Genomic DNA, 461373 nt, shown 5'->3' on the forward strand with positions numbered 1-461373 from the left:
AACACAAGAATTAATTTTACAGGTTTCAACTCGAAAAGTCAACAACTTTTTAAAATTAATTTTTTTGTTTGTTTAAAGCATTTTGTTTGTTTATGTCGTTTGCTTCGTCCGACAAGTAAATACTATACACGCTTATCAACACTTTAACAACGCTAAAAATTACACTATTTCTATTGTTAACAAACCTTTCCAACTCAATACACGAACTTTATAACCTTTTTGCACACCCAAGTTCTTATTATGATACATTAATCCCTCTAAATCTCACTACAATTATAGAAAACGCACTATAAAACAAACTTTAATTTATTTTACATTTTTTTAACTTTCTTACTAAACTAAAATAGAACTACCTATAAAGGTAGTTCTATTTTAGTTTAGTAACCTTGTCATAACACTATTACTTACATTTCAGTTCTTCCCATTATTGCTTTGGATAGTGTTACCTCATCTGCATATTCTAAATCTCCCCCAACTGAAAGACCTTGCGCCAATCTAGTAACAGTAATGCCAATCGGTTTAACTAGACGAGAGATATACATTGCTGTCGATTCACCTTCCAAGTTAGGATTCATTGCTAGAATCAATTCTTTTACTTCATCATTTTTTAAACGTTCTATTAATGATGGAATGTTAATATCTTCTGGACCAATGCCATCCATAGGTGATATCGAACCATGCAATACATGATATAGTCCTTTATACTCTCGCATTTTCTCCATTGCAATAACATCTTTATCATCTTCTACCACACAAATAACCGAACGATCTCTATGTTTATCTTCACATATATAACATGGATCATTTTCTGTAATGTGACCACAAACACTACAATAAGTAAGCTCTCGCTTTACATCAACTAAGGCTTTAGCAAATTGTACTACGTCATCTTCTTTCATATCTAATACATGAAACGCCAGACGTTGAGCCGTCTTCGGTCCAATGCCTGGCAGTTTCATGAAACTATCAATGAGTTTAGAAATTGGTTCTGGATAATGCATATTATCACATACCTGGAATGTTTAAGCCTTGCGTATGCTTACCTAAACGTTCTTGTGTAAGTTCATCAGCTTTATTCATCGCTTCATTAGTTGCAGCAATTACAAGATCTTGTAACATTTCGATATCATCTGGATCTACAGCTTCTTCTTTGATTTCTACATCTAATACTTCTTTATGACCAGAAACAGTTACTGTTACCATTCCGCCACCAGCTGTACCTTGTACTTTTTCTTCTTTTAATTTTTCTTGTTCTTCGCCCATTTTCTTTTGCATTTTTTGCATTTGTTTCATCATTTGTTGCATATTTCCGCCACCGCGCATAATATATCCTCCTTAAATCTTCTATATAAAGTCATTAATTATTTGCTTTTATTTTATTATACATACCTTTTTAATCATTGTCATGTATCACTCTTCATCTAATACATTCACTGTACTTTCACCGAAAAGGTCTTTCGCTTTTTGAACGACGTCTACAGTTTCACTTTCCTTCTGCTGCGATGTATTGTGTTCTTCGCTTCCTTCTTGAGTATTACCAACACTTGTACCTTTTCTATTTTGAATGTATTCCGTTCTCACTCTCATCCATTGATCGGCAGGTACGCCTACGACTTTTACCGTCTTATCTATTATCTTACATACTACATTTTCTATATTTGTACGTTTTTCATCATCTTTATTTACAATTTCACAATGAATTTCCTCTTCTAACTTAATTAGCACATGCGTTTCACTCGCAGCAACAGGTTCTGAGTTTTGCAATAAGCTAACTAATGATTTCATATCATTTGTTTTAGCGTGATCCACTACTTCATTCCAGTGATCTTTCAACAATTTAATATCGTCTTTATTAGCTTTGTCTAACACTTTGGCTATCTGTTGCATTGAAAAAGCATTCTTATTTTGGTTATTCCTGCTATTCGCTGATCTTTTAGTTTGCTGTTGTGGTGCTCCACTTACGGATACACCTTGCGCCTTTATTGCTTTAAGTTCATTTTCAAGTTGTTCCATTCTTTGCAGTAACACATCATTGTTGGGTTCTGCTGCCACACTTGTTGTAGCAATTGTTTGTACATGCTCTGGTTGTGCTTTTATCATTTCAGCAATTTTTACCAATAGTACTTCAAAGTGCACATTCTGGTTTACACTGAATCGAATTGATACAAGCGTGTCATTTATAACATCTATCATTTTATACAATGTATCTAAATCATAATGTAAAAGTGCGTCATGTGCGCCTTCTTGATTCGAAGTCTTATTCATAATTGTATCTCTCACAAAGTAAATCATATCATTAATCAACCTATTGACTTCTTTACCTTCTGAAACAAATTGATGGTATGTCGCAAATGCAGACTTCACATCTCCACTTGCTATTTCTTTAAACAAATCATTAAGTGCACTCGCATCTACGCTCCCAGTCACATTCAGTGCATCTTGCAATGTAAGATGGTCGTCTCCGAATGCAATCGCTTGATCCATGATACTCAACGCATCCCTCATACCACCTTCAGAGGCTTTTGCAATAAATTCCAGCGCTGCATCATCATATTCTATAGATTGTGATTGTGCCACAAATTTTAGTCGTTCAACAATTTCATCATGCCCAATCGCTTTAAAATCAAATCGCTGTGCCCTAGAAATAATTGTTGGAGGTATCTTATGTGGTTCTGTTGTCGCTAAGATAAATATTGCATGTGCTGGTGGCTCTTCTAATGTTTTTAATAATGCATTAAATGCACCTGTAGTTAACATATGCACTTCATCAATAATATAAACTTTGAATTTTGATTCACTAGGGGCATATTTAACTTTATCTCTTATATTTCTTATTTCATCTACACCATTATTACTCGCAGCATCAATTTCAATAACATCTGAATTTGTACCTCGCGTAATACCTTTACAAATCGCACATTCATTGCAAGGCTCTCCATCAGAACGTTCTAAACAATTAATCGCTTTCGCAAATACTTTAGCGATACTCGTCTTTCCTGTTCCTCTCGGCCCACTAAAAATATAGGCATGCGATTGTTTGTTTTTTGATATCGCATTGCGCAACGTCTTTGTTACGTGTTCCTGTCCGACAACATCTTCAAAGCTTTGCGGACGAAACATTCTATATAATGCTTGATAATTCACTTTCGCACCTCCAATAGCGTTCAACAGTTATTATACATTTTATTTCGGCATTGTGAATATCAATTAAATGATTCAGGATAGACCACGGTACCTACAGGTCTATCTATAAGTTGATCCCACAAAAATTTCACCATAAAGTATTCGGATGGTACGTCAAAAGGACTATCAATGTCGTAATCTTTTGCTTCCTCATACCCAAATTTACCATAGTAATTTGGGTCGCCCAGCACAACAATCGTTGTATAGTCTAATGCTTTTACACGTTCCTCTACTGCTTGAATCAACGCTTTTCCCAAACCTTTGTTACGATATTCTGGCAATACAGACAATGGTGCAAGGGCTAAGGCAGTATATGTTGTATCATCACTTACAATCTTCACTTCTGACAACATTATATGTCCTACAACGTCTCCATTTTCATTTTTCGCGACAACTTCTAATTCATAATTATATTCTGGAGCTTCTCTTAATCTCACTACTAATTCTTGTTCGTCATGATTCGATTCAACCACATCTTCAAACGCTGCCTTTATCGCCTGTAAACTCGTGTCATAATCATTTTCTGTTAAAGAACTCAAATAAATTTGCATTGGCGCCTCCTCTTAGCTATACCATAAATAAATTGTTTCAATAACACCTTTAATCTTCATTCACAAACTATTCCTTATAATAACAAATTATTTATTATATTTTAATATAAAAAAAGAGCGACTGCTATCAAAAGACAAGTCACTCACTCTATATGTAAATCATTATATTAATAATTAAAGCCGTGCACCTTCGCTTCGAGTGTGTATCATAAACGTTACCGAAGTCGACAGCTAAATCTCGGCAACCCTACGGCACATATGATGATCCACTTAATGCTGCTTCCGTCAGGACCTGACATGATTCATGGGTTCATATTGCATAGGACCGAAATCTTCAAACACTACGTGCTTCGGGCTGCTTCACAAAAACACAGCCTCAGCAAAGGAATTAAGTCTCGCATAAAGCGGATTTCGAGTACAGGGAACCGCTACCTCCCCACCTAGCACGGCAAAATATATCATACTATAATCAGACACTGAAATGCAAGTATAAGCTTTCATTCATTATATTATTTTTATTTCAACTATTTTCTTATTTAATATGAAGTGCATTAAACACATCCATTACATCTTAATGCCTTCTCGAAAAGTCATTGAATTTAAAGTCAGTAGCTAAATGTCTAGAGATATTATACTGGAATTTAGTTGTATCCTCTAAATGAACTATCCCTCTCACTGTTGCAGTATAAGGTGCAACATCATCCCCGAATATATCGTATTCTAATGTTCCAAACGGCTCAAAAGTGATAGATTTATTCGAATAACTTATAACTAAATTCAACTCATTTTCAATATAAGCATATAATGATTGTTGTGCAATCGACTCAGTAATGCCCGGAATAATATCTTTAACAAAGTAATCTTCATCAATAATTTTCACTTGATTATTTATACTTCTTGTACGAATTAAATGCCACAACCTCGTCGTACCACTAATTTCTAAAGCTGACTTAACATAAGGAACCTCATTCGCTGTTATACTTTCCAGCACTTCAACAGTCGTTTCATGTTGTAAACCTAAACCCTGTTGCACTTCACTAAAACTAATAAGGTCAGAAAAAGGAAATTCAGTTAATCCTTGATATATCACTACAGATCCTTTGCCGCGAATTTTTTGTATCATCCCATCACGTACTAATAGGTTCAGTGCTTTACGTACGGTTTCTCGTGATGATTGATACTGTTCTACCAATTCATTCTCTGACGGTAATTGAGCACCGTACACTAAATTTGATTCCAAGATGTCTTTACGAAGCGTTTCATATATCGTAATAAATTTTTTCTGTACCATTGTCGTCCACTCTCTTACCTTTTTTAATATTACTGTTGTATCACAATAGAACCAAACCCGGTAATCTGATTACCAGTTATTGTACCGTTAGTAATCATCACTTCTCCTTCTAAATTGATATTTGCAGGTATTTCACATGATTCTTTAGAAAAATTAGCAATAATTAACCACGTTTCTTCATTATAGTGACGTTTATAAATAAATAGTTTATCGTGCTCCATATGCAAAGGCTCAATACTGCCATAAGTCACAATGTCGTGTTCATGTCTTAATTGTATTAACTTTCTATACGTATGCAACACTGAATTCTCATCATTTATGGCAGTTTCTACATTAATGCTATGATAATTTTCAGGGATATCAATCCACGGTTGTCCAGTTGTAAATCCTGCATTTTCTAAATTTGACCATTGTACTGGCGTTCTAGAGTTATCTCGTGATTTTTGACCTAATATTTCAAGTATTTCACTTTCTTCAAATCCACGTTCTTTCATATTATCATATGCGTTTAGCGACTCAACATCTCTATATTGATTAATATCATTAAAATGAGGATCGGTCATACCAATTTCTTCACCTTGATAAATATATGGTGTTCCTTGTAACATATGCAAGACCGTTGCTAGCATCTTGGCACTTTCTTGATGATTGTGCGGTGTCGAGTCGTCACCAAATCTAGAAACAACTCTAGGTTGATCATGATTGCACCAGAATATAGCATTCCAACCATTCCCATCATATATACCAAGTTGCCACTCCATTAAAATTTCTTTCAATTTATGAAAGTTTAACTTTGCATTCGTCCATTTTTCACCATTTACATAATCTACTTTCAAGTGATGGAAGTTAAATACACTGCTCAATTCTTGACGTTCAGGGTTAGAGTACTTAATACAATCTTCAATAGTTGTAGAAGACATTTCCCCGACAGTCATCATCTCTCGATTACCGAAAGTATGCTGGTTCATTTCATGTAAATATTCATGTACACGCGGTCCATCAGTATAAAATTCCTTACCAATATATTGCGAATCTTTAAATTCACCTTTAGAAATTAAGTTTATGACATCAAATCTAAAGCCATCAACACCAAAGTCTATCCAATAATTTATAATGTCATATAGTGCCTTTCTTACTTCCGGATTATCCCAATTTAAATCTGCTTGCGTCACATCGAACAGATGTAAATAGTATGATTCTGTTTTAGGATCATATTTCCAGGCATTTCCCCCAAATTTAGATTCCCAGTTTGTCGGCGGTCTATTGTCTGCAGAGCGTCTAAAGAAATAATAATCTCTATATGGACTTTCTTGATCTTCATAGGCTTTTTTAAACCATTCGTGATCTGTAGAAGTATGATTGATTACAATATCCATCATGATTTTCAAGTTACGTTGATGCGCTTTTGCAATGAGTGACTTTAAATCTTCAATTGTCCCAAATCGCTCATTGATCTTATAGTAATTACTTATATCGTATCCGTTATCATTCATCGGAGACTCATACACTGGCGTTAGCCATAAATAATCGACCCCTAAATATTGTAAGTAGTCTAACTTTTCTATAATGCCTTGAATATCTCCTTCACCACTACCCGTTGTGTCATTAAAAGACTTCGGATAAATTTGATAGACGACTGATTTTCTCCAATCATTTTGTTCCATATTTAAAACCACCTTAAGTTATTATTTGAAAAAAACTCGCTAATATCATTTAGCGAGTTTAATTGTTGGCTGTCACGCCCTATTCATCGACAAGTTCTTTCGTTTCTTCTTTACTAAATCTTGATAAAAAGACTGTTAGTATAAATGGTACACATATCGCTATAATGATACAAATACCATATACTAACCAATATTCTTTTTGTATAGAAATAATTGCCGGTACACCTCCGACACCTACATTACCTAGCACTCTATTAGCGCCTATAAACGCACCCAATACACCTGATGTAATGATAGATGCAATAAATGGATATTTTAATGGCAAGTTCACACCAAACATCGCTGGTTCTGTCACTCCTAAGAAACCAGATATACCTGAAGTCATTGCTAAACCTTGTTCCTTGCCCATTTTTCTTTTTTTATAAATATACCATGCACCAAATGCCGCAGAACCTTGACAGATATTAGAAATAGCAAGGATTGGCCATAAATACGTTCCGCCAAGTTCGCTTCCCATCAATTGGAAATCAACAGCCAAGAACATATGATGTAAACCAGTGATTACTAGCGGCGCGTAAAACAGACCATAAATCGCTCCGCCTAACCAACCTGCATGTTCAAAAACAAATGTCACACCGTTTGTGATTCCAGTTCCTAACCATAATGCAAGCGGCCCAATAATGATAAATGACAAGAACCCTGTTATTAATAATGCAACAGGCCCAACGACTAGCATTTTAATAGAATCATGCACTACTTTATTTAAGCCCTTTTCAATCTGCGCTAATACATAAGAAGCCAACAGTATCGGCAATACTTGTCCTTGATAATTCAATTGTTTAATTTCTAAACCGAAGATATGCCAAGTTGGTATATGACCTTTAGCGATATCATACTGTGACACAAGTTGTGGGTTCATCAATACTAATCCGAGTACCAAACCTAGAATTTGACTACCACCAAACACTCTCATACTACTCCACCCAATAAGTGCCGGTAGGAAGATAAATGCTGTGCTTGCAATCACATTTATAATATTAGAAAAGTCGCCAAGTTGCGGAAATTGTTCAACTAATGGTTTTGGACCAAACAAACCTTTCATCGTCAATAAGTTGTTTATTCCCATTAACAAACCTGCAGTAACGATTGCCGGCAAGATTGGTATAAAGATATCTCCCAACAATTTAATCAATCTTTGAACCGGGTTACCCTTTTTAGCTGCGGCTGACTTTGCGTCTTCCTTCGAAGCTTCAGTCGTACCTGTTACTTCAACAAACTGTTTATATACTTCATCAACAGTTCCCGGGCCAATAACAATTTGGTATTGATTGTCCGCCTTAAACTGCCCTTTAACTAAATCGTTGTTACTCAATCTATCTTTATCCACTTTATCATCATCTTTTAAGACTAATCTTAAGCGTGTGACACAATGCGTTGCTGTGTCCAAATTTTCTTTGCCCCCAACCGCTTCGACTATATCTTCTACATCTTTCTTTTTCACAGCCATGATGATCCACTCCCTTACATTTTGTAATTAACCAAAGTATAACTTGTCTATACAAGTTTTGTAAAGGCTTTCATTTGAAAATGTTTTACTTCTTAAAGTAACCTATTGTAAAACGATAACAATTTATAATGTATAAGCACTTTTTAAGCGCAACTGGAACCATCAAGCTTACGACACTTAATAAAAAACTCAAATGTAAATAATATGATTAACGATATCTTCGACTATAGAATGTAATGGCTTTAACATGGATAGTTCGTTTCATAGCCACGTTCAATCTGTTATACATCTTTCACTGCAGACAAAAAAGACCACCACTTAATACATATTAAGTGGTGGTCAAATCTATTTATTAGTCTTGGTTTTAAAAAACAATGGCGGAGGAAGAGGGATTCGAACCCCCGCGAGCCGTTAAGCCCCTGTCGGTTTTCAAGACCGATCCCTTCAGCCGGACTTGGGTATTCCTCCAAACGAACACAATAATTATAATATTATAGCCCGTCATAAAAGTCAAACATTTTTTTGTGTTACACCAGTGTTTTTTCTTTCAAATATTCATCAACTGAATTCGCTACAGCTCTACCCTCTTGAATCGCCCATACGACAAGGCTTTGACCTCTTCTTGCGTCACCAGCAGCAAAGATATGAGGTTGATTCGTTCTAAAATCTTTATTATCAGCAACGATTTTATTACGTTCAGTTTGAATATCAAACGCATGAGGAACTGTTGTTTCTGTACCAATAAAGCCAATAGATAATAATACTAAGTCAGCAGGCCAATGGCGTTCTGTCCCATCAACAACGACCATGCCTTCATCCGTTTCTTCTAAAATTTGAGTATATACACCTTTAATATTTCCAATGTGATCCACATCATAACGCATTGTTTGTACACCGTATGCACGTGGTTCAAAACCAAAGCGTGATTGATATTCTTTATGTGCATAATCCATTTTAAATACCGGCATTGCCAATGGCCAATACGTATTTTCATCAAATTCTATTTCTTCTGGTTGTTTTGTGTATTTGTTAAATTGAACAATTGACTTGCAATTTTCACGTAATGCAGTTGCAACACAGTCTGCCCCTGTATCACCGGCACCGATAACAATAACATTTTTGCCTTCAGCTGTGATTGTAGGTTCACTCAATTCACCATTCAATACTTGCATTTGTTCAGTCAAATAATCCATAGCAAAGTGAATACCTTGACCCATACGTCCTTCTAATGGTAAATCTCTTGCATTTTGCGATCCTGTACAAAGAATAATAGCATCGTGACGTTCATTTAATTCCTCTCTACTGATGTCGACACCAATTTCCGTATCAGTTACAAACTCAATACCTGAATCTTGCATAATTTTAATTCTACGACGAATCACATCTTTATCCAATTTCATATTTGGTATACCATACATCAATAGACCACCTGCTTCATGCGCACGTTCATAAACAGTTACATTGTAACCTAATTTATTCAACTCATCTGCAGCAGTCAAACCAGCTGGACCACTCCCAACAATTGCGACCGTTTCATTTTTTCGTTCAGTCGGAATTGTCGGTTGTACCCATCCATTTTCATAAGCTTCATCAATAATTGTTCTCTCAATACCTTTAATAGCTACAGATTCACGATTAATCTTCATGACACATGACTGCTCGCATGGAGCTGGACAAACACGCCCTGTAAATTCCGGAAAATTATTTGTTTCGCTCAAACGTTCATATGCCGTTTTAAAATCGTGTCTATACACGAGATCATTCCATTCAGGAATATAGTTACCAATAGGACAACCTATCGTCTCTCTACCAAACGGTTCACCTGTCTGACAAAATGGTGTGCCACAATCCATACAGCGCGCCCCTTGTTCAGCCGCTTCCTCATTGGTAAATCTTTGTTGAAAAGCTTCGTGATTATTTAAACGATCAACTAGTGACAATTCATGTAGTTGTTGTTTTTCATAATTCATAAATCCTTTGAATTCACCCATGATAAATCCCCCCTCTACGATTAATAAACGGCACTCAATTGTTGTTCTGATTCAATATGTGTGCGTTTGTCATTAAATGCTTTTAATAAAGCTTCATCTAATTGACTTGAATTACGTTTTTGTAAATCTATTTTTTGCATCATTAATTTGTAATCTTTAGGTATCACTTTTACAACTTTATCAGCAATATTATCAAAATCTGCTAATATCTCTTTCGCTTTGGTACTATCGGTATATTTAACATGTGCTTCTAGCATCTCTTTTAATACTGAGCGTTCTTCCTTTACCGTAATAGCATCGAAATCAAGCGTATCTAACTTATGTTCTTTCTTAAACTGTTTAACGTCTGATGGGAAGATATAACTTACGCCTCCACTCATACCTTGGCCAAAGTTCTTACCAACATCACCAAGGATCACAATACGTCCACCAGTCATATACTCTAAACCATGATCTCCTATGCCTTCGACAACTGCTTGGACACCACTATTACGAATACAGAAACGTTCTCCTGCTTTACCATTGATAAATGCTTTACCTTCAGAAGCACCATAGAAACAAACATTTCCGGCTATAATTTCTTGTTCGCGTTGTTTATTAGGTGCATTGATAATAATTTTACCGCCAGATAAGCCTTTACCTACATAGTCATTGGCATCACCAGTATGATGCACTGTAAAGCCTTTTGGTGTATATGCCGCTAAGCTTTGACCAGCATGGCCAGTTGTTTTAGCATAAATAGAATCCTCAGGTAATCCTGCTGTACCATGCACTCTTGTTATTGCACTGCCCGTAATTACACCAACGTCACGCTGTTCATTATTTAATACATATTCACCTGTAAATGTGCCACCTTGCTCAATTGCCTCTTGCGCTTCAGGATATAGTCTCGTCATGTCTAGACTGACATCAAGATGATGATCTTGTTCAATTTTCTTAAAGCGATCACCTTCATGCTGATACAATAATGCTTCAACATCCATCGCCGCAGCTTTAGGTCGACGCGAAGCCAAGTTGCCTGTACGTTGTAACAAATCTGTTCTACCAATTAATTCTTCTACTGATTTCAAACCTAATTCTGCTAATATTTCTCTTAGCTCTTCAGCGATAAAGTGCATAAAGTTAACGACATGATCTGCACGACCATTATACAAAGCACGCAAGTCTTGGTTTTGTGTTGCTATACCTACTGGACATGTATCCTTATGGCACACGCGCATCATAATACAACCTAACACCACAAGTGGTGCCGTTGCGAAACCAAATTCTTCTGCACCAAGCGCACAAGCATAAGCAACATCTTTACCAGTCAGTAATTTACCGTCTGTTTCCACTTTCACTCTAGATCTTAAATCATTCATCATTAAAGTCTGATGCGTTTCAGCAAGACCAATTTCCCATGGCACCCCAGCATGTTGAATACTTGTTTTAGGTGAAGCACCTGTACCACCGTCATAGCCACTGATAACAATTTTATCGGCGTAGGCTTTTGCAACACCTGCAGCTATTGTGCCGACACCCGTTTTAGAAACAAGTTTCACTGTGATATTCGCTTCTTTATTCGCATTTTTCAAATCATGAATCAACTGAGCCAAATCTTCTATTGAATAAATATCATGGTGTGGTGGTGGTGAAATCAAACCAATACCAGGTGTTGACCCTCTGACTTCAGCAATCCAAGGATATACCTTTGTACCTGGCAACTGTCCACCTTCACCTGGCTTCGCACCTTGAGCTACTTTGATTTGTATTTCTTTTGCATGTTGTAAATAATCACTTGTAACACCGAATCTACCTGATGCAACTTGCTTGATGGCACTTGAATGATCGCGACCTTCTTCATCTATAGTATAGCGTTCTGGGTTTTCCCCACCTTCACCACTATTACTCTTACCACCCATACGATTCATAGCTTCTGCTAATGTTTGGTGTGCTTCTTCCGAAATAGAACCATAACTCATCGCTCCAGTGTTGAAACGCTTAACAATCTCACTTGCCGGTTCTACTTGACTAATATCAATTGGTTCTTGTGTCTTGAATTCCATTAAATGTCGGATATGGTCTGTACGTTTATGATTTACTTCAGTTGAAAATTGCTTGAATTTTGCATAGTCATTCGAGCGACAAGCATGTTGTAATAAATGAATTGAAGTCGGATTAAACGCGTGATGTTGACCTTGCTGACGCCATTGGAATGTACTGCCTGATTCAATATATTCACTTTTCGGCGTTTGTCTCGCTTTATTCTCACGGTCTATCATATCTATTGAAATACCAGATAATTTAGATTGTGTTCCCGTAAAGTATTTATCGATTACTTCATCAGATAAACCAATAGCCTCAAAAATTTGAGCACCTTGGTAACTTTGCACTGTTGATATACCCATCTTAGCCATCACTTTAATGACACCTTCAGATAATGTATCCGTATAAGCTTGCACATTTTCAGCAACTTCACCATCGATACGTTTATTTAGCACTAATTGTTCTATCGTTCTTTGTGCTAAATAAGGTACGACTGCATTTGCCCCATAACCTAATAAGCAAGCAACATGATGCACTTCTCTTGTTTCACCTGATAAAGCAACCAAACTCGTACGCATACGTAAGCCTTCTCTTATTAACAACTGATGAATATGGCTAAGAGCTAACAGCATAGGCATTGCGTAGCCATCTTCAGACGCAAGTACTCTATCGTCTAGCACCAAGATTTCATTACCTTCTTGGACAGCATGAATTGCTTGTTCACCTAATTTTTCCAATGCTGTTTCAAGATCTTCACTATATATAGTAGATAAATGTTTCACATTAAATCTACTATTTTCAATCGTTGCTAATTGACTTTCAGTAATGACAGGTTTTTTCAGTTGAATTCTGTTCAAGACATCTTCATTTGGCTCTAATAAATTACCTTCACTACCAAGATAGCTCAACTCACTTGTTACTATTTTTTCACGATAAGCATCAATTGGTGGATTGGTAACCTGTGCAAAGAGTTGTTTAAAATAGTTAAACAACGTTTCGTCTTTTTCATTTAACACAGCTATCGGCACATCGTAGCCCATCGCACCGATTGGATCTTTCTTACTTTCTACCAATTCGGTCATGTATTTGTCCATTTCTTCCTTAGTGTAAACAAATTGCTTTTGTAATTTAGTTAATGTCTCTTCCGTCCAATCAGACGCTTCATATTTCACTTGATCTAATTTTAAATCTACGGAAAATTGCTCCAACCAACTTTCATACGGCAATTCATCTGCAATACGTGCCTTAAGTTCATTATTTTCAACGACTTTATTTTCTTTGAAGTCTACTAGTAATAACTTACCTGGATTTAATTGACCTTTAAAAGCAACATCTTCCTCCGGTACATCAATTACACCAACCTCTGATGAAAAGACGATATAGTTATCATTCGTAATTGTATAACGTCCTGGACGCAAACCATTTCGGTCAGTTAATGCACCAATTTTATCCCCGTTACAGAAAGAAATCATCGTCGGTCCATCCCAAGGCTCCATTAAATAACTATAGAACTCATAAAATGCACGTACATTCGCATCATTTGCCTTATTATATAACCATGGTTCTGGAATCATCAGCATAGCAGCACGTTCAGGTTCCATAGCTAATGATAAGAATTCTAATGCATTATCTACAATAGCAGAGTCACTACCATCTTCATCAACTATTTCTTTAACTTTATCTTTTTCAGCACCAAATACAGTTTCGATTAATTCGTTTTGTCTTGCTCTCATCCAATTGACGTTACCCTTAATCGTATTGATTTCACCATTGTGCATTAATAATCTATTTGGATGCGCACGTTTCCAACTTGGAAATGTATTAGTACTAAATCTAGAATGCACCAAACCTAACTTAGAAACATAAGCTTCATGATTTAAATCCAAGTATAATGCTTTAATTTGGTCTGAACGTAACCAACCTTTATAAACAATTGTTCTATTAGACAAACTAGTAAAATATAAATCCAAATCTTGTTGATTTGCATAATTTTCGATTTGTTTACGAGCTAAAAAAAGCATGCGTTCTACATGTGAAACATCATTTAAAGCAACGAATACTTGTTGAATATGCGGCATTGTTGCTGCAACGTGTGGTGCAATCGCCGTCACATCTACAGGCACATCTCTATAGCCAATTACTGATAAACCTTCCGCTTCAAAATGCGCATTAAATTGTGCTTCATGATTAGAACCGGCTATTTTTTCTTTAGCAAAAAACATACCTACTGCGTAATGACCTTCTGCTGGTAATTCTAAATCTGTATATTTTGAAAAGTAGTCATAAGGCACTTCAGTCATAATACCTGCCCCATCACCTGTAACGCCGTCAGCTCCAACACCGCCACGATGATCTAGTCTACGTAACATTTCTAATGATTTTTCAACGATATCATGATTTCTGTTATTATCCATATTGGCATAAAATCCTATACCACATGCATCATGTTCTTCACGACTATCATATAAGCCCAATTTTTTATTATATTCGAGCATGATGTTCACCTCTTTTACGAAAATTCTGAATATTAAATAAGTAAGTAAACTATATAGCAGTAAATTAATCTGTTCAATATATAAATTAGATGATATCATTCTAATTAATAGAACAATAGTTGATTAATGGGGGATTAAATATTGGAGATAAAGCAATTAAAGTACTTTATAGAAGTTGCCAAACGTGAACATTTATCTGAGGCAGCACTTGAATTAGATATCGCGCAATCAGCAATTAGTAGACAAATTACTCAGTTAGAAGAAGAATTGCAAGTTACATTATTTAAAAGAGAAGGTCGTAACATTTATCTCACAGATTCTGGCAAACAATTATTTTCAGAAGCCACGAAAATTATTGAACAATTAGATGAAACAAAACGCCTATTTCACGAACAGTCACGCTCAAACCACTATATAATTCGTATTGGCTATGTCGAAAGTTATATCTCTCAAGTATTAACTTTATTAATTCAATCATTTGAGAATAAAAGTGAATCCATTATCGAACCAATCTTAATGGAAGAAGGTGAAATCATTAGCTCCTTATTAACAGATCAAATCGATATTGGCTTTACGGATTTAACTAACGACGTCAAACAGAATCAACGCCTAAAGACTAATCCATTGTTCGAAGAGAACTATCATATCTACGCACCTAAAGATGACCCCATCACAATGGCAACCAATCCACCGTTAGTTCAATTCTCAACTAAATCAATTTACGAATTTTATCCATTACCAAACAATATTAGACAAACATTAAGCAATATAGTAGAAAAGCCAATCCGAACTGTAACACATCCGCAACTCGCTCAATATTTATTAAATCACGAACGTGGTTATATTATCACTGCGACGTATCATTTTTTAGAGCGTAACCCTAGCAAATGGGTTGATATACCATTGAATCACACCGAACTTAAACGTACAATTTGTAGCGTGATGCGTAAAGATAATCGAAAGAATGATATACAACTGATGCAATCGACGATCGAGCAATTGTTGAGTAGAAGTGCAACCTATCATTAAATTATTATAACGATTAATCAAACATATAAATCTTTGAATTCATTTTTTTACGGGCGTATAATCACATTGTCTATAGAGAGAGGATTGGAATACAACTATGAAGATGAATTCATTTTTTAAACACCCCTTCAACTGGGTTATCTTAGTGTTTTGTGTCATTTTCATCGGCTTATTTCTATTTACTTTTGTAAATGATAAATTCTACCACAATACAATTGGAGAAATTACGAAAGTGGAAAACAAATCAACTTCCAAAGTAACCGATGAACATCACAATCGTGATATCAAACACAAGCAATTATTGACGATTAAAATTTTAAACGGACAGTTCGAAGGTAAAACAGCAACCATTGAAAATACTTACATAGCTTCTCAAGCCGATAGCGAAGCATTTTCAAAACATAATAAAGTACTATTGCACATTGATAAACATCCAAACGATGCCTATATCACTGAGAAGAAACGCGACAGTCTCACAGTTGCAGTTACTGGCATCTTCTTGTTAACCGTATTGCTTGTTGGTAGAAAGATTGGTTTACAATCTTTAGTATCCTTAGTAATCAACTCTGGCGTAGTCATCTTAGCTATTATGATTCACAATCATTCACCTAATGTCAGTTTATTCTTATTAGTAAGCATCGGCATTATTATATCTACAACTTTGACATTACTACTGGTTACCGGATGGCAATGGCGAACCTTAATCACCATAGTCAGCACCTTGCTCGGTACTTTCATCTGTATTGGCATTACTCAGTTAGTTATCGAACTGACAGATGGCAAGGGCTTAAAATTTGAAACAATGAGCTTTTTAACCTTACCACCTAAAGAAGTATTTCTTTCTTCAGTTCTGATAGGTTCTCTAGGAGCAGTAATGGATGTCGCCATTACTATTGCAAGTGGCATGCATGAAATCTTGCGTCGAACACCTGATATCAGCATGACTAGATGGGCATTGGCTGGCCGAAATATAGGGCAAGATATTATGGGCACCATGACAAACATTCTATTATTTTCATATTTGTCAGGCAGCTTAGCAATGCTCCTCATTTATTTAAAAAATGGTAATACGATTACCTATACAATTTCTATGAACTGGTCATTAGAAATTTCGAGAGCGATCACAGGCGGAATTGGAATTGTCTTGACCATCCCAATAACCATTGTATTGATGCAATTATGGTTTAAACTGCGAGGTGCGAAGTAATGAGTGTCACTACAATTTTAGGTATTATATTATTGATTTTGATGTTGGTTTTCGGCGGTAAAAAAGGACTCGTATCTTATCTGACATTATTTTTAAATTTTGTCATTTTATTATTATCGATTATTATCATTATGTTTGGCGCACCCATTTATATCGTTACATTGGTTTTCTGTATCGTTATCGCTTGTTGTAATTTATTTGTACTCAATAGTTACAATACAAAAACAAAGGCTGCATTCTATGCCACGATCCTAACTACAGTGATATTAATCATCGGTATTTATCTTTCAGTTGCTATTGGCCATTTGCAAGGTTTCGCAACCGAACAACAAGATGAAACTTATATCTTTTCCATGAATATCGGTATTGATATGGTGAAATTTATGGTATTTACCATTGTGCTTGCCGTAATCGCAGTTGTTATCGACTTAGCCATAACTATTAGTTCTCCAATGTATGAGTTGAATAGAGCGAACCCTACACTCAGTCAAAGCGATTTATTCCATTCTGGTATGCGTGTAGGACGTGAAATATTAGCCACATCAGCAAATACAATTTATCTAGCATACTTTGGCGGACAACTGACATTGTTCTTTTGGTTCTTCAAACTAAATTATTCATTTGGACATATCATCAACTCAAAAATCTTTGTTCAAGAATTTATTTCAATCTTACTTGGTGGTATCGCTGTTGCAATCAGCATTCCTATCACTGCATGGTTATCTGCAATATTAATCAAGCAGCAACAACGCCATGAACAAGAAAGTGAATCTTAATTATAATAAAAAATCGTCTCTCTAGCTTATTCCTTATGCTCGAGAGACGATTTTGTTCATGTTGTATTATTTTGTATTGTTCCGTCACCATACTCCCGTTATGATTCCCGTATTTATTTGAATGCGCTCGTTGTAATACTGTCCATTAGGTAGAATATTCCCTTTTTACATTTCATATATTTATGGTCGTCTATTAAACTTATTCAACTCTCCACTGAAATAATCCCGTTCTCCAAATTCACCACTAAAATATGCACGCTCTCCATGAACTACATAATCCAAGCCTTGAGCTTCTTCCACTTCATCTGTTCCTAAAGCACTAAATAGCCCGATTACTTTTGCAATAACAAATGTGAGTACACCACTAAATATAATCGTTACGACAACTGCAACAATTTGTACCCACACCGTTTCAATTCCCCCACCAAATGCCAAACCATTAGTCACACTTTCATTCACTTTATGTGATTGGAATACGCCCGTTAATATAGCGCCTACCACTCCGCCTATACCATGAATGCCAAATGCATCTAAAGCGTCATTATATTTCAATTTAACCTTTATATAATTAATTGCAAAGTAGCAACAAATTCCTCCAATAAGTGCGATAATAATTGCGCTCATATAGCCAACGAAGCCTGCAGCTGGCGTAATTGCTACCAAACCAGCTAACATTCCTGATAACATTCCAATTAAACTTGTTGTCTTTTTCATGATATGCTCCATTACAGACCAGCCAAGTGCACCTGCACTAGCAGCAATGACCGTATTCACAAACGATGTCATCGCAATACTATCAAATGTCAAAGCACTTCCTACATTAAATCCATACCAACCGACCCAAACAAGAATGGCACCTATCAGTGTAATGATTAGGTTATGTGGCGGACGTTTATCAAAGTTTTTCCCTGCACCTATCATAATCGCCAATACCAACCCAGATACACCTGATGTAATATGAACCACTGTACCACCTGCATAATCTATAGCACCTAATTCATCAATCCAACCGCCGCCCCAGACCCAATGAGCAACTGGACTATAAACTAAGATAACCCATAAAAATACAAATATTAAGTACGGAATAAACTTCATCTTTTCAGCAATAGACCCAGACAATATGGATACCGCAATCGTACAAAACATTAATTGAAATAACATAAATAATGCCAATGGTATATGCGGTGAAATATCTGCTTGTGTGTTAAAGCCAACATGTTGTAATCCTAAATATGTAACATCCCCTAGGATTCGATTTCCTGAACCAAACCCTAAACTAAAGCCAAGTATAATCCAAGCAAAAGTCACCACAACAATCGCCGACATACTTTGCATTACAGTATTCAAGACATTTTTCGATTGGACTAATCCACCATAAAACAAACTCAACCCAGGCGTCATCAACCAAACCAATAAAGTACATAAGAATAAAAACAGCGTATCATTTAGATTCAATTTACATCACTCCTTTGCAATGCATCATACCCCCAAATTAAAGCAATAGCAAAAATGCGTCATGTAAAATAACACTATGTGTTAGATTTCATGACGCACTTTAACGAATTATACTATTTTTTTCATCATATTATAGACTGGTCGCCCTTCTAATAAACTGTCACCTTCGTGTTCATAATTACAAGCAGCATATAATTTTCGAGCGATTTCATTATCATTATTAACAGTTAAATAAATAGATTTAACATGTGGGAAATAGCTACGTACATACCTTTCAAGTTCTTCTATTATGCATTTGGCATACCCCATACCTCGATATCTTACATCAATACTAAACGATCTAAAGAAGATGCTTTCAGCAACATTGCTTGAATACGGACGTACACCATCACCTTCGTGCAACGTAAAGAACCCCACACATTGCTGTTGCGCATTAAAAACCAAGGTTGGATGTCGCTCTGAATCTATTTGTGCAAGTCTAATATTTTCTATAGGCGTTTTTGTAAATTGATTGTCTTCAGCTTTTAATGTTATACCTTCAACCGCTTCATATAAATCTTCATTATACGGTATTAAAGCAATGCCACTTGGTGCCGCTGCAACATTGTTGCTTCCTCTAGAATAATCAATCCATTTCAATACTGCAGGTGCAATTTGATCTCGTGCCGTAACATCAATCCATTGCATATCAGTAATTTCTTGAGCAGGATTTAATTTCTCCCAATCTACATCTGCTATAAGTCTAAATAAGTTCAACTCTGTTTGCGTATTCGGCTGAGGATATGCATCACCTATAATCGTAGTCATATACTCTATATCAGTTTCTGCAAGCGTCATTTGTAATTCCTCTTGTATTTCTCTTTGCAATGCCTGAATATGTAATTCTCCAGGGTCGATCTTACCTCCCGGAAAATAATATTTTTCACGATGCCTAGCTTGCACTAGTAATAGTTGGTCATCCTGTTCTATGACTAAGCACACACATCTAATCATCACTTTACACTCCTTCATACATCCTAGGTTTATTAGACAAAGTATTTTTAAACAATTCTAGCTTATGTTATCATACTTCAATATTCACACGTAGCAAGTTTTTTAAAATAACCTTAATTATCAAACTTATTTTATAGCAAAAATGCTATAATATTGAGCGATACTTATTAATACAAACAATGGAGGCTTCTAGAATGGCTAAAAAAACTAAACTTAATCGTATTTCTAATACTGTCAATTTTGTTGGCGTAGCTGTCGAAGGATTTAATTGGTATGCATATCAATCTAAAAATAAAAAATTAATTTATGCGAGCATGGCAATTTCGAGCGTCAGTGCTGTACTTGATTTTTATACTGCCTTAAAATCACCGAAGAAATTCGCTAAACTATTTTCAGCATTTACTTTAACTAGCACATTATTCACAACTGCTAGACGTATTAAATCTCTACGTAAGCAAACATCTTAACTCTAAACAACTAAGTATTCGAGTGAGCATAACAATAAATAAGACTCCTAGCACTAAGTGAATACATCATTCACCTAGTAGTTAGGAGTCTTTCTTTAATATATAGTAATTAATGAATATACTTATAAGCGCTCACTTGTGAAGCAGGAATCGTTCTATACGTTTTAATACCTGGAGAAGCACTGTAATTCATTTCTGAAACTGTAATGCTGCCATCAGAATTTTTAGATTCTACAAAAGCAACATGACCATAATATCCAGCATCTGATTGTAATATTGAACCAACTGTCGCTTTATGATCTACTGTGTAACCATCAGCAGCAGAAGCAGTATCCCAATTATTTGCATTCCACCAATAAGTACTAATACCTTTACCAATTTCTGCTCTTCTGTTAAATACGTGCCAAGTACATTGACCCCAATCATACAAATTAGAATGGTTGAATATAGGGGTATTATAGCTAGTTGAACCTGATGTCGAACCTGAACTTGATGAACCGCTTGTAGCTGTACCCGAAACTTTCAATCTTTGTCCTGGATAAATATTATAATTCGATAAGTTATTTAAGCTCATTATTTTTTGATATGTTGTGCCATATTTTGCAGCAATTGCAGATAATGAGTCTCCTGATTTTACTGTATAATACGTTGTTGAACCACTTGTACTCGTTCCACCAGTGCTTCCTGTAGATGTTGACGTACTACCTGAAATCTTTAATGTCTGACCTGGGTATATGTTATAGTTTGATAAGTTGTTTAAACTCATTATTTTTTGATATGTTGTACCATACTTTGCAGCAATTGCAGATAATGAATCCCCTGATTTCACTGTATATGTAGTTCCTGATGAAGTACTTGTTGATGAAGTACTTGAGCTTGTAGTCCCCGAAACTTTTAATGTTTGGTTAGGGAATATAACATTTGAAGATAAATTATTTAATGATTTCAATTTAGATACTGAAATATTAAACTTATTCGCTATTGACCAAAGTGAATCTCCGCTCTTCACCTTATAAGTTGTAGCAGCTTCTGCGTTTGACGTTGTAGCAACCGCAGCTAGCGCACTACTCCCAATTACCGTTGCAAGAATTTTTTTACGCACTAATTGTAAACCTCCCAATATATCTCTTTCATCTTGTGTACAATTTTTCACTACTTAATTATACAACTAGAAATTGTATTTTAGTATAAATTTTATATGACATTATTATTACAAAGATGAATTATTCTAAATTCACACTAAACATACACCACGATTAACTTTGTCTAAGTTTCATTTCAAAATATTACACTAATTTCATAGCATTTTGTAATATAATTCCGAATATCTTTATCACAATTTAATTTTCATCTTTAAATTCAATCATAAAAACCAATAATTTTACTATCGATTCTTTCATTTTCCTTTAATAAAAACAGATACGGGTAAAGAAATGTATAACATCAATAGAAAGTATAACAACTTGCATTATGTTTTTACTTATCTTAAAAATAATTAAACTTTTGCAGATATAACTCGAATCATTACTGGGGGGTAATTATTTGACTGAACAAAGTGCAAATAAAGATTTACGTATTAGAAGTAAAGCTATAAGTGAAGGTGTTAGTAGAACGCCAAATCGTTCATATTTACGGGCATTAGGCTTCGAAGATGAAGATTTCAATAAACCGATGATAGGCATTGCGAGTACATGGAGTGAAGTAACACCATGTAACATGCATATCGATAAGTTAGCACGCGCATCAAAGCAAGGTGTCAATGAATCGGATGCATCCGCACTTATTTTCAACACAATTACAGTGTCCGACGGTATCTCGATGGGTACAGATGGCATGCGTTTTTCATTACCAAGTCGTGAAATAATTGCAGATTCTATAGAAACGGTAATTAGCGCTGAAAACTTAGATGCTTTAGTTGCGATTGGTGGTTGCGATAAAAATATGCCTGGCTGTATGATAGGCATTGCGCGTTTGAATTTACCATCCGTATTTGTTTACGGAGGCACCACTTTACCTGGAAAATTAGATGGCAAAGATGTAGATGCAGTATCCGCATTTGAAGGTGTGGGACAATATAATAACGGAGAAATTGACGATGCAGCACTGCATAAAGTAGAATGTGCAGCTTGTCCTGGTGCTGGATCTTGCGGCGGTATGTTCACTGCTAATACAATGGCATCTGCGATTGAAGCGATGGGTATGAGCTTACCTGGAAGTGCCTCGCATCCTGCTGTTTCTGCAAATAAAGCAAAGGACAGTCGCGCTGCAGGTAAAGCAGTTTACCGATTGTTAGAGCAAGGAATCTATCCAAAAGATATCATGACTAAAGAAGCATTCGAAAATGCTATAACAATTGTAATGGCGTTAGGAGGCTCAACCAACGCAATTCTACACTTACTTGCAATCGCACAATCAGCAGATGTTGATTTAACACTCGATGATTTCGAAAAGGTTCGTAAACGTGTCCCACATATTGCCGACTTACGTCCTAGCGGAAAGTATGTAATGGCGCATTTAGATGAAGTTGGCGGTATCCCAGCTGTAATGAAGTTACTTTACGACAAAGGCTTGATTCACGGTGATTGTATGACTGTTACAGGTAAAACAGTAGCAGAAAATTTAGCTGACCAAGAGCCATTAACGGACAATAAATCAATTATTGATTTCGACAATCCAAAATATCCAACCGGTCCACTTGTTATTTTAAAGGGTAACCTTGCTCCTGAAGGCGCTGTAGCAAAAATTTCTGGTTTAAGTGTCACATATATTAAAGGTCCTGCTCGTGTATTCGATTCTGAACCAGCTGCGACGAAAGCAATCTTAAATAATCAAATTAATGAAGGAGATGTTATCGTCATTCGTTATGCTGGTCCAAAAGGAGCACCTGGTATGCCTGAAATGTTATCTGCTTCATCAATATTAGTAGGAAAAGGATTAGGCGAATCTGTAGCATTGGTTACAGATGGTAGATTTTCTGGTGGTTCCCACGGCTTAGTTATCGGCCATGCCGCACCTGAGTCTCAAGTAGGTGGACCTATGGCATTACTTGAAGAAAATGACATCGTTACAATTGATGCCGAACGATTAGAAATCAGCTTTGATGTTAGCGAAGATGAACTCAAGCGCCGTCGCGAAAAATGGCAAGCACCACCACTGAAAGCAACTAAGGGCGCTTTAGCAAAATATGCTAAACTTGTCTCTTCTGCATCCAAAGGTGCTACAACTGAATAATTACCTTTATAATCAATATACTTTCAACATCACACATTAACTATCGTCTTCCAACGGTTGTAGTTAATGTGTTTTTTTATTAAATAAATTTAGAACAATACAGTTTCGAATTCAAAACTGTAAAAAAATGTAAATTTTATTCAATTTCGCATAAAATATCACAACTTAAGAAGTATGCAACACTATAAAACTCAATTATATTAGACTTAAGTTAACAAAGATAAAGAGGGGTGAAACAATAATGGAATTCATCATCGATATCATCAAAAAATTAATCGAAACTTTCTCTAAATAATTTATAGTTAATCATACTTAAATAGCTGAAACATTTTGTTTTTCGACTATGCAAGCGTCTAAGACATAAAGTTTTCGGACAAGTATAAGCAGGCAATTTCTATTGAAATAATATAGAAATTGCCTTTTTCAATATTTTATGAAATGATACGGATTAATACCACGAGTATGTTGGCGAAACTCCTGAGGCTCCTGATGGAACAAGACAAGCTGAAGACTACAGCCTGAAGCTCTCCCCTATGAAAGTGAGCCAACAATACTAGATATTGAATAAAATTGGTAGTAGATAATTTTTCAAATATTTAATAATTGGTATGGCAACACTATAAAGTTAAATTTAGTAAGAAAATTTAAGCAGATGGTAATTAAACATCACAAATCATTTTAAAGTATGTTGGCGAGACTCCTGTGGGAACAGGACAAGCTGAAGACTACAGGCTGAAGCTGTCCCCTAGGAAAGCGAGCCAACAATACGAAGATACCCAATAAAAATAGGGTAGCTGTGATTAGCTACCCTACTGATTATAATTATGAAAATAATGTCTTAAGTACATTAAATAATGAACCTAATAATTCGAAAATATCTCCAGTCATGTTAATCCCTCTTTCTTAATTTATACTTGTTATTTTAGGCGTCTAATTGTTCACTTCTTACTAATTCATCGGCGATACCGTGCCAGAATTGTTGTAATTCCACGCTATCGTGAGTTGGGTCAGTAGCATCTTGTCCAACAAAGTCAACGTGATCCCAACCATGTCTTACTGGTGTTACTTGCCAAACACCTTTTTGAATTTCATCAGTAGCATCAACATATGCTTGATTATTTGGATGTTGAGATGAAACAACAGATACAAGTCCATCATTTTCTCTCCATGACGTATTAGCTGTTTTACCAATGATATTACCAGTAAGCGTAAATGGTAAGAACATATTTAAATCAGATTTCTGACGGCCAAATAATGTCGGTCTTGTAGATTCACCTGTATATGTTTTATAGACAATATTTGGATTGAGAGAAGTATTAGCATTTAATTTTGCAGCACCTTCTGTACTTAAATCATATAAACCATTGTCTTGCGTTTTCCATAATTTACTATTTTGTACACGTTTAACGTAATCTAAATAAGATTCGCCCTCTTTTTGTTTTAATCCCCATTGATTTAGACCAAAATCAGAATGTGAATCTGTATTACCTTTAAATTTCACATAATCATAAACAACCTGTCTAATAAATGCTTCATTACCTAATTCATCTGACGCAACTGTTCCATTATGTGGTGTACCAAGCGTAGTAATCGAAGTAATCATATTATCATTGCCACCTTGATAAAGTGGTGAAATTTCACCACCGTGTTCTTTCTGGTAAGCAATTTCCTCTGGATTACCATTGCGCAGTAATTCTTCTAATTGTCTAACTGTTTGACCACCCATACTATGCGCTACCAAATGTACTTTTTGTCCTGGTTGCCAATCTTTGTAGACACCCTCATATGTTTTTCCGTAACGTTCGTGTCCATATTTTTCAGCGTGAGCAGCACCGTAATCTACTGTTCCACCTTTAATGTAATAATACAATTCAACAGCTCTGTCATAGTTACTACTCAACGCCCCAATACTTGCTTCATACGTTTCATAACCATTGTCTTGTAAATCTTGTCTAATGTTTAGTTTATCTCCACCCCAATAATGTGAAAGGATTGGTGGATTTATATCATCTGTGAAACCGTTGAAACCATGCACTAAAATAATTGGATCATCATTCTTATATTGACCTTGTTTTGCTGTTTTAGTAGGTTGTTCATTTGTTTGTTCACTTGTTTGTTGTGTTTGTTTTGGTACAGTAGCTACTGCACTGTCTTTGAGTGCTTTTAGTGTTGAAGTAGAATCTTCATCTTTACTATTATCCTGTGAGCTATCTGTAGATTGTAATTCGCTTTGAAGTTGTTCAAGTGATACAGTATCATTTTGTTGACTGATATCAACCTTTTCTGACACAACTTGTTGGTTATCTGCTTCCACGCCAGTATTATCTTGGGTCGCAACTATATCTTCATTAGCTACATTTGCATTATTTGTTTGAGTTAATTTATTATCTTGAATTACATTTTGTGGACGTTCTACTTTACTCTGTTGGTTAGTTGAAGTTTGCTCTTGTGTATCTTTCGTTGTTCCTTCTGCCTGTTGATCTTTTGTTGCTGTATCTACTTTATCTTGTTCGTTATATTCTGGATCCACTGGTGATTCTGTTGATTTTGTTTGGTCCTCTTTCGTTGTTTCTTCTGCCTGTTGATCTTTTGTTGCTGTATCTACTTTATCTTGTTCGTTATATTCTGGATCCACTGGTGATTCTGTTGATTTTGTTTGGTCCTGTGTATCTTTCGTTGTTCCTTCTGTCTGTTGATCTTTTGTTGCTGTATCTACTTTATCTTGTTCGTTATATTCTGGATCCACTGGTGATTCTGTTGATTTTGTTTGATTCTCTTTCGTTGTTCCTTCTGCCTGTTGATCTTTTGTTGCTGTATCTGCTTTATCTTGTTCGTTGTATTTTGGATTTACATCGTTAGTGGTTAAATCACTTTCTGTAGCCACATCTTGTGCATTATGTACATCCTTTTGTGACGATGACTCAGTAGTTGCATCTTTACTGTTTACTTGGTTTATATCTTGCGTATTATTTTGATTCGATTCGTCTGATAAAGAAGTATTAGTATTCACTTCTTGCTTAGATTGTGTAGCGTCAACTTGTTGTTGCTCTTCTTCAGCAGCTTGTGCAGTTCCTGCCCCTAAAAATAATAAAGCTCCAATGAGGATTGACGATGCACCAACACTAAATTTTCTGATACTGTATTTATTTTGTTTTTTCTCCATCTTAGACACCTCTTAAAAATATTCAAAATTACACTCTTAAAACCCAACGCATTTTAAATAAATAAATTAACGATGAAGCGTGGTAATAATTCAAAAAACTTTCCGATGAGAGCTTCCATAATTTTACCCCTCTTTAGAAAACGCTTACATTTACAAAGAAAAATTTTATTTATTAAAAGTATTAATCTATAATTTATATATTCGTATACTATAATTAACAATTAATTGCTTCTAATAAATAATTTATTAAAATTGTACTAAACTGATAGTTAAATGTCAATGAAATGACACAATTTAATTTTATACAACTATTACCTGTTTATTGCTGATTTAAACAATATATTTAGCTAATTTAATTTGCAACGATTGATTCTATATACTTCATACTCATTTTACTGAAGTAAATTCTTTATTAATAAACTACTACAAAGTTTTAGTCAAATTTAACCGTCATCAACTGCATATAAAAAAGTGCCAACAAAGCGCAATACTTTGTCGGCACCTACCTATAACTATTAATAAAATAGAGTGTTATCTTTAAATAAATTGAACAACAAATATCAAAATGATTACAATCGGCAATACAAATTTTATTAAGTAATACCACGGTGCAAACAATTTAAATTTATCTTTACCAAAGTGTTCAACTAAATCTTCTTTGCTAAGCACATGACCTACAACGAGCGTTGTCCCTAATGCACCTAATGGCATTAAAATATTTGATACTAAGAAATCCATATTATCGAAAATTGTACCCGCTGCAAAATGAATACCACTCAAACTACTGAAGGATAGTGTTGCTGGAATACTGATAATAAATACTAATAAACTAGCATAAAATGATACCGATTTTCTTTTACTGTTATCATTTTTAGTGAAGTTAGATACGTTCAACTCTAATAATGAAATAGAAGACGTTAACGCAGCAAACAAGAATAGTATCAAGAAGATAAAATAGAATGTAGAACCAAGAGCCATTTGATCAAATACTTTTGGCAATACTTTAAACAATAAACCTGGGCCATCCGTTGGCTTGTAACCAAATGCTGCAATTGCTGGGAAAATAGCTAGCCCTGCAAGTACTGACACCAATATATTCATCGCTACAATAGATACTGCAGATGTTTTAATCGGCATCTCTTTTGAAGCATAGCTCGCATACGTAATCATACCTGTAGTTCCAAGTGAAAGTGTAAAGAATGATTGACCTAAAGCAAACAAGATACCTTCCATAGTGATATCTTCAACACGAGGTTGTAATATAAATTTCAACCCTTCCATTGAACCACCTAACGTCAATGATTTTATAACTATGACAATTAAGAAGATAAATAGTAAAGGCATCATAAATTTCGAAGCTTTTTCTAGTCCTTTTTCAACGCCCATCATGACTATAATCATAGTTAACAAGATAAACACACCTTGTCCTATTATCGTCAATAACGGACTTCCAATAATGGATTCAAATTGAATATCTCCAAGTTTACCACCTTGGAATGATAATAATTGCAGTGCTACATTAAATATATAAATGATAATCCATCCACCAATAACACTGTAAAAACCAAACAATACAAAAACAGCTAAATTACCGTTCCAACCAATGATATTCAACCATCTTTTTTGTGTTAATTTCTCATAAATTTTAGTGGTATATGTTTGTCCCATTTTACCAACAGTAAATTCCATAACTAATAATGGTAAACCTACAAAAATTGTAAATACTAAAAACATTAATAAAAAGGCGCCACCGCCATATATACCTGCCATATATGGGAATTTCCACATTGCGCCTAGTCCTATTGCAGAGCCTGCACTAGCTAATATAAAGCCAGTTGAAGACTTCCATTGTGATTGTTTACTCATAACCCTACATCCTTTATATTTTACAAAACTTTATTGCGTTAAAGCGTTTTAGCGATATAGATTATACTATATCATTTTTCTACTTTCGGCTCAATAGCGTTTTTATTAACACAAAAATGACATACCTTCATTTACTCTTTTATAGCCCTAATTCTCGCTGAAAATGTACAATTTGTGACTATATGTAGTTGTAATACTTTAAATATTAGAAATTGTCTGAAACTTCATTGAATTAAATGGTATTCTGTGTTAAAGTATTTTGTGTTTTGCGCAAGTAAATATCCTTGAAATTGAGGTAATCATAATGAATAAACTAATATTAATGTCTGGTCTCATGTTATTTTCATTTTTCTTTGGGGCTGGAAATTTAATTTTCCCACCGATGCTTGGCTATACTGCCCAAGATAATATGTGGATTGCGATGGGCGGCTTTGCAATAACTGGTATTTTATTACCTTATTTAACCGTCATTGTTGTCGCATATATGAATGGTGGCGTGGAGAGTATTGGTAATAAAGTACATCCAATATTCGGCACTATTTTTGCAGTATGTATATATTTATCAATAGGTGCACTTTACGGCATCCCAAGAGCTGCCAATGTAGCATATGAAATAGGTACGAACCATGTTTTACCTGTACATAACCATGCAACTTTAATCATATTCTCTGTTATATTTTTCTTTGTTGTATACTTTATCGCATTATATCCTAGCCGAATTATAGATAATTTAGGAAAATATCTAACACCTATATTAATTATTATAATTGCGATCCTGTGCATACTCGTTATTTTTAATCCAGAAGGATCAATCGGACAAGCAACTGGTGACTATGCGAAAACACCAATCGTATCAGGAATCTTACAAGGTTATTTCACAATGGATCTCGTAGCCGCATTGGCATTTTCAGTTGTGATTGTACAAATGTTTAAAATGCATGGCATCGAAGATCATCGTACATTAGTAAAAAATGTAATTAAAGCAGGTCTTATTTCTGCTATCTTATTATTATTAATCTATTTTGCACTTGCTTATGTTGGAGCAACAACGAGTCACGCTGGTTTCAAAGATGGCACTGGCATTTTAACTTTTAACTCATTACGTGTATTTGGCTCACTAGGTAATTTAATTTTCGGTATCATTGTTATACTCGCATGTTTAACAACTTGCGTCGGTCTAGTCAATGCATGTGCGGCTTTCGCCATGAAAAAACTGCCTAAAATTTCATATAAAATGTTTGTACTTATCTTTTCATTATTAGGTTTCTTAGTTTCTACACTAGGTTTAGACTTAATTTTACAAATTGCAGTACCACTATTGACGTTCATCTACCCAACTTCTATCGTATTGGTAATTATTTCATTAGTGAGTATTTTCATACCATTTGATTTAAAATTTGCGTATATTTTACCAACTATAGTCACTTTAATTATTTCAGTATTACAAATTGTTAGTGACTTTAAGTTAAGTTCAGCCATCTCAAATTTATATCATGCATTACCATTAGCCGATATCCAACTCGCATGGTTATTGCCATTTATCCTATTACTTATTATCGGCTTAATTATTGATGCATTATTTCAACATAAAAAACGAAAAGTAACGGTGTAACCACCACAACAACACAATAGCTTATCTAACTGTCTATTTCGGTAACACGCTCAAACTAGTGCGCAAAACAAAGCACTTAACCGTGGCATTTAGAGCAACTCTTAAAGGTATCAAGATCCTTGAATTACTCATTTAACATATTCAAGACTTGATACCTTTTGTCTATCTATTATGAATTAATTTAAACAACATGATTACTATATATTATTTGAAATCACGCTATTTACCATAAGCGGTGTTACTAGCCCATTCTGTTATGCTATAATCAAAGAAATATTACACATTTACATGTAAAGATATAATTATTTCACTTTAAAAGGAGCTGACATTTACTTGGACTTATTTAAATCATTTCTCAATACTTTAGAAACAGATTCTCAAAAAGACACCATGAGCCAAGTATTTCAATGGATGAATGACACATTTCCAAAACTAGAGACAACTGTGAAGTGGAACCAACCTATGTATACTGATCATGGCACATTTATCATAGCGTTTAGTAAGGCTAAACAACATTTCTCAATCGCACCTGAAGCGAAAACTATGTCCCATTTTTCTGAACGCATTACAAATGCAGGTTATTCACAAACCAATAATTTATTCAAAATAAAATGGACACAGGATATTGATTTTAATTTATTACAAGATATTATCCAATTTAATATTGATGATAAACAGAACTGTGATTCATTTTGGAGAAAGTAAAGCAGTATAGCGTCTTAAATGCTAAGTAATGCATAGTTCGCACTTAACATGCTAAAGACAAAAATATGCTACTAATTAATAAAAGACAATTACTACTTTATCTTCACCGATAATAGTAATTGTCTTTTTTGTTGAGCTTAGATTCAAACCAATAAGATCCATGATATTTACACTCATTTGTATTTTTTATTCATAATCTTCTAAGAAAGCAATAATATCCCGTTCTACATCTGGGCGCCCCTCTCCATGCGTCATAAGATGTTTCGAATGTGGATATCCAGAAATTTCCTTGTCATTATGTTTAATATGTTCATAAATGTAATTTGCACTCTTTGCATAGGACTGTTCGTCTTGTTCTCCATATTTAATTGCAATCGGTGCAGTAATATCTTCTAAATTTGCCATCACTTCATCTACGAGCAATTTAAATTTCTGTAACTGTGCATGATAACTTTCAATCATCGTCAATTGTCTGGTTACCTCTTCCTCAGATAACCCTACTAAATCACCCATGCGTTGGCAATAATATGTTAAGCGCGCTTCTAATCCTGCATCATCTTTACTAAATGGTGTCGACATGACAACTACTGAGTGCACATCAGTCGTTTCCGCTAATTTCAACGATAAGATACCACCTAATGACACACCACAAACACTGATTTGTTGATACCCTTGCTCTTGTAAAAAGCGATAGCCAGCTTGTGCCGTTTTCAACCAATCATCCGTATTGTACTCTAGTAAATCTTCTAATAACAAACCATGACCTTCATATGCTGGTACATAGCACGTATAGCCTACTTTATGTAATTTATTCGCTAATAACTTCACATCTCTTATCGTACCGGTAAAAGAATGTAACAGCAATATCGCGTGACTTGCCTCCTGCTGTTCTAAAAATAAAGAATTTGGTGCTTTTACATTTATCATCTTTTGTCACTCCAAATATTAATTTCATATACAAGTTTAAGCTAAAAAATTCAATCGCACAAAACAATTCACCTCATTTATTGATATGACAATAAATAAACGTTGCTTCAATTTGAATGTTCATACTAAATTAAAGCAACGCTATATTGAAATGTTTTAATACAAATTATTTTAAAGACTTAACAACTAGAAAAATTGTAGTTCATAAACAGATTTATCATTATACGTATTAAAGCTATCAATCTTCCCGTTCAAGTGTAAATATTGTTCCTTTCTACTCACATTATGTTTATATGTTATCTTGATATTTAAATTCGAATCATAGCCTTCATTTTTTATTGTATTTTCTATTTCAGAATATACATCCTTATTAATTGGCAATAAATATCCCTCTTTACTAGGTAATATATTAATATATTTACGTTGCAATACATCATCATCACCTAGGTAAATTTCAACTTTTATATTTTTAGCAGCCCCACCACCAAGATTATATAATTTCATATAATCTTGTTCAGACTCACTATCAATACCTGTATTGGTAAGTTGTAATTGACCCTTCTCACGTGTAACAAGAATCTGATTGAAGCTTAACGCCGGTATAAAACTAATCTTCATTTGATAAAGTTGTATACTTACTGATACAAAGTAAAACAAAGCCATGACAAAAGTTCCAATCGAGCCAATAGCCGATATAATATTAATCATTTATTATTACCTCCATGACATAAATTTTCTAATATTCATTATAAAATCAAGCGTTCCCCACTTTTTAGAACTTACTTTTTTAAAAACATGGTTAATTTGTACGTTACCATGCTACATACCATATATCATTATCAATTGTAGAAAAAACCAATATATCCCTTTAAAAATAAAAATAATTTATTAATTTAATAATAATATGTTAACATATTTAATGTGTAATTAAATTTTAAAATACAGGAGAATTCAATGGCAGAAAATACATATTTTTTCAAATGGTTTTTTAAAAAAGAATTATATATCATAACCTTCACTTGTATGTTTATTTACCTTTTATCAGTCTTTTCTAAACCTGTATATGCTGACAGTTATGCTTCAATGACCGAACTGATGAATGATACAGAACAGGGGATTGACTGGAATTTATCGTATGACAAGCGTTTTGGCAATACGATAATTGCAGCTGTACATGGTGGCAATATTGAACCTGGTACAACAGAGGTTTCTAAATTAATCGCCAACAATGGATTTTATAATTATTATAGTTTTGAAGGTATTAGAACGACAAATAATGGGGAATTGCACGTAACATCTACAAATTATGACGAACCAACTATTTTAGATATGCAACAACAAATGACTAAATCCGTTATGATACATGGCGCTAGTGGTTCAGACTCAGTTGTTTACATAGGAGGAAAGGACGAGCCGTTAAAGAGCTCAATCAAGAAGCAATTAGAACTCAGAGGATTTAATGTTCAACCTACCCCTCGATATTTAGAAGGAGATTCCGATGCCAATATTGCGAATCGTAATGCTAAAAATGCAGGCGTACAGTTAGAACTATCATTAGGTTTACGTGCTTCATTTTTTAATAATGGGGATTTAACACGCTTTTCAAGAGAAGATGAAACAAATTGGAGCCCTATCATGCATGAATTTGCTGACGCGATAACTGTAGCTATTTTGCAAAATTAATAATATTTATCATTCACTTCGTCATATATGTGTGTATATCATTTTTGTAATATTCAAACAAATAAACCTTATTAATTCATCAATTTTGACGAATAATGCTTGTTACCATTCATGTATAATATAAAATGACGGAATTTAAAGAAAATGAGGTTATAAATATGGATGATTTGAAGATTAATAAACGATTAATTATGACACCAGGTCCTGTAAGTGTAGACCCTCGTGTTTCTCAAGCAATGTCTAATTCTATATTAGGTCAGTTCGACTATGAGTTTGTTGGTATAATGAATGAAACAATGGAATTGATACGCCAATCTTTTTTGACTAACAATCAATGGTCATTCCCAATTGATGGTACAAGTCGTGCTGGACTAGAAGCTGTCATTTCTAGTGTTGTTAAACCTGGTGATGATGTACTCATCCCGATTATCGGACGTTTCGGTTATTTATTCACTGAACTTGTCACTAGAGCAGGTGGTATTGTACATAATATTCAAAAACCTATGGGCGAAGTATTTGAACAATCCGAAATAATAGCTGCATTAGATGAAATCAAACCAAAAGTATTGGCTATTGTACACGGCGAAACATCTACGGGACGTCTTCAACCTATTGATAAAATTGGTCGTGCATGTAAAGAACGTGGCATTTTATCGGTAGTAGACGCAGTAGCAACATATCAAGGTATGGTTATCCCTGTTGATGAATGGGAACTTGATGCAGTTGTTGGAGGCGCTCAAAAGTGTTTATCTATCCCTTCAGGCATAACACCAATTACCTTTAATGAGCGCTTTAGCGAAGCAATTAATCGTCGTAAACGTGTCGAACTTGGTATACGTTCTGATGAAGTAGTCGAACAAGAACCTTTCATCCGCAGTAACTATTTAGATTTAACCCAATTACAAGACTACTGGAGCCCTAAACGCTTAAATCATCACACAGAATCTACAACTTCAATTTATGCATTGAACACAGGATTGAAGCTTGCACTTAAAGAAGGCATCGAAGCTCGTGCACAACGTCACGCTTTCCATCAAACAGGCTTGAAAGCTGCACTTAAAGCACTCGGACTTGAGATTTATGGTGATGAGGAAAATGAAATGAAAATGGTAATCTGTATAAAGATACCAAATGGTGTAGATGATGCTACCTTTAGAGAAGGTTTATTAAAGCACTATTGTATTGAAATCGCTGGTTCATTCGGAGATCTACAAGGTAAGATTTGGCGAATTGGCATAATGGGTTATGCTGTAGAAAAGCAAAATATATTAACTTTCTTATCAGTATTTTCACTTTACTTAGCACAACAAGGTGTACCTAATTTAGAACCTGAAAAAGCACTTACTACATTATTACAACATTACGCAACACAAGATTAATCCTTTTTGATTTACATCACACATGTATGTCTCGTAGATTAATTGTATGAATTACACATTTTAAATTTAAAATAATACGCGCCCTTAAATGAAATTAATCGTTCATTTAAGGGCGCTTTTAGAGCTATAATACACATATCAACTGAACAATACTCAACAATGTCTAACCAAAAGCTAAACCAAACATGATTTTAATACTGATCATACTATTACCATTCACGGTAAAAAATCCTCACCAATAGCTACTGTAGTATTGTATAGTGATGCTTCTTGTGAATTAATATAATAAATAAGCCACCCACTTCCAAATATCCTTAGAAAGTGGGTGGCTTAATAAGTTGTACAGTAACTCTATCGAATCACAACAACCTTACTTCGACGTAATATCGCTATTACATTACAAACTAATTAATTTTTCAACTTGACTCTTTTGTTATAATGATTCATCTTCTATGACACGTCTCTTAGAAGCAGGATAACCAAATGCAAAGAATAGCACTGACATTACAAGCAAGGCAATGATTCCAGAAATCCAACTACCTGTTGCATCATGAAGATAGCCGATTAAAAATGGACCTACGGCAGCTATCAAGTAACCTACTGATTGACCAAAACCAGATAAAGAGATGCTGCCCTCACTTGTTTTCGCTCTAATTGAAAAGAATGTCATACATAAACTGAAACAAGCGCCCATCGCAAGACCAGCAATAACAATCCCTATAATAAGTAGTACTAAAGATTGTGTGAAGAATAAGCTAAATCCTACTATGAATAGTAACGTAATAATAATTACTAATATGCGTTGATCCTTTAACTTAGAAGCAATAATCGGAAAAGTAAAGGTCATTGGTACTTGTGCGAACTGATTTAACATGAGTAAATAACCCGCAGTTGATGGATCTAAACCTCTATCTACTAAAATTGATGGTACCCATGCAACAACGGTATAAAACACCATTGATTGGAAGCCCATAGTTAATGCTACCATCCACGCTAATTTAGAGCGAGTGATTTTAACTTTTTTTGGTTTAACCGTCTCATTAGAATCCATAGCTGCACGTTCTAATGTTGCCCCTTTTCGAGCTTTTGGCAACCATAATATAATGGCCATAATTGCCAAAACAATCCAAAATGCTAAAGACAATCTAAATCCTAAAGGTGATATTTGTGATAATGGAAAGCTCAATCCTCCACCTAAACCTGCAGTAAAATTCATCGTCCCACTATAAATTCCCGTCGCCACACCAATTTGCAATGGAAAATACCATTTTACATAACTAGGCAACATCACATTCCCAAATGCTATGGCAATACCCAATACAACTGTACCAATAATAAACAGTGTAAAATCACCTGTAACACGAAGATAAAGGGCAAATATGAGTAAAATTGTTGAGTACAATATCGTTCGCGACATCGTCAGACGTGCTGTTACTTTAGAGACAACCGGTGATACAATAGCAAAAATAACAAGCGGTATCGTTGTGAGTATACCTGCAACACTATTATTTATCTCCATCACATGTTTTATCTCATCTACTACTGGACCTACGGAAGTAAGTGGTGCACGAAGCGTCGAAGCGATAAATACTATCGCTATAATCACGCCCCAATTCTTATTTATCTTATTCACATGAGAAGGATCAGTCATTTTATATCACCTTTCTTTGTAATCTTGTCATATAATAAGTTAACGAATCGACCAAATACATAAGCTTTGACCGATTCGTATCCAAATTAACTTTACTTAAGTTTAATTTACAACTTCAGTACTCGCTTCTAGCACGATGCGTGTACCTGCTTTTCCTTCTAATGCTTCAATTGCATCATCTAATGAACAAATGATGGCCTCTTTACCCATTTCTGCAAATTGAATCGCTGCTTCAACTTTAGGTAACATACTACCTGCTGGGAATTGCCCCTCACTTACATATTGTTTAGCCTGTTCTACTGAAATTGTCTCTAGCTTTTCTTCATTCGGTTTACCGTAATTCACATAGACGTTAGATACATCAGTCAGCATTACAAAGGTATCAGCATCAACTTGTTGTGCTAACTTTAAACCAGAGCGATCTTTATCAATGACAGCTTCGACACCATGTATCTTACCTTGGATATCACGATACACAGGTATACCTCCACCACCAGATGAAATAACAATCGCTTGATCAATAAGCGCCTTGATTTGATTCACACCATGAATCACTAGTGGCTCTGGTGATGGAACAACACGGCGATATCCTCTTCCTGCATCTTCTGCCATAACAAAGCCGTGCTTTTCTTCTAAACGTTTCGCTTCGGCCTCATCAAAGAATACTCCAATTGGTTTTGTTGGATTTTTAAATGCTGGATCATCTTTGTCAACTTCTACCATTGTCAATAACGTTACTACATTACTTTCTATATTTAAAGTCTCAAGATGATTCTTTAACGCTTCTTCCATCATATATCCAATAAACCCTTGTGATTCTGCGTTACAAGCATTGATCGGTAAAGGTTCTACAATATCTTTAGCCGCTTCATTTTGAGCGATGATATTACCTACTTGCGGTCCATTACCGTGAGTAACGACTACATTATGTCCTTGTTGCTTTAATTCTGCCATCTTTTTAGTAGCAGCACTGATATTATTATATTGATTTTCGTATGTCGCTTCTTGCTTTGGTTGTAAGATTGCATTTCCACCTAAAGCAAGTACTACTCGCTTACCCATACGTTCCACTCCTTAACGTTAATGCTACAAACACACCATACAATGTATCTTTCCCTGATGATGACCCTACTTGTATTAAGCGATCAATATTGTCTGGTGTTGGTTCTGTTTGTAACACTGATATTTTCGAACTAAATAGACCTTTTTGTGCACATTTTAAGAAAGTTTCACTGACAAGTGTCGTTAATGTTTCTCTCAGTAGTTGCTTTAAAATAATTAAATTATGATTTCTAATATACGGATTGATAAAATGAATGAACAACATACCTGTTAAAATATCGTCACCTGTTGGCGTTAACCCTTGTCCTCTACCGATAATAAAGCGATAGTAACGTTCCACTTCTTCAGAACTACCATGTGCTAAAGCGTAAATAAAGTGTCTTAAATATGAACTATTAAAATCACCTTGCTCATATTCAGAGAAATCATATTTAGCAACACATGAGCGTAGTTGTGTCACCTGATCACTCATATGTGCTTCAAATGAAGCGAGTTGCTTCACTTTCCAAACAAGTTGACATTCAGCATCGATATAAATCGTATTCGCACTCACTTTAATCGTTTGCTGTTGATGTACTTTACCTAGTAATTGATCACGTGTTTGCGCGTCAATTTGAATACCAAATGGGAATGTGCCATTGTCATCTGTTCCAATAAATATAAGTTCCTGTCTATGATTAACGATATTAAATCCTTTTTTAAAAATACTATGCACATAAAATGTCTCACGTTCTTCTAGTATTTCCTGGGCAATACCCCCAATTGCAAGCGCTCTATAAATCACGCCTTAAAGCCTAATTTTTCTGCATAAGCAGTGATTGCTTTTTCAAAACATTCAATTGGTGGGTGTACTGTACCTGCTCCAATTTGACCGTATCCAGCAATTTTATGTGCGATACCTGTGTTGATAACAGGTGTGATGCCTGTTTCAACAACTTTACGAGCATCAATTCCAAGACAAGCACCTTTAAAGTTCCATGTTGGAATAACGAAATTCGGATTTTCACCAATACAAATTTCAGTCATATCATTACTGATTTCTAAAGCATCTTCAAATCCACCAGTACCAACAAATCTTGTTACAGCAGGAGCTGCAATCATTGCCATACCACCTACACCAATAGTTTCAGTGATAGCTGAATCACCAATATCTGTATTAGCATCATCTGCAGAATAACCTGTAAAGTATAATCCTTGTGGTGTATTAACAGGTGCTGTAAACCATTCATCGCCCATTCCAGCAATACGAACACCAAAGTTTTCACCATTACGACACATTGCCGTAACAACCGTACCATGTTCAATTTGACGTGCTGCGTCCATCATAGCTTTACCTGTTGCCATTGCAATATTTAGGAAGAACTGATCCGTATCTGCTAAAAATTGCAGCACTTCAGTACGTTGTGCTGGCTCTACATCTTCCAACGAACTAATGATTGGTGTAACTTCCTTCAAGAATGCTAAAGAGGCAGCAATGTTTCGTTGATGGAATTCATCTCCCATTGCAATTGCTTTGGCAATTAACACATTTACGTTTAAACCTTCATCCATTTGTCTTAAAGCTTTACTCAATACTGGACCTAATACATCTTTCATCCAGTGCAAACGATTCACGACTGTTTCGTTATAAGCGCCAAAACGTAAAACCGCACCAATACCTTCATTCATTTGGCAATATGCTTCATTTCCACTTTCTCTATTCTCAACGACTAGAACTGGCATATTCGCAGAAGTGATACCACCCATAGGCCCAACGGCATTTACATGGTGACATGGAATTAATGTAATCTTTCCACCTTCTAATAATTGTCTCGCTTCTTGCTCATTGTTAGCCCAACCTTCGAACAAAATAGCGCCTACACACGAACCTTGCATTGGATCCGTCATGTTTTCATATTTGATTGGCGGTCCAGCATGTAATAATACGTGATCAGTCAATTCTGGAATTTTTGATTTTGCAGGCACAACATCCACTAAGAAAGGTGCTGCTGAAATCATTTTATCTATTACAGCTTGGTTTGCTTCATCTATTGTTTTGTAACCCATCTTATACCGTCTCTCCTTCGAAGTTATTTAAGTATTGGAGTACTTTCATTAATTTTTCATTTCCACCAGCAATAGGTCTCCAATTAAATTGGACAACTTGTGCATCGTTTGATTGAATTGCTTCAGTAAAACTCTTCAATCCAATGTTAATCACACTAGGTTTAACATTGATTAAATTCATAATTTTATCGTCTACAGATAAATCAACTGGATCTGCATCAATTTGTTTCACTTCTAATTGTGGTTGCTCAACTGTACTACCAATTAAATTTAATGCTGTACGTACCATTTGATCATTTGTATCACAAACGATAGCGCCTGCAGCTTTTAATGTTTCAATTTGAGCTTGATATCCTTGATAATCATGTTCTGTACCCACTACAGTCGCTAATACTACAAGAGAACGACCGTCTGCTTTAACTTTGTTTAAGATCTTTTGAATTGTAGGTGCAAGTTCACTCGCCATATCATCATGACTACCATAACCAATCACGTTGTCTAACATAATAACTGCAGTAGCAGGATCATCTGAAGATGTTTCCAACATTTCAATACGTTTTGAAGGATCAATCATTGGATGTGGTTTGCCTTGAGTGTAGATGTCATCACCCAAGTCAATAATCTCGTGGTTACCGCCTTTATATGCGAATCCTTCCGGTGTTTCGCCACTAGACAAATCACCTAATGTATCTTTAACGAGCATTGCAGCTTCAGATGCTAATGTTCCACCAGAATAGAAACCTTTGATACCATCTTGCTTGGCTGTTAGATTAGCTGATATATTTTCAAATAATCTTGGTTTAAAGTTTGGTGTCTCTCCATTTGAAAGTTGCACTGATACACGTGCTGCTTCTTCTAATGTATAAGCATGGTAAATATTTGTTTCCGTATAAGTTGGTTTTGCTCCAAGGAATAAAGTAACTACTGGTTTTTCTATATTTCGTAACACACTAAGTACTTGTTCCTCTACTTCTTTAGCTGGTGGTTTAGAAATTACTGTTATAACCTTTACAGTAGGATCTTGATTCAATGCTTTTATACTGTCTAACATAGTAATTGCCCCGACTTCAGATGATAAATCTCTTCCACCTGTACCGATAGCATTTGTAACACCTTTACCTTCGCGGTCAATGATTGTTGTCACTTCTTGAATACCAGTTCCAGAAGCACCGACAATACCAATATCACCTTCGTTAACAATATTCGTAAATGCGAGTGGTAAGCCATGGATAATACCTGTACCACAATCAGGACCCATAACGAGTAATCCTTTGTCATGTGCTAAATTTTTTAAACGTGTTTCATCTTCTTTTGCTACATTGTCACTAAACATAAAGACATTTAAATTATGATTTAACGCATTTTCAGCTTCCATAGCTGCATATTGACCTGGAATCGAAATCAACGCTAAGTTCGGATTATTAGCTAACTCTAATGCACGAGACCAATTCGAAGCTTCATTGTGCTTTTGCTCTTGATCATTACTTTCTGCCTTACCTTTTAGTTCTGCCTCAACTTCTTGATCGACTTCTTCAACTTTTGCAGCATCTTCAGTGTCAATGACGATTACAATATCGTTCGGCTTAGCATTTTCTAATTCTGCTGTTCCTAGACCTGATGATTTGAAAATATCTTTATTAGCAGGCGTTCCCATCATTATTGAAACTTTATTTACGCCTTCTATCGCAGATAATTTATTCGATAACAACATAAGCACAATCGAATCTTGGTACGTGTTTTCTTTAATAATTGTGTGTAACATTTTATTCCTCCATTATTATTCTGCAAATCTATTTTTGCCGTGATATCTATCGTAATGTACATCTTCTGAGACTAAATAATCATAAATGTCATCGACAATTTCGATGCCATCCTTATCATACTTGTCACTGCGCAATCTTCCTCTTTCGCCTGGATAGAAAATTTCTCCATATCCTTCAGCTGCAGGTTGCGCTTTAAGTTCATCTAACATTGTAGATATATTCTTTTTAAATTCATTTAAATCTGTAAAGAATGCTGGATTAATAACGATATGTAATTGCCCTAAGTCACGCCCTTTAGTCAAGTCCTTATACATGGATGACACGTGGACGCCATGTGGCACACCTAATAAACTACCTGACAAAATATCGACCATCATCATCAATCCATAACCCTTTGGTCCTGCTACAGGTAATAACGCGTGAACATCTCTCGAATCAGTAGTTGGTTCACCTTTACCATTTACAGCCCATGTATCTGGTATAGATTGATGTTTCGCTCTCGCATCTAACACTTTGCCCCATGCTTGTACAGTCGTTGCCATATCGAACGTAATGATACGTTCGTCATTTGAAGGTGAACTAAACGCAATTGGATTCGTACCAAAATATGGCTCTGTTCCACCAAACGGTACTACCATAGGATCTGATTGACACATACTAATACCAACCATATCTTGCTTGGCAGCCATTTCGACAAAGTAGCCTAATGCGCCACTATGAGAAATATGCTTAACACCAACCACCGCAACGCCATTTTCCTTGGCCATCTCAATGGCATGTTCCATCGCTTGCTTGGCAGCTTGATGTCCCGGACCATTATCGCCTTCAAATACTGCTGATGACGGTCCCGTCTGTTCAAATTCATAGTTTGGATTTGTCGTGATACCACCTTTTGCGATACGTTCGGCGTAGTATTCTACTCTGACTGCACCATGCGAATGAATACCTCGATGATCTGCAAATGTTAGAACATCAGCAACATCACTAGCTGCATCCTCGTTTAAACCTGCCTTTTGCAATTTTTGTTTCATTAAATCAAATAAAGTTTCTTTAGTTAAACGCACATCTTTACCTCCTTCAATCATTTGGTTAATCATTAATCGTCATAAATTTCATTTTATGCAATACTAAACAAGTTCAGTTATTGCCACTTAACTTGCAATACTGATCGCTAATCTACATATGCTATAACGTTAATAGCTATCTCTAACACGCATGCAATAAAAAAGAAGTTACTCAGGATGTTCAATCATTTACTATCAAAAGATAAAATTCATTAAATCATCCTGGTCACTTCTATATGCTTTAAGTTAATAAATTTCATCCGAAATCAAGTATTCATAAATACTTCGTGCAATCGGTATGCCACTTTCAGCGTAACGCTGCTTTACTGTTTCTTGTATTTCACCTGGGTAATATACTTGATCGAACCCTTGCGCCGGATCGATAGCATGTAATTCATTTACCATTTCAGTAATTTGGTTCAAGAACTGTTGTTCATCACCAAAGAAAGCTGGATTAATCACAATGTGAAATTGTCCTAACCGTCTATATTGACTCAAATCTTCATACATTGAACTGACATGTTTGCCGAATGGTAAACCTAAGAGACTGCCTGCAAGGATATCAATCATCATCATTAAGCCGTAACCTTTCGGCCCTGCTACTGGCAGTAACGCGGATACTTTATATGGATCGGTCGTCGGCTGACCTTGCTCATCTACTGCCCATGTCTCAGGTATAGATTTATGTTTAGAACGCGCATCCAATATTTTCCCCCACGCTTGTACTGTTGTCGCCATATCAAATAGTAATGGTTCACCCGACTGACGTGGTGCCGCAAAGGCAATTGGATTGGTACCGAAGTATGGCTTGGTGCCACCAAAAGGCACAACCATTGGATCTGATTGACACACAGTCAACGCTACCATTCCCTCGTATGTAGCCTGTTGAGCATAGTAGCCTATTGCGCCACTATGACCAATTTCTCGAACACCTACGACACCAATACCATTTGATTTCGCAAGTGAAATTGCTTCTTTCATTGCTTCATACGCTACATAATGACCAACTGTATTATCACCGAAATACGTACCTGTTGAAGGTCCAGTTTGCGTGAATTTGAGCTCAGGTGACAAATTAATTCCTTGCTTCATAATACGCTCAGCATAATATTGCATTCTGACAGAGCCGTGAGAATGTATGCCCCGCTCATCTGCAAACAACATTAAATCTGCTGTCTTATTTGCATAAATCGCTGGCAAACCAGCTTTGGTCAATTTCTCTATAAATAACTGACGTAATTGCTCACGCTCAACGTATACTAATGACTCTTCATCCATCCTTAACAACCTTTCTTAAATTTCTATATCTCTATTAGCATCTTTTGAATAGATGTAAGCAAAAGGTTCATCTAACCCTACTGCGTATGTTGCTTGTGGTGAATAAGCCCCCATGAAAATATAATCACCTTTATCGACTGGCATCCATTCATTATCTAAGTTGTACATGCCACGTCCACTTAAAATATATGCGCCATGCTCTTGAACATGCGTTTCGATATAACCATGAGAAGCACCAGGTTCAAATGATAAAATATGAATATTCATGTCATAAGCAAGTTCTTTAGGAAGTAAATCTATAACTTTCACTTCAGCCATACCTTCATAAGGTTCTTGTTTCATTTCATTCACATTACCTGTCACGATTTCAGGCTCGAAACCTGCTAATGGTTGATAACGTTTTTTGTATAAAAATACACGACTATCATTATTTTGATTACTATTTTCAAATGTCATTACTAAATGTGGTGGAACATATAAATAGCCACCTGCACTTAATTCATACTTTTTATCGCCAGCATATGCTTTGATATTTCCGTATTCAACATAGATAAATGTTTGTACGCCATCGCCACCAAAACCTTGTTTATTACCGCCTTGATTTTTAAGTGTGACAATATAATCTACAAAACGCGCACCTAATCTTGGTGAACCCATAATTGTTACGTCACAATCTTCAAATCCGGGAACGACATTATTTACTAGCCCATCCGGTGTAATTACTGCATAATTATCTTTCTTAATTACTGAGCGCGTTTCTAATAAACCTTCTCTATATCCTTGATTATGATTGATATAACCCATAAATATTCATGCTCCTTTGTCTTTTTGATAAAACCTAGTTATTATTGTTGCGTGTTATTTACATTCTATTTCTTATATATCTATTGAATTTCAATATATAAAGCGCTTATAAATTGAAATATAAACGCTTCATATATCGTTAAAATATTGCAAAGTGTGACTATTAATTATTCTTCATAAGCCAACTGATACAATACTTGCTTTAATACTTCTATACCTTTAACTAAATCGTCTAACTTTGTCTCTTCTTCTACGTTATGACTTACACCATTGATTGAAGGAACGAACATCATTGCAGTAGGGACATATTTTGCAAATATTTGAGAGTCGTGACCTGCACCTGACGGCATTACTTTACAGTCCGCTTGACCAACAACTTGTTCTGCTGCCTTAGTAATTTCTCCTACTAAACGTTCATCCATCAATGTCGGCGCTTCGTCCATCCATAAGTCTATGTCACAAGCCACGCCTTGCTCTTTAGAAATCTGCTTAATACATGTATCAATTTCCGCTGCAAATTGATCAAGCTCAGCTTGATTAATATGTCTACAGTCAATAGAGAACGTTACTTCTCCTGGTACTACATTAACTGTATTAGGGACAGGATCAACACGACCAAAGGTAATCACCAACGGATCGCCTATTTCTTCGGCACGTTCTGTTAACGCAACGGCTATCTTGCTGAATGCAACTACAGCATCTCTTCTTAATCCCATAGGTGTAGTTCCTGCGTGGTTTGCTTCACCTTTTAAATTAATTGTGTAGCGCTTTTGACCTACAATACCTTCTACGATACCAATCGTTTTCTGTTCAGTTTCAAGCACTTTCCCTTGTTCAATATGTACTTCTACGAATGACTTCACGTCACTATAATCATTGTCAGCCGTTCGATAATCGAACCCTGCTTGATGCATTGCGTCTTCGAATTTGACACCTTCTGCATCTGCAATAGATTCTACTTCTGACTTTTCTGCTAAATTGAAAAAGTTTTTACTTCCCCAAAATGCAAACGGGAAACGACTGCCTTCCTCTTCTGCTAATGCTAATATTTCTAATGAACGTAATGGTTGACCATGTGTTGCCTTCAATGATTCCATCGCAACTGTTGCTGCGAGGACACCGAATTGTCCATCGAGATGGCCACCTTCAACAACTGTATCGATGTGTGATCCAGACATAATTATTTCCTCTGGATATTTACTACCTTCGATACGACCAATTAAATTTCCAACACTATCAAAACGTGTGTCGAAACCTTTTTCATTTAGTGATTCTCTTAAACCATGTACAGCATTTGACCACTCTTTCGTATAGAGTAAGCGTGTGATGCCACCGCCTGCCAATCCACCATAACTAGTGATTTTTTTGTCTAAAGCTTCAAAAGAAGATCGGATGTCCATGTATTTCAACTCCTTTGCTATGTCATATTTAATTATAAGCGTTTACATTTTTGTTATCATTCACAATTCTTACAATAATAAGCACTACTTTTATTCGATTTATACAAATACTTCTACAATTTTCTTTGAGATACTATAATTAGCTAAATATATCTAAAATAGGGGGCTCATCACTTTGACTCAACAAACATCAAGCTGTCTAACGACAGATGGTTTTTCATTACCATACACTACTATTACTGCTAAGCAAGATGATGTTAAAGGGGTTATCGTTTATTATCATGGAGGTGGTCTGATCTTTGGACAACCAAATGATTTAGAACAGGCATATATTGATATACTCACTGAAAATTATCACTTAATACTTGTTTCTTATCGCTTAGCTCCGGAAAGTAATTTAGAAACCATTATCAGCGACGCGTTGCTCAACTTTGATCATATACAAGCAACTTATCCAGAACTACCGCTGTTCACTTTCGGTCGTTCAGCCGGAGCATACTTGGCGATGCTCGTCGCCTTAAACAAAACAGTCGCAGGTGTAATTGATTTTTATGGGTATGCACGCATACATACACCTGCTTTTTTAACAGCTAATAAACAATTTCAAGCACTATCATCACAATTATCACCTAATATCATCAATCAACTCATTCAAAAGGAGCCGTTAGTCACTGGACCAATTCAAGCGAGATATACAATTTATTTATATGCTAGAGGACAAGCTGAATGGATTAATTATTTGGGTATTCAATCTTCTTCACAACAGCAATTTAATATTTCACCACAACAATTAGAATCTTTTCCACCTACCTTTATCGTTCATTGTACTGGAGATCCAGATGTGCCGTATAGTGAAAGTGAACATATTCATCGCTTTATAGAAGAAAGTCATTTCGAATCCCTATCCTTAAATGAGCATGATTTTGATAGAACATTTAATGAAAAAGGCATCGCAATTTACCACAAAGTAGTTCAATTCCTTAATCAAGTTGTCCAACATTATGGAGGAGATAACCAATGAATATAGATAACGTAATTGATAATTTCCAAACATTTAATAACTTTGCACGTAATACGTCGAATGGTGGTATCAACCGGATTGCTTTTAGTCATCCTGAACGGTTAGCAGCACTTAAATTTTCAATGCTCTGTCAAAAGGCTGGATTAGATGTATATTTTGACTTTTTTGGAAATGTAATTGCTCGCAGAGAGGGTAAATATCCTCATTTAAAACCCATTGTATTAGGTTCGCATATCGATACGGTGAAAGATGGCGGACAATATGATGGATTATTGGGGGTTTTAGGTGCCCTTGAAGTAGTTGAACATTTAAATGAACATCAAATTGAAACAGACCACCCATTGATTATTATCGCTTTCGCTTGTGAAGAATCGACACGTTTCAATGAAGCTACTTTAGGTAGTAAATATTTAACCGGCAAAATGACTAAAGAAGACATGAAAGATATACATGATAATGATGGCAATATTTTGTACGATATTGTGGCACCCTTGGCACAAGATATGAATGGAAAAACAGCATTATTTGAACGCAATAAAATCAAAGCCTTTTTAGAATTACACATTGAACAAGGTCCTATTTTAGAAAATAATAACAAAGATATTGGTATTGTTACTGACATTGCCGCTCCGCACCGTTTCAAATTACAAATTCAAGGCGTGACAAGTCATTCAGGTTCCACACCAATGCCCATGCGACGTGATGCATTGACCACTGCTGCAGAAATCATTCTAACAATCGAATCCATTGGTAGGACTTATCATGCGCAAGGTATCGTTACAACGGTAGGATACACCCAAGTATATCCTAATACGATGAATGCCATTCCTGGTGAAGTTACATTACTTATAGATATTCGTGGTAAAAAGCAAGCTATCAGAGAACAAGTTGTAAATGAGGTTAAGCAAGCAATAGCAGAAATTACTGAACGTCGTTTACAAAGCTATCAATTAGACGATTTAGGGCAGGATCAGCCACGTAGCTTCAATCAACAAATCGCCCAAATTACTGAACACAGTTGTATAAATCAAGATTATAGTTATCGTTATATGTATAGTGGTGCTGGTCATGATGCAATGAATTTCGCTCCAATCTGTCCAACCAGTATGATTTTCATACCTTGTAAAGACGGAATCAGTCATTCTCCAAAGGAATCCGTCACATCTGAGCAAATAGCAAAAGGCATACAAGTACTTATCGATACAACGATTGAATTATCAAAGTTAGACATTACATTAGCCACAAATGAATCCTAATATAAAAAACCGAGTTCCATTATTGAGACTCGGTTTTTTATTTTTGAAAATATTACAAACTAGTGAGACACTATGAATCATAGAGTAACAGTTAGATAATCATATTACGAGGTTGATGATAATGACATATATTAGCTTTATAAGACATGGAGAAACTGCATGGAACACTGCAGGAAGACTACAAGGGCGCACAGATATCCCCTTAAACCAAAACGGCGAACTACAAGCCAAAGCATGCGGAACATTTCTAAATCCAAATGATTGGGATATCATTATTACAAGTCCTTTAAAAAGAGCACGTAAGACTGCTGAGATTATTCAAGACCATCTCAACATCCCTCTTATTGAAATGGAAGAATTTATAGAAGTTGGTTTCGGAGAAGCAGAAGGTTTAACATTTGCAGAGCGAGATCAATTATACCCTGAACGCAACTACCCTAAAAAAGAACACTCTAACATGGTAACTGCTCGCTTTTTAAAAGGATTAGATAGAGTAACTCAACAATACAAAGACCAACATATTTTGATTGTTTCACATGGTGCCTTTATCAATGCAATTGTTTACCACTATACGAACGGACAAATGGGGACTGGAGTGTCACGTTTAAATAATGGTGGTATCACAACATTACATCTAAGTGAGCGTTCAGGTGAAATTGTTAGCTATAATGAAATCAGTCATTTAAACCCTCAAACATTAACAAATAATAGCAAAATATAATAATTAAGAATCCGCTACGTATAAGCCAATTGCGTATTGTTAACCACAATGTAATAGACTAGCCTGTGATATCAAAAGATATGCTCTAGTTACATCATATCAACAGCAATGTAATGTATACAAAAAATCCTTTAATACCCACACATATTGTGTGTCATTAAAGGATTTTTCACTACATATTAATAATTAATGAAACGACCGCTTCTGATATCTGCGACACCTGTTTCTTGATTATAAATCTCTTGACCTCTTAATATTGTTCGAGTCACTTGTGCTCCAATTTCTCTACCAAGATATGGGCTCATTTTATTACGATATTCTAAATCTGCTTCTGTCAAAGTATAAGGTGAATCAGGTTTGATAAATACAAAGTCTGCATCTTTACCAATTTCGATACTACCCTTATCATACATTCCAAAGCGTTTTGCTGGTTCAGTGGCAATAATTTCTGCGAAACGTTTCAAAGTCATATTACGTTTTTGTACACCTTCATCATAGAGTACATCGACATTATTTTGTAAGCCTGCAATGCCACCCCATGCTTCAAAGGCATTATCAGTTGCTTTCAAGTCTGGTGTACACGGTGAATGATCTGATGTAACAAATCCGATATCACCATTTAATACACGATTCCACATACCTTCAAGACGTGATTTTTCACGGATTGGTGGAGAGCATTTTACTACAGGACCAATATCATCTAACTCCTCTTTATAGAAGTAAAGGTAATGTGTACATGTTTCACAGGTAATATCAACACCTTCTTGCTGTGCTTTAACAACCTCATCTACACCTTCTTCACATGCAACGTGAACAATATGCACACGACAACCTGTTTCTTTCGCAAATAAGATAATTTTACGGATTGGTTCAACTTCAGTAAATACTGGTCTTGTGTCTACATAAGCACTCAATGTTGTTTCGCCATTTTCTTTAGCAATTTGTCCTAAACGATCTGTAATGGCCGCATTCTCAGAATGAATTGATAAGATTTTTCCTGTCTTAGCAATTTGTTTCATTCCTTCATACAATGAATAATCATCTACATCTTGGAAGTCTCCTTCAATAGAACGGTCTCCACAAGTAGCAATAAACGCTTTATAACCAATGACACCTGCTTCGTCCAACTCTTGAATACCACCATTTAAATTGTATGGCACTAACCCACCATAACTTGCCACGTCTACTGCAAGTTCATCCTTACCTGCCTCAAATTTCACTTCAATAGAAGCTTTATCTGTTGTCGCTGGTACTTGGTTTAACGGCATTTCGATAAATGAAGTTACCCCACCTTTAGCAGCGGCTTTAGTTCCAGTTTCATAACCTTCCCAACCATCACGATATCCACCACCTGGTTCAGTAATATGCACATGTGCATCGACCATACCTGGAGATACTATTTGATTTTCGGCATCGATGACTTTCGTAGCCTCGCCTAAGTCATGTCCAATTGCAGCTATTTTTCCATCTTTAACTCCTACCTCGACATTTTGCTCTCCATTTTCTAAAATTACTAAACCATTTTTGATAATTAAATCAAACTTCATTATACTTCACTCCTTCTTTTTCTTTAGAAAATACCTTTAATAAATAGTGCAAAATAATATAAATCACACTAGAAATTATGAAACCGATAAACCATGAAAAATCAGAAATAACCTTAAATGCTGGTAAAAATCCTAATAATGAAATTACGACACCAACAATAGTTGCTATATATGCTGAAATGTTAATACGTTGAATATTGATTTCTTTATCAAACATATCAAAATACAATTCTTCTAAATTAATTTGACATCGAGTCACAAGGTAGAAGTGCACAATCATCACACCTGCTACCGGACCTAAAAATGCCCCGATTGCATTTAGAAATACTACAATACTGCCTTCATTTTCCATCATCTTCCAAGGCATAATAAGTACACTTGCTACACAAGCAATAATGACGCCTCTACGGTAATTCACAATCTTAGGCATCAATGCACTCAATTGATACGCTGCCGGAATAATATTACTTGTCGCATTAGTTGAAATCGTAGTCATCAACAATACACCCGTAGCAATAAGTATTGCCCAGAAATTGCTCCATTCATTGATGATAGTTAAAATATTCCATTCTTGATGTCCAAGATAAATAGAACCACCAATGATAATAAAGACACTCGCAAACGCAAAGAGAACATGCGCTACAACAATACCTGATATTTGACCGATCACTTGTGCTTTAGTAGATTTTGCATTTTGTGTAAAATCTGCAACGCTGGAACCAGGACCAGCCCATACACCTAACAACGAGTTAAATATCAAGAAGAATGATAAGATTGCTGGATAAAGTATGCCATCTGTCTTAGTCGAAATATCATAATTTAGGATATTGCTGACGCCACCCGAAACAGTGATGCCCCATATCGCCATGCCTCCAAACACGATGTATATTAATGGGTTTAAAATGGCTGTGAATTTATTAAGAATCTCACCACCACCAAAGCCAATTGCAAAGCTAATTGCCCAGAATATAAGGAAAGCGATCAATGCTGGAATTGTAATTCCTAAAATTGTCATCCCATGTCCAATATCATTAAAACCTGGAAAGATCTTATTTAATAAAATATGTAACGCTTGCGAACCAGCAAATGTTTGTAAGCCAAACCATGCAATACCAGCAATCACACCACGTAATACGCCTGGCAGTTTCGCACCGACATCACCATATGTAGAACGTAATTGCATAGAAAAAGGTATGCCATATTTAGAACCGGCATATCCATTTGCGACTAATAGTAATGCGATAAAGAAAGAACTAAAGATTAATGCAATGATGACTTGCAATGGCGATAAACCAATTAATAAAAACCCTCCAACCGCTGTATAATTCGGTATATTATGCACGGCACCCATCCACAAAGTAAAAAAGTTGAATGCGGAATTGTTTCTTTGTGCCGGCGTCTTCGGTATGATGTCTTTGTTGTAACCGCGCTTTTCGAAAAAGCTTTGGTCATGCGACGTAGCCTTCCCCACTGTTCCCATTATTTAAAACTCCTTTGCTATAATAAACTTATAACTTTTTTGTATAATGCTTTATTAATAGTTTATATCTAGTGTAAGCGTTTTTCTTTGTTGACTATGACATATCTTCTAACAAAAATTATATATTTCGAACAAAAAAGTGTATAATTCATAATATATAGAGTTATTTTTATCTCATTTACTAATGTTATTAATATGTGATATTTTCTTATAAATATACTATATTATTACTTTTTTTCACAGAGAAACGCAATTATTTTTGCAAATTTTCTAAAAATTTTAACTACTATGGAGACGGAGGTAAGCACATTGACTACACTTAAAGAAATTCTATCCGTTCCTCAATTTAAAGGCTTAGAACTTATAAATAAAAATGGGGACTTGTCGTCTGAGGTTACCAATTTAGATATAACTGAGAACAACGATATTAAAAATTTCACGTCAGAAAATTCATTTATATTAACAACTGGCGTTTTATTCCAAGAGAGTCAAGCAGGCTTAAAGAGATTAATCAAAGATTTAAATGACATACACACGGCAGGACTGGGAATTAAAGTTTCTAGGTTTCTACACGAAATAGATCCAGAAGTTATTGCATATGCGGATGAACTTGGATTCCCATTAATTGAAATACCAGAGGGATGGAATTTAGGAGAAATTACACATGAAATTTCCTCATTTATTTCTGATTCAGAAACAGGAAAATTAAATTATGCTTTGCACATTCAACAAGAACTAAATCAATTGTTGATTAAAGGATTCAGTATCAAATCGATGATAGAACGTATGAGTAAATTATTAGGTGTTCCAATCATTTTATTTGATCCCTTCAAAGTACCAGAAGCGGTCAGTCATCATTACCAACAAAACAAAAAATTGACTCGCGCGCATATTAACTATTTTCATAATCATTATCACGAATACCTAGAACAAGATAAAAATAAGCAAGTATTCGAAAATAAAGATCATATTATCTTTAAAGTATTAGGCTATACTTATTTCCCTTATTACCTTATGGTCTCTCAAGTCGACAAATTGTCCTATCCATTTAGTCTATTGACGATCGAACAGGTTGTAAGCGTGTTAAGTTTTGCTTTATATAAAAATACTAAAATTGAAGAAGCTGAACAAAATGACATTAATCGCTTTTTCGAGTCACTTGTCAATAATCGGTCGGATCAAGCATTATCTATCAAAAAACATGCGGACTTATTACAGCAATATCACATATATCGCTCTAATTATTATCAAATTATTATTTGTGCCATTGATTCGGAGAATACATTAGAGAATAGTTACTATATAAATGAGCGTCAACAACTCACACTGCATTGGCTTAAGCATAAACTGACAGACATCGATTCCTATACAAGTATTTATAGATTACCGAGTAACGATCGATTCGCAATATTATTACAAAGCAAGCATCAATATTATTATGATTATTTACAACAAATACAACAAGAATATCCTAAGCATTTTGACGGTAATATCTCCTTTGGTATCGGTAATGAGGTCACTGAATTCACCCAACTGGCATCTTCATTTTTCGAAGCAAATGAAGCTTACGAAAATGCCTTATTAAATAATCAACGCGAATTTATATCTGACTATCATTCAAAGGATATCAAAGAGTTACTTCAACTGATTCCTAAAGAGAAACTACAACCCTTTGTAAAACACACGCTTGGACCACTAAGTCATCCTTCAACTAAGAAGGATTCAGAACTTAAACAAACATTACAAGTCTACATGGATAGCCAATGCGACATTACAAAGACAGCAGAAAAAATTTATATCCATCGTAATACAGTGAAATACAGGATTAATAAATGTAGTAATATGATTGGTACCAATATCGAGGATCCAATTCATTCCTTAAATATCAGAATTGCATTATATGTTTCTGAAATCATGGACTTTGAATAGTGTAGCTAACACGGCGTTACTCTCAAAACTCGAAGTATGTAACTCGTTTAAATGTGCCTATGTTGCAATATTTAGACATCTCCCTACTTCAAACAACTTCATAATTAATATCCTGAAATCAATTAAAGCACCAGTAGTCGACCTGTAAATCTCGCTTTTACAAGTAGCTACTGGTGCTTGTTGTTATACCACTGTAACGCCATAGATTCTAAGCGTTTCATATACGCATCTTTACTTTGACAATAACCTTCGCTATCAAATCTGAATGACTTCGCCAATTTTCGCTTTAATTCACCATAATGTTCAGCCATATTGTCATGCGCCAATAAATAGTCTCTTACAGCCAAATGTCGTTCAATTTGCGCCCGTTCGGATTTAGGAAATACATGGACATGATGCGTTCTTTGGTCTCCACCCTTTATAAAGAATCTACGGTTTTTAATACCATTTTCACCTTTTGCAGCGTATCCCAATTCAAACATCCCTTGGTTATAATGATCTACCACTTTAATATTATTAACTACAACCAATATATCAATGATGGGTTTTGCGTATAAATTGGGTACGGATGTACTACCAATATGATATATATCAACGACTTCATTGTTAAACAACTTTGCTAATTGCACCTGCTCCCTACTAAATGCTTCTTTCCAAGCAACATCATAAGGCATCACTTCTATTGTTCTCATGTTCCTTACTCCTTATCTACGCTCTATACAATATAACTACTGTACTTCGATTACTATATCCCCTGTTTTCATCACTATTACGCTTAATTTGTTTATGTTTTTAAAAAGAATATATTCAAATGAATTTAGATTTTATAAACAAATGGTTTGCTTTGCTAACTTAAATTCGTTACTATTTATTGTTGGGATGTTATAAAAGGAGATGTATTTGTAATGTCGGAGATTGCTTTATCGAGTAAAAAGAGAAATACGATTATTTTAGTTATGCTGAGTAGTGCATTTGTAGCAATGCTTAACCAAACACTACTGAACACAGCTTTACCTGCAATTATTACAGGTTTAAAAATAACTGAAACAACTGCTCAATGGCTTATTACGGGATTTATGTTAGTTAATGGGATTATGATTCCGTTAACAGCATTTCTAATGGACCGATTCCATACTAGACCACTCTATATATTCTCTATGAGTGCTTTCTTGATTGGATCTATTATTGCTGCATTATCACCATCGTTTGGGTTACTCATGTTTGCACGTGTTATCCAAGCTATAGGTGCAGGTATACTATTACCACTGATGCAGTTTACCGTCTTCACGTTATTCCCAGCTGAAAAACGTGGATTCGCAATGGGGCTCACTGGTATCGTAGCCCAATCCGCACCAGCAATCGGACCAACTTTAACAGGATTTTTAATTGATTCATTTAGTTGGAGAGCGCCATTCCTTGTAGTCGCTACAATCGCTTTGATTGCATTTATCATTGGTGCTATTTTTGTCGAAAGTAATAATGAAACTAAATTAACGAAATTAGATAAAACTTCAGTTGTTTATTCAACATTTGGGTTTGGTTTAATGCTCTATGCATTTAGTAGTGCCGGTAACCTTGGATTTTCTTCTCCGATTGTCATCATTTCGTTAATTCTCGGTATAATTATTGTCGGTGTATTTGTATCTAGACAAATTCGTATCGACAATCCTTTATTGAATATGCGCGTGTTTGCTAATCGAACATTTTCATTATCTGCATTCTCGTCAATGGTATTATTTATCGGAATTGTGGGACCCGCTTTATTAATACCAATGTATATTCAAACTGGTTTAGGCTTATCAGCTATATTATCTGGACTAGTTATCTTACCTGGTGCTGTCGTAAATGCATTTATGTCAGTATACACCGGCAAGATATTTGATAAATATGGTTTGAAAGTACTTGCTATACCTGGTTTTATTTTATTAATTATTATGACTATCTTACATTGTTTCTTAACTGTAGATACACCATATTGGTATGTGGTAGTCATTTATGCCGTAAGAATGTTCGCAGTAGCATTGATTATTATGCCTTTAAATACAATCGGCATTAATGCTTTAGATACTAAAAATATTTCACACGGTACTGCTATCATGAATTCATTAAGAATTATCGCTGGCGCTATTGGTACTGCGATAATGATTACAATTATGGCTATCGTTAGAACAAATTATGCCAACCATGCTAAACAACAATCCAAGACTGAAATCATGCAACATGCAACAGTACTCGGTGTAGATGCAGCCTTTGCATTCACTACAGTATTGTTGATTATTGGTTTTGTTTTAACTTTAATGATTCGTACTCAAAAAAGATAACATTGCGTCATAATACTAGCACCCTTACGCTATTACGGGCACGTAAGGGTGTTTTTTATATTAATATTTAATTATCTTTACAAACAGCAGTCGCTCTATCTAAGAACAATTGCGCCGCTTTGGAAAAGGTATGATCCTTACGCCATACAATATTATGTTTAGCCTCTAACACTGGATATAATGGAATAAAGCAAAGATCATTCTCCTCGGATGTATCGATTAAATTTTCCAATGAAATTGCATGACCAATGTTTGCCTTGACCATCAAACCAGCATTGAATGCCAAGTTGAACGTTGCTACAACATTCGCTTCATCATAACTGTCACCAAGCCAATCTAAAAACTCATTATTAGGTATCGTTTGGTCAATCGCCTGTCTCGAACAAATAAGTGGTTCATTACTAAGTACTTTTCTTTCAATTTGTTTATAGTGCGCAAATTTACTATTCCTTTGCGTAATTAGTCCCCACCTATCCGAAGAAGGTAAATTCAATGCCTCATACTTATTTAAATTCGCAGGTTGAATTAAGATACCAAAGTCTAACAATCCCCTATCTAAACGATACTCAATGTCTTCTGCATTCCCACTATAAATATGAAAATACACATTAGGGTATTCCTGTTGAATCTCTTTAAATATCTCAGCAATAATTTGTATTCCAATCGTTTCACCACACCCAACATAAACATTACCTTCAATTTGTTTATCGATATATTTAAACTCGTCTTGCAACTTTTGCGACATATCCAACAACTCTTGAGCACGTTGCTTCAATAACACACCTGCTTCAGTTATATGAATATGATGGTTACTTCTGGTAAATAACTTAACGCCCAATTCTTCCTCTAAATCTTTAATCTGTCTAGAGAGTGTAGGTTGCGTAATATGCAATGAGTTTGCAGCTCTAGTAATACTTTCTTCCTTTGCTACTGTAACGAAATAGAATAAAGTTCTTAAATCCATTTTGAACCTCCTGTTATGTTAATTAAGCATATCTAGACATAGTTATTAAGTAATTGTTATAACTCATTATACACATTACACTACTGATAACAATTATTTTAGGAGTGACAATATTGAACAATAATAGACTAATTATCTTCATTCTGACTTTAGGTGTCTTTGGTATTTTAAATACTGAAATGGGTTTTATTGGACTGATCCCCAATATTGGAACACAATTTAATGTATCAACCTCTACTGCGGGATGGCTTGTATCAGCATTCGCAATTGGCATCGCTATTTCCGGTCCTATCATGCCATTAGTAATGTCAAAATTAGAACGTAAAAGTATTATGCTACTTGTCCTAGCTATTTTTGTTGTCAGTAATGTGATCTCTATATTTACTACAAGTTTCACCATACTACTGATTGCCAGAATTATTCCGGCCATATTCCATCCGGTTTATATAGCCTTAGCATTTTCTGTAGCTGCCGATTCTGTTGAAAGGAAAGATGCTCCAAAAGCTGTGTCACGTGTATTTATAGGCGTCTCTGCTGGTATGGTAATCGGCGTACCTATCGTCAATTTCTTGGCATCTCAATTTTCATTAGCAATCGCAATGTCCTTCTTTGCAGTCATCAACATTATAGTCTTGATTATGACTTTAAACTTTATTCCAAAAATGGCCAACAACAAAACTGCATCTTACGGTAGTCAATTACAAATGTTAAGGCGACCGTTAACTTGGATTTCCATCATCGTTTCATTGTTATTCAATGCTGGGATATTTGGTGTTTATAGCTATCTCACAGATTTCTTAAATAACGTAACAGGCGCAACACATTACATCGCATCTATCGCACTCTTTATATATGGTGCAGCAAATATAATTGGTAATATATTAAGCGGAAAATTATTAACTACCATTCCACAGAAAGCTATATTTGGCCTACCCTTTACCTTAATTATTATTTATAGCGCAATGTTTGTATTTGGTTCTCAACTCATTCCAATGTTCATATTGACATTAATATGGGGGATTGTTGCAGGCATTTCCTCTAACATAACACAATATATTGTCACTAGCGCAGCACCTGACGCACCAGATTTATCAAATGGCATTTTCCTATCCGCAGTTAACCTTGGCACAACAGTTGGTACATTTATTGGAGGTGTGTTTATCAGTACGTTAGGTTCAAATTATGTATTACTTGTTGGAATTCTAGCAAGCATACTAAGTATTTACTTAGTTACCGTGAGAAACCAAAAATATACAGCCAGTGCTGATTCATTTACTGAACTTCAAACTTAAAAAAGTACAAAAAAAAGACGAGCAATGCTCGTCTTTTTTATCCGTTATTATAATTTAACAACGTTAGCTGCTTGAGGACCGCGGTCGCCATCAACGATTTCGAATTCAACAGCTTGTCCTTCTTCTAATGATTTGTAGCCTTCTTGAGCGATAGCTGAGAAGTGTACGAATACGTCGTTTCCACCTTCAACTTCGATAAAACCAAAACCTTTTTCTGCGTTAAACCATTTAACTGTACCGTTATTCATATTAAATTCCTCCATGTGCTTTTGCACGAATATTCGTAATCTGTCTTAAAAAATCAAAAGGAGTAAATTCAAAAGAATAAAACTACAAATCAATTTCACGAACTAAATTACTTAATTACTATTATAAAGATAGTAGTTCCATTTGTACACCTTTTTCGGATAATAAATTTTAAATTTTAATCAGTAGGTTTATTATATTGCATTAAACGATATAATTTTTAAAGTGACACTTATCGTTAGAAATTAATAATTCAATGCATAAAGCCTTGTTATATACAGTTTATTATTATTGGAAAGACTTAATTATCTGTTTCGTTTTGTAATACTTTACCATTTTTAGCATCTACTGTAATTTCATGTGTTTCTTGATCTTTACTTAAATCCATATCATAAACGAGCTGTTCATCATCTTTAGCGAGAGACCATTCTCTAATCTCACCATCAAATTCCTTTTGTCCTTTTTTAATAGCTTTTTTATAATCTATTACATCATCATAATGAAATGCTTCTCGTTTATCAATATCATTCTCTTTTTCGCTTTCTTTATGAAGTACTTTACCATTACTATCGGCGATCACCACTTCAGATTCTTCATTTTGCCCTTGTTGTTCCACCTTATAACTCCACTTGCCATTACTTTTTTCAAATGATATACCTTTTAAGTCTTGATTAGTATAAGTTTGCTGCGCCTTTTTAATGGCATCTGTAGGCTTGGTCTTTACCTTGTTAATAGTAATAACTTTGTCACTCGCTCCTTTATTGCCCCCTGTTGCTTCGTCCTTATCCTCTTTGCTTTCATCACTGTTACCACAAGCTACTAATAATACACTCGTTAAAACAATTCCAGATATATACTTCAACTTCATATCAAAACCTCCTTGCATTCATTAATTATTAAATTCCCGAAATATAAATTAGAAAACAATGCAAAAATATATTTTTCTTATTCAACCACAAAAACATATAAAACATACTTTTCAACAAAATAATTAAGTATAAGAATAAGTTATCAATATTCATCTAATAATAACTTAAATCAATTATTATATTTTGCGCAATTTAGATATTATTATTTAAGTAGACAAAATACATAGATATTATCAAAAAATTGAATAGCGGAGGATATTTCATGGACGAAAAAAAGGCAGGAATCTTTGGCTGTCTTGGATGTTTAGGTTGCTTTGGGTTAATCATTTTAATCATCGTATTGTTTAGCGGTTGTGCAATGATTATTGATAAAACCCAAAATAATGATTCAGATACCGAAGATAAGAAAACACACAAAGTTGATAAAGATAAAAAGCACAAAGATAAGAAAAATGACGATGATCAGCAAGATGCAAATACGATGGAAAGCGAAAGTACAGAAAATACAGAAGCAAGTGATGAAAGTACCAACGAAAATGATAATGATACAGACAAAACTTCATCATCTCATAATAATGCTTCAAACCAATCTAATACACAAAAAGCTAACTCACAATCATCATCAACCAATGAATCTAATGCTGCATACGCTGATCCAGATGCAGATGTTGATGTCGATGCTCCAGAAAAAAATGATATACCTAGCACACCAAATGTTAATTCATCGAATAACAATTCAAACAATAATTCAAATAATAATTCTGGTGTCGATACGCCTAAACCAGGTGAGATTACTTCAGGAATGCCTGGTTACGATGCAAGTCGTGATCGAGACAAAGACGGTATTATTAATGAAAAATAATTTACACTTTTCAGAGACTACAACAAATGTGGTCTCTTTTTTATTACAATACAATAGAAAAATTAATAGTATTTTTAAAATTCAAATTGATAATGATTCCCAATTAATTCATAATTGATGTTAAGAAAAATATAGAATAAAAGGAATGATTATATGAAGAAGTACATCTTCTTATTTATAGCTGTATTACTCGTACTCACTGGATGCAGCCAAGACAAGTCAACATCCTCAAAGGACACAAAAACCTTTGAAACAAAATCGGGAGAAAAGGTTAAGATTCCTAAAAATCCAAAGCGTGTCGTCGTATTAACTTCAAATGGGGGAAACTTCAAAGATCTAGGTGTAACACCCGTTGGCATCGATGCAGATTTTCCCAAATCAAAGTATGTTAATGAAAAAGGGTCTAAACGTGTTGGTTCAGAAGATGTAGAAAGTGTCGCAAAACTCAAACCGGATTTAATTTTAACTTATGACGTTAATACTAAAATCAAGAAATATAAAAAGATAGCTCCGACCATTCCTATCAAATACACCGATTACTCTTATAAAGAAATGCACTTAGCAATTGGTAAGATTTTAAACAAAGAACAAAAAGCGAAAGATCAAATTAAAGATTTAGAAAATCAGTTACAGCAAGATGGACAAGATATCAAACAAAAAATTGGTAAAAACAAAACATTTACAGTTATGGAAATTCAGCCAAAACAACTATCCATTTTCGGTGAAAATTTCGGTAGAGGTACACCGATTATCTACCAAGAATATAAGTTTCCTTTCCCGAAAGGTGCCAAAGATGGCTTAGCTAAAAATGGCTTTAAAAAAATTCCTTATGAACAATACAATAAATATGCAGCTGATTACGTCTTGATTCCAACTGATTCTGGCAAAGCTGAAAGCAATGATTTCACAAAATCTGAACTATGGAAAAATCAAGAAGCATATAAAAACAAACATGTTTATTATTATTCAAAGGATGAAGCAACATATTCAAACCCAACTTCATTAGAAAAACTATCTAGTCACTTTAAAGATATGTTGACACACTAGCCTAAATATCTATCTTCAATTATATATAACTATATACTTTCGCAAAAAACGTCAATTTCTATTACAACAGAAATTGACGTTTTTTAGTTAGCGATATTTAATATGATTATTTTTCAATAAAAGCCTTATTTTTATAAACAAAATATCTTCTCACAAATTCAATAACCATCATCCAAACGATATGGCCGAATAACTCAGATAAGTGTTCATGCAAAGGCTGTTGTAATGCATTAGGCACCACACCCATCAAAGGCATAATAATCAAATGAAATGCAATCCAAACTATAATACCAAATACAGCACCATAACCCGTTGCCACCTTTGTAGAATAATTCACGAGTATCGCATAAATGAGCGCAAATGCAATAGCAAAACTAAAATGTATAATAAAACTCACCCAAGGCATTGATTGCTCAGAGAATTGATATGTTGAATGTGTAAAATCAGAACTGAAACCAAAATGTTGCAACAATTCCTGTGGTGGATTTGTAGCATTACGTTCCGGTGTTCTTGGTGGAAACATAACTTCCCAACCAAACTTAACGATGCCAGATAATACCCCACCCGCAAGTGCAACATACACAATTTGAATAAGGGATAATTTATTTTTTCCTTTCATAAATACATCCTCCTTATATTATTTCCACAACAAAATTTTACCAAAGCAAATTTATTCAATTCAATATGATTTAGATTGTGAATATTAATATTTTGTGAACATTTTCACATTAAAAGAGTAGATGTTTTTCTCGTGATACTTTCGCTAAAATTAAAAGTTCATATAATTACTGACATAGGAGACTGACCCAATTGCAGATGATTTAAATACTTTAATTTTAACCCCAACTTATAAAGTGAAATTGTACATTACTAAACTTAACTTAACTCATTTATTGATTACATCAATTTTTAGACCGAACGTATTCAAAACGTATTCAAGGCAAAATAAAAAGAGCTAGAAAGTGCATAACAGCAACGTTTCTAACTCTTTTTAAATGCTTATCTATTATTCCCACTCGATTGTGCTTGGTGGCTTAGAAGTAATATCATAGACTACTCGGTTTACGTGGTCTACTTCGTTTACGATTCTGCTTGAAATCTTTTGTAAGACTTCCCAATCGATACGCGCAAAATCACTTGTCATACCATCAATAGAAGTTACGGCACGAATACCCACTGTGTGGTCATACGTACGGTAGTCTCCCATTACACCTACTGATTGGATACCCGGTAATACTGTAAAGTATTGCCAAATGTCACGTTCAAGACCTTCCTCACGAATGACTTGTCGTAAAATCGCATCTGATTCACGGACGATTTCTAGTTTATCCTCAGTAATTTCTCCAAGTACACGGATACCTAAACCTGGACCTGGGAACGGTTGTCTCCAAACTAAATGTTCTGGAATACCTAATTCAATACCTAATTCACGCACTTCGTCTTTAAACAATGTGTTGATTGGCTCGATTAATTGGAATTCCATATCTTCTGGTAATCCACCAACATTGTGGTGAGATTTAATTGTTTGTGCAGTCTTAGTTCCTGATTCAATTACATCTGTGTATAATGTACCTTGCGCTAAGAAATCAACACCTTGTAATTTAGATGCTTCATCATCAAAGACGTAGACAAATTCATTACCGATGATTTTACGTTTTTGTTCTGGATCAGAAACACCTTGCAATTTGCTCATGAAACGATCTTGTGCATTTACACGAATAATATTCATGTTGAAACCTTCACCAAATTGTTCCATAACCATGTCGCCTTCGCCCTTACGTAATAAACCGTGGTCAACGAAGATACATGTCAATTGATCACCAATTGCTTTGTGTAATAATACTGCAACTACTGATGAATCCACGCCACCGCTCATTGCACAAAGTACTTTACGGTCTCCTACTTGGGCACGAATCTTTTCAATTTCAATTTCAATAAAGTTTTCCATTGACCATTCACCAGTACAATCACAAACGCGACGCACAAAGTTACGTAATAAATCATTACCGTATTCTGTATGACGTACTTCAGGGTGGAATTGTACGCCGTAAATGCGACGTGATTTATCTTCGATAGCAGCATAATTTGTGCTAGGGCTATCAGCGATCACTTCGAATCCTTCAGGAATTTCGATTACTTTATCCGAATGACTCATCCAAACGTTTTGCTCTTCAGGTAAACCAAAGAATAACTCGTCTGTCTTAGCATTAATTACAGCTTTACCATATTCACGTTCATTGGCACGCTCAACTTTACCACCTAGTAATTTAGTAGTTAGCTGCATACCATAACAAATACCTAAAATAGGTACACCTAAATTATAAATTTCAGGATCGATTGTAAATGAATTTTCTTCATATACTGAATTTGGTCCACCAGAAAGGATAATACCTTTAGGATTTAAACGTTTTATTTCTTCAATACTAATTTCATGATCGTGTAACTCACTGTATACACCCATTTCACGAATACGTCGTGTAATCAATTGGTTGTATTGGCTACCAAAGTCTAAAACAAGTATCAATTCTTGCTCTTTCGCCATTTCCATAACTTTAAATCTCCTTTAACTTAGAATGAATAATTTGGTGATTCTTTTGTAATTTGAACGTCATGTGGATGACTTTCTGCTAAACCAGCAGGTCCCATGCGTGTAAATTGAGCTTCTTCTCTTAATGATTCTAAGTTTGCTGAACCAGTATAGCCCATACCAGATCTTACGCCACCCATTAATTGATAAACTGTATCTTGTAAAGGTCCTTTATATGCAATACGGCCTTCGATGCCTTCTGGAACGAATTTTTTAGGTGTTTTGTCTTCTTGGAAGTAACGGTCATTTGAACCACTTTCCATGGCACCTAATGAGCCCATGCCACGATATACTTTATATTGTCTACCTTGGAAAATTTCTGTTTCTCCTGGGCTTTCTTCTGTACCAGCCAATAAGCTTCCTAGCATAACAGCGTGTCCACCTGCAGCTAATGCTTTAATAATATCACCTGAGAATTTAATTCCACCATCTGCGATAATCGCTTTACCATGTTTACGTGCTTCTGTAGCACAATCATAGATTGCTGTAATTTGAGGTACACCAACACCAGCAACGACACGTGTTGTACAGATTGATCCAGGACCAATACCAACTTTAACCACGTCTGCACCAGCTTCGTATAACGCTTTAGTTCCTGCTGCAGTCGCTACGTTACCTGCTATTAATGTAACTTGTGGGAATTTTTCTTTAATGTGTTTTACTTGGTTTAATACGCCTTTAGAATGACCATGTGCAGTATCGATAACAAGTGCGTCAACGCCTGCCTCTACTAATTTCTGTGCACGGATATCTGTATCTTTCGCAATACCAATTGCTGCTGCAACTAAGAGTCTACCGTGAGCATCTTTAGCTGAGTTAGGGAACTCAAGTACTTTTTCGATATCTTTAATTGTAATTAAACCTTCTAGGCGTCCATTTTCAACTAATGGTAACTTTTCAATTTTGTGTTGTTGTAGTAACTCTTCTGCTTCGTCCAATGTCGTACCAACTGGCGCAGTTACTAAATCTTCTTTAGTCATTACGTCAGAAATTTTAATTGAAAAATCTTCGATAAAGCGTAAGTCACGATTTGTGATAATACCTACGAATTGTCTATCCGTTGTATTATTAACGATAGGTACACCAGAGATGCGATATTTACCCATCAATGCCTCCGCTTCATAAACACTTTCCTCAGGAGTTAAATAAAATGGATTAGTGATGACACCATTTTCAGAACGCTTAACTTTTTGTACTTCGTCTGCTTGATCTTCGATATTCATATTTTTATGAATAACGCCTAAACCACCTTGACGCGCCATTGCTATAGCCATTTTTGATTCAGTTACCGTATCCATACCTGCAGATAATACGGGTATATTTAATTTTACACCTTCTGATAATTGCACACTTAAATCTACCTCTTTTGGTAACACATCAGATTCCGCTGGTAACAATAACACATCATCAAATGTTAGTGATTCTTTTTCAAATTTATTTTCCCACATACTCGTACAGCCTCCTAATATTTGTTTTATAGTTACATTATTCCATAACTTCTGACTTTTGTTGATACTTTATGCCATTAAAAAAGAAATTCAAAACAATCGCCGAAACTGCTCCAAGTACAATACCATTCTGGGTTAACCAAGCGAAGTTATCACCTAGTGCTTTAAATGCTTGTGGTACTGCACTTATACCCGTTCCTAGTCCAACTGATACAGCAATAATCAATAAATTATTTTGATTCTTAAAATTAATATTACCTAATATACTAACACCATATGCCATGACCATGCCAAACATAGCTATCATCGCACCGCCTAATACTGGAAGTGGAATCATATTAGCCATTGCGCCTATTTTGGGAATACATCCACAAACAAGCAACATAATGACCATGCCATAAATTACATTATTCTTCTTCGCCCCTGATAAAGATACGAGTCCGACGTTTTGTGAATAAGCCGTATAAGGAAATGCATTGAAGATAGAGCCTAAAATAATTGCAATACCTTCTGCTGTATAACCCTTTCTAAAATCTTTACGTTCTAACTGCTTACCAGTGATTTCACTCAAAGCGTGATATACACCAGTAGATTCAATTAAACTGACTAGTGCGACGATAAAGAATACTAATGTCGCACCAAAATCAAAACTAAATGTCGAAAATCTAAAGGGTTGTGGCAATGCAAACCAATGCGCATCACCCACTTGTTTCACATCTACGACACCAAAGAATGATGCGAGTACTGTCCCAACAATCAAACCAATTAATATGGCGATGGATTTCATAAATCCTGTCGTCAATCTTTGTACGACAAGTATAACGATTAATGTCGTCACTCCTAAGATGATGTTTTTAGCATCTCCATAATTTTTAGCACCTTCTCCACCTGCTAAATAGTTCATAGCAACTGGCATTAAATTAATACCAATAATCGTTACTACACTGCCCGTTACTACTGGTGGGAAGAATTTAACTAAATAAGAGAAAAACGGAGCAATAATGACTACTAATATCCCTGACAGGAATAATGAGCCATATAAATCGCCAATACCTTTCGTTTGTCCGATTAGGATCATTGGTGCCACTGCGGTGAAAGTACAACCTAATACAATCGGTAAGCCTGTCCCTGTACCTTTCCACACTTGTAAGAATGTTGCTAATCCACACATAAAGATGTCTACTGTGACTAGAAATGCGATTTGTTCTGGTGTAAAATCCAAACTCGTACCCACGATAATCGGAACTAATATTGCACCAGCATACATCGCTAATAAATGTTGAAGACTTAAGATAAATGTCTTCATGCCTCGTCACCTACGAATGTCACTTCGTTACCCTTTAATGACGCAACTTTACATAATGACGATACCGTTAATCCTGCTTGTTCTAAACGTTCTCTACCTGGTTGGAAACTCTTTTCAATGACAATACCAACACCAACTGTCTTAGCTTGCGCTTGTTCAACAATCTCATTTAGCCCTAGTGATGCATCACCATTTGCTAAGAAATCATCAATGATTAGCACTCGATCATCTTCATTTAAAAACTCATTAGACACAATGACCGTGCTTGTAGTGTTTTTAGTAAATGAATGAATTGAAGCTTGGTAAACATCTTGAGTCAATGTACTTGGCTTTGCTTTTTTAGCAAATAGACAAGGTACATCAAAATGTAAAGCTGCCATAATTGCTGGTGCTATACCAGATGCTTCAATCGTTAAAATTTTTGTGATACCTTCTTCTTTGAATTGTTCGTAAAAGGTCTGCCCCACACTATGCATTAACTTAGCGTCAATTTGATGATTTAAAAACCCATCTACTTTAAGGATTTTTTCATCAATGACTACGCCGTCATCTGCAACCTTCTGTTTTAACAAATCCACTCAAAAAACCTCCTCATTTTGTATACAAAAAAAATCCTAAACTAACTTAGTTTCAGGATCTATGAGTGAACGTGCAATACCAAAAGAAGCCATTCTCCATCTTATAACGATTACGCGCTAACTTGGTTCCTTACATCCATTTCCCTTTTCATAAAAATGTAAGGTCGTATTAATCGTAATGTCATTATTATTTTAGCTTTAGCAACCGCAAAGGCATAAAACAATATGAATTTTAGTCTCGTGTATTGTATAGGTTACTCATAGTCACATCGTTCATGGCGACATGGTAGAAACTTCTAAAGCCGTATCCTTTAGATTATATGAGTTAGATAAATTATTAACTGATAATAGCAAATTTCACGATTATTTTCAATATGTCATTTTATGTAATCGTTTTTATATAATTATCCTATTAAAACTACAACAGTATGTGAAAGCGTTTCATAATTCACCTAAATAGTAATTGTCAGTACTATCACGTAGTTATATAATAATAGTATATTCGTTTTATTAATTTTGTATGTGGGTAAATATTACTAATCACACAACATCGGATGGAGGGACTTTAAATGTCAGATTTCACAGTTGTACAAAGCAAGGAAGAAATTTTAAACGCAATTGAACAAAAGCTAAGTGAAGGATATAAAGCTTCAGAACTTTCTGTATTAAGCAAATCCAAACTTCACATTGATGAGTTACACGATTCAGAGGTGAATCTAACATCAACGAGCGGTACGTTCAGTGATAAGATGGCTAAGCTGTTAACTGGTGAAGACGGTGAAGAAATTGTCTTATCTTATTATCATATTTCAGATGAAGAAAAGACACGCTATAAAGACGCAATCCTAGATGGTAAGTATGTAGTAGTAGCGAAGAAAGATACTTCTACACACGAAGAGGTGGAGGATTATAATGCCGCTTACGACCCAAAGCCTAAACCAGGCGTAACACATTACGCCGAAGAAACGCATGGCCCTAAGTCGTAATTACTTACGCACACCTTAACAAATTAATATTTCAATGAAAGCACCAACCCTTGTGATATGTACTGTGGGTTGGTGCTTTCATTTCCGCAATAATTATGGCACCTAAAATGTTCTTTCATTTATATTGGCTATTTATCTACAATTTATTACAAACTCATCATCTATGTTATAATAAACGCAATAATTTTGGAGGTGTACCCATGGAGTTTAAGACTGTTACATCTATTGATGACCCTTTATTTGAAGCCGCATTGAAAATATATGATGAAAGGTTTGATATTGGTTTATCAGAAGACAAACAAATCTTCAAGCAATCATTAGAGAATGTCCATACTAAAGATGATTATTTATTCATCGTAGGTTTAGAAGACGGTCAACCAGTCAGTCTCGCTACCGCCCATTATGAAGCGACAACTAACTCAGCATTTTTAATCTATCTTATAGCCGTCAATCAGTCTAACCATAGTGAACTCATTACACAAACTTTGGATCAAGTCGAACTTGAAATCAATAAACTATCAAATCAATTACACGCACATGATGTTAATTTCATTATGCTTGAAGTAGAAAGGGAACCTGCTGAAGTCGAAGAAAAGGATATTCAAATTTTAGAAAACAGACGAGAATTCTTATTTGAACATGGTTTTGAGAAACAAACTGACATCGATTATTTAGCTCCAAGTATATATGGTTATGCCGATGGTGTACCAATGGATTTATTTATTAAATCAAACATCGAACTTACCAAAGATATCTATGGACCCAGTATCAAATCCAACTATATTCTTAAATATGTATTTGCCAATAAAATCTCTAGAAGTATAATTTACCCGTTATTAGAAGAGATGGATCTGCGCAAGCGATTGTGATAGGCACTTGAAATCACTGGTTAAACAGGTTAAAATGACGTAGAGGTAAGACTGACGTTTCACTAACCGGAGACAAACGTCAGTATACATATACTAATAATTAATTATGAAAGGACTTATTTCTATGTTAACCAAAGAATTTGCACAACGTGTGGAACTAAGTGAAAAACAAGTCCGCAAGATCGTTCAACATTTAGAAGAACGCGGTTACCAACTTAGTAAAACTGAATACCGAGGCCGTGAAGCAACTGATTTCCAAGAAGAAGATATCGAACTTTTCCAAGATATTGCAGATAAAGTTAAACAAACAAATAGTTATGATTTAGCATTTGATGAGTTAGAAAAAGAGAAAGACTTCTTACAAGTACTTGTAAAGGACGAAGGTAGCAATCTACCAACCGATCAAAATGTTTCACATTTAGTCGAAGATTTGCGTAATGAAATTCAAAAAATGCGTGACGAACGACAAATGTTAGGTCAAATGATCAATCAAGTACACCAACAACAACGTGAATTACATGAAGTGCAAAATCAAATCACTACTCAATTAAACAATAATACCGAATCATTAAAGGCAATCCAAACATCTACGGATGAAATCAAGACAACACAAAGTGCGATTCAAGAAGCTCAAATCGAACAACAAACGATTGCTCAGTCTAACGTTGAATCAAAGCAAATACCCGCTAATCAAAGTACAACTACAAGCGATTCAGAAAGTAACTATACTGAAAGTTCGACTGAACAACGTACTGAACCTAGTAAACAAACAACAGAGACTAGCGCACAACAAGATGATAAAGCTGTCGATAAATCGATTGCTAATTCGAACAACTCAGCACAAGCAAAGACTGAGAAAGATGAGATCACTCAAGTTAGCAAACCTGCTGACACAACAACAACTAAATCTGATGATAAAGATGACGCTAACAAAGCAGCGACTACAACTACTTCCGACAGTACTACCGATACTAGCAAACAAGTAACAACTAACGATTCTACTGCTACACGCGATGAAAAAGTAGAACATTCTGTGGAAACTGACAAAGAAGCAACTATCTCAGATGATAATAAAGAGACAACTCAAACATATACTTCACAAGCAACGCATAGCGAACCTAAAGAAGAACGAAAAGGTTTCTTCGCTAGACTATTCAATTTATAAGATTCAAAGATTAGATTATAACGGAGCGACTCTAACAATTAGAGTCGCTATTTTTTTGTTAACTCCCTTTGATTTATACCCCATTCATTCCTCGTCCTATGCTACATTTTAAACTCTTGCATTGTACATTTATCATTAAGTAACACTCACCTTCCTTACTCACTCTGCCTCATATCATTATTTATCATTTATACAATTCAATTATTGTCAGAAAATAAAATCATTTCAATTTTATAAATTATTTTGAGTAATAGACTTGAATAATATTTCATTAGCTACTATCCTTAGTATGCGTATCGGATTATAAAACAAAATTTTTTATAGAAAGTGCAGGTCCTTTTATATGTTATTAACTATACTTAACATTATTATCTTTGTGGCCTTTCTCATTCTTTTATATGCAATGACAAGACGACATGTATCATTTCCTAAACGCGTATTCACTGCTTTAGGCATTGGGATTGTATATGGCGTTGTTTTACATTTAATTTATGGGATAGACTCAAGCGTTACGAAGCAAACAACAGATTGGTTTAGCATCGTAGGCGACGGCTACATTGCATTATTACAAATGATTGTTATGCCTCTTATTTTCATTTCAATCGTTTCAGCATTCACTAAAATTAAGATTGGTGAAAAATTCGCGAAAATTGGGATGTATATTTTCATCTTCTTAATTGGTACAGTAGCAATTGCATCTATTATTGGTATCATTTCAGCATTGGTATTTAACTTGGATGCTTCTTCTATCGATTTAGGTCATGCAGAAAGTTCACGTGGTAGTGAAATTGCTAAAGAAGCTAAGGATATGACAGCAAATACGTTACCACAACAAATATTACAATTAATTCCAAGTAATCCATTCTTAGATTTCACAGGTCAACGTACTACTTCTACGATTGCAGTTGTTATATTTGCTGCATTTGTTGGTTTTGCATTTTTACGTGTAATGCGCAAGCAACCAGAAAGTGGTAGCGTCCTTAAACGTGGTATTGACGCACTTTACAACTTAGTTATGGCTATTGTAACTTTCGTATTACGTTTAACACCTTATGGTATTCTTGCAATTATGACTTCAACTATTGCTACAAGTGATTTTGGAGCTATTTGGACATTAGGAAAATTCGTTATTGCTTCATATGTAGCATTAATCGCAATGTATATCATACATTTAATTATTATTTCATTATTAGGATTAAACCCAATTACCTTCATTAAAAAAACGGGCGAAGTATTACTATTCGCATTTACTTCTCGTTCAAGTGCAGGTACTTTGCCAATTAATGTTCAGACACAGAAAAATAGATTAGGCGTACCTGATGGTATTGCGAATTTCGCTGCATCATTTGGTTTATCTATCGGACAAAATGGTTGTGCTGGTATTTACCCAGCGATGTTAGCAATTATGGTCGCACCTGTAGCACATGTTGAAATCAATCTACAATTTATCTTAACTGTTATCGGAGTTGTAGTTATTAGTTCATTTGGTGTAGCTGGTGTAGGCGGTGGCGCAACATTCGCATCAATCTTAGTGCTTTCTACATTGAACTTGCCAGTCGCATTAGCAGGTGTACTCATCTCAGTAGAACCATTAATCGATATGGGAAGAACTGCATTAAACGTTAATGATTCTATGTTAGCAGGTACAGGTACAGCTAAATTAACAAATCATTTAGACAAAGATGTCTATGATTCAAACGAATATGCAGAAGTAACTGCAAGCAACTAAATGATTAAACATCTTATTTCAATGCAATAAATAAAGTTTATTTATAATACATGTCACATTTTCTCTACCATGCAGTATGATTGGTGGATGAGAATGTGGCATATTTTTTATATTTAATAAGTATTCTTTCGTGATAACGTGATAATGATTAAACCTCAACATTGATACAGTAAATATAGAGAGGCAGTAACGACATCATTCACAAAAAAAGCACACCTCCAATCTATATAAGGAGATGTGCGCTATATTATTTTTATGGTTCTCCATCAAAATTTGATTGCTGAGACAATATCCTCAACAGTCTAAATTTTTATAGAGCGCATTATTTACTTTAAAATGATTAAACTACGTCATATTCACGTTAGTATTCTTCTGGCTTAAACGGCCCCCACGTCACCTTTGCCTTACTGTCTAATGGCAATGACTCTACAGATCTAGCCACATCATCGAACCACTTTAAAAATGCTGGTTCTTTATCTAACTGTGCTTCAACGCTATCCTCAGTAATATCATGTAAATACCAAGTCTTACTTTCAAATTCAAATTGAATCTGTGAATACGCGATTCGTGACATATTTACACTGTCATATAAACAGTTAACTTGCTTAACTAAATTGGGTGCCTGTGTAATTAAATTTTGTGAAATCGTACGTTTGTAATCTTCGTTATCTAAATCATTCCACATTCTTAACTGTCCATTCATTTGAAAGAAAATATCTATCGTTGATGCTTTATCATCAAAAGAGATTAGAATAAAGACCCTTTCAGCAGTATGTTCGACTGACTTAATTGTTCCAACAACTATTTTTTGTGCCATCTTGACCCAATACGCTTGAGCCTCGTTCGGAGTCAGTTTACTAGAAGAAGAGTAAATGTATCTATCGCTTGAATCTTTCTGCTTATCATCATCATTAGATTTCTTGTGAAATAGCTTTTCAAACATACTCATCTTCTTCAACTCCTTTTTTCCACTCAAGATAATTATTGAGCAAATTTAATACTTCTCTCAATTCACACTAAAATAGTTTGAGTTAGTATTACTTGCGTATAAATCCTGAACTATTTAAATGATCCAACATATCTAGTCGTTGTTTCGAACTCATAAATTGTGCAATTTGTTCTGACCATGTTTCACTACGTTCACCATTCGTACGTGATTTATAGTAATCACTTACTTCTTGATCATATTTATCAAGCGCTTCTTGTTGCGTTTCTTTGTCTTGGTTATAACGATCTTTATGGAAGACATTTTCAAATGGTAAACGTGGTTTCGGGCTACCATTTTCCCCCTCTTCAGGAATGCCTAATGCCATACCAAATAATGGGAAAGTGTGATCAGGTAAATTCAATATTTCTCTCACTCGTTCAATATCATTTCTTAATGATCCTAAGTATACGATGCCATAACCCATATCTTCAGCAGTTACTGCAATATTTTGTGCTACTAATGTCGCGTCTACAGTACCAACTAGGAGCCCTTCAGCTGATTCAAATGAAGTAGCCATATCAACCTTTGTATGTTCATCTATAATAGAATGTCTATAATAATCAATTACAAAGACAAACAAATAACCGTTTTCTACCACGTATGGTTGACCAGAAACTTCTTTTAATTCTTCTTTAATTTCAGGATCTTCTACACCAATAATTGAATATGTTTGTAAGTAACTTGACGTTGAAGCGCTTTGCCCTGCTTCAACAAGTTGTTTAATATGTTCTTCTGAAATACGTTCTTTCTTAAAGTTTCTTACTGAATGGTGCTGTTTCACTAAATTATAAACATGTTCAGACATGTCATCCGCTCCTCTTTTGTGTTTTTGTACACATAGCTTAACAGACATAAATATGGATTGCTTATATTCTGTTTACCCCATTTTCCTATGATTTAAAAGATAATAAATCAATTAATGAAATAATAAGTGATTTATTACCATTAAACGGAACGCTATATATTCGCTTTTCATAACATTTAACGTCTATCTCATTCTATAATGCACTTCCTCCTTTATTTTATATAGGTAATTTATAATACGAATACTTATATAAATTTTCATTTTTTGTTCACATTTTCAGTGACTTTCTTTCAACTATGCTGATGCTCTTAATTGAACATTATATAATCAGTAAATAAGTGCCTTTCTTTTAATAATCACTTTGGCAACTCATCATTACTCAAGAATAACAACTCAAATGACACAATAGCTTTAAAATGATAATAATCATTACCTTTAGTTCTCAATTTTATATGTTTAGTTGAGAATAACTTGGTTATTTATGAACTATAAGTCTAGTATTAGTAGTGTGAAACACACTGTAAAACGATCTAATCTGACTTAGCCATTTTATATTAAATTGTATTTATATGGCGTTATTTTACTCTTTTCACTTACGAGCTTACATTGTTGACGAAACATATAATAAATGCAATAATGTAAAACATAGAGATTAGAATTATTATAATTAAGTAATCATAACAATCTACTTTTCAGTAATTCTAATCAAATTTTAAGAAAATAATCAGGAGGATGTTTTTATGTCTTTAATCAATAAAGAAATTTTACCATTTACAGCAAATGCTTATGATCCAAAGAAAGATGAGTTCTTCGAAATCTCAGATGAAAACTTAAAAGGTTCATGGAGTGTTGTTTGCTTCTACCCAGCAGACTTCTCATTTGTATGTCCAACTGAATTAGAAGATTTACAAGGACAATATGATAAATTACAAGAATTAGGCGTTAATGTTTATTCAGTATCAACTGATACGCATTTCGTACACAAAGCATGGCATGACCATTCAGATGCAATCAGCAAAATCCAATATGCTATGATTGGTGACCCTTCTCAAACTATCACTCGTAACTTTGATGTATTAGATGAAGAAGCTGGTCTTGCTCAACGTGGTACATTCATCGTTGACCCTGATGGTGTCGTTCAAGCAGCAGAAATCAATGCTGACGGTATCGGTCGTGACGCTAGCACATTAGTACACAAAATTAAAGCAGCACAATACGTGCGTCAACATCCAGGTGAAGTTTGCCCAGCTAAATGGGAAGAAGGTTCAGAAACATTACAACCTGGTCTTGACTTAGTAGGTAAAATCTAAGGAGGCATTGATTTAAATGCTTGATGATCAACTTAAATCACAATTACAACAATTACTTCAATTAATGGAGGGTGACGTTGTACTCAATGCAAGCATTGGATCAGATGACAAATCTAAGGAATTAAAGCAATTATTAGAAGAAGTCGCTGAAATGTCACCCCGCATTTCAATACAAGAATCAACACTGAAACGTACACCTAGTTTCTCAGTAAATAAACCAACTGAAGAAACTGGCATTACGTTTGCAGGTCTTCCAATGGGACATGAATTTAATTCACTCGTATTAGCATTGTTACAAGTGAGTGGTCGTGCTCCTAAAGAAGAACAAGCAGTTATTGATCAAATCAAAGCATTAGACCGTCCACTACATTTTGAAACTTATATTAGTTTAACTTGTCAAAAATGTCCTGACGTTGTCCAAGCTTTAAACTTGATGAGTTTATTAAATCCTAATATTTCTCATACAATGATTGATGGTGCTATTTTCAGAGAAGAATCTGAAAATATCATGGCTGTACCAGCTATTTTCCTAGATGGTGAAGAATTCGGTAATGGTCGTATGACGATTCAAGATATCTTATCTAGTTTAGGTAGTAAGGCTGACCCAGCAGAGTTTAACGATAAAGATCCATACGATGTCTTAATCATCGGTGGTGGCCCTGCGAGTGGTAGTGCAGCGATTTATACTGCAAGAAAAGGATTGCGTACGGGCATCGTAGCTGACCGCATTGGTGGTCAAGTTAATGATACTGCCGCAATTGAAAACTTCATCACTGTTAAAGAAACAGATGGACCGAAGTTCTCATCTGCGCTACAAGACCATATCAATCAATATAATGTTGATGTGATGACTGGTATACGCGCAAGTGCAATAGAAAAGACAGACCACGGTATCGATGTTACGTTAGATAATGGCGCACAATTACAAAGTAAAACTGTAATTATTTCAACGGGTGCGCGTTGGCGTAAATTAGAGGTACCAGGTGAAGAAGCATTAATTAATAAAGGCGTTGCATTCTGCCCGCACTGTGATGGTCCTTTATTTGAAAACAAAGACGTAGCCGTTGTCGGCGGTGGTAACTCAGGCGTTGAAGCAGCAATCGATTTAGCAGGTATTGTTAAACACGTTACCTTACTAGAAAGAAATGCAAACTTAAAAGCCGATAAAGTCTTACAAGAACGTCTGACTTCTTTACCAAATGTAACAGTAATCAAGAACGCCCAAACAACAGAAGTTCTTGGAGATGGTGCTGTTACAGGTCTTAAGTACCAAGATAAGAATAGTGGCGAAGAACAAACACTTGAATTAGAAGGTATTTTTGTACAAATTGGCTTATTGCCTAACACTGAATGGCTCGACAATTACGTTGAGTTAAACCAAGCTAACGAAATTATGATTGATCGTAAAAATGCGACGAGCATCCCAGGTATCTTTGCCGCTGGTGATGTTACCGATGATCGAAATAAACAAATTATTATTTCAATGGGTGCCGGTGCCAATGCAGCATTAAACGCATTTGATTATATCATTCGACATTAATCATCACCCTATCAATTTTAAATATAAATAAATATAGGAACTAAATCCTATCACAAAAGAGTCGATGGAAATTATAAATTTAATTTTCACCGACTCTTCTTGTTATATACATAAATTATTTTATAAGACTACGCGTATACGTAATGAGTTATGCAGTTGTTGCACTTTAATATACCACTTTATTCATACTATTTCTTTAATGATAAATTCATTCTAGAATCTTCACTTTGTTATAAAAATGGCACATCTTCTTATTTGTTCAAGAGATTGTGCATTTATTATTTCATAGCATATTCAAATAAATAGCACTACATGATACGCTTAAGTTATAATTTTATAAAATGCGTTTAAACATTGAACTTCGTTGTTTATATACGTACCATTATTTTCAAAGGAGCAGTATTAATTTATGAAGAAAAGCATACTATTATCGTTAGTTTTAGTCTTAACTATGATGCTTGCGGCATGTTCAAATAGTGATTCAGAAGATAACGACCACCAACATAGCGAAAGACACGCGCCAAAAAATGTTAAAACACTAACTGAAAAAGATATTTTCCAAACAGATAAAAAGGGCCAAAAAATTAGCGAACAAGAAATGAATGCAGCAATCAAAAAGTATTTAGCTGTCAATTCAGATATTTTGGATAATAAATACTTAATTCAGTATAAATTAGATAAACAATCAAACTCAGATAAGAAAATTACAGATGCACAAGCAAAACGTTTATCAAACTTATCACATTTAGCAGTTAAAAATGATGTACGTTTCGAGAAATTTATCAAGAACAACACACTACCTAAAGGTTATCAAGAAAATGTAGAGCGTATTCACAAATATTTCACTGCCTTAAACAGTACAATTAAAGATGCCGATGAAGCTATCGAAGAATTAGATTATCAACCTCAAAATGAACTCAATGTCGTCGATGTTTCAACAAAATTTGCTGGTGATGTAAACGGGAAACAACAAGATAAAATCAAAAAATTCCTAAAATCAAAAGATTTACCTACAAAAGCAATCGACAAATAATGGCTAAATAGTGACAATCAACTAAATAACATTGTAAGTTATTACTTAAAAAGTAACGATTAACAACGTTGTGTTGGCTAAAAAATGTTTATTGACAGATTAATTACAAAATGATGACAACGATGATTCCTAGATATACATTGCTTCAAGCCTAAAATATGTATATTTTAACAATCTTCGTTGTCTTATATTCGTAAAAAACCTTACATGATTGTAAGGTTTTTTAATACAATATCCCTTTTTTTCTCAAATAGTAATTTGTTATGATAATGGCAAGTTAGGCAATTAATTATTTAATGAGAAGCACAGCCGATCGTATTAAAAATTGGGAGGTTCCATAATTATGATTTTAACTATCTTATTTGGAGCAATGGCTGCTGTCTTCATAGCTTATTATCTCTTTGAGAAACAAGAAAAATATGGTGTTATATCATTTAAATCAATTGCACTAAGCATTACTTATGTCATACTTGCGGTAATAGTTGGTAGTTTTTTAGACAATATAAACACGATATTCCAAGGATTTCATGAAAGCTTAACAGCAGCTAAAAAATATTAAACACTCTGGCACATAAATTCCAGAAAAATAGCACTCAGATAATTCAATTTATCTGAGTGCTTCTTTTTATTCATATTACGAATTATTGGCTCGCTTTCCTATGGGACAACTCAGCTTATAATTATCAGCCCATCCTATCCCCTAAGGAAACAGCTCATCAGAACAACCCCTTCCCTCATTTGGAAAATTAGAAAGGGATAATACCCATACTTTCTGTATAACATTATTTAATATCTAAGACATAAGGCACACAGTTCTCTACTTTTGTATCAACGGCACTCTCTTTAGATTCATAACCAAAATAAACAAGGATACAACGAATAACGACTTGATGTGCCACAATAGCAATATTATCATCTTGCGCTTGTACCTCATTTTTGAAAAACTGTTCCACTCTATATAAGACATCAGCATAACTTTCACCTTCTGGCGCCTTTTGACTAAAGCTATGGCGGAAATATTTATATGCTTCATCATTAAAATATTGCGCAAATTCTGTCGATTGTTCTAATTCATCAACCATTTCTCCTTCAAATTTTCCTAATGAACGCTCTCTCAATAAAGGCGTTTCCGTTTTAGGCACTTTATCACTAGGAAATATACCTTGAGCCGTTTGTTTAGTTCTCGTCAAATCAGAAAGGTATACATGATCAATCTCTTTATCTGCAAAATACGTTTGTAAATCAACAGCAGATTGTTCACCCTTTTCCGTTAATGGCACATCCATTTGACCACAAAAGTAATGATTACCGTTCTTCTTATCATAATTAGATTGTGATTCTCCATGTCTTATTAAATATATTTTCATATTTCTACTCCTCCATTTTCAATATATTATTCTATTGTCACATTTAACCGATTTAAAACTAACAGAATTGTAATATTACTTCCAAACACTATATTTAGTCTTATATTCTTGATAATCTTTAACACGAGGTGAAATTAAATGGAAAAAATTAACAGTAATCACTATAAATCTGCACCCCAAGGAAATCATGTCTTAGCATCTATCAGTTATTTTAGTTTATTTTTTGCTCCTATCATAGTTCCTATTATTGTTTGGATTTTTGCAGATAAGCCAACTTCACAACATGCATCTAAGTCTCTTGTTTATCATATCATTACGTATTTAGGCCCAATCATTGCATTATTAACTGGTTCATTTGGGATATCATTAATGCAAAATGCAACTAATAATTGGATCACTATTATTGTGATAATCATTGCGTGCCTACTGGCATTTGCGACAGTGTGGTATACCATTAAAAATGTATATAGAGGTGTAAGTGTACTAACTTCTGAATCAAGCTTTTTTAATCCTTAAATTGAAAATCATTTCAAATAAACTTTGTAATTAACTAAATTTGACAATATTTAAAACTTTAAAAATCTTTATATACGAATCCTTTAATATCTATTATGATGAACAAAAGGAGACAGATTATAATGAAAAATAAACTTACTTTAGCTTTAATAAGTGTACTCGTTATCATCGGAATTGTCGTGACGATTACTATGGTCGTTTCAAGTCAGAAAAGCACATACTACGGTTATATGAAAAATAGTAACACAGCTGAAAAGGTTGTAAGTGAAAAAGATGGCCTTGTAACACATAATGTAAAGCTAAAAACGAATAGCGATTTCAAACCTAAGAAAGGCGATTTTGTTAAACTCGTTTCAAAAGATGATGGCAAGACATTTTACAAAATGCAAGTCGTAAAGCACGATGATATTCCTCATGGTCTAATGATGAAGATTCACGAGATGGATATGAAAATGTAAATATTAAAAAGAACCAATAGCTCATAATACGTCTACAACACACTGTTGGAATCCCAACAATGTTCAGTTACGTTATGCTTAGATATTGGTTCTTTTTTTATTTAACTTATTAGTTTGTTGATTGCTTTTTCTTATCTTTCAAATACAATAACAATTCAATAATAAAGACAATAATAAGTGAAAAGCCAAATAATGGCATTAAAATGCCTAAAATAATTAATAATACAATTACTGGTAATGACATTGGCTTTTTAACTCTATGAGGTACTTTAACCGTCTTTCCTTTCAAACGCTTAATCCATGAAGTAAATCCAAAGCCAATAGCTACTAGTAATGCAAGACAAACCAATAGATTAATCACTTTATTAGCAACACCAAATAAGTGTCCTTCATGCAAAGGAATTCCCCAAGTAAACCATTTACCAATAATGCCATATTCTTGATATTTCACTTGTCCTAAGTCTTTGCCATTATATTGATCCATATATAATGTTTTTTCATCATATGGAGAAACATCTAGACCTGTAACACCTGTATTACTACCCTTAGAAATAGTGAATGTACCTTCTACGCTTGATGGATAAACGATTGAAAATGGTTTGTTAAAACCATCTTTTTCAGCTTTTTTGATTACTTTATCTAAAGAAATTTGATGCTTCAAATCTGTTTGTGGCATAGCACCTCCACCATGATGTGCTGCATGCTCACCAGATGCTGGTTGTTTGTTACTTCTTGTCGCCCAAGGAATTTCGTTGACATCTGACTTAGGTGGATTAATTGCCAATTCAGATTGACCTAAACTACCCGAATTATTCATAACATCTGCAATTTTAGCTCCCATAAAGCCTGACCATGGCAAACCAGTCAGGACAAGTACAAATATAGGTATTGCAATGATTACGCCAATAATGCCGTGCCATTTTTGAAACTTTAATTGTTTACTTTTATTGCTAATGAGTTTTTTCTTAATTAGTAAATAAGTCCCCGAAATAATCATAAAGATCGTCCAACATGCCGTTAATTCAACTAAATAATTAATAACAGTATTCTCTGTAAATAAAGAACTATGTATATTTCTAAGGACATTCGCGTATGTATGTTTGGCATTCTGATCAGCAACAATTTGATTATTATGATCTAGAAAGACATACCTTTGGTTACCTGCCATATCATCTAATGTAATTCTCTTATTATAAGGTTCGTCTAGTATACTAACCTTACTAACATAAAAGCCATCGAATTTTTTCTCCACATCATCAATAGCTTGATTCATAGATTGATGTGTCTTATTCGAACTATCTCCGAAAAATTCAGTTTTATAAATATTATTTTCAACTTCTTGATAAAATAAATAACCAATGCCTGATATCGTCAAGGTAATCAGCAATGGTGTTATAAATAATGCCGCGTAAAAGTGCAATCTTTGTAGTGGATTAAATGTATTCTTCAACCTATTACCCCCTCTCTTTCAACATTATAAATAACTATGAAAATTAATATGTAGATAAATTGTGACTTTTTAATAATATAGTGTTTTATTTTTTATAATTAAATTATTTCATTTTCAGTTTACCACTAGCAAATATAAAAATAGACTAAGCGGTCCATACTTTGACTTACAAAGATCGACTACTTAGTCACATAATTAATAATATATAACAATGATTAACTACTTTTACTAAATAATAAATTGATTGATAACGTGATTAATATAGCACCTACCGCATAATCAAATATAGCTTTTACTTTTCTGTTGTTAAATAATAATTTAATATATTGAAAAATATATACACAGAAAATAAACCACACCAATATAACTGTAGTCACTATTGCTGATAAAATGGCAATTTGTGTAGAAACACCATCACCAGCCGTAATAAACTGCGGCAAAATACTTATGTAATATAATAAAGCTTTCGGATTTAATAATGTACTTAAAAATCCTTGTCGATAAGAGTTTAAATAGCTAATTTGTTTAGCTTGCATATGATCCTGGGAGAAGTCCATCCCTTGCCTTGCAGTAATAATACTTTTAATACCTAAATAAATTAAATAACATGCACCAAGTACCTTAATAACTAAAAATACATAATACATATTCGCTAAGATAAAAATAATTCCAAACACTGCTAATAAAGAATAACATACATGTGCACTCGTTATACCTAATGCTGCCATTGCGCCATTTCCTTTACCTGATGTAATAGAATTCTTCATTACTACAAAGAAATCAGGACCAGGAACAATAATGATCATTAGTGTGATGGTTATAAATGCTGCGAGTCCTTCCATCATATACACCTCCTATTCATTTATCCTATCAATCAACCCATACTGGTGCAATAGTATCTGAAAAATCATGCTGAAATCAATTACATTATCAAAAAGTTGAATAAAATTAATTAAAAAAATTGTAGCGTTTACATTGTGTATTTGTTTAAAACTTGATATATTATAAGTGTAGTTGGGAACCGACTACTAGTCTTTTATATTCATGAACATATTACTCTAAAAGCGATGCCTTAAGGCGTCGCTTTTTCCTATTTTGACAGACTTTTTATATCTTATTAACTATCTTAACTTAATAATTTTAATCCTACAGTACTTGCAAGAATTACCACAATACATAATATTCGCTTTATATCCTTAGACTCTTTATAAAATATCATCCCCAACAAAGTTCCACCTACAGCACCTATTCCAGTCCATACAGCATATGCTGTACTCATAGGTAACTCACTCATCGCTACTGAAAGTAGAATAAAACTCAATATAAATGTTACACACATCATTAATAAGTTAACTTTCTTACGATAACTGACATAAGCATTCAAAAAATTAATACCTAACATTTCAAATATCCCAGCAAAAACTAAAATAATCCACATCATTATACTTCCTCTCCTTTATTTTTTGTAACCAACTTCAATCCAATTACGCCAAGTAATAAAGTGAAAATTAGAATCACTTTTCCAATATTCAATCCATGTGCAAACACTAAAACGTCAAATATCGTAACACCTGTTGTTCCTAATCCAACAAATACTGCATATGCCGTACCAACAGGCAAACTTTTAGACGCATTGATTAATAGATAAAAACTCAGCACGATAGCAATTGCAGTCAATAACCACTCAATTGCTGACGATGCATGCGTCAAACCAACTACCCAACCTACCTCAAACATAGCTGCAATAACAATCTTAATCCAATTCATCTCAATTCCTCCTTAAATAAATAAAAAAGCCTGGGAAACAGTAAAAATTACTATCTCCCAGGCTTTTATCCTTCCGTGTCACATTTAAAATGTGGCTTTCTCTCGGACCAGACCAATTGTAATTACATTGCGGAACCCTAGAAAGCTATTATTAAATTTCATTATATCTTAGCAAATAGTTAATTATAATTCAACCTAGTATCATTCAATTTCATACATTATAATTATTTTAATTTAATGAAAGCGTTTCACTCGTTTTATATACTCTAGATTAAAATTATTTTAATTTATTTAAGCAAAACTCTCTACATTTTGTACTTTTTCATGTATAATAAGAGTTACATTATAATAATTCTAATTTAAGTAATGTTTGTATTAGTTTTCTACTTCAAGTTCAATTTATCAATTAGAATTATAAAATTTAGAGAAAGAGGGAATTAATATGCAACTATTAAATTATAAAATGCACAATGACGAACTTGTCGCTACGGTATTATCAGATAAAAAACAACTTTTTAAATATAGTTTCGATGTGACTACACCTGAATATGAAATTTTGGATGTTTTAGAAGAAATAAATGAGCATGTAGATAACGGTCAACATCCATTAGGTTGCTCTTTATTGAAAACATTCACATATGAGGACGTGAGTCGTCACCATGCCTTATCATAATCATAAAGTTATTTATCCAAGATGAGTATTACTGTAAATCTTACACAGTATACTCATCTTTTAATTTTTGATTTTGATAAATCGCCATGCCAGTTTTCAATTTTCTGAAGCCCATTTTCTCATATAAAGCTTCATTACCTGTAGTAGAAATTAAATGCACACATGACAATTCCCCTAGATGTTCAAGCATCAGATTAATCATTGCTTTACCTATCCCTTGCTGTTGATAATCTATATGAACCACTAAATCATATATCGCTGCATTGAACACACCATCTGACAATGCACGTATAAATCCAACTACTTTAGCATCTTTTTTTGCGATAATAACATGTGTACTAATATTAAATATTTTGATAATATCTTCTTGCGAATGCCCTTCCCAACCATTAGAATGGTATACCTCCATCATATCTTCCACATCATTTATATTAAATTGATATTCGTATTTCAATACCATATCAAACAACCACCTTATCCTTACATTTGAATCAAATACATATTTCACATTATTTAAAATTGACATTATAAATTTATTATTTAATGACTATGCATTGATTAATAACAGTTTAACATGGTTAATAAAAAATTCCTGTTAAAATCACTACAGTAAAACTGATTCAGAAACACTTTTTTATATGTAAAGCTTTAATAAGTTATCTATATATTTTAACGGGTACATGTATAATAAATAGCCTTGCTCTCACCTATGCAGTAAGGAGGGATATCAATGTTATATTTTGCTATTCTATTGATCATTATTGGTGTCGTATTATTAATCATTAATAAATTAACACCTAAGCGCAAAGATGTGAGTAAGAAACAAAGTTATATTAGTTTTGGCGTTATTTGTTTGATTGTCGGCGTATTCTGGCTTATTGGTGCTATCATCAAAATGAACCTCTAATAGGATTAATTATTTATATTTAAAAAATCAGGAGTTTCTGTAGAATGACCTTCCGTATTTTCATACATTGATCCATTCTGCTCAACTCCTGATTCATATTTAACTATAACAGTGCTGCTCTAATTTTCACATTATACTCTAGATATGCCTTCAAACAACTTAACATATAGACCCATCCCTCTTTTTGTCCTAACAATTGCTCTACTTCAGTTTTGTCAAAATCTTGTTCAATTGTAGTCACAATAACGCCATTGTCATTTTCCTCAAAATGTATGTCGACAGGATGATTTCCCCATGTAAACTGAATTAAGCGATTTTCTTCCATATGAACAATCTCAATATCTAATTCTGCATTATATTCAACATATTTTAGTGTAATAGTTTTTCCTGTTTCCCATCTTTCAGAACTATGAGAAAACCAAAATCCTGAAATTTCCTCTGGATTAACAAATGCTTCATAAGCTTTATTGGCTGGAACATTGATTTGCATCTGAGTTTGAATATCCATATATCCACTATCCCTTCTTTATTTCTAACTATATTTAAGTTAAACTATTTTACTTCATTATAAAAGTGACGATATATTAATAAATCTACCCTTATAACATTTTGCAAAACTAAACTAATTTTATATACTAGTTTGTAATTACAACTATATATTTTAGGAGATGATTTATATGTTGAACAGATTAGATGAAGTAATGATTTATGTTTATGATCATGATAAAGTGATGCAGTTTTGGACTGAACACTTGAATTTCACCGTTTCAGAAGACACAGCAGAGATGGGCATGCGTGTCGTTAAATTATTACCACAAGATCAAGCAGAAACTGCTATTGTCCTCCAAGACAAGAAAAAGGTTGATGAAATGGATATGGGCGTAAGTACTGCAACTCCATCACTGATATTTGCAACTACACAATTCGACGAACTGTATCAACACTTAAATGATAATGATATTACAGTCGGCGATATTATGACTTTACCAATGGGTAGAGTGTTTAACTTTGCTGATCCAGAAGATAATTATTTTGCGGTAAAAGAAGTTAAATAATACACTTTAGGATATCTATAAACTGTATTATTCTTAAACACATACTTCTCAATATAATAATCGATTTAACCTAACTGTAAACAAATAACAATATCTTATTATAATTGTATTTGTTATAATCTTGTAATCAATCATTCTAAATCGTTTGGAGCTTTAAATGAGAAGTATTATAAAGGATTACCTATATTATGTAATCATGTTAACTATTGTAATAATCATTTGTTTAGTATTATATATACTCTATATCTGGAAACAAGACCAACCAGCAAATAACGACTATTACAAAGATTTTGCAGCACTCAAAGCAGACACGAAAGCACATAAAGACTGGGAAATTAATACTAAAACAACGAATAATAAAGACATTCTTATCACCGCAATTCACGGTGGAGGTATTGAACCAGGCACATCAGAATTAGCCAAAATCATTTCTAAAAAAGGTGATTATAATTTATATAGTTTCGAAGGTTTATTACCATCAAACAATAAGAAACTCCACATCACCTCAACAAACTTTGACGACCCTAAGTTAACGGAAATGGTGTATAAATCAAACGAAGCCATTTCTATTCATGGTATTGAAGAATACAACAAAGCCGTTTATATTGGTGGAAAAGATAAGAAAATGGCAAAATCTATTACTAAGCACCTTGAAAAGGAAGGCTTTAATGTTAAAAAAAGTCCACGCTACGTTAATGGCGATTCAGAACATAACATTATAAATAAAAATGATAGTGGTTCTGGTGTACAAATAGAAATATCGACTAAATACAGAAAGCAATTTTTTGAAGATGGTAAGTTAAATCGTTCAACACGTGAAAACACAAGTCACTACAGACAAAATATTTATGATTTTGCCGAAGCTGTAACTAAAGGTATCAAGGAACAGACAAATAAAAAATAACAACTTTATAACATGAAACATTCATTACACAAAGCACGCTTTCGCGTAAAAAGACAATTTCTATTGTAATTATATAGAAATTGTCTTTTTCATTAATAACAATACGCAGTATATTAATTACATTTTTGTAAGGTATATTGTCACATTAAATTGTAGATATCATATATACAAATCTCTAGAATATAATTATAAATCTCTCTAAGGAGGAATTATTTTTGAGATTACTCTACAAGCTCATATTACCTATCTTATTATTGTTCGTTTTCATCTTTTTAGCATTATTTGGATGGAAACTGTATGCTGAAAATCATCAAGATAATAATAAAGTACGCGATTACGCTAAGTTTAACCCTTTAATTCACAACGAATATTATTACGTCAAAATACAACAACCAATCAAAAAAAACGTTAATTATGCAGATAATGGTCAAAAATTTATTAGCTATACTTATAAACAAATTTCAGCCAATCATCAAGGTAACACAAAAGAAATTAAGTTCAACTCATTTAATGAGCATAAATTAAAACCAAATCATTACTTAAAACTTGAAATACGTTTAGGTGATACCCAAAGTTATAAAGAAGTACAGAAACAACAAGTACCAGAAGCTGCATTAGACAAGATAGACAACTAATTGAATCAATACACGAACATAGCAGATCCGCTCTAAAAACGAGTGAGCGAATCTGCTATGTATATTTCATTTATTAACGCGAATACAACTGGTTTCTGCAAAAAATGATTTATCCTTAAAGATGGTCTCTTGCTTTCAAAACATACTCTTAAAATCTTTCTACTATCAAAAATCCATTTCATTAAGACAAGACTACATGATACCCTTTAAATACATTACTTAAAATGAGATAATAATTATAAAGATTTTATAAATTAGTAATAAAAATAAAGTTTCTGATTTTAATAAAAGAATCAAGAATAGCAATAAGTAACCGGAGGGATCATACACAATGCCGTATAATCACCAATTACAAAAAGCAGCTAAACAGAGCTCCAAAAATTATTAGCAGTCTTACCTATCTATATATTCTTTTTTTTCATAACAATACATACTATTTTGACTAAAGATAGTTTATTAGCTAAAGGTATTTCAGCGGTTTGTTTCATCATCTTTGCAACAATGTTTTTGTTGGCCCTTAGAAAAATATTTGAAAATAAAAAACGTATTAACTAAACCAAAACAATGCTTCATCACAAAATAACTTCTTTCGATAATCATTTTGTAATCTTTCTCACTAGGGTATCATACTGTATTTAACAAAGAACATTAAATCGTTATGCCACATCCCCCACTATTTTCGATAGCAGGGGGATTTTTTGGTGTAGCTATATTTGTAAATGCATTGTTATGCTTGTTTGCATATACATGAATGTCACAACAATACCTTATAAACTCATAGTTATAATTATAATAATAACGCGCATCTCCATAACCGCCAACCTTTTCAATTGAAATACTTCCCTGGGAGCTAAGTTGATTCAATAGTAATATTAGCTAAAGCCCCTAATGCACTACAATAATATAAATTGTATATAGATATCAGCTAAAAGAAAGGTCATCATTTTCCATAAATTTTTAGTCTCAATTCAGCATAACTCTAATTTCACAAACTCTAGAAACACAAAATAACCCCGTAAGCCTATGCCTACGGGGTTGTTCAGATACAATAACTATTATTGTTCTTCTTTAACATATGGTAATAATGCCATATGACGAGCACGTTTAATAGCTAAAGTTAACATACGTTGATATTTAGCTGAAGTGCCTGTTACACGACGTGGTAAAATTTTACCGCGTTCTGAGATAAAACGTTTTAATAATTCTGTGTCTTTATAGTCGATGTGTGTAATTCCGTTTGCTGTGAAGTAACAAACTTTTTTACGACGACGTCCGCCTCTTCTTGGTCCACCTGCCATGGTTAACTGCCTCCCTTGTTGATTATTTTTTTATAACGTTCATATGCGTTCTTTATCAATCACTCTATGGCGATTCATGTTTATACGTTTCTATTATTAAAAGATTTATAATATGTGTGAAATATTGTATTAAATCTTTACGTGTGTGTATATGTGCACCACTAATAGTATAAAATTATATGACATTTGTCAATATGTTCTAAACTATAAATACACATTTCATAGTAATATTTTCATCTTTCAACAATTCAACGCATAAAATATCACATATCACTCAATCATCACAATTAGTGATTTAAGACGAGTTTGATTTTTTCACTGAATCCATCGTATTGGTTATTGATAAAGAAATGTCCGCCATCGAAAAATTGATAATCAACTTGGCCTCTCGTTAAATCTGACCACTTGTAGATATCTTGATCACAAATCTTATCTTGTTTTCCAACAAAGACAGAAATATTTGCTTTTACTTTTTCAGCTTTAGGCTTATTATCGTAGTAATCTATTGCTAAGAAGTCATTCTTTAGAGAAGGTTTTACAAGTTCCCATAGTTCTTCGTGAGCTAATACCTCTTCTGGTGTACCGCCTTTATCTTTAATAAATTGCTTAAATTCTTCGTCAGTCATATTGGCAATATTATTGTTACGGTCTATGCAGCCTATAGGTTCACTTGCGCAGAGAATCATATGCTCAGGTCTATAACCTAGTTCATCTAATTTGTAATATAATTCATAAGCTAAAATAGTTCCTAAGCTATAACCAAGTAGGATAAATGTTTCTGGCTCTTCTTTAACAATTTGATTTGCTAAATCATCAACCATGTCTTCGATGCTATCTAGTGCATCTTCAATCAGTCTTTCACCACGACCAGGTAACTCTAATGGTTTAAATTGGATGTGGCTCGGTAATTTGTCTTTCAACGGATAATATAAGGTTTTGCTTCCCCCTGCAAACGGAATACAAAATAATGTTGTCTTTGCCATATTCTCGCCCCTTAACATATACATTCTGCATTAAATGTATGTGTGATGTCTGTGAAATTTACTTTTATATCTTGATTAGCAGTTTCTAAAATTATTGATAATGCATATTGATTAAATAATAATTTATGAAAACTGGATAAACGTTGTTCTTGATTATTTACTAATTCAATCATCTTATAAGTGTGTCCTTCTGGCGTAATTGAAAAGCTATCTAACGCTTTATATATTCCAGTTCCAAGCATCTTGATATAACATTCTTTCAATGTCCACACTTCAAAAAAACGGTTCAACTGTGCTTGTTCATTGTTATCTTTCATGATGTATTGATGTTCAGCCTGCGCAAAATAATTTTTGGCAATCGTTAAGTCGATAGGTTCTACTTTTTCTATATCAATACCTACATTCATGTCACTAACGATACAAACCGAAAAACCATCCGTATGCGAAATATTTAAGTGTTTGTTATATGGCCTATACAACAAAGGTTTCCCATAATCGCCTGTTTTAAACGCAATATCGTCAATTTCATGACCAGTTGCCGCTTTAACACAAAAACACTTAAACAATTCTGAGTATTTAGCATTACGTCGTTTATTTTGATAAATTGAATCACTGGTATCTAATAAATATACAGTAACTTCCACTGTATCACTTCCACATTTTGTATTAGCAAAGCAATTGAAGCAGCAAATAAGTATTTGCTGCCTCAGTTGTTGCTTAGAAATTATTTTTTGGATGACTGATCATTTTTGAAAGTATTTCATTATCTGTCGGTTTCCACTCGAAGTTTAGTTTTTCTAAGATGTAATTTGTCTTAAAGTCTAATACTTCAAAGTGAGATTTGTTAAACATATTGTTATCTAGGATGCCTGTGTGTAATAAGAAATCATTTATTTCATCACTCTTAATACCTTGTTCAATACATTCCATTAAGAAGTCCATAAAGTCATTCCATTGAATATTCTCGATGTGATAATCATGTTGATTATAAACATTCATCAATTGAGTTAATGTAAGATGATGTGTGTTGTAAATGTGATGAATCTCATTCGTCAACTGGTTGTTTTTAATCAATGTACTACAAGCTTCAGCGGCTTGGTCTACTGGTGTGAACTCTAAGCTATCATCTGGTAAGTCTGGGAATTTTTCCAGTTTCTTGAATGATTTAATAACGCTATAGAAGGCGTTATTTTCTTCATTTTTCTGGAATAAACCAGTTCGAGAATCACACTGTAAGTTACCCAGTCTGTAAATATTTGTTTCTACACCTTGTTTACGGCTATCGATTAATATTTTTTCAGCTTCAATTTTACCATCTAAGTACACGTTGTTTGGTTTTTGACCAATATCTACATCGTATTCAGAGAATGTTAATTGTGCCTTGTCTTCAACTTTACCTGAAGCAATTGAAATGGTAGACATATGGTGAATTTCTTTTGCTTTACCATCTTGTGCAAATTGGATAATTTGTTCAATACCACCAACGTTGGCACCATATGATGCATCTTTTGTTGCAAAGTGATTTACATTGGCTGCAGCATTAACAATTAAATCAATTTCTTCTGACAATGCTGCATATGTTGATTCACCCATACCTAATTGAGGTGATTCGATATTACCTTCAACAATGTGAATTCTATTTGCAAATGACTCATCAATTTGAGATTCAAAATAGTAAACCCAGTTGTTATGCAATTTCGTTTCTCCAGTAATCTCTTTATTACTTCGAACCATCACATAGATATCAAAGTCAGTATCTTCTAATAAGTTGTTTAGTAAATAAATACCAAAGAATCCAGTCGCACCTGTGAGTAATACATTTTTATTAGACTTAACCGCTTCAACATCAATAACCTCATAATTTGCTGCACTATTTTCTTTATAGCTTTCAATTTCTTGAATGAAATCATTGCTGAATTGATGTGGCTGTTCTAAGTTAAACTCTTTTAACGATGCTAACTTAGTCAATAAGTTCGTGTCAGCACTATCATCTAACGCTTCGCTGATGCGCTCTATCGTCTGTAGCTCAAACAAGTCTTTAATAGAAATATTATATGTCTTAGATAACTCTGAAGTTAACTTGATTGCTTTAATTGAATCGCCACCAATTTCAAAGAAGTTATCGTACACGCCAACTTGCTCTACATTCAAGACATGCTTAACTGCTTCAACTATTGTTGCTTCAGTTTCATTTCTAGGCTCAACATAAGTCTTGCTTTCTACCTCAATTTCAGGTAATGCGCGTTTATTCAATTTACCATTTGCAGTCAACGGTAATTGCTCGATTTGCATCATATATGCAGGAACCATGTAGTCAGGTACTTTCTTCCCTAATTCAGCTTTGATATCACTGAATGAGATTTCTTGATCTGAAACTAAGTAAGCGCAAATAGATAAATCATCTCCAACCATTTGTCTAACGATTACACCTACATCTGATATACCATCAATTCTACGTAAATGACTCGCAATTTCTCCAAGCTCAATACGGTAACCACGGATCTTAACTTGTTCATCGATACGTCCAATATATTCAAGTTCACCATCTGCTCTCCATTTTGCTAAGTCACCAGAACGATATAATTTACCTTCACCAAATGGATTGTCGATAAATTGTTGTTCTGTTAAGCCTGGACGGTTTAAATAACCATGTGTAACTGCAATGCCACCGATACAAAGCTCGCCAGGAACACCAATACCCATTAGATTATTCTTCTCATTTAAAATATAAATTTGAACATTTGAGATTGGTCTACCAATCGGAATAATATCGTATGTTTCACTTGGATATAGTGGATTACACACCACTTCAATCGATGCTTCTGTTGGTCCATATAAATCTATAAGTAGAGAATTATTTGGTCTACCCAGCAAGTCATTAAATCGATTAACTTGTTCTGGTTTCAACGCTTCGCCACTTGATGGAATATAGTTTATTGACGCAATATCATCCATTCTATTTGTGGACTTAATGTAATCAATAAATACCCCTAGCATTGACGGTACAAAGTGAACCATTGTAATTTCATGTTCTTGAATCATTGTTGCTAGTTTATCTGGGTTACCTTCTTCTCCAGATGGTAGCAGTACTAATTGTGCACCTACCATAGCAAATCCAAAGATTTCCCAAACAGACACATCAAATGTATAAAGTGTCTTGAATAGTACCTTGTCTTCACTATTAATGTCGAATTCTTTAATCATCCAATTAATTCGGTTCATAACACCTTCGTATGATACGATTACGCCTTTTGGATTACCTGTAGTACCAGATGTGTAAATGATATACATTAAATCATCGGCAGTGACAACACTTGGTAAATTCTCAGTTGGCAGATGTTCTAATTCAGACTTGTCAGCTAAGTTAATGATGTGACCTTCATACTCAATCTGCTCATCTAGTGTCGCATCCGTCAATAATATCTTAGGTTGGCTGTCGTTTAGCATATAGTTAATACGATCCGTTGGATTGTGAGGATCAATTGGTACATATGCGCCGCCTGCTTTTAAGATACCGTAAATACCAATCATCATCTCTAAACTACGTTGTGTCAGCATTCCAACTACCATGTTTGGTTTTACGCCTTCAGCACGTAATTTATATGCAAGTTGATTTGCTTTATCGTTCAACTCTTGGTACGTCAAACTTTCTCCTTCATAAACGATGGCAGTACGATTCGGTGTTTGTTCAACTTGTGCTTCGAAATGATCCATAAATATACGTCTATTATCTAAAGTTTCACGCGTATTATTGAACTCACCAAGGATTAACGTTCGCTCATCGGCTGTTGCCATATTAATATCGCCAATATTATGTTCTGGTTGTTGTACGACATTAGCTAATAGTTCAATGTAATGTGCCAACATACGTTCAACTGTTTGATGTTCGAAAAGTTCCGCACCGTATTCAATAGAAACCTTATAATCGCCATCATCTTCAATCATCATGTTTAAGTCGAACTTAGCGTTGATATTTGTTGCTTCTTTCGGTTCAACAATCCAATCTTCGATATCTAGACTTTCTTTTTCATTATTTTGCAGTGTGAATAACACATCAAATAATGGATTTCTTGTTAGATCACGTTTTTCTACGATTTCGTCGACTAATTCTTCCAATGGATATTCTTGATGGTCATATGCCTTCAATGAAACATCTTTCACTTCATTTAACAATTGTTTAAATGATTTATTACTTTCAGGATATGCTCGCATTGGTAATGTATTTACAAACATGCCGACGATATTTTCAGTATCTTGGTGTGTACGACCAGCAATTGAACTGCCGACAACAACATCTTCTTGTCTGCTGTATTTATGCAATAACACCATAAATGAAGACAATAGAATCATGAAGTCTGTACAACCTGTTTTTTGTGTTAGACGATTGATTGCATGTCTAGTTTCTGCTGGTATTTGTGCACTTACTGTCTTACCAGTAAAGCTTTGTGATTTCGGTCTTGTGAAATCATACGGTAAGTCTAATACAGGTGCCTCTTCTTTAAATTGTGATAACCAGAACTCACGTTGTTCACTTAAATCACGTGTACTCATCCATTCGCTATAGTCTTTATATTGTACTTTCAACTCTTCTAATGTTTGATCGTGATATAAAGCCGTAAATTCTTTAATGATTAAATTAATTGAAAAACCATCTGAAATAACATGGTGAATATCAAATAATAATACATAACGTGACTCTGCTACTTTGACAATTTTAACTTTTAGCAATGGCGCTTGGCTTAAATCAAATGGTTGTACGAAATCATCTAATAATGTTTCGTAATGATCTGTACTAATTTCAGCATATTCTACATTGATTTCAGCTGAATCGTTAATCACTTGAACAGGTTCACCATCGATTGTTTCGAAGTGAGTACGCAATGTTTCATGACGTTCTATTAATGTTTGGAATACATTTTGCACACGTTCAGGATCAACTTCACCTTGAATTTCTAACATACTTGGCATATTATATGCGGTTTGACCTTTCACCATTTCATTAAGGACATAAAGTCGTTTTTGTGGTGATGAAGTTGTATAGTATGGCTGTTCTGCTGCTACTGGAATATGTTGTGCCGTTGTTTCATTCGCATGTTCATCAACAACTTTAGCTAGTTGAGCTATTGTTGGATTTTCAAACATAGCCTTCAATGGTAAACGCACACCGTTTGTAGCTTCAATCTTATTAATAATACCAATCGCTTTTAATGAATGACCACCAATTTCAAAGAAATTATCGTGAATACTTACTTGATCGATATTAAGATTAGCTTCATATATAGCTGCTAGCATTGCTTCTGTATCATTCGTAGGTGCTACGTATGCTTTACTTTCCACTTTGATTTCAGGTAATTTTTTCTTATCTAATTTACCGTTTGAAGTCACAGGTAACTGATCAATCTGCATCATATATGACGGTACCATATAGTCTGGTAATTTTTGACTTAATATAGCTTTTACATCATCATTATCGACTGCTTTATCAGATACGAGATATGCACAAATTGCTAACTCTTCTCCTGCCATTGGTTTAGCAACGACTGCTACATCTGAAATGTAATCAATTTGTCCTAGTAAGCTTTCAATTTCACCTAACTCAATACGGTAACCTCTAATCTTAACTTGCTCATCAATACGACCAAGATATTCTACGTTACCATTCGCACTCCATTTAGCTAAGTCGCCTGTACGGTATAACTTTCCTTCGCCGAATGGATTGTCGATAAATTTCTCTGCTGTTAAATCTGGTCTGTTGAGGTAACCTTTTGTCACACCAACACCGCCGATACAGAGTTCTCCAGGAACGCCAATACCCATTAGATTATTATCTTCATTCATGATATAAGCTTGAATATTAGCAATTGGTTTACCAATAGGAATCGTGTCATATGTTTGATCTGCAGTACATGGATAATAGATTACTTCAATAGAAGCTTCTGTTGGTCCATATAAGTCAATCAACAATGAATCATTTTGCTTACCAATGATTGCATTAAATTGATTTACTTGTTCTGGTTTCAATGCTTCTCCACTTGCCAATACATAATTAACTGTCGCAATGTTCTCTACTTTGTTAGTTGATTTTATAAAATCAATAAACACACCTAACATAGATGGCACAAAGTGTACCATTGAGATTTGATGTTGTTCTAATAGATCAGTAATTTTTTCTGGATTACTCTCTTCTCCAGATGGTAATAGCACGGCTTGACCACCTATCATAGCGAATCCAAAGATTTCCCATACCGACACATCAAATGTAAATGGTGTCTTGAACAGAATCGTATCTTCACTACTAATATGATATTTATCAATCATCCAGTTCAGACGATTCATGACACCTTTATAAGGTACCATTACACCTTTAGGCTTACCTGTTGTACCTGATGTATAGATAATGTACATCAAGTTATCAACTGTAGTTACAGGTTCTAAATTGTCTGTTGCTTGTGTTGCAATCATCGTGTCTTCAGTCAAATCAACAACTTTATTATCAAATTCAATTGATTCATCTAATGCTTGATCTGTCAGCAGTACACTTGGTTGACTATCACCTAAGATATAGTTAATACGATCACTTGGATAATTAGGGTCAATCGGTACATAGGCACCACCCGCTTTTAAGATACCGTATATACCAATCATCATTTCTAAACTACGATTTGTCAGTAAACCGACTGGCGCATCAGGCACAATGCCTTCCACACGTAAATAATTAGCTAATTGATTTGCCTTCGCATTGAGTGCTTGATAAGTCAAGCTAACCCCTTCATATGTGATGGCTGTCTGTTTTGGTGTTTTAGCGACTTGTGCCTCAAATCTTTCTAAAAACGTTTTTGTATTATTTAATGGGACATCGGTATTATTGAATTCATTAAATATAATATCTTGTTCTTGTTGTGTAATCATTTCTAGATGACTGATGTTTTGTTCAGGTTGTTGTACGCTGTGCTCTAAGATTTCAACATAATGTGCCAACATACGTTCAACCGTGTCACGATCGAAGAGTTCTTGCGCGAATTCAAGAGCAATGCTATAACCATTATCATCAAATATTGTCATGCTCAAATCAAATTTAGCATTAGTCGTTGATGGTTCTTTGTGTTCTACTGACCAGTCATCAATTTGCAAGCTTTCTTTTTCATTATTTTGTAACGTGAATAGCACATCGAACAATGGATTACGTGTTAAATCACGTGTCTCAACAATTTCATCTACAAGTTCTTCTAATGGATATTCTTGATTATCAAATGCTTGTAATGATGTTGCTTTCACTTCTTCAAGCAATTGTTTAAATGATTTGTCACGCTCTGGGTAGGCACGCATTGCTAACGTGTTAACAAACATACCTAACATTTGCTCTGTTTCTTTATGTGTACGACCAGAGATCGGACTACCTACAACGATATCTTCTTGTCTACTATATTTATGCAATAGCACCATAAATGATGATAACAAGATCATATAATCCGTTGCACCGGTATCTTGCGCTAATTGTTGAATTGCATTTCTTGTTGCTTCAGAAATAGATACATTAACTGATTCACCTGTGTAACTTTGATGGTTTGTACGTGAATAATCATAAGGTAAATCAAGTACTGGTGCTTCATCTTTAAACTGAGACAACCAGAATTCACGTTGTTCATTTAAGTCACGTGTATGCATCCATTCACTGTAATCTTTATATTGTACATTTAAAGGTTCTAAAGTTTGATTATGATACAACTCTGTAAATTCTTTAATAATAAGATTAATAGAGAATCCATCAGAGATAATATGATGCATATCAAATAAAAGTACATAACGTTGTTCTGCACATTTAACCACTTTCACTCTTAATAAAGGTGCTTGTTCTAAGTTAAATGGTCTAATGAACGCATTTAATAATGGTTCATAATCTTCTGTATAAGCAACCTCATATTCTACATTTATTTGAACTTTATCTTCGACAATTTGTACCGGTTCACCTTCAACTGTATCAAAGTGTGTACGTAATGCTTCATGACGGTTCACTAATTTTTGGAATGCATTTTGAACACGTTCAACATCAACAGTCCCTCTAATTTCTAACATACTTGGCATATTATAAGATGTTTGACCGTCCATCATTTCATTCAATACGTATAGACGTTTTTGTGGTGATGATGCTAGATAATGTGTCTTAGTTTCAGCCAATGGTATCTCTTGAGTTGATGATGCAGTCGCTTCATTTTCGATAGCTCTAGCTAATTGTGCCACTGTCGAATTTTCAAAAATTGTCTTCAACGGTACACGTACAGATAATTGGCTTTCTAGTTCGTTAATAACACTAATTGCTCTTAGTGAATGTCCGCCTATTTCAAAGAAGTTATCTGTTGCACCTACGCGTTCAATATTTAACACGTTGCCAAAGATTGTCGCAATTGTCTCTTCCATTTCATCACGTGGTTCAACATAGGCTTTTGCCTCTAATTCAATATCTGGAAGTCCTTTTTTATCTAATTTACCGTTAGCTGTAACTGGCAATTGTTCAATTTGCGTCATATATGTTGGAATCATATACTCAGGTAATTTCTTAGATAGGACCGCTCTTACTACGTCAAAATCTATCGTACGATCTGAAACAAGATATGCAGCGATCATTGCTTCGTCACTACCTTGTGGTGCTTTAGTGACTACAGCAGCTTCAGATACTGCATCGATTTGAGCAATCAAACTTTCAATTTCACCTAATTCAATACGGTAACCGCGTATCTTGACTTGTTCGTCAATTCTACCAAGATATTCTAATTGTCCATCTTTTCTCCATTTTACTAAATCGCCTGTGCGATACATTTTGCCAGAACCAAATGGATTATCAACGTACTTCTCAGCAGTTAAATCTGGTCTATTCAAGTAACCTTGTGTGACATTTGCACCACCGATACACAATTCACCAGGTACACCAATACCTAACAAGTTATTATCTTCATTTAAGACATAACCTTGTGAGTTGGCAATAGGTCTACCGATAGGAACCTCTGTATAAGTTTGACCTGCAAAGACAGGATAATATGTTACCTCAACAGTTGTTTCAGTAGGTCCATATAAGTTGTATAGCAATGTTTGATTTGGTCCACCTAACAAGTGATTAAATTGATTTACATAGTCTACTTTTAGTGTTTCACCACTTGTAAATACATGATTTAACGAAACAATATCATCTTGACGGTGTGTTGTCTTAATGAAATCTATAAAGACGCTTAACATTGATGGTACAAAGTGTGCCATCGTAATATTATACGCATCGATTACGGAAGCTATCTTCTCTGGGTTACTTTCTTCTCCTGAGCGTAGCATGATAATTTCGCCACCCATAACTGCCCAACCAAAGACTTCCCAAATAGATACATCAAAGGTAAATGGTGTTTTGAATAATATTTTATCTGTAGAACCTAATTCGAAATAATCAACCATCCAATTAAGACGATTCATTACACTACTGTATGGAACCATAACACCTTTAGGTTTACCTGTTGTACCTGATGTATAGATAATATACATTAAGTTTGTTTCATCTGTAACATGTGCCAAATTATCTGTTGGTAAGCTATCAAGGAAGGAATTATTTGTTAACTTGATAATTTCCTTTTCGTATTTTATACCATAGCTTATATTTTCATCCGTGAGCAATACACGTGGATTACTATCTTCTAAAATGAAATTCGTACGCTCATGTGGATGATTTGGATCCAACGGTACATATGCGCCACCTGCTTTTAAAATGCCATAAATACCAATCATCATTTCTAAACGACGTTGTGACATTATACCTACTAGGTCATTAGGTTTAACGCCCTCATTACGTAATTGATACGCCACTTGGTTTGCACGTTCGTTCAGTGCTTTATACGTTAATGTTTCACCTTCAAATGTAATTGCTACTTTTTCTGGTGATTGTGCCGCATGTTGTTCGAAACGTTCAACAAGTGTCACAGTGTTATCCAATGGCTGATCCGTATCATTGAATTGGTTCAAGATAAGTTCAGTTTCTGCTGTTGTTATAATGTCGATATCACTAATAAGTTGTTCTGGTTGCTGCGTTGCATTCGCAATCACTTCGATAAAGTGGTTTAACATACGTTCAACCGTATCTTTATCAAATAATTCTTCCGCATATTCTAACGAAACTTTATAGCCATCATTCTCATGAATTGTCATACTTAAATCAAATTTAGCATTAGTATAAGAGGCTTCCTTTTCTTCAACTGACCAATCTGATATTTCCAGACTATTTTTCTCATTATTTTGTAATGTGAATAGCACATCGAATAATGGATTACGTGTTAAATCACGTGTTTCAACAATTTCATCGACAAGTGCTTCTAACGGATATTCTTGATTATCAAAGGCATTTAACGATTGGTCCTTCACTTCTGATAAGAATTGTGCAAATGATTTTCCACTTTCAGGGTAAGCACGCATTGGTAAAGTATTAACAAACATACCAATCATATTTTCTGTATCTCTATGTGTACGCCCAGATATTGGACTACCTACAACGATATCTTCCTGACGGCTATATTTATGCAACAGTACCATAAATGATGATAATAACACCATGTAATCCGTACTGCCTGTTGCTTGAGTCAATTGTTGAATATGACGCTGAACAGATGTAGGCATATCTACAGTTACCGTTTTACCTGTGAAACTTTGTTGGTTGGGTCTTGAATGATCATACGGTAAATCAAGTACTGGCGCTTCATGCTCAAATTGACTTAACCAGAACTGACGCTGACTATCCAAGTCTCTTGAGCGCATCCATTCACTATAATCTTTATATTGTACATCTAATGGCTCTACCGCTTGACCATGATATAGCGCTGTAAATTCTTTGATAATCAAATTAATAGAGAAGCCATCAGAAACGATATGGTGCATATCAAACAATAAGATAAAACGTTGTTCTGATACTTTAACTATACTAACTCTAATTAACGGTGCCTTACTTAAGTCAAAAGGTTGTACAAAGTCACTTAATATACGCTCATAATCATCTGTCGTTACCTCATCGTAATCAACGACTACCGATGCAGAATCATTTATCACCTGTACAGGCTCTCCATCTTTAGTTTCAAAATGCGTTCTTAATGCTTCATGACGATCTACGATTGTTTGAAAAGCATCTTGCACACGCGCAACATCTACATTACCTTTGATTTCTAACATACTTGGCATATTGTAAGCCGTTTGACCATCTACCATTTCATTTAACACATATAAACGTTTTTGAGGTGATGAAGTCAGATAATATGGCTGCTGCTCTGCTTGCGGAATACTTTGAGTGCTCGCATCTACCGCATATTGTTCAACCGTTTTAGCTAATTGTAGAATCGTTGGACTTTCAAAAATAATTTTTAGTGGCAAACGTGTGCCAATTCGACTTTCTATTTGGTTAATAATGCCAATTGCTCTTAATGAGTGTCCACCGATTTCAAAGAAATTGTCAGTGATACTAACTTGTTTTAAATTTAAGACATCTTCATAAATTGCGACTAGCATTGTTTCCATTTCTGTCGTTGGTGCAACGTACGCCTTGCTTTCTACTTTGATTTCAGGTAATGCCTTACGATTCAACTTACCACTTTGTGTTACTGGTATGTCTTCAATTTGCATCATATAGCTTGGCACCATGTAGTCTGGTAATTTATGACTCAGCTCTAATTTGATTGCCTCTAAATCAACGTTTTGTTCAGATACTACATAAGCGCAAATCGATAACTCTCCATCTAACATAGGTTTAGTAACCACTGCTACATCTAATAAATCTGTATTTTGGCGTAATACACTATCAATTTCGCCTAATTCAATACGATAACCACGTATCTTCACCTGTTCATCAATACGTCCTAAATAAGCGATGTTTCCATCAGCATTCCAACGCGTTAAATCCCCTGTGCGGTACATTTTACCTTCACCAAATGGATTGTCGACAAACTTTTCTGCTGTCAATTCAGGTCGATTCAAATAACCATTCGTTACATTAGTACCAGCAATACATAATTCACCTGCAACACCGATACCCATTAAGTGATTGTCAGCATCTAAGATATACGCTTGTGTATTAGCAATCGGTTTACCAATTGGTATAGCATCATATTGTACATCAGCTACACAATCAAAGCTTGTTACATCAATAGTAGTTTCAGTAGGACCATAGAAATTCAATAACAATGTATTATTCTTAGTCCCAATATGTTCATTAAACTGGTTAACTAGTTCTGGTTTTAATGCTTCACCACTAGCCAACACATATCTCAAGCTTGAAATTAAATGCGCTTGATCTGTCGCTTTGATAAAGTTAATAAACACACTGAACATAGACGGCACGAAATGTACCATAGTCGCTTTATTATTATGAATAAGTGACATTATTTTTTCAGGATTACCTTCTTCACCAGATGGCAATAGCGCTGCTTGTGCACCAATCATCGCGAAACCAAACACTTCCCAAACAGACACATCAAACGTAAATGGTGTCTTAAAGGAAATTGTATCTTCGCTCGTAATACCATAGGTTTCAATAATCCAATTCAAGCGGTTCATAACACTTTCTCCAGGTACAAGTACACCTTTTGGTCTACCTGTCGTACCAGATGTATAAATAACATACATTAAGTTAGAAACATCTGTATTATGTTGCAAGTTGTCTGTTGGCAATGACCAAATTGATTTATCCGCTGTTAAATCAATCACCTTATGATTAAACACAATATTTTCATCTAATGGTTTGTCTGTCAGCAATACTGGCGCTGCACTATCTTCTAAAATGTAATTAATACGATCGACAGGATAATTTGGATCAACAGGTACGTATGCACCGCCTGCTTTTAAGATACCGAATATACCAACAATCATTTCGATACGTCGATTCGTCATGACTGCTACTAACGTGTCTGCACCGACACCTTCATCACGCAATTTATACGCAACTTGGTTTACACGTTCGTTCAATGCTTGATAAGTCAAACTTTCCCCTTCAAAGGTAAGTGCCACTTTATCAGGTGCTTTGGCCACTTGCTGTTCAAAACGCTCAACAAATGTTTGCGTGTTATTATAAGGCATCTCAGTATCATTAAAGTCATTAAGAATTAAGTGCTGCTCTTGTTCAGTAATTAATTCTAATTCACTAATTTTATACTCAGGATGCATAGTAATTTCAGCTACAAGTTCCATAAAGTGTTCCAACATACGTTCAATTGTTTCAGATTCAAACAACTCTTCAGCATATTCTAACGCCACACTATAACCATCATTGTCATAAATTGTCATACTTAAATCGAATTTAGCATTTGTAACTGACGACTCTACTTGTCTTGTAGACCAGTCATCAATTTGGAAGCTTTCGTTTTCAGTGTTTTGTAATGTAAATAACACATCAAACAATGGATTACGTGTTAAATCACGCTTTTCTACGATTTCTTCAACTAGTGATTCTAATGGATATTCTTGATTATCAAAGGCTTCTAATGATGTTGTCTTTACTTCATCTAATAACTGCGTAAATGATTTATTTCGTTCAGGGTTTGAACGCATCGCCAATGTATTAACAAACATTCCGAGCATATTTTCAGTATCTTTATGCGTACGGCCAGAAATTGGGCTACCTACAACGATGTCTTCTTGACGACTATATTTATGCAATAGCACCATAAATGAAGAAAGTAAGATCATATAATCCGTACTACCAGTCTGTTGAGATAATGACTGAATCGCACGTTTAGTTTGTTCCGGCATTTCGAGACTTATCGTCTTACCAGTAAAACTTTGTTGGTTAGGTCGCCCGTGATCGTATGGTAAATCAAGTACTGGCGCTTCTTCTTCAAATTGTGATAACCAGAACTGACGCTGATCATCCAAGTCTCTTGAACGCATCCATTCACTGTAATCTTTATATTGAATAGCTAATTCATCTAATTCACGACCTTTATATAGCGCCGTAAATTCTTTAATAATGATATTGATAGATAAGCCATCCGAAATTATGTGATGCATATCAAATAGTAATACATAACGTTTTTCATCACATTTCACTACTTTAACTCTTAGTAATGGCGCGTTAGCTAAATCAAATGGTCTAACAAAATCACTTAATAATTGATCATAATCAGACGTTGCTATTTCTTCATAACCTACTGTAATCTCACCTTGTTTATCTATGATTTGAACCGGTTCACCATCAACAGTATCAAAGTGCGTTCTCAACGCTTCGTGACGTTCAACAAGTGCTTGGAATGCGCTTTGTACACGATTAACATCTACATCACCAATAATTTCTAACATACTTGCCATATTATAAGCAGTCTGACCTTCAACCATTTCATTCAACACATATAAGCGTTTTTGAGGAGAAGATGTTAGATAATATGGTTTAGTTTCTGCTTGTGGAATCGTTTGACCTGCAATTTGTGTTTCACCATTCTCAAGTAAACTAGATAATTGTGATGCCGTTGGATTGTCGAAAATAGCCTTCAAAGGCAAACGTGTAGCTGTCTTACTTTCAATTTCATTGATAACACTAATTGCTTTTAAAGAGTGACCACCAATTTGGAAGAAATTGTCAAAAACACTGACACGTTCAACATTTAGCACACTACTAAAAATGTCCACAATAGTTTGTTCCATATCATTACGTGGCGCAACATAGTCTTTACTGTCCACTTTAATGTCTGGCAATGCGCGTTTGTTTAACTTTCCGCTTTGAGATACTGGTAATGATTCAACTTGCATAATATATGCAGGAACCATATATTCAGGTAACTGTTTATTCAATTGTGCTTTGATAGCTTCTATATCAATAGACTCGTCGGATACAATATAAGCGCAAATTGACAATTCTTCATCAACTACTGGCTTTGCTACAACAGCTACATCTGCAACAATATTTTGTTGACGTAGTACATTTTCAACTTCTCCGAGCTCAATACGATATCCACGGATTTTAACTTGTTCATCAATACGACCTAAATAAGTAATATTACCATCAGTTTCCCATTTGGCTAAATCACCTGTACGATACATCTTACCTTTGCCAAAAGGATTGTCGACAAATTTTTCTGCTGTTAAATCAGGACGATTCAAATAACCATTTGTCACATTGGTACCAGCAATACATAATTCACCAGCGACACCTATAGCCATCAAGTTGTTACTGTCATTTAAAATGTATGCCTGCGTATTTGCTACCGGTTTACCAATTGGAATCATGTCATATTGTGTACCAACCTCACAATCAAAGCTTGTCACATCAATGGTTGCTTCAGTTGGACCATATAAATTAATAAGTAGCGTATCATTTTTCTCAGCAATCAATTCATTAAATTGATTTACCAATTCTGGTTTTAATGCTTCGCCACTTGCTAAGACATATCTCAAACTTGAAACCGACGCAGCTTGATTCGATGCTTTAATATAATTAATAAATACACTAAACATTGATGGTACAAAGTGAACCATGGTAGGTTGTGACGATGCAATAACAGATACAATTTTTTCAGGATTACCTTCTTCTCCTGATGGTAAAAGTACCGCTTGTGCACCAATCATACCAAAACCGAAGACTTCCCAAACAGACACATCAAACGTAAACGGTGTCTTAAAGAACACTTTGTCTTCATCTGTAATGTCATATTTATCAATTAACCAGTTCAATCGGTTCATGACACTTTCTCCGGGTACAAGCACACCTTTAGGTTTACCTGTCGTACCAGATGTGTAAATGACATACATTAGGTTAGAAACATCTGTATTATGCTCTAAATTTTCTGCAGACAACGCTTCAAATGTTTGTGTTTGAGTAATATCAATTACATTATTGTTATAGACTATTTCAGAACTTAACGGTTGATCAGTTAGCAACACCTTAGCTGCACTATCTTCCAAAATATAGTTAATACGTTCTGTAGGATAATTAGGATCAATTGGTACATAGGCGCCACCAGCCTTCAGAATGGTATATATCCCTATAATCATTTCAATTCTTCTATTTGACATAACTGCCACAAGAGAATCGGGCGTTACACCCTCAGCACGTAATTGGCGAGCCATTTGGTTAACTTTGCCATTCAATGCTTCATACGTTAAACTTTCTCCTTCAAATGTAACTGCAGTCTTGTTAGGATGTTGAGCAACCTGTTGCTCAAATCGTTGAACAAACGTCGTATCATTATTTAATGCTAATGATGAATCATTAAAGTCATTTAAAATCGTCTCTCTTTCTTCACCATTAACCACTTCAATATCTTTAATTTGTGACTCTGGTTGTTCGATCATATGATTTAATACGTGGAAGATTGTTTCATGTAAATGATAGATACCTTCTTCATCTAAAGCATCTATTTGGAAATCATAATCGATATCCATACCTTCACCATTACTTCTGTTACTCAAGTTAACACTAAGTGGCGAATTGTTTGTTCCATTATCTAACCATTCATCCGTATAACCCTCTTCGATAAACTCAGCGTCATATTGTGTGTTTTGGAAAGAAACAAAACAGTCTACTAGACCTTTTTTATTACCACTGTTTTCTACAATATAGTCATATGGATATTTTCTATGCTTTAATAGATTCAAGCTTTCTCTACGAATTTTTTCAAGGTAATCTTGAACGGTTTGTTCTGGATCTGTATCAACAATCATTGGTAATACACGTGAGAATATTCCAGTTGATGATTTTTCCTTCTTCGTATTCCTGTTATGTATAAGTAGTCCGACAGAATTGGTTGTAGAAAGTGTGTTCTTGTGTTTGATGATTTGCATAATTGCAGAGAACAAATTACTAATACTAACTCCATGCGCCTCACAGTATTGGAAGATACGCTTAGTTTCAGCTTCAGATAATTTCACACTTATTCTCTTACCTATAGCGCTATCTAACGTGGATTTATCAAATAAAATGTTGTCTTCGAAATTTTCTAACTTTTCTAACCAGAAGGCCTTGTCTTTATTAAAACGGTTTGTCGTTTCGTATTTATCTTCTGATTCTATTGCCTCAAAATAAGTAGCCCCAATATCTTCTTCAGATACAGATTTACCTAATAACTTTTTAATTAAATTATTTACAACAATCGTTACACCCCATGCGTCACTAATTAAATGATGTTGCAATAGGAAGATACCATAATATCCTTCAGGATACTTAAATACTACTGTCTTATATAATTTATCATCAAGATTAAAGATATTAGTGCTAGCTGTTTCTTTAATCCACTTTTCGTAACCTTCTTGATCTTGATAAAAATTAACAAATTCAAAATCTTCGTGTTCATAGTCTACTACATATTGTTTGTAAACACCGTCTTCTTTCGTAATTCTAATACGCAACGTATCATGTTGCTTCACTATCTCGTTGAAGGCTTCATTAATCTCATCATATGATACGTCATTTTTCATATGTACTACACCAGCGATGTTACTAATACTTGTATTCTCATAATATTGTTCAATCTGTAATATTTCTTTTTGTGCATAAGATAATAATTTTGTTTCAGTCAATGCAGCGAACCTCCTATCAATCTACAGTAAAAAATATAATAATATTATTCTATTTTATAACCAATCGTATAATATTTATTATAAGTTACAGTTGCATAAATTAATTCCTATTTATACTCTTTCTAAACATTTTAAAGTTTATTTTTGTAATATTTTTATAGAGCAATTTTGTGCTTAAAATTTAAATACAAAAATATTTTATTAATATTTTACTTTTAATGTATCAAGGGCTTTTGTGTAAGGTGAAACTTTATATAATTTTTATAGGAGTTCTATCAAATGATAATGACCGATTTATGATAGTGGTTAGAGTGCGTAAGGTATCGCATTCCACTTGGCGATATAAAATTGCATAAAAAAATACACCCTCATCTCTGAAGGTGTACTTCTTTATTGCATTATTATTCACACATTTCACACACACATATTTAATGCAATTCACACATATTATGATTAATCTTTAAATCTACATTTCGTATTCACACAATACTTGTAGATTAGAACGGTAAATCATCATCACTAATGTCAATCGGACCATTTGCATTTGCAAATGGATTATCTGATTGTCCATTGTTATTTGATGGGTTGTTGTTATTTTGATAAGACGTGTTTTGTCCAGATTGTTGTCCACCAAAACCTTGGCCATAGTCTTGGAAATTGTTATTTCCATCCTGTTGTTGACGTTGGTTTTGTCCTTTAGGTTCAAGGAATTGAACGCTATCACAAACAACTTCTGTTACAAAAATACGACGTCCTTCTTGGTTTTCATAGCTACGTGATTGAATGCGACCGTCAACGCCAGCTAAACTACCTTTTGAAAGATAATTATTTACATTCTCTGCTTGCTTTCTGAAAACAACACAGTTAATGAAATCAGCTTCGCGTTCCCCTTGCGCATTTGTAAACGTACGATTTACCGCTAGGGTAAAAGTCGCAACACTCACGCCTGAGGGTGTTGTTCTATATTCTGGATCTTTAGTTAAACGACCGACTAAAACAACTCTATTTATCATTTAAGCGACCCCCATTAATTATTTTCTTGTTTTATCTTCGTCTTCACGAATAACGATAAAACGGATGATGTCATCATTGATTTTAGCTAAACGTTGGAATTCGTCAGTAGCTTCGTTATTTTCAGTTTGGATACGTACGATATTGTAGTAACCTTCTGTGAAATCATTGATTTCATAAGCTAAACGACGTTTGCCCCAATCTTTAGTTTCTAAAACCTCTGATCCGTTAGTTGCTAAAATTCCGTTGAAACGTTCAACGACAGCTTTCTTAGCATCTTCTTCAATGTTTGGACGAACGATATACATAACTTCATATGTTCTCATTTTATAATTGCACCTCCTTGTGGTCTATACGGCTCATCATACTATATGATAAGCAAGGAATAATTTTCATTACTCACAGTCAAGAATTATAGCACACGGTATTACTTTTTACAATGATAATCAGTACGTCAAATATATATTTCAAATTTCGATGTTTCATATGAAACAATTTATCGAAAATCACATAAATCCACGTTCTAGAACCACAATATTATGTTGCAACACAATAATAACAATAACAAATTATACAATTGGAATTTGTTTTTTATAAAGTTTTAATGTTTTTCGACATAAGGTTGCTAAATAAAACTAATTCTATTAGCATATCAACTACGCTACATAATTTGTTGTTTACCCCTATGCACTTAGATTATTTTTAGGTAATTTTAAGCACATTAAAGGAGAAGACTATGGTTTCTACAATCAAAAAAGGTTTAATCACAACCACTGTTATTTTGGCATCTACTTTAACTATCCATTCTACTAATGCTGCCGAAGCAAATACGAGTGAGCAAGGTACGATGGGGTATGGTTATCAAAAATATGTTTCGAAACATCCAGATGCACAATCCAAAGAGCAACAAACTAAACAAGTGCAACCTGAAGCTGCTACAAATGGTGAAAGAGTACTTGATATTTCAGAATGGCAAGGTGATTTAACAGAGCAACAAGTCAAATCACTGAAAGAAAACTATGATTTCATAATCATTCGTGCCCAATACGGTTCTGAAAAAATCGATGCTTCTCTAAGCCATAATTCAGCTATATTAGATAAATACAATTTGGACTTCGGGGTCTATTCTTACAGCATGTATGAAAATCCTGACGACGCCCGTTATGAAGCCCAAACACTATACAATCGCGCACCAAAAGCTAAATTTTACATCAATGATTTTGAACAAAATTCTGTAACATCTGGCACAACGGATCAAAGTACTAATGCATGGTATGACGAAATGAAGAGTCTTGCCGGAAACAAGAAAGTCTTATTTTATTCATATGAAAACTTTATGAAACAACATGCTACACAATCTGCTAATAATTATGATGGCGTATGGATTGCCAATTATAATGAGGCACAGCCTACTTCACCACACGTACTGTGGCAATATACAGACGGTTATAATTCACAAGAACTTAACCAAAAAGTAGATGCGAATTATTTAGGTCCAAATGTTAGCAGCAACTGGTTTACATCTTAAATGAATATAGTATTTACAAATACACCTAGATTGTTAAAGCATTAAAATAAACGTCAATTTCTATCATTTTTACAATTAAGATAGGAATTGACGTTTTCTTGTTTTATTAAATTACAGTTTTACACTATGCTGAAGTTCATATTAAGACAACTATGTACTTTCAAAAGCATAAGCTAAATTAAAGTAAAAAGGAATAATCCATATATTGATAATACTCTGGATTATTCCTGTTATTTTGAGTATGGCCGCTATAACTCAAATTGATTTATATTTAAATATTCACTACGCTAGTTTAAACATTAAATCTAAAGTGCACGACGTCTCCGTCTTTCATGATATATTCTTTACCTTCAAGGCGTTGCTTACCAGCTTCTTTAGCGCCACTTTCTCCATTGTATTCAACGTAGTCATCGTAGCCTGTAACTTCAGCACGAATAAATCCACGCTCAAAGTCAGTATGGATGATGCCTGCACATTGTGGTGCTGTCATACCTTTAATAAATGTCCATGCTCTAACTTCTTGCACACCTGCCGTAAAGTATGTCGCTAAACCTAGTAAATCATAAGTTGTGCGAATCAAGCGATCTAGACCCGGTTCTTCAATGCCTAAATCTTCTAAGAACATCTCTCTATCCTCATCGTCCAATGTTGCAATTTCTTCTTCAATTTTAGCACTGATAACGATAACTTCAGAATCTTCTTGTTGTGCATATTCACGAATTGTTTTCACTTTTTCATTATCTTCATCACCAATTTCATCTTCTCCAACGTTGGCAATGTATAACATTTCTTTAGATGTTAACAATTGTGCATGTTTAACATATCTTTGATCTTCTTCTGTAAACTCTAAACTTCTAACTGGCTTACCATCTGCTAAAGCTTCTTTAATTCTTGATAAAATACGCACTTCATTTTCAGCATCTTTATCCTTTTGTCTTGCCATCTTTTCAATTTTTGGCAAACGCTTCTCAACAGATTCTAAGTCTGCAAGAACTAATTCCATGTTAATAACTTCAATGTCATCAATTGGATTTACTTTACCAGAAACATGCGTCACGTTGTCATCATCAAAAGCACGTACAACCTGACATATCGCATCAACTTCACGGATATGTGACAAGAATTTATTACCTAAACCTTCACCCTTTGAAGCGCCCTTAACGATTCCAGCAATATCTGTAAATTCAAATGTTGTCGGGATGGTCTTCTTCGGTTGAACCATTTCTTCTAAGACATTAAGTCGACTATCTGGCACTTCTACGATTCCTACATTGGGATCGATTGTCGCGAAAGGATAATTCGCTGCAAGCGCACCTGCTTTTGTTATTGCGTTAAATAGCGTTGATTTACCTACGTTGGGTAGCCCAACAATACCTGCTGTTAAAGCCATTTATTCATTCTCCTTATTTTCAGTATCTTGATTGGATACTAGTATTTTCTTCATTTTTTTATTAAACGTTTGTCTAGGAATCAAAATACTTCGCTGACAATTTTCACATTTTATTCGGATGTCTGCACCAACACGAATAATCTTGAAACGATTCGTCCCACATGCATGTTGCTTCTTCATCTCTACAATATCATTCAAACCGTAATCTGATGTCATGATGTCACACCTCCGAACTTTCTATGCTTTATTTTGTTGATTCGAATCATATTGTACCATAACTGGTTGAGGCACTTTAATACCATTGTCTTTAAATAATTTATGAATTTCTTTTCTTAATATTCGCGCCCCGGAAAATCCTTCTCCCGGAACTGTTTCTGCAGAAATACTTAAGACAATTTCATCTCGAGTTATTGAGTTAATACCTACTACCTTAGGATTTGATACAAATAAATAGTATTTAGATCTCATTGCTTCAAAATGCTTCGTCAATACTTCCTCGACTCTGTCGATATCTTCTTCAACAGAAACCGGAATTTCAACTATAGATTCTCCGTTTGTCACTGAGTAATTTGTTATTTCTCCCATACTACCATTTGGCAATGTAGTAAGCTCGCCACTAATTGTATTGATACGTGTAGATCTGAGACCTATCGCTTTAACTGTGCCTTCTGCAACGGTCGTTCCTGCGCTATTAATTTTAACATAGTCCCCTACATCAAATTGATTTTCAAAAATAATAAAGAAACCTGTAATAATATCTTTAACTACTGTTTGTGCACCAAAGCCCACTGCAAGACCAACTACACCAGCACTTGCAATAATGCCTTCAACACTAATCCCAAACTTACTTAAAATTGTCGTCAATACGATAAACCATACCACATAGGAAACCACATTTTGAATCAGTGAAATTAATGTATTGGAACGTTTTTTATTCGCTTTTTTACCTTTATTTTGAATTTTAAAGAATTGCTCAATACCCTTATTAATAAAACGTAAGACAATCCATGCCACTACAACATACACAACAATCATAATTAAATTAGACAGTAAACTTTGGTACGTTTCTGGCTTAGTTAGAGGTTCTATTAATGAATACAGAATATTTTTGAGTTGAGTCATACGTCCGTCCTCCTTATTACCTCACTATATACTTTTAATTATTATACTGAATATTATTATAAAACAAATCCTACTTCGGATTTAATTTCAACTTTAATAGTCAGCATTTTTCAATATCTTCACTTAATATATTAAAGCTAGACATAAGAAAAAGAACCATAATAAAAATTATGATTCTTTAACACCCAAGCAGTAATTTTACTACAAATCAAAGCGCTAAAACAAGTTATTCATATTATGTTATTAAGATAAAATACGGATTTTTGAATGACATCCATTATATAGCAATGATAAAAAATTATATACAATTAAAGTTAAATAACATATAAATAATAACGATTCGGCATTGAATTGGTACAACTAGGGAAATTTTACCAAAAGATATACAAATTATTATAATATTCTGATAAAGGAGGTGACACTTTACTTAAATAGCCGGTTCAAATTTCTCCCGAGCTAATTACTAAGTTTTCACATATTTCCTCGTGTGATAACTTTTCAAAATACAGTAGTATGACCTTGTAAATTTCATCTTAAAGTTACTGTCACCATTAGATAAAATTATAATTCTTTAACACCCAAACATTATTTATATGATGATAAAATTAATTAAACTAAAAAATCTTCCAAATTTCTAAAAGTATATCGCACTTACTGACCCTTACATCGGTAAGTGCATTTCTTATGTGTCCTTCCACCATGCAAGCATAATTCCAATCGTTAAATCGCCACAGTTCCAAATCTAAATGCTCTTAACGACTTTTATATAATGCGCAATGAACACACTCAATGAAATAATTAAAAAGACCAACCGAAGTGTTACCTCAGATTGACCTTTTTAATCTGTTCTATATTATCTACAAAACAGCTACAACAACCTTAAATAGTTATTTATGTTGTTCAATTAACTGCTTTTCCAAATCATTATACAATTTAAATATCATAACGCGTTCGCCGGTACGGGAACTTAAATCTGTGTGAAATCCTTTTACTGATTCACCAGTTATAGACAACACAATTTCATTTAAAGCGTCTATGCCGGACTCTACTAATTTAGAGCGCGTCTTCTTAATCGTTAGCAAGCCTTCATTGGTCTCACACACTTTGTATTCCGCTTGGGTAAGTACGCCTTGTAAACTCACGATGATCATATCTCGCAAAATATCTGTCTTTACTGAAAGTGAGCCACGTCCAAGAAAATCCTTCTCCCATTGTGTGATGGCTTTACTAATTTCAGACTCGTATGTGCCCTTCTTCGTCTTCATTACCTATACATCTCCTGTAGAACAAGTTTAAGAGGTTAAACTAGAATCGAACTTACCAAAATAACAGTATCATTTTTGATCTATTTTTTCTATAATAGCATAATTTACATTCAAAAATCATACCTATATTGTCACGGGAAAGTAGTCGACCTTACATGTTAATCTGTTGCCTATTATATCTATTACTTATTTCATTATATTTAATTAGACCATTCTTTCCAGTCACCAAAGTGATCTATACTAGCTAATCTTACCCAACCATTATTTACTTTTTGACGGAAATCAGGTAACGCATCTAGAAGGTTCACAATCACGTGTTGTGGTGCTTGAACGACGATTAATAACCGAATAGGAGAATGATACATCTTATTATCAGCTGACATTACTGATTGCCAAGGCAAACCTGTAAGCAAATCACTCGCGTTACCTTGCATTACACCGATTCCAGCAGTAACTGTTTGAGTGATTTTATTTCCACTACCATAATAATGTGGCGCTACAGTGGAAGCATAATACTGTAAATTTATCCATTGAGCGACCGTTGCAGGTCCCGAAATGATATTTGCAAGTATACTACCGTCCTCATCATCTTTCCAATTATAATTATGCAGAAATGCACGACCCTCTAAGTTTATATCCTTAGTTAAACTTCTCTCACCAATAATAAATGACGCATTTTTAGCTAGACCCCATTCTGGTCTAATTTCACTCCAGTCATTTGCTAATCGGTGTACTTCTTTAATTGGATCCTTTTTAGTTATGTGATTGTTTGGCAACTGTGACAAACGTTGTTGGTTAGCACGACGACTAATCTCAGGCATACTAGCTGTTAATGCTTCATATGCATCTTGAGCCGCTTCTGGTAATTCCGGAAGATATACCCATGCTAACTCATCAACAGATGTATGGTGTTCCGCTGAGGCAAACACTGTTGTCGAAGGAATAACTATGTCTGCATTAGCTAATCCAGCTCGTACTTCTGGCAAATTGCATAACTGTGCTAACACCTTGGCATTAAATCCACTGGCAGCTCCACCACAAGCACCACAATCTAACGAAGCTGCATACGGATTGTTTGCACTGTGACTACCATGACCACAGAATACGACCAATGGTGCAAAGCGCTTCGTTAAATTCATCAATGTTAATGCTTGCTTAGCATATGCAATCTTTTCTTCATCTGTAAAACCAATTGGCAAATGATCTTCATGCTCATGTTGATAATCTAAGGTTAATGTTGTATCTTGAGGTTTTTGCAACCATCTTCCGTAAAACTTTCTAATCAAATTTCCAGTTCGTCGTGGAATAAAACTACGCGTAATTGTTTGTAATGTAAGCCATGGACCACTTAATTCCGGCAGCAATAAACTTGGCAATGCGTTTTGTTTCATTTTCTTAAAAGTATAAGTCACAGACTGAAGGACATGCTTACGTTGTTGAAAAGCAGTAGGCTCACGTTCAGCTGTATATTCTTTAATCTTATGTTGTGGTTGATTCATAACAGGCAACGATGGGTGGCTATGCTTTTTGCCTAATTCACTTTTAGCAATCGGCAAGCCAAAGAATCCTGCAATCCCAATCGTTTCAAAGTGACCTGCCTTTTCAATCTGACGACGAAATGGTTCAGAACGCACATCTATACAGAAGGCCAACTGTGCTGTTGGTGTTATTGTTTCATCTTGTACTTTCGTAGCGGTCTGCTCTAAATGATCTTTCATCTGTTGCTGATACGTCTCTTCCCACGCTTCTAACCAAATCTTCCTACTCACTTGATGGTTAAAATGTAAGGCAAAATGAACATGCGCTAATTGACTTTCTGAAGTTAACTGACTCCATGCTTCAACACTATACCCTCCCCATTCTAACCATTGTAAAATAGCTTCCGTCCACTGTGATATATCAACACGTGGTTCAGCTTTAATAGGTAAATAAGGGTCTACTAAACACCATTCTAGCGCTAATCGAATAGCTAGATACGTACGTATTAAATGATCTTCGTGTTCGTCATTTTCTTCTTGCCAAAGCATCATACCTGCCCAACCAGGCAAGGCCAATAAGTGTTGTTCCAGATAAGATTGGATCTCTCCCTCATCAATACCTAAACGCTGAAGTGCAGTATTTAAGAGTAGTTCCGAATCATTCGGCAATGTTTTAATACGTTGTCGCTCTTGCTTAGTCAATGCCGGATCATGTTGAACCAATCGATACCATGATGCAAAGAAACCGCGTTCTCTGTCAGGCATTGTCCAGCCAGCTTGTGCATCATCAACATACAACTTACACCATTTCATAACATGATAATCAACATAGTCACTTATTTTTGTGCCTTGGTCATCTATTATTGCGGCACTGATTAAGCGAGCATGTTTTGATTTATGACCACTTGTTGACCGCGCTAATGATGTTGCAAATTGCTTTGCTTGTGCATATTGTGCTTTGTCATTAGTCTTCTGCAAGGATTTCAACGTCATCACTTGCTTTACAAAGTGGGCTAAAGTTTCAGATGCACATGGAGCTGTAGTTTGTTGTAACCATTGTTCTAAGCCTTCATCTACTTTATCTTGAGCAATTTCACCGTTGTCCTTTGCCTCTAATATCGTTGAAACTGCTGGATACATATCGACTTCTCGCACTTCCCTTAACCATTGCGCCACATCATCGAAATTTTTATCTTCTAGGTTGGCCCAAGGACTACGGGCAGCAAACACTGAAATGGGTGACAAAGGTACAATGACTTTTTGCGCGTTTGCTATGAGTTGATTTAAGTCGTTATTGTCTATATTATGATACATCGTTGTTTTATCCATTTTCCCCATTTGAGTGTCCTCCTTTCGATAAATACTGTTTCAAATAATTCGGATGACGTTCAACCGTAGTTATTTTAGCGTCTCCAATTCTCACTAGCCACATATACAGCATTGCAAAGGCAGTAGAATTACGGTGACGAGCCACCCAAGTACTCATCGCACTACCAAATAATAAGATTAGCGCTACAATAACAACAATAAACATTGGTGGTTGCGAACTTTGGAAGGCAATTGTATGTAATGCTTCATTTAAGTAATGATGTACTAAATAATAAACAATACCAACAGTAAGTAAGACTAATAGACCCATTATACGTCCGAATTTACCTTCACCAAATGCAACTAACTGTGCCCACGAAACAGATAACGACCATGCTAAAATTAGACCACTCACTAATCTATAACCTTGCCCAGGCTCACTCAACCAAAAACTCAATCCAATTAACAACGCCAGCAAACGCCCTACTAGAATCCACAAGTAAGACATACGTTCATTCGCTCGACTTGGAACATTAAAATGTCTGACTGCTGAGCCAGATCTCAAGAACAATGTTGCTTTAAACAAACCATGAAGCATTAAATGAATAATCGCTGGAATATATGCACCAAGTGCACATTGAATCAACATAAAGCCCATCTGACCAATTGTCGAACCAACTAATAATCGTTTGTAATCAACATGTACTAAACTAATACCGGCACCAATCAATACAGATGCACTCGCAAAGCATAACAATACGACAGTTGCTAAATCACCGTTAAATAGTGGAGAAAAGCGCGTTAACATAATACCACCCGCATTCACTATTCCAGCATGCATAATTGCTGAAACAGGTGTAGGTGCCGCCACAGATTCAATTAACCATCTTTGGAAAGGCCATTGAGCAGCAGGAATGATGACCGCAATAACGATTAAAATATTAATAATAAATCTTTGCCACACTGCGATTTGACTCACATGCTCTTGCGTAAAGATATTAATATAATGCCATTCACCAGTTAAAGTCCCCATCCACAATACTGCTATTGCTAATGCAATCCAGCTCACTAAAAATAATTTGCCAGATACTTTAGCCGCCTCACGTGTAACACCCCATGCTTTCGTCAAACTTATTAATAACGTTAAACATATCAGTGTAAGTCCCCAACAAACAACCATAATACGTAAGTCTGCCGTCAACCAGGCACTCGCAGCAAAACTAGTCATTAATGTAAATAGAGTAAAATACTTTCTATAATTCAAATCTCCTGAGAGATAACGAATACAATAACGTTGTATTATCAATCCAATACCTAATACAAAGAAGGTCATCAACCATGCCAAGACATCTGAGTACCAAACACCTAGTTCAATATTCTTCTCAGCACCTAACAACCCTACAAATGCAACAATAACGGGTAGTGCGACGAGCCAAATATGGATACGCACATAGGCTAGCGGCAATTTATTCGATAAAAAGAACAAGCCACTTACTATAGCAACAGCTAAAGCTACAAAAAATACAATAAAATATACAGAAACATCTATCGATGCCAGCATGGCGATTCCTCCTTTACATTTTTTTAACTTGCTATATACGCTTGTTTCAAAAATATTTAAGTATAAATAAAAGCCGACAATATATAATAAATCATCATTGATTCATTAACATTGTCGGCTTCAATACGACTCATTACATGTGGATAAATGTAATGCTTCGCTTTGCTACCTCATATATAGTTAAAGTTTATAATTTAAAAGTTCATTAATAAGTCGCACAATCTCTGCCTAAACTAGCTTATTGTTCACCTTTTCACCAAACCAATTTAAGTTATTAGCATAATGCTAAGGTGTCAATCTTCTACGTCACACAGTTCTCAACAACTTGTTATTTTTAATTCAATAATATCACGATATACTGATTATTCGTGATTGTCAAGAATTTGCATTTATAATTAATATATAGAATGTTCAAATCAAACTATATTATAAATTTATTTAATTCCTATTTCGTCATCACTTTTACCTGAATAAAATATAAAGCACAACAGGAGAATGCCAATAATTTCTACGATAGTAACTAAATAAATATTAGTAATAATTAATCCAATTATCGTGGCGATTAAGATAATAGTTATAAATAAAGCACGTTGATCAATGACTGAGTTGTGTAACTGTGTATCTATATAAATTGCTAGTAGGAAAATACCAAAAGCCAGTGTATAAATATATAATTCCACTGTACTAATTTCGTGATTTGCTAGTACCTTGTTCATAATTAAAAAGATAAAGTCTAACGTAAAGATTAACGCTAAATGTAAATAGGCACTAGCAAAGCCTGTTGCATCATCTCTCTCATAATTCAAACTCTTCTTATAATGTAAGGTATAAACCATAAACAGACTTACAACTAACACAAAGTAAACCACGTCTAATACATTAATATGTGCAATCTCGACATTATTCACTATTTGTACGATACCTTCCCCAAATAATAAAATCATAAATAAACTTAAACGTTCTGAGAAATGTGAGAAAAATAGCGGATTCTCTTTGGAAACCTTTAAGAATAGTACTGGGAAAATAGCCATAATCACTATACCGATAAAGTAAATCCAAAAGTTAATTCCTGCTGGTAACGCTAACGAAACCAACGATACAATTATCATTAATAACAAGCCTGAAACATACACCTTAACGAGTTGTAACGTGACTACTTGCTTATTCAACTTATAATTAAGGATGTATTGTATAGCTATACTCAAGAATATCAAAATTGACATCGTTACAAACGGCTTAAACGTTTGTTGAAAGTCCGCATTCGTAGCTTTCGACAACAATAACACCAAGAACATATCAATAAATACAAATAAATATTGATACCATTTTTGCTCAAAGAACCTATTTACTAGCAATGTACGATATACCCATATCGCAAAGAAGATTAAAAACATTGTAAAGTTCTTGCCTAGGCTTTCTAATGAAGCCAAGTCTTCTGAAATGTGTTCGATTGTTTGATTAATCGTAGATAATACAAACACAAACACTAAGTCGAAAAATAATTCCGACATACTCACTTCTTTCTTTTTCACCAATACTCCCCCCAAACTTCATACGCAATCTTTCATTTGTTCTTATAATTTATCGCTATACCTTTCATATAATAGGTAAATAACATTGCTACTGATCAATTTAATTTAAACGCTGTGTTTTAAAAGGATGATCAATAGAAAAGTACGTAATTTCTTCTTTATTGAGTAAAGCTTCTGTTAACTTCACCTCAAAGACCTCACTACTATGATACGGTTTAATAAAATACGTCGGTTCATGGCATTGTAATACACATTGATATTGTGTGTAATGTGCCATCTCACCGTCTATCACTGCACCCCTAGGTATACTCACATTGTTCAATACCTTAAAGCAACTATTCACATTTTGTAATGTATCTTCAGAGTCCATTTCTAAATGGTGTCGTAAATATGCAGCACGAACAAAACGCTCTGCAGACGTAAAGCCCCCCGGTAAACCATATGTTCCACCCTCGACACCTAATGTAGCAAATTGCAATTCACCAAACTGCTTTTCTCTGCCATGTTCAGGCGTTAAATGAACATAATTTCTTAAATTTTCTAAGTGCCATTCTAATTTAGGATTATTCGTTAATACATGTACTGGATTATCCTTCATAATCAACAATCCATCATGAGGTTCAACAGAAACCGTAACACCTGATTGATCCGTAATTATAAAATGCAATGGTGGAATGTTATTGAGCGCTTTATTCTCAACTGCTACGATATTAATCTTATGTAGATTATGTTGCAAGTCAGTTAACGATTGATTGTTACCTAATGCCCATACGATAAATTCTTCTGGTCCTATATTAAAATAACCTTCACGTGGTTCAGTTGCATAACTTGCTTCGCCTGTAAAATAATGAGTCGAAATCGCTAAACCATGTTCATTTACACCGTCACCAAAACTATAACGACCTACCATGACACCTGTACCAATGAAACCATAGTTCATTTGTTTCGTCCCAGCAATATCAAACGTCCAAGTATATTGAGAAGGTACCGCTATCGGGATACCATTAAATTCAAAATCAAAATCCATAGTTCTTGCTAAATAATTAATATTTTGAGGTGATAATATTGAAAAACCTGTACACATCCTCAACCCTCCAATTCAAAATAAACTGCATATTCACTACAGTTACCACGCATTTTATCACATATTCAAAGGGAAAGAATCACAATTCATTTATTTAAAATAATAATATTTTATCAACCCTTATTTTCTAAAATTTTAATATCGCTTACATATATCAATACTATTTCGTTATAAAACAATGATAGAATAAAAATCAAATGAATGGAGGTAGTATTTAATTTGGAAAAAGAAATTAAACACAACTCATATGGATTCAGATTTAAAGGTGATTTTCAAAGTAAAGTTGCCGGACTAAATGCGACAGGTTATGAACTCAGACAAACTCATGATTATCGTTGGCATGGTTTACATAGAGGGGAAGAAGATATTTACATATTTCAATACACGATAAATGGCGAAGGTGCTATAACTTTGGACAATGAAACTAGATACCTTGAGACTGGTGATGCTTTCTTTGTACATGTCCCGAGTGATCACTGTTATTTTCTACCTACACACTCTAAGCAGTGGGAATTTCTTTATTTTACAATTTATGGTGAAGAAATTGGGCGTTTATTCCAACAAATTATCAGTAGCTATGGTCATATATTCAAATTACCCATACACTCAGAACCAATCTGCCATATTATTGAAACGTTAGAACGTATAGAAACATTAGGTATTAAGCATGGTTATGATGCATCAGCTTGTGCCTATACATTTATGATGAAGTGTCTTGAATACTTTGAATATGGCCAACAACAAGTCAATCAATACCCGTTAGCCATTGCTAAAGCCATACATTTTATCGAAAATAATTATAAGCAAGATATTACATTAGACGATATTGTGTCAGTATCTCAATTATCAAAGTACCATTTCACACGCCAATTTAAAAAATCAGTCAAAGACACACCCATCAACTATCTATCTAAGACGCGTATTAAACAAGCTTTAGTGTTATTGTCTGCCAATGACTTTAATATTGAAACAATAGCTCTAGAAGTCGGCTATACATCAAGTAATTATTTTAGTAAAGTATTCAAAAAAATCGTTGGTGTATCACCGAATCGTTATAGACGTGACACATCCATTATGTCCGTCGACAAAATATTCATCGACTAATAACAGCAATATATTACCCTTTTCAAATTTATTTACGATTGTATATTACCTCTAAAGTAACTAAGCTATAACTAAGCTATAGCAAACTTAAAATATTTTATCGACTTATTTATCAGAATTTTCGAATAATATTTACAAAAATTATTGTGTTACTTTAGGAGGAAAATATATGAATAAAATAACGTTTTTAGGCGCTGGAAGTACTGTTTTCGCAAAGAATGTCTTAGGAGATTGTATGACAGTAGATGCTTTACAAGACTTTGAATTTGCACTATTTGATATTGATGAAGAGCGTTTACGTGATTCTGAACTCATGTTGAACAATTTAAAAAAGAATTTAAACTCAACAGTAAAAGTGACTGCTTACCATGATAGAAAAGCCGCTTTATCAGGAGCAAAATATGTCATAAATGCAATTCAAGTTGGTGGATATGACCCAGCAACAATCACCGATTTTGAAATACCTAAAAAATATGGCTTACGTCAAACAATTGCAGATACATTAGGTATTGGAGGTATTTTCCGAAACTTAAGAACTATTCCAGTAATGCAAGATTTCGCACGTGATATGAAAGAAGTTTGTCCGGATGCCTGGTTCTTAAACTATACAAATCCAATGGCAGTACTCACAAACGTGATGTTACAAGAAGGTATCAAAACAGTTGGCCTATGTCATAGTGTCCAAGTATGTGCAAGTCATTTACTCGAATCATTAGAAATGTCTCAGGATAATATCCAGTGGAAGATTGCTGGCATAAATCATATGGCTTGGTTACTTGAAATTACTCAAGATGGCAAAGATATTTACCCTGAAATTAAAAAAAGAGCTAAAGCGAAGCAACAAACAACACATGATGATATGGTCCGCTTCGAATTGCTAGATAAATTTGGTTATTATGTTACTGAATCTTCAGAACATAATGCGGAGTATCACCCCTACTTTATTAAAGATCAATATCCTGAGCTCATCGAGAAATATAATATCCCATTAGACGAATATCCACGTCGATGTGTAAATCAAATCGAAGAATGGAAACAAATGCGCGATGATATTGTAAACGATCAGAATTTAACTCACGAACGCTCACATGAATATGGTTCTTATATTATTGAAGCAATGGAGACAGATCAGCCATTTAAGATTGGTGGTAATGTATTAAACACTGGTGGTTTGATTAGCAATCTCCCTGAAAATGCCGTAGTAGAAGTTCCATGTTTAGTTGATGCAAGTGGTATTGCTCCAACATATGTCGGAGCACTGCCGGAACAATTGGCGGCGTTGAATCGTACCAATATTAATACACAATTATTAACCATCGAAGCAGCTTTAACTCAAAGTAAAGATAAGATTTATCAAGCTGCACTATTAGATCCACATACGGCTTCAGAACTTTCAATCGACGATATTATTGCACTGTGTGATGATTTAATTGAAGCCCATGGCGATTGGCTACCTGAATTTAAATAAATTTTTATTCAATTTTATTTCAAACCAGATACCAACTCTCAATAAAACTTGAGGGTGGACTGGTTTTTATTAAACAGGATTAACATACCATTGCACATTAGTAATGGTAAATGTAGTATACATTTTTTAAGTTGTAGTCAATAGCAAAGCATTGAAATAAGCTAAGCGTATTTTTTATACCATGTTGTAAAAGCGCTTACATTTATTGCTTTATCAAGGGGTGGTATTATTGCAAAAGCAATTAACACGTAAAGAAAAATATTCATTCGGTTTCGGGGCATTTGGTAAAGATTTAGTCGTTAATCTTATCGGTATATATCTCATGTATTACCTCACCGATATCTTAGGCGTTGCAGCAAGTTTCGTCGGTACATTATATTTTGTAGCACGGATATGGGATGCTATCAATGACCCAATCATGGGAATGATCGTAGATAAAACTAAAACTAAATGGGGAAAGTTCAGGCCATGGTTAGTTATTGGGACGCTGGTCAATTCTGTGATTACAGTATTAATATTCACTAACTTTCACTTAGAAGGTACGGCGCTCTATGTATTTGTTTCAATCATGTATATTGTATGGGGGATGACTTATACTATGATGGATGTACCTTATTGGTCATGGTTACCCAACCTTACAAATAACCCTACTGAACGAGAAGAAGTTTCTGTTCTACCACGTATTTTTGCAAGTTTAGCTAATTTAATTTTAGGAGCATTAGGTTTAACTATTGTTATATTCTTAGATAATTTGTTTGGAAACGGGGATCAGTCAACAGGCTTTCTAATTGTTGCAGTAATCACTATTATCATCTTTAACATTACAATTGGTATTACAGTTAAGAACGTTCACGAAGCTCCAACAAATATCGACACTGGTATTACATTAAGATTTAAGGATATATGGCGCATTCTCTTTACTAACAAAGAATTATTGGCATATATTGGCATGATATTAACCTTTTTCCTATGTGGACAATTAATTGGTAATGTAATGATTTATTACTTTAGTTATGTCACTGAATCTAAGTTCTTATTCTCACTTTACAACGGGATGGGCTTTATGGAAATTATTGCTTTATTCTTATTTCCTAAAATTGCCAAATGGCTCTCTCGAGAGCGTGTATATCCAATCGCAACAATTAGTATTATCTTAGGTTTACTGGTAATATTAGTCGCTGGTTACGTAGCACCAAAGGCCTTTATTCCTGTTATTTTAGGTACTTCACTTATTAAAATTGGCTCTGGCCTTATCATGGGTATCATCACTGTTTCTATAGCAGATGTTATCGACTATAGTGAAATGAAATTTGGTCAAAGAAATGAAAGTGTAATAACTTCTACCCAAACCTTTTTAATGAAGACTGCAATGGCCTTCTCTGGTCTAGCAACAGGATGGAGTCTTACATTATTAGGATATCAACCTGGCCAAGAGCAAAGTGAATTAACTAAAAATGGCCTACGCGTCATCATGGTGGTACTACCAATCATCTGTGTAACCGCAAGCTTTGCTATATATAAATGGAGTTATCATTTAAAAGGTACGTATATTAAAGATATTGTTAACGTACTCAACAATCGAAAAAGTCAAAAAGGATAATATACGAATTCACATCCTTAGCTCAATTTAAGTATTAGCAATATATACTGACACGACATTACGTTAGGATATATTGCTTTTTATATTTCTATAAATATTATGTTTATTGATTCATGTATACTTCTCCCACGTTACAATACAGTTATATCCATTTAACCACAATTATTACCTATCCTATTATTATCACAGAGCAACACGATAAATTAATAAAATTAACTTGCCGTTTTCCATTTAACATATAATACATTTACATTTTTTGTGTTATTATTTCATTAACAGAATATTCAGTCACATTTACTATTTAAATGATATAGGGGGAATAATGCTTATGCCAAAGAAATTATTCAATATTGATTTAAGTAAGAAAATGGACCAACAAGATCATCCAGGTCACAACAGATGGCATCCAGACATACCTGCAGCATTTTCTGTTGATCCAGGTGAATCATTTAGAATGGAATGTTTAGATTGGACAGATGGACAAATTTCAAACAATGACGATGCGAGTGATATTAAGCAAGTCAATTTAAATCGTGTTCATGTACTGAGCGGGCCTGTCCATGTCAACGGTGTAAAGCCAGGAGACTTACTTGTTGTTGATATCTTAGATATCGGTATATTCGAAGAACATGCATGGGGATTCAATGGTATTTTCGATAAAACAAATGGCGGTAGCTTCCTTGTTGATCATTACCCAAATGCTCAAAAATCTATTTGGGATTTTAATGGTATTTATGCAACAAGTCGTCATGTACCAGGTGTTGAATTCGCAGGTATCATACATCCAGGATTAATTGGGGTTGCCCCTTCTCAAGAAATGTTAAACGAATGGAACCGCCGTGAACGTGAATTAGTTAATACAGATCCAAATAGAGAACCCGTATTAGCCAACTTACCTGAAACAGATGCGGCAGTGTTAGGCACGCTAAAAGGGAAAGACTTTGACCGTGTAGCTCAAGAAGGCGCACGTACAGTACCTCCTAGAGAAAATGGAGGAAACTGTGATATTAAAAATTTATCTAAAGGCTCACGTATATATTTTCCAGTCTTTGTAGATGGTGCTAAATTATCTGTTGGTGACTTACACTTCTCACAAGGCGATGGCGAAATTACCTTTTGTGGTGGTATCGAAATGCCTGGATGGATAGAGTTACGTGTAAACGTAATTAAAAATGGTATGGAAACATATAATATTAAGAAAAATCCAGCATTTAAACCTGGTCCAGTTATGCCTAATTATACAGATTACATTGTGTTTGAAGGTATCTCAGTAAATGAATTTAGCGGAAAGCAGACTTACCTAGATGCAAACACTGCATATCGTAACGCTTGTTTAAATGCAATTGAATTCTTAAAAACACGTGGGTTTACAGGCGAACAAGCCTACATGCTACTTGGTTCTGCTCCAGTCCAAGGAACTGTTGCTGGTATTGTTGATGTGCCAAATGCTTGCTGTACGATAGCTATTCCTCGGGAAATATTTAAAGGGGATATCTTACCTTCATTGGAGCCAGATGAATAATGCCAAATTACACTTATAACTGTGTACAGTGCCATGAATTCACAATTAAACAATCAATTCATGATAATCACGACATTGCCACTTGCCCTACTTGTGGCAATACAGCCAAACGTGTATTCACTTCATTTCAAACTTATAATATGAACCCAAAGGTAAAAAAGAGAATCGAAGCAGGGCAACAACCTAGGCTCATTTCTGGAGATAAACTTAAAGTTAATACCTCATCAACACCACGATCACAAACAAATGCCCGACCATGGATGGCCGGACATTAACAAACGCGCTAACAATGACATATTGACTATCGCTTTGTCATTGTTAGCGCGAATTTTTTATTGATATCTAATTAATCACTACTTTGTAAATTATGCTTGTATACTTTCATTTTCTCTTCTTTATCAGTAACGTCTGGTATAAAGTACCAAATCCCATCACTTTCTATGAGGTTTTGACCTGAAATCGATAATTTATCGATAGCATTACCTGCACCTTTATATTTGGAATATAATGTCTTCAAGGATTTAAGATCAAAGCTTGTCTTAACATTTTGTTCACTCACTTGCAGTATCTTATTAAGTTTAAATAGATTATGTGTCTCAGACATTTTTTCAGATAATGCGGCTATGACTTGTCTTTGACGTTCTGTTCGACCTTCATCACCACCTGCGCCATCTTCTTTTCTACTTCGCACATAATCCAGTGCTTTTTTACTATTTAAGTGCATCGACTCACCTTGTTTAAACTGCGAGCCATTATACTCAAATGTCGCATTACTTTTAACGTCAACACCACCAAAGATATCAATAAGCTTTTCAAATCCATCCATATCTACGGTAACATAACCATCAATAGGAATATTGAAGTTATCCTCAATCGTCTTGATTGCTGTTTTTGGTCCACCGTAAGCATATGCATGCGCAATCTTTTCAGTTCTATCAAAACCAGAAATCTCAGCACGTGTATCCCTTGGAATTGAAATGAGTTTCGTCTTACCTTTCTCTGGATTAATCGATGCAATTAAAATGGTATCTGTTCGTTGTCCTAAATTGGCTTTAGCTCTTTTTGCATCTGAATCCACACCAAATATAGCAACAGAAATCGGCTGCTTATTTGCAACTTTCTTTTGACCATTTGTCAATGACTGCGTATGGTCCTTGGAATCATGAATCGCATGATTTAAGTGCACTACTTTAAATATTAAAAATGCAACAATCAATATGAAAATGACAAGTAATACGCCAACAATTTTACCTTTTTTAGAGAGTTTCATCTCCTGCCTCCTTTTTCACTACTACTTGGTGATTTGTTCTTGTTTAATTTTACGTATAACTGCAATCATTGCACCTAATGCCAAACTGACACTCATAATAGATGAACCTCCATAACTCAACATGGGCAATGTTACCCCTGTTAATGGAATTAGTCCTGATATACCAGCTAAATTAATGAACACTTGCATAAACAGATAACTAACGACGCCAACACATATCAGTTTATAGAAATGATTTTCCGTTCTATTCGCGTAAACCAGTCCTTTAAATAAAATAAATCCATAAATAGCCAAGACAAATAGTACACCTATCAAACCTGTTTCCTCGGAAATAACTGTAAAAATAAAATCAGTATGCGGTTCTGGTAAATAACCTCGCTTTAAAATACCATTACCTAACCCCTTACCAAACAGTCCACCATTGGCAATTGAAGTCAATGCACTTGTTAATTGATAACCGTCGCCATTTTCATATTTAAAAGGATCTAAGACTACTTGAATTCTTTTTAATCTATAAAGATTTTTAGAGTCAAAAATCAATGTGTAGCATATGTATAACAACATAGGTATTGCTGTAAAAATCAAGATTTGCAACTTTATTTTATTTTTTATCTCTGAATACAGTAATATGGAACCAATAATAGCTACTGTCAATAACGTACCGCCTAAATCCCCCTGCATAAGTACCAGTAATAAACCTAGCCCTAATACGCCCAGTGGTGGTATTAAATGTCTTAATTTGTAGTCTTTCTTTAATGCAAGAAATTTATCAATAATATAAGAAAGATAGAAAATAGAAGCGAGTTTTAAAAATTCTGAAGATTGAATACTAAAAATCCCTAAACTTATCCAGTTCTTTGAACCATTAACCTCTTTACCAACTAAAATTGTCAGTAGCAATAACGCCAATGTGCTTAATACGATAAATTTTTGTATTTCTACATTTTTAATAGCATTGATATTTATAAACATACTAATAAATAGGATGACTAAAAATCCCATAATAAAAAATAAAAACTGCCTTTTCATAAAGTAATTTGCAGCTACTGGAACTCCATTTGTTAATGAACCTTTAGAAGCTGAAACCATACTGGCACTGTAGACCATGATGACACCAATAACTCCTAGCAACACATAACAAATAATTAAACTAACATCTAAATGTTTCATCCTCCTTTTTAGCGATTCAAAAATATTTTTTCATCGTTATACACCCCCATAAACTTAAGAACTCTAGTTAACCACACATAGTATTCACACACAATCATACTTTAGGCTTACCTAATTATTTTTTTGACTATTAAAAATTATTATTTTAGACACATTTAATTAATATAAAGGCAACTAGCTCGTAATACTACGCTACAAGACATCATAATTGCTTACCTTGAGGCACCCAAAAGCAAAATCATTGATAAAATTAGCACTAACATTCATAAAATCTTTATTTCATCATCGAGGAACTTGCTATTTATATTTTATCAAAAACGATATTGATGTTATTACTTTTATATAAAATGTAAATTTTATTGTATAATGTTTAAAATAGCCTATAGAATTTCTTATTTAAAGGAGGATTTATGTCTAAACTACTCATTTTTTTAACATTAACAAATGTCATCATTTACGGAGTAGCGACATTTTTCAATACTCATTTGACTTTATTTTGGTTTGTATTGCTCGTTTATCTATTACCTTTGATACTAAACAGCCTGCTGGTCATTTTTACACATCAAAAATATAAATTAGGATCTAGTTGTCTCGCTGCTTTAACTACTACTGTTTGTTATTTAATGTTTAGCCTTTATTTTACAACTAGAGACACATTTCCTGATTTTTTAAAAAATAACACTAAATACTATGGCGAAATGCAACTTGATATTAATCCCAATTTAGCAAGTTTAAGTCAGCTCATTTTTATTTTTTTACTTAATTTCATCATCATTTGTTCGATTAACATCATAGTTAGAAAGAAGGTAAAGCATCGTGTTACGCGTTGAAAAATTATCAAAAAAATTTAAAAACAACGATTATTATTCATTAAAAGACGTATCGTTTGAAATATCTCAAGGAGAAATTGTTGGACTTATTGGCAAGAACGGTGCAGGTAAGACAACTTTAATGAAATTAATAGCTAAGGCCATTAGACCAACTTCAGGACAGGTCTACTTAAATGATATTAATATCTATAAGAAGCACAATTCTTTAAAGGATTTCGGTTTTATGATTGAAGGAACTCTATTTAATCATTTAACTGCTATTGAGCATTTAAAGTATTTTATCAAACTTAACGGTGAAAAAAAGCATGAAGCAAATATCGAAGAAATATTAAAATTTGTCGGTTTATGGGATAAGCGTAATAAAAATCCTCGTAATTATTCCTTTGGAATGAAACAACGTTTGTCTTTGGCACTTTGTCTTATTACAGACCCTAAAATATTAATCCTTGATGAACCATTTGTCGGTTTAGATCCAAATGGTGTAGCTAATTTGATTCATACTTTAAAAACGTGGGCTGAGAAAAAGGATTCGGCAATCATCATTTCAAGTCATCAATTAAGTGAATTAGAAGCCATTTGTCATCGATACTTATTTATAGATAATGGACAATTAAAGGAAGACTTTAATAGCGATCATGAAGTTGTGACTGTCATTGAAATAGATAAACCACTTAATCTTGATTCCGCTATTGCTATAAAATATGATTCAATAATCCATAAAACCAAACAGGCTAATATAATTGAAATCCCTGCAGAATCACCTGAATTTAATGAACTCATATCAGATTTAACAAAGGATTATAGAATAATTAGTATTAAAGAGAAAAAAGACTCCATCCAAGATAGATTTAAAGTGGGAAGTGATAAAAATGATTAAATTCACCGCAATATTCCAAAACTTACTAAAAATAAAAGCGACATGGTTATACCTAGCTTTCGGTTTATTACCTTTAGCGTTATTTCTTATTATGTATTTAAATCCAAATTTTATGAATATCTCAGGGGAAAAACATACCTTAGGTTGTCTTGAATTCTTCTCGATGGTCTTCTCCCTTCAAGATAGTACAATTATTTCGATGATTATTTTAATTTACGTGGTTAGTTTGAATTTTTATACTGAAAAAGAAAAAGGACAACTATATTTCTACAAAGATTTACCTAAAGGACGTTTGTTAAATAGTAAATTATGTGCCTTACTTTTACTTTATTTAATGTTTGTTTTAATTTTATTTTTAAGTTCAGTCACGATTTACTATACACAAATCACACATACGGATCTTGCTTCACATCATTTCTTGCCATTGTCTGACGATTCATGGAACTACATTGTCGTTGAGTTCCTAGGCACGTTATATGTCCAAATAATATGCATATTTCTAAGTGTAATATTATCTATTCATTTTCCTAATGGTTACACAATCTTTGGCGCTATTGGATTCATTATTATCACTTCCATAACACCATTATTTAAAGGAGTTAAGTATATTTTCCCTAATGGTTATTTAAAGTCATTAACGAACTCAAACTTTGCAGAAATCTTAACAGAGATATCCCTCTTATTTATTTTATATATTGCAATTTTCTATATCATTTCAGTCATTAGTTATAAAAAATTAGAATACTAATTAGAATCTATAATCAAAAAAGCTGCGAGCCGATATTTATTTAATCGACACGCAGTTTTTTATTATAAATATTTTTCCTTTTCCGCTTCACGTAATTCTACACGACGTATTTTACCTGAATTTGTTTTTGGTAAATCTTCAACAAACTCAATCGCTCTCGGATATTTATATGGGGCTACATCTTGTTTAACAAAGTTTTGTAATGCTTTTACTGTATCTTCATCACCTGTTACACCATCTTGAAGTATTACAAATGCTTTTACAATATTACCTCTTATTTCATGCGGACTAGCGACAACAGCACATTCTTTGACTGATGGATGTTTAGTCAATGAATCTTCTACTTCGAATGGTCCGATTGTATAACCTGAACTTATAATTATGTCGTCTCTTCTACCTTCGAACCAGAAATAACCATCTTCATCTATTTTAGCTAAATCTCCTGTAATAAAGTAATCACCTACTACCGGTTCTTGCGTACGTTCGGGATCCTTATAATAACCTTTGAAAAGTGCCGGTAAGTCTACGGGCACAGCAATATTACCAATTTCTCCAACTGCCGCTAAGTTACCGTCATCATCTACGACAGTAGCATGACTACCAGGAATCGCTTTACCCATTGAACCCGGTCTAGCTTCTGTATCCTTTAAGAAACCAATTAGTAAGGTACTCTCTGTCTGTCCATAACCGTCTCGAACTTTAAGTTTAAAGTTTTCTTGGAACTTATCGACGACTTCTTTATTTAGTGGTTCACCAGCAGATACTGCACTGTGCAAGTGTTCTAAATTATAGTCTGTAAGGTTTGGTAATTTAGCCATTAATCTGTATTCTGTTGGTGTACAGCATAATACATTGATTTGATAATCTTGTAATAATTGTAAGTATTTCTCCGCGTTAAATTTACCATTATAAACAAATGCTGTAGCGCCAGAACCCATAATAGATAAAAATGGACTCCAAACCCACTTTTGCCAACCTGGTGCAGCAGTCGCCCAAACAACATCATCTTCCGAAATACTTAACCAATGTTTTGGTGCCATCTGCATGTGTGCGTAACCCCAACCATGTGAGTGGACTACTGCTTTAGGGTTACCTGTAGTACCAGACGTATAAGATAGCAATGCGACATCATCACGTGTTGTTTCTGCCATTTCTAATTTAGTACTTGCACTTTCTTTCTCATTATCTAGTGAAGTCCAATCCGTTTCCTGACCGCCAACGATGAACTTAGTAAGTTGTTCATATATATCGATATCTTTAAATTCACCTATACGTTCTGCCATTACGACTACTGCTTTAACTTCACCATGCGTTATACGGTATTGTAAGTCTTTCGTACGTAACATTTCAGAACTAGGGATAATTATAATTCCTAATTTAAGTGCTGCTAAATAAATTTCGTAAGTTTCTATACAACGCGGCATCATTACAAGTACCTTGTCACCTTTTTCTAATCCATAACTTGAAAGTACATTACCTACCTGATTCGCATTATTGATTAGTTCATGATACGTAATCTCTTGCTTTTCTCCGGATGCATCTTCAAAAATAATCGCTCTCTTCGACTGATCTACTGCATATTTCTCTATCTCACTTACGATATTGTACTGCTCTGGTGCAATTAAATCATTTTTATTCATTGCCTACTCTCCTTAAATCTAACGCAAAATCATTCATGAAGTTCAACATAAATTTCACTATGCGTTATTAACAACATTAAAATATTTAAATCTATTCCTCATAATTTTAATTTTAAATCACCCATAAGTAAAAGGATACGATTTAATTTCAGAATTTTAACATAATATTTTTCATTAACATTATTTATAAATTTATAAACTACTGACAATTTTATTACACTCATACCGAAACAGATAACTTTGTTATTCAATATAACAGTGATATAATATTATAATGTTAATTTTTAAAAGAAAGAAGTGATCTTAGTGACAGAAGCAGGAACGTTTCATGTCGAAAAGCGAATTCCGTTGTTCATCGTACTGCTATCAGGTGCATTCATCACGATACTTAACCAAACTTTACTTGGTACCGCGTTACCTCCAATAATGAAAGACTTACAAGTATCTGAAAGCACGGTGCAATGGTTACAATCCATATTTATGTTAGTAAATGGTATTATGATACCTATTACAGCATTTTTAATTGAAAGATTCACCTCGCGACAATTATTTTTAACCGCTATGATTATATTTGCTGCCGGTACATTACTTTGTGCCGTGGGGCCTGAATTTACAACACTACTTATTGGCCGTGTATTACAAGCTGCTGGCGCAGGTATTATGATGCCATTAATGCAGACTATTTTATTTTTACTCTTCCCAGTTGAAAAGCGCGGTACTGCCATGGGATTATTTGGTTTAGTTATCGCATTCGCACCAGCGATTGGACCTACATTATCAGGTGTATTAGTAGAACATCTATCATGGAGAAGTGTCTTCTATGTGGTACTTCCAATAGCCATTATTATTATCATCACATCTTATTTCCTATTAAAGAATGTAACAGAAACTACACATCCAAAATTAGATATCGCTTCAGTAATATTGTCGACCTTAGGCTTTGGCGGATTGCTTTATAGTTTCAGTTCTGTCGGAGAAGCAGGTTGGGCAAGTATCCAATTTTTATTACCACTCATCATCGGAATTATTGCATTAGTCATCTTTATTCGTAGACAACTAAAACTCAAAGAACCAATGCTCGAATTTAGAGTGTTTAATTATGGCATCTATACATTAGGTACTGTATTAAGTATGTTTGTATTTGGTGTATTAATTGCTACTAATATTATTTTGCCGTTATACATGCAAAACATGTTACAATTTTCAGCTTTAGAATCAGGTTTAGTACTATTACCTGGTGCTATTTTAATGGGAATTATGAACCCAGTAACAGGTTACCTGTTTGATAGATTTGGTGGAAAATGGCTCGCACGTCTAGGCTTAATTGTCTTAGTTGGTTCAACTATTCCATTCACACTATTAACAGCACATACAAGCTTTACTTATTTAGCAATTGGTAACGCCTTAAGAATGTTATCCATTTCTATGGTTATGATGCCAATGACTACATTAGCAATCAATCAATTACCTAATAACTTAATTGCTCATGGTACGGCAATGAATAATACCTTTAGACAGATGGCTGGTGCTATTGGTACAGCTGTATTTGTTACATTAATGTCTGTCACAGCTATACCTAAATCGGGCATCACAGGCATTATTCATGGTGTTAATGTAACATTCACTGTTGCTGCTGCAATTTCAGTAGTGGCATTGCTATTATCATTCAAACTTACAGATAAGACAAAGCCAACACGCAGAACGATTTAAGTTATGAATATATATGACTGATCTTCTGAATATAATTTGTTACATTAAATAAATAATGGTAAAGCATCATTCTTTTTCAGAGTTGATTCACATTTTAACCCTACATCGTGAATCACACATATTAAAAACACAGGTTGAGCCACTCATCGTGGTTCAACCTGTGTTTTTTTACTTCATTAATAACTGCATTTCACTCCAGCACATGTAAATATGAGCTAATATAATCCTTTCAATGCATCACTCGTATCAATATAAATATTTTTAACTTGTTGATAATTTTTAATTGCCTCTTTATAAGTTTCTCTACCGATACCTGATTTTTTATATCCTCCAAATGGTGCGCCTTCTGGTACTTGGTTGTAGGTATTTATCCATACTCGGCCAGTTCTAACCGCTTTCGCTATATTAAGCGCACGAGTAATATCTTGTGAAAATACCCCACCTGCTAAACCATATTCAGAGTCATTTGCAACTTTGATAGCTTCTTCATCATCTTTCACTTTAATAACTGTTAATACCGGACCAAAAATTTCTTCTTGTGCTAACTTATTATTATGATCAGGAACCGAAATCAGCGTTGGTTCGAAGAAATAACCTTTATCTAGACCATTGTCTACAATGCGCTGTCCTCCTACAAGTATTTCAGCGTCTGATTGCTTAGCATAATCGATATAGGATTGAATTTTTTCTATTTGTTCTTCACCAGTTTGACTACCCATTTGTGTGTTTTCATCTAATGGATCTCCAACCTTAATATTACTAAACGCTGTTTTCAACTTATCAATTAATTGATCATAAATTTTTTCATGAACTAATAAGCGAGAGCCTGCACTACATACTTCACCTTGGTTAAACAGTATGCCTAATTGAATACCTTCTAATGCCAAATCTAAATTTGCATCATCTAAAATAATATTGGCACTTTTACCTCCTAATTCTAACGTTGCTGGAACGATGCGTTTTGCTCCTGCTTCCGCAACAGTGTAACCAACATCCGTTGATCCAGTAAACGATAGTTTATCTACACCTTCATGATTAAAAATGGCATTTCCAGATTCTGATCCTTTACCTGTAATAATATTAACCACGCCTTTAGGTAAGACTTCTTGGAATATTTTCGCTAATTCAATCAAACTTAATGGTGTTGAAGAAGACGGTTGAATAACAATAGTATTGCCGGCAGCTATGGCTGGCGCTATCTTCCAAGCTTCTAATAAGATAGGAAAGTTCCATGCTACAACAGCACCTACCACACCTATTGGTTCGTGTCGTATTAAGCTCATCGTATCTTTATCTATATCATTTAATGACCCTTCATCTGTTTCAATCACACTACCGAAATATTTGTAATGTCTCGCGGCAAATGGTACGTCAATATTTAGTGTTTCTCTAATTGGCTTACCGTTATTGAGTGATTCTATAGTGGCTAGCTTCTCTTTATTTGCCTCAATTTTATTTCCTATTTCTCTCAAGTATTCTGCACGTTCAGTATTTGAGGTTTGACTCCAGCTGACAAATGCTTCTTGGGCGGCTTTAACCGCTTTATCAACATCACTGTCGCTTGCTTTGGCAACAGTAGCCAAGAATTCACCATTCGCTGGATTGTTAACCTCTAATGTTTCACCTCGTTCACTTGCGACAAATGTTCCATTGATAAATAACCCATAATTCTCGTCAATATAATCTCTTACATTTATACTCACAATCAATCTCTCCTTCACTTAAATGTGTTTATACAATTAAAATTTAGAAGTTCTTGCTGCTTAATATTTTTACAGTAAGTTATATGTTGAAATAATTATTTATCCACTCTTGGTAATGGATAAAATTGTGCATTTAATTGTTCCCATAATTTAGGTGGCAAATGATGTTTATCAGTTCTATTAGGATCAAATTCAGATATTATTTCATCTTCATTACCACTTTTAATTTTACTGATAAAGTTATAGTCGAGTAATATACCTCTACCAATGGCAATTAAATCAACATTAGGTGAGTTTATTGCTTCTAAAGCTTCACCAGCTGTAAACACTGAACCAATACCAATTAGCGGCATACGTCCGCCAATCCATTCATGCAATAAAGCTACTTTTTCTTGCCCTTTATATTTTCCTTCTTTCGTATCTGCAAAAACATGCATCAACGACACATGTAGATAATCTAAAGGTTTTTCAATTATTGTTTTAACTAACGTTTCTGTTAATTCCATTTTCAATCCATCTTCTTCTGGGTCTTCAGGTGATAGACGGTAACCAACAATAAAGTCATCATTTCCATACGCTTTAACAACTTTTAATACTTCATCAATAACTGCTAATGGGAATTTCAATCTGTCTTTCCCCCATTCATCCGTACGTTTATTATAATGTGGTGATACGAATTGATGAATTAAGTAGTGATTGGCACCATGTATTTCTACGCCATCGAAACCAGCATCAATTGCTCTTTTCGTTGCTTCACCAAAGGCAGTTATTGTTTCTGCTATTTCTGTTTGTGTTATTTCGCGTGCATCATGAGGTTCTGATTCATCAAAACTTTGCATAGTAATTGGACTCGGTCCTGCTACATCTCCTCCAGGTGTTAAATATGGAAGCGATTGTGCACCACCATGATGTATTTGAACTACAGCTTTCGCACCGTTCTGCTTCATTGTTGTTGCTAACTGTTTCAATCCATCTAGGTCCGAATCATGGGCAATTGATGGTTGTCCTGGAAACGCCTTTCCAAGATCAGTAACATTACTCGCCGCAGTTAGTGCTAAACCAACATCTTTAGATCTCTTGTCAAAATGTTCTAACTCTGCTGTTGAGGTCGTCCCATCGTCATTTGATGATGAATGTGTCAATGGTGCTAAGACAAATCTATTTTTCAACTTTACACCATTAGGTAATTCTAATGGTTCAAACAGTGGTTCAAATTGTTTTTTCATCATAAAAACCTCCCGAAATTTATATGCATGCTGCATACATATAAATTAACGCTATAATAAAAAAATGTCAAGACGAGACTATTTAAATCTCATCATGACATTATAATGATTTAACCAATTGTTGCATTAATGCATTTGCGTCGGTGTCACCTAAGTATTTAGACATGACTTCATGAATGATATCCAAACTACCTTGTAGTTTTTCTTCTCCCCATTCAGTAATTTGTGTGTAGGTTCCTCTTCTATCCACCGCACACACACATTTCTCCAATGCACCGCATTTTTCAGATTCCATATTAGAAACAATTCTAGACAGTGCACTTTGACTCAAGTCTAATAGATTTTGTAATTCTTGTAGTCTTAGCTTTTTCTCAGGAGAAACCGAAATATAATATAATACATAAAATTCTTTTAATGATAATTGATATCTCGCTCTAATAATTGCTTCAACTTCTTTACGGATTTTATTTTGTAAGCGATCAAGCTCTAGCCAAGGGCTCATAAAATCATATTTTTTATCCATTATTTTCCCACCTATTATTGTGATAGATAAGTCCTTTAAAGTTTCTATATGCTTTAAATCTAACTTAATCTTATTGGAGAGCATCCCTTAAATCTCTCCAAACAAAATATTATAACCATGTTATAACTGATTAATACTAAACTACATCCCTACTATAATGTCCACCTTATAGCGAATCCCATTAAAAATTTTAATATAAATATTATAACACTACGATTTATTGAAATACACCGTTCAAGCTTGCTTCTACAACCGTTTATTTTGAAATTATTAATAATAGCGCAATATAAATCAATAATACTGTGATTTAATTCACAAAATATACAAAATGCATAACACCTAAACACCGAATTACATTTTATAATATATAAATAAAATATAATATTCGGAGGTTTAAATGTGGACATTGTAAATATTGTTGTAAATACATTTACCGACAAAGGATTTTTAAGTGCAATAGCCTCAACTGTTTTAATCATTTTACTAGGTTATTTTTGTAGAAAGAAAAATATCTTCAATAATCAAGCAGCTAAAATTTTATCTAAAGTAGTGTTGACTGTTGCATTGCCAGCATTAGCATTTTCTGCCTTTATGACTGACTTGAACCAAAAACATTTAGCTCAAGGAATTAATGTTTTAATTTGGGGCATCTTAATGTATATTGTTTTGATTATTTTAATCAAGCCTTTTTATGCTAAATATAAAGGAGATAAGAAGACTACTTTAGAAATACTCTCTATATTTAGCTCTACGACATTTTTTGGTATCCCTATTATAAGTGCAATGTTAGGTCCAATTGGTGTTATCTATGCAAATATATTTAATATTGGTTATCGTATTTTCTTATATTCCTATGCATATATCAAGATGGGCGGACTAAAAATGGAAATAAAAAACCTCAAGACTATGTTTTTAAATCCAATTGTTATTGCTACATTTTTAGGTTTATTTATTTGGCTCATTCAAGATTTAACACCACACATTACAGTCTTACATAGTCAAAAGGGTAACGAGATTTCAGTTTCAATATTGCGTATTGATCAGACTTTACCTTGGCTTTATGCACCAATCATGTTTTTATCTAAACTTGCTTCACCATTAGCATGGTTATCTATTGGTGCAACTTTAGCAGAAATCAATTTTAAAGATGCTGCTAAAAATACTACGACTTGGTATTATGCCGGTGTGAAAACAGTGATGGTGCCATTAATCAACTTAGTAATTTTTATTATAACTACATTAACTGGCATTTTGATATTTGATATGAATGCTGTCACTACAATGATTGTAATGATGGCAACACCATCTGCAACTGTGGCAGTAGCTTATGCAATCAACTTTGATAAAGAAGCCGTTTTAGCATCCAATGCATCATTACTCTCGACCATTGTAGCCGTATTTATTATCCCAAGTTGGCTAGTCATATTAAAAATTATTGGTAATCTAGGCATTTTTTAACACAACATCTTAGAAAGTAGGTTATCTTATGTTTAAAATTATTTGTTTTGGAGTAAGACCTCATGAGGTCGAAATTTTCCACCAATTTAATACTTATGATTTCGAATTAACGCTCGTAGAATCATTGCTTACCGCAGATAATATCACGTTAGTTGATGGACATCATGCCGTATTATTACGCGCAAATTGTCATGCAACAATGACCAATTTAAAATATATGAAGGCACAAGGTATTGAGTATGTGTTCACTAGAACTGTCGGCACTTCACATATCGACTTGGAAGCCGCAGCATCGCTTGGCATCAAAGTGGCAAATGTGCCTAGCTATTCACCAAATGCTATTGCCGAACTCTCTTTAACATTAGCACTCAACTTATTACGTAATATTCCTTTTACAACAAATAGAACACAACAGTTTGACTTTAGAGTAGATAGTAAGATGTTTAGTAAGGAAGTACGAAACTGTACAGTGGGTATTATAGGTACAGGTAAGATTGGTTATACTGAAGCCCAATTATTCAAAGGATTAGGTGCAAAGGTAATTGGTTATGATTTATATCCTAATGATTTATGTACTGACACTTTAGATTATGTCTCTTTGGACGAATTACTTAGCCTAAGCGATATCGTTAGTATTCATGTACCACATATCCCAGGTGAAAATGATGGCATGATTGATCGGGCATTTTTAACTAAAATGAAAAACGACGCCATCTTAATTAATACGGCACGAGGCGAATTACAAAATAATCACGACATCGTTACCGCTTTAGAGCATAATGTCATCGCCGGTTTCGCTACAGACGTGTTACCGCATGAACAAGATGTATTCTTCAAACAGTTTGATGCATGGGGCCCATTACCTGACACCGATATTCAATCCTTAATTAACATGTATCCAAGAGTATTAATCACACCACATATTGGCTCAAATACAGATGAAGCTGTTGCAAATATGGTAGAAACAAGCTTTAAAAACTTTAATGAAATACTCACAACAGGTACATCATCCAACTTATTAAAGACACCCAATTAAATAATAATATTCAAAAAACCCTCACTATTCTTGTCTTAAACAGATATTGTGAGGGTTTTACTATCTTTATGATATAGCTTTGTCTATGGTCTTATATATTACTTTTCTGATAAACGTTGAATCGCTATTTCTCCTAATGATTTTGCAGCTACAATCAATGCATCTTCATTCACTTCAAATTTAGGATGATGATTCATATAAGGTGTTTCCACTGCTTCAGGTTTACATCCTACAATATAGAACGTACCTGGAATTTCCTTCAGATAATAAGCAAAATCTTCTGAACCGGTAACAGGTGGAATTTCAACTAAATGTTCATAATAGTCACCTTTACTCTTTTCTAAAATATCAGCCACACTTTGTGTATGCTCCGGATGATTGTAAAGTACAGGATAACCAAATTGATAATCTAAGTCATAAGTGACATCGAATCCTACCGCTACACTTTGAGCCACTTTATCAATTTCTTCGTACATAAATTGTTCTAATTCATCATTTAGATAACGTGCAGTCCCTTTAATCGTCACAGTATCTTGAATGATATTCGCTCCACCTGGTGCTTCAAATGCACCAATAGTTATAACACCCATTTCTAATGGATCAATTCTTCTTGATACAATCGTTTGAATTGTATTTACAAAGTTTGTTCCAGCAACTAAAGCATCATGTGTTTTATGCGGGCTTGCAGCATGACCACCAAGCCCTTTGATTTTTAATGTAAATGTGGAACTACCAGAGAAAGCATTGCCTTTATTGTATGCTATTACATTTGGACCAATAATTGGCGCTACATGGATACCGTAAATTTCATCAACATCTTTTAAAGCACCAGATGCTACAATTTGTTGTGCTCCACCCGGCGGCTTTTCCTCAGCATGTTGATGAATAATTTTTATTGTTCCAGAAAGCTCATCTTTAATTTCAAGTAATGCATCTGCTAAGCCTAGTAAATATGCAGTGTGCGCATCATGACCACATGCATGCATCACACCTTCATTTAATGACTTAAATTCAACTTCTGCTTCTTCTTTGATTGGTAATGCATCAAAGTCAGCACGTAGACCAATCGTTTTTCCAGGTTTACTCCCCTTGATTTCAACGATGACCGCATGACTTTCTGTTACGGGTTGCGTTACTGTAACGTCCTTCCCTTTATAAAAATCTTTAATATATTGAGCTGTTTGCTCTTCTTGGAAAGACAACTCTGGATGTTGATGTAAATGACGTCTATGCTTTATCATTTCACTTTCTTTTTTCTCTAACTTCTCAAACAGTGTATCTTTTAAATTCATAAACATTCACTTCTCTCAATTATTTTTAAAATTATATGTCCGAATACAATTTTAAGATGTTTTCAACACTAATTCAAAGAATATAAATTGATTGATGTGAATTGACTTTTTTAAAATAAAATTACTGTTTCTATAATGTGCATTTCTTATAAAAAATAAACATATAACACTTTATTCAGTACAAGCTTCGGCAAGTGTTGATTGTGTAGCTGTTTCTTTCTTATAAGTAACATACATCATTACGCTAGCAAGTATGACCATAATAAATCCAAAATACGGCGTCATAGTTAATGAGAAATGATTTAATACAAATCCACCAATTACCGAACCTAAGGTAATACCAATATTAAATGATGCGATATTTAAACTTGATGCAAAATTAACCGTCGCTTTGTGCTTTCTTTCTGCAAATAATACGACAATAAGTTGTAATCCAGGTACATTCATAAAGGCAAACAATCCCATCAATAACACTGCAATTGTACCGATGAATTGATGCGTTACTGTAATACCGACAAACAATAATACCATTGCTTGAATAGTAAATATAGCAACCAATACCTTTGTAGGTTGATGGTTGGTTAACTTTCCACCTAATGTGTTACCAATAGCTACCATTACACCATAAATAATTAATAGAATGACTACCGCATTATCACTATAGTGCATGACATCCGTCAAGATTGTTGTAAGGTAAGTATAAACAACAAATGTACCACCATAACCTAATGCTGTAATTAAATAAATCATCATTAACGATTTATTCTTAAATACTTTCAACTGCTCTACCATTGGCGCTTGATCATATTCATTTAAATCATTTGGTACTACTAACCAGTTACCAATGAAGCTAATTAATCCTATTATCGCAATAGCCACAAAAGACATTTCCCAACCAAATTGTTGACCTATCCAAGTCCCTAATGGTACTCCTGTAATCGTAGCAACTGTCAATCCAGTAAACATCATTGCAATTGCACTTGAACGTTTATCCGGTGTTACTAAATCACTAGCGATTGCAGTCGCAATAGACATAAATACACCATGCATTAATGCTGAAAGTATACGCATTGCTAACAGCATACTAAATGTTACAGATACTGCAGCTAAAGCATTGGCTACAATAAATATCAACATAATACCCAGTAATAAGTGCTTACGTTTCATTTTATTCGTTAATGGCGTAAGTACTGGTGCCCCTACTGTAACTCCTATCGCATATAATGAAACTGTTAATCCTGCCATAGATATACTTGTGTTAAATGAATCTTTAATTAGTGGTAATAATCCCACACTAATAAACTCTGTCATGCCAATCGCAAATGCTGACATTGCTAATGCAAAAATAGCAAATTTATTGTTTTTCATGATATATTTGACTCCTTCTTTTTTATTATATGTGTTAATATAAACTACACAATATAAAAGAGGAAGTACGCACTTTAAAGTGCTATAGGTACTTTTAAGTACCTATAAGGAGGTCAAATTATGAGTAAAAATTACAATATCGGTGTAGAAGCTACAATCGATGTCATCGGTGGTAAATGGAAACCTGTCATTTTATGTCACTTGCAAAATAATGGTCTCATGCGTACGTCTGCATTAAAGCGTGCCATTCCTTCAATCACTCAAAAAATGTTAACACAACAGCTACGTGAATTAGAAAACGATGGTATTATCAATCGTATTGTATATGATCAAGTACCACCAAAGGTTGAATATGAACTTTCTGAATACGGCGAAACACTTGGCAAGATATTATCATCACTTTGCTATTGGGGAGAACTACATGCAGAAAAAATGTACAATCGTGGAGAATCGGTAAAATTAGAGCGTCAAGATTTCGTCAACATCCCTAGCTAACCTTTGTTATTGTTTACACCTCAATAATAAAAAGCAGTAATTTCCTCAACGAAAATTGCTGCTTTTTCTATTACAATTAAACTTCTGATATGAATCATTTAATCAATATATAATTCACTGATTGCAAACAATGTTGCTTTGCCTGCTAATGTCAATGCCCCATCTTTATATGTAGCATAAATACTCCCACCACGTGCCGATGCTTGATAAGCGTTAATCGTTTCTTTATTTAATTTTTCAGACCAATAAGGAATAATATGACAATGACCTGAACCACAAACTGGGTCTTCGTCCACATTTAACTTAGGTGCAAAGCTTCTAGATACACAATCATAATCAGTACCTTCAGCTGTTACTTGTAGTAACAATCCATCTAATTCAGCTACTTTCTTTAAATCTGGTTTTAAGTCAATAACAGACTTTTCATCATCTAGTACACATAGCAGGTCTCTGCCCTTAAACACTTCACGAGGTCTCACACCTATTGCCGCTTCAATTTCGTCTAATTGATTTACGCTTTTTAAATCATACGGAGGAAAGCTCATCTCATATAGTTCATCATTTCTATTTACTATCAAATCACCACTCATCGTTGTAAACGTTACTGTAGATAATGAATCATCATAATAATTCATTAATACATAGGCTGTAGCTAAGGTAGCATGTCCACATAAATCAATTTCTCCACCGGGTGTGAACCATCTCAAATGATATTTATCGCCCTTTCTAACTGCAAATGCCGTTTCTGATAAATTATTCTCTTTAGTAATTGCTAACATAAGTTCGTCATTTAAACTTTTCTCTACTATACATACGGCAGCAGGATTTCCACCAAATATACTATCACTAAATGCATCTACTATATATTGTCTCATACACACCCTCCTTTGAATTATCCACTATTTTAGAACAACTCATTTAAAAAATAAAGCATCACTTAGATTCACCGTAAACTGAACGGTTTATCAAGTTTCAACATTTTTAAATGTAAACTAATTTTATTTTTAAGTTTACAATTAGGTTGGAATCGTTTTATGATACCCATAAGACACAAATTAAAAAGAGGTACAACATGAATATTTTTATTACAGGAACAAATACAGATATAGGTAAAACTTATATCACAACGCAACTATTTAATTTATTACAAAATGCAGGCAAGTCAGTAGTAATTTTCAAACCCTTTCAGACTGAAGAAATTGGATTAGGATGTTATCCAGATTTAGAGGTCTATAAAAATGTATGCGGCCTTGAATATGAAGAGACATCGCTTTATACATTCAGAGATCCAGTATCTCCACACCTTGCCTTCAAGCTAGAGCCAAATCAACGATTCAGTCGAGATAGTATAGTCACTAAATTAGCCTATTTAGAACAGCGGTATGACTATATTTTGATTGAGGGGGCTGGAGGAATCGCTGTGCCCATTTACGAAAATAATGATTACTGTTATATGACCAGTGATTTAATACGCGACACCGCAGATTTCATCGTTAGCGTAGTACCTTCAAAACTTGGTGCCATTAGTGATGTAATTGTCCATCAATCTTATTTGGAACAGTGTTCACTACCCACTAACGTAATAATCATGAACCATTTTAGTAATACAGCAATTGAACAAGACAATAAACATACACTTGAAAAATTACTTTCTAAAGCTGTATTCACTTGTGAAAGTCATAAGCAGAATCTGGAATCTTCAAAACAATTATTAGCAATATTAGAAGGAGCGATTAATGATGAACAATGAACAACTTGTAGCTAAAGATTTGAATTATGTATGGCATCCCTTTACTCAGATGGGTGTTTACAGAGAATCAAAGCCTATTATTATAAAGAAAGGTCGTGGAAGTTATCTATACGATACAAATGGTAATAAATATTTAGATGGTTATGCCTCACTGTGGGTAAATGTTCATGGACACAATAATAAGCAACTCAACCGTGCCCTACAACGACAACTAAAACAAATTGCACATTCTACTTTATTGGGTTCCTCAAACATTCCATCAATTGAATTGGCCGAGCAACTCGTTGACATTACCCCCCAATCTTTACAGAAAGTGTTCTATTCAGATACGGGTAGCGCTGCTGTTGAAATCGCAATTAAAATGGCATACCAATATTGGAAAAATTTAGATGCCATACAATATGCCAAAAAGCGAAAGTTCTTAACATTACATAATGGCTACCATGGCGATACATTGGGAGCAGTTAGTGTTGGCGGTATCGATACTTTCCACCAAATATTTGAGGATTTAATTTTTGAAAATATTCAAATAAGCAGTCCATCATTGTATCAAAGTACTTACGAAACGGAAGAAACAATGACCAAAGCTATTCTCGAAGAAATAGAAGCTATACTGCAACAACAAGCTGATGAAATTGTTGGTTTTGTTATCGAACCACTTATTCAAGGTGCTACTGGCCTTTTCGTTCATCCTCATGGATTTCTCAAAGCCGTAGAACAGTTATGTAAACAATATAATGTATTACTAATTTGTGATGAAGTCGCAGTTGGCTTTGGTAGAACCGGAACAATGTTTGCTTGTGAGCATGAACAAGTTGAACCAGATATTATGTGTTTAGGTAAAGCTATTACTGGCGGTTATTTACCATTAGCAGCAACACTTACCTCTCAACGAATATATGATGCGTTCTTAAGTGATACACACGGTGTTAATACCTTTTTCCATGGTCATACATACACGGGGAATCAACTTGTTTGTGCAGTCGCTTTAGAAAGCCTCAAATTGTATAAACAGAATCATGTTATACAGCACGTTCAAAAGACTTCAAAAATATTGCATAATTACTTGCATAAACTTGCAAACCATCCACACGTGGGAGACATTCGTGGCAGAGGATTAATGTATGGCGTTGAATTAGTAGCTGACAAAGCAACAAGACAACCTTTATCTATAGAGAAAGTAGAAAGCATAATTGCTGAATGCAAGGCATGTGGTCTGATGATTCGTAACTTAGAACATGTCATTACTTTTGTTCCTATTCTCACTATGTCTAAAAAGGAAATTAAAAAAATGGTACGCATCTTTACCAAAGCATTAACCACAATACTTGATTAAATGATGATCATTACACAATTGTTTACAAAGAAGGTGAGTAGAATTTATTTTGAATCACAACTAAACACACTAAAGCAATACAAAACCTTTAGACACTTAAACAATGTCGAGTACGTATCCAAAAAACACATCACAATCAATGCAAAAACCTATATCAATTTCACCTCAAACGACTATCTAGGATTGGCACAATTACCAATCAACGTCAATCAACTCAATTATTATTTGTCGTACTATGGCATTAACTATGCAAGTTCTAGATTAGTAAGTGGTAATTCACAACTTTACCACAATATTGAACGATTATTCTGTTCACATTATCCGTTTGAAGATGCTTTGATTACAAATAGTGGTTATGAGGCAAATTTAGCTATATTCAATATATTCAAAGATCAGGATGTCATAGTATTTTCGGATGCTAGAAATCATGCCAGCATTATCGATGGCATTAAATTAAGTGGCTTATCCAAGCGCATTTATCCTCATTTGGACTATAATGCGTTAGATCAACAGCTCAGTCTGCATCCGACCACTACAAAGCTCATTGTTACTGATAGCATCTTTTCGACGCACGGAACTATGGCTGACTTGCAACAAATCATAACACTAAAAAAACGTCACCCTAACACATATATTGTGGTAGATCATGCACACGGTCTAGGCTTAAATCTTTACGATACATTAGAGGGTATTGATATTTTAACAGCCAGTTTATCTAAAGCACTAGGTACACAAGGTGGCATTATTCTGTGTTCTAACACAGTTAAACAACTCCTTGTAAATTTAGCAAGACCCCTCATTTATTCAAGTGCACTTCCGATATTTAACCTATACCAAATTGAGCGTAACTTACATTACTTATGCGCCCAATCATACAGAGCAACTAAATTAGTTCACTTGAGTAAATATTTCAATCGTTTAGCCAAAGATAAAATGAATACGCAGAATTGTCATACACTTTCACCTATAAAGCACATTGAATTTGACAGTTATAAAGACGCAGAAACCATTTATGAACTGTTACTAACAGAGGGTATATTGGTCAGTTATTTCCGTTATCCAACCGTTGATAGGCCCATGCTACGGATTTCATTATCTTATTTTCATAATGAAGATGACATCAAGCTATTATTACAACTATGCCATAATCTAACCAAAGGAGACTAAATCATGTACAGCATTAAGATGCGTTCAAGCCAACAAAGTAAACATATTAGTGGTGCCGAAACGATTTGTGATGAACCTGCGATTGCCGATGTACTCCTTCGTTTTTTTAACAAGGGCTTTTATCACGAAAATGGCGCTATTGATTTCCTTAATTTAAAAATTGAAAAAGTAACACGTCCTTTAACAACTATTCAAAGTTTATCTATATACGACAACAATGACACTATTACAAATCTAGCTTCACAAGTTCATATTAACGCAGAAATTTTGCAAAAGGCATGGTCTTATATTGAAGACGCTAACAATTACAGTGGTGCAATCATCTTATCAGTTCATAATGGGCAACGTCTTGATGATACTGGCCTACGTGGCATCCGTGTAACGCGTTTTATGTTTGAAACACAACATAATTATAACGATCGAATACAAGATGCTATCACAATTGCATCTTGTATTAATCAATTTCCAGGTGTTATTGCAGAACTTTGTGTCTCAGACGATTTAACATATACGACAGGTTACTTTGCTAGCACATCAACTGGCTACCAGCGTATTAAAAATATAAAGCAAAAAGGTTCTAGAAATGGTGGTAGAATCATCTTCGTCGACAATACAATCAACTTAGAAGCATACCGTAATTATTTAGAGATTTTACCTAAAAAAGTAATTGATACCAAAGCTTAATAATCTAACTTTTATCACTTTATCTGTTACAGAACTTACATTGTGTTTGAATAGACAAAGCCGTTTGGGAGATTAGTCTTTCAGACTAAAATAAAGTCACTAATTTTTACTGATAAATGATTTGTAATTTTACTTAAATCTTCATTACTTAACTCGTTTTTCATTTCTTGTTTTATCTCAAGGATAATTTCTGTCTCAATTAATTCATTATAAAGCGTCTTAGTTTTTGTAGTAATAACATATAAGAGCTGTGTATTATATGCGCGACACTTGAGGGAGTACGATGCGTGTCGAGACCGAGACTCGACCCAGACCCTTGGTAAGCGAGTGATAATAATACGCAGTATTGATATCAATAACAAGCCCATCAAAGAATTTTGATCTTTGATGGGCTCAATGCTGGGTATTTATGTCCCAGACGCCTTTTGTGCTTTTATTCAATCTTAGAAATCATTCGACTTTAATTTGGGATCTTCTTGTTTCTTTGTGCAGGATGTGAATATTTAATATGTTGCTGTCCTTTGCCATATAAATTTTCACGCAATGTAGTCCCTTCATATTCCGTTCTATATAGTCCCCGCTCCTGTAAAATGGGAATAACTTCATCGATTAACTCTTCAAACGTACCAGGATTATATGCTTGAGTAATATTAAATCCCGCTGCACCACCTTCTATGGCCCATGTCTCAAATTGATCAGCCACTTGTTCCTTCGTTCCTATAAATATAGCTGCACCATTACCAATACAATGATGTTTCAATGCTTCTTTAAACGTCCATTTTCGTGTGGTGTCCTTAGCATAATAATCTAAGTCAACTTGAATCGCGTCTGTTTGAATATCTTCTACATAATCATCAGGATCAATATGTGAGAGATCGATACCTGTATGCCCGCTTAATAACGTAGCGACACCTTCATGACTCACATACGACTCTAACATCTTAAGCTTTTCATAGGCCTCCGCTTCCGTCTTACCCACAATTGGTAACACCATCGGAAAGACTCTAATATCACCTCGCTCTCTACCATATATTTCAGCTTTTTCTTCCATTTCAGCTACAAATCGTTTCAAATCTTCCAATGAGTTGTGCTTCGAAAATACAGCTTCTGCATGTTTTGCAGCAAAATGCTTCCCCTTTGTTGAGGCACCAGCTTGAAATAACACCGGTGTACGTTGAACAGAAGGCTCAACAAGATGAGGGCCATCAATATCAAAGTATTGACCATGAAACTTTACTGTATGCACTTTTTGCGGATTAGCATACGTATCTGTTGCAGCATCTTGAACCACTGCTCCATCTTCCCAACTCTCTTCCCACAATTTATATGCTACCTCTAAAAATTCATCTGCACGATTGTATCGTTCATCCTTTGATAAACGCTCAGGCAAACCCAAGTTCACCGCTTCACTTTTCAAATAAGATGTCACAACATTCCATCCTATCCGCCCCTGTGTTAGATGATCTAAAGTAGATAGCTGACGCGTCAAACTATAAGGTTGACTATATGTGGTAGAAATTGTGGGTACGAAACCAATATGCTTAGTGGCCGCTGCCATTGCAGATACCAATACTGTCGGCTCATGAGATGGTAATTGTACAGCGTATTTCGCTGACGTATCAAATGAATTATTATAAGTATTATACGTTCCTAATACATCTGCAATAAAGACAGAATCAAATTTACCTTTCTCTAATGTTTGAGCCAAATTAATCCAAAAATCCAAGCGATTGTGCTTTGTGCCATGATCTTTTTCATGCTTCCATAAACCAGATGAATATGGCGATGGTGAATTTTGTACAAAAGCATTAAAATGTATTTTTTTGTTAGCCATCATGTACCGCCCCTTTTATACTTTAATTTTTAAATAACATTTTATTATTTGAATATTCAGTCTTTTGATGTCGTACTTCGTCTCTCCTAGCCCCAATCATTCAGTTTCAACTTCTTGTGTAATATCCAGCTTCTGCTCAGAATGGTGTGTTTCAATCGTGGTACTGCGTTGAGCAGAATGATCTGTCCTAAGTACTTTAAAAAATGAAATAATCATAAGTATTATAATGAGTGAAAATGGCAATGCTGTAATAATCATGAGATTTTGTATCGATTGCATCCCACCAGTATAGAACATAATAATTGCAAAAAATGCCAATATGACACCCCAACTCACCTTTATGAATCCCGTTGGATTAAGCGAACCTCTTGATGTCAACATACCTAATACATATGTGGCTGAATCTGCTGAAGTAATAAAAAAGATTGCTACCACAATAATCGTTAAAATACTTAACGTAAATCCAAATGGAAAGTGCTCTAACACTGCAAATGTTGCTGTTTCAGTATTAAATGATGATATTTTAGCAATATGATTGGATTGTAAGTATAGTGAGGCACCTCCAAATACTGCAAAAAATACAAAGCATATCAATGCAGGCACAAACAACACACCTAATATAAATTCTTTAATCGTACGCCCTCTTGAAATACGTGCGATAAATATACCAACAAATGGCGACCAGGCAATCCACCACGCCCAATAAAACAGCGTCCAATTTTTCATCCAAGAAAATCGCTTATCCTGTGAATCTAGTGGTAAAGTTAAACTCATTTTCAAGAAATCCGACATATAATTTCCCAATGTATTGGTAAACATATTAAGTATGTATAAGGTAGGTCCAACGATAAATACCGCAATCAAGATAACAACAGCAAGAATCATATTGATATTGCTCAAATGTTTTATACCTTTACTAATGCCAGACCAAGCCGAAATAGTGAAAATCACTGTAGCCATAATGATAATAAAGGTCTGGACAAAGAGGTTAGACGGTACATCAAAGAGAAAATTTAGCCCATCATTGATTTGTGCAGTACCAAAACCTAATGTTGCTGCCACACCTGTAACCGTTGCAATGACTGCCAATATATCACTCACGTTACCGACATAACGTTGTATACGCCCCTCACCTAACAACGGTCTTAACATCGCACTAACTAATCCAGGGTAACCTTTATAGAAACTAAAGTACGCAAATACGAGCGCCACGATGCAATAAACTGCCCAGGCATGTATACCCCAATGAAAAAATGAGTATTGTAATGCAGATGCTATAGCCCCTTTTGAACCTTCTTTGTGTTCTGGAGAAAGAATAAACGCATCACTGATTGGTTCAGACGTCGTCCAAAATACTAAACCCATGCCCATACCTGCACAAAATAACATTGAAAACCAAGATACTAACGAAAATTCTGGTTGTTCATCTGCCTTGCCCAATTTAATATCCCTATATTTTGAAAATAATAAATATAAACACAACGCTAGAAAAATAACGATCAAAATAAGATAATACCAACTAAATTGAACCGCAATATATTGAGTCAAAGCAGTGGTAAACGTTTCAAATTGTTTCGTAAAAATTGCTCCATATAAAATAAATGCCGCACATATCGTAATAGAGCTAAGAAAAACAATGTTATATTTTACTTTCATAATACCTCCTTCGGCCTTTTAAACCTAAATCTAAATTATTAAGTTCAGCTATATAACAACATAATAAATCTACCCTTTTATTCCGATTGGTTTACTATGTTTTAATGTACGATACACTACTCCCAATAGGCTGTCAATCGAATTTATGCTTTTTATATAATTAATAAGATATGATTCCCCATTGATAATTAGCGGCACACACCCACATTTCAAGCTTTCTCAGCACCTATCTCTACATAATAATAATCTTTATTAGCTTTTAATTATTATTAATTGATAATAAATTAAAATTATATTATTTAATTAGTTAAAATTTGCAATAAAGTTATTTTTGAAATATTATAGATGATAATTACTTACGTCTTTGAACACAAAGGAGTCATGTTAATGTCAGATCACCTTCAAAGGGGTTTAAGTAATAGACACATTCAGTTAATTGCAATTGGTGGTGCAATCGGCACCGGTCTATTCTTAGGATCAGGTCAGACTATATCATTAACTGGATCATCTATTATTTTTACATATTTAATAATCGGTGTAGTTCTATTCATGTTTATGCGGGGACTGGGAGAATTATTACTGAGCAATTCAAGATATAAATCATTCGTAGATATTGCCAATGATCAGTTAGGTCCATACGCTGGTTTCCTAATTGGTTGGACTTACTGGATGAGTTGGATTACTTCAAGTATGTCAGATTTAACTGCTATGGGTTCCTATGTCAGTTATTGGTCTTCTAATATACCAAACTGGCTTACTATTTTATTTATTGTGCTGTTATTAATGGCTTTCAACTCTTTAGGCTCTAATTTATTTGGAGAAATCGAATTTTGGTTCTCTATGATTAAAATAATTACGATTATTGTATTAATCGTCGTCGGATTAGCTTTTATTATCTTAGGATTTAAAACAAACCATTCAACTGCAAGCTTTACGAACTTATATAACAACGGTGTCTTTACACATGGCGCATACGGTTTCTTGATGTCATTCCAAATGGCGGTTTATTCATTCATTGGTATTGAATTAATTGGGGTTACAGCTGGAGAAACGAAGAATCCTAACGTCTCTATACCACGTGCCGTCAATAGCGTGCCTATTAGAATCTTATTATTTTATATTGGATCTCTGATTGTTATCATGTCTATTACACCTTGGGACCATATTTCAGCTGATAAAAGTCCATTCGTACAAGTATTTGCACTCATCGGTATACCATTTGCAGCAAGTGCGATTAACTTTGTAGTATTAACTGCTGCTGCATCTGCTACAAACAGTGGTATCTTTTCTGATAGTAGAATGTTATTCGGGTTAGCCCAAGATAAACAAGCACCTGCAATTATGGGTAAGACAAATAAACACGGCGTACCTCATATTGCAATGTTTATTTCAACATCAATATTGCTTGTTGCAGTGATGTTAAACTATATTTTCCCAAATACGATACAACTGTTCATTTATATTACAACGATTTCGACAGTGTTGTATTTACTCGTATGGATTCTCATTATTGTTTCTTATATAAAGTACGCTTATACGCATAAAGAAGAACATAAACAGAATGTTTTTAAATTAAAAGGCGGCTTTTTATCGGGTTATGCCGTACTTGCATTTTTCTTTTTTGTATTCGTATTATTATTCTTTTCTGATGATACTAGACGCGCTGTATACTTCTTGCCTATATGGCTACTCGCAACAGCACTCATGTACCTGAAAATTAAACGTAAAAAAGAACAAAGCAACCAAGAAAACTTAAATAAAGAAACAGCTTTAACAGATAAATAGTATTTAAAAATAACATCTACACTCAATATAAACAGAGTCATGTTATAACCTTTATACATAAGGCACCTCGTTCATTTACTAAACTAAAAGAACGAGGTGCCTTATTTTTTGGTATTTCAATACAATTATCATTACTTTTGCACAGTATTTTGGCGAGACTCCTGAGAGAACAGGACGAGCGGAAGCTGTCCCCTAGGAAAGCGAGCCAACAATACCATATATTTGAATACAAAGAAGCACTCAGATCAATTGAATTCAATCAGTCTGAGTGCTATTTTTCTAGAGTTTAGCCAATAGGCTCTCTAAAACTATAAAAAATAACTATGGAACAAATACCTTATTTATCAAATTTCTGAAGGATTAGCTCCTGAAGTCTTTTTACGTAAATCATATTCAATTTCTTCTAAACTACGTCCACGTGTTTCCGGTAAGTATTTAATTACAAAGATCATTGCTAACACACCAATAATTGCAAAAATCAAGAATACCCATTCTGTACTTAATGCTCCATTTAATACTGGGAAAAGTTGTGCAACTAATAATGTACCAAAGTTAAGCACTAAAGCAGCCATACCTGTCGCTGCACCTCGCGCTCGCATTGGGAACATTTCTGGTAACATAACCCAAAGAATAGGTCCCCAAGTTAATCCAAAGAATACGATAAACAGTGATAAACAAATAATAATGATAATTTCAGACGATTCAATCCCAATCGTCCATATTAAGATGGCCATTATTAATAATGAAGCAATCATTCCTATATTACCTGTAACTAATAATTTCTTACGGTCAATTTTATCAGCGATAAATACAGCTATAATCGTCACAATCACATTGACTGTACCAATACCGACAGTTCCTAGAATAGACGTTGCTTCACCTAATCCTGCCTTACTAAATATTGTAGGTGCATAGAAGATAATCGCATTGATACCGACAATTTGTTGAAATAGTGCAAATACACAACCAATAATTAACGTCGGTCTAAGCCATGGCGATTTTAAAATTGCCCATGTTGACTCAGATACTGCTGAAATTTCTCTCATCTCTTTAATTTCTGTATTGATTTCTTCTTCATCATTAAACGTAATCTTCATCACATCACGCGCTGCTTGTTCGCTACGATGTTCCAATAACCATCTCGGACTCTCTGGCATAAATGCAATTCCTACCAATAAGATGACAGAAGGTACTACAGCTAAACCAAGCATCCATCTCCACCCTTCCATATCTGAAAAAGCAAAATTAACGAGATAAGCTGCTAATATACCAATCGTAATCATTAACTGGTTTAATGATCCTAATGAACCACGGTATTCCGTTGGCGCCATCTCCGATAGATATACAGGTACTGTTGCCATTGAACCACCAACAGCCAAACCAATAATTAATCTACCCAATACTAAGATAGGCATATTAGGCGTAAATGCCATAATTAAAGAACCAACAATATAAACGATAGCAATCATTAACACCAGTCGTCGTCTACCAATTTTATCTGATAGCGGTCCACTGCTCCCTGCACCAATAATTGCACCTACTAACATAGATGCTACAACGAGCCCCTCAGTAAAGCTATTCAATGGAATATCATCATGTATAAATAATAACGCCCCAGATATGACACCGTTATCATAACCGTATAACAAGCCACCTAGCGCTCCCAAAATAAATATTAAACTTTTATTTACTTTCACTTTATTACAACCCCTTCAAATTTATTATTTTATTATAATCTTATTTTGAAAGCGTTTCAAATAGAAATTTACTTTTCTTTCATTTTAATTCGATTTTTAACTATATATACATTAGTAACTAATATGATTTAATGTAATTGTTCCTATTTGCATTAGTTACTATTAAAAAATATCTAACAATTAAATTTAGATTAGCCTTCTGAAGAATTTGAAGAAACATTGACAGCCAAAGACTGCGTTAAAGATGTATCACGAAAACACACTCAAATAATATGAATCCTTGTAAAAATAAAGAATCTGAGCCATAAATACCCAGCATTAAGCCCATCAAAGATTTTTAATCTTTGATGGGCTTGTTATTGATATCAATACTGCGTATTGTTATTACTCGTTTACCTAGGCGGCTGAGGCGAGACTCGGTATCGACACTCATCCTACGCTCTCAAGTGTCTCAGAAACAACACGCAGTTCTTATATGTTATTACTACGAACTAATAAATGTTATGTGTTTGTGCTGATTTATTTAGAAATGACTGGTTAAAACGTTCATCGCTCTGACGCGCAATTTGTAAAGCTTGGATCATCGCCCATAATACAAACAAACTGCCAATCGTATCCGTAAAATAATGCGCTTGTAAATAAATTCTAGAAATCATGATTGAGATAATAAGAACTATGCCGATGACATATAAAATGCTATTACGTTTCAACAATAGAACCAATGTCACTAACAAGCAAACACTTAACACATGCATACTTGGAAAGCTATAGCCATCTATCGAAACGCTCGGTCTCGGACGTTGGATGATATTTTTTAAGAATGTGCCAATTAACAAGACACAGAAGCACCAAAATCCATACCACCAAAATTTAAATTTATTTACAAAAAACAACACAGCTAAAATCAATAATATGAGTATCAAACAATTTAATGGTGAAAAAACATCCGAAATAATGTGTAAGTAACGTTCCACAACATCACTAGTGAATGTGTGATGTAACGAACGATACACAAATCCATCTAAATTATTCGTTAAATTGAGATGAATACAAATCATTAATACTAATAAACATAAGCTAGGCGGTAGTATCTTCCAATAATTTTGCATGTATTTCTAATTCCTTTCCTACTCTTAAGTTGTCATTTTAGAGATACGCTACACCTTTGCATAGCAAACGTTAAAATGAAACAGTACACTGCTTATCTTTAGATAACATGAATATGATTCATAAGATAAAACAGCTTATATAATATTGCACTTAAATTCTAGTAAAACAGAATATTACTACAACCTCAATCGTACTTTAGGACTACCTAAATAAATAGTGCATATCTATGCATAGGACGCATATACATACAAAATTTATACACTGTCAAATCGTTGTCTTTTTGTATTATTATTCTGTCTACTGTATATAAAACGCCCCCTTCTTTACGCTACAACAGCGAAACAAGGGGGCATTTATATCAGATTAACTTACGTACGATTAGCTCATTAATTTACTTTTTATATGTTGACGTTCATTTTCAGGTAAAAAGGCAAAATTAATTGCGTTTTGATTAATTGTTTCGATTTGATCTAACGTAATCAAATGATGCTCCAACAATAATTGGTATTCTTCATTTAAACTCGTCTGCGTCACGGTACGATTATCTGTATTGATCAAGAATGGGATTTCCTCTTGTAATAAGTAAGGCAAATTCAAGTCACTTAAGTCTTGTATCGCTTTGGTTTGAATATTACTTTTGGGACACATTTCTAAAAGAATATTTTGCGCTTTTACTTCTTGTAATGCTACCTCATCTTGATTTATTGCTACACCATGGCCAATACGTTTTGCGCCTAATCTAATCGATTCCATCACATTATGCATACAACCACATTCACCTGCATGTAAAGTTAAATTAAAGCCTTTATTCACACCGTATTCAATCTGTGTTTCAATTGTATTTGGTGGAAATGGTGCTTCTGGCCCTGCAAAGTCAATCCCACAGACAAATTGACTATTTCGTTGTTGTAAATAATCAAATAGCGCTGTATTTACTGTTGCGTCTTGCTGGCGCATCGCACAAACCAGCAGATTCACTTTGATACCCGTCGAGGCAACAGCCGTCTCTACACCTGCTTCTACCGCTTCAAATATCTCTGGCAATCCAAGTCCTTTTTCCATATGTAACATTGGTGCAAAGCGAATCTCTATATATTTTACATTGTCACGATCAGCTTGGTTTACAACATCAACTACTGCTCGTTTCAAGCTATCTGTCGTTTGCAATACTTTTAATATTTCATCAAAACATTGCAGATACTCATCTAGACTTTCACATGCTTCACTAACTATCAAATTGTCTTCGATTAGTGGTATTTGCTGTTCAGCAGCTAATTGTTTAATCAAGCCACTACTTACCGACCCATCTAAATGGCAATGCAATTCTACTTTAGAAATGTCTTGAATGCACTTTTTCATCGTCATAACCTTCCTTACTTGAAAGTCATCATCTATAATCATTTATCACAAATGGTATAACTTATTCAAAATTTATTGATATACTATAACATTTTGAATAAATTATTTCTATACAAATGATAATTCATTATAATTTTGTGCAAATTTAACCTCATCCTAAAGCTTGCGTAGTCGCAATTAGCACACAAAGTGCCACCAATGCGCTTATGCATAATACGACGCTTATCTTTAACTCTTTTAAAAAGTGTTTACGGTGTTGTCCTTTATTCACAAGGACTATACCCACTGTCGCACTGAAAACCAAAATCACAAGAAAAATAACTGCGACAAGATTTAACATTGCCATATCAGTCAACGCTCCATTCACGATTCAAATCATTTTTTATGTCATACATTGATTTCTTATTATCATCACATTTATTTATTTTTAATATAAGCATGTGATTTTAAGTAAGAAATGATATAACGTACAGATTCCTCAACACTATTTTGTTCCGTATCAATAACAATTTCAGGATCAATCGGTTCTTCATACGGTGCATTGATACCAGTAAAGCCTTGAATTTCACCATTTCGTGCTTTTTGATAAAGGCCTTTCGGGTCTCTCGCTTCACACTCATCTAAACTACATTTTGTGTAAACTTCAATAAATTCATCATCTTCTAGCAAGTCACGTACAGCATCTCTATCTTCTCTGTATGGAGAAATGAATGCCGTCACTGTAACTAATCCTGCATCTACCATAAGTTTGCCAACTTCACCAATACGGCGAATATTTTCCTTACGATCTTCTGGACTAAAGCCAAGATTATTATTTAAACCATGACGAATATTGTCACCGTCTAAACGATAAGTTTGTACTTGTTGTTTAAACAGTTCTTGTTCAAGTGCCACAGAAACTGTAGATTTACCAGACCCGGATAAACCTGTAAACCAAATCACTACGCTTTTGTGTTTGTTTCTATGTTGTCTTTCTACTTTTTTCACTTCTGAATCGTGCCATGTAATATTTTTAGATGTACTCATCATTAAACTCCTTTGACTGTTATTTCTCTTGTAAACCTCTAATTAATACTTCAGCTACTTCCGGTCTTGAGAATTCTTTAGGTAATGATTCGCCATTTCTCAATTTTTCTCTTACTTTTGTTCCACTTAAATGTAAGTGATCAGATGCATCGTGTGGGCATGTTTTTGCAGTTGCCATGTTTTCACATTTTTTACAGTAAAAAGCATGTTCAAATTTTAAGATGTGAATCCCTAACTCAGCTTCATATTGCGAGATAAGTTCTTGCGCTTCATATGTGCCATAGTAATCACCGACTCCAGCATGATCACGACCGACAATAAAGTGTGTACAGCCATAGTTTTTACGTACTGTCGCATGTAAAATTGCTTCTCGTGGTCCTGCATATCTCATTGCAGCTGGATAGATGACTAAACGCGTGCGGTCAGCAGGATAATAATGTTTTAATATCGCCTGATAACTTTCCATTCTAACTGCCGCAGGTATATCGTCAGATTTAGTCTCTCCCACTAAAGGATTTAATAGTAAACCATCAACTGATTCTAGCGCTGCTTTTTGAATATATTCATGTGCTCTATGCACTGGATTTCTAGTCTGAAAACCAACAACCGTCTTCCATCCTAAGTCACTAAATAATTGTCTTGTTTCAACAGGATCTAGATGAAAATCTACAAATTCGTCATGCTTTGGTCTATCCACTAAATGAACTGGACCGGCTAAGTATACGCTGCCTTTTTCGTAGACTTTTTTCACACCTGGGTGGTCAACATCTGTTGTACCATATACTAATTTCGCTTCTTTTTCTTTATCATAAGTGTATTTTTCTTCTAAATCTAACACACCATAAAGATGATTATCCTCACCATATAAAGCAACTCTATCTCCAATATTTAATTCATTTGCTTGAGCTTCATCCACTGGTAATGTAATAGGAATACTCCATACCAATCCATTACTTAAATGCACATTCTCGACTACTTCTGTATAATCTGCCTCGCCCATAAAGCCTTCTAACGGACTGAAACCACCAATCGAAATAAGTTCTAAATCAGATAAACTCCACGGATTTAGTGTTATAGCAGGAAAATTTTGCGCTTCTTGAATTAATTGCTCTCTTTCTGCACCTTCTACTTGTCTATTAATTAATGTGCCACCATGTGGTTGTATTGTATTATTTACAGGTTTATTTGTTACTGTCATTGTCATACACTCCCTTTAATTATTAATCTAGTTCATTTACGTTGGCCTTTTTTTTAGATACTGAAAAAGGTAATTTTTTATTTTGTGATAATGCAAAAATAACCAATCCTATCCAAACGACAATTAGTGCTATTTTTATAGTCAATGCTACTGTCGTTCCTGGGTTAAATACACTTAATAGCGAACTACTATTTGTAAAGATAATTAATCCACTAACACAAACTGCCAATATATTCATAGGTAGAATTTTGACAAACCATGCTGCGATAGGTGCTGCTAACATACCACCGACACTTAATGAAATTACAAGTGCCCAATTAATTTGATCCCAACCAAGGAATATAATAAAACCTAACGATGCTGAAATAGTTACAAAAAATTCACTTGCAGATACCGTACCGATTGCATAGCGCGGCTCTAATTTTTTCGAAGCTAGTAATAATGGTGTATTGACCGGACCCCAGCCACCACCGCCTACTGCATCTAGAAAGCCTGCTACTAAGCCTTGTGGTATCATAGAAAAACGACTGCCTTTGTCGGGATTTATTTCGTCAGAAAGCTGTTGATTTCTTTTAAATAGAAACTGGTATAAGATGTATAACCCCATACTTAGTAAGAACACGGCGATAAACGGTTTAATTAAGTCGCTATGAATATTACTTAGGAATGCGGCGCCTATAAATGCAGTAATTGCACCTGGAATCGCCAACTTAATTAATGTAGGTTTATGCACGTTCTCGAATTTCAAGTGTGATGTACCGGATGCTGCTGTTGTCGCAATCTCTGAAAAATGAATCGTTGCGGAAGCAATAGCTGGCGCCACACCAAATGTTAATAATATAGATGATGAGGATGCACCGAAGCCCATTCCTAATGACCCATCTATCAATTGTGCAAGAAAACCAGCAAGTGCAAAGATAAATAATTTATGCATGCGTCGTACCCCTTTCGATTTATTAGGTTATTGAATCTAACCATGTTCTAACTTCATATTGTTTATGTTTGTTTAAATAGTCTGAAGACAGAATGTCCTTAAGAAATTGCTTTCTTTCAGATGCTGTCAATTGGCTCTGTTTAATACGTTGTCTACACTCATATAAAAAATCCACATAGGCTTCATAGTGTTCATCATAACGATCACGAAATTCTTGTAGTATTTGAGAAGTGAGTCCGGGACTAGCACCTTGTGTTGATACACTTAGCGTCAATTTCCCTCTTTGCAGTATACTTGGAAATGCAATATCCCCAGCAGTAACATCTTCTGCATAATTCACTAATGCATGATGGGGTTTCGCCTCCAACACCTGTTTATTTGTAGCAGAATCATTTGTTGCCACTATAATCAACGATGCTGTTTGAACATCTGCTACTTGAAATTCTCTTTTACACCATTTAATTACAGAATTTTCAAATAACTTTTGCAATACATCCGTAAGTGTTGGACTGATGACAAGTATATGCTTAGTATATTGTGCTAATGTTTGCACTCTACGTTCAGCCACCTTGCCACCACCAATCACTACAACTTGTTTATCTGATATATCAAACATAAGTGGAATCAAAGGCATGTCCTCACTTCTCTCTATACATTTCATTATCTACTGATTCACTAATTCAAATGTTTCTAACACTCTATCTCTTAATGCATGCTGTAAATACTTATGATGCCCTAGTCTATGACAGAGTATAATGTCGCTATCTACATCATAACTATTCACAGTACTATCAATGTGTTGTTCCAATATGCCTGTAAACCATAGATAAGGCACAACAAATATTTGAGAATGTTTAGCTTCAACTGCTTGCTGCAGTGCTTCCTCAAATTTAGGACCACAAGCTGCTAAATAACAAACATCAATATCGTTCAATTCTGTGAGATCATATAATTGATCTCGTATAGCTGAAATGTCTTTTTGTGTCTGTGGATTATAACTACCTCTTCCTATAACCAACACTTTTGCATCATCATTAGGTTTAATACCTGTCTCAGCAATTCGCTCTTTCAACACTGACGTTAATCGTCTTTGTACCCCTAAAGGTTGGCCATATGACACTTCTACATTAGGAAATTTCAACTGATTTTCTTCAATTTCTGCCGGAATATCTTTAAAGTAATGCCCAGCACTTAACAATAACACCGGTACAATTGAAATTTGAGTCGCACCTTGTGCTACTAACTTTTCAAATCCTTGAGATAAGTTAGGGCTTGTTAATTCTAAAAAGCAAATTTCCTGTAGCGGGATATCTATTTGTACTTTTACTTTTTCGATAAATGATTTCGCTTCTTCAACAGCCTCAGCAACTCTACTGCCATGACTGACATATAAGACACCTCGCACACTAACCCCTCCTATTACTGATAAGTCAACTTAGCTACCGCTTCATCCACAGGTAATGTCTCAAACCAACTTATCTGATCTCTTAATCGAACGACTTCACCGACAACAATCATCGCTGGATTTTCAATATCTTTAGCTACCTCAACAATATTATCCAATGTACCAACAACCGTTTTTTGATATTCAGATGTACCTAGATGTACGAGTGCGACCGGTGTATCTACTGAACGACCATTTGTCGTTAGTAACTCACAAATTTCCGGTAATTTTTTCACACCCATATAAATACATAATGTTTCTGGTCCTAATGCTAAATGTTTCCAATATTCATCTTTATCAATGCCTTTATTGATAACACCTGTAACAAACGCTACAGACGAACTATAATCACGGTGTGTCACAGGTATACCAGCATAAGCTGGGGCAGCTATTCCTGAAGTTATACCAGGTACAACTTCAAATGGAATATGCTGCTCTGCTAATACCTCAGCTTCTTCTCCCCCTCTACCAAAAATAAAGGGGTCTCCACCTTTTAAGCGAGTGACAGTAAGCCCTTTTTTGGCCAAACTCACTAACATTTTATTAGTATCTTCTTGTGGCAATGAATGATGGTTTGGATCTTTACCACAATACATAAATTTGGCTAAAGGTGAAGCATGATTTAATAGTTCTTTATTTACCAAACGATCATATAAAATAACATCCGCTTGTTCTATTGCTTTTAAACCTTTTACTGTTATCAAATCAGGATCTCCTGGACCTGCGCCTACTAAATATACTTTGCCCATCCTGTCACCACTTTCTCTATTTTTTAACTGTGGAACACTTGACCATCATTTACTGCGTCTACAATACCTGCACGTACAACGAAGTCTCCAAAATGTTCTCCCTCAGTTCTTTCTTTTGCATATTGCAATAATATTGGTCTTAAACTTTCTAATATTTCTGCTTCTCCAATATTTTCTTTATACATTTTATTTAATCGATCACCCGTAAAGCTGGCTCCTAAATACATATTGTATTTACCTGGCGCTTTACCTATAAAGGCTATTTCTGCCAATGCTGGTCTCGCACAACCATTTGGGCAACCTGTCATACGAATTGTAATTTCTTCTTCACTCAAGCCTGCTTCATCCAATAAATCTTCAATTTTAGTAATTAAAGAAGGTAGATATCTCTCAGACTCTGCCATTGCTAAACCACAAGTTGGGAAAGCAACACATGCCATTGAATTGCGTCGTAAACCTGTGTAATGTTTACCATCAGTTAATCCATACTCATCAATTAAAGCTTCAATTTCTGGTTTTTTCTGTGCGTCTACATTAGCAATTACCAAGTTTTGGTTTGGTGTTAATCTGAAATCACCTGTATGAATTTCAGCGATTTTACGTAACGCTGTTTTCAATTTGTAATCTTCTGTATCTTTAACACGACCATTTTGTATAAATAACGTGAAATGCCACTTGCCACTACCTTCAGTCCAACCATATCTGTCACCATTATGATCGAAGTGGAATTCACGAGGTGATTCTAAACTCCAACCTAAACGGTTATTCAACTCACTAAGTACCCAATCAGCACCGTAACGGTCTACTGTATATTTGAAACGCGCATTTTTACGTTCTTGTCTATTACCATAATCACGTTGAATCGTTAAGATCTTTTCACAAACATCTAAAGCATGTTCTTTAGGGAAATAACCTATTAAACGCCCAAGTTGTGGATATGTTTTGGTATTACCATGTGTCATACCCATACCGCCACCAACTGTGACATTAAATCCAACAAGCTTGCCATCTTCAATAATAGAAATTAAACCAATATCTTGCGAGTATACGTCGATATCGTTTGATGGTGGAACAGCAATACCAATTTTAAATTTACGTGGTAAATATGTTTTACCGTAAAGTGGTTCTTCCTCAACACTTGTGTCCATCACTTTTTCACCATCTAACCAAATCTCATGATAGGCTTGTGTTCTTGGTGATAGATGTGCACTGATATCACTAGCAATTTGGTTAACTTCTGCATGGACATCTGATTGATAAGGGTTCGGGTTGCTCATAACGTTTCGGTTAACATCACCACATGCCGCTAACGTATCTAATAATGATTGGTTTATATCAAACATTGTTTGTTTAAGATTTCTCTTTAAGATACCGTGAAATTGGAATGCTTGGCGTGTTGTCAATTTAATCGTGTGATTTGCATATTCATTTGCAATATCATCCATTGCAATCCACTGCTCTGGTGTTGACGCACCGCCTGGCGCACGAACTCTAATCATGAAACTATAAGCAGGTTCTAATTTTTGTTTTCGACGTTCATCTCGAAGATCTCTGTCGTCTTGCATGTAACTACCATGGAATTTTAAAAGTTTAGTATCTTCTTCAGCTATTGCACCTGTAATTCTATCTGCTAAACCTTCCTCAATCGTACCGCGAAGATAGTTACTTTCTGTTTTGATTCGTTCCATTTCATCAAGTTTCTCTGAAAAGTTTAAATTCGAATCAGCCATACTATCATCCCTTTCTCTTAATAAACGTCACGTTGATAACGTTTTTCTTTTTTCATTTCCGTTAGATAAGCTTCAGCTTCCGTTTCTGACATACCGCCTTCTTGCTCTAATACGTAGCGAATAGTTTGATGAACATCCTTCGCCATTTGTTTCTCATCTCCACAAACGTACAATGCAGCGCCATTCATTAACCATTCATAGAAAGTAGCACTATGCTCCGCAATTCTATGTTGGACATAAACTTTCTCATCTGTGTCTCTTGAGAATGCTAAATCTAACTTAGTTAATACATCATCCTTAAGCCATTCTTGCCATTCAGTTTGATATAGGAAGTCCGTTGTAAAATGTTGTTCTCCAAAGAATAACCACGTCTTACTTTCTAACCCTAATTCTTCACGTTCTTGCATGTATGCTCTAAATGGTGCAACACCCGTCCCCGGCCCAATCATAATCACAGGCGTTTCATCTGTTGGGAATTTGAAATTTGGATTCTTCTTCAAATAAATTGGAATCGTATCACCTGGTTGAACTCTTTCTGCGAGTTGTACAGAACAAACGCCTGAACGATCTCGACCATGTGCGTGGTATCTCACTGCGCCAACCGTAATGTGTACTTCATCTGGATTTGCTTTATAACTACTTGCAATAGAGTATTCTCTTGGTGGCAATTTTCTTAATAATTGATGTAGATTCTCAGCTTTAAATGTCTCAGATGGGAAATCAGTAAACAAATCGACTAAATCTCTACCATCTATGTATGTGTGTACCCAATCTGCATCTTGCACCTTTTCTGATAATTGTGTATTACCAATCAGATCAGCTGCTTTTTGTAATAATGGCTTCGTCAATTTAGTAATTTCAAAATGCTCAGTCAATGCTTTACGCAATGGTAGTGTATCGCCATCTTCATTAATTGCAATTTCTTCTGTCTCATCAAATTTCAAGGTATCAATTAATAGTGTTACGATTTCCGGATCATTTTCTGGGATGACTACTAAACAATCACCTGGCTCGTATTCTTCACCATAATTATCAAGCAATAACTCGACATGTCTTACTTCTTTGTTTGAGCCTCTACCATTTAAATTGATATTTTCTAATACTTCTGCGCGATATGGATTTGCTTTTGAATAGCGTTTCTCTTTTGCAGAAGCTACTGTTTCTGTAGATGTTACCGTCTGCTGTTGAATACCAGAACTACTATTAAGCTTTTCAATATTAGCGTTCATCCATTTTTCAGCTAGATCATCATAGTCTATATCACAGTCTTGACGGTCAATGATACGTTCGCCGCCTAATTCTTCTAAGCGTTTATCGAAATCTTTACCCGTTTGGCAGAAGAATTCATAAGATTCATCACCTAAAGCTAATACAGAGAATCTAACTCCTTCTAATTTTGGTGCCTTTCTACCATGTAAAAACTCATGGAAACTTAACGCATTATCAGGTGGATCTCCTTCACCATGAGTAGATGAAATAACAAATAAATCCTCTACTTTTTTCAAATCTTTAGGTTTAAAATCATCCATCGAACTTAATTTAACTGTATAGTTATGTTCTACTAAACGATCAGCAAAGATTTCACCTAACCCTTGTGCATTTCCAGTCTCAGAACCATATAAAATCGTAATATGTCGATCACTGTTTGCTTGGGGTTCATTGTTTAGGACGTATTCTGCCACTTGTGGCGTTGGAGCCGAACCATTTGCTACAGCTTGTTGATTAGCAGTCAAGTAACCACTTAACCATGTCTGTTGCTCAGGCGTAAGGTTTTGAATGATTTGATTCAGTTGTGTTGCTTGTTCTTCGTTGAATGGACTGTTTGTTACAGATAAATTCACAGCAAGTTCACCTCATATAGTCTATTTTCATTTCTCTTGTTTTAAAATACTTTCATTTCATACACATTTGATTAAGTTACAGGATAACCAACCTTATATTGCGTGCAAAATGCACACAATATAATACTCGATTGATTATATAACTGATTAGTTTACTAAGGTTTAAAAGTAAAAAAATATGTGTATATAGTCGTTAAGGTCGTGTTGTATGCAAACCACATTCAGTCTTAGTTGAATTCGTCCATCTTCCTGCTCTTGAATCACCTGAACCACTGACAGCTGATGTACAAGGAATGCAACCAATACTAGGATAGTTAAAATCATGTAATTCGTTATAATGTAAATCGTATTTCTTGATGTAATCCCATACATCGTCCCAAGTCCAATGAATTAAAGGACATACCTTAACAGATTGGAAGCGTTCATCTTTGTTGATAAAATTCGTGTTCGCTCTTGAAGGTCCCTGTGATCGACGCAAACCTGAAACCCATGCTGTCGCACCTGATAATACTTCTTCTAAAGGTTTAATCTTGCGAATATAACAACACATATTAGGGTCACTCTTCCATAATGCTGGTTTATATTCCGCAGATTGCTCTTCTAATGTTAAATCTGGTTTCTTTAGTTTTATATTGAGTTCTGGATAACGTGCTTTAACTCTGTCTATCAAATCATAAGTTTCTTGGAAATGGAGGTCAGTATCTAAAAAGACAATCTCAGCATCTTTTTTCACGCTATAGATCAAATCAATTAGAATCATGCCTTCTGCACCAAAACTACATGAATAAATAATAGAGTCACCATACGTTTCATAAGCCCAAGAGATTACTTCACGTGCACCTTTTGTCTCGTCTGTAATATCAACATTGTCAAACGCGTCATCATAAAAGTTATCATAAGTAATTTTTTCTACTGACATTAATGGGTTCATCCCCTTTTTTCTTTAATGTGCTCCGTAAAACTCCGCGCTACATTTTCGTATTTAGAATTATTCGAAAATAATTTATGTTAATCACTTTACTCACTGTCATTTTTTATGTCAAGTCTATTTCACCAGTATAATCAAGCGTTCAATTCAATTGAGAATAACGCTGCAAACCCTTTAAAATCAACGTTTATAAACCGATTTTATAATTATTTTAAAAAGATAATTACAATAATCTGAAATCCCTACAAACCTTGTCAGTATTGACTTTATTAATGATTTTAGTTTTTTGAAAATTTTTATTTTTTATAATGATTCTAATTTGTAAACCAACTCTATTTACATTGATAACACAAAAATACACTTTGCATGTCGGGATATATCGGCAACATTCAAAGTGTATTTATAAATGATAATTTCTTATAGCGCACTCATATTGATTAAGGCGCGCCCAATTTTACATATTTGGAATTAAACGGCAGCGTATATCACATTATTAATCAAGATTGTATTTATCATTTAATTGTCGTATTAAGTTTCTAAATTCTTCTTCTGACTTAAATTCAAATGTGATATGTCCCTTTCTATTACGCGTAGAAATGGCTACTTTGGCACCATATTGTTCCTGTAATTGACGTTCTTGTTGTCGAATAAATTTCGGTTTCGTAATTGAGTCACTTTGTGTAGGTTCTGCTATTTGATTATTAGTCGTTAACGTTTGTACATAGGATTCTAATTCACGGACACTCCATGATTCTTTGATTGCTTGGTTGGCAATTTGTTTCATCCTTGTTGGTTCTTTCACGATTAACAACGTTCTACCATGTGCACCTGAAAGCTTTCCTGCTTTAACCATTTGAGCTATTTCATTAGGTAAGTGTAGTAAACGTAGCATATTAGCAATATATGGGCGCGATTTACTCAAACGGGTTGCCACTTGTTGTTGTGTTAATTTCAAATCAGTCATTAATTTCTTATAACTTTCTGCCTCTTCTATTGCATTTAAGTCTTCTCGTTGCAAATTTTCTATTATGGCAAGTTCCATCATATCTTCATCAGTTAAAGATTTAACGATTGCAGGTATATGAGACATCCCCGCTCGTTGAGAAGCACGAAAACGTCTTTCCCCAACTACAATTGTATAACCGGTTATCGCCTTCCTAACTACGATAGGCTGCAAGACACCATGATTCTTAATCGAACCAGCTAAGTCATCTAGCTTCTCCTCATCAAAGGTCTTTCTCGGTTGATAAGGGTTGGCTTTAATTTCATCAAGCTTTATCTCTTGTATTTCAGCATCCCCCACTAACTGTAATCGTTGATCTTCTACATTCATAATTGCTACACCTCTCCCTCTATAATAACCAGTCTAAAATAAAGTGCCCTATACTTTGTTAATATATTTTCTAGTATAGCATTGCTAATTTATTACTGAATAGAATCACATTATTTTTAGTTAAATCAAAATTTTCTGATAAGTTGTTGACAAATTGAATTCGAGTGTGTAATCTTAGGTATATCAAATTTACAACAGAAACAAACCAAACACAGTAATAAGGAAAGTAAAACTTACACTGCTGACACAGAGAGTCTTTGATACGCTGAAAGAAGACACAGAAAGAAAGTTCGAAAATGGCCTTTGAGTGTTGTTGCCAATATGAGGTTTCAACGGGATCGCCCGTTACAGCGATACAGTATTAACATTTTGTTGAATGGCGTACTGGATTTATCCACACGTCGTATACGTCGTTAATACTCATTTTAATTATTATATATTAAGGTGAGTTTTTTAATGCACTATATGATGACACAATTCAGACGTTAAGTTAAATTAACAAGATGGCGTACTGGATAAGGTTACGTTAGTGATAACGTGACAAATTAAGGTGGTACCGCGAGCTAAGCTTTCGTCCTTTACATCCGATTTATTCGGGTTTAAAGGACGGAGGCTTTTTTTATTTCAAACAAGGAGGTTATCGATTATGAAAAATACTGAACTAGCACAAATTGCATTATCTGAAGATCAAACAGGCGCAATCGCCAATCCAATATATTTATCAACGGCATATCAACATCCACATTTAGGGGCGTCTACAGGTTACGATTACACTCGTACCAAGAACCCAACACGCTCTGCCTTTGAAGAAGCTTTTGCAAAATTAGAACGCGGAACAGCTTCCTTCGCAACTTCAAGTGGTATGGCAGCCATTCAACTGGTTTGTAATTTATTTAAATCAGGTGATGAAATACTAGTCTCATTCGATTTATATGGTGGCACATTTAGACTATTTGATTTTTATGAGAAACAATACGGTATTCGTTTCAAATACGTAGATTTCCTAAATTACGAAGAAGTAAAAGGCCAAATCACTGACAATACTAAAGCCTTATTCATTGAACCAATCTCAAATCCTCAAATGATTAAGATTGACTTAGACCCTTATTACATTTTAGGCAAAGAATATAATCTGTTAACAATTGTAGATAACACATTTTTAACACCTTATCTCTCTACACCTCTCGAAGATGGTGCAGACATCGTATTACATTCAGCCACTAAATATATCGGTGGTCACAATGATGTACTAGCTGGTGTAGTAACAGTTAAAGATGACGCGTTAGCAGAACAATTCGCTGATTTTCACAACATGATTGGCGCTACGCTTGCTCCAATCGATAGCTACTTACTACAGCGCGGATTGAAGACTTTGCACCTCAGAATGGATCGTTCAGAATATAACGCCAAATTACTCGCTGAACGATGTAGTAACTTAGAAGCAATTGACGAAGTTCTTTATAGCGGACAGACGGGTATGCTCAGCTTACGATTAAATAAGAACTTTAAAGCAAATAAATTTTTGGAAAATTTAGAAATTTGTATCTTTGCAGAAAGTCTTGGTGGAACGGAAACCTTTATTACATTCCCTTACACACAAACCCATGTCGATATGCCTGATGAAGAAAAGGATAAACGTGGCATTGATGAGCATCTACTTAGACTATCTATTGGGATTGAAGACTATGACGATATCGAAAGCGATATTATACAAGCATTAGAAAAATCTAAAGAAGGAGTGATTTCATGAGTTTATCAAAAGAAACTGAAGTGATATTCGACGCACATAGAGGGACTGATTATGATTCTGCTAATCCTCCTTTATATGATTCATCAACTTTTCATCAAAAAGTATTAGGTGGCAATGCTACTTATGACTATGCAAGAAGTGGTAATCCTAACAGAGCATTACTCGAAGAAAAGTTAGCCAAACTTGAAGGTGGAGACTATGCCTTTGCTTATGCTTCAGGTATTGCAGCAATTTCTGCAGTGTTATTAACACTCAGCGCAGGTGATCATGTTATTCTACCAGACGATGTATACGGTGGCACATTCCGATTAACTGAACAGATATTAACGCGTTATAACATTCAATTTACAACAGTTGACACTACAGAGTTAGAAAGTGTTGAAGCAGCGATTCAAGATAATACCAAATTAATTTATATCGAAACACCGTCTAACCCTTTATTCAAAGTTACAGACATCAAGGGTATTGTTCAAATCGCTCAACAACATGAATTATTAGTCGCAGTAGACAATACGTTTATGACACCACTTGGACAATCACCTCTCTCTTTGGGAGCTGATATTGTGGTACATAGTGCTACTAAATTTTTAGGAGGTCATAGCGACATTATTGCAGGTGTAGCTATCACTAGTAACAAAGAAGTAGCTGATGCTTTATACCTATTACAAAATGGTACAGGAACTGCTCTATCTGCTCAGGATAGTTGGACACTGGCTAAACATTTAAAAACATTACCTGTTCGCTTTAATCAATCTGTATCAAATGCTCAAAAATTATATGACTTTTTAATAGAAAGAACTGAAATCGCAGAAGTCTATTACCCAGGTAATGATTCATTACATTTGGCACAAGCGAGCCATGGTGGCGCAGTACTCGGATTTAGATTAAAAGACGAATCCAAAGCACAAGCATTTGTAGACGCATTAACATTGCCACTCGTTTCAGTTAGTTTGGGCGGTGTCGAAACAATCTTGTCACATCCAGCTACAATGTCACATGCAGCGGTACCACAAGAAGTGCGTGAAGCACGTAATATCACATTTGGCTTGTTTAGATTAAGTGTTGGTTTAGAACAACCAGAAGAATTAATTGCAGATTTAAACTATGCATTTAAGGAGGCTTTCAATGAGTCAATTACTCAAGGCATTACAGAACAATATTCTAGTCGCTGACGGTGCAATCGGAACTATATTTTACTCTGAAGGCCTGGATACTTGCCCAGAAGCGTACAACTTAACATATCCTGAAAAGGTACAACGTATACATCAAAGTTATATTGATGCAGGTGCAGATATCATCCAAACCAATACGTATGGTGCAAACTTTGAAAAGTTAAAGGTCTTTGGGTTAGAGCACAAGGTTAAAGAAATACACCAGGCTGCTGTGCGCATTGCTAAAAATGCAGCAAACGAAGATACATTTATTCTCGGTACTGTAGGTGGATTTAGAGGTATTAAACAAGAGGATTTAGAACTGACCGCAATTCAGTATCACACAGAAATACAAGTAGATACTTTAATAGAAGAAGGTGTCGATGGCTTACTCTTCGAAACCTATTACGATTTAGATGAATTAACTAACATTATTACCGCTACTAAACGTAAATACAATATCCCTATTATCGCTCAACTCACAGCGCTAAATACTAATTATTTGCGAGATGGAACTGAAATTAATGAAGCTTTAAAGACATTGATAGCTAGCGGTGCAGATATTGTCGGCTTAAATTGTCATCACGGCCCACATCATATGAAGGAATCATTTTCTCATATAGAATTACCTGATGATGCTTATCTATCATGCTATCCCAATGCTAGCCTATTAGACATAGATAACAGTGAATTTAAGTATAGTGATAATGCAGTATATTTCGGCAAAGTAGCACAACAACTCATCAGTGAAGGTGTTCGTTTAATTGGTGGATGTTGTGGCACAACACCAGAACATATCAAATTTATTAAATCATCTGTAGCTGAACTGTCACCCATTACAGACAAAAATGTAATTCCAATCACTAAAAAAGTAAAAAAACAAAGTAATCAATCGACAATTAAACAAAATCTCACAGATAAAGTCAAAGCACGACCTACTGTTATTGTTGAATTAGATACACCAAAGCATTTAGACACAGACAAATTTTTCAGAAATATCAAAAAACTTGACGAGGCTGATATTGATGCAGTCACACTTGCCGACAATTCACTCGCTACCGTTCGTGTTAGTAATATTGCGGCAGCAAGTATTATCAAGCAACAATATGATATCGAGCCACTCGTTCATATCACATGTCGAGATAGAAACCTTATCGGTTTACAGTCACATTTACTCGGACTATCACTCATTGGCGTTAATGAAATTTTAACGATTACTGGTGATCCATCAAAGATTGGGCACTTGCCAGGTGCGTCCAATGTATATGATGTAAATTCCAAAGGTTTAACTGAAATTGCATTACGCTTTAACCAAGGTATCAATACTGATGGTGATGCGCTGAAGGTCAATACCAACTTCAACATCGCCGGCGCGTTTGATCCGAATGTAAGAAAGTTAGATGGTGCAGTACGACGGTTAGAAAGAAAGTTAGAAAGTGGGATGAATTACTTCATCACCCAACCCGTCTACAGTGCTGAAAAAATCAAAGAAGTATATGAAGCAACTAAACATTTAGACGCTCCGTTTTTTATCGGCATCATGCCTGTAACAAGTTATAAGAATGCCTTGTTTTTACATAATGAGGTGCCAGGTATCAAATTATCTGAAGAAATACTCAGTCAATTTGAAGCCGTAAAAGACGATAAAGAAAAAACAAAAGCTTTAAGCTTGAAACTTTCAAAGGAATTAATCGATACCGTTCATCAATATTTTAATGGTCTATATTTAATCACACCATTCCAAAGCGTCGATTATACACTTGAACTTGCATCATATTCAAAAACGATTACTTCAAATAAACAGGAGGCAATATTATGACAATTCAAACATCAAATTTAGGTTTTCCAAGATTAGGTAGAAAGAGAGAATGGAAAAAAGCGATCGAAGGATACTGGTCAAAGAAAGTAGACTTAGACACATTACACCAACAATTAACTGATTTACACAAAGAAAACTTATTACTACAAAAGAACTATAATTTATCAAGTATTCCAGTTGGTGACTTCTCACTTTACGACCACATTCTTGATACATCTTTATTATTTAACATTATTCCTGAGCGTTTCCAAGGTAGAGATGTTAATGATGATTTATTATTCGATATTGCTCGTGGTAACAAAGAACATGTTGCAAGCGCATTGATTAAATGGTTTAACACAAACTATCACTATATCGTACCTGAATGGGATAATGTAGAACCAAAATTAAACAATAACGTTTTGTTAGAACGCTTTAAATATGCACAATCTTTAAATGTTAATGCACACCCAGTTATCGTTGGCCCAATCACTTTTGTAAAATTATCAAAAGGCGGCAACCAAACTTTTGAAGAAAAAGTAAACACATTACTACCATTATATAAAGAAGTATTGCAATCACTTGCTGATGCAGGTGCTGAATACATCCAAGTTGATGAACCAGCATTAGTTGAAGATGATAGTGCCGATTATGAAGACATCACTGCTGCAGCGTATAAGTATTTTGCTGATGCAGGACTAGAAGATAAACTAGTCATCCAAACATACTTCGAACGCGTAAATTTAAAATTCTTAAACAGTCTACCGGTTAAAGGTTTAGGTTTAGACTTCGTTCACGATCGTAACTTCAACCTTGAGCAAATTAAAGCTGGCGATTTAGATCGTTCTAAGACACTTTATGCTGGTATCATCGATGGCCGTAATGTTTGGGCAACTGATATCGAAGCAAAGAAAGAATTAATCGAAACATTACAATCATATACAGATGATCTTGTCATTCAACCGTCATCTTCTTTATTACACGTTCCAGTATCGTTAGATGATGAAACATTAGACGATTCAATCGCTGAAGGCTTAAGCTTTGCAACTGAAAAGTTAGACGAACTTGATGCATTACGAAGATTGTTTAATGATAACGATGATGCTAAATATAATGAGTTAAAAGCAAGCTATGAACGTTTCCAAAACCAATCATTCAAAAACCTTGAATATGACTTTGATAGTGTACCAACATCTCGTAAATCAGTATTTGCTGAGCGTAAAAAAGCACAAGATGCACGCTTAAACTTACCAGATTTACCAACAACAACAATTGGTTCATTCCCTCAATCACAAGAAGTACGTAAACAACGTGCAGATTGGAAAAATAACCGTATCACAGACGAAGCATACAAAACATTCTTAGATAATGAGATTGCTCGTTGGATTAAGATTCAAGAAGATATCGGTTTAGATGTATTAGTACACGGTGAGTTCGAACGTAATGACATGGTAGAATTCTTCGGTGAGAAATTACAAGGTTTCTTAGTTACTAAATTCGGTTGGGTTCAATCATACGGTTCACGTGCTGTTAAGCCACCAATCATCTATGGAGATGTTAAATGGACTGAACCATTAACTGTGAAAGAAACTTTATACGCACAAAGTTTAACAGACAAACCTGTCAAAGGTATGTTAACTGGTCCAGTTACAATCTTAAACTGGTCATTCGAACGTGTAGATTTACCTCGTGAAGAAGTTCAAGACCAAATCGCACTAGCGATCAATGAAGAAGTACTTGCTTTAGAAGAAGCTGGTATCCAAATCATCCAAGTAGATGAGCCGGCATTACGTGAAGGTTTACCATTACGTTCAGAATATCATGCAGACTATTTAGATAAAGCTGTACGTTCATTCAAACTTTCAACTTCTTCAGTGGCTGATGAAACACAAATCCATACGCATATGTGTTATTCTCAATTTGGACAAATCATTCACGCAATCTATGATTTAGATGCAGATGTAATCTCAATCGAAACTTCACGTAGCCATGGTGATTTAATCCAAGACTTTGAAGACATTACGTATGACTTAGGTATTGGCCTTGGTGTCTATGATATTCACAGTCCACGTATTCCAACTGAAGAAGAAATCACGACTGCGATCGACCGTGCTTTACAAGAAATCGACCGTTCACTATTCTGGGTTAACCCTGACTGTGGTCTAAAAACACGTAAAGAAGACGAAGTTGTCGAAGCATTAACTGTATTAGTTAATTCAGTTGATAAATTACGTAAAACAACAAATTCAGCAACAGTTTAATAAATCTTATTGTAGGTGATTCTTATGAGCTATCCTTTGTGGAAACAGTTAGAACAACTTAAGACATTAACGTGGGTCGACTTGACCCACTCCTTTGATGAAACAATCCCATGTTTCAGTGAATTTGAACGTGCTAAAGTATCTACTTTGTTCAATGTACAAGACGATGGATTTTACGTTCAAAATTGGAACCTCGTTACACAGTATGGTACACATATTGATGCGCCAATACATTTTGTAGAAAATACCAGATATTTACATGAAATTGAACTTACAGAACTCGCACTTCCACTCATTGTGTTAGACTTCTCGGATGAAGTTGCGAAAGACGCTGATTTCATTTTAACGCAAAATCATATCGCACAGTGGGAAGCTGAACATGGCAAAATTGAGCCTGGCACATTCGTTGCTTTACGTAGCGATTGGTCAAAACGTTGGCCAGACATTGAACGTTTCGAAAATAGAGATACTGAAGGAAATCTCCATTTACCCGGTTGGGGGTTGGACGCCTTACAATTCTTATTTGAAGCAAGGCATATCAAAGCGATTGGTCATGAAACCTTTGACACTGACGCCTCAGTAGATGTAGCCAAAAATGGTGATATTGTCGGCGAACGTTACGTCTTATCTCAAGACACCTACCAAATTGAGCTGTTAACAAATTTAGATCAATTACCAACACGCGGCGCAATCATTTATACGATTAGCCCGAAACCAAATGACGCACCAGGATTTCCTGTTCGTGCATTTGCAATCAAACCTTAAATTAATCAATTAACACTAAAATCTAGCCATTATAAATGATAGTTATAAAAAATTGAGCCCTTTTTATAACTATCATTCTCCTTTCTATAAATATAAACAATAACCCCAAATCGATTCTATCCCTTGGAATGATTTGGGGTTAACTTGTATCATAAGAATGTAAGATATTATTGACGATATCTACTAAGGTTACAGTTTCGCAACAAAAATCAAACTTTTAGTATTTATTGATAATACAAAATAACAAAAGTCTCTACAAATAATTAATAAAACTATAAAATAATGTTATAATTTTTATAAATTTCATATAAAAATAGTATGTATGTGGAATTTTTGTACTTTATACATTTAAGAACGAGGTGACATTTTTGCAACTCAATCAATCAAATACTCCTTTTGATACGAATCAATTGGATCTCATAAATCAGTTACTGCCCATGCTCTCTTCCGAACAAAAGCATTGGTTAAGTGGCTATCTTATCAACTCATCCGTAGAGGATTACACTTCAGAAACTGACACTACGTCTACGGCATCTTCTGCATCTACTACGTCTTCAACTTCTAGCGAATCACCAGTTGAAACAGTAGCTACCGAAGACACTCAAACTGTAACAGAGCCTTTAGATGTTCATATTCTATTTGGTACTGAAACAGGTAATGCCGAAGAGGTTTCAGAACAGTTTGAAACAACATTAAAATCTCATAACTTTAATGTACATTTGTGGGATATGGATGACTTTCCAAAGGATAAACTTACAACCGTAGGCTATGTATTTATAATTTGTTCGACCCAAGGTGTTGGTGAACCACCAATAAATGCCATTGATTTATATGAGTATTTACACGGTGATACAGCACCACGTTTAGAATCATTAAATTATTCAGTATTAGCATTGGGGGATCAAGATTTCCCTGACTTTTGCCAAGCTGGAAAAGACTTTGATCATATACTCGAACAATTAGGTGCCAACCGTATCGCAGAACGAGTGGATTGCGACTTCGATTTTGAAGAAACATCAGAACAATGGATGGCAGATATGGTCGAACTATTATCTGCTCGTGCACCCGATAAAGTTAAAGAAACAGCTACTGCTGAAGAAGTAACGCTAGAGACACATGAGGAGGGTTATTCTAAGGACCAACCTTATGAAGCTAAAGTTATTGATAATACTGTATTGACTGCACCAGAGGCAACGAGAGAAGTAAGACATTTATCTTTATCTTTAGCAGGTTATGGCGAATCTTATGAACCAGGCGACAGTTTAGTAATTATTCCTGAAAATGCACCATCATTAGTCAACAAACTGATACACGTCTTAGGATGGGAAGCAGATACGACAGTTCAAATAGGCAAAGACGCTGAAACCATTACTGTCAAAGAAGCATTCACAAAGCATTTTGAAATTTCAAAACTAAGTCCGTCACTCATTAAACAAGCAGCAGATGTATTTAAAAACCCAATGCTGAGAGCAAATGCTCAAAAAGATACTTGGATAACTAACTATATTTATGGTAGAGATTTAATAGATCTGGTCACAGATTTCTCACCTTATAGCATAGAACCTCAAACATTGATTGATATTTTGAGAAAGTTACCGCCAAGAGAGTATTCTATTGCAAGCAGCAATAAAGTAAATGCAGATAGCGTGCATCTTACAGTACGCGTCGTACGTTATGATGCCTATCACCGTGAACGTCTTGGCGTATGCTCAGGACAACTTGCAGAACGTACCCCAATTGGGGATAGCTTACCTGTATATTTAAAGAAAAATCCAAACTTTAAATTCTCATATGACAATAACACGGCAACAATTATGATTGGTGCCGGCACTGGTATTGCTCCATATCGTGCTTATTTACAAGAACGCGAATACTTAGGATTAGCTGGCAATCAATGGTTAATCTTTGGAAATCAAAATTATAGTACTGATTACCTCTATCAAACAGACCTAGAACGCTGGTTAAATGATGGCGTATTGAGTAAATTAGATTTAGCATTTTCTAGAGATACAGAAAATAAAATCTACGTACAACATCGAATTGAAGAAAATGGTGCTGAATTTTATCGTTGGCTTGAAGATGGCGCAACAATCTATCTTTGTGGTGATAAAGAGGATATGGCTAAAGGCGTACATCAATCACTTGTTAATGTAGTAATGCAACACGGTGGCTATGATGAAACTGCAGCAGAACATTATTTAACAGAACTTATCAAAGCTCAACGTTACCAACGTGATGTATATTAATAAAGATTAAAAAGCAGTGTAAAATATACACTGCTTTTTAATATGACTCATTATTTCCGCTCATATCAAAGATTTAATTACATTATCAAAATTTAGCTACGTTTACCTACATATTCAAATATACCTGCTGCGCCCATACCAACACCGATACACATTGTTACCATACCGTATTGAGTATCTGGACGTTTCTTCATTTCTGATAATAGTCGCCCTACTAACATGGCACCTGTTGCACCTAACGGATGGCCTAAAGCAATCGCCCCGCCATTTACATTTGTCTTCTCAATATCTAATCCAACCTCACGGATAGATGCTAATGTTTGTGAGGCAAAGGCTTCATTGAGTTCCACTAAATCAATATCTCCCACTTCAAGATTCGTTAACTTCAAGACTTCTGGAATTGCATATGCTGGACCTATGCCCATCAATTTAGGATCGACACCTACCGCTTTAAATCCTACGAAGCGTGCAATCGGCTCGACACCTAATTCTTTTACTTTATCACCAGACATCACAACTACGAATCCTGTACCATCTGTCAATGGTGCAGATGAACCTGCCGTCACTGTGCCGTCAGCTTTAAATACGGTTGGCAATTTAGCTAAAGATTCAGCATTTGTGTCTGGTCTAATCAATTCATCTTCTTTTAGCACAGCCTTGGAAACTACTGGACCATTCACATCATATGTCACCTTATTTACTTCTATCGGAATAATTTCATCATCAAATTTGCCTGCATCTTGCGCTTGTTTGGCACGCTGATGACTTTGTACTGCGTAGGCATCTTGATCTTCACGAGAGACTTTATAAGTTTCTGCTACATTTTCAGCCGTTAATCCCATCGGATGAGATACTCCTGAATCTTGATCTTGTAAAATAGGGTTATTCGTCGGTTCATTACCTCCCATTGGCACTGCACTCATCAATTCGACACCACCTGCAACAATGACATCGGCTTGTTCCGCAATAATTTGATTAGCTGCAAGTGCCACTGTTTGCAATCCTGAAGAACAGTATCGATTGACCGTTTGTCCAGGTACCTCTTGTGGTAAGCCGGCTAATAGTGCAATCGTTCTTGCAATATTTTGTCCTTGTAGACCTTCTGGGAACGAGTTACCTACGATAACGTCTTCCACCATGCCTGGCTCAAACTTACCTCCAACACGTTCTAATACACCTTTCAATACCTTTGCTGCTACTTCATCAGGTCTTTCGTGTGCCATCGCACCGCCTAACTTTGCTTTACCTGCTGCCGAACGTCCATACGCTACAATATATGCATCTCGCATTTAAGATCATCCTTTCTGTTATCTATAAAATGACTTCTAAATTAATTACGTAACGGTTTACCTTTTTTCAACATATGTGAAATTCTGTCATACGTTTTTTGATTCTTGAGTAATGTTAAAAAGCGTTCTTTTTCCAATTTTTGTAGATAACGTTGATTGATATATGTGTTTCTTGGAACATCCCCACCAGCTAACACCTCTGCCACTTTAAGCGTAATCTCATAATCATAATCACTGATAAAATGACCCAAACGCTGTGCATCTAACTGTCCTTCTGCCAATGCTTTAAAGTCTCTGCCAAGTGCAATATATTGTCCTTTTGTCTTAGGTACATAATTTGTTTCCGCTTCATATTGTGCTCTTTTCAAAGCAATTTCAACACGCTTTTCAGTGTTAAATATGACTGTATCTGTTTCTCTTAAATAACCATAGCGAATCGCTTCATATGCATTTGTGGATACTTTAGCTAAACCAATATTCATTAATACCTTGGTAATAGCTTGTTGTTTGTCATCATGTTTATGGTTTCCACGTAAGATTCTATCTGACAATTCTGCAAGTCCACCACCAGCCGGCAATAAACCTACACCTGTCTCAACCAAGCCGATATATGATTCGCTAGAAGCTACTACTATTGGTGAATGTAGCACTAATTCACAACCACCGCCTAGCGCTCTACCTTGAACAGCTGTAACAACAGGTTTCAAAGCGTATTTCAATCTACTGAAACTATAGTGTAAATTATCGACACCTTCGCCTATATCTCGATCGACTGTGCCTTCTTCATGGGCTTTCATCATTAATTTCAAGTTAGCACCTACACTAAAGTTATTGCCATCTGCATAAATTACCATGCTTGAATAGTCTTCATTTTCAAGTAAATCTATCGCTGCAGCTAAATCTTTAACGAAATCATCAGACACTACATTATTGACACTTTGTAATTTTAATAATAATTGATTACCATGAACTACGGATAATTTAGAATCAGAGTGGTCCCATATATCCTTATCTATATACTCTGTTACCGAAGTTGTACGTTGAATTGTCTCTCCTTCTTCATAAAATGGCTCATTACGTTGCTCTACCCAATCAGGTAATTTACCCAATTCTTGTTTCATTCTAGATTTCACACGTTCAAAGCCAATCATATCCCATAATTGGAATGGACCTTGCTTCCAGTTAAATCCCCAGACAATTGCACGATCAACATCTTTATAATCGGCTGCAGCTTTCGGCACATTTAATGCAGCATAGTAGAAGTTATTTCTTAATGTTTCCCATAAAAACACACCTGCATCGTCCTGTGCATTAAAGATAATATCTAAATTGTGCGCTAAATCTTTACCAAACTCATTTAAAATAGGTTGTTGTGGTGGCGTAGGCTCAACATACGTACCACTTTCATAGTCGTACACTAAGCGTCGTTTTCCTTCCTTTTTATAAAAGCCTTGTTTCGTCTTATTACCAAGCGCACCATTTTCATATAATTTATCAGCAATTTTTGTATCATGGAAATACGGTTGTTCTTCTGGGACTTTTTGCAAGCCACCGATGACTGCTTTAGCAATATCTAGACCTACTAAGTCTGACAAACCGTATGTCCCCATCTTAGGACGACCAATACTCTTGCCAGTCAACGCATCGACTTCAGTAATTGATAAGCCACTAGATTCTGCTCTATACATAATATCGTTCATCGTTTGTGTACCCACACGGTTCGCAACAAATCCAGGTACATCATTTGCGACCACGACACCCTTACCTAATACATCCTCAGCAAATTCTTGTACTTGATCAATATATTCTTGTGCAGTATTTGCGTTCGGAATAATTTCTACCAATTTCATAATGCGTGGTGGATTGAAGAAATGCATACCAAAGAATCTTTGCTTATCTTCTTGATCAAAAGCTTGTGCAATAGCTTCAATTGGAATACCCGAAGTATTTGTAGCAAACAAAGCATCCGATTGTGCTACTGATTTCACTTTAGCCCATATCTGATGTTTGATTTCTAATTCTTCTTTTACCGCTTCAATATAAATATCCGCATCTTCATCTTCCGTTAAATCATCGTTGAAATTTCCATATGATAGATTAGATGCAAAATCCAAGTCAAACAACAATGGACGTTTCGGATTGGTAATTGTTTCATATGCTTTTTTAGAAATTTTATTTGGTTCTTGTTCATCAATCACGATATCTAGTATCTTTACTTTCAGACCTGCATTTACAAGTAATGCAGCGATTTGACTTCCCATCGTGCCTGCACCTAATACGACTGCTTTTCTTATCGTCATACTAAACCCTCCAAATATATTAATTTTGCATTTTCGTGACCATACACTTACTTATATAAAAGCTGAATCTCCAGTAATAGCACGACCTATAACAAGCGCATTGACTTCATGCGTACCTTCATATGTGTATATCGCTTCTGCATCAGCAAAGAAACGTGCAATATCATACTCACCTGCTAAGATACCATTACCACCATGAACACCTCTGCCCATAGCAACTGTTTCTCGTAATCTCAATGAATTCATCATCTTAGCAGTAGAAGTCGCTACTTCATCATATTCACCATTCGCTTGCATACGTGCAAGTTGGGCGCATGTCGCCATTGCTTGTGCAAGATTACCTTGCATCATTGCTAACTTCTCTTGAATCAATTGAAACTTGCTAATTTCTTTACCAAACTGTTTACGTTTTGTCACATAATCTGTCGTTGCCTTTAATGCACCAGCCATTGCCCCCGTCGCCATATATGCTACACCAGCACGCGTTGAATATAATACTTTCGCAATATCTTTAAATCCGTTGATGTTCTGTAATCTATTCTCCTCTTTAACTACAACATTTTTAAAGCGAATTCGCGCATTGGGAACGATGCGAAGCGCAATTTTATGCTCGAGTATTTCTATTTCCACACCATCTTGCTTTGGTTCTATAATAAATCCTTTAGGTTTCCCTGTATCAACATCTACAGCATAGACTGGCATCACATCAGCAACATTCGCACCACCGATCCATTTCTTCTCACCATTGATAATCCATTCATCACCTTGGCGTTTAGCGGTCGTTTCGAGACCACCAGCAACGTCTGAACCATGTTCAGGTTCAGTGAGTGCAAAGCAAGTTCGCAATTCATGTGATTGTAATTTAGGTAAATAATAAGCTTGTTGTTCTTTACTGCCACCAAACCAAAATGAATTATGCCCTAAACCTTGATGCACGCCGAGTAATGTCGCTAATGACACATCAAATCTAGCGATTGTATATGACATAAAGAATTGGAATAACTGACTTGGTGTGTGAGCACCCTCACGTCCTTCAAACAATAGCGGATTGTTAAAGTAATTTAATTTCCCTAATTCTTCAAAGTAGCCCTCAGGCTCGGTTGCATTTAACCAATGCTCATTTACTGAATCACGATACTTTTCTTCTAACATGTCATTGAGTTGCTTTAATAATTTAACTTCTCCTTCTGTTAAATCTTTCGCCACACTTAATATATCTTCTGGATATAACGCTTTAATTACTTCTTCTTTTGTAGTCATAATTAGGACCCCCATCCTTATTGTTTAAATTATGATAGCGCTTACACAACTGCACAAAATTTTTTATTTAATATTGTTAGTATGATGTAATGGTTAAATCTCGTCTGCATGTGCTTTACCATCTTGTGCTTTTTGATTCATTAGCTTTTGTAATTCTAACTTATCTGGTTTAGAAGTTGAATTCAGTGGCATGTGTGTTACTTTTAAATACATACGTGGTACTTTATAGCCAGCTAACTTTTCACGCATGTGCTCATCTAATTTCTGTTCAAAGTCTGGATCATCCTCTGTTAATACAACTGCTGCTGCCACAGATTCGCCATATTTTGGACTATCAAAGCTTAACACAACACCTTGTGCTACTAATGGATGCGTCGTGAGAACCGCTTCTACTTCTGAAGGTAGAACATTTTCTCCACCTGTTATAATCATTTCTTTACGACGGTCTACTATAAAAACATCGCCATCCTCATCTACTCTAGCTAAATCCCCTGTTAAAAAATACCCATCAACAAATGCTTTTTCAGTCTCCTCGGGTTTATTCCAATAACCTGGCGTTACATTTTTACCTCTTACTGCCAATTCTCCAATTTCACCTGCTAATACATCCTCATGATTATCATCTAAGACACGGATATCAACAAACATAATTGGTTTACCTATACTACCAGGTTTATTTATGCTATTTTCAGGTGTATTAACCATTACTAATGGGGCCTCTGTCAGACCATAACCATTAATAATATGATGACCCATTCCCGTGAATTTTTGTTGAACTCCGGCAAGAGGTGCGGATCCACCCTGCACTAAGAACTCAACCTCTTTAAAGTTGTCTATGTTAAAGTTTTTCGAAACGAGCATAGCATAATACATAGTCGGTATTAAAATTAAATAATTCGGCTTATGTTCAGTCATCAAATCATTTAAATCTTCACCATTAAAGTAACGTTGCAGTACTGCCGTTCCCCCTGCCATCAACAATGGCAATATCAAATCATTGAAACCTAATACATGGAACATTGGCGTGGCGATAATCGTTTTATATGTCGCATTAATCTTATAAGTTAGAACTGTGTTAATCAGATTATTGACCAGTGAATCATATGAGAACATCACACCTTTTGGCAATCCAGTCGTACCACTTGTATACATCAATATAGCTAATGTATCACCATCAATAGCTACTGACTCAAATGGTTTATGATTCGTTGGATCGACAATCTCATCATATTCAGCAGAGTCAACATCCATATATAACAAATCATCTGCCATACCTTGTAATGTTGATAAATGCTTTGCTGCATAAAATATGTGTTTCACATTAGAATCTGAAATGACACTTTCTATTTCCTTTGGCTTAAGTCTCCAATTTATCGGTAAATATACAGCGCCTAATTTTGTTGTAGCAAATAACAAGTCGAGCAATGAAACATCATTTGGTGCGAAAATACCGACGACATCCCCTTGTTGGACCCCTGCTTCTTGTAAATGTGTCGCTAAATTTTCTGCTCGTTTATTCAAATCTTGATAAGACCACGATGTGCCTTTAAACGGATCGATCACTGCTGGTTTGACTTCATCATATGCTGCTCTCGTTTTAATCCAGTCGTAATTCATATTCTTCTCCCCCTTTAAATACGATCTTCCGACCTAATGACTTGAGCTAAACCTCCCCATTTGTCATGATAAATCGCCGGATTAGTCACCTTTATATCCTCTGCAACCATTGGTTTGAAATCCATATGTGCCAGAATATCTTTCTCGATGTCTAGACCTGGTGCGATTTCAATTAATTTCAAGCCGTTATTCATGAGTTCAAATACACCCCGTTCAGTGACAAAGTAAACTTCCTGACCAAGTTCCTGTGCATATTGTGCATTAAAGTCTACACTGCCCACATGTTGCACAAATTTATGCGTGTGTCCTTGTTTATTTATATCAATCTGTCCATCCTTGAAATCAAGTTGACCCCCGGCAACCATTGTTCCTGAAAAAACAATGCGCTTTACCGTCTGACTAATATCAATAAAGCCACCACAACCATTCATTTTGTCACCAAATTTTGAAACATTGACATTACCTACCGCATCAACCTCTGCAAAACTTAAATAAGCAACATCTACTCCGCCGTTATAAATAAAATCCCAAGTTTGATCATGCCTCATTTGCGCACTAACATTGTAATTCATTCCAAAGTTTTGTCCGCTACTAATCATGCCTCCAAACACACCTGTATCAATATTCAATTGCACAAGATGATTCGCATTCTCTTCAATTAATACATTCGACAAGTCATTATTGATACCAAAGCCTATACTCACTACATCTTCTGCCTTTAAAAATTGAGCAGCTCGACGTAATATTACTTTGCGAATGCTTAATGGTAAGAAAGGTTCTCGAATTTCTGGAATACGATATTCACCAGCAAGTGCAGGATCATAATAATGCTGCATTACTTGTCTATGGTATTTTGGATTTTCATTTACAACGATATAATCAACTAATTTTCCAGGAATAAAGACATCTCGCGGATTAAATTTTCCATTCTCAATAACCGCTTTAACTTGCACGATGACTTTACCACCATTATTATGTGCCTTTAGTGCTACACTATAACCCTCACCAAGATGGGCTTCATGCGTCATATAAATATTCCCATCTTGATCTGCATAAGTTCCTCTTAACAAAGCAATATCAATATTTGGAAAATCATATTTCAAATATTGTCGATGATCAACTTCTACTAGGCTCACCAAATCTTTTGTAGTTCGTTGATTCACTTTACCTCCTCGATATCTAGGGTCAACATTCGTATGCAAACCAATTCGTGTTAAATAGTCAGGTGAAGCAGCTGTATGATTACGATAATGTGTCGTCAGTACACCTTGAGGTATATAGTATGCCTCAATTTCATTGTCTTTCATCGCACGAATTGTTTCTGGTGATGCTGTTATAATGCTCGTAATCAACCTTTTTATCATATTTCTTGTTACAAATGAATCTAAATCAACACCATCCCCCCGATAGTCGCTGATATCATTGGCTAACATAAACGTTAAATTCTTAGGTGTCTGCAACTCATCATAGTGATCAACCAATGCCTTTAGTAAGGCTACCGGCAAGTTAGCTGATGACAAAGCAGCTATAGCAATTGTATTATCGTCCTTTATAATGTCTGTTACTTCAGATAATGGAATAATCTTCATACCAATAATCTCCTATCATTCATTAAATGCAACACAACAATTCGACGCTAAGTTTAACCATCATCCCCCTTTAAATATGTAAGCCCTTTCATGTAATATACCATTAATTTTGAGAAATATGCAAAAATTTAAAATTTTATAACTATTATAGAAACGATACACTTATGAAACGATACGTAACTTTGCGTGTAAATAGAAACCACAAGAGGCAAGGTTATTTACTTATTCATAATATAAATTTGGATTTTGCTATTTTTGTGGTTGTTAAAAGATATCAGACAGAATGTATCTGATTCAAAACAAGGATAGAAAGATGGTTAAAAGAATTAATCAATTATTAAAAAGTATCTCTAGAGATGGTGCTTTAGAGGGTATAGGCAAACCAGAAAAGCTAGTTGGCAATTTTTCTGGGTATTATAGTAGACGAATTAATCAAGAACATAGACTAGTATATACGGTAAATGACAGTGCTATATTAGTGGCATCTTGTAGATATCACTACAAATAAAGATTCTCAGATATAAAGTTCTAGGACAAACATCAGAAGCCTGTAGATGCTTTATTGTATATTGAATGATTTATGCTCAAATACAAATAAGACACATTTAACTCGAGAATCTCAAGGTATTTAATGTAAAACCTTAATATCTAGATAGTATTTTAGCAAGATTCCTGAGGGAACAGGGCAAGCTGAAGCTGTACCCTAGGAAAGCGAGCTAACAATACGCAGTAATGAATAAAAATAATAGATGAGTTATTTGTATATTTGATGATTTATATCACAACACAAATAGTATACATTTAATACGGGAACCCTAAAGTATTTTAATGTAAAACCTTAATTTCTGGACAGTATTTTAGCGAGACTCCTGAGGGAACAGGACAAGCGGAAGACTACAGGCTGAAGCTGTACCCTAGGAAAGCGAGCTAACAATACGAAGTAATAAAAAAAGACGGCTATTAACCGTCTTTTTGCACTGTGTATAATCAATATTGCCAATAAATATTACGTAAATACCATAACTAACATAGCAATACCTGCCATAGCATTGTTCAACATATGTACCATCATGCTATCTTTCAAGTTTTTACGTCTGTTGTAAACTAAGTAAAAAAACATACCCAAAGTCATATACATCAAAAAGCTAATCCAGTTTGTAGAGCCATGGAGTGATGAGAATATTGCTGAAGATATAATCAATGGTAAAAGAAACGCCGACTTTTTAAATATAGTTTCCTTAAAAATACCTCTAAACAGTAATTCTTCTAAAAATGGGGCTACAAAAATAATGACAATTAAGAAAAATAGCAATCCTATTACTGATCCAACACTTAAATCGTTCAATTGTTCCATTTGATTTAGCAAGATTTTATCATTTTCCGAAATGTTATCGCCAAATACCGATTGCATAATAAGAGTAAAAACACCAATCGTAATACGTAAAACAATAAACCACAAAATGTTAATCAAAATATCTTTTAATCCAAATCGATGTTGAAGTGTTTCATAGCTTTTTTTATGGTAATACCATCTAAATAACCACATTATAAATATAGTCCAAATAATACCCAATACCGTTATGCCTATAACAATCCATAAACTTGCATGATTGACGACAGAATAAATAATTGATCCCGCAATCATCGTAGGTGATGACACTAGGAACATTAATCCTATAAATATTAATATATTAATAATGCGATTCCCTTTTGGTTTAACACTATTTGAGTAGTCCATGTTCCCCATCCTTTTTAACTCTTTTTATACTATACATTAAATAATAGCATAGTATCACTGACTGCCACATTATTGTTTACACTTTTATATCTATTATTTTCTGTCTTTTTCATATAAAATTGTAAACTTCGTGATTAAATAACCATGTTACTTATGAGTCGTTATCAACTTACCATTCTTATATTTCACATGTGCACCCTTTTGAATTGCATCGTAATCCTTTTTAGGGACAACAATTAAATGTTCTTTATCTCGTTTATCTTTAATTGTAATCGTATATAGTTTATCTTTTGCAGTCATATTATTCTGTAATATATGATGTTGCTGCTTGATGTCGAGATTATGATGTTGCATTACAATCCAAAAAAACAAAGTATTGTTGAAATACATTGATGCCAATCGCTGATCATTATAAGGTGCAGTAGGCGTAATAAAGGAATGATAAGGTCTTGATAAAGGTTTCGTACTACTTGTTTTACTATTCGCTTTTTGTGACGTCGCATTTCTCGAACTATTGATATTAGTAGACATATTACTTTGTGCAGCACGTGATGCTACACTCGCACGAGCACTTGAAGACGTACTCGTCGTACTACTTGTTGACGAACTGCTACTTGAACTACTTGAACTGCTCGTACTGCTTGAGCTACTTGAACCACTACTACCAATAGCTTCTGTCACAGGTGAAAAGACAAGTCCCAACATGGCAAGCGTACAAACCCAAACGCTGACCTTATTTATCATCTTTACTTACCTCTCCTTTATCTTTAACTTCACCTTCAATTTCATTATTATCGTATGTCATATATGGCAGTCGATAGACGTGATACTTCTTGCCATCTTTTACAACGTATGGTTTTTGTTTACTATCTTTCAAGATATGTTCATAAACATTTTTACTTTCCGTTGTATATGTATGCGTTTTGCCTTTTTTGTCTTTATATCCAATTTCTGCTCTTGGATAATCTTCATCACCGTTGGCTAACTGTTCAAAATATACGAGCTCTTGCTTATGTTTGTTAACCGTTTCTTGCTTTGGCTTTTTTTCTTCACCATCATCACATCCGACAATTAAGACGGCAATTATTGCAATACCAATTAAACTTATAATATTTTTGATTTTCATATTGTATACCTCCCATACTACATATTAACAAATATAAAACTATTTGTTATTAATTAAATTTAATTTATATGTTAATAAAATATAAAGTAGCACCAATACAAAAGTGTTATTTTACAGTAAAAATGTTTATTTTCTAATATTAGTGGAAAATATGGAAATATATTCAATTCTAAAATTATTAAAATTTTGTTTGAAAATGGTTTTGTACATATTATAACAAGTGATTAATAATTTAGATGACTATGAATATGCATGATGACGTCACACGCTTTTGCCTGCTCAACAAATAATGACATCAACTGTTCCTACGCTTTGTTTTCCATTTTGTTAGATATTCACTGTTTTAAGTATAGCTTTTCAAAGATTATGATTAGGCGGTGGTATGATGAAAATAGAACAATGTATTGAAGATTTTATGAATAGTATTGTTAAAAGGGACGCCGAACTATTTTGTAGTTTATTATGTCCAAATTCTCTTTCTCGCATTCGTAAACGAATGTATACGAATAAAAAATATAAAAGTATTAATCGCTTTGTTAAAGAACAATACTTAGATAAACTGACACGTCTTGTTGCGCCAACTTATAAATATGATTATTTCAAAGATGGTAATAAATATATCGTCAGTTATCGTTTTCCACAAAATAATACTTATTTAAAAACTGTATTCATTATTTATGCGAGCGACCCTACGTTATTAATAAATTTAGATATCAATAAAGTTCAAGTAAAGGTGCATTATAATACACAGATATGACTAACATTCATTTAAAGTTAAATTGTATAGTAATAGTAAGCATTAACGCCAAACACAAAAAGAGGTAACATTCATTATTCACCTGTGGCACAATAAACTGCACAGTTATTAATGATGTTACCTCTTTATTTAATCTACTTAATTCACTTTATCCATACTAGTACTTAAGCTTTTGTATGCTTAGGAATAATCAATTGTGTCATAATAACACCTGTCGCCATAATGCACAATGTGATTAGAAACGTACCCATAGCAGCCATTTCTATTGTCGTATGTGTTTGTAATATTGCATAAACTGTAGTACTTACTGCAATTCCAAAGGCTCCACCAAGTGTCGCACACATTTTATATAAACCTGTGGCTAGCCCTACTTTTTCATCTGGCACAGTTAATAAGGCAACCGTTAGTCCTGGGGTTGCGCATAAGCCATTACCGATAGCACAAATAACAAAGCCAATTGTCGCAGCCATGATGTACCACTGGGCTGGTAACATAGTCAAACTAATCAGTACGAGACCCATTGTTGGGAACAGTGGCCCTACTAACAACATCGGTTTACCACCATATCTCACTGATAATCGTTCTCCTATGCGCACCATAAAGATCGCCATTAACACATAAGGCACTGTAACCAGGCCAGCTTGAAAGGCATTTAAGCCAATTGCGGTTTGTACATACATATTAAATACGGTCATCATGCCAATACCTGAATTCAAGATTACATTACTTAACGAAGATCCTACAAATGCACGGTGTTTAAATAATGAAAAATCAATAAACGGCATTGCCTTTTTACGTTCAAATAATACAAATACTATACCTGAAATTAAAAATACAACGAGGCAGCTTACTGAAAATACACTTAACCAACCACGTTCGAAACCTTGCGTCATAAACAAAGTAACACTGCCTATCATAATGGCAAACAAACACATGCCGATATAGTCAAAAGGTTGACGATCAATGATTTCCTTCTCTACTTCTTTAGTTCCTATCAACAATACAAATGCAATCAGTGCGATTACTATTGAAATGACAAAGTTAACTTGCCAAGTCATATAAGTCGCTACAAAACCGCCGACCATCGATGCAAAGCCAACGCCTCCTACACTTGCAATCATTAAATAACTAAAGGCTTTACGCAGATCCTGTCCTTTAAATTGATCATTTAATACGCCGACCGTTGCTGGTAATAGTATTGCTGCTGATAATCCTTGTAGAATCCTACCCACAATAAGTAGCGCAGTGACGCTAGAAATAATGATTAGCAATGAGCCAATCACACTTAAGATAATACCGATATACGTCATTTTCAACTTACCAATTTTATCTGCGACGTCTCCAGCTCCCACCATAAAAATGCCTGTAGCAAACGATGCCAGGCTCACTGATAAATTAACGACACCAGTCATCGTGTGATATGTTGCTTGTACTTCCGTAGATATATTTATAAACGATTGTGCAAATAGCCAATACGTTAACACACTAAATACTATAGCTAAAATCAATTTGTCTCCCGATTTTTGCTTGGTAACCATGATGTGTTTGACCTCCTAATCTATATTGATGTATATATTTCAATTACAATATTGCTTGTCGAGCACTTATATGATTAGACTTTCCCCACACATCAAGTCATTACTGGTCATACTTTTCTAGTGATAACACGTTTAACGTCTTATCTATCTATAAATATTCGTTGCTATTACTCGAATATTGTAATCTTAGAAAAATATACACAAGTATGATGGTACCACAAATTTATATTAATGGAGTCCTATTTTTTCAGTAATTTTTCAAAGCAAGTGCAAGTCAGTATTAATTCAATTACCATCCGCAACATTATTCAATATTTCAAAAAAAAAGGTAACATCGCGTCTCATAAACGTATGTGGTCTACCTACTTAACGTTTAACTTTAAGTCGTTAACCGTTCAACCACTACTCAAGACACATTGTTACCTGTTTCGATAGTAATATAATTTAATTTACCGATGAAAATAAGCCACTATCATCTGGTTTGTTTTCCAAATAAGTAATTTGATGGTGTTCATTTAATTTCGCAATATCTATACCTTCTTGCGTATAAACACCTGTTTCATAACGTTTACCACAAACCGCCCATCGCGTTTGAAAGCTACCGTCTTCATTTTCTATCCAACCATCATACATATGTTTCAAATCTGCATTGATTTCAAACACTTTACGTACAAACTGTTTCCAAGCTTCAATGCCGTGATAAGCTTGACCATTTAATACAAAGGTAATATCTTCACTAAATAGTGCCACTAAACGATTGAAACTCTCTTCACTCACACGCGAGTCATCAAATAATTTAAAATATGCATCCAATGTTTCCATTACATTCACCTACAATTTCTTAGCTTATTTCAACCTATTCGGTTATTTCCCGGGAATTAAGCCACTACACAACACCGTAGCGACTTTCCTATTCTCACAAATGCAATTTAAAAGAACAATGAGATTAATGTAATAATTGGCAAACCACCTTGTTTCAATATAATACTCTTATCACTAGATAGCCCACCATAAATCGCAACGATAATGATATAAACCAATATCACTGCAACCATTTCTTTGGGGTGACTTGCAAATGCAACGGCGTACAATAGTACAAGACCAATTACACCATTATACACACCTTGATTCTTAAGTAGTACGTTGACATTAGCATCTTGTAACTTCTCTTTTGAAATCTTAAATACTCTACTCGTACTAGCAGAAGTGGTAGCAAAGGTTTCTAAATACATAATATAAAAGAACTCCAAAGCCACTAATACAGTTAAAATGACTGAAACAATATTCATTAAGGTCATCTCCATTTAAATAAATTTTGTCATTTAATCTTTTAATATGCTAATTACCTACAATTATTAGCATAAATAAGTTGATTCCTACATTCTACTGTACTTAATCGTGGACTACCAGAATTTTTTCTTTCACTATAGTTATGATCATGATTCAGTGTTTCTATAACAACGAATTCCTTATTTCGAGCGTCCTTGTTCTTTCGCCATTGCTTCGGCAACTGCACGGTCTAAATGATTGTCAGAATGATCCAGTGTATCAATAATATTATCTTTGTCTGTCGTACTACGACTTTGACTTAATTTATACGCCGCAAAAATTTCTGTTACTTTTATACGGAAACCCTTAACACCTTTCATCTGACGCTTTGTTCTTTCAGACATATTGTTCCAAGTAGCACCTTGATCTCGCTGCCCTTCATATTTATCCAATAGCATCGTCAAATCAGATACCAGTTCCTCTTCCGTTAACAACCTACTCTTACCATATACTTGTACACTTTGATAATTCCAGGTCGGAACATCTTCATCTTCGTACCAAGTAGAAGAAATATACGCATGAGGTCCTTGAAAAATAACTAAGATATTCCCTCCATGATCTAATGTTTGCCATTGCTGGTTCCCCTTCGCAACGTGTCCTGTAATATATAATGTTTCCTCATCTTCTTGAACATTTACAGGAACATGTGTCGCTATTGGTCTGCCTTCCACAGTCGAAATAACAGTAACAAAGTTATGACGTTGCATAAATGCTTTGATCTCTTGATAATCCTCTTTAGTATATTGTTTTGGAATGTACATTGCTATGCTAATCCTCCTTTATAGGACGAGACATAATATAATCAATTTGCCTTTCATCCCCCATGTAAAATGCATGCTCATCAATTTTGGTAAATCCTAAACGTTTATAAAATTGTATAGCATTATCATTCTTCTCCCATACACCGAGCCATATACGATTACAGTTATTTTCAGTTGCCACAGTTAAAGCATGCTCAAATAACTGCTTTCCTAAGCCAAACTTTTGATAATCCTTTGCTATATAAATACGTTCAATTTCTAAATTATTTCCTGGGTACTGTTCCGTTTGTGCATCTAAAATATTTACTTTCAAATAACCAGCCAATTGTTGATGATAATAAATCACATAAAAATATGAATGTGGATGTTCAATTTCACTTAATAATTTAGCTGTCGTAAAAGCATTTGCTAAATATTGATTAATATTCTCTGGTTTATTCTGTGATCTAAACGTTTCATCAAATGTTTGAATACTTAAATCCTTCAAAATGTCGATATCTGCTTTAGTACATGCTTGTATCAATTTTTCACCCCATCTTTAATAATCACGCTTATTACCTTTTTTGACATACAACCAATCATCTGAAATATTATCTTTAACTCTTTGAAGCATAGAGGCTAATTCTGTAATTTCTGTTTCTGAAAAATGATTAAGTGCGACCTTATTAGAATGTTCATTTTCTCTAATAATCAATGGATATAAAGCTTGGCCTTTGTCAGTCGCATACAATAATTTATTCTTCTTATTATCATCATCTGCTATTTTCTCAACAAATCCATTCTTAACCAAATTGCTCACAGCGCGTGATGCCGTAGTTCTATCAATTTTCAACATTTCAGCTAATTTTTCTTGAATAATTCCAGGATGCTCACAAATTCTAACTAAATAAACAAATTGCCCTTTAGCTAAATTCAATTCTTTAAATTCAATATTACTGATTGAATCAAGTGCCCTGGCAATAACACCTATATCTCTCAATATATCTTTCATTTTCAAACTCCTTTTTGTTGCATTTGCAACATAATTACAATATACCATACTTTTTGAAAATTAAAACCCTCTGATACTTTAAATATTTACAAATAAAAAAGCTGCAACAGATGTTAACCATCTATCACAGCTTGATATTCCATAAATTACTGTACTTTCTTTTCTTTTATCATGCTTTTTGTAACGTAAAATAGGTAATAGGCAATCCCTATGACAAACCACATCAACGTATAGAATTTAGCTTGACCACTCAATCCCCAAAATACCGCAAAGATACAAATAAAAATAATTAATGGCATTACTGGATAAAGTGGTAATTTAAATCCAGGCTCTGGTAAATCTTTACCTTCTCTTCTACGTAGTCCATACATACCAACTGTCACAAACATAAATGCAACAAGTGTACCTGCAGATATGAGCTGTGCTAAGAATGCAAATGGGAAGACCGATCCTACTAATACTGCAACAACTGTTAAGACTAATAAAGCTCTATTCGGTAAATGTTTATTGTTTAATCGTCCAATCCAAGCTGGCAAGATACCATCTCTACCAAATGAATACAACAAACGGGAACCAGCTAACATCATACCAATTAATGCCGTAAACATACCGATTACCGACACTGCTTGAACAATAATAGCTACCGTTTCATGACCGCTCGTACGTAATGCCCAACCTACAGGTTCAGCGTTGTCTTTATACTGAGAATAGTCAAACATACCTACGAGTACTAAAGACACAGCTACAAACAATGTCACCGCAATGACCAATGACCCAAGAATACCACGTGGCATTGTCTTATGTGGATTAATGGCTTCACCCGAGTTCGCAGCAATCGAATCAAAACCGATATACGAAATAAATATGACTGAACTTCCGGCATAGATACCTTGCCAACCACCAAAGGCACCATCAGCAGTCATCTTATATTCAGGAATAAATGGCACATAGTGTCCTATATCTACTACACTTAAACCAACAATTAAAAATAGTAATATTGCCAATACTTTTAGCACCACTAATATATTTTGTACACGTGCGGTTTCTGATGCCCCACGAGATAATAACAAAGCAGTAATAATAATTACGATAGCCGCAATTAAATCAATGATACCGCCATTTGTCCCTAATGAATTAGATAGTGCATCCGGTAACTTCACATGGAAAGGTTCAAACAATCCCCTTAAATTCGCAGAAAATCCAGACGCAACAAATGCGACGGCAATAATATATTCAGCAATTAATGCCCAACCTACTAACCAGCCAAAAAATTCACCATACAATATACTAATCCAAGTATATGCCGAACCTGCAACTGGCATGGCTGATGACATCTCTGCATAAACAAAGGCAACCAGTGCCGCTACAATAGCAGAAACAAGAAATGACAAACTTACAGAAGGGCCTGTATGGTCAGCAGCAACAACACCCGGTAAGGTGAATATTGCCGTAGAAACGATTGTCCCTACACCTAATGCAAGAAAGTCTCTAACCCTAAGCGTACGCTCTAAATGCGCATCTTTATTTTGATAAAGTGAAAAATCCTCTTTTTTCAATATTCTTTTAATAAAATTCATTCTAAATTACTCCTTGATGTATTAAAAACAAACACGTTTTTAAGTATAATCATTTTTGAATATAATGTATATATGAATTTTTGAGGAATTATTAACATTTTTGGATATTCTTTATAACTTTTGCTTATAATTTCATTTATTATAGAACTTAACGTTAATTTGCACTTATTGTTACAAACATTATTCTTATTATTTCTATACTATAATGTATTAGTCACTTCTTTTAATAATTTGAGCGAATTTTTTCTCGCTTCAAAGTCATAAATAGGACTCAACGTCATCACTTCATCTATAGCTAACTCAAATTTTAACGACTTCAATTGCTGTGTAACAGTAGCTTTATCACCTATAACATACGTGTCCTTAATCATTTCTATTTCTGCCCATTCTTTGTCAGTTTGTACTTCACTTAACGCTTTATCAGGTGCTATAAGCCTTGATAACACACCTCTATGCAGATAAAATTGCGCATGTAATGCACTTTTAGCAAGTGTTTGTGCATGTTCATTTGTATCTGCCATAATTGTTTTAATTGCTACGATTACCTTGGGTTCTGAAAGTATAGCTGACGGCTGAAATTGTTCACGATACAGTGTAATCGCTTCTTCCATCGCACCTGTTTCATAATTAATAAAATGCGCAAAAACATAAGGTAAACCTTGTTCTGCAGCTAACTTTGCCGAATCATTACTCGATCCTAGCAACCATAATTCTGCTGGCTCCATAACTTTAGGTGTCGTCTGCAATCCTTTGACTACAGAACCTTCGGGCACTGTATTCTTAAAGTAATGTGCGATTTCATTCAATTTTTGTGGAAATTGATCTACATTTCGTTTAGCAATGACACCGCTTTGTAATGCAATGTTGGACAGGTGATGGCCACCAGGTGCTCGACCCACTCCTAAATCTACTCTACCAGGTGCCAATGCACTCATAACATTAAACATTTCCGCTACCTTATAAGAGCTGTAATGAGTAAGCATCACCCCACCAGTCCCAACACGAATGTTTGCCGTCTTAGCAAGTAGATATGAAGCCAATACCTCAGGGGCAGACCCCGCAAGTGCATCTGTACTATGATGTTCGGATAACCAATAGCGTGTATAGCCCAGTTCATCTAAATATTGTGCCAAAGCCACAGTATTACTAAATTCTCGCTCACTCGACTCCCCTTCGATCAATTGTGTTTGATCTAAAATACTGACATCCATCATACTCACTCCTCGTTCAATTTAACCTCTAAATCCAGGTTGATATTGTGTTGGTACAATCTCTTCTTTAGCAATCTTTCTCAATTGTTCATTAGCAGTCAATGGCCAATACGGATTACGCAATAAGCCTCTACCAATCGCTACCATATCCGCTTCATTATTACCAATAACGGCATTAGCTAAAATTAGATCATCCAAACGGCCAACAGCAATAACTGGTATGTTTAATGCTTCCTTTACCTTTCTGGCATATGGTAGTTGATATCCAGCATGTGTGCCAGGTCTACCATGCGGCGATATAGGTCCTTCTCCACCAGCAGAAACATCAATTACATCAGCACCCGCTTCATAATATGTACGCGCAATATCAATTCCTGTTTCAATACCATATCCATCATCAACAAATTCTGTTGCAGAAATACGTACAATAAGTGGCATTTCGTTTGGCATTTCTGCTCTAGCAGCAGCAATAACTTTTTCACCAAATAATGTAAGTCTTTCACCAAATTCATCTCCGCGTTGATTAGAACGTGGCGAATGAAATTGATGTATTAAATACCCATGTGCGCCATGTATTTCAATTGCATCAAATCCTGCTTCTACTGCAGCTCTTACAGAATAGCGATATTTCTCAATCATTTGATACACTTCCGCATTATCCAATGCACGAGGTGTCTTAAATGTTTCATCAAATGGAATCGCAGAAGGACCCACTGGTGTTTCTGCATACTCTGCCTTTCTACCTGCATGCCCTATTTGAATCGCCGCTTTAGCACCATATTGATGAATGCCATCAACAATAGCCTGTAATTTTGTTTTCTGAGTTTCATTCCATAATCCCAAACAAAAATCTGTAATTCTACCATCTGGTTCAATGTTAGTCATTTCAACCATGACTAATCCTGACCCACCAATTGCTCTACTAATATAATGATGATGATGCCAATCTGTAGCTATCCCATCCTTTTCTATAACACTATATTGACACATCGGTGACATCATAATGCGATTCTTTACTGTTAAACCTTTTAAATCGACTGGTGTAAATAGGTGATTATCTTTCATTTTTAACGACCTCACTTTATAATTTGTATGCACACGCATATAATCACACACGAAATGCCTATAGTCAAATAATTAATTTTTAATAGTTACTTAAAAGTGCGTACTTTTATTTTTTAAAATAAATGTTTACAATGAGAATCATAAATCTTATATATGCACAAGCATATAATTTAAAGGAGCGTTATTATGCAACATATTGAATTTTATAATGGCAACACAATGCCACAATTAGGTTTAGGTGTATTCAGAGTAGAAAATGATGACACAGCCAAAGATGCAGTCAAACATGCAATTGTTAATGGCTATCGTAGTATTGACACAGCATTAATTTATGGTAATGAAGAACATGTTGGCTTAGGTATTAAAGAAGGTATTGCAGAAGCTGGAATTACTAGAGAAGATTTATTCATTACTTCAAAATTATGGTTAACTGACTACGGTCAAGACAATGTAGCTGCTGGTTATCAGAAGTCGTTAGATAGTCTTGGTTTAGATTATTTAGACTTATACTTAATCCACTGGCCAGGTACTGATGAAGCAGTCATGATTGATACTTGGAAAGGTATGGAAGCATTGTATGAAGCTGGCAAAGTGAAGAACATCGGCGTAAGTAACTTTACAGAAGATAATTTGGAAACATTAAAGGCACATACTTCAATCAAACCAGTAATCAACCAAGTTGAATTTCATCCTTATTTAACTCAACGTAATTTAAGAAATTATTTGGCGAGTGAAAATATTCAAGCAGAATCATGGTCACCATTAATGAACGCTGAAATTTTAACAGACGAAACTGTAAATGATATTGCACAAGAATTAGGGAAATCACCTGCCCAAGTCGTAATCAGATGGAATATTGATCATGGTGTTGTCACTATACCTAAATCTATTACACCTCATAGAATAGACGAAAATTTAAATGTCTTTGACTTCTCACTATCAACAGAACAAATTGAACGTATTGATGCATTAAATCAAGATAGAAGAATTGGTCCAAACCCTGTTGAATTTAACGGATAAAAATAGCATATTGTATGATATAACAAAGCAGTAGATACAGAATATAGACTAAAGTGAGTCCTTATGAAAGCAGTCATATAATCTATAAAAGCCCTTAAATGAATCTAATTTCATTTAAGGGCTTTCGTTATAGGTATACCTTATCCTTATAATAACTTACTATATCATTCAACTATTCTGAAATTCGAATAACAATTTTACCAAAATTTTCACCATTCGATAATGCTTCCAATGCCTTTGGTGTTTCATCTAGATTATAACGTGCACCTATGACAGGTTTAATTTGGTGTTGTTCAACAAGGTCAATCATATCTTTAAAGTCATCAGGACTGCCCATTGTTGAACCCAATAAAGTCATTTCTTTTAATGTCATTGTCGGCAATAATAAATTGGGTACAGGGCCACGTGTTGCCCCAAAGCTAACGATTCGGCTACCTAATTTACCAATATTGATAAAGGATTTAAATGACTCTCCACCAATACTATCTATAGTTAAATCTATACCTTGTGATTGATTTAGTAATTCATTTTCCCAATCCGCATCCTTATAGTTCACACCGGCTTGTGCTCCAAGTTTAAGTGCAAAATCAAGTTTCTCTTGTTGGCTTGAAGATACATACACATTCGCTCCTAAGGCTTTAGCAAATTGAATTAAGTACGTTGCAACACCGCCACCAGCACCAGGAATAAACACATTTTCGTTTGCTTGCACCTTACCTTTTGTAATGAGTGCGCGATATCCTGTTAATCCTGATAATGGTAGTGCAGCAGCTTCTTCCCATGTTAAATATTGGGGTTTAGGATAAACATTTTCGACTGGGATTTTAACAAATTCTGCAAATGTGCCATCATAAGGCATTCCTAAAATGGTAAAGTCTGCACTTTTAACTTTAGGATTATCTCCCCAATTCAAGCCAGGGTTAATAATTATTTCATCACCTACAGAAACATCTGCTACACCATCACCAACTGCAACAACTTCTCCAGCACCATCAGAACCAATGATTTTTGGCACTTCTGTTCCTGGATAACTGCCACTTGCTATCATCACGTCACGTCTATTTAAGGCAGCAGCCTTTAACTTAACAACAACATCGCCTTCACTAGCAACTGGTGTTGGCACTTCTTCTACAGCTAAACGATAATTATCTTCTATATTGTTTAATACGATAGCTTTCATCTATTTACATTATCTCCCTTCAAAAATCCTCTCAATTAGTCATGTATCTTCCAATTATTAAACATCTCTACTGTCTCAACAGTCTGTCGGTCAATATATAAACTTTTCCCTTGATCTAGTGTTTTAATTTTATTCATTTCTTCTTCTGTTAATTCAAAATCCCACACATCAAGATTTTCTTCTATTCTATTTCTATGCGTGGATTTCGGAATGACTGAGATACCACGTTGGATATGCCAACGTAACATAATTTGAGGTACTGTTTTTTGATGTACTTTAGCAATATCACTTAAGATACTATTGTTTAATACTTCTTCTGAAGTTTTAGCTAATGGTGACCACGCTTGTGGTTGAATATCATATGCTTTCATCACATCAATTGCTGCTTGCTGTTGGAAGAAAGGATGCATTTCAATTTGTAATACTGCTGGAACAATTTTTTTATTCATAATCAAATCTACCAAAGGTGCATTATCAAAGTTACTTAAACCAATTGCTCTAATTTTTCCTTCTTCATAAAGCTCTTCCATAGCACGCCAAGAACCATAATAATCATTGAATGGCTGGTGAATTAGATACAAATCAATATACTCTAATCCTAATTTCTCTAAAGAGGTTTCAAAAGCTTGTTTTGCTGCTTCATATCCTGCATCTTGCACCCATAACTTTGTCGTAATAAATAATTCTTCTCTTGGCACATTAGACTTTCGAATTGCAGCTCCTACAGCCTCTTCATTCATATATGCTGAAGCCGTATCAATTAATCTATAGCCTGCATCTAATGCATCTAACACGGCTTGTTCACAAACGTCTAAATCTTCTATTGTAAATACGCCAAATCCTTCAGTTGGCATTTCAACACCATTATTTAATGTTACGTATTCCATATGTGTAATTCCTCCAATTTAATTGTTTAATCATAATGTATAAGTTGGATCAAATCTTACGTCATCATCGTTACTCTATATCTTGTAACTTAGCGATATCTTTATCTGTACGATTTCCATATATTTGTATCTTTGACAGTTCATGCTCTAACGCTAAATATGCTTCATCAGTTAATTTAACATCTGCCGCTCCTAAATTTTCATCGACTCTAGTTTCCTTTCTCATACCTGGAATAGGTACAATAAATGGTTCTTTATACAGCATCCATGCTAATGAAATTTGTGCAGGTGTTGCTTGTTGTTCGTCAGCATACTTTTGTATCAAATCGATGAGTGGTTGATTTTTATTTACATTTTCTTTGTTGAATCGTGTAATTACACGTCGGACATCATCACCTTGATATTGATCTTCATTACTATATTTTCCAGATAAAAAACCACTTGCCAAAGGTGAGAATGGTACAAATCCAATGTTCAATTCCTTACAAGTAGGAATAACATCTTGTTCAAATTGACGTTCCATCATTGAATATTCACTTTGAACTGCAGTAAGTGGTGTAATCTCATGCGCTCTTCTGATTTGTTCAGCAGTTGGTTGTGACTGACCCCAACCACGAATTTTACCTTCAACAATCAGTTTCCCCATAACTCTTGCTACATCTTCGACAGGGATATCATCATTCACGCGATGTTGGTAATAAATATCTAAATAATCCGTGCGTAATTTCTCAAGAGAGGCATCTAAATGTGCTCTAATATGCGCTTCTAATGACTCAAATGAATCCCCAACAGCCTCACTATCAATAAATAACTTAGACGCTAGAATAATATGCTCCCTAAATGGTTCTATAGCTTTCCCTACTAATCTTTCATTATGTCCATCTCCGTATACCTCAGCAGTGTCAAAGAATGTACATCCTTTGTCATAAGCCAATCGCATTAGTCTAATTGCTTCTTCTTCACTAGGTATCTCGCCATATCCATGACTAAAGCCCATACAGCCATAACCGATACTAGAAACCTCGATATTTCTAAGTTTTCTATAATTCATTGTCAGACCCCCTATTTTTCTACAACACGATATTTCATATTTTTGAATACAATCACAGTATAAAAAAAGAACACCTTATGTAGAAGATGTTCTTTAGACCAACGTTATAACCAAATGGTTATAACTAACTATTAAATTTTATTTGTTAATACTTGTTGTAGTTGCTGTATAACATCGACAACATGCGCCGGTAGCAAATCAGAATAAAAGACACCAAAGGTAAATTCACAGTCCCATGCTAATGGCTGTAGTTGTACTAATGGATGCACATTATCCCATTCATCCGATGTCAGTACCAAACAGTCCTTACGTACTGCATCATTAAACGTATGTGTATTGTAGATAGTTGTATCTTCAATTTGAATATCAGGGAGTTGTTGTAATTGTTGACGTACAACATCAAAGGCATCACTAATACCCTCTTCCAACATAATAATCTTTTGATGGTTCAAATCTTGAACAGTCAATGTACCACTTTGATTAAACAATTTATTTTGAGGTGGGACACCGATTCGAACCGGCGTTTGATACAATTCTACGCCTTCACATTGAAAGTAATTAAGCAATGCGCGATCTAAAAAGCCGATGACAATATCAATCGATTCGCCTATATTCTGTAATATATGATTAATTTTGTCTTCCGAATTTTCAAATGGTACGATATTCAACTGCAAATGATCACGATTCGCCTTGATAGTAGGCCAATGTTTTACTAACACATCACCAGGGGTCATTGGTGATACACCCAAATTGATAACTTGTTGGTTCTGTTCTTCTATCTTTTTCGCTTTAGACAATGCATCATCCGCGTAGTTAATTAAATTTTTACTTGCTTCATAAATAATCTTTCCAGATTCTGTCAATGTCACACCTTGGGCATTTCTATTCAATAAAGTTAAACCCAAATTTTTCTCTAATGCATTGATTTGTTTAATAACGGCAGATGCTGAAATATATAACTCTATAGACGCTTTATTAAAGCTACCTAAATCTACTACCTTTAAAAAGGTTTTAATCTGTAAATTATACATTTTTACTCCTTACTATAATCATAATATATGAATTACTGCGGTTAACCCCTTTCAGATATGAAATTCAGCCATATATGAATACGTTAAGTATAGCAAATTAAATTTTGAATGCTGTACGCTTAAACTTAAAAACATTCAACCACCTATTAAATTAGACAGTCGAATGTTTTGATATTATTTACCCAATAGTTTGTTTTTTAACTCTTTTCGTTCATAATCTAATGAATAAGGGTCGTTAAACCAATAAGTTTCAGCCTTCACATTAATCACTCGTCCCTGCTTAACTGCTGGAATGTTTTTCCACATTTCTGTTTTTTCAAATTCAGGTTGAGCTTTACCTTCACTCATCGTGATAATATAATCTCCTGAATACTGCGGTAATTTTTCTTGGGATAACTCTTTCCATCCCTCTTTCTTCACAGCTTTCTGCAACGCGGTTGGCATATTTAAATCAAACGCTTGATAAACAACTTCACCACCACGGCCCCATGATTCACCAAAGGCATAAATTGTCTTGCTAAAATCATCAAATATAGAAACTGTAGCATCTTCACCTATATGCTGTTTAATTTCATGTGCATCTTTTTTCGTCTGCTTATTCCAACTATTTACCCATTGTTTTGCTTCTGTTTCTTTACCTAAAATCTTCCCTAATTCAATTTGTGTAGCTAAGTAGTCTTTTTTACCATAGGTTATAGGTATTGTTGTCGCTATTTTATTATACTTTTTAATATTTTTATCAGTTGAATCCACAATAATTAAATCTGGTTTCAATTTAGCCACTTTTTCGACATCATTTTCATTTAACTTATGCGTATCTTTGAACTTTTCTTTTAATACTGCACTTTTTTCTATATCTTTCGTCACACCAACAATATTGCCGCCTAAATATTTTAATCCACCGGCATATGTATTTGCTACAACAACAATTCGCTTAGGATCTTTGGGTACTGGTACCTTTTTACCACTATCCAATGTATAATCCCTTGTTTCTACTTTCTTAGTCGCTTTAGACTGTGCACTACATGAAGCTAATAACAGTACGGCTAACAATACTATGACACTATACTTTCTCATCACTACACTCCCTTTTATTGAAAACGATTATCATTATCAATTTTATGGGTTTTATAATCAATAATCAATGACTTTAATAAATTTTTATATAATTAAATAACGCAATAATTTAAGTTTTAATAACAATTTGCCACTTACAATGATATATTCTGTGTACTCTGAATTCATTTCACACAAAAAGCTGTTATAAATAAAGTTAATCACTTCACTCATAACAGCTAATATCTCGTCTGCATCATATTCAATTATAAATTCCCTTCCTTATTCAAGTCTGTGCAATAGCTCTGCTTTAATAACCTTTATCGCTTCGTTATAATCCTTGTTACTACTTTCTTGTGCATTGACAATCAACAAATCAATTAAGAATTCATTTGTTTTCTCGCTAACTTCATGTTCAAACTGATGTAAATGGGCTTCGGATGTGTTCGTATTCTCTTTAATAATTTGATAATATTGGTCAGCACCTAGTCCACCTTCATCAATCATGACAGAAATGTCATTAGAGCGTGTTTCGTTTATACGTTTGACTTTAATACGTTTATTCTCGCGTACGACCATTTGAACTCCCTCCTTAATATACATGTTCATCCGTATATAAAAGATTCATAGCTAATAAATGATGTACTTCTGTGATTATCTTGCATCTTGGCTATGTAACATTCCCTTGTGATTACAGTAGGCTACCTCTATTTACTACAGTGTAATATTACAACCAAGAAAACACAACCCTTTTGCTCACTTTTTAATTTATTACTATATTTATTTTATATAATTTTTAATGCAGATAAATACCTATGCTATATTCAAATCTTTTTAACAGAATATTCACAATTATTATAATAATTTTATACAATTTCTTTTGTCGCAGTAGTATAATTGATAACGATTATTATTTGTATTTAAGAAAGAGTGATCAATATGTTGAATATTAAGACTGGAAGCTTAAATAAGCGCTACACAGTAAAGCACATGAACATTAAAAATGATAGCATGGTACAGCGTTTAAACGCCTTAGGTTTAAACCACGGAACCGATTTGAAGATCAAACAAAGATGTTTATTTAAAGGACCTTGTATCTTAGAGGTAAACGGACAACATTTGAGTATTCGCGGTTGTGATGCATGTCAGATCTTTCTAGAGGAAGCTCATGGCTAATAGTTATTGTATCTTAGGAAACCCCAATGTAGGAAAGACATCTTTGTTTAACGCACTTACTGGCACATACGAATATGTAGGCAACTGGAGCGGAGTTACCGTTGAAAAGAAAGTTGGCCGATTAAAGGATAATTTAGGGGATCTTGTAGATTTACCTGGTATTTACGAAGTATCACCTATTTCCAAAGACGAAACTGTTGTTACGGATTATCTATTAAACGATTCTTACACAGGCATGCTTAATATTGTCGATGCAAGTCAGCTGAAACGTAATTTACAACTTACAGTACAACTGATGGAACTTGGTGCACCTCTAATTATTGGGCTCAATATGGTGGATGTAGCTGCTAAACGTGGAATACATATCGATCATCAAGCCCTCATGCACAAGTTAAAGACACCACTTATGCCTATTATTGCACGTAAGGGTAAAGGCACACAGAAAGTGTTGGACGCGCTGAAAGATGATTGCCTCACACGTCGCTCTCCTTTAAAAATAAACTATGGTGACGACATAGAAGAAACACTTATGAAGATTCAACACCTTATCGGTCAACATTCTGTCATTAACAAGCATCATTTGCGTTTTGTTGCGATACAATTTTTACTCAATAATCCTAAAATATATGATCAACTCGATGCCACTGTAATCGCTCAAATCGAACCTTTAAGAGTCGCACTAGCAAATACCTTGTCACAATCTATTCGTACATGTATTCACGATGCTCGAGCTACATACATAGATACATTATTAGAGGGTGTCGTTGAATATCCAGATGAAGAAAAGCAATATTTCTCAAATCGCTTAGATAAGTTATTAACACATCGAATTCTTGGTATTCCAATATTTCTTGGCATCATGTGGTTAATTTTCCAAATTACATTCACCTGGGTTGGGACACCGATATCCGATCAACTCGATGATTTCTTTGGTGGTACCCTTACTGATTCGGTAAAAGCAAGCATGGATTATTTGCATATTTTACCATTTTTACAGGACCTAGTTACTGATGGCATCATCGCAGGTGTAGGCGCTGTATTAGTATTCGTACCACAAATTCTCGTCCTATTCTTCTTTATATCATTATTAGAAGATTCAGGATACATGGCCCGTATTGCTATTCTGATGGACAGAATAATGGAGGTCTTTGGCTTAAGTGGTAAATCATTTATTCCAATGATTATTGGGTTTGGTTGTAACGTACCAAGTATTATGGCTGCACGTAGTATCGAGAGTGAAAAAGAACGATTAACTACTATATTAATTGCACCATTCATGTCTTGTTCTGCGAGATTACCAGTCTACGCCTTATTTGTAGGTATATTCTTTAAATCGCATCAAGCGCTTATTGTACTAAGCTTATACGTTTTAGGTATCGTCGTCGCTTTATTGACGAGTGTATTACTTACCAAGACAGTGCTAAAAAATGATGATTCTGTATTTATTATTGAATTGCCTACATATCGCTTACCTTCAATCAAGACTTTATGGAGAAGTACTTGGGAAAAGGCCAAAGGATTTGTTAAAAAAGCTGGAACATTTATATTCGGTGGTTCCGTTGTCATTTGGTTATTAAACTACACAGGTCCAGGTGGCTTTGATGTAGAAATTAATCAAAGTTTCTTGCACATGATTGGTAGCTTCTTTGCTGTATTAGTTACACCATTGGGATTTGGTACATGGCAAGCCGGTGCTACTTTGATACCTGGATTCTTAGCAAAAGAAGTCATTGTCAGTTCAATGGCAATCATTTATTCATCGGATGAAGCAGGACTTGTCAATGTAGTTCAAAGTCACTTCACACCATTGACAGCATATTCATTTATGGTATTCATCCTTTTATATATTCCATGTTTATCTACCGTCGCTACCATTCGTAAGGAGACATATTCCGTAAAATGGACTGTTTTAGCAGTCGTTTATCCTATCGCTGTAGCTTATGTATTATCTTTAGCACTTTACCAAATCGGACAATTATTTATCTAAGGAAGTGAACACATGACTATCATTTTTAACATCATATTATTTGCAGCTATATTTGGATATGCTGCTTATACTTTAACAAAATTCATAAAAAAATCTAAAGCAGGAAAATGTTCTTCATGTGGATCTAGCAAGCATTGTAATACACCTAAGCCACCAAGCCACATTTTCTCATCTAATGACCATAATTCTAATTAAATCGACAAAATTTTATCTTATAATTTAAAACATGACTAAACCTTCAAAGTATGATTGATTAACCATAACTTTGAAGGTTTTTTTATAACTATTCTTGCGTCGTCAGTTAAGAGATGGGATCAATTACATCTCACAATGATTTCTCTATCACATTATATTTATACTTACACGTACTGCATACGAAACACCCTGCTTGAACTAAACTAATATAATGATACGGACCCCTTACATATTCATCTATTTATTATATAACCTCATCCATAATATACAGAAATTGAATAAACAATACGTCACATACATCATTTAGCCTTGTTATGCAATCTAGTCATACTTACTTACGATAAAGTCATTTTCAAAAGTAATAAAATTTATTAATCTTAGAGGCATTAATAAAAACAATAATATATAAAATTTAAATAAATATTTATATTATATAACCAACTTATGTGTTATCATAAAAATCTGATAATTAATATTTGTTTTTATATAATTAATTTTTTTACATAGCGAAATACGCCTTAATTATCAATTGACTTCTAGAATATACACTACACTCAAATTAAATCATATTCTGTTACTACAGATACTAATTCATAACCGTTTAGACATTAAACGAATGGAAGGATGACCAATACATGACTAACAATGTTTTAGACATTAGCTATTTAGAAATGGATTATGCAGAAGTGGGCGACACAAAGATTTATATTGTACCTGTCGTAGCACCTAATTTAATCTTAGGAAAATCTAAAGGTGAAGCCGTTGATAATTTCAAACAAATCTTATGCTCTACAAAACTTGTCCAATCATTTGATGTAACTATTAATCCTAAAGACGACAACGAGCCTTTCAAAATTTTTGCCGATCATGAGTACTGCGTTACAGATTTCGCTTCACTACAAAATATTAAAGAAGAAAAGTATGACGACTGTAATTTTGGTTTAAGACTCTATATACCATCAGAGAATGCATACCAATTAAAGGTGATTAACAACGATATTTTAAATGCATCAAATATGCCTGATTTTGGCACGGCAAATATGAGTAAAGACTTAAATTTCGAAACACTTGTACCGTTAAGAGATGCAATCATCGAGCAAATTCAACAGAAGAACCATAACAACCATGCAGTAAATGATGAAGAAGCACAAGCAACTACAATACCTCATAATGTCGAACATTCTGACATTAAACTATTAAAAAACAATTTATATAATACATTAAACGGTTTAATAGATAAAATTTATTTAGATGACGAAAAATTACAATTTAATAGTATTATCAAAGATAAAGATTATGATGAGAAGGTTTTACCTACATATCAAAAATTAGAGCAATTAACTGAAGATGACTTTAACCAAGCTAAAAGTGATAAATTAAACACTTTGCAAAAAAAGCGTGAAGATATCATCAATAGTATTTATAACCAACTTGTTGCCGATTTATGGAGTAAAAATATCGAAGCTGATACGCTGAAAAACTACAAATCTGCTGATTCCACTTACCACAATGACTATATAGCAATTGAGCAGAAATTAGCAGATGCATTAAGCGTAATTCCATCAACGGTAGCAACACATGCTCAACAATTAGAAGAACAATTCGAACAAGATAAACAATCTCGTGCTGACAAAGCACGTAGAGACATGGAAGATAAGATTGAACGTGAAGAGCGCCCATTATTAAATAATAAAATACAAGAACTTGAAACGACACTTACTACTAAAGCAAATCAATCTTATAATAATCAAATTAAAGTACTCCATGCCGAAGTACAAAATAATTACGAATTACAAATTTCAAAAATTGTCGACGATGTTATACATCGACACCAACAAACAATAGATGACAAAAAAGCAGAGCTACAACAGCTAATGGACCATGATGTAGCAAGCCTAATTCAAAAGCGTAGCGATGATGTAGATCATTTGCGCCAAGAAATAAGCAAATTAGAACAAGATATCATTCATAACGAAACAACATTTAATGAACGTCTAGAACTAGCCGTTGAAAAAAGAATGAATGATTATGAACTAAAAGATGCGCAAATGACTGATGAAATCAACTTTCTACGTGTTGAAATTGAAAAGATTAAACGCGAAAACTCAGATAAGAACGAAGCCATTCGAGCAAAAGAAATGGAACTTAAAAATAATCGCGCGCAATTGGACCGATTAAATCAACAACTCGAACAAAGTAACCAAACGAGTTTGAGCATCTCAGCTCAAGCCTTAGAGATTAAACAACAAGCACTTAGCTTTGCCCAAAAGGAAAACAGCCAGCCTGTCCTTAGCAGAGTTGTTTCAACACAGAACGGTGACTTAAATCATTTACTAGGTGATGATGCTGAGTTGGCTAAACGCTACGAGCGAAGTAAGAAACCTTCATTCTTCACTTGGTTAGGTGGTCTATTTTTATGCGCTGTCCTAGGAACTGGAACATTATTTGGCAGTCACGTAGCAAACGCTAAAGACACAGCACACCAAGAACAACCAAAAGTAGAACAATCAGCCAAAAAAGAAATAGATAAGAAAAAATAATGCATCGTAGAATACACTACTATAGTGCTATAGAGACACTATTAGGTGTTATAAGATAACTACCTTAATTTGATTCAAATAATCCTTATACAAACAATGTGGGAGTGAGCACATGAACCAAAATAAACTAGACGAACTCAATCGACTTGCACGAGGTACAGTTAAAGAGAAAAAGATTGCATTAACTTATGGTTATCAACCCATTATCGACAAATTAAAAAAGGACAGAAATAAAGACGTTGCTCACTTTGCCGGCGCAATAGATGCAAATGTAGACTTAAAATTACATCAAAATAATTTACACTACGACAAAGAAAAAGCATCTTTCCAAAAAGTATTAAAGCAAGCGATGCAATATATGTATGCAACATTAATCGCCATTGCTATCGCAGTTATATCAATCATTATAGCTGTGATCACTTTCTTTATAGATTCTACTGCGACAATCGTACCTTATATCATTATTTCAATTATAGCTGCTATTGGTTCGATTGTTCTATTCGTATTATCAAAGCAAACCGAAGCAACATACTATAGATGTAAGCAGTCGTTATCTAAAGCAAAGTATTTACTCAGTGTCGCACAAGCTAATTCTCAATCCTTGCAAGCTCAAATTAACAATGAACACATGTAATATAGGAATTAGTTACTATATCAACATCAAGCAGTACGTAAAAAGACGAAGACATCAACTATGTCTTCGTCTTTTTAATATAAAATTCCTTTTTGTAATCTAGCATCTCTCATTACAAAACCTTAAACTAATACTTGCTTTAGGGCAGCTATAGAAGCATCCACACCCGCTTCCGGTGACATCGTCAAGTCTTCCATTTCTAAAGATACGAAGCCTTCGTAACCAACCATACGCACCACTGAGAAGAATGTCTTCCACCATTGCAAATCTTGCCCATAACCGACAGCAACATAATTCCATGCACGATATTTAACATCATCAATCTCTCTTGTTTCAAGTAGCGTTGTCACATCAGCAACACCATCTTCAATACGCACATCTTTGCCATGTACATGGTGAATTGCCCCTTCTAATCGACGTGCACATTGTATTGGGTCAGCCCCCATCCATAATAGATGACTCGGATCCAAATTCATGCCTATGATTGGATCAACTGCATTTCTTAAATGGAGCAATGTTTCTGGATTATAGACCAGTTGAGCACTAAAGTTCTCAAGTGCAATCTTCTCTATACCATGTGATTTCGCTACTTCTACCAATTTTTTCCAGTAGGGTATCGCTACATCATTCCATTGATAATCAAGTGCATCCTTTAACTCTGGTGGCCAACTTACGGTCGTCGTTATCCAATTCGGCATCGTATCTTTTGGAGAAGCAGCAGGTAAACCACTCATCATAACAATTTTCTTAACCCCTAACTTTTCAGCCAGTTTAAAGGTATCCGTTGTTACTTTACGATGTTCCTTCCCCAGTTCACCTGGCGCTAATGGATTACCTGAACAGTTCAGTGCAACAACATCAACTTGATAACGTTCCAACAACTGTTTGAACTCAGTGAAACTTTGCTCATCATTCAACAATTGCTGTAAATTAACATGTGGCGCTGGTGACCAACCACCTGTAGCAAGTTCAATGTGGTACACATCCTGCTTTGTGATATATGTTAATACTTCTTCTAATGATAAATGCGCTAAACTATCTGTTACGTATGATAATTTCACCGATCATCACTCCGCTTCTTATTGGTATAAGCTTGGCTTTTCATCAAATTTAATCTCTACTTTATAACCATTGTCTCTAGATTCAGAACATGCGTTAGTCGTGACAGAAGCCATATAACCGTCCCAAGCAGATGGCCCAGTAATTTCATCATGCTTAATTCCGTCTACCCATAATTGTAACTCTTTATCATACGCTGAGATAAAACGCTCTTTCCAATCACTAGGTACACGCGTATAATCTTTTTGCTCTGTTTTAACATTGAAATAAGTTGGATTTGTTAAGCCGATTTCACCTTTTTCGCAAACCACTTTACAATTAATATCATAACCAAATTGACAATTCACAAATACTTCTAAATCAATACAGACACCTGATTCAGTCTGTAATAAGATTAACTGTGGATCGTGTAACTTAGGATGTGTATATTGCGTTTGCTTTTTAGGCAGAATAACTTGCGCCGATACAAAATCTTCTTGTAATAACCATCTTAAAGCATCCACTTCATGTACTGCCGTATTTTCAACAGCCATTGGTGTATCGTATTTCGAATCGACCGTTTCATTTCTGTGCGTACAATGTAATAACAATGGTTCACCTAATACGCCAGTGTCTAATTCACGTTTCATTTCTTCATAACCTCTATCATAACGACGCATAAATCCAACCTGCACTAAGCGCTTTTGCTTCGCTGTTTCTGCATTCACAATGTTTGTACAGCCTGAAGCTTCTAAGGCTAATGGCTTTTCACAGAATACATACTTGTCATGTTTAATTGCTTCTAATACATAACCTTCATGTGTTGGATCCCAAGATGTAACAACAATACCATCTATTTCATCTGCAGCAATAAGTGCCTCAGCATCTTCGTAAAATGTCGCTCCAATTTCCTTTGCATAAGCCGTAGCTACTTCAACATTAATATCACTAATTGCCGAAACCTTTGCGCCATTGACTCTATTGTTGATTCTATCTACGTGATCTCTCCCCATTGCACCAATACCGATTACACCAATTCTTAATTCCATACCTTATTCAGCTCCGATCATCTGTTTTTTATAAATGCTGTATTTTTATTTTCCGAACCACATGTTTGAATTATCTTTTCAGCTATCGTAATAATAGCTTGTATACTAGGCTTCAATATTTCTTGTGGGTTGAATAGCTCTGTTGATTCATTGAGTGTCTTGCGCAATTGGTTTGACCAAGAGATATTAATTTCAGTATTAAAATTAATCTTAGCATGGCCCAATTGAATCGCACGTTGTAAATCTGCATTCGGAATACCTGATGCACCATGCAAGACGAGTGGTACATCTACTTTAGACCCAATTGCCTCCATCTCTGCAAATCCTAAGTTAGGTTCACCCTTGTACTTGCCATGTACAGAGCCCAATGCAGGTGCTAATGTATCTAAATGCGTTTGTTGTACTAATGCCACGCATTCATCAATATCTGCGTATTTAACTTGTCCTACCAAACCATCTTCTACGCCACCTACAGCACCTACTTCACCTTCCACAATGACACCATGGGCATGCGCATATTCGACAACTTCCTTCGTTTGCCTAATATTCTCTTCAATCGGTAACTTTGAACCATCAAACATAACAGAATCATAGCCTGCATCAACTGCTTGCTTACAACCCTCTACCGTTAAACCATGATCTAAATGAATCGATACAGGGACCGTTATACCCATCGCTGTAATTTTATTTTTTATCGTCTGTAGGATAAATTTGTAGCCACCAAGATAGGCAATATTCTTATCCGTCGTGCCGATAATAATTGGAGATTGCATATTTTCTGCAGCTTGCAAGACACCTTCAATCCAAATTAAGCCGTTGATATTCATTTGTGGAATTGCAAATCCTTGTGACTTCGCATAACGAATCATATGTTTTTCCAAAGAATTCCCCCTTTACGAAATATATTTTTTCTCTTGCTTACGTTGTATTTGATTCAAATAATTTTTCGCATTTTTTGCATAAATAAAGGGGTTGGCTTTAGCAGGATCTTGTTCTGCTTCTACAACAATCCATCCTTTATAATCAGCAGCTTCTATTGCTTGTAGTATGGGTTCAAAGTCAATATAACCATCGCCCGGCACTGTAAATATGCCTTGCTTGATACTGTCAAGAAAGCTACTGTCTTGTATCTGTGCTCTTTGTTGCACATCCGGACGAATATCCTTGAAATGGATATGGTGAATTCTTGATTTATATTGTTCGAACACAGCTAATGGCAGTTCACCTGATAATGCTAAATGACCAGTATCAAATAATAATGAGACTGTTTCGGGATCCGTGTTATCCATTAAACGTTGAATTTCAGCAGTTGTTTGAACCCCTGTCCCCATATGATGGTGATATACAATTCTCATATCTTTCTCGCGCGCCAACCTACCAAGATGCTCTAACCCTTGCGTGAGCTTTAACCATTCTTCATCTGTAAAGTGCGGTTTTTCCGTGAAAACTGACATATCTTCTCGTTGTTGAATGCTCTTACCTTGTTCACAAACAACAATGACCTTTGCACCTAATTCATATAAGAAATCTCTGTGGTTGATAAACGCACTTTCTGTTTCTTCATATGGCTTTGTCGTTAAAAATAAACTCAACCACGCACTCGCAACACTCAAGTTTCTAGGCTTTAAATAATCCAGCAATTGACTGGCTACTTTAGGATACTTGTTACCAATTTCTGTCCCTTCATATCCAGCTAATGCCATTTCACTAATACATTGTTCAAAGGTATTTTCCTTACCTAACTCAGGCAAGTCATCATTCGTCCATGCAATTGGTGCACATCCAAAACGTATATTTTCAGTCATAACATCATCCGCCTTTTAAGAAATCGCTTACATTTAATACTAAATTGTTTGATTCTCTTGCGCTTCGATAAAGCTTTCTAACTTTTCACTTGTCGGCATTGCTTCCGATGAACTATGGCTGCTTACCACAATAGCGGCAGAAGCTGCACCGTATTTTAATGCTTCATCAATAGCTTTACCTTTAACCAATGCATATAAGAAAGCTGCAGCATATGAATCACCGGCACCAAATGTTTTAATGACCTGTGCCTTAAATGCTTTACCTTCATAATACGCACCATCTCTGGTATAAGCTTTAGAACCTTGGACACCGTGTTTAATAATGACAAGTTCTGGCTGGTAACTAAACAAAATTTGACTAATTGATTCATCTGTCTCATTAACGTAACGGTGAATCATATCGTATTCATCTCGGGTACCAATAACAATGTCAGCTTGTTGTGCAACCAATTCATAATAAATTGAAGTTTCTTCTAAACTCTTCCACGTGTAAGGACGATAATCTATTTCAAAGACAACCTTTACATTATTCGCTTTAGCAATAGACAACGCTTTTAATACCGCTTCTCTAGAAGGAGATTGAGCCAACGCTGTACCTGAAATCAGCAAATATTTACTTTCTTTAATATACGCTGCATCAACATGCTCAGGTGCTAAGTATAAATCGGCTACTTCTTCTCGATACATCAGAATATTAGATTCAGTAGGACTTTTTATTTCTGTAAAGGTAAGACCTGTCTTGTGACCATGTTCATCAACATGGATTTGGGATGTATCTACACCTAATTGATTTAAATAATCTGTGATATAACGGCCATGTTGATCATCTGAAACATTAGCAATTAATCCTACATTCAAACCTAATTTAGATGCTCCAATACTGATATTTACCGGAGAACCACCGACATATTTGCGAAATGTTTCTGTCTCTTCCATCGGTCTATTGATCTCTACTGCGTTTAAATCAATTGCTGCTCTACCAATCGCTACGATATCTTTCTGATTTGCCATTCCTATCCCTACTTTCTATCTATAATCCATTCATGATCTTTTTGATTATGGAACTTCCATACCTTTTGAGGACCTGCCATTACATTTAAATAATAACCATTGTAACCGTCTGGAACTGCAACTGGGTGATATCCCTTAGGGACGATGACTACATCACTATGTTCAACAGCCATTGTTTCGTCTAAAGATTTATCGTCTGTATAAACACGTTGAAAGACAAACCCCTGTGGTGGATCCATTTCATGGTAATAGATTTCTTCAAGAAATGACTCATGTGGCAGATTATCTACATCATGCTTATGTGGTGGATAACTAGACCAGTTTCCTTGATCTGTATACACTTCTACGACTAATAATTTTTCACTAGCAGTATGTGAATCAGGCAATATATTATGCACATGTCGCTTATTAGAATATTTACCTCTATCTTCGACAGAATTTTCTGCTGCTGGAATAAGTTGTGTTGCACGTTCCTGTTCACAAGGTGAATAACAAATGACAACACGTGCATCTCTCTGTGCTGTAATCACGATTTCATGTGTTTTAGATATATAAATACTATCTGTAGGGACCTTTTCAAATACTGAATCTCTCGTACCTAAACCTTCATATTTATCGTTGCCATCTGAAACATCAATTTGCCCCGTCAAGGCAACAACACAAGCTTCATAGTCATTTGTCGACTCACTAAATGTTGCTGCAGCTTTAAGGTCAATCACTTTAATACCGGTATATTCTAAATCTACATCTGATGGTTTAAAGTCTTGTATTATTTCAACACCCTCTGCCAATGGATGGTGTACGGGTTTCTTTAATAATTCAGCCATATCTCTATACACTCCTTAATATTGAGGTTCGCCGTGACGAGCTGTTACTACTTTACGATGTGTAAAGAAATCAATACTATCTTTACCATTCGCATGTAATGAGCCAAAGAACGATGATTTCCAACCAGAGAATGGGAATACTGCCATTGGAGCTGGCACACCAAGGTTAATACCTAACATGCCGGCATCGATGAATTCTCTAAAGTATCTTATAGATGAAGCACTATCTGTAAATAAGCAAGCGCCATTAGCAAATTCTGATTTATTAGCTAGTGCAATACCTTCTTTAAGATCTGTTACTTTTACTAACGATAATACAGGTGCAAATATTTCATCTTGCCATAACTTCATATCTGTTGTGACATCTTCAAAAATAGTTGGCTTAACAAAGTAACCTTCATCTTTATTATCTTCACGACCATCTAATACAAGCGTCGCACCTTCTTCGACACCTTGATCTACATAGTTTAATGTGCGTTCTTTATTCTCTTCTCTGATAACTGGACCTAGGAATACGTTATCTTCTAAACCATTACCGATGACAATATCCTTAGCTGCTTGTACTAATTTTTCTTTAAATTCATCATACACACCCTCTTGAACCGCAACCACCGCTGCTGCCATACAACGCTCACCAGCCGAGCCAAAGGCTGCACCGATAACGTCTTTCACAGCTGAATCAATGTTGGCATCATTTAAGATAATCGTATGATTTTTAGCACCTGTTAAACACTGAGCTCGTTTTAAATTTTCTGTTGCCTTTTTATATACATATTCACCAACTGGTTTAGAACCTACAAATGAAACCGCTTTTATTTTTTCGTTTTCACAAATACCATTTACAATATCATGGGCACCATGCACAACATTGAATACACCTTTAGGGAACCCAGCTTGCTCAACCAATTCAGCCAATTTATTTACCAGTAACGGTGTTTTCTCTGAAGGTTTAATAATAAATGTGTTACCTAGCGCAATTGCCATTGGGAACATCCAACAAGGTACCATCATCGGGAAGTTGAAAGGTGTGATACCGCCTACAACGCCAACAGGGTATCGATAACTTGTACCTTCAATATTTGTAGCAATACTTGATAAGGAATCTCCCATCATTAGTGATGGTGCGCCTGCAGCAAATTCTACATTTTCAATACCGCGTTGTACCTCACCTAAAGCTTCCCCAACACTTTTACCATTTTCTTTCGTAATAATTTCTGCTAACTCTTGTTTATTTTCTTGTAAAATTTGTTGTAAGTTGAATAATAAGCGTGCTCTTTTTGGAACTGCAACCTGACTCCACTCTTCAAATGCACTTTGAGCAATTTCTGCCACTTCGTCTAATTCTGCTCTAGTTGATAATGGTACTTCTGCGATAACTTCCTTTGTTGCCGGGTTATAAACTTCAATTGTTTCCTGTGATTTTGAATTCACCCATTCACCATTAATATAATTTTTTAAGATTTCTGCCATTTCTTGTTCCTCCTCCTTGGAAAACGCTTCCATTTTTTAGTATAATTTTGGTTAAATATTGATTACTTATTGGTTATTTTATAAAAAGGAGTGATTATTGTCAACTTTTTGTCATTTTTTTATTAAGTGTTGAGTAATACAGAAATGTTGTGTATTATATAAATTATTGGGGGTAACAAATATGAAAACGAAAAGGATACACGCGATTGAATCCTATATTAACGAAAATCAAGCTGCTTCTATTGATGAATTAAGTGATTACTTCAACGTTTCAATTAATACAATACGTCGCGATATCACAGTATTAGCCGATATGAATAAAGTTAAAAAGGTTTACGGTGGTGTAAAGGCGGTTGATAGTTCTATTACACAAGCTGTCGACTACTCGAAGCGAAATATTGAACACTATGAAGAGAAAATTCACATTGCCAAAAAAGCAGCCAAACGTATAAAGGCACATGATGTCGTATATCTTGATACTGGAACTACAACAGTCCATATTTTAGATTACGTCGATACAGAACTACCTTTTACTATTATCTCAAATAGTTTAGACATTATTAATAAAGCTTCCGTCTTTAAAAATGTGTCACTATTTATTATCGGTGAACAATTTAAATTCCGTACACGTTCATTTATCGGTATCGAATCAAATAATCTTATTGAAAAATTCAACATCGACAAAGCATTTATGGCCGCGACAGGTGTCGATATAAAAAACGGCCTCTCAAATGCCGAATTAGAAGAAAATATTATTAAAAAATTAATCGTCTCTCGTTCAAAGTATGTTTATGCACTGGCGGATCACACAAAAATGGGCCGTTCTACACTTCTTACATTTATGGAATGCGCAGAACTCGACACATTAATTACCGACAAGACACCGTCTCAAGAATTTGTAGATTTTCTTAAATCTGCAAATGTCACAATTGAAACATAACCATTTATACAAAAGTTCATCAATATTAACATTAGAGGTAACACCTGTTCATTCAGGTGTTACCTCTTTTGGTTCACCGACCGATCAACAGTTGCAACTATGACTAAATTCAACGTCATACGTATCAATACATGATCATAACGCTACAAATAATTTACTTAGACTTAACTATGTATTACTTACCATGTTGCAATTTTGCTTAACTGGACTTAACTTAACTCGTGCATGCCATAATAACAATCTCGCTTATATAGGCCACTTAAGAACGCTATCAGTCTGTAATCCATCTTCAGCTTTAGTAATTTAGCTTAATAATGCGCACATTATGACACAAAAAGGCTGAGACGATCGTTGGTCTGAACTCTTTAACATAAAAATTGTAAAGATAACAAACCACATACAGTCTCAACCTGATTACAGTTTAAATTTTAAATTAAATTGGATAGAACGGTTGCACACTTTCCTTAACCGTTTCCTTAGATTTCACAATGACATCTTCAGCTGGCAATCGATAATATTCCGGACGAAAGAGCTCAATCGAAATAAACTCACCTTGAAATCCAATCTCACGAAGTGTATTAAATATACCTTTAATATCAATGACACCATGACCTGGGAAACATCTATCTTCATCCGTTAATATACCAATCGGGTAGTCATCTACATCATTAATATGTAACAAAAATATATTTTCTGCCTTAGCCTTGCGCAAATCTGCTAAATTAGATCCCATTGCATGAAAATGAAAGAAATCTAATACCAATCCTACATTCGGTTTCGCCACGTCCTCGACGATATCATACGCTTGTTGGAATGTGTTAACCGTTGCATATGGTGCCCCTAAAAACTCTAACGCAATCTTAATATGATATGCTTCGGCTAACGTTGCAAATTCTGTCATAACCTTAACACAGCTATCATGAATCGCCTTATTGAGTATTTTAGTTTCCGTAACCAATGGCACGAGAACGATATATTTCGCCCCTAGATAATGCGCAATCTCTAGCCATTCTTTAAATTCATCTAATACAACTCTATAATCCGCATCATTCCTATTATTAAAGAACTGCAATGCATTGAGACTTAACGGCTTAATATGATGTGTATCGAAAAATGCTTTCATATCTTCAAGCGTATGTGTTTTTAAATACTCCGGCATCTTATCCATTTGTATTTCAATAAAGTCATAACCATGTTTATCACATAATTCTAATTCCTGTTGCAATGTTGCATTTTCCTTTGTAGTCGCCACATTATACCCTAATTTCATAGCACACCTCATCCATTATCTAGACTTAAAATAACTCCTTCTTCAATCGCTCCAACATAAATTGTGCAGATTCATCCGCTCTATCAACCCATGCAAATACAGAATTTGTAGCAATACCATCAAATTTCATTTCTTTTAACTTTCTAAATATCGTTTCAAAGTCCACTTCACCTTCACCAATATTCAAATGTTGGTGCACAGTTACTTCCGCTCCTGGTGGATTCACAATATAACGTAAGCCATTCGCAGCTGTGTGGTTAAATGTATCAGAGAACAATACATGTTGTAACTTGTCGCCCGCATCATCGAACATTGTTTCAATATCGCCTATACCATCATCATGGAAGAATGTATGCGCAGTCGAGAACACTAAGTTAATCCACTCTCTATCCAAACCACGAATCATGCGCAATGCTTCATCATTACGTTCTATAAAATCATAGGGATGCGCTTGTAAATTTAATTTCATACCTTCCTTTTCAAAAATCGGCAATAATTCATCCATTGATTTGATAAACTTCTCTTCACATCTTTGTTGTTCATATTTACTACCATTAAATTCTGTATTCATCACATCCACGTTCAAATCACTCGCAATTTCAATCGCACGTTTCCAATTACGCACTGCACCTTGTCGTTGCTCTTCATCAGGCCCTGACCACGCCATTACAGGTAATATCGAAGACAATTGTACACCCGCATCACTACACCATTTTTTTACATTTTTAATCATTGCTTTATCCACTTTTGGATACTTATAAAAAGGAATAAAGTCTTCTCTTGGAGACAATTCAATATAATCATAACCAAGCCTAGCTGCCTTATCGATAACTTCCTTCATTGATAAATCTGTATACATTGCTGGATCTAATGCTAATTTCATATTATTACACGCCCCTTGTTTAATATTGTTTACCTTGTGCTAGCTTTCCCGCTTTTAAATCAAAAGCAGCTTGTGTTTTTTCAGAATTAGAAACCTCCGGAACACCAACATGCCACCAACTCTCATAACCGTCCGTCATTGTTTTTGGCAAAACTTTAATCTCAATTAACGTACTAATGTCTTGTTGTTCAGCATCTTTAATAGCAGCTTCTAACTCCTCTAATGAATACACTTTATAAACCTTAGCTCCATAACCTTCAGCTACTTTGGCATAATCAATATTCAGAATTTCATTATCTGCTGTTCGGAATTCAGTGTGATAACTATTCACTCCGTTTTCCATTTGTAAATTATTGATACAACCGTATCCCGAGTTATCAAATAACAATAGATTAATCTTCTTGTTATATTGTAGTGATGTTATAAATTCAGAATGTAACATTAAGAAACTACCGTCACCTACGAACGAATATACTTCATGCTCTGGTTCTGCTAATCTGACACCAAGTGCACCAGATATTTCGTATCCCATACAAGAATAACCATATTCAACATGGTAAGTGTTCGGTACAGAAGCATTCCATAATCTCTGTAAGTCCCCCGGAAGAGACCCCGCAGATGTGATAACATTACTGTCAGGTGATACCACTTCGTTTAACTTCAAGACAACTGAACTTTGTGTTAACTCTGTACCTAACGCATCTGCATACTCATTTAAGATATTTTGATCAAATTGTTCCTTAATCTCCGGATCAAAATGCTCACGATTAAATTGAATTTGACTCAAACGCGAACGTTCATTCAGCCACTCAGTCTTAACCTCATTTATCGATTCACCATAACCCGTTTGATAGTCATCTCCAAGGCGTTTCAAGAGGTGTTGCAATGTAACCTTAGCATCAGCAACAACTTGTACTGCATCTAATTTATAAGCTTGCATGCGATTAACATTTATATTTAAAAACTTAGTCTTATCAAAATCAAACGCAGTCTTAGAAGAAGTCGCAAAATCTGTATAACGTGTACCAATACCAATGACTAAGTCAGCCGCATATGCTACTTTGTTTGCAGCCAATGTACCTGTAATTCCCATGCCACCTAAATTATGCTTAAACGTTGCTTCTACTGTTGATTTACCTGCTTGTGTTTCAACTAATGGAATATTATATTTATCTGAAATTTCAATTAATTCATCGCGTGCACCTGAATATTTCGCGCCACCACCAACAAGTATGATTGGCTTTTCACTATTTTTAATTGTTTCAATCATTAAATCTATTTCTCTTGCTACCGGTTCTGGACGATCAATATAATGTACACGTTTCTCAAAGAAAGACTCATCAAAGTCAAAGGCTTCACCTTGCACATCTTGTGAAATACATACCGTTGCTGGTCCTGCCTGAGCTGGGTTCGTCAATACCTCAAATGCTCTTATTAAGCTAGACATTAATTGTTCTGGACGAGTAACTCTATCCCAATAACGAGATACAGCTTTAAGTGCGTCGTTAGTAGTTGTTGTTAAATTCGATTCATGTTCAACTTGTTGTAACACTGGATCAGGTTGTCTCGTTGCAAAGGTATCACTTGGTAACAGCAATACAGGAATATTATTTGCGAGTGCTGTTCCTGCTGCAGCTGTTAAATTGGCAGATCCTGGTCCAACTGAAGTGGTTACTGCATAGATTTGGCGACGTAAACGTTGTTTCGCAAATGCAATCGCTGCATGCGCCATACCTTGTTCATTTTTACCTTGTATAATGTTTAAGTCACCTGGACTTTCCTCCAAAGCTTGACCAATACCCACGACATTACCATGCCCAAATATATCGAGTACCCCTTCTACAAATGGTGATTCTTCACCATCAACACTGATATACTGCTGTTTTAAAAACTTCACTACCGCTTGACCTGTTGTTAATCTTATTTTCTTTGCCATAAAACCACCCTCTCTTAACCTATTCAAAGATACCAAAACTTAATCAACTTATGACCATCATATATTTGTTACCGCTTTCAGTCAATCATAATTACTTTAATTTATAAATTATTTCGCTTCCTTAACCACGTTCTTTCCAATTACTTCGTCCTTTTTTACCGTTGCTTTAAAGTATTCTTCAATTTCTTCTAGTGATTTATCCTTCGTTTCCGGCAAGAATTTTTTAACGAATATAACTGCTACTAAATTCAAGACTACGAATATCGTAAACGTGGATGCTAAACCTAAATGTCCCAGTAAGATAGGGAACAACAAACTTACTAAGAAATTCGTCATCCAACAAAAGAACACACTCGCTCCCATTCCTAATCCTCTAACCTTTAATGGAAATATTTCAGATAACATTAGCCAAGTGACTGGTGATACACACCCTTGTTGAAACGCTAAAAATGTTACCGTTAATAACAATATAATAAATGGTAATACGACTGTTCCCTTTAAAAATAATGGAACAATACTTAACAATATCAATGTTGCTACAATACCTAATTGACCCGTAATTAACATCGTTCGTCTACCAATCTTTCCTAATAGCCAAATACCAACAAACGTTGCTATAACCGATATCACACCATTCGCAATATTTCCAACTAGAGCTGCCTTCGTACCAAAGCCTGCATTACGCAGTATTTCAGTACCGTAATACATAATAGAGTTAACACCCGTGATTTGTTGTACAACACCTAAACCTATACCAATTAACAAAATCTTACGAATCCATGGTTTAGTAAATTCATTTTTCGACTTCTCTTTAATTAATTTTTCTTTATCTATCACTGTTTTAATTTCTTTTATTTCTTCTGCTGCCGTCTGTTCATCTCTTAGTGTTCTTAAAATCGTATAAGCAGGCCAATATTTACTCTTACTCGCGTGCCATCTCGGACTTTCAGGTACACGCAACATACCAAACCACAAGATAACTGCTGGTAATGTAGCAACTAATAACATCACTCTCCAAATACCTGGATTATCTACTAAATTTCCTAAAACACCATTGATAACATAAGCCATCAACTGACCAGAAACAATCATCAATTCATTTTGTGTGACCATTCGTCCCCGATCCTCTTTAGAAGACATTTCAGAAAGGAAAGTCGGTACGATTACTGAAGCGCCACCGACAGCTAAACCTAATATCAATCTAAAAATAACCATCGAGAATACATTAGGTGATAACCCACAACCTAACGTTGCAAAAAAGAAAATAATTGCTAATACCATAATCATTTTCTTTCTTCCTAAAGTATCGGATAACCTTCCACCTGTAATTGCACCAAATGCAGCTCCAAATACAAGCGAACTCGATACCAAACCTTCAGTAGCAGGTGATAAATCTAACTGATTCGATAAAGACATATACGGTAAAGCACCATTAATAACCCCTGTATCAAACCCAAATAGCAATCCACCAAACGTCGCAATCAATGTAATCCTTTTCATTTTGCGTCGTTTTATGTCACATTCTGATTTTTTCATGAAAACACCCCTTGTTTTTGGTGATAAAATCCAAAATTACACTAAAACATAACCAATATTTAATAATTATAGTAATACTGATAGCGCTTTCAGTCAATTATTTTTATAATCTTTACACTTTATATGTATGCTTTCCACAATAAAAAATACGCCTAACTCGTGATATTTCACTTAGTTAGACGCAGCGAACTTTCATATTCACTTCATGCCCTTAATGATTTAAAATAGCATGCTTTCTCGAATATACAAAATAAACTACAAAACCTATAATCAGCCAAACCAAAAATCTTAGCCATGTTATTGGATCTAAATTCAAAATTAAAAACAAGCAAAATATAATTGCAAAAATGGGGATAATTGGTACCGCCGGACATTTAAATTTCCGAGGAATATGTGGAGCAGTTTTTCTTAACACAATAATTGAAATAGCTACTAATATAAATGCCGATAATGTACCAATATTTACCATTTCTGATAAAGCATCAATCGATACAAAACCACCTAACAATGCAGAAACCATACCAAATAACCAAGTAGCAATGAATGGCGTATCTGTCTTTCCATTTACTTTAGAAAAGAATTTCGGCATTAAACCATCTTTCGACATTGCATATGTCACACGCGTTTGACCATATAGCATAACCAGCATAACTGTAGTCATACCTAAGATAGCACCAATATCAATGATTCCAGATATCCAATTCTGACCAGAATATTTCAATACTGCAGAAACTGGGTGATCTTCATATTGACCAAATAATTTAAATGGAACTACACCAGTCATTATGAGCGATACAATGACATATAACACCGTGCAAATTAATAATGAAAGAATAATGCCACGTGGCATTGTCTTCGCTGGGTTAATCGTTTCTTCTGTACTAGATGATACTGCATCAAAACCAATAAATGCGAAAAACACTGTTGCTGCTGCAGCAAACACCCCTGAAAACCCAAACGGCATTATGGGAGATAAATTCGCTGGTTTGACGTAAAAAATCGCTACGCAAATGAAGAGCATGACAACAACAATTTTAATTAATACCATAATGTTATTTACACGTTTAGTTTCTTTTATACCCATCGCTATTAAAAAGGTAATGATTAACACAATCAAAAATGCCGGCAAATTGAATACCCCTGTAACTTTATCACTTGTTATCACTCCAGGAGCTGCAGTAAGTTGTGATGGTATCGTAATACCAAATCCTTCAATAAAAGACCTAAAGTAACCCGACCATCCTACGGATACTGTACTTACACCAAGCATATATTCTAGCGCAAGATCCCATCCAATAATAAATGCAAAAATTTCACCAATCGTTGTATAAGTATATGTGTATGCAGACCCCGCTATAGGGACCATGGAAGCAAATTCAGCATAGCATAGTGCGGCAAACAAACAAGCTAGTGCTGCTATAATAAATGCAAACATCAAACCCGGTCCCGCCTTTAAGGCTCCTGTACCTGTTAATACAAAAATACCCGTTCCAATAATGGCACCTATACCTAACATTGTTAAATCAAATGAATTTAAACATTTACTTAACTGTGTATCATTATCTCTAATAACCAAATTAATATCTTTCTTACTCATTAACCCCATACAACCACCCCATTCTGAATTTATTTTGAATCAAACCAATAGTACACCCATAACAAAATATTAAAAAATATAGGTCATGAAAACTAACTTATTACGTTAGTTTTCATGACCTATATACTTAATTCATATTATTTAAATCACTTTGGTTAACTTTGATTCAAGCTTTCCACCGAGGTTTATCAGAGCCTCGAACCATCAAGACGGTGTCATATTCCCCTGGTGTTTCTGACATATAAACTTGGTCTGTCACGCCTTTATACGTTCCTAAAGGGGTCTCCGCTTCAAATTGATCTGGTGCGACGATTTGATGTTCTTCGTTACTATTCGACATGGTTTTTGCGTAGTCTTTATCAAAGATACCTAACGACATTAAATAAGCTGATACTTTACTTAAAGATACACGCACACTATAGCTACCACCTTCTTTAGCTCGACGTTCTAAAGCTTTAATAACTCCTAACTCTAACAACCACGAGATTACATAATCATTAACCACAACGATAGGTGGTAATTTCGGTTTATCAACTGAACCTTCAAGTGTCATGACTCCCGTCACACTGCCGGCAGTTTGATCAAAGCCGTTACGGTTCTTCCAAGGTCCCGTATGCCCGTGTAAATTAACCGACGCATGAATGATACCGGGTCTTTTTTGGGCTAAGTCATTTGGCGTCAGACCATATTTTTCCATAAAGCCATATCTTTTATTTATAAAGAATATATCTGCACCTTGAAGTAATGCATCAAATCGACTTCTATGCTCTTGATTATGATCTATATCCAAATATGTTGAACGCATACCAACATTAGAAGTGAGATACATTGTTTCAACTTCTAATTCTGACGGTCGCCACACATTTAATACATCTGCACCATGCAAGGCTAATCCTCTTCCTAATCCAGCACCTGCGATGACGTGTCCCATTCCAAGCGCCCTCACACCACTTAAAGGTTGTTCGGGTTCCTCTGAAAATGCTTCCGGCTTAGAATCAGCTATTTTTTTAATTTCGATTAATTCCGTCTCCGCAATATGTTGAAATTGTTCCTCTTCTACAAATTCTTCTAGCGAACGTACCATTGGCATAACGACACCTTTTTCAGCACCTGCAATTTCTAAATCCTGACCATTCCAACCCTTAATAGCTTCCGCAACAGCCTCTTTCGTTGAACGACAATTTAATAGTTCCAAAACATGTGCCTTAGCATTTGGATAAGGATTTAGTGGCATTACCCAGCGCTTATCTTTAGTTTGGTAAAAATCAAATCGAAATGGTGTATGAGGATCCTCTTGACCCTTTGCAGGAAAACCATTCAAAGTTTCCCATTTTCTTTCATAGAAAGGTGACAGACGTTTCACTGCCTTACGAATATCTATGTGAATATCTTGACCTTTGCCACCTCTGACTTGCCATAAATGTGCTAATGCCACCGATTTAGCTGCTAACCCTAATCCAGCTAACGATGCTAACCTTAACGTACTAGGCATAACTGGGTCCTTACCATAAAACGTAACCTTGCCACCACTATCAGCAGTTGAATAACCAACTGAATTTAAAATATCTTCCAACGCAGCATGCATATCAAATTGATCACTTTGCAATCGATTTTTATTTTGTTGCAAAAGATGCGCCTTTAACTCATTAGCATTATTAATCATCGTTTATTCATTCCTCCTAATACTTACACTTGCTTCGTTTATTTTTTAACATTTAAAATACTTAACCATCTCTAATATTCGTTACAAATATAGCAACTCATTTTAAATAATTTACAAATACAAACGTTTAAATTACTGTATAAATACATTATAAAAACGATATGCTAAACAAAACAATCATGCATAAAGTAAAAAAGCAACACATATATAACATGTGTTGCAATAAAGGGTGAGAAAACATATGACACCAAAAAATAAAAAATCACAAATTAAAATTCAAAACGCATTTATCGAACTACTCGAATACCTACCATTAGCAAAAATCACTGTCCGCGCACTATGCAATCATGCAGAAATTAATCGCTCCACCTTTTATAGGCATTTCCGTTCTATATCACAACTCACGACAGCCACCATTGAGCGTCATTTCGGACTACTATTTGGAGAAACTTACAAATTTTACCTAAAACATCAAAGTATAGAAGAATCACAATTTTATATTGCTAATAATATTTTTAGCCACATCAGACATGATTACGATTTCTACCATATCATGTTTAAACGCTACCCCAATTTTTATATAACTTTAAAAGATTTCATTACTGTACGTTATATGCAACTTTTTGAAGATACAGGTGTCGCCAATCATATGGTACTTGATAAAAATGTCGTTGCTGAATATATTGCATCTGCTTACACAGGCATGATACAAGGGTGGATCAATCGCCAACTACAAGAATCGCCCAATACAATGGCAGAGAGGTTAATTACCCTTAATTCCAATGGTCCTATCAGATTGCTAACTGAAGCAGAAAAAAGAATAAAATGAAAGATATATGTAATAGATATGTCATTCGTAGTATATGTTTAGGCACGTTATTATCCTTAAATGTAATTCACCTTGTTAATTCAATAGTGTTTATTACATTATATGAAATACGCATATTTTTAATGTAAAATCACTATTCATTATGAAGTATCTTGGCGAGACTCCTGTGGGAACAGGACAAGCTGAAGACTACAGTCTGAAGCTGTCCCCTAGGAAAGCGAGCCAACAATACGAAATATGAATAATAAAGAAGCACTCAGATAAATTGAATCATCTGAGTGCTATTTTTCTGAAATTTGTGTCCAGACTCATTTTTGAATCATGTATCTATTATCCACCTGCAATTAATCATCAAGCGTGTAAAATGGATATTCATCCTCTCCACTTTGACCTTTGAAAATAGCTCTATTCAAACTGTACGCTTCATTTTTATACTTAAAAGTAAAGTTTCCTTTAATATAAATTTCGTTATTTTCGCCCACACTTATTACATTTTGGTTGTGGCACTCATTAGAGTGCCCGTCTTTTCTATCATATTCTAAAGCACCACTAGGGCACATTTCTACAACGCGAACTATTGAATCTACGTCAGCATTACTCGTATTTATCCATGGTCTCTTCTTCGTATCGAACACTTTTGGTAAGTTTTTTACACATTCTGCAGCATGAATACATCTCTTTGCATCAAATGACACATCAATCTTTTTACCATTATAAGTTTTACGCATATAAATCCCCTCCACTATTTATATTTAACTCAATATAACATTTTTACTAACATTTAAAAAACACAAACATATGGCTATAAATTTATTTGATTTATATTTATCTTCAACGTATCATGTAATTAATTTAAAAAAGAAGGAGTCAATTAAATGAAAAAAATAGGATTTATATGTGGTAGCTTACGTACGGGATCATATAATAAAGTCTTGTTAAATGAAATGATTCGTTTAGCACCTAAAGATTGGGATACATCTGTTATTAGCTTCAAAGACTTACCTTTATATAACTATGATGAAGAAGGGGAAAGTGAAGCTGACAGCGTTACTTTATTTAGAGAGTCGATACACAATGTAGACGGTATAATTATTGTTAGTCCTGAATATAATTCTGGGATACCTGGGCCTTTAAAAAATGCTATTGATTGGGCATCTAGAACAAAACACAAAGATGATAAATCACCGTTAATTAATAAACCTTTTGCAGTTGCAGGAGGATCACCTGGTAACATTGGTACAGCATTAGGACAAATGCAAATTCGCCAAAGTTTACTTGCAATGAATGCACAAGTTATGGCTGGTCCTAAATTAATTGTCGGTAGAGTACATGAAAAAATTAATGAAGACACACATAACTTGGATGATGAACGGACACAAAAACATATCAACTCATTTTTAAGTAGTTTTAATAATTGGGTAGAAAAGTTTTAGAATATCTTTATCAAAAAAACGTTATAGATAACTCACTAGTTTAAAAATCGTTCCAGAAATCAAAACCACCCGTATAACAGGTGGTTTGCTTTGCGACTGAAACCCTTATTACTGACTAGTCCTGATAAGGTCACCGAGAAGATTAACCAATTGCACTACTTTCCTAGAACACCTTAAAAGTGTTGTTTATTTTAGTGCAAAGACTATATGGTACTTACAATTCCATTTTGTATGTGCTAAGCTTTTTGTGTCTGATGACATATATTGCATCTCTTTGTGTATATATTTTGGTTGGCTGACCAAAGATAGTTTTAGCACTAGAGATGCCATTTTTAATATAACGGTAAAACCATACTGTACCATACGCATAGTGTATGCTTTTTTCTGCAGTCATGGTAATAAACAGGAGATAGCCCATTTGTTAGTTAATCATTTAATCGATTCCCTTTACTTGGTAATGGCGTTCTTTTCAATATAGAAGCCATATACATTGTATTATAGGCTAACCATTTGATATGTTTTTTCGTAAAGTCATTTTCATGCTTGATATCCATATATGAAGGTCCAGGTCCTGCCTCTCCAACCCAATAAGCATCTACATTAGGCGGAATTGTAAATCCAATATGTGAAAGTCCATAAAGTATAGAAGCTGATGCATGCTTAGCTCCGTCTTCATTACCAGTTACAATGACACCTCCAACTTTATTATAGAAAATGGATTGCCCTTCATTATTTTCCAATTTACTAGATCCATAAAGCCTTTCAATAATTAACGTTGCTACGCTACTCTTTTCTCCTAGCCACAGTGGTGTACCAATAATAACAATATCCGAATCTATTATCTTATTTAATAGTTTTGGCCATTCGTCTCCATCCCCCATATCATCACTAATACCATAAGCAATTTTATAATCGTTCACTCTAACCATTTCAACATCTATTCCTTCAGTTTGATAGATTGACATTGCTTCTCTTGCTAAAGCCTCAGTATGCGATAATTCATCTCCATTTTTTAGTGTTGCGTTTAAAATAACCGCTTTCATAAAGACACCCCATTCTTGTTTTTAATACACTTACCATAAATTAAAATTGAATAAACATGCATTCACTGGGTATATGTTGTGTAAAGCATATCTGAAAAGGAGAGAGCGTCATGTTATTAAAAGAATGGCAAAAAGAAAAAGAAACGCTTCATATACTTTCACAAATCCTTGGAAAATATAAATTAGAATCCATGTATCAAGAGCCACAATGGGCACATGTAGCACTTGATATCACCATTCAAGGATTTAGTACTGGGATGTTACATTATGAAGATAAGGACTTTTTAATCGAAGTAAATTTAATAGATAATATCATAGAAGTACGTATAAACAATAACAAAGAAAGTATTGAATTAGAAAATGGTACAACCATTCAAACTTATTATAATAAGATTAAACAAATCTTAACTTCTCATGGTATACATTTAGAAATAAACACAAAACCTCAAGAAGTTGCTGATACAACTCCAATAGATCAAGATACACATCACCATCATTATAAATCAGATGTCGCAAATAATGTCCTAGATCTTATGAAATTTGCCTATCATGCGGAAACAAAATTTATATCCTCATTAAGAGTACGCAAATTTAAACCCGCACTATTTTGGGGTACATTTGATATATCTTGCGCAATGATTAATAGTGAACATCGACCATTTAGTGATGATAATAAAGTTATAGAACGTGCAGCCTTCGATGAAGAACTTATCGAATTTGGTTTTTGGTTTGGTGATGACAATTATGAAGGACCTACATTCTTTGTCTTACCCTATCCATTTACAGACAAGCAATTTGAATGTCACCAGAAATTTCCAGATAATAGCAAATTCGATCCGAATTTAGGGGAGTTTATTTTAGAAATAAATTCCGATCAACAGCCAAGTCACGATACGGTAAGTCAATTCTTTTATGAATCATATAATATACTTAAAGATGATTTAAACTGGGGCGATTGTAGCCACTTCCACTTACCTTTAAAAATGAAAAATAACCATCTCACCAAATAATAGTTGAACTAATCACAACTCAAACAAAAGAAATCGACAACCTCCCAATTATTCCGTTAGAAGTTGTCGATTTTTTTATTTATTAAATTTAATTTTTCAAAACATCTTCATATTCAGGCGTCTTGTCAAATACACTTTTAGCAAAAGGACAAAGTGGAACAATCTTCAAATTATTTTCACGAGCATAAGTCACACCAGCTTCAACCAAATCCTTACCAACATGTTGCCCCCTCAATTCATCAGAAACTTCGGTATGATCAATAATTATCATACCCTCTCCACTAGGAACATAAGTCATTTGTGCTAAAAAGTTATTTTCATCTTCACCAACATAAAACTTGTTCGTTCCTTTTTTAATTTGCATAATAACACCTTCTTTCAAAACTATTATCTAATAAATAATAAAAATACCTTATGGAATCACGGTATACAAATTATCAATTGTATATTACCCTACATTACAGTTGTAAAACGAAGCACAATTTCCATAAAAGTTATAGTATTTTTAATTCTGTTCCAATTTCGATATTAGGCACTTCCGCCTCTTCTAAATATAATGTTCCAGATTGTTCAGCTTCGTGACTACCGTCAAACTTTAAGGTAATGTGACCTAAATCTGCTAAATTCTTTTGAACAGAAGCACCAACTTTAGTAATTTCAAATATTTTTTCACCAATCAATACTTTTTGAGATTCTGTTATTTCTCCTTCAATACTATTAATATCAATGATATAGCAATAATCAATTAACTCTTCAGGTGCATTATCACCAAACAATATGATCATTCCTTCTTCGACAAATGCACTTGCCTCACTACCTACATCTTTAACAATAGTTTTATACATAGTAAATCTCCTCTATTTTTTATTTGTATAATCCAAAACTAGCAAGCCATGCTACAAATACACGGGGAACTCCATTTAAAAATCTTGAATACAATACAGAAGGAACACCAACTTCAATTGTTTTTGTTTCAGCCTCTGCCAATCCTAAACCAACAGGAATAAAATCAGCAGCATTTTGTGTATTAATTGCAAATAATGCAGGTAATGCTAAATGAGGTGGAATGTTTCCTTTCCCAATTTCTACTCCAATCAATGTACCTAATACTTGGCCGATGACCCCTCCTGGTCCTAGTAAAGGACTTAAAAAAGGAAGGGAACAAATTAGACCTATCGCCATCAATCCCCAAATATTACCAGCTAATGGAGACATTACATTAGCGAATACCTTACCAATGCCAGACCCTTGAATAATACCTATAAGTAATGCTACAAATCCCATAAATGGAATAATCGTGTGTAACATCGTTTCTACAGCATCTCTTGCTGCTTGGTAAAATGTATTGATAACTTTACCTGCACCTAAACCAATTTTAGTTAAAATGGACTTGTGTTCTTGCTCAGCACGCGTCTCCATAATTTTCTTATTCTTTGAATATTGACTTTCGTTTTTATCAGATGTTTCCAATTCACCATGAGCACTCTCTACTTCTTGCTGGGTATTATCATCAACCTCTTCAACTTGATTAACATCTACATTCGAAACATATATATCTTCAGTAATATACTGTCGTAAAGGTCCACTTTTACCTGTTGCCATAATATTTATAGTTGGTATTCGTTTTTTTGGATAGATACCACACCTTAATGTACCACCACAATCTATTATTATCGCCATCATTTCCTCTTCAGGAACTGAAGTCTCAAATCCATTTACCGGTTCTGCTCCTGTAATTTCTGCTATTTTATCGACGATAGCTGGTTTATGACCACCTGTAATATACACTAGTTTCTTCTTATTTCCGTCTACGCCAAACGTTAATGGACCACCAAAGCCTCCAGAACCTTTAGTTACTTTAACTTTTTTCATTATTTTCACCTCAACCTTCTAATTTTATCTCTTTACTCAATTTGACTTTTTGTTGTTTTTCCACAAAGCTTGTAGTTAAGTCAGTTACCCAACCACCTATAAAATTCATAACTAGACCAACTAATAAATAGCGCACTGCTAAATCTGTTGTCGGTAATCCTAATTTTTGAATACCATTGGCTATACCTAAAAATACAAACAGTTCAGCTGGATTAATGTGTGGAAATATCCCGTTACTTGTGTGCGCAAATTGTGCTGCCGAAGCAAAATAACTTGGCTTATACTTTTCAGGCATAAATCGTCCTAACGAATGAACCATTGGATTCGCTAACATAAATGAACCTAAAAATGGTAATACTAAATAACGCATAAGTGGATTTTTAGCAGATTTTTGAGCTATTAAATTAATTCTGTCTTCGCCTATTAATTGTATTAATGTATTCATAGCAATTAATAGCATTAAAACTAATGGTACTATGGTCCCCATCCAATCTATGAATGTATCGGCACCAGTTTGAAATAATTTTATAAAACCTTCTGCAAACTTAACGATGTAATCCATTTTTTAATCCCCTTTCACTTCTAATTAATTTATTTACCTTTTTCACAGCTTTCATTATTGGTGAAGGTATCTTTTCAATTTCTCCACCATTACTTACTACATTAAATGTATGTTGAGCATCTAATATTGCTTTTATCAGTAGCTTATTATATTTATTAATATCTTGATCTGTGATTTTATTTAATTTCAATCCATTTAATCCATCTAATGGCTTGAACTTACTAAAAACTGTAACACCTTGCATAAATCGTGCTTCTTCAATCACATTTTTCCCATTTAATTGTAATAAGACTAACGTTCCTGATTTGAAAATTGCGGGTCTTCTTCCAATTGCCACCTTACCTTTACGTCGTAACTCTATATAATGTTTAGTAAAGTTCTTAATTTGTAACCAGCCTAGTAAATGTTGTATGACAAAACCTGCTGCAGCTAAAATAATTAGTAATAATATGAACATTTTATCCCTTCATTTCTTGATTTAATAATTGTATAAAGTCTTGAAACGTAGTTTTTTCAGAGAATTTACTTATTAAATATGCATTATTAGAAATTGCTAATACTTCCTCATAAACTCGAATCAGTAGTGTTTCATTAACCATTTCATCTGGTGTAGCAATTAGTATAATTATTTTTAAATCAGGCAAATCTCTACATCCTTCATCTAAAATTGCAACTTTAATATTTATCGTTGTCCCTGTATGAGATGCATGAGGGAAACCTAAATATTTATCTGCCGTTGATTTATCAGATTCTCTTATCAATAAACGTTGTTTAAAATCATTTTCTACCTTACCTTCATTCACTAATTCATCTGCTAAACTTTCTATTAATGATATATAATCGTTATTATTATCAAAATGTTCAAAATCTTCAGAATTTATAAGGTCTACAATGACACTCTTATTAAAAACATTTTTATGATTTAAGTCTTTATAAATTAAAAATTGTTCGATTTTTAATTTTAGTTTCTGTTCATCAAAAACATTTTCTAAATAAATGATTTTGTTAAACAATCTATTGAGTCGTATAGTTGAAATTATGATTTCATAGTTATTTACTGAAGATTCATCAAAATTTGACTGTTCAATAATAACAATCTCTACATTCGGGCCAAAAATTTTCATTATATTGTTTTGTAATAATTTTTGAATACTTAGACCAAAGTCAGTAATAATCGCAACTTTTGATATAGATTTCACTTCTTTTTCTATTTTTTCAAGATAGATACTAAAATAAATAGTAAGATAACTTAACTCTTCTTCGGAGACATTGATTTGAATATGCTTGGTTATATTTTCACCCAATATTCTTGACAATTCAAAAGCAAAAGGGAATCTTTCATTCATATTGCTTACACTCTCATCATTGATATTTATATTAAATACTATGCGATTTATTAAATACTTAATGTGCAGGCGAATATCTTTCGTAAATAATTCATTATCTAACTCAATCCCATAATATTCATAGACATCTCGAATTGTTCCATCAATAATTTTTTGTATAATTGTAGCTTCAGATGAAGTGATTAATTCATCTAATATAGATGCACGTCGCCCAAGTAATGTGATAACAATTAGAAGCATTTCTTTATTTGCATCAATATCTTTATAAGTCTGGTTCAAATAAGATTTTACAAATGCTATATTTTTATAATCAATTGAACTATACACATTATTATCAATACTTATATCATCATCTATTTTGGCTCCCATTTCTAGCCGTTCAATAGTAACTTTGATTGCTAATTTCAATCTCTTATAAGATTGTTCATCTAATTTCAGTTGCACTTTAAGATTTTCTAACTGTACAAGTAATTCGCTATCTATATCTTTATTACTATATTGATTATTGAAATATTCAATTATTAATTTTCTAATATCATATTCTTTACCATCGACATATAAACCTACATTTGGCTTGCCAACAATCGAAACATTATATTTAGAAAGCTCATCTTTCATATCTTTTAGCATATTATTAATACTTGTTTTACTCATAAAATTAAATTCAGCTAAATCATCAATAGTAACTATTTTTTGGTGTAAAATTTGGAAAAAGATGCCCTCCATTTTGTTAATTGAATCACTTTGAGTTGATTCAGTTAGCGTATTCATTAATTCAAGAAAACGATTATCATCTTCAATATGAATCATTAAGTTGTGGTATTGCTTAGAAATAAAAATCGTTTCATCAAAGTAATCATTTATTTGTTTAACATAATTAATTAACGTTTTTTCACTAACATTTACTAAAAACGATAATTTTTCTATCGAAGTATGTGAGTCGAGCAATATTTTAATTATCTGTGTATGTTTTTTATTAAGCTTCATTATACTCCCCTAACTTTATGGGATTATCCTCGTGATTTACCTCCTGAAATATTAATAGTAGTTCCAGTAATGTAACTGGATTTATTAGAACTTAAATAACATACCAAATCTGCTATTTCATCTAACTTTCCTACTCTTTTTAAAGGTATAGATTTAGAATAATCCCCATTCAGTTGATCAACCGTAATATTTCTACTATAAGCTAACGCACTTTCATATTCTGGAGTACGGAGTCCAGTTTCTTCTATAATACCTGGAGCAATTGCAGTAACATTAATGTTATATTTGCCAAGTTCTTTTGCCCAACTTCTTGTCAAACCGATGAGTGCAGCTTTAGTGGCTGAATATAAACTTTGGCCCTCTGACCCCTCTTGCCCAGCCTCACTCGAAATATTGATTATCTTACCCTTCCGTTGTTTAATGAAATATTTTGCTACCGCTTGACTAAACCAAATAGGGCCTTTTAAATTCACATTGAACATGAAATTCAAATCACGCTCGTTAATTTCATATTCTGGATGAGTATCTTGTGTATCAGCCAATACTCTTGGTAAATTAACACCCGCATTATTAATTAACACATCTATCTTTTGTTCTTGATTAAATATCAATGAAACAACTTCTTGCACTCTATTTTTATCAGTTACATCTACTTCAAAAAAATGATAATTCCCGTGATTTTCCTCACCATTTTTTAAATCCACATTATAAACTATTGCGCCATTAGCTAATAATGTTTCAACAATAACACTTCCTATACCTGAACTACCACCTGTAATAACCACAACACTATTATCTATATCCAACCAATTAGACATTTTTCATCCTCCTATTAAGATATTGTTTTATTACATTGTATTTGTATTCGCTTACATAATTAATACAATGTTTTATGATGTTTTAAGAAATTTGGTGAATAATTATGTGTATTAACACCCAATGCAATTTAAAAAGTAATATTTTCTCATTAGTTTGTAGGCAAATAGAAGTTTTATCTGAAAACACCTTAAATATAGATATTCAAAAAAACTCTTCAAACTTGTTAAACAGTTTGAAGAGTTTTTTATTTCAGTATTTTCCAGGAAATAATTTTTGAAATTGTGCTATGTTGAATTATTTTGATTTAGAGCTTGGGAATTTATTGATCAAAATAAAAATAAAGTCGACTAAATAATGAATTAATGTACCTGCCACGATAGCAAGTAACATAAGAAACCATAAGTTAAAATGTTCATATAAATTTGTCACACTGTAAACAATACAACATAAAACTACTAAAACCCATTTTGTTTGTTGCTTTTTATCGTTCATATTACAAAATTTTCCTTTCATTATGTATTGTTTACTAATGTGATTTATCTTTAGATAAATTTTTAGCAAAATATTGGAATCCTGTCATAATAACGGCAAATATCGAAGTGCTTAATAACACATTCATAAATTCAAATCCACCTAAGAATAGAACATTACTAATGCTAGATAATACAAAGAAGATAATGAAATTTAGTAGAAAGAATTTCAAGGTATGCATGTGCCTTCCCAACCTTTTTCTTCTAATTTATCAATATTTTAAAATACAAGCAATGTACTTTTTTGCTTAAATATTTATTTTCATCATTATAAAATGTTATTTTCTTCCAATTTTCGCTCTGAATCTATTACCAATTCGTTAAGCATCTTCAAAATATTATCATGCAATTGCTCTATTTCATATGCACTTAGTACTTCAGTTTGATAATCATAATGTAATAAATAACCACTTTCACTATTCTTATTAAAAATTTGAATTTCGAGCGGTCCACCGATGGCATCAACTTCAAGTTTCTTTTCTGAAAATCCATTTTCAATAAACTCGGAACTATAACTAGCTGTTTGGAAAGAAATTAAGCAATCTATAATATTATTCCCCATATTAAGTTCTGATAATAAATCATCAATTGGGTATTTTCTATGCTTTAAAATATTAAAAGATTCTCTTTTCACTTTTTGTATATACTCATTTAGCAAGAGATCCTGTTCTGATTCTATTATGATTGGCAAAGATTTGGCATAATTACCTGTAGTGAATTTTTCGTTTTTATTTGCCCTATTATGAATTGATATCCCAATGTTATTAATTTTAGTTACTGCTTTTTTATCAATTAGTGCAAACATAATGCTAGTGAATAAATTACTAACACTTATTTCGTTTTTCAAACAAAACTCATTAATTTTTTCAGTTATTACTGTACTTAATTTTATAGTACGCCTTTGACCATTAACATGTTCTAACTGATGTGGTTTATCACTGATTTGTTGTTTTTGTCGATTCAGTTTTTCTCTCCAATAAATCTCATCTTTTTCAAGCTTTTTAGACTGTAGGTACTTCACTTCATCTTCTATAGCATTTACGAATGATAATTTGGGTATTTCTGTAGTGTCTTGATTAGTCAAATAAGTTATAAAATAATTGATTGATAATGGCATACTCCAACCATCGCCTATTAGATGGTTTTGTATAGCCAACAAACCTAATTGACCATCTGGCAATTTCAAAATATAAAATCGATACAATTTATCATTATAGTCAAATATATTAGTATTCGCTTTTTTATTTATCCAAGTATCAAAATTCAATTGATCTTGATAAAAATCTAAATAAGGATATGCTATTTCTTCAAATGCTTTAATATACTGCTTAGCATTTCCACTTTTAAATGTTACTTGTATTCTATAGCTATCATGATTAAATATTAATTGGTTAACAGCTTTATTAATTTGCTCATAATTAAATTTTGTACCTAATTTCAATAGTCCTGCAATATTATTAATACTCGAATCTTCTATTATTTTTTCACGTTTTAAAAAGTTTTGTTGCGCTATTGTTAGTGGGTACATCTTCAATTTTATACGCTCCTTAATTTTATAAGTATATTTAAAATTTTAAAAACATCAATTAACTTAATTCGTTTATTCATTTTTTATAATTAATGTTTCATTAACTTTTACCCTAGGATAACTAAAAAAATCTCACTCTTATAAAAAAAGTGAGATTTATTATTAAAATCAATTTCTTGCTAATCACTCACACTCATTGTTTGTTGATACAATGAGTCCAAATTGGTAGTTGAAATAGCTGTATTGTTACTTAATTTTTTAAAATCCATATATAAAGCATCTAATTCTTTTGTAGATCCTTTGGCTTGATCTAACACCCCTGATTTAAACAATAATTTAATCATCATAGCTGAAGTGCGTTTAAAATGCTTAACTAAAAATGCTGGCGCTTTAGGAATAAGCGCATATCCATTATTTTCTATTAATCGGTATATTTCGTTATATGCTGCCACAGTTTCATTTAATAATTTATTATTTATATCATTTTGTTCTCTTACTACAGTTGTCATATTTAACGGTAAAATAAATGCAGCATGTGACAATAACCATTCATCAAATTGCTTTTGATATGTCAATTTTATATTTACATTTTCAAAAATATTATCCAATACTTGATTCAAGTCTTTATTTTCTGTTGAAAGACCAACTTTCAGTTCACCTTTATTAAATCTCAATACCGTTGCATAGTCGTCTATTTTTTCGCCACCTGTCATCAGAAATCCAAATCCTATATTTTTCACTGATAAAGATTCATTTTGTACTGAATTATATAATGCCTGCGGATTTGTATTATTACCTACAAACACAATATTCTTACTATTATTTTTCGCCAAACTAGGAATGACATTATAAAAATCAGAATATTTCATTGTTACAAAAATGACATCATAAATATCATTTTCCTCTAATACATCAATCAAACGAAAATGATCATGTGTAACTTTCTTCTGTATCGTGTGTTTAAGTTTGACCCCATTTTTTTCTAAAATACGTTTCGTTTCATTTCTTGCAAACAAGGTCACGTCATTATTTTCTCCATTCAATGCATGAGCTAAAAATCTTCCTTGTACGCCTGCTCCATATATTAATATTCTCATATCTAATCTCTCCTTTTTAATAAACAGTTGTTCAATATCTTGAAGTTAACACCAAAAATGTATATACTCAATAAACAAAATATACTATTTGGTGATTAATCAACACTTGGCTCATTTTGTTGAGTTAAACGAAAGGATTTACTATGGATAAACGAAAAGAAAAATCACAAAAATTAATCTTGGATGCCTTTATGACGTTGTTGAAAAAGAAAGATTTTGACAAAATCTCAATGAATGATATCGCACAATTAGCTAATATTAATCGTGGTACTATCTATCTCAACTTTATGGACAAATACGATATTTTAAATCATGTCATAGACCACACTTTAAGTGAGGCTATTGAGAAATGTGAAACATATAAGCTCACTCTTGAAAACAATCCATCCATTCTACAAGAAATTTTATATGAAATTGATAAACAGTATGAAGCATTGAAAATACTTATAGTTAAATCTGACTTAAATTTATTGAAGAAGTTGTTATCTGATAAAGTATTAAATAATCTAACTCGCCTTAATAATGAAATAACAGCACAATTTCTATCTTCTGCGATTGTTGGTGTAATAGTCTGGTGGATAGAACAATCAAAACCATGTAGCATAAATGAATTAGCCGAGGAATTAACGGTATTATTAGAACCTTATATGGATAATCTATGAGTTATTTAATGCAAAGTCGTCGCAACTATTTTGGTAATAACATATAAGAACTGCGTATTGTTTGCGAGACATCTGAGGGAGTAAGATGCGTGTCGAGGCCGAGGCTCGACCCCATCCCCCTAGGTAAGCGAGCAATAACAATACGAAGTATTGAAACAAATAACAAGCCCATCAAAGATCAAAATCTTTGATGGGCTTAATGCTGGGTATTTATGTCCCCGACTCTTTATTCATTATTATTTAACGTCTTAGTATATTTTTATTTAATATAACATTAATATGAAACAATTAACTGTTTAAATCATATCTGATTTTTTAATTCCCTGAGGAAATGTCTCTTCAAATTTCCCTTTTGTAGTATATAAATCATACCAAGCCTTTGCAATTGTATCTGGATCGCCTAAAGTCCCGGATTCAATCGCTGTTCCTATTGAAAGATGTCTTACAAAAATCCCCTTATTTTCTACTGCATTGTAGAGATTTTCAGCATAACTTCTCAATCCAGAGCCTATAATGCCAGCATTTCCAGCAAATGGGAGTGGAAATATTGTAGCTACACCTGTCGTAAATAAGATTGAACCTGTTCCTTTATTTATCATATCAGGTAACACCTCGTTAACTAATTGAATAGCTGGATAGAGATAACTATTTAATATTTCTGAAACACTTTCTGGTGTAGTTTCCAATATATTGGTAAATTGCTGTTCCTTGGCATTAGGACTAAATTCTATAACGTCAATAGAACCAAAATCCGCTTTAATTGATTGGATCGTTTGCTTCAATGATTCTAAATCCACAATATCGGATACATATGTTTTTACTTCTATATTTAAGTTACTCAAATCTTCATGAATCACTTTTAATTTTTCTGCATTTCTTGATATAGCTGCTACTTTAAATCCTTCAGCTCCAAATTTCTTTGCTAGTGATAAACCTAAACCTGTACCTGCACCCACAATTGCTATTGTTTTCATTTTAAATCTCTCCTTTTCTATGATACCTTAAAGCAATATCGTGTTGCTTTTAATCACAGGATAAAGCTATTAAAATAATATAACAATCAACAATGTATACTAAATTGTTGCTATAGCAACAGATAACTTAAATTATTGGGGGTAGATTCATATGGCAGATAAAGTGAAAAATATTAGAATGACACATACTAAACAATCCATAATTAACGCCTTTTTTGCATTAGTTAGTAAAAAGGATTTTGAGAAAATAACTATCGCCGACATTACAAACGGGGCTCAAGTGAACAGAGCAACATTTTATGCACATTTTGAAGATAAATATGATTTAGTCGATTATATTGTAGAGGATTTTGCTACAGTATCTTTTGAGGACCACATTTCAAATCCTATGATTTTTAATCAAGAAAATGTAAGCAACTTAATCTTAGCAGTTCATGATTTCTATCAAAAACCAAATGTGGAGTGCCGTAGCAGCTATGCTGGATTGGCATTGCCCCAAATGAAAGAGAAAATACTAGAGCAACTCACTATAGTTTTAGAAAATAGTTTGAAAAATACTTACACAAACAAGAACCAAGACATATTCATCCCAATCATCGCACAAATGATTCACGAAGGCGCTTTACAGATAGCTAATAATAATATGGAACAAGAAGTATTGGCTAACAAAATCGCACTATTTATAATTGGAAGGTATTAATATTAGATATAGTTCAAATATATGAGTTTATTTCATATCTTAATCCTTTCATTTGACATAACTTCACTGTAAACGCTCACTTAAACTCATAATACTCTATTGAAACAAGATGCTTTCCAATATAATTGCTACTTCCTAAAATTTAGTGTCACACAAAAGCACTTTTAACAATCTATTAAATTTACACAATTAAGTTAATTGCTTATTTGCTTGGTTTTCTAACTCTTTATTATCATAGAATGGTTTGACAATTTCTTTGTTGTATTCATTTTTTAAGAAATATTCGTATTTAACACTCCAATATTTAATAGCTAAGTAATAACAACTAGCTACAATAATCATCAATAATGCCACAGCTGGCCAAAACCATATCGATACAACGTTGTGAGTCGATGCCAAACCTATTGGTGAAAACAAAATATAAGTAAAAACGATAGTGCCTAATAAAATGACAGTCACTGGGATCGTATATTTCCATGGTTTCATATCAATTTTTGCATTAGGTTTGAAAATAAATGCTTTCTCTAAAGGTCTAATTATTCCAATAAGTAACATGATACTTATTTCAATTATAAATAACAGCCCTTGTATATATATAAAATTAATTGGCATATTAATATTGAAAATCGTTGGCAGTCCCCATATTAATAAATAATATGTAATAACATGCATAATGATTATTGTTTTAGGAGCAATAGCAGGTACTTTTTTAGAAAAGATACCAACCAATACAATTGCAATGATAGGTATATTAAAGAAACCAGTAAATTCTCTAATAATTGTCCATAACCCTTTTGGCGCATTTATTAACATGGGTGAAATGAAGAATGTTACTAATGCTAATATGATGCCAAACCATTGACTGACTCGTATCATTTGTTGGTCCGTCGCATTTTTATTAATAAGTACTTTGTATATATCGTATACAAAAAGTGTGGATGCACTATTTAGTAATGCATTAAAGCTTGAAAAGACAGCACCTAATAACACTGCTAGGAAAAAGCCATTTAAAAATGTAGGAAAAATATCTTTAACTAATGTAGGATAAGCCAAATCCATATTTTTCAAATTTGGTCCATATAAATGAAACGCAATGACACCAGGAATCATCATTAGAAATGGTACTAATACCTTAAGAAAACCGGTAAATAAAGCTCCCTTTTGACCTTCCGCTAAATTTTTTGCTCCTAGCGTACGTTGAATGACGTATTGATTTGTTCCCCAATAAAATAAGTTCGCAAAAATAATACCAGTGAATATTGTCCCAAATGGCACATCATCTTTGCTTGAACCAATCGCGCTCAATTTTTCAGGATGGTGTGTTGCAATTGTCTTAATTCCAGATAAAAAATTACCATCACCTAAAGTGATAAACCCTAAAATCGGTACTAATATACCAACAATTAATAAACCAATACCATTTAAAGTATCTGAAATCGCAATTGCTTTCAACCCACCTAAAATTGCGTATAGTGTACCTATTATGCCAATTAACCATACAATTGCCCATACCGATTGTTCAAAAGTAATACCAAATAAGTGAGGAATATCAAATATTTGTAAAACTGCAATAGATCCTGAATAAAGCACCGAAGGGATTGTTATAAATCCGTATCCTACCATAAATAATAAAACAATTAATAAACGTGTTTGTTGGTCGAATCGATTATTGATGAATTCCGGTAATGTCGTAAAGCCACCGCCTAAATATTTAGGTAGCAATATTGTTGCAAGAATAATAATTGAGACACCTGCAGTAACTTCCCACCCCATACTCGATAGATTATTCTTATATCCTTGTCCATTTAATCCTATCAATTGTTCAGCTGATAAATTAGTTAAAATCAATGCACCAGCGATAAATCCCCCTGTTAATCCTCTACCACCTAGGAAAAATCCATTCGAACTATTCACAGTATTTTTGGTTTTATAATATGAATACCATGCTACGATAAATAAGAAAAACGCACACGATATCAGTGTATATGCTATGTACATGTATATACCTCCAATTAATTAATAAGTAATATTTTTTGAATATTCAGATATTTTTAAGCAGATTGATTTTTTCTATATTATTTTTAAATTGACTATTTAACCGCACTATAGTTGAAAGTTAAACCTAATTTTTCACGTAAAGTTCCTGACTTATACTCCAATTGAATTAAGTTTCGCTCTTGTAAAATAGGTATTACTTGTTCTATAAACAATTCAGATTGTGTAGGATTGAGAGGTGGCATAATATTAAACCCGTCTGCTGCACCTTTTCGAAACCATTCTTCCATTTTGTCTGCAATATCAGTTGCTGTACCAATTACAATATGATGACCTCTTGCCCCAGCAACATGTTTCATTACATCTTCCAAAGTATATTGCTCTGATTTTGCAGTATCACTTATTAATTTCACACGACTTTGAATATTGTTGCCTTCTTGTAGTTCAATATTTTCAAAAGGTGTTTTTAAGTCATAATTACTTAAATCTAAATCACCTAAATAAGAAGATAATAGTTCTAATCCTACTTCAGGTACTATTAATTCCTGTAACGCTTCATAATTATGCTCTGCTTCTTCCCGTGTATCACCAATGACTGGAAATATACCTGGCATAACGATTACTTCTTGCTGACTACCACGTTGATATTTTGCACTTTCTTTTAAATGTTTAGCAAATGTTATAGCATCGTCTATATTATTTTGCGCTGTAAAAACTACTTCTGCAAATTTTGATGCAAATTCACTTCCCTTTTTTGATGAACCAGCTTGCACTAACAATGGATAACCTTGAGGAGATGTTTCAATATTTAACGGCCCTTGAACAGAGTAAAACTTACCTTCATAGTTGATTGGTTGTGGGCCACTCTCATTTAAAAAATATCCTTTTTCTTGCTGTTCCTCAAAATGTACATCCTTCCATGAATCCCAAAGTTGAGTAGTTATTTGTATAAACTCTTCCGCCTGCTCATATCTCAAATCATGAGCAATATTACTCGTTCCATTAAAATTTTTAGCTGTATCATTAATGCCTGATGTAACAATGTTCCAACCAGCTCTACCTTCACTTAGATGATCTAGCGAAGATAAAATTCTCGCTAAAGAAAATGGCTCTGAAAATGTAGTTGAACCAGTTACAATTAATCCTAAATCTTTCGTATATGTACTAATCATAGACATGAGTGTAAAGGGTTCAAAACGACTCGATACGTCAGGATGTGTTTTTTTATCTAGATATAAAGCATCTGAAAAAAATAGAAAATCAAATTTCATTTGTTCTAAAATTTTAGCTTGTTCTATTATTTTTTCTAAGTTCATACCACCTCTTTTTAATGAGTCTGCATGTCTACAACTTGCCACATGATGACCAAAGCCAGTAAAAAAATATCCCAATTTCATTCTTTTCATTTAAACTCCTCCTTAATTTTATAATTCCGATTCGTTTAATAGGGATTATGGTAGCATGTGCTTATCACTTAGTCAATTTATTCTATAAAACTATTATTTATTATGTGTAGTAAAGTGAATATATACTGTTTGATGATTCAAATACATTTTTCCACCTTTTCTACATCTGATATGCTATTTTTTTAATTTAATAACAATTAAATACAAATAAAATACTATTGATTATATACTTAAAGTGTCGCCTACCTCAGGCGTCAATTTGACGTAGAGAGGGGTTGTTTACAAGATGTTTAAACCACTGGTCGACATCATAACCACAACATTAAGTGGTTGTCTCGTTGCGCTATTTGTTTATTGGTTAGGCAAGCGTAATGATAAATAGGCGACTAACCACACCAAAAATCCCCTTACTATGACCCTAGTAAGGGGATTCGGTGTTTACATGATTAAACCACTTGGCAAGTGTATTATAACACTATTATGAACGATGTGCAATATAATTATACTTAATGAAATGAGTTAAAAGAGTACATTGATGGTTTTGAGTGTCATCATTCTTAGTTTATTGTTATTACTTTTTTGAAGTTGATTTTCATTACACCCTACTCGAACAAGTTTAATGCTTCACGAATATGATAACTTTTCTATCGGATATTCATAGTAATCACACAAAAGTTCTAAATCTTTCTGAGGAATTTGTTCATGTCCATTTTCCCAATTAATTATTTGATAGATCTTATAATTCTTTTCATACTTATCATTAAGTAAAATAACTAATTTCGAGATACTTAAATGCTTCTCTTCACGTAAGTCAGTTAAAATTTCCATATCCATTCCTACTTTCTATCAATATTTCAATTTATGAAATATATTTTTGTAGAAGATAACATGGGATAGATACAAGCACGAATTTCCGTAAATTAACCTAACATTTATTTGTGAAGTTTTCTTACATTACAACAAAAAACAGGTGTAACCTCACTCTTTTGTGAAGTTGCACCTGCTTTACTAAACTGGGAATTTTATTATTATTTAACTTTTAATTAGACATATAATTTACTTTTTAAATTGTGATTTGGATGGATCTTACCACCAACCGTTAGCCTCACGGAATTCGATAGCAGCTTCGATTGAACCATAGCGTTCTTTGGCATAATTGATCATACCTTTGGTTTGAGTAGCGACTGATCCTGTACCCCATGATTCTTTCGTTTGGCCTAATCCTCTATAACCTGCTGAATTCACTGCATCTGGATCTCCACCTGATTCAGGTAATACAATGCTTTCCCACAATTCTTTCGTACCACCAGCAGCTAAAAATTGTTGATAAACTGAGCTTGTACTGTCACTGCTTGTTGTAGATGAATCTGATGAGCTAGATGAGTCTGAATCATCTGATGAGTTTGTTGACGTATTAGATGATGATTGGTTTGACGTTGTCGTTGAAGTGTTGTCATCATTTGAATTGTCGTTTTGTTGATTTTGTGTCGTTGAAACTTGTTGAGTATTATATGATTTATTATTGTCGTTATTAAATTTAACTTGCTTTGGTTGATTAATTTTATGCTCACTTTGGCTGTGTTGTAGCGACATTTGTTGACCATGTTGTGACGCTTGTGGTTGACCATTTGGTCCACAGTTGTTATTTTGTTCTGCCGCGTGTGCGCTTGTTCCTAATCCTGTAGCTCCCAATGAGATTGCTGCTATTGTAGTTAATAATGTTTTTCTCATAATTAAAATCCTCCCAATGCCTATCAGTTTTAAAAACTGTTAAGCAACAAAATTTCTAATCTTTTGATTAGATTACACAAAATACTATAGCGCATAATTTGATTTCATAGGTTACAGCCTATTAATAAAATGGTTGCATAAGTTGTATAAATAAAGACATTTATTGCATTTAGATGTTGTCACAGAGATGTTTTTGAAATATTTTCTACGACTTTGTACTTATAAAAATCGTTAAAATTAAGATGGTTCTAAGCGCGATCCTATGTCTTTAAATTGCAATAAATTGGTTACAATGGCAATTTAATTGATACACAACAGTATAATAATACACTCAACATACAACATCCCCTCCATCATTGGCACACTTCCAATACAGCCAACATTAATTCACTTGCTGTGTTATTAACATTTAAACACTGTAACTCTCATGAACAAAATAGACTCAACTTTCCATCCTGTAATCTTTCAATTGCAATATTTTTGCCATTAATAATCAATATAGTGTTGTTAACGCTTACATCTTCGTATGAAATTAACACTAAATTAATAAAATTTTTACATTATTTTATAGGAGGTCCATCTATGTTGAATTTTTTAAAGCCAGCTCAGCACATCGAGCCTTTACCTAATGATGAAATCGATGAAACTTATAAGCGATTAAGGCTACAAGTTTTTATTGGTATCTTTTTAGGCTATGCGGGTTATTATCTCTTACGTAAGAACTTTTCACTTGCTATGCCCTATTTAATTGATGAGGGTTTTAGTAAATCTGGTCTTGGAATCGCCTTATCTGCGGTGTCCATTGCTTATGGTATTAGTAAATTTGTGATGGGAACTGTGAGCGATAGAAGTAATGCACGCACATTTTTAACACTTGGTTTAATTTTAACTGCAGGAGTGAACTTACTATTAGGATTTATTCCTGCTCTAACCTCTAGTATCTTCATTATATTTATCATGATGTTTCTTAATGGTTGGTTCCAAGGTATGGGATGGCCGCCGTCTGGTCGTGTCTTAGTTCATTGGTATAGCGTTAGTGAACGTGGAGGTAAGACTGCCATTTGGAATGTGGCGCATAATGTCGGTGGTGGATTAATGGCTCCCCTAGCTTTATTTGGTGTGACATTAGTTGGTACATTTTCGTTTGGTTATTTAAAAGGGTTTGAAGGTACCTTTATATTACCAGCACTTGTAGCAGTTATAATTGCTATTATTGCCTACGCTTTAATTAGAGATACACCACAATCTCAAGGTTTACCACCTATAGAGGCATATAAGGATGATTATGATACAAAGTCTAAGTAAACATTAGAAACTGAATTAACTACTAAAGAAATATTGTTCAAATATGTTTTAAATAATAAATGGGTATGGGCAATTGCTATCGCTAATATTTTTGTCTATTTCGTGCGTTATGGTGTATTAGACTGGGCGCCTACCTATTTAAGTGAGGAGAAAGATTTTAACCTAGAGGCATCTGGTTGGGCTTATTTCTTATATGAATGGGCAGGTATCCCAGGTACATTATTATGTGGTTATATTTCAGACAAAGTCTTTAAAGGGCGCCGTGGTCCAGCAGGATTTATCTTTATGTTAGGTGTCACAATAGCTGTGGTAGTTTATTGGTTAAACCCACCAGGTAATCCTCTAATTGATAATATTGCGCTTATCGCTATCGGTTTCTTAATTTATGGTCCGGTAATGTTAATCGGTTTACAAGCACTAGACTATGTTCCAAAGAAAGCAGCTGGAACGGCAGCTGGACTTACAGGTTTATTCGGTTACTTAGGCGGTGCAGTAATGGCTAATATTATTATGGGATTGTTAGTAGACCACCTTGGCTGGGATGCCGGGTTCATGTTATTGACTGGCATTAGTATCTTAGCGATGATTAGCTTTACATTTACTTGGAATAAGCGCGGTCAAGAAACGGTTAAACACTAATTATTTTTATCGACAAGGCCTTTTCCTTGTTAATTTAACTATTCAATTTACAATACACAGTATAATCTATAAATAAAAGCAGGTTATTCTTATGAATATTGAACAATTAGAACAACATTTAAATATTGATGCTAACGCTTATACCGAAACTTCGTTTGCAGCATTAAATTATTACATGCAACGTTTCATGTTTACAGTACCTTTTGAAAATATTGATGTTCAAAATGGTGTAGCAATATCCGTTAATCTTGAAACGATTTACAATAAGGTAGTTAATCACAAACGTGGCGGTTTTTGTTATGAACTTAACAGTCTGTTCAAAGCATATCTTGAAGCTAAAGGGTTTGTCGTACACATGGTTTCTGCAACGATTCATATCCCTGGGGGCGGAAAAAGTTTAGACGGCTCACACGTTTCACTCATTGTAACAATTGACGAACAACGTTATATGACAGATGTAGGTTTTGGTGATTTACCTGTTCAAGCTCTTCCTATTACTAATGTAGAAGATGCACAGACCATTATTGATATCAACGGTCAATATCGTGCTATTACTAATAACAATCACCTCGTTTATAGCCAAAAATTGATCGAAGGTGCTTGGGTAACTCAATATGAAGCTGTATTAATTCCAAAGTCTATTGAAGCATTTGGCTATAACATTGAGTATAATCAATATCATCCAGACTCTATTTTTGTACAGAGATTATTAATTACACAACCACAATCCTTTGGTCGCGCAACCATGTCACACGAACAACTTACATTGACCAAAGGGCCACAGAAAGAAAAATATCCGGTAACTTCAAACAACTATAGACAACTGCTACAAAAATATTTTAATTTAGATGTAACGATCAATAGATTAGAAAAATAATATTAAAACAAGTCACTCAAATCGAAAAATTTGAGTGACTTGTTTCTTAATTTTGCGAGTATTATAAAGCACCTTACTTGTAATTTAGTATTCACTTTTAATAATCGCGAAAATCAATGTATCTCTAAACCCATCTTCAACTGCCTTGTCCTCACGTAACACCGCTTCATGTTTCATATTTGCATTCTGTAATACGATACGTGCAGCGACGTTTCTAGCATCTAATGAGCCCCAAATTCTGTTTAATTTTAGAACTTTAAAGCCATATTTAACCATCGTAGCAGCAATGTCTGAAGCAATACCTTGCTCCCAAAAATCAGGGTGTACAATAAATCCAATTTCTGCACTTTTATTGTCGTTATCAACAATAAGTTGTACAATTCCGATGATTTTATCTGTATCTGCATTGATGATCACATTATAAATCCAATGTTCTTCCTTTTCTAATACTGAATTAATAAATTGTTCTGTTTCTTCATACGTAGCAACATCCCATAATTGATACTTTGCGACTTCTGGATGCGCGTATAGTTCATACACTCCTTGAATATCACTTGCTTGTAAATCTCTAGTATAAAAATCCATAATGTGCCACTCCTCAATTTTTCTGTACTTACCTACTTTTATAAAGTGTTAAACACACACGTGCCACAACTTAACTATGATTAAGTCTTTAGCGTGTTACACCTCATTTATAAAATCTATTACATAGACGTATTTGACTTTCATTCATAATAATAGTAATTATATTTTTCAGATTAACACACTATTACCAAAATTTAATACCTTGAATTAATCTATAAAATAAAAATTAATAAAATACTATTATAAAAGATTGTTTATTCTTATTATCTTATAATAATTTGTTATGCTACATTATTACTAAAAGAGGTAATATATATGTTCTTGTTCATCATACTAGAGGTCCTTGTACCTATCTTATTACTCATCCTTCTAGGTGTTGTACTTCAAATTAAATTTGAATTTGATTTACGTCAGTTTTCAGCTTTAATCACTTATTGTTTAATGCCTGCTTCCGTATTCGTCAATATTCTAAATGTTAATATCAAGGCAGATGTGTTACTACAAATTATTTATTATGTAGTACTATATAGCATCATATTAATTATTTTTAGCCACATTATCTGTAAATTTTTAAAATTAAATCCTGGACAAGATGCTGCTCTAAAAAATAGTATTTCACTCATGAACTCGGGCAACTATGGTTTACCAGTAAGCAATTTAATCTTTAGCCATAACCCAATCGGTGTCTCCATCCAAGTATTTATCCTCATCTTTCAAAATTTACTAACTTATACCTATGGCATTTACAATATTCTTTCAACAACAAAGACATTTAAAGAAATTATTATTTCATTTTTACGATTACCTGTATTCCATGCCTTAATATTAGGAATAATATTCAACTATTTTAAATTATCTCTTCCTAAACCTATATTATTACCATTAAACCATTTAGCAGATGCATTTATTGCTATAGCTTTAATCGTGTTAGGAGCACAACTTGCCAAAATTAAAATAAATTTCTTTCAACGTGTTATCACATGGTCTCTTGTTGGCCGTCTCATAGTAGGTCCGGCGTTATCACTTGCTCTCATCTACTTATTGCATATAGATGGTATTGTCGCACAATCACTATTTATTGCTAGTTCATTCCCAACTTCAAGAAATACCTCAACAATTGCAATGGAGTATCAAGTTGAACCTGAATTACATGCTCAGATCGTACTCTTTTCAACATTACTCAGTGCTATAACTGTAACAACTGTAATTTACCTCTCATATATACTGTTCTAACGTGGTTTGTGTTAGAGCAGTTTATTTTTAGCAGAAACTTACTAATATTCAACAGGTGCTAAATTTTTAAAATCCATAATCATCTGGATAAATCTATCAATAGCAGGTGTTACATACGCTTCGTCATTCCAAATAAAGTCGGTAGAAATCGTACTATAGTACTCAGGCAATCGATAAGCATAAAGTTGTTGGGATGTAACATCGTTTGTAACAGTAGATTCTGGAACAAGGCTTACTCCTAGACCAGATTTCACACTTCCTACAATCGTTTCTAATGTACCAAACTCTAACATATTAGAGTAATCAATGTTCTCTGAATCTAACCACATTTCCAATTTCTTTCTATAATTACACCCTTCTGTAAAGACTAACATCGACTTAGATTTTAGTTGGTCAATTGAGTCTAGTGGTTGATTAGCAATTAAGATTAATTGTTCATGAAATAATTCGACTTTATTGATGCCTACTTGTTTCGTAAATCCTGTAACAAACGCACAATCCAACTTACGGTCACGCACTTTAGTGATAATACTTTCAGTCACACCACTATACAAAGCGAGTGATACATCAGAACATAACTGCTGATATTTAGACAATATTTCTGGTAGTCTTGTTATTGTCTCAACTGTGCCTATATTTAATTTACCCGTAGGCATCTCATTATCATGAAAGGCTCTATCAATTTCACACATTACCTTACGAATTTGTTCAGCATATATTTGCAATTTCAATCCTTCCGAAGTTAAAGTTGTGCCATTACGCCGCCTAATAAATAATTGTGCATTCAACTCTTGTTCTAACATCTTAATTCGCGAGGTCACATATGATTGTACATAACATAGAGATGTTGCGGCTTTACTAATACTTTGATGTTCTGCTACACTTTGGAAAATTTTCAAATCTTTAAACTCCATTGAAATCCCCCCACATAAATATTAATTGCTATTATACAGAATTTTTAGTTAAATATACTAAAAAAAGACTGCCAAACGATTTGGCAATCTTCTTATATTTATCCTGCATATTGAATAATCAGGGATTTATAGAACGCAATGCTGCGCTCGAAAGCAGCCACCTCAACATATTCATCTGGTTGATGCGCCAATGTTTCAATACCTGGTCCATATATTAGTGTTGGAATATCACTGCTACTATTTAATACAGAGGCATCTGTGTAATAGGATACGCCACCTACTTGCTGTTGCTGTGTAATAGTCAGTGCATCCTGGATAATTTGACTTTGTTCATTCGTTAATACTGCCTCGCGATTTAGTATAATCTTCGCTTCCACATTAGGAAGCGTTGCACCTTCAAATAGAGATTGTAATGCCTGATTAAAATCATGATATAGCTTGTCATGACAATTGGGTATCACTGACCTAATATCTACATACAATATGCATTCATCAGGTATCACATTAGTTTGAATACCGCCTTGAATCATGTTTACAGAAATACTGCTCGTACCTAATGGATCGTGTCTAACTTTCCATTCAGTTTTTAATCGCTCTACTAAATGTATAATTTCACTCGCCGCTTCAATTGCATTTACACCTTGCTCAGGCATTGCCCCGTGAGCGGTTTTACCTGTCACTTTAACCTCAATCCACAATGCCCCTTTATGTCCAACAACTACTTGTTCATGAGTTGGTTCGGCTATAACAATGGCTTCCACATCTGACATACCTTGTGTATTGACATAATGTGTTGCACCAATCGAATCTACTTCTTCTCCTGCCGTTGCTAAAAACTCAACATCCTTCGTCAAAGGATAATTTTCCAAATATAATGATTCTAACGCTAAATACAATGCAGCGAGACCACTCTTCATATCTGTCGTTCCTCTGCCATATAACTTTCCGTCTTCTATATGTGCATCAAATGGATTATATTGCCATTCCTGGCTACCAATTTTTACTGTATCCGTATGTCCATTCAACAATAACTTTCCTTTGTCAGTGTTTGAACCATTAATTCTGACTGAAAAGTTGCTTCTATTATTGTCAACAGTCATAACCTGATATGGAAGTCCGGTTGCCTCACTTCTATTAATAAATTGTTGAATGATTGCTTGTTCATTACCTGGAGGATTGGTGCTATCAATTTGAATTAACGATTGTAAAAAGGCTAAATAACTTTGCATACATTATTTCCCCCTTGCCTTGAAGTATACTTCGTCTTTATTTTCTGGTTGTAAACTATCACGTGTAATCTTAAAGGGCGAGATGTCTTGAGTCGTTTCACCATGGATAATGAGTTCTCCTAAAGCTTCACCTACTGCACTGGAAAATTTATAGCCATGCCCCGAAAAACCAGCTGCAATAGCAACATGATTATAATCAGGATGTGTATCTATGATAAAGTTTTCATCTGGCGTATTAGTAAACATACATGTCTTACCTACATTGATATTGCCATGTGCTGCTTGCATATAATTAGATAAAAATCCTCGAATATCTTTCTCATCTTTTTCATAGGCACCAAAGGTCTTGTTATAATAACTTGGATCTATATCATCTCCATTATCATAACGCCCTATCTTTAACCCCGTACCATCGATTGAAGGGAATCCATAATAAACGCCAGAAGGCACATCCGCAAAAAATCCTGGAAAGCCATCAGATTTATATAAAATGTCATCAGAATCAAACCACGCAATCGTTTGTCTCGACGGTTGGATGTTAATATTAATATTTAACTCATTTAGTAATTTCTTATTCCAAGCACCTCCTGAAATGATCAGTTTATTAGCCTCAAACGTATCATCTGGTGTATGCACCTTTACAGAGTCATCAAATATTTCAATATCCATTACAGGTGAATTGACCTTTAACTCTGCACCTACTGACAAGGCAAGTCGTTTCAATGTTCTAATACAAGCACTAGAAAACAATACACCTGCTTCAGGCTCATAGCACCCAATTTCACCTTGAGGCATAGTTATTCCAGGCCATCTTGCATTTACATCATCTGCAGTTAGTGTCTCAATATTCAGACCATATTTCTGACCACCTTCAATTGCCGTTTGAACAAAACCAGATGTTGCAGGACCAAACGTTAAGACACCTGTCTGTGTAAATATTCGTTCATTCGTCTTTGCTTGCAGTGCATGCCATAACTCTTGTGCGCGTAAGGCTAATGGAACATATGCATAACCTTCTCCACATGCATGCCTGATTAAACGTGTGTCGCCACTATGACTTCCATTTTCATGTGGTGGATCAAATGCATCAATGAGTAAAGTCTTTTTGCCTTGCTCAGCTAAATAATAGCCTGCTGCCATGCCCATAGAACCAGCGCCTACTACGATAACGTCATATTTATTTGTCATAACTATCTCCCCCCATTTTCTATAATTAAGTATAATTGGAGCACTTTCCCCTCGTAAAATAGGTATCAGAGATAGCTACTATCTCAATATGAGATATTAAATATAAATTCAATACATAAAAAAGCCAGAACAATAAATGCACTGAGCATCTTGTTCTGACCTCATTCATTATTTATGATCTGTCGTTCCTAACGTCATACCACCGTCTACTACAATTTCCGTTCCCGTACAATATGCACTTTCATCAGAAGCTAAAAATGCAACTGCTTGAGCAATATCCATCGGTTGCCCAATACGCTTTAATGGTATTTGCTCATAAAATTCATTTCCTTCATTACTATCGGAGAACATACCTGTATTCACGCCACCTGGATGTACCATATTCACGCGTATGCCATAGTCTCCTAGCTCCATTGCCGCTGCTTTTGACATTGTTGTCACTGCAGCTTTAGTTGAAGCATATAATGATGATTCATGAATAGGTGAAAATGAAGAAACAGAGACCGTGTTGATTATAGATCCTGATAGCTGTACTTTCATCTGTTTAGCTACATATTGCATACCTAAAAATGTCCCGATTTGATTCGTTTGGATTAACTTTTTGTATGAAGCTAAGGTCGTTTCTAAAAATGGTTTATTCAAGTAAATTCCCGCATTGTTCACAAGAATATCAATTTTACCAAACGTCTTTACCGCTTTCTGTATAGCATATTTCCAATCATCTTCGTCAGTCACGTTTAATTGAATTGATAACGCATCATTTTCCAATGTTTCTTCAACGTCTATCGCATCTCTTAAATTACGCGCTCCTACTACAACATTGGCTCCTAGTGCATCAAAGTGTTGTGCAATCACCTTGCCTTGTCCACGATTTGCTCCCGTAATTAACGCAACTTTCTTAGTTAAATCCGGCATAAACATCCCCCTTGAACGTACTTTTAATTATCAAAATTATAACAAACAACAATTATATTTACTCGTATTTATAATTATGTATAGAATTAATCTTTTTAGAAATCTAAATATAATAAGTGTGATAAATAGTCCTACTGGGTCACATGTTCACGTATCATCATTCGTATTTAATACGCATTATAAAACGCAAAAAATCCATCGATTTAAATAAACCGATAGATTTCATGATTCAATAACGCTTTGGCGGATGAGTTTATCCAATCGTTTCACTCTGCTATATTAATATACACCTCTAATGTGTTCTGCTACCTCATCTTGATAAAACTGTCTCAATTGTTCATACTCTGCTTCAGAAAATGATTGTGTATTTAATGTTTCTAAATTACCTTTAACTTGCTCTAAATTTTTAAAGCCTGGTATCACGGCAGTAACAGCTTCATGGTCAAGAATCCAACGCAGTGCTGCATTTGTCATTGATGGTCGATCATCAGCAATCCATCTTAATTGATCTGCTAACTCAACACCTTTTCTTAATCCAAGACCAGCAAACGTCTCTCCCACATTAAATGATTCACCATTTTCATTAAAATTACGATGATCATCCGCTTCAAATGTACTATCGACAGTAAATTTACCTGTTAACAATCCACTTGCTAATGGTAAGCGCGTAAGTATACCAACACCTTGTTGATGCGCTTCAGAAAGCAAGCGCTCCAATGGTTTTTGTCGGAATATATTAAAGATGATTTGTAGACTTTCTACATTAGGATACTGTAAACAAATCAGTCCTTCCTCAACTGATTCTACACTCACACCATAATGTTTAATTTTCCCTTCAGCTTTCAATTGATCTAGAACTTTAAAGACACTACCTTCTCTTAAAATTTCAGTGGCAGGACAGTGAATTTGAAATAAATCAATAGACTTTCTATTTAAACGGCGTAAGCTATCCTCACAATATGCATTAACCGTTTCATAAGTGTAATTATTTGGATCTGCAATATCTCCTTGTCTACAAAACTTTGTGGCTATATAGATTTCGTCTTCTTTTCCTTTTGTCGCTTGTGCTAATAACTCCTCACTATGACCATCGCCATAGACATCAGCAGTGTCAAAGAAATTCACCCCTTGCTCAATGGCATACTCAAGTGACGCTAAAGCAGCTTCATCATTTGTTTTTCCCCATGCACCACCGATGGCCCAAGTTCCAAAACTTACCTCACTAATTTTCATGCCTGTCTTTCCTAGTTCACGATATTGCATTATATTTAACCCCTTTTCCTTTGAAAGTCAATTTATGAAATAGATGCTGAAAATATCTAGTAACTGAATACCTACTGCAGATTACAGCCCACACATAAAGTGTTTTTTGTCCGTACAACCCATAAATTTAATCCGATTATATCAATAAATATTATAATGACAAATGAAATTGCTTTGAGTACTGAATATAAAAAAATAACCTATTGGACTGAACCAATAGGTTATTAATACAGTTGAAACATATCAACAATGCTTTGTTTAATCTTTACTAATTATCTTCTCTTTATGCTTTTTAGGTTGTTTTTCAGGAACAAGGTTTTGCGCAACTGCCAATTTGTGCGCAATCTTCGGAGCCGTCCATACTACAGGTAACATAATAATAGATATTGGTACTGCGGTGACAATGATAAACGACTGAATCGCATCAATACTACCTTCTCCTATATTAATCAGGATAATTGAAATAACTGCCATAATTGCTACCCAGAATACTCGAACCATCTTAGGTGGATCACCCTCACCAGTAACAGACATTGAAATTGAAAACGACATTGTATCTGCTGTGGTAATGACAAAGATAAGCGTTAATATTAACAATACAATCACTAACACTGTACCTAATGGTAAATGGTTCGCAATTGAGATAACTGCTGCTGGCAAGCCCTTTTCAGATAATGGATTACTAATCGCACCACTATCCTTAGTTTCATAAAATAAACCACTGCCACCCAAAATTGTAAACCAAACATGAGATACGACACTTGCAACAATAGATACTAAAATAAATATCTCACGAATCGTACGTCCTTTTGATACACGAGCGACTAGCATGCCCATTAGCGGACCATAACCAATAAACCAACCAAAGAAGAATAACATCCATGACCCAGCCCATTTGTTATCTCCTCTAAATGTACTAATTTCTAGAAACTTCGTTAAGTACACACCGTAAGATGAAATCAGTGTATCAATAATAAATCTACCAGGACCAATTAATACGATAAATACCGCTACACCAATTGCCAACCAAACATTTAATTTACTCAGAAACTGAATTCCCTTTTCAATACCTGTAGTAGCTGAAATTGTAACGATAATCATTAAACCTACCACAGACAATACTTGAGTCGTTAAATTATCTGGTATACCTAGAATACTATGCAACCAATAACTAAATTGGAAACCGAAGAAACCTATCGTCCCTATCGTTCCAGCTACTGCACCTAGAATACAGAATACATCGATAACGGATCCTGTATAATTTCGTTCTATTTTGTCTCCAAATACTGGATAAAGCAAAGTTCTCGGTCTTAATTTCATACCTTTATTGTAATGTGCATACATAATGACGATACCACTCACTGCACCATAAATTGCCCATGCCGTGAAGCCCCACGAAGTAAAACTCTGTGCCATTGCAGCAGGTACTGCAGCCATACTCTTATCTTTAATACCACTTCCCATAGTTGGTGGCACATCAATAAAGTAATACATCGGTTCAGCAGCCGCCCAGAATATAGCCCCTGCACCTAACCCAGATGTAATAACAATGGCAGCCCATTTAAAATAACTCATTTCCGGTTCAGTAGCATTCCCTAAACGGACGTTTCCATATTTTGAAAATGCTAGGAACAATCCAACCGCAAAGGTGGCTAATAATAACACCTGCCAAAAAGCACCAAAATAAGTAATCGATAATTGAAATCCTGTCTTAACTACGTGCGACGTTGCTTGAGTAAACAGTGATGACATAATTACAAATAATACGAGTATGCCACCACTAACGGAAAATACTGGCCAATCTATTTTATCTTTCCAATTTGAAAATTTAATGTGAAGTTACCTCTCTTTTTATACGTTCTCTTAATGTTTGTTCAGTGTATTCAGTTCTAAATAATCCTCTTTCTTGCAAGATGGGAATCACTTTATCGATAAATGCTTCAAACATGTCAGGATATGTCGGCGGCATTAAAATAAAGCCGTCACAACTTCCGCTCTCAAACCATGTTTGCATCATATCGGCAACCATTATTGGATCACCGACAATCGTCTTATGTCCCATCCAAGTATCTACGCGTGCAATTAAATCTCTAAATGTTAATCGTTCAACCTCCACTGCTCGTTGTATCGCTTGATAACGTGCTTTCGACCCAACCTTCACGGTTAATGATTCATAAGGAGGTAATTGAGGTACCGGGTCATCTAAATGCCATTCAGTTGTATCTTGACCGATACTTTGCTCGATTTGCTGAATCTTCTTTTCAATATCTGTATAGACATTTAACGCAGCAACCTTTTGCTCTGCTTCTGCCAGAGTATCTGCCACATAAACAGATAACCCAGGCAATACCAATGGTCCCGCTGCATTATCGTCAAGTTGTGCTACTCGCGATTCAATATCTGCTTTAAATTGCTTAGCATCAGCTTGATTCCAAGCAATAGAAAAGATCATATCCACATGTTTCGCCGCTAACTTACGTCCAGGTATGGATGTGCCAGCCTGACATAATACCGGATATACCTGTGGGCTTGATGGTAAGTTAATCGGTCCTTTGACTTGGAAATACTTACCTTTATGGTTGATTTCCTTCACAAGTGAAAAATCAATACCTTTCCCCGATTGTCTATTATGAATGAGCGCCCTATAGTCAAACGATTGCCACAGTTTCTTTAATACAGTTACAAATTCATCCGCGCGTTCATATCGCTGTTCTAAAGGTGGCAAGGCTTCCATCGAATGGTTCTGTCCTTCAATATCAAGTTGTGAAGTGACGATATTAAGTCCTGCTCTACCATTACTAATATGATCCAAACTACCTAGTAGTCTTGCTACATTATATGGATCATAGAACGTCGTAGATATTGTACCGATTAAACCAATATGTTTGGTGACTTGAGATATCGCTGTTAAAGCTGTTATAGGTTCTAGAAAATAAGATAAATGACCTGTATGTTCACCTGATATGTATTGTCCATCTGCTAAAAATATTGCATCAAGACATCCACGCTCAGCTATTTGAGCTAATTCTTGCTGATAAGCGATAGAACCAATTTGCTCAATCTTAGAATCCTCTAACCTCCAAGATGACGGATGCAAACCCGTACTATAAACAAGTGAAGCCAAATGCATTTGCTTCTTCATAATAACCTCCTAATTGGGTCACAAATTAAAAAACTTATGTATTAGTGTAACAAACTTACACAGACTATTGATGTGTTATTTGAAAATAAATTAATTTTTTTAAAGATAAAAATAATTTGTAAACAAAGTAAGTATAATCATTAAAATAGTTCTATATTTATACGAAATTTTTTGAAATACAAGACACCCGGATGTCTTATGTTTTAAAGATATAAGCTTATTTATGTTCGAATAGAAAAAGAGATAGACATCACAAGGAACATGAATGCTATCTCTTCTTAATTAATAAATAATGTTATAACCTTCGATTATTTCATTAATTCTGATTTTTCAGTATATGAAATTCCTAGCGCCAAAGAAACTTCTAAATTGGTTAATTTTCCTTCTATAGTATTTAATCCTAAAGAAAGTGGCATATTCTCTCTCATTGCCTTAACATAGCCTTTATTTGCTAATTGTAATACAAATGGTAACGTAGCATTATTCAATGATATTGTTGATGTTCTAGGTACTGCACCGGGCATATTTGCCACCGCATAATGTACCACTCCATGCTTAACATAAGTAGGTTTATCATGCGTAGATACTTTATCTGTTGTTTCAAATATACCACCTTGATCAATTGCAATATCTACAATTACCGAACCCGATTTCATTTGTTTAACAACTGCTTCACTCACAAGTTTCGGCGCTTTCGCTCCAGGAATCAATACGGCACCTATGACTAAATCACTTTTCCTCACTGCATTTTCAATATTAAGTGGGTTAGACATAATAGTATGCACTCTTCCTGAAAATTGATCATCAATTTGTTGTAATCTTCGAGGATTAATATCTATTATAGTTACATCCGCACCTAATCCAAGGGCGATTTTCGCTGCATTTGTACCAGCTTGTCCCCCACCTATTATAGTTACAGTTCCTTTCGAAACACCTGGAACACCTCCTAATAATATTCCCATTCCTCCTTTATATTTTTGTAGAAATTCCGCACCGATTTGAGTCGACATACGACCAGCAACTTCACTCATTGGCGTTAATAATGGCAATGAATTATCCTCTAATTGTACGGTTTCATACGCAATGCTTGTAACTCTATGTTTTAGTAGTGCTTCAGTTAATTTTTGTTCATTTGCTAAATGAAGATAAGTAAATAAGATTAAGCCCTCTTTAAAAAATTGAAATTCTTCTTCAAGTGGCTCTTTTACCTTGATAACCATATCAACATTCCAAACTTTCTCTTTTGTACTTACTATATTTGCGCCAGCAATTTTATAGTCTTGATCATCAAAGTAAGATTCGCAACCTGCACTAGATTCCACTAAAACCTTGTGACCTGCTTCGATTAAAGCATGCACTCCGCTTGGCGATAAACCGACTCTATTTTCATTATTTTTAATTTCTTTTGGAATACCTATTTTCATGTTAACCCTCCTTTTTTAATGTTTAATTATTCTTTAAGTAATTTAATATGCTTGTTTCTTCTACAGCTTTAATTTTATAATTAGGCATAGTCTGTATATCTTTTTTATATTCTTTCTCCCAAAAATCAGCACCTGTAATACCTATTTTTTTGGGTTCAAATATAGGGTCCAAACCTAGCTTTCGCTGACTATCGTAATCTTTTAGAGCAACTAACACTGGCTTCAACAAGAATACTAATGCTATCATATTGACCCAGGCCATAATACCAAACCCAAGATCACCAAAGCTCCAAGCTAATTTTGCTGAATTCACACTATTATAATAAACTACGACCAGAAAACCTATTTTTAATAACGTAAGTGGCCATTTTATTTCTCTTTTTCTAGAACTATTGAAGAAAGCTAAGCTCGTTTCTGCCTTGTATGAGTAGGTAATTAAACTTGTAAATGCGAAGAAAAATGTTGCCAGAGCTATAAATATATTGCCAAATCCTGGCATTATACTCTCTACACTCATTTGAACATTACTTGCGCCTGCTTCTACATGTCCTATATTATCTTTAACCATTGTTCCATTGCTTAATTGAATATTATACATTCCTGTAATTAAAATCATAAAAGCCGTAGCTGAACATATAATAATAGTGGTTATATACACCGATAATGCTTGAACTAAGCCTTGTTTTACAGGGTGTGTTACTTCACTTGCACCACTTTCAAATGTTTCACTACCAAATCCAGCTGCATTGGAAAATGCTCCCCTTTGAACTCCCCAAGCTATAGCTGAACCAATAATTCCACCAAATGAAGATGATGGATTGATTGCACTAGAAACAATTAAACTAATAATATGTGGCAGTGAAGATATATTTGCAAACAATAATACAATACATACGCCTACATAACCAATAGCCATAAACGGAACCACTAGTTCTGCAGCTCTTGCAATACGCTTTACTCCTCCAAAAATAACAAGCGATAATAGTATCACTAAAAATATTGCAGTAATATAAGGCTGAATACCAAATGCTTCTTTTGCTGAAAGTGCAATTGTATTTACTTGAATACCTGGTGCTAATAAAGTCATAGAAAACATCGTAATACCAGCAAATAAAATAGCAAAGTATTTATTGTTTAACCCTTTATTTATATAATATGGTGCACCACCTCGATATTCTCCATTTTGTTTCACTTTATATATTTGAGCTAATGTAGTTTCTGCAAAAGCGATACTTGCAGATACAAAAGCTAGCATCCACATCCAAAACACAGATCCAGGACCACCTAATGTAATTGCTGTAGCCACCCCAGCAATATTTCCTATTCCTATCCTGCTACCTAAAGACATTGACATAGCTTGAAATGATGAAATACCTGCCTGTGTTTTCGTACTAGAAAAAGTCAATTTAACCATGTCTTTAATATATCTAAATTGCACAAATTTTGTTTTCCAAGTAAAATAAACGCCTAATAAAAGCATAAAAATAACGAGCACAGGGCTCCATACAATATTATTTAACCAATGAATAACAAATTCCATTGTTAATCCCCCTTTAGTTTAACCACTTGCTTAATGTTTCATATGTTTAATCCTCCTCTCCTATTTGCTATTTTTTAATATACCTTATATGCTTGACCGGTCTGATTACCAAATACACTTTTGCGATATGCAAGACCAATTCTCTCGTCTGTTGCTGGATAATAACCTTGAAAAAGTCCACCATATTTATCTTGCGCTCTTTTTAACATAGTTGGGCTAACATGATTAATTCTAATACCACGTGGTAACTCAATAGCAGCAGATTTAACAAACGCTGCCACACCCCCATTGGCCATTGCTGATGACGCTGCAGTTTTTATCGGATCATCCATGAGAATACCAGTTGTTAATGTTATAAAACCTTGATCGTTAATATAGTCTAAACCTAATAGCACAAGATTAACTTGCCCCAACAATTTACTATTCACAGCAACTTGATTTTGCTCAGGGGTTAATGAGTCAACTGTACTAAAATGTGCTGCTCCAGATGCACAAATCACTCCATCCACTTTCCCCACATTTTCAAATAATTGCTTGATACTCTCTTCTGATGTTATATCGACCGGAAATTGTGTAGAGGATCTAGATGCACGAATTAGTTCGACGTCATCGTTCAATTCCTTATCTACAACTTGCCCAATATTTCCTGTTGATCCAATTAATAATATTTTCATTATATATAACTCCTTAATTTCACTGTGTATTTTCAATTTCTCTATATAAATTTTCTCTGTTTCTCTCTATGTTAGGTTGAAATTGAATCAAAGCTTCAGATCTTGTTTTCTTCACATTATAAATCGCTTGCTTTAACTTTTGCTTTAAGTAATTATTATTTTTTATGTGTTGTTGAGCAATATTCAACCCTGCTAGTTCACCCTGTGCCATGGCAACTTTGGCACTTTCAATTCCTGTGACATTACCAGCTACGAATAAATTAGAAACTTCAGTTTCCATTCGTTCATTATGAATAGGAATATGTCCTCCGAGTGCTTCACTATATTTAAATCTACAACCAACAATAGCAGCTAATTCAGATAATGGGGCCAATCCTCCTGATATACAAATCACATCCGCTTTTAGTAATTTTTCTGTACCTTCTATTTTTCTACCTTTTGAATCTATATTAATTACTTCAACTCCCTTTGCCACTTCATTTCCAATAATTTTTTGAGCTGCAGTTTTAACTTTAATAGGCATTTTATTCATTCTTAATCCATTTTTAGGATAAAAACGCGTCACCATATTAACAGGCAAGTATTTTCCTAAAACACCTAAAATTCGTAATAATCTTGAAGGCGCCAAGTGTGTTAAGTACATCAATTTAGCAATAACTGCTTTGGGTTCACTGGCTTCTTTATCAATTTGAGGACTATATGGCAAAATGATTGCTTCAACATCTAAACCACTCATTTTCAGCTCATCTGCTATAGACAAAGATAATACATTAATGCCAATTATGATACAGGATTCACCTGGTTTAACTCTATGAACATTGGACATCACTTGTGCCGCACCTATGGACATCACTCCAGGAAGTGTCCACCCAGGAATGGGTATATGTCTTTCGCTTGCACCAGTCGCTATTAGTAAATAATGTGATTTCATCAATTTTTTATTTGTATAAACACACCATAGTTCATCTAGCTTTTCAATATCATAAACAGAAGTTTGGCACGATATTATCACTCCATTTAATTTAGCCTCTTCAACTAAGCGCTCTGATTCTTTTATACCATTCCACCATTCACCATTTTTCTCTTTATACAACTGTCCTAATAGCCTTCCACCAGGACGTGGAAACTCATCCACGACTATTGTTGACAGACCATTTTCAGCTGCTTTAATCGCTGCCTTCAAACCAGCAGGACCAGAACCAATTACTATGAGATCCCACATTATCATCACTTCCTTAATGAATAGACTTGCATGCCTTCTTCAACTTGAGTTATACACGCCCTTACTATTCGTCTATCGTGTAGTTTGACTCTACATTCAAAACAGTGACCTATATTACAATAAATACCTCTACCATCACCACTTATTTCGTTTTCTCTTAATTTTCTATAATTGGAAGCTAATAATGCTGATGCAATAGTATCTCCTTTATAAGCGACTACTTCTTCCCCATTAAAACTAAAAGTAAACTCTTCATTTAATTCTAAATCTCCTAATACTGGGTGTTCAACAATTCTAGATACCATTGTTATCATCCTCCAATTCTCCAAAGGTTACAGGTCTTGATGGTGGTCTATAACTCAAATTAATTTCATCACACTTAGAGGGGGCTTCATTTAATTCAACAATTTGGTCAATTATAGTTCTACATGTTCTACCTCCACAACATCCCATTCCTGCTCGTGTTCGTAATTTTATTTCTCGAGCTGAACAATGTTGCTCTTGTAATACTTTATTAATTTGTTCTAAAGTTACTTCTTCACATCGACAAACAATGGTATTGTTATTTTTCATAGTACATACCTCCGCTTCACTAACAAAGTGTCATGTAACATCATTTCTTAAATAAAACCAATATATGGTTTTTGTGCAGTAGCCATATGAACCCAATTAATCATTGTTATAAAATCAAACACTGGTTTGTGCACAATATTTTGAATATCAGCAGCGTAAGGTGGTAAATCACTACATTCCAATAATATTGCTCCTATCTCAGGGTTATCATTAATAATTTCTGAAGCCGCTTGTAACACTTCTTCCCGAAGTTTTTGATTATCAAAATTACCACTGCTTTTTATTATTGCAGAAAATTCCGACAATTCTTTCAAATCTTTAATCACAATATTATCTGTAGTTTCAACCCCACAGCTTTTCAAGAGAGATTCTGTAATTCCTTCTGCATCAGCAGTTAACACACCAATTTGTTGATTCCTTTTTAATCCTGTATTAATCCATGGTATTTGAATAATACTCGATAAAAACACCGGAATATCCACTGCTTCTGCAACTTGACTTTGAAAGTTTCCGAAAAAACCGCACGCACCACATATCGCTTTAGCTCCCTCTTCTTCCATTTGTTTTGCAGCTTTTAAAATGTCGTCAATTAATGTAGGATCTCCAATATGAATGCGTTCTTGCGTGCAATTTTTTACAATTTTGGTTACAACAGGAAAATTATAAGTTGTTAAATTAGCTACATTTCCAGGTAACACTGGATAAGAACATTCATCTAAACATAATATACCGACAGAATAACCAGAAACATATTTCCCTTTTTTCACTATGATGTTCGTATTTTCATTTGATTCAATATAACCATATTCAGACACTCTATTCATTTTTTTCATCAAACCACCTCTTTATTTATAATCCCTAAATATTAATTTTAGTTATATTTAACTTGATAGCCTAGAGATTTTAATGTGGTTGCCATTTTGCTTTTCAATTCATTTGATGATGGAACCAGTGGCGCTCTAACCGCTCCACCTTCTATACCAATTAACTCTAAACCTGCTTTAATTGGACCTGGAACTGGTTCAGCTTCAACATAATCATATAAAGGTAATAATCTTCGATTAATCTCTAAAGCAGCATCTATATCTTTTTGTTGAGTATATAATTCATACATTTCTACAATTTCTTTTGGAACAAGATTATGAATAATACCTGTCGCTCCATCTCCACCAACCGCTAAAGTTGGTAATATTAAATGTTCAAATCCTGTTAGAACTGAAAAATTTTCATTATCTTTTGTTAGTACAATCACTTTACATGTATGTTCTTGATCTGTTGTATTTTTCACGCCTACTATGCCATCTATTTGACTTAATTCATTTATAAACTCGGGAGATAATTCTACATTTGTAGCATCAGGATAATGATATATTACAATTCCAATATTAGTAGCTTCGGCAATCTTTTGATAATAGTTTTTTATAGCACTCTCGCTTGTTTTCATGTAATACGGAGTTATTATCAATACACAGTCAGCACCAATATCTTCTGCATATTTTGTCAATTCAATCGTTTCTTCTAATCGATGTTCACTTGTTCCAGCCATAATTGGCACTCGTCCATTCGCACATTTAACGGCATGATTTAATAATTTTTTTCTTTCATCCGTCGACATCATCGAATATTCACCCGTACTACCACCTGCTAATAAACAATGTACACCACCATCAATTAAATGGTTTATTAATTTTTCATACCCTTCAAAGTTAATGCTCTCATTTTCATTTAATGGTGTTGGCATCGCTGGAATCATTCCTTTTGGTCTATACATAATAAACGCCTCCTATAAGTTTTCAATTTTTTTATTTTTATATCTAGAAAATTTCAGCCTATCAATATTAAATTCCGTGTCTTGTCTCGAAATTAATTCAGTCATCATTTTACCGGTAATAGGAGCCATACTGATTCCATCACCTTCATGACCACTTGCAATAAAATACCCTGGAACTTCATCAACCTCAGATACAATTGGTAAATGATCTACTACCCATGGCCTTACTCCAGCATATGCACGAATACAATTAACATTTTTCAATATGGGTAAAAATCTATTGGCTCTTTCTGCAATACCTTTCATAACTTCATGATTCGTATCAGTACCATAACCTGAGAAATCTCTGTGACCGCCTACTAAATAATTACTTGCTTCAGTTGGTTCTATCGTAAATGCAATATTATTTTTTTCTACTAATTGACTAACTTTTCGCTTATAGTTAATATCCTCAAATTTTGATAACATATAACCAAATTCATGAACTTTTTGGTTTACAATTTTACTTGTTCTTTCTGTTACTAAAATCAATCCTTTTCTCGGTTTAATTGGTATATCAATACCTACTAGATCACCTAACTTACTTGCCCAAACACCTGCACAGTTCACTACTTTTTTTGTATATATTGTTTGAGTTGTTGTTTGGACACTTTCAACAGCACCAAGAGGAGATTGATTTATTGCCTTTACTTCTTCATGCGTTATTAATTTCAAACCTTGCTTTTTAGCTTCTTCTATAAATGCATAACACACCATATATGGATTCATTGTTGAATCAACCTCTGTCCAAACACCACCAGCTAAATCTTTTGCCAAATGCTTTTCTATATCAGGCAATTCTTCTTTATTCACTGTCTTCATTTGATATCCAGCTTTCACTTGTTGAGCCACATAATCTTTCGCAATTTCTAACTCTTGCTCTGTTTCACAAACATATAAGCTTCCTCTTGTTGAAAACTGAAAATCAAAAGAAAAAGATTGAGCTAATTCTTTATATAATTGGATACTTCTGTATCCGATATCAGTATCAATTCCAGGCTTTTTATCACAAATTAACGCAACTGCATCACAACGACTCGATGTACCATTCGCTATATCACCTTTATCGATTAGTGCTACACTATAACCAGCTTTTGTTAAATAATATGAAACACTAGAGCCAATAATACCTGCCCCTATCACAATTACATCGAAACTATTCATTGTTTCACCGCCTTAATTCAATATTATCTATTATCTAATATTGACTATTCTTATATACTCCTGAAGGCTTAACTTCCATAGCAATATTCACTTGCTTTTTGTGTAAATATTCTTCAAATCCATAGGTACCTAAATCGCCTCCAATACCACTTTGTTTATAACCACTCCACGGTGCTTCATTAAAAGTTGGGTGATAACAATTTATCCAAGTAATACCTGCATGAAGTCCTCTAATCATTCTTTGAGCTTTAGCACTATCATTAGTAAATACTGCAGCTGCTAAACCAAAATCTGTTCCATTTGCAAGACTTAAAGCTTCTTTTTCATTACTAAATACTTGCACCACTAATACTGGTCCAAATATCTCTTCTTGGATTATACGCATTTGCGGTGTCGTATCCGTTAAAATTGTAGGTTCCATGTAATTTCCATCTTTATAAGCTTCAGATGTCAGTTTTTTGCCTCCACACAATAATGTTGCGCCTTCATTTAATCCAATATCTACATACTTAAGAACATTATTTAGGTGACTTTCAGAGATAAGCGGTCCCATTTCAGTGGATTTGTCCCACCCTGGACCAACTGATATTTGTTTTGTACGTTCAACTAAATCTTCAATAAATTTTTCATATATTGTATCTTCGACAATAAGTCGAGATCCCGCTGAGCAAACTTGTCCTTGACCAGCAAAAATACCTAGCATTGCATAATCTAATGCTGTTTCATAATCTGCATCTGAAAATACAATATTCGGAGATTTCCCGCCTAGCTCTAATCCAACACGTTTAATTGTGTTTGCTGCATCCTTCATAATAGCTTTTCCTGTTTCTGTTCCTCCTGTAAAGGTAATTTTATCTACATCTTTATGATTAACTAATTGATTTCCTACTACCGATCCAGATCCGAAAACTAAATTTGCTACCCCTTTTGGGAAACCTACTTCATCTATAATTTCAAATAATCTATGAACTGTTAGCGGTGTTTGACCTGCTGGTTTCACAACAACAGTACATCCTGCAGCTAATGCTGCAGATATCTTTTGTGTTGCCATTACTAATGGAAAGTTCCAAGGTACAATTATACTGACGACACCAATCGGTTCTCTAATCACCATTGCCTGTATTTCATCAGGTACATCATAAGTTTGACCATGCGGTTGCATTGCTATACCTGCATAATACTTAAACTGATGAATAGCATCTTCAACATCTACTATTGAATCTTCATATACTTTGCCATTATTTAAAGTTTCTATTTTTGCAATAGTCTCTTTTTCTTCTTCCAATTTGTTAGCTACCTTTAATAACAAATCTGCTCTCTCTCTAGCATAGGACTCACGCCAACCATTAATATAAAAGGCATCTTTGGCTGATTTTATTGCTTGATCAGCCTCCTTTTCACCACCTTCATATACATGTGCTATGGTTTGATTATTTGCCGGATTAATTACTTCTCTCTTATTTTCAGTTGTGCTGCTAACCCATTGACCATTTATATACATTTTTTTGATTTCACTATTAACTTGTATTATTTCTTCATAATCTATAGGCAATTTCATTGTGATGCCTCCTTTTTTCTACAATTCACTAATTGTTTCAGTTAAAGTTTTTATTATAAAATTGAGATCTTCTTCAGTAATTGAGAGAGGAGGCGCTAACTGCAAAACATTATCGTAACCTGCTACAGTATCTGCATTTTTACCGATTAACAATCCTCTTTCTCTACATTTTTCAACAATACGATTTGTCTTATATGAAGGTAATGGTTTCTTAGAATATTTATCTTCAACTAATTCAATACCGACAAGTAATCCCTTACCCCTAACGTCACCAACATTTTGATTTTCATATAAAGACTTCAACCTATTTAATAATTTTTCTCCAAGGTATTGAGATTTATGAAATAACCGCTCTCTTTCCATAATTTCAATATTTTTCAAAGCCACTGCACATGCTGCTGGGTTTCCTCCATAAGTATTTACATGTCTCAAACGACTATAACTATCTTCACCAGAAAATGTTTCGAAAATTTCTTTTTTTACTGCAGTAACAGAAAGTGGTAAATATCCACTAGTAATACCTTTTGCCATCGTTATAATATCTGGCTGCACATCATAATTCATAAAACCAAATGCTTTTCCAGTTCTACCAAAACCACAAATCACTTCATCTACAATGAGTAGTGCGCCATGCTTTTCACATGTTTCCTGAACATTTTTCAAATAAGATTGTGGAGGCATTAATATACCCCCGCCAGTAATAATTGGTTCCATTATTATACCTGCAATAGTATTGCTTAACTCCCAAGTCATCATCTCATCAATTGCTTTAACAGATTCTAATGATTGTTCATCATCAGGATTTCTATATATATCTGGAGGCGCTACATGCAAAAAACCTTGGGCAAGTGGCTCATATTTATACTTTCTTTCTGCCTGTCCAGTAGCAGCTAAAGCTCCCATAGTATTACCATGATACGATCTATAGCGAGAAATGAATTTCGTTCTAAACCTTTCACCTTTTTGTTCATGATACTGTCTAGCAATTTTAAATGCTGTTTCATTCGCTTCAGAACCACTATTTGAAAAGAAAAAAACATATTCATCATTTAAATAATTATTCAGCTTTTCTGCTAACTCTATAGCTGGTTTATGTCCATGTGCCAGAGGAAAATAACTCATTTGATTTAATTGGTTAAATGCCGCTTGAGCCAACTCTTGTCGTCCATATCCAATATTTACGCACCATAGCCCTGACATGCCGTCGAGATACTGATTACCATCAACATCTGTGACCCAAGCTCCATTTGCCGAGTCAATAATTAGCCTATTATCATCTTTATTAGAACCTTTCATGGCATGCCATACTTGTTTTTGATCTCGACTTTTTATATTTTCTGTAGATTCTATCATGCTAACTCCCCCTTTGAATTAACTAGTAACGAGCCGTTATCATTTTCTTTCTTGTGTAAAAATTAACACCATCTTTCCCATTTGCATGTAAATCACCATAAAATGATTTTTTATATCCAGAAAACGGGAAAAATGCCATGGGAGCAGGAACACCTAAATTAATTCCTAACATTCCAGAGTCGATTTCTTCTCTAAATTTTCTTATAGCCTTTGCACTATCTGTATATAAGCAAGCTCCATTTGCAAAATCAGATTTGTTAGTAATAGCTATTGCTTCATCTAATGTATTAACTCTGATAATAGACAGCACAGGTGCAAACAATTCATCTTGCCATATCTTCATTTCAGTGGTTACATTATCAAATATTGTAGGTCCAACGAAATACCCATTATTATTCACATTAATATTTCTACCATCTTTTAATAATGTTGCTTTGTCTTGAATACCTATTTCAATATTTTTAAGTGTTCTGTCTAATTGCTCTTTTCTAATTACTGGCCCTAGAGAAATTTCTTTTTGTGAGCCGTCACCTACTACAATTTTATCCGCTTCAATTTTCAAGTGCTCTACTAAATTATCAGCTATGTCCCCTACTGCAACTACAACTGAAGCAGCCATACATCGTTGTCCAGCAGACCCAAAAGCTGCTCCTATTATATTAGTAACTGTATTGTTAAGGTCTGCATCTTCAAGTACAATACTATGGTTTTTAGCACCTGCTAAAGCTTGTACACGTTTACCATTTGTAGCAGCTGTTTTATATACATATTCGGCTACTGGTTGTGAGCCTACAAATGAAACAGCTTCAATACCTTTATGATTTAGTATTTGATTTACTATCTTTTCAGATCCATGAACTATATTAAATACTCCATCTGGTAAACCTGCTTCTTTTAGCAATTCAGCAAGTTTATTAGCTAATAAAGGTGTCTTTTCAGAAGGCTTTAAAATAAAAGTATTGCCACAAGCAATTGCTATTGGAAACATCCAACACGGAACCATCATTGGGAAGTTAAATGGTGCTATACCACCAACAACACCAATTGGATACCTATACATTCCTGATTCAATTCCAGTTGCAATATCTGGTAATTGTTCACCCATCATCAATGTGGGTGCTCCAGCTGCAAATTCTACACACTCAATTCCTCTTTGAACTTCACCTAAAGCATCCTCAATTGTTTTACCATTTTCTTTAGTAATAATTCTGGCCAATTCGTTTTTGTTATTTATTAGTAATTGTTGATACTTAAATAATATTCTTGCTCTTTTGGGAACAGATACTTTTTTCCAAGATTCAAATGCTTCTATAGCCACCTCATAAGCATTTTCAAAATCTTTTTCATTAGATAGAGGTACACGCCCAGATTCATTACCTGTTGATGGATTGTAAATGCTAAGATAATCATTCACATTAGGTTCAATCCACTTACCTCCAATAAAGTTTTTAATAATTTCAGTATTTTGCGTATCTACCATAATACATATCCCCCTTATATTTCCTTGACATAATTTAATTGTAATTAGATACTTGTCATAATTAAAATAAATTCTGATTATAGTAAATATTCAGAAAAATTAAGGGGGAATTGTTTGACTTTACAAAGATATGTAATATTCAATAAGGTTGTCCAATTAAAAACCATGAGCGAAGCAGCTGAATTGTTATTCATTACACAACCAGGACTGAGCAACTCTATCAAATCCTTAGAAGAAGACCTCAATTTAAAATTACTAAACAGAACACGAAGTGGTGTGTCTTTAACTCCAGAAGGCGAAAGAATATATAAATACACTTTACAATTGGAAAAAATTCAAAAAGCATTGATTGAAGAGGCTCAAAATTTAAATGGTTTTGAAACTGGCATTGTTAATGTTGGTTCTTTTTCAAGTATTACTGCAAATTGGCTACCTAATATTGTCAAAACACTAGAACACCGTTACCCAGGTATAGAAGTAAATATACATGAAGGTGACTATGAATCTTTAGAAAAAAAAGTACTATTAGGAGAATTAGATTGTTGTTTTAACACCCCATCAAATGACAGCCAATTAAACTTTATACCTTTTATAAAAGATGAATTAATTTGTATGGTTTCCGAGCATCATCCTTTAAGTAATTCAAAAATTGTTTCACTCGAAGACATTTCAATGCACCCCTTTATAAAACCCAAAAAAAATTGGGACGATGAAATTCGTATTCTATTTGAGAAAAGTAATTTAAAACCAAATGTAAGATACGAAGTTTCAGAGGATGGACCTATCATCGCCTTGGTCGAAGCAAATTTAGGAATTAACATTCGACCTAAACTAGTTTTAGAAAAGCATAAGTGTTCAAAAAAAATAAAGCTACTAAAACTAGAAGAACAAGCATACCGTATTTTAGGAATGTACATTTCGCATTCCCCAACACATGCTACAAATATTTTCATCGATATTTGTAAAGAATTGTATGCAGATCCAAATATGTCAAATAGCGCAGTAACTTATTGATTTCCATATATTTCAAAACAAGACTTCCGGACGTCTTATATTTTAAAGTTATAAGTGAATATTTCTATAAATTAAAACCTCCAGTAACCATAAAGGTTACTGAAGGTTATTTGTTTTGAAAATTTAATTGTTATGTATATGCGTATTTGATATTGTCGTCGACTTTTTATAATGATGTTCGATAATACCTAAATAAATACCATTAATCAGGGCAAATAGACTCCACAATATCCATTTATCCATGATTTCATCCACATTAAAGTATAGTATCAGTCCAACTATTATAATATTGAGAAACGCCAAAGCTTGAAAATTGAAAATAAAATTACGTATCTGTCTATTTCTAAACTTTCCCCATGTATATAATATGCCGTTCAATATCAACAGTACACTGTATATACACATAATTATGAATTGGTTTTCGGCATAGTCCCCAAGGCCCATCGTATCACTACCAATAATATTTATCATCGACACAATAAAAAAGAGTATTACTAAACTAATTCTGATCTTTCGCTCCCATTTCAATATCTTTGGAGCTTCCATACGTTAACCCGCCTTTGAATTTGATTATTTGTGCTTTTGATTTAACATTAACTACAAATTTTTGAATTAAATATTTTATTACAACAGATAAAACTACAAATATAATGAATGCCCCTATCTGTTGAACTACCTTAATATCAAATATAGTCATAATAGCAAGTATGCCCCATACACCGACACACCAAATAGCAAATATGATATTACCTAGATATGTTCTATTCATTTTGTCCTACCTTCATTCAAATTAAATTCATTCCCAATACAAATTACCAATTAAGTGACTATTAGTTATGTATATTTTGGATTTTCACCATATTGATTCGGTTCTTTTTGTCCACTTGTCACACAAAGTGCAATTGAAATAATACATAGTACTACAAAAATAACCATTAAGATGCCCCCTATTGCCATAATAATACTCTCTGGTATCGGTAGATTATTAATGCCTTGATAAACTGGACCAAATTCTAAAATACTAAATAGTATCGTTAGTCCATAAAGGACCGTTGCAAATTTCATAGTCATACCGATGTCATGATTACGTCTAACTGTTACAGTATACATTCCAATTGTCGTTGCTATATTAAAAATTATTGCTATAGTTAAAGCAAACCAATTGGGTATAGGTAACACGCTATTTAGTAATGAACCTACTATTGATACGATAATATTCATCAAAACTGGGTACCAAAACGCTTTACGTCTTGCTCTGTCATTAATATTAAACATATTAAGCCAAAACAACTTGTAATAATGAAACATAATTCTAATCCTTTCCTTATATAATAATGTTTCCTTCAGTTCATAATGATATAACAACAATTTACACAATACAATAAAATATAATAATTATATTTATCAAAAAATTATAAATGTTTATATATAGACTCTACACATTTTTAATAGTAGACTTTTCTTATAAATACAAGTAATAAAATTGATGAAAATAGGGTGGAATAGTTGATGAAAAATATTATTGAATGGATTGTTTCTATTGCAATAGGTGTAGCGGTTGCTTGGATTGTAACTGCATTTTTATTAACAGGTTACACGGTAAGCGGAAGTTCTATGGCACCTACGTTCGAAGATGGCGATAAACTTGTCGTCAATAAACTATCAACACGTATGAACACGATTGATAGAGGCGATGTCATTATTTTCCATGCAACGAAGAAAGATGATTATATTAAACGCTTAATTGGTAAACCTGGAGACACCGTAGAAAGTAAAAAAGACAAACTTTATATTAATGGTAAACTAGTAAAAGAACCATATTTAACATTAAACAAGAAAAATAAAATCGAGAAATACCTCACTGAAAACTTTGATGTATCAGATACAAAGCACTCCGGTGGTAAAAAGAAAATTCCAAAAGGTAAATACTTAGTCCTAGGAGACAATAGATTCGTAAGTAATGATAGTCGCAAGGACTTAGGCCTAATTTCAAAAGATTCTGTTGTAGGTAAAGTGTGGTTCAGATGGTTACCAATGAGTGAAATGAAATTTAGTTTTTATCCAAAATCATTCGACAAAGTAAATGAATAACACTTTCTATACGCGCTATTATAGAGTTTAAAGTATCCTTCCATAAATAATGGAAGGATTTTTTATGCCTTCTTTCTTTATCCTCTGATAATACAGCCATTGCAAATTATAAATAATTTTAACCTATTGTTATTTTAGAATAAGTATAATATAATCTATTAAATCGTAACGATTACGATTTAATAGATTAGGAGGATTTTTATGACTGAAATACCAGTAACAGTACTTAGTGGCTATTTAGGGGCAGGTAAAACAACTGTTTTAAATAATATTTTAAATAATCGCCAAGGCCTTAAAATTGCAGTTATCGTCAATGATATGAGTGAAGTAAATATCGATAAGGACTTGATTGCAGATGGTGGAGGTATTTCTAGAACGGATGAGAAATTGGTAGAACTATCAAATGGGTGTATCTGCTGTACATTACGCGAAGACTTACTTCAAGAAGTTGAACAGTTATGTAAAAAGGGTGACATAGAACAAATTATTATTGAGTCTACAGGTATTTCTGAACCTGTACCTGTTGCTCAAACATTTTCCTATATGGATGAAGAAATGGGTATTGATTTATCAAAATTATGTCGCTTAGACACAATGGTCACTGTTGTAGATGCAAATCGATTTATCAATGATCTCCAATCACAAGACCTATTAAATGATAGAGGACAAGGCGTTAGCGATGATGATGAACGTACAATTGCTGATTTATTAATTGATCAAATCGAATTTTGCAATGTTCTAATCTTAAACAAGACAGATTTAGTCAGTGCTGAACAGCTAGATGAATTAGAACAAATATTGCGCAAACTACAACCTGAAGCTAAATTGATTCGTACAATTCGTGGAAGGGTTAAACTATCAGATGTTTTAAATACGCAAAGATTTGATTTTGAAACTGCAAGTAGTTCAGCTGGTTGGATTAGAGAATTGACACATGGCGGTCACGAAACGCATACACCAGAAACTGAAGAATATGGTATTTCCTCGTTTGTATATCGACGAAGATTACCATTTCATGCAGAACGTTTTAATCATTGGATTGAAACAATGGGTAAGCATATTGTCAGAGCCAAAGGTATTGTCTGGTTAGCACAGTATAACAATGTTGCTTGCTTGTTCTCACAGGCTGGTTCAGCAGTAGAACTTCATCCTGTTACATATTGGGTAGCATCCATGGACGAATCTGCGCAACGTACAATTTTAAACGAACGTGAAGATGTACGCGAAATGTGGGATCCTGAATATGGAGACCGTAATACACAATTCGTCATTATCGGTACCCATTTGGATGTTGCACAAATTGAACAAGAACTAGATCAATGCTTATTACAGCATGATGAAATTGACATGAACTGGCACACATTGAAAGACCCATTTGGATGGGTATTACAATAAAGTACAATAACCTATAGAGTAATAAATGTTTAAATTATACAGCATTAATTGTTATTACTTTCAAATTAAAGAAACAGCCCTCTATTCTATGAATTAGATTAGAGGGCTATTTTTGATAGTAGCTTTATAAAACATTTTTGAATTTTAAAGTTAAATCTCTGAATTATATTTTTATTAATCTAACATATACTCTTATTAATAAAGCTTAATTAGTATTGACCGGTGTAAATTGTAATTATATTCTTGCCTTAGAAATACCATTATTAATTAAATTAAATATCATAAATCAGCGATCTCTTGAAATTTATTTATCTTTGAAAGGATGGTGCTTATGATTAAACTAACAAAGTATCAGGTTGTTTTAACTGTTTTATTTGTCATTATTTATACTGCGACTATTCAAATATCAGCTAAATCAATTTTAGAAAATAAAGTAGAACATATGCCAATAGATATACATATAAATTCCGCATTAGCCTTATTTTGGTTAAATATTTTAACAGTCCTTTGTGGACTCATTCTCATTATTTTTCAGTCTTTAATTTATAAAATCATCGTTGGCGTATTAGGTACGAAGCAAAAATTCTCTATTGGTTTAAATGTTTTTCTCTTTATAACTTCAATTTTACCAGGGGCAGTGATAACTGCTGTATTAACACTGCTAAACAATGGAGTTAGCGTTTCTCAAAATTTCTTAATCATAATCTTCACAATACTATTATCTGCAGGTTTATATAGTGTGATTTTGTGGTGTTTTTCAATTATTGATAAATCTAAAATTAAATTAGTATTTTTAATTATTACTATATTAAACGCTCTCGTTAGTTTATTTAAATTACTGTAAAAAATTCAACAACAATCTATTTTTTTCAACGCTTAAGAACCCCAAAAGCTAGATTCCATCTAACCTCTGGGGTTTAATTTGTATTTCAGTATACTAATAAATTATTTATTCACTTTTTTAACTACAGAAGATTTTAAACCAACTTGTCCAATACCTGGAACTTTGCAATCAATATCGTGACCATCTTCTGGATCTACTAAGCGAATACCTTTTACTTTAGTACCCTGCTTGATTACTGAAGACACACCTTTAACTTTCAAGTCTTTAATTACTGTGACATCATCACCATCATTTAATACTTGACCATTAACATCTTTAATTTCATTTTCCTCAACAGCAGTATCGTCTTCAGCAGACCATTCATGATTACACATTGGACAAACCAATAAATTCCCATCCTCATATGTGTATTCTGAACCACATTCAGGACAATTCGGTAATGTTGATTCCATCATCCAACCTCCAAAATATATTTTCTAACTTAATTTACCACAATTCATCTACTAAAAGATGAATTAATTTCATATATTTTCTTATTCTTTATTCATCGTTAACAAAAATGTCGAAATCCCAATATATCCATGTTTCATCCAGTCACTTTTCATTATTTTATACCTAACTAAAATTGTTATGTATTTAGACGCTATTTTACATTTTATATATTGACCACATTGGTCATTAGTTGTATATTATAAATGACCAAAGTAGTCATTTATATTTTAAGGGAGGTCTTTTTATTAATAGTTTGTTTAATAATCTAAAACCAGCTAAGCAAAGAACTATTGTAAATGCTGCTATTAAGGAATTTGTGAAAAGTGGCTATGACAAGGCATCAACAAATGAAATTGTGAAGAATGCTCAAATATCTAAAGGATCACTGTTTAATTATTTTAATAATAAAAAGGACCTTTATCGCTATTTAATTAGCTATAGTGTTCAAATTATAGAAAATATGTATGCGGAAATTGATTTAAGTGAAACAGATGTATTCAATCGACTCGAGAATATCGGTATGCAAAAACTATATATACAACAGAATCATCCAGAAATTTTTGATTTTCTAAAATCTATAAATAAGGAATCAGCAGAAGAAGTAAAACCTTATATTGAGGAAAATATCAATCTTATCTATAAGCATGGAAATGAAAAAATATATAGTGGCATAGACTATTCAAAGTTTCGTGATGATATAGATATTAACAAGGCAATAGAAATTCTTAATTGGACAATGTATGGTTTTGGAGAAAAAGCGATTCATCAAATCAATTCGTTTGAAAATTTTTCTGAATTTGGAAATCAGTACTTTAATGAATGGAAACTATACGCTCAAATATTAAAGCGAAGTTTCTATAATGAAGGCGAGCTATGATTAATCAAATCATTTTATAAGGGGAGAATTATTATGGAGGAAGTTGTAAAGATAAGTCATTTACAAAAAAGTTTTGGAAATTTCAAAGCTTTAAACAACGTTTCTTTTACAGTAAATAAAGGAGAAGTCTTAGGCTTTATTGGTCCTAATGGTGCAGGGAAATCTACCACGTTACGTATATTGTTAGGAACTATTAAACGTGACGCAGGAAGTGCAGAAATTTTCGGAAAAGATGTGTGGAAAGAGAGCTTAAAAATTCATAAACATATATCTTATGTGCCTGGAGACGTTGCATTATGGGGTAATATGACTGGCGGAGAAATCATCGATTTATTTATGAAATTACATGGTAATGGTGATACGGATAAACGTGATGAACTCATAAAACGTTTCGAGCTAGATCCTAAGAAAAAAGCAAAGGGCTATTCAAAAGGTAATCGTCAAAAGGTAGGTTTGATATCAGCATTATCTGTAGATTCAGATTTATATATTTTTGATGAACCTACTTCTGGATTAGATCCATTAATGGAAGTCGTATTTCAAGAAGAAGTGGAAAAAATTAAAAATAATGGGAAATCCATTTTATTATCGTCACATATTTTAAGTGAAGTGGAACGTTTAGCAGATAGAGTGGCTATTATTCGACAAGGAGAAATTGTAGAAAGTGGAACACTCGATGAATTAAGACATTTAACATCTTCAACGATAACACTAGAAACAGAAACAGATGTCACTAAGTTATCAAATGTTGAGGGCGTATTTGACTTTAAGCAACACCTTAATCAAGCAACATTTTCTGCAGATAATAAGCAGCTAAGTCATATTTTGAATGAAGCCGCAAAATTAGGTGTTAAGAAATTGGAATCTACACCACCAACTTTGGAAGAGTTGTTTATGCGCCATTATGAAAATAAAAATAGTTAGGAGGTGCATTTGAGATGAGTGAAAAATTTGCTCTTTGGCACATGCTTTTTTTACAGTATTTAAAGCGCGACTGGAAAAAATTAATGATTTGGGTGCTATCTGTTGCTATATTTTCTGCAGGATTTGTTCCTTCTTTTAAAGAAATGTCCAAAGGAAATGGGCTCATTGGTATGTTTGAAACATTACAAAACCCTGCGATGATCTCTATCATTGGCCCTACTCCTATAGAAACAGCGAAAGACTACACTTTGGGCGCGATGTACGCACATGAAATGCTACTGTTTTGCGGACTATGTTCAATGATTGTGTCCATGTTACATGTGATTAGTCATACACGTAAAGAAGAGGAATTGGGACTTACTGAACTAGTACGTTCATTTCATGTTGGGCGACAAGCAAATTCTCTTGCTGCTTTTATAGAAATCTTATTAGTTAACGTGTTAATATCGTTGCTTATATTTGGGATTATGATGAGCTTTAATGTAGATACAATTACCATGCAAGGCTCATTGCTCTTTGGCATCTCAATAGGTATGACTGGGATTATGGGAGGTAGCATTGCACTCATAATGTCTCAAATCATGCCATCCGCTTCATCTGCTACTGGTGCATCTCTTGGTATTGTAGGTTTATTATATATCCTTCGTGCCGGTACAGACGTTTCTAATATTGATTTGTCTTATGCTAACCCGCTTGGTTGGAGCTATCTTGGATATCCTTTTACAGATAATCATTGGTATCCAATCATCATGGCAACCCTATTTAATATGGTAGTCGTTATTATCGCTATGATACTTGAAGGCAAACGCGATATGGGTGCGAGTTATATACCTGAGCTAAAAGGAAAAGCACATGCTAAAAAATCATTATTGTCTATCCATGGCTTATTATTTAAAATTAATAAAACAGCAATTATCAGCTGGATTATTGCCTTTATAACTATGGGTATAGCTTACGGTTCAATTTATGGCGATATGCAGAATTTCATAGAAGGTAATGCAATGATTAAACAAATGTTTGCTAATTCTAACGCTTCCCTAGAATCTTCATTCACTAGTACGATAATGATCATTATGGTGAGTCTCGTAACGATATTACCAATTGCAATTGTCAATAAATTATTCTCTGAAGAAAGTAAATTTCGTTTTAGTCAAATCTTCCCTACTAAAGTAACGCGCGGTAGACTTTATTGGACCACGATTGGATTAGCATTATTGTTTATCATTATAGGTATTTTAGCGGTTACCCTTAGCCTAGGTGGAACTGCATTAACTGTACTGGATGGACATGTTGAGTTAAAGCTTATAGATTTTCTTGCCACTGGGTGCAACTATTTTCCAGCAATATTATTTTTCACAGGGCTAGCTACTTTGGCGCTTGGCTGGGCACCGAGACTTGGCAAATTAACTTATGCTTATCTTGGCTATAATTTTGCTATCAATTATTTTGGTGGTATTTTAGATTTACCTGACTGGTTTTCAAAAACAGCACTATTTAATTGGCTTCCTCAAATGCCAAAAGAAAGCTTTGAAATCATGCCATTTACGATTATGACTTTAATTAGTATCATCTTGATTATTCTAGGTTATGTTGGCTATAGAAATCGAGATTTAATTGGATAAACAATTTATTTGAAAAAAACGAACTAAACAATACGTTCCATTATAAATTACCAATCCTCCTATTTATAACAAAAACAATACACATAGAACTAAGATACTTTTAAACGCGGTTTTATAGGTAGTCATACCAGTCAAAGATGACTTCTAGGATAGTGTAATTAAATAACTGAACTAAGCAGATAAATGATTGTAAATATAAAGGCAGTAAATGAATGTATAAACTCATTTACTGCCTTGTTCATAGATTATATCTGTGCTGCCTTTTCCATCTCCTAAGTGTCAGTTTATTTTAACTAATATAATATCAACGCTCACTTATTCAATGACTGAAGTTTGTCGTTTGTTTTTATAATCTAATAATATCAATAGAATAATTGTTGCTCCTATAATCACACTACCAATCATCATAATAATGGAAAATGACTGATCAAATGCAAGTTTCCCTGCTGCAATCAATGGTTTGCTGATAGACTCTGGTTGCTGTTCAGCTTGAATCAAAGTTTCGTCAAGACTTCCTTTAGCCTTAGCCAAATCTATTCCACTATCTTTAAAGTTAAATGATAAGCTATAAAACATTGAAAACAAACCTCCAAGTACTGCGATACCTAATGATCCACCAAACTCAAATGACACTTCCTCTATAGATGCTGCCATACCTGAATTTTCATCGGATGTATTTGTCATTATAGCTGTAGATGCTAATGTCATGGCACCACCGAGTCCTAAACCTACTAGCATCAATGTAATAATTTGAATCACTAAAGAGCCATCAAGTATCCAATAGAACAAGATGATTCCAACCCAAGCAATCATCAATGTTACCCACTGTAACTTTATTGTGCCATACTTCGTTAAAATCATGCCGATACCTATTGCCCCAACTAATGAAGCTACGGCCATTGTCATCACTATTAATCCTGCTTGAAATGCTGTTAAATCTAATACAAGTTGTAGTCTCTGAGACAAGATATATTCAAATCCCATCATCGTAAATGCTGTAACAATCGCAACTAACGTCCCCACCGTAAAGTGGATATTCTTAAAGATTTTCAAATTAATTAATGGTTGTTGAACCTTACGTTGTCTCATAACAAATAAAGTAATCGCTATTAAACCAATCACCAAAGTCGTCCCTGCTATTATGAAATTCGGTCCTTGTTTAGTAACTTCTTTAATCGCGTAAACAACACTAATCAGCCCAACCATAATCTGTATAGAACTGATAACATCCCAACGTCCCGTCTTCTGAACAGGATAATTCGGTACAAATAAATAAGATAATATTAAGACAATAACCACAATTGGTATATTTATTATAAATACTGAATGCCAAGAGAAGTAGGCCAACAAACCACCACCAATTACAGGTCCTAAACCTGCTCCTGCAGCTGTGATTGCAGACCATACGCCTAACGCAAATGCACGCTCTTGTTCATCGACAAATGTACGTTTAATTATAGATAATGTGGGTGGCATCATTGCTGCTGCGCCTATCGCTAGTATCACTCTTGCAATAATTAACATCTCTGGTGATGTTGCACTAGCAGCTAGCACAGAGGCAGCTCCAAATATCATTAATCCTGTTAAGAACATACGCTTATGCCCCACATAGTCACCCAATGTACCTAAACCTGGTAATAACCCTGCCACGACGAGTGCGTATGCATTAACAATCCATAGTTTTTCCGTTGCTGTAGCATGTAAATCATGCGTTAGTATCGGTAGCGCTGTATATAATACAGTCATATCAATGACGATTAAGAATAGTGCACTAGATACTAATGCTAAAACTGTTGCTTTTTTAAATGTCATGTATACTCACCTGCTTTCTCTACAATAAAAAATATAAACTATACGGTTACCGTATAGTCAACAAGTGAGATTTATTTTTTTACAACTACTACAATAATGTCCTTTCAAATGAATCATTCTGTTTTACTGGTATACATATTTTTGTGACATATTTATCCGGTCCGTCTGTACTTACCTCATCTACAACATACTCTTCGTAACTATCACCATCAATTTGATAACCCTTCAGCTTTAAAAATGCCTTAATTCTCTTATGTGTCTTATATATCGTATCATCGTGACCTTCATGATAGGCAACAACGAACTGACCTGCTGCCCGCATATGATGCGCCTGATTAATACCATAATCTATCTTAATATAGAAATATTGATAGTCATCATAAATCCCATTCATAATATGGTCTTGAGAGAGCAGTGCGCCGATAGGGTGGCCGAAGTCTAACCGATTGTCTCGAATAAAGCGCATTAAAGCATGAGATGTCTCCTTCATCGAGTTGCCTGTAACACTTTCGCTAAGCAAATAATAACTTTCAGGCAGTGTAACGATTTCGATATTCGTGAAATCCGCTTCATTAGATTCTATTAAATGCTGTCTACGATTTTGAATTGATAATTTAAGTTGCTCCATCTCCTTTATCTGTCGGTCGATTTCATGCGCTTTATGCTCTAACAACTTAATCGTTTCTGTAACTGACCTATCATCTAAAAATGTCTTGATTTCAGTCAACGATAGCTGTAAGTCCTTTAATATCTCAATCACACTAAATATTTCAAGCTGCTTTAAGGAATAATAGCGATAGCCTTTGTCATTTCTATACTCTGGTTGTAAAATACCGATTTCATCATAATGGAACAGCGTTTGCTTTTTCACTCCACATAATGTTGCAAATTCGCCTGTTGTAAATATCGCCTCTGATACACTCATTATTTATCTCCTCAATCTTTCACAGATTCTATTCAATGTTTGAGAAAACCATTTTTCTCTCACAAAATAACATCACTACACTATCACAATAACTGCATTGTATTATTTTTATTTTAACTGATTTTTCAATGATAATAAAAAACTAACCTTTATAGTGACAATCTCTTTTAGTTTAATTAACTCGTTTCTATTGTAGTATTTCAAACCCTTAAATATCTTAATTTCCCATTTAAAGGTTGTAAAATTATAATTTTGAGATATTCTTATTTAGAAGAAATAAGTATATATTTAGTAACAATTTATGTAATAAATCAAATTTTTAAGAACTGATGCGATTTGACTTATATATTGTTTAAACATGGTTAGGATGGGAATTATTTTGCAAAAACGACAACTTAAACTTAGCACAATCATCATTATATACGTCTGTTTAGTAGTAATCTTTTCACTGTTAATCACCAGTCTACTAATCAGCAATACGGTACGAAATGCTGTGCATAAAACAGCCGAAGAAAAATCTGAAGTTATTTCACGCACCGTTGCACAATCAGATATCGTCAAGACTGGTTTAAAAAATAAACAAGACACACCTTCGATTCAAAAATATACTTCTGAAATACAAAAGGCTACAGGTGTCCAATTTATTGTAGTTATGGATATGCATGGTATCCGTAAATCACACCCGAATCCAAAACTAATCGGTGAGCGATTCCAAGGTGGCGATGAGACTAAAGCTTTACACGGTCACAGTACGTCTTCGATTTCAGAAGGAACGCTCGGTAAATCATTACGTTCATTTACTCCTATATACGACAGTCATGACAAGCAGATTGGTGTCGTCGCTGTTGGTGTACCAATGAAACACGTTAATGAGGCATTTGCCGATGGAAATAAGAAAATTTTAATCGGTACGGTATTAGGTATCTTGGTAGGTATTATAGGTGCCTTTCTAGTATCTCGTTATATTAAAAAAACACTGCTCGGTTTAGAACCTTCTGCTATAGCTAAATTACTAGAAGAACGTAATACAATGCTACAATCTGTGCACGAAGGTATTGTGGCTGTTGACCACGAAGGTAAGATTAATTTAGTTAATCGTTCAGCGAAAGATATTTTCCGTAAGGCAGGTCTTCCAGACAAAGCGATTGGCGTCAAAATTAATGACTATATGCAGTCTACCCAACTTCCGAAAGTATTAGAAAATGGTCGTCCAGAAGTCGATGAAGAACAAAATATCAATGGCATTAAAATATTAGTAAATCGTGTACCACTCTATGTGAATAACGAAATTGTCGGTGCAATTTCAACATTTAGAGACAAAACAGAAATCAGCCAATTATCTGAGCAATTAGTTGGTGTAAAGACTTATGCAGAAACTTTGCGCGCACAGTCACACGAATTTAGCAATCGCCTACATGTTATCTTAGGCATGATTCAAATGGAAAATTATAATGACTTAAAGCAATATATTTATGAAATAGTTGAACACGGTACCCAAGAAAATGAGAATATCGCAGTCAATATCAAAGATGCAGCCTTGGCTGGTTTTTTAATCGGAAAATTAAGCCTTGCAAGAGAACATAATATTGAACTTGAAATCATCAATCAAACCGTCATTCCAGAACCACAACATTCATATTTAACACACGATACGATTACAATTATTGGAAATCTGATTGACAACAGTCTAGAAGCCTTAACTACTGCTGAACTTAAGCACAAATCGATCGAAGTTTATTTACAATATAATAATGATATATTAACAATAGATGTGATCGATTCAGGTCATGGTTTATCTGAATCATCTGAGGCAGATATTTTCAAAAAAGGCTATTCTACCAAAGGAGATCATAGGGGGTATGGATTGTACCTTGTTAAACAAAGTATCGACAACCTTGAAGGCCAAATCACCCTCCAGACAAATACTCGAGGAAATACACACTTTACAGTAGTAGTGCCATATGCAGAAAAGAGGAATCAATAATGATACGAGTACTTATAGTGGAAGACGATCCAATGGTAGCTCAACTAAACAAACAATTTATAGAAAAAGTTGAAGGATACGATTTAGTCGACATTACACATAATGTAAAAGACGCTACTTCAGTCATCGAAACTCAACCCATCGACTTAGTATTATTAGATGTCTATATGCCAGACGAAAACGGTCTAACATTATTAACTTATATAAGAGAACATCACTATAAGATAGACGCAATTTTAATAACTGCCGCTTCTGATGCAGATAAAATACAAACAGCAATGCGTTATGGTGCAATCGATTATCTCATAAAACCATTTGAATTTGAGCGCTTTAAACAGTCGTTATTACAATATAAACACAAGCACCAATTTTTCAATGAAAATCAAAACTTTGACCAATCAACGTTAGACAGTAGATTATTTAATAAATCTGAAACAAAAAGCGATGGAACAGCTACCTTACCTAAAGGTTTAACAAAAGGTACACTGCAAGCTATTATCGATAAGGTAAACCACTCTGGCAAACAAACCTTTTCAACAGATGAAATAGCAGAAATTGCAGATGTTTCTAGAGTTTCAGTTAGAAAATATCTGAAATTCCTTGCAGATATTAATGTGTTAGAAGAATCACTAACATACGGCATTGGTCGTCCCGTATATCAATATAAATTCAGGCAAGATAATCTACATTATTTAACGCCCTATTTAAATTAAGATATTCGAATATATACCGTATGGGTTAAATTTTTATTAACCATAATTAAAAGCAGCAGTACCCTTGCAGACTATACAGCACCTTTATCAGTTGTGTACAAATGTAAGGTATTGTTGCTCTTTTTTTAATTACAAAAAGATTATTAAACTTTCATAAACTGTGCAATTCCCTTATTTAATCCTATGATATGCATATGATAATTAAGGGGGATTAATATGATTTCAAAAAGCGAAATGAAAGCGCTTACTGTTGATGGCGAAGAACAGGCGAAATATGACGTTCAAGAAGGTAAGTCAAAGGGGATTTGGGCTAAGCTCATGCAGATAAAGATTGGCGTCGTTCCTTTACCACTCTATGTTACATTGGCAGCCATTATCTTTGCTGCATCAGTTTACAATACATTGCCACCAGATATGATTGGCGGATTCGCAGTCATCATGATCTTAGGTATTTTATTAGGTGACTTAGGTAACCGTATACCCATATTAAAGGACATTGGCGGTCCTGCAATTTTGGCATTACTCATACCGTCCATTTTAGTATTTTTAAACTTGATTAACCCGGCATCAATGAAAGCTGTAACAACATTAATGAAAACTTCCAACTTCCTATATTTCTACATTTCTTGCTTAGTCGTTGGTAGTATCTTAGGCATGAATGGAAAAGTATTGATTCAAGGCTTTACACGTATGTTTGTGCCATTAGTTGTCGGCACACTATCCGCTGTAGGTATGGGTATCTTGGTTGGTCTTTTATTTGGATATGATGTTAAACATACATTATTCTTTATCATTGTACCAATCATTGGTGGTGGAATTGGTGAAGGTATCTTACCACTATCCATCGCTTACTCATCTATCTTAGGCCAATCCGCAGAAACATTTGTAGGACAAATGATTCCGGCAGCCGTTATCGGTAATATACTTGCAGTAGTTTGTGCTGGTTTAATGATGCGCTTAGGTGAAAAGAAAACACACCTATCTGGTAATGGTTCACTAGTAAAAGCAGATAAAGGTGATGATTTATTACAAGAAAAAGATGCGAGCGATAAACCTGTAGATTTTTCACTAATGGGAGCTGGCTTATTAATCGCATGTACATTCTTTATTGTAGGTACACTTGGACATAAATTTATTGGTATTCCTGGACCAGTTATTATGATTTTATTTGCAACATTCATTAAATGCTTAAGCTGGATGCCTAATAAAATGGAAGAAGGCGCACACCATTTATATAAATTTATCTCAACTAGCTTAACATGGCCACTCATGGTTGGTTTAGGGATGTTATATATTCCACTAGGTGATGTCGTTAAAATCGTAACACCAGCCTATGTCGTTATCTGTGCATCTGTTGTATTAACGATGATTGCTTCAGGTTATTTCGTAGGAAAACTTATGAAAATGTACCCAGTCGATGCAGCTATTGTTACAGGTTGTCATAGTGGTTTAGGTGGAACTGGAGATGTAGCTATTCTATCTGCCTCTAAACGTATGGCGTTAATGCCTTTCGCACAAGTCGCTACAAGAATTGGTGGCGTATCAACAGTCATATTAGCCACTTTATTATTAAAGTTATTCAGTTAACACAGCACAATGAATATAAAAGACTAAATAAGGATTAAGGAGTAATAATAATGTCAGTAGAAGAAGAAAAGTTAGACCCAGTTAAATTTCACGAACAACATGCAGGTAAAATCACAATCAATAGTAAAGTTGATGTCTCTTCAGAAGAAGATTGAAGTGTCGTTTATACACCTGGTGTTTCACAAGTATGTACAGCTATCGCAAATGATGAAACGAAGGCAAACACGCTTACATCTCGCGGTAATATGATCGGTGTCATCACCGATGGTACAGCTGTTCTTGGTTTAGGAGACATTGGACCTAAGGCTGCTATTCCAGTTATGGAAGGTAAAAGTATTCTATTCAAGCAATTAGCAGGTGTTGATGCTTTCCCTATTTCGCTGGATACTAAAGACACTGAAGAGATTATCTCAATTGTCAAAGCATTACAACCTAACTTTGCTGGAATCAATTTAGAAGATATTTCCGCACCACGTTGCTTTGAAATTGAAAAAAGGCTCATCGAAGAACTAGATATTCCTGTATTCCATGACGATCAACACGGTACAGCCATCGTTGTCTTAGCCGCATTAATTAATGCTATTAAAGTAGTTGAAAAGGAACACTATGACATTAAAATAATCATTAATGGTGCCGGTTCAGCTGGTATTGCAATTGCTAAATTACTGCTCGAAGCTGGTTATACAGATATAACACTTGTCAGTCTAGAAGGTGTAGTTTGTGAAGGTGAAACTTGGATGAACACTGCGCAACAAGACATTGCACAGCGCACTAATCGTACACATCAGCGTGGTAACTTAACTCAAGTCATTGATGGTGCCGATGTATTTATCGGTGTATCTGCTCCAAAAGTGCTTACCCAAGCACATATTAAATCTATGAATGACCAACCTATCATCTTTGCACTAGCGAATCCAGTACCTGAAATCTACCCAGAAGAAGCATTAGCTGCAGGTGCTGCAGTAGTAGGTACCGGTCGCTCTGATTTCGCTAACCAAATTAACAATCTACTTGCATTCCCTGGCATATTCAGAGGAATTTTAGATGCAAAAACTAAATATATCTCAATGAATACAAAAGTTGCTGCAGCGACAGCAATCGCCAGTGTCATCACGGAAGATGAACTAAACCCCGAGTTCGTTATTCCAAATGCCTTAGATCCTCGCGTTATCTCAGAAGTAGCCAAAGCCGTTCAAGAAAATGCATTAAAAGAAATCGCAATACCGACAAAATAATTTTTATATCATTAGCCAACGATTGAGTGACGTACTTCAATCGTTGGCTTTTTCACATCTAAATAAGCCCCTAACTCTTTATCTAGAGATTAGAGGCCTTTGCCGAATAATTTACGAATTAAATAGTTTCAACTATACTAGTTGAAAATCTTAATAATGAAGGTGATTATTTGAACATATCTGCAACAAACTCAGAGTCGGATGTCAGGACTATTCATGAAATAATGCTACAATCCTTTTCTGAGTATCAATATGATAACGTACCATCAAGTGCATTAAAGGAGACCATAAATACAATAAAAAATGCATTTAATAAAGGGGAATGTGCCTTAATAGCATATCAAGATGACAAAGCAATCGGTATGTTACGCTTTCAAATAGAAGAAACAGAATTATATTTCTATCGCCTTTCTGTACTCCCTATTTATCAAAGACAAGGAGTTGCAAAATCTTTATTAAATCATTTAGAAGATTACTGTATGAAGCATCAAATTTCTAAAATTAAATGTAAAGTTCGTGCTAACATTTGGAAAAACATTAATCTCTATAAACAAAGTGGTTACCATATTTATAAGCAAGAACAAATCTATAAAGATACCTCACATCCGTTAACCATTGTTTCCATGTTTAAACCATTAGATAATTTCTAATAAATATGCCCCTAACTCTTTATCTAGAGATTAGGGGCCTTTACTTTATCCTTTTTTAAATTTAGCAAATTCCAATACTTTATTATACCGTTCATGTTGCCAGTCAGAAATGACATATTGCGACTTTCTACTTTTCAACTTCTCAAATGGCAAAGTAATAGTTAAAAAGACCGCTATGAAATAGACTAAAATCGCTAAAATCCATGTAACAAAATTGACTAGATGAAAATGATGAACGTAATAGACATAATAAATACTTATTGGTAAAAAGAATACCACACTAGACACAAGCCCAGGATTATACCAAGTGCCTAGTGCCCTATTTATTGAATAACCATGTCCAAAAAACTGCATTAAATTAAATATCATAGTCGCTAATCCTAACCAAATAAGTTGAGGAAATATTAAAGCGCATATATAAAGAACATATACACTCATATTGACGACAAATGTCGACAAAGTATTTCCTGGGTAATGGCTAAAATCAACTTCTTCTCTGAAACTTGCTTTATTAACTACAATAGGTGCCCCGCCAGGATAAACAAATTCTTCAAATTGATGTATAGCTAACGCAATTATGCTAAACATCAATATCATTTGCAGTCCATCTAAACGTTGATAACCCCAAAAAACCATATATAAACTAAGTATAACCACAACGAACACAGTAAGGTATTGCCAATAATTGCTGATAAATTTCATGTTCTCTCTCCAAGCACCAAGTATATTTAACTAATTTTTAAATACACAAAGAAATTAATACTTTATGTAATTTATAATTTCAAATTAAGTTATCTATACCACTTTTGTAATAAAAGAAAACAACAATGGCTTTTTACTTAGATTTTGTCAATTTGCAGTGTACTCATTTTGTTTCAAATAAAAAAACATATGCCGCAACATAACATTTTAATTTTAATACTAGTAAATTGATTGTATTTTCTAAAAATTCTATAAAATTTTACAAAAAAATATGGTAAACTTTAAATAAACTTAAAAATAAGGAGTGTTTACAATGCATTGCTCAAATTGCGGCTCATTAGTAAGTAAAAATGATCGTTTTTGTGGAGAATGTGGTAATCAACTACAAACCAATTCTCAATCCCCTGAATCATCAAATAATAACAACGAAAGAGTAGAGATATTTAAGCAAAATGTTACTCAGTATTCAAGTAATATTTTTGCTGAGGGTAAGCGGTTTTTCCAATCTGTATTTACAAAATTAGATTCAGAAATTGAAAGTACGAGGACCTTCTCATATAAATTTATAGCAACCCTTTTAGGTATTGGCTTAATTTTATTGCTTATTTTCACTTCTATCTTAATCCCTACTGAGATAAGTTATCTTGGTATTTCAAAAGGATCTATCGTTGCAAAAATATTCTTCTTTGTAATTATCGCATTAGTAGTTCTCTTTGCAATTACGGTTGGTATTAATAAAATTTTAAATATTAAAACAACCATCCATAAAACTTTATCTGATTTCATTGCATTTAATACATATGCTACATTGTTATTTTTTATCGGTGCAATTTTCCTGTTAATACAAGTACCTAGCTTTGCTATTTTCTTAATTATTGTCAGTTTATTACTATTTATTATTTCTCCAATTTATTTATTCGCTAAATACAGTTCATCAAGTAACTTACGTATTCCTGTCGTATATGGAATTTTAATTTATTTTATTATCATCGCAATTATTATAAGAATAATAGTTGAAAGTAGTATTTCAAGTACAATAGATCTTTTCCAATCATATTTAGGAGTTTAAACAGATGAATTATTGTAGAAACTGTGGCGCAAAAGTAAAAGACCACCAAAAAAACTGTACCAATTGTGGAAAATCTTTAGAAGATAATAAGCAAATTAACAAAAGCAATAAAAGTAATAAAAAAACTTTAATCATTGTTGGTGTAATCGTTATTATATTAATTTTGTTTTTCGTATTATTTAAAATTATTGAATCAACATTATCTCCAACAAACCAAGCGAAAGCAGTTGCTCAGGATTTAAAAAAGGGTAACACTAACAACTTAGCAAAAGATTTAGAATTTAATGGAAGAAATTTAAATAAAACAGAATCTAAAGCACTATACAAATATATTGAAGAAACAGATAGTCCAGATCGAATTGCAAATGAAATTGAAAGTAATGTTAAAAGCATGAAAGAAAACAAAACTGGTATTGCTTCAGTAAGTGCAAATGATACTGAAATTATTAACATAAGAAAAAATGGTAAGAAGTATGGAATTTTCAATAACTATGACTTCACTGTTGGTAAACAAAGTGTGAAAATCGACCCTGATAGCAACAGTACAATCGAATACAAATATAATAACAAAGACCATAAAATCAAATTATCGCAAGATGAAGAAAAGGTTTTTGCCACACTACCAATCGGTGATTATAAACTTAAAGCAAAGAAAACGATAGGCAAAGATACATTTGATGGCTATATTGTTATTAAAATGTCTGATGATGATACTGTAAGTGAAGATTTCAACGAAAAATATTTAGATATTAATATCAATGATGATGCAATAAATGATAGTTCAAAAATATACTTATATGTAAACAACAAGAAAGTATCAACTTATGATGCATATGATGATTATCTTTATGGCCCCTATAAACCAGATGCTAAATTAAATGTCTTTGCACAAACAACAGTTGATGGCAAAACATTTAAAACAAACTCCGTAGAAGCACCTGCATTAGAAAAAGGTAAAAAAACAGTGCCTGTTAAATTGAAGTTTAATAAAGATCAAATTGAAAAACATCAAAAGAATGCCGACATAAAAGAAGATGTTCAAACCTTTATGGAAGATTATACAGACGCTTTAAATGAAGCATATGAGGAAGAAGAATTTTCTTATGTATCTAGTTACTTTAAGAGTGATTCTAAAGCAGCTGATCATATAGAAGACAGAGTTGAATCTGGAGATGATGTTGAATATTCAGATCCTAAAGTAACCAAGTACAGTAAAAATGGAGACACCGTAACGATTGAAACTGAGAAAAAAGATAAATCAGGAAATACAATTCGTTCACAATACGTCCTTGACTATGATGATCTACTCTCCGACTTTGAAATTAAAAGTTATACAGATATTTAATAAACAATAAATTTGAAACATAAATATCACTTATTATATAAAAACGCCAATCTATTTAAAATAGCAATTGGCGTTTTTATTTTAACTTGTCCACAATAATCTGCCTATCAAAATTTTCTGCGTTATCAACCTATGTACTAATTCAAGGTAATTTCCATAGTATTAACATACACTGCTGTTCCAGTAATTTGAACATTATAATTCTTTTCATCTCTTGTTACACTGACAATAACCCTACCATCTCTTTCTATTTCTTGCCCTTGTTCGACCACAAACTGATAGGTGTCTTGAGGCTCATGGTCAACAAATTCTGCATAATATGCTCCCATCACGCCAGAAGCTGTTCCAGTAACTGGATCTTCCACAGTTCCAGAATACGGAGATGAAAAGTGTCTACCATGCATATCTGCCTCTGCATCATAAGTTTCAAAGCATAAGGGATGAATTGATACTTTTGGCATTTCTGTTACAATATCTGGAAATTTAGCAGTTTGAGGTTTCATTTGTTGCATCACAGCTAATGACTTGACAGGAACGATGAGCGTCCACAAGCCTGTACTACCGTATACAATAGGTAAATCATCAACAATGTCTGCCTCAGTTATATTTAGTGCAGTCGCTAAATCTGCGTTTGAACCAGTGAATAATTTAAATTCTGGAACAGTTTGTTGCATTGTAATATTGATATGCTGTGTAGCATCAACTTCTAATTGAACAGCTAATATTCCTGCTTTGGTTTCAATGCGGAAATCTTTTTTGTCTGGTAATTGTCCAACTGATTTTAAAGCATATAATGTTGCCATAGTAGCATGACCACATAAATTCATTTCTTGTCCAGGTGTAAAGTACCGTATTTTAATATCAGCAGAATCAGAACTTAGTGCAAATGCGGTTTCATTAAATCCTACTTGTTGTGCGATATCTTGCATTGTTTGTTCAGACAAACCATCGGCATTTAGGACTACCCCTGCAGGATTACCTTTATTTGGTGTATTACTGAATGCATCATAATGGTGTACTTTAATTTTAGTAATGTGCCAAACACTCCTCTCAAAATAAATCATTATTAGACCAACTATTCATCTTCGATTACTTTATTTTCAGCAGCGAAGTAACCAAATACTGCAAACAGAAGTGACATCACTATTAATGAGATAATACCTATTTGCCAACCGCCACTTGCATCATAAGTAAATCCTACACAAATAGGTCCCATAGCACCAATAAAGTAACCTAATGATTGACCAAACCCTGATAAAGACACGCTACCATCGCTTGTACGAGCTCTTATTGAAAAGAATGTCATACATAAACTAAAGCATGCCCCCATTGCCAAACCGGATATGATAACACCAATAACTAGTAATATAAACGTATGACTAAATAGCAGACTAAATCCGATTAAAAATAGGAATGAAACGATAAAAACTAAAATACGCTGATCTTTCAATTTGTCTGCAATGATAGGGAAGGTAAATGTCATAGGTACTTGTGCAAATTGATTTATCATAAATAAATAACCTGCAGTCGACGGATCAATACCTCTGTCCATTAAGATAGAAGGTACCCATGCAACAACTGTGTATACAATCATTGATTGGAAGCCCATAGTGATGGCGATCATCCATGATAACTTTGATTTAAAGACATTTTTATTACAATGAGTAGTCGTTCGATTTTGTTGTTTCGTAGCTTTTTCTAAGTGGAAGACATGTACGGCTTTGGGCAGCCATAGGATAATAGCAATAATCGCTAATATAAACCAAACAGAAAGTGAGATTCTAAAACTTAGTGGTGAAATGGTTGATAAAGGGAAGCTCAAACCACCACCAATTCCGGCAGTAAAATGCATAGTGGCACTATATATACCCGTGGCAACTCCGATTTGTGTAGGAAAGTACCATTTAACAAAGCTTGGCAACAAGACATTACCAAAGGCAATACCAATGCCTAAAAGTACGGTTCCTAATAAAAAAATGTTAATGTCGCCAATCACTCGAATAATGAGTGCAACACTTAATAATAAAGTAGATAGTAAAATTGTCCTGGATACGCTCAAATGAGCTGTAACCTTTGATACTAATGGTGATACTATAGCAAATATTAGCAAAGGGATTGTAATTAATGATCCTGCCACGCTATCACTTACTTGCAACACTTTAGTTATTTCACTAACCACTGGACCTACAGAGGTTAATGGTGCACGTAAAGTAGAAGCAATAAATATAATTGCTATGATAATACCCCAATTTTCTTTTATCCTGTGTATACGATAAGTTTCGCTCATTTCATGCAACCTTTCTACGTTAAGTTTGAATTTAATAACATAAATATACATATCACTGGTGCCAGTTAATCGCTCGTCTATTTTTAATTGAATCAACTAACGTAGCAAATTATCAGCGAAATTATATTTTTTATGATATAAAATTGTTAAAAAATATATTAACGTAGTAAAAAAACGTTTTCAAACAATAGATTGTTTTGTAATTATTTAAATTAAAAAAAGTAATGGTTGTTTATTTCTCTTTCTCCTCTAGTATTTATGAATTAAAGTTCGTCTTATCTATCTCATCATCAACATTACTATATACAAAAAGGTAGCTTCCTATATTTTAGGAAACTACCTTTTTATCGATAATATATTCTGCTGGTTGCAGTAAATTTACTTAACCAAACTAAGCCTGGCCTTTCAAATATTCTTCTCCTCGTTTTTTATCATATACGCCTTCTGATTTTGCAATTACAACACTTGCCACTGAGTTACCTAATACGTTAACACATGTTCTCAACATTTCTAAGATTCTGTCCACACCAATAATTAATGCAAGTCCTTGTGGATTTAATCCGACTGATCCTAATGTTGTTAACAATACTACGATAGAGGCACCAGGCACACCTGCCATACCTTTTGAAGTTAACATCAAAGTAATCATTAAGATAATTTGTTCGCCAATACTTAAATGTACGCCGTAGAGTTGTGCAACGAATAATGCTGCAATAGATTGGTACATAGCTGCACCATCAAGGTTGAATGAGTAACCCGTTGGTAATACGAAAGATGCAATATCTCTCGGTACACCAAAGCGTTCCATTTTTCTCATAACAGTTGGCAATACCGCTTCTGAACTTGCCGTAGAAAATGCAAGCATTAGCTCGTTTTTCAATAATTTCATGATACTGACAATCTTTACACCACATAAACGTGATACGATGCCCAGTACGATGAAGATAAAGAAGAACATCGCAATAACAACTGTTAAACATAATTTAAATAATGGTATTAACGCTGAAATACCAAAAGTAATAATCGTTGTACTAATAAAAGCAAAAACAGCGATTGGTGCTAATAATAAGACCTTACCAATCATCCAGAATACAGCTTCTAATGCGCCACCTAAAAAGTCTTTAACTGGTTTCGCTTTTTCGCCAATTGCTGCCAAAGCAAGACCAAAGAACACAGAGAAAAAGATAATTGGCAATAACTCACCTGAAGATAATGCCTCAAATATATTGGTTGGAACGATATTTACTACCGTATCTATTAAATGGTTTCCATATGTACTACCTTCTGCACTTTTTGCAGTACTTTCATATTTTGAAATATCACCTTTAGGTAATAAATCTGCATTCAAACCACTACCAGGTTTAAATAAGTTCCCAAAGATTAAACCTAAAGCGATTGCAAAAGTTGTCATGAAAATAAAGTATAGTAATGTTTTACCACCATAACGTCCAATTGTCTTTGTATCACCAACGTTTGAAATAGATATTGCTAATGAACAAAATACAATCGGTACAACTATCATTTTAATTAAATTTAAAAATATATCCCCGAATGGTTGAATATAATTAATAACATCTTTGTTGCCATGTAGAATACTTCCTACAATTACCCCTAAAATTAAAGCGATGACTATTTGCATAGGCAAACTAACTTTTTTAAAAAATTTCACACTCTTCCTCCTCACAAATATTAAAAAGGAGCGCCCTTTAAAAATTCACTTCCTCAGTCATGCACATAGCTATTTGTCCTAAAAATAATAATTATGTGTTAACTCTAAAATATATAACATAAGCATACGATATGTATTTATAAAGCTTAAAAGGCGTTGCTTTTTAATAATGAAAACGTTTTTAATAAAAAGGATATACTCCCATCAAAGACTAAGTATCATTGTTAATCTTTGAAAAAAGTATATCTACAGTTTATAACTATTCAATATATTAAATTTTTCTCTACGCTTTGACTATTATATCTTGAATTTTCAATAATTCAAAGTACTTTTTATATTAAAAAGTTTTGCGAAACATATATTCATTTTCTACAAATCACTATATCTTTTAAATTAATAAATCTACATTAATGTTTATATTTACTCAAAAAACTGTTACAAAAGGATTTATCCCCCTTTTGAAATGAATTTTGACTTACATACTTCTTTGAATAATCCAGTTATATAATTTACTTGGTAAAATTTTGTTCACAAAAACTAAACATTTTGCAAATTTCCCAACAATAAATCGTTGACGTATATGTTGATGCTCAACTGTCTTAACTATACGTTTTGCTACAACAGATGGTTGTGGCAATTGGTTAGAGTTAAATTGCGTGCGCAACATGTCTGCTATAACTGCAGATTTCTTTTGATATGCGCTACCTTGCGATACTTTTGTTAAGTTATCCGCAGCGATTAACCCCCAATTTGTGTTAATACTTCCCGGTTGAATTACAACAACTTTGATACCAAACTCTTCAAGCTCTAAACGTAAGCTTGAGCTATAACCTTCTAAAGCATGTTTAGAGGCGTTATACCATGCCCCAAAATAGCTAGGCAAACGACCACTTATTGATGAGACATTAACGATTGTACCACTACGTTGTGCACGCATCGTCGGTAAAACTGCCTTAATCATTTCAGATAAACCAAATAAATTTACCTCAAACTGCTTTCTCGCTTCATCTAATTCAATATCTTCAACTGCCCCTAATGAACCATATCCTGCACTATTCACTAGGACATCTATTTTACCTTCCTTTTTTACAATTTCATTTACTACTGTATTAATTTGTTGTTGATCCGTAACATCTAATTCTACAATATGTGCATGATATGCCTTTAAGGACTGCATTTTTTCTACAGTTCTAGATCCAGCATAAACAATATAATCTTTTTTCGCTAAATACTTAGCAGTTTCATAACCAATACCACTACTCGCGCCTGTTACTAAAGCTACTTTCATTTTTCCCATTCTCCTGTTCATAATGACTTCCTGTCGTTGTGCAAACATATCATAAATTCGCATTTTTTTAAAAAGTTATATTAATCCGTCATTAAATATTTTTATTTCAGTCGTTACATAATATAAATGATTATCTCTACACTTTAATAAAATTTAAATATGCTTAACACATTCTGCTAAATTTATAAAAACTGATTATTAGAAATTCAACGTTAAACATAATATACTTTTCACACTTAATTTTTAAATAGAGGTGTTTATATTGAATATAAAAGGTAACACAATTTTAGTTACAGGTGGCGCATCAGGCATTGGTTATCAATTTTCTAAGAAATTTTACAATAATGACAATCAAATCATCGTGTGTGGTCGTAATACTGAAAAACTGACTACATTAGAAGCTGAATTTCCTGAAATCATTACCAAGCAATGTGATGTTACACATGCTGATGAAAGAGTTGCATTGTTTGAGTGGGTAACGACGCATTATCCAGATGTCAACGTTATCGTCAATAATGCAGGAATTCAAAATCGTTTCAACCTTTTAACTGCAGATGCCAAAAATGACTGGGAATCACTAAAGACGGAAATAGATATTAACTTTGATGCTACAGTCCAGTTTTCAATATTATTTGGTCAATATTTCGCTAAAAGTAATAATGAAGCTAGTATTATTAATGTTTCGTCTGGGTTAGCCTTTTCACCGATGGCAATTGCACCTATTTATTCTGCAACGAAAGCAGCGGTTAGTTCATTTTCCACTAGTTTAAGACATCAACTCTCTGAAACAAACACTAATGTTTATGAAGTCATTCCTCCAGCTGTGAATACAGACTTAGGTGGTAAAGGTATCCATACATTTGGCGCAGATCCGACAGACTTTATCAATGAAATCTTTGAAGGTTTAGTTCAAGATAAACATCACATTGGATATGGGTCGTCTAAGGAACGTCTAACAATGACGAAAGAGGAATTAGACCAAGTTACTTCAGATATGTATCAACAACTCAAAGATACGATTTAATATACTAAGTAACTACAATTATTAATGTCTGATTTATATTATTAAATTTTATGTTTGACATTTCGAAAATTATCGAATAGTATAATTCACATGGAAAATATAGTAGATGTTTTTAAAGTATTGAGTAACCGCACACGCGTAGATATTTTAATTTGGCTAAAGAACCCACTAGAACATTTTGATAAGCCTACTGCTCATCTCAATAAGAACATGAGTGAAAAAGGTGGCGTTTGTGTTGGTGACATTCAGGAAAAGGCTAATATGTCCCCATCAACCGTCTCTCATTATTTGAAAATGATGCAACAAGTGGGATTATTGGAATCAGAACGACATGGTCAATGGACATACTATAGAAGAAATGAAGCCAATATTAATCAATTAGTCAATATTATGAAAAAGGATCTTTAATATAGAGATTCTTTTTTTACGATAACAATTCGTTAATTCGCGAAATAAAGAAAAGAGGAAAGTTAATGAAGAAGTTTGTTTTTTATATCATCGCGATTGTCGCTGGTATATTTTTAAGTATTGAAGGTTCTATTTATGCTGTTTTAGGTGATCATATTGGAAAGTTGGAAAGTAGTTTATATAACTTTGCTGTTGGTTCAATCATTTTAGCAATCGCCTTATTATTTTTAGGGAAAGGGTCACTGTCTTATACCGTTAGAGCACCCAAATGGGAACTAACTGGAGGATTACTTGGGGTAGTCTACCTTACCGTCTTAGTATTTGCAATTCCTGTAATTGGTGTTGGACTTGCGATGGGTAGTGTCGTAGTTGGTCAAATGATAATGAGCGCCATTATTGAACATTACGGCTTGCTCGGCAGTGAGAAAAAGCCCCTGCGCATCGAAAAAATTATCGCGATTATATTAATGATAATCGCCTTAACATTAATATATTAGGAGGTTTATGATGCAAATATTTATAGTAATTAGTACACTCATTGCAGGTATTACGTTAAGTACACAATCAGCAGTTAATGGTTCTTTTATTAAGAAGGCTGGCACATTAGAGAGTGCATTTCTAACATTTATTACTGGTGGCTTTATTTTATTTATTATCACTTTATTCTTTGGGCATGGTAGCTTTTTAGAATTCTTTCACGCACCTAAATGGCAACTTGCTGCAGTTTGGTTTGGTGTTGGTTATTTATTCTTAACTATTGTAGCCATACCGAAAATTGGTGTTATATCTGCCAATATATCTGCCGTTATTGGACAGTTAACAATGGGGATGGTCATTGATCATTTTGGTTGGTTTGAAGGCTTAACCATTCACTTTGATGTGAAAAGAGTTGCCGCTCTAATTATTATGTTAATCGCGTTAAGATTAATATATAAAGCTGAAATTAAAAATAGTGTATATGGTGCTAAATCATAATTATTAGTGCTTTTTCTATATTAAAAATGGAATGCTATGATTAATAAAAGAACTATAACTTTCGTATGAATTACTCCCCTTATATAAGCAGTAAAAACAAATATTTATGGCTACCTTATATTTATAATATGAGCGTAGCCATTTTTTAATGTAATTCTTTAATATTCAAATATTTAAACTGCTTTTTTTATTCTAAAACTATATCTATAAATAATTAACAATTTTTTAATAAAAATTATATTGATATTCTTTAATTTTAATTTTATTATTATCTTAAATATAGATTTAGGAGATATAGGATATGAAAAAAATAATAATAACTTTTGTTTTAAGTGTCTTACTTACATTTTCAGCGTTAACTAGCTTTACCCCTAATACTGAAGCAGCTACAACAAAGCATAACCCTGTCGTCTTTGTACACGGTATTGGTGGCAGTGCATCAAATTTCTATGGCATTAAAAATTATTTGGCTTCTCAAGGGTGGGACCGAAATCAATTCTATGCGGTGGAATTCTACAATAAACAAGGATCTAATTCTACAAATGGGCCTCAACTAAAAAGATATATCGATAGTGTGTTACAAAAAACTGGTGCTAAAAAAGTTGATATCGTCGCACACAGCATGGGTGGCGCAAATACAATGTATTTCATCAAAAACTTAGGTGGAGAAACTAAAGTATCTAATGTCGTAACTTTAGCAGGTGCAAATGGTTTAACTACAAATCAAGCAATTAATGGTCCTGGAGAAGACAATAAGATTAAATATACTTCTATTTATAGCCTTTCAGATGGTGTGGTTGCTGCAAACCTTTCATACTTAAACGGTGGTAAGAATATTCGTCTTCCAGGCATTACACACCTTCAATTTTTATATAATAATCAAGTCAATCAATATATTAAAGATGGATTAAACGGTGGCGGCACAAGTTTAAATTAATCTATAAACTATTTATTGTGCAATACAGTACAACACTTTCGTCGATTATTCACTTAGCAGTGATGATCCTCGAAGGTGTTTTTTATTATTAAGCTACATTAGAAAATACTATTTTAAAATAAAGTTGAAATAATACTTGCTATAAATAAATTATAGGCGTACTATCCTATATATCTATTAAAACAAGGTGATTAAAGTTGAAAAATGTTACTCAATTAACTTATTTATATTTATCACTATTTTTAACGACTACAGTAATTGGTTCCCTACTGTTATATTTACCTGTAACCGGTAAGAAGCCAATATCATTAATCGATGCTTTTTTTGTCGCTAGTAGCGCGTTCACGGTAACTGGACTCTCTACCGTTGATGTACCGAAACAATTTAATGCCTTAGGAGAAACCATCATTATGCTCCTCATACAAATCGGAGGAATAGGAATTGTAACGCTATCGATATTTGTACTGATCTTAAGTCGTAAAAAAATCACATATAATGAACGTAGTTTATTAATGATTACATGGAACAGTGATAAAAATGCTAGTTTATTAAAGTTAACGATCCAAATGATCGCATTTGCATTTGGCGTAGAGTTCTTAGGATTCTTAATGTTAAATTTAGTATTTATACCAGATTACGGTTTAGCCCGTGGTAGTTTCATCAGTTTATTCACATCCGTTTCTGCATTTAATAATGCTGGATTTTCACTGTTTTCAGATAATCTTATGTCCTATAGTGGTAATCCAATGATTAACATCATTGTACCCGCACTTATTATTTTCGGTGGAATAGGTTATATCGTTATCTTAGATGTTGTTAAAACTCGTAAAATCACCAAGCTAAAATTACACACTAAAATTGTACTCGTGTCGACATTTACATTGATTGTTGGTGGTACTATTGCATTTTGGTTATTAGAGTATCATCATGTACTCAAAGGCTCTAGCGTTCATGAACAGTTATTCAAATCATTCTTCCAGTCGGTCTCTACACGTACTGCTGGATTTAACTCTGTCGATATGAGTAAGATTACGAATCCGACTATTCTCGTGTTTATCGTACTGATGTTTATCGGGGCTGCACCAATGAGTTCTGCTGGTGGTATCAAAGTGACAACTTTCACAGTTATTCTCGTTTACATTTATTCACGAATGATGGGCATTGAACATCCACAAATTTTCAAACGGTCTTTACTCAAACATCAAGTAAACAATGCCATATTAATATTTGTTTTAGGTATGTTTTCAATTGGTATCGCAACATTTATTATTACCATTGCCGAACCCCATATTCCCTTTATAAAATTGTTATTTGAAGTGGTTTCAGCATTTGGTACAGTTGGATTATCGACAGGTATCACTGCCGATCTTTCTACGATTTCTAAAATTGTAATTATTTGCGTAATGATTCTTGGAAAGGTTGGATTGTTCATTTTATTATCAATTTTCCAAGCACCAAAAGTAGAATCATCATACTATTATGCTAAAGAAGAAATACAAATGTAATTATAAGGTGACGTGCTAGCTAACTACCGGCAATTTAAAAAAGGCTAATCGAGGAAATTAATCTCTCGATTAGCCTTTTTACTAATGATGTTTGTTTATCAGTCATAAACCTTTGTGTAATCTGATATCGTTAATATTTATGCTTTATGCTTTAAATAGCTATATACTGCAATTACAATAGCAGCCGTTGATAAAGCGAATAATGGAATCACATAGAAAATCTTACCTTTAGCTTGATTTTGTTCAAGCTCTTGTATACGTAAAGCATGAATTTCTAATTCTTCTCTAGAATCCATATAATCGTCTTTGATATTATATTGTTGGTTTTTCTTTTTCATAACTTTCATCCCCTTTAATCCTCGTTCTTAAATTATATAGATTAAATGAAAATTTGCAAGTTTATATTAAATAAGAACTTATTCTGAAAAAAGGTTAAATTCCACCTATAATATCTCTCATATTGTGCCTCTTTAAGTAAATCCACTATTTTTTATTTACTTTTTTAACCCAATTAATAAAGTTTGTCTCAGGGTCTCCTGAAGTTTCAGCCATTGTGTGTTGTTTATCCCAAATTGTTTTAAAATCAACATGCCCTTTTCCAACTATTTGTTTTAAAGCTAAAGCTAAGTTCGTTTCTACATTAAGTGATGTATCACCTTGTTGAATACCTGTTCTAATTCTCCAATTTTTAGCTACATTGGATTTTCCATAGCCACTATACGCATCTGATAAATAATACATTGGATTATACATATTTTGTCTTGTCGCAATAGATGATCCCAATGCATCCTTTTTCGTTAAATCATCTTTATATGCTTTAGCGTATTTAGCTTTCCAACCACTTAATTTACTATATTCTGTTTTGTTCTTTGTTAAGAGTTGAGCAACAGTCTTATCGAAATGTAACTTACTATTATTTCCAGACGTACCAAATACTTCGTTCTCAGCTTGACTCTTATTTAAATCGTCAAATGCAGGTACATTTTTTGTTGGTTTTTTATAATATTTAGCGAAATCCTTCAAGCTAGTAATATGTGCTTGCTTGGTTTTCTTATTATAAGTAATCCATTTTCCTTTTTTATTCAAGGATTTTAAATAGTCATCCATTGTTTTATAGGTCTTACTTGTTTGTTGACCCATCATTTGTGGCATTTTTTTATTTTGCTTTTGTCCTTCACTTGGCATTGTCATACCAGCTTGCTGACTATTACTTTGTTTATATGGGAATTTCGTATTATTTAAAAATTCTGTCGCCGATTTTTCTATTTCTTTTTTCATATATTTTACATATGAACCGTTAGTATATTCACCATTTTTAGATTTTTTCAATGTTAATTGCTTATTGCCATCTTTTAGATTTAATTTATTTAAATATTTACCATAACTTGCTGCTAAATCAGTAGATAATTGACCAATAAATGTATTATCTTTTCTTTTACCTGAATTAGAATATTGGCCCATATTCCATTCATATGCTGCATCTGCTTGATCTAAACTTGTTATTGGACACCAAGCCATTGCGCCATCTATTTTATCACTGATGTATTTACCATCTTTATCTGTCATAGCAGCACCGATTTTTTTCAGATATTTGTAATATAATTTACTGTCTCCGGAAGCACCCATAATTGAACTTTGTGCTCCTCCTCCACTATGGCCAAATGTATAAACTTTAGTACTATTACCAGGTAAAGCATTACTATTAAATCGATAGTAACGTACCGCTGCTTTCAAATCTGTCACACCCCAAGGCGCGCCAATTTCATAATCCACTTTTTGTTTACTAGATTGCTGGTCACCCATAGACATGCTACGACCTCTTAATCCTGCTTGAACATAGATAAAGCCAGATTTCATATATTTTGAAATCGTACTATAACTATATGATTCTGGAGCACTTTGCGCGGCATAACCTGGTGTGTTTACTGGATAAACGATCGGTGCCGTCTTTGCTGTATAACCTTTAACTTTATTAGTCTTATTAACCGTGACTGTATAGTTACCCTTATTATTCTTCTTACCATTAAAGTAAGCTGCAGGAACATAAATACCCATCTTTTCGACATCTTTAGCTTGTGGCTTAGTGACGTAACTCACATTCAATTGATAGTATACTTTATGTTTACTATCATACTTCCACTTCGTATTATCTATTTTTAATTTCGATGTTGCTTGATTGTAGTTTTTTATTTTCACTTTTGAAGTATCGACACTATTATTAGACTGCTTTTTAGATTGTTGTCCATCATGAGAACTACATCCTGCTAACAACAGAGTCGCACTTAACACAGAAATAATTATTTTTTTCATTTGTTGCCTCCTTAAACATTTTGAAATTAAAATTAATCATAAAATATTTATGGAAGCATTATCAATTCAACTTTGCATGCAAATTCATTCTATATTGGAATTAACAGACCATTCTCTATGGCATTATTATACAGTTATTCATTTTCAGAAGTAGCTGTACTCTCTAATTTAGCTAAATTAATAAACGCTGCAATCCCATCATTTATAGTGACATGGTCATGCACAGTCATATTGATATATGTCGTGATATTGGGTTCAAAAGGTATAATCTTAATACAATCATCTGCAAAGTAACGTGCCTGTTGCTCCATGATTAACGCCACGCCTTCACCAATATGTGCCATTTCTAATAAATTTTCTATACGTGGTGCAGTAAAGGAAATCATTGGATAAAATTGCTCGCGCTTACACAGTGAAAGAAACAATTCATGTTCTAAAGTAAAATCCGGTGTCATGTATAATTCAATATCTTTAAGCATATTTAACGATATTTCAGATTCTGCAGCAAATGCATGTGATTTATCTACTACAGCACATAGACGTTCTTGTACATAAGTATAACTGTATTCTCCAATTGCAGGTGTCCGCTCTCTTAGAAAGCTAATATCAATACGTCCCTCTTCAATCATTTGATGTAAGTCTGGTTCAAATCCTTCATGTACCTTAAATCTTAAATTTGGATGTGCTTTCATTGTTTCAGAGACGATTTCAGTAATTCCATATTCAATCATTACACGCGACGTTCCTAAATTAATTGAAGTAATTTCCGATGCTGTCTGTTGCTGTAAATGTTCTTGCATTTCCTGATGATTTTGTACAATTAACTGTGCATAATGTAAAAATAATTCTCCCGCTTCAGTCAATTTAATCTGCTTGTTGCTACGATCTATGAGTTGATAGCCGCATTCATTTTCTAAAGCAACAATATGTTTCGATAACGTAGATTGCGCAATGTAAAGTGATTGTGAAGCTTTAAAGTAATTCTTGTACTGAGCTAATATTATAAATTCATTAAGATGTGCAATTTCCATAATCTATTCACCTTACCAATCTGTTTATAATTTTATTCTATTTTATATGTAATATAGGCAATTCGCCAACGTACTCCCCATTAACTAAAAAAAAGTATTGTTGCAGCATTATAAATTCGAATTCAAATAGTAAGAGAGCTAGCCCGTTATTACAGACTAGCTCTCGTATATTGAGCATAGGCTTTTACGACCAAAGCTCACGAATTTATATTATTCATTTGTTAAAATGTGATTTTTCGCTTCTTTAGAATCTAACAGACTTAAATTTTCAGTGGCTGTTTTTAAAGCATCGAGTGAATCTTCAAAGTAGACAAATGTTGCTTGATAAATATCATTACCTGCATCAGTTAATGTAGCTCTTGTATTCGCTTCTCCTAATTGAGCCATCACTGATTTCGCTGATTTAACGTAAGTTGACAGTGCTGATAATGTTAATTTTTCACTTTGTGCTATACAAAAATAACGTTCTGCTTTATTACTTTTTTCAATACGTTTCAAATAATGCGCGTTAATTGCCTGCACTTCATATTTATCATTTTCTATAATACTTGTTGTAGCTTTTAACATATTTAAACCTCTGCTTTCATAATTAAGGTATTAAGTCTGATATAGTATGAGCAGTACATTGAATGATATATTCATGAATATTTAAGGAATGACTGATATACCAGTTTGAATTTTTGTATCTTGATTTTACGTTATTTGATTAAATTACACTTCTATTTGTTTTATAAAAGACGTTATTTGAACATTTCAGTTTAAATCATATATATTAAATTTTATTTTCTAGTTAAATTATTCCTTTAAATATTTACTATTTCCACTTAATCACTTACGATTCAACATCATAACAAGTTTTATAATAAAAATCACGAATTTTCCCTCATAAAAATAATATACAATGAAATTGTAATTTTTTAGAAATTACTACGTAATACATCTGTAAAAAACTTTAATAATATACTTTCAGTAACTGATTACACAATTATATTTTTTGATTATCACTTAAAATTTGATCCATCATCTCTTAAGTTACAGCTTAACAAAAGCGAATACGAATGGCGTTATAACATTCTAGCCATCGTAAAACTATTCCTAGAATAGGCTAATGTTTTTCGTGAAACATCAACCTTGTTACTTCATTACTAAAAAATCCTCAATATATTGCAGCTATAAATCATGCTTTGTCGTATTTGATTTGGCTAAACATAAAAGTTAATAGTTGGTAGTTTTAACTTTTCCTATACATCTTGTTCTATTTGCATCTGTCTTTAACTATAAAGATATGTATTTATCGGTGCTTTAACTAAAACATCGTTTCACAAGACAAAAGACAACTGCTTTGCAATTAGCAATTGTCCTTCATCTTTCGATAATATTATTTATGCCACACAAATATTAATTTATGAGACAATTTGTTGTTGTGTTTGAATCGGATGATCAAGTTCAAATTGGCCTTCTGAAGCTGTCATTTTTCTATATTGGTAAATGAAATACGCAATCCAAATTGCAGTTAGTACAAAACCTATAACATAACTCATGTTAAGATCTAAGCCTAGACCTATTTTTTGGCTCAAAATATATACAAATATATTCCAAGTCATAAATACAGCAGGAATCGCTGCAACCCAGAAGTTCTTCTTAGCTATAAGTAAATACATTGCTCCTACCCATAAGGCAATGACAGCAGTCGTCTGATTAGCCCAAGAGAAATATCGCCATAAGATTGTGAAATCAACTTGTGTTAATGCAAAGCTAATTATAAATAATGGTGCAGAAATTATAATACGTTTTAGTAAACTACTCTGACTATAATTCAAATAATCTGCAATAATCATACGTGCACTTCTAAAGGAAGTGTCTCCACTCGTAATTGGTAAAATGATAACACCTAATACAGCAATCGTGCCAAGCACTGAGCCTAATAACAGATGCGAAGCCTTACTTACGACTAAAGCTGCCTCACCTTTAGCTAACACTTCATTCAATCCATCATAACCATTGAATAAACTCATACCTGCTGCAGCCCAAATCATCGCAATAATACCTTCTGCAATCATCATCCCATAGAATATAAAGCGACCATTCTTTTCTTTATTCGTAGTTCTCGAAATAATAGGTGTTTGTGTAGCATGAAATCCTGATAATGCACCACAAGTAATTGTAAAGAATAACAATGGGAAGATTGGTGCACCATCTGGATGCATATTTTGTAAATTAAGTTCTGGTATTGGCGCTCCTGTTTGAATTAGTCGGAAACCAACCCCCACTGCACTAATTAATAAAAGTGCACCAAATATTGGATAAATACGCCCTATAATTTTATCAATTGGTAAAATTGTAGATAGAATATAATAAACAAATATTGCAAAAATGATTATACCTAATGCAATACGTCCATCCATTAAATTATGTAATAATAATGCTGGACTCGTAACAAATACAGTACCCGTTAACAATAATAATAAAATAGAAAAGATATTAACAAAGTGTTTCATCACTTGACCTAGAAATTTCCCAGCCAATTCAGGAAGATGTGCACCTTTATTTCTAATAGATATCATGCCAGTTAAATAATCATGCACAGCACCAGCGAATATACAACCTACAACAATCCAGATAAATGCGACTGGTCCATACAATGCCCCCATAATTGGACCAAATATTGGCCCTACACCCGCAATATTTAATAATTGTATCAATGAATTAGAAGAAGTTTTCATTGGTACATAATCCACATTATCCCTTTGGTCATATGCTGGCGTTGGTCGGTCCTCTTTAGGTCTAAACATTTTGTCAATATATTTACCATAAGTAAAATAACCTACAACCAGTAAAATGATAGCTACGATAAACGTAATCATTAAACTCCCCCTTTAATATGTAAGCGTTTTCTTAATTTAATCATAGTTTGTATTATTACACAATAGCCTTATTTTATTTTCCAGGGAATAATTAAATTTGTAGTATTTTGATTATTTAAATGCTTATTTTACCAATAAAAAGTGCAATGATATTACTAGTTAAAATTACTATGCAAGAATAATGGTTAATGAGTATGTCCTGGAATCACATCATGCTTTAGCTATAAACAATTTGATTCAAAGTGTTTTTAATATGCATTTAGATATTGATACGAAGAACGTTGGTAAGACTCCTGAGGGAACAGGACAAGCTGAAGACTACAGGCTGAAGCTGTCCCCTAGGAAAGCGAGCCAACAATACGAATAAGTAAAAAATAGCCCTCAGATAAATTGAATTCATCTGAGAGCTATTTTTCTGGAATTTGTATCCCAAACTTTTGCTAACATTTTACTATTTGAATTGTACTAACGCTTATATAACTTAATCTTGATTTCGTAATAATCTTCATGATCTTTTGTTTGATGTTCAACTTGAATACCACTTTGTTCAATAGACTCGATACTCTTGCCAACAGTCTCACGTGCGTCAGTTAAATCTTTAGCAAACTCAAAGCGTTGCGCTTTCACCTTTACTGGACCAACCTTTTGTTTCACACGTGCTTCAGTTTGTTTAACATTTAATTTTTGGCTAATAATTGTCTCTACTAAGATTTCTTGATCTTCCTCTGATAAACTTAGTAATGCACGGGCATGACGTTCCGTAATTTTTCCTTCTCTTAAACGTTCAATTACCTTTGGCGCAAGCTTTAACAAACGTAATTTATTAGCAATAAAGCTCTGACTTTTACCAACACTTTTAGCTAATTCACTTTGTGTTGTATCGCCAATTTCTAGCAGCTTTTTATATGCTTCCGCTTCTTCAATAACTGATAAATTTTCACGTTGAATATTTTCAATCAATGCAACAACTGCTGTTTCTTCATCATCTAAAAATCTAATGATTACGTCAGCATGTGTCTTGCCAATGCTTTGTAAAGCTCTAAATCGACGCTCGCCTGCAATAATTTCAAACATTTCTTCCTCAATTGGACGTACGACAATCGGTTGCAACAAACCATGTTCTTCTATAGATTCTGCGAGTTCTTTAATCTTATTTGGCTCAAATACTTGTCTTGGTTGATAACGGTTTGGCACAATGCGCTCAATATGAATAGATTCAACGTTATTATTATAATCTTCTTCAATATAACCAACTATGTCATCTTTATTTTTTAAACCAAATAATTTAGAAAAAGGTTTCTTCATAATTTATGCGCTCCCTCTAAATTAATTGTTATTAACTGTTATTACTTTTCTAGTAATGGTGACTTATTTGGCGTACCAGGTTTTCTTGGATATTTTTTTGGCGTTTGACTTCTTTTTTCAATGATCATCATCTGTCTATCACCAGCATCCTCAGGTAATTCATATGAAATTGTGTCTATGACCTTTCCACCGAACACACCGATTCCAAAAGCAGCTTCTTCTAACTCTTCGTCACCTTTAGCTGATTTCAATGCGATGAATTGACCACCCTTTTTCACTAACGGTATACATAATTCACTTAATACTGAAAGTCTAGCAACCGCTCTTGCTGTTACGATATCATAAGACTCCCTGTAGACTCCTTTACCAAATGTTTCCGCCCTATCATGTACAAAACTAACATCTTGTAATCCTAAGGCATCTGCTAATTGATTAAGAAATTGAATACGTTTATTGAGTGAATCTACTATTGTTACCTTTAAGTTTGGAAAAATAATTTTTAACGGGATACTTGGGAAACCGGCGCCAGCACCTACATCACATAATGACATTGATTGCGAAAAATCCGCATAAAAACTCGGTGCAATCGAATCATAAAAGTGCTTTAAATATACTTCGTGTTCCTCTGTAATGCTCGTTAAATTCATTTTTTCGTTCCATTCGACAAGCATTTGATAGTACGTTTGAAACTGTTGCTGTTGTTGTTCCGAAAGTTCTATCCCATGTGTACTCAGTTGCTTAGTTAACCACTCTACGCCCATGTTAATTGTTCACCCTTTGAATTTTACCTTGTTCTAAGAAGACAAGTAAAATTGAAATATCAGCAGGATTCACACCAGAAATTCGTGATGCTTGTGCGATATTCAACGGTTTAACTTCTGCTAATTTTTCTCTAGCTTCTGTAGCTAAACTATCTACTTTACTATAATCTAAGTCTTCTGGAATTTTCTTTTCTTCCATGCGTTTTACTTTTTCAACTTGTTGTAATGACTTATTGATATAGCCTTCGTATTTCGTTTGAATTTCAACTTGTTCTTCAACATCTGCAGGTAGTTGATGTGATTCTTCAAGGATATCAAGAATTAAATCATATGTCATTTCAGGACGACGTAATAATTCTAAAGCTAAGATACCATCTTTCAGACGTGAACCACCTTGTGCTTCAATAATTGATTGTACATGTTCACTAGGTTTAACACGAATACCTTTAAGACGTTCTTGTTCATTACGAATCATTTCTCTCTTTTCATTAAAGCGTGCATAACGTTCTTCTGAAATCATACCAATTTCGTAACCTAAATCCGTCAATCTTAAGTCTGCATTATCATGTCTTAATAATAAACGATATTCTGCTCTAGATGTTAATAAACGATATGGTTCATTTGTACCTTTTGTAACAAGGTCATCGATAAGTACGCCAATATAGGCATCCGAACGGCTTAATATCACTTCTTCTTTTTGTTGAACTCGAGCAGCAGCATTAATGCCAGCCATTAAACCTTGACCTGCCGCTTCTTCATATCCTGATGTACCATTAATTTGACCAGCTGTGTATAAGTTTTTAATTTTTTTAGTTTCTAAAGTCGGCCATAATTGTGTAGGCACTAATGCATCATATTCAATTGCATAACCTGCACGCATCATATCTGCTTTCTCTAGGCCTGGAATTGTTTCCAACATTTGACGTTGAACATGTTCTGGTAAACTTGTTGATAAGCCTTGTACATATACCTCATTTGTATTACGTCCTTCAGGCTCTAAGAATAATTGATGACGTGGTTTATCATTGAAACGTACAAATTTATCTTCAATTGATGGACAGTATCTTGGACCTGTACCTTTAATCATACCTGAATACATAGCTGATAAATGTAAATTGTCATCAATCACTTGGTGTGTTTCACCATTAGTATATGTTAACCAACATGGTAATTGATCTAATATATATTCAGTAGTTTCAAAGCTAAATGCTCTTCCTACATCATCGCCTGGTTGGATTTCTGTTTTTGAGTAGTCGATCGTTTTTGCATTGACACGTGGAGGGGTACCTGTTTTAAAACGTACAACTTCAAACCCTAATGATCTTAAGTTATCTGCAAGAGAAATAGAAGGTAATTGATGGTTTGGACCACTTGAATATTTCATATTACCTAAGATAATTTCACCACGTAAGAAAGTACCTGTAGTAATAATTACAGCTTCCGCCCAATATTCAGTACCGATATTCGTACGTACACCTTTGATTACATCATCTTCAATAATCAAATCATCAACCATGCCTTGCATAATATCTAGGTTTTCTTCATCTTCAATTACTTTTTTCATTTCTTGTTGATATAATACTTTATCCGCTTGAGCACGTAATGCTCTTACCGCTGGACCTTTACCTGTATTCAGCATACGCATTTGGATGTGCGTTTTATCGATTGTTTTTGCCATTTGACCACCTAGCGCATCGATTTCACGTACAACGATACCTTTTGCTGGTCCACCTACAGATGGATTACATGGCATAAATGCAATATTATCTAAGTTAATTGTTAACATTAATGTTTTTGCACCGCGACGTGCTGAAGCAAGTCCAGCTTCTATTCCCGCATGTCCAGCTCCAATTACTATTACGTCATATTTTTGAGCCATAATTGTTCCTCCTTAATTATTTTCCTAAACAGAATTGGCTAAACAGTTGGTCGATTAATTCATCGCTTGCTGACTCACCAATAATTTCACCTAATAATTCCCATGTTCTTGTCAAATCAATTTGTACCATATCCATTGGTACTCCAGATTCCGCAGCATCTATAGCATCTTGAATTGAATTTCTAGCTTGCTTTAATAATGAGATATGTCTGGAATTTGAAACGTATGTCATATCTTGATTTTGAACATCTCCACCAAAGAATAAATCTCTAATTTGTAATTCTAATTGATCGATACCTTCTTGTTTCAACATTGAAGTTTGAATAAGTGGTGTATCTCCAATCATTGCTTTAACTTCTTCCATATCTAAACGTTGTTCCAAATCCATCTTATTAACGATGACAATTGCATCTTCATTCTTAATTACTTCATATAACTGTCGATCTTCCTCCGACAATGTTTCATTATAATTTAAGACAAATAAGATTAAATCCGCTTCACTCAGTGCCTTTCTAGAACGTTCGACACCGATACGCTCAACGATATCTTCTGTGTCACGAATCCCTGCCGTATCAACTAATCTTAATGGAACTCCTCTGACATTTACATACTCTTCTAACGTATCTCGTGTAGTTCCTGCAACTTCTGTCACAATCGCTTTGTTATCTTGTATCAGGTTATTAAGCATTGAAGACTTACCAACATTCGGTTTACCAACAATGACTGTAGACAAACCTTCTCTCATAATCTTACCTTGCGCACCAGTTTCTAATAGTTTATTAATTTCTTGTTTAATTTGCGTTGATTGCTCTAGTAAAAATTCTGTCGTCGCATCTTCTACGTCATCGTATTCTGGATAATCTATATTGACTTCGACTTGAGCAAGGATTTCGAGAATGGATTGACGCTGTCGCTTAATCATATCACTTAAACGACCCTCAATTTGATTCATTGCAACTTTAGATGCTCGATCGGTTTTAGAACGAATAAAGTCCATCACCGCTTCTGCTTGTGATAAATCAATGCGGCCATTTAAAAATGCACGTTTCGTATATTCACCAGGTTCAGCAATGCGTGCACCATATGTCATAGTTAATTCCAACACTCTATTAATTGTTAAAATACCGCCATGACAATTTATCTCTACGATATCTTCTCGTGTAAAGGTCTTTGGTCCCCTTAACACCGATACCATTACTTCCTCAACTACTTCATTTGATTCTGGATCTACGATATGACCATAATTTATCGTATGAGTAGCTACATCTTTAAGTGATTTCTGACCTTTATATAACTTATCTGCAATTGTTAATGCATCTGAACCAGATAAACGCACAATCCCTATTGCACCTTCACCCATTGGTGTTGAAATACTCGTAATCGTGTCTAAATCCATCATCCATCTCGCCTCCCTTACCAGTCTAGTTAAGTAAAAAATTTCATTATAATATTGTAATGATTTTCATGAAAAAAAGCGAACATATTGCTTAGTGATATATGGTTGGTTAGTCTTACGTTTGTCTGAACGAAGTCTTACTTCCGTCTAAAATAATCACTTTCTCTATATGCTCCCCTACCCTATCATGAAATTATATCTTTTTGTTAAAAACTTTAGCTATCTTTAAAACATGTTCCAAGCTTGATTGTATTTGTAATGTATCCATATCTTTTGCTGGGTGTCTCGCTATAACAATAATTTCAATTGGTATAAGATCTTCTTTATGCACTTTGAAATTTTCACGTATTGCTCGCTTGATTCTATTTCTAACAACGGCATTGCCAATCTTCTTCGAAACGCTAATACCCAGCCTAAAATGTGATAACTCTTTATTTACTTTGGTATAAACTACAAATTGTCTATTGGCTACTGATTTTCCCTTTTTATAAATAGCTTGAAAATCACTGTTTTTTTTAATTCTATATGCTTTTTCCACCAATGCATCACTCGCTTATCTTCTTCTGTAACATTTTGAACTAACTCAAATCAAACATTCCATTTAATATATTGACTAGCTACAGATATTAATGCGTATCTTACTTTATTTAAAACCTAAAAAAAAGACCACTGATGAGTCAGTGATCTTATGCTGATAAAACTTTACGGCCTTTACGACGACGACGCGCTAAAACTTTACGGCCATTTTTTGTGCTCATGCGCTTTCTGAAACCATGAACTTTACTATGTTTACGTTTATTTGGTTGATAAGTACGTTTTACCATGTAAAAACACCTCCATATTTATTCGGTTATCTAACAGTTATTATAGATAAATTGATATACGCTTCTGCTTTAAGTCTTGATTTAACTTTATAAATTCCTAGTCATAATTCAAGCAACTACTACAATATAACAAAATATATTTTATAAAGCAAGCACGAATTTAATTGCAGTATGAGCAGTTATTGTTCTGTTTCTCCTATTATATGGAAGTTTTTTATCATGCTTATAGATGCAGCTTACATAAAAATACCGACATTACAGTAATTTATCCTTAATACATCACTCCGCAAACGATTAGTTTGACCATTATACATTTTTCATACAGTATTTATAAATTATTTCCCAAGCCCACAAGATGCTTATTTTCTGTTATACTATTTCTTTCGCAAAGTTATCCACTTATACACAGTACAAATCGTTCTTACTGTGGATAATTTATAGGTCATTCACAAGTTTTTAGATAGTTTAATAACAAATTCACAGCTATTTGACAGAGGTTGATGTTAAAAAGTATAATTATGTGGATAAGTCATGTAGTTATTGATACATCAAGGGTTTGATTTATTAAATTATATACAAAATGTTGTGGATATATTTATCATCATACATAGTTATCCACTGATTGTGATTAACTTGTGGATAATTATCAACACCTTGTGATTTAGTTTATCCACTGCACTGATTTTTGTGTATAACTTTTAAAATTTACTATATATGGAGTTTGTTAATTATGTCAGAACATGAAATTTGGGAAAAAGTCCTTACCTTGGCTCAAGAAAAAGTAAGTTATCCTAGCTATCAAACTTTTCTAAAAGATACCAAACTGCATTCATTAGAAAATGATGAGGCGGTCATTGTTATCGATGATCCATTTGTAGCCAATTGGTTAAAATCGCATTATGTTGAGATTATTCAAACCGCATTATATGAGGCAATTGGTCATGAAATTATGCCAGTATTTTATTCAGAAGACGAATTAGCAAATATGCAATCCGGTTCTTCTGAACAAAATTCAAATCAATCGCATCAACCTAAAGACACATATGAATCTGGTGTTGATGAAGCAAGAATTGGCGATGAACAATTTAATATGCATAATACTTTTGAAACATTTGTCATAGGTCCGGGCAATAGATTTCCACACGCTGCAAGTTTGGCTGTTGCAGAAGCACCAGCACAAGCATACAACCCACTATTTATCTATGGTGGCGTAGGATTAGGAAAGACACATCTAATGCATGCCATTGGTCATTATGTGTTAGCCAATAATCCAGATGCGAAGGTCATTTACACATCTAGTGAAAAATTCACGAACGAATTTATTAAATCGATACGTGATAACAAAACAGAACAATTTAGAGAGAAATACCGTAATATCGATGTTTTGCTAATTGATGATATTCAATTCATACAAAATAAAGAGCAAACACAAGAAGAATTTTTCCATACATTCAATGAATTACATCAAGCGAATAAGCAGATCGTCATTTCTAGTGATAGACCACCTAAAGAAATTGCTAAATTAGAGGATCGCTTGCGTTCACGCTTTGAATGGGGCTTAATCGTTGATATTACACCACCAGATTATGAAACTCGAATGGCGATTTTGCATAAAAAAATCGAAGAAGAAAACTTAAATATTCCATCAGAAGCATTAACTTATATAGCTAATCAAATTCAATCGAATATTCGTGAATTAGAAGGGGCATTAACGCGTGTACTAGCCTTTTCTAAATTACAGGGACAACCGATTACGACTGAATTAACGGCTGCTGCACTAAAAGATATTATTCAAGCACCAAAATCAAAAAAAATTACAATTCAAGATATACAAAAAATCGTTGGCCAATACTATAGTGTGAAAATCGAAGACTTTAGTGCTAAGAAACGTACCAAGTCAATCGCATACCCACGCCAAATTGCAATGTATTTGTCGCGTGAGTTGACTGATTTCTCACTACCGAAAATTGGAGAGGAATTTGGAGGTCGTGATCATACTACGGTAATTCATGCACATGAAAAGATACTCAAAGATATTAATAATGATCCGACGTTTAAACAAGAAGTAGAAAATCTTGAAAAAGAAATTAGAAATCAATAAAAAAGCTGTAATATAACAGATTAATTATGTGAATTTGAGGAATAACGTTAATAACAGACATTTTTTAAAATGTGGATAATGTGCAAAAGTAATACACACTACACACAAGTTATCCACAATAGCTAAACGATGTCACCATTGAAAAAATTTCGGTTATCCACTAATTCACAAGCCCTACTACTATTACTACGGTTTTAAAACCTATATAATTTATTTATAAACGACTGGAAGGAGTTTAAAAATGATGGAATTCACAATTAGAAGAGATTATTTTATTAATCAATTAAATGACACACTTAAAGCCATCTCACCAAGAACTACATTACCTATCTTAACTGGTATAAAAATTGACGCTAAAGATAACGAAGTAATACTTACTGGATCTGATTCAGAAATTTCAATTGAGATTACAATCCCTAAACAAGTTGACGGAGAAGATATTGTTGAAATTTCAGAAACTGGATCTGTTGTACTTCCTGGTCGTTTCTTCGTAGACATTATTAAAAAATTACCAGGTAAGGAAGTTAAACTTTCTACAAATGAACAATTCCAAACATTAATTACATCTGGTCATTCAGAATTTAATTTAAGTGGATTAGATCCTGACCAATATCCATTACTACCACAAGTATCAAGAGATGATGCAATTCAATTATCAGTAAAAGTGCTTAAAAACGTGATAGCACAAACAAATTTCGCAGTGTCCACGTCAGAAACACGCCCAGTACTTACTGGTGTGAACTGGCTTATACAAGAAAATGAATTAATATGCACAGCTACCGATTCACATCGCTTAGCCGTGAGAAAAGTCGCATTGGAAGATAGTTCAGAAAATAAAAATGTCATTATTCCAGGTAAAGCATTATCAGAACTAAATAAAATTATGACTGATAGTGAAGAAGACATTGATATCTTCTTTGCTTCAAACCAAGTATTATTCAAAGTTGGAAATGTAAACTTTATTTCACGTTTATTAGAGGGGCATTATCCAGATACATCACGTTTATTCCCTGAAAACTATGAATTCAAGTTAGGTATTAATAACGGTGACTTCTATCATGCTATTGATCGTGCTTCGTTATTGGCACGTGAAGGCGGTAATAACGTTATTAAATTAAGCACAGGAAATGAACTTGTAGAACTTTCTTCAACTTCACCTGAAATTGGTACAGTTAAAGAAGAAGTAAGTGCAAACAATGTTGAAGGTGGTAATCTGAAGATTTCATTCAACTCTAAGTACATGATGGATGCATTAAAAGCAATCGATAATGACGATGTTGAAATAGAATTCTTTGGGACAATGAAACCATTTATTCTAAAACCAAAAGAAGACGATTCTGTGACACAATTAATTTTACCAATCAGAACGTATTAAATTTGAGCATAAAATTATAAGTAGTATCCAAACAGATCTAGACGGAAAATGTCTAGGTCTGTTTTTTGTGTAAATTAGATTTGAAACTGTGAATGATAAAAGAATAAGTTGTTATTTATTGAGAGGATATATTTTAAAAGCAATTTAAAGGGTATGTGAGTTATTTTCAAAATAAAATGGATAAATCATACCTAATTATTAAAATGAAGCTAAAAACATGCTTAAAATGCCTCTATGAATTGGTGAATTATTACAAGTGAATACTCGCTATAAAAACGAGACAATTTTAAATTAAATAATTAGCATTTTGAAATAAATAGTATTTATAAAGAAAATGAATAAACTGACTTAAAATTTGTTATAATATTAAGTGTAAAACAATCGAGATAAGCACATTTCGAAAGCAGATGCTGAAAATAGTTAAAATATATTGAAAGAAAGCGATTTCCAACTGTATTTTGCATGAAATTTAGCGCTAAAAAATGTATAATATATTAATGAGCTTATAAAGAAATGGAGTGGTTGATTTGGTTGAAGAAGTAATTGTTGATGGTGACATCACATTAGGACAATTTCTAAAGACAGAAGGTATTATCGAATCTGGAGGCCAAGCAAAATGGTTCTTACAAGATTTTGAAGTCATGATAAATGGCGAACGTGAAACACGTCGAGGTAAAAAACTAAATCATCGAGATAGCCTAGAGATACCTGAAGTCGGTTCGTTTTTAATCATTCAACAAGGTGAAGAATGAAATTAAAGACGCTTCAGCTAGAGCATTATCGAAACTATGAGTCCATTTCTATAGAATGTCATCCTGAAGTCAATATCTTAATTGGTGAGAATGCGCAGGGCAAGACGAATCTACTAGAATCTATTTATACACTTGCACTAGCTAAGAGTCACCGTACATCAAATGATAAGGAACTCATACGTTTTGACAATGACTATGCTAAAATAGAGGGTGAACTCAGCTATAGATATGGCGATATGCCATTGACGATGTACATCACCAAAAAAGGCAAACAAGTAAAAATCAATCACTTAGAACAAAGTAGACTAACTCAGTATATTGGTCATTTAAACGTTGTATTATTTGCGCCAGAAGACTTAAATATTGTTAAAGGTTCGCCTCAAGTGAGACGTAGATTTATCGATATGGAATTGGGGCAAATTTCTGCAGTGTATCTCAATGATTTGTCGCAATATCAACGTATCTTAAAGCAAAAGAATAACTATCTTAAGCAGTTGCAATATGGACAAAAGACAGACACTACTATGCTAGAGGTCTTAAATCAACAGTTTGCGGAATATGCGCTGAAAGTAACTGAGCGTCGTAAGCATTTTATACGAGAGTTAGAATCATTGGCTAAACCGATTCATTCGGGAATCACAGATGAACGTGAAACGTTGTCTTTAAAGTATTTACCTAGTATAAAGTTGGATGAAGACGACAGAAGCGATTCGGAACGTCTAGAGGAAGTCTTAACATTGCTTAACGACAACATGGAACGTGAGAAAGATAGAGGTGTCTGTTTATACGGTCCACATCGTGATGACCTTGGCTTTGATGTCAACGGTATGGATGCACAGACATATGGTTCGCAAGGTCAACAAAGAACGACTGCCTTATCGATTAAATTAGCAGAAATAGAGTTGATGAATATCGAAGTAGGTGAGTATCCAATTCTATTGCTAGACGATGTTTTGAGTGAGTTAGATGATTCGCGTCAAACGCACTTATTAAGCACGATACAACATAAGGTTCAAACATTTGTAACGACAACATCAGTCGATGGAATAGATCATGAAATTATGAAGAACGCTAAACTTTATCGCATAAATCAAGGCGAAATTATAAAGTAACAGAAAGTGAAGGTGGAAGCATTGTCAGATGTGAATAACACGGAAGATTATGGTGCTGGACAGATTCAAGTATTAGAAGGACTCGAAGCGGTCCGTAAACGACCTGGTATGTATATCGGTTCTACTTCTGAAAAGGGCCTACACCATTTAGTGTGGGAAATCGTTGATAATAGTATCGATGAGGCGCTTGCCGGATATGCAGACAAGATTGAGGTTATCATCGAAAAGGATAACTGGATAAGAGTTACCGATAATGGTCGTGGTATCCCCGTAGGTATGCACGAAAAGATGGGGCGTCCAGCGGTTGAAGTTATCTTAACAGTACTTCATGCTGGTGGTAAATTTGGTGGAGGCGGATATAAAGTCTCTGGTGGATTACACGGTGTAGGTTCGTCTGTAGTAAACGCATTGTCTGAAGATCTTGAAGTTTATGTACATAAAGACGAAAAGATTTATCATCAAGCATATAAAAAAGGTGCGCCACAATTCGACTTGAAAGTGATTGGCGAAACAGATGAGAATACAGGTACTGAAATACGCTTTAAAGCAGACCCAGAAATCTTCACTGAAACGACGACTTATAATTACGAAACATTACAACAACGTATTAGAGAGCTTGCTTTCTTAAATAAAGGTATTACGATTGTGCTCAGAGATGAGCGTGAAGAAGAAGTAAGAGAAGATAGTTATCACTATGATGGTGGTATTAAATCTTACGTTGAAATGCTAAATGAAAACAAAGAACCACTTCATGAAGAACCTATCTATGTTCATCAATCAAAGGATGATGTAGAAGTAGAAATCGCATTGCAATATAACAGTGGTTTTGCGACTAATTTATTAACTTATGCAAATAACATTCACACATATGAAGGTGGTACACACGAAGAAGGATTTAAACGTGCGTTATCACGTGTGTTAAATAGTTATGGGCTTAATAGCAAAGTGATGAAAGAAGATAAAGAACGTTTATCTGGTGAGGATACACGTGAAGGATTGACAGCAATTGTATCAATCAAGCACGGTGATCCACAATTTGAAGGGCAAACTAAGACGAAACTTGGTAACTCTGAAGTACGTCAAATTGTAGATAAGCTATTCTCTGAGTTATTCGAAAGATTCTTATATGAGCATCCACAAGTTGGACGTATCATCGTTGAGAAAGGAATTATGGCGTCTCGTGCACGACTTGCTGCTAAAAAAGCACGTGAAGTGACACGTCGTAAGTCGGCATTAGAGGTTTCAAGTTTACCAGGTAAACTTGCAGACTGTTCTAGTAAAGATCCTGAGCGCAGTGAAATCTTTATTGTTGAGGGTGACTCTGCTGGGGGGTCTACGAAATCAGGTCGTGACTCAGAAACTCAAGCAATCTTACCTTTACGAGGAAAGATATTAAATGTTGAGAAGGCACGTTTAGATCGTATCTTAAATAACAATGAAATACGCTCTATGATAACTGCATTTGGTACTGGAATTGGTGGAGAATTTGATTTGAGTAAAGCGCGTTATCATAAGATCATCATCATGACGGATGCAGACGTCGATGGGGCCCATATTAGAACGTTATTATTAACATTCTTCTATCGCTTTATGAGACCGTTATTAGAAGCGGGTTATGTTTATATTGCACAACCACCATTGTTTAAATTAACGCAAGGTAAACAAAAATATTATGTGTTTAATGACCGTGAATTAGAAAAACTTAAAGCAGAGTTAGATCCTAATCCAAAATGGTCTATTGCACGTTACAAAGGTCTTGGTGAGATGAACGCGGATCAATTGTGGGAAACTACAATGAATCCAGAAAACCGAGCGATGTTACAAGTATCATTAGAAGATGCGATTGACGCAGACCAAACATTTGAAATGTTAATGGGTGACGTTGTAGAGAATCGCAGACAGTTTATTGAAGATAACGCAGTTTATGCAAACTTAGATTTCTAAACCGATGAACTGAATTTTTGAAGGAGGATATCTTGATGGCTGAATTACCTGAATCAAGAATTAATGAACGGAATATTACGAATGAGATGCGCGAATCGTTTTTAGATTATGCGATGAGTGTTATCGTCTCACGTGCTTTACCAGATGTTAGAGATGGTTTAAAACCAGTACATCGTCGTATTTTATATGGATTGAATGAACAAGGTATGACACCTGACAAGTCATATAAGAAATCAGCACGTATTGTCGGAGATGTAATGGGTAAATATCACCCACATGGTGACTCATCTATTTACGAAGCAATGGTAAGAATGGCACAAGATTTCAGCTATCGATATCCTTTAGTTGATGGTCAAGGTAACTTTGGTTCGATGGATGGTGATGGCGCAGCGGCCATGCGTTATACGGAAGCACGTATGACGAAGATCACGTTAGAATTACTGAAAGATTTGAATAAGGATACAATCGACTTTATCGATAACTATGATGGTAACGAAAGAGAGCCGTCAGTCTTACCTGCTAGATTCCCTAACCTATTGGTCAATGGGGCATCAGGTATTGCGGTTGGTATGGCTACAAATATTCCACCACACAACCTTACAGAGGTTATCAATGGTATTTTAAGTTTAAGTTATAACTCAGATATCACAATTGCAGAATTAATGGAAGATATCCAAGGTCCTGATTTCCCTACTGCCGGTTTAATTATGGGTAAAAGTGGTATCCGCCGTGCATATGAAACAGGTCGTGGTTCAATACAAATGCGTGCACGTGCTGAAATTGAAGAGCGCGGTGGTGGTCGCCAACGTATCGTTGTTACAGAAATTCCTTATCAAGTAAACAAGGCAAGAATGATTGAAAAAATTGCTGAATTAGCACGTGATAAGAAAGTCGAAGGTATAACAGACTTACGTGATGAAACGAGTTTACGTACAGGCGTAAGAGTCGTTATTGATATTCGAAAAGATGCGAATGCGAGTGTTATTTTAAATAATTTATATAAACAAACGCCATTACAAACATCATTTGGTGTAAATATGATTGCGCTTGTAAAGGGTAGACCAAAGCTGATTAATTTGAAAGAAGCTTTAGTAGAGTACTTAGAGCATCAAAAAATCGTCGTTAGAAGACGTACAGAATATAATTTGAAAAAAGCACAAGACCGTGCCCATATCTTAGAAGGCTTACGAATTGCGTTAGATCATATCGATGAAATTATCACGACAATTCGTGAATCTGATACTGATAAAGTAGCTATGGCTAGCTTGCAAGAACGCTTTAAATTAACTGAAAGACAAGCGCAAGCAATACTTGATATGCGTTTGAGACGTTTAACTGGTTTAGAGCGAGACAAGATTGAAGAAGAGTATAATAACTTAATTGCATATATTAAAGAATTGGAAGAAATTCTTGCTGATGAAGAAAAGTTATTACAAATCGTTCGTGATGAACTTATTGAAGTACGTGAGAAATTCGGTGATGATCGTCGTACTGAAATACAATTAGGTGGTTTAGACAATATTGAGGATGAGGATTTAATTCCTGAAGAGCAAATTGTTATCACTTTAAGTCACAATAACTATATTAAACGTTTACCAGTTTCTACGTATAGAGCACAACATCGTGGAGGTAGAGGCGTCCAAGGTATGAATACGTTAGAAGAAGACTTCGTGAGTCAACTTGTGACATTAAGTACACATGATAACGTGTTATTCTTTACCAATAAAGGTCGCGTATACAAACTTAAAGGTTACGAGGTACCAGAGTTATCACGTCAATCTAAAGGTATCCCTGTTGTTAATGCGATAGAATTAGATAACGATGAGGCCATTAGTACAATGATTGCCGTTAAAGATTTAGAAAGTGAAGAAGATTACTTAGTATTTGCGACACGTAAAGGTATCGTTAAACGTTCAGCATTGAGTAATTTCTCTCATATTAACAAAAACGGTAAGATAGCTATCGGCTTCAAAGATGACGATGAACTGATTGCAGTTCGTTTAACTGATGGTGAAGATGATATTCTTATCGGTACATCACATGCGTCATTGATTCGCTTCCCAGAAAGCGCATTGCGTCCATTAGGTCGTACTGCAGCTGGTGTTAAAGGTATTACTTTAAGAGAAGGCGATCGCGTAGTAGGTTTAGATGTAGCGAAATCGGATAGTAATGATGAAATTTTAGTTGTTACGGAAAATGGTTACGGTAAACGTACACCAGTAAATGACTATCGTCTATCCAACCGTGGTGGTAAAGGTATCAAGACTGCAACAATCACAGAACGAAATGGTAATATCGTTTGTATTACAACAGTCAACGGTGAAGAAGACTTGATGGTTGTGACTAATTCAGGTGTAATCATCCGTATTGATGTTCAAGATATTTCTCAAAATGGTCGTGCTGCTCAAGGTGTAAGATTGATTAAATTGAGCGACGAACAATATGTATCAACAGTAGCTAAAGTCAGTGAAGATGACGAAGAACCTGCAGATACAGAAGCAACGACAGCTGAAGGTTCTGATGAAGCAACTGATGTAAGCTCAGAAGCAATGATTGAAGGAGACGCACCAGGTAATACAATTCATACAGAAGTAACAGACAATAGAGATGAATCCGTAGATGGTGAAGATGGCGAGCGTCAAGAATTAAGACAAGACTTTATGGATCGTGTCAATGAAGATATAGAGAACGCTGACAACGACAATAATGACGATACAGAATAACTAATTAAATAAAATAAAGATAGAAGGCAGTTTCCAGATTTGGGAACTGCCTTTTCTGTTGTTTGATGTAACAATAACAATAGCTGGAATATGTGATTAACCAGGTAGCAGATTATATTGGTTACACGAACAGTTTATACATATCTTAGATAAGAATAATTATGTGGAGCTAGGAAAAACATATAATACAATTAACTAATTAGAATGTGAATATGAAATAGCATCATACTGATTAAGTATAGAAAGTGGATTATGATTATAACGTTTTGTTTACAGTAGACAACAGTGTGAAAGGTTGATGACAAAGGTGTTAAAAGGCTGTTTATCAACGTTTTTAGAGGTGTTGGATTGTTTGGGTTTACATATGTAAATATAAAGTAGTAGCACTGATATTAATAAAAGGACCCATCATCATATGTTAGATGATAGGTCCTTGTATGTGGATTATATTAATTTTCTAATGATTTCATAACGCAAGGTATTTCACTGATTAGTCTTGAAGGTGGAACAACATACATCTTTTCTGATAATTGTTCTCCGATTAAACTATGCACATATGCAGCACTTGTTACCGCTTCTTCAATATCATTGAATTGTCCAACAAAGCTAGTAATCATACCTGCTAATGTATCACCCATACCACCAGTTGCCATAGCTGGTGTACCGATTGGTAATTTGTATTCATTTTGTTTAAAGTAAACTTCAGTGCCATGTTTCTTTAAGACGATTGTTGCTCCAATGCGATCAGCCGCTTCTCGATTACGCTCATAAGTTTGTTCTTCAATTGGAATGCCACTTAGACGTTCCCATTCCTTTTGATGCGGCGTGAAAATGACTCTACATGTTGGAATTTCTGGTTTCAATTTACTGAAGATTGTAATGGCATCTCCATCTACAATAAGCGTTTGGTGTGGTTGAATATTTTGTAATAGGAATGTGATAGCATTGTTTCCTTTGAAATCACAACCTAAACCAGGACCGATTAAGATACAATCCGTATTTTCGATCATTTTAGTTAACATCTTAGTATCATTGATATCAATAACCATTGCTTCTGGACAACGAGAATGTAATGCAGCATGATTGGTAGGATGTGTTGCTACCGTGATTAAACCACTGCCGCTATATACACAGGCACGTGCAGCTAACATGATTGCACCACCTAAATTCACATTACCACCTATTAAAAGAATCTTACCATAATCACCTTTATGTGTTTCATCTTTTCTTTTAGGAATGTTTACTGATGATAAAGTTTCCAAATTGAAACCTCCTTTTTGAGTTATATAGTCATTCAGATTATTTAATATAGATAACCCAATTAATTCACTAATTGGAAGGTTGTCATGTAGTTATTTTTTATATTCTTGCTACCCCACTTGTTCTTATAAAAAATATCGTCTAAGACCTAATTTTTAATTCCTTTTTATAAATACAATAGAGTATATTAAACCTGCTTTGCCCTTTAGTCAATAGTTAAAGTGATAAGAAAATGTTTGTTTACGATAAATTAATATTAAGTAAAACTTTACCCTATTAAATCAGTAATTTAATACCATATTACGGATATTTCAAAAGCTATTGTTTATAGAAAATTGTAAGCGTATACTCGTGTTAATTGTTATAGCACTTAAAATAAAGGAGATGGGAAAATGACATTACAATTAACTGGGGATACATTGACGATTTCGGATATTAAACAATTCTTAAGTGATGAAGATAAAGTTGAAGTGACAGCTGCAGCATATGAACGTGTTAAACAAAGCCGTGCAACTGTTGAAGATATAATCGCTAATAAAGAAACAATATATGGAATTACAACAGGTTTTGGATTGTTTAGTGATGTACGTATCGATGAAGGTGAATACAATCAACTTCAAGTAAATCTCATTCGTTCTCATGCTTGTGGTATTGGTAAACCATTTTCTGAAGAAGTTTCATTAGTGATGATGTTGTTGAGATTAAATACCTTATTAAAGGGGCATTCTGGAGCGACGGTCGATTTAATTGAACAACTCATATTTTATATCAATAATCGAATTATACCTGTCATTCCGCAACAAGGCTCACTTGGTGCTTCAGGAGATTTAGCACCACTATCTCATTTAGCTTTAGCACTTATCGGTGAAGGTAGTGTTTATTTCAATGGAGAGGAAGTAGACAGTCGGTACGTCTTAAATAAATTGAATCATCAATCGTTACAATTACAAGCTAAAGAAGGTTTAGCATTGATTAATGGGACTCAAGCGATGACTGCGCAAGGTGTAATCAGTTATATTGAAGCGGAAAGTTTAGCCTATCAATCTGAATGGATTGCTGCGTTTACACATCAGGCTTTAAACGGCATAGTAGATGCCTATAATGAGCATGTACATAAAGTTAGAAACTTCCAAGAACAAATGGAAGTAGCAGAGCGTATGTTAGACTGGCTAGAAGGCTCTGAATTGACAACACGTCAAGGTGAAATACGCGTGCAGGATGCCTATACTTTACGCTGTATTCCACAAATTCACGGAGCAAGTTTCCAAGTATTGAATTATGTTAAGGAAAAATTAGAATTTGAAATGAATGCTGCTAATGACAACCCACTTATCTTCGATGAAGGTGATGAAACACTTGTGATATCTGGGGGTAATTTTCATGGTCAGCCCGTAGCCTTCGCATTAGACTTCTTAAAGCTCGGAGTGAGCGAATTAGCTAATGTTTCAGAACGTCGTTTAGAACGCCTAGTCAATCCACAATTAAATAACGGATTGCCTGCTTTCTTAAGCCCTAAACCAGGATTGCAAAGTGGTGCTATGATTATGCAATATGCCGCTGCTAGTTTAGTCTCAGAAAATAAAACACTTGCCCATCCTGCTAGTGTTGACTCAATTCCCTCTTCTGCCAATCAAGAAGATCATGTATCTATGGGGACAATTGCTTCACGTCACGGATATCAAATTATTGAAAACGCAAGACGTGTCTTAGCAATTGAAGCAATTATCGGCTTGCAAGCAGTTGAGTATAAAGACATCGATAAACTGTCACCTAAAACGTATGATAAATTTCAAACTTTACGTCATATTTGTCCATCAATTACAGAAGATCGACAATTTCATAAAGATATTGAAGCAGTTGCACAATATTTACGTGATGCTGCATATAATGAATAAAATAAGTTGTTATAAATAAGCTCTCTCTTGAAAATAATAATGTTATTTGCTATATTTAAAACAACTTAATAAGATATTGTTCGTGGGACAAGTAGTATTAATATCGTGATTTCAGAGAGCTTGTGGTTAGTGAGAACAAGTAATCATATTTAATATGAATCTACCTACTTATATGTGAACAATCGGTTTTAGCCGTTATTTTAGTGAGAGCGCAGTCTATAATGACTGTTAAATAGGGTGGCAACGCGTCAAGACCACGTCCCTTGTAATTAGGGGATGTGGTCTTTTTTTGTTACTATCCAATAGATATAAATTTGATGAGAGGATGAAATCATATGTTAGATATAAAATTATTCCGTAGTGAACCTGATTTTGTTAAAGAAAAAGTTGTAAAACGTGGTATGGAAGAAAGTGTTGTGGATGATGTTTTAGAATTAGATGACAAACGTCGTCAACTTATTGCACAAGCTGAGGAAATGAAAGCTGAGCGTAATAAAGTCAGTGGTGAAATCGCGCAAAAGAAACGTAATAAAGAAGATGCAGATGATGCCATTGCTGCAATGCGTAAATTAGGTGATGAAATTAAGGTATTGGATGATACTTTAAACCAAGTTGATCAAGAATTAAATGATAAATTGTCACGCATTCCAAATGTAATTCAAGATGATGTACCTGAAGGTGCTTCAGATGAGGATAATGTTGAACTTAAACGTTGGGGAACACCTCGTGAATTTGACTTTGATGCAAAAGCACATTGGGATTTAGTAGAAGATTTAAAAATGGTTAACTTTGAACGTGCTGCAAAAGTATCAGGTGCACGTTTCGTATTTTTAACAGGTGAAGGTGCGCAACTAGAACGTGCGTTAATGAACTATATGGTCACAAAGCATACAACACAACATGGTTATACTGAAATGATGGTACCACAATTAGTAAATGCTGATTCAATGTATGGTACAGGTCAATTGCCTAAATTTGAAGAAGATTTATTTAAAGTTGAAAAGGAAGGTCTATACACAATTCCAACTGCGGAAGTACCATTAACGAACTACTACCGTAATGAAATTATTGCTCCAGATGAATTACCAGCGAAATTTACTGCACAGTCAGCATGTTACCGTAGTGAAGCAGGATCAGCAGGTAGAGACACACGTGGTCTAATTCGTTTGCATCAATTTGATAAAGTTGAAATGGTTCGCTTTGAAAAGCCAGAAGATTCATTTGATGCATTAGAGGAAATGACAACACATGCTGAAGCAATTCTCGAAGAATTAGGCTTACCATATCGTCGTGTAATCTTATGTACTGGAGACATTGGCTTTGGTTCAAGTAAGACATTTGATTTAGAAGTATGGTTACCAAGCTATAATGATTATAAAGAAATCAGTTCTTGTTCAAACATTACTGACTTCCAAGCAAGACGTGCGAATATTAGATTTAAACGAGATAAAAATGCTAAGCCAGAATTAGTACACACGTTAAATGGTAGTGGTTTAGCAGTAGGTAGAACCTTTGCTGCTATTGTCGAAAACTATCAAAATGAAGATGGTTCAGTAACTGTTCCAGAAGCTCTTGTTCCTTATATGGGTGGCAAGACTGTAATTAGACCAGTTAAATAATTAAAATGAAATAATAAATGAAGCGTCGGAGATGTACAGTTCTCTGACAAATGAAAAGGCAATTTCTTTTGAGATTGCCTTTTTATTTATCATGATTTATACAAATTGCGTTTTTTCAGTATGGTGATTTAGCAATAAGACATATCTACCTAACTATTAATTAGGTGAACCATATTAATACAAAATATTGAACAAATTTTTAGTCTAGTTAATTTTTAAAATACAGGAAGCAAGTAACTATCAAATTATCATAAGAGGGTAGGGGAGGTGTAACGATATAAAAAAGGTTAAAAATCAAATTAATAGTAGCGTTGTTAAACCTTTTTCTGCCAGGTGGTCTAAATTAATCTGAGTCTATAAAATAATTTAAAATTGCTGTAATAGCAACGTTTTTAGACTGTAGTTTGTCTTACGTAACACATACCGAAGTCTAAAAGATATGGTTGTTTTTAAATGTTTGTAATAGAATGTGAATATCAAAATACATCAACAAGGGGTGAGATGATGAAAGAACATATCACATTTAAACAAGGCGTTAAAGAATGTATCCCCACTTTGTTAGGCTATGCTGGTGTTGGATTATCATTTGGAATTGTCGCTGTAGCCTCTGGCTTTAGTATTCTTGAAATTATATTATTGTGCTTAGTGATTTACGCTGGTGCTGCTCAATTTATAATTTGTACATTAGTCATCTCAGGGACACCCATAACGGCTATTGTGCTTACAGCATTCATAGTTAACTCGAGAATGTTTTTATTAAGCATGACATTAGCCCCGAATTATAAAGATTATGGATTGTTAAATCGGTTAGGGCTTTCTTCGCTTATAACTGATGAGACATTTGGTGTAGCTATCACGCCACATTTAAAAGGTGAGAAGATAAATGATCGTTGGCTACACGGTTTAAATATTACAGCGTATTTATTTTGGACAGTGTCATCTGTTGCAGGTGCTATATTTGGCAAATACATACAACATCCGGATGCTTTAGGATTAGATTTTGCAATCACAGCAATGTTTATCTTTCTAGCGGTTTCTCAATTTGAAGCGGTAAAGCGCTCGCATATTAGAATTTACTTTGTCTTAATTATCTGTGTTGTGGCTATGATGTTATTGTTCAGTTTATTTATGCCGTCATACTTGGCGATTATTTTAGCTTCAGTTGTTGCGGCAATGCTTGGGGTGGTGATGGATAAATGACGATTTCTCTACATATGCTTATTATCATTTTGTTGTGTGGGTTAGTTACATGGTTAACAAGGGTTATCCCTTTTATATTAATCACGAAAATACAGTTGTCTGAAAAGGTCGTCAAATGGCTCTCATTTATTCCAATTACACTATTCACGGCATTAATTATAGATGGCGTTATAGAGCAACATGACAATGGACTTGGCTACACATTAAATTTCCCGTTTATTATAACGATGGTACCTACAATCTTAATTGCAGTTATCACACGTAGTCTAACCTTTACAATTATTGGAGGCATTTTAATAATGGCACTCTTAAGATGGCTATTTTAAATAATTCATTGATGTAAGAGTTAATATCCGTTAGAATGACAATAATTAGAAAATTATGACATCTTTTATATGAGATGCATATAAATAAAATAAAATCTTATTTCGAGAAGCAGAGGGACTTGGCCCGTTGAAGCTTCAGCAACCGGCTATATAAGATGTAGTACGGTGCTAATACCAACGAGATACTCGAATGATAAGTATAGTTAAACTTCTTACTTATTTTTAGAGTGAGAAGTTTTTTTATTTAAGTAGGAGGTAAAAAATGACAAATTATACGGTTGATACATTAGAATTGGGACCATTTACGACTGAATCTGGTGAAACGATAGCAAATTTGAAGTTACGCTATGAGCATGTGGGTTTTCAAGGGCAACCGCTTGTAGTAGTTTGCCATGCATTAACAGGCAATCATCTGACATATGGTACGAATGAAGATCCTGGATGGTGGCGTGAAATTATTGATGGTGGATACATGCCAATTCATGATTATCAGTTCTTAACATTTAATGTTATTGGTAGTCCATATGGTTCAAGTTCTGCACTCAATGATGTAGATTTTCCTAAACAATTAACGTTGAGAGATATTGTCAAAGCTATTGAACTAGGTATCGAAACACTAGGGTATCGAAAGATTAATATATTAATCGGTGGCTCTTTAGGTGGCATGCAGGCGATGGAACTTTTGTATAACCGTAAATTTGAAGTAGAGAAAGCAGTAATCCTAGCTGCTACTGATCGAACGTCATCTTATAGTCGTGCATTCAATGAAATCGCAAGACAGGCTATTCTGCTTGATAACAAAGAAGGAATGAGTATCGCAAGACAGTTAGGATTCTTAACCTATCGTTCATCAAAAAGTTATGACAAACGTTTCACACCTGATCAAGTAGTTGCGTATCAGAAACACCAAGGCGATAAATTTAAACAACATTTCGCGTCTGAGTGTTACTTAACACTGCTCGACGTCTTAGATAGCCATGATTTAGATAGAGGAAGAGATGACGTGGATGCTGTGTTTGGCTCACTTGATACAAAGGTCATGACAATGGGTTTCACCGATGATTTACTCTACCCAGACGATTTAGTTAAGGCAGTAGGAGAACGCTTTAAATACCATAAACATTTCTTTGTTCCTGATAATGTTGGGCACGATGGTTTCTTGCTTAATTTTAATGATTGGGCACCTAATTTATATCATTTCTTAAACTTATCTAAATTTAAACGTAAATAATATTGAGGTTATTGAATATTTATTGAAATATGGGCAGTGCATAATGACATCTGACTCGTTGTGAGTTGTTATTAGGCATTGCCCTTTTTGATTTTAAAAAAGTTGAAATAATAGATTCGAGAAGTATGGAATTTAGAAGGCAAAAGCAATGATGGAATAGTCATTAATCCATGTAATCAGTAATCTAGTTTGATAGAGACGATTTCTGAATTTGCAGTAAATCAAAGGGGATGTTAAACGATGTTATCAGATCATTAATTCTTCTATATAAAATGGGTCGGTAAAATTGTGTAAAAGATTTAAATTGGTTAAAATGGTAGTTATAGTCAAAAATAGTATAGGAGTGGCGAACTTGTTTTCAAAAATATATCCTAAAGCAACTATTCTTAGCATAATTGCTTTCATAGTAGTAGCTTTAGCTTTACATATATTACCACCGCTAGGACTGGTACTCGCATTATTTGCTACGATACCAGGTATCATCTTATGGCACAAATCAAACGAGTCGTTTGGCTTAGCAGCGGTTATATCGGTTGTCTTAACAACATTATTAGGTAATATATTTGTGCTAAGTATATTGGTCCTCATTATTTTCTTGAGCTTTATCGTAGGCCAATTGTTAAAAGAACGTACGTCAAAAGAACGTATTTTATATGTTACAACTACATTTATGAGTATCGTTTCACTTATCGCGATTATGTTATTACAGACTTTTGATAAATTACCAAAAGCCTCTGCAATCATCAATCCAGTGAAACAACAAATGCATCAACTTATAACAGAGTCGGCAGTCTCCGGAGATTCTAAAATGATTCTTGAAGAAGGTTTCCGCCAATTTGCAGTACAATTACCGAGTTATATTGTGATTGCAGTTTTTCTACTTATATTGATTAATCTTATTATTACATTTCCAATCTTACGTAAATTCAAAGTTGCTACACCAATATTCAAACCATTATATGCATGGCAGATGAAACGCTCGATATTAGTCATCTATATTATTGTGCTGTTTTGTGTTATGTTTGCTACCCAATCGGGTACTTTTCAAAGTGTCGTATTAAACTTTGAAATTGTGTTATCATTATGTATGTATATTCAAGGGTTGAGTGTTATTCACTTTTTTGGAAAAGCAAAATCAATGCCGCTTGCACTTACGATTATTTTAATGGTGATTGGGACAATATTAACGCCATTTACACATATCGTGGGACTCATTGGATTGGTAGATTTATGCTTTAACCTGAAAAGCATCATTAAAAAATGATTTGGGGTGGAAAAATGAACCGTCAATCCACTAAAAAAGCGTTGATTTTACCATTTATTATTTTGGCACTCACAGCAATCGCACTCGTTGTTGTTTGGTTTATCTTTAACCAATTAGTCGCAGGAATTGCGACCGTTGTTTTAGTGTTTGTCATCATAGCGACAGCCTGGATGGTAAGACAAGCTTTTCGGAAATTAGACTATTACGTCAATAATCTCAGTGGACATATTTCTGCAGGTAACAATATTGCTATTAAGACGTTACCTATCGGTATGATTATCTTAGATGAAAATGAAAACATAGAGTGGATGAACCAGTTTATGTCGGATCGTTTGAGTCGTAATGTGATTTCGGATCCAGTTAATGAAGTATATCCAAATATTTTAAAGCAATTAGAAAAAACACAAGAAGTAGAAATTGAAGAGAATGAATACCACTATCGTGTGCGTTATTCAGAAAGTGAACATGTATTGTATTTCTTCGATATAACTGAAGAAGTACAGACAAATGATTTATATGAAGAATCTAAACCAATTATCGCGACATTGTTCTTAGATAACTACGATGAAATTACACAGAACATGAATGATACACAGCGTTCTGAAATCAACTCGATGGTGACACGTGTAATCAGTAGATGGGCAGAGGAACATGATGTTTACTTTAAACGTTATAGTTCAGACCAATTTGTCGCTTATTTAAATCAACGTATTTTAAAGGAAATTGAAGATGCTAACTTTAGCATTTTAGGACAGCTCCGTGAGAAGAGTGTGGGTTATCGTGCTCAACTGACATTGAGTATTGGTGTCGGTGAAGGCTCTGAAAATCTTATCGACTTAGGTGAACTATCGCAATCCGGCTTAGATTTAGCACTTGGCCGTGGTGGTGACCAAGTTGCAATTAAAAATATGAACGGTAATGTACGTTTCTACGGTGGTAAGACTGACCCAATGGAAAAACGTACGCGTGTTAGAGCTCGAGTTATCTCACATGCCTTGAAAGATATCTTAATGGAAGGTGACAAAGTAATTATCATGGGTCATACACGACCTGATTTAGATGCAATCGGTGGTGCAATTGGTGTGTCACGCTTTGCAATGATGAATAACTTAGATGCCTACATAGTATTGAATGAATCGGATATCGATCCAACCTTACGACGTGTAATGGAAGCGGTCAATGAAAAGTCTGAACTTAAAGAGCGATTTATTACTTCTGATGAAGCATGGGATATCATGACCTCTAAGACAACGCTTGTTGTAGTCGATACACATAAACCAGAGATGGTACTCGATGAAAACATTCTAAACAAGGCCAATCGTAAAGTGGTTATTGATCACCATAGACGTGGTGAAAGCTTTATCTCTAGTCCGTTACTAGTGTATATGGAACCATATGCAAGTTCTACAGCAGAGTTAGTGACAGAATTATTAGAATATCAACCAACTGAGCAACGTTTAACACGTCTCGAATCGACAATTATGTTTGCCGGTATCATCGTTGACACACGTAACTTTACGTTGCGTACAGGTTCTAGAACCTTTGATGCAGCAAGTTATTTAAGAGCGCATGGTGCGGATACAATTCTGACACAGCATTTCTTGAAAGATGATATCGACACATATATTAATAGAACTGAATTGATTCAAACAGTTAAGTTACAAGACAATGGTGTTGCCATCGCACATGGTTCGGAAGATAAAATTTATCATCCCGTCACGGTTGCACAAGCTGCCGATGAGCTGTTAAGTTTAGATGGCGTAGATGCTTCTTATGTAGTAGCCAAACGTGAAGATGACGTCGTCGGTATGTCTGCCCGTTCTTTAGGCGCAGTTAACGTTCAATTAACGATGGAAGCCTTAGGTGGTGGCGGTCACTTAACAAACGCTGCAACACAAATTAAAGGTGTAACTGTAGAAGAAGCAATCGATCAACTTCAAGAAGCAATAACAGAACAAATGAGTAGGAGTGAGAATACATGAAAGTAATATTCACACAAGACGTTAAAGGTAAAGGTAAAAAAGGCGAAGTTAAAGAAGTACCAGTAGGCTACGCAAATAACTTCTTATTGAAGAAAAATTACGCAATTGAAGCAACACCAGGAAACTTAAAACAATTAGAACAAAAGAATAAAGCAGCAGAAGCTGAACGCCAACAAGAAATTGAAGACGCTAAAAAGCTAAAAGAACAATTAACTGAACTCGAAGTTAAAGTATCAGCTAAAACAGGTGAAGGTGGTAAATTGTTCGGTTCTGTAAGTACAAAGCAAATCGCACAAGCCTTACTAGACCAACACAATATCAAAATTGATAAACGTAAAATGGATCTACCAAGCGGTATCCACGCATTAGGTTATACCAACGTACCTGTGAAGCTAGACAAAGAAGTAGAAGGTACAATTCGTGTGCACACAGTTGAACAATAATAACGAATTGAAATATGAGGTGTAATCGTAATGGATGGAATGTATGAACAAAATCAAATGCCGCACAGCAATGAGGCTGAACAGTCTGTATTAGGTGCCATTATCATAGATCCAGAATTGATTAACACAACTCAGGAAGTCTTACTTCCTGAGTCATTTTATAGAGGCGCACATCAACACATCTTTAGAGCGATGATGAACCTCAACGAAGATAATAAAGATATAGATGTCGTAACAATCATGGATCAATTGTCACAAGAAGGGCGATTGAATGAAGCGGGTGGTCCGCAGTATCTTGCCGAGCTATCCAATAGCGTTCCGACCACTCGAAACATACAATACTATACAGAAATTGTGTTTAAGCATGCTACTAAACGAAAGTTAATACAAACAGCAGATAGTATTGCGAATGATGGTTATAATGACGAACTTGAATTAGATGCAATTTTAAATGATGCAGAAAGAAGAATCTTAGAACTATCATCTTCACGTGAAAGTGATGGCTTTAAAGATATACGTGACGTACTTGGTGAAGTATATGAAAATGCTGAAGTATTAGATCAAAACAGTGGTCAAACACCTGGTGTCCCGACAGGTTATCGTGACCTAGACCAGATGACTGCAGGGTTTAATCGCAGTGATTTAATTATTTTAGCGGCACGTCCATCAGTAGGTAAGACTGCCTTCGCACTGAATATCGCGCAGAAAGTTGCGACACATGAAGATCATTATTCAGTTGGAATCTTTTCACTCGAGATGGGCGCCGATCAATTGGCCACACGTATGATTTGTAGCTCAGGTAACGTAGACTCGAACCGCTTAAGAACAGGTTCAATGACCGAAGAGGACTGGAATCGATTTACGATTGCCGTTGGTAAACTATCAAGAACGAAGATATTTATCGATGATACACCAGGGATTCGTATTACCGATATACGTTCAAAATGTCGCCGTCTCAAACAAGAACACGGCTTAGATATGATTGTAATTGACTATTTACAATTAATTTCCGGTAGTGGTTCACGATTTTCAGATAATCGTCAACAAGAAGTATCTGAAATATCACGTACATTAAAGGCGATTGCCAGAGAACTTGAATGTCCAGTTATTGCGTTGAGTCAGTTATCACGTGGTGTTGAACAACGACAAGATAAACGTCCAATGATGAGTGATATTCGTGAATCTGGTTCGATAGAGCAAGATGCCGATATCGTAGCCTTTTTATATCGTGATGATTACTATAATCGTGGCGAGGATGAAGACGACGATGACGATGCAAACTTTGAACCACAGACAAATGATGAAAACGGTGAAATAGAAATTATAATTGCCAAGCAACGTAACGGCCCAACGGGTACCGTGAAATTACACTTTATGAAGCAATATAATAAATTTACCGACATCGATTACGCCCATGCAGAAATGGGCTAACAAAATTTTATAAAAAATATTTTTCCGTACGATAAATTAGTTTTGTGCTTAATCGTACGGTTTTTGTTTGTATTTACTCATATTAAAGTTATGGAAGTATGTGTCGTAAAATATTAAAAATGATAGTTAAAACCTTGGTATTACTATGATTAAGCTATATAGAAATAAAATCACTTGCAACAAAGAATTTTGAAAATTACAAAAAATCAATGTTCGATTTTTGTTTGCATTATAACTATGCTATTGGTAGAATACTTAGTGGTTAATTGAGAAAAACTTGGAGGTGCTCATATGTCATCAATCGTAGTCGTTGGGACACAATGGGGAGACGAAGGTAAAGGTAAAATCACAGATTTCTTAGCAGAACAAGCAGACGTTATTGCACGTTTTTCAGGCGGTAATAACGCAGGCCACACAATTAAATTTGGTGGAGAAACGTACAAATTGCACTTAGTACCATCTGGTATTTTCTATAAAGAAAAACTTGCAGTCATCGGTAACGGTGTTGTAGTAGATCCAGTTGCTTTATTAAAAGAGTTAGACGGTTTAAATGAAAGAGGTATTTCTACAGATAATTTACGTATTTCTAATCGTGCTCAAGTTATTTTACCTTATCACTTAAAACAAGATGAATATGAAGAAGAACGCCGCGGAGATAATAAAATCGGCACAACTAAAAAAGGTATCGGTCCTGCTTATGTAGACAAAGCACAACGTATCGGTATTCGTGTTGCTGATTTATTAGATAAAGAAACATTTGAAAAATTATTAAAAGAGAATATTGAATACAAAGATGCATATTTCAAAGGTATGTTTGGTAAATCATGTCCTTCATTTGATGAAATTTTCGAAGCATATTATGCTGCGGGACAACGTTTAGCACCATTCGTAACAGATACAGCAAAAGTATTAGATGATGCTTTTGTCGCAGACGAAAAGGTATTATTCGAAGGCGCACAAGGCGTTATGTTAGATATCGACCATGGTACATACCCATTTGTTACTTCTAGTAATCCAGTTGCAGGTAACGTAACTGTAGGTGGCGGTGTTGGTCCAACATTCGTATCAAAAGTAATTGGCGTATGTAAAGCCTATACATCACGTGTTGGTGACGGCCCATTCCCAACTGAATTATTTGATGAAGATGGACATCATATCCGTGAAGTTGGCCGCGAATATGGTACAACAACAGGACGTCCACGTCGTGTGGGTTGGTTTGACTCTGTTGTATTACGTCATTCACGCCGTGCAAGTGGTATCACAGATTTATCTATCAACTCTATTGACGTATTAACAGGTCTTGAAAATGTTAAGATTTGTACTGCATACGAATTAGATGGAGAAGAAATCACTGAATACCCAGCAAACTTAAAGGACTTACAACGTTGTAAACCAATCTTTGAAACATTACCAGGTTGGACAGAAGATGTCACATGCTGTCGTTCACTAGATGAATTACCAGATAATGCACGCAGATATTTAGAGCGCATTTCTGAACTATGTAACGTGAAGATTTCAATCTTCTCAGTAGGTCCAGACCGTAATCAAACAAACTTATTAGAAGATTTATGGGAAGCATAAATCATTAAATAATAAAGAAAACACCTTGTAGTATCCAGTCACTTGATAAAGTAAAGTGCCTATGGAAATTACAAGGTGTTTTTAGTTTTTAATAATTAAACTTGGGGACAAAACTCATTGCGAAATTCAAAAATACGATCAGCAGCCAAGACATAACCTGGTTTATCACTGTGTTGATCATCCTTAATGTTAGCGATATTTGCTTTATATTGTTCTAGGTGTTCTAACATGGCTTGTACCGTTTGCTGTAATTCAGCAGGTGTCATTGTTTCAGCATCTAAACGTTGTCCTAATCCTAAATCTTCAATTTGCTTAGAAACGACGGGTTGGTCAGCACTTTGAGGAAATGCTAACATCGGCACACCCATTTTCATGGCTTCATTTGTACTATTCATACCCGCATGTGTTAAGAATAATGAGGTATGCTGTAAGAGCTCTACTTGAGGCACTGTTGGCTTGATAATAAAATTGGATGGTACTTCATTGAAATCATCCAAACTGTTCTCATTCCCTATTGAAACGACTACAGTAGCGTCAATATCCTTTAAAGCTGTAAAACATTTATTAAAGAATGGAATATTTTGATTAAAAATTGTACCTAATGAAATATAAATGACTGGACGACTTGTATCAAGTTCATCCATAAATCCTGAATCTGTAGGTTCTAAGACAGAAGGACCAGCAAAGTAAAATTGAGAATTATCAAATGATTGATAGTCGAGTTGGAATTTATTCATAATATAAGATAGGTGTAAATCTCCTGGATTATACATGACTTCAAAACGATTCGGTACAGAAACATCATATTTAGCTTCAATTTGCTTTCTTAAAGTTTCAAAGTGTGCATCAGATTTCGCGATATCTTCTGAATCGATTGTAGCTGCAATCGCATTTAAAAATTGGTCGAAACTTTCTTTATTATGTGCGAATGATGTCACTGATGAAATTGCAGGAATATTTAACTTCTGAGCTAATAATCTACCACAACCAAACATCGAGTCATAAATCATATAATCATAATGCTCATCTTTAGTTTCTTCAATAAGGCGAGGTAACATCATATCAACAGTATTTAATAAACCATTCACTACTTGGTATAAATTATCCTTGCCAAATTCTCTAAACGCTTCAATCATTTCATTCGTATTAAATGTACGTATCTCTACACCAGTGTCGTTCAATTTATCTTGAAATTGATCACTCGCATAATATACAATTTCTTCACCACGTGCCACCAATTCCTTACATAACGCAGCAGTTGGATTAATATGTCCAGAAGGACCAGGATTAATAAATAATACTCGTGCCATTTAATTTCCTCCTAAAAAGCTTTAATTTGTTACCGTATTAATTCTAGATGAAATAAATTTTATTTTCTAATAATTTATATTCATTTAGTAATTTTAATTTTAAAAAATAAATTATTAAGCATCGTATATGCATTGATGATAGATGACGGTACAATTTGATGTATTGTATGTTATATCATATGTAAGAGATATGTAATCAGTACATACTTGATTGTTAATAAGTTAGAAAATGCTTGTTAAAAAAGCTTAGAAGACGTTGAATTAAAGACGATAACCAGTAAAAAATACGTTTTGCACACTTTATACAATTAAGTTAGAAAATTATACTTAAAAAAGTTTAAAAAAGAGCTTGTCTTTCATGATGAGAGTTGCTATAATTTATTTTGTGCTTAAGACAGGCTCCTTGGTCAAGCGGTTAAGACACCGCCCTTTCACGGCGGTAACACGGGTTCGAGTCCCGTAGGAGTCACCATTTTTTAGGTCTCGTAGTGTAGCGGTTAACACGCCTGCCTGTCACGCAGGAGATCGCGGGTTCGATTCCCGTCGAGACCGTATTGCCCATCCAATAGGATGGGCATTTTTTTATGTGTAAATATCACGTTGCATTAACATTAAGTTAATTCGAGCGTATATGGACAATTAAACGTGAATGTATAGCGAACAAAATCATACAATCAAACAACTCAAATCTATAAGGTGATTTCTGCATTGATATCTGTAGGAATCATCTTTTGTTTATATGTTAAAGTAATCTGCTACTACTAAAAAATATAACAAGATAATAACTTTTATTTACAAGTTGGCAATTTAACGATCCGATTTTAAAGTTATTGAGAAAGAAACACCTACCTTAAGGCGAATTACAGTCCCTTTTCCTAAGAATGTAGTATGCTTGAGCATAAGTAGTGTAGTTAAATTGATCTATAATAGCAAAATGTATATAAATTGAGAAATAGCACTTTAGTTACTATGTGTAGTCATACATGCTATTATAATACAATCTACAAATATAACTTTTTATTTACAACAATAGAATTAGACCTTTATAAATGGTAAATTATATAATAAGGAACTGTGTAGATTCTGAAATAAAAAGTACTACAATTTAGAAATGAGGTTTATAAATATGGCTAGAAAAGTTGTTGTAGTCGATGATGAAAAACCAATTGCAGATATTCTTGAATTTAATTTAAAAAAAGAAGGCTACGAAGTATTTTGCGCCTACGACGGAAATGATGCGGTAGACCTAATATATGATGAAGAACCAGATATCGTATTACTCGACATTATGTTACCAGGTCGAGATGGTATGGAAGTATGCCGTGAAGTGCGTAAGAAATACGAAATGCCAATCATTATGTTAACAGCAAAAGATTCAGAAATAGATAAAGTGTTAGGTCTTGAACTTGGCGCAGATGATTATGTGACGAAACCATTTAGTACACGTGAATTAATCGCTCGTGTTAAAGCCAATTTACGCCGACACTATTCACAACCAGCACAAGAGGTGAATGATACATCAAACGAAATCGTCATCAAAGACATCGTCATATACCCAGATGCTTATTCTATTAAAAAACGTGGCGATGATATTGAATTAACACATCGTGAATTTGAATTATTCCATTATTTGTCTAAACACATGGGACAAGTTATGACACGTGAGCACCTTTTACAAACCGTATGGGGCTATGACTATTTTGGTGATGTACGTACAGTGGATGTAACGATTAGACGTTTACGTGAGAAGATTGAAGACGATCCATCTCATCCTGAATATATCGTGACACGTCGTGGTGTCGGATATTTCTTACAACAACATGATTAGAGGACGTCATCGATGAATTGGCTCAAACATTTTCAATCCTTACACACGAAGCTTGTTATCGTCTATGTATTGCTGATAATTATCGGTATGCAAATTATCGGTCTATACTTTACCAATAGTCTAGAAAAAGAATTAACACAAACATTTAAAAACAATATCTCGCAATATGCGAAACAAATTGAGATTAATATAGAAAAAGTATATGACACAGACAGTGGTAACGGCGTCAATGCGCAAAAAGAAGTTCAAAACTTATTAAACGAGTACGCTAATAGACAAGAAATAGAAGAAATCCGTTTTATTGATAAAGATCAAATTATTATGGCCACTTCAAAGCAGTCTACCCACAGTCTAATTAATCAAAAAGCGAACGATAGCTCCATCCAAAAAGCACTTTCTTTAGGAGAAATCAATAGCCATCAAGTATTAAAGGATTACGGTAATGGTAAACAACGTGTATGGGTTTATAACTTACCTGTTAAGACATCCAATCATGGTACGATAGGTGACGTCTATATAGAAGCAGATATTAACGACGTATTTAATCAACTGAGTAACATTACGCAAATCTTTATTGTCGGTACAGGTATTTCGTTGTTAATCACAGTTATTCTTGGATTCTTTATCGCGAGAACGATTACCAAGCCAATTACTGATATGAGAAACCAAACGGTAGAAATGTCGAAAGGTAATTACACGCAACGTGTGAAGATTTACGGTAATGACGAAATCGGTGAATTAGCACTCGCATTTAACAATTTGTCAAAACGAGTACAAGAAGCACAAGCCAATACCGAAAGTGAAAAACGTCGTCTAGATTCAGTCATTACTCACATGAGTGATGGTATTATTGCGACCGACCGTCGTGGACGTGTACGTATCGTTAATGATATGGCACTGACAATGATGGGCACCGTTAAAGAAGATATTATCGGACATTATATGTTAAATGTCTTAAAGTTAGAGGAAGACTTTTCACTAGATGAAATTCATGAAAATAACGACAGCTTCTTATTAGATATTAATGAGGCTGAAGGTATTATTGCGCGTGTTAACTTCAGCACAATCGTGCAAGAGACTGGCTTTGTAACGGGGTATATCGCCGTGCTACATGATGTTACTGAACAACAACAAGTAGAACGCGAACGTCGAGAATTCGTAGCCAATGTTTCACACGAATTACGTACACCATTGACATCTATGAATAGTTACATTGAAGCATTAGAAGAAGGCGCGTGGAAAGACGATAACTTAGCACCACAATTCCTCTCAGTTACTAGAGAAGAAACAGAACGTATGATTCGTTTAGTAAATGATTTACTACAATTGTCTAAAATGGATAATGAATCAGATCAAATTACTAAAGAAATTGTCGACTTTAACATGTTTATTAATAAGATTATTAATAGACATGAAATGGCAGCTAAAGATACGACATTCATTAGAGAAATTCCAAATCAAACAATCTTCACAGAAATTGATCCAGATAAGATGACCCAAGTGTTCGACAACGTCATTACTAACGCCATGAAATACTCACGTGGCGAAAAACGTGTAGAGTTTCACGTGAAACAGAATGCCTTGTATAACCGTATGACTATTCGAGTTAAGGATAACGGTATTGGTATTCCAATCAATAAGGTAGATAAGATTTTTGATCGCTTCTACCGAGTGGATAAAGCACGTACACGTAAGATGGGTGGTACAGGTCTAGGACTAGCTATTTCCAAGGAAATAGTAGAAGCGCATCATGGACGTATTTGGGCTAACAGTGTAGAAGGACAAGGTACATCTATCTTTATTACACTGCCATGTGAAGTATTAGAAGATGGTGATTGGGATGCGGAGTAAAGAGTTCATTAAATCCATTATCCTACTAATCCTTGTTCTTATGAGTGCCGTGCTCACTTATATGACCTGGAACTTCTCACCTGATTTGACGAATGTCGATAAACAAGAAGACAGTAGCGAAGATAGACCACATACAATTGGGAAACCAATGAAAGATGGTATGGAACAAGTAGTCACACCTTACCAAGTGATTCATTCACAAGGTGAAAAGACCAAAGGCATGGAAGCAACAAGACAAAATATCAAAGACATTATTAAACCATTAAAGAATCAACGCGTGACACAATCAGAACAAATGCATAGTAATCACAATCTGATTATTCCAGATTTAAGCGATGATTTTCTCGTGTTAGATTTCACATACGACATGCCATTAGCGACCTACTTAGGTCAAGTACTAAACGTGAACGCTAAAGTACCAAATAATTTCAAATTTAACCGTTTACTAATCGATAAGAGTATAGATGGTAAAGTGAAACTATATGCGATAAGCAAAGATAGACACAACGTCGTACGTATGGCTACGACTGCTAAGCAAAGCAAATTCACTAAACAATTGAAAGCAATGCAGTCGAGTCTACAACCTTATACAGAAATCATCACCAACAAAGACACGATAGATAAGGCAACACATATCTTTGCGCCAAGTTCACCGAAAAAGATGAAATCATATCATACAATCTATAATCATATTAGTGTAGATACAATGAATGCCATCCTATTTAATGATTCCGTTGTCGTGCGCAGTTCGAAAAGCGGTACTACGACTTACAATAATAATACCGGTGTGGCTAATTATAACGATGAAACTGAAAAATATCGCTATACTAACTTGTCAGAAGATGAAAATCGTTCAACAAACATGAAAGACAGCATTCCAAGTACATTTGATTACCTCAACAATCACGGAGGTTTCACCGACGACTTTAGACTATTTAGTACAGATAACAAGAAAGGTGACCTAACATATCAAATGTTCCTCAATGGACGTCCAACATTTAACGATGATGACCTGAACAATATCAAGATTGCATGGGGCGACAAAGGTGTCTTTAGTTATGCACGTGCATTGCTTAAGACCAATGTAACCATTGATAGTGGTGAGTCTGAGAAGCGGTTACCTGGTGCTGAAACCGTACGTTCAGAATTAGCTAACAATCCTAGTATTGATTTTGAAAAGGTAACCGATATGACGATTGGTTACAAAATGGAAAATCAACCAGATAAAAGCAATATTGAAATTCAACGTAATAGTGAGTTCAAACCACAATGGTACATCGAATACGAAGGAAAATGGCGACCATATACAGATGGGAGGCTAGAATAAATGAACTGGAAACGCGCAAAAACACTCTTTATTTTCGTCTTTATTCTAGTTAACATTAGCCTCGTGATTATCTATGTTGATAAAGTTAATAAATCACATATTAATGATAGTGATGACGAAAATGCAGTAAACTTTAAACAAGAAGAAATTCAAATCCCAGAACACTTACCTAGCGTTAAAGACTTGAAAATGCAGTTACTCACTGCGCGCTCATACGATTTCAGTTCATACGTTAAATCACATTCTGACGTTTCTAGCGCTAAATCTGGCGGTACACTTAAAGGCGAGATTAGTGATGCAATAGACGTTAGTAATGATCAATATACAGGATTAAAGACCTACGCTAAAGATCATATATATAAAGGCGAAGATTATGAAATGAGTAAGATTGATGACGATAGCGTAACCTTTGAACAAACGTATGATAATTATCCTATTATGAACAATAATCGAGCACGCTTGAAATTTAACGTGAATGATAGTGGCAAAGCGTCTAGTTATACACAAACAGCTATGAAATCAATTGAGCCATCTAAAGGTGCAAATAACGATAAGAAACAAGTTATTACAGCTAGAAGCGCAATAGAAGCCTTGTACTATAATCGTTACTTGAAACGAAATGACGAAGTAACCAATGCAAGATTAGGCTACTATACCGTTGTTAAAGAACCGAACGTTCAAGTATTAGAAGCCAACTGGGAAATTAAAGTAAAACATAAAGACGAAATTAAGACCTACTACGTCGAGGCAGTCTCAGATAGTCCAAAAATTATTGAAGAATAAGCTTTGTGATAGTGTCGTGAGAGATAAATTGCAAAGTTTAGAATTTTCGTAGTAGACATACAATGAAATTGACAGTAACATTTGGGATATAAATCCTGGATCATTACCAGTAAATGAATTTTGATATGCTCCCTTTAAAGTAGACATTTGTAAAATGAATACTTTGAAGGGAGTATTTTTATTAATATAACTTCGTATAGTTTGCTCACTTTCTCAGTATACCTTTTTATTTTTTGTACTGTTGAGTTAGGTGGATTTGTTGAAAATAGTTAAAAGCATTCTATAAAATATGATAAAATATTTATATAAAATAGATTGAATGAACGGATTAAAAATGATATAAAATCATTAACATAATTACGAATAAAATTATGGGTAATCGAGATTGAGATAACATACACATACAAATAGTCATATTGCCAGAGCAACTGGTGCTATGTAAGAAGTAGATATAAAAAAGGAGTTTATAAGATGCGAATAAGTCAGTTCAAACCAAGAACATGGTTTATGATAAGTAGATGGATATTATTTTTAATATTTACGCTATTATTATTTTTCGCAGATTGGTTTAAACCACAATATAGTATTGGATTTTTACTTATTATTTTTATGCTGGATATTGTTATGTGGTTATTTTTCCCTAAAACAAAGCAAACTAATACCAATCAAAATGAACAAGAATAATGTTAAATAGGTAATAAGCATTAGATTTATTAGTGATGAATTTAGAATTATTAATATAAGCAGATACTTCTTTGAATTTCTGAGTTATATAGCCATCTATAACTTCAAAAATATGTTAGAATTATATACTGTTAAACAAATGATTGAAGCATACAACAAATCTTCGATAACGTATAACTATATGTAATCAATAACGGATTTATTATAGTTGGTTTTGATGAATGAGATAAAATAATTATTGTGTGTAGCTATTTTTAAAGAATGAATTAATGGCAGAAATCATAGCACAATAAAGCAAAAATAAGAGGTCAGGCATATTGAGGGCACATAACCCGAAGTCTGTCCTTATAGCTAAAAATGAAAAAGTGTTTATAGATTAGAAAGGGTGAATCGCTTGATACGAATGAGTGTATTAGCGAGTGGTAGTACAGGAAACGCCACTTATGTAGAAAGTGATAAAGGCAGCATACTTGTCGACGCAGGTCTGACAGGCAAGAAAATGGAAGAGTTATTTGGACAAATAGATAAAGAAATAAAAAATTTAAACGGTATTCTAGTGACACACGAACATTCTGATCACATCAAAGGATTAGGTGTACTTGCACGTAAATACAATTTACCAGTTTATGCGAATGAAAAAACGTGGTCAGCCATTGAAAAGAAAGATAATAAAATACCAATGGATCAGAAATTCATTTTTAATCCATACGAAACGAAATCCATTGCAGGTTTCGATATTGAGTCATTCAACGTTTCACACGATGCAATAGATCCACAGTTCTATATTTTCCATAATAACTATAAGAAATTTACGATTATAACAGATACAGGCTACGTTTCAGATCGTATGAAAGGTATGATTCAAGGCAGTGATGCATTTATCTTCGAGAGCAACCACGACGTAGATATGTTACGCATGTGCCGCTATCCATGGAAGACCAAGCAACGTATCCTAAGCGACGTTGGTCATGTATCAAACGAAGATGCAGGTCATGCCATGACAGACGTTATTACAGGTAATACGAAACGCATTTATCTATCGCATCTGTCACAAGACAACAATATGAAAGACCTAGCTCGCATGAGTGTAGGACAAGTACTTAACGAACACGACATCGACACAGAACGTGACGTCATGCTGTGTGATACTGACAAAGCACAAGCAACACCAATATATACACTATAAGTCAGAGAGCCCCAACCATTAATGTTAGGGGCTCTTATTTATATCTATGGAAGTTAGTATGAGCATGTTTTAGTGGAGTTTAGATATGGAGAAGATTTGGAAAAGGTATCTAATTAGCGCTGAAGAGGATTTTTGAGAAATTAAGACATTGCGTGATGGGGAAGTCATAAGAAAATCAGATTTAGTTATTTAAAAGATTAGAATACAGTTTTTTATAAAATGGTATGAAAAAGTGAGGGTTTCACTTACTATGCAGAAAATTAGAAATAGATACTTATGACTATAAATTATCAACAGAAACAGAAAATTGAATAATGTAATATTCAGTTAACTAATAAATATAAATTAAAAATAGTAGTAGAAATACTTTTAAATAAGGATTTGTGTAAAGAAATTGTAAATAATGTGAATAACTATGTAAGACAACCACCAACTTATCCACTATTTTATTCAAGGTTATCCATAGATGTGCACAATTCACATGTGGATACCCACATTATACACAGAGTTATCCACAAATATACAGGTTATCCACGCTTTTTGTGTGTATAAATTGTAAAAAGCATTAATTTTCAATATACATTCTTGTTATAATAAGAGGGAACAGTGTGAATAAGTTAATAACTTGTGGATAAGTCTAATAACTTTTAATGCTATACACATATTTGGAGGATAAAAATGAAAATCACAATACTCACAGTAGGTAAATTAAAAGAAAAATACTGGAAACAAGCAATAGCAGAATATGAAAAGAGATTAGGAGCGTACTCCAAAATAGAAATAATTGAAGTACCAGATGAAAAAGCCCCTGAGAACATGAGCGATAAAGAAGTGGAACAAGTAAAAGAAAAAGAAGGGCAACGTCTTTTAGCTAAAGTAAAACCACAATCCACAGTCATTACATTAGAAATTAAAGGTAACATGCTAACATCAGAAGGCTTAGCCAAAGAACTAGAAGGGCGCATGACCCGTGGACAAAGCGACTTTACATTTGTTATAGGCGGATCAAACGGCCTATACCAAGACGTGTTAAACCGCAGCGACTACGCACTATCATTCAGCAAAATGACCTTCCCACACCAAATGATGCGCGTAGTCTTAATAGAACAAATATACCGCGCATTTAAGATTATGCGCGGTGAAGCATATCATAAATGATGCGGTTTTTTCAGCCGCTTCATAAAGGGATTTTGAACGTATCAGAACGTATGAGGTTTATGAGAATTGCAGTTATGTTTTTGTGAAGCATATCATAAATGATGCGGTTTTTTCAGCCGCTTCATAAAGGGATTTTGAACGTATCGGAACGTATGCGGTTTATGAGAATTGCTGTTATGTTTTTGTGAAGCATATCACAAGTGATGCGGTTTTTTAAATATTTTAGCTAATAATCGAGTCTAATAAATATATGTAAAAATCCACTGAATTAGAATAAAATTTTAAATTAAAGTAATTAAGTTGAAAAATGAGTATTATTGTTAAATATTTGTAAAATTTATTTGTATTACTAATTGTAAGGTTGTAAAATTAGTATATTTTAACTATACTAATTACATTCTGAGAAAATAATATAATAAGTTATATATTAATTAAAATGGAAAATTTGAGGGAAAATAACAGGAGGTTTTCATGGAGAATTCAGTAGATTTAATAAAAATATGGAGAATAATTAAAAGAAATTTTAATTTAATCATAATTTTACCAATAGTTGGTTTAATTATAGGTCTTCTATGCTCTTTAATTTTAGTTCAACCAATGTTCCAAGCATCAACACAAGTAATAGTTAACGAAAAAGAAAGCGATTCCGCAATGCAGGCTCAACAAGTTCAAAGTAATATTCAATTGGTGAATACATATGCCGAAATTGCAACAAGCCCTCGTATGTTAGAAGAAGTTTCAAAAGAGTTAGATAACAAATATTCGGCAAAAGAATTATCAAGTATGATCTCAGCAACAAGTGAAACTGAATCACAAATTTTAAATATTGCAGTTGAAAGTGCGAATAAGAATGATTCAGAAAAAATAGCAAATGTATTTTCTGAAGTTTTTAGTGATGAAACACCTAAGATTATGAACATAGACAATGTATCTATTTTATCTAAAGCAGATGACACTGCAACTCAAACTGAACCTAAAATGTTAGTAAATGCTTTACTTGGCATAGTAATAGGTTTAATGGTTGCAGCGGTTGTAATAGTTTTAAGAGAAATCTTTGATACACGCATTAAAAATGAACAAGATGTACAAGATGAATTAGATATTCCAGTTTTAGGTTCAATACAAAAATTTAAATAAGGAAGGATATTATTTATGGCAAAGAAAAAAGAAAAAACAATATCACCTTTATACGTTCATAACAATCCTAAGTCTACAATTAGTGAAAAGTTTAGAGGGATTAGATCAAATATTATGTTCTCAGGTGCGAATTCAGAAATAAAATCACTTATAGTTACATCTGAAAAAACAGCATCAGGTAAAAGTACAATAACTGCAAATATTGCTATTACATATGCGCAAGCAGGCTATAACACTTTAATTATTGATGGCGATATGAGAAAACCAACTCAACAAAATATTTTCAATCTAGCAAATCATAGTGGCTTATCTAATTTAATAATTGGCAAAACACTTCAGACTGATGCTATAAAAGAAACGCATATTGAGAATTTAAATGTCCTAACTTCAGGTCCAATACCGCCAAATCCGTCAGAACTTATTACATCAACAAATTTCCACGAATTACTTAACAAATTAACTGATGGTTTTGATTTTATTATAATTGATACACCGCCAGTGACTACTGTTACAGATGCACAATTATATGCTAAAGGTGTTAGAGATTGTGTGTTAGTGATAGATGGTTCAAAAAATGAAAAAAATGAAGTGAAAAAAGCTAAAGAATTATTGATTAAATCAGGTGGGAAAGTTATCGGTGCAGTCTTAAATAAAATGACAATCGAAAAAGGTTCAAGTTATTACTATTATTATGGGGATGAGTAAATATGATAGATATACACAATCATATATTGATTGGAGCTGATGATGGTCCAAAAACAAAGGAAGACGTTATAAGTTTAATAACTCAAGCGAAGGAAGAAGGTATTACTAGTATTGTAGCAACACCACATCATTTGCATACAAGATATAACAATCCTGTAGATAATGTGAAGTCAAAGGTGAATGAGATAATATCTATTGAAGAAATTAAAAAACTAGGTATTGAATTCTATTATGGTCAAGAAATTCGTATTACAGACCAAATACTTCCGGAAATTGATAATGGAAAGATAGTAGGAATAAATAACTCTCGTTACTTATTAATTGAGCTTCCTTCAAATGAAGTTCCACATTACACTCAAAATTTATTGAATGAGCTACAAGTTTTAGGATACATTCCTATAATCGCTCATCCTGAAAGGAATAGAGCAATTGCACAAAACTTAGATCTGTTATTTCAGTTAGTTAATGGTGGTGCTTTAAGTCAAATAACATCTACATCATTAAATGGTAGTATGGGCAAAAATATTAAGAAAGTGACTTTGCAAATGATTGATAATAATCTTACGCATTTTATTGCTTCGGATGCACATAGTGTTAATGAAAGACCATTTTTAATGAAATCATTATTAAATGATAAAAAACTTAAAAATTATAGGAAAGAAATCGCTGAATTGATTGAAAATGCAAAATTAATTATTGAAGATAAAAAATTAATGAAGGAGATTCCAACGCAAGATTATAATCATATAAAAAGATTTGGAATTTTCAAAAAATGAATGAGGGGATTTTATAGGTGGCACAAATTTCTGCAAGATTACGTCTAATTATGTTAGTCATAATAGATTCGGTAATTGTAACGTTTTCTGTGTTTTTAGGATATTTTATATTAGAACCATACTTTGAAAGTTATACTATTGATTTATTAATTTTAGCATCTGTTATATTGCTTATTTCACATCATGCGTTTGCGGCATTATTCAACTTATATCATAGGGCTTGGGAATATGCTAGTGTAAATGAATTGATGTTAGTTGTAAAATCAGTAAGTTCTTCAGTGTTAATTACATTAATTGTTGTTTCTCTTATAACCGGTAGTAGCCCATTCTTTAGGTTGTATTTTATAACTTGGATGATGCATTTAATACTAATAGGTGGCTCTAGATTATTTTGGAGAGTATATCGAAAATATATAATTGGTAGAAATATAAAAAAGAAACCAACATTAATAGTAGGTGCTGGTCAAGGCGGATCAATGTTAGTCCGTCAAATGTTAAGAAGTGCTGACATGAAAATGGAACCTGTGTTAGCTGTAGATGATGATAAAAACAAACAAAAAATAGTTATTACAGAAGGTGTAAAGGTACAAGGGTACATAAAAGATATTCCTGAATTAGTGAAAAAATTTAAAATCAAAAAAATTATAATAGCAATACCTACTCTAAGTGCAAAGAGACTTAAAGAAATAAATGATATATGTAATATCGAAGGAATAGAATTATTTAAAATGCCAAACATTGAAGATGTGTTGTCTGGCGATATAGAAGTAAATCAACTAAAAAAAATAGATGTAGGAGATTTGTTAGGTAGAGAACCAGTGGAATTAGATATGGCACTTATATCAAACGAACTTTCTCATAAAACAATTTTAGTGACTGGCGCAGGAGGTTCTATTGGTTCTGAAATTTGTAGGCAGGTATGCAAATTTGAACCAAGCAAAATAATTTTATTAGGACATGGTGAAAATAGCATTTATCTAATAAATCAAGAATTAACAAAGTTGTATAAAAATAAAATAGAAATTATACCAGTGATTGCTGATGTTCAAAATAAATCGAGATTACAAGAAGTAATGTTGAAGTATAAACCATATGTTGTTTATCATGCTGCGGCACATAAACATGTACCTTTAATGGAAGCAAATCCATTTGAAGCAATGAGAAATAATATATTGGGAACAAGAAATACTGCTGAGGCAGCAATAAATGCTGAAGTAAATAAATTTGTAATGATTTCTACGGACAAAGCAGTTAACCCACCTAACGTAATGGGAGCTACGAAGCGAGTGGCTGAGATGTATATTCAATGTTTAAATCACGAAAATTCTAAAACGGATCTTGTTGCCGTAAGGTTTGGAAACGTATTAGGTTCAAGGGGATCCGTAATCCCATTATTTAAAAAACAAATAGAGGCCGGTGGGCCATTAACTGTTACTCACCCAGATATGACACGTTACTTTATGACGATTCCAGAAGCGTCTAGACTTGTACTACAAGCAGGTGCCATAGCAACTGGGGGAGAAATATTTGTTTTGGATATGGGAGAACCAGTCAAAATAGTTGATTTAGCTAAAAATATTATTCGCTTAAGCGGTAAAAAAGAAGAAGATATAGGTATAGAGTTTACTGGTATGAGACCAGGTGAAAAATTATTTGAAGAATTATTAAATAAAAATGAAATACATTCTGAACAAGTATATGAAAAAATTTATCGCGGTAAAGCAATCACTATTCCAAAAAGTGAGTTAGATGAAGTTATTAATGAATTTTTTACTAACAAAAATGAATCAAAAGAAAAATTAATACAATTTGCTAATAGGAAGTTATAAAATGACACTTTTTTATAGAATCATAGTTTTAATCTTGTCTCTCATAAGCATTGTTTCAATAATGCTAAGCGACATTCAATTACCAAACAATTTAATAGCACTGCCTTTATTATTTATGTGTTTATACTTTTTATTTCCAATGTTTAGTAGATATATGTTTTATAATATTGGAATTACCATTGTAAATATAACAATGTTAATAAGGTATGTCATTTCTCCATTGTTAATGTCTATTTACGGTGTGAATGTTGGAATTGGTATGTCCACATCTCTTGGTTCTCAAACCAAAGCAATTAATTTAATGCTATTTGAAATGATAGTAATTATTGTAACATTCTGCCTTCTATATAAACGATTTTATTCTAGTAAAACTGAATTTAGAAAAATGGAAGCTAAACCTAATTTATTTGGTTGGGCTTATGTACTCTTAAGTTTTGTGGTTGTATTATTCAATCCAGAAGTGCTTGCAAGATACACTTTTATTTGGTCTGCTTCTCAATTGAAAAGTAAAGATGTGGTAGACTCAGTTTCATTATTTTTCTTAATAGTCCAACTTGGGCAAGTTGTAGCTACAATAGGCGTGTTAAATTGGATATATAGATTCTATGAATATAACAAAAATATCATATGGTTATTTCTATCATTTATAGTAATAGGAATATCATCATCTTTTATTACTGGTACGAGTAGATTTAGCATAATTTTACCTTTAGCAACTGGATTATTCACTATTTTTATTTTGTATAAAAATTATAGAAAGTTAATTGTTATATTATCGGTAGGCATGTCATTATTATTAATAGCAGTGTCTACTTTGTTAAAACAAAACACGATTGCTACACAAGGAAATACATCTACTGCTAAATCTAGTAGTACATTTGAAAATCTTAATACTGATTTGCAATTATATTTTTCAGGGGTATCAAATGTAGCTCATTCAATTGATACTAGCTATGTTTATGCACCATTTCAATTTGATGCAATTATTAGTGAATTATTTAGGTCAGTTGTGTTTTTGAATTCATTGTTTGGACAACATCAAAGTGCTCTAACATCATTTAATGAAGTTTTTTATCAGAGGCCATTGGTTTCAGATCAAATATTACCAATGATTGGACAAGGTTACTTATACTTTGGTCCGTACTTAGCTCCAATACTTTCTTTTATTAGTATTATCTTAGTTATGGTGTTGGATAAAAAAATATATAAGAGTGACTCAGTATTTAAAATATATATTATGTCATATTTATGTATTAAGTTATCACTATTTTTTATGGCGAATGCAACGATTCAAATGTCATTTTTCACAAATTTCTTTATTATTTTATTGATGATAAGTTATCTTAACAAGAAGTTTATAATTAAGAAGGTGTAGTCCATGAATATTGGAAAAAAAGATGTAGCATGGAGTTATATAAGTTTAGCGATGGTACAAGGTATCAACATTATGCTTTTACCGATTATATTAAAATTTTTAAATTCAGCTGAACTGGGATTATGGTATACATTTACTTCATTATATGGTTTAGCAATGCTTATTGATTTTGGATTTCAAACAGTCATTGCTAGGAATATAAGTTATTTATGGTCAGGCGCTAAAACTGTTAAAAAAGAAGGCTTTGATGAAACTGATGTAAAAGAAAATGGAATACATATTGGATACTTTATAAAGGTTTTATCAACTGTAAAATTTATTTACTACGTTATGGGTATAATAATATTAACTATATTTATGACTTTTGGTACTTTATATTTACTTCAAATTACTAATGGAGAAATTGACTTATATGAAGCATTAATCGCATGGTTTTTTTATATGTTATCTATTGTCTTGAATGTTGCATTTTCTTTTTGGAATGCTATTTTAAAAGGGATTGGCGCTATAAAAGTATATAATCAAATTTTAGTGATTACTAAAGTAACCCAACTTATATTATCAATTTTACTTTTAGTGGTGGGATACGGAATAATTGGAGTTTCATTCGCATACCTTGTTTCTGTAATTGTAAACAGATTACTACAATCATTTAATTATTATAGGTTTACGAATGAAACAAAAGTAACAAGGAAGAAAATAAAAGTTAAATATGATAAGGAAATTTTTGAGGCATTTTTACCTAATACTGTGAAAACAGGCATTTTATCTTTATCTAATTATTTAGTCATAAACTTTCCAATAATATTATGTTCATATTTCCTATCTCTAAATGTCTCTGGGCAATTTGGTTTGATAAACCAAATAATTACATTAATTTTAACTTTATCGAATTCTTATTTTAATACTTATTTATCAAAATTTAACTATTTGAGAGTTAGAAAGCAGTTTGATGAATTACATAAATTATTTACTAAATCAATGGTAACAAATTATATTTTTAACTTTATTGCGTTTGCTTTGTTATTAGTATTTGGTAATTTCGCGCTAAATTTAATTGGGGCTGACTACACACTATTACCAATTGGTCTAATGTTAATTGTAATAGTATATAGATTCTTATATAACAATCAAATTTTGTTTACAACTTTTTTAACAACTAAAAACAAAATTCCGCATTATAAACAGTTTTTAATATCTGCCATTATAACTATTGTTGTACAGGTTGTTGTGCTGACATTCGTTGAATCAACATTATTATACTTGATAATGCCATTACTGATTATTCAATTAATATTTAATAATTGGTATTGGGTCTATTATGTTATTAAAGATGCAAGGGGTGAAAAAAATGAAAAAGCAATCATTAATGAATAAAGCAATTATATTAATGACTACACTTTATCAAAAAAATATTCCAATATTACCGAGGTTAATGCAACAATCAAACCGATTTATATTTGCTTGTGATATACCAAGAAGTGTGAGAATTGGAAAAGGAACAGTTTTTGCACATAGTGGTTTAGGATGTGTTATTCATTCAAATGCAAAAATTGGAGAAAATTGTAAAATCCAGCAAAATGTGACGATAGGTGGGAGAGGAAAACACGGCACACCTATAATTGGTAATAATGTATTTATAGGGGCCGGCTCTACCATAATTGGCGGTATAAAAATTGGCGATAATGCCACAATTGGAGCCATGACACTAGTTTTAAAAGATGTTGATGAAAATGAAACGGTCGTCGGCATACCAGCTAGAGGAGTGAAGAAATGAAATTGTTATTTGTAGTAAATAATTTTAATTTTGGTGGCCCGCAAAAAAGTCTTGTGAACTTATTCTATGAATTAAAAAGTAATGATGTGAAAATTGATTTAATGATATTAAATCAGCAAGATAAATTGACGCATTATATTCCAGATTATGTAAATGTTATTCAAGTTCCAAGTAAGTATTCATTATTAATTTTAGATAAAAGTAACTTATTTACAAATATGATGCGAAATTTAAATAAACCATTGTTGATTTTAAAGACGCTAATTTTTGTAATTAAAAGTCAATTAAAGTTACAGGATAATACTAAAAGCAAACAGAAATTTTGGATAAAGAATAAATGGAATGATGAGGATTTTACAAAACATTATGATTTTGCAGTTGGTGTATCTGGAGGTCATTCAGTTTATTTTATAGAAGATTATATTAAAGCTAATCACAAAATTGGTTGGATAAGGACTGATTATAAAGTATTAAAAAGAGATCATCAGTTGGATAAGCAATATTTCGAAAAAATGGATGGAATGATTGCTGTTTCGAATATGACTGCTGAAAGTTTTGAGAAAATATTCAATATAACCCCTTATGTATACTACAACAGTCTACCGATTAAGTTATATGAAAATATAGATAGTGAGGATTTTGATACAGATTTTGATTATATGAATTTATGTACAATCTGTAGGTTGGACAATGACAAAGGTTTAGATTTACTAGTGGAAGCGGCTAAAATTTTGAAAAACCAGGAAATAAAATTTAAATGGTATATTGTTGGAACTGGAAAACTGGAAGAATGGTTAAAAGAAGAAATACGAAAAAATGGTTTAGAAAAATTAGTTTTGCCAATAGGATTTAAATTCAATACAGGAAACATCCTAAAAAAAATGGATGTTCTTGTACATCCTTCCAGATTTGAAGGTAAGTCAAACACAATTGATGAAGCACTTTATTATGAAATACCGATTGTTGCTACTAACTTTGATACAGTTTATGAACAAATTATCAATGGTGAAAATGGATTCATTACAAATATGAATGGCAGTGAAATAGCGAAGAAAATTATTGAGTTGTATGAAGATAAACAGATTTATACAAAAATAAAAAACAATCTTCATAATAATAGAATAATTCCTAAAGATAAAGGTGAAGAGTTTATAAACTTACTTGGTAGGATTGGAGATAATAAATGACAAAATTGACTATTTTCACCCCAACATATAACAGAGCACATACGCTACCTAGATTATTTGATTCATTAGTTAATCAAACAAATTATGAATTTGAATGGTTAATTGTAGATGATGGATCCACAGATGATACTGAAGAAATAGTGAAAACATTTATAACAGAAAAATTTCCAATTAGATATATAAAGCAAAAAAACGGTGGGAAACATATAGCTACTAATATAGGTTTGAAATGTGCGTATGGAGAACTATTTACTTGCCTTGATAGCGATGATTGGTTTTACCCTGAGGCTGTTGCATTTTTTATTGATCAATTTGCTGAAAATAATGAAATGAATGCTTTAATCTCACTGGATACATTTGAAAATGGAGAAATTGTAGGTGAGAAATTACCAAAAATTGATAATGTAAATTGGGTAGATTTAAGATATAAATATCAAATTAAAGGGGATAAATGTTATGTATTTAAAACAAAAATAGTTAAAAATATGACATTTCCTCAATATGGTGAGTCTATCCATATGCCACCATCCTATCAACTATTTGATTATAGTAGATACTATAATTTTCATTTATCAAATGAAAAAACAAAATTTGTCGAATATCAAAATGATGGTATTAGTAGTAAAGTGAAACAAAATTATTTTAAATCTGCAGAAAATTATTGTGAGTATAGAAAGTTTGCCAATGATCAATTACCTAATTTAAAAGAAAAAATAAAAAATATTTTATTATTCGATATATCTTGGATTGAATTGAAATTGAATAGCAAATTTAAATTCAAAAGCAAATCAGCATTTATATTATCAATACTCTGTCTACCTATTTCATATGTGATGTATATATACTATAAAAATTATTTTCGAGAGAAGTGAGTATAATGAAAAGTAAAGTATATTTGATTATAAAAATGATGCAAAAACCATATAATTTATTACCGAAAGGAATTTCAAATATTTTATGGTATATCTTTTCATTAAGCGAATCAAAAATTGCAATATTATATCGTTATTTATATTTAACTAAATATGCAAATAGAATTGGAAGGAATGTTTTTATTGGAAAATTCGTTACTATAAAAAATATAGATAATTTATCCATTGGTAATGATGTAAGTATACATGCATATAGTTATATTGATGCATTTGGAAAAATTGAAATTGGTAACAGTGTTTCGATAGCTAATCATACAACACTAATTTCATCTGATCATACATGGGATGATAGGAATACGCCAATTAAGTATAATCCAGTCGATCCTAAAAGGATTATTATTGAAAATGACGTGTGGATTGCTGCTGGAGTAAGAGTACTTGGTGGCGTTACTATCAATAAACGAAATGTAATTGGTGCAGGAGCAGTTGTAAATAAAAGTACTGAGGAAAATTGCGTTTATGTAGGTGTACCAATCAAAAAAGTGAAGGAGATATAAAATATGAAGATATTAATCACAGGAGCAGCAGGTTTTATTGGATCTCATCTTGCGAAAAAATTAATTAGACAAGAGCATCAAGTTATAGGTGTAGATAGTATAAATGATTATTATTCAGTTTCTTTGAAAGAAGATAGATTACAATCAATAGGTAAAGAGAGTTTTACTTTTTATAAATTGAAATTAGAAAATTATGACGAATTATCTAAAGTATTTAGAGATGAACAACCAGCAGTAGTAGTTAATTTAGCAGCTCAAGCTGGTGTTAGATACAGTATAGAAAACCCAAGGGCATATATTGACTCTAATGTTGTTGGTTTTATGAATATTTTAGAATGCTGTAGACATTTTAATATTCAAAATTTAATTTATGCTTCCTCTAGTTCAGTATACGGTGCTAATACAACAAAACCATTTAGCACTTCTGATAACATAGACCATCCGTTAAGTTTATATGCAGCAACTAAAAAATCAAATGAGTTAATGGCACATACGTATAGTCATTTATACAAATTACCTACAACAGGTTTGAGGTTCTTTACGGTATATGGTCCATGGGGTAGACCAGATATGGCACTATTTAAATTCACAAAAGCAATCGTAAATGACGAGGTTATAGATGTTTATAATCACGGAAATATGATGAGAGATTTTACGTATGTTGATGATATTGTTGAAGCAATTAGTAGACTTGTTAAAAAACCAGCATCACCAAATAAAGAATGGTCAGGTGCAAATCCAGATCCTGGTTCTTCATATGCACCATATAAAGTCTATAATATTGGAAACAATAGCCCAGTTAGATTGATGGAATTTGTTGAAGCTATAGAGAATAAATTAGGTAAAGAAGCAAAGAAAAACTACATGGATTTACAACCTGGAGATGTACCTGAAACTTATGCAAATGTTGATGACTTATTTAGAGATATTGATTTTAAACCAGAAACTACAATTCAAGATGGTGTAAATAAATTTGTTGATTGGTACTTAGAATATTATAAATAAAATTAGGGAGATGTTTTTTGATGGAAAGAAATATTGCAGTAGTTGGATTAGGTTATGTAGGTTTACCAGTAGCTGTGACTTTTGGGAATAAACATAAAGTAATCGGATTTGATATAAATGAAGCAAGGATTCAAGAATTAAAAAATAATTACGATAGAACAAATGAAGTAACTGAAGAAAAATTAAAAAAAACAAATATAACGTATACATCAAACACAGAGGATTTGAAACAAGCTGACTTCATTATTGTGGCTGTACCTACACCAATTGATAAACATAATAAGCCTGATTTATTGCCATTATTAAAAGCGAGTGAAACTGTTGGAAAATTCATTACACCAGACACAATCGTTGTTTATGAATCAACAGTTTATCCTGGTGCAACGGAAGAAGAGTGTGTACCTGTATTAGAAAAATATTCTGGACTTGTTTGTGGTAAAGACTTTTTTGTTGGTTACTCACCTGAGAGAATTAATCCAGGAGATAAAGTACATACTTTCGAAACGATTACAAAAGTTGTATCAGGCCAAACGCCTGAAGTATTAGAAGTAGTCGCAAAGGTATATAGTTCAGTCGTCACAGCGGGAGTTCATAAAGCCTCTTCTATTAAAGTAGCAGAAGCGGCAAAAGTCATTGAAAATACACAACGTGATGTGAACATTGCATTAATGAATGAACTCGCAATCATTTTTGATAAATTAAACATAGACACTAACGAGGTATTAAAAGCGTCAGGAACAAAATGGAACTTTTTGAATTTTAAACCAGGTTTAGTAGGTGGACACTGTATTGGTGTTGATCCGTATTATTTAACACATAAAGCTCAAGAAGTTGGTCACCATCCTGAAGTAATCCTAGCTGGTAGAAGAATAAATGATAATATGGCAAAACATATCGCTTCTAACGTTATTAAAGAATTGTTGAAACAAGGATTAGAAGTACAAGGTGCGTCAGTCAATGTGTTAGGTCTTACATTTAAAGAAAATTGTCCAGACCTAAGAAATACAAAAGTTATTCACATCATTGAGGAATTAAAAGAATATGGACTAAACGTAACAGTGAATGATGTTGAAGCAGATAAAAATGAAGCAGAGAAATTGTTCAATTTAAATTTGAAAGATAAAAGTGAATTAAATAAAGCTGATGTAGTATTATTTGCAGTGCCTCATAGTGAATATTTAACTGAATATGATGATTATATTAATTTGGCAAAAGAAAACGGAATTATAATTGATATTAAAGGCAATATTAGACATGAAGATATTCAAGCTAATCAAAAACTTTGGAGGCTATAATGTTAAAAATTGTGCAAGTTGCTGCAATTGAAATGACGCATATTAAACTCTTAAAAACTTTGAATGAAACAAGTATTAATAATGGCATAGAAGTTCATTGCGTGAGCACTTTTGGCTCTCAAATAAATGAAGTCAAAAAACAAGGTGTCAACTATCATAATATAAATATTGATAGAAATATAAATCCTATTAGTAATATGAAATCTATTTTAAAAATGGTAAAGTTATTTAAACAAATCAAACCAGACATCGTTCATGTTCATACGCCTATAGCTGCAGTATTAGGCAGAATTGCTGCTAAGATAGCAGGTGTGCCGACAATAATATATACTGCACATGGATTTTATTTTCATGAAGGTATGTCATTAAAGACATATAAATTTTATTTTAATATTGAGAAATTTATTGGGAAATACTTTACTGATTATATATTCACTCAAAGTAAAGAAGACTATCACACAGCAGTAAAAAATAACTTTTTAAAAAAATCGAAGCAAAGTAACTATCTCCACATTAGCAATGGTATAGACATAGATAACCAATTTAATTTTGAATCAATAAATAAAGATAACTTGACTAGTATAAAACAAGAATTAGAAATTAAAGATGGCGATATTGTTGTCACTTTTATTGGGAGACTAGTTAAAGAAAAAGGAATATTAGATCTTTTAGATTCATATAATAAACTGACGTCAAAAAATATTAAGTATATAATTATAGGTGATTTACCTGAAGGTGAAAGGGATAATGAAACACAAAAAGTTTTGAAAAATTATAAAAAAGAAAAAAATATTATTTTTACAGGACAAATTACTAATATTAATGAATATTTAGCTTTAAGTGATATATATTGTTTGCCATCTTATAGGGAAGGTATGCCTAGATCAATCATTGAAGCTATGGCAATGAAAAATGCAATTATTGCAACAAACATACGGGGTTCGAGAGAAGAAGTAATTGATAATGAGAATGGTTTTTTAGTTCCTTTACAAGCAAGTATGTATATTGCAAATAAAATTGAAGAATTAGCAAATGATAATAATAAATTAAAAAAATTTAAAGAAGCGAGCTTTATAAGAGCAAAAAACAATTATAATGAAGTGGATGTTGTCAAAAAGCAACTTGAAATATTTAGTCGATTTGATAAGTAAGAAAGTGAGGGGTCGCACTAATGCTAAAGAGAATGTTTGATTTGATAATTAGTTTAGGTTTATTAGTTATATCTTCACCGATATTAATAGTTTCATATCTATTAATTTCAAAAAAACTGGGGAAACCAGTATTGTTCAAACAAACTAGACCTGGAAAATATGAAAAGCCTTTCGACATTTACAAATTCAGAACAATGACAACAGAGGTAGATGATAAAGGTCAATTATTACCAGATGAGCAACGTATGACAAAGCTAGGTTCTCAAATTAGAAATTCAAGTATTGATGAATTGCCGCAATTAATAAATGTGTTGAAAGGTGATTTAAGCTTAGTTGGACCAAGACCATTACTAATGGAATACTTACCTTTATATAATGAAGAACAAAGAAAACGTCATAATGTTAAACCGGGCATTACAGGTTGGGCACAAACAAATGGTAGAAATGCAATAACATGGGAACAGAAGTTTAAACTTGATGTATGGTATGCTGAAAATCAATCATTTAAACTAGATATGTATATTTTATATAAAACAATAGAAAATGTATTGAAGAAAAAAGATATTAGTTCTGAATCTCATGTCACTGCAGAAAAATTTAGAGGTAATGTTTAATGAAACGTATAATCTTAATAGGAAATGGTGGCCACTCTAAAGTGATTAAAGATATTATCGATGAATCACCGGACTATACTGTCGTAGGATTTTTGGATAATAAGTTCTCTTCGTATGAAGAGAATGGGAATTGTTTTTATGATAATTTAGATAATATAAAATTTTATAGTGAAGATTATTATTTCTGCTTAGCAATAGGTAATAATGTTATAAGAAATAAACTGTTTAAAGAAATGCAACTTCATAAAAATCGATTTCCAGCACTGATACATTCGACTGCGAGTGTAAGCCCAAGTGCTCAAATTGGGTTTGGAACAGTTGTCATGCCTAATGCTGTTATTAATGCAGACGCACGAATAGGTAACCATGTAATAGTCAATTCAGGTTCAGTTATTGAACATGATAATTTTATAGAAGATTATGTTCATATTTCTCCAAATGCAACATTAGCTGGAAATGTTGCAATAGGAGTACGTTCGCATATTGCTATTGGCGCATCAGTATTACCACAAATAAAAATAGGTAGTGATTGTATCATAGGTGCAGGGGCGACCGTTATTAATAATGTTAATGACAAACAAATAGTTGTTGGTACACCAGCAAAACCCAAGGAGGAGTGAGAGTAGTTGACAAATGAACGCGTATATTTATCTAGACCACATATGGGTGGGAATGAACAAACTTATATAGAGAGAGCATTTGAACAGAATTGGATAGCGCCATTAGGAGAGAATGTGACTGAATTTGAAAATAGTATAAAATCTTATATCAATATAGATCAAGCATTGGCTGTTAGTAGTGGAACTGCTGCTATACATTTGGCACTGATAGAGAGTGGCGTAACAGAAGGGGATTATGTATTTTGTACCTCTTTAACTTTCTGTGCAACTTCTAATCCAATCTTATATCAAAATGCTATACCTGTATTCATTGATTCTGAATTAGATTCTTGGAATATGTCGCCTGTTGCATTGGAAAAAGCATTCAAAGAATTTGAAAAAAAATCAATTAAACCAAAAGCCGTTATAGCAGTTAATTTGTATGGACAATCTGCTAAATTAGATGAAATTAAAGCAATTTGTGATTCATATAATGTAACTTTAATCGAAGATGCGGCTGAATCTTTAGGTGCAGAATTTCACGGGGAAATGAGCGGAAGTTTTGGCGATTATGGTATTTTTTCATTTAATGGTAATAAAATAATTACTACCAGTGGTGGTGGTATGTTAGTCACAAATGATAGTAAATCAAATGAACATGCATTTTTCTTAGCAACTCAAGCTAGGGATAAAGCGATATATTATCAACATAGTGAATTAGGTTTTAACTATAGATTGAGCAACATATCAGCTGGTATCGGACGAGGGCAAATGGAAGTATTGGAGCAACGTGTTCAAAAAAGAAGAGCAATTTTTGATAAATATTATCATGAATTGTCAACTATTGAAGGCATCGAATTTCAACCAGAACTACCTAAATCTAAGTCTAACAGATGGTTAACAGCATTAACGATTGATGAGAATAAAACAGGATTTTCAGCAAAAGATGTAATTGAAGCACTTAGTAAAGAAAATATAGAAGCGAGACCTGTATGGAAACCAATGCATTTACAGCCACTATATAGTCAATATGAATATTATTTTGATGGTGTTGACAATGCTAAATATTTATTCGAACAAGGTATATGTCTACCTTCTGGTTCTGATATGGCAGTCGAAGATCAACAACGTATTATTCAAATTATAAAAAGATTGCTAGTCAAAAAGTAAGGATGGGTGGTATATGGAAAGAAGAAAAAGAAAGAAAAATTCAAAAGCAAAAAAAGTTATTCTAACAATAATCATTATTTTAGGGTTATTTGTAATATTTGCAGCAGCGTTTATTTTTTATAAATTAACAGTATTAAATAGATCCATCAATAATCCTTTGGATAGAGAGCATTCTGAACTGAGAGATAAGCCGTTAAAAGACGGGGAACCTATTTCTATTGCATTGTTCGGTATTGATTCTGATGAGGTTAGAGCATCTGAGAATGGTGGTCAAAGATCTGATTCTATCGTACTTCTTTCAATTAACCCGAAAGATAAAAAGACAGAAATGATTAGTGTGCCTCGTGATACACATGCTAAGATAGTTGGTAAAGATACAGAAGAGAAAATTAATCATGCATATGCATATGGTGGACCGGATATGGCAGTGAAATCTGTAGAAAAATTAATGGATGTCCCTATTGATCATTATGCTGCTATTAACATGGACGGAGTTTCTACGCTTATTGATGAAGTGAACGGTGTAGACGTTGTTAGTAATGGGGATTTTACCAAATCTAATTATTCTTTTGAAAAAGGAAAAAAATATCACATGGATGGTAAAGAAGCTTTAGCATTTATGCGTAGTAGAAAAGAAGCGGGTGCTGGAGGCGATGAAGGAAGACAAGCACGTCAACAACTCGTCATTGAAGCAGTAGCTAAAAAATCAATGAATCCAAGTTCTATTCCTAAAATTAATTCAATTTTTAATGCGGTAGAAGATAATGTTGAAACGGATTTGAGTTTAACTGATTTAAATGATATTCGCTCAGATTATAAAGCTGCGCAAAAAAATGTGAATCGTCATACTTTAAATGGTGAAAATACTTTAGGCGATGATGACCTTTATTACTTCTATCCTGGTGATAATGATCAAATCATTAAAGATTATCGAGACAATTTGAATTTGAAATAAAATTTTTATCAAACGGCAATTGCTATTGTAACAATTGCCGTTTTTGTATGAATTACCCTCATATAACAACAAAGGTAGATAAAAGACTATAATTGCTTTTGCTAACAGTATCTTTTATTAAAATTTTATGAATATTTCTTAGTCAAGAATCATAATTTAAGTTTGTTTTTATATATTAAAAAATAAAAGTAATAGGAGTGTCAAAATACTGCTATACTTCTAACTTTAAGTTATATTGTCTAATGAAATAAGTATGACTATCTGAGAAATAATACAGTCATAGAATAAAATACCCATCATTTCACCGATGAGCATTAACCGTTCGGTTACATTGATATCTTCAGGAAAGTGTGTTACATCTCCACTTGGATGGTTATGTCCTAGCATAATGCTGTTGGCGTTACTGAGCATCGCTGTTTTGAATATTTCTCTGGGGTGAATCACTGTTTGGTTAATAGAACCTATCGATAGTGTTTGAATATGTGTAGGTTCGTTTTTACTATTCATACATATAAGTATGAGATGTTCTCGATCACTGTTTCCAATGAATGAACGCATAATTTCTGCCACATCCTCAGGGTTTGAAATACGAGTTTTTAGATAACTCAATGTATCTGTTTTTATCATTTGTAGTGAAACAATATTGATTTCCTTCATAAATTTCCCTCCATATATGGACTATGCATTCAAAGTCCATTTCTGTCTTGCTTTTGGATTAAGGGGATGCATGATTTCATGAGTTGCGGGGTTCATGAGTTGCTTCACTTTCTTTTTATGTGTTTTCAACATCTCTAATATTTCATTGACACGCACTTCAACAATCGGTTTTTTAGCGTAAGCACCCCATGCTAATATCACTTCATCCGATTCTTTCACTGCTTTCATAATTTGAATATTTGTATGATTATCATAAGCATTTTTTGAATGTTTAAGATTAAAAGGTGTTGTAATATTAGAATATAGATTCACAAAATTGATTGAACCAAATGCTTCCATTTCTGTAACTTTATTCATAATGAGTTGAGTTGTTAGATCGATATTGAGAATACCATCATAATGCGGGTACATTGTAATGATTGTGATCGTTTGTTTTTCACTGTCCCATGTTTTCTTAAGTAGATAGCGATGTTGTTGGTCATCACTGAATATGGCTTCAGTTTCTAATGTATTTTTTATTGTTTTCATGTAATATTCACTCCTCTAGTATTCTTCTGGTAATAACATGACGTAATAAGAAAGGTCTACATCATCTTCTCGGATAATGTAGACCTTATTGATATCGATAGACTGTTTGACATTTGCCTTATGCGTTTTGACATATTCAGGACGTTCTTGTTTGTGTTTGATATATAGTTGGTTATTGTGCATATTGAATTGGAATATATGAAAATAATCCAATGATTCCTTGCCTTTTGATTGTGTTTGTTCTCGTCGTGCTACGAGTTGCCACAATTGATGTTGTAAGGTGATAGGTAAGTTGTTATCGATACCGCGGGTAATATATCTATTCATAAGCGTTTTCCTTTCGTTCTGATTCTTTCATCCAAATGATAATTTCACTAAGAATTGTAATGACGAGTTGTGTAATTTTGATGTATTTATGCATATTATTGTCCTCCTGTTAGTAAGTATCGTTGATCCAAAAGGGGCATGACCGTGTTGTGTAGATATAAGAAATCCATATCGTGGTTTTCATCAATATAACCAATGGCTATGAGTTGTTTCTGATGGTAGAGAATGAAAGGGTAGATATTACTTTCGTGAAGTGTATCAGAATAGTAGGTGTAGGTTTGAAGTATTTTATTACTGAGTGGACCAAGTCTTACATATTGACCAGGAAGGATATTATCTGCCATTTCATCGATAGATTCACATTCCCATTTTTCGTCCTTTGGTAGACTGAATAAGTTGGTTATATAGTGCTTGAGTTGTTGTTCTAGTGTCATCATTATGACCTCCTAATGTATTTGATGGATGTATGCATGTGATACATCATTTTGATAATATAAGTTTGAAATACCATTTGTTTCGCCTAGAAATCCCACTGAAATACAGAGAATATCCCAATCGAAAATCATCACAATTGTTGATATGACAAGGAAATCCCGTTATCCCGCTCTTTTCTCGGGAAATATAGCTATATATTTATATATGATTTGGATTTGTAGATGTCATTACGACTTACTTTTTTCTTTTTATATTATTTATTTATAAATAATAATGGGATTTCGGGATTACGCTTGCGTAATCCTTCTGTCACTTGAAGTTATCCAATCCCGTTACTATCCCGTTCATATTTTATTTTGGGATGTTCTTTCGTCATACAATATAAGCTTCACATTGAGTTGTGACTTGTTAGTATGGTTAGATGGGTGTTATTGAATGACGAAAGGACAGTACATAGATATTAGATTTGAAAGTAGAGTGTTTGAGGCAAAAACAAAGACGAAGTGCTGAGGAGCACTTCGTCTAGATTATTATTATTGAAAAGTTGTTTAATAATTTCATTATTAAGTTTTAGTGTAACGTAGAATTGCTTTTTATGATTCTCATCTTTACGAATGTCAATACGGTCAATAACCGTTAGGTACAAAGCTTTGAGATGGGATTTATCCATGGATTCTATATTTTGAAATATTCGTTGTAATAGGGCAGCGATTTGCTTCGTATCGTAAGATGGTTTTTCTTGGTTTTGTTGCTGCTTGAGTTGATTCATTTGGTTTGTAATGTCATTGAGTTGTGTTTCATATTGATGAATGGTTGGTTTGAGTGCAGATGTTAAGTCTGGATTGTCTTCGATGGTTTGAATTAGATTTTTTAGTTTAATGTTTATTTCATCAAATTGTTGTTGTTTATAAGCAATATCATGGTTAAGTGCAGCTACATCGACTTGATTTTCTTGATTAACACGTTCGACAACTTGTTTGAGAACTTTATCACTTTTGACAATTTCCAGTATCTGATCCATAACATATTTTTCAATGACATCGGCTCTAACACTATTGGCCGAACATACCTTTGATCCTTTGTTGCGAAAGTTACTACACGAATAGTAGCGAATACGTTTCTTTGTACCATCTTTAAGTGTGTTGGTGGTATTGCTGGCAGCCATGGGTGCGTTACATTGTGGGTTTGGACAATGCAGAATCCCTGTTAAGAGGTTTGTCCCTTTTCCATGAACTTGTGGCTTTTTGCTTACTTGCTTCTTACGTGCTTGTACTTTATCCCATAAATCTTGACTAATAATAGGTGTGTGTTTGCCTTCAGCGATCACTGGATTATCATTCAAGCCTTTACGTCGTTTATCATTCCAATCTTTGTATTTCGCGAATTGAATTTTACCAATATAGAATGGGTTTGAGAGAATATAAGTAACAGCTGAAATACTAAATGGATTACCTTTCTTAGTGACATAACCTTTATGATTGAGTGCATTGGCTATTTTACGATAACCATGACCTTTGGCATAAGATTCAAAGATATATTTAACGATGTTAGCTTCATGTTGATTAATCATTAATTCTTTTTTATTATCAGGTATGTTATTATATCCTAATGGAAGATTGCCTTGATAATAGCCCTCTAAAGCTCTTTGATGTTGTCCGGTGTAAATGTTCTCTAAAATTGTATTTCTTTCAAATTCGGAAAAACTTGCAAGTATCTGGAGCATTAACTTACCTGTTGAATTTTTGACTTCCATGCGTTCAGACAAGCTAAAAAATTCAACATTTTGACGATGAAGTTCTTCGACGATTGTAAGTAAATCGGAAGTATTACGTGCCAAACGATTTGTTTTATAAACCATAACACAGTCTAATTTTCCATTTTTAGCATCATTTAACATGCGCTGTAATTCAGGACGGTTCATAGATTTTCCTGATATACCCCGATCTGCATATATATCAACGAGTTCATAGCCGTTAAATTGGCAATATTGCTCTATTTGTGTAATTTGTCCCTCTATGCTATAACCCTCTACTTGTCTCTCTGTGGACACGCGAATGTAGCCTCCTACAAGCTTTTTCTTCATTTTATCCATTATAATCTATCCTTTCTTTAATTATACAATTGATAATTTCATAGTCTGCTTTACAATATTCAGTGGTTCGTTTTTGAAATAGATGCCAGCGAGGCTTTTATTTTTAGAAATATTAATTTCATCAATATAGGGGTACAACATGTTTAGTGTGAAACGTTGTTGAATGATGTTTTGGAAAGCTTTTCGAATTTGATACGCACTGATTGATGATATAGGTTTTGATTGTTGATGTAATGATTGCGTTTGTTCTCTGAACGTTTCTGCATCAATTTTGCCGTTGGCCAATTTTTCTATTAGCTGTTCGTGGTTGAGTGTAGTTTTAGTTTCTATGTCTCTTTGTCTTTTGAGTTGTTGTTGAATTGTTTGGTTAATTTTTGAATACAGCTGTTGGTTCTGAAAGAAGTCCTGACAAGTCGTTAAGACACTTGTTTCTAATTCTTGTGCGTTGATTCCTTTAAATTCACAAACAAAGCGAGCGTTATTCATATTTTGCGGACAGACATAGTAACGCAATGAATGATTTGGTTTTCGGACGGTCATGTTTGTGAGTGTCGAATGGCAATAGGGGCATTTGATTTTTTGTTTGAGTTGATTTTCTGACGGCTTACGTTTGACTTGTTTCTGAGTTCGGGTAACTTGAGCTTCTTCGTATATCGTTGTACTGACAATAGCTGGGAACATGTTTTCATATTGTCCGTATTGATTGATAACACGGCCACAGTAATTAGGGTTAAGGATAATATTACGCACTTGATAGGGCTTGCGATTAATGAATTTATCATCAGCTTCTAAGTATTGCGCAATTTTTTTATAACCATAACCTTGAAGGTAATAATTGAACACAGCTTTTATTGTTGGTGCTTTTACTGTGTCTATTGTGAAAGTACCATTATGATAGTGATACCCAAAGGGTGCATGTGTTGTAATCAGTTTACCTTGTTTCGCTTTTTCTTTGATTCCATTTTTGACTTGTTCGCCTATATTATCAGATTCTAGTTCGGCCAAGCTGATGAAAATATTGAGTTTGAGCCGATCGAATGCTTTATCCATGTCGAAGTAGCCATCATGAACGCTTAAGATATGAACATGATACGATTGACACAATTTCATGAGTTTTAATGCATTTTTTAGATTACGATGAAGTCGATTCAGACGATAGCAACATAGTACGTCACATTGTCCCTGTTGAATCAGTTCAGTAATTTGTTGATAACCATTCCGCTTATCAGTACGTCCTGATTGTTTATCGCTATAAAAAGTAATATGTGGAATATTATGTTTTTCGGCTAATGCCTTGATGGTTTGTTTTTGTGCTGCTAAGGATTGTTGCTTTGTAGTGCTCTGTCGTAAGTAACCCATTGCTTGTTTCATCCTGTTTCCTCCTTCCACAGTGATAATATATATTTATGAACGAATTTATAGATGAGCCCAACACCAGTGAGGTGTTGGGCGTTATTATTAGTCATCAAAGTGATTGATTTCTTCAATCACTAAATCAGCGAGTAATGTGATTAATTCGTCCATATGGTTCAACCTCCAAATATCAAATTATATTGAATTGATAACATGTTGCATTGTTATTCGTTCACTCTGTGTACTTGGAACAATATGTTCAGTTATCTCTTTTTCATTTATGAATTCAGGGTACAAGTGATAAAATTTTAGTAGCTTCTGTTCCGTTTCAGTTAATACATATTGTTGCATATGGTAGTATCTGTCGATATAATTAACGACAATAGGTTTTTGATTATCATCGACTTCTACCGAATCAATTGTATAATCTAATAAGTTGACATTTGTTTTCATTTTTATGCCTCCGATTAATTTAATGAGCTACAACGCATAGCGCGTTGTAGCGGTATAATATTCAAATTTATAGGTCTAAATCATCATTTGCTTCTTTTTCTTTCGCTTGTTTCATAAAGTTATTAAGCAAATCTGGATTTGTATTACCATCAAATTGCGGTGGTGTAAAAGTTTCAGTATTAGAGCTTAAGCCGAAAATAGGGGCAAGCTCTTTATCCAATTTAAGATGATAGAATACAATCGATTTTGTTTTACCTTGAGCATCTTTGACACTACGTTTGGTCGTTTTACGGTTGCGATCCGATTGCATATAACCTTTATCTCGAAGGGCATCGATGACAGTATTAACATCTTGGAATTGATGTTCTTCCAACATGTTTTTAAAAACATTTTTCAGCATTTTAACTTGTATGTGGTCTTCTTTGAGTTCAATAAGTCCATAATTCTCAATCATTCTTGATAGCTTGGCATCCTCAGAGAATTTCCCCCGGTTTTGCGCTACAAACTGAACAATAACCTCGATAGATTTCGCTTGTAGTGAGCGTTCTGAAACTGACTCCAAGTGATAACTAACCAAGTATTCTCTTACTACATCTATATCAATAGGTACTGCAATAACACGTTCGAATATCCGAGCAGATGTCGCAATCACTGCATAGCGTTTGAACATACGAATACCAGTATTACTCGTTTCATTTTTTAGTTGGTTTTTGAACCAATCATGTTCCGCATGAAACCATTTAATTACTTCGTCTTCACGTTTTAAAAGATATTCAGCTACTAATGGCATTATATGGCCATAATTGACCGATGTAGCCCTTTTAATTGCATCTGCATTGTCAGCACTTGTTGTAAAGGCTTCAGATATTTCAATCGTACGGACGTTCAAACCATCATTACGTGCACTATCATTTAAAATACTGTGTTCTGCGGTACTTATCACTGTGGTGCCCCAATTTTTGAGTGCTTTGACATTACCATCAATATTAGAGCGTTGTCGGCCTTGTCCCTCTGCCAAACTGTACAACAATCCAGTAGTGTCTTTGAAGGTTGCAGCTGACAATTCATCTAATACGATAGGCACACCAAAGTTACTACTTAAATATCCTTCAAGCGCGTTTCTAGTACCATTCCATGATCTAAACAGGGTATTACTACCTTTAGTAGGGTTGCCGGCTATTGAAACAGCTAAAGCAGCTGCAGTGGATTTACCTGTGCTTGAATTTCCCATAAACGAGAATATGGTTCCCGCAAACTCGACCTCATGTCTTGTTTTTAGGAACGCAGTAACTAATGAAGAAGCAGCAAATACTACTGCAAGTTCTAGTAGTAAGTTCCCTTTAACTTGTTTTAAGTACATCTCCCACCAGCCTTTGAAAGTACCTTTTGGTTGTAAATCATAGTGTGTTTCACAAATGATTTCATTAGCTTGAGATTGCTCTATTTCTTTTGAAAAGTATGGTTTATCCAATGAAATGACCGTACCTTCATCATCAGACTGTAATACACCTACGCCGGTATATAATTTAGATAATGGAAGTGACTGGCGCATCGATTGTAACGCATAGCTTAATGATTTAATGTACCGTTCATTGATGTTAAAGCCGTACTTAATCAATCCAGGTAGCTTGAAAGATGTTAAGATATCTGACGCTTCAATACGTTCAATATTTTTTCCATCTGTAATAATCAACTTCTCAACCCCTGTAGACGGGTCGAGAAATTTATTTTCAATAATGATGGGACTAGACAATTGAATGATTTTTTCTACATCATTGTTACTTTTAGGTGGAATCACTTCATAAAAGCCATTTGAATTTAAAAAATATGGATATTGCTTGAATATGTTGTTAGTCATTAGTTGTTACCTCCTTTCCAATTACGCTTTTGACGCTTTGGATTCGGGCCTGTTTTCAGATAAACTAAGTTCCCTTTACTATTCTTACCAATAATGATAAATGGAACACTTGGTGCGTGCTTTACAAAATATTCACCTTCGTACTTCATAATTATTTACCTCCGAATGTATTAATTTGTGTATCGGCCGAATACATATATAACTATATAGGTAATAGTGTGAAGAGTAAGTCTGTAAAATAACCTTTAAAATTCCAGACAAAAATTATGAAGAAATATATTGACAAAAAAGAAGTGCCGATTTTTCATCGGCACTTCTATAATGATGGTTACTATTTTGACGTGATATAAAAATATTCAGAATCATCAAGGTTATTTTTATCGTTGATGTTCTTCTTTAAATGATAATTTAAAGCTTTTTTTAATTCAGAGATAAGTTTGTTGCGATTTTCTTTGGTGTACTCTGGTGGATCTACTAGCTCGCTTTGACTTAATAATCTAGTTACTAAGGATTTAGGGGCAGATGCTTGAGTTTCTTTTTTAGTTAAATACTTTGCAAGGTTTACGTCAATTTGAACACGGCATTCTTCTTCTAAATAGTCACTATAGCTATAAGATTGGGTTGCAGCTAATTTTGCATTAACTTCGTCCTTGAGTTCATCTAATTCATCCATATAGTAATTAATTATATCTATTTTTTGAGCACTGCTAACATTTGGAGCTGTTATTATATCTATAACCTTAGATTTTATACCAACTTCGATATTTGAATCGATTAAGAAATATAAATAGTAATTTGTCATAGCAGTTTTATAATCAATAGGATTAGTAATTTCATTTTTTATAAAATAATATAAGTTATCATTAATTTTATTTGTAGATTCTATATCTTTTTTATTAATGCCATTTTTTAAAAAATGGATATAATCAGAGTTATTCGACAATATATCATGTATAACAAATTTACTATCACATTTAAATGCATAGAATTTTCCAATTTTAAAATTTTCAGAATCAATACCAAGTGCAAGGCAAAACTTTTTGAAATTTGCTGAAAAGTTAGTTTTAGTTGGCACAAATAAATCATGATCTTCCCACTTTTTTTGCTTATTTTCTTCATTTGCATTACTGCATCCATCAAGAAGATATAATTCATATTTAACTATGTCAGTTAAAATCATTGGATATTTTACCTTGTTACGAGTGTTGCGATTATTATTTAATTCCTCATAAGATTTACTTGTTTGACTCATCGCTTCTTTTACTTCCTTTGTATCCATATTTTCAATTATTGATTGTAACTCATGTCCCCAATTGCTATACATTAAATCACTCATTTCTAATTTTTAAATAATTATATCTTAAGAATTGTGAATATATATAGAGAACATAGGTTCTTGATTTGTTATAATTATTTGTATTAAGTAATTTCGTTATAAAGTGGATTGAACAATATATTGCAGGTCTTTTTATTACAGATAATTACCGTAATAAAGGTATAGGAAGGTTTTATTGGAAAGATTAAAAAGCGATTATAATGTACTTAATTTACATGTAAATGAGAAGAATGAAGGAGCCATTCGTTTTTATACAAAACATCAATTTGAAATACGATCTAAGGAATTTGAAGCAGAAACTCAAGAATATGAATATTTTATGAAATGGGATAGTAATTGAAATTACAAAAGTACCAATAAGTAATTTTATGTAAAAAGATAACAAATAATATACTCTATCAAGTCCCACAACTTGAGAGAGCTTTTTGTATATATTAAGCATTTATGCTACTAGTTGATATTAGATGTAAAGTATTTATAGTAGTAATATATCGTTTTATCTAGCTGTACGAAAAATCAATTACAAAAAACCCCATCAACAACTGATAAGCAGAACTCGTCAAGAGATGTCAGATAAGATAGTTTTAGTACTCTGTAATTTTAGGTATAAGGTATATTATAACCGTTTTAGCCTATCCATCCATCGCCCACTCATTCTATTCTAGCTTATTCACCCGACGCAATTTTCTGACTCATTCCAGCTTTGCCTATCCACCTATCGCCTTTACCTACACACTTCATCTTTAAAATCTAAAATTTCCTTATGCTTATTCATTAACTATTCCTCCATACTCTTCTCATCGTTCTTTTAATTCACACAACCCCTTTTCCCTCGTCACTCGGTCATGGCAGTTTGTAATTCTTGTTCAATTAAGTCGATATGTGTACTGATTAAATTCCGTTGTTCATTCAAGAATTTTAGGTGTGCGCGTAACACGCTTGGGACATCTATTTGGTTTTGATAAAGCATATCTGTGTTTTTTCGGATTTCTTTTAATGGCATATTCAAATTGCTTAGGCACTGGATAAATTTAATCATTTCGATATCGTCGTCTGTGTATAAACGCTTGTTATTGCAATCTCTGTCGATGTGTTTCAAGATATTCTTTTTCTCGTAATAACGCAGTTTGCTTTTAGGTATATTGCAATAATCTGAGACATATTCAATGTGATATTGTTTCATGTAAGCATATCCTTTCTCTTAAACCAAGGTTTAACTGATATTGTAATCTATATAAACATGAATGAGGAGGAAAGACAATGAAAAAGGCTTTAATTGTTGTAACAAACATTGCGAAATACGATAATTTAGACAGACCTACAGGTGCGTGGTTCTCAGAGGTTACGCATTTTGCGAAAGACTTCTATGATGCAGGTTATGATGTTGATTTCGTAAGTCCGAACGGGGGATATGTACCTATTGATCCTGTCAGTCTTAGCCCTGAAATGATGAGTGTTGAGGACTGGAAATATTATACGGATCACGATTATATGAATCAATTTGGACAAACGTTATCTCCAAAAGAGGTTAATCCTAGCGACTATCAAGCCATTTACTTTGCAGGTGGACATGGTGCGATTTGGGATTTTAGAAATAACAAAGAACTTAACGACATTGCGTTAAGTATTTACAATAACCAAGGCGTTCTCTCTTCTGTATGTCATGGTGCGGCTGGTCTACTCGACATTAAAGAAAATGGCGATTACCTCGTTCGTCATAAAGACGTGACTGGTTTTACAAATAGTGAAGAACAAGCAAATGGTACAACTGAATACATGCCATATTTATTAGAAGACGAATTTATTAGTAACGGTGCACATTTTAAAAAAGAGGATGACTGGAGTAATTTCGCAGTCGTAGATGGTCGCATTGTCACTGGTCAAAATCCTCAATCAGGACATGCAGTTGCTGAACATGCTTTAAAAATCTTAGCTAATCAATAATTTTAAAAAGGAGCGATACACATGAAATCATTAATAATTGGCGCTCATGGTGGCGTTGGTCAACATCTCGTACGCAAACTCAAAGCACGAAACGTTGACTTTACTGCTGGTGTTAGAAAAGAAGAACAAGTTGAAGCTTTAAAAGCAGATGGTATCGATGCAATTTACATTGATGTCGCAAAACAATCTATTGATGAATTAATAGAATTATTTAAATCGTATGATCAAATCCTTTTTTCCGTCGGTTCTGGTGGGAGCACAGGTGACGATCAAACAATCATTGTAGATTTAGACGGTGCAGTGAAAGCAATTAAAGCAAGTGAACACGTCGGTCGTCAACACTTTGTTATGGTATCAACGTATGACTCACGTCGAGAAGCTTTTGATGCGTCAGGCGACTTGAAACCATATACCATTGCAAAACATTATGCGGATGACTACTTAAGACATGCAAATTTAAAAAATACCATCGTACATCCAGGCGCTTTAACAAACGAACATGAAACGCAACAATTCAATATGAGTGCGCAATTTGAAAATGTACAAAATCCGTCTATTACAAGAGAAGATGTAGCAGAACTGCTTGTTTCTGTATTAACTGATGAAGCATTACAAGGTCACGAATTCCAAATCATCAATGGTGATTTGTCATTATCAGACGCTACGACTAAATATCTGGAGGAATAATAAATGAATAATCAACAAGTTGTACTTGCAAAACGACCACAAAGTATCCCTCAAGACGATGTATTTAGATTTGAAACAATAGAAACTCGAGAACCACATGCAGGTGAGGTTCAAGTAGAATCCATTTATGTATCTGTAGATCCTTACATGAGAGGCAGAATGAATGATACAAAAAGTTATGTTCAACCTTTCCAAGTGAATGAGCCATTACAAGGTCATATTGTTGGAAAAGTCACACAATCGAACGATGAACGTCTATCTGTCGGTGATTATGTCACAGGCATATTACCATGGAAAAAGATAAATACAGTGAATGGAGACGATGTGACCCCTGTGCCATCAAAAGATGTACCATTACATTTATATTTGAGTGTTTTAGGCATGCCGGGAATGACGGCCTATACAGGATTGCTTCAAATTGGTCAACCACAATCTGGCGAGACGGTTGTCGTGTCAGCTGCATCAGGTGCAGTAGGCTCTGTCGTAGGACAAATTGCTAAGATTAAAGGCGCAAAAGTTGTCGGTATTGCTGGTGGTAAGCAGAAAACAACATATTTAACAGATGAATTAGGATTTGATGCGGCCATTGACTATAAACAAAATGATTTCGCACAGCAACTCGAAGCGGCTGTACCAGATGGTATTGATGTGTATTTTGAAAATGTAGGCGGCGCAATTTCTGATGAAGTGTTTAAATACTTAAATCGATTTGCACGCGTTCCGGTATGTGGTGCAATTTCAGCATATAATAATGAAAAAGACGATATTGGACCACGTATCCAAGGAACGTTGATTAAAAATCAAGCATTGATGCAAGGTTTTGTAGTAGCACAATTCGCTGATCATTTTAAAGAAGCAAGCGAACAACTCGCACAATGGGTGTCTGAAGGTAAAATTAAATTTGAATTGACGATAGATGAAGGTTTTGACAATTTACCTTCTGCATTTAGAAAGTTATTCACAGGAGAGAATTTTGGTAAACAAGTTGTCAAAGTCGCTAAAGAGTAGGAGGAGACTATGAAAAATATCATCGTAAGATTCATATTTAGTTTACTGTTTTATAAAAGTGGTGTTGCACACTTTAAAAATAAAGATATGTTTTTAAAAATCGTGCCGTCCTATTTACCTTTCAAACACGCAATAGTTAAGTATTCGGGCATATTAGAATTTATAATTGCTTTTTATGTACTCGGTGCTAAAAATAGATCACGCGTAAGAAAAGTAGTACAAGGATTCCTTTGGCTCGTATTTCCTGCAAATATTTACGCTGCACGTAAGAACATCTCTTACAAAGCTGAAAGAGATGAAACGGATAGTGTTAAGCAGCATGTCATTCGTTTACCATTACAATTTGTCATGGTCGCACTTGCGAAACTATTATAAGACTTATCATAGCCACGCCTGGAACATTACTTTTTGTTCCAGGCGATTTTTAATATTTACACTTAAAATCGACGTATATCAAATGATTCTCATGACAACGCTTATGTGCTCTTTGTTTAAATAAGCTCATATCAGACATTTACTTTTCAATTTTTCTATAGTGATAAGCTTCTAAATTAAGAAAAGCATAAGTTAATTTTCGTGTATGGGTGTAAGAAGAAATAAAAAAATTATATCTTCATATAATTATTATGTGGTATTGTGATATTAATGTAATAATGTGGCCTGTAAGACAAATATGAGGAGGGTTTTATAAGGTTCTTCTTATTAGTGAAATTGTTAAAAAAAACAAAATGCAATGAACTGACAAATTAAAATCGCTTTAAGTCGTATTCTCAAAGAATCTATAAATCACTCGTATATACACAGCCCTTTACTATCAGTTAAAGTGTCACTTTTCGGTTCTAATATTTATTATTCATAAAGTATACAATATATGATACAATTCATTCAAATATATATTTGAATGAGGTGCTCTATGGTTCAGACTATTGTAACTGCGGCAATACTTTACATTGCTACTGCAGTAGACTTATTAGTAATACTATTAATATTTTTTGCAAGAGCAAAGACTAGAAAAGAATATAGGGATATTTATATAGGTCAATATTTAGGATCGATTATCCTCATATTAGTCAGTTTATTTTTAGCTTTTGTGTTAAATTATGTTCCAGAGAAATGGATATTAGGTTTATTAGGTTTGATCCCCATCTACTTAGGTATAAAAGTTGCTATTTATGATGATTGTGAAGGCGAAAAAAGAGCAAAAAAAGAATTAAACGAAAAAGGTTTGTCCAAATTAGTAGGGACTGTTTCTTTAGTGACAATTGCAAGTTGTGGTGCAGATAATATTGGTTTATTTGTCCCTTATTTTGTAACATTGGATATTGTTGAATTACTGACTACCTTAATTGTATTTTTAGTTTTAATTTTCTTTTTAGTATTCACAGCACAAAAACTAGCTAGAATTCCTGGTGTGGGTGAAATTGTTGAGAAGTTCAGTCGTTGGATTATGGCTGTTATCTACATAGCATTGGGCTTATTTATTATTATTGAAAATGAAACCATACAAACAATATTAGGATTTATATTATAAATTAAGGTGTGACTTAATATGAGTAACAATAAAATTTGTGACGTCATTTGTGTTCATGAGGAAAAAGTGAATTATGCTTTAAGATTTTTAAAAGAAGAAAAAACTCAACGGCTTATCAATACATTATTAAAGATAAGTGATGAGAATAAGCTGAAAATTATATTAGCTCTAATTAAAGAGAAAGAATTATGTGTTTGTGACTTATCAATAACATTAGGTTTGAGTATAGCTTCAACATCACATCATTTGAGAGCGCTGTATAAAAGAGACGTGCTGGATTTTTACAAGGATGGGAAAATGGCATACTATTATATCAAAGATATAGAAATGAAATCATTATTAATAAAATGTATGACTTAAATATAAAGAAACGCTCACATTAAACGAGCGTTTCTTTGAATTCTTGTATTCTTTTTCCAATTTCATCTCTAACACGTTGAAATTCTGGCCATTCTTTTCCTGCTGGATCATCAAAGCCCCAGTGTTCTTTTTTAACATTAGGTGGTAATATAGGGCAATTATCGTCTGCATCACTACATAATGTTACGACCAAATCTGACTGTTCTAAGATATCACTATCAATCAAATCTGATGTATGGTTTGAGATATCAATATCCACTTCTTTCATAGCTTCTATTGCTTTAGGATTAACACCATGCGTTTCTATACCAGCAGAATAGACATTCCAATCTTCACCCAATATTTCCTTTCCCCAACCTTCAGCCATTTGGCTACGACAAGAGTTACCAGTACATATAAAATAAATTGTTTTCTTATCCATAATTAAAGCCTCTTTTCTTAAAATATGATTAGTGTAAGGTATAAACCTAAGAGTGTTACAAATAGGACTGGAATAGTAATGATAATTCCAGTTTTAAAGTATGTCCCCCACGAAATCTTCACACCTTTTTGTGTTAAGACATGTAGCCACAATAATGTTGCTAAAGAACCAATTGGCGTAATTTTAGGTCCTAAATCAGAACCTATGACATTCGCATAAATCATACCTTCTTTTAATATACCTGTAGCACTAGATTGACCAATCGCTATTGCGTCTATTAAAACAGTAGGCATATTATTCATAATTGATGATAAAAAAGCTGAAATAAAGCCCATGCCCATAATACTGCTGAATAATCCATGGCTTGAAATATTGGATAATACATCAGCTAAAATTGTTGTGATTCCTACGTTTTTTAAACCAAATACAACTAAGTACATACCAATAGAAAATAGAACGATATTCCATGGCGCACCTTTAATCACTTGTTTTGTATGAACTGCTTTTGATTTATGAGCTAATATTACAAAGATAAAAGCAATAATACCAGCAATAATTGATACAGGAATTTGGATAAACTCGCTAACAAGATATCCAACGAGTAGTACTGCTAATACTATCCATGAAAGCTTAAATAACTTAGAATCTTTAATTACACTTTTAGGATCTGATAGATTTTCTGTATCGAACGTTTTAGGTATGGATTTTCTGAAATATAGCCATAATACAACAATACTTGCAAGTAAAGAGAATAGATTGGGAATCATCATGCGACTTACATATTCAATAAATCCAATATGGAAGTAGTCAGCAGAAACGATATTAACCAAATTACTTACAATTAGTGGAAGAGACGTAGTATCTGCAATGAATCCACTTGCAATGATAAAAGGAAAAATGACTTTTTGATTAAACCCTAAATTTCTTACCATAGCGAGCACGATTGGAGTGAGAATTAATGCAGCTCCATCGTTCGCAAAGAAAGCTGCTACAATAGCTCCTAACAACATAATGTAGACAAACATTTTAAACCCATGACCATTTGAAGCTCTGACCATATGTATAGCTGCCCATTCGAAAAATCCAATTTCATCTAAAATTAATGAAATGAGTATAACAGCGACAAAGGTTAACGTCGCATTCCAAACAATCCCTGTAACTTCAATAACATCCGAGAGACTGACAACGCCTGTAATAATAGCGATGATAGCACCAAACAATGCTGTAATACCAATATCTAACCCCTTAGGTTGCCAAATAACAAACATGAGAGTTAAAAGAAAAATAATAATCGCTAGAATAGTCATTATGTACATTCACCTGTCTTTATCTTTTTACACATACATTGTTGAGTAGGAGAGCTAATATAAGTTAATTCATTGTTGATTGAATCTAAGGACTTATGATTAAGTCGGTACATGCGCTTAGTACCGTCTTTTCGTGTAGATGCTAATTCATTATCTACTAGAATTTTCATATGATGACTTAATGTAGGTTGTGAAAATTGAAAATACGCTAATAAATCACAAGCACATAATTCACCGCAAGATAATAAGTCTAATATTTCTAATCGACTTGGATCCGATAAAATTTTTAATTGTAATGATAGTTCCTTATAAGACATATGGATGTCATCCCTCCTTTATTATAGATTATCATCTATATAGACAAATATCTATATAGATAATACTTTTTGCAATAATACATTTAATTAAAACCTTGTTTTAAACATCGATGACAAGATCTAATGTAGGACGTGGAGACATCATTTTCGGAATGATATAAATAAATCCATAAATGGAGATAAATCGAAAACATTTATACCCCTAGGGAGTATGTGTTATAGTATAAGTATAGCTAATATAATATTTTCATAAATAGGAGGGGTTAATTTGAATAATAATGGTGAAGAGCATAATCATCAAAATCACATGAATCGTTCCAATCACATGCATCATGATAACCATGCCTCACATCATCATAGTGGCCATGCACATCATCATGGAAATTTTAAAGTTAAGTTTTTTGTTTCATTAATTTTTGCAATACCTATCATTCTTTTATCGCCAATGATGGGTGTTAACTTACCTTTTCAATTCACATTTCCAGGTTCTGAATGGGTAGTGTTAATATTAAGTACAATTTTATTCTTTTATGGTGGTAAACCGTTCTTGTCTGGTGGTAAAGATGAAATTGCTACAAAAAAACCAGGCATGATGACCTTAGTTGCCCTAGGTATTTCAGTAGCTTATATTTATAGCTTGTATGCTTTTTATATGAATAACTTTAGTAGTGCAACTGGTCATACAATGGACTTTTTTTGGGAATTAGCAACCTTAATTTTAATTATGCTATTAGGACATTGGATAGAAATGAATGCTGTCGGAAATGCTGGAGATGCTTTAAAGAAAATGGCAGAACTGTTACCTAATAGTGCTATTAAAGTTATGGATAATGGCCAACGCGAAGAAGTTAAAATATCAGACATCATGACTGATGATATCGTCGAAGTAAAAGCCGGAGAAAGCATTCCGACAGATGGTATTATCGTTCAAGGACAAACATCTATAGATGAATCCCTAGTCACTGGAGAATCTAAAAAAGTACAAAAAAATCAAAATGACAACGTCATCGGGGGTTCTATTAATGGGTCTGGAACAATACAAGTCAAGGTTACAGCTGTGGGAGAAGATGGATATCTTTCTCAAGTTATGGGACTTGTTAATCAAGCACAAAATGATAAATCTAGTGCTGAATTGTTATCTGATAAAGTAGCGGGTTATTTATTCTACTTTGCTGTAATTGTTGGCGTGATTTCTTTTATTGTCTGGATGCTCATTCAAAATGATGTTGATTTTGCATTAGAACGTCTTGTAACTGTGTTAGTCATTGCTTGTCCACATGCTTTAGGCTTGGCAATACCTTTAGTCACTGCACGTTCTACTTCAATTGGTGCACATAATGGTTTAATTATTAAAAATAGAGAGTCTGTAGAAATAGCTCAACATATCGATTATGTAATGATGGATAAAACTGGTACTTTAACTGAGGGTAACTTTTCTGTGAATCATTATGAGAGCTTTAAAAATGATTTGAGTAATGATACAATATTAAGCCTTTTCGCCTCATTAGAAAGTCAATCTAATCACCCATTAGCTATAAGTATTGTTGATTTTGCGAAAAGTAAAAATGTTTCATTTACTAATCCACAAGACGTTAATAATATTCCAGGTGTCGGATTAGAAGGTCTAATTGATAATAAAACATATAAAATAACAAATGTCTCTTATCTTGATAAACATAAACTTAATTATGACGATGACTTATTTACTAAATTAGCTCAACAAGGTAATTCAATCAGCTATTTAATTGAGGATCAACAAGTCATTGGCATGATTGCTCAAGGAGATCAAATTAAAGAAAGCTCAAAACAAATGGTAGCTGATTTACTATCAAGAAATATTACACCAGTCATGCTTACAGGTGACAATAATGAAGTGGCACACGCTGTCGCAAAAGAATTAGGTATTAGTGATGTCCACGCACAACTCATGCCAGAAGATAAGGAAAGCATTATAAAAGATTATCAAAGTGACGGTAATAAAGTCATGATGGTCGGAGACGGTATCAACGATGCGCCGAGTCTTATAAGAGCCGATATTGGTATAGCAATTGGTGCAGGCACAGATGTTGCAGTAGATTCAGGTGATATCATACTTGTTAAAAGTAATCCATCAGATATTATTCATTTCTTGACCCTTTCAAATAATACTATGAGAAAAATGGTGCAAAACTTATGGTGGGGTGCAGGTTATAATATTGTTGCTGTACCTTTAGCAGCTGGTATTTTAGCATTTATCGGCTTGATTTTATCACCTGCAATAGGTGCTATTTTAATGTCACTAAGTACGGTTATTGTTGCAATTAATGCCTTTACATTAAAATTAAAATAAAAGATAGGAGTTTTATTATGATTAAAAAATTATTTTTTATGATATTAGGATCATTACTAATATTATCAGCTTGCTCCAATAATGATGAAAAAGATAAAGACACTAATGACCAAAAAAGTGAGAGCCATATGAAGCATAATGATGAAAGTAAAGTTCCAGAAGATATGAAATCGACTAATGAGGGTGAATTTAAAGTGGGAGATAAAGTAACGATTACAGCAGGGCATATGCCAGGTATGAAAGGTGCAGAAGCTACTGTAAAAGGTGCGTATAAAACATATGCTTATGTTGTAAGTTATAAACCCACAAATGGAAATGAAAAAGTAAACAATCATAAATGGGTCGTAAACGAAGAGATTAAAGATGCACCTAAAGATGGATTTAGTAAGGGCGATACTGTTAAATTAGAAGCAAGTCATATGTCTGGTATGAAAGGTGCTACAGCCAATATAGATAACGTGAAAAAGACTACTGTTTTCGTAGTTGATTACAAATCCAAAGATAATGGTAAAATCATTAAAAATCATAAATGGATGACAGGAAATGAGCTGAAAGCACGATAAAAATCTAGTTCTAAATTGAGAAATAAATAGATATAAAAATATCCTCCTTAATCAATAATTTAAATAACTTATTATTGTTAAGGAGGATATTTTTTAGTGTGTAAATTAAAAAGAATTTTAGAAGAATAACATTTATCAAAAAACTGTTCATTACCTTATTAATTGAAATTATATAATTAAAAACCGCATCATTAACCGATACGCAGAAGCGTATCACAAATAAAACTAAAAATAGGTTGTAAATAATATATATTTGGAGGGTGTTGAATGAGGGACATAGAAGTAGAAAAAGCCTATAGTATGATGAAAGAACGTGACAAAGTAAATTTTGGTGAATACCATAAGACACTTTTACATATACATACTCCCGCTTCATATGATTATAAATTATTTGAAGAATGGGGCAATGATTATTTCAAAAATCTTAGTGAAGATAAGATGATAAAAATTGCTCATGAGAAAGGTGTTTTATATGGTGAGTATTCATCAATAGATGTTCTGAGGGATTTGTGTACTTCAGATGGATATAAAAACATTAAAGAAATGCTTTCGTATTATATTTTAGCTTATTATATCTATATTAATCATGTATCAATTGTTGTTGTAACAGACCACAATACTATTTCTGGTATCGAAAAAGTAGAAAAAGCAATTAATAAAATGAGTAGTAAATTTCCTAATGCAATTTATCCTGAAGTAATTCCTGGAATTGAGATATCCTGTGCAGATAAAATACATTTAGTGGCTATAGCAAGTATTGATGAACTAAATGAATATTTCCATGAAAAATTGAGTGGATCTTTATTAAGTGAAAAAGAAGGTACTTATAAGACATCATTAGATTTAATTAATGAATTGAATAAAATAGGAATATTTAACTATATTGCTCATATAAATAGTTCTAACATATACACTGAATCTAAATTTTTGTCTGGAGGCTATAAAAGTAAACTATTGAGTAGTGAAAGTTTAAAATATATAGGGGTATCAAATAAAGATAAAATAGATAAGATTTCTTCATTTTTAAGTAATTATAGTAAAGAAAAGAAGTATTTTTTGTTAGATAATGACGCTCATTGTATTGAAGATTTAAAGTTTAAATATATATGGATAAAAGCTAGTAAAAGGATAACGAACATAATAATTGATTCTATCAAAGATTATAAGCTATCAGTTTCATTAGACAAGCCTATAAATGAAGGGAAAAAATACATACGTTCTATGTGTATGATTTCAAATAATGATGTGAATAAAAAGAACTTCCTTATAGATAAAGGTGAAAGAAATGACTTTCAAGTTAATTTTTCACCTTCTCTAAATTGTTTTGTAGGAGGGAGAGGAACTGGTAAAAGTACATTATTAGATCTTTTGAATTTAGTGATGAGCCAGAGGTGTGACAGTGTAGACAAGTTGGAGTTTTTAAGTCGGAATTCAAACGTGTATGTTTTATATGAATTAAATAATAAAGAATATATTATTCAATTAAGATTACCCATTTTTAATCGAGAAGAAGCAGAGAATATACTTTATTACTATGGTCAAAATTATGAGAATAAGTACAATTATAGGTATGAATTTAATGAAAAGGCATTACAAGAATATATAAGTAAAGAAGATTTGATGGTATATGAAGTTTCAAGTAAGGGTAAAATTAGTAAGGCAAAAAGTAAGTCGAAAATCTTAGAAGAAATGTTTGATAGATCATATTCCATGAACGATTTAGTTAATATAGCTAGTACGGACAGAATAAATGATTTTATTTTGGAGTTTATAAGTAAAAATAAAAAAATACGACGTGGTTATAACAAGAAAAGCTTAATAGATGTTATAGATAGTCCTGCTAAACTAGAAGGATTTTTGAGTAAACTAGAAAAGTACAAAATTAACCGAAAAAACAAAGTTAATGAAATTTTAAAAGAATTTAACGACAAAAATTTAAAGAACTTAAAAATTGAGTATGTTCAGTCTGAGTTAAAAAGTCTTCCTTTAAAAAATTGGTTTTTTGCTGAAGGAAATCTACAACGTTCATTTTATGATTTTAAAATTACAAAAATAGAGGTTGTAGATTTGTTAAATGAAATCATAGATAATGTAGGTATTAATTTTTTTATAAAAATGTTTATTGATGAGAAGATTAATTTAGAAGTTCGATTAGTTCAATCTATGTCGCAAAATAGTCAAGTCAACAACGAAAATTTAGAATTATGCGAAATAGATGAAACAAACATAAGTGAATTCAAGAAGAAATTAATTATGTTATTTAAAGATATAGATATAGATAAAATGAAGAACTACTTTAATAATTATCTAATTAGTTATGAAAAATTTAACTTAGAATTTAATGTCAACGCCAGCACTGTAGCTAATAATAATAAATTACAGTTTAAAAATGTGAAAAATTTGAGCTTAGGTCAAAAAGTTGTCGTTATGTTTAATTTTATCTTAGCGTATAGTGAATATGCTAATGATTATCGCCCATTGATAATTGATCAACCAGAGGATAATTTGGATAGTCAATATATTTATCATAATTTAGTGAACAAGTTAATTGAAACAAAAAATCAAAGGCAAATTATTATTGCAACGCATAATGCAACTATAGTCACTAATGCAATGGCAGAATTAGTTTGTGTTATGAAAAGTGATGGGGAAAGAGCTTGGATTGAACAACAAGGATATCCAAGTGAAAAGAAAATTAAAAAAGCTATCGTAAATCATTTAGAGGGTGGAATTGACTCATTTAAACACAAAATTAATGTCTATAAAGAAGTATTAGAATAATGAAAAGTTAGTAAAGTGAGATGATATATGGTGAATGACAGTAATTTTAGAGAAAGAATTCAAAAAACATATACAAAAAAGGATCTGGAGAAAGCTTTAGGTCTTAAAAACAAAGTTCAATTGCAGAAAAGAATTGATAAATTAGTTGATATATATAAGGTTGATATGAAGAAATTTCAAAAAAATTCTGGTGAAAGTGAAAGAGCTGCTTATAGTTTCAATGGTATTGCTTTTGATATATTATGTGTCTTATTAAATAATATGACAGATGATAACATACCAAAAGCAATTACGGATGAAGATGTAAGGCTGAGAAAAGATGCGATAGAAAATATTGATATTACCCAATATGCAAATTTTATTAAAAACATTAAGAATGACATAGATAAAATTGAATTTAAACCATTAAAGTTACATATACATGCACAAAAAGCATACCAAGATGTAAAAAAGGTGTTTGATTCAGGGAGTAAAATAAACGATAAGTTACAATTAGCTTCTGAATTAATGAGTCAATTACCAATAGATAAACAAGTGGAATTAAGTGATAAAATTGCACTGGCTATACATGAAGTTGTTTACTCAACATTTTCAGAAAGTAAATATAATGAACGAATTGATGAACATAATCAAACGAGTGAAAAGTCAAGTCAATATGATTTTCGATATAATTATTTTGTAAATCAATTAATAGATAATGTAATAACAGAAGAAATATATGAAGAGAAAGCATTCATATATGATAGAGATGAACAATTAGATTGGTTATTAGTTAACATACTAAATAAAATTCAACGAGCTGCGGATGGATGGGGAATGAGAAATGCTAAACCTCATCACAGAACACAAACATTTAGAGATATGGAGCATTATTTCCTCAGAGATGTATCGAAAATGATAGATAAAGAGCTTAACAAAAAGGAAAACTTAAATAAGCAATCTAAAAAATATGACTTCGATAGTAAGATAAAGATCATTAATGACAATATTGAGTTTTTTAATGAAGATGAACAAATTAGAAAGCATTTACTAGAGTTACGTAAACGATTAGACTTTCATTCTGCAGCAGTATTAGATAAGAAAAATCATTCACACATAGGCAATGAAATGTTCCAATATTTTATGGATGATATGCAGCAAGTTGTAACATTGATAGACCGATACATTAATAAGACTGAACATTATAATGATATGAAAAATGGCTATATTAATGAATATAAATCATTTTATAATGCATATAATAATGAAATTGAAGTGACTAAGACGCACGAAAATAACATCCCAATGGCAATGTTAATGAAGCAATTTAAGAATCAACTGTTAAAAAGAAGGAATAACCGGAAAAGCTCTAATTGAAGTTAAGTAGAAAATTGATTAATAATTTATAAGCTCAATCCCTCATATAAAGGGATTGAGCTTATTTACTTGGTGGGAATTTTTTTGAATTTTTTTGCCACTTCATCAATGACCTCTATTTAGTATTAAGATTGTCTTGTCAAAACGTTTTGAACAAATTTTAAGTTGAAAGTGAGCGCGCCACTTTTAACCATAAAGGAGAAGATTTACATGGAGACAAGAGACAAACTGATGTCGTTGACTCAAAGTAACAAAACACAGCAGTGGTTAATGGACAAATCATCTAACCAATATGATGTTCAGCAACTACAACAACAATTCAGTCAGCAGCTAGATCAACAATATAATGCACTTTTAGCTGATGAAAAAGCTAAGTTAGACCAATACGTGGAAGTACATCAAGGATTGGAATCATTAAAGGAAGAGATTGAATCAGAACCTATTACGCTTAATATCGATAAATTACCCGATATCAAAGCAACGTTGCTTGAAAGGGCCAAGAACGATGAACATTCTGATAAGCTCGAAAAGATATTTGGTAGATTAGAACAGGCATTAATTGGTACGAATCGATTATATACGCAGTTATCGTTGATTGGTACACGGACACATCGAATCACAACTAAAAATTTTAATCTTCAAGGCTTACCTAAAGCAGTTCAACATACGATTTCACCTTCAAAATTTAAGAAGGTGTATACAATCGATTTCAACTCATTTGAACCTTCGGTTGTTGCGTACATGACTCAAGATTCAAAACTGATTGACTTTTTAAATCAGAAAGACGGACTGTATGACGCATTGCTAAGTGAATTAGGCTTATCAGATGAGCTACGAGTATTTGTTAAACGTGCATTTATTGGTTCGTTTCTATTTGGAGGTAACTTCAAAAATCCTAAATTCAAGTTGAATCAATATGTAAGTGAAGTACAATGGTTGGATGCGGTCAGCCAATTTACAAAAGTCAATGAACTTAAGAAGCACCTCGAAAAGAGTAATTCCATGCCTATGCCTTATGGTATTGAGCATGATATGAGCGCATTTCAAGGTAGCAGTATCATGGCAATCTACGTACAAACTGTAGCGAGTTATGTTTTCAAGCACATTTTGTTGGAAGTGTACAAAGCACAGTGCGAACAAAAAACGTTCAAGATTATAGTACCGATACACGATGCGATTATGATTGAATGTGAAGATGAAGAAATTGCACAAAATGTGGGTCAGTTAATGAAAGATACGGCTAACCAGTTGTTCAATGGTGAATTTGCACATGTGACAGTGGAAGAAATAGGAGGCGTAGACCATGAATAATGATAGAGGACAAAGCTTACACATCCCAAGTAGTACACCAATCAAAGAAAATAATATATATGTAGCTACGTTACATTCTGTGATCCAAACAGATTTCTCAGGTGAAATAAAGCACCAATTCACCTATGAAATTGAAGTGAACAATCAGATTGTATATGCGAATCGTAATATTTCAACACAAGCAAGAGCTAATCAGGTATCAATCAAAGATTGGCTTAAACGTCATAGCAACTATAGCGTGAGTCATGAAACGTACGAACCTTACATTGACCGAAAGCATTTAATCCATATTGGTCAATATAATGGTAATTATTATGTACATGATGTAGCACCATTAAATGAAACTGGAGGCATATTATAATGAACCATATATTACAAATGTTATCTAAGCTATTAAGTGTGGCTAAGGAGGCAATCGACCGTGAAGGTCTGATTGCTATCCTAACCATTAGTGTTGGCAATGATGATGAAATAGAAGAATCTGTACTAGGTGAAACAGTGTATAACGAACTTATCGATCAGTTACAACTCAATATACCTAAAGATACGGATTATCGACCTAACATCTATAGTTATTTCGGTATTAAGAAGAAACCAAGCGACACAATACTAATAGACATGATGATAAAAGTTTTTCATATCAAACGCTTTAATTCAGAGCTGTATATATTCAAAGTTAACGGTTGGCAAAAGCTAAGTGAAGACGAATTACAGGGACTTGTATCAAAAATGATACAAGTACTATTAATCGGTTATACACCTACACAAAGTGCACTAAAAAATGTGGTTGAAGGTCTGCAAAAATCCCCAGATATAGAAGAACTCAATGAGGATAAAGATTATATTGGTTGTGGGAGAAACATGTTTAGTCTAAAGACATTTAAAGTAGTTGAAAACGATATAAAAATCTTCCCTAAGACACGATTAAATTTGATGATAGACAAAAGCGATGTCATAACAGATAAAGTACCTCCGCATTTCAACCAATATACGTTACAGCTTGCGAACTTCGACAATGATTTACAGAACTTTCTTTTCCAGCACACGGCAGTGTTACTGACAGCAAATACTAAACTTCGTCGCGGTCTCATTTTATATGGAACAGCAAAGAATGGTAAGTCTGTATTTATAAGTTTAGTAAGGTCATTTTTCTATAGTAAAGATATTGTGTCTAAACCACTTAATGAACTTCAAGGGCGCTTTGACAAAGAAAGTTTGGTAGGTAAAAAGTTGATGGCAAGTGATGAAATTGGAGAATCAGGCATTCAAGAAAAAATTGTTAATGACTTTAAAAAGTTATTATCTGTAGAACCCATGCATGTTGATCGTAAAGGAAAAACTCAAGTCGAAGTTACTTTGGATCTGAAGCTCATTTTTAGTACAAATGCGAAACTTAATTTTCCAGCTGCTCATGCGAAAGCATTAGAACGACGTATTGCAATTATCCCATGTGATTATTACGTAACAAAAATAGATGAGGGTTTAGATGAAAAGCTACAGAATGAGAAAAAAGAGATATTCCTCTATCTAATGCATGTGTATCAACAAATTGTAATGGAAGGTGTCGAGAGTCTCGAAAATAATCGTGTTACTGAAATTTCTCACGATTGGTTAAATTTTGGATATGAATTTGTTTCTAGCGGGTCAGTCAGTATTGCAAGTCAGAAAGCATGTATTGATTTACTAAAAAAATTAATAATTAGTAAGCCAGGGTCTCGTATATATGCACCTGAACTCAATAGTATCATCAGAGCAAAAATTAATGTAAGCTCTAAAGTTATTAATGATTTGGTTCAAACTAACTTTAATGTACAAAGTAGACTAAATAATGGTTATAAGTATTGGGTCGATTTAGGGTGGAGAGACCCCGATAAAAAAGGGAATCAAACTAATTTAGACAAAACTAATATCATTTCATTCGATAAGAGCGAAAATGTAACAGACGATGAGTTCTTATACGAAGATGATTTGGACTTAGATTGGGAGGACTTTGACGATGAATAATGAACAAATTGAAGCATTTGTAGAAGTGCTTGTACCTATCATAGAAGAACGTATCAATAAAGGTAAGTAAGGCTAATTACGTACTACAGGCACTTGCCTGTAGTACTCACATTATTAAGTGACAAAAGTGATAAAAATGAAACGAAGTTATAAATATATATTATCCATATGATGTTACAAGACCGATAGTCTGTAGCAATATTCTAATAAAAGGAGTGGTACATTATGAGTAAGAAAATTGCACTGTATTCACGTGTAAGTACATCTGAGCAATCTGAACGTGGTTATTCAATCCATGAACAAGAACAAGTACTCATCAAAGAAGTTGTGACAAATTTCCCGGGTTATGACTATGAAATATACACTGATTCAGGTATTTCAGGTAAAAATATTGAAGGTCGTCCGGCAATGAAACGTCTATTACAAGATGTTAAGGATAATAAAATCGAAATGGTATTAAGTTGGAAATTGAATCGTATTTCTCGCTCAATGAGAGACGTGTTTAATATTATTCATGAATTCAAAGAGCATGGCGTAGGTTATAAATCGATTTCTGAGAATATTGATACATCCAATGCTTCTGGAGAAGTACTCGTTACAATGTTTGGGTTGATAGGATCAATAGAACGTTCAACACTGATCAGTAATGTCAAGATGTCGATGAATGCTAAAGCGCGCAGTGGAGAGGCAATCACCGGCAGATTGCTTGGATTCAAGTTGAAGATCAATCCATATACACAGAAAAATGATTTGGTTATCGATGAAAATGAAGCTAATATTGTACGTGAAATTTTCGATTTATATTTGAATCATAATAAAGGCCTCAAAGCCATTACAACCGTACTTAATCAAAAGGGGTATCGTACTATTAATCAAAAGCCATTTTCAGTGTATGGTGTTAAATACATTTTGAATAATCCAGTCTATAAAGGCTATGTCAGATTCAATAACCATCAAAACTGGGCTGTACAGCGAAGAAGTGGCAAAAGTGATAAAAATGATGTGATATTGGTCAAAGGTAAACATGAAGCCATTATAAGTGAAGAGGTATTTGACCAAGTTCATGAAAAATTAGCTGCTAAAAGTTTTAAACCGGGCAGACCTATTGGTGGAGATTTCTACCTTCGTGGGCTCATTAAATGTCCAGAGTGCGGCAATAATATGGTATGTCGACGGACTTATTATAAAACGAAAAAGTCGAAAGAACGGACAATCAAACGCTATTACATTTGTTCATTATTCAACCGCTCAGGAAGTTCTGCCTGTCATAGTAATGCGATTAATGCTGAAGTCGTCGAACGCGTAATCAATGTCCATTTGAATCGTATTCTTTCACAACCTGATGTTATTAAGCAGATTGCGTCAAATGTGATAGAAGAACTGAAACAAAAGCATAGTAAACAAACAGAAATAAAATATGATATTGATAGTCTAGAAAAACAAAAAGCAAAAGTTAAAACACAACAAGAACGATTATTGGAATTGTTCTTAGATGATGAAATGGATAGCGAAATGTTAAAAGCTAAACAAAGTGAAATGAATCAACAGTTAGAAGTATTAGACCAGCAAATTAAAGAGGCGCAACGAGCAAATAAATCACAAGCTGAAATACCTAATTTTGACAAGTTAAAAGGGCGACTCATTTTGATGATAACACGATTTAGTGTGTACTTAAGAAAGGCTACACCAGAAGCTAAAAATCAACTTATGAAAATGTTAATTGATTCAATTGAAATTACGACAGATAAACAAGTGAAACTCGTAAGGTATAAAATTGACGAAAGTCTTATCCCTCAATCTTTGAAAAAAGATTGGGGGTCTTTTTTTATGCCCAAATTCCAATTCGAAATAGACGGTCGAAAGAATTATTTCATCGACCAAATTACCACTTTTACCACTTAGTTCTTAGTGACAAAAGTGCGAGAAATGAAATAAAAATCAAATATATATTATCAAAATGATGTAACACATGCATACATCAATCAAACACATTAGGAGGTCATAATGATGACATTAGAACAACAACTCAAGCACTATATAACCAACTTATTCAATCTGCCAGAGAATGAAAAATGGGAATGTGAATCTATCGAGGAAATCGCTGATAATATCCTACCTGACCAATATGTAAGGCTTGGTCCACTTAGTAATAAAATACTTCAAACCTATACCTACTACTCTGACACACTTCACGAAAGAAATCTCTATCCTTTCATTCTCTACTATCATAAACAACTCATAGCCTTCGGCTATATCGACGAAAATCATGATATGGATTTCTTATATCTACACAACACCATCATGCCCCTTTTGGATCAACGATACTTACTAACAGGAGGACAATAATATGCATAAATATATCAAACTAACACAATTAGCAATCACTATCCTAAGTGAAATCATTACTTGGATGAAAGAATCAGAACGAAAGGAAAATGCCTATGAATAGATATATTACTCGTGGTATTGCCCAAAATTTACCTATCTCCTTACAAAAACAATTATTGCAACTTGTAGCGCAACGTGAAAACGAACAGTCCGAGAAATTAGAAGCAATAGATTACTTTCATATCTTCCAGTTCAACATGCACAATGATCAATTATATGTCAAACACATACAAGAACGTCCTGAGTATGTCAAAATTCATAAAGCTAATTATTCAAAAGCTATAAATATGAATAAGGTCTACATCATCCGAGAAGATGATGTAGGCCTTTCTTATTACGTCATGTTACTACTGGAAGAATACTAGAGGAGTGAAAACTATATGGAAACAATCAAAAGCACATTAGAAACAGAGGCCATATTCAGTGATGAGCAACAACATCGCTATCTACTTAAGAAAACATGGGATAGTGAAAAACAAACGATTACGATAATCACGATGTATCCGCATTATGATGGCATTCTAAACATCGACCTAACAACTCAGCTCATTATGAACAAAGTTTCAGAAATGGAAGAATTTGGTTCAATCAATTTTGTGAATCTATATTCTAATATTACGACACCTATCAATCTCAAACATTTAGAAAATGCCTATGATAAGCATACAGATATTCAAATTATGAAGGCAGTGAAAGAATCAGATGAAGTGGTATTAGCTTGGGGCGCTTACGCTAAAAAAACCGTCGTCGAAGCACGTGTTAATGAAGTATTAGAAATGTTGAAGTCACATAAGAAAAAGGTGAAACAACTCGTAAATCCAGCGACAAATGAAATCATGCATCCCCTTAATCCAAAAGCAAGACAGAAATGGACTTTGAAAGCGTAACCTATATATGGAGGATGGAGGTAAATTATGAAAGAAATCAATATCGTTTCACTACAAATGATAAAAACAAATACATTAAATTATCTAAAAAATCGTATTTCAAACCCTGAGGATGCGGCAGAAATCATGCGATCATTCATTGGCAATAGTGACCGAGAACATCTTATTCTTATATGTATGAACAGTAAAAATGAACCTACACATATTCAAACACTATCGATTGGTTCTATTAACCAAACAGTGATTCACCCTAGAGAAATATTCAAAACAGCGATACTCAGTAACGCCAATAGTATTATGCTAGGTCATAATCATCCAAGTGGAGATGTAACGCCTTCTCCTGAAGATATCAATGTAACTGAACGGTTAATGCTCATCAGTGAAATGGTGGGCATTTTATTTTATGACCATATTATTTTCTCTACTAGTCATACTTATTCCATTAGACAAAATGATTTAAAGTTAGAGGTTTAGCCGTATTTTGTCACTACCCTTAATTTATTAATTTCCAATATTTAAAAAAACCATTCATATCAATGCTTCCATATCAAAAATATTTTTCACAACTTTTATTAAATATGCATAGGATTGACTTATTGTGACAAACCTATTTTGTAATATATAACTTAAAGGAGGTGACATATTGGATCGTGCATTTCGAATACTTACAATATACAATCGATTACTACAAAATAAATTCGTTAACAAACAATCACTCACATTAGAACTCGATACGAGTCCTAGGACGATACAAAGAGATATCGATGATATCAGAAACTTCTTATATGAAAGTAAATCATGGATAAGTGCACCTAAAGAAATTACGTACGATTATAAATCAGAAAGTTATAAGCTCGAACAAAATAAAAGTGAAAATATGTATTTTATGTATGATATTTTGACTGCTTTATACTTAACTACACCAAAATTAAGCCATTACTTTTATCAATATCTTAAATTATTAATTGTCAAACATCATTCAGGTAATCGAACTGCATTATTAAAATATCTTGATTGGTTTGAAATTGATAAAAATCAAACAGGTCTTTCGACATCATCATTAGTTGTTCAAGCAATGAATGAAAATAAATATCTTCAATACCATCAAAAACTATTATTACCCTTATCGATGTACTATCAAATGTATGCTTTTCACTTAGTATATCGAATGGACAATGAAATTTATATCGATGATATAAATCAAATGAATTTGAGTTTGTCTGAAAAATCTATAGACATACAAGAAAAACCAAAGGTACTAACCTATATTACTTTTGAAATTTCTAAAGATGTCTGGTTAAAAATGCATCGATATCATCAAATTCATGTAATAGAAAAATATGATGTACATTATCTTATCGTCACTTTCAAAATGACAAGGCTCGAAGCGATTCAACTCTGTTTTATGTATCGATCCAATATACGTATCATTTCACCCGCTGACTTGAGGGAGCAAGTGATTGATGAACTACTTTTATTACAATCAACATATTTAAAACAGCAGGTTCAAGAGTAAATAAAGCAGACAATGTTTTACAAATAACATTAATAATAACGAAAGGAATGGTAATCATGAGTAACATAATAAAAAAGGTAGGCAAAGGCATTGGGAAAGGTGTCGGTGCAGCAGCATATTATTCAGTTGCAACTGTTGGCGCTGCCATCGGTGCGATTTGGGAAACAACAGGCGATAGAGGTTTGATGAGAGATGCTTTAAGTGATAGTTCAAACCAAGATTTAATGGAAATATATGAGATACAGAAGAAAGATGATGGGGATTATGATACTTATATTGCGGCTAAATCTTTATTACAAGAGAGAGGATTCACTTATAATACCGAAACGAACAAATGGGAAAAATAACAGGGAGTGAAATAAATGGAATTTGCATATTATGAAACGAAATCTTTAAATGATTTTGAAAATGAACTAAAAACACTTTCTTTAAATAAAAAATATACATTCAGTAAGGAAAACGAAGTTCTAAAAGAAGATGAAATCCTTGAGAAATCAGGTAGCCATGAGCGTGAACTATTAAAAGTATTTAAAGATAATGCACAGATAACAACTTATCATTTTAAGAGTCATAAAAGTAATTATTTAATTATTATTGGAGAGATAAAAAAACCTAATATCATAGGTCTAACAGTTATATTTGATAAGAAGCCTTTTAAACAAATAGGGAAGGTTGCGTTGGGTTCCTTGATTGGATTAACTGCTATGTCTGGAGGTAGTATTCTACTTGCAGCAGCTGGTCTTGGAATTTTAGGGTCTTATTTTAAAAGAACATTCACTATTAAAGGGCCACTAGGTAAAGAAATAACAAGAATTATAGAAAATCACTTTGGTGAACCTGTAGAAATTAAAGCATAATACAGAAGTAACTATTTTCAAAAGCACATTGATTTAAAAATGTGTTCTTTTTCAATTATTTTAGAATAAATATAGAATGGGGATAGCGATGTGAAGAAAGTTTTCGCAAGTTTAGGTGTTATTTTATTAGTTGCAGTATTGGGAGTTGCAGTTGTATTTGCATATGACAGTTATAAAGATTTAGAACTTAAAAAAGAGGAATCTAAATTAGCTAAAAACAAACAAAAAGATAGTAAGAATAAAACTTCAAACCAAAATGAAATTCAAAAATCAACAAACACAAATGAAGAACTCAATACTGATGAAGTTCGAACAACAGAAGATGGTGAAGAAATTAAAAAAACTAAGAATGGCATAGACTATACTGGTGAATTTGATTCTCCTGAAGAAGAGGAAGAGTTTGAAAAAGGTGTTATGGCCCAATCTGGTGGTGGAGCTACAAATGGAGAAAATACAGAAGAAAGCGCACCTAAATATACAGCTGATGATGCTAAAAACATGTCTGATGATGAATTTTTAGAAGCATATAAAGAAGGAATGTCAAGCGAAGATGCTGATGCAGTAGATGAATTATCTAAAGATCCAGCTTATAAAGAATATTTAAGAGGTCAAGTTGAAGCACGTTCTAATGGTCAAGGTGGCAATTATTAAATTTAAGGATGAATAGATTATGAAAAAATTATTAAGCACAATCACAATAATTGCTATTTTAGGTATTTTAGCAGCAGTAGGAGTCTTCGGATATAGCAAGTATCAAGAAGTAGAGTTAGAAAAGAAAGAATTACAGAAACAGGCTGATGAAAATAATGAAGTAGATAAAAAAGAAAACAACGAGACCGATGATTCAAATCGTGAAAATGAAGGTAGTAATAATGAAGTTAACACACAAGAACAAAATACACAGAAAGAATCTAGTAATACATCAGATAATGAAAAAGTTGTAAATCGTGAAAATGTTTTTGACTATTTGTTAGCTGAAATTGATTCCAAACCAGAAAATGATTCAAGTAAAATCAAATTCCAAGAACCTCAATACAAAGACGGTTATTGGTTGATTCCTGCAAATAATAAAAGTGGTGCAGGCTTATACTCATTTAAGGTATATGATGATGGAACGGTTGAATTAGAATAAAAATTGAACAATATAAAAACAAATATTAGGTAGAATCTTACCTAAGATTTGCTTTACTAATAAGACAATAGATTATTAGCCTGCAGCAGCTTCTGCACTACAAGCTTTTGATTTTGAACCATATTTTTCAACTAATGTAGTAAATAAAGTTTCACATGCTGTTGCGGCTGTACTTCCAGTTATAGCAGCACCCCAAGGTCCCATTACCATTCCAGCGCCAGCAACTCCAGCAGCGGCACCAACACAAGCCATTTTACTAGCGAACATACAAGCATAAGCTACAGCCGCCTTATTAACCCCTGAAGATCTAAAGGCTGTATTATTATCAGCAGCAGGAGTTGATTCACTTACTTGTTGACCATTTTTATCAATTACAGAGTTATATAATTCATCACCTGAAACACTAAATAATTTAAATTCATATTTATAATGTTTACCCATAATAAAAATGCACCCCAAAAGTTAGATTTTTAGTCCAACTTTTGGGGTGCACATCATCGAAGCGTCTTTTATTATATTTTATATATCTAATAGTTCGAATTGCTTAATTTGTTTTTCAATATGTATTGAAGAAGTATTTTCTTTTTCTGCTTTGCGCATTTGCTTATGTTCTTCAATATGTGATGGACGGGACAGCCATGCTTGAAAATGTTTTTTCTCTAACCATTTAGATACTATTGAATATGAAATGGTAGAGTGCTTTTCGTTTTTCCAAATTTCAACATCTATTAAACCGTCATATCCATGGAAATCATCTTTGGCATGTAATGCCTTGTTGTCTAAAACGGCTCTATCCTCTATATTAGCTGTGAAATCAGCTTGTGCGATGAACATACAATTAATCCTCCTTAAGACTATTAAGTAATCATATCAAAAATCATATGATTCGACATATATATTAGCTTGTATTATTTAATAAATATATTTTTTGCGAAATTTAAAATAAGTTTTATTACTAGACGGAGGTGATAAAAGCAATTACACTGAGTAGACTTATAGGGGGTCAAAAATGGATATAACAAATAATACAATATTAATAACTGGGGCGCCTCTGGAATAGGACTTCAGTTCGCCAAAAAGTTTTACGCAAACAATAATAAAATTATTATTTGTGGACGTAATACTGACAAACTGCAAAGTATTGAAGCGGAATTTCCAGATGTTATCACAAAGGTATGTGATATATCTAGTTCAGAAGAACGTCTGAATTTATATCATTGGGTAATTGAAAATCATCCTGACATAAATGTACTGGTAAATAATGCCGGGATCCAAAACCGATTCAATATTTTGAAAAAAGATGCTGCAGTAGATTGGGAGAACTTAAATATAGAAATAAAATCTAATTTTGAAGCAACCGTACAACTTTCAATTTTGTTTAGTCAGTATTTTGCTGATAAAATAACTAATTCAAATATAATTAACGTTTCTTCAGGTTTAGCTTTTGCACCCATGGCAATAGCACCGATTTACTCAGCAACAAAAGCTGCAGTACATTCATTTACTATTAATTTGAGGCATCAATTATCTGAGACAAATACAAGTGTTTTTGAAGTCATACCTCCTGCAGTTAATACTGATTTAGGTGGAAAAGGAATCCATACTTCTGGTGCAAATCCGGTTGATTTTATCAATGAAATATTTGAAGGACTCATTCAAGAAAAAATTGAAATTGGTTATGGTTCTGCTAAAGAACGCTTGAAAATGTCCAAAGAAGAATTAGATGAAAACACAGCAGAAATGTATAATACTTTGAAAAATACAATTTAGCAGATTCGAACTTTTGTTTAATGTTGCGTTTGTAAAAGTGGGCTGTTAGTTATTAACAGTCCATTTCGCATTTAATAAATTATTCGAAATTGGCTTTATTACAGGACGTACTTATAGTTATGCTGTTTCTTTGAATGTTTATGATGTATATAATCTTTCTTAATATTTATTGAATAAGCAATTCTATTTATAAAAAACACTTTCGTATAAATTCATTTAATATTATGAATTCAACGAAAGTGTTTTAATTTTACTTACAATGCATTGGTTTTAGTACCTATACAATTAAAGCTTATTTAACTAGTGAGCTTTAATTCTGTTTTAATCAATATAAGTAAAAGTTATTTTGAAGATTCTTGTACTTTTTCAACTTCAGCTAAATAGTTTGCTAACTGTTCGTAGAGACCTAACACCATTTTAGGCTTAATTCTAGTATCAGTTAAATCCCAACCTACTAGATCCATATGGTCCCAATTTTTTAGTGTAGGCATAACTCCCCATAATCCTAATTCTGGTTTACTATCAAACGTTGTATCTTTGTGAGGTTTATTAAAAGGATACAGACCTGATTTTAATGGCACAGGGCCATCTCCTCCTCTCCAACTTTCAGGATTTTGTCTGCCCACTAAGTTAGCTAATAACTTAAATGGAGCAAACATCTTGAAGTTACCACGTTGGCGATTATTAAAAGTTTTATGGGTATCTTCAGCAGTAATAGATGTATAAGCAACGTCTTTACTTAAAGTTAATCGATCATTAATTTTTTTCGATCCTTCAATTGAGCCGTCTGTAAAACTTGTATCTTCAGTTTTCCAAACTTTGTTGTCTTTAACTCGTTTTAAATATTGAATAAATGATTCATCATCTCTTTGTTTTATTCCCCAAGGTTCGAGACCATAGTCGGCTTTAGTGTATTTATTGCTAGTGTATTTTAGAATTTTGTAGAACAATTTTCTAGCAATTGGTTTATTACCTAACTTGTCCGATATAAATGTACCGTTATGAGGTGTGGCGATGGTTGTAACAGAGGAAACCATATTATCATTACCCCCTGCAAATATTTCAGGTATATCTCCACCATGTTTTTTCTGGTATTCAATTTCTTCAGGAACGCCATTTCTTAGCATATCCTCTAATACTTGGATCGTTTGGCCGCCAAAACTATGACCAACTAAATGAACTTTCTTACCAGGAGCCCACTCAGGATAAATGCCTTTATAAGTTTTACCGTATCTAGCATGGCCATATTTTTTAGAATGATAAGCGCCATAGTCTACAGTTCCGCCTTTAATATAATAATACAACTCAAGTGCGCGATCATAATTACTTCCAAACGGACTCATTCCGCCTTCTCTAACATCGTATCCTTGTTTACTTAATTCTTTGTCTAAATCAACTTTATTCCCCCCCCCAATATGGAGGTAAGACTGCGGGTTTAGATTCATCTGGATATCCAGAAAAACCGTGAGCTAGAATTATAGGATATTTATTTTTCTTAACTACGCCTTGATTACCTTTTGGAATTGTAGGTGTATAATTATCTTCTTTAGCAACTTCATTTTTATTTTCAGACGTATTTTTAGCGTCTTGTTGCTCATCCTTAGAAGCGTCATTTTGTTTATCGTCCGCCTCATTTGAATCAGATTGAGCATCCTTAGAAGCGTCATTTTGCTTATCGTCAGCCTCGTTCGAATCAGATTGAGCATCTTTAGAAGCATCAGTTTGTTTATCGTCAGCCTCGTTCGAATCAGATTGAGCATCTTCAGAAGCATCGCTTTGTTTATCAACCGCCTCGTTCGAATCAGATTGAGCATCTTTAGAAGCATCAGTTTGTTTATCGTCCGCTTCGTTCGAATCAGATTGAGCATCTTCAGAAGCATCGCTTTGTTTATCGTCCGCTTCGTTCGAATCAGATTGCTCATCCTTAGAAGCCTCGTTTTGTTTTTCAGACGTATTGTTAGCATCTTGTTGCGCATCCTTAGAAGCGTCAGTTTGTTTATCATTAGCCTCGTTTGAGTTTGATTGTTCCTCCTCAGAAGCATTATTTAGTTTTTGAGACTCAACATTTGAATCTTGTTCTTTTAAATTAGAAGATTGATTTTCATTTTTAGAAGCATTGTTGTTTTGATATACATCCGTATTAGATAATTCATTCGTCATTTCAGCGTCTTTGTTAGTAGCTCTTTGTTCTAAATTAGAAGCATTATCTTCATCCGTAGAGTCTTGTATATTTAAATTAGATGATTGTTTTACATTTTTTGAGTCGGTATTAGGAGATTGTTGTTCTGATTTAGATGGATTATCTTCGTTCTTTGAGTCATTGCTTGGATTCTGTGTATTTGAATTAGATGATAAGTTCACATTTTTAGAGTCGGAGTCAGGAGATTGTTGTTCAGAATTAGATGGATTGCTCAGGTTTTCAGGCTTACTATTTTGATTTTGTGTCTTTATGTTAACTTTTTGAAAACTATCTAGACCTTGATCATTAGTCGGTTGATTAATTTCTCTTTCGTCTGCTGAAGCTTGGGAAACGGTACTTAGTGCTACAAATAAAATAGAAGTGGTTGTAAGTGATGTTAGTGGTAAAATAATTTTGTTTTTCAATTTCATAAAATCCTCCTCATTTATATTTAATTACAAACTAATTTTAATAGAAAATAAAAAGAATTGTTCTAAATTTCTTGAAACACAATATTTAATTCCTATGTGTAAATACAAATACAATTTTTTGATTGATATTGACACTTAGGGCATAAAAAGGAGTAGGAGTCAGAAAGATTATATGTAATTATCAAAAAGTATTAGTTTAGTTGATTTTTTAATCAACTTGTAAATACTGTTTCAATCATAATAAGTAAGAGGTACAACGGTGTAAAATGTCATTTTAATATATTGATAAATAATATAATTTATGGCTTAGTATTTTAGATTCTTCCTTTTCTCACAATTACTATGAAATATAGGAAGTAATTGTTAAACTAGATGTTAAGAAATTTTATATACATAAACAGAAAATCAATTAATCATATTATTGTACTAAATATAAGGAGGGTATTTATGTTTTTAGCATGGAATGAAATTAAACGTAATAAATTGAAATTTAGTTTAATCGTTGGCGTTCTGATAATGATAAGTTATTTACTGTTCTTATTATCTGGTTTAGCCAGTGGATTAATGAATATGAACAGAGAGGGTATTGATAAATGGGGCGCCGATGCAATTGTGTTAAATAAAGATGCAAATCAAACGGTTGAGCAATCAGCTTTTAATTTAGATAAAGTAGAAAACACATATAAGCAACAAACAAGTTTAAAGCAGACGGGTGTTATTGTTTCTAACGGTGATAGCGAAGAGAATGCATTGCTATTTGGCGTTAAAGATGATTCTTTTTTAGTACCCAAAATGATTGAAGGAAAGAAATTTAATTCTGATAATGAAGTTATTGCTGATGAAACGCTTAAAGAAAAAGGCTTCAAAGTTGGTGATAAATTGTCATTATCACAGTCTGATGAAAAACTAAAAATAGTAGGATTTAGTGAGAGTGCAAAATATAACGCTTCTCCTGTGATTTTCTCGAGTAATAGTACAATAGAAAAAATTAATCCATCCTTAAAAGAAGGCATGACGAACGCTGTAGTTGTTAAAGATAAAGAATGGAATAAAAAGAATTTAGATAGCAATTTAGAAGCTATTGAAATTGAAAATTTTGTTGAGAATTTACCTGGCTATAAAGCACAAAACTTAACCCTCAATTTTATGATTTCATTTCTATTTGTTATTTCAGCAACAGTTATAGGTATATTTTTATACGTGATTACACTGCAAAAGACAAATTTATTTGGTGTATTAAAAGCTCAAGGTTTTACAAATGGTTATTTAGCAAAGGTAGTAATATCACAAACGTTTATTATTGCTTTAATAGGTACAATTGTTGGATTAATACTGACATTAATAACAGGGTTATTTTTACCAAGTGCAGTGCCTATTAAATTTAGCATAGCAACTCTAACGATATACGGTATTGTACTGATTGTTGTTTCACTATTAGGTAGTCTGTTCTCTATATTAACGATAAGAAAAGTGGATCCACTTAAAGCGATAGGGTAAATAAGGAGTGTAATTAAATGTTAGAATTTAAAAATGTTACTAAATATTTCCAAGACGGAAATCAAAAAATAGAAGCCGTAAAACCTACCTCACTCAAATTTAATCAAAAAGAACTCATTGCTATTATTGGCCCTTCTGGTTCTGGAAAAAGCACGTTTTTAACTATGGCGGGGGCGCTCCAAACGCCAAGTTCGGGTGATATTATAATTAATGGGAGCGAAGTGTCCGGTATGTCTCAGAAAGCACTAGCACACACAAGAATGCAAGAAATTGGATTCATACTGCAAGCCACTAATCTCGTGCCTTTTTTAACTGTAAAACAACAATTTAAATTACTAAAGAAACAAAAGAAAAATGTGCTAAGTGAAGATGAGTATAATCAACTCATGTCACAGCTTAATCTGGAATCAATTGAAAATAAGCTTCCAAGTGAGATATCTGGAGGACAAAAGCAGCGTGTGGCAATTGCCAAAGCTTTATATACGCAACCTTCAATCATTTTAGCAGATGAACCGACGGCCTCTTTAGACACCCAGAATGCTATGGAAGTTATGAAGATTTTAAAGGAACAGACATTAAGAAAAAACAAAACCTGTATAGTAGTTACACATGATGAAAGACTTACGTCATATTGTGATAAGGTTTATCATATGGAAGACGGAGTATTAGAGCAAGCTCAAGTCTAATGTTTTAACGCTAATAATTAATTCAAGGTACTATTAATTAATAAATATTAGATTCGAAATTAATATAAATTTAGCCTACTTAACTTATAAAATTAAGTAGGCATTTTTATTAGTAATTAATGGAATTTATAAAGAAATAATTATGATTTGTTATCAAAATTTCTTCCTTCTAAACCAGCTAACTCTTCTTTTGATGCAGATGGTGCTTTCATTTCAAAAATTTGATCGACAACTGTATAGTCATAATAACCTAAGCGTGCAATAGGTCTAATAGATTGTATATCAAGTTTCCCATTATCTAGAATAACTTCGTCATCAATATGAACTTGTGCTACACGGCCTATTACCATATCTACAGTTGATACTGGATCGCCAGTAGGGATACGCACTGTTTGGACATATTCACACTCAAAATGTACAGGAGATGCTTTGACTCTGTGACCAGGCGCTTCAATGCATTTCTCTTTTTCTACATCTGCAAATTCAAATTCATCTTCTTCTGGTGGCAATGCCTTAGCAGATAAGTTTACTGCTTCTCTTAAATCATAAGTTGCCATGTTCCAAACAAACCATCCTGTTTCTTCTGCATTTTTAACTGTATCTTTACGCTCGTGTTCTCCTAAAACAGATTGATTAGCTGCAAACATTACCATAGGCGGATCCCATGTTAAATTTTGGTATTGGCTATAAGGTGCTAAATTATCTTTACCATCCTTTGATATTGTTGAAATCCATCCAATTGGTCTAGGAACGGTACTGCTTTTAAAAGGATCGTGTGGTAAACCATGGCTACGTGTGCCTTGTTTTGGTGAATAATTCATAACATGATCACTCCTCAAAAATTTTGAAACTACTGCAAGAATAATTGTAATTAATGTAAACGTCTAATACTAAATTTGAATTGATTTATTAGTTCAAACTATAGAACAATGAACAGTGCATCAATAAGTTGTTTGTTCATCGCTTGGCAAGAATAATGAAGCAAGGAATGTTAAGAATGCAATAGATGATATGATTACAAACATACTTGTAAAATTATTTAGAGAAGTAAGGTAAATTGATAGGATCGGAGCAACTGCTGTACCTAAAAATAGAATAAATGTGTTAACAGACAAGAAGAAACCTCTATTTCCATACACTACCATATTTACTTTTGCGATAACTAAAGGGACTGCAAACGCAATTCCAGCAACAAAACATATACTTAAAAATGTTATTAGCAGAATATTATGTGCAAAAGGCATTAATATTAATGTCACACCACAAACGCCTAAAGCAATATTTAAAACAAATTTGACACCATACCTACTACTAATACGTCCCGACATTAATGAACTTAGCATACCAAAAACACCGAATAATTTTACTAGAAATGCTGTGTGATTATCTCCGTGTATAGAATCCGATAGTATGAATTTATTTATTACTGCATACATAGAAATGAATGTTGTAAGTAATGTTAGAGAAATAAAGTAGCAGATTAATACTTTTCGATTTTTAGCAAAGTCTTTAAAATTGCTAAAGTATTTAAGGATTTGAACGTCTGAATTTTTTACAGGGCTTTCTGGGACATTTCTAAAGATGATAATAGCTAAGCAGATGTATAGTGAAGAAAGTATAAAGAAAATAATGTGCCAATCGAATTGGCTGATTAATATTTCTGAAAAATTTTGACCTAAAATACCAGATAGCATAAAACTTGTACTAATAAAACTTACTGCTGTTAACCTCTTTTTAAGTGGATAAGTTTCGGTAGTGTAAGTAATAGCTATGGGAGAAAATGCAGCTGCAAATATTCCTTGGAGCCCTCGTAAAATCAATAACGTATTAAAAGAAGTTACAAATCCAATCAAAAAGCAAACTATAATTAGACCAATCAGTGAAAGTAAAATGACACGTATTCTTCCAAATTTTTCTGAAATAGTACCATAAAATAAACAGCTAATGGAATAAGTGACTGAAAAAACCACACCATTCATTGCTGCAACTGACTGAGATATACCAAAATCATTAGCTAAATGCTCTGTTATAGGTATTGCGGTATATAGATTAAACATAATTAAGATACCAGAAATAAACAAAACAAATGTTATTATATTATAATTTTTTGACGCTTCCATACGTATTACTCCTTGAAAATGAATTGTTTCCATTATTACATTTATTTAGGTTTTGAAAAACCTTTTTTGAAAAATTGTTCATTTCAGTTTTGAATTTTTTATGAAGTGGAAATAGGTAAGTGAGTGTAGAAATTGATGACAATCGAATGGGAGCTTTTTCAGGAGGTAAATTAATGAAAATAAACTTAAATTGGGAAAATACTTTTCAAGAATATCAAGATATATTGAATTCTGGTTTAAATCCAGAATGGTTATATAGCGCTAAAGCAAATATGATACTAATTCCAGCTTATACAGGAAAGGGAAAAGAGTTTTTTTATACTAGTGACATCATTAAAGCAAGTAAGATTATCCCCTTTTTTTAGACAATTGTGATGATTCGTAGAATTATTTCATAATTCTTGCTAATAGAGGGTTAAAAAATTTTAAGAAGGGTACAATATTAAGTAAGAGACTTGGAGCTCTTGTCAATTAAGATAATGAGCAAGTGAGCTCGTTACGTAAAAGATGAGCTGAGGTAAAGTTTGCCTGCTCATCTTTTTCTATTTGGAGGCTAAATATATGAAAAAAATATTATTAACAGGCGCTTCGGGATATATCGGTAGTCACTTAATGAATAAATTAAAAGATAACTATGAAATTATAGCTATTTCTAGAAATATAGAAAATAAATCAAATGAACACAATGTTACTTGGAAAGCAGCTGACTTGTTTGATTTAAATGAAATAACAGAAGTAATGGAGGACATTGATATCGCTATATATCTTGTCCATTCTATGATGCCTTCGGCTAAGTTGACGCAGGCGAGCTTTGAAGATATGGATGCATTATTAGCTGATAATTTTGCTAAAGCCGCTAGTTATAACAAAGTTCAGCATATTGTATTTATGAGTGGTTTGATACCTAATACAAGTGAATTATCACCACATTTAAGAAGCCGTTTAGAGTGCGAACAGATTTTAGGATCATATGGTGTACCAGTAAGTACTTTAAGAGCGGGTTTGATTATAGGCTCTAAAGGAAGTTCTTACCCAATATTAAAAAAATTAGTAGATAGATTACCTGGCCTGTTACTGCCAAAATGGGCTTATAATACAACATTGCCAGTTGCAATAGACGACGTGATTGACGGTTTATATAAAATTGTAGAGCGTCAGCCGCATAAGAATGAATCGATAGATATTGGTGGACCTAGTCATATGACTTATAAAGATCTATTCAAGCAAACTGCAGAGGTACTAGATAAACGATTACCTACGATAGATTTGCCTATTATTCCCATTTGGCTAAGTAAATATTGGGTGAAACTTATTTCAGGTGTCCCAAAAGAAATGGTTTATCCGTTAATGGATAGCTTAATTCATGATATGATTAGAAATGATGAAAATATTGTGAAAGACATTTCTATAGGCAAGATTGATTATAAGGAAAGTGTGCGTAATGCCTTGGAAGAAGAAACTAAGACACAAAAGAAAGGGAAGTCATCACGTAAGGGCGATATTAAAGATGTTAGAGCAATATCAAGGGTAGTCTTACCTAAAGATGTAAATATGATTCAATTGGCAGAGTCATATGCAAATTTTTTAAATAGAATTACATTAAATGTCGTTAATAGTGATTTTAACGAAGATAACTTTACGATTAGTGTGCCGTGTTTAAATAAGGACTTACTATTATTAAGTAAAGATTTTAAAGCTTCTAATAACGAGAGAATTTTATATCGAATTGTTGGTGGAGATTTCGCTTTAGATTCAGATGGTGGTAATGCGAGATTAGAGTTTAGAAGATTACCTAATAGTGACGCATGTATCATAGCGTTACAAGAATATGAACCGACGTTACCTTGGTGGGTATATAAGTATACCCAAGCAAAAGTTCATAAAAGTGTAATGAATCTTTTTAAATTTAAAATAAGTACTCAAAGAACCAACAAAGGAAAACAATTAAATATGAAGAAATTTATTTTACCAATTGTTATTTCAGGTGCTATTGTCTTGAAATTATATGGATTGAAGAAGTATTTAGCTAGAAAAAATAACATGTCTAATGCCGAACTATAGCTATTAGATATAATAGCTAGTTACTTTTACAAAAAAAGAGGGGATCAACTATGAAAGCAAACGAGATAATTAAAACAATTATAAAAGTTATAACACCAATTACAGGCGGTAAATTTATAGGGGAATTTGCAGTGAAAAATGCGAGAAAAGATTATAAAAATAATGTTAAACCACCTTTTTCACCCCCCGGCTATGTCTTTCCAATTGTGTGGCCAATACTTTATACAACGATGGGCGTAGCTTATGCATTAGTGACTAATAGATCTACTAGTAAGGCTTTGAAAGGTGCTTATTACACGCAATTAAGCCTGAATTATCTATGGTCGATACTATACTTTAAATATAAATTACGCTTTAGTGCGTTGATAGAGAGTGTTGTATTACTGGGCGCAGTAGTTACAACAACTGTAAAATTTTTCAATGTAAAAAAAGTTGCTGGCATTTTACTAGTTCCATATATGCTTTGGAGCGCTTTTGCTACTTATTTAACAGCTGGTAATTGGTATTTAAATAAAGATAACCCAAGCTATACAGAGAAATCTGAGAATTAAATTGATGAAAAAGATTATATATATTGCGCTATATTGGTTTATAGTTCAAATGATAATTGCTCAACTTGGTACTCGTATTAGTTATAAGTTCTTAGAAAAAGATAATAAGTATTTTCGAAGTTGGAATTTTGAACAAGAGGGTCAATTATGGCAACAATTAGTTAAAGTGCAATATTGGAAAGATCATTTGCCAGACGGTCAAAATCTTAACCCTAATATCAGTAGTAAAGCGACTTTCGATTTATCTGAAAATATGAATGATATACAGCGATTTATATTAGAAACTAGACGTGCAGAGGTGGTTCATCTGCTATCCATATTTCCTGTTATTGCGTTTTTTAAAGCGTCAAAAAGTGTTAAAATAATTAATTTTATATATGTCATTATAGCTAATGTGCCTTGTATGATTGTTCAGCGCTATAATCGCCCTAAGTTAATACGTATTTATAATAAATTACAAAAAAGAAAAGGTGATTAAATGGGAAATAAGAAAGTGGTTGTCATAGGAGGTGGCTTGGGAGGGATTGCTAGCGCAATTTGTATGGCTCAAGCAGGCTATCAAGTGGATTTATATGAACAAAATGAGCATATCGGTGGAAAGGTAAATAGGTTAGACATAGATGACTATGGATTTGATCTCGGTCCATCAATTTTAACCATGCCTAAAGTATTTCAACGCTTATTTCAACGATGTGATGAAAGGCTAGAAGATTATGTTAGCATTCGTAAGTTAAGTTTACAGATTAGAAACGTTTATCCAGATGGCCAAATTTTAGATTTATATGAATCCATGGAAGATATGTTAACAAATAATGAATCGTTAACAAATAAAGATATAGAGCAACTTTCTTCGTTTTTTAGTTACGCACAAAAGATACATCAAGTTGCTGAAAAAAGCTACTTTGATAAGGGATTAGATACGATGTTTGCAATTATTCGTTATCATGGTCCGTTTTCAGCTTTAAAGCAATTCGATTATTTTCATACAATGCAACAAGCCATTAATAAAAGGGTGGATAACCCATATTTAAGAGAAATGCTAGGTTATTTCATAAAATATGTAGGCTCTTCATCTTATGATGCTCCGGCTGTATTGAGTTTATTACCTCAAATGCAACATGAGGAAGGTTTGTGGTACGTAGATGGTGGCATTCATAAGTTAGCGGAAGCGATGGAACAATTAGCGAGAAAATTAGGTGTGGGCATACATTTTAACACCCCTGTAAAACGTATCAATTATAATAGTCAAAATAAGGTGACAGGGATAACAATGGAAAGTAATGAGGAAATATATGCAGATTACATTATATCTAATATGGAAGTAATCCCTGTTTATAAGTATTTATTGAATTTTGATGCAAACCAAATAAACAAATTGGAACGTAAATTTGAGCCAGCTAGTTCAGGTTATGTCATGCATCTTGGCGTGGACAAAAGTTATCCAGAGCTTCAACATCATAACTTTTTCTTTTCAAGTAATTCTAAAGTTAATTATGATCAAGTTTTTCACCAGTATGTTTTGCCTGAAGATCCGACTATTTATGTAGTGAATACAAATAAAACAGATAAGACACAGGCGCCAGAGGGACACGAGAATATAAAAATATTGCCACACATACCGTACATTCAGAGTAAGTCATTTAGTGAAGCAGAATATCTACAATTCCGAGAACGTATATTGGATAAATTAGAGTCCATGGGCTTGAAAGATTTGAGAAAGCACATTGTATATGAAGACGTATGGACACCACATGATATAGAAAATACATACAATTCTAATAAAGGGGCTATATATGGCGTAGTATCCAATAAGAAGAAAAATAAAGGTTTTAAATTTCCTAAAAAAAGTCAGTACTTCAAAAATTTGTACTTTGTAGGTGGTTCTGTAAATCCTGGCGCGGGTATGCCTATGGTCACTTTGAGTGGTATGCAAGTAGCAGAAGCTATTATTAATGGAGAAAGTAGTTGAGGCTGAATGATACTTTATATAATAGCAATAGTATTGACGATACTATCACTAATAAGTGGAATGTGTATGTATGCGCGTCGAGCGATTATAAATAACTCCGGAAAAGAAAGAGGTCAGACAGCCGTCAGTGTTATTGTACCTGCTAGAAATGAAGCGGAGAACTTACCTAAATTACTTAACAGCATAAGTAAAGAGCAAGAAATAGAAGTAATTGTTATGGATGATGGTTCAACTGATGAGACACAAGTTGTCGCTAGATATTATGGTGCGAGCGTATATACTGTTGAAAATGATACTACATGGCAAGGTAAGTCACATGCTTGTTGGCAAGGTAGCAAATATGCAACGCATGATTTATTGATGTTTGTTGATGCTGATGTTCAGTTTGCTTGTGATGATAGTATCCAAAATATAGCCAATCAATATGATTTACAAGGTGGTAAAGGTTTGTTATCAATACAACCTTATCACAAGATAAAAAAGCTATATGAAAATATATCGGCGATTTTTAATTTAATGACAATCGTAGGTATGAATCAATTTTCAATCACGAAATCAGCAAATAATGAGCAAGGCGCGTTTGGACCAGTCCTTGTGACAAATAAGCAAGATTATAAATTGACACAAGGACATTTGAAAGCTAAAAATCAAATCATTGAAGGCTTTGCAATAAGTAAAGCATATAATAAGCAAGGTTTGCCAGTTAGTTTGCATGAAGGCCAAGGTGTAGTGAATTTTAGAATGTATTCTCAAGGATATAAAGCGCTATTAGAGGGTTGGAGTAAACACTTTGCACTTGGCTCTCAAGTAACTAAAAAGTCTACGCTTACGTTTGTATTTTTGTGGCTATTTGGTTCACTTACAACAGTTTTAGCGATAATTTTTTCAATTAATTTAGGCTCGTTATATATATTATTAGCTATTACTCTATATTTTATATATGCGATACAATTTCATTTATTTATTCGAAGAACAGGAAATTTTAATATCGTTGCGAGTTTATGTCATCCACTGCTCTTCATATGCTTTGTCGTGATATTTTTTAAATCATGGTTAGATATCAATGTATTCAAACGTATATATTGGAAAGGCCGTAGAATAGATTTATAGCTTAGTTTTTTATACAAATGTCAAGAAGTTCTAGGGCTTACTGAGGAGGCCAATAAATGAATCAATTAGAGAGAGATTATAACCATTGTCACAATATAATGAAAGAACATTCAAAAACGTTCTCATATGCCTTTGATTTTTTGGATCTAAAAAGAAAAAAAGCAATTTGGGCTATTTATGCAGTTTGCAGAATTATAGATGACAGTATTGATAAATACAAAGACCTTGAGCAATTAGACGGCATAGCTAGAGATTTAGATGTGATTTATAGCGATTGTGATTATATTCAAGCGTATCAAAGTGATGCAGCTATTATGAATGCTTTAAGTAATACATTGAATACATATTCAATACCTAAAAAACCTTTTGAATCTTTAATTCAATATGTGAAGGAAGATTTAGTTTTAAAAGAAATGAAAACTGATTCAGATTTATATGACTATTGCTATGGTGTGGCAGGTACTGTCGGTGAATTGTTAACTCCTATATTAACTTCATCAAATGAAAATAATTTCAAGCAAGCTGAAGAAGCTGCGATTGCTTTAGGCAAGGCAATGCAAATAACTAATATTTTAAGAGATGTCGGCGAAGATTTTCAAAATGGAAGAATTTATCTAAGTGTAGAAAAATTAGCTCAATATCGAGTTAATCTACATTCTATATATTATGAAGGGGTTACGCCAAATTATATAGAACTGTGGGAAAGTTACGCTACAGAGGCAGTTAGGTTATATGATATTGCATTAAACGGTATTAATTATTTTGACGAAGAGGTACGTTACATTATCGAATTAGCTGCGATAGCTTATCATGAAATACTTCTGGAAGTAAGGAAGGCAAACTATACGTTGCATAAGAAAGTATATGTAAGCAAATTGAAAAAAATGAAAATTTATCGTGAACTTAGTGCGAAATATAATAGGAGTGAAACATTATGAAGATTGCAGTTATAGGCGGCGGTGTTTCAGGTTTAGCTGCAGCTTCAAGATTAGCAGCAAACGGTCACCAAGTTGATTTATATGAAAAGAACCAACAAATAGGTGGCAGGATGAATCAGATCAAGCAAGATGGCTTTACATTTGATATGGGACCAACCATCGTAATGATGCCTGAGATTTATCGAGATGTTTTTAATTACGCTCAAAAAAATATGAATGATTACTTGGAAATTAAACAATTATCACATATATATGATGTTTATTTTAGTGAAACAGATCAAATTCGCGTTCCTACAGATCTTGCTCAATTAAGAGATATGCTTGAAGGTATTGAACCTAACTCTACACATGGTTTTATGTCCTTTTTAACAGATATATACGAAAGATACGAAATAGCACGAAAATATTTTCTAGAACGTACGTTTAGGAAACCTACGGATTTTTATAATCCTTTTACTATATATCAAGGTATGAAACTCAAAACATTTGATAAAGCAGATAATTTAATTGAAAAATATGTTGATAATGAAAAAATCCAAAAGATTTTAGCGTTTCAAACATTATATATAGGTATCGACCCTAAACGAAGCCCGTCATTGTATTCAATTATACCCATGATAGAGTTAATGTTTGGTGTTCACTTTATAAAAGGTGGTATGTATAGCTTTGTCAGAGCGCTTCAAACGCTAAATGAAGAATTAGGTACTCAAATTTATATCAACGCAAACGTTGAAGAAATTATCATTGATAGTAGGTATAAGCGTGCGGAAGGACTAAAAGTAAACGGACATATAGAAAAGTATGACAAAATAATTTGTACTGCTGATTTTCCATATGCTACTTCATCCTTAATTAAAAATGAACATCATCCTAAGAAGTATACGACGCAGAAAATTGATAATATGGACTATTCTTGCTCAGCCTTTTTAATGTACATAGGGGTTGATAAAGATTTATCTGAAGATATCTTGTTACATAATGTTATATTTTCAAAGGATTTTGATAATAATATCAATGAAATATTTTCCGGGGAAATATCCCAAGATCCATCAATATATGTCTACGCTCCTAGTGTGGAAGATCAGTCGTTAGCGCCAGAAGGTCAAACAGGTATTTATGTGCTGATGCCCGTTTCAGAATTGAAAACAGGTGATACGGATTGGTCTGATGAGTCAACAATCACACAAGTGAAAGATATTATTTATAATAAGCTTTCTACGATTAAAGCGTTAGAAGATTTGAAAAAGCAAGTTGTGACAGAAATTATTTATACGCCTAAGGACTTTGAAGGAGATTATAATGCTAAATTTGGAGCAGCCTTTGGTTTAATGCCTACTTTAGCGCAAAGTAACTATTACAGACCGCCTAATGTGAGCAGAGATTACAAAAATTTATATTTTGCTGGAGCTAGTGTTCATCCAGGAGCAGGAGTGCCAATTGTACTGACGAGTGCTAAAATTACAGTTGATGCTATGTTAGAAGATATTAATAATGGTATATAAAAAACGCTTAAAATCACTTTTTAATAATGTGATTTTAAGCGCCTTTTTAACTAATCGAACGTAATGGTTTGTGGTGTGTCTAATTTTTTATCGTTCATAATTTTTATGGATTTTGGTATTACTTTAATTACACACAAGTTTGGATCATCCTTAGAGTCAAAAAAGGACTTATCTTGTTTGTTCCAAATCCAATCAATAGTCTCTTGATCTTTCAGTATTTCAACATTAGCATCAATTTCTAGAAAACTACGATTATTCGTTTCATCGTAACCTATAAGTACATGAGCTTTGGTATTATCTTTAAATTCAGCAATTTTTTTAGACTCAATGCTTGTCTTAGTATAAAGTGTGTGTCCATCATTATAAAATACCATGTATCTACTATTAGGTGTATTGTTATGTGCAGTAGATAGGACACCTATTTTTGATGTATTTAATATATTTTCAATTTCATTTTGTAATTGTTCGTTATTCATAATTTAATCACCTCTGATAATAATATACCCTGAAGTTGCCTATAATATGTAAGGTCTTAAAATTTATTTTATTTTTTAGTGAATTATACAAAAGTTAAAACGGGTATATGATTGAAAACACAATCTTAAGTTAAAGGACAATTATAAAGTGAATTTGTATGAAACAAGCTGGGAGGCAATAAAATGCATTTAGGAGTCATACTTAACAGAGTTTTTAGAACGAAAGATAATCCACTTTTTCAATATATAGTGAAGCATCAAAATGAGATAAATAAATTGTATTTTATCTTACCTTTAGAAGATTTAACTGACGCATCAGAAGTAAAACGTGACTATTACCATAAAGTTGTAAAAGGATTTGTAAATGCTTTAGATAAGCATGATATACAACCTCATATTGTCACATATGAAAAGCTAGGTGAACTAGCCGAAACATTGGCGTTATCTCACGTATTAGTAGCAAAAGATATTATGAGTTATCACAAAGAAATATATGACTATCCTCATGTAAAAAAGGCTTTTGAAAATCACCAAGTTACAGTAATTGGACAGCGCGTGAATCATTATTTTGAGCCAACAAAGACTTTTAATAAACAGCAACAGCCTTATAAAGTATTTACTAGTTTTTATAAAGCAAATCGTCAGGATTTAGCACACACCCCTAAAAAAAGTTATCAGTTTAAGCAGTTGTCTCAAATTGCGGAAAAGGGTTCAAATCAAAGTGACTTAAAATTTGAAAATGATAAAGATATAGAAAAGTTAGCGCGTAAAGCTTGGGATGAATTTTTAAATGGTGACATAGCTGATTATGATAAATTGACTGACGATGTGTCGCAGGATTTTGTAAGTGGATTAGGTAAATATTTAGCATATGGACTACTCGATATTCGTGAAATTATAAATGATTTACTTGAAGATTATGAGAGCGATGAAAAAAATTATGAAGCTTTTATAAGAGAGGTTATATTCCGTGAATTTTATTATGTGTTAATGACACAGTATCCAGAAACGGCAACTAAATCTTTTTCTGAAAAGTATCGAAACATGCAATGGTCGTATAATAAAACACATTTTGAAGTATGGAAAAAAGGTCAAACTGGCTACCCAATCGTTGATGCTGCAATGAAGAAGCTGAATCGTACAGGCTATATGCATAATCGCTTACGAATGGTCGTATCACAATTTTTAACGAAAAATTTATTTATTGATTGGACTTGGGGTGAGGAGTACTTTAGACAGTATTTGATAGATTATGATAATGCATCTAATGTACATGGATGGCAGTGGTCGGCATCAACCGGAACAGATGCAGTGCCTTATTTCAGAATGTTTAATCCTATACGTCAAAGTGAGCGCTTTGACGCGCAAGGGTATTTTATTCAAACACAGCTAGAAATATTTAATGATGTGAGCAGTAAATACATTCATGATCCAACTAAATATAAAGACAAGTTACAAGAAATTTATCATATTGAAATTGGAAAAGATTATCCACAGACTATCGTTAATCATAAAAATAGTAGAGATTATGTTATGGATAAATTTAAGCAATTTTGACATATCATCCAATAAAAAGGAGTGATTCATTTGTTGAAAAATGAAATACATCGTATTTATTTAGACAAAAATAATAATGAGGTAACTATTAATAGATTTAATGTGACATATCACTATACTATATTAGAACAAATTAATGATTTGCCACAATATGGTTATGCAGTTTTAAACCATTTATATGCTAATCCTGGTTTAGAGGCAGACTTCGAGCATGTGTTCTTAAATAGAGATAAACATCTAAGGCATACTGAAGGATTTGAAAATCTATTGTTTTTAAAGCCACATAGTACACATGAACATTATGTTATCATTACGTTTTGGCAAGACGAAGCAGCTTACAAGCATTGGCAAGAGTCTCAGGAATATAAAGCATCTCATAAAAATAGAGGAACCAAACAAGGTTCTGATAAATCTATTGTAAACAGAAAACTATCATTTAATATTAGTTTAGAATTTAAATAACATAATTTTTGAATTAAATGATATTTCTGCAAACATATAGGCGAGTTATTTAAATACTAACTTGCCTATTTTTTAAGCGATATAAAAATTTTAGCAAAATCACTGATAAGGGGAAGCATATCATAAATGATGCGGTTTTTTAGAGGTATGGTGAAATATATGCATATTTCAGATAGCCAAAAGTTTAATTTGTAGAATCAAATATTAGATTTCTCTTTCTGATTTTAACATAGTGGAAAAAAATAAAGTATAAAAGGTCATCCTCATTATTTAATAAGGATGACCTTTCCACATGTCTAAACTGTGATTCACTTTTTCTAATTTTATTTTCCAAAAATTTCAGTTGTCATAATAATTACTATAACGAAATGTCCTTAAAAATTAGGAAACTGGCATTTGAAATATTATACTAAACTAAAATAAAACTTTGGCTGTTAGTGCGAAAGATAGCACAATTAATACATAAAAGTAGGTGAATCAATGGATATTAGAGTTTTAGAATATTTTTTAATGGTGGCAAGGGAAGAGAATATTACGAAAGCTGCACAGATTCTGCATGTGACTCAGCCGACTTTATCTAGGCAATTGAAACAGTTAGAGGCTGAATTGGAAGTTTCGTTGTTTAAACGTAGTAATCATCATATTGAATTAACTGATGAAGGGCTATTGTTTAGAAGACGTGCGCAAGAGATGGTTGATTTATCTCATCGTTCTAAGAGTGAGCTAAAACAAAGTGAGAAATTAATAGGTGAGATTGAAATAGGCTGTGGCGAATTGCAAAGTATGGAGGAATTGTCCGAGTGGATAGCTGGATTTCAAGAGCTACACCCGGATGTTAGGTTTATTCTGAACAGTGGGAATAACAATAATATAAAAGCTTGGTTGGATCAAGGGTTGATTGATATTGGTTTATTAGTTGAGCCTGTAGAGTTAAGTAAATATGAAATAATCCGTATGAATCAAAGGGAAGTATGGGGCACTTTGGTTCATAAAGCTTCTCCGTACTACAATTATGAAAGTATTCAACCTGGTGACTTAGTTGGGACTAAAGTAATTACAATTTCTGACAGGGTAGTACAACAGGAACTTGCTCATTGGTCAGGCAAGTATGCTAAAGATATGGATTGGAAGGTTCGCTACAATTTGAGTTATAATGCTGCAGTTATGGCTAAAGCGAGTAAAGGCGTGGTGATTACACTTAATTTAAATCACCATTATGACGATTTAAAGTTTATTCCTCTTGAACCTAAATTAGAATTAAGTTCTGTCTTGGCGTGGCATCAAGAGAAGCCTAATTCGAAAGTTACAGATGCATTTTTAAAATACATCAAAGAAATACAATAAATGAATAACAAATCATTTGATATAAGCATTGTACATTTCTTTAATACCAAATTACACTTAGAGTATCCCAAGTAGGAATACTCTTTTTTAATTTTAAGGACGTGAATCAATGGAATATTTAACTTTAAATAATGGTGTAGAGATGCCGAAATTAGGATTAGGGGTCTTTCGTGTTACAGATTTACAAGAAGCAGAGCAAACAGTAGTTCATGCAATTGAAGCAGGATATCGTTTAATTGATACTGCTGCAGCATATGGAAATGAAGAAGCGGTTGGTAGAGCCATTCAACAAAGTAAAGTAGCTAGAGAAGAGTTATTTATCACTTCTAAGTTATGGTTGACTGACAACTCTTACGAAGGTGCGAAAAGAGGTTTAGAACGCTCTTTAAAAAAACTAAATTTAGATTATATTGATTTATATTTAATTCATCAACCTATAGGTGATGTATATGGCGCTTGGCGTTATTTAGAAGAAGCGTATCAAGAAGGTAAAATTCGTGCGATAGGTGTAGATAATTTTACGCAACAAAAATTAGTGGAATTTATCACATTTAACGAAGTGAAACCAGCAATTAATATGGTTGAAGCGAATGTCTTTCATCAACGTGTCGAAGATCATAATTTAATGAAAGAATACGATGTTCAGATGGAAGCTTGGGCACCATTTGCTAATGGCGGTAGTAACGTTTTTGAATTACCAGAACTTATTAAGTTAAGTGAAAAATACAATAAATCCGTCGCGCAAATTATTTTAAGATGGTTTATGCAAAGAGATATTATTGCAATACCAAAAACTGTTAATGTTAAGCGTATGCAAGAGAATATTGATATTTCTGACTTTGAATTATCAGCAGAAGATATGGATTTGATAGCTACTTTAAATAGTGGTGAAGGCTTTAAGCTACCAGAAGATGGTCATGCATTTAAAAAGACACTCGATATGCTTAACCAATTTACTGTGTGATATGGATAATTCTAAACAGAAGCAATATGAGCAATTATGTAATCAACGTCAAGCATTATTAAAAGAAATTCATGAAAAAGAACAAGAAATCATGCGAATTGATTATCTTAAACATCAAATAAAAAATACAAAGGAGCAATAAAATGAAAACATTAGTATTAGTTTTTCATCCTAATTTAGAGGAATCAAGAGTGAATAGAGCAATTGCAGAGGGATTAGAGCATAGTGATGATGTAATCGTTCGTCGTATGTATGACTTATATCCTGACTTTAAAATAGATGTCGCTGAAGAACAAAAACACTTAGCTGCAGCAGATCGTATTATCTTACAGTTTCCATTTTACTGGTACAGCACACCTGCATTACTTAAACAATGGCAAGATGACGTGTTGACTTATGGATGGGCATTCGGTTCTACGGGTACGCAACTTCATGGTAAAGAACTGTTGGTGTCAACAACAACAGGAGCTGTAGGCTATCAAAGAGATGGCGAGGTCAAATATATTGTCGAAGAATTATTACGACCATTACAAGCAACTAGTAATTTAATAGGTACTAAGTACTTACGACCATTTATTCTTAATAATGCATTAGCTATTAGTGAAGAAGAAATTAATGCATATGTTGAACAATTTAAACAATATATCACGACAGATCAAGAATTATTAGGATTGTACGAATAGTAAGATTGCCGATAGTGATGATTTAATTGAAGACACTGAGTCATTGTCTATTGTCCGTATGTGAATGCGGATGGTGTGGATGCGTGCATCATTGCATACAAATATACACATAATAATAAGCAGATACTTCAGTATTTAATTTATTGGATTGTAGAAAGAGATTTTTAATTTCCTAATATTATGAGTTTAATATTACGGTAATATCTATCTTAATAACAAGAGGCTAGGAGCTAATTCCCAGCCTCTTTATTCATATGCTGTTATCACAAATTGACAATTACACACAGGTTTCACTTTTCACCCATATGATTGTGAAATTCGACTGTACCTTAGGGTGTTACGTTTAATTCTTAACTCCCATTACCATTTTTATTATTTGTTGTATCGCCCAGTGATTGAATTTAGTTCATATTTTTTAGTTGTTTCAAAATAATTTTTCTTTGCTTTTCTAAAGAGATAGGGTCATTATACTGTGTATCTTGTAAATCTAAATTAATTACATGTCCTTTTTTAACAGCATCTAAATTTTTCCAATTTGCTTTTTGTGTAAATGGAGGTTTTTCTCCCATTGTGGCTAATATAATGTAATCTCCTGTGTAATCTGCAAGTTGTTCTTCAGATGGTGTAGCCATATAAGCGTTTTTCGTTTCTTTTTCTAATATCTTAGGTTGTTTCATACCATATCCGTCATAAACTATTTCAGTACCACGACCATAGTTTTGACCAAATGCACTTATACCTTTTGGCGTTGATTGTAAAACGGTAATTGTTTTTCCTTTAACTTTATCACCAAGCGCACTTTTATCTTTTTGTAATTTATTGTCCCATTCTTTTAACCATTTATCAGCTTTATCTTGCTCATTTACAATTTCACCGAGTTCTTTAGTCGTTTCTTTATAATTCGATTTCATTGCATCCATCTGGATTGTTGGTGCAATTTTTTTAAGCTTATTAGCATTTTTATCTTCTTGAGTTGTAATGATCAGGTCTGGTTTTGTTTTTGCAATTTGTTCAATATTGCCTTGGCCTATTCTTTTAATGCCTTTAGTTGCATCGTCGAGCGTTTTATTTTGCTTAACAAAATCGATAACACCAACCGGTTTATGTCCAAATTTTACTAAAGTACCAATATATGTAGGATGTAAAACAACAATTCTTTTTGGATTTTTAGGTATTTTAACTTTAGTGCCATCATCTTGTTTAAATGTTTTTGTTGAAGCATTATCACTTTTGGTGTCGTTTGATTTATCTTTACTATCATTATTACCACAGGCAGATAAAAGCAAAATCATGCATAGCATTACAAACACTATTCTTTTCATAAAATGAACACTCCCCAAAATATTTTTAATTGAAATTGATAATCTTTATCAATTATAGCATGATAGAAAAGTATAGCAATACATAGTTTTAAAAATTTAAATTGTATATTATGCAAAATTTATTGGCGAAGCTATGTAAGGAAATTTACATGTTTTTATATAGCATTTAGAGCTGTGAATATTTAAAACAAAGCTGCACAAGAGCAAATAGGGGGTAATATAAACTAAGAATCTACAGCTTGTATGTAGAATTAATATTGAAATTTTTGTAGCAACTAATTGTTGATTTATTATTTTTAGAAATCGGTAAAAAAATGAGGGTGATTACAGTGCAATATATAGAAACACAAAATTTTGATCAAATAGAGTTAGAAAAATTATTTGAAATTGATAACGATATTGACAGTGTTGTTGTTTCATCAGGGGCATACGAACTTATAGAATTACCAGGTATCATAGCTTATGAAAATGGAAAGATATTAGGTCTATTATCTTATAAAAAATTTAATGATTATATAGAAATAATTTCGCTACATAGTAATATTGAAAATATTGGTATTGGAAGTAATTTATTAACAAAAATAGAAGAAATAGCTATTAATTTAGGTATAAAAAGAATAAAAGTAATAACAACAAATGAGAATTTAAGAGCACTTTATTTTTATCAAAAGAAGGGCTATAGAATAACAGAAATACTACCTAATGCAGTGGATAAGGCAAGAACATTAAAGCCAACTATTCCACTAGTTGAAGAAAATGGAATTGAAATTAAAGACGAAATTGTATTAAAACGGAAAATATGATTTTACTGAGTTTTATGCGGTAGTATGGTTATCCTACTATAAAAAATTGCATCAATCCGTGCGAATAATTATTTGGTCAGCCAACCAAAATTAAATTTAGAGAATCAGTAGATAAATTTAACACCTAATTGCTAAAATAATAATTAATAGAAGATAATTCGATAGGTGATAAAGATGGGAAACTTGTTAAAGATAGAAAATATGCAATATTCATTAGAAAATCTTAATAATTCAGTGCAAAAATGGAAATCTTCCTCAGATGGGAAATATTTATTGAGATATCCAACAGTTTATATTATAAATGATAAAAAAAGTGGGAGTAATTTTGAGGTATATATTGGAGAAACAGCGGATATTAGAAATAGAACCAGACAGCATCTTAATGTAGATAGAAAAATAAAAACTTTTTGGGATGATTTTTCTATATCCAATAATTCATCAATGTACGTTATAGGCCATGAATTATTTAATAAGTCGTTAACTCTAGATATTGAGAACAGATTAATGCAGTATTTATTAAGTGTAGATAATGTTTCTAGAGTTCATAATAGTAGAACAAATCAACAAAATGAATATTTCACTTCTGATAAATTGGATGAAATATTTTCTGACATTTGGAAGTCATTAAATAAGAAAAATAATACTTTATTTCCAATTGAAAGTATTATTAAAGATTCCGCAATATTTAAAGCATCACCTTTTCATAAATTAACGCAAGAGCAAATTAATGCTAAAGAAGAAATACTAGATAAAATTAAAGAATCTATTATTTCAAAAGAAGAGGGACAATTAATAATTGTTGAGGGTGAAGCAGGGTCAGGTAAAACGGTGTTGATGAGTACGTTGCTTTATGAAATTGGAAAATATAACTTAGACTTAGATAGAGATTTAGATATACATTTATTAGTAAATCATAATGAACATGTATCAATCTATAATCAAATAGTTAATAAATTGGGTATTTCTACTAAATCGAAAAACATTGTTAGTAAACCAACAAGTTTTATTAATAGTCATTCATCAGATCCAGATGAAAAAGTAGATGTTGTAATTGTTGATGAAGCACATTTACTTTTAACTCAAGGGAAACAAAGTTATCAAGGTAAAAATCACTTAAGTGATTTATTAGAAAGAGCTAAAGTTGTGGTTATTGTTTTTGATTTAAAGCAAGTACTTACAACTGAACAAATATGGGAATTAGATAAGTTGAACTATTATTTTGATATATCAAAAAGTAAAGATAACCATATCACATTAAAAAATCAAATGCGTATTAATAGTGATGATGTAACAATTAATTGGATAAGGAATTTGGTGGATAATCAAAAGATAACTAATATTCCATATGATAATAAAGGTTATGAAATTAAAATTTTTGATACACCAAATGAATTACAAAAAGCTATAAATGATAAATCTCAAAATACAGATAGTGGTATATCAAGAATGCTAGCTACCTTTGATTGGCAATATAATAAGAACAAGTCTCCTGAGAATGAGGATTATTGGAGAGTAAGAATTGATGATTGGTCAATGCCATGGAATTATCAGCTAAAAGTAAGTAGAAAACAGAAAGAATTGCCTTGGGTTGAGCAAAATCAATCAATAGACGAAATTGGTTCAACATATACAATTCAAGGTTTAGACTTAAACGTTGCAGGAGTAATAATTGGACCTTCCGTAAAGTACAGAAATGGTAGGGTCATTTTTGATGAAAAAAGTAGTGCGAATAAAAAAGCTACAAGACGAAGAACATTAGAAGATGGTTCAAAGCGTTATTTCTCAGAAATGCTGTTGAAAAATGAATTGAATGTTTTACTGACACGTGGTGTAAATGGATTATATATCTATGCTGTTGACGATCAATTAAGAGAAGTACTAAAAAAAGCATCTAAAGGTGATGAAAATGGATAAATCAGAAGAAATACTAAAAGAGATCAATCAATTTAGAGATGAGCGTAACTGGCGACAATTTCACAATGAAAAAGATCTATCTTTATCAATAAGTTTAGAAGCAGCTGAATTACTTGAGTTATTCCAGTGGAAAGCATCTGAAGAGGTAGTGAATACTAACCTAGAAAGATTAGCAGAAGAATTAGCAGATGTATTAATCTATAGTTATATGTTAGCAGATAACTTAGATTTTGATATTAATGATATTATTCGTAAGAAACTAGAGAAAAATGCTGTAAAATATCCAATAAATAAAAGCAAAGATTCAAAGACTAAATACAAAGATTTATAAATTACTGCTATTAATCTATAATCTAATTTAAATTAAAAAGTAATTGAATCTTTAAAATTTACTACTTCTCATATTTAAATTTGTATATTGGATAAATTTTATCTGAATAGACAACGTCATGACCATGTGAAGTGGTAATTAGTTTAGGTTTAACTTTATCAATGATGTCTCCACTATTAATATTTTGTGTCATATCATAAGTGAATTTATTTATTGGTGGATGTAATGTTTCGGAATTCGAGATGAATAAATCCCCACAAATCAGTACGTCATCTTCACTGTGGTAGTAGATTACATGTCCTGGTGCATGGCCGGGTGTTAAATAGTAAGTGAAGGGCATTTTTAATGAAGGTTGCAATGTCTGCACTTTATGAGCAACATGAGTTTGTTCAACTATGTTTTTATTTGGATAAGGTAATGCCCCATTAATATAAGGTAGTTCAAGTTTATGTGCGTAAATCGGAATATGAAGTGCTTCAATTAAGCGATTTGCTCCATTTATATGATCTAAGTGCCCGTGTGTTAAAAATATTGCTTTGGGTCTATCAAGTTGTTGGGCTGTTTTTATTTGTGTATCAGCATAGGATGCCAGTCCTGTATCTATAATATATACATTATTTCCATTCACGACATACCATGTGTTGATAATAATTGGAATACCGACTGTAGTCTCTATAGTTAATTTATAAATATGAGTTGATATTTGTTTTAGTTCCAATTTCACAACTCCTTTGTAAAATTTGATATGATAAAAGTGTAACATAGGGTTATTTCTATCATAAGAAGGCACAAATAAGTAACTGGTTGATTATAGGAGGGAACTATGATGTATTCAACAATCAAGTACGATAATTGTAATGCAGTGATTCAACGTGGATGTCCGATTGAAAGTATACTTCGAGCATTAGGTAGTAAGTGGAAAGGAATCATTATCAGCGCACTTTATTATCAACCTCATTTTTACAATGCGCTACATAGAGATATACCTGGAATAAGTAGAAAAATATTAACAGAACAACTGAATGATTTAATTTCATTGCAAATTGTACAAAGGGAAGAAATGGATGACTATCAAAATAAAGTTTTGTACACACTAACAACAAAAGGGAAGGCCATCTATCCAATGATTCAAGAAATGGCACATATTATAAATACAGATTTATAGATATTAATTTAGTAGGGTAAACAACCGCATTATAAACTGATAAGTACTAGATTATCAAAAATAATAATCATAAGTTCCTTACTGATAAAAAGCATAACTATTTGGAGTGTTAGTTAATCCCCACACAATCAATAAAATCTCCCTTGATAACAAGGGAGATTTTATAGTTTCAAAAATTTATGCTTCTACTTCTTCCATCTGTGCCTCAAACTCGTCGAGCAATGCAATTGCTTCGTCTGTCGTTTGTGTTTGCATTAATTGGTGTCGTAGTTCGCTAGCGCCTCTCATGCCACGTACGTAGATTTTAAAGAATCTGCGTAAAGGTTTGTATTGGCGTGGTTCGTCTTTGGAATATTTGTTGAATAATGCGAGATGTAATCGTAATAATCCTAATAGTTCTTTACTTGTATGTTCGCGGGGTTCCTTTTCAAATGCGTGTGGATTATGGAAGATACCTCTACCAATCATCACGCCATCAATGCCATATTTTTCAGCAAGTTCAAGGCCAGTCTTTCTGTCTGGGATATCACCGTTAATAGTTAGTAAGGTATTTGGTGCGATTTCGTCACGTAGTTTTTTAATTTCTGCTATTAATTCCCAGTGTGCATCTACTTTACTCATCTCTTTGCGGGTACGTAGGTGAATCGATAAATTTGCGATATCTTGTTCAAAGACGTGCTTTAACCAATCTCTCCATTCCTCTATATCATAATAGCCGAGACGTGTTTTTACACTTACCGGTAGACCTCCCGCTTTCGCTGCTTGAATAATTTCAGCAGCAGTTTCAGGACGTAGTATCAGACCCGATCCCTTACCCTTGCTCGCAACATTAGCTACTGGGCAACCCATGTTTAAATCGATACCTTTAAAGCCCATCTCTGCCATACCGATACTCATTTCACGGAAATGCTCTGGCTTGTCACCCCATATATGAGCGACCATTGGTTGTTCATCTTCACTAAATGTTAAGCGACCACGTACACTGTGGACACCTTCTGGATGACAAAAGCTTTCAGTATTGGTAAATTCTGTGAAAAATACATCAGGTCTAGCAGCTTCACTAACCACGTGGCGAAAGACGATATCCGTCACGTCTTCCATTGGCGCCAAAATAAAAAATGGACGTGGTAATTCACGCCAAAAATTTTCTTTCATAATATATATAAACCTTCTTTTCTCTTAATATCTCTACTTTTTACACATGATGATATTACCATAAATTATAAAATTACAAAATGGTTGTTGATCAGTAATAACCTTTTGGAAGCAATTTCTTTCAATTGTATAAAAACGTATGATGACTATGACAATTTTACCAATGTAGAACGAAACAAACAATTAAATTTTTATTAACTTTAAGAATAAAGATATGTATAAAATTCACATTATATTCTGATGATATGTTGGTTTGAGAAATAAATAAGATTAAGCGAGAACTTGGCTTTAGTATTAATGACACTAAATATAATAATATAGTTGTTCAACGAGATAAAAAATTTCATAAAATTAACATTTATTCTTTAGCCAGAGATAATTATTTCCTAAACTCTTTTTATAAAATTCTCATGAATTAGGGTTAACCCAGAATTTTAAAAATTTAGGTTTATTGGTTCTGGCTAATAGGGAAGCACTATATTATGAAGATTATCATTAAATTATGCACTTCATATATCTAAAGTATTATTTTAAATATCTATAACAGGTTTATGATTATAGCCTAAATCATCAATTTTTAAAATATAGTTAAATAATAATGTGCTTGCTTGTGATTGTTCAATATTGAAATTCCTGGTATAATTTGTAATTTTCCAATTATTGGCAACTACTCGTTCCCCATATTTTTCACATTGAGAGACAATTATATTTTCAACATGATTCTTCGCGTATTTTCTAGATTGATATAACTGTGTACCATTTTTAACTTCTTTATTTATTATATATGCAATTTCACCTGTAGAGAAATAATCTAATAAATAATTAAAAGTTAATTTTACTTTATCTTCAGAATGATAAATAAAGCCAACATCTTTCATATAATAACTTAAATTTTCTATAGATTCATATAGTGCAATTTCTCTCCACATCTCAAAGCAGAAATCCTTACTAAAAAGATTTCTGTCAGGATAAGCTAAATCTTTAAGGTCCTTAAAATGAATGTTTATATAAAAGTATACATAGTTAATGTTATAACTTTCAATTTGTTCATTTTCAAAATCGAAATTCAAAAAATTTGAATCACTTTTTGAAAAGTCTGGGACTATTATTCCATTATGTATTAAATGATCAAATATTTTTTGGGTTTCCGTTATTGTAGGAGAAATTTTTGTAAAGATATCCTTAAATGGCTTTATGTGCATCATATTCTCATCTAATCCACTTCGAACAATTACTGCTAAGTAAAATCTATCTAATTCTGATAGATAGGTTTCGGAAATTTTTTCTGGATAAACTTGATTTGAAATTATTTTTAATTTTTTTTCATTAACTGCTCTTATACTACTTTTTCTTTCTTTCTCACAATTTTCACAATTACAATTAGGAGATGATATATGTTTACAGTTAATACAAATTATATCTGGATTGGTTTTAGCTGTTCGACCTACTAACTTTTTATACAGGATATTGTTGCAATACTTACACGTATAATTGGTGTAGATTAATGGGAATGAGTAGACAAGTCGACTAGGTACTATATTAATTTTATATTCAGATATTAGAGAGTTTATATTTTCTCCTTGGTAATAACGGTTGATTAAAGTTAATATATCTGCCTTTTTTAAATGCGATATATTTTCGTTAATTTCTTTGAAATATAAATTTTTTTCTGTGTAAATCATACTACACCCTTTCTAATACTTATAGTTACTTAATATTGAGAAGACTAGATTATCCATTGAAAATTTTCAATTTAAATATCGGTTTAATGTTTCTAAAGTTATTTTTATATTTGCAACTTTATCATTTTCCTTATGAATTTCATTTTGAAGTTTTTCAACTTTACTAAGAGAGTTTTTCAAATCTTTTTCCATTTCGATTATAGTATCGGATATATCAAGTTTTGAATAGTTAGCATGCTTAGAATTATTTGTTTTATAGGAAACTTTAGGAAATTGTGCTTCTTTAATCCATCTTGCTAAAACAGACGGAACTAAATCATATTCTTCTCTGATTTCTTTTTGTGTTTTTCCTGATGCATACAAGTTAACTACTTTTTCTTTAAATTCTTTAGAAAACTTTCTTTTTTTTTGTACCATAAATTCCTTCCTTTTCTCTATTCTTATATATAAGATAATTTATTTTCTTTTATATTTCAAGATTTAAGAAAATAAATTAAAGAAAATTCGTACCTATAGAGACTGCTAAAAGAAAAATTAGTAGAAAATTTAAATACCGTGTATTATAAAGAATAATAAAGTTTTCTTTTTGAATGCATAATACATGATATAGGTGATAGTTATGAGTAAAAATTTAAAGATAGAACAAGTCAATTATAATAGAGAGCAATTTAATAAAGTAGTTAAAGAATGGCATGTATCTAAAGGTTCTAAATATTTATTAAGATATCCAACTGTTTATATTTTAAATGATACAAACGATAAGAATAATTATGAGGTGTATGTTGGAGAAACGAATAATATTAAATATAGAACGAAACAACATTTAATAAAAGGAGAATCCGAATGGTTAGATCTTTCAAATTCTGATACGTCTTCATGTATGTTATAGGTCATAAATATTTTAATAAATCATTGACCATGGATATAGAAAATAGATTAGTGCAATACTTGTCTAGCGTCGATTCTGTGGTAAAAATATACAACAATAGAACGAATCAGCAAAATGATTTTTATACTTCAGACAAGTTAGAAGAGGTGCTTTCAGAAGTTTGGAATGAACTTCATAAAAAACAAAGAACTATTTCCAATAGAAAGTATAGTCAGGGACTCAGCTATATTTAAGGCTTCACCCTTTCACAAATTGACAGATGAGCAAATGATTGCTAAAGAAGAGATTTTGTCAAAAATTGAAGATGCCATAAAGAAACAAGAAGAAGGACAACTGATAATGGTTGAAGGCGAAGCTGGCTCTGGAAAACAGTACTTATGAGTACATTATTTTATGAACTGAAAAAATATGGATTCGAATGTATAGATAAAGAACTCAATATGCATCTTTTAATTAATCACGATGAACATGTAAGAATTTATCAACAAATTGCTAAAAAATATAGAAGACGATACAAACCCATCATTGTGGGGAAATAGTGATAAAAAATTTGACTATATAGAAGTATAGTTTGTATGTTTGGTGTGTTTATGAAGCTAATAGAACCAACAAATACTTAAACGTGAATAGAAAAAATCTTTGATAGATGCTGCGATAGCTCCATTAGAGGAAACATACAAAGTATATATTTATTGTGAATCACGAAAAAAATATATGAATTAAATGATAAAATACATTACCAAAGCGTTTGTATAGAAGTGGTAATGTCTTTTTATTTTAAAATATAGAGTGTAGTTAAACTTATTAAATATTGCTAATTTTAATATCAAATTAAATATTGTTTAATTGCTTTGTTTACATCAGTGATTGTACTTTGAACGATAGTTGATGTAGTATTTAAAATTTCACTATCCGATTTAGCAACAAAATAAGATTCATAAGCAAATTTCAGTAATTCAAAGTCATTGATATCATTACCAAATGCGATGTAAGATTCATTACCGATTAATTTACTTAGTGTAGAGTATTTATTAATATTCGGTGCAGTAATATCAATACTAGCATCTGACTGGTGATAATTTACAGATAGAGTACTATGTTTACTTTCTAAATGATTTTTAATAGCTAAATAGTCAACTTTATTAATATTAAGCAAAATAATTTTTATTGGCTTGATAATTTTTTCAATCTCAACATTTTTGGCTAAATCATCAGGATCTAATTGCTTATAAATAGGATGCGTATCATTAACGCGTGCTGAATAGTCAAATTCACCGTCAATAATGTAGTCAAGGTCATAATGAGTTATCAATGATTTTATATCCTGAAAAGAATATAAATCTATGTAAGAAATGGGAATAATATTTTTGTTTTTATAAATAATTGATCCATTACCACCAATAAGTAGATTATCTTCAAAGCCTTTTACTATAGGAAGTAAATCTCTAATAGGACGTGCTGAAGCAAATATAACACGATTATTTACTGATAATTGCTGGATTGATTTAACAATACTAGCATCAATAAAAGTACCATTAAAGCATATCGTTCCATCTACATCAAATACAAAAATCAATACTATCAATCCCTTTAATTAAATAATCAATATTATTATAACGAACATAAATATTCATCTGTATAATAGTATAATCAATATTTAAATGTACATCCATTTGTAAGACATTAGAGTTTCCTCTTCATCAAACAATATGAGCAATTTTAAAATCCAATATTTAAATAGAAAAAATAAAAAATAGAAATTAGATATATTTGTCTGTAAGAATTTTTAATATGCTAAAATTAAATTTGAATAGGTACTTCAAAAGTTAAAAACTTTTATCGATTAGGGGAATTATTAATGACATTATCAAATTTAATAGAAGCGATAGGTAATACATACGTTAAAGAAAGAGAATCTGGTAAATTTAAGAATGCACCAGTCGGTGATTTAGTAAAATATAAAATGGTAGAAGAACTAAAAAGTATAAAAGAACTAAATGACTACGAAATTAAAGGCAGTATTGGGAATGGTCAATTTGCTTCTGTGCCGTGGGTTGCAATTATGAATCCAGATGTCACAGATGCTACTACAAAAGGTTTTTATATTGTTTTTTTATTTAGTGCTGATGGAGAAAAAGTATATTTGACATTAAATCAGGGAGCTACATATTTTAATGATAAAAAGGTGGATAGCTCGGAGATATTAAAAATATCAAAGTCAATTTATGGAATTTTAGAATCTCCAAAAAGTAAGCTAGTCGATATTCATTTAAATGCTGACACATCACTAGGAAAAAGCTATGAACCAACAACAATTAGTGGCTTTGAGTATTATATTAATGATATTCCTGACTCATCAGTGATAGAAAGAGATATTAATAAACTGTTGAATGATTATGAACAGTTAGTAGCTATATACAGAGAGAATGGTCAAGATATTGATCAATTTTATCAACTTATACGAAACTCTGAAGAAAAGAAATATCAAAATTTTAAAAATTTATTTATGAATTTTGTGGAACAAAGCCAGATTAATATAACTGATGAAAAAAACAAAAATACAAATATAAATCTTGAAGGTATCGAAGAGCTTGAAGTTACTAAAATTAAAAATTTTAACTCTGTACGAATGAATGGAGTAGACTTGCATGTTCATCTATTTAGTAATAGTCATTATGGAAGAAAAAATGGTAATGGAAGCGGAAAAGTTCCGTATATATGCTATCAATGTTCATTAGGAATTTGGATAACTATTAGAACAACTTTTGAAAATTATAAAATGACTCATGCTAGATTAACTATGTGGAATGAAATAGAGCAGAAAGAGCAGGAAATAAGTCAAAACTATAATATTATTGAAATGGATTTATTTTCAGATAATCCACCCAACGCATATTTCAAACAATTTTTTGATGATTATATGAGTTATAAAGTAGAGGGCGAGGAGGATTCAGTGGTGGAAAATGAAAATGTAAAAGAGATAGCTGAAAAATTATTAAAGGCAAAAAACATCATACTTAGAGGGGCACCAGGAACTGGTAAGAGTTATCTCGCCAAAGCGGTAGCGTCAAAGATCATAGGCGTATCTAATGAAGATGTCGAGTCATCAGAACAATTTGAATTTGTACAATTCCATCCGAATTACGACTATACAGACTTTGTAGAAGGAATCAGACCTGTTATATCTGATGATGGAACTATGGGGTTTAATTTGAAACCTGGAATATTCAAAACTTTTTGTGAGAAGGCTAAAAACCCACACAATAGTAACATTTTCAATGAAATTTACACGGAAAATAATAATGATGTGAAATTTGTATTTATAATTGATGAAATAAATAGAGGGGAAATTTCTAAAATATTTGGAGAATTGTTCTTTTCTATTGATCCTAGTTACAGAGGAATAAAAGGAGCAGTAAAAACCCAGTATTCAAATATAGATTCTGAAAAAGATAAATTTTATATTCCTGATAACGTATATATAATTGGAACAATGAACGATATTGACCGTTCAGTTGATACTTTTGATTTTGCCATGAGACGTAGATTTAGATTTATTGAAATCAAGGCTAATGAAAATATTGAAATGTTAGAAACTCTAGGAGATAAAAAAGAAGAAGCTATTACTAGAATGACTAGTCTTAACAATGAAATATCGAAAGTAGATGAGTTGGATAGTAATTATCACATAGGTGCTGCTTATTATTTAAAGGTGGCTAACATAAGTTTTGAAGAGTTATGGGAAGATTATCTGGAGCCGTTATTATCTGATTATATTAGAGGAATGTTTAATGAGGAAGAGATTATGGAATTATTTAAATCGGCTTATAATAACTCACAAGGAGAATCAGGTTTAGATAATGAAATTGATTAAAGTGAAAGACAATGTTTCTAAACCGTCAAATGAGTTTAGAGAAATTCCGAATCTAACAAATTCAATATTAGATAAGACTACATCAGAACTTGAAGATACAGGCATATTTGTTTTTCCTAATAGTTTAAAGGAACAAGAAGGTATAAGTGACAATCAAGTTATTCTAAATAAAGTAAATCAATCCTATCGTACTGGTAATATAGTTGGATTTTTAGGTTATAATCAGGAAAATTTAATTATTGAATCACGCTTTTCAGAAGGACCACAGGATTATTTTTTTCAATATTTAATAGAAAATGTGCTGAAAATACCGTATGTTGTTGACTTTAATACGATAATTGACCAAGAAAATAAAGTTATTGATCTATTTATTTTTATTTTTCCTTATTATTTAAAAAAAGCTATGCGCAAAGGATTGTTCAAGGAATATAATCGAAATGAATATAATAACGATAATTTAAAAGGAACTATAGATATTCAAAGACATATAAAGAATAATACACCTTTTGTTGGGAATATCGCTTATTCACAGAGAGAATTTTCGTATGATAATTACATTATACAGTTAATTAGGCATACAATAGAGTTTATTAAAAAGAGAAAAGAAAGCAAAGGTATACTAAGTAGCGTTAAAACAGAAGTGCAAGAAATCAGAGAGGTTACGACAAGTTATAATCATAGGGATAGAAATAAAGTGATAATGTTTAATAATAAGAGACCTATTCGTCATGCATATTATAAGGAATATAGAGAGCTACAAAAACTATGTTTAACGATTTTACAACAACATAAACATTATATAGGTAATGGTGCAAAGAAAATAAATGGAATTCTATTTGATGCTGCATGGTTATGGGAAGAATATATTTATAAATTAATCGATGAAGATTTTTATCACCCTAAAAATAAAGGCGGTAGTGGCGCACAAAATTTATTCGGTAGAAAAAAGTATTCTAAAATAGGACTAATTTATCCAGATTTTATTGGGCGTAATGAAGAGAGAAGAATTATTGGAGATGCCAAATATAAACCTATTCAAAATATTGGAAATAAAGACTATTTGCAAGTATTAGCATATATGCTTAGATTTGATTCTAAAATAGGTTATTATTTTTACCCCAATCAAAAAGAAAATGATGATCAAGTATTGTATTTAAATCAAGGGACTACGTATGAAAATAATGTACAAATGCGTGAGGATATAAAAGTAATAAAACTTGGTCTAACAATACCGAGAAATGTTATTGATTATAAAGATTTTTCAGAGAAAATGAAACAGTCAGAAGAAGAATTTTTTGCAAAGTATAAGAGTTATATATAGCTTTTTGCTACAGTAGTAGTGAAATTGCTAAATGGTTCTAGCATTGTGTAATAATGGTAACGGAGTTTATAATATTAAAAGAATCAGATCAAAAATCAAAGGATTGCTTCCAGAAAAGTTTGGGAGCAATCCTTTGAATATTTATACTAAATCAAATTGTAACTTTTGATGTCTTGTATAGATGGTTGTTCTGTTTAATCCTCTAATCCCTCCGCAAAATTTACATAAATGAATCAATGATATACGCGAAACCAAAGGCAATTAATGCGAGCAATGTTTCCATCACTGACCAAGTTTTAAAAGTTTCTTTCACATTTAAACCTAAATATTCTTTAACCATCCAAAATCCAGCGTCATTAACATGGGAAAGCATTAAGGAACCTGCGCCTGTGGCAATAACTAATAATTCTAAGTTCACTCCAGACATATGTTGGATAATGGGTGACACAATACCTGCAGCTGTTGTTAATGCAACTGTGGCAGATCCGGTAGCAACACGTATTAGTCCGGCTACTAAAAATGCTAAGAGTAGTGGTGAGATTGAAAGGTGTTCTGTCATTTGTGCAATTGTGTCACCTACACCTGTTTCAATCAGTATCTCTTTAAATCCACCACCAGCTCCGATAATTAAAATAATTGAACCCACCGGTAAAATGCATTCTTCTACTAAATCTTTGATTACATTTTTGTTCATGCCTTGTTTAAATCCTAATAAATAAAAGGCGACAAAGCATGAAATCAGTAGTGCAATAACGGGGCTACCTATAAATAATAAAGTGTTTTTTAATAGATTTGGTATGTTTCCTAAATACGGCGTAACTATAGATAACAACATTAATAATACTGGTAAGGCAATAACTAAAAATGAAATAGCAACACTTGGAAAGACATTTGTTTTATTCTCAACTTTAATAATATTAGGCGGATTTTCTGGTGTGAGTCGTTTACTAATAAATTTGCCGAATATTGGACCAGCTATAATTGCAGTTGGCAATGCTATGATAAGAGAATAGAGCAATACTTTTCCTAAATTAGCTTCGTAAATACCTATGGCAGTCATCGCTCCAGGGTGAGGAGGGACAATACCATGTACAATAGATAAGCCAGCTAGTAATGGAATTGATATGAGTAATATATTTGCTTTAGTCGTTTTATGAATTGAAATAACGAGTGGTAATAAAATAACAATACCGACTTCAAAGAACACAGGTATACCAATAATAAAACCTGATAACATCATTGCCCAAGGCAGTTTTTTATATCCTAAGGCTTTAACAAGAAAATCAGAAATTTGCATGCCTGCACCTGAATCGGACATAAGTTTACCCAAGATTGTTCCTAGTGCTAATATGCCTACGAGGTGACCAAGCACATCGCCAACACCTGATTCATAAGCTGTTACAATTTTTTCGGGAGATAAGCCTGCTAATATTGCTAAAAATAAGCTGGCAACCGTTAAACTAATAAATGCGTGCCATTTCCACCATGCAACGCCTAAAATAACAATTACAATTGACAGTAGTGTAATAATTAATAAATAAATGTTAGAATCCATCCATGTTCCTCCAGTTATGTTAGCGCTTTCAAAATACTATAAAAAATCTGCATCAATCTTTTAGACTGATGCCATATTTTTTCAATTCACTATTATAATAACCAATACTATACTCTAACACTGCGCCATCTACGGAATAAGATTTTCTTTCTCTAATGAGTAATGGCTTATTTGTATCAAGGTTTAGTTGTAATGCAGCATCTTGATTAAAATCAGCAGAAAATTCATCTTCTATGTCTTGAATCTCTAATTTATCTGTTTCTAAAATTTTATATATTGATAGATCGTTATTTTCTTTAGATTTATCCACATCACTTAAAATATTAAGTGGGTAGGGCAAATAGTGCTCGAATAGTATATAGGGTTGATCATTTAATAAGTAAATTCTTGTAAGTTTATAGGATTTTGTGCCAAACATTTTAAATAAATGACTATCTTTTTCGTGTGTTATTACTGTAATATCTTTAATGATTTTTTGGATTTTATTACCTTGTTCTACAAGTTTTTCTGTGAAATTTTTATTTTTTGTTTGTGTGTCCGCTTGTTTGTGACTAATTACTGTAGTGCCTTTGCCGCTTTTCTTTTCTAAGTAACCTAAATTGACTAGCTCTTTAATTGCGGCTCTTACTGTTACTTTGCTTACGTTAAATTCTTTTTCGAATTCTATTTCTGTAGGTATATAGTTTCCTACTGTGTATATACCATGAATAATTCTATCTTCAATAATTTGTTTGATTTGTAAATATAAAGGTCCTTTGGCTGATGATAATTTTGTCATAAATCAATTACCTCTCAATATCGTTTTTTTCATTATTTATGATTTTTATTATATCATCAGTATCAAACAATGGTGTATCTCCAGAAATTGTATGTGCGAGTACACAAGAAGCTGTTGAAAATGATACGACATCTTGTGGTGCCATGCTTGAAAGTTCTCCATGTATAATGCCGCAGGTGTAAGCATCGCCAGTGCCAATTCTATCTAAGATATTAACATCATATATTTTAGAGTAATACATATTTTCGTTACTATATAAGTAGCCCTTAATGGTATTATGAGTGCTATCTTGTACAGTTCGTATCGTTCCTGCAATTTTATTTATGTTAAATTTTTGAGCTACAATAGGTAACAGTTCTTCTAGTTGACCTTCTTTTGTTTGATGGTTTGTTGAAAGACCTAACGTTTGAATTGCATCTTTTTCATTCATTATGACGATATCGGCTTGTGATAATATTGTTTCGTAAAATGGTTTCGCACGTTGATTGCCATTTTCTCCCCATAAGGAAGCCCTGAAATTACAATCGAATACTATTTTAATGTTTTGCTCTTTTGCTGCTTTCACTAATTTCATAATGTTATCGCGGGTTAATTGATTCATAGCGAGTGTGATACCACATATATGCAAGATGTCGACATCTTTTAGTGATTGTATTAAATCATATTTTGAAATATCTGTAGTATTAAAACTACTGTGTTGTCTATTAGTATAAGTTACGTTGCTTGAACGGTTGCCGAAGCCTTTTTCTAAAAAATACATACCCAAATTGTCGTTATTTTTAATAATCAAATCACTATGAATGCCTAATCTACGTATGGCACCAATTGCAGAGGAACCAATTGAATTATCTGGTACAGCACTGATTAAACTAGAGCTATATCCAAATTGAGCTAATAGTCCCGTAATATTTACGCCTGTTCCTGTAAATGAGTATTTTAAATTCTCTGCTTGTCTAAGCAAAAGGTTGTCTGGAACTTCTAAACGCATCATTATTTCTCCGTAAGCAACAATGTTTTTATTCATATTGATCAACTAGAGATTTCATTTTAGTAGTTAGCCATTCTACATCTTCAACATAAGTTAAGCCTGTATCTTTGCTAATTATGGAAGAATATACATGAGGTATGATTTTAGGAACATTATAATCTAGAGCAATTTTTAAAATAGCTTCAAAGTTTTCTTTTGTAATGCCGCCTGTTGGTTCTAGACCGAAATTTGTTTCTCCACATGCTTGAGCTACGGCTTTATATTCTTCAACTGTATCTAAACCGCCCATTGGAAAGAATTTAATAGAATTTCCACCCATATCTTTAATTAGATTAATAGCTGCTTTTATAGGTATAATCGCTTTTTCAGAATCAGTACTACTAATCGGACCTGTCGATATATTCACATAACCTACTTTGCCAGAAGGTGACACTAAAGCATTGACCCAAGATTCATCATTTGCATTAGCTGTAGTTTGTCCTACGCTTGTAAATACTTGATTAATATGTGAACCTTGATAACATTTTGCAATGTTTGAGACAACTTTTGCTTGTCTATTATCACCAGCGCCTAATCCAATTGATATTGCATCATCAACGTTTGAACCTAAAGCACGCATACTATCTACAGCATCATCCACAGTCTTATAATCTTTTGATAATACGCCAACAACTACCTTTTTATCTGCTGCTTGATAGACATCTTGAATATTTTGTTCACCTTTTGCTAACACGTTAAGCGCTACTTTGCCTTTATAAAATCTGTCTGATATTTTCATTAAATTTCACCCTCCATTATTTGAACAATCGTTTTATAGATAATCTCTATCTCGCCATCTTTTAATGGTCTTGGATCAATGTCAAAAAATCCTTGTTTAACACCATAATCTCGTGTATAAATAGCAATTTCAGCCAATTTTAATTTCTCAACAACTGATTCTGCAGTTAATGTTGGTGAATCTACATGTACACGTGTTCTATAAATTTCTCTGCCTGCTTCATCTTGAACAATTTCTAAATTTATTTCCTTATAATTGTTCAATCTATCTAGTTTTTGTAGTTCTTCTTTTTCATGTATAGAGGTATCTACTTTTTCAAAATATTCATCGAGTGCTTGTAATAGTCCAAAAGTAGACTCTTTACCTACCTTCATACTTCGTCCTATAAAGTGTAGCTGCACTTTAGTTGCATCAATAAAATTCTTTTTACCTGCCACAATACCGGTTGTAGGTCCTTGTATAGCTTTTGATCCACTAAAAATAGCCATATCTGAACACTGTATATATTTTTCTAAATTTTCTTCTGCAGCTGCATCTACTATAAAAGGAATATTATTTTTCTGTGCGACTTCATATATTTCATCTACGTTTGCCATGTTTTTTTGTACTGCATGATGGGATTTTACATATAGTATCGCAGCGGTGTTTTCATTAATTGCTTCTTGTATATGTTGTGCCTTACCTTCATTGGCATAACCTACTTCAACAACTGATCCACCACCTAAATAGATCATAGTTTCTATAGGTGCACCATATTGAACATTATGTCCTTTAAAAATAATCACTTCATTTTTGCTAATTTTATCATTATGAAGTCTTTGGCTTTTTCGTTCATTTCCCCCTGTTATAACGCCTGCAATTGATAATGCTATCCCGCTCGAAGCGGAGTTTACAACAACAGCATCTTCTGAATTAAGTTTATTCGCAATATACAATCCTGATTGCTTAACCAATTCTTCAATTTCTACATAATTTTGTCCGCCGAATTTCATTGCTTCCATGACTGAGTTGGTTGGTGAAGATACACCAAGAATGCTCATTCTTCCACTGGCATTAATGACTTGTTTTAAGCCATATTTATAATTTAATGAATTTGCCATTTGTAACTACGCCTCTTTCCTTAATAAATTTTTTCGTTTTGACTTTTTGTTGTGCTGAATCTATAAGGGATATTTCTTCATCAACTACATCAAATAGAGTTAAATTTGCTAGAATACCTTCTCTAAATTCTGCCAATTGAGGTTTATTTATAATTTTCGCTGGTTTAAGCGTTACTGCATTAATAATTTCTTTTAGACTATAGTTTAAATATAAAAATTTTGATAAGACATTAGATAAACTATATACGGGTCCGTGTATTCTGTTTTTTTTATAAATATCAGTACTAATCGTATCAAAGTGTATATTTGCACTTTGTGCTTGCTTAGCTACTTCAAATGAAAAACTAGCATTGCCATGACCTACATCTAAATTAACGCCTCTATCAACAGCTTCTTTAAGGACGTTCAATGGTTCTCCATTTTCATCAAATAGATTATTATCTTTACCATTTAAGAAATGTGTAATGACATCGCCTTGTCGTAATAGTGGTATGACATCTTGAATTTTTGGTGGTGCAGACCCGATGTGTGTCATAATAGGCAATTTTAATTGTTCACTTATTTCTATTGCGTTTTTTAGAGGAACAGTACCATTACCTTTTACAACACTGCTACTTATACGAGCTTTTAGACCGATAATCATATCTGGATATTTGTGTGCAGCAGATATACATAATTCCTTGTCTATCCAAGATAAATTAGACAATTCATCAATTCTCTCTAGACCTATTTTTGATATATTTAAGAATGAAAATAATTGTGTATCACTATATAATGCACGTTGATACAGTTCATCAATCCTATCGGAACCACAACTTCCAGCGTCAACAATCGTTGTAACACCTTGCTTAACCCCGATAGCATCTATATCATCTCCATATGGACTAAAGTCAGAAAATGCATGTACATGCAAATCAATCCATCCCGTTGACAAATAAGACTCAGAACCGTCAAAAAGTATGGGGCCTTTTAATGTATTGGCTTTTCCTATCTCTTTGACGACACCTGCCTCAAGTGAAACATCCATTCGTGTTTCTTTTTCTACTAATAATATGTTTTTTATTATTCCTGTACTTTTCACACAATATCACCTCGCAAAAAGATTATAACATTATAATGTTTGGAAGCGCAATCATTATAATATTCGATTAATAAAAATAATAAATAGTATTAAACAAATTTATGATGTATTGATTTATAAAACATATTCCAAATCAAAATGATGTAATATTGACAAATTAAAAATAATATGATTATATTCTTGTGCTTTCACATATATATTTTCATTTCACATATATGAAATAAGGAGGGGGATGGTGAGTATAGTTAAATCTGCAAAGCGTGTATTTGATGTTTTAGAGTTATTGAAGGATGCATCGCTACCATTGAGTGAGAAGGAAATAGGTGATGCCTTAAATATTCCACCAAGTAGTTTGTTTAATTTACTTAAAACAATGTTGGATTCTAAATATATTAGGAAGGATTATCAAAATAAATATTTATTAGGGCATAAGTTGATTAATTTGGGCAATAGGGCTCGAGAAGATTTGGATTTATATAATGAGAGTTTAACTTATATTAAAAATCTAAATGACAAAATAAATGAAACAATTTTTCTTGCTTATCCTCAATACAATGAAATGATTTACCTAACTAAGATTGATAGTAATAGGTCTATTAGAACGACTGCACAACCTGGAACGAATAAACCGATATATTCTACAGGATTGGGCAAAGCTTGTTTATCCATGTATGACAGCAATTTATTAGATGAAATGTTTGAGCATATTAAATTTGAAGCAATCACACCCAAAACTGTAGGTAATTATGCTGATCTTAAAAAGCAGTTAGCGATGTTTAAAGCACAAGGTTATGCCATTGATGATGAGGAAAATGAGATGGGTTTATATTGCATCGCGGCACCAATATTGAATGATGCGCAGCAAGTTGTTGGTGCAATAAGTTGTGCTGGACCTAAGGAAAGAATTATTGAAAATAAAAATATCCCAGGACTTATTAAGCAAAATGCTTATTTTATTTCGAAGGCAATGGGTTTAACAAGAAATGGAGTGAATATATATTGACTGTAATTTCATATGGAGAAGTCATGGGTGTGTTTTCAATTAATGATGGTAAGTTCGTATATCGAGATCATGCACAATTTCATATTGCAGGTGCGGAAGTTAATACAATGATTGGTTTAGCTAAATTAGGTTTATCTTCACAGTTTATTACAGCAGTAGGTAATGATGCGATAGGTGATGCTATACGATATCAGTTGAATGGGGAAGCTGTAGGAACGCATTTTTTAACAACATTAAACAATTTTTCCACTGGACTCATGACTAAAGAAAGAGGCGTATCCAATACGATTCATGTAGATTATTTTAGACAGAACAGTGCAGTGAATCATTATGATATTAAGCCTTTTTTTAAAGATATATTTGAAAGCGCATCCATTTTGTATATTACTGGTATTACACCGGCATTAAGTGAACTAACTTACAACACTACTTTAGCTTTAATTAAAGAAGCGAAAACTAGAGGATTAACAGTGATATTTGATCCGAATTATAGGGGGAAATTATGGGCTCAAGATGAATTTAAGTGCTTTTATAACAAAATTGCCCAAGATGTAGATATTTTACTAACTGGTAGCAGTGAAGCACAGATTCTATTTGGAAATAATGCGAATGAAACGATTGCAAAGGAACTTAATCATAAGTTGTTAGTTATTAAAGATGGCTCAAACGGTGCCTTTTTTGCAAATCAAAAAGCACAATGCTTTAAATCAGCATATCATGTTAATGAAATTGATTCGGTAGGTGCAGGTGACGCTTTTGCTGCTGGATTAATATATGGACTTGAAAAATATGGATTGGAAAACTTAGCGCAAATGTCTCAATATGCGCTAGCTATGGGCGCATTGGCCACAACGGCTTATGGAGATTTTTATGGGTTACCAACGCTCAATGAATTAGAAAAATTTATAAATCATCAACTAAGTGATGTGGAAAGGTAGTGCTTTATATGAACATTGATCTAATAAAAGAACACAAAATCATATCAATCATTAGAGGATATGATACTGAAGATACATTGAAAATAGTAGAACAACTATATGAAGCGGGGATTAAACTAGTTGAAGTCACGTTGAATTCTCCGGAGGCATTAAAATCTATTAGCGATTTAAATGAAATTTATGGAGAAGCAATGTATATAGGCGCAGGTACTGTTTTAAATGCAGAAGATTGTCAACAAGCCATAAATGCAGGAGCAAAATTTATTATTTCGCCAGATACGAATAAAGAAGTAATAACATGTACGAAAAATAATCATAAGATTTCCATTCCAGGTGCGTTGACACCTTCTGAAATTACGTTTGCTATGAATACCGGTGCAGATATAGTGAAAGTATTTCCAATATCTGAAATGGGAGCAGGCTATATCAAAGATATTTTAGCGCCATTAAATGAAGTTGATTTGTTACCGACGGGTGGAATTAATTTAGAAAATATTAAGCAATACATTGATGTAGGTGCAATTGGTGTCGGTGTCAGTAGCGCGATTGTAAAAAATAATCTTGAAATTAATAGAACAACATTGCATGAAATCAAATTGAAAGCAGAAAAGTTACTTGAAAAGTTAAACTAGGAGGCTATTAATATGAAAATTAAAAGTTATGAATTGTATCAGGTACCACCGAGATGGTTGTTTTTAAAAATTACAACGGATTGTGGTATTTCTGGTTGGGGTGAGCCAGTTATTGAAGGTAAAGCCGCGACTGTGAAAGCAGCAGTGACTGAATTAATGGATCAAATTATTGGTGAGGATCCAAGTAATATTGAAGGATTATGGAATCAAATGTATCGTTCTTCATTTTATAGAGGTGGTCCAATATTGATGAGTGCAATTGCTGGGATCGATCAGGCGCTTTGGGATATTAAAGGAAAGTATCTTAATGCACCAGTGCATCAATTATTAGGTGGTAAAGCGCGTGAAAATATTAAAGTCTATTCATGGATTGGTGGAGATAGACCTACGGATGTTGCGATAGAAGCTCAAAAAGTTGCAGATAAAGGATTCACAGCAATTAAAATGAATGCTACCGAAGAATTACAATATATTGATGATTTTAGGAAAGTTCAAGAAGTTGTTGAACGTGTAAGTGCGATTCGAACGAAAATGGGAGAGGACTTTGGTATAGGCATTGATTTTCATGGTCGTGTACATAAACCTATGGCGAAAATTTTGTTTAAAGAGTTAGAACCGCTGCATCCATTATTTATTGAGGAGCCTGTTTTACCAGAACATAATGATAGTTTGAAACATTTATCGAACTTTTCGACACCAATTGCAACTGGGGAAAGAATGTATTCACGTTATGATTATAAATCTTTATTAGCGGAAGGTTATGTAGATATTATTCAACCTGATTTGTCTCATGCGGGTGGTATTACGGAATGTAAAAAGATTATATCTATGGCAGAAGCTTATGATGTTGCAGCAGCACCACACTGCCCACTGGGTCCTATTGCTCTAGCTGCTTGTTTGCAAGTAGATGCAACTTGTCATAATGCAATTATACAAGAGCAAAGTTTAGGTATCCATTATAACAAAGGAAATGATTTATTGGATTATGTGAAAGATAGAAGCATTTTTAAATATGAAAATGGTTTTGTGAAAATACCTGACGGACCTGGTTTAGGCATTGAAATTGATGAAGATTATGTTAAGGAAAAAGCAAAAGAAAGTCATAATTGGAAAAATCCAGTATGGAAACATAAGGATGGCTCTATTGCCGAATGGTAAAGGGTCGTAAGGGGGATAAATATGAGCTTAGTTGGCGTTATATTTAGTGTAGTTATCAGTGTCGCCATTCTTTTAATTTTAATTATAGTATTAAAGTTAAATACATTTGTTTCACTAATTATTACATCGATCATTGCAGGTTTATTTTTAAACATACCAATGGAAAAAATAATGGGAAGTATTGAAAGTGGAATAGGAAGTACACTTGGTCATATTGCTTTAATATTTGGTCTTGGGGCAATGTTAGGTAAATTACTTTCTGATGGTGGTGGTGCGAATAGAATTGCAGAAACACTGATTTCGAAATTTGGAGAAAAATATACACAATGGGCAATCATCATTGCTTCGTTTATTGTAGGTATAGCCTTATTTTTAGAAGTTGGTTTAGTATTGCTTATACCATTAGTATTTACAATTGCCAAAAAACTTAAGGTATCACAATTAAAAATTGGAATTCCTATGATGGCGGCACTTTCCGTAACGCATGGATTCTTACCACCACATCCCGGACCAACAGTTATCGCGAAAGAGTTACATGCCAATATTGGAGAAGTACTCATGTATGGCATCATCATTGCGATACCTGTAGCGATTATATCTGGACCTTTATTTTTAAAAGTGGCAGAAAAAATTGCACCCTCTGCATTTCGAAAAGAAGGGGATATTTCAGAATTAGGTTCTCAAAAGAAGTTTTCCGAAAATGAAATGCCGAGTTTTGGTTTGAGTGTCTTTACAGCATTGCTACCTGTGATATTAATGTTATTATCTACGATTTTACAATTAATAACAGGTCACGAAGATGGTAAGGGTATGAATTATATTGAGAACTTTGTGTATTTTATAGGAACAGCAGGAACAGCTATGGTGATTTCAGTTATATTTGCTATATTTTCTATGGGATTATGGAGAGGAAAACGAATTGGAGAAACCATGGAGTCTGTTACGAACTCTATTTATCCAATTGGCATGATGCTACTCATTATTGGTGGCGGTGGTGCATTTAAACAAATTCTAATAGACGGTGGCGTAGGCGATACGATTAAAGAGAGTTTTACAAATACAACTATGTCTCCGTTACTGTTTGCTTGGATTATAGCTGCGGTACTGCGTATTGCATTGGGATCAGCAACGGTAGCAGGTATATCGACGACGGCAATTATATTACCTATTGTACAAAATTCGGACACGAATGTTGCACTTGCTGTCTTGGCCATAGGTGCTGGGAGTCTAATCTTTTCTCATGTTAATGATGCGGCGTTCTGGATGTTTAAAGAATATTTTGGTCTGACTATTAAAGAAACATTTTTAACGTGGTCACTTTTAGAAACCATTTTGTCAGTTTCAGGAATTATATTTATTTTATTTATAAGTTTGTTTGTATAGTAGTAATATGACAAAATTTAAGTGGAAGTTTCAGAAGCAGAGTGCTGTTTATAGTGCTCTGCTTTTTTATTATGCCCCAGGATTATCTTACTCTAAATCAGTTAATTTATTAATTACAGTGACCATATCGTCATTGATAACTAGATTAGCGTCATGGTCGTATGGTGTAGCATCTCGGTTAATGATAATAAGGTTATCGCCTTCGAAATTAGAGATGAGGCTAGCAGCAGGTTGAACTACGAGTGATGATCCAAGTACAACTAATGTATCTGCGGACTTGATTTTATGTAGTGCATTGAATATAGTACCTTGATTGAGCATTTCTCCATAAAGTACGATGTCTGGTCTGATTGGCTCACCGCATGTTTCACAAGCGCGTAAATTTTTGGTGATAACATCATTTTTTGAATATTCATGATTGCAATGCGTACAGTAAAAGCGATTGAGTGTGCCATGTAATTCGTCAACATGTGTGCTGCCAGCATCAGCATGTAGTCCGTCTATATTTTGAGTGATGACGCCTAATGAACGTTTATCTTGTTCTAATTGAGCGATCCATTGATGAACGCTATTAGGTTTTTTGTCTGCAAATAGTAGATATTGATGACAAAAATTAATAAATCCAGAAGGGTCGCTTTTTAAATATTCATCACTTAGTAAATATTCTGGAGCGTATCCATTTTTCGAAATTTCATCATACAGTCCTCCAACCGAACGGAAATCAGGAATGCCACTAGCAACTGATATACCTGCTCCAGTGAAAAAAACGATCTTGTTTGATGAATCAATCATATCTTTCAACTGTTTAATACTACTTTCCATATTTATCACTCCAGTTAGTTTTAAATCTATAAAAGTATAATGCTTTAGAATAATTTTAAAATTTTGTAGTACTTTTAGCAAATGTGCACAATAGATTAATGACTTTATAAGGGATAGTTTGAGGCAATTTTTTCTAACATACATTATACTTAGTTTAAATGTAAGGAATCGAGGTTAGACTATTGAAGAAATTATGGATTACTATTTTAACTACTCTGTTAGTTGTTGTTTTAGGAATTGTATTATTGGTTACTTTTACGCATAAGAAACAGGATTCACAAGCTACAAGTGGTTCAGAATTTGCGAACAAGCAAGTACCAACTTTGTTTTTACATGGCTATGCGGGCAGTGTTAATTCTGAAAAATATATGGTTCAAAGAGCTAAAGCACAAGGGGTTTCTAAAAACATTATCACTGTGACTGTTTCAAAAGATGGTGATGTAGTATTAAGAGGGAAGCTTTCAAAAAATGCGAATAATCCAATCGTACAAGTACAATTTGAAGATAATAAGCAAGGGGATTATGCTAAAAATGCACAGTGGCTCAAAAACGTATTAGTAAAGCTACAACACAAATATCATTTCCAACATTTTAACTTCGTTGGACACTCTATGGGAAATATGACCTTATCGCAATATATGTTAACCTATGGAAATGACAAATCATTGCCGAAATTAGATAAGCAAGTGAATATCGCTGGCCCATTTAATGGTGTCTTGAATATGAATGAAAAAGTAAATGAAATTAGTGTTGATTCAAATGGCAAACCGAGTCGAATGAATCCGCCGTATCAAGAATTTCGTAAGCTCAAACAGGTTTATAAAGGTAAAAATATAGAAGTGCTGAATATCTTTGGTGACTTAGAAGACGGTACGCACTCTGACGGTAGTGTTTCTATTAGTTCAGCGAAGTCACTGAAGTATTTACTAGGTGATAGTCCTAAATCATATAAAGAAAAACAATTTAATGGAGACGATGCACAACACAGTCAGTTACATGAGAATAGTGAAGTTGCAGATGATTTAATTCAATTCTTGTGGGGAAAATAGAACATCGTTTTGTTTATGATATATACAAATTAAGTAGGAATAACTGACATATTACAATAGCCCATCAATGAGCTTTGAAACTCATTGATGGGCCTTTTAATATAATAAAGTGTTAACATTCATCTTCGCCTTCGTATTTATTGAAATCAAGAGGCATTGGAGTTGCGAAACCTAACATAATGAAGTCTTCATCACTGGTATTAACCATGCCATGCGCATCGCCAGGAAATGAAACGAAAATATCCCCAGCCTTGATAGGCATTTCTTTAAAGTGGTTAGTGATAAATGTCCCTTCACCTTGAAGTACAATCCAAACATCGTCGGCATTTTTATGTGTATGGCAAGGAAGAGATTGTCCTGGTTTCAAGCACCACATGGCTCCTGCTGATATTTGTGATTGATAGAATGTCGTTTTTTTTGCTGCTTCTTCTGAAAATGATGGGAGGTCTTTAATGTTAAAAAAACGATTTTTAGTATTAATCATGGTGTCACTCCTGTCAGTTCACAATATAATCTGGTAATGCTCCAGTAAGTTGTTTTACGACGTTAGTTGCTGCAATATTAGCCATCATATCTCGGGCTTCGAATGTAGCATTGCCAATGTGTGGCGTTATAACTACATTTGTCATAGACTTAAGTGCATCTGTAATTTGTGGTTCAAATTCAAATACATCTAATGCAGCACCTTCGATGAGTTTGTCTTCAAGTGCTTTAACAAGGTCTGCTTCGCAAACAATTGGACCTCGAGATGCATTGATTAAATAAGATGTTGGTTTCATTTTTTGTAGTGCTTGATAATCAATCATATGGTGCAATTGATCGTTATAGGCACAATTGATAGTTACAAAGTCAGAACATGTCAGTAGTACATCTAATTCGACGTGTTTTGCGTTTAATTCGGCTTCTTTTTCTGGGTAACGTGTAGGTCCTGAGTATAAGATATCCATACCAAAGCCTTTAGCACGTCTGGCAACAGCAGTACCGATTTCACCTAAACCAATGATTCCAATTGTCTTGCCTGAGACTTCACGACCTCTGAAAAATAATGGTGACCATCCATTAAATCCAGTAGTACGACACAGTTGATCTCCTTCAGGAATACGTCTAGCAACAGCAAGTAATATACCCATAGTCAAATCTGCAGTAGCATTTGTTGAAGTAATAGGTGTATTAGTAACATTAATATCACGTTTACGTGCAGCCTTAATATCTATATTGTTAAAACCAGCACCATAGTTTGCAATGATTTTTAAATTTGGAGCAGCATCCATCACTTTTGCACCGACATTCGTTGATAGTAAAGTGATTAAGGCATCCACATCTTGTACTTTTTCGATAAGTTCTGATTCTGAAATTAAGGTATCTCCAGTATACATATCTACATCAAAATGTGCCTTAAGTTGATTAAGACCAGCTTCAGGAATAGCACCTGCTATAAAAACTTTAGTCATAAACTTCGTCTCCTTTATATTGTGAAATTATTCACATATTATAGTTTTAGTTTATCATCTATATTTTGTATAGGTATGCCAAAATTGCTAAATCCTGACTGGAATTTTGTGCTTAAGTGACAAAATAATTCGGTACAACTAATCAATAATGAACTTACTGATAAATGCGTTAGTTGGTAGTGATTAAATTAGGAGAAAAGTTACTATCAAGATTCGATTATTGTCCCCCTATGACAGAAGGTATACCACAATCTAATAGTTGAAGTTATGTATTAAATTTGCAAAGTATCACGATGATTTTAAATTTGAAAATTTTATGAAAACTTGATATATCAGTAAAAACTTACTAAAACCTCTTTTAATTTAGTTGGATTTTTTGTAATATAGCACCTATGAATTTTTGTGAGAGAGTATCACATATAGTTAAAAGGGAGGGGAACAGTAATGAAAAATAATAATTTAATCTTTATTATCTTTATGATTGGTACATTTACAGTAGGGATGGCAGAATATGTTGTTACAGGATTGTTAACACAAATCGCCAATGATATGCATGTTTCAATATCTAATGCAGGTTTGCTCATTAGTGTATATGCAATAAGTGTAGCGATTATTGGCCCTTTTATGAGAATTGCAACGATTAATTATTCTGCAAAAAAGCTATTACCAATTTTAGTTGGGATCTTTATTGTTAGTAATATTATAGGAATGCTGGCACCGAACTTTTATGTATTACTGCTTTCAAGATTATTATCTGCAGCAATGCATGCACCATTTTTCGGTGTTTGTATGAGTGTTGCAGCAACAATTGCGCCACCTGCTAAGAAAACGCAAGCTATTGCATTAGTTCAAGCAGGTTTAACGATTGCAGTAATGATTGGCGTACCTTTTGGTTCGTTTTTAGGTAGCTTTACAAATTGGAGAACTGTATTTGGCATTATGGTTCTCTTGGCAGTGATCACATTTATAGGTGTACTAAAATTCACTCCAAATGTAAGTTTAAGTACGGAAGCCAATGTAAAGGATGAATTAACAGTCTTTAAGAATAAACATATTCTGATTATTATAGCGATTATTGTTTTTGGATTTTCAGGTGTGTTTACGTCTTATACATTTATGGAGCCAATGATTCATGAATTTGCACCATTTAAGACGGTCGGCTTAACAGTATGTCTATTTATGTTTGGTCTAGGCGGAGTTATTGGTAATTTAACGACTGGTAATATCCCACAAAGAAAGTTAACACAGTATTTATTCTATACGTTCTTGTTATTGTTTATTACGATTGCACTATTTGTAACAGTCTTACATGTTACAGTATTAGCGTTTATCATTTGCTTTATGTTCGGCTTTGGTACATTTGGAACTACACCATTGCTTAATAGTATGATTATTTTAAATGCACATGAAGCACCATTATTAGCAAGTACATTGGCTGCTTCAGTATTTAATTTGGCTAACTTTATAGGTGCTATATTAGGTTCTCTATTATTGAATATCAGCTTACCATATATTGAAATTACATTTGTTTCAGCAAGTATCATTCTATTGGGAATCATATTGAATTTTGTTAATTTCATATATGAACGTAAAGTTGTACGTAAACAATAAGATTAGAAAACCGTAATTATTAACTTTTTATAAAAAGTAATGAGGTTGGTAACAAATTAGAATCTCTTGTGTTTTGTAGTTTCAATATAAAGGTATGATATGACACGTGAAACACTTGAGAAAGATAAGTGAGTCCGAGATTTAGACGTGACTCAAGCCCTTTTGATCAGCAAAAAATGATATCATCTATTTATAAAAAAGAGGCCATCCGTAAAGATAGATTAATCTTGGCGGGTGGCCCTAACTATATGCTGTCGATGCGAGTAGTGATTTAAAGTTGATTCCTTTCTAATTGATGTATTTGATGTGTCAGCATTTGATTGATAGGTGTTGGTACATCAAGTTCCTGTCCGTATTTAGCAATTTGTCCATTCAAGAAATCAATTTCTGTCGGTCTACCATTATTCAAATCTTGGTACATGGATGGGTAATGCAACCCTTGTTCAGAATCTGGATACATCGCGGTAATCGTATTTAGTAATGTGTCGGCTTCAATTTCTATGTTTTTGGCGTGTGCTACAGTAACAATTTCATCTATGATTAATGAGACCATCTCGTTTACTTTGGAATAAGCACCAAACTCTCCAATACGTTGATTTAATATGGTACAGAGTGGGTTAAGTACACAATTAACTGTGACCTTTGTCCAAATGGCTTCAAAGACATTGTTGCTTATAGTCGCGTTTAAATTTGCAGTATTTAAAATGTGTGCAATTGTTTCACTAATCTCATTGTTTACACCATTAGCGCATTGGAAATTAATAGAACCTGTACCCTCCAATAATAAATGACCAGGTCCTTTCAGCCCTGCAGACCACATAGTTACTGCTAGATAAATTTGATGCAGTGGGACAATTTTTGATAAACGTTCTTCGTGGCCTAAACCGTTCATCATACTCAATATGGCTGTATTCTCATGAATAGCACCACCATTTTTTAGCTGTGTTAACATCGATTCAGATTGCATAGACTTTGTTAATAAAATAATGAGATCATATGTATCAGCAACATCTTTGGATAAGATAGCAGGGATTGATACAGTATATGCATCTGTTTCAGTCTGAATTTTCATACCATCATTATTGATATTTTGCACATGAGCTTGCCAATCATCAATAAGTGTCACATTGTGCCCTGCTTGATGTAATGCAACCCCAATTCTGCCGCCCATGGCACCTGCGCCAGCTACTGCAATTTTATACATAATTAAGCCCCCTTGATTAATCAAAATTAAATTTCAGAAAAGTTAGATAGTTGTACAAAATAATAATATTATAGTGAAAGATATTTTTGAAGTGATTGATATGGAAAAGACTGTTAGCTCCAAATAGCTATATTCACTTTAATTAAAATAGCAAATTTCAATTTTAAAAAAGTTTCACATGAAACTTATATTTTTAATAAATTGAGAGGTGTCTCATTGGTAGCTAAATAAACAATAAAACGTTTTACGTTGAATGACAAAGAAATAAAAAAACAATTAGATATTGCGCTACTTTTTGTATATAATTATATATAAATAAGTTTAATATTAGGAAAAGGGGATTATATTATGAAGTTTAAATATGTGGCGATTGCTACAATAACATCTGCTATTATGCTTTCTGCATGTGATATCAATATTAATACAGGTGGCGATGACTCTAATAAATCAAGCTCAGAGTCAAAAAGTAACGATAGTCAAAAAAATAATGATCAACAAAGTAATGACAATCAATCAAATTCTAACAACTCACAAAATAGTAATCAAAGTAATAGTTCGCAAAGTGATCAACAGAATGCTACAGCACAAAATCATAACGATACTTATGTAACACGTGATAATGTTATTGATATTGTCGAATCATATGAAGGCGAATATTTAGATACAGATAACTATACATATAAAGAACCTGAAAAGCGTGGTAACGGCGAGTGGGGATTCTCGTTTACTGATAAAGACGGTGATTTAGCTGGTTCATATATTATCGACAAAGATGGCTATGTTACGAAGTACGATGAAAATGGTAACGAAGAGTAATTTAAATATTATTATTTTATTTAGATGAGTTTAGTAAATAATGCTAGACTCATTTTTTGTAATATGTAAGGAATTTGCACAGTCGAACAATTTGACACTAAGATGGAAAAGTAATAAGTTGTACTTGTAATTGAAATTAATACATGTTTGAAGTGAGGGATAGCATGAAGATATTATTGACAGGAGCAACGGGTAACTTAGGCACGTATATCACAGAATTAGCACTTGAGTCAGAGGTTCCGGACTTTAACATTGGTGTGCGAAATATTGATAAGGTGCCGGAGCAATGGAAAAGTGAATTATCAGTTAGACAATTAGATTATTTCAATGTAGATAGTATGATTGAAGCATTCCAAGATATAGACTTAGTAGTATTTATTCCAAGTATTATTCATCCATCATTTAAAAGATTACCAGAAGTTGAAAATTTAGTAACAGCAGCTAAAACAGCACAAGTTTCACATATACTGTTTGTCGGTTATTATGCTGATCAACACAATAACCCATTTCATATGAGTCCATACTTTGGCTACGCTGAAAGATTGCTCGCTTCAAGTGGCATTCCATACACTTATGTGCGCAATGCAATGTACATGGATCCACTTGTCCCATATCTATCAGAATTAAAGGAACTAGGCAAGTTAATTTATCCAGTAGGTAATGGGAAAATCAACTATATTTCTAGAGCAGATATTGCAAAAGGTATCGTTGCGATACTTAAAGATCCAACATTTTTAGGTTCCAGATATTTACTTTCAGGTTACAGTTATTCAATGGAACAACTAGCACAAATTTTAACAAATGTAAGTGGAACAGAAATTATTTATGAACCAGTATCTTTAGAAACTTTCGGTAAAATGTATGATGAACCGAAAGGATTTGGTCCTTTACTTGCTTCAATGTATCAAGCGGGAGCAATGGGGTTGCTTGATCAACAATCGACAGATATTGAACAGCTAACAGGAGATAAACCAGAAACTTTCGAAAGTTATTTATCAAGAAATTATAAAGGGTAGTTGAAGCGGAGCACTTATAGTTAAATAGCAAATTATACAAGCGTACGTTAGTAATTTGCGTAAGCATTTATGGATAACAAAACGATTGAATAAAGGTGGGACATGACAATGCATGTTCCACCTTTAATTTATAAATGTATAGGTTTAAAATATCCATAAACCTAATGGAATTGTAATTAACAGTGTTAATACAACGCGTAAGAACCAAATTACGACTAATTTCCATATCGGTATTTTTATTTCAGTAGCCATAATACATGGTACTAAAGCTGAGAAGAAGATAATTGCTGATACGCTGACAACACCTACGAT

General features: G+C 33.7%; 406 protein-coding genes, 3 tRNA genes, 1 other RNA gene, 7 pseudogenes, 3 riboswitches and 1 other annotated feature (1 of these 421 only partly in view). Of the genes and pseudogenes, 196 read left to right on the plus strand and 221 right to left on the minus strand.

Annotation, left to right across the window (positions count from 1 at the left end):
* Window positions 1-404 precede the first annotated feature (404 nt).
* The 11 genes from recR to gltB form a co-directional block, all read right to left on the minus strand.
* On the minus strand, window positions 405-1001 hold the full coding sequence (gene recR / locus ACY191_RS00055; protein WP_107512541.1) for a recombination mediator RecR: 597 nt from the start codon (window positions 999-1001) through the stop codon (window positions 405-407).
* A 4-nt stretch (window positions 1002-1005) separates the two neighbouring features.
* Window positions 1006-1323 (minus strand): YbaB/EbfC family nucleoid-associated protein, encoded by a 318-nt coding sequence (locus ACY191_RS00060; RefSeq protein WP_002484224.1) that lies wholly within the window; start codon window positions 1321-1323, stop codon window positions 1006-1008.
* Between the two features lie 87 nt (window positions 1324-1410).
* On the minus strand, window positions 1411-3144 hold the full coding sequence (dnaX, locus tag ACY191_RS00065; RefSeq protein WP_042739941.1) for a DNA polymerase III subunit gamma/tau: 1734 nt from the start codon (window positions 3142-3144) through the stop codon (window positions 1411-1413).
* A gap of 59 nt (window positions 3145-3203) precedes the next feature.
* Window positions 3204-3734 carry a GNAT family N-acetyltransferase gene (locus ACY191_RS00070; RefSeq protein WP_042739940.1) on the minus strand — a complete coding sequence of 177 codons (531 nt, stop codon included), beginning with the start codon at window positions 3732-3734 and terminating at the stop codon, window positions 3204-3206.
* 180 nt (window positions 3735-3914) lie between these two features.
* An RNA gene (gene ffs / locus ACY191_RS00075) (signal recognition particle sRNA large type) lies at window positions 3915-4183 on the minus strand.
* 122 nt (window positions 4184-4305) lie between these two features.
* Window positions 4306-5025, minus strand: coding sequence for a trehalose operon repressor (gene treR, locus ACY191_RS00080; protein ID WP_042739939.1), 720 nt, complete (start codon window positions 5023-5025; stop codon window positions 4306-4308).
* 29 nt (window positions 5026-5054) lie between these two features.
* Window positions 5055-6689, minus strand: a complete 1635-nt coding sequence (treC, locus tag ACY191_RS00085) for an alpha,alpha-phosphotrehalase (protein ID WP_229366853.1) — start codon at window positions 6687-6689, stop codon at window positions 5055-5057.
* Between the two features lie 79 nt (window positions 6690-6768).
* On the minus strand, window positions 6769-8196 hold the full coding sequence (treP, locus tag ACY191_RS00090; protein ID WP_107579430.1) for a PTS system trehalose-specific EIIBC component: 1428 nt from the start codon (window positions 8194-8196) through the stop codon (window positions 6769-6771).
* A gap of 375 nt (window positions 8197-8571) precedes the next feature.
* Window positions 8572-8664, minus strand: a tRNA-Ser gene (locus ACY191_RS00095).
* 59 nt (window positions 8665-8723) lie between these two features.
* Window positions 8724-10187, minus strand: a complete 1464-nt coding sequence (locus tag ACY191_RS00100) for a glutamate synthase subunit beta (RefSeq protein WP_042739937.1) — start codon at window positions 10185-10187, stop codon at window positions 8724-8726.
* A gap of 20 nt (window positions 10188-10207) precedes the next feature.
* Complete coding sequence (gene gltB / locus ACY191_RS00105; protein ID WP_229366852.1) at window positions 10208-14707, minus strand: glutamate synthase large subunit; 4500 nt, start codon at window positions 14705-14707, stop codon at window positions 10208-10210.
* Between the two features lie 141 nt (window positions 14708-14848).
* Between gltB and gltC the strand changes: the two genes are divergently transcribed.
* The 3 genes from gltC (at window position 14849) to ACY191_RS00120 (ending at window position 17719) form a co-directional block, all read left to right on the plus strand.
* Window positions 14849-15736 carry a glutamate biosynthesis transcriptional regulator GltC gene (gltC, locus tag ACY191_RS00110; protein WP_042739935.1) on the plus strand — a complete coding sequence of 296 codons (888 nt, stop codon included), beginning with the start codon at window positions 14849-14851 and terminating at the stop codon, window positions 15734-15736.
* Window positions 15737-15833: 97 nt separating this feature from the next.
* Window positions 15834-16943 carry a YibE/F family protein gene (locus ACY191_RS00115; protein ID WP_042739934.1) on the plus strand — a complete coding sequence of 370 codons (1110 nt, stop codon included), beginning with the start codon at window positions 15834-15836 and terminating at the stop codon, window positions 16941-16943.
* A complete protein-coding gene (locus ACY191_RS00120) occupies window positions 16943-17719 on the plus strand; it encodes a YibE/F family protein (RefSeq protein WP_042739933.1) in 777 nt (258 codons plus the stop codon). The genes ACY191_RS00115 and ACY191_RS00120 overlap by 1 nt, the downstream gene beginning before the upstream one ends.
* Window positions 17720-17899: 180 nt before the next feature.
* Here ACY191_RS00120 and ACY191_RS00125 read toward each other — a convergent pair whose 3' ends face one another.
* The 3 genes and pseudogenes from ACY191_RS00125 to ACY191_RS00135 form a co-directional block, all read right to left on the minus strand.
* The gene (locus ACY191_RS00125; protein ID WP_042739932.1) at window positions 17900-19174 is read right to left on the minus strand and encodes an ammonium transporter; all 1275 of its coding nucleotides are present in this window, start codon (window positions 19172-19174) and stop codon (window positions 17900-17902) included.
* A gap of 108 nt (window positions 19175-19282) precedes the next feature.
* On the minus strand, window positions 19283-19813 hold the full coding sequence (locus ACY191_RS00130; protein WP_306669275.1) for a GNAT family N-acetyltransferase: 531 nt from the start codon (window positions 19811-19813) through the stop codon (window positions 19283-19285).
* Window positions 19802-20167 (minus strand): annotated as a pseudogene (locus ACY191_RS00135) (NUDIX hydrolase); the annotation flags it as partial. The pseudogene ACY191_RS00135 and the gene ACY191_RS00130, both read right to left, overlap by 12 nt.
* Window positions 20168-20361: 194 nt before the next feature.
* Here ACY191_RS00135 and ACY191_RS00140 point away from each other — a divergent pair.
* Complete coding sequence (locus ACY191_RS00140) at window positions 20362-20634, plus strand: hypothetical protein (RefSeq protein ID WP_042739930.1); 273 nt, start codon at window positions 20362-20364, stop codon at window positions 20632-20634.
* A gap of 109 nt (window positions 20635-20743) precedes the next feature.
* Here ACY191_RS00140 and ACY191_RS00145 read toward each other — a convergent pair whose 3' ends face one another.
* Window positions 20744-21736 (minus strand): LysM peptidoglycan-binding domain-containing protein, encoded by a 993-nt coding sequence (locus tag ACY191_RS00145; RefSeq protein WP_042739929.1) that lies wholly within the window; start codon window positions 21734-21736, stop codon window positions 20744-20746.
* Between the two features lie 440 nt (window positions 21737-22176).
* Here ACY191_RS00145 and ilvD point away from each other — a divergent pair, with 440 nt between their 5' ends.
* Window positions 22177-23865, plus strand: a complete 1689-nt coding sequence (gene ilvD / locus ACY191_RS00150; protein WP_229366850.1) for a dihydroxy-acid dehydratase — start codon at window positions 22177-22179, stop codon at window positions 23863-23865.
* A 922-nt stretch (window positions 23866-24787) separates the two neighbouring features.
* Here ilvD and lip read toward each other — a convergent pair.
* Both lip and ACY191_RS00160 read right to left on the minus strand, forming a co-directional pair.
* Window positions 24788-27028 carry a YSIRK-targeted triacylglycerol lipase gene (lip, locus tag ACY191_RS00155; protein ID WP_229366849.1) on the minus strand — a complete coding sequence of 747 codons (2241 nt, stop codon included), beginning with the start codon at window positions 27026-27028 and terminating at the stop codon, window positions 24788-24790.
* Window positions 27029-27565: 537 nt separating this feature from the next.
* Entirely contained in the window at window positions 27566-28894 is a 1329-nt protein-coding gene (locus tag ACY191_RS00160; protein ID WP_042737561.1) for a sodium-dependent transporter, read from the minus strand.
* A gap of 304 nt (window positions 28895-29198) precedes the next feature.
* On the opposite strand from ACY191_RS00160, the gene brnQ reads away from it, so the two are divergent.
* Both brnQ and ACY191_RS00170 read left to right on the plus strand, forming a co-directional pair.
* On the plus strand, window positions 29199-30506 hold the full coding sequence (gene brnQ, locus ACY191_RS00165) for a branched-chain amino acid transport system II carrier protein (protein WP_229366848.1): 1308 nt from the start codon (window positions 29199-29201) through the stop codon (window positions 30504-30506).
* A gap of 333 nt (window positions 30507-30839) precedes the next feature.
* The gene (locus ACY191_RS00170; protein WP_107511755.1) at window positions 30840-31211 is read left to right on the plus strand and encodes an iron chaperone; all 372 of its coding nucleotides are present in this window, start codon (window positions 30840-30842) and stop codon (window positions 31209-31211) included.
* Window positions 31212-31397: 186 nt separating this feature from the next.
* On the opposite strand, the gene ACY191_RS00175 is transcribed toward ACY191_RS00170, so the two are convergent.
* Complete coding sequence (locus ACY191_RS00175) at window positions 31398-32138, minus strand: alpha/beta hydrolase (protein ID WP_042737564.1); 741 nt, start codon at window positions 32136-32138, stop codon at window positions 31398-31400.
* A gap of 186 nt (window positions 32139-32324) precedes the next feature.
* Entirely contained in the window at window positions 32325-32846 is a 522-nt protein-coding gene (locus ACY191_RS00180; RefSeq protein ID WP_229366847.1) for a hypothetical protein, read from the minus strand.
* 246 nt (window positions 32847-33092) lie between these two features.
* Between ACY191_RS00180 and ACY191_RS00185 the strand changes: the two genes are divergently transcribed.
* Entirely contained in the window at window positions 33093-33821 is a 729-nt protein-coding gene (locus ACY191_RS00185) for a poly-gamma-glutamate hydrolase family protein (RefSeq protein WP_042737566.1), read from the plus strand.
* Window positions 33822-33979: 158 nt separating this feature from the next.
* Window positions 33980-35200, plus strand: a complete 1221-nt coding sequence (locus tag ACY191_RS00190; RefSeq protein ID WP_229366846.1) for a pyridoxal-phosphate-dependent aminotransferase family protein — start codon at window positions 33980-33982, stop codon at window positions 35198-35200.
* Window positions 35201-35633: 433 nt separating this feature from the next.
* Here the strand turns inward: ACY191_RS00190 and ACY191_RS00195 are convergent, their stop codons facing one another.
* The 9 genes from ACY191_RS00195 to allC all read right to left on the minus strand — a co-directional run bounded on the left by ACY191_RS00195 (window position 35634) and on the right by allC (window position 46268).
* The gene (locus ACY191_RS00195; protein ID WP_229366845.1) at window positions 35634-36851 is read right to left on the minus strand and encodes a CynX/NimT family MFS transporter; all 1218 of its coding nucleotides are present in this window, start codon (window positions 36849-36851) and stop codon (window positions 35634-35636) included.
* A gap of 102 nt (window positions 36852-36953) precedes the next feature.
* Window positions 36954-37913: a carbamate kinase gene (arcC, locus tag ACY191_RS00200; protein ID WP_107511750.1), complete on the minus strand. Its 960-nt coding sequence runs from the start codon at window positions 37911-37913 to the stop codon at window positions 36954-36956.
* Window positions 37906-38697 carry an oxamate carbamoyltransferase subunit AllH family protein gene (locus tag ACY191_RS00205; RefSeq protein WP_229366844.1) on the minus strand — a complete coding sequence of 264 codons (792 nt, stop codon included), beginning with the start codon at window positions 38695-38697 and terminating at the stop codon, window positions 37906-37908. Before ACY191_RS00205 ends, arcC begins: the two co-directional genes overlap by 8 nt.
* Window positions 38694-39959, minus strand: coding sequence for a YlbE family protein (locus tag ACY191_RS00210; RefSeq protein WP_107579356.1), 1266 nt, complete (start codon window positions 39957-39959; stop codon window positions 38694-38696). The genes ACY191_RS00205 and ACY191_RS00210 overlap by 4 nt, the downstream gene beginning before the upstream one ends.
* 1 nt (window position 39960) lies before the next feature.
* Complete coding sequence (locus ACY191_RS00215) at window positions 39961-41721, minus strand: acyl-CoA synthetase FdrA (protein ID WP_229366843.1); 1761 nt, start codon at window positions 41719-41721, stop codon at window positions 39961-39963.
* Window positions 41722-41736: 15 nt separating this feature from the next.
* Window positions 41737-42786 carry an ureidoglycolate dehydrogenase gene (gene allD / locus ACY191_RS00220; protein WP_229366842.1) on the minus strand — a complete coding sequence of 350 codons (1050 nt, stop codon included), beginning with the start codon at window positions 42784-42786 and terminating at the stop codon, window positions 41737-41739.
* Window positions 42787-43032: 246 nt separating this feature from the next.
* Window positions 43033-44064, minus strand: a complete 1032-nt coding sequence (gene allD / locus ACY191_RS00225) for an ureidoglycolate dehydrogenase (RefSeq protein ID WP_229366841.1) — start codon at window positions 44062-44064, stop codon at window positions 43033-43035.
* 15 nt (window positions 44065-44079) lie between these two features.
* The gene (gene allE, locus ACY191_RS00230) at window positions 44080-44868 is read right to left on the minus strand and encodes a (S)-ureidoglycine aminohydrolase (RefSeq protein WP_042737575.1); all 789 of its coding nucleotides are present in this window, start codon (window positions 44866-44868) and stop codon (window positions 44080-44082) included.
* 167 nt (window positions 44869-45035) lie between these two features.
* Entirely contained in the window at window positions 45036-46268 is a 1233-nt protein-coding gene (allC, locus tag ACY191_RS00235) for an allantoate deiminase (RefSeq protein ID WP_107579353.1), read from the minus strand.
* A gap of 175 nt (window positions 46269-46443) precedes the next feature.
* Here allC and ACY191_RS00240 point away from each other — a divergent pair, with 175 nt between their 5' ends.
* From ACY191_RS00240 to ACY191_RS00250, 3 genes are all read left to right on the plus strand, one after another.
* Entirely contained in the window at window positions 46444-47289 is an 846-nt protein-coding gene (locus tag ACY191_RS00240) for an alpha/beta hydrolase (RefSeq protein WP_107641896.1), read from the plus strand.
* Window positions 47286-48545: a Zn-dependent hydrolase gene (locus ACY191_RS00245; RefSeq protein WP_042737578.1), complete on the plus strand. Its 1260-nt coding sequence runs from the start codon at window positions 47286-47288 to the stop codon at window positions 48543-48545. Before ACY191_RS00240 ends, ACY191_RS00245 begins: the two co-directional genes overlap by 4 nt.
* A gap of 121 nt (window positions 48546-48666) precedes the next feature.
* Window positions 48667-49266 (plus strand): histidine phosphatase family protein, encoded by a 600-nt coding sequence (locus tag ACY191_RS00250; protein WP_042737579.1) that lies wholly within the window; start codon window positions 48667-48669, stop codon window positions 49264-49266.
* A 179-nt stretch (window positions 49267-49445) separates the two neighbouring features.
* Here the strand turns inward: ACY191_RS00250 and allB are convergent, their stop codons facing one another.
* Together allB and allW are read right to left on the minus strand one after the other, a co-directional pair.
* Entirely contained in the window at window positions 49446-50813 is a 1368-nt protein-coding gene (allB, locus tag ACY191_RS00255) for an allantoinase AllB (RefSeq protein ID WP_229366840.1), read from the minus strand.
* Complete coding sequence (allW, locus tag ACY191_RS00260) at window positions 50803-52293, minus strand: allantoin permease (protein WP_229366839.1); 1491 nt, start codon at window positions 52291-52293, stop codon at window positions 50803-50805. The genes allB and allW overlap by 11 nt, the downstream gene beginning before the upstream one ends.
* A gap of 309 nt (window positions 52294-52602) precedes the next feature.
* Between allW and ACY191_RS00265 the strand changes: the two genes are divergently transcribed.
* Window positions 52603-54222 (plus strand): PucR family transcriptional regulator, encoded by a 1620-nt coding sequence (locus tag ACY191_RS00265; protein ID WP_042737582.1) that lies wholly within the window; start codon window positions 52603-52605, stop codon window positions 54220-54222.
* 167 nt (window positions 54223-54389) lie between these two features.
* On the opposite strand, the gene ACY191_RS00270 is transcribed toward ACY191_RS00265, so the two are convergent.
* Entirely contained in the window at window positions 54390-54914 is a 525-nt protein-coding gene (locus ACY191_RS00270; RefSeq protein WP_463269839.1) for a GrpB family protein, read from the minus strand.
* A gap of 213 nt (window positions 54915-55127) precedes the next feature.
* Here ACY191_RS00270 and ACY191_RS00275 point away from each other — a divergent pair, with 213 nt between their 5' ends.
* A complete protein-coding gene (locus ACY191_RS00275) occupies window positions 55128-56543 on the plus strand; it encodes an MDR family MFS transporter (protein WP_229366838.1) in 1416 nt (471 codons plus the stop codon).
* Window positions 56544-56610: 67 nt separating this feature from the next.
* Here ACY191_RS00275 and ACY191_RS00280 read toward each other — a convergent pair whose 3' ends face one another.
* Window positions 56611-57507 carry a LysR family transcriptional regulator gene (locus tag ACY191_RS00280; protein ID WP_042737585.1) on the minus strand — a complete coding sequence of 299 codons (897 nt, stop codon included), beginning with the start codon at window positions 57505-57507 and terminating at the stop codon, window positions 56611-56613.
* 113 nt (window positions 57508-57620) lie between these two features.
* On the opposite strand from ACY191_RS00280, the gene ACY191_RS00285 reads away from it, so the two are divergent.
* Window positions 57621-58799, plus strand: coding sequence for an MFS transporter (locus tag ACY191_RS00285; RefSeq protein WP_229366837.1), 1179 nt, complete (start codon window positions 57621-57623; stop codon window positions 58797-58799).
* Between the two features lie 47 nt (window positions 58800-58846).
* On the opposite strand, the gene cspD is transcribed toward ACY191_RS00285, so the two are convergent.
* Both cspD and ACY191_RS00295 read right to left on the minus strand, forming a co-directional pair.
* Window positions 58847-59047, minus strand: coding sequence for a cold-shock protein CspD (gene cspD / locus ACY191_RS00290; RefSeq protein WP_042737587.1), 201 nt, complete (start codon window positions 59045-59047; stop codon window positions 58847-58849).
* Between the two features lie 299 nt (window positions 59048-59346).
* On the minus strand, window positions 59347-59913 hold the full coding sequence (locus tag ACY191_RS00295; RefSeq protein WP_229366836.1) for a PepSY domain-containing protein: 567 nt from the start codon (window positions 59911-59913) through the stop codon (window positions 59347-59349).
* A gap of 263 nt (window positions 59914-60176) precedes the next feature.
* On the opposite strand from ACY191_RS00295, the gene ACY191_RS00300 reads away from it, so the two are divergent.
* Both ACY191_RS00300 and ACY191_RS00305 read left to right on the plus strand, forming a co-directional pair.
* Window positions 60177-60776 carry a hypothetical protein gene (locus tag ACY191_RS00300; RefSeq protein ID WP_042737589.1) on the plus strand — a complete coding sequence of 200 codons (600 nt, stop codon included), beginning with the start codon at window positions 60177-60179 and terminating at the stop codon, window positions 60774-60776.
* 153 nt (window positions 60777-60929) lie between these two features.
* Entirely contained in the window at window positions 60930-61823 is an 894-nt protein-coding gene (locus tag ACY191_RS00305; RefSeq protein ID WP_042737590.1) for an ABC transporter substrate-binding protein, read from the plus strand.
* A 106-nt stretch (window positions 61824-61929) separates the two neighbouring features.
* On the opposite strand, the gene ACY191_RS00310 is transcribed toward ACY191_RS00305, so the two are convergent.
* The 5 genes from ACY191_RS00310 to xpt all read right to left on the minus strand — a co-directional run bounded on the left by ACY191_RS00310 (window position 61930) and on the right by xpt (window position 67742).
* Window positions 61930-62442: a YagU family protein gene (locus ACY191_RS00310; RefSeq protein ID WP_229366835.1), complete on the minus strand. Its 513-nt coding sequence runs from the start codon at window positions 62440-62442 to the stop codon at window positions 61930-61932.
* Between the two features lie 387 nt (window positions 62443-62829).
* Window positions 62830-64371, minus strand: coding sequence for a glutamine-hydrolyzing GMP synthase (guaA, locus tag ACY191_RS00315; RefSeq protein ID WP_042737592.1), 1542 nt, complete (start codon window positions 64369-64371; stop codon window positions 62830-62832).
* 20 nt (window positions 64372-64391) lie between these two features.
* Entirely contained in the window at window positions 64392-65858 is a 1467-nt protein-coding gene (gene guaB / locus ACY191_RS00320; RefSeq protein WP_042737593.1) for an IMP dehydrogenase, read from the minus strand.
* A 37-nt stretch (window positions 65859-65895) separates the two neighbouring features.
* Window positions 65896-67164 (minus strand): xanthine permease PbuX, encoded by a 1269-nt coding sequence (gene pbuX / locus ACY191_RS00325; RefSeq protein WP_042737594.1) that lies wholly within the window; start codon window positions 67162-67164, stop codon window positions 65896-65898.
* Window positions 67161-67742: a xanthine phosphoribosyltransferase gene (gene xpt / locus ACY191_RS00330; RefSeq protein WP_042737595.1), complete on the minus strand. Its 582-nt coding sequence runs from the start codon at window positions 67740-67742 to the stop codon at window positions 67161-67163. The genes pbuX and xpt overlap by 4 nt, the downstream gene beginning before the upstream one ends.
* A 241-nt stretch (window positions 67743-67983) precedes the next feature.
* Window positions 67984-68086: riboswitch (purine riboswitch) on the minus strand.
* A gap of 225 nt (window positions 68087-68311) precedes the next feature.
* On the opposite strand from xpt, the gene ACY191_RS00335 reads away from it, so the two are divergent.
* From ACY191_RS00335 to ACY191_RS00350, 4 genes are all read left to right on the plus strand, one after another.
* Window positions 68312-68728, plus strand: a complete 417-nt coding sequence (locus ACY191_RS00335; RefSeq protein WP_042737596.1) for a general stress protein — start codon at window positions 68312-68314, stop codon at window positions 68726-68728.
* 200 nt (window positions 68729-68928) lie between these two features.
* Window positions 68929-69597 carry a hypothetical protein gene (locus ACY191_RS00340; protein ID WP_042737597.1) on the plus strand — a complete coding sequence of 223 codons (669 nt, stop codon included), beginning with the start codon at window positions 68929-68931 and terminating at the stop codon, window positions 69595-69597.
* A 124-nt stretch (window positions 69598-69721) separates the two neighbouring features.
* A complete protein-coding gene (locus ACY191_RS00345) occupies window positions 69722-70762 on the plus strand; it encodes a hypothetical protein (protein WP_463269840.1) in 1041 nt (346 codons plus the stop codon).
* A 343-nt stretch (window positions 70763-71105) separates the two neighbouring features.
* A complete protein-coding gene (locus tag ACY191_RS00350; RefSeq protein WP_042737599.1) occupies window positions 71106-72491 on the plus strand; it encodes an L-cystine transporter in 1386 nt (461 codons plus the stop codon).
* Window positions 72492-72852: 361 nt separating this feature from the next.
* Here the strand turns inward: ACY191_RS00350 and ACY191_RS00355 are convergent, their stop codons facing one another.
* Both ACY191_RS00355 and nfsA read right to left on the minus strand, forming a co-directional pair.
* Window positions 72853-73440, minus strand: coding sequence for a hypothetical protein (locus ACY191_RS00355; RefSeq protein ID WP_042737600.1), 588 nt, complete (start codon window positions 73438-73440; stop codon window positions 72853-72855).
* An 88-nt stretch (window positions 73441-73528) separates the two neighbouring features.
* Window positions 73529-74284: an oxygen-insensitive NADPH nitroreductase gene (gene nfsA / locus ACY191_RS00360; protein WP_107579538.1), complete on the minus strand. Its 756-nt coding sequence runs from the start codon at window positions 74282-74284 to the stop codon at window positions 73529-73531.
* 740 nt (window positions 74285-75024) lie between these two features.
* Between nfsA and ahpC the strand changes: the two genes are divergently transcribed.
* From ahpC to ACY191_RS00380, 4 genes are all read left to right on the plus strand, one after another.
* Complete coding sequence (ahpC, locus tag ACY191_RS00365; protein WP_042737601.1) at window positions 75025-75594, plus strand: alkyl hydroperoxide reductase subunit C; 570 nt, start codon at window positions 75025-75027, stop codon at window positions 75592-75594.
* A gap of 16 nt (window positions 75595-75610) precedes the next feature.
* The gene (gene ahpF / locus ACY191_RS00370; protein WP_229366833.1) at window positions 75611-77134 is read left to right on the plus strand and encodes an alkyl hydroperoxide reductase subunit F; all 1524 of its coding nucleotides are present in this window, start codon (window positions 75611-75613) and stop codon (window positions 77132-77134) included.
* A gap of 409 nt (window positions 77135-77543) precedes the next feature.
* Window positions 77544-78167 carry an NDxxF motif lipoprotein gene (locus ACY191_RS00375; RefSeq protein WP_042737603.1) on the plus strand — a complete coding sequence of 208 codons (624 nt, stop codon included), beginning with the start codon at window positions 77544-77546 and terminating at the stop codon, window positions 78165-78167.
* Window positions 78168-78510: 343 nt separating this feature from the next.
* Window positions 78511-78726: a hypothetical protein gene (locus tag ACY191_RS00380; protein WP_042737604.1), complete on the plus strand. Its 216-nt coding sequence runs from the start codon at window positions 78511-78513 to the stop codon at window positions 78724-78726.
* Between the two features lie 223 nt (window positions 78727-78949).
* Here the strand turns inward: ACY191_RS00380 and ACY191_RS00385 are convergent, their stop codons facing one another.
* Window positions 78950-79534, minus strand: coding sequence for a histidine phosphatase family protein (locus tag ACY191_RS00385; RefSeq protein ID WP_042737605.1), 585 nt, complete (start codon window positions 79532-79534; stop codon window positions 78950-78952).
* A 138-nt stretch (window positions 79535-79672) separates the two neighbouring features.
* Between ACY191_RS00385 and ACY191_RS00390 the strand changes: the two genes are divergently transcribed.
* Entirely contained in the window at window positions 79673-80050 is a 378-nt protein-coding gene (locus ACY191_RS00390) for a DUF4870 domain-containing protein (protein ID WP_042737606.1), read from the plus strand.
* Window positions 80051-80172: 122 nt separating this feature from the next.
* Window positions 80173-80508 (plus strand): DUF4889 domain-containing protein, encoded by a 336-nt coding sequence (locus tag ACY191_RS00395; protein ID WP_042737607.1) that lies wholly within the window; start codon window positions 80173-80175, stop codon window positions 80506-80508.
* Between the two features lie 109 nt (window positions 80509-80617).
* On the opposite strand, the gene ACY191_RS00400 is transcribed toward ACY191_RS00395, so the two are convergent.
* The 4 genes from ACY191_RS00400 to ACY191_RS00415 form a co-directional block, all read right to left on the minus strand.
* On the minus strand, window positions 80618-81958 hold the full coding sequence (locus ACY191_RS00400) for a PepSY-associated TM helix domain-containing protein (protein WP_229366832.1): 1341 nt from the start codon (window positions 81956-81958) through the stop codon (window positions 80618-80620).
* A gap of 215 nt (window positions 81959-82173) precedes the next feature.
* Entirely contained in the window at window positions 82174-82800 is a 627-nt protein-coding gene (locus tag ACY191_RS00405; RefSeq protein ID WP_042737609.1) for a LysE family translocator, read from the minus strand.
* Window positions 82801-83084: 284 nt separating this feature from the next.
* A complete protein-coding gene (locus ACY191_RS00410; RefSeq protein WP_042737610.1) occupies window positions 83085-83399 on the minus strand; it encodes a DMT family transporter in 315 nt (104 codons plus the stop codon).
* On the minus strand, window positions 83399-83725 hold the full coding sequence (locus ACY191_RS00415) for a DMT family transporter (RefSeq protein WP_042737611.1): 327 nt from the start codon (window positions 83723-83725) through the stop codon (window positions 83399-83401). The genes ACY191_RS00410 and ACY191_RS00415 overlap by 1 nt, the downstream gene beginning before the upstream one ends.
* 52 nt (window positions 83726-83777) lie before the next feature.
* Window positions 83778-83877, minus strand: a riboswitch (guanidine-I (ykkC/yxkD leader).
* Between the two features lie 290 nt (window positions 83878-84167).
* On the opposite strand from ACY191_RS00415, the gene ACY191_RS00420 reads away from it, so the two are divergent.
* Window positions 84168-84398: a hypothetical protein gene (locus ACY191_RS00420; protein ID WP_042737612.1), complete on the plus strand. Its 231-nt coding sequence runs from the start codon at window positions 84168-84170 to the stop codon at window positions 84396-84398.
* A gap of 40 nt (window positions 84399-84438) precedes the next feature.
* Here the strand turns inward: ACY191_RS00420 and ACY191_RS00425 are convergent, their stop codons facing one another.
* Entirely contained in the window at window positions 84439-84858 is a 420-nt protein-coding gene (locus ACY191_RS00425; RefSeq protein ID WP_042737613.1) for a GNAT family N-acetyltransferase, read from the minus strand.
* A gap of 270 nt (window positions 84859-85128) precedes the next feature.
* Here ACY191_RS00425 and ACY191_RS00430 point away from each other — a divergent pair, with 270 nt between their 5' ends.
* Complete coding sequence (locus ACY191_RS00430) at window positions 85129-85305, plus strand: hypothetical protein (protein ID WP_182475059.1); 177 nt, start codon at window positions 85129-85131, stop codon at window positions 85303-85305.
* Between the two features lie 103 nt (window positions 85306-85408).
* Here ACY191_RS00430 and ACY191_RS00435 read toward each other — a convergent pair whose 3' ends face one another.
* On the minus strand, window positions 85409-85813 hold the full coding sequence (locus tag ACY191_RS00435) for an SRPBCC domain-containing protein (RefSeq protein WP_229366831.1): 405 nt from the start codon (window positions 85811-85813) through the stop codon (window positions 85409-85411).
* Window positions 85814-85982: 169 nt separating this feature from the next.
* On the opposite strand from ACY191_RS00435, the gene ACY191_RS00440 reads away from it, so the two are divergent.
* The 3 genes from ACY191_RS00440 to ACY191_RS00450 all read left to right on the plus strand — a co-directional run bounded on the left by ACY191_RS00440 (window position 85983) and on the right by ACY191_RS00450 (window position 87899).
* Window positions 85983-86360 carry a VOC family protein gene (locus ACY191_RS00440; protein ID WP_229366830.1) on the plus strand — a complete coding sequence of 126 codons (378 nt, stop codon included), beginning with the start codon at window positions 85983-85985 and terminating at the stop codon, window positions 86358-86360.
* A gap of 157 nt (window positions 86361-86517) precedes the next feature.
* Window positions 86518-87264, plus strand: coding sequence for a poly-gamma-glutamate hydrolase family protein (locus ACY191_RS00445; protein ID WP_229366829.1), 747 nt, complete (start codon window positions 86518-86520; stop codon window positions 87262-87264).
* A gap of 215 nt (window positions 87265-87479) precedes the next feature.
* On the plus strand, window positions 87480-87899 hold the full coding sequence (locus ACY191_RS00450) for a YxeA family protein (protein ID WP_042737617.1): 420 nt from the start codon (window positions 87480-87482) through the stop codon (window positions 87897-87899).
* A gap of 1055 nt (window positions 87900-88954) precedes the next feature.
* Here the strand turns inward: ACY191_RS00450 and rpsR are convergent.
* The 6 genes from rpsR to rpsF all read right to left on the minus strand — a co-directional run bounded on the left by rpsR (window position 88955) and on the right by rpsF (window position 109034).
* Window positions 88955-89197 carry a 30S ribosomal protein S18 gene (rpsR, locus tag ACY191_RS00455; protein WP_042737618.1) on the minus strand — a complete coding sequence of 81 codons (243 nt, stop codon included), beginning with the start codon at window positions 89195-89197 and terminating at the stop codon, window positions 88955-88957.
* Between the two features lie 287 nt (window positions 89198-89484).
* Complete coding sequence (locus tag ACY191_RS00460; protein WP_042737619.1) at window positions 89485-90180, minus strand: thioesterase II family protein; 696 nt, start codon at window positions 90178-90180, stop codon at window positions 89485-89487.
* An 11-nt stretch (window positions 90181-90191) separates the two neighbouring features.
* Window positions 90192-90824: a 4'-phosphopantetheinyl transferase family protein gene (locus tag ACY191_RS00465; RefSeq protein ID WP_229366828.1), complete on the minus strand. Its 633-nt coding sequence runs from the start codon at window positions 90822-90824 to the stop codon at window positions 90192-90194.
* Window positions 90825-90897: 73 nt separating this feature from the next.
* Window positions 90898-107697: an amino acid adenylation domain-containing protein gene (locus ACY191_RS00470; RefSeq protein WP_463269841.1), complete on the minus strand. Its 16800-nt coding sequence runs from the start codon at window positions 107695-107697 to the stop codon at window positions 90898-90900.
* Between the two features lie 497 nt (window positions 107698-108194).
* The gene (ssb, locus tag ACY191_RS00475; RefSeq protein ID WP_042737620.1) at window positions 108195-108710 is read right to left on the minus strand and encodes a single-stranded DNA-binding protein; all 516 of its coding nucleotides are present in this window, start codon (window positions 108708-108710) and stop codon (window positions 108195-108197) included.
* An 18-nt stretch (window positions 108711-108728) separates the two neighbouring features.
* Window positions 108729-109034: a 30S ribosomal protein S6 gene (gene rpsF / locus ACY191_RS00480; RefSeq protein WP_107511898.1), complete on the minus strand. Its 306-nt coding sequence runs from the start codon at window positions 109032-109034 to the stop codon at window positions 108729-108731.
* A 410-nt stretch (window positions 109035-109444) separates the two neighbouring features.
* On the opposite strand from rpsF, the gene ACY191_RS00485 reads away from it, so the two are divergent.
* Window positions 109445-110236, plus strand: a complete 792-nt coding sequence (locus ACY191_RS00485; protein WP_042737622.1) for a GH25 family lysozyme — start codon at window positions 109445-109447, stop codon at window positions 110234-110236.
* Between the two features lie 292 nt (window positions 110237-110528).
* Here the strand turns inward: ACY191_RS00485 and ychF are convergent, their stop codons facing one another.
* From ychF to ACY191_RS00525, 8 genes are all read right to left on the minus strand, one after another.
* Window positions 110529-111626, minus strand: a complete 1098-nt coding sequence (ychF, locus tag ACY191_RS00490) for a redox-regulated ATPase YchF (RefSeq protein ID WP_042737623.1) — start codon at window positions 111624-111626, stop codon at window positions 110529-110531.
* Entirely contained in the window at window positions 111627-111842 is a 216-nt protein-coding gene (locus tag ACY191_RS00495; RefSeq protein ID WP_042737624.1) for a DUF951 domain-containing protein, read from the minus strand.
* Between the two features lie 21 nt (window positions 111843-111863).
* On the minus strand, window positions 111864-112748 hold the full coding sequence (locus ACY191_RS00500; RefSeq protein ID WP_042737625.1) for a mechanosensitive ion channel family protein: 885 nt from the start codon (window positions 112746-112748) through the stop codon (window positions 111864-111866).
* Between the two features lie 887 nt (window positions 112749-113635).
* Window positions 113636-114013: a Na-translocating system protein MpsC family protein gene (locus ACY191_RS00505; RefSeq protein WP_042737626.1), complete on the minus strand. Its 378-nt coding sequence runs from the start codon at window positions 114011-114013 to the stop codon at window positions 113636-113638.
* Between the two features lie 200 nt (window positions 114014-114213).
* Window positions 114214-116829: a DUF2309 domain-containing protein gene (locus ACY191_RS00510; protein ID WP_229366826.1), complete on the minus strand. Its 2616-nt coding sequence runs from the start codon at window positions 116827-116829 to the stop codon at window positions 114214-114216.
* On the minus strand, window positions 116813-118360 hold the full coding sequence (locus ACY191_RS00515) for an NADH dehydrogenase subunit 5 (protein WP_229366825.1): 1548 nt from the start codon (window positions 118358-118360) through the stop codon (window positions 116813-116815). The genes ACY191_RS00510 and ACY191_RS00515 overlap by 17 nt, the downstream gene beginning before the upstream one ends.
* Before the next feature lie 434 nt (window positions 118361-118794).
* Window positions 118795-119892, minus strand: coding sequence for a low temperature requirement protein A (locus ACY191_RS00520; RefSeq protein WP_042737629.1), 1098 nt, complete (start codon window positions 119890-119892; stop codon window positions 118795-118797).
* A 100-nt stretch (window positions 119893-119992) separates the two neighbouring features.
* Entirely contained in the window at window positions 119993-120976 is a 984-nt protein-coding gene (locus ACY191_RS00525) for a choloylglycine hydrolase family protein (RefSeq protein WP_042737630.1), read from the minus strand.
* Window positions 120977-121195: 219 nt separating this feature from the next.
* Between ACY191_RS00525 and ACY191_RS00530 the strand changes: the two genes are divergently transcribed.
* The 5 genes from ACY191_RS00530 to ACY191_RS00550 all read left to right on the plus strand — a co-directional run bounded on the left by ACY191_RS00530 (window position 121196) and on the right by ACY191_RS00550 (window position 126945).
* On the plus strand, window positions 121196-122080 hold the full coding sequence (locus ACY191_RS00530; RefSeq protein WP_107511892.1) for an AraC family transcriptional regulator: 885 nt from the start codon (window positions 121196-121198) through the stop codon (window positions 122078-122080).
* Window positions 122081-122249: 169 nt separating this feature from the next.
* On the plus strand, window positions 122250-123548 hold the full coding sequence (melA, locus tag ACY191_RS00535) for an alpha-glucosidase/alpha-galactosidase (protein ID WP_042737632.1): 1299 nt from the start codon (window positions 122250-122252) through the stop codon (window positions 123546-123548).
* Window positions 123549-123777: 229 nt separating this feature from the next.
* Window positions 123778-125148, plus strand: coding sequence for a melibiose:sodium transporter MelB (melB, locus tag ACY191_RS00540; protein WP_042737633.1), 1371 nt, complete (start codon window positions 123778-123780; stop codon window positions 125146-125148).
* Window positions 125149-125476: 328 nt separating this feature from the next.
* Window positions 125477-126670 (plus strand): formamidase, encoded by a 1194-nt coding sequence (gene fmdA, locus ACY191_RS00545; RefSeq protein ID WP_042737634.1) that lies wholly within the window; start codon window positions 125477-125479, stop codon window positions 126668-126670.
* Window positions 126670-126945, plus strand: a complete 276-nt coding sequence (locus ACY191_RS00550) for an FmdB family zinc ribbon protein (RefSeq protein ID WP_042737635.1) — start codon at window positions 126670-126672, stop codon at window positions 126943-126945. The genes fmdA and ACY191_RS00550 overlap by 1 nt, the downstream gene beginning before the upstream one ends.
* Window positions 126946-127016: 71 nt before the next feature.
* Here the strand turns inward: ACY191_RS00550 and ACY191_RS00555 are convergent, their stop codons facing one another.
* Window positions 127017-127940 (minus strand): LCP family protein, encoded by a 924-nt coding sequence (locus ACY191_RS00555; RefSeq protein ID WP_042737636.1) that lies wholly within the window; start codon window positions 127938-127940, stop codon window positions 127017-127019.
* Between the two features lie 21 nt (window positions 127941-127961).
* Window positions 127962-129110: an FtsW/RodA/SpoVE family cell cycle protein gene (locus tag ACY191_RS00560; RefSeq protein WP_463269842.1), complete on the minus strand. Its 1149-nt coding sequence runs from the start codon at window positions 129108-129110 to the stop codon at window positions 127962-127964.
* Window positions 129111-129520: 410 nt separating this feature from the next.
* On the opposite strand from ACY191_RS00560, the gene ACY191_RS00565 reads away from it, so the two are divergent.
* From ACY191_RS00565 to ACY191_RS00575, 3 genes are read left to right on the plus strand one after another with little or no spacing between them, the layout of a single operon-like run.
* On the plus strand, window positions 129521-129940 hold the full coding sequence (locus ACY191_RS00565; protein ID WP_229366824.1) for an Msa family membrane protein: 420 nt from the start codon (window positions 129521-129523) through the stop codon (window positions 129938-129940).
* Entirely contained in the window at window positions 129927-130817 is an 891-nt protein-coding gene (locus ACY191_RS00570) for an ABC transporter ATP-binding protein (protein ID WP_107527363.1), read from the plus strand. The genes ACY191_RS00565 and ACY191_RS00570 overlap by 14 nt, the downstream gene beginning before the upstream one ends.
* Window positions 130810-131565, plus strand: coding sequence for a hypothetical protein (locus ACY191_RS00575; RefSeq protein ID WP_042737640.1), 756 nt, complete (start codon window positions 130810-130812; stop codon window positions 131563-131565). Before ACY191_RS00570 ends, ACY191_RS00575 begins: the two co-directional genes overlap by 8 nt.
* A gap of 62 nt (window positions 131566-131627) precedes the next feature.
* Here ACY191_RS00575 and mbcS read toward each other — a convergent pair whose 3' ends face one another.
* A complete protein-coding gene (gene mbcS / locus ACY191_RS00580) occupies window positions 131628-133205 on the minus strand; it encodes an acyl-CoA synthetase MbcS (RefSeq protein WP_107641452.1) in 1578 nt (525 codons plus the stop codon).
* 306 nt (window positions 133206-133511) lie between these two features.
* Here mbcS and ACY191_RS00585 point away from each other — a divergent pair, with 306 nt between their 5' ends.
* A complete protein-coding gene (locus tag ACY191_RS00585) occupies window positions 133512-134915 on the plus strand; it encodes an MDR family MFS transporter (protein WP_042737642.1) in 1404 nt (467 codons plus the stop codon).
* 215 nt (window positions 134916-135130) lie between these two features.
* Here ACY191_RS00585 and ACY191_RS00590 read toward each other — a convergent pair whose 3' ends face one another.
* From ACY191_RS00590 to ACY191_RS00600, 3 genes are all read right to left on the minus strand, one after another.
* Complete coding sequence (locus ACY191_RS00590) at window positions 135131-136618, minus strand: aldehyde dehydrogenase family protein (RefSeq protein WP_229366823.1); 1488 nt, start codon at window positions 136616-136618, stop codon at window positions 135131-135133.
* Between the two features lie 95 nt (window positions 136619-136713).
* Window positions 136714-137844 carry an NADH-dependent flavin oxidoreductase gene (locus ACY191_RS00595; RefSeq protein ID WP_107527845.1) on the minus strand — a complete coding sequence of 377 codons (1131 nt, stop codon included), beginning with the start codon at window positions 137842-137844 and terminating at the stop codon, window positions 136714-136716.
* A gap of 100 nt (window positions 137845-137944) precedes the next feature.
* Window positions 137945-138367 carry a MarR family winged helix-turn-helix transcriptional regulator gene (locus tag ACY191_RS00600; protein ID WP_042737645.1) on the minus strand — a complete coding sequence of 141 codons (423 nt, stop codon included), beginning with the start codon at window positions 138365-138367 and terminating at the stop codon, window positions 137945-137947.
* Window positions 138368-138766: 399 nt separating this feature from the next.
* Here ACY191_RS00600 and ACY191_RS00605 point away from each other — a divergent pair, with 399 nt between their 5' ends.
* Together ACY191_RS00605 and ACY191_RS00610 are read left to right on the plus strand one after the other, a co-directional pair.
* A complete protein-coding gene (locus ACY191_RS00605) occupies window positions 138767-139825 on the plus strand; it encodes an AEC family transporter (RefSeq protein ID WP_229366822.1) in 1059 nt (352 codons plus the stop codon).
* Window positions 139826-139853: 28 nt separating this feature from the next.
* Window positions 139854-140861: an NAD(P)-dependent oxidoreductase gene (locus tag ACY191_RS00610; RefSeq protein WP_229366821.1), complete on the plus strand. Its 1008-nt coding sequence runs from the start codon at window positions 139854-139856 to the stop codon at window positions 140859-140861.
* A 98-nt stretch (window positions 140862-140959) separates the two neighbouring features.
* Here the strand turns inward: ACY191_RS00610 and ACY191_RS00615 are convergent, their stop codons facing one another.
* Entirely contained in the window at window positions 140960-142153 is a 1194-nt protein-coding gene (locus tag ACY191_RS00615) for an amidohydrolase (protein WP_042737648.1), read from the minus strand.
* Window positions 142154-142324: 171 nt separating this feature from the next.
* Window positions 142325-143521 carry an MFS transporter gene (locus ACY191_RS00620; RefSeq protein ID WP_229366820.1) on the minus strand — a complete coding sequence of 399 codons (1197 nt, stop codon included), beginning with the start codon at window positions 143519-143521 and terminating at the stop codon, window positions 142325-142327.
* Window positions 143522-143641: 120 nt separating this feature from the next.
* Here ACY191_RS00620 and ACY191_RS00625 point away from each other — a divergent pair, with 120 nt between their 5' ends.
* The gene (locus ACY191_RS00625) at window positions 143642-144016 is read left to right on the plus strand and encodes a winged helix-turn-helix transcriptional regulator (protein ID WP_042737650.1); all 375 of its coding nucleotides are present in this window, start codon (window positions 143642-143644) and stop codon (window positions 144014-144016) included.
* Window positions 144017-144114: 98 nt separating this feature from the next.
* On the opposite strand, the gene ACY191_RS00630 is transcribed toward ACY191_RS00625, so the two are convergent.
* Complete coding sequence (locus ACY191_RS00630; protein ID WP_229366819.1) at window positions 144115-144891, minus strand: PhzF family phenazine biosynthesis protein; 777 nt, start codon at window positions 144889-144891, stop codon at window positions 144115-144117.
* A gap of 197 nt (window positions 144892-145088) precedes the next feature.
* On the opposite strand from ACY191_RS00630, the gene bioD reads away from it, so the two are divergent.
* Genes bioD through ACY191_RS00650 form a run of 4 tightly spaced genes read left to right on the plus strand, consistent with a single transcriptional unit; the run spans window position 145089 to window position 148953 of the window.
* Window positions 145089-145766, plus strand: a complete 678-nt coding sequence (gene bioD / locus ACY191_RS00635) for a dethiobiotin synthase (RefSeq protein WP_324294885.1) — start codon at window positions 145089-145091, stop codon at window positions 145764-145766.
* Window positions 145753-147102 (plus strand): adenosylmethionine--8-amino-7-oxononanoate transaminase, encoded by a 1350-nt coding sequence (gene bioA / locus ACY191_RS00640; protein ID WP_229366818.1) that lies wholly within the window; start codon window positions 145753-145755, stop codon window positions 147100-147102. Before bioD ends, bioA begins: the two co-directional genes overlap by 14 nt.
* 18 nt (window positions 147103-147120) lie before the next feature.
* On the plus strand, window positions 147121-148269 hold the full coding sequence (locus tag ACY191_RS00645; RefSeq protein WP_232165213.1) for an aminotransferase class I/II-fold pyridoxal phosphate-dependent enzyme: 1149 nt from the start codon (window positions 147121-147123) through the stop codon (window positions 148267-148269).
* A gap of 3 nt (window positions 148270-148272) precedes the next feature.
* Complete coding sequence (locus ACY191_RS00650; RefSeq protein WP_229366816.1) at window positions 148273-148953, plus strand: 6-carboxyhexanoate--CoA ligase; 681 nt, start codon at window positions 148273-148275, stop codon at window positions 148951-148953.
* 460 nt (window positions 148954-149413) lie between these two features.
* Here the strand turns inward: ACY191_RS00650 and ACY191_RS00655 are convergent, their stop codons facing one another.
* The gene (locus tag ACY191_RS00655; protein WP_042737656.1) at window positions 149414-150787 is read right to left on the minus strand and encodes an LLM class flavin-dependent oxidoreductase; all 1374 of its coding nucleotides are present in this window, start codon (window positions 150785-150787) and stop codon (window positions 149414-149416) included.
* A gap of 96 nt (window positions 150788-150883) precedes the next feature.
* The gene (locus ACY191_RS00660) at window positions 150884-152443 is read right to left on the minus strand and encodes a BCCT family transporter (protein ID WP_229366815.1); all 1560 of its coding nucleotides are present in this window, start codon (window positions 152441-152443) and stop codon (window positions 150884-150886) included.
* Window positions 152444-152830: 387 nt separating this feature from the next.
* Between ACY191_RS00660 and ACY191_RS00665 the strand changes: the two genes are divergently transcribed.
* On the plus strand, window positions 152831-154228 hold the full coding sequence (locus ACY191_RS00665) for an amino acid permease (protein WP_229366814.1): 1398 nt from the start codon (window positions 152831-152833) through the stop codon (window positions 154226-154228).
* Between the two features lie 344 nt (window positions 154229-154572).
* On the opposite strand, the gene glcP is transcribed toward ACY191_RS00665, so the two are convergent.
* The 14 genes from glcP to ACY191_RS00735 form a co-directional block, all read right to left on the minus strand.
* Window positions 154573-155925, minus strand: a complete 1353-nt coding sequence (glcP, locus tag ACY191_RS00670) for a glucose transporter GlcP (protein ID WP_229366813.1) — start codon at window positions 155923-155925, stop codon at window positions 154573-154575.
* Window positions 155926-156416: 491 nt separating this feature from the next.
* Entirely contained in the window at window positions 156417-157034 is a 618-nt protein-coding gene (locus tag ACY191_RS00675) for a phosphatase PAP2 family protein (protein WP_042737660.1), read from the minus strand.
* A 379-nt stretch (window positions 157035-157413) separates the two neighbouring features.
* Window positions 157414-158394: an adenosine deaminase gene (gene add / locus ACY191_RS00680; protein ID WP_107511876.1), complete on the minus strand. Its 981-nt coding sequence runs from the start codon at window positions 158392-158394 to the stop codon at window positions 157414-157416.
* Window positions 158395-158545: 151 nt separating this feature from the next.
* On the minus strand, window positions 158546-158740 hold the full coding sequence (locus ACY191_RS00685; protein WP_232165214.1) for a hypothetical protein: 195 nt from the start codon (window positions 158738-158740) through the stop codon (window positions 158546-158548).
* A gap of 71 nt (window positions 158741-158811) precedes the next feature.
* Window positions 158812-159420 (minus strand): adenylyl-sulfate kinase, encoded by a 609-nt coding sequence (gene cysC, locus ACY191_RS00690; protein WP_042737663.1) that lies wholly within the window; start codon window positions 159418-159420, stop codon window positions 158812-158814.
* A gap of 19 nt (window positions 159421-159439) precedes the next feature.
* On the minus strand, window positions 159440-160618 hold the full coding sequence (sat, locus tag ACY191_RS00695) for a sulfate adenylyltransferase (protein ID WP_042737664.1): 1179 nt from the start codon (window positions 160616-160618) through the stop codon (window positions 159440-159442).
* A gap of 22 nt (window positions 160619-160640) precedes the next feature.
* The gene (locus tag ACY191_RS00700) at window positions 160641-161552 is read right to left on the minus strand and encodes a sulfite exporter TauE/SafE family protein (RefSeq protein WP_042737665.1); all 912 of its coding nucleotides are present in this window, start codon (window positions 161550-161552) and stop codon (window positions 160641-160643) included.
* Between the two features lie 22 nt (window positions 161553-161574).
* A complete protein-coding gene (locus ACY191_RS00705; protein WP_042737666.1) occupies window positions 161575-162186 on the minus strand; it encodes an NAD(P)-binding protein in 612 nt (203 codons plus the stop codon).
* 30 nt (window positions 162187-162216) lie between these two features.
* Window positions 162217-162957 (minus strand): sirohydrochlorin chelatase, encoded by a 741-nt coding sequence (locus tag ACY191_RS00710; RefSeq protein ID WP_042737667.1) that lies wholly within the window; start codon window positions 162955-162957, stop codon window positions 162217-162219.
* A 14-nt stretch (window positions 162958-162971) separates the two neighbouring features.
* Window positions 162972-163745: a uroporphyrinogen-III C-methyltransferase gene (gene cobA, locus ACY191_RS00715; protein WP_229366812.1), complete on the minus strand. Its 774-nt coding sequence runs from the start codon at window positions 163743-163745 to the stop codon at window positions 162972-162974.
* A gap of 23 nt (window positions 163746-163768) precedes the next feature.
* Window positions 163769-165475, minus strand: a complete 1707-nt coding sequence (locus tag ACY191_RS00720; protein ID WP_042737669.1) for an NADPH-dependent assimilatory sulfite reductase hemoprotein subunit — start codon at window positions 165473-165475, stop codon at window positions 163769-163771.
* 17 nt (window positions 165476-165492) lie between these two features.
* Window positions 165493-167316: an assimilatory sulfite reductase (NADPH) flavoprotein subunit gene (locus ACY191_RS00725; RefSeq protein ID WP_042737670.1), complete on the minus strand. Its 1824-nt coding sequence runs from the start codon at window positions 167314-167316 to the stop codon at window positions 165493-165495.
* A gap of 193 nt (window positions 167317-167509) precedes the next feature.
* Window positions 167510-168235, minus strand: coding sequence for a phosphoadenylyl-sulfate reductase (locus ACY191_RS00730; protein WP_107511883.1), 726 nt, complete (start codon window positions 168233-168235; stop codon window positions 167510-167512).
* Between the two features lie 502 nt (window positions 168236-168737).
* The gene (locus ACY191_RS00735) at window positions 168738-169577 is read right to left on the minus strand and encodes a ParB/RepB/Spo0J family partition protein (RefSeq protein ID WP_229366810.1); all 840 of its coding nucleotides are present in this window, start codon (window positions 169575-169577) and stop codon (window positions 168738-168740) included.
* Between the two features lie 646 nt (window positions 169578-170223).
* Between ACY191_RS00735 and ACY191_RS00740 the strand changes: the two genes are divergently transcribed.
* From ACY191_RS00740 to ACY191_RS00765, 6 genes are all read left to right on the plus strand, one after another.
* Window positions 170224-171327, plus strand: a complete 1104-nt coding sequence (locus tag ACY191_RS00740; RefSeq protein WP_042737673.1) for a PLP-dependent transferase — start codon at window positions 170224-170226, stop codon at window positions 171325-171327.
* Window positions 171324-172499 (plus strand): cystathionine beta-lyase MetC, encoded by a 1176-nt coding sequence (gene metC, locus ACY191_RS00745; RefSeq protein WP_042737674.1) that lies wholly within the window; start codon window positions 171324-171326, stop codon window positions 172497-172499. Before ACY191_RS00740 ends, metC begins: the two co-directional genes overlap by 4 nt.
* A complete protein-coding gene (locus ACY191_RS00750) occupies window positions 172453-174297 on the plus strand; it encodes a bifunctional homocysteine S-methyltransferase/methylenetetrahydrofolate reductase (protein ID WP_042737675.1) in 1845 nt (614 codons plus the stop codon). Before metC ends, ACY191_RS00750 begins: the two co-directional genes overlap by 47 nt.
* Window positions 174291-176537 carry a 5-methyltetrahydropteroyltriglutamate--homocysteine S-methyltransferase gene (gene metE, locus ACY191_RS00755; RefSeq protein ID WP_229367408.1) on the plus strand — a complete coding sequence of 749 codons (2247 nt, stop codon included), beginning with the start codon at window positions 174291-174293 and terminating at the stop codon, window positions 176535-176537. The genes ACY191_RS00750 and metE overlap by 7 nt, the downstream gene beginning before the upstream one ends.
* A gap of 24 nt (window positions 176538-176561) precedes the next feature.
* Window positions 176562-177302: a cyclase family protein gene (locus tag ACY191_RS00760; protein WP_229366809.1), complete on the plus strand. Its 741-nt coding sequence runs from the start codon at window positions 176562-176564 to the stop codon at window positions 177300-177302.
* Between the two features lie 359 nt (window positions 177303-177661).
* A complete protein-coding gene (locus tag ACY191_RS00765; protein ID WP_232165215.1) occupies window positions 177662-179548 on the plus strand; it encodes an assimilatory sulfite reductase (NADPH) flavoprotein subunit in 1887 nt (628 codons plus the stop codon).
* Window positions 179549-179640: 92 nt separating this feature from the next.
* Here the strand turns inward: ACY191_RS00765 and ACY191_RS00770 are convergent, their stop codons facing one another.
* From ACY191_RS00770 to fadX, 5 genes are all read right to left on the minus strand, one after another.
* Window positions 179641-180837 (minus strand): thiolase family protein, encoded by a 1197-nt coding sequence (locus ACY191_RS00770; RefSeq protein WP_042737679.1) that lies wholly within the window; start codon window positions 180835-180837, stop codon window positions 179641-179643.
* 41 nt (window positions 180838-180878) lie between these two features.
* Complete coding sequence (gene fadB / locus ACY191_RS00775) at window positions 180879-183137, minus strand: 3-hydroxyacyl-CoA dehydrogenase/crotonase FadB (protein WP_042737680.1); 2259 nt, start codon at window positions 183135-183137, stop codon at window positions 180879-180881.
* Between the two features lie 51 nt (window positions 183138-183188).
* Window positions 183189-184397 (minus strand): acyl-CoA dehydrogenase FadE, encoded by a 1209-nt coding sequence (gene fadE / locus ACY191_RS00780; protein ID WP_042737681.1) that lies wholly within the window; start codon window positions 184395-184397, stop codon window positions 183189-183191.
* A 93-nt stretch (window positions 184398-184490) separates the two neighbouring features.
* A complete protein-coding gene (fadD, locus tag ACY191_RS00785) occupies window positions 184491-186014 on the minus strand; it encodes a long-chain-fatty-acid--CoA ligase FadD (protein ID WP_229366807.1) in 1524 nt (507 codons plus the stop codon).
* 14 nt (window positions 186015-186028) lie between these two features.
* Window positions 186029-187603 (minus strand): fatty acid degradation protein FadX, encoded by a 1575-nt coding sequence (fadX, locus tag ACY191_RS00790; protein ID WP_042737683.1) that lies wholly within the window; start codon window positions 187601-187603, stop codon window positions 186029-186031.
* 283 nt (window positions 187604-187886) lie between these two features.
* On the opposite strand from fadX, the gene ACY191_RS00795 reads away from it, so the two are divergent.
* A complete protein-coding gene (locus tag ACY191_RS00795) occupies window positions 187887-188111 on the plus strand; it encodes a Txe/YoeB family addiction module toxin (RefSeq protein ID WP_229366806.1) in 225 nt (74 codons plus the stop codon).
* Window positions 188112-188609: 498 nt separating this feature from the next.
* On the opposite strand, the gene ACY191_RS00800 is transcribed toward ACY191_RS00795, so the two are convergent.
* The 3 genes from ACY191_RS00800 to ACY191_RS00810 form a co-directional block, all read right to left on the minus strand.
* Window positions 188610-189341: a CPBP family intramembrane glutamic endopeptidase gene (locus ACY191_RS00800; protein ID WP_157947227.1), complete on the minus strand. Its 732-nt coding sequence runs from the start codon at window positions 189339-189341 to the stop codon at window positions 188610-188612.
* A 147-nt stretch (window positions 189342-189488) separates the two neighbouring features.
* A complete protein-coding gene (locus tag ACY191_RS00805) occupies window positions 189489-190085 on the minus strand; it encodes a hypothetical protein (protein ID WP_107526545.1) in 597 nt (198 codons plus the stop codon).
* Window positions 190075-190467 (minus strand): hypothetical protein, encoded by a 393-nt coding sequence (locus ACY191_RS00810; protein WP_052495389.1) that lies wholly within the window; start codon window positions 190465-190467, stop codon window positions 190075-190077. The genes ACY191_RS00805 and ACY191_RS00810 overlap by 11 nt, the downstream gene beginning before the upstream one ends.
* 385 nt (window positions 190468-190852) lie before the next feature.
* Between ACY191_RS00810 and ACY191_RS00815 the strand changes: the two genes are divergently transcribed.
* The gene (locus ACY191_RS00815; RefSeq protein WP_042737689.1) at window positions 190853-191224 is read left to right on the plus strand and encodes a hypothetical protein; all 372 of its coding nucleotides are present in this window, start codon (window positions 190853-190855) and stop codon (window positions 191222-191224) included.
* Window positions 191225-191388: 164 nt separating this feature from the next.
* Here ACY191_RS00815 and ACY191_RS00820 read toward each other — a convergent pair whose 3' ends face one another.
* The 9 genes from ACY191_RS00820 to ACY191_RS00860 all read right to left on the minus strand — a co-directional run bounded on the left by ACY191_RS00820 (window position 191389) and on the right by ACY191_RS00860 (window position 199696).
* Window positions 191389-192762: an MFS transporter gene (locus ACY191_RS00820; RefSeq protein WP_229366805.1), complete on the minus strand. Its 1374-nt coding sequence runs from the start codon at window positions 192760-192762 to the stop codon at window positions 191389-191391.
* Between the two features lie 444 nt (window positions 192763-193206).
* Window positions 193207-193584 (minus strand): nuclear transport factor 2 family protein, encoded by a 378-nt coding sequence (locus tag ACY191_RS00825; RefSeq protein ID WP_042737691.1) that lies wholly within the window; start codon window positions 193582-193584, stop codon window positions 193207-193209.
* Window positions 193585-193691: 107 nt separating this feature from the next.
* Window positions 193692-194051 (minus strand): DUF1304 domain-containing protein, encoded by a 360-nt coding sequence (locus ACY191_RS00830; RefSeq protein ID WP_042737692.1) that lies wholly within the window; start codon window positions 194049-194051, stop codon window positions 193692-193694.
* Between the two features lie 180 nt (window positions 194052-194231).
* Complete coding sequence (locus ACY191_RS00835) at window positions 194232-194852, minus strand: FMN-binding negative transcriptional regulator (protein ID WP_229366804.1); 621 nt, start codon at window positions 194850-194852, stop codon at window positions 194232-194234.
* A 7-nt stretch (window positions 194853-194859) separates the two neighbouring features.
* Window positions 194860-195375, minus strand: a complete 516-nt coding sequence (locus ACY191_RS00840) for a GNAT family N-acetyltransferase (RefSeq protein ID WP_229366803.1) — start codon at window positions 195373-195375, stop codon at window positions 194860-194862.
* A gap of 15 nt (window positions 195376-195390) precedes the next feature.
* Window positions 195391-195843 (minus strand): MarR family winged helix-turn-helix transcriptional regulator, encoded by a 453-nt coding sequence (locus ACY191_RS00845; RefSeq protein WP_042737695.1) that lies wholly within the window; start codon window positions 195841-195843, stop codon window positions 195391-195393.
* A gap of 146 nt (window positions 195844-195989) precedes the next feature.
* A complete protein-coding gene (locus tag ACY191_RS00850) occupies window positions 195990-197420 on the minus strand; it encodes an APC family permease (protein WP_042737696.1) in 1431 nt (476 codons plus the stop codon).
* A 200-nt stretch (window positions 197421-197620) separates the two neighbouring features.
* Complete coding sequence (locus tag ACY191_RS00855) at window positions 197621-198631, minus strand: LLM class flavin-dependent oxidoreductase (protein ID WP_229366802.1); 1011 nt, start codon at window positions 198629-198631, stop codon at window positions 197621-197623.
* Window positions 198632-198652: 21 nt separating this feature from the next.
* Window positions 198653-199696 (minus strand): NADH:flavin oxidoreductase/NADH oxidase, encoded by a 1044-nt coding sequence (locus ACY191_RS00860; protein ID WP_463269843.1) that lies wholly within the window; start codon window positions 199694-199696, stop codon window positions 198653-198655.
* 186 nt (window positions 199697-199882) lie between these two features.
* Here ACY191_RS00860 and ACY191_RS00865 point away from each other — a divergent pair, with 186 nt between their 5' ends.
* Entirely contained in the window at window positions 199883-200716 is an 834-nt protein-coding gene (locus ACY191_RS00865) for an aldo/keto reductase (protein ID WP_042737699.1), read from the plus strand.
* A 172-nt stretch (window positions 200717-200888) separates the two neighbouring features.
* Here the strand turns inward: ACY191_RS00865 and ACY191_RS00870 are convergent, their stop codons facing one another.
* The 6 genes from ACY191_RS00870 to ACY191_RS00895 all read right to left on the minus strand — a co-directional run bounded on the left by ACY191_RS00870 (window position 200889) and on the right by ACY191_RS00895 (window position 206500).
* A complete protein-coding gene (locus ACY191_RS00870) occupies window positions 200889-201896 on the minus strand; it encodes a quinone oxidoreductase family protein (RefSeq protein WP_229366800.1) in 1008 nt (335 codons plus the stop codon).
* Window positions 201897-201931: 35 nt separating this feature from the next.
* A complete protein-coding gene (locus ACY191_RS00875) occupies window positions 201932-202783 on the minus strand; it encodes an aldo/keto reductase (RefSeq protein WP_229366799.1) in 852 nt (283 codons plus the stop codon).
* Between the two features lie 70 nt (window positions 202784-202853).
* Window positions 202854-203834 carry an aldo/keto reductase gene (locus ACY191_RS00880; protein WP_229366798.1) on the minus strand — a complete coding sequence of 327 codons (981 nt, stop codon included), beginning with the start codon at window positions 203832-203834 and terminating at the stop codon, window positions 202854-202856.
* 131 nt (window positions 203835-203965) lie between these two features.
* A complete protein-coding gene (locus tag ACY191_RS00885) occupies window positions 203966-204865 on the minus strand; it encodes a LysR family transcriptional regulator (RefSeq protein ID WP_042737703.1) in 900 nt (299 codons plus the stop codon).
* A gap of 174 nt (window positions 204866-205039) precedes the next feature.
* The gene (locus ACY191_RS00890) at window positions 205040-205942 is read right to left on the minus strand and encodes an ABC transporter substrate-binding protein (RefSeq protein ID WP_229366797.1); all 903 of its coding nucleotides are present in this window, start codon (window positions 205940-205942) and stop codon (window positions 205040-205042) included.
* Window positions 205943-206203: 261 nt separating this feature from the next.
* Window positions 206204-206500: a hypothetical protein gene (locus tag ACY191_RS00895; protein WP_042737705.1), complete on the minus strand. Its 297-nt coding sequence runs from the start codon at window positions 206498-206500 to the stop codon at window positions 206204-206206.
* 360 nt (window positions 206501-206860) lie between these two features.
* Between ACY191_RS00895 and ACY191_RS00900 the strand changes: the two genes are divergently transcribed.
* From ACY191_RS00900 to ACY191_RS00920, 5 genes are all read left to right on the plus strand, one after another.
* The gene (locus ACY191_RS00900; protein WP_042737706.1) at window positions 206861-207097 is read left to right on the plus strand and encodes a FeoA family protein; all 237 of its coding nucleotides are present in this window, start codon (window positions 206861-206863) and stop codon (window positions 207095-207097) included.
* Window positions 207090-209084, plus strand: a complete 1995-nt coding sequence (feoB, locus tag ACY191_RS00905; RefSeq protein ID WP_229366796.1) for a ferrous iron transport protein B — start codon at window positions 207090-207092, stop codon at window positions 209082-209084. Before ACY191_RS00900 ends, feoB begins: the two co-directional genes overlap by 8 nt.
* A gap of 12 nt (window positions 209085-209096) precedes the next feature.
* A complete protein-coding gene (locus ACY191_RS00910) occupies window positions 209097-209279 on the plus strand; it encodes a FeoB-associated Cys-rich membrane protein (RefSeq protein WP_080364233.1) in 183 nt (60 codons plus the stop codon).
* Window positions 209280-209914: 635 nt separating this feature from the next.
* The gene (locus tag ACY191_RS00915; protein ID WP_229366795.1) at window positions 209915-211819 is read left to right on the plus strand and encodes a coiled-coil domain-containing protein; all 1905 of its coding nucleotides are present in this window, start codon (window positions 209915-209917) and stop codon (window positions 211817-211819) included.
* A 112-nt stretch (window positions 211820-211931) separates the two neighbouring features.
* Window positions 211932-212453: a hypothetical protein gene (locus ACY191_RS00920; protein ID WP_229366794.1), complete on the plus strand. Its 522-nt coding sequence runs from the start codon at window positions 211932-211934 to the stop codon at window positions 212451-212453.
* A 122-nt stretch (window positions 212454-212575) separates the two neighbouring features.
* Here the strand turns inward: ACY191_RS00920 and ACY191_RS00925 are convergent, their stop codons facing one another.
* From ACY191_RS00925 to ACY191_RS00955, 7 genes are read right to left on the minus strand one after another with little or no spacing between them, the layout of a single operon-like run.
* Window positions 212576-213514, minus strand: coding sequence for a sugar phosphate isomerase/epimerase family protein (locus ACY191_RS00925; RefSeq protein ID WP_229366793.1), 939 nt, complete (start codon window positions 213512-213514; stop codon window positions 212576-212578).
* 18 nt (window positions 213515-213532) lie between these two features.
* The gene (locus tag ACY191_RS00930; RefSeq protein ID WP_042737711.1) at window positions 213533-214540 is read right to left on the minus strand and encodes a Gfo/Idh/MocA family protein; all 1008 of its coding nucleotides are present in this window, start codon (window positions 214538-214540) and stop codon (window positions 213533-213535) included.
* A gap of 17 nt (window positions 214541-214557) precedes the next feature.
* Window positions 214558-215421 (minus strand): class II fructose-bisphosphate aldolase, encoded by an 864-nt coding sequence (locus tag ACY191_RS00935; protein WP_229366792.1) that lies wholly within the window; start codon window positions 215419-215421, stop codon window positions 214558-214560.
* Window positions 215422-215433: 12 nt separating this feature from the next.
* The gene (gene iolE / locus ACY191_RS00940; protein WP_042737712.1) at window positions 215434-216345 is read right to left on the minus strand and encodes a myo-inosose-2 dehydratase; all 912 of its coding nucleotides are present in this window, start codon (window positions 216343-216345) and stop codon (window positions 215434-215436) included.
* Window positions 216346-216384: 39 nt separating this feature from the next.
* Window positions 216385-217356, minus strand: a complete 972-nt coding sequence (gene iolC / locus ACY191_RS00945; protein ID WP_229366791.1) for a 5-dehydro-2-deoxygluconokinase — start codon at window positions 217354-217356, stop codon at window positions 216385-216387.
* A gap of 8 nt (window positions 217357-217364) precedes the next feature.
* On the minus strand, window positions 217365-218183 hold the full coding sequence (gene iolB / locus ACY191_RS00950) for a 5-deoxy-glucuronate isomerase (protein ID WP_229366790.1): 819 nt from the start codon (window positions 218181-218183) through the stop codon (window positions 217365-217367).
* Window positions 218184-218198: 15 nt separating this feature from the next.
* Window positions 218199-219653: a CoA-acylating methylmalonate-semialdehyde dehydrogenase gene (locus ACY191_RS00955; RefSeq protein WP_042737715.1), complete on the minus strand. Its 1455-nt coding sequence runs from the start codon at window positions 219651-219653 to the stop codon at window positions 218199-218201.
* 181 nt (window positions 219654-219834) lie between these two features.
* Between ACY191_RS00955 and ACY191_RS00960 the strand changes: the two genes are divergently transcribed.
* On the plus strand, window positions 219835-220593 hold the full coding sequence (locus tag ACY191_RS00960; RefSeq protein WP_042737716.1) for a DeoR/GlpR family DNA-binding transcription regulator: 759 nt from the start codon (window positions 219835-219837) through the stop codon (window positions 220591-220593).
* 433 nt (window positions 220594-221026) lie between these two features.
* On the opposite strand, the gene ACY191_RS00965 is transcribed toward ACY191_RS00960, so the two are convergent.
* From ACY191_RS00965 to ACY191_RS00990, 6 genes are all read right to left on the minus strand, one after another.
* Window positions 221027-221863 carry a sugar phosphate isomerase/epimerase family protein gene (locus tag ACY191_RS00965; protein ID WP_042737717.1) on the minus strand — a complete coding sequence of 279 codons (837 nt, stop codon included), beginning with the start codon at window positions 221861-221863 and terminating at the stop codon, window positions 221027-221029.
* A gap of 25 nt (window positions 221864-221888) precedes the next feature.
* Window positions 221889-222746 carry a sugar phosphate isomerase/epimerase family protein gene (locus ACY191_RS00970; RefSeq protein WP_042737718.1) on the minus strand — a complete coding sequence of 286 codons (858 nt, stop codon included), beginning with the start codon at window positions 222744-222746 and terminating at the stop codon, window positions 221889-221891.
* Window positions 222747-222765: 19 nt separating this feature from the next.
* A complete protein-coding gene (iolD, locus tag ACY191_RS00975; RefSeq protein ID WP_107579228.1) occupies window positions 222766-224682 on the minus strand; it encodes a 3D-(3,5/4)-trihydroxycyclohexane-1,2-dione acylhydrolase (decyclizing) in 1917 nt (638 codons plus the stop codon).
* Window positions 224683-224790: 108 nt separating this feature from the next.
* On the minus strand, window positions 224791-226218 hold the full coding sequence (locus ACY191_RS00980; protein ID WP_042737720.1) for a sugar porter family MFS transporter: 1428 nt from the start codon (window positions 226216-226218) through the stop codon (window positions 224791-224793).
* Window positions 226219-226429: 211 nt separating this feature from the next.
* Entirely contained in the window at window positions 226430-227824 is a 1395-nt protein-coding gene (locus ACY191_RS00985) for an amino acid permease (RefSeq protein ID WP_042737721.1), read from the minus strand.
* 157 nt (window positions 227825-227981) lie between these two features.
* Window positions 227982-229478, minus strand: a complete 1497-nt coding sequence (locus ACY191_RS00990; RefSeq protein WP_042737722.1) for a CoA transferase — start codon at window positions 229476-229478, stop codon at window positions 227982-227984.
* Between the two features lie 241 nt (window positions 229479-229719).
* Here ACY191_RS00990 and ACY191_RS00995 point away from each other — a divergent pair, with 241 nt between their 5' ends.
* A complete protein-coding gene (locus ACY191_RS00995) occupies window positions 229720-230307 on the plus strand; it encodes a TetR/AcrR family transcriptional regulator (RefSeq protein ID WP_107579231.1) in 588 nt (195 codons plus the stop codon).
* Window positions 230308-230651: 344 nt separating this feature from the next.
* On the opposite strand, the gene ACY191_RS01000 is transcribed toward ACY191_RS00995, so the two are convergent.
* Window positions 230652-231035, minus strand: a complete 384-nt coding sequence (locus ACY191_RS01000) for a (4Fe-4S)-binding protein (RefSeq protein WP_042737724.1) — start codon at window positions 231033-231035, stop codon at window positions 230652-230654.
* A gap of 147 nt (window positions 231036-231182) precedes the next feature.
* Here ACY191_RS01000 and ACY191_RS01005 point away from each other — a divergent pair, with 147 nt between their 5' ends.
* Entirely contained in the window at window positions 231183-231740 is a 558-nt protein-coding gene (locus ACY191_RS01005; RefSeq protein WP_042737725.1) for an NADPH-dependent FMN reductase, read from the plus strand.
* A 189-nt stretch (window positions 231741-231929) separates the two neighbouring features.
* Here the strand turns inward: ACY191_RS01005 and ACY191_RS01010 are convergent.
* Both ACY191_RS01010 and ACY191_RS01015 read right to left on the minus strand, forming a co-directional pair.
* Window positions 231930-232001, minus strand: a pseudogene (locus ACY191_RS01010) (IS200/IS605 family transposase); the annotation flags it as partial.
* Window positions 232002-232165: 164 nt separating this feature from the next.
* Window positions 232166-232783 carry a flavodoxin family protein gene (locus tag ACY191_RS01015; protein ID WP_042737726.1) on the minus strand — a complete coding sequence of 206 codons (618 nt, stop codon included), beginning with the start codon at window positions 232781-232783 and terminating at the stop codon, window positions 232166-232168.
* 110 nt (window positions 232784-232893) lie between these two features.
* Between ACY191_RS01015 and ACY191_RS01020 the strand changes: the two genes are divergently transcribed.
* Complete coding sequence (locus ACY191_RS01020) at window positions 232894-233793, plus strand: DUF5996 family protein (RefSeq protein WP_042737727.1); 900 nt, start codon at window positions 232894-232896, stop codon at window positions 233791-233793.
* A gap of 88 nt (window positions 233794-233881) precedes the next feature.
* Here ACY191_RS01020 and ACY191_RS01025 read toward each other — a convergent pair whose 3' ends face one another.
* The 10 genes from ACY191_RS01025 to ACY191_RS01070 all read right to left on the minus strand — a co-directional run bounded on the left by ACY191_RS01025 (window position 233882) and on the right by ACY191_RS01070 (window position 242534).
* Window positions 233882-234157, minus strand: a complete 276-nt coding sequence (locus ACY191_RS01025; protein WP_269668889.1) for a GNAT family N-acetyltransferase — start codon at window positions 234155-234157, stop codon at window positions 233882-233884.
* A 130-nt stretch (window positions 234158-234287) separates the two neighbouring features.
* Entirely contained in the window at window positions 234288-234638 is a 351-nt protein-coding gene (locus ACY191_RS01030) for a PTS glucitol/sorbitol transporter subunit IIA (protein WP_229366789.1), read from the minus strand.
* Window positions 234639-234657: 19 nt separating this feature from the next.
* Complete coding sequence (srlE, locus tag ACY191_RS01035; RefSeq protein WP_229366788.1) at window positions 234658-235665, minus strand: PTS glucitol/sorbitol transporter subunit IIB; 1008 nt, start codon at window positions 235663-235665, stop codon at window positions 234658-234660.
* Window positions 235666-235675: 10 nt separating this feature from the next.
* Entirely contained in the window at window positions 235676-236227 is a 552-nt protein-coding gene (srlA, locus tag ACY191_RS01040) for a PTS glucitol/sorbitol transporter subunit IIC (RefSeq protein ID WP_042737729.1), read from the minus strand.
* Complete coding sequence (locus ACY191_RS01045; protein WP_229366787.1) at window positions 236211-236684, minus strand: transcriptional regulator GutM; 474 nt, start codon at window positions 236682-236684, stop codon at window positions 236211-236213. The genes srlA and ACY191_RS01045 overlap by 17 nt, the downstream gene beginning before the upstream one ends.
* A gap of 1 nt (window position 236685) precedes the next feature.
* Window positions 236686-238560, minus strand: coding sequence for a BglG family transcription antiterminator (locus ACY191_RS01050; RefSeq protein ID WP_229366786.1), 1875 nt, complete (start codon window positions 238558-238560; stop codon window positions 236686-236688).
* Window positions 238561-238583: 23 nt separating this feature from the next.
* Complete coding sequence (locus ACY191_RS01055) at window positions 238584-239378, minus strand: SDR family oxidoreductase (protein ID WP_042737732.1); 795 nt, start codon at window positions 239376-239378, stop codon at window positions 238584-238586.
* Window positions 239379-239905: 527 nt separating this feature from the next.
* Window positions 239906-240091 carry a hypothetical protein gene (locus ACY191_RS01060; RefSeq protein WP_142402620.1) on the minus strand — a complete coding sequence of 62 codons (186 nt, stop codon included), beginning with the start codon at window positions 240089-240091 and terminating at the stop codon, window positions 239906-239908.
* 86 nt (window positions 240092-240177) lie between these two features.
* On the minus strand, window positions 240178-241437 hold the full coding sequence (locus tag ACY191_RS01065; RefSeq protein ID WP_229367407.1) for a condensation domain-containing protein: 1260 nt from the start codon (window positions 241435-241437) through the stop codon (window positions 240178-240180).
* Window positions 241438-241616: 179 nt separating this feature from the next.
* The gene (locus ACY191_RS01070; protein WP_229366785.1) at window positions 241617-242534 is read right to left on the minus strand and encodes a ketopantoate reductase family protein; all 918 of its coding nucleotides are present in this window, start codon (window positions 242532-242534) and stop codon (window positions 241617-241619) included.
* A 143-nt stretch (window positions 242535-242677) separates the two neighbouring features.
* Here ACY191_RS01070 and ACY191_RS01075 point away from each other — a divergent pair, with 143 nt between their 5' ends.
* Window positions 242678-243196 (plus strand): TetR/AcrR family transcriptional regulator, encoded by a 519-nt coding sequence (locus ACY191_RS01075; protein ID WP_229366784.1) that lies wholly within the window; start codon window positions 242678-242680, stop codon window positions 243194-243196.
* Between the two features lie 296 nt (window positions 243197-243492).
* Here the strand turns inward: ACY191_RS01075 and ACY191_RS01080 are convergent, their stop codons facing one another.
* Complete coding sequence (locus tag ACY191_RS01080) at window positions 243493-244170, minus strand: SDR family NAD(P)-dependent oxidoreductase (protein WP_229366783.1); 678 nt, start codon at window positions 244168-244170, stop codon at window positions 243493-243495.
* 151 nt (window positions 244171-244321) lie between these two features.
* Between ACY191_RS01080 and ACY191_RS01085 the strand changes: the two genes are divergently transcribed.
* Window positions 244322-244870: a TetR/AcrR family transcriptional regulator gene (locus ACY191_RS01085; protein WP_229366782.1), complete on the plus strand. Its 549-nt coding sequence runs from the start codon at window positions 244322-244324 to the stop codon at window positions 244868-244870.
* 189 nt (window positions 244871-245059) lie between these two features.
* On the opposite strand, the gene ACY191_RS01090 is transcribed toward ACY191_RS01085, so the two are convergent.
* Window positions 245060-246868, minus strand: a complete 1809-nt coding sequence (locus ACY191_RS01090) for a solute:sodium symporter family transporter (RefSeq protein WP_229366781.1) — start codon at window positions 246866-246868, stop codon at window positions 245060-245062.
* Between the two features lie 92 nt (window positions 246869-246960).
* Complete coding sequence (locus ACY191_RS01095) at window positions 246961-248271, minus strand: LLM class flavin-dependent oxidoreductase (protein WP_042737738.1); 1311 nt, start codon at window positions 248269-248271, stop codon at window positions 246961-246963.
* A 286-nt stretch (window positions 248272-248557) separates the two neighbouring features.
* Between ACY191_RS01095 and ACY191_RS01100 the strand changes: the two genes are divergently transcribed.
* Window positions 248558-248653: a type I toxin-antitoxin system Fst family toxin gene (locus ACY191_RS01100; protein WP_107512500.1), complete on the plus strand. Its 96-nt coding sequence runs from the start codon at window positions 248558-248560 to the stop codon at window positions 248651-248653.
* A gap of 704 nt (window positions 248654-249357) precedes the next feature.
* On the opposite strand, the gene ACY191_RS01105 is transcribed toward ACY191_RS01100, so the two are convergent.
* Window positions 249358-250002: an aggregation-promoting factor C-terminal-like domain-containing protein gene (locus ACY191_RS01105; protein ID WP_463269845.1), complete on the minus strand. Its 645-nt coding sequence runs from the start codon at window positions 250000-250002 to the stop codon at window positions 249358-249360.
* Window positions 250003-250587: 585 nt separating this feature from the next.
* Here ACY191_RS01105 and glpT point away from each other — a divergent pair.
* A pseudogene (gene glpT, locus ACY191_RS01110) lies at window positions 250588-251946 on the plus strand (glycerol-3-phosphate transporter).
* A gap of 91 nt (window positions 251947-252037) precedes the next feature.
* Window positions 252038-252823 carry an arylamine N-acetyltransferase gene (locus ACY191_RS01115; RefSeq protein ID WP_229366779.1) on the plus strand — a complete coding sequence of 262 codons (786 nt, stop codon included), beginning with the start codon at window positions 252038-252040 and terminating at the stop codon, window positions 252821-252823.
* 84 nt (window positions 252824-252907) lie between these two features.
* On the opposite strand, the gene ACY191_RS01120 is transcribed toward ACY191_RS01115, so the two are convergent.
* Complete coding sequence (locus ACY191_RS01120) at window positions 252908-253408, minus strand: GNAT family N-acetyltransferase (RefSeq protein ID WP_042737743.1); 501 nt, start codon at window positions 253406-253408, stop codon at window positions 252908-252910.
* Window positions 253409-253723: 315 nt separating this feature from the next.
* Here ACY191_RS01120 and ACY191_RS01125 point away from each other — a divergent pair, with 315 nt between their 5' ends.
* Window positions 253724-254641 (plus strand): AEC family transporter, encoded by a 918-nt coding sequence (locus tag ACY191_RS01125; protein ID WP_107526881.1) that lies wholly within the window; start codon window positions 253724-253726, stop codon window positions 254639-254641.
* Window positions 254642-254682: 41 nt separating this feature from the next.
* On the opposite strand, the gene ACY191_RS01130 is transcribed toward ACY191_RS01125, so the two are convergent.
* The 19 genes from ACY191_RS01130 to ACY191_RS01220 all read right to left on the minus strand — a co-directional run bounded on the left by ACY191_RS01130 (window position 254683) and on the right by ACY191_RS01220 (window position 276090).
* Window positions 254683-255555 carry a LysR family transcriptional regulator gene (locus ACY191_RS01130; RefSeq protein WP_042737745.1) on the minus strand — a complete coding sequence of 291 codons (873 nt, stop codon included), beginning with the start codon at window positions 255553-255555 and terminating at the stop codon, window positions 254683-254685.
* A gap of 98 nt (window positions 255556-255653) precedes the next feature.
* The gene (locus tag ACY191_RS01135; RefSeq protein WP_229366778.1) at window positions 255654-256784 is read right to left on the minus strand and encodes a M20 family metallopeptidase; all 1131 of its coding nucleotides are present in this window, start codon (window positions 256782-256784) and stop codon (window positions 255654-255656) included.
* Window positions 256785-256787: 3 nt separating this feature from the next.
* Window positions 256788-257972, minus strand: coding sequence for an N-methyl-L-tryptophan oxidase (gene solA, locus ACY191_RS01140; RefSeq protein ID WP_042737747.1), 1185 nt, complete (start codon window positions 257970-257972; stop codon window positions 256788-256790).
* Between the two features lie 168 nt (window positions 257973-258140).
* On the minus strand, window positions 258141-258887 hold the full coding sequence (locus ACY191_RS01145) for an SDR family NAD(P)-dependent oxidoreductase (RefSeq protein WP_229366777.1): 747 nt from the start codon (window positions 258885-258887) through the stop codon (window positions 258141-258143).
* Window positions 258888-259166: 279 nt separating this feature from the next.
* Entirely contained in the window at window positions 259167-260150 is a 984-nt protein-coding gene (locus ACY191_RS01150; protein WP_107642130.1) for an aldo/keto reductase, read from the minus strand.
* 258 nt (window positions 260151-260408) lie between these two features.
* Window positions 260409-261983: a BCCT family transporter gene (locus tag ACY191_RS01155; RefSeq protein WP_082039155.1), complete on the minus strand. Its 1575-nt coding sequence runs from the start codon at window positions 261981-261983 to the stop codon at window positions 260409-260411.
* Window positions 261979-263292, minus strand: coding sequence for an NtaA/DmoA family FMN-dependent monooxygenase (locus ACY191_RS01160; protein ID WP_042737751.1), 1314 nt, complete (start codon window positions 263290-263292; stop codon window positions 261979-261981). Before ACY191_RS01160 ends, ACY191_RS01155 begins: the two co-directional genes overlap by 5 nt.
* Window positions 263293-263600: 308 nt before the next feature.
* Entirely contained in the window at window positions 263601-264716 is a 1116-nt protein-coding gene (gene ald / locus ACY191_RS01165; RefSeq protein WP_229366776.1) for an alanine dehydrogenase, read from the minus strand.
* Window positions 264717-264738: 22 nt separating this feature from the next.
* Complete coding sequence (locus ACY191_RS01170) at window positions 264739-266256, minus strand: alanine/glycine:cation symporter family protein (protein WP_229366775.1); 1518 nt, start codon at window positions 266254-266256, stop codon at window positions 264739-264741.
* Window positions 266257-266330: 74 nt separating this feature from the next.
* Complete coding sequence (locus ACY191_RS01175) at window positions 266331-266930, minus strand: short chain dehydrogenase (protein WP_229366774.1); 600 nt, start codon at window positions 266928-266930, stop codon at window positions 266331-266333.
* Window positions 266931-266949: 19 nt separating this feature from the next.
* Entirely contained in the window at window positions 266950-268152 is a 1203-nt protein-coding gene (locus tag ACY191_RS01180) for an NAD(P)/FAD-dependent oxidoreductase (protein WP_229366773.1), read from the minus strand.
* A 5-nt stretch (window positions 268153-268157) separates the two neighbouring features.
* On the minus strand, window positions 268158-268457 hold the full coding sequence (locus ACY191_RS01185; protein WP_229366772.1) for a (2Fe-2S)-binding protein: 300 nt from the start codon (window positions 268455-268457) through the stop codon (window positions 268158-268160).
* On the minus strand, window positions 268447-268725 hold the full coding sequence (locus tag ACY191_RS01190; RefSeq protein ID WP_229366771.1) for a (2Fe-2S)-binding protein: 279 nt from the start codon (window positions 268723-268725) through the stop codon (window positions 268447-268449). Before ACY191_RS01190 ends, ACY191_RS01185 begins: the two co-directional genes overlap by 11 nt.
* Before the next feature lie 47 nt (window positions 268726-268772).
* Complete coding sequence (locus tag ACY191_RS01195; RefSeq protein ID WP_229366770.1) at window positions 268773-269558, minus strand: aspartate/glutamate racemase family protein; 786 nt, start codon at window positions 269556-269558, stop codon at window positions 268773-268775.
* Window positions 269559-269596: 38 nt separating this feature from the next.
* Window positions 269597-270496: a 4-hydroxy-tetrahydrodipicolinate synthase gene (gene dapA / locus ACY191_RS01200; protein WP_463269846.1), complete on the minus strand. Its 900-nt coding sequence runs from the start codon at window positions 270494-270496 to the stop codon at window positions 269597-269599.
* A 12-nt stretch (window positions 270497-270508) separates the two neighbouring features.
* Entirely contained in the window at window positions 270509-271699 is a 1191-nt protein-coding gene (locus tag ACY191_RS01205) for an NAD(P)/FAD-dependent oxidoreductase (RefSeq protein WP_229366768.1), read from the minus strand.
* 34 nt (window positions 271700-271733) lie between these two features.
* Window positions 271734-273257, minus strand: coding sequence for an aldehyde dehydrogenase family protein (locus tag ACY191_RS01210; protein WP_229366767.1), 1524 nt, complete (start codon window positions 273255-273257; stop codon window positions 271734-271736).
* Between the two features lie 18 nt (window positions 273258-273275).
* A complete protein-coding gene (locus ACY191_RS01215) occupies window positions 273276-274610 on the minus strand; it encodes an aspartate aminotransferase family protein (RefSeq protein WP_229366766.1) in 1335 nt (444 codons plus the stop codon).
* Window positions 274611-274632: 22 nt separating this feature from the next.
* Window positions 274633-276090: a CoA-acylating methylmalonate-semialdehyde dehydrogenase gene (locus tag ACY191_RS01220; RefSeq protein ID WP_229366765.1), complete on the minus strand. Its 1458-nt coding sequence runs from the start codon at window positions 276088-276090 to the stop codon at window positions 274633-274635.
* Window positions 276091-276204: 114 nt separating this feature from the next.
* Here ACY191_RS01220 and ACY191_RS01225 point away from each other — a divergent pair, with 114 nt between their 5' ends.
* The gene (locus ACY191_RS01225) at window positions 276205-277104 is read left to right on the plus strand and encodes a LysR family transcriptional regulator (RefSeq protein WP_229366764.1); all 900 of its coding nucleotides are present in this window, start codon (window positions 276205-276207) and stop codon (window positions 277102-277104) included.
* Between the two features lie 499 nt (window positions 277105-277603).
* Here the strand turns inward: ACY191_RS01225 and ACY191_RS01230 are convergent, their stop codons facing one another.
* Window positions 277604-277873, minus strand: a complete 270-nt coding sequence (locus ACY191_RS01230) for a hypothetical protein (RefSeq protein ID WP_042737753.1) — start codon at window positions 277871-277873, stop codon at window positions 277604-277606.
* A gap of 65 nt (window positions 277874-277938) precedes the next feature.
* Entirely contained in the window at window positions 277939-278379 is a 441-nt protein-coding gene (locus tag ACY191_RS01235; protein ID WP_186823873.1) for a DUF805 domain-containing protein, read from the minus strand.
* 231 nt (window positions 278380-278610) lie between these two features.
* Here ACY191_RS01235 and lepB point away from each other — a divergent pair, with 231 nt between their 5' ends.
* The 3 genes from lepB (at window position 278611) to ACY191_RS01250 (ending at window position 281434) form a co-directional block, all read left to right on the plus strand.
* Window positions 278611-279195, plus strand: coding sequence for a signal peptidase I (gene lepB, locus ACY191_RS01240; RefSeq protein ID WP_042737755.1), 585 nt, complete (start codon window positions 278611-278613; stop codon window positions 279193-279195).
* Between the two features lie 201 nt (window positions 279196-279396).
* Window positions 279397-280590 carry a GTP-binding protein gene (locus ACY191_RS01245; RefSeq protein ID WP_107579526.1) on the plus strand — a complete coding sequence of 398 codons (1194 nt, stop codon included), beginning with the start codon at window positions 279397-279399 and terminating at the stop codon, window positions 280588-280590.
* A gap of 331 nt (window positions 280591-280921) precedes the next feature.
* Window positions 280922-281434: a hypothetical protein gene (locus ACY191_RS01250; protein ID WP_042737757.1), complete on the plus strand. Its 513-nt coding sequence runs from the start codon at window positions 280922-280924 to the stop codon at window positions 281432-281434.
* 101 nt (window positions 281435-281535) lie between these two features.
* On the opposite strand, the gene ACY191_RS01255 is transcribed toward ACY191_RS01250, so the two are convergent.
* Window positions 281536-281886: a zinc ribbon domain-containing protein YjdM gene (locus tag ACY191_RS01255; protein WP_042737758.1), complete on the minus strand. Its 351-nt coding sequence runs from the start codon at window positions 281884-281886 to the stop codon at window positions 281536-281538.
* Window positions 281887-282179: 293 nt separating this feature from the next.
* On the opposite strand from ACY191_RS01255, the gene ACY191_RS01260 reads away from it, so the two are divergent.
* From ACY191_RS01260 to ACY191_RS01270, 3 genes are all read left to right on the plus strand, one after another.
* The gene (locus ACY191_RS01260) at window positions 282180-282803 is read left to right on the plus strand and encodes a TetR/AcrR family transcriptional regulator (protein WP_229366762.1); all 624 of its coding nucleotides are present in this window, start codon (window positions 282180-282182) and stop codon (window positions 282801-282803) included.
* 33 nt (window positions 282804-282836) lie between these two features.
* Window positions 282837-283727, plus strand: coding sequence for an ABC transporter ATP-binding protein (locus ACY191_RS01265; protein ID WP_229366761.1), 891 nt, complete (start codon window positions 282837-282839; stop codon window positions 283725-283727).
* An 83-nt stretch (window positions 283728-283810) separates the two neighbouring features.
* A complete protein-coding gene (locus ACY191_RS01270; RefSeq protein WP_267868233.1) occupies window positions 283811-285349 on the plus strand; it encodes an ABC transporter permease in 1539 nt (512 codons plus the stop codon).
* A gap of 315 nt (window positions 285350-285664) precedes the next feature.
* Here ACY191_RS01270 and ACY191_RS01275 read toward each other — a convergent pair whose 3' ends face one another.
* Both ACY191_RS01275 and ACY191_RS01280 read right to left on the minus strand, forming a co-directional pair.
* Complete coding sequence (locus tag ACY191_RS01275; protein WP_229366759.1) at window positions 285665-287161, minus strand: MFS transporter; 1497 nt, start codon at window positions 287159-287161, stop codon at window positions 285665-285667.
* An 88-nt stretch (window positions 287162-287249) separates the two neighbouring features.
* Window positions 287250-288086, minus strand: coding sequence for a MerR family transcriptional regulator (locus tag ACY191_RS01280; protein WP_229366758.1), 837 nt, complete (start codon window positions 288084-288086; stop codon window positions 287250-287252).
* A 379-nt stretch (window positions 288087-288465) separates the two neighbouring features.
* Here ACY191_RS01280 and dcuS point away from each other — a divergent pair, with 379 nt between their 5' ends.
* The 5 genes and pseudogenes from dcuS (at window position 288466) to ACY191_RS01305 (ending at window position 294255) form a co-directional block, all read left to right on the plus strand.
* Window positions 288466-290070, plus strand: a complete 1605-nt coding sequence (dcuS, locus tag ACY191_RS01285) for a DcuS/MalK family sensor histidine kinase (protein WP_229366757.1) — start codon at window positions 288466-288468, stop codon at window positions 290068-290070.
* Entirely contained in the window at window positions 290070-290783 is a 714-nt protein-coding gene (locus ACY191_RS01290) for a response regulator (RefSeq protein WP_229366756.1), read from the plus strand. The genes dcuS and ACY191_RS01290 overlap by 1 nt, the downstream gene beginning before the upstream one ends.
* A 216-nt stretch (window positions 290784-290999) precedes the next feature.
* Complete coding sequence (locus ACY191_RS01295) at window positions 291000-292370, plus strand: 2-hydroxycarboxylate transporter family protein (protein ID WP_042737768.1); 1371 nt, start codon at window positions 291000-291002, stop codon at window positions 292368-292370.
* A gap of 50 nt (window positions 292371-292420) precedes the next feature.
* Window positions 292421-293605 (plus strand): annotated as a pseudogene (locus ACY191_RS01300) (NAD(P)-dependent malic enzyme).
* A gap of 170 nt (window positions 293606-293775) precedes the next feature.
* Entirely contained in the window at window positions 293776-294255 is a 480-nt protein-coding gene (locus ACY191_RS01305) for a GNAT family N-acetyltransferase (protein WP_119472638.1), read from the plus strand.
* A gap of 45 nt (window positions 294256-294300) precedes the next feature.
* On the opposite strand, the gene ACY191_RS01310 is transcribed toward ACY191_RS01305, so the two are convergent.
* Window positions 294301-294957, minus strand: a complete 657-nt coding sequence (locus ACY191_RS01310; protein ID WP_042737770.1) for an HXXEE domain-containing protein — start codon at window positions 294955-294957, stop codon at window positions 294301-294303.
* A gap of 313 nt (window positions 294958-295270) precedes the next feature.
* Here ACY191_RS01310 and ACY191_RS01315 point away from each other — a divergent pair, with 313 nt between their 5' ends.
* Both ACY191_RS01315 and ACY191_RS01320 read left to right on the plus strand, forming a co-directional pair.
* On the plus strand, window positions 295271-296026 hold the full coding sequence (locus ACY191_RS01315) for a zinc ribbon domain-containing protein (RefSeq protein ID WP_042737771.1): 756 nt from the start codon (window positions 295271-295273) through the stop codon (window positions 296024-296026).
* A 4-nt stretch (window positions 296027-296030) separates the two neighbouring features.
* A complete protein-coding gene (locus tag ACY191_RS01320; protein ID WP_229366755.1) occupies window positions 296031-297371 on the plus strand; it encodes a TcaA NTF2-like domain-containing protein in 1341 nt (446 codons plus the stop codon).
* Between the two features lie 137 nt (window positions 297372-297508).
* On the opposite strand, the gene ACY191_RS01325 is transcribed toward ACY191_RS01320, so the two are convergent.
* From ACY191_RS01325 to ACY191_RS01340, 4 genes are all read right to left on the minus strand, one after another.
* Window positions 297509-298405 carry a PhzF family phenazine biosynthesis protein gene (locus tag ACY191_RS01325; protein WP_119199052.1) on the minus strand — a complete coding sequence of 299 codons (897 nt, stop codon included), beginning with the start codon at window positions 298403-298405 and terminating at the stop codon, window positions 297509-297511.
* 41 nt (window positions 298406-298446) lie between these two features.
* Window positions 298447-299658: a CynX/NimT family MFS transporter gene (locus tag ACY191_RS01330; RefSeq protein ID WP_042737773.1), complete on the minus strand. Its 1212-nt coding sequence runs from the start codon at window positions 299656-299658 to the stop codon at window positions 298447-298449.
* 391 nt (window positions 299659-300049) lie between these two features.
* Window positions 300050-301297 (minus strand): dicarboxylate/amino acid:cation symporter, encoded by a 1248-nt coding sequence (locus ACY191_RS01335; RefSeq protein WP_042737924.1) that lies wholly within the window; start codon window positions 301295-301297, stop codon window positions 300050-300052.
* Window positions 301298-301802: 505 nt separating this feature from the next.
* A complete protein-coding gene (locus ACY191_RS01340) occupies window positions 301803-302615 on the minus strand; it encodes an oxidoreductase (RefSeq protein ID WP_052495391.1) in 813 nt (270 codons plus the stop codon).
* Window positions 302616-302877: 262 nt separating this feature from the next.
* Between ACY191_RS01340 and ACY191_RS01345 the strand changes: the two genes are divergently transcribed.
* The 6 genes from ACY191_RS01345 (at window position 302878) to ACY191_RS01370 (ending at window position 307464) form a co-directional block, all read left to right on the plus strand.
* Window positions 302878-303639 (plus strand): SDR family oxidoreductase, encoded by a 762-nt coding sequence (locus ACY191_RS01345; protein WP_042737775.1) that lies wholly within the window; start codon window positions 302878-302880, stop codon window positions 303637-303639.
* 90 nt (window positions 303640-303729) lie between these two features.
* Complete coding sequence (locus ACY191_RS01350; RefSeq protein ID WP_042737776.1) at window positions 303730-304047, plus strand: ArsR/SmtB family transcription factor; 318 nt, start codon at window positions 303730-303732, stop codon at window positions 304045-304047.
* Between the two features lie 65 nt (window positions 304048-304112).
* Complete coding sequence (locus ACY191_RS01355) at window positions 304113-304544, plus strand: DMT family transporter (protein WP_042737777.1); 432 nt, start codon at window positions 304113-304115, stop codon at window positions 304542-304544.
* 10 nt (window positions 304545-304554) lie between these two features.
* Window positions 304555-305022 carry a DMT family transporter gene (locus ACY191_RS01360; RefSeq protein ID WP_463269847.1) on the plus strand — a complete coding sequence of 156 codons (468 nt, stop codon included), beginning with the start codon at window positions 304555-304557 and terminating at the stop codon, window positions 305020-305022.
* Window positions 305023-305323: 301 nt separating this feature from the next.
* Entirely contained in the window at window positions 305324-305959 is a 636-nt protein-coding gene (locus ACY191_RS01365) for an esterase/lipase family protein (RefSeq protein WP_042737779.1), read from the plus strand.
* Window positions 305960-306156: 197 nt separating this feature from the next.
* Window positions 306157-307464: a TrkH family potassium uptake protein gene (locus tag ACY191_RS01370; protein WP_042737780.1), complete on the plus strand. Its 1308-nt coding sequence runs from the start codon at window positions 306157-306159 to the stop codon at window positions 307462-307464.
* Between the two features lie 137 nt (window positions 307465-307601).
* Here the strand turns inward: ACY191_RS01370 and ACY191_RS01375 are convergent, their stop codons facing one another.
* The 11 genes from ACY191_RS01375 to rpmH form a co-directional block, all read right to left on the minus strand.
* Window positions 307602-307802 carry a hypothetical protein gene (locus ACY191_RS01375; RefSeq protein ID WP_042737781.1) on the minus strand — a complete coding sequence of 67 codons (201 nt, stop codon included), beginning with the start codon at window positions 307800-307802 and terminating at the stop codon, window positions 307602-307604.
* Window positions 307803-307947: 145 nt separating this feature from the next.
* On the minus strand, window positions 307948-309774 hold the full coding sequence (locus ACY191_RS01380; protein WP_042737782.1) for a subtype A tannase: 1827 nt from the start codon (window positions 309772-309774) through the stop codon (window positions 307948-307950).
* Window positions 309775-309908: 134 nt separating this feature from the next.
* Window positions 309909-310805: a LysR family transcriptional regulator gene (locus ACY191_RS01385; protein WP_042737783.1), complete on the minus strand. Its 897-nt coding sequence runs from the start codon at window positions 310803-310805 to the stop codon at window positions 309909-309911.
* A gap of 210 nt (window positions 310806-311015) precedes the next feature.
* The gene (locus tag ACY191_RS01390; RefSeq protein WP_042737784.1) at window positions 311016-311372 is read right to left on the minus strand and encodes a hypothetical protein; all 357 of its coding nucleotides are present in this window, start codon (window positions 311370-311372) and stop codon (window positions 311016-311018) included.
* Window positions 311373-312208: 836 nt separating this feature from the next.
* Window positions 312209-313669, minus strand: coding sequence for a carbon starvation CstA family protein (locus ACY191_RS01395; RefSeq protein ID WP_229366754.1), 1461 nt, complete (start codon window positions 313667-313669; stop codon window positions 312209-312211).
* Between the two features lie 465 nt (window positions 313670-314134).
* Entirely contained in the window at window positions 314135-314974 is an 840-nt protein-coding gene (noc, locus tag ACY191_RS01400) for a nucleoid occlusion protein (RefSeq protein ID WP_042737787.1), read from the minus strand.
* Window positions 314975-315015: 41 nt separating this feature from the next.
* Window positions 315016-315735 (minus strand): 16S rRNA (guanine(527)-N(7))-methyltransferase RsmG, encoded by a 720-nt coding sequence (gene rsmG, locus ACY191_RS01405; RefSeq protein WP_042737788.1) that lies wholly within the window; start codon window positions 315733-315735, stop codon window positions 315016-315018.
* Between the two features lies 1 nt (window position 315736).
* Window positions 315737-317614: a tRNA uridine-5-carboxymethylaminomethyl(34) synthesis enzyme MnmG gene (gene mnmG, locus ACY191_RS01410; RefSeq protein WP_042737789.1), complete on the minus strand. Its 1878-nt coding sequence runs from the start codon at window positions 317612-317614 to the stop codon at window positions 315737-315739.
* A gap of 16 nt (window positions 317615-317630) precedes the next feature.
* A complete protein-coding gene (gene mnmE, locus ACY191_RS01415) occupies window positions 317631-319010 on the minus strand; it encodes a tRNA uridine-5-carboxymethylaminomethyl(34) synthesis GTPase MnmE (protein WP_107527087.1) in 1380 nt (459 codons plus the stop codon).
* 193 nt (window positions 319011-319203) lie between these two features.
* The gene (rnpA, locus tag ACY191_RS01420) at window positions 319204-319548 is read right to left on the minus strand and encodes a ribonuclease P protein component (RefSeq protein ID WP_042737790.1); all 345 of its coding nucleotides are present in this window, start codon (window positions 319546-319548) and stop codon (window positions 319204-319206) included.
* A gap of 148 nt (window positions 319549-319696) precedes the next feature.
* On the minus strand, window positions 319697-319834 hold the full coding sequence (gene rpmH / locus ACY191_RS01425; RefSeq protein ID WP_000240855.1) for a 50S ribosomal protein L34: 138 nt from the start codon (window positions 319832-319834) through the stop codon (window positions 319697-319699).
* A gap of 730 nt (window positions 319835-320564) precedes the next feature.
* Between rpmH and dnaA the strand changes: the two genes are divergently transcribed.
* The 6 genes from dnaA (at window position 320565) to gyrA (ending at window position 329841) form a co-directional block, all read left to right on the plus strand.
* Window positions 320565-321935, plus strand: a complete 1371-nt coding sequence (dnaA, locus tag ACY191_RS01430; protein ID WP_042737791.1) for a chromosomal replication initiator protein DnaA — start codon at window positions 320565-320567, stop codon at window positions 321933-321935.
* 241 nt (window positions 321936-322176) lie between these two features.
* Window positions 322177-323310, plus strand: a complete 1134-nt coding sequence (gene dnaN, locus ACY191_RS01435; protein WP_082039157.1) for a DNA polymerase III subunit beta — start codon at window positions 322177-322179, stop codon at window positions 323308-323310.
* A gap of 518 nt (window positions 323311-323828) precedes the next feature.
* Window positions 323829-324062, plus strand: a complete 234-nt coding sequence (gene yaaA, locus ACY191_RS01440) for a S4 domain-containing protein YaaA (protein ID WP_182475075.1) — start codon at window positions 323829-323831, stop codon at window positions 324060-324062.
* Window positions 324059-325174, plus strand: a complete 1116-nt coding sequence (gene recF / locus ACY191_RS01445; protein WP_042737793.1) for a DNA replication/repair protein RecF — start codon at window positions 324059-324061, stop codon at window positions 325172-325174. The genes yaaA and recF overlap by 4 nt, the downstream gene beginning before the upstream one ends.
* A 12-nt stretch (window positions 325175-325186) precedes the next feature.
* Window positions 325187-327118, plus strand: a complete 1932-nt coding sequence (gene gyrB, locus ACY191_RS01450) for a DNA topoisomerase (ATP-hydrolyzing) subunit B (protein ID WP_182475074.1) — start codon at window positions 325187-325189, stop codon at window positions 327116-327118.
* A 35-nt stretch (window positions 327119-327153) separates the two neighbouring features.
* Window positions 327154-329841 (plus strand): DNA gyrase subunit A, encoded by a 2688-nt coding sequence (gyrA, locus tag ACY191_RS01455; RefSeq protein ID WP_042737795.1) that lies wholly within the window; start codon window positions 327154-327156, stop codon window positions 329839-329841.
* Window positions 329842-330290: 449 nt separating this feature from the next.
* Here the strand turns inward: gyrA and ACY191_RS01460 are convergent, their stop codons facing one another.
* Complete coding sequence (locus ACY191_RS01460; RefSeq protein WP_042737796.1) at window positions 330291-331103, minus strand: NAD(P)H-hydrate dehydratase; 813 nt, start codon at window positions 331101-331103, stop codon at window positions 330291-330293.
* Between the two features lie 390 nt (window positions 331104-331493).
* Between ACY191_RS01460 and hutH the strand changes: the two genes are divergently transcribed.
* The 10 genes from hutH to ACY191_RS01510 all read left to right on the plus strand — a co-directional run bounded on the left by hutH (window position 331494) and on the right by ACY191_RS01510 (window position 344073).
* Window positions 331494-332996 (plus strand): histidine ammonia-lyase, encoded by a 1503-nt coding sequence (hutH, locus tag ACY191_RS01465; RefSeq protein ID WP_042737797.1) that lies wholly within the window; start codon window positions 331494-331496, stop codon window positions 332994-332996.
* A gap of 69 nt (window positions 332997-333065) precedes the next feature.
* Window positions 333066-333263: a binding site (T-box leader), on the plus strand.
* A gap of 68 nt (window positions 333264-333331) precedes the next feature.
* Window positions 333332-334615, plus strand: coding sequence for a serine--tRNA ligase (serS, locus tag ACY191_RS01470; RefSeq protein WP_042737798.1), 1284 nt, complete (start codon window positions 333332-333334; stop codon window positions 334613-334615).
* A gap of 504 nt (window positions 334616-335119) precedes the next feature.
* Window positions 335120-335815 carry an AzlC family ABC transporter permease gene (locus ACY191_RS01475; protein WP_042737799.1) on the plus strand — a complete coding sequence of 232 codons (696 nt, stop codon included), beginning with the start codon at window positions 335120-335122 and terminating at the stop codon, window positions 335813-335815.
* Window positions 335812-336141 carry an AzlD domain-containing protein gene (locus ACY191_RS01480; RefSeq protein ID WP_042737800.1) on the plus strand — a complete coding sequence of 110 codons (330 nt, stop codon included), beginning with the start codon at window positions 335812-335814 and terminating at the stop codon, window positions 336139-336141. Before ACY191_RS01475 ends, ACY191_RS01480 begins: the two co-directional genes overlap by 4 nt.
* Window positions 336142-336235: 94 nt before the next feature.
* A riboswitch (SAM riboswitch) is annotated at window positions 336236-336341 on the plus strand.
* A gap of 62 nt (window positions 336342-336403) precedes the next feature.
* Entirely contained in the window at window positions 336404-337372 is a 969-nt protein-coding gene (metX, locus tag ACY191_RS01485) for a homoserine O-acetyltransferase MetX (RefSeq protein WP_042737801.1), read from the plus strand.
* 337 nt (window positions 337373-337709) lie between these two features.
* A complete protein-coding gene (locus ACY191_RS01490; protein ID WP_182476701.1) occupies window positions 337710-338636 on the plus strand; it encodes a DUF2232 domain-containing protein in 927 nt (308 codons plus the stop codon).
* Between the two features lie 14 nt (window positions 338637-338650).
* Window positions 338651-340618: a DHH family phosphoesterase gene (locus ACY191_RS01495; RefSeq protein ID WP_463269848.1), complete on the plus strand. Its 1968-nt coding sequence runs from the start codon at window positions 338651-338653 to the stop codon at window positions 340616-340618.
* Entirely contained in the window at window positions 340615-341061 is a 447-nt protein-coding gene (gene rplI / locus ACY191_RS01500; protein ID WP_042737804.1) for a 50S ribosomal protein L9, read from the plus strand. Before ACY191_RS01495 ends, rplI begins: the two co-directional genes overlap by 4 nt.
* Before the next feature lie 30 nt (window positions 341062-341091).
* A complete protein-coding gene (dnaB, locus tag ACY191_RS01505; protein WP_042737805.1) occupies window positions 341092-342492 on the plus strand; it encodes a replicative DNA helicase in 1401 nt (466 codons plus the stop codon).
* A gap of 291 nt (window positions 342493-342783) precedes the next feature.
* On the plus strand, window positions 342784-344073 hold the full coding sequence (locus ACY191_RS01510; RefSeq protein WP_229366753.1) for an adenylosuccinate synthase: 1290 nt from the start codon (window positions 342784-342786) through the stop codon (window positions 344071-344073).
* Between the two features lie 95 nt (window positions 344074-344168).
* On the opposite strand, the gene ACY191_RS01515 is transcribed toward ACY191_RS01510, so the two are convergent.
* Window positions 344169-345383, minus strand: a complete 1215-nt coding sequence (locus tag ACY191_RS01515) for a macrolide family glycosyltransferase (protein ID WP_229366752.1) — start codon at window positions 345381-345383, stop codon at window positions 344169-344171.
* A 397-nt stretch (window positions 345384-345780) separates the two neighbouring features.
* On the opposite strand from ACY191_RS01515, the gene ACY191_RS01520 reads away from it, so the two are divergent.
* The 26 genes from ACY191_RS01520 (at window position 345781) to ACY191_RS01645 (ending at window position 371204) form a co-directional block, all read left to right on the plus strand.
* A tRNA-Glu gene (locus tag ACY191_RS01520) sits at window positions 345781-345855 on the plus strand.
* A 7-nt stretch (window positions 345856-345862) separates the two neighbouring features.
* Window positions 345863-345935, plus strand: a tRNA-Asp gene (locus tag ACY191_RS01525).
* Window positions 345936-346509: 574 nt separating this feature from the next.
* The gene (yycF, locus tag ACY191_RS01530) at window positions 346510-347211 is read left to right on the plus strand and encodes a response regulator YycF (RefSeq protein ID WP_042737808.1); all 702 of its coding nucleotides are present in this window, start codon (window positions 346510-346512) and stop codon (window positions 347209-347211) included.
* Between the two features lie 12 nt (window positions 347212-347223).
* Window positions 347224-349062 carry a cell wall metabolism sensor histidine kinase WalK gene (gene walK / locus ACY191_RS01535; RefSeq protein ID WP_107512266.1) on the plus strand — a complete coding sequence of 613 codons (1839 nt, stop codon included), beginning with the start codon at window positions 347224-347226 and terminating at the stop codon, window positions 349060-349062.
* Window positions 349052-350389 carry a YycH family regulatory protein gene (locus ACY191_RS01540; RefSeq protein ID WP_042737810.1) on the plus strand — a complete coding sequence of 446 codons (1338 nt, stop codon included), beginning with the start codon at window positions 349052-349054 and terminating at the stop codon, window positions 350387-350389. Before walK ends, ACY191_RS01540 begins: the two co-directional genes overlap by 11 nt.
* Window positions 350390-351172: a two-component system regulatory protein YycI gene (locus ACY191_RS01545; RefSeq protein ID WP_042737811.1), complete on the plus strand. Its 783-nt coding sequence runs from the start codon at window positions 350390-350392 to the stop codon at window positions 351170-351172.
* 471 nt (window positions 351173-351643) lie between these two features.
* Window positions 351644-351856 (plus strand): hypothetical protein, encoded by a 213-nt coding sequence (locus ACY191_RS01550; protein ID WP_229366751.1) that lies wholly within the window; start codon window positions 351644-351646, stop codon window positions 351854-351856.
* Between the two features lie 385 nt (window positions 351857-352241).
* Window positions 352242-353042: an MBL fold metallo-hydrolase gene (locus tag ACY191_RS01555; protein WP_107589867.1), complete on the plus strand. Its 801-nt coding sequence runs from the start codon at window positions 352242-352244 to the stop codon at window positions 353040-353042.
* Window positions 353043-353720: 678 nt separating this feature from the next.
* A complete protein-coding gene (gene rlmH / locus ACY191_RS01560) occupies window positions 353721-354200 on the plus strand; it encodes a 23S rRNA (pseudouridine(1915)-N(3))-methyltransferase RlmH (RefSeq protein WP_232165222.1) in 480 nt (159 codons plus the stop codon).
* Between the two features lie 471 nt (window positions 354201-354671).
* On the plus strand, window positions 354672-355337 hold the full coding sequence (locus ACY191_RS01565) for a YveK family protein (protein WP_038679421.1): 666 nt from the start codon (window positions 354672-354674) through the stop codon (window positions 355335-355337).
* 15 nt (window positions 355338-355352) lie between these two features.
* Window positions 355353-356042 carry a polysaccharide biosynthesis tyrosine autokinase gene (locus tag ACY191_RS01570; RefSeq protein WP_463269849.1) on the plus strand — a complete coding sequence of 230 codons (690 nt, stop codon included), beginning with the start codon at window positions 355353-355355 and terminating at the stop codon, window positions 356040-356042.
* A 2-nt stretch (window positions 356043-356044) separates the two neighbouring features.
* Window positions 356045-356818, plus strand: coding sequence for a tyrosine-protein phosphatase (locus ACY191_RS01575; RefSeq protein WP_426829080.1), 774 nt, complete (start codon window positions 356045-356047; stop codon window positions 356816-356818).
* A 17-nt stretch (window positions 356819-356835) separates the two neighbouring features.
* Window positions 356836-358647 carry a polysaccharide biosynthesis protein gene (locus tag ACY191_RS01580; protein WP_463269850.1) on the plus strand — a complete coding sequence of 604 codons (1812 nt, stop codon included), beginning with the start codon at window positions 356836-356838 and terminating at the stop codon, window positions 358645-358647.
* A gap of 193 nt (window positions 358648-358840) precedes the next feature.
* Complete coding sequence (locus ACY191_RS01585) at window positions 358841-360022, plus strand: hypothetical protein (RefSeq protein WP_426829082.1); 1182 nt, start codon at window positions 358841-358843, stop codon at window positions 360020-360022.
* A 3-nt stretch (window positions 360023-360025) separates the two neighbouring features.
* Complete coding sequence (wzx, locus tag ACY191_RS01590) at window positions 360026-361399, plus strand: O-unit flippase-like protein (protein ID WP_463269851.1); 1374 nt, start codon at window positions 360026-360028, stop codon at window positions 361397-361399.
* A complete protein-coding gene (locus tag ACY191_RS01595; RefSeq protein ID WP_135024295.1) occupies window positions 361374-361799 on the plus strand; it encodes a serine O-acetyltransferase in 426 nt (141 codons plus the stop codon). The genes wzx and ACY191_RS01595 overlap by 26 nt, the downstream gene beginning before the upstream one ends.
* Entirely contained in the window at window positions 361796-362986 is a 1191-nt protein-coding gene (locus tag ACY191_RS01600) for a glycosyltransferase (protein ID WP_426829084.1), read from the plus strand. The genes ACY191_RS01595 and ACY191_RS01600 overlap by 4 nt, the downstream gene beginning before the upstream one ends.
* Window positions 362983-363858 carry a glycosyltransferase family 2 protein gene (locus tag ACY191_RS01605; protein WP_316673198.1) on the plus strand — a complete coding sequence of 292 codons (876 nt, stop codon included), beginning with the start codon at window positions 362983-362985 and terminating at the stop codon, window positions 363856-363858. Before ACY191_RS01600 ends, ACY191_RS01605 begins: the two co-directional genes overlap by 4 nt.
* A gap of 5 nt (window positions 363859-363863) precedes the next feature.
* Window positions 363864-364415 (plus strand): acyltransferase, encoded by a 552-nt coding sequence (locus ACY191_RS01610; protein WP_426829085.1) that lies wholly within the window; start codon window positions 363864-363866, stop codon window positions 364413-364415.
* 3 nt (window positions 364416-364418) lie between these two features.
* The gene (locus tag ACY191_RS01615; RefSeq protein WP_426829086.1) at window positions 364419-365420 is read left to right on the plus strand and encodes an NAD-dependent epimerase; all 1002 of its coding nucleotides are present in this window, start codon (window positions 364419-364421) and stop codon (window positions 365418-365420) included.
* 20 nt (window positions 365421-365440) lie between these two features.
* On the plus strand, window positions 365441-366715 hold the full coding sequence (locus ACY191_RS01620; protein ID WP_463269852.1) for a nucleotide sugar dehydrogenase: 1275 nt from the start codon (window positions 365441-365443) through the stop codon (window positions 366713-366715).
* Window positions 366715-367866, plus strand: a complete 1152-nt coding sequence (locus tag ACY191_RS01625; RefSeq protein WP_426829088.1) for a glycosyltransferase family 4 protein — start codon at window positions 366715-366717, stop codon at window positions 367864-367866. Before ACY191_RS01620 ends, ACY191_RS01625 begins: the two co-directional genes overlap by 1 nt.
* Before the next feature lie 20 nt (window positions 367867-367886).
* A complete protein-coding gene (locus tag ACY191_RS01630; RefSeq protein WP_426829089.1) occupies window positions 367887-368480 on the plus strand; it encodes a sugar transferase in 594 nt (197 codons plus the stop codon).
* Window positions 368480-369100 carry an acetyltransferase gene (locus ACY191_RS01635; protein ID WP_426829090.1) on the plus strand — a complete coding sequence of 207 codons (621 nt, stop codon included), beginning with the start codon at window positions 368480-368482 and terminating at the stop codon, window positions 369098-369100. The genes ACY191_RS01630 and ACY191_RS01635 overlap by 1 nt, the downstream gene beginning before the upstream one ends.
* Window positions 369101-369142: 42 nt before the next feature.
* Window positions 369143-370249 (plus strand): DegT/DnrJ/EryC1/StrS family aminotransferase, encoded by a 1107-nt coding sequence (locus ACY191_RS01640; protein ID WP_217874014.1) that lies wholly within the window; start codon window positions 369143-369145, stop codon window positions 370247-370249.
* Between the two features lie 13 nt (window positions 370250-370262).
* Window positions 370263-371204 carry an LCP family protein gene (locus ACY191_RS01645; RefSeq protein ID WP_463269853.1) on the plus strand — a complete coding sequence of 314 codons (942 nt, stop codon included), beginning with the start codon at window positions 370263-370265 and terminating at the stop codon, window positions 371202-371204.
* A gap of 225 nt (window positions 371205-371429) precedes the next feature.
* Here the strand turns inward: ACY191_RS01645 and ACY191_RS01650 are convergent, their stop codons facing one another.
* The 10 genes and pseudogenes from ACY191_RS01650 to ACY191_RS01695 form a co-directional block, all read right to left on the minus strand.
* A complete protein-coding gene (locus ACY191_RS01650; protein ID WP_463269854.1) occupies window positions 371430-371861 on the minus strand; it encodes a JAB domain-containing protein in 432 nt (143 codons plus the stop codon).
* Window positions 371862-371882: 21 nt separating this feature from the next.
* On the minus strand, window positions 371883-372389 hold the full coding sequence (locus tag ACY191_RS01655; protein WP_268559789.1) for a DUF1643 domain-containing protein: 507 nt from the start codon (window positions 372387-372389) through the stop codon (window positions 371883-371885).
* A gap of 15 nt (window positions 372390-372404) precedes the next feature.
* On the minus strand, window positions 372405-372716 hold the full coding sequence (locus ACY191_RS01660) for a DUF960 family protein (protein WP_107642238.1): 312 nt from the start codon (window positions 372714-372716) through the stop codon (window positions 372405-372407).
* Between the two features lie 95 nt (window positions 372717-372811).
* Window positions 372812-373150: an SAUGI family uracil-DNA glycosylase inhibitor gene (locus tag ACY191_RS01665; protein WP_463269916.1), complete on the minus strand. Its 339-nt coding sequence runs from the start codon at window positions 373148-373150 to the stop codon at window positions 372812-372814.
* 461 nt (window positions 373151-373611) lie between these two features.
* Window positions 373612-375243: a cassette chromosome recombinase CcrB gene (gene ccrB, locus ACY191_RS01670; RefSeq protein WP_463269855.1), complete on the minus strand. Its 1632-nt coding sequence runs from the start codon at window positions 375241-375243 to the stop codon at window positions 373612-373614.
* Between the two features lie 21 nt (window positions 375244-375264).
* Window positions 375265-376614, minus strand: coding sequence for a cassette chromosome recombinase CcrA (gene ccrA / locus ACY191_RS01675; RefSeq protein WP_463269856.1), 1350 nt, complete (start codon window positions 376612-376614; stop codon window positions 375265-375267).
* A 177-nt stretch (window positions 376615-376791) separates the two neighbouring features.
* Window positions 376792-377049, minus strand: a complete 258-nt coding sequence (locus ACY191_RS01680; protein WP_232154156.1) for a hypothetical protein — start codon at window positions 377047-377049, stop codon at window positions 376792-376794.
* 67 nt (window positions 377050-377116) lie between these two features.
* Window positions 377117-378907 (minus strand): cassette chromosome replicative helicase, encoded by a 1791-nt coding sequence (gene cch1 / locus ACY191_RS01685; protein ID WP_232160406.1) that lies wholly within the window; start codon window positions 378905-378907, stop codon window positions 377117-377119.
* Window positions 378907-379038 (minus strand): annotated as a pseudogene (locus ACY191_RS01690) (cassette chromosome ssDNA-binding protein); the annotation flags it as partial. The pseudogene ACY191_RS01690 and the gene cch1, both read right to left, overlap by 1 nt.
* 200 nt (window positions 379039-379238) lie before the next feature.
* Window positions 379239-380231, minus strand: a complete 993-nt coding sequence (locus tag ACY191_RS01695; RefSeq protein WP_463269857.1) for a hypothetical protein — start codon at window positions 380229-380231, stop codon at window positions 379239-379241.
* Window positions 380232-380418: 187 nt separating this feature from the next.
* Between ACY191_RS01695 and ACY191_RS01700 the strand changes: the two genes are divergently transcribed.
* Window positions 380419-380583 (plus strand): GNAT family protein, encoded by a 165-nt coding sequence (locus ACY191_RS01700; protein ID WP_049424140.1) that lies wholly within the window; start codon window positions 380419-380421, stop codon window positions 380581-380583.
* A 495-nt stretch (window positions 380584-381078) separates the two neighbouring features.
* On the opposite strand, the gene ACY191_RS01705 is transcribed toward ACY191_RS01700, so the two are convergent.
* Window positions 381079-381426 carry a MerR family transcriptional regulator gene (locus ACY191_RS01705; RefSeq protein WP_232154154.1) on the minus strand — a complete coding sequence of 116 codons (348 nt, stop codon included), beginning with the start codon at window positions 381424-381426 and terminating at the stop codon, window positions 381079-381081.
* Window positions 381427-381503: 77 nt separating this feature from the next.
* Here ACY191_RS01705 and ACY191_RS01710 point away from each other — a divergent pair, with 77 nt between their 5' ends.
* The 6 genes from ACY191_RS01710 to ACY191_RS01735 all read left to right on the plus strand — a co-directional run bounded on the left by ACY191_RS01710 (window position 381504) and on the right by ACY191_RS01735 (window position 385773).
* A complete protein-coding gene (locus tag ACY191_RS01710) occupies window positions 381504-382187 on the plus strand; it encodes a type 1 glutamine amidotransferase domain-containing protein (RefSeq protein ID WP_232154153.1) in 684 nt (227 codons plus the stop codon).
* Between the two features lie 21 nt (window positions 382188-382208).
* Window positions 382209-382874: an SDR family oxidoreductase gene (locus tag ACY191_RS01715; RefSeq protein WP_232154152.1), complete on the plus strand. Its 666-nt coding sequence runs from the start codon at window positions 382209-382211 to the stop codon at window positions 382872-382874.
* 3 nt (window positions 382875-382877) lie between these two features.
* Window positions 382878-383882: an NADP-dependent oxidoreductase gene (locus ACY191_RS01720; protein WP_232154151.1), complete on the plus strand. Its 1005-nt coding sequence runs from the start codon at window positions 382878-382880 to the stop codon at window positions 383880-383882.
* 9 nt (window positions 383883-383891) lie between these two features.
* Window positions 383892-384257 (plus strand): DoxX family protein, encoded by a 366-nt coding sequence (locus tag ACY191_RS01725; RefSeq protein ID WP_232154150.1) that lies wholly within the window; start codon window positions 383892-383894, stop codon window positions 384255-384257.
* 538 nt (window positions 384258-384795) lie between these two features.
* Window positions 384796-385413: a CadD family cadmium resistance transporter gene (locus ACY191_RS01730; protein WP_011274431.1), complete on the plus strand. Its 618-nt coding sequence runs from the start codon at window positions 384796-384798 to the stop codon at window positions 385411-385413.
* Window positions 385414-385431: 18 nt separating this feature from the next.
* Window positions 385432-385773, plus strand: coding sequence for an ArsR/SmtB family transcription factor (locus ACY191_RS01735; protein WP_011274432.1), 342 nt, complete (start codon window positions 385432-385434; stop codon window positions 385771-385773).
* Window positions 385774-385792: 19 nt separating this feature from the next.
* Here the strand turns inward: ACY191_RS01735 and arsC are convergent, their stop codons facing one another.
* Genes arsC through ACY191_RS01750 form a run of 3 tightly spaced genes read right to left on the minus strand, consistent with a single transcriptional unit; the run spans window position 385793 to window position 387818 of the window.
* On the minus strand, window positions 385793-386194 hold the full coding sequence (gene arsC / locus ACY191_RS01740) for an arsenate reductase (thioredoxin) (protein ID WP_002434455.1): 402 nt from the start codon (window positions 386192-386194) through the stop codon (window positions 385793-385795).
* 17 nt (window positions 386195-386211) lie between these two features.
* Window positions 386212-387504 carry an arsenite efflux transporter membrane subunit ArsB gene (gene arsB / locus ACY191_RS01745; protein WP_193390323.1) on the minus strand — a complete coding sequence of 431 codons (1293 nt, stop codon included), beginning with the start codon at window positions 387502-387504 and terminating at the stop codon, window positions 386212-386214.
* On the minus strand, window positions 387501-387818 hold the full coding sequence (locus ACY191_RS01750; RefSeq protein WP_216807598.1) for an ArsR/SmtB family transcription factor: 318 nt from the start codon (window positions 387816-387818) through the stop codon (window positions 387501-387503). The genes arsB and ACY191_RS01750 overlap by 4 nt, the downstream gene beginning before the upstream one ends.
* 268 nt (window positions 387819-388086) lie before the next feature.
* Here ACY191_RS01750 and ACY191_RS01755 point away from each other — a divergent pair, with 268 nt between their 5' ends.
* The 17 genes from ACY191_RS01755 (at window position 388087) to ACY191_RS01835 (ending at window position 404942) form a co-directional block, all read left to right on the plus strand.
* A complete protein-coding gene (locus ACY191_RS01755) occupies window positions 388087-390147 on the plus strand; it encodes a heavy metal translocating P-type ATPase (RefSeq protein ID WP_463269858.1) in 2061 nt (686 codons plus the stop codon).
* A 17-nt stretch (window positions 390148-390164) separates the two neighbouring features.
* Window positions 390165-390710 (plus strand): YdhK family protein, encoded by a 546-nt coding sequence (locus tag ACY191_RS01760; RefSeq protein ID WP_463269859.1) that lies wholly within the window; start codon window positions 390165-390167, stop codon window positions 390708-390710.
* Window positions 390711-390977: 267 nt separating this feature from the next.
* Entirely contained in the window at window positions 390978-393491 is a 2514-nt protein-coding gene (locus ACY191_RS01765) for a Spaf_1101 family AAA-like ATPase (protein ID WP_463269860.1), read from the plus strand.
* A gap of 30 nt (window positions 393492-393521) precedes the next feature.
* Window positions 393522-394847, plus strand: a complete 1326-nt coding sequence (locus ACY191_RS01770; protein WP_463269861.1) for a DUF6038 family protein — start codon at window positions 393522-393524, stop codon at window positions 394845-394847.
* A gap of 210 nt (window positions 394848-395057) precedes the next feature.
* Entirely contained in the window at window positions 395058-396158 is a 1101-nt protein-coding gene (locus ACY191_RS01775) for a hypothetical protein (protein ID WP_463269862.1), read from the plus strand.
* The gene (locus ACY191_RS01780) at window positions 396151-396519 is read left to right on the plus strand and encodes a hypothetical protein (RefSeq protein ID WP_463269863.1); all 369 of its coding nucleotides are present in this window, start codon (window positions 396151-396153) and stop codon (window positions 396517-396519) included. Before ACY191_RS01775 ends, ACY191_RS01780 begins: the two co-directional genes overlap by 8 nt.
* Window positions 396519-398162 (plus strand): DUF5906 domain-containing protein, encoded by a 1644-nt coding sequence (locus tag ACY191_RS01785; RefSeq protein ID WP_463269864.1) that lies wholly within the window; start codon window positions 396519-396521, stop codon window positions 398160-398162. Before ACY191_RS01780 ends, ACY191_RS01785 begins: the two co-directional genes overlap by 1 nt.
* A 225-nt stretch (window positions 398163-398387) precedes the next feature.
* A complete protein-coding gene (ccrC, locus tag ACY191_RS01790; protein WP_463269865.1) occupies window positions 398388-400064 on the plus strand; it encodes a cassette chromosome recombinase CcrC in 1677 nt (558 codons plus the stop codon).
* A 105-nt stretch (window positions 400065-400169) separates the two neighbouring features.
* Window positions 400170-400508, plus strand: a complete 339-nt coding sequence (locus tag ACY191_RS01795; protein ID WP_463269866.1) for an SAUGI family uracil-DNA glycosylase inhibitor — start codon at window positions 400170-400172, stop codon at window positions 400506-400508.
* Between the two features lie 95 nt (window positions 400509-400603).
* The gene (locus ACY191_RS01800) at window positions 400604-400915 is read left to right on the plus strand and encodes a DUF960 family protein (protein WP_463269867.1); all 312 of its coding nucleotides are present in this window, start codon (window positions 400604-400606) and stop codon (window positions 400913-400915) included.
* Between the two features lie 15 nt (window positions 400916-400930).
* Complete coding sequence (locus tag ACY191_RS01805; protein WP_463269868.1) at window positions 400931-401437, plus strand: DUF1643 domain-containing protein; 507 nt, start codon at window positions 400931-400933, stop codon at window positions 401435-401437.
* A gap of 27 nt (window positions 401438-401464) precedes the next feature.
* Entirely contained in the window at window positions 401465-401911 is a 447-nt protein-coding gene (locus tag ACY191_RS01810; protein ID WP_463269869.1) for a JAB domain-containing protein, read from the plus strand.
* 169 nt (window positions 401912-402080) lie between these two features.
* Window positions 402081-402953 carry a WYL domain-containing transcriptional factor gene (locus tag ACY191_RS01815; RefSeq protein ID WP_463269870.1) on the plus strand — a complete coding sequence of 291 codons (873 nt, stop codon included), beginning with the start codon at window positions 402081-402083 and terminating at the stop codon, window positions 402951-402953.
* A 56-nt stretch (window positions 402954-403009) separates the two neighbouring features.
* Complete coding sequence (locus ACY191_RS01820) at window positions 403010-403300, plus strand: hypothetical protein (protein ID WP_463269871.1); 291 nt, start codon at window positions 403010-403012, stop codon at window positions 403298-403300.
* Between the two features lie 15 nt (window positions 403301-403315).
* Complete coding sequence (locus tag ACY191_RS01825; protein WP_463269872.1) at window positions 403316-403810, plus strand: hypothetical protein; 495 nt, start codon at window positions 403316-403318, stop codon at window positions 403808-403810.
* A gap of 90 nt (window positions 403811-403900) precedes the next feature.
* A complete protein-coding gene (locus tag ACY191_RS01830; RefSeq protein ID WP_463269873.1) occupies window positions 403901-404461 on the plus strand; it encodes a hypothetical protein in 561 nt (186 codons plus the stop codon).
* Window positions 404462-404480: 19 nt separating this feature from the next.
* A complete protein-coding gene (locus ACY191_RS01835) occupies window positions 404481-404942 on the plus strand; it encodes a hypothetical protein (protein ID WP_463269874.1) in 462 nt (153 codons plus the stop codon).
* Between the two features lie 75 nt (window positions 404943-405017).
* On the opposite strand, the gene ACY191_RS01840 is transcribed toward ACY191_RS01835, so the two are convergent.
* Window positions 405018-405383 (minus strand): hypothetical protein, encoded by a 366-nt coding sequence (locus ACY191_RS01840; protein ID WP_463269875.1) that lies wholly within the window; start codon window positions 405381-405383, stop codon window positions 405018-405020.
* Between the two features lie 78 nt (window positions 405384-405461).
* The gene (locus ACY191_RS01845) at window positions 405462-405776 is read right to left on the minus strand and encodes an antibiotic biosynthesis monooxygenase family protein (RefSeq protein WP_336832753.1); all 315 of its coding nucleotides are present in this window, start codon (window positions 405774-405776) and stop codon (window positions 405462-405464) included.
* A 175-nt stretch (window positions 405777-405951) separates the two neighbouring features.
* On the opposite strand from ACY191_RS01845, the pseudogene ACY191_RS01850 reads away from it, so the two are divergent.
* A pseudogene (locus tag ACY191_RS01850) lies at window positions 405952-406712 on the plus strand (SDR family oxidoreductase).
* A gap of 341 nt (window positions 406713-407053) precedes the next feature.
* Here ACY191_RS01850 and ACY191_RS01855 read toward each other — a convergent pair.
* The gene (locus ACY191_RS01855) at window positions 407054-408157 is read right to left on the minus strand and encodes a lipase-like domain-containing protein (RefSeq protein WP_463269876.1); all 1104 of its coding nucleotides are present in this window, start codon (window positions 408155-408157) and stop codon (window positions 407054-407056) included.
* Window positions 408111-409322, minus strand: a complete 1212-nt coding sequence (locus ACY191_RS01860) for a hypothetical protein (RefSeq protein ID WP_463269877.1) — start codon at window positions 409320-409322, stop codon at window positions 408111-408113. Before ACY191_RS01860 ends, ACY191_RS01855 begins: the two co-directional genes overlap by 47 nt.
* A gap of 447 nt (window positions 409323-409769) precedes the next feature.
* Between ACY191_RS01860 and ACY191_RS01865 the strand changes: the two genes are divergently transcribed.
* Together ACY191_RS01865 and ACY191_RS01870 are read left to right on the plus strand one after the other, a co-directional pair.
* Complete coding sequence (locus tag ACY191_RS01865; protein WP_463269878.1) at window positions 409770-410819, plus strand: ABC transporter permease; 1050 nt, start codon at window positions 409770-409772, stop codon at window positions 410817-410819.
* A 17-nt stretch (window positions 410820-410836) separates the two neighbouring features.
* Window positions 410837-411505, plus strand: a complete 669-nt coding sequence (locus ACY191_RS01870) for an ABC transporter ATP-binding protein (RefSeq protein WP_029378648.1) — start codon at window positions 410837-410839, stop codon at window positions 411503-411505.
* 140 nt (window positions 411506-411645) lie between these two features.
* On the opposite strand, the gene ACY191_RS01875 is transcribed toward ACY191_RS01870, so the two are convergent.
* Entirely contained in the window at window positions 411646-412326 is a 681-nt protein-coding gene (locus ACY191_RS01875; protein ID WP_463269879.1) for a flavin reductase family protein, read from the minus strand.
* Between the two features lie 120 nt (window positions 412327-412446).
* A complete protein-coding gene (locus tag ACY191_RS01880) occupies window positions 412447-413625 on the minus strand; it encodes an MFS transporter (protein WP_463269880.1) in 1179 nt (392 codons plus the stop codon).
* A 173-nt stretch (window positions 413626-413798) separates the two neighbouring features.
* Between ACY191_RS01880 and ACY191_RS01885 the strand changes: the two genes are divergently transcribed.
* The 8 genes from ACY191_RS01885 to ACY191_RS01920 all read left to right on the plus strand — a co-directional run bounded on the left by ACY191_RS01885 (window position 413799) and on the right by ACY191_RS01920 (window position 421756).
* The gene (locus tag ACY191_RS01885; RefSeq protein ID WP_002510641.1) at window positions 413799-413990 is read left to right on the plus strand and encodes a hypothetical protein; all 192 of its coding nucleotides are present in this window, start codon (window positions 413799-413801) and stop codon (window positions 413988-413990) included.
* A 196-nt stretch (window positions 413991-414186) separates the two neighbouring features.
* Window positions 414187-415686, plus strand: coding sequence for an NAD-dependent epimerase/dehydratase family protein (locus tag ACY191_RS01890; RefSeq protein WP_047171648.1), 1500 nt, complete (start codon window positions 414187-414189; stop codon window positions 415684-415686).
* A 50-nt stretch (window positions 415687-415736) separates the two neighbouring features.
* The gene (locus tag ACY191_RS01895; RefSeq protein ID WP_463269881.1) at window positions 415737-416237 is read left to right on the plus strand and encodes a TspO/MBR family protein; all 501 of its coding nucleotides are present in this window, start codon (window positions 415737-415739) and stop codon (window positions 416235-416237) included.
* 4 nt (window positions 416238-416241) lie between these two features.
* The gene (locus tag ACY191_RS01900; RefSeq protein WP_463269882.1) at window positions 416242-416715 is read left to right on the plus strand and encodes a glycosyl-4,4'-diaponeurosporenoate acyltransferase CrtO family protein; all 474 of its coding nucleotides are present in this window, start codon (window positions 416242-416244) and stop codon (window positions 416713-416715) included.
* The gene (locus ACY191_RS01905) at window positions 416716-418206 is read left to right on the plus strand and encodes a phytoene desaturase family protein (RefSeq protein WP_463269883.1); all 1491 of its coding nucleotides are present in this window, start codon (window positions 416716-416718) and stop codon (window positions 418204-418206) included.
* Window positions 418207-418212: 6 nt separating this feature from the next.
* The gene (locus tag ACY191_RS01910) at window positions 418213-419316 is read left to right on the plus strand and encodes a glycosyltransferase family 2 protein (protein WP_463269884.1); all 1104 of its coding nucleotides are present in this window, start codon (window positions 418213-418215) and stop codon (window positions 419314-419316) included.
* Window positions 419317-419372: 56 nt separating this feature from the next.
* Window positions 419373-420254: a phytoene/squalene synthase family protein gene (locus ACY191_RS01915; protein ID WP_463269885.1), complete on the plus strand. Its 882-nt coding sequence runs from the start codon at window positions 419373-419375 to the stop codon at window positions 420252-420254.
* Window positions 420251-421756, plus strand: coding sequence for a phytoene desaturase family protein (locus tag ACY191_RS01920; RefSeq protein WP_463269886.1), 1506 nt, complete (start codon window positions 420251-420253; stop codon window positions 421754-421756). Before ACY191_RS01915 ends, ACY191_RS01920 begins: the two co-directional genes overlap by 4 nt.
* 50 nt (window positions 421757-421806) lie before the next feature.
* On the opposite strand, the gene ACY191_RS01925 is transcribed toward ACY191_RS01920, so the two are convergent.
* Window positions 421807-422232, minus strand: a complete 426-nt coding sequence (locus ACY191_RS01925; RefSeq protein WP_071561846.1) for a pyridoxamine 5'-phosphate oxidase family protein — start codon at window positions 422230-422232, stop codon at window positions 421807-421809.
* Between the two features lie 183 nt (window positions 422233-422415).
* Here ACY191_RS01925 and ACY191_RS01930 point away from each other — a divergent pair, with 183 nt between their 5' ends.
* The 6 genes from ACY191_RS01930 (at window position 422416) to ACY191_RS01955 (ending at window position 427242) form a co-directional block, all read left to right on the plus strand.
* The gene (locus ACY191_RS01930; RefSeq protein ID WP_463269887.1) at window positions 422416-423789 is read left to right on the plus strand and encodes a cryptochrome/photolyase family protein; all 1374 of its coding nucleotides are present in this window, start codon (window positions 422416-422418) and stop codon (window positions 423787-423789) included.
* Window positions 423790-423810: 21 nt separating this feature from the next.
* Entirely contained in the window at window positions 423811-424251 is a 441-nt protein-coding gene (locus ACY191_RS01935; protein ID WP_463269888.1) for an antibiotic biosynthesis monooxygenase family protein, read from the plus strand.
* A gap of 480 nt (window positions 424252-424731) precedes the next feature.
* Window positions 424732-425595, plus strand: a complete 864-nt coding sequence (locus ACY191_RS01940; protein ID WP_267868232.1) for a LysR family transcriptional regulator — start codon at window positions 424732-424734, stop codon at window positions 425593-425595.
* Between the two features lie 109 nt (window positions 425596-425704).
* Window positions 425705-426559 carry an aldo/keto reductase gene (locus ACY191_RS01945; protein ID WP_229366735.1) on the plus strand — a complete coding sequence of 285 codons (855 nt, stop codon included), beginning with the start codon at window positions 425705-425707 and terminating at the stop codon, window positions 426557-426559.
* 1 nt (window position 426560) lies between these two features.
* A complete protein-coding gene (locus tag ACY191_RS01950) occupies window positions 426561-426701 on the plus strand; it encodes a hypothetical protein (RefSeq protein WP_158261783.1) in 141 nt (46 codons plus the stop codon).
* 1 nt (window position 426702) lies between these two features.
* Window positions 426703-427242: an NAD(P)H-dependent oxidoreductase gene (locus tag ACY191_RS01955; RefSeq protein ID WP_463269889.1), complete on the plus strand. Its 540-nt coding sequence runs from the start codon at window positions 426703-426705 to the stop codon at window positions 427240-427242.
* Window positions 427243-427643: 401 nt separating this feature from the next.
* Here the strand turns inward: ACY191_RS01955 and ACY191_RS01960 are convergent, their stop codons facing one another.
* Entirely contained in the window at window positions 427644-428564 is a 921-nt protein-coding gene (locus ACY191_RS01960) for an ABC transporter substrate-binding protein (protein WP_229366734.1), read from the minus strand.
* A gap of 329 nt (window positions 428565-428893) precedes the next feature.
* Here ACY191_RS01960 and ACY191_RS01965 point away from each other — a divergent pair, with 329 nt between their 5' ends.
* From ACY191_RS01965 to ACY191_RS01975, 3 genes are all read left to right on the plus strand, one after another.
* Window positions 428894-429367 carry a GNAT family N-acetyltransferase gene (locus ACY191_RS01965; RefSeq protein ID WP_229366733.1) on the plus strand — a complete coding sequence of 158 codons (474 nt, stop codon included), beginning with the start codon at window positions 428894-428896 and terminating at the stop codon, window positions 429365-429367.
* Between the two features lie 174 nt (window positions 429368-429541).
* Complete coding sequence (locus ACY191_RS01970; RefSeq protein WP_229366732.1) at window positions 429542-431281, plus strand: DUF2075 domain-containing protein; 1740 nt, start codon at window positions 429542-429544, stop codon at window positions 431279-431281.
* Entirely contained in the window at window positions 431274-431612 is a 339-nt protein-coding gene (locus ACY191_RS01975) for a nucleotide pyrophosphohydrolase (RefSeq protein ID WP_229366731.1), read from the plus strand. Before ACY191_RS01970 ends, ACY191_RS01975 begins: the two co-directional genes overlap by 8 nt.
* Before the next feature lie 61 nt (window positions 431613-431673).
* On the opposite strand, the gene ACY191_RS01980 is transcribed toward ACY191_RS01975, so the two are convergent.
* Window positions 431674-432330 carry an MBL fold metallo-hydrolase gene (locus ACY191_RS01980; RefSeq protein WP_229366730.1) on the minus strand — a complete coding sequence of 219 codons (657 nt, stop codon included), beginning with the start codon at window positions 432328-432330 and terminating at the stop codon, window positions 431674-431676.
* A 108-nt stretch (window positions 432331-432438) separates the two neighbouring features.
* Between ACY191_RS01980 and ACY191_RS01985 the strand changes: the two genes are divergently transcribed.
* The gene (locus ACY191_RS01985; protein ID WP_229366729.1) at window positions 432439-432777 is read left to right on the plus strand and encodes a winged helix-turn-helix transcriptional regulator; all 339 of its coding nucleotides are present in this window, start codon (window positions 432439-432441) and stop codon (window positions 432775-432777) included.
* Between the two features lie 177 nt (window positions 432778-432954).
* Here ACY191_RS01985 and ACY191_RS01990 read toward each other — a convergent pair whose 3' ends face one another.
* The 3 genes from ACY191_RS01990 to ACY191_RS02000 form a co-directional block, all read right to left on the minus strand.
* The gene (locus tag ACY191_RS01990; protein WP_229366728.1) at window positions 432955-433932 is read right to left on the minus strand and encodes a tRNA dihydrouridine synthase; all 978 of its coding nucleotides are present in this window, start codon (window positions 433930-433932) and stop codon (window positions 432955-432957) included.
* Between the two features lie 530 nt (window positions 433933-434462).
* Window positions 434463-435614, minus strand: coding sequence for a hypothetical protein (locus tag ACY191_RS01995; protein WP_229366727.1), 1152 nt, complete (start codon window positions 435612-435614; stop codon window positions 434463-434465).
* A 66-nt stretch (window positions 435615-435680) separates the two neighbouring features.
* Window positions 435681-436031 carry a transposase gene (locus tag ACY191_RS02000; protein ID WP_229366726.1) on the minus strand — a complete coding sequence of 117 codons (351 nt, stop codon included), beginning with the start codon at window positions 436029-436031 and terminating at the stop codon, window positions 435681-435683.
* Window positions 436032-436233: 202 nt separating this feature from the next.
* Between ACY191_RS02000 and ACY191_RS02005 the strand changes: the two genes are divergently transcribed.
* The 3 genes from ACY191_RS02005 (at window position 436234) to ACY191_RS02015 (ending at window position 437042) form a co-directional block, all read left to right on the plus strand.
* Window positions 436234-436503: a GIY-YIG nuclease family protein gene (locus ACY191_RS02005; RefSeq protein WP_229366725.1), complete on the plus strand. Its 270-nt coding sequence runs from the start codon at window positions 436234-436236 to the stop codon at window positions 436501-436503.
* Window positions 436504-436668: 165 nt separating this feature from the next.
* Window positions 436669-436884: a hypothetical protein gene (locus tag ACY191_RS02010; RefSeq protein WP_229366724.1), complete on the plus strand. Its 216-nt coding sequence runs from the start codon at window positions 436669-436671 to the stop codon at window positions 436882-436884.
* Window positions 436881-437042 carry a hypothetical protein gene (locus ACY191_RS02015; RefSeq protein ID WP_229366723.1) on the plus strand — a complete coding sequence of 54 codons (162 nt, stop codon included), beginning with the start codon at window positions 436881-436883 and terminating at the stop codon, window positions 437040-437042. The genes ACY191_RS02010 and ACY191_RS02015 overlap by 4 nt, the downstream gene beginning before the upstream one ends.
* Before the next feature lie 287 nt (window positions 437043-437329).
* Here ACY191_RS02015 and ACY191_RS02020 read toward each other — a convergent pair whose 3' ends face one another.
* On the minus strand, window positions 437330-438079 hold the full coding sequence (locus ACY191_RS02020; RefSeq protein ID WP_229366722.1) for an HAD hydrolase family protein: 750 nt from the start codon (window positions 438077-438079) through the stop codon (window positions 437330-437332).
* 282 nt (window positions 438080-438361) lie between these two features.
* On the opposite strand from ACY191_RS02020, the gene ACY191_RS02025 reads away from it, so the two are divergent.
* Both ACY191_RS02025 and ACY191_RS02030 read left to right on the plus strand, forming a co-directional pair.
* Complete coding sequence (locus ACY191_RS02025; RefSeq protein WP_229366721.1) at window positions 438362-440377, plus strand: MrcB family domain-containing protein; 2016 nt, start codon at window positions 438362-438364, stop codon at window positions 440375-440377.
* Window positions 440364-441698, plus strand: a complete 1335-nt coding sequence (locus ACY191_RS02030) for a 5-methylcytosine restriction system specificity protein McrC (RefSeq protein WP_229366720.1) — start codon at window positions 440364-440366, stop codon at window positions 441696-441698. The genes ACY191_RS02025 and ACY191_RS02030 overlap by 14 nt, the downstream gene beginning before the upstream one ends.
* A gap of 220 nt (window positions 441699-441918) precedes the next feature.
* Here ACY191_RS02030 and ACY191_RS02035 read toward each other — a convergent pair whose 3' ends face one another.
* The 6 genes from ACY191_RS02035 to ACY191_RS02060 are packed head-to-tail and all read right to left on the minus strand — an operon-like array spanning window position 441919 to window position 447924.
* Window positions 441919-443253: a GntT/GntP/DsdX family permease gene (locus ACY191_RS02035; protein ID WP_229366719.1), complete on the minus strand. Its 1335-nt coding sequence runs from the start codon at window positions 443251-443253 to the stop codon at window positions 441919-441921.
* 52 nt (window positions 443254-443305) lie between these two features.
* Window positions 443306-444031, minus strand: a complete 726-nt coding sequence (locus tag ACY191_RS02040) for a GntR family transcriptional regulator (protein ID WP_229366718.1) — start codon at window positions 444029-444031, stop codon at window positions 443306-443308.
* A gap of 7 nt (window positions 444032-444038) precedes the next feature.
* Window positions 444039-445055: a sugar kinase gene (locus ACY191_RS02045; RefSeq protein ID WP_107579602.1), complete on the minus strand. Its 1017-nt coding sequence runs from the start codon at window positions 445053-445055 to the stop codon at window positions 444039-444041.
* Window positions 445048-445797, minus strand: coding sequence for a 2-dehydro-3-deoxy-phosphogluconate aldolase (dagF, locus tag ACY191_RS02050; protein ID WP_229366717.1), 750 nt, complete (start codon window positions 445795-445797; stop codon window positions 445048-445050). The genes ACY191_RS02045 and dagF overlap by 8 nt, the downstream gene beginning before the upstream one ends.
* On the minus strand, window positions 445797-446897 hold the full coding sequence (locus tag ACY191_RS02055; protein WP_107579592.1) for a DgaE family pyridoxal phosphate-dependent ammonia lyase: 1101 nt from the start codon (window positions 446895-446897) through the stop codon (window positions 445797-445799). Before ACY191_RS02055 ends, dagF begins: the two co-directional genes overlap by 1 nt.
* A complete protein-coding gene (locus tag ACY191_RS02060; RefSeq protein WP_229367403.1) occupies window positions 446875-447924 on the minus strand; it encodes an amidohydrolase/deacetylase family metallohydrolase in 1050 nt (349 codons plus the stop codon). Before ACY191_RS02060 ends, ACY191_RS02055 begins: the two co-directional genes overlap by 23 nt.
* A 289-nt stretch (window positions 447925-448213) precedes the next feature.
* Here ACY191_RS02060 and ACY191_RS02065 point away from each other — a divergent pair, with 289 nt between their 5' ends.
* The 5 genes from ACY191_RS02065 to ACY191_RS02085 are packed head-to-tail and all read left to right on the plus strand — an operon-like array spanning window position 448214 to window position 453092.
* Window positions 448214-448981: an IclR family transcriptional regulator gene (locus ACY191_RS02065; protein WP_229366716.1), complete on the plus strand. Its 768-nt coding sequence runs from the start codon at window positions 448214-448216 to the stop codon at window positions 448979-448981.
* Window positions 448978-449919 carry a sugar kinase gene (locus tag ACY191_RS02070; protein ID WP_229366715.1) on the plus strand — a complete coding sequence of 314 codons (942 nt, stop codon included), beginning with the start codon at window positions 448978-448980 and terminating at the stop codon, window positions 449917-449919. Before ACY191_RS02065 ends, ACY191_RS02070 begins: the two co-directional genes overlap by 4 nt.
* A gap of 8 nt (window positions 449920-449927) precedes the next feature.
* Window positions 449928-450551 carry a bifunctional 4-hydroxy-2-oxoglutarate aldolase/2-dehydro-3-deoxy-phosphogluconate aldolase gene (locus tag ACY191_RS02075; protein WP_229366714.1) on the plus strand — a complete coding sequence of 208 codons (624 nt, stop codon included), beginning with the start codon at window positions 449928-449930 and terminating at the stop codon, window positions 450549-450551.
* 12 nt (window positions 450552-450563) lie between these two features.
* Window positions 450564-451709 carry a galactonate dehydratase gene (gene dgoD, locus ACY191_RS02080; RefSeq protein WP_229366713.1) on the plus strand — a complete coding sequence of 382 codons (1146 nt, stop codon included), beginning with the start codon at window positions 450564-450566 and terminating at the stop codon, window positions 451707-451709.
* Between the two features lie 21 nt (window positions 451710-451730).
* Complete coding sequence (locus ACY191_RS02085; protein WP_229366712.1) at window positions 451731-453092, plus strand: gluconate:H+ symporter; 1362 nt, start codon at window positions 451731-451733, stop codon at window positions 453090-453092.
* Window positions 453093-453179: 87 nt separating this feature from the next.
* On the opposite strand, the gene ACY191_RS02090 is transcribed toward ACY191_RS02085, so the two are convergent.
* Entirely contained in the window at window positions 453180-453914 is a 735-nt protein-coding gene (locus ACY191_RS02090; protein WP_229366711.1) for an NAD-dependent protein deacylase, read from the minus strand.
* Between the two features lie 182 nt (window positions 453915-454096).
* Between ACY191_RS02090 and ACY191_RS02095 the strand changes: the two genes are divergently transcribed.
* Window positions 454097-454963 carry an alpha/beta hydrolase gene (locus ACY191_RS02095; protein WP_229366710.1) on the plus strand — a complete coding sequence of 289 codons (867 nt, stop codon included), beginning with the start codon at window positions 454097-454099 and terminating at the stop codon, window positions 454961-454963.
* 112 nt (window positions 454964-455075) lie between these two features.
* Here the strand turns inward: ACY191_RS02095 and ACY191_RS02100 are convergent, their stop codons facing one another.
* Both ACY191_RS02100 and ACY191_RS02105 read right to left on the minus strand, forming a co-directional pair.
* The gene (locus tag ACY191_RS02100) at window positions 455076-455447 is read right to left on the minus strand and encodes a cupin domain-containing protein (RefSeq protein WP_107527153.1); all 372 of its coding nucleotides are present in this window, start codon (window positions 455445-455447) and stop codon (window positions 455076-455078) included.
* 13 nt (window positions 455448-455460) lie between these two features.
* Window positions 455461-456414 carry an NAD(P)-dependent oxidoreductase gene (locus ACY191_RS02105; RefSeq protein WP_463269890.1) on the minus strand — a complete coding sequence of 318 codons (954 nt, stop codon included), beginning with the start codon at window positions 456412-456414 and terminating at the stop codon, window positions 455461-455463.
* Between the two features lie 444 nt (window positions 456415-456858).
* Here ACY191_RS02105 and ACY191_RS02110 point away from each other — a divergent pair, with 444 nt between their 5' ends.
* On the plus strand, window positions 456859-458025 hold the full coding sequence (locus ACY191_RS02110; RefSeq protein WP_229366708.1) for an MFS transporter: 1167 nt from the start codon (window positions 456859-456861) through the stop codon (window positions 458023-458025).
* Window positions 458026-458153: 128 nt separating this feature from the next.
* Window positions 458154-458300 carry a hypothetical protein gene (locus tag ACY191_RS02115; RefSeq protein WP_158001711.1) on the plus strand — a complete coding sequence of 49 codons (147 nt, stop codon included), beginning with the start codon at window positions 458154-458156 and terminating at the stop codon, window positions 458298-458300.
* Here ACY191_RS02115 and ACY191_RS02120 read toward each other — a convergent pair.
* Complete coding sequence (locus ACY191_RS02120; RefSeq protein WP_229366707.1) at window positions 458297-459229, minus strand: ketopantoate reductase family protein; 933 nt, start codon at window positions 459227-459229, stop codon at window positions 458297-458299. The two genes, ACY191_RS02115 and ACY191_RS02120, sit on opposite strands and share 4 nt — an antisense overlap.
* 603 nt (window positions 459230-459832) lie before the next feature.
* Here ACY191_RS02120 and ACY191_RS02125 point away from each other — a divergent pair.
* A pseudogene (locus ACY191_RS02125) lies at window positions 459833-460045 on the plus strand (hypothetical protein); the annotation flags it as partial.
* Window positions 460046-460209: 164 nt separating this feature from the next.
* Window positions 460210-461061, plus strand: coding sequence for an SDR family oxidoreductase (locus ACY191_RS02130; protein ID WP_229366706.1), 852 nt, complete (start codon window positions 460210-460212; stop codon window positions 461059-461061).
* A gap of 144 nt (window positions 461062-461205) precedes the next feature.
* Here ACY191_RS02130 and ACY191_RS02135 read toward each other — a convergent pair whose 3' ends face one another.
* Window positions 461206-461373, minus strand: the 3' portion of a protein-coding gene (locus ACY191_RS02135; protein ID WP_229366705.1) for a YjiH family protein. It continues 1143 nt past the right edge of the window; the window shows 168 of its 1311 coding nt (coding positions 1144-1311); the start codon falls outside the window, past its right edge — the gene reads right to left on this strand; the stop codon is at window positions 461206-461208.

The sequence above is a fragment of the Staphylococcus sp. TCBT05 genome (genome assembly GCF_055179755.1).

Coding starts and splice junctions, on each gene's coding strand:
- recR (WP_107512541.1), bottom strand. CDS start 1,001: ATGCATTATCCAGAACCAATTTCTAAACTCATTGATAGTTTCATGAAA.
- ACY191_RS00060 (WP_002484224.1), bottom strand. CDS start 1,323: ATGCGCGGTGGCGGAAATATGCAACAAATGATGAAACAAATGCAAAAA.
- ACY191_RS00070 (WP_042739940.1), bottom strand. CDS start 3,734: ATGCAAATTTATTTGAGTTCTTTAACAGAAAATGATTATGACACGAGT.
- treR (WP_042739939.1), bottom strand. CDS start 5,025: ATGGTACAGAAAAAATTTATTACGATATATGAAACGCTTCGTAAAGAC.
- treC (WP_229366853.1), bottom strand. CDS start 6,689: ATGGAACAAAATGATTGGAGAAAATCAGTCGTCTATCAAATTTATCCG.
- treP (WP_107579430.1), bottom strand. CDS start 8,196: ATGGCTGTGAAAAAGAAAGATGTAGAAGATATAGTCGAAGCGGTTGGG.
- ACY191_RS00100 (WP_042739937.1), bottom strand. CDS start 10,187: ATGGGTGAATTCAAAGGATTTATGAATTATGAAAAACAACAACTACAT.
- gltB (WP_229366852.1), bottom strand. CDS start 14,707: ATGCTCGAATATAATAAAAAATTGGGCTTATATGATAGTCGTGAAGAA.
- ACY191_RS00115 (WP_042739934.1), top strand. CDS start 15,834: ATGAAGATGAATTCATTTTTTAAACACCCCTTCAACTGGGTTATCTTA.
- ACY191_RS00120 (WP_042739933.1), top strand. CDS start 16,943: ATGAGTGTCACTACAATTTTAGGTATTATATTATTGATTTTGATGTTG.
- ACY191_RS00140 (WP_042739930.1), top strand. CDS start 20,362: ATGGCTAAAAAAACTAAACTTAATCGTATTTCTAATACTGTCAATTTT.
- lip (WP_229366849.1), bottom strand. CDS start 27,028: ATGGAGAAAAAACAAAATAAATACAGTATCAGAAAATTTAGTGTTGGT.
- ACY191_RS00160 (WP_042737561.1), bottom strand. CDS start 28,894: ATGAGTAAACAATCACAATGGAAGTCTTCAACTGGCTTTATATTAGCT.
- brnQ (WP_229366848.1), top strand. CDS start 29,199: ATGAATAAACTAATATTAATGTCTGGTCTCATGTTATTTTCATTTTTC.
- ACY191_RS00175 (WP_042737564.1), bottom strand. CDS start 32,138: ATGATAAATGTAAAAGCACCAAATTCTTTATTTTTAGAACAGCAGGAG.
- ACY191_RS00180 (WP_229366847.1), bottom strand. CDS start 32,846: ATGATTAATATTATATCGGCTATTGGCTCGATTGGAACTTTTGTCATG.
- ACY191_RS00185 (WP_042737566.1), top strand. CDS start 33,093: ATGGCAGAAAATACATATTTTTTCAAATGGTTTTTTAAAAAAGAATTA.
- ACY191_RS00190 (WP_229366846.1), top strand. CDS start 33,980: ATGGATGATTTGAAGATTAATAAACGATTAATTATGACACCAGGTCCT.
- ACY191_RS00195 (WP_229366845.1), bottom strand. CDS start 36,851: ATGACTGATCCTTCTCATGTGAATAAGATAAATAAGAATTGGGGCGTG.
- arcC (WP_107511750.1), bottom strand. CDS start 37,913: ATGGGTAAGCGAGTAGTACTTGCTTTAGGTGGAAATGCAATCTTACAA.
- ACY191_RS00210 (WP_107579356.1), bottom strand. CDS start 39,959: ATGGGTTACAAAACAATAGATGAAGCAAACCAAGCTGTAATAGATAAA.
- ACY191_RS00215 (WP_229366843.1), bottom strand. CDS start 41,721: ATGTTACACACAATTATTAAAGAAAACACGTACCAAGATTCGATTGTG.
- allD (WP_229366841.1), bottom strand. CDS start 44,064: ATGGATGAAGAGTCATTAGTATACGTTGAGCGTGAGCAATTACGTCAG.
- allE (WP_042737575.1), bottom strand. CDS start 44,868: ATGGGTTATATCAATCATAATCAAGGATATAGAGAAGGTTTATTAGAA.
- allC (WP_107579353.1), bottom strand. CDS start 46,268: ATGGACATCCGATCTTCTTTTGAAGCTTTAGACAAAAAAATCACTAGT.
- ACY191_RS00245 (WP_042737578.1), top strand. CDS start 47,286: ATGAATATAGATAACGTAATTGATAATTTCCAAACATTTAATAACTTT.
- ACY191_RS00250 (WP_042737579.1), top strand. CDS start 48,667: ATGACATATATTAGCTTTATAAGACATGGAGAAACTGCATGGAACACT.
- allB (WP_229366840.1), bottom strand. CDS start 50,813: ATGAAGTTTGATTTAATTATCAAAAATGGTTTAGTAATTTTAGAAAAT.
- allW (WP_229366839.1), bottom strand. CDS start 52,293: ATGGGAACAGTGGGGAAGGCTACGTCGCATGACCAAAGCTTTTTCGAA.
- ACY191_RS00270 (WP_463269839.1), bottom strand. CDS start 54,914: ATGAGAACAATAGAAGTGATGCCTTATGATGTTGCTTGGAAAGAAGCA.
- ACY191_RS00275 (WP_229366838.1), top strand. CDS start 55,128: ATGTCGGAGATTGCTTTATCGAGTAAAAAGAGAAATACGATTATTTTA.
- ACY191_RS00280 (WP_042737585.1), bottom strand. CDS start 57,507: ATGGATTTAAGAACTTTATTCTATTTCGTTACAGTAGCAAAGGAAGAA.
- cspD (WP_042737587.1), bottom strand. CDS start 59,047: ATGAATAACGGTACAGTTAAATGGTTTAACGCAGAAAAAGGTTTTGGT.
- ACY191_RS00295 (WP_229366836.1), bottom strand. CDS start 59,913: ATGAAGTTGAAGTATATATCTGGAATTGTTTTAACGAGTGTATTATTA.
- ACY191_RS00300 (WP_042737589.1), top strand. CDS start 60,177: ATGGACGAAAAAAAGGCAGGAATCTTTGGCTGTCTTGGATGTTTAGGT.
- ACY191_RS00305 (WP_042737590.1), top strand. CDS start 60,930: ATGAAGAAGTACATCTTCTTATTTATAGCTGTATTACTCGTACTCACT.
- ACY191_RS00310 (WP_229366835.1), bottom strand. CDS start 62,442: ATGAAAGGAAAAAATAAATTATCCCTTATTCAAATTGTGTATGTTGCA.
- guaA (WP_042737592.1), bottom strand. CDS start 64,371: ATGGAAATGGCGAAAGAGCAAGAATTGATACTTGTTTTAGACTTTGGT.
- guaB (WP_042737593.1), bottom strand. CDS start 65,858: ATGTGGGAAAATAAATTTGAAAAAGAATCACTAACATTTGATGATGTG.
- pbuX (WP_042737594.1), bottom strand. CDS start 67,164: ATGAAGACATTTATCTTAAGTCTTCAACATTTATTAGCGATGTATGCT.
- ACY191_RS00335 (WP_042737596.1), top strand. CDS start 68,312: ATGTCAGATTTCACAGTTGTACAAAGCAAGGAAGAAATTTTAAACGCA.
- ACY191_RS00340 (WP_042737597.1), top strand. CDS start 68,929: ATGGAGTTTAAGACTGTTACATCTATTGATGACCCTTTATTTGAAGCC.
- ACY191_RS00345 (WP_463269840.1), top strand. CDS start 69,722: ATGTTAACCAAAGAATTTGCACAACGTGTGGAACTAAGTGAAAAACAA.
- ACY191_RS00350 (WP_042737599.1), top strand. CDS start 71,106: ATGTTATTAACTATACTTAACATTATTATCTTTGTGGCCTTTCTCATT.
- ACY191_RS00355 (WP_042737600.1), bottom strand. CDS start 73,440: ATGAGTATGTTTGAAAAGCTATTTCACAAGAAATCTAATGATGATGAT.
- nfsA (WP_107579538.1), bottom strand. CDS start 74,284: ATGTCTGAACATGTTTATAATTTAGTGAAACAGCACCATTCAGTAAGA.
- ahpC (WP_042737601.1), top strand. CDS start 75,025: ATGTCTTTAATCAATAAAGAAATTTTACCATTTACAGCAAATGCTTAT.
- ahpF (WP_229366833.1), top strand. CDS start 75,611: ATGCTTGATGATCAACTTAAATCACAATTACAACAATTACTTCAATTA.
- ACY191_RS00375 (WP_042737603.1), top strand. CDS start 77,544: ATGAAGAAAAGCATACTATTATCGTTAGTTTTAGTCTTAACTATGATG.
- ACY191_RS00380 (WP_042737604.1), top strand. CDS start 78,511: ATGATTTTAACTATCTTATTTGGAGCAATGGCTGCTGTCTTCATAGCT.
- ACY191_RS00385 (WP_042737605.1), bottom strand. CDS start 79,534: ATGAAAATATATTTAATAAGACATGGAGAATCACAATCTAATTATGAT.
- ACY191_RS00390 (WP_042737606.1), top strand. CDS start 79,673: ATGGAAAAAATTAACAGTAATCACTATAAATCTGCACCCCAAGGAAAT.
- ACY191_RS00395 (WP_042737607.1), top strand. CDS start 80,173: ATGAAAAATAAACTTACTTTAGCTTTAATAAGTGTACTCGTTATCATC.
- ACY191_RS00405 (WP_042737609.1), bottom strand. CDS start 82,800: ATGGAAGGACTCGCAGCATTTATAACCATCACACTAATGATCATTATT.
- ACY191_RS00410 (WP_042737610.1), bottom strand. CDS start 83,399: ATGATGTGGATTATTTTAGTTTTTGCTGGGATATTTGAAATGTTAGGT.
- ACY191_RS00415 (WP_042737611.1), bottom strand. CDS start 83,725: ATGAATTGGATTAAGATTGTTATTGCAGCTATGTTTGAGGTAGGTTGG.
- ACY191_RS00420 (WP_042737612.1), top strand. CDS start 84,168: ATGCAACTATTAAATTATAAAATGCACAATGACGAACTTGTCGCTACG.
- ACY191_RS00425 (WP_042737613.1), bottom strand. CDS start 84,858: ATGGTATTGAAATACGAATATCAATTTAATATAAATGATGTGGAAGAT.
- ACY191_RS00430 (WP_182475059.1), top strand. CDS start 85,129: ATGTTATATTTTGCTATTCTATTGATCATTATTGGTGTCGTATTATTA.
- ACY191_RS00435 (WP_229366831.1), bottom strand. CDS start 85,813: ATGGATATTCAAACTCAGATGCAAATCAATGTTCCAGCCAATAAAGCT.
- ACY191_RS00440 (WP_229366830.1), top strand. CDS start 85,983: ATGTTGAACAGATTAGATGAAGTAATGATTTATGTTTATGATCATGAT.
- ACY191_RS00445 (WP_229366829.1), top strand. CDS start 86,518: ATGAGAAGTATTATAAAGGATTACCTATATTATGTAATCATGTTAACT.
- rpsR (WP_042737618.1), bottom strand. CDS start 89,197: ATGGCAGGTGGACCAAGAAGAGGCGGACGTCGTCGTAAAAAAGTTTGT.
- ACY191_RS00460 (WP_042737619.1), bottom strand. CDS start 90,180: ATGGCAAAGACAACATTATTTTGTATTCCGTTTGCAGGGGGAAGCAAA.
- ssb (WP_042737620.1), bottom strand. CDS start 108,710: ATGATAAATAGAGTTGTTTTAGTCGGTCGTTTAACTAAAGATCCAGAA.
- rpsF (WP_107511898.1), bottom strand. CDS start 109,034: ATGAGAACATATGAAGTTATGTATATCGTTCGTCCAAACATTGAAGAA.
- ACY191_RS00485 (WP_042737622.1), top strand. CDS start 109,445: ATGGTTTCTACAATCAAAAAAGGTTTAATCACAACCACTGTTATTTTG.
- ychF (WP_042737623.1), bottom strand. CDS start 111,626: ATGGCTTTAACAGCAGGTATTGTTGGGCTACCCAACGTAGGTAAATCA.
- ACY191_RS00495 (WP_042737624.1), bottom strand. CDS start 111,842: ATGACATCAGATTACGGTTTGAATGATATTGTAGAGATGAAGAAGCAA.
- ACY191_RS00500 (WP_042737625.1), bottom strand. CDS start 112,748: ATGACTCAACTCAAAAATATTCTGTATTCATTAATAGAACCTCTAACT.
- ACY191_RS00505 (WP_042737626.1), bottom strand. CDS start 114,013: ATGAAGACGAAGAAGGGCACATACGAGTCTGAAATTAGTAAAGCCATC.
- ACY191_RS00510 (WP_229366826.1), bottom strand. CDS start 116,829: ATGGGGAAAATGGATAAAACAACGATGTATCATAATATAGACAATAAC.
- ACY191_RS00515 (WP_229366825.1), bottom strand. CDS start 118,360: ATGCTGGCATCGATAGATGTTTCTGTATATTTTATTGTATTTTTTGTA.
- ACY191_RS00525 (WP_042737630.1), bottom strand. CDS start 120,976: ATGTGTACAGGTTTTTCAATATTATCACCTCAAAATATTAATTATTTA.
- melA (WP_042737632.1), top strand. CDS start 122,250: ATGAATAAAATAACGTTTTTAGGCGCTGGAAGTACTGTTTTCGCAAAG.
- fmdA (WP_042737634.1), top strand. CDS start 125,477: ATGCCAAAGAAATTATTCAATATTGATTTAAGTAAGAAAATGGACCAA.
- ACY191_RS00550 (WP_042737635.1), top strand. CDS start 126,670: ATGCCAAATTACACTTATAACTGTGTACAGTGCCATGAATTCACAATT.
- ACY191_RS00555 (WP_042737636.1), bottom strand. CDS start 127,940: ATGAAACTCTCTAAAAAAGGTAAAATTGTTGGCGTATTACTTGTCATT.
- ACY191_RS00560 (WP_463269842.1), bottom strand. CDS start 129,110: ATGAAACATTTAGATGTTAGTTTAATTATTTGTTATGTGTTGCTAGGA.
- ACY191_RS00565 (WP_229366824.1), top strand. CDS start 129,521: ATGTCTAAACTACTCATTTTTTTAACATTAACAAATGTCATCATTTAC.
- ACY191_RS00575 (WP_042737640.1), top strand. CDS start 130,810: ATGATTAAATTCACCGCAATATTCCAAAACTTACTAAAAATAAAAGCG.
- mbcS (WP_107641452.1), bottom strand. CDS start 133,205: ATGAATAAAAATGATTTAATTGCACCAGAGCAGTACAATATCGTAAGT.
- ACY191_RS00595 (WP_107527845.1), bottom strand. CDS start 137,844: ATGAAAAAACAATTTGAACCACTGTTTGAACCATTAGAATTACCTAAT.
- ACY191_RS00600 (WP_042737645.1), bottom strand. CDS start 138,367: ATGGATAAAAAATATGATTTTATGAGCCCTTGGCTAGAGCTTGATCGC.
- ACY191_RS00610 (WP_229366821.1), top strand. CDS start 139,854: ATGTTTAAAATTATTTGTTTTGGAGTAAGACCTCATGAGGTCGAAATT.
- ACY191_RS00615 (WP_042737648.1), bottom strand. CDS start 142,153: ATGAATTTAAAAGATACACTGTTTGAGAAGTTAGAGAAAAAAGAAAGT.
- ACY191_RS00620 (WP_229366820.1), bottom strand. CDS start 143,521: ATGAAAAACAATAAATTTGCTATTTTTGCATTAGCAATGTCAGCATTT.
- ACY191_RS00625 (WP_042737650.1), top strand. CDS start 143,642: ATGAGTAAAAATTACAATATCGGTGTAGAAGCTACAATCGATGTCATC.
- ACY191_RS00630 (WP_229366819.1), bottom strand. CDS start 144,891: ATGAGACAATATATAGTAGATGCATTTAGTGATAGTATATTTGGTGGA.
- bioD (WP_324294885.1), top strand. CDS start 145,089: ATGAATATTTTTATTACAGGAACAAATACAGATATAGGTAAAACTTAT.
- bioA (WP_229366818.1), top strand. CDS start 145,753: ATGATGAACAATGAACAACTTGTAGCTAAAGATTTGAATTATGTATGG.
- ACY191_RS00650 (WP_229366816.1), top strand. CDS start 148,273: ATGTACAGCATTAAGATGCGTTCAAGCCAACAAAGTAAACATATTAGT.
- ACY191_RS00655 (WP_042737656.1), bottom strand. CDS start 150,787: ATGGCTAACAAAAAAATACATTTTAATGCTTTTGTACAAAATTCACCA.
- ACY191_RS00660 (WP_229366815.1), bottom strand. CDS start 152,443: ATGAAAGTAAAATATAACATTGTTTTTCTTAGCTCTATTACGATATGT.
- ACY191_RS00665 (WP_229366814.1), top strand. CDS start 152,831: ATGTCAGATCACCTTCAAAGGGGTTTAAGTAATAGACACATTCAGTTA.
- ACY191_RS00675 (WP_042737660.1), bottom strand. CDS start 157,034: ATGCAAAATTATTGGAAGATACTACCGCCTAGCTTATGTTTATTAGTA.
- add (WP_107511876.1), bottom strand. CDS start 158,394: ATGAAAAAGTGCATTCAAGACATTTCTAAAGTAGAATTGCATTGCCAT.
- ACY191_RS00685 (WP_232165214.1), bottom strand. CDS start 158,740: ATGGCAATGTTAAATCTTGTCGCAGTTATTTTTCTTGTGATTTTGGTT.
- cysC (WP_042737663.1), bottom strand. CDS start 159,420: ATGAGTACATCTAAAAATATTACATGGCACGATTCAGAAGTGAAAAAA.
- sat (WP_042737664.1), bottom strand. CDS start 160,618: ATGACAGTAACAAATAAACCTGTAAATAATACAATACAACCACATGGT.
- ACY191_RS00700 (WP_042737665.1), bottom strand. CDS start 161,552: ATGCATAAATTATTTATCTTTGCACTTGCTGGTTTTCTTGCACAATTG.
- ACY191_RS00705 (WP_042737666.1), bottom strand. CDS start 162,186: ATGCCTTTGATTCCACTTATGTTTGATATATCAGATAAACAAGTTGTA.
- cobA (WP_229366812.1), bottom strand. CDS start 163,745: ATGGGCAAAGTATATTTAGTAGGCGCAGGTCCAGGAGATCCTGATTTG.
- ACY191_RS00720 (WP_042737669.1), bottom strand. CDS start 165,475: ATGGCTGATTCGAATTTAAACTTTTCAGAGAAACTTGATGAAATGGAA.
- ACY191_RS00730 (WP_107511883.1), bottom strand. CDS start 168,235: ATGTCAGTAGAAAAAATTACTTATGATAACTTTTATGATGACGCGTTT.
- ACY191_RS00735 (WP_229366810.1), bottom strand. CDS start 169,577: ATGAATGTAGAAGATCAACGATTACAGTTAGTGGGGGATGCTGAAATA.
- ACY191_RS00740 (WP_042737673.1), top strand. CDS start 170,224: ATGAAAAATACTGAACTAGCACAAATTGCATTATCTGAAGATCAAACA.
- metC (WP_042737674.1), top strand. CDS start 171,324: ATGAGTTTATCAAAAGAAACTGAAGTGATATTCGACGCACATAGAGGG.
- ACY191_RS00750 (WP_042737675.1), top strand. CDS start 172,453: ATGAGTCAATTACTCAAGGCATTACAGAACAATATTCTAGTCGCTGAC.
- ACY191_RS00760 (WP_229366809.1), top strand. CDS start 176,562: ATGAGCTATCCTTTGTGGAAACAGTTAGAACAACTTAAGACATTAACG.
- ACY191_RS00770 (WP_042737679.1), bottom strand. CDS start 180,837: ATGCGAGATGCATATATTGTAGCGTATGGACGTTCGGCAGCAGGTAAA.
- fadB (WP_042737680.1), bottom strand. CDS start 183,137: ATGACGATAAGAAAAGCAGTCGTATTAGGTGCAGGCACGATGGGAAGT.
- fadE (WP_042737681.1), bottom strand. CDS start 184,397: ATGACTACAAAAGAAGAAGTAATTAAAGCGTTATATCCAGAAGATATA.
- fadD (WP_229366807.1), bottom strand. CDS start 186,014: ATGAATTACGACTGGATTAAAACGAGAGCAGCATATGATGAAGTCAAA.
- fadX (WP_042737683.1), bottom strand. CDS start 187,603: ATGAAGATTATTCCATTATCTGAAGTAACAGACATTATAAAGGACGAT.
- ACY191_RS00795 (WP_229366806.1), top strand. CDS start 187,887: ATGTATCTGATTCAAAACAAGGATAGAAAGATGGTTAAAAGAATTAAT.
- ACY191_RS00800 (WP_157947227.1), bottom strand. CDS start 189,341: ATGGACTACTCAAATAGTGTTAAACCAAAAGGGAATCGCATTATTAAT.
- ACY191_RS00805 (WP_107526545.1), bottom strand. CDS start 190,085: ATGATAAATAAGGTCAGCGTTTGGGTTTGTACGCTTGCCATGTTGGGA.
- ACY191_RS00810 (WP_052495389.1), bottom strand. CDS start 190,467: ATGAAAATCAAAAATATTATAAGTTTAATTGGTATTGCAATAATTGCC.
- ACY191_RS00815 (WP_042737689.1), top strand. CDS start 190,853: ATGAAAATAGAACAATGTATTGAAGATTTTATGAATAGTATTGTTAAA.
- ACY191_RS00820 (WP_229366805.1), bottom strand. CDS start 192,762: ATGGTTACCAAGCAAAAATCGGGAGACAAATTGATTTTAGCTATAGTA.
- ACY191_RS00825 (WP_042737691.1), bottom strand. CDS start 193,584: ATGGAAACATTGGATGCATATTTTAAATTATTTGATGACTCGCGTGTG.
- ACY191_RS00830 (WP_042737692.1), bottom strand. CDS start 194,051: ATGAATATTGTTTCAGTCATTTTAACTGTATTAGTGGCTTTGGAGTTC.
- ACY191_RS00835 (WP_229366804.1), bottom strand. CDS start 194,852: ATGTACATTCCAAAACAATATACTAAAGAGGATTATCAAGAGATCAAA.
- ACY191_RS00845 (WP_042737695.1), bottom strand. CDS start 195,843: ATGAAAGATATATTGAGAGATATAGGTGTTATTGCCAGGGCACTTGAT.
- ACY191_RS00850 (WP_042737696.1), bottom strand. CDS start 197,420: ATGAATTTTATTAAAAGAATATTGAAAAAAGAGGATTTTTCACTTTAT.
- ACY191_RS00855 (WP_229366802.1), bottom strand. CDS start 198,631: ATGGATGTCAGTATTTTAGATCAAACACAATTGATCGAAGGGGAGTCG.
- ACY191_RS00860 (WP_463269843.1), bottom strand. CDS start 199,696: ATGAAAGATAATCACCTATTTACACCAGTCGATTTAAAAGGTTTAACA.
- ACY191_RS00865 (WP_042737699.1), top strand. CDS start 199,883: ATGCAACATATTGAATTTTATAATGGCAACACAATGCCACAATTAGGT.
- ACY191_RS00870 (WP_229366800.1), bottom strand. CDS start 201,896: ATGAAAGCTATCGTATTAAACAATATAGAAGATAATTATCGTTTAGCT.
- ACY191_RS00875 (WP_229366799.1), bottom strand. CDS start 202,783: ATGGAATACGTAACATTAAATAATGGTGTTGAAATGCCAACTGAAGGA.
- ACY191_RS00880 (WP_229366798.1), bottom strand. CDS start 203,834: ATGAATTATAGAAAACTTAGAAATATCGAGGTTTCTAGTATCGGTTAT.
- ACY191_RS00885 (WP_042737703.1), bottom strand. CDS start 204,865: ATGTATAATTTACAGATTAAAACCTTTTTAAAGGTAGTAGATTTAGGT.
- ACY191_RS00890 (WP_229366797.1), bottom strand. CDS start 205,942: ATGAGAAAGTATAGTGTCATAGTATTGTTAGCCGTACTGTTATTAGCT.
- ACY191_RS00895 (WP_042737705.1), bottom strand. CDS start 206,500: ATGGTCGTACGCGAGAATAAACGTATTAAAGTCAAACGTATAAACGAA.
- ACY191_RS00900 (WP_042737706.1), top strand. CDS start 206,861: ATGTTGAATATTAAGACTGGAAGCTTAAATAAGCGCTACACAGTAAAG.
- feoB (WP_229366796.1), top strand. CDS start 207,090: ATGGCTAATAGTTATTGTATCTTAGGAAACCCCAATGTAGGAAAGACA.
- ACY191_RS00910 (WP_080364233.1), top strand. CDS start 209,097: ATGACTATCATTTTTAACATCATATTATTTGCAGCTATATTTGGATAT.
- ACY191_RS00915 (WP_229366795.1), top strand. CDS start 209,915: ATGACTAACAATGTTTTAGACATTAGCTATTTAGAAATGGATTATGCA.
- ACY191_RS00920 (WP_229366794.1), top strand. CDS start 211,932: ATGAACCAAAATAAACTAGACGAACTCAATCGACTTGCACGAGGTACA.
- ACY191_RS00930 (WP_042737711.1), bottom strand. CDS start 214,540: ATGGAATTAAGAATTGGTGTAATCGGTATTGGTGCAATGGGGAGAGAT.
- iolE (WP_042737712.1), bottom strand. CDS start 216,345: ATGACTGAAAATATACGTTTTGGATGTGCACCAATTGCATGGACGAAT.
- iolC (WP_229366791.1), bottom strand. CDS start 217,356: ATGGCAAATCAGAAAGATATCGTAGCGATTGGTAGAGCAGCAATTGAT.
- iolB (WP_229366790.1), bottom strand. CDS start 218,183: ATGGCTGAATTATTAAAGAAACCCGTACACCATCCATTGGCAGAGGGT.
- ACY191_RS00955 (WP_042737715.1), bottom strand. CDS start 219,653: ATGGCAGAAATCTTAAAAAATTATATTAATGGTGAATGGGTGAATTCA.
- ACY191_RS00960 (WP_042737716.1), top strand. CDS start 219,835: ATGAAAACGAAAAGGATACACGCGATTGAATCCTATATTAACGAAAAT.
- ACY191_RS00965 (WP_042737717.1), bottom strand. CDS start 221,863: ATGAAATTAGGGTATAATGTGGCGACTACAAAGGAAAATGCAACATTG.
- ACY191_RS00970 (WP_042737718.1), bottom strand. CDS start 222,746: ATGAAATTAGCATTAGATCCAGCAATGTATACAGATTTATCAATGAAG.
- iolD (WP_107579228.1), bottom strand. CDS start 224,682: ATGGCAAAGAAAATAAGATTAACAACAGGTCAAGCGGTAGTGAAGTTT.
- ACY191_RS00980 (WP_042737720.1), bottom strand. CDS start 226,218: ATGAAAAAATCAGAATGTGACATAAAACGACGCAAAATGAAAAGGATT.
- ACY191_RS00985 (WP_042737721.1), bottom strand. CDS start 227,824: ATGGGGTTAATGAGTAAGAAAGATATTAATTTGGTTATTAGAGATAAT.
- ACY191_RS00990 (WP_042737722.1), bottom strand. CDS start 229,478: ATGATTAATAATGCTAATGAGTTAAAGGCGCATCTTTTGCAACAAAAT.
- ACY191_RS00995 (WP_107579231.1), top strand. CDS start 229,720: ATGACACCAAAAAATAAAAAATCACAAATTAAAATTCAAAACGCATTT.
- ACY191_RS01000 (WP_042737724.1), bottom strand. CDS start 231,035: ATGCGTAAAACTTATAATGGTAAAAAGATTGATGTGTCATTTGATGCA.
- ACY191_RS01005 (WP_042737725.1), top strand. CDS start 231,183: ATGAAAAAAATAGGATTTATATGTGGTAGCTTACGTACGGGATCATAT.
- ACY191_RS01015 (WP_042737726.1), bottom strand. CDS start 232,783: ATGAAAGCGGTTATTTTAAACGCAACACTAAAAAATGGAGATGAATTA.
- ACY191_RS01020 (WP_042737727.1), top strand. CDS start 232,894: ATGTTATTAAAAGAATGGCAAAAAGAAAAAGAAACGCTTCATATACTT.
- ACY191_RS01025 (WP_269668889.1), bottom strand. CDS start 234,157: ATGCAAATTAAAAAAGGAACGAACAAGTTTTATGTTGGTGAAGATGAA.
- ACY191_RS01030 (WP_229366789.1), bottom strand. CDS start 234,638: ATGTATAAAACTATTGTTAAAGATGTAGGTAGTGAGGCAAGTGCATTT.
- srlE (WP_229366788.1), bottom strand. CDS start 235,665: ATGAAAAAAGTTAAAGTAACTAAAGGTTCTGGAGGCTTTGGTGGTCCA.
- srlA (WP_042737729.1), bottom strand. CDS start 236,227: ATGGATTACATCGTTAAGTTTGCAGAAGGTTTTATAAAATTATTTCAA.
- ACY191_RS01045 (WP_229366787.1), bottom strand. CDS start 236,684: ATGTTCATATTATTACTAATTATTTTAGCTGCAGCAGGTTTTGTCATA.
- ACY191_RS01050 (WP_229366786.1), bottom strand. CDS start 238,560: ATGAAGCTTAATAAAAAACATACACAGATAATTAAAATATTGCTCGAC.
- ACY191_RS01055 (WP_042737732.1), bottom strand. CDS start 239,378: ATGTCTAATTGGTTGGATATAGATAATAGTGTTGTGGTTATTACAGGT.
- ACY191_RS01060 (WP_142402620.1), bottom strand. CDS start 240,091: ATGCATACCTTGAAATTCTTTCTACTAAATTTCATTATCTTCTTTGTA.
- ACY191_RS01065 (WP_229367407.1), bottom strand. CDS start 241,437: ATGTACCCACTAACAATAGCGCAACAAAACTTTTTAAAACGTGAAAAA.
- ACY191_RS01070 (WP_229366785.1), bottom strand. CDS start 242,534: ATGAGAATATTAATATATGGAGCAGGCGTACAAGGAAGATTTTTAGCT.
- ACY191_RS01075 (WP_229366784.1), top strand. CDS start 242,678: ATGGATAAACGAAAAGAAAAATCACAAAAATTAATCTTGGATGCCTTT.
- ACY191_RS01080 (WP_229366783.1), bottom strand. CDS start 244,170: ATGAAAACAATAGCAATTGTGGGTGCAGGTACAGGTTTAGGTTTATCA.
- ACY191_RS01085 (WP_229366782.1), top strand. CDS start 244,322: ATGGCAGATAAAGTGAAAAATATTAGAATGACACATACTAAACAATCC.
- ACY191_RS01090 (WP_229366781.1), bottom strand. CDS start 246,868: ATGTACATAGCATATACACTGATATCGTGTGCGTTTTTCTTATTTATC.
- ACY191_RS01095 (WP_042737738.1), bottom strand. CDS start 248,271: ATGAAAAGAATGAAATTGGGATATTTTTTTACTGGCTTTGGTCATCAT.
- ACY191_RS01100 (WP_107512500.1), top strand. CDS start 248,558: ATGTTTAAACCACTGGTCGACATCATAACCACAACATTAAGTGGTTGT.
- ACY191_RS01105 (WP_463269845.1), bottom strand. CDS start 250,002: ATGAGAAAAACATTATTAACTACAATAGCAGCAATCTCATTGGGAGCT.
- ACY191_RS01115 (WP_229366779.1), top strand. CDS start 252,038: ATGAATATTGAACAATTAGAACAACATTTAAATATTGATGCTAACGCT.
- ACY191_RS01120 (WP_042737743.1), bottom strand. CDS start 253,408: ATGGATTTTTATACTAGAGATTTACAAGCAAGTGATATTCAAGGAGTG.
- ACY191_RS01125 (WP_107526881.1), top strand. CDS start 253,724: ATGTTCTTGTTCATCATACTAGAGGTCCTTGTACCTATCTTATTACTC.
- ACY191_RS01130 (WP_042737745.1), bottom strand. CDS start 255,555: ATGGAGTTTAAAGATTTGAAAATTTTCCAAAGTGTAGCAGAACATCAA.
- ACY191_RS01135 (WP_229366778.1), bottom strand. CDS start 256,784: ATGCAAAGTTATTTAGCCTTTTTACAATCGTTAATTCAAATTGATAGC.
- solA (WP_042737747.1), bottom strand. CDS start 257,972: ATGACAAATAAATATGACGTTATCGTAGTAGGCGCTGGTTCTATGGGC.
- ACY191_RS01145 (WP_229366777.1), bottom strand. CDS start 258,887: ATGCCGGATTTAACTAAGAAAGTTGCGTTAATTACGGGAGCAAATCGT.
- ACY191_RS01150 (WP_107642130.1), bottom strand. CDS start 260,150: ATGCAATATCGTGAACTAGGAAAGACAGGCATGAAAATTAGTGAGGTA.
- ACY191_RS01160 (WP_042737751.1), bottom strand. CDS start 263,292: ATGAAGAAGCAAATGCATTTGGCTTCACTTGTTTATAGTACGGGTTTG.
- ald (WP_229366776.1), bottom strand. CDS start 264,716: ATGAAAATAGGTATTCCAAAAGAAATTAAAAATAATGAAAATAGAGTC.
- ACY191_RS01170 (WP_229366775.1), bottom strand. CDS start 266,256: ATGGAATTTGTTATTCATTGGTTAAATAATATTGTATGGAGCCCTGTG.
- ACY191_RS01175 (WP_229366774.1), bottom strand. CDS start 266,930: ATGAAAATATTATTAATTGGATCAACAGGAAATATTGGGCAAGTTGTA.
- ACY191_RS01180 (WP_229366773.1), bottom strand. CDS start 268,152: ATGTGGGATCTCATAGTAATTGGTTCTGGTCCTGCTGGTTTGAAGGCA.
- ACY191_RS01185 (WP_229366772.1), bottom strand. CDS start 268,457: ATGGTATCTAGAATTGTTGAACACCCAGTATTAGGAGATTTAGAATTA.
- ACY191_RS01190 (WP_229366771.1), bottom strand. CDS start 268,725: ATGAAAAATAACAATACCATTGTTTGTCGATGTGAAGAAGTAACTTTA.
- ACY191_RS01195 (WP_229366770.1), bottom strand. CDS start 269,558: ATGAAAAAAATGAATAGAGTGTCTGAATATGGTTATATTGAATCAAAT.
- dapA (WP_463269846.1), bottom strand. CDS start 270,496: ATGTATAGACCAAAAGGAATGATTCCAGCGATGCCAACACCATTAAAT.
- ACY191_RS01205 (WP_229366768.1), bottom strand. CDS start 271,699: ATGAATAGTTTCGATGTAATTGTGATAGGGGCAGGTATTATTGGCTCT.
- ACY191_RS01210 (WP_229366767.1), bottom strand. CDS start 273,257: ATGAAATTGCCTATAGATTATGAAGAAATAATACAAGTTAATAGTGAA.
- ACY191_RS01215 (WP_229366766.1), bottom strand. CDS start 274,610: ATGATAGAATCTACAGAAAATATAAAAAGTCGAGATCAAAAACAAGTA.
- ACY191_RS01220 (WP_229366765.1), bottom strand. CDS start 276,090: ATGGTAGATACGCAAAATACTGAAATTATTAAAAACTTTATTGGAGGT.
- ACY191_RS01230 (WP_042737753.1), bottom strand. CDS start 277,873: ATGAATAGAACATATCTAGGTAATATCATATTTGCTATTTGGTGTGTC.
- ACY191_RS01235 (WP_186823873.1), bottom strand. CDS start 278,379: ATGTTTAATATTAATGACAGAGCAAGACGTAAAGCGTTTTGGTACCCA.
- ACY191_RS01245 (WP_107579526.1), top strand. CDS start 279,397: ATGACTGAAATACCAGTAACAGTACTTAGTGGCTATTTAGGGGCAGGT.
- ACY191_RS01250 (WP_042737757.1), top strand. CDS start 280,922: ATGATTAAACTAACAAAGTATCAGGTTGTTTTAACTGTTTTATTTGTC.
- ACY191_RS01255 (WP_042737758.1), bottom strand. CDS start 281,886: ATGGAATCAACATTACCGAATTGTCCTGAATGTGGTTCAGAATACACA.
- ACY191_RS01265 (WP_229366761.1), top strand. CDS start 282,837: ATGGAGGAAGTTGTAAAGATAAGTCATTTACAAAAAAGTTTTGGAAAT.
- ACY191_RS01270 (WP_267868233.1), top strand. CDS start 283,811: ATGATTTGGGTGCTATCTGTTGCTATATTTTCTGCAGGATTTGTTCCT.
- ACY191_RS01275 (WP_229366759.1), bottom strand. CDS start 287,161: ATGACATTTAAAAAAGCAACAGTTTTAGCATTAGTATCTAGTGCACTA.
- ACY191_RS01280 (WP_229366758.1), bottom strand. CDS start 288,086: ATGAGTGTATCAGAGGCGATATTTACAACAGGCGAATTTGCAACATTA.
- ACY191_RS01290 (WP_229366756.1), top strand. CDS start 290,070: ATGATACGAGTACTTATAGTGGAAGACGATCCAATGGTAGCTCAACTA.
- ACY191_RS01295 (WP_042737768.1), top strand. CDS start 291,000: ATGATTTCAAAAAGCGAAATGAAAGCGCTTACTGTTGATGGCGAAGAA.
- ACY191_RS01310 (WP_042737770.1), bottom strand. CDS start 294,957: ATGAAATTTATCAGCAATTATTGGCAATACCTTACTGTGTTCGTTGTG.
- ACY191_RS01315 (WP_042737771.1), top strand. CDS start 295,271: ATGCATTGCTCAAATTGCGGCTCATTAGTAAGTAAAAATGATCGTTTT.
- ACY191_RS01320 (WP_229366755.1), top strand. CDS start 296,031: ATGAATTATTGTAGAAACTGTGGCGCAAAAGTAAAAGACCACCAAAAA.
- ACY191_RS01330 (WP_042737773.1), bottom strand. CDS start 299,658: ATGAGCGAAACTTATCGTATACACAGGATAAAAGAAAATTGGGGTATT.
- ACY191_RS01335 (WP_042737924.1), bottom strand. CDS start 301,297: ATGCAAATAGTCATCGCTTTAATTTTAGGGGTAATTGTAGGAAGTATT.
- ACY191_RS01340 (WP_052495391.1), bottom strand. CDS start 302,615: ATGAAAGTAGCTTTAGTAACAGGCGCGAGTAGTGGTATTGGTTATGAA.
- ACY191_RS01350 (WP_042737776.1), top strand. CDS start 303,730: ATGGAAAATATAGTAGATGTTTTTAAAGTATTGAGTAACCGCACACGC.
- ACY191_RS01355 (WP_042737777.1), top strand. CDS start 304,113: ATGAAGAAGTTTGTTTTTTATATCATCGCGATTGTCGCTGGTATATTT.
- ACY191_RS01360 (WP_463269847.1), top strand. CDS start 304,555: ATGCAAATATTTATAGTAATTAGTACACTCATTGCAGGTATTACGTTA.
- ACY191_RS01365 (WP_042737779.1), top strand. CDS start 305,324: ATGAAAAAAATAATAATAACTTTTGTTTTAAGTGTCTTACTTACATTT.
- ACY191_RS01375 (WP_042737781.1), bottom strand. CDS start 307,802: ATGAAAAAGAAAAACCAACAATATAATATCAAAGACGATTATATGGAT.
- ACY191_RS01380 (WP_042737782.1), bottom strand. CDS start 309,774: ATGAAAAAAATAATTATTTCTGTGTTAAGTGCGACTCTGTTGTTAGCA.
- ACY191_RS01385 (WP_042737783.1), bottom strand. CDS start 310,805: ATGGAAATTGCACATCTTAATGAATTTATAATATTAGCTCAGTACAAG.
- ACY191_RS01390 (WP_042737784.1), bottom strand. CDS start 311,372: ATGTTAAAAGCTACAACAAGTATTATAGAAAATGATAAATATGAAGTG.
- ACY191_RS01395 (WP_229366754.1), bottom strand. CDS start 313,669: ATGATTACGTTTATCGTAGCTATCATTTTACTGGTTGTAGGTTATTTT.
- noc (WP_042737787.1), bottom strand. CDS start 314,974: ATGAAGAAACCTTTTTCTAAATTATTTGGTTTAAAAAATAAAGATGAC.
- rsmG (WP_042737788.1), bottom strand. CDS start 315,735: ATGGGCGTAGAGTGGTTAACTAAGCAACTGAGTACACATGGGATAGAA.
- mnmG (WP_042737789.1), bottom strand. CDS start 317,614: ATGGCTCAAAAATATGACGTAATAGTAATTGGAGCTGGACATGCGGGA.
- mnmE (WP_107527087.1), bottom strand. CDS start 319,010: ATGGATTTAGACACGATTACGAGTATTTCAACACCAATGGGTGAAGGT.
- rpmH (WP_000240855.1), bottom strand. CDS start 319,834: ATGGTAAAACGTACTTATCAACCAAATAAACGTAAACATAGTAAAGTT.
- dnaA (WP_042737791.1), top strand. CDS start 320,565: ATGTCAGAACATGAAATTTGGGAAAAAGTCCTTACCTTGGCTCAAGAA.
- dnaN (WP_082039157.1), top strand. CDS start 322,177: ATGATGGAATTCACAATTAGAAGAGATTATTTTATTAATCAATTAAAT.
- recF (WP_042737793.1), top strand. CDS start 324,059: ATGAAATTAAAGACGCTTCAGCTAGAGCATTATCGAAACTATGAGTCC.
- gyrA (WP_042737795.1), top strand. CDS start 327,154: ATGGCTGAATTACCTGAATCAAGAATTAATGAACGGAATATTACGAAT.
- hutH (WP_042737797.1), top strand. CDS start 331,494: ATGACATTACAATTAACTGGGGATACATTGACGATTTCGGATATTAAA.
- serS (WP_042737798.1), top strand. CDS start 333,332: ATGTTAGATATAAAATTATTCCGTAGTGAACCTGATTTTGTTAAAGAA.
- ACY191_RS01475 (WP_042737799.1), top strand. CDS start 335,120: ATGAAAGAACATATCACATTTAAACAAGGCGTTAAAGAATGTATCCCC.
- ACY191_RS01480 (WP_042737800.1), top strand. CDS start 335,812: ATGACGATTTCTCTACATATGCTTATTATCATTTTGTTGTGTGGGTTA.
- metX (WP_042737801.1), top strand. CDS start 336,404: ATGACAAATTATACGGTTGATACATTAGAATTGGGACCATTTACGACT.
- ACY191_RS01495 (WP_463269848.1), top strand. CDS start 338,651: ATGAACCGTCAATCCACTAAAAAAGCGTTGATTTTACCATTTATTATT.
- rplI (WP_042737804.1), top strand. CDS start 340,615: ATGAAAGTAATATTCACACAAGACGTTAAAGGTAAAGGTAAAAAAGGC.
- dnaB (WP_042737805.1), top strand. CDS start 341,092: ATGGATGGAATGTATGAACAAAATCAAATGCCGCACAGCAATGAGGCT.
- ACY191_RS01510 (WP_229366753.1), top strand. CDS start 342,784: ATGTCATCAATCGTAGTCGTTGGGACACAATGGGGAGACGAAGGTAAA.
- ACY191_RS01515 (WP_229366752.1), bottom strand. CDS start 345,383: ATGGCACGAGTATTATTTATTAATCCTGGTCCTTCTGGACATATTAAT.
- yycF (WP_042737808.1), top strand. CDS start 346,510: ATGGCTAGAAAAGTTGTTGTAGTCGATGATGAAAAACCAATTGCAGAT.
- walK (WP_107512266.1), top strand. CDS start 347,224: ATGAATTGGCTCAAACATTTTCAATCCTTACACACGAAGCTTGTTATC.
- ACY191_RS01540 (WP_042737810.1), top strand. CDS start 349,052: ATGCGGAGTAAAGAGTTCATTAAATCCATTATCCTACTAATCCTTGTT.
- ACY191_RS01545 (WP_042737811.1), top strand. CDS start 350,390: ATGAACTGGAAACGCGCAAAAACACTCTTTATTTTCGTCTTTATTCTA.
- ACY191_RS01550 (WP_229366751.1), top strand. CDS start 351,644: ATGCGAATAAGTCAGTTCAAACCAAGAACATGGTTTATGATAAGTAGA.
- rlmH (WP_232165222.1), top strand. CDS start 353,721: ATGAAAATCACAATACTCACAGTAGGTAAATTAAAAGAAAAATACTGG.
- ACY191_RS01565 (WP_038679421.1), top strand. CDS start 354,672: ATGGAGAATTCAGTAGATTTAATAAAAATATGGAGAATAATTAAAAGA.
- ACY191_RS01570 (WP_463269849.1), top strand. CDS start 355,353: ATGGCAAAGAAAAAAGAAAAAACAATATCACCTTTATACGTTCATAAC.
- ACY191_RS01575 (WP_426829080.1), top strand. CDS start 356,045: ATGATAGATATACACAATCATATATTGATTGGAGCTGATGATGGTCCA.
- ACY191_RS01585 (WP_426829082.1), top strand. CDS start 358,841: ATGTTAATAAGGTATGTCATTTCTCCATTGTTAATGTCTATTTACGGT.
- wzx (WP_463269851.1), top strand. CDS start 360,026: ATGAATATTGGAAAAAAAGATGTAGCATGGAGTTATATAAGTTTAGCG.
- ACY191_RS01595 (WP_135024295.1), top strand. CDS start 361,374: ATGAAAAAGCAATCATTAATGAATAAAGCAATTATATTAATGACTACA.
- ACY191_RS01600 (WP_426829084.1), top strand. CDS start 361,796: ATGAAATTGTTATTTGTAGTAAATAATTTTAATTTTGGTGGCCCGCAA.
- ACY191_RS01605 (WP_316673198.1), top strand. CDS start 362,983: ATGACAAAATTGACTATTTTCACCCCAACATATAACAGAGCACATACG.
- ACY191_RS01610 (WP_426829085.1), top strand. CDS start 363,864: ATGAAAAGTAAAGTATATTTGATTATAAAAATGATGCAAAAACCATAT.
- ACY191_RS01615 (WP_426829086.1), top strand. CDS start 364,419: ATGAAGATATTAATCACAGGAGCAGCAGGTTTTATTGGATCTCATCTT.
- ACY191_RS01620 (WP_463269852.1), top strand. CDS start 365,441: ATGGAAAGAAATATTGCAGTAGTTGGATTAGGTTATGTAGGTTTACCA.
- ACY191_RS01625 (WP_426829088.1), top strand. CDS start 366,715: ATGTTAAAAATTGTGCAAGTTGCTGCAATTGAAATGACGCATATTAAA.
- ACY191_RS01630 (WP_426829089.1), top strand. CDS start 367,887: ATGCTAAAGAGAATGTTTGATTTGATAATTAGTTTAGGTTTATTAGTT.
- ACY191_RS01635 (WP_426829090.1), top strand. CDS start 368,480: ATGAAACGTATAATCTTAATAGGAAATGGTGGCCACTCTAAAGTGATT.
- ACY191_RS01640 (WP_217874014.1), top strand. CDS start 369,143: ATGGGTGGGAATGAACAAACTTATATAGAGAGAGCATTTGAACAGAAT.
- ACY191_RS01645 (WP_463269853.1), top strand. CDS start 370,263: ATGGAAAGAAGAAAAAGAAAGAAAAATTCAAAAGCAAAAAAAGTTATT.
- ACY191_RS01650 (WP_463269854.1), bottom strand. CDS start 371,861: ATGAAGGAAATCAATATTGTTTCACTACAAATGATAAAAACAGATACA.
- ACY191_RS01655 (WP_268559789.1), bottom strand. CDS start 372,389: ATGAAAACAATAAAAAATACATTAGAAACTGAAGCCATATTCAGTGAT.
- ACY191_RS01660 (WP_107642238.1), bottom strand. CDS start 372,716: ATGAATAGATATATTACCCGCGGTATCGATAACAACTTACCTATCACC.
- ACY191_RS01665 (WP_463269916.1), bottom strand. CDS start 373,150: ATGACACTAGAACAACAACTCAAGCACTATATAACCAACTTATTCAGT.
- ccrB (WP_463269855.1), bottom strand. CDS start 375,243: ATGGATAAAATGAAGAAAAAGCTTGTAGGAGGCTACATTCGCGTGTCC.
- ccrA (WP_463269856.1), bottom strand. CDS start 376,614: ATGAAACAAGCAATGGGTTACTTACGACAGAGCACTACAAAGCAACAA.
- ACY191_RS01680 (WP_232154156.1), bottom strand. CDS start 377,049: ATGAAAACAAATGTCAACTTATTAGATTATACAATTGATTCGGTAGAA.
- cch1 (WP_232160406.1), bottom strand. CDS start 378,907: ATGACTAACAACATATTCAAGCAATATCCATATTTTTTAAATTCAAAT.
- ACY191_RS01695 (WP_463269857.1), bottom strand. CDS start 380,231: ATGTATAGCAATTGGGGACATGAGTTACAATCAATAATTGAAAATATG.
- ACY191_RS01705 (WP_232154154.1), bottom strand. CDS start 381,426: ATGAAACAATATCACATTGAATATGTCTCAGATTATTGCAATATACCT.
- ACY191_RS01710 (WP_232154153.1), top strand. CDS start 381,504: ATGAAAAAGGCTTTAATTGTTGTAACAAACATTGCGAAATACGATAAT.
- ACY191_RS01715 (WP_232154152.1), top strand. CDS start 382,209: ATGAAATCATTAATAATTGGCGCTCATGGTGGCGTTGGTCAACATCTC.
- ACY191_RS01720 (WP_232154151.1), top strand. CDS start 382,878: ATGAATAATCAACAAGTTGTACTTGCAAAACGACCACAAAGTATCCCT.
- ACY191_RS01725 (WP_232154150.1), top strand. CDS start 383,892: ATGAAAAATATCATCGTAAGATTCATATTTAGTTTACTGTTTTATAAA.
- ACY191_RS01730 (WP_011274431.1), top strand. CDS start 384,796: ATGGTTCAGACTATTGTAACTGCGGCAATACTTTACATTGCTACTGCA.
- ACY191_RS01735 (WP_011274432.1), top strand. CDS start 385,432: ATGAGTAACAATAAAATTTGTGACGTCATTTGTGTTCATGAGGAAAAA.
- arsC (WP_002434455.1), bottom strand. CDS start 386,194: ATGGATAAGAAAACAATTTATTTTATATGTACTGGTAACTCTTGTCGT.
- ACY191_RS01750 (WP_216807598.1), bottom strand. CDS start 387,818: ATGTCTTATAAGGAACTATCATTACAATTAAAAATTTTATCGGATCCA.
- ACY191_RS01760 (WP_463269859.1), top strand. CDS start 390,165: ATGATTAAAAAATTATTTTTTATGATATTAGGATCATTACTAATATTA.
- ACY191_RS01765 (WP_463269860.1), top strand. CDS start 390,978: ATGAGGGACATAGAAGTAGAAAAAGCCTATAGTATGATGAAAGAACGT.
- ACY191_RS01775 (WP_463269862.1), top strand. CDS start 395,058: ATGGAGACAAGAGACAAACTGATGTCGTTGACTCAAAGTAACAAAACA.
- ACY191_RS01780 (WP_463269863.1), top strand. CDS start 396,151: ATGAATAATGATAGAGGACAAAGCTTACACATCCCAAGTAGTACACCA.
- ACY191_RS01785 (WP_463269864.1), top strand. CDS start 396,519: ATGAACCATATATTACAAATGTTATCTAAGCTATTAAGTGTGGCTAAG.
- ccrC (WP_463269865.1), top strand. CDS start 398,388: ATGAGTAAGAAAATTGCACTGTATTCACGTGTAAGTACATCTGAGCAA.
- ACY191_RS01795 (WP_463269866.1), top strand. CDS start 400,170: ATGACATTAGAACAACAACTCAAGCACTATATAACCAACTTATTCAAT.
- ACY191_RS01800 (WP_463269867.1), top strand. CDS start 400,604: ATGAATAGATATATTACTCGTGGTATTGCCCAAAATTTACCTATCTCC.
- ACY191_RS01805 (WP_463269868.1), top strand. CDS start 400,931: ATGGAAACAATCAAAAGCACATTAGAAACAGAGGCCATATTCAGTGAT.
- ACY191_RS01810 (WP_463269869.1), top strand. CDS start 401,465: ATGAAAGAAATCAATATCGTTTCACTACAAATGATAAAAACAAATACA.
- ACY191_RS01820 (WP_463269871.1), top strand. CDS start 403,010: ATGAGTAACATAATAAAAAAGGTAGGCAAAGGCATTGGGAAAGGTGTC.
- ACY191_RS01825 (WP_463269872.1), top strand. CDS start 403,316: ATGGAATTTGCATATTATGAAACGAAATCTTTAAATGATTTTGAAAAT.
- ACY191_RS01835 (WP_463269874.1), top strand. CDS start 404,481: ATGAAAAAATTATTAAGCACAATCACAATAATTGCTATTTTAGGTATT.
- ACY191_RS01840 (WP_463269875.1), bottom strand. CDS start 405,383: ATGGGTAAACATTATAAATATGAATTTAAATTATTTAGTGTTTCAGGT.
- ACY191_RS01845 (WP_336832753.1), bottom strand. CDS start 405,776: ATGTTCATCGCACAAGCTGATTTCACAGCTAATATAGAGGATAGAGCC.
- ACY191_RS01855 (WP_463269876.1), bottom strand. CDS start 408,157: ATGAATCTAAACCCGCAGTCTTACCTCCATATTGGGGGGGGGAATAAA.
- ACY191_RS01860 (WP_463269877.1), bottom strand. CDS start 409,322: ATGAAATTGAAAAACAAAATTATTTTACCACTAACATCACTTACAACC.
- ACY191_RS01865 (WP_463269878.1), top strand. CDS start 409,770: ATGTTTTTAGCATGGAATGAAATTAAACGTAATAAATTGAAATTTAGT.
- ACY191_RS01870 (WP_029378648.1), top strand. CDS start 410,837: ATGTTAGAATTTAAAAATGTTACTAAATATTTCCAAGACGGAAATCAA.
- ACY191_RS01875 (WP_463269879.1), bottom strand. CDS start 412,326: ATGAATTATTCACCAAAACAAGGCACACGTAGCCATGGTTTACCACAC.
- ACY191_RS01880 (WP_463269880.1), bottom strand. CDS start 413,625: ATGGAAGCGTCAAAAAATTATAATATAATAACATTTGTTTTGTTTATT.
- ACY191_RS01885 (WP_002510641.1), top strand. CDS start 413,799: ATGAAAATAAACTTAAATTGGGAAAATACTTTTCAAGAATATCAAGAT.
- ACY191_RS01890 (WP_047171648.1), top strand. CDS start 414,187: ATGAAAAAAATATTATTAACAGGCGCTTCGGGATATATCGGTAGTCAC.
- ACY191_RS01895 (WP_463269881.1), top strand. CDS start 415,737: ATGAAAGCAAACGAGATAATTAAAACAATTATAAAAGTTATAACACCA.
- ACY191_RS01900 (WP_463269882.1), top strand. CDS start 416,242: ATGAAAAAGATTATATATATTGCGCTATATTGGTTTATAGTTCAAATG.
- ACY191_RS01905 (WP_463269883.1), top strand. CDS start 416,716: ATGGGAAATAAGAAAGTGGTTGTCATAGGAGGTGGCTTGGGAGGGATT.
- ACY191_RS01910 (WP_463269884.1), top strand. CDS start 418,213: ATGATACTTTATATAATAGCAATAGTATTGACGATACTATCACTAATA.
- ACY191_RS01915 (WP_463269885.1), top strand. CDS start 419,373: ATGAATCAATTAGAGAGAGATTATAACCATTGTCACAATATAATGAAA.
- ACY191_RS01920 (WP_463269886.1), top strand. CDS start 420,251: ATGAAGATTGCAGTTATAGGCGGCGGTGTTTCAGGTTTAGCTGCAGCT.
- ACY191_RS01925 (WP_071561846.1), bottom strand. CDS start 422,232: ATGAATAACGAACAATTACAAAATGAAATTGAAAATATATTAAATACA.
- ACY191_RS01930 (WP_463269887.1), top strand. CDS start 422,416: ATGCATTTAGGAGTCATACTTAACAGAGTTTTTAGAACGAAAGATAAT.
- ACY191_RS01940 (WP_267868232.1), top strand. CDS start 424,732: ATGGATATTAGAGTTTTAGAATATTTTTTAATGGTGGCAAGGGAAGAG.
- ACY191_RS01945 (WP_229366735.1), top strand. CDS start 425,705: ATGGAATATTTAACTTTAAATAATGGTGTAGAGATGCCGAAATTAGGA.
- ACY191_RS01950 (WP_158261783.1), top strand. CDS start 426,561: ATGGATAATTCTAAACAGAAGCAATATGAGCAATTATGTAATCAACGT.
- ACY191_RS01955 (WP_463269889.1), top strand. CDS start 426,703: ATGAAAACATTAGTATTAGTTTTTCATCCTAATTTAGAGGAATCAAGA.
- ACY191_RS01960 (WP_229366734.1), bottom strand. CDS start 428,564: ATGAAAAGAATAGTGTTTGTAATGCTATGCATGATTTTGCTTTTATCT.
- ACY191_RS01970 (WP_229366732.1), top strand. CDS start 429,542: ATGGGAAACTTGTTAAAGATAGAAAATATGCAATATTCATTAGAAAAT.
- ACY191_RS01975 (WP_229366731.1), top strand. CDS start 431,274: ATGGATAAATCAGAAGAAATACTAAAAGAGATCAATCAATTTAGAGAT.
- ACY191_RS01985 (WP_229366729.1), top strand. CDS start 432,439: ATGTATTCAACAATCAAGTACGATAATTGTAATGCAGTGATTCAACGT.
- ACY191_RS01990 (WP_229366728.1), bottom strand. CDS start 433,932: ATGAAAGAAAATTTTTGGCGTGAATTACCACGTCCATTTTTTATTTTG.
- ACY191_RS01995 (WP_229366727.1), bottom strand. CDS start 435,614: ATGATTTACACAGAAAAAAATTTATATTTCAAAGAAATTAACGAAAAT.
- ACY191_RS02000 (WP_229366726.1), bottom strand. CDS start 436,031: ATGGTACAAAAAAAAAGAAAGTTTTCTAAAGAATTTAAAGAAAAAGTA.
- ACY191_RS02005 (WP_229366725.1), top strand. CDS start 436,234: ATGAGTAAAAATTTAAAGATAGAACAAGTCAATTATAATAGAGAGCAA.
- ACY191_RS02010 (WP_229366724.1), top strand. CDS start 436,669: ATGAACTTCATAAAAAACAAAGAACTATTTCCAATAGAAAGTATAGTC.
- ACY191_RS02015 (WP_229366723.1), top strand. CDS start 436,881: ATGAGTACATTATTTTATGAACTGAAAAAATATGGATTCGAATGTATA.
- ACY191_RS02025 (WP_229366721.1), top strand. CDS start 438,362: ATGACATTATCAAATTTAATAGAAGCGATAGGTAATACATACGTTAAA.
- ACY191_RS02030 (WP_229366720.1), top strand. CDS start 440,364: ATGAAATTGATTAAAGTGAAAGACAATGTTTCTAAACCGTCAAATGAG.
- ACY191_RS02035 (WP_229366719.1), bottom strand. CDS start 443,253: ATGGATTCTAACATTTATTTATTAATTATTACACTACTGTCAATTGTA.
- ACY191_RS02040 (WP_229366718.1), bottom strand. CDS start 444,031: ATGACAAAATTATCATCAGCCAAAGGACCTTTATATTTACAAATCAAA.
- ACY191_RS02045 (WP_107579602.1), bottom strand. CDS start 445,055: ATGAATAAAAACATTGTTGCTTACGGAGAAATAATGATGCGTTTAGAA.
- dagF (WP_229366717.1), bottom strand. CDS start 445,797: ATGAAAATATCAGACAGATTTTATAAAGGCAAAGTAGCGCTTAACGTG.
- ACY191_RS02055 (WP_107579592.1), bottom strand. CDS start 446,897: ATGGCAAATTCATTAAATTATAAATATGGCTTAAAACAAGTCATTAAT.
- ACY191_RS02060 (WP_229367403.1), bottom strand. CDS start 447,924: ATGGATGTTTCACTTGAGGCAGGTGTCGTCAAAGAGATAGGAAAAGCC.
- ACY191_RS02075 (WP_229366714.1), top strand. CDS start 449,928: ATGAACATTGATCTAATAAAAGAACACAAAATCATATCAATCATTAGA.
- dgoD (WP_229366713.1), top strand. CDS start 450,564: ATGAAAATTAAAAGTTATGAATTGTATCAGGTACCACCGAGATGGTTG.
- ACY191_RS02085 (WP_229366712.1), top strand. CDS start 451,731: ATGAGCTTAGTTGGCGTTATATTTAGTGTAGTTATCAGTGTCGCCATT.
- ACY191_RS02090 (WP_229366711.1), bottom strand. CDS start 453,914: ATGGAAAGTAGTATTAAACAGTTGAAAGATATGATTGATTCATCAAAC.
- ACY191_RS02100 (WP_107527153.1), bottom strand. CDS start 455,447: ATGATTAATACTAAAAATCGTTTTTTTAACATTAAAGACCTCCCATCA.
- ACY191_RS02105 (WP_463269890.1), bottom strand. CDS start 456,414: ATGACTAAAGTTTTTATAGCAGGTGCTATTCCTGAAGCTGGTCTTAAT.
- ACY191_RS02110 (WP_229366708.1), top strand. CDS start 456,859: ATGAAAAATAATAATTTAATCTTTATTATCTTTATGATTGGTACATTT.
- ACY191_RS02120 (WP_229366707.1), bottom strand. CDS start 459,229: ATGTATAAAATTGCAGTAGCTGGCGCAGGTGCCATGGGCGGCAGAATT.
- ACY191_RS02130 (WP_229366706.1), top strand. CDS start 460,210: ATGAAGATATTATTGACAGGAGCAACGGGTAACTTAGGCACGTATATC.